General features: G+C 66.4%; 410 protein-coding genes, 3 tRNA genes, 1 other RNA gene, 9 pseudogenes and 1 riboswitch (2 of these 424 cut by a window edge). Of the genes and pseudogenes, 260 read left to right on the forward strand and 163 right to left on the reverse strand.

Going from position 1 to position 447,508, the window contains the following annotated elements:
• From PKB_RS03760 to deoC, 48 genes and pseudogenes are all read left to right on the forward strand, one after another.
• A protein-coding gene (locus PKB_RS03760) for a hypothetical protein (protein WP_043249146.1) crosses the window boundary here: on the forward strand, nt 1-38 show its 3' portion. The gene continues 460 nt to the left of window position 1, outside the view; the window shows 38 of its 498 coding nt (coding positions 461-498); the start codon falls outside the window, past its left edge; its stop codon occupies nt 36-38.
• On the forward strand, nt 35-463 hold the full coding sequence (locus PKB_RS03765; protein ID WP_043249148.1) for a hypothetical protein: 429 nt from the start codon (nt 35-37) through the stop codon (nt 461-463). Before PKB_RS03760 ends, PKB_RS03765 begins: the two co-directional genes overlap by 4 nt.
• Before the next feature lie 246 nt (nt 464-709).
• Entirely contained in the window at nt 710-1,003 is a 294-nt protein-coding gene (locus tag PKB_RS03770) for a putative holin (RefSeq protein WP_422613520.1), read from the forward strand.
• 83 nt (nt 1,004-1,086) lie between these two features.
• Entirely contained in the window at nt 1,087-1,692 is a 606-nt protein-coding gene (locus tag PKB_RS03775) for a transglycosylase SLT domain-containing protein (protein WP_043256882.1), read from the forward strand.
• A gap of 29 nt (nt 1,693-1,721) precedes the next feature.
• Entirely contained in the window at nt 1,722-1,925 is a 204-nt protein-coding gene (locus PKB_RS03780) for a hypothetical protein (RefSeq protein ID WP_043249150.1), read from the forward strand.
• Nucleotides 1,922-2,125, forward strand: a complete 204-nt coding sequence (locus PKB_RS03785; RefSeq protein WP_043249152.1) for a hypothetical protein — start codon at nt 1,922-1,924, stop codon at nt 2,123-2,125. The genes PKB_RS03780 and PKB_RS03785 overlap by 4 nt, the downstream gene beginning before the upstream one ends.
• On the forward strand, nt 2,112-2,717 hold the full coding sequence (locus PKB_RS03790) for a hypothetical protein (protein WP_043249154.1): 606 nt from the start codon (nt 2,112-2,114) through the stop codon (nt 2,715-2,717). Before PKB_RS03785 ends, PKB_RS03790 begins: the two co-directional genes overlap by 14 nt.
• 3 nt (nt 2,718-2,720) lie before the next feature.
• Entirely contained in the window at nt 2,721-3,110 is a 390-nt protein-coding gene (locus PKB_RS03795) for a hypothetical protein (RefSeq protein ID WP_043249157.1), read from the forward strand.
• Nucleotides 3,100-3,408, forward strand: coding sequence for a hypothetical protein (locus PKB_RS03800; RefSeq protein ID WP_043249159.1), 309 nt, complete (start codon nt 3,100-3,102; stop codon nt 3,406-3,408). The genes PKB_RS03795 and PKB_RS03800 overlap by 11 nt, the downstream gene beginning before the upstream one ends.
• Before the next feature lie 5 nt (nt 3,409-3,413).
• Nucleotides 3,414-3,986: a phage protein Gp27 family protein gene (locus PKB_RS03805; RefSeq protein ID WP_043249160.1), complete on the forward strand. Its 573-nt coding sequence runs from the start codon at nt 3,414-3,416 to the stop codon at nt 3,984-3,986.
• Nucleotides 3,986-5,440: a phage terminase large subunit family protein gene (locus PKB_RS03810; protein WP_043249161.1), complete on the forward strand. Its 1,455-nt coding sequence runs from the start codon at nt 3,986-3,988 to the stop codon at nt 5,438-5,440. The genes PKB_RS03805 and PKB_RS03810 overlap by 1 nt, the downstream gene beginning before the upstream one ends.
• Complete coding sequence (locus PKB_RS03815) at nt 5,440-6,912, forward strand: DUF935 domain-containing protein (protein WP_043249164.1); 1,473 nt, start codon at nt 5,440-5,442, stop codon at nt 6,910-6,912. The genes PKB_RS03810 and PKB_RS03815 overlap by 1 nt, the downstream gene beginning before the upstream one ends.
• Nucleotides 6,912-8,162, forward strand: a complete 1,251-nt coding sequence (locus tag PKB_RS03820; RefSeq protein ID WP_043249167.1) for a phage head morphogenesis protein — start codon at nt 6,912-6,914, stop codon at nt 8,160-8,162. Before PKB_RS03815 ends, PKB_RS03820 begins: the two co-directional genes overlap by 1 nt.
• Nucleotides 8,159-8,731 (forward strand): phage virion morphogenesis protein, encoded by a 573-nt coding sequence (locus PKB_RS03825; protein ID WP_043249170.1) that lies wholly within the window; start codon nt 8,159-8,161, stop codon nt 8,729-8,731. Before PKB_RS03820 ends, PKB_RS03825 begins: the two co-directional genes overlap by 4 nt.
• Before the next feature lie 215 nt (nt 8,732-8,946).
• The gene (locus tag PKB_RS03830) at nt 8,947-10,182 is read left to right on the forward strand and encodes a peptidase (protein ID WP_043249173.1); all 1,236 of its coding nucleotides are present in this window, start codon (nt 8,947-8,949) and stop codon (nt 10,180-10,182) included.
• 3 nt (nt 10,183-10,185) lie between these two features.
• Nucleotides 10,186-10,566 (forward strand): DUF2190 family protein, encoded by a 381-nt coding sequence (locus PKB_RS03835; protein WP_043249175.1) that lies wholly within the window; start codon nt 10,186-10,188, stop codon nt 10,564-10,566.
• A gap of 11 nt (nt 10,567-10,577) precedes the next feature.
• Nucleotides 10,578-11,510 carry a hypothetical protein gene (locus tag PKB_RS03840; protein ID WP_043249177.1) on the forward strand — a complete coding sequence of 311 codons (933 nt, stop codon included), beginning with the start codon at nt 10,578-10,580 and terminating at the stop codon, nt 11,508-11,510.
• Between the two features lie 44 nt (nt 11,511-11,554).
• On the forward strand, nt 11,555-12,226 hold the full coding sequence (locus tag PKB_RS29955; protein ID WP_043249180.1) for a hypothetical protein: 672 nt from the start codon (nt 11,555-11,557) through the stop codon (nt 12,224-12,226).
• Nucleotides 12,226-12,579 carry an Acb2/Tad1 domain-containing protein gene (locus PKB_RS03850; RefSeq protein ID WP_043249181.1) on the forward strand — a complete coding sequence of 118 codons (354 nt, stop codon included), beginning with the start codon at nt 12,226-12,228 and terminating at the stop codon, nt 12,577-12,579. The genes PKB_RS29955 and PKB_RS03850 overlap by 1 nt, the downstream gene beginning before the upstream one ends.
• 10 nt (nt 12,580-12,589) lie before the next feature.
• Nucleotides 12,590-13,096, forward strand: coding sequence for a gp436 family protein (locus tag PKB_RS03855; RefSeq protein ID WP_043249182.1), 507 nt, complete (start codon nt 12,590-12,592; stop codon nt 13,094-13,096).
• A 1-nt stretch (nt 13,097) separates the two neighbouring features.
• A complete protein-coding gene (locus PKB_RS03860; protein ID WP_043249183.1) occupies nt 13,098-13,553 on the forward strand; it encodes a phage tail terminator protein in 456 nt (151 codons plus the stop codon).
• Nucleotides 13,550-13,762 carry a DUF7210 family protein gene (locus PKB_RS03865; RefSeq protein ID WP_043249184.1) on the forward strand — a complete coding sequence of 71 codons (213 nt, stop codon included), beginning with the start codon at nt 13,550-13,552 and terminating at the stop codon, nt 13,760-13,762. Before PKB_RS03860 ends, PKB_RS03865 begins: the two co-directional genes overlap by 4 nt.
• Nucleotides 13,763-13,765: 3 nt before the next feature.
• Entirely contained in the window at nt 13,766-14,524 is a 759-nt protein-coding gene (locus tag PKB_RS03870) for a phage tail tube protein (protein ID WP_043249185.1), read from the forward strand.
• 2 nt (nt 14,525-14,526) lie between these two features.
• Nucleotides 14,527-15,039 (forward strand): DUF6631 family protein, encoded by a 513-nt coding sequence (locus PKB_RS03875; RefSeq protein ID WP_043249186.1) that lies wholly within the window; start codon nt 14,527-14,529, stop codon nt 15,037-15,039.
• The gene (locus PKB_RS29840) at nt 15,036-15,179 is read left to right on the forward strand and encodes a hypothetical protein (protein WP_167333355.1); all 144 of its coding nucleotides are present in this window, start codon (nt 15,036-15,038) and stop codon (nt 15,177-15,179) included. The genes PKB_RS03875 and PKB_RS29840 overlap by 4 nt, the downstream gene beginning before the upstream one ends.
• Nucleotides 15,180-15,266: 87 nt before the next feature.
• A complete protein-coding gene (locus PKB_RS28695) occupies nt 15,267-19,463 on the forward strand; it encodes a phage tail length tape measure family protein (protein WP_052355165.1) in 4,197 nt (1,398 codons plus the stop codon).
• On the forward strand, nt 19,460-20,659 hold the full coding sequence (locus tag PKB_RS03885; RefSeq protein WP_052355166.1) for a hypothetical protein: 1,200 nt from the start codon (nt 19,460-19,462) through the stop codon (nt 20,657-20,659). Before PKB_RS28695 ends, PKB_RS03885 begins: the two co-directional genes overlap by 4 nt.
• Nucleotides 20,649-21,467 (forward strand): phage BR0599 family protein, encoded by an 819-nt coding sequence (locus PKB_RS03890; protein WP_043249187.1) that lies wholly within the window; start codon nt 20,649-20,651, stop codon nt 21,465-21,467. The genes PKB_RS03885 and PKB_RS03890 overlap by 11 nt, the downstream gene beginning before the upstream one ends.
• A 10-nt stretch (nt 21,468-21,477) precedes the next feature.
• Nucleotides 21,478-21,699 (forward strand): hypothetical protein, encoded by a 222-nt coding sequence (locus PKB_RS03895; RefSeq protein WP_043249188.1) that lies wholly within the window; start codon nt 21,478-21,480, stop codon nt 21,697-21,699.
• Nucleotides 21,696-21,908 carry a hypothetical protein gene (locus PKB_RS03900; protein ID WP_043249189.1) on the forward strand — a complete coding sequence of 71 codons (213 nt, stop codon included), beginning with the start codon at nt 21,696-21,698 and terminating at the stop codon, nt 21,906-21,908. The genes PKB_RS03895 and PKB_RS03900 overlap by 4 nt, the downstream gene beginning before the upstream one ends.
• Nucleotides 21,905-26,662 (forward strand): vWA domain-containing protein, encoded by a 4,758-nt coding sequence (locus tag PKB_RS28700; RefSeq protein ID WP_052355167.1) that lies wholly within the window; start codon nt 21,905-21,907, stop codon nt 26,660-26,662. The genes PKB_RS03900 and PKB_RS28700 overlap by 4 nt, the downstream gene beginning before the upstream one ends.
• A gap of 93 nt (nt 26,663-26,755) precedes the next feature.
• A pseudogene (locus PKB_RS03910) lies at nt 26,756-28,126 on the forward strand (response regulator); the annotation flags it as partial.
• A gap of 356 nt (nt 28,127-28,482) precedes the next feature.
• On the forward strand, nt 28,483-29,124 hold the full coding sequence (locus tag PKB_RS03915) for a response regulator (RefSeq protein WP_043249190.1): 642 nt from the start codon (nt 28,483-28,485) through the stop codon (nt 29,122-29,124).
• A 733-nt stretch (nt 29,125-29,857) separates the two neighbouring features.
• Nucleotides 29,858-30,451: pseudogene (locus PKB_RS30475) on the forward strand (methyl-accepting chemotaxis protein); the annotation flags it as partial.
• Nucleotides 30,452-30,477: 26 nt separating this feature from the next.
• Nucleotides 30,478-30,846: a response regulator gene (locus tag PKB_RS03925; RefSeq protein WP_043249191.1), complete on the forward strand. Its 369-nt coding sequence runs from the start codon at nt 30,478-30,480 to the stop codon at nt 30,844-30,846.
• 10 nt (nt 30,847-30,856) lie between these two features.
• Nucleotides 30,857-31,195, forward strand: coding sequence for an STAS domain-containing protein (locus tag PKB_RS03930; RefSeq protein WP_052355169.1), 339 nt, complete (start codon nt 30,857-30,859; stop codon nt 31,193-31,195).
• Nucleotides 31,192-33,393: a chemotaxis protein CheA gene (locus PKB_RS03935; protein WP_052355170.1), complete on the forward strand. Its 2,202-nt coding sequence runs from the start codon at nt 31,192-31,194 to the stop codon at nt 33,391-33,393. Before PKB_RS03930 ends, PKB_RS03935 begins: the two co-directional genes overlap by 4 nt.
• 32 nt (nt 33,394-33,425) lie before the next feature.
• A pseudogene (locus tag PKB_RS30480) lies at nt 33,426-33,950 on the forward strand (MCP four helix bundle domain-containing protein); the annotation flags it as partial.
• Nucleotides 33,951-34,388: 438 nt separating this feature from the next.
• The gene (locus PKB_RS30485) at nt 34,389-35,063 is read left to right on the forward strand and encodes a methyl-accepting chemotaxis protein (protein ID WP_479687524.1); all 675 of its coding nucleotides are present in this window, start codon (nt 34,389-34,391) and stop codon (nt 35,061-35,063) included.
• 9 nt (nt 35,064-35,072) lie between these two features.
• Entirely contained in the window at nt 35,073-35,606 is a 534-nt protein-coding gene (locus PKB_RS03945; RefSeq protein WP_043249193.1) for a chemotaxis protein CheW, read from the forward strand.
• A gap of 10 nt (nt 35,607-35,616) precedes the next feature.
• Nucleotides 35,617-36,456, forward strand: a complete 840-nt coding sequence (locus PKB_RS03950) for a CheR family methyltransferase (protein ID WP_052355171.1) — start codon at nt 35,617-35,619, stop codon at nt 36,454-36,456.
• Nucleotides 36,453-36,959 carry a chemotaxis protein CheD gene (locus PKB_RS03955; RefSeq protein WP_052355172.1) on the forward strand — a complete coding sequence of 169 codons (507 nt, stop codon included), beginning with the start codon at nt 36,453-36,455 and terminating at the stop codon, nt 36,957-36,959. Before PKB_RS03950 ends, PKB_RS03955 begins: the two co-directional genes overlap by 4 nt.
• Nucleotides 36,956-38,014: a protein-glutamate methylesterase/protein-glutamine glutaminase gene (locus PKB_RS03960; RefSeq protein ID WP_043249194.1), complete on the forward strand. Its 1,059-nt coding sequence runs from the start codon at nt 36,956-36,958 to the stop codon at nt 38,012-38,014. The genes PKB_RS03955 and PKB_RS03960 overlap by 4 nt, the downstream gene beginning before the upstream one ends.
• Nucleotides 38,015-38,019: 5 nt before the next feature.
• Nucleotides 38,020-39,249 (forward strand): EAL domain-containing response regulator, encoded by a 1,230-nt coding sequence (locus PKB_RS03965; protein ID WP_242411235.1) that lies wholly within the window; start codon nt 38,020-38,022, stop codon nt 39,247-39,249.
• A 127-nt stretch (nt 39,250-39,376) separates the two neighbouring features.
• Nucleotides 39,377-40,024, forward strand: a complete 648-nt coding sequence (locus PKB_RS03970) for a TetR/AcrR family transcriptional regulator (RefSeq protein ID WP_043249196.1) — start codon at nt 39,377-39,379, stop codon at nt 40,022-40,024.
• Nucleotides 40,021-41,670, forward strand: coding sequence for an acyl-CoA dehydrogenase family protein (locus PKB_RS03975; protein WP_043249197.1), 1,650 nt, complete (start codon nt 40,021-40,023; stop codon nt 41,668-41,670). The genes PKB_RS03970 and PKB_RS03975 overlap by 4 nt, the downstream gene beginning before the upstream one ends.
• 140 nt (nt 41,671-41,810) lie before the next feature.
• Entirely contained in the window at nt 41,811-43,286 is a 1,476-nt protein-coding gene (gene amn, locus PKB_RS03980) for an AMP nucleosidase (protein ID WP_043249198.1), read from the forward strand.
• An 82-nt stretch (nt 43,287-43,368) separates the two neighbouring features.
• Entirely contained in the window at nt 43,369-44,142 is a 774-nt protein-coding gene (gene deoC, locus PKB_RS03985) for a deoxyribose-phosphate aldolase (RefSeq protein WP_052355173.1), read from the forward strand.
• Here the strand turns inward: deoC and PKB_RS03990 are convergent.
• Complete coding sequence (locus PKB_RS03990; protein ID WP_043249199.1) at nt 44,139-45,203, reverse strand: MBL fold metallo-hydrolase; 1,065 nt, start codon at nt 45,201-45,203, stop codon at nt 44,139-44,141. The genes deoC and PKB_RS03990 overlap by 4 nt on opposite strands.
• Nucleotides 45,204-45,348: 145 nt before the next feature.
• Between PKB_RS03990 and PKB_RS03995 the strand changes: the two genes are divergently transcribed.
• Nucleotides 45,349-45,909, forward strand: coding sequence for a pseudouridine synthase (locus tag PKB_RS03995; RefSeq protein WP_043249200.1), 561 nt, complete (start codon nt 45,349-45,351; stop codon nt 45,907-45,909).
• A 7-nt stretch (nt 45,910-45,916) separates the two neighbouring features.
• Here PKB_RS03995 and PKB_RS04000 read toward each other — a convergent pair whose 3' ends face one another.
• Both PKB_RS04000 and PKB_RS04005 read right to left on the reverse strand, forming a co-directional pair.
• The gene (locus PKB_RS04000) at nt 45,917-46,120 is read right to left on the reverse strand and encodes a DUF2788 domain-containing protein (protein WP_043249201.1); all 204 of its coding nucleotides are present in this window, start codon (nt 46,118-46,120) and stop codon (nt 45,917-45,919) included.
• A gap of 261 nt (nt 46,121-46,381) precedes the next feature.
• Nucleotides 46,382-46,861: an Lrp/AsnC family transcriptional regulator gene (locus PKB_RS04005; RefSeq protein ID WP_043249202.1), complete on the reverse strand. Its 480-nt coding sequence runs from the start codon at nt 46,859-46,861 to the stop codon at nt 46,382-46,384.
• 444 nt (nt 46,862-47,305) lie between these two features.
• Here PKB_RS04005 and PKB_RS28930 point away from each other — a divergent pair, with 444 nt between their 5' ends.
• Nucleotides 47,306-48,559 (forward strand): DUF6515 family protein, encoded by a 1,254-nt coding sequence (locus PKB_RS28930; protein WP_084166569.1) that lies wholly within the window; start codon nt 47,306-47,308, stop codon nt 48,557-48,559.
• On the opposite strand, the gene PKB_RS04020 is transcribed toward PKB_RS28930, so the two are convergent.
• Genes PKB_RS04020 through PKB_RS04030 form a run of 3 tightly spaced genes read right to left on the reverse strand, consistent with a single transcriptional unit; the run spans nt 48,552 to nt 50,378 of the window.
• Nucleotides 48,552-49,448, reverse strand: coding sequence for a cation diffusion facilitator family transporter (locus PKB_RS04020; RefSeq protein ID WP_043249205.1), 897 nt, complete (start codon nt 49,446-49,448; stop codon nt 48,552-48,554). The genes PKB_RS28930 and PKB_RS04020 overlap by 8 nt on opposite strands.
• Nucleotides 49,445-49,960, reverse strand: a complete 516-nt coding sequence (locus PKB_RS04025; protein WP_043249206.1) for a DinB family protein — start codon at nt 49,958-49,960, stop codon at nt 49,445-49,447. The genes PKB_RS04020 and PKB_RS04025 overlap by 4 nt, the downstream gene beginning before the upstream one ends.
• 1 nt (nt 49,961) lies before the next feature.
• Nucleotides 49,962-50,378 (reverse strand): hypothetical protein, encoded by a 417-nt coding sequence (locus PKB_RS04030; RefSeq protein WP_043249207.1) that lies wholly within the window; start codon nt 50,376-50,378, stop codon nt 49,962-49,964.
• Between the two features lie 169 nt (nt 50,379-50,547).
• On the opposite strand from PKB_RS04030, the gene hrpB reads away from it, so the two are divergent.
• Nucleotides 50,548-53,067 (forward strand): ATP-dependent helicase HrpB, encoded by a 2,520-nt coding sequence (gene hrpB, locus PKB_RS04035; protein WP_043249208.1) that lies wholly within the window; start codon nt 50,548-50,550, stop codon nt 53,065-53,067.
• A gap of 4 nt (nt 53,068-53,071) precedes the next feature.
• On the opposite strand, the gene PKB_RS04040 is transcribed toward hrpB, so the two are convergent.
• Nucleotides 53,072-53,821, reverse strand: a complete 750-nt coding sequence (locus tag PKB_RS04040; RefSeq protein ID WP_043249209.1) for a substrate-binding periplasmic protein — start codon at nt 53,819-53,821, stop codon at nt 53,072-53,074.
• Between the two features lie 199 nt (nt 53,822-54,020).
• Between PKB_RS04040 and PKB_RS04045 the strand changes: the two genes are divergently transcribed.
• A complete protein-coding gene (locus PKB_RS04045; RefSeq protein WP_043249210.1) occupies nt 54,021-54,860 on the forward strand; it encodes an SDR family oxidoreductase in 840 nt (279 codons plus the stop codon).
• 7 nt (nt 54,861-54,867) lie between these two features.
• On the opposite strand, the gene PKB_RS04050 is transcribed toward PKB_RS04045, so the two are convergent.
• Nucleotides 54,868-55,533 carry a YciC family protein gene (locus tag PKB_RS04050; protein WP_043249211.1) on the reverse strand — a complete coding sequence of 222 codons (666 nt, stop codon included), beginning with the start codon at nt 55,531-55,533 and terminating at the stop codon, nt 54,868-54,870.
• A gap of 169 nt (nt 55,534-55,702) precedes the next feature.
• On the opposite strand from PKB_RS04050, the gene PKB_RS04055 reads away from it, so the two are divergent.
• From PKB_RS04055 to PKB_RS04095, 9 genes are all read left to right on the forward strand, one after another.
• On the forward strand, nt 55,703-56,434 hold the full coding sequence (locus PKB_RS04055) for a DUF2076 domain-containing protein (RefSeq protein ID WP_043249212.1): 732 nt from the start codon (nt 55,703-55,705) through the stop codon (nt 56,432-56,434).
• Nucleotides 56,435-56,523: 89 nt separating this feature from the next.
• The gene (locus PKB_RS04060) at nt 56,524-57,000 is read left to right on the forward strand and encodes a LabA-like NYN domain-containing protein (RefSeq protein WP_043249213.1); all 477 of its coding nucleotides are present in this window, start codon (nt 56,524-56,526) and stop codon (nt 56,998-57,000) included.
• A gap of 52 nt (nt 57,001-57,052) precedes the next feature.
• Complete coding sequence (locus PKB_RS04065; protein ID WP_043249214.1) at nt 57,053-58,399, forward strand: RNA helicase RhlE1; 1,347 nt, start codon at nt 57,053-57,055, stop codon at nt 58,397-58,399.
• Nucleotides 58,400-58,559: 160 nt separating this feature from the next.
• A complete protein-coding gene (locus PKB_RS04070; protein WP_043249215.1) occupies nt 58,560-59,378 on the forward strand; it encodes a helix-turn-helix transcriptional regulator in 819 nt (272 codons plus the stop codon).
• A gap of 210 nt (nt 59,379-59,588) precedes the next feature.
• Nucleotides 59,589-60,704 carry an ABC transporter ATP-binding protein gene (locus PKB_RS04075; RefSeq protein ID WP_043249216.1) on the forward strand — a complete coding sequence of 372 codons (1,116 nt, stop codon included), beginning with the start codon at nt 59,589-59,591 and terminating at the stop codon, nt 60,702-60,704.
• 77 nt (nt 60,705-60,781) lie between these two features.
• Nucleotides 60,782-61,924 (forward strand): ABC transporter substrate-binding protein, encoded by a 1,143-nt coding sequence (locus PKB_RS04080; protein WP_043249217.1) that lies wholly within the window; start codon nt 60,782-60,784, stop codon nt 61,922-61,924.
• A gap of 149 nt (nt 61,925-62,073) precedes the next feature.
• Nucleotides 62,074-62,985 (forward strand): ABC transporter permease, encoded by a 912-nt coding sequence (locus PKB_RS04085; RefSeq protein WP_043249218.1) that lies wholly within the window; start codon nt 62,074-62,076, stop codon nt 62,983-62,985.
• 1 nt (nt 62,986) lies between these two features.
• A complete protein-coding gene (locus tag PKB_RS04090) occupies nt 62,987-63,805 on the forward strand; it encodes an ABC transporter permease (protein WP_043249219.1) in 819 nt (272 codons plus the stop codon).
• Between the two features lie 19 nt (nt 63,806-63,824).
• A complete protein-coding gene (locus tag PKB_RS04095) occupies nt 63,825-65,297 on the forward strand; it encodes an aldehyde dehydrogenase family protein (RefSeq protein ID WP_043249222.1) in 1,473 nt (490 codons plus the stop codon).
• A 41-nt stretch (nt 65,298-65,338) separates the two neighbouring features.
• Here the strand turns inward: PKB_RS04095 and PKB_RS04100 are convergent, their stop codons facing one another.
• The 3 genes from PKB_RS04100 to PKB_RS04110 all read right to left on the reverse strand — a co-directional run bounded on the left by PKB_RS04100 (nt 65,339) and on the right by PKB_RS04110 (nt 68,420).
• Complete coding sequence (locus PKB_RS04100) at nt 65,339-65,944, reverse strand: GNAT family N-acetyltransferase (RefSeq protein WP_043249224.1); 606 nt, start codon at nt 65,942-65,944, stop codon at nt 65,339-65,341.
• A gap of 40 nt (nt 65,945-65,984) precedes the next feature.
• Complete coding sequence (locus PKB_RS04105) at nt 65,985-67,226, reverse strand: TIGR03862 family flavoprotein (RefSeq protein ID WP_043249226.1); 1,242 nt, start codon at nt 67,224-67,226, stop codon at nt 65,985-65,987.
• 273 nt (nt 67,227-67,499) lie between these two features.
• Nucleotides 67,500-68,420 carry a histone deacetylase family protein gene (locus PKB_RS04110; protein ID WP_043256904.1) on the reverse strand — a complete coding sequence of 307 codons (921 nt, stop codon included), beginning with the start codon at nt 68,418-68,420 and terminating at the stop codon, nt 67,500-67,502.
• Between the two features lie 123 nt (nt 68,421-68,543).
• On the opposite strand from PKB_RS04110, the pseudogene PKB_RS28935 reads away from it, so the two are divergent.
• The 4 genes and pseudogenes from PKB_RS28935 to PKB_RS04125 form a co-directional block, all read left to right on the forward strand.
• Nucleotides 68,544-69,089 (forward strand): annotated as a pseudogene (locus PKB_RS28935) (GNAT family N-acetyltransferase); the annotation flags it as partial.
• Between the two features lie 13 nt (nt 69,090-69,102).
• A complete protein-coding gene (locus tag PKB_RS04115) occupies nt 69,103-70,713 on the forward strand; it encodes a nitroreductase family protein (RefSeq protein ID WP_422613521.1) in 1,611 nt (536 codons plus the stop codon).
• Nucleotides 70,710-71,579, forward strand: coding sequence for an acyl-CoA thioesterase II (gene tesB, locus PKB_RS04120; RefSeq protein ID WP_043249228.1), 870 nt, complete (start codon nt 70,710-70,712; stop codon nt 71,577-71,579). Before PKB_RS04115 ends, tesB begins: the two co-directional genes overlap by 4 nt.
• Complete coding sequence (locus PKB_RS04125) at nt 71,576-72,175, forward strand: HAD family hydrolase (RefSeq protein ID WP_043249230.1); 600 nt, start codon at nt 71,576-71,578, stop codon at nt 72,173-72,175. Before tesB ends, PKB_RS04125 begins: the two co-directional genes overlap by 4 nt.
• Nucleotides 72,176-72,534: 359 nt before the next feature.
• Here the strand turns inward: PKB_RS04125 and PKB_RS04130 are convergent, their stop codons facing one another.
• The 5 genes from PKB_RS04130 to PKB_RS04150 all read right to left on the reverse strand — a co-directional run bounded on the left by PKB_RS04130 (nt 72,535) and on the right by PKB_RS04150 (nt 78,777).
• Nucleotides 72,535-74,400: a TonB-dependent receptor domain-containing protein gene (locus PKB_RS04130; RefSeq protein WP_043249232.1), complete on the reverse strand. Its 1,866-nt coding sequence runs from the start codon at nt 74,398-74,400 to the stop codon at nt 72,535-72,537.
• A gap of 95 nt (nt 74,401-74,495) precedes the next feature.
• Nucleotides 74,496-74,694, reverse strand: a riboswitch (cobalamin riboswitch).
• Between the two features lie 36 nt (nt 74,695-74,730).
• Complete coding sequence (gene dxs / locus PKB_RS04135; protein ID WP_043249234.1) at nt 74,731-76,623, reverse strand: 1-deoxy-D-xylulose-5-phosphate synthase; 1,893 nt, start codon at nt 76,621-76,623, stop codon at nt 74,731-74,733.
• A 185-nt stretch (nt 76,624-76,808) separates the two neighbouring features.
• Nucleotides 76,809-77,696 (reverse strand): (2E,6E)-farnesyl diphosphate synthase, encoded by an 888-nt coding sequence (gene ispA, locus PKB_RS04140; RefSeq protein WP_043249236.1) that lies wholly within the window; start codon nt 77,694-77,696, stop codon nt 76,809-76,811.
• Nucleotides 77,693-77,935 carry an exodeoxyribonuclease VII small subunit gene (locus tag PKB_RS04145; protein ID WP_043249239.1) on the reverse strand — a complete coding sequence of 81 codons (243 nt, stop codon included), beginning with the start codon at nt 77,933-77,935 and terminating at the stop codon, nt 77,693-77,695. The genes ispA and PKB_RS04145 overlap by 4 nt, the downstream gene beginning before the upstream one ends.
• Nucleotides 77,936-78,123: 188 nt before the next feature.
• Entirely contained in the window at nt 78,124-78,777 is a 654-nt protein-coding gene (locus PKB_RS04150; RefSeq protein ID WP_043249241.1) for a DUF6988 family protein, read from the reverse strand.
• Between the two features lie 159 nt (nt 78,778-78,936).
• Here PKB_RS04150 and PKB_RS04155 point away from each other — a divergent pair, with 159 nt between their 5' ends.
• The gene (locus PKB_RS04155) at nt 78,937-79,638 is read left to right on the forward strand and encodes an SOS response-associated peptidase (protein WP_043249243.1); all 702 of its coding nucleotides are present in this window, start codon (nt 78,937-78,939) and stop codon (nt 79,636-79,638) included.
• Nucleotides 79,639-79,740: 102 nt separating this feature from the next.
• A complete protein-coding gene (locus PKB_RS04160) occupies nt 79,741-80,601 on the forward strand; it encodes a restriction endonuclease (protein WP_043249244.1) in 861 nt (286 codons plus the stop codon).
• A gap of 212 nt (nt 80,602-80,813) precedes the next feature.
• Here PKB_RS04160 and PKB_RS29515 read toward each other — a convergent pair whose 3' ends face one another.
• Both PKB_RS29515 and PKB_RS28940 read right to left on the reverse strand, forming a co-directional pair.
• The gene (locus PKB_RS29515) at nt 80,814-82,463 is read right to left on the reverse strand and encodes a hypothetical protein (protein ID WP_156957983.1); all 1,650 of its coding nucleotides are present in this window, start codon (nt 82,461-82,463) and stop codon (nt 80,814-80,816) included.
• A gap of 71 nt (nt 82,464-82,534) precedes the next feature.
• The gene (locus PKB_RS28940; RefSeq protein WP_339325539.1) at nt 82,535-82,780 is read right to left on the reverse strand and encodes a DNA-binding protein; all 246 of its coding nucleotides are present in this window, start codon (nt 82,778-82,780) and stop codon (nt 82,535-82,537) included.
• Nucleotides 82,781-82,912: 132 nt separating this feature from the next.
• Here PKB_RS28940 and PKB_RS04165 point away from each other — a divergent pair, with 132 nt between their 5' ends.
• The 5 genes from PKB_RS04165 (at nt 82,913) to PKB_RS04185 (ending at nt 85,301) form a co-directional block, all read left to right on the forward strand.
• Complete coding sequence (locus tag PKB_RS04165; RefSeq protein WP_043249246.1) at nt 82,913-83,185, forward strand: MerR family transcriptional regulator; 273 nt, start codon at nt 82,913-82,915, stop codon at nt 83,183-83,185.
• 171 nt (nt 83,186-83,356) lie between these two features.
• Nucleotides 83,357-83,857: a hypothetical protein gene (locus tag PKB_RS04170; protein WP_043249248.1), complete on the forward strand. Its 501-nt coding sequence runs from the start codon at nt 83,357-83,359 to the stop codon at nt 83,855-83,857.
• Between the two features lie 571 nt (nt 83,858-84,428).
• Nucleotides 84,429-84,674 carry a FitA-like ribbon-helix-helix domain-containing protein gene (locus PKB_RS04175; RefSeq protein WP_043256908.1) on the forward strand — a complete coding sequence of 82 codons (246 nt, stop codon included), beginning with the start codon at nt 84,429-84,431 and terminating at the stop codon, nt 84,672-84,674.
• Nucleotides 84,671-85,090 (forward strand): type II toxin-antitoxin system VapC family toxin, encoded by a 420-nt coding sequence (locus PKB_RS04180; RefSeq protein WP_043249250.1) that lies wholly within the window; start codon nt 84,671-84,673, stop codon nt 85,088-85,090. The genes PKB_RS04175 and PKB_RS04180 overlap by 4 nt, the downstream gene beginning before the upstream one ends.
• 28 nt (nt 85,091-85,118) lie before the next feature.
• A complete protein-coding gene (locus tag PKB_RS04185; protein ID WP_043249252.1) occupies nt 85,119-85,301 on the forward strand; it encodes a hypothetical protein in 183 nt (60 codons plus the stop codon).
• Nucleotides 85,302-85,385: 84 nt separating this feature from the next.
• Here PKB_RS04185 and PKB_RS04190 read toward each other — a convergent pair.
• Nucleotides 85,386-85,462: transfer RNA gene (locus PKB_RS04190), tRNA-Met, on the reverse strand.
• Nucleotides 85,463-85,644: 182 nt separating this feature from the next.
• A complete protein-coding gene (locus PKB_RS04195) occupies nt 85,645-86,547 on the reverse strand; it encodes a LysR family transcriptional regulator (protein ID WP_043249254.1) in 903 nt (300 codons plus the stop codon).
• 287 nt (nt 86,548-86,834) lie between these two features.
• Between PKB_RS04195 and PKB_RS04200 the strand changes: the two genes are divergently transcribed.
• A complete protein-coding gene (locus PKB_RS04200) occupies nt 86,835-88,337 on the forward strand; it encodes a purine-cytosine permease family protein (protein WP_043249256.1) in 1,503 nt (500 codons plus the stop codon).
• 23 nt (nt 88,338-88,360) lie between these two features.
• Nucleotides 88,361-89,206 (forward strand): nitrilase family protein, encoded by an 846-nt coding sequence (locus tag PKB_RS04205; protein ID WP_043249258.1) that lies wholly within the window; start codon nt 88,361-88,363, stop codon nt 89,204-89,206.
• On the opposite strand, the gene PKB_RS04210 is transcribed toward PKB_RS04205, so the two are convergent.
• From PKB_RS04210 to PKB_RS04255, 10 genes are all read right to left on the reverse strand, one after another.
• On the reverse strand, nt 89,203-90,186 hold the full coding sequence (locus PKB_RS04210) for a zinc-dependent alcohol dehydrogenase family protein (protein ID WP_043249260.1): 984 nt from the start codon (nt 90,184-90,186) through the stop codon (nt 89,203-89,205). The two genes, PKB_RS04205 and PKB_RS04210, sit on opposite strands and share 4 nt — an antisense overlap.
• Nucleotides 90,187-90,301: 115 nt before the next feature.
• A complete protein-coding gene (locus PKB_RS04215; protein WP_043249262.1) occupies nt 90,302-92,650 on the reverse strand; it encodes an Orn/Lys/Arg family decarboxylase in 2,349 nt (782 codons plus the stop codon).
• Nucleotides 92,651-92,990: 340 nt separating this feature from the next.
• Nucleotides 92,991-94,091, reverse strand: a complete 1,101-nt coding sequence (ychF, locus tag PKB_RS04220; protein WP_043249264.1) for a redox-regulated ATPase YchF — start codon at nt 94,089-94,091, stop codon at nt 92,991-92,993.
• Nucleotides 94,092-94,115: 24 nt separating this feature from the next.
• Nucleotides 94,116-94,700, reverse strand: a complete 585-nt coding sequence (pth, locus tag PKB_RS04225; protein ID WP_043249265.1) for an aminoacyl-tRNA hydrolase — start codon at nt 94,698-94,700, stop codon at nt 94,116-94,118.
• 41 nt (nt 94,701-94,741) lie between these two features.
• Complete coding sequence (locus PKB_RS04230) at nt 94,742-95,350, reverse strand: 50S ribosomal protein L25/general stress protein Ctc (protein WP_043249268.1); 609 nt, start codon at nt 95,348-95,350, stop codon at nt 94,742-94,744.
• 118 nt (nt 95,351-95,468) lie between these two features.
• On the reverse strand, nt 95,469-96,410 hold the full coding sequence (locus tag PKB_RS04235) for a ribose-phosphate pyrophosphokinase (RefSeq protein WP_015478849.1): 942 nt from the start codon (nt 96,408-96,410) through the stop codon (nt 95,469-95,471).
• Between the two features lie 86 nt (nt 96,411-96,496).
• A tRNA-Gln gene (locus PKB_RS04240) sits at nt 96,497-96,571 on the reverse strand.
• A 32-nt stretch (nt 96,572-96,603) separates the two neighbouring features.
• A complete protein-coding gene (gene ispE, locus PKB_RS04245) occupies nt 96,604-97,452 on the reverse strand; it encodes a 4-(cytidine 5'-diphospho)-2-C-methyl-D-erythritol kinase (RefSeq protein ID WP_043249270.1) in 849 nt (282 codons plus the stop codon).
• A 4-nt stretch (nt 97,453-97,456) separates the two neighbouring features.
• Entirely contained in the window at nt 97,457-98,080 is a 624-nt protein-coding gene (gene lolB, locus PKB_RS04250; RefSeq protein ID WP_043249272.1) for a lipoprotein insertase outer membrane protein LolB, read from the reverse strand.
• 7 nt (nt 98,081-98,087) lie between these two features.
• Nucleotides 98,088-99,809 (reverse strand): tetratricopeptide repeat protein, encoded by a 1,722-nt coding sequence (locus PKB_RS04255; protein ID WP_043249279.1) that lies wholly within the window; start codon nt 99,807-99,809, stop codon nt 98,088-98,090.
• Between the two features lie 189 nt (nt 99,810-99,998).
• Between PKB_RS04255 and hemA the strand changes: the two genes are divergently transcribed.
• The 6 genes from hemA to PKB_RS04285 all read left to right on the forward strand — a co-directional run bounded on the left by hemA (nt 99,999) and on the right by PKB_RS04285 (nt 105,368).
• A complete protein-coding gene (gene hemA, locus PKB_RS04260) occupies nt 99,999-101,267 on the forward strand; it encodes a glutamyl-tRNA reductase (RefSeq protein ID WP_043249282.1) in 1,269 nt (422 codons plus the stop codon).
• On the forward strand, nt 101,264-102,346 hold the full coding sequence (prfA, locus tag PKB_RS04265; protein WP_043249284.1) for a peptide chain release factor 1: 1,083 nt from the start codon (nt 101,264-101,266) through the stop codon (nt 102,344-102,346). Before hemA ends, prfA begins: the two co-directional genes overlap by 4 nt.
• A 6-nt stretch (nt 102,347-102,352) precedes the next feature.
• Nucleotides 102,353-103,183 (forward strand): peptide chain release factor N(5)-glutamine methyltransferase, encoded by an 831-nt coding sequence (gene prmC, locus PKB_RS04270; RefSeq protein ID WP_043249285.1) that lies wholly within the window; start codon nt 102,353-102,355, stop codon nt 103,181-103,183.
• Nucleotides 103,177-103,932: a molybdopterin-synthase adenylyltransferase MoeB gene (locus PKB_RS04275; protein WP_043249286.1), complete on the forward strand. Its 756-nt coding sequence runs from the start codon at nt 103,177-103,179 to the stop codon at nt 103,930-103,932. Before prmC ends, PKB_RS04275 begins: the two co-directional genes overlap by 7 nt.
• Nucleotides 103,925-104,719 carry a glutamate racemase gene (gene murI / locus PKB_RS04280; RefSeq protein ID WP_043249287.1) on the forward strand — a complete coding sequence of 265 codons (795 nt, stop codon included), beginning with the start codon at nt 103,925-103,927 and terminating at the stop codon, nt 104,717-104,719. Before PKB_RS04275 ends, murI begins: the two co-directional genes overlap by 8 nt.
• 127 nt (nt 104,720-104,846) lie before the next feature.
• Nucleotides 104,847-105,368, forward strand: coding sequence for an acyloxyacyl hydrolase (locus PKB_RS04285; RefSeq protein ID WP_043249288.1), 522 nt, complete (start codon nt 104,847-104,849; stop codon nt 105,366-105,368).
• Nucleotides 105,369-105,490: 122 nt separating this feature from the next.
• Here the strand turns inward: PKB_RS04285 and phrB are convergent.
• The 4 genes and pseudogenes from phrB to PKB_RS04305 all read right to left on the reverse strand — a co-directional run bounded on the left by phrB (nt 105,491) and on the right by PKB_RS04305 (nt 109,898).
• A pseudogene (gene phrB / locus PKB_RS04290) lies at nt 105,491-106,917 on the reverse strand (deoxyribodipyrimidine photo-lyase).
• Nucleotides 106,914-107,864, reverse strand: coding sequence for a MerR family transcriptional regulator (locus PKB_RS04295; protein ID WP_043249290.1), 951 nt, complete (start codon nt 107,862-107,864; stop codon nt 106,914-106,916). Before PKB_RS04295 ends, phrB begins: the two are co-directional and overlap by 4 nt.
• Entirely contained in the window at nt 107,854-108,810 is a 957-nt protein-coding gene (locus tag PKB_RS04300; protein WP_043249294.1) for a YbgA family protein, read from the reverse strand. The genes PKB_RS04295 and PKB_RS04300 overlap by 11 nt, the downstream gene beginning before the upstream one ends.
• A 104-nt stretch (nt 108,811-108,914) precedes the next feature.
• Nucleotides 108,915-109,898, reverse strand: coding sequence for an NAD(P)/FAD-dependent oxidoreductase (locus PKB_RS04305; RefSeq protein ID WP_043249297.1), 984 nt, complete (start codon nt 109,896-109,898; stop codon nt 108,915-108,917).
• A 267-nt stretch (nt 109,899-110,165) separates the two neighbouring features.
• Here PKB_RS04305 and PKB_RS04310 point away from each other — a divergent pair, with 267 nt between their 5' ends.
• From PKB_RS04310 to PKB_RS04320, 3 genes are all read left to right on the forward strand, one after another.
• Entirely contained in the window at nt 110,166-111,068 is a 903-nt protein-coding gene (locus PKB_RS04310; protein ID WP_043249300.1) for a TIGR01777 family oxidoreductase, read from the forward strand.
• Nucleotides 111,069-111,102: 34 nt separating this feature from the next.
• Nucleotides 111,103-112,128, forward strand: coding sequence for a ferrochelatase (gene hemH, locus PKB_RS04315; protein ID WP_043249302.1), 1,026 nt, complete (start codon nt 111,103-111,105; stop codon nt 112,126-112,128).
• A 137-nt stretch (nt 112,129-112,265) separates the two neighbouring features.
• The gene (locus tag PKB_RS04320; protein ID WP_043249305.1) at nt 112,266-113,636 is read left to right on the forward strand and encodes a spinster family MFS transporter; all 1,371 of its coding nucleotides are present in this window, start codon (nt 112,266-112,268) and stop codon (nt 113,634-113,636) included.
• 3 nt (nt 113,637-113,639) lie between these two features.
• On the opposite strand, the gene PKB_RS04325 is transcribed toward PKB_RS04320, so the two are convergent.
• From PKB_RS04325 to PKB_RS04405, 17 genes are all read right to left on the reverse strand, one after another.
• Nucleotides 113,640-114,077 carry a type IV pilin protein gene (locus tag PKB_RS04325; RefSeq protein WP_043249307.1) on the reverse strand — a complete coding sequence of 146 codons (438 nt, stop codon included), beginning with the start codon at nt 114,075-114,077 and terminating at the stop codon, nt 113,640-113,642.
• Nucleotides 114,074-118,012: a pilus assembly protein gene (locus PKB_RS04330; protein ID WP_052355174.1), complete on the reverse strand. Its 3,939-nt coding sequence runs from the start codon at nt 118,010-118,012 to the stop codon at nt 114,074-114,076. Before PKB_RS04330 ends, PKB_RS04325 begins: the two co-directional genes overlap by 4 nt.
• Nucleotides 118,013-118,022: 10 nt before the next feature.
• On the reverse strand, nt 118,023-118,601 hold the full coding sequence (locus PKB_RS28705) for a pilus assembly PilX family protein (protein WP_052355175.1): 579 nt from the start codon (nt 118,599-118,601) through the stop codon (nt 118,023-118,025).
• Nucleotides 118,598-119,347 (reverse strand): PilW family protein, encoded by a 750-nt coding sequence (locus PKB_RS04340; RefSeq protein ID WP_043249309.1) that lies wholly within the window; start codon nt 119,345-119,347, stop codon nt 118,598-118,600. The genes PKB_RS28705 and PKB_RS04340 overlap by 4 nt, the downstream gene beginning before the upstream one ends.
• Before the next feature lie 8 nt (nt 119,348-119,355).
• Nucleotides 119,356-119,886, reverse strand: coding sequence for a type IV pilus modification protein PilV (pilV, locus tag PKB_RS04345; protein WP_043249311.1), 531 nt, complete (start codon nt 119,884-119,886; stop codon nt 119,356-119,358).
• Nucleotides 119,883-120,371, reverse strand: coding sequence for a GspH/FimT family pseudopilin (locus PKB_RS28710; protein ID WP_052355176.1), 489 nt, complete (start codon nt 120,369-120,371; stop codon nt 119,883-119,885). Before PKB_RS28710 ends, pilV begins: the two co-directional genes overlap by 4 nt.
• 225 nt (nt 120,372-120,596) lie before the next feature.
• Entirely contained in the window at nt 120,597-123,650 is a 3,054-nt protein-coding gene (locus PKB_RS04355) for a multidrug efflux RND transporter permease subunit (protein ID WP_043249314.1), read from the reverse strand.
• A gap of 81 nt (nt 123,651-123,731) precedes the next feature.
• A complete protein-coding gene (locus tag PKB_RS04360; protein ID WP_043249316.1) occupies nt 123,732-124,844 on the reverse strand; it encodes an efflux RND transporter periplasmic adaptor subunit in 1,113 nt (370 codons plus the stop codon).
• 275 nt (nt 124,845-125,119) lie between these two features.
• A complete protein-coding gene (locus tag PKB_RS04365) occupies nt 125,120-126,742 on the reverse strand; it encodes a methyl-accepting chemotaxis protein (protein WP_043249318.1) in 1,623 nt (540 codons plus the stop codon).
• Between the two features lie 145 nt (nt 126,743-126,887).
• A complete protein-coding gene (locus tag PKB_RS04370; RefSeq protein WP_043249320.1) occupies nt 126,888-127,985 on the reverse strand; it encodes a DUF1513 domain-containing protein in 1,098 nt (365 codons plus the stop codon).
• Between the two features lie 18 nt (nt 127,986-128,003).
• Nucleotides 128,004-129,065: an imelysin family protein gene (locus tag PKB_RS04375; RefSeq protein WP_043249322.1), complete on the reverse strand. Its 1,062-nt coding sequence runs from the start codon at nt 129,063-129,065 to the stop codon at nt 128,004-128,006.
• A gap of 10 nt (nt 129,066-129,075) precedes the next feature.
• Complete coding sequence (locus PKB_RS04380) at nt 129,076-130,497, reverse strand: di-heme oxidoreductase family protein (protein ID WP_043249324.1); 1,422 nt, start codon at nt 130,495-130,497, stop codon at nt 129,076-129,078.
• 174 nt (nt 130,498-130,671) lie between these two features.
• Nucleotides 130,672-132,006 carry an imelysin family protein gene (locus PKB_RS04385; RefSeq protein ID WP_043249325.1) on the reverse strand — a complete coding sequence of 445 codons (1,335 nt, stop codon included), beginning with the start codon at nt 132,004-132,006 and terminating at the stop codon, nt 130,672-130,674.
• 126 nt (nt 132,007-132,132) lie between these two features.
• The gene (locus tag PKB_RS04390) at nt 132,133-134,208 is read right to left on the reverse strand and encodes a putative bifunctional diguanylate cyclase/phosphodiesterase (RefSeq protein WP_043256917.1); all 2,076 of its coding nucleotides are present in this window, start codon (nt 134,206-134,208) and stop codon (nt 132,133-132,135) included.
• 193 nt (nt 134,209-134,401) lie between these two features.
• Nucleotides 134,402-134,983: a superoxide dismutase [Fe] gene (sodB, locus tag PKB_RS04395; protein WP_043249327.1), complete on the reverse strand. Its 582-nt coding sequence runs from the start codon at nt 134,981-134,983 to the stop codon at nt 134,402-134,404.
• A 302-nt stretch (nt 134,984-135,285) separates the two neighbouring features.
• The gene (locus PKB_RS04400; protein ID WP_043249328.1) at nt 135,286-135,888 is read right to left on the reverse strand and encodes a LysE/ArgO family amino acid transporter; all 603 of its coding nucleotides are present in this window, start codon (nt 135,886-135,888) and stop codon (nt 135,286-135,288) included.
• A gap of 2 nt (nt 135,889-135,890) precedes the next feature.
• Entirely contained in the window at nt 135,891-136,295 is a 405-nt protein-coding gene (locus PKB_RS04405) for an ACT domain-containing protein (protein WP_043249329.1), read from the reverse strand.
• Nucleotides 136,296-136,396: 101 nt separating this feature from the next.
• On the opposite strand from PKB_RS04405, the gene PKB_RS04410 reads away from it, so the two are divergent.
• Together PKB_RS04410 and PKB_RS04415 are read left to right on the forward strand one after the other, a co-directional pair.
• Entirely contained in the window at nt 136,397-137,302 is a 906-nt protein-coding gene (locus PKB_RS04410) for a LysR family transcriptional regulator ArgP (RefSeq protein ID WP_156957984.1), read from the forward strand.
• A gap of 95 nt (nt 137,303-137,397) precedes the next feature.
• Nucleotides 137,398-138,396 carry an NAD-dependent epimerase/dehydratase family protein gene (locus tag PKB_RS04415; protein WP_043249332.1) on the forward strand — a complete coding sequence of 333 codons (999 nt, stop codon included), beginning with the start codon at nt 137,398-137,400 and terminating at the stop codon, nt 138,394-138,396.
• Nucleotides 138,397-138,422: 26 nt separating this feature from the next.
• Here the strand turns inward: PKB_RS04415 and PKB_RS04420 are convergent, their stop codons facing one another.
• The gene (locus PKB_RS04420) at nt 138,423-138,713 is read right to left on the reverse strand and encodes a hypothetical protein (protein ID WP_043256919.1); all 291 of its coding nucleotides are present in this window, start codon (nt 138,711-138,713) and stop codon (nt 138,423-138,425) included.
• Between the two features lie 259 nt (nt 138,714-138,972).
• Here PKB_RS04420 and PKB_RS04425 point away from each other — a divergent pair, with 259 nt between their 5' ends.
• Complete coding sequence (locus tag PKB_RS04425) at nt 138,973-139,830, forward strand: ATPase (protein WP_043249335.1); 858 nt, start codon at nt 138,973-138,975, stop codon at nt 139,828-139,830.
• Between the two features lie 82 nt (nt 139,831-139,912).
• Here the strand turns inward: PKB_RS04425 and PKB_RS04430 are convergent, their stop codons facing one another.
• Genes PKB_RS04430 through PKB_RS04440 form a run of 3 tightly spaced genes read right to left on the reverse strand, consistent with a single transcriptional unit; the run spans nt 139,913 to nt 142,519 of the window.
• On the reverse strand, nt 139,913-140,962 hold the full coding sequence (locus PKB_RS04430; RefSeq protein ID WP_043249337.1) for an alkene reductase: 1,050 nt from the start codon (nt 140,960-140,962) through the stop codon (nt 139,913-139,915).
• A gap of 34 nt (nt 140,963-140,996) precedes the next feature.
• Complete coding sequence (locus tag PKB_RS04435; RefSeq protein ID WP_043249340.1) at nt 140,997-142,160, reverse strand: MFS transporter; 1,164 nt, start codon at nt 142,158-142,160, stop codon at nt 140,997-140,999.
• Between the two features lie 47 nt (nt 142,161-142,207).
• Nucleotides 142,208-142,519: an ArsR/SmtB family transcription factor gene (locus PKB_RS04440; protein WP_043249342.1), complete on the reverse strand. Its 312-nt coding sequence runs from the start codon at nt 142,517-142,519 to the stop codon at nt 142,208-142,210.
• A 219-nt stretch (nt 142,520-142,738) separates the two neighbouring features.
• Here PKB_RS04440 and PKB_RS04445 point away from each other — a divergent pair, with 219 nt between their 5' ends.
• Nucleotides 142,739-143,332, forward strand: coding sequence for an acyl carrier protein phosphodiesterase (locus PKB_RS04445; RefSeq protein WP_043249344.1), 594 nt, complete (start codon nt 142,739-142,741; stop codon nt 143,330-143,332).
• A gap of 74 nt (nt 143,333-143,406) precedes the next feature.
• Nucleotides 143,407-144,273 (forward strand): universal stress protein, encoded by an 867-nt coding sequence (locus PKB_RS04450; protein WP_043249346.1) that lies wholly within the window; start codon nt 143,407-143,409, stop codon nt 144,271-144,273.
• A 150-nt stretch (nt 144,274-144,423) separates the two neighbouring features.
• Here PKB_RS04450 and PKB_RS04455 read toward each other — a convergent pair whose 3' ends face one another.
• Together PKB_RS04455 and olsB are read right to left on the reverse strand one after the other, a co-directional pair.
• Nucleotides 144,424-145,191 (reverse strand): lysophospholipid acyltransferase family protein, encoded by a 768-nt coding sequence (locus PKB_RS04455; protein WP_043249348.1) that lies wholly within the window; start codon nt 145,189-145,191, stop codon nt 144,424-144,426.
• On the reverse strand, nt 145,188-145,946 hold the full coding sequence (gene olsB, locus PKB_RS04460; protein ID WP_043249350.1) for an L-ornithine N(alpha)-acyltransferase: 759 nt from the start codon (nt 145,944-145,946) through the stop codon (nt 145,188-145,190). The genes PKB_RS04455 and olsB overlap by 4 nt, the downstream gene beginning before the upstream one ends.
• A gap of 149 nt (nt 145,947-146,095) precedes the next feature.
• On the opposite strand from olsB, the gene PKB_RS04465 reads away from it, so the two are divergent.
• The 10 genes from PKB_RS04465 (at nt 146,096) to PKB_RS04510 (ending at nt 154,261) form a co-directional block, all read left to right on the forward strand.
• A complete protein-coding gene (locus PKB_RS04465) occupies nt 146,096-146,992 on the forward strand; it encodes an acyl-CoA dehydrogenase middle domain-containing protein (protein WP_043249352.1) in 897 nt (298 codons plus the stop codon).
• Between the two features lie 70 nt (nt 146,993-147,062).
• Nucleotides 147,063-147,848 carry an oxygen-binding di-iron domain-containing protein gene (locus PKB_RS04470; RefSeq protein ID WP_043249354.1) on the forward strand — a complete coding sequence of 262 codons (786 nt, stop codon included), beginning with the start codon at nt 147,063-147,065 and terminating at the stop codon, nt 147,846-147,848.
• Nucleotides 147,849-147,938: 90 nt separating this feature from the next.
• On the forward strand, nt 147,939-149,069 hold the full coding sequence (locus PKB_RS04475; RefSeq protein WP_043249357.1) for a serine hydrolase domain-containing protein: 1,131 nt from the start codon (nt 147,939-147,941) through the stop codon (nt 149,067-149,069).
• Complete coding sequence (locus PKB_RS04480; protein ID WP_043249359.1) at nt 149,066-149,401, forward strand: hypothetical protein; 336 nt, start codon at nt 149,066-149,068, stop codon at nt 149,399-149,401. The genes PKB_RS04475 and PKB_RS04480 overlap by 4 nt, the downstream gene beginning before the upstream one ends.
• A gap of 118 nt (nt 149,402-149,519) precedes the next feature.
• Nucleotides 149,520-150,095 carry a YceI family protein gene (locus PKB_RS04485; protein ID WP_043249361.1) on the forward strand — a complete coding sequence of 192 codons (576 nt, stop codon included), beginning with the start codon at nt 149,520-149,522 and terminating at the stop codon, nt 150,093-150,095.
• Nucleotides 150,092-151,249: a phospholipase D-like domain-containing protein gene (locus tag PKB_RS04490; protein ID WP_043249363.1), complete on the forward strand. Its 1,158-nt coding sequence runs from the start codon at nt 150,092-150,094 to the stop codon at nt 151,247-151,249. Before PKB_RS04485 ends, PKB_RS04490 begins: the two co-directional genes overlap by 4 nt.
• Nucleotides 151,250-151,295: 46 nt before the next feature.
• Nucleotides 151,296-152,573: an acyltransferase family protein gene (locus PKB_RS04495; RefSeq protein WP_043249365.1), complete on the forward strand. Its 1,278-nt coding sequence runs from the start codon at nt 151,296-151,298 to the stop codon at nt 152,571-152,573.
• An 83-nt stretch (nt 152,574-152,656) separates the two neighbouring features.
• Nucleotides 152,657-153,256 (forward strand): DUF2846 domain-containing protein, encoded by a 600-nt coding sequence (locus PKB_RS04500; RefSeq protein ID WP_043249367.1) that lies wholly within the window; start codon nt 152,657-152,659, stop codon nt 153,254-153,256.
• A gap of 100 nt (nt 153,257-153,356) precedes the next feature.
• Nucleotides 153,357-153,938, forward strand: a complete 582-nt coding sequence (locus PKB_RS04505; protein ID WP_043249370.1) for a DJ-1/PfpI family protein — start codon at nt 153,357-153,359, stop codon at nt 153,936-153,938.
• A 20-nt stretch (nt 153,939-153,958) separates the two neighbouring features.
• Nucleotides 153,959-154,261: a ribbon-helix-helix domain-containing protein gene (locus PKB_RS04510; RefSeq protein WP_043249371.1), complete on the forward strand. Its 303-nt coding sequence runs from the start codon at nt 153,959-153,961 to the stop codon at nt 154,259-154,261.
• Between the two features lie 163 nt (nt 154,262-154,424).
• Here the strand turns inward: PKB_RS04510 and PKB_RS04515 are convergent, their stop codons facing one another.
• On the reverse strand, nt 154,425-155,948 hold the full coding sequence (locus PKB_RS04515) for a fumarate hydratase (protein WP_043249373.1): 1,524 nt from the start codon (nt 155,946-155,948) through the stop codon (nt 154,425-154,427).
• Between the two features lie 244 nt (nt 155,949-156,192).
• On the opposite strand from PKB_RS04515, the gene PKB_RS04520 reads away from it, so the two are divergent.
• Genes PKB_RS04520 through PKB_RS04530 form a run of 3 tightly spaced genes read left to right on the forward strand, consistent with a single transcriptional unit; the run spans nt 156,193 to nt 159,065 of the window.
• Nucleotides 156,193-157,320 (forward strand): GGDEF domain-containing protein, encoded by a 1,128-nt coding sequence (locus tag PKB_RS04520; RefSeq protein ID WP_043249375.1) that lies wholly within the window; start codon nt 156,193-156,195, stop codon nt 157,318-157,320.
• Nucleotides 157,313-158,248 (forward strand): iron-sulfur-binding ferredoxin reductase, encoded by a 936-nt coding sequence (locus PKB_RS04525; RefSeq protein ID WP_043249377.1) that lies wholly within the window; start codon nt 157,313-157,315, stop codon nt 158,246-158,248. The genes PKB_RS04520 and PKB_RS04525 overlap by 8 nt, the downstream gene beginning before the upstream one ends.
• Nucleotides 158,249-158,291: 43 nt before the next feature.
• On the forward strand, nt 158,292-159,065 hold the full coding sequence (locus tag PKB_RS04530) for an enoyl-CoA hydratase-related protein (RefSeq protein WP_043249379.1): 774 nt from the start codon (nt 158,292-158,294) through the stop codon (nt 159,063-159,065).
• A gap of 389 nt (nt 159,066-159,454) precedes the next feature.
• Here PKB_RS04530 and pyk read toward each other — a convergent pair whose 3' ends face one another.
• From pyk to PKB_RS04545, 3 genes are all read right to left on the reverse strand, one after another.
• Entirely contained in the window at nt 159,455-160,906 is a 1,452-nt protein-coding gene (gene pyk, locus PKB_RS04535; RefSeq protein ID WP_043249381.1) for a pyruvate kinase, read from the reverse strand.
• 66 nt (nt 160,907-160,972) lie between these two features.
• Entirely contained in the window at nt 160,973-161,902 is a 930-nt protein-coding gene (locus tag PKB_RS04540) for a universal stress protein (protein ID WP_043249383.1), read from the reverse strand.
• 66 nt (nt 161,903-161,968) lie between these two features.
• On the reverse strand, nt 161,969-162,787 hold the full coding sequence (locus PKB_RS04545; RefSeq protein WP_043249386.1) for an outer membrane protein assembly factor BamD: 819 nt from the start codon (nt 162,785-162,787) through the stop codon (nt 161,969-161,971).
• 94 nt (nt 162,788-162,881) lie between these two features.
• On the opposite strand from PKB_RS04545, the gene PKB_RS04550 reads away from it, so the two are divergent.
• From PKB_RS04550 to PKB_RS04560, 3 genes are read left to right on the forward strand one after another with little or no spacing between them, the layout of a single operon-like run.
• Nucleotides 162,882-163,259: a tetratricopeptide repeat protein gene (locus PKB_RS04550; protein ID WP_422613522.1), complete on the forward strand. Its 378-nt coding sequence runs from the start codon at nt 162,882-162,884 to the stop codon at nt 163,257-163,259.
• Nucleotides 163,260-163,310: 51 nt separating this feature from the next.
• Complete coding sequence (locus PKB_RS04555) at nt 163,311-163,736, forward strand: DUF4124 domain-containing protein (protein WP_043249389.1); 426 nt, start codon at nt 163,311-163,313, stop codon at nt 163,734-163,736.
• 59 nt (nt 163,737-163,795) lie between these two features.
• Nucleotides 163,796-164,155 (forward strand): PilZ domain-containing protein, encoded by a 360-nt coding sequence (locus tag PKB_RS04560; RefSeq protein ID WP_043249391.1) that lies wholly within the window; start codon nt 163,796-163,798, stop codon nt 164,153-164,155.
• Nucleotides 164,156-164,363: 208 nt separating this feature from the next.
• Here PKB_RS04560 and PKB_RS04565 read toward each other — a convergent pair whose 3' ends face one another.
• From PKB_RS04565 to PKB_RS04575, 3 genes are all read right to left on the reverse strand, one after another.
• The gene (locus PKB_RS04565; protein WP_043249393.1) at nt 164,364-164,711 is read right to left on the reverse strand and encodes a cupin domain-containing protein; all 348 of its coding nucleotides are present in this window, start codon (nt 164,709-164,711) and stop codon (nt 164,364-164,366) included.
• A 45-nt stretch (nt 164,712-164,756) separates the two neighbouring features.
• Nucleotides 164,757-166,178 (reverse strand): NAD(P)/FAD-dependent oxidoreductase, encoded by a 1,422-nt coding sequence (locus PKB_RS04570; RefSeq protein WP_043249395.1) that lies wholly within the window; start codon nt 166,176-166,178, stop codon nt 164,757-164,759.
• 94 nt (nt 166,179-166,272) lie between these two features.
• On the reverse strand, nt 166,273-167,148 hold the full coding sequence (locus tag PKB_RS04575; protein ID WP_422613523.1) for an AraC family transcriptional regulator: 876 nt from the start codon (nt 167,146-167,148) through the stop codon (nt 166,273-166,275).
• 158 nt (nt 167,149-167,306) lie between these two features.
• Between PKB_RS04575 and PKB_RS04580 the strand changes: the two genes are divergently transcribed.
• The 3 genes from PKB_RS04580 to PKB_RS04590 all read left to right on the forward strand — a co-directional run bounded on the left by PKB_RS04580 (nt 167,307) and on the right by PKB_RS04590 (nt 173,132).
• A complete protein-coding gene (locus PKB_RS04580; RefSeq protein ID WP_043249397.1) occupies nt 167,307-169,064 on the forward strand; it encodes a DUF1302 domain-containing protein in 1,758 nt (585 codons plus the stop codon).
• Between the two features lie 23 nt (nt 169,065-169,087).
• Nucleotides 169,088-170,458 carry a DUF1329 domain-containing protein gene (locus tag PKB_RS04585; protein ID WP_043249399.1) on the forward strand — a complete coding sequence of 457 codons (1,371 nt, stop codon included), beginning with the start codon at nt 169,088-169,090 and terminating at the stop codon, nt 170,456-170,458.
• 154 nt (nt 170,459-170,612) lie between these two features.
• A complete protein-coding gene (locus PKB_RS04590; RefSeq protein ID WP_043249401.1) occupies nt 170,613-173,132 on the forward strand; it encodes a helix-turn-helix transcriptional regulator in 2,520 nt (839 codons plus the stop codon).
• A gap of 160 nt (nt 173,133-173,292) precedes the next feature.
• On the opposite strand, the gene PKB_RS04595 is transcribed toward PKB_RS04590, so the two are convergent.
• Nucleotides 173,293-174,102: a SirB1 family protein gene (locus PKB_RS04595; protein WP_043249403.1), complete on the reverse strand. Its 810-nt coding sequence runs from the start codon at nt 174,100-174,102 to the stop codon at nt 173,293-173,295.
• Between the two features lie 158 nt (nt 174,103-174,260).
• Here PKB_RS04595 and PKB_RS04600 point away from each other — a divergent pair, with 158 nt between their 5' ends.
• Nucleotides 174,261-175,280 (forward strand): Leu/Phe/Val dehydrogenase, encoded by a 1,020-nt coding sequence (locus PKB_RS04600; RefSeq protein ID WP_043249406.1) that lies wholly within the window; start codon nt 174,261-174,263, stop codon nt 175,278-175,280.
• Nucleotides 175,281-175,505: 225 nt separating this feature from the next.
• Here PKB_RS04600 and PKB_RS04605 read toward each other — a convergent pair whose 3' ends face one another.
• Nucleotides 175,506-175,763 carry a YebG family protein gene (locus PKB_RS04605; RefSeq protein ID WP_043249408.1) on the reverse strand — a complete coding sequence of 86 codons (258 nt, stop codon included), beginning with the start codon at nt 175,761-175,763 and terminating at the stop codon, nt 175,506-175,508.
• A gap of 247 nt (nt 175,764-176,010) precedes the next feature.
• Entirely contained in the window at nt 176,011-176,289 is a 279-nt protein-coding gene (locus PKB_RS04610; protein ID WP_043249411.1) for a DUF3509 domain-containing protein, read from the reverse strand.
• 168 nt (nt 176,290-176,457) lie between these two features.
• Here PKB_RS04610 and PKB_RS04615 point away from each other — a divergent pair, with 168 nt between their 5' ends.
• The 5 genes and pseudogenes from PKB_RS04615 (at nt 176,458) to PKB_RS04635 (ending at nt 180,692) form a co-directional block, all read left to right on the forward strand.
• Nucleotides 176,458-176,934: a phosphate-starvation-inducible protein PsiE gene (locus PKB_RS04615; protein ID WP_043249414.1), complete on the forward strand. Its 477-nt coding sequence runs from the start codon at nt 176,458-176,460 to the stop codon at nt 176,932-176,934.
• A 75-nt stretch (nt 176,935-177,009) separates the two neighbouring features.
• Nucleotides 177,010-177,981, forward strand: a complete 972-nt coding sequence (locus PKB_RS04620; RefSeq protein WP_043249416.1) for an HlyD family secretion protein — start codon at nt 177,010-177,012, stop codon at nt 177,979-177,981.
• Nucleotides 177,969-179,136: pseudogene (locus PKB_RS04625) on the forward strand (ABC transporter permease). Before PKB_RS04620 ends, PKB_RS04625 begins: the two are co-directional and overlap by 13 nt.
• 9 nt (nt 179,137-179,145) lie before the next feature.
• Nucleotides 179,146-180,279, forward strand: coding sequence for an ABC transporter permease (locus PKB_RS04630; RefSeq protein ID WP_043249419.1), 1,134 nt, complete (start codon nt 179,146-179,148; stop codon nt 180,277-180,279).
• A 47-nt stretch (nt 180,280-180,326) separates the two neighbouring features.
• Nucleotides 180,327-180,692 carry a YceK/YidQ family lipoprotein gene (locus PKB_RS04635; RefSeq protein WP_371369587.1) on the forward strand — a complete coding sequence of 122 codons (366 nt, stop codon included), beginning with the start codon at nt 180,327-180,329 and terminating at the stop codon, nt 180,690-180,692.
• 31 nt (nt 180,693-180,723) lie between these two features.
• Here the strand turns inward: PKB_RS04635 and PKB_RS04640 are convergent, their stop codons facing one another.
• Both PKB_RS04640 and PKB_RS04645 read right to left on the reverse strand, forming a co-directional pair.
• A complete protein-coding gene (locus PKB_RS04640) occupies nt 180,724-183,096 on the reverse strand; it encodes a DEAD/DEAH box helicase (RefSeq protein ID WP_043249423.1) in 2,373 nt (790 codons plus the stop codon).
• A gap of 102 nt (nt 183,097-183,198) precedes the next feature.
• On the reverse strand, nt 183,199-184,062 hold the full coding sequence (locus PKB_RS04645; RefSeq protein ID WP_043249425.1) for a DMT family transporter: 864 nt from the start codon (nt 184,060-184,062) through the stop codon (nt 183,199-183,201).
• Between the two features lie 123 nt (nt 184,063-184,185).
• Between PKB_RS04645 and PKB_RS04650 the strand changes: the two genes are divergently transcribed.
• The 4 genes from PKB_RS04650 to PKB_RS04665 all read left to right on the forward strand — a co-directional run bounded on the left by PKB_RS04650 (nt 184,186) and on the right by PKB_RS04665 (nt 187,913).
• Nucleotides 184,186-185,577: an aminotransferase-like domain-containing protein gene (locus tag PKB_RS04650; RefSeq protein WP_043249427.1), complete on the forward strand. Its 1,392-nt coding sequence runs from the start codon at nt 184,186-184,188 to the stop codon at nt 185,575-185,577.
• A gap of 196 nt (nt 185,578-185,773) precedes the next feature.
• Complete coding sequence (locus PKB_RS04655) at nt 185,774-186,067, forward strand: hypothetical protein (protein ID WP_043249429.1); 294 nt, start codon at nt 185,774-185,776, stop codon at nt 186,065-186,067.
• Nucleotides 186,064-187,590, forward strand: a complete 1,527-nt coding sequence (locus PKB_RS04660) for a PepSY-associated TM helix domain-containing protein (protein WP_043249431.1) — start codon at nt 186,064-186,066, stop codon at nt 187,588-187,590. The genes PKB_RS04655 and PKB_RS04660 overlap by 4 nt, the downstream gene beginning before the upstream one ends.
• A complete protein-coding gene (locus PKB_RS04665) occupies nt 187,590-187,913 on the forward strand; it encodes a DUF3325 domain-containing protein (RefSeq protein WP_043249434.1) in 324 nt (107 codons plus the stop codon). The genes PKB_RS04660 and PKB_RS04665 overlap by 1 nt, the downstream gene beginning before the upstream one ends.
• An 86-nt stretch (nt 187,914-187,999) precedes the next feature.
• Here the strand turns inward: PKB_RS04665 and PKB_RS04670 are convergent, their stop codons facing one another.
• The gene (locus tag PKB_RS04670; protein WP_043249436.1) at nt 188,000-188,875 is read right to left on the reverse strand and encodes a helix-turn-helix domain-containing protein; all 876 of its coding nucleotides are present in this window, start codon (nt 188,873-188,875) and stop codon (nt 188,000-188,002) included.
• 136 nt (nt 188,876-189,011) lie between these two features.
• On the opposite strand from PKB_RS04670, the gene PKB_RS04675 reads away from it, so the two are divergent.
• The gene (locus tag PKB_RS04675; RefSeq protein ID WP_043249438.1) at nt 189,012-189,905 is read left to right on the forward strand and encodes a DMT family transporter; all 894 of its coding nucleotides are present in this window, start codon (nt 189,012-189,014) and stop codon (nt 189,903-189,905) included.
• A gap of 32 nt (nt 189,906-189,937) precedes the next feature.
• Here PKB_RS04675 and PKB_RS04680 read toward each other — a convergent pair whose 3' ends face one another.
• The 3 genes from PKB_RS04680 to PKB_RS04690 form a co-directional block, all read right to left on the reverse strand.
• A complete protein-coding gene (locus PKB_RS04680) occupies nt 189,938-190,888 on the reverse strand; it encodes an IS110 family transposase (protein WP_043248478.1) in 951 nt (316 codons plus the stop codon).
• Nucleotides 190,889-191,217: 329 nt separating this feature from the next.
• The gene (locus PKB_RS04685; protein ID WP_043249440.1) at nt 191,218-192,192 is read right to left on the reverse strand and encodes a 2-hydroxyacid dehydrogenase; all 975 of its coding nucleotides are present in this window, start codon (nt 192,190-192,192) and stop codon (nt 191,218-191,220) included.
• Between the two features lie 132 nt (nt 192,193-192,324).
• Complete coding sequence (locus PKB_RS04690; protein ID WP_043249443.1) at nt 192,325-193,245, reverse strand: LysR family transcriptional regulator; 921 nt, start codon at nt 193,243-193,245, stop codon at nt 192,325-192,327.
• A 196-nt stretch (nt 193,246-193,441) separates the two neighbouring features.
• Between PKB_RS04690 and PKB_RS04695 the strand changes: the two genes are divergently transcribed.
• From PKB_RS04695 to PKB_RS04710, 4 genes are read left to right on the forward strand one after another with little or no spacing between them, the layout of a single operon-like run.
• The gene (locus PKB_RS04695) at nt 193,442-194,950 is read left to right on the forward strand and encodes an efflux transporter outer membrane subunit (RefSeq protein ID WP_084166573.1); all 1,509 of its coding nucleotides are present in this window, start codon (nt 193,442-193,444) and stop codon (nt 194,948-194,950) included.
• A 1-nt stretch (nt 194,951) separates the two neighbouring features.
• Nucleotides 194,952-197,132: an FUSC family protein gene (locus tag PKB_RS04700; protein ID WP_043249445.1), complete on the forward strand. Its 2,181-nt coding sequence runs from the start codon at nt 194,952-194,954 to the stop codon at nt 197,130-197,132.
• 4 nt (nt 197,133-197,136) lie between these two features.
• Complete coding sequence (locus tag PKB_RS04705) at nt 197,137-197,337, forward strand: DUF1656 domain-containing protein (protein WP_043256924.1); 201 nt, start codon at nt 197,137-197,139, stop codon at nt 197,335-197,337.
• Between the two features lie 13 nt (nt 197,338-197,350).
• Nucleotides 197,351-198,250 (forward strand): efflux RND transporter periplasmic adaptor subunit, encoded by a 900-nt coding sequence (locus tag PKB_RS04710; protein WP_043249446.1) that lies wholly within the window; start codon nt 197,351-197,353, stop codon nt 198,248-198,250.
• Nucleotides 198,251-198,506: 256 nt separating this feature from the next.
• On the opposite strand, the gene PKB_RS04715 is transcribed toward PKB_RS04710, so the two are convergent.
• The 5 genes from PKB_RS04715 to PKB_RS04735 form a co-directional block, all read right to left on the reverse strand.
• On the reverse strand, nt 198,507-199,394 hold the full coding sequence (locus tag PKB_RS04715; RefSeq protein WP_043249448.1) for a TIGR01459 family HAD-type hydrolase: 888 nt from the start codon (nt 199,392-199,394) through the stop codon (nt 198,507-198,509).
• 104 nt (nt 199,395-199,498) lie between these two features.
• The gene (locus PKB_RS04720; RefSeq protein ID WP_043249450.1) at nt 199,499-200,173 is read right to left on the reverse strand and encodes a phosphatase domain-containing protein; all 675 of its coding nucleotides are present in this window, start codon (nt 200,171-200,173) and stop codon (nt 199,499-199,501) included.
• A gap of 97 nt (nt 200,174-200,270) precedes the next feature.
• Nucleotides 200,271-200,657: a hypothetical protein gene (locus tag PKB_RS04725; protein WP_043249452.1), complete on the reverse strand. Its 387-nt coding sequence runs from the start codon at nt 200,655-200,657 to the stop codon at nt 200,271-200,273.
• An 11-nt stretch (nt 200,658-200,668) separates the two neighbouring features.
• On the reverse strand, nt 200,669-201,499 hold the full coding sequence (locus tag PKB_RS04730) for an SDR family oxidoreductase (RefSeq protein ID WP_043249454.1): 831 nt from the start codon (nt 201,497-201,499) through the stop codon (nt 200,669-200,671).
• Between the two features lie 70 nt (nt 201,500-201,569).
• Nucleotides 201,570-202,034 (reverse strand): hypothetical protein, encoded by a 465-nt coding sequence (locus PKB_RS04735; RefSeq protein WP_043249456.1) that lies wholly within the window; start codon nt 202,032-202,034, stop codon nt 201,570-201,572.
• Nucleotides 202,035-202,248: 214 nt separating this feature from the next.
• On the opposite strand from PKB_RS04735, the gene codA reads away from it, so the two are divergent.
• A complete protein-coding gene (codA, locus tag PKB_RS04740; protein WP_043249458.1) occupies nt 202,249-203,490 on the forward strand; it encodes a cytosine deaminase in 1,242 nt (413 codons plus the stop codon).
• A gap of 216 nt (nt 203,491-203,706) precedes the next feature.
• Here the strand turns inward: codA and PKB_RS04745 are convergent, their stop codons facing one another.
• The 13 genes from PKB_RS04745 to yaaA all read right to left on the reverse strand — a co-directional run bounded on the left by PKB_RS04745 (nt 203,707) and on the right by yaaA (nt 221,844).
• Nucleotides 203,707-205,152, reverse strand: coding sequence for a mannose-1-phosphate guanylyltransferase/mannose-6-phosphate isomerase (locus tag PKB_RS04745; RefSeq protein WP_043249460.1), 1,446 nt, complete (start codon nt 205,150-205,152; stop codon nt 203,707-203,709).
• Nucleotides 205,153-205,366: 214 nt separating this feature from the next.
• The gene (locus PKB_RS04750; protein ID WP_371369545.1) at nt 205,367-206,041 is read right to left on the reverse strand and encodes an alginate O-acetyltransferase AlgF; all 675 of its coding nucleotides are present in this window, start codon (nt 206,039-206,041) and stop codon (nt 205,367-205,369) included.
• A gap of 34 nt (nt 206,042-206,075) precedes the next feature.
• Nucleotides 206,076-207,248: an alginate O-acetyltransferase gene (locus PKB_RS04755; protein WP_052355178.1), complete on the reverse strand. Its 1,173-nt coding sequence runs from the start codon at nt 207,246-207,248 to the stop codon at nt 206,076-206,078.
• 13 nt (nt 207,249-207,261) lie between these two features.
• A complete protein-coding gene (locus tag PKB_RS04760; RefSeq protein WP_043249463.1) occupies nt 207,262-208,734 on the reverse strand; it encodes an MBOAT family O-acyltransferase in 1,473 nt (490 codons plus the stop codon).
• Nucleotides 208,735-209,017: 283 nt separating this feature from the next.
• Nucleotides 209,018-210,142: a mannuronate-specific alginate lyase gene (locus PKB_RS04765; RefSeq protein ID WP_043249465.1), complete on the reverse strand. Its 1,125-nt coding sequence runs from the start codon at nt 210,140-210,142 to the stop codon at nt 209,018-209,020.
• 3 nt (nt 210,143-210,145) lie between these two features.
• Nucleotides 210,146-211,567, reverse strand: a complete 1,422-nt coding sequence (locus PKB_RS04770) for an alginate O-acetyltransferase (RefSeq protein ID WP_422613524.1) — start codon at nt 211,565-211,567, stop codon at nt 210,146-210,148.
• A gap of 11 nt (nt 211,568-211,578) precedes the next feature.
• Entirely contained in the window at nt 211,579-213,171 is a 1,593-nt protein-coding gene (gene algG, locus PKB_RS04775) for a mannuronan 5-epimerase AlgG (RefSeq protein ID WP_052355179.1), read from the reverse strand.
• 17 nt (nt 213,172-213,188) lie between these two features.
• On the reverse strand, nt 213,189-214,598 hold the full coding sequence (locus PKB_RS04780) for an alginate export family protein (RefSeq protein ID WP_043256930.1): 1,410 nt from the start codon (nt 214,596-214,598) through the stop codon (nt 213,189-213,191).
• Nucleotides 214,599-214,681: 83 nt separating this feature from the next.
• Nucleotides 214,682-216,079 carry an alginate biosynthesis TPR repeat lipoprotein AlgK gene (algK, locus tag PKB_RS04785; protein ID WP_043249467.1) on the reverse strand — a complete coding sequence of 466 codons (1,398 nt, stop codon included), beginning with the start codon at nt 216,077-216,079 and terminating at the stop codon, nt 214,682-214,684.
• Between the two features lie 10 nt (nt 216,080-216,089).
• Nucleotides 216,090-217,259, reverse strand: a complete 1,170-nt coding sequence (locus PKB_RS04790; protein ID WP_043249469.1) for a PilZ domain-containing protein — start codon at nt 217,257-217,259, stop codon at nt 216,090-216,092.
• A 58-nt stretch (nt 217,260-217,317) separates the two neighbouring features.
• The gene (gene alg8, locus PKB_RS04795; RefSeq protein WP_156957986.1) at nt 217,318-218,802 is read right to left on the reverse strand and encodes a mannuronan synthase; all 1,485 of its coding nucleotides are present in this window, start codon (nt 218,800-218,802) and stop codon (nt 217,318-217,320) included.
• Between the two features lie 134 nt (nt 218,803-218,936).
• The gene (gene algD, locus PKB_RS04800; RefSeq protein ID WP_043249474.1) at nt 218,937-220,247 is read right to left on the reverse strand and encodes a GDP-mannose 6-dehydrogenase; all 1,311 of its coding nucleotides are present in this window, start codon (nt 220,245-220,247) and stop codon (nt 218,937-218,939) included.
• Nucleotides 220,248-221,064: 817 nt separating this feature from the next.
• Nucleotides 221,065-221,844 carry a peroxide stress protein YaaA gene (yaaA, locus tag PKB_RS04805; RefSeq protein WP_043249476.1) on the reverse strand — a complete coding sequence of 260 codons (780 nt, stop codon included), beginning with the start codon at nt 221,842-221,844 and terminating at the stop codon, nt 221,065-221,067.
• Between the two features lie 409 nt (nt 221,845-222,253).
• Between yaaA and PKB_RS04810 the strand changes: the two genes are divergently transcribed.
• The 6 genes from PKB_RS04810 (at nt 222,254) to PKB_RS04835 (ending at nt 227,086) form a co-directional block, all read left to right on the forward strand.
• Nucleotides 222,254-223,645 (forward strand): PhoH family protein, encoded by a 1,392-nt coding sequence (locus PKB_RS04810; RefSeq protein ID WP_043249478.1) that lies wholly within the window; start codon nt 222,254-222,256, stop codon nt 223,643-223,645.
• A gap of 367 nt (nt 223,646-224,012) precedes the next feature.
• Entirely contained in the window at nt 224,013-224,489 is a 477-nt protein-coding gene (gene moaC / locus PKB_RS04815) for a cyclic pyranopterin monophosphate synthase MoaC (RefSeq protein WP_043249479.1), read from the forward strand.
• Entirely contained in the window at nt 224,486-224,734 is a 249-nt protein-coding gene (locus tag PKB_RS04820; RefSeq protein ID WP_043249481.1) for a MoaD/ThiS family protein, read from the forward strand. The genes moaC and PKB_RS04820 overlap by 4 nt, the downstream gene beginning before the upstream one ends.
• A 4-nt stretch (nt 224,735-224,738) precedes the next feature.
• The gene (moaE, locus tag PKB_RS04825; RefSeq protein WP_043249483.1) at nt 224,739-225,191 is read left to right on the forward strand and encodes a molybdopterin synthase catalytic subunit MoaE; all 453 of its coding nucleotides are present in this window, start codon (nt 224,739-224,741) and stop codon (nt 225,189-225,191) included.
• A 105-nt stretch (nt 225,192-225,296) separates the two neighbouring features.
• On the forward strand, nt 225,297-225,866 hold the full coding sequence (gene moaB, locus PKB_RS04830) for a molybdenum cofactor biosynthesis protein B (RefSeq protein WP_043249484.1): 570 nt from the start codon (nt 225,297-225,299) through the stop codon (nt 225,864-225,866).
• Nucleotides 225,863-227,086, forward strand: coding sequence for a molybdopterin molybdotransferase MoeA (locus PKB_RS04835; protein WP_043249487.1), 1,224 nt, complete (start codon nt 225,863-225,865; stop codon nt 227,084-227,086). The genes moaB and PKB_RS04835 overlap by 4 nt, the downstream gene beginning before the upstream one ends.
• 76 nt (nt 227,087-227,162) lie before the next feature.
• Here the strand turns inward: PKB_RS04835 and narL are convergent, their stop codons facing one another.
• Both narL and PKB_RS04845 read right to left on the reverse strand, forming a co-directional pair.
• A complete protein-coding gene (gene narL, locus PKB_RS04840) occupies nt 227,163-227,816 on the reverse strand; it encodes a two-component system response regulator NarL (protein ID WP_422613525.1) in 654 nt (217 codons plus the stop codon).
• Nucleotides 227,813-229,666 (reverse strand): histidine kinase, encoded by a 1,854-nt coding sequence (locus PKB_RS04845; protein ID WP_043249489.1) that lies wholly within the window; start codon nt 229,664-229,666, stop codon nt 227,813-227,815. The genes narL and PKB_RS04845 overlap by 4 nt, the downstream gene beginning before the upstream one ends.
• 174 nt (nt 229,667-229,840) lie before the next feature.
• On the opposite strand from PKB_RS04845, the gene PKB_RS04850 reads away from it, so the two are divergent.
• The 9 genes from PKB_RS04850 (at nt 229,841) to PKB_RS04890 (ending at nt 242,475) form a co-directional block, all read left to right on the forward strand.
• A complete protein-coding gene (locus tag PKB_RS04850; RefSeq protein WP_043249491.1) occupies nt 229,841-231,130 on the forward strand; it encodes a nitrate/nitrite transporter in 1,290 nt (429 codons plus the stop codon).
• A 12-nt stretch (nt 231,131-231,142) separates the two neighbouring features.
• Entirely contained in the window at nt 231,143-232,549 is a 1,407-nt protein-coding gene (locus tag PKB_RS04855) for a NarK family nitrate/nitrite MFS transporter (RefSeq protein ID WP_052355180.1), read from the forward strand.
• A 62-nt stretch (nt 232,550-232,611) separates the two neighbouring features.
• A complete protein-coding gene (locus PKB_RS04860; protein ID WP_043249492.1) occupies nt 232,612-236,391 on the forward strand; it encodes a nitrate reductase subunit alpha in 3,780 nt (1,259 codons plus the stop codon).
• Nucleotides 236,392-236,402: 11 nt separating this feature from the next.
• A complete protein-coding gene (gene narH, locus PKB_RS04865; RefSeq protein ID WP_043249493.1) occupies nt 236,403-237,938 on the forward strand; it encodes a nitrate reductase subunit beta in 1,536 nt (511 codons plus the stop codon).
• Between the two features lie 5 nt (nt 237,939-237,943).
• Nucleotides 237,944-238,672, forward strand: coding sequence for a nitrate reductase molybdenum cofactor assembly chaperone (narJ, locus tag PKB_RS04870; protein WP_043249494.1), 729 nt, complete (start codon nt 237,944-237,946; stop codon nt 238,670-238,672).
• 2 nt (nt 238,673-238,674) lie between these two features.
• A complete protein-coding gene (gene narI / locus PKB_RS04875; RefSeq protein ID WP_043249495.1) occupies nt 238,675-239,361 on the forward strand; it encodes a respiratory nitrate reductase subunit gamma in 687 nt (228 codons plus the stop codon).
• Between the two features lie 59 nt (nt 239,362-239,420).
• On the forward strand, nt 239,421-240,239 hold the full coding sequence (locus PKB_RS04880; protein WP_043249496.1) for a peptidylprolyl isomerase: 819 nt from the start codon (nt 239,421-239,423) through the stop codon (nt 240,237-240,239).
• Between the two features lie 2 nt (nt 240,240-240,241).
• Nucleotides 240,242-241,231, forward strand: coding sequence for a GTP 3',8-cyclase MoaA (moaA, locus tag PKB_RS04885; RefSeq protein WP_043249497.1), 990 nt, complete (start codon nt 240,242-240,244; stop codon nt 241,229-241,231).
• A gap of 467 nt (nt 241,232-241,698) precedes the next feature.
• Nucleotides 241,699-242,475 (forward strand): ABC transporter substrate-binding protein, encoded by a 777-nt coding sequence (locus PKB_RS04890; RefSeq protein ID WP_043249498.1) that lies wholly within the window; start codon nt 241,699-241,701, stop codon nt 242,473-242,475.
• A gap of 684 nt (nt 242,476-243,159) precedes the next feature.
• On the opposite strand, the gene PKB_RS04895 is transcribed toward PKB_RS04890, so the two are convergent.
• The 8 genes from PKB_RS04895 to PKB_RS04930 all read right to left on the reverse strand — a co-directional run bounded on the left by PKB_RS04895 (nt 243,160) and on the right by PKB_RS04930 (nt 253,721).
• The gene (locus PKB_RS04895; RefSeq protein ID WP_043249499.1) at nt 243,160-243,783 is read right to left on the reverse strand and encodes a helix-turn-helix transcriptional regulator; all 624 of its coding nucleotides are present in this window, start codon (nt 243,781-243,783) and stop codon (nt 243,160-243,162) included.
• Nucleotides 243,784-243,857: 74 nt separating this feature from the next.
• Nucleotides 243,858-244,985, reverse strand: a complete 1,128-nt coding sequence (locus PKB_RS04900) for an NAD(P)/FAD-dependent oxidoreductase (protein ID WP_043249500.1) — start codon at nt 244,983-244,985, stop codon at nt 243,858-243,860.
• An 18-nt stretch (nt 244,986-245,003) separates the two neighbouring features.
• Nucleotides 245,004-245,954, reverse strand: a complete 951-nt coding sequence (locus PKB_RS04905; RefSeq protein WP_043249501.1) for an ornithine cyclodeaminase family protein — start codon at nt 245,952-245,954, stop codon at nt 245,004-245,006.
• A gap of 175 nt (nt 245,955-246,129) precedes the next feature.
• Nucleotides 246,130-248,088 carry a methyl-accepting chemotaxis protein gene (locus tag PKB_RS04910; protein ID WP_043249502.1) on the reverse strand — a complete coding sequence of 653 codons (1,959 nt, stop codon included), beginning with the start codon at nt 248,086-248,088 and terminating at the stop codon, nt 246,130-246,132.
• 357 nt (nt 248,089-248,445) lie between these two features.
• Nucleotides 248,446-249,969, reverse strand: a complete 1,524-nt coding sequence (rhlB, locus tag PKB_RS04915) for an ATP-dependent RNA helicase RhlB (protein ID WP_043249503.1) — start codon at nt 249,967-249,969, stop codon at nt 248,446-248,448.
• A gap of 93 nt (nt 249,970-250,062) precedes the next feature.
• The gene (locus tag PKB_RS04920; RefSeq protein ID WP_043249504.1) at nt 250,063-251,001 is read right to left on the reverse strand and encodes a GGDEF domain-containing protein; all 939 of its coding nucleotides are present in this window, start codon (nt 250,999-251,001) and stop codon (nt 250,063-250,065) included.
• A gap of 152 nt (nt 251,002-251,153) precedes the next feature.
• A complete protein-coding gene (locus tag PKB_RS04925) occupies nt 251,154-253,040 on the reverse strand; it encodes an acyl-CoA synthetase (RefSeq protein ID WP_043249505.1) in 1,887 nt (628 codons plus the stop codon).
• Nucleotides 253,041-253,067: 27 nt separating this feature from the next.
• Nucleotides 253,068-253,721 (reverse strand): alpha/beta hydrolase, encoded by a 654-nt coding sequence (locus PKB_RS04930; protein WP_043249506.1) that lies wholly within the window; start codon nt 253,719-253,721, stop codon nt 253,068-253,070.
• Between the two features lie 471 nt (nt 253,722-254,192).
• On the opposite strand from PKB_RS04930, the gene PKB_RS04935 reads away from it, so the two are divergent.
• The 5 genes from PKB_RS04935 to pcsA all read left to right on the forward strand — a co-directional run bounded on the left by PKB_RS04935 (nt 254,193) and on the right by pcsA (nt 259,421).
• Complete coding sequence (locus tag PKB_RS04935) at nt 254,193-255,221, forward strand: amino acid ABC transporter substrate-binding protein (protein WP_043249507.1); 1,029 nt, start codon at nt 254,193-254,195, stop codon at nt 255,219-255,221.
• Between the two features lie 118 nt (nt 255,222-255,339).
• Entirely contained in the window at nt 255,340-256,524 is a 1,185-nt protein-coding gene (locus PKB_RS04940; protein ID WP_043249508.1) for an amino acid ABC transporter permease, read from the forward strand.
• A 9-nt stretch (nt 256,525-256,533) separates the two neighbouring features.
• A complete protein-coding gene (locus PKB_RS04945; protein WP_043249509.1) occupies nt 256,534-257,634 on the forward strand; it encodes an amino acid ABC transporter permease in 1,101 nt (366 codons plus the stop codon).
• A 12-nt stretch (nt 257,635-257,646) separates the two neighbouring features.
• On the forward strand, nt 257,647-258,420 hold the full coding sequence (locus tag PKB_RS04950; protein WP_043249510.1) for an amino acid ABC transporter ATP-binding protein: 774 nt from the start codon (nt 257,647-257,649) through the stop codon (nt 258,418-258,420).
• A gap of 263 nt (nt 258,421-258,683) precedes the next feature.
• A complete protein-coding gene (pcsA, locus tag PKB_RS04955; protein ID WP_156957987.1) occupies nt 258,684-259,421 on the forward strand; it encodes a phosphatidylcholine synthase in 738 nt (245 codons plus the stop codon).
• A 121-nt stretch (nt 259,422-259,542) separates the two neighbouring features.
• Here pcsA and PKB_RS04960 read toward each other — a convergent pair whose 3' ends face one another.
• Complete coding sequence (locus PKB_RS04960; protein ID WP_043249512.1) at nt 259,543-260,490, reverse strand: GlxA family transcriptional regulator; 948 nt, start codon at nt 260,488-260,490, stop codon at nt 259,543-259,545.
• A gap of 111 nt (nt 260,491-260,601) precedes the next feature.
• Between PKB_RS04960 and PKB_RS04965 the strand changes: the two genes are divergently transcribed.
• From PKB_RS04965 to PKB_RS04980, 4 genes are all read left to right on the forward strand, one after another.
• On the forward strand, nt 260,602-261,081 hold the full coding sequence (locus tag PKB_RS04965) for a nuclear transport factor 2 family protein (protein ID WP_043249513.1): 480 nt from the start codon (nt 260,602-260,604) through the stop codon (nt 261,079-261,081).
• Between the two features lie 74 nt (nt 261,082-261,155).
• Nucleotides 261,156-261,854, forward strand: a complete 699-nt coding sequence (locus PKB_RS04970; RefSeq protein ID WP_043249515.1) for a glutathione S-transferase family protein — start codon at nt 261,156-261,158, stop codon at nt 261,852-261,854.
• Nucleotides 261,851-262,150 (forward strand): GIY-YIG nuclease family protein, encoded by a 300-nt coding sequence (locus PKB_RS04975; RefSeq protein ID WP_043249516.1) that lies wholly within the window; start codon nt 261,851-261,853, stop codon nt 262,148-262,150. The genes PKB_RS04970 and PKB_RS04975 overlap by 4 nt, the downstream gene beginning before the upstream one ends.
• Before the next feature lie 75 nt (nt 262,151-262,225).
• Nucleotides 262,226-263,161, forward strand: coding sequence for a glutathione S-transferase family protein (locus PKB_RS04980; protein WP_043249518.1), 936 nt, complete (start codon nt 262,226-262,228; stop codon nt 263,159-263,161).
• A 177-nt stretch (nt 263,162-263,338) separates the two neighbouring features.
• On the opposite strand, the gene yejK is transcribed toward PKB_RS04980, so the two are convergent.
• Both yejK and PKB_RS04990 read right to left on the reverse strand, forming a co-directional pair.
• Entirely contained in the window at nt 263,339-264,343 is a 1,005-nt protein-coding gene (yejK, locus tag PKB_RS04985) for a nucleoid-associated protein YejK (protein WP_043249521.1), read from the reverse strand.
• Between the two features lie 65 nt (nt 264,344-264,408).
• The gene (locus PKB_RS04990; RefSeq protein ID WP_043256936.1) at nt 264,409-265,773 is read right to left on the reverse strand and encodes a TAXI family TRAP transporter solute-binding subunit; all 1,365 of its coding nucleotides are present in this window, start codon (nt 265,771-265,773) and stop codon (nt 264,409-264,411) included.
• Nucleotides 265,774-265,880: 107 nt separating this feature from the next.
• On the opposite strand from PKB_RS04990, the gene sbcD reads away from it, so the two are divergent.
• From sbcD to PKB_RS05005, 3 genes are all read left to right on the forward strand, one after another.
• Nucleotides 265,881-267,101 (forward strand): exonuclease subunit SbcD, encoded by a 1,221-nt coding sequence (sbcD, locus tag PKB_RS04995; protein ID WP_043249522.1) that lies wholly within the window; start codon nt 265,881-265,883, stop codon nt 267,099-267,101.
• Nucleotides 267,101-270,541: an exonuclease subunit SbcC gene (gene sbcC / locus PKB_RS05000; RefSeq protein ID WP_043249523.1), complete on the forward strand. Its 3,441-nt coding sequence runs from the start codon at nt 267,101-267,103 to the stop codon at nt 270,539-270,541. The genes sbcD and sbcC overlap by 1 nt, the downstream gene beginning before the upstream one ends.
• Nucleotides 270,542-270,719: 178 nt before the next feature.
• Nucleotides 270,720-271,412 (forward strand): Dps family protein, encoded by a 693-nt coding sequence (locus tag PKB_RS05005; RefSeq protein WP_084166575.1) that lies wholly within the window; start codon nt 270,720-270,722, stop codon nt 271,410-271,412.
• Between the two features lie 93 nt (nt 271,413-271,505).
• Here the strand turns inward: PKB_RS05005 and PKB_RS05010 are convergent, their stop codons facing one another.
• Nucleotides 271,506-271,988: a BRO-N domain-containing protein gene (locus PKB_RS05010; protein WP_043249524.1), complete on the reverse strand. Its 483-nt coding sequence runs from the start codon at nt 271,986-271,988 to the stop codon at nt 271,506-271,508.
• 723 nt (nt 271,989-272,711) lie between these two features.
• Here PKB_RS05010 and PKB_RS05015 point away from each other — a divergent pair.
• Complete coding sequence (locus PKB_RS05015) at nt 272,712-273,254, forward strand: hydrolase (RefSeq protein WP_043249525.1); 543 nt, start codon at nt 272,712-272,714, stop codon at nt 273,252-273,254.
• On the opposite strand, the gene rlmF is transcribed toward PKB_RS05015, so the two are convergent.
• The 4 genes from rlmF to PKB_RS05035 all read right to left on the reverse strand — a co-directional run bounded on the left by rlmF (nt 273,251) and on the right by PKB_RS05035 (nt 278,405).
• Nucleotides 273,251-274,240: a 23S rRNA (adenine(1618)-N(6))-methyltransferase RlmF gene (rlmF, locus tag PKB_RS05020; RefSeq protein ID WP_043249527.1), complete on the reverse strand. Its 990-nt coding sequence runs from the start codon at nt 274,238-274,240 to the stop codon at nt 273,251-273,253. The genes PKB_RS05015 and rlmF overlap by 4 nt on opposite strands.
• A 257-nt stretch (nt 274,241-274,497) precedes the next feature.
• Nucleotides 274,498-274,794 carry a winged helix-turn-helix domain-containing protein gene (locus PKB_RS05025; protein ID WP_043249529.1) on the reverse strand — a complete coding sequence of 99 codons (297 nt, stop codon included), beginning with the start codon at nt 274,792-274,794 and terminating at the stop codon, nt 274,498-274,500.
• Nucleotides 274,795-274,812: 18 nt separating this feature from the next.
• Entirely contained in the window at nt 274,813-276,645 is a 1,833-nt protein-coding gene (locus PKB_RS05030; protein ID WP_043249531.1) for an SLC13 family permease, read from the reverse strand.
• A gap of 104 nt (nt 276,646-276,749) precedes the next feature.
• Nucleotides 276,750-278,405: a thiamine pyrophosphate-binding protein gene (locus PKB_RS05035; RefSeq protein WP_043249532.1), complete on the reverse strand. Its 1,656-nt coding sequence runs from the start codon at nt 278,403-278,405 to the stop codon at nt 276,750-276,752.
• A 237-nt stretch (nt 278,406-278,642) separates the two neighbouring features.
• Here PKB_RS05035 and PKB_RS05040 point away from each other — a divergent pair, with 237 nt between their 5' ends.
• Nucleotides 278,643-280,547, forward strand: a complete 1,905-nt coding sequence (locus PKB_RS05040) for a M14 family metallopeptidase (RefSeq protein WP_043249533.1) — start codon at nt 278,643-278,645, stop codon at nt 280,545-280,547.
• A 155-nt stretch (nt 280,548-280,702) separates the two neighbouring features.
• On the opposite strand, the gene PKB_RS05045 is transcribed toward PKB_RS05040, so the two are convergent.
• From PKB_RS05045 to PKB_RS05060, 4 genes are all read right to left on the reverse strand, one after another.
• Nucleotides 280,703-283,552, reverse strand: coding sequence for a valine--tRNA ligase (locus PKB_RS05045; protein ID WP_043249534.1), 2,850 nt, complete (start codon nt 283,550-283,552; stop codon nt 280,703-280,705).
• 229 nt (nt 283,553-283,781) lie between these two features.
• Nucleotides 283,782-284,153, reverse strand: coding sequence for a hypothetical protein (locus PKB_RS05050; protein WP_043249535.1), 372 nt, complete (start codon nt 284,151-284,153; stop codon nt 283,782-283,784).
• A 15-nt stretch (nt 284,154-284,168) separates the two neighbouring features.
• Nucleotides 284,169-284,597 (reverse strand): DNA polymerase III subunit chi, encoded by a 429-nt coding sequence (locus PKB_RS05055; protein WP_043249537.1) that lies wholly within the window; start codon nt 284,595-284,597, stop codon nt 284,169-284,171.
• 34 nt (nt 284,598-284,631) lie between these two features.
• Complete coding sequence (locus PKB_RS05060) at nt 284,632-286,119, reverse strand: leucyl aminopeptidase (RefSeq protein WP_043249538.1); 1,488 nt, start codon at nt 286,117-286,119, stop codon at nt 284,632-284,634.
• Nucleotides 286,120-286,319: 200 nt separating this feature from the next.
• Here PKB_RS05060 and lptF point away from each other — a divergent pair, with 200 nt between their 5' ends.
• Nucleotides 286,320-287,444, forward strand: coding sequence for an LPS export ABC transporter permease LptF (gene lptF, locus PKB_RS05065; RefSeq protein WP_043249540.1), 1,125 nt, complete (start codon nt 286,320-286,322; stop codon nt 287,442-287,444).
• The gene (gene lptG, locus PKB_RS05070) at nt 287,437-288,504 is read left to right on the forward strand and encodes an LPS export ABC transporter permease LptG (protein ID WP_043249543.1); all 1,068 of its coding nucleotides are present in this window, start codon (nt 287,437-287,439) and stop codon (nt 288,502-288,504) included. Before lptF ends, lptG begins: the two co-directional genes overlap by 8 nt.
• A gap of 77 nt (nt 288,505-288,581) precedes the next feature.
• Here lptG and PKB_RS05075 read toward each other — a convergent pair whose 3' ends face one another.
• Complete coding sequence (locus tag PKB_RS05075; protein ID WP_043249544.1) at nt 288,582-289,094, reverse strand: RDD family protein; 513 nt, start codon at nt 289,092-289,094, stop codon at nt 288,582-288,584.
• Nucleotides 289,095-289,281: 187 nt separating this feature from the next.
• Here PKB_RS05075 and PKB_RS05080 point away from each other — a divergent pair, with 187 nt between their 5' ends.
• Nucleotides 289,282-290,862 carry an EAL domain-containing protein gene (locus PKB_RS05080; RefSeq protein WP_052355182.1) on the forward strand — a complete coding sequence of 527 codons (1,581 nt, stop codon included), beginning with the start codon at nt 289,282-289,284 and terminating at the stop codon, nt 290,860-290,862.
• 38 nt (nt 290,863-290,900) lie between these two features.
• Here PKB_RS05080 and PKB_RS05085 read toward each other — a convergent pair whose 3' ends face one another.
• Nucleotides 290,901-291,257: a PilZ domain-containing protein gene (locus PKB_RS05085; protein WP_156957988.1), complete on the reverse strand. Its 357-nt coding sequence runs from the start codon at nt 291,255-291,257 to the stop codon at nt 290,901-290,903.
• 280 nt (nt 291,258-291,537) lie between these two features.
• Between PKB_RS05085 and PKB_RS05095 the strand changes: the two genes are divergently transcribed.
• Nucleotides 291,538-292,029, forward strand: coding sequence for a BCAM0308 family protein (locus tag PKB_RS05095; protein WP_043249550.1), 492 nt, complete (start codon nt 291,538-291,540; stop codon nt 292,027-292,029).
• A 271-nt stretch (nt 292,030-292,300) separates the two neighbouring features.
• Here the strand turns inward: PKB_RS05095 and PKB_RS05100 are convergent.
• A tRNA-Leu gene (locus tag PKB_RS05100) sits at nt 292,301-292,386 on the reverse strand.
• A 104-nt stretch (nt 292,387-292,490) separates the two neighbouring features.
• Between PKB_RS05100 and queA the strand changes: the two genes are divergently transcribed.
• The 6 genes from queA to PKB_RS05130 all read left to right on the forward strand — a co-directional run bounded on the left by queA (nt 292,491) and on the right by PKB_RS05130 (nt 298,622).
• A complete protein-coding gene (queA, locus tag PKB_RS05105; protein WP_043249552.1) occupies nt 292,491-293,534 on the forward strand; it encodes a tRNA preQ1(34) S-adenosylmethionine ribosyltransferase-isomerase QueA in 1,044 nt (347 codons plus the stop codon).
• Nucleotides 293,535-293,546: 12 nt separating this feature from the next.
• Nucleotides 293,547-294,665, forward strand: coding sequence for a tRNA guanosine(34) transglycosylase Tgt (gene tgt, locus PKB_RS05110; protein WP_156958113.1), 1,119 nt, complete (start codon nt 293,547-293,549; stop codon nt 294,663-294,665).
• 36 nt (nt 294,666-294,701) lie between these two features.
• Nucleotides 294,702-295,043: a preprotein translocase subunit YajC gene (gene yajC, locus PKB_RS05115; protein WP_043249556.1), complete on the forward strand. Its 342-nt coding sequence runs from the start codon at nt 294,702-294,704 to the stop codon at nt 295,041-295,043.
• Between the two features lie 68 nt (nt 295,044-295,111).
• Nucleotides 295,112-296,974 carry a protein translocase subunit SecD gene (gene secD / locus PKB_RS05120; RefSeq protein WP_043249558.1) on the forward strand — a complete coding sequence of 621 codons (1,863 nt, stop codon included), beginning with the start codon at nt 295,112-295,114 and terminating at the stop codon, nt 296,972-296,974.
• 11 nt (nt 296,975-296,985) lie between these two features.
• Nucleotides 296,986-297,903: a protein translocase subunit SecF gene (gene secF / locus PKB_RS05125; RefSeq protein WP_043249559.1), complete on the forward strand. Its 918-nt coding sequence runs from the start codon at nt 296,986-296,988 to the stop codon at nt 297,901-297,903.
• 182 nt (nt 297,904-298,085) lie between these two features.
• Nucleotides 298,086-298,622 (forward strand): glycine zipper 2TM domain-containing protein, encoded by a 537-nt coding sequence (locus PKB_RS05130; RefSeq protein WP_043249561.1) that lies wholly within the window; start codon nt 298,086-298,088, stop codon nt 298,620-298,622.
• A gap of 140 nt (nt 298,623-298,762) precedes the next feature.
• On the opposite strand, the gene suhB is transcribed toward PKB_RS05130, so the two are convergent.
• Complete coding sequence (gene suhB, locus PKB_RS05135) at nt 298,763-299,578, reverse strand: type III secretion system regulator SuhB (RefSeq protein ID WP_043249563.1); 816 nt, start codon at nt 299,576-299,578, stop codon at nt 298,763-298,765.
• A 153-nt stretch (nt 299,579-299,731) separates the two neighbouring features.
• Here suhB and trmJ point away from each other — a divergent pair, with 153 nt between their 5' ends.
• The 21 genes from trmJ to PKB_RS05240 all read left to right on the forward strand — a co-directional run bounded on the left by trmJ (nt 299,732) and on the right by PKB_RS05240 (nt 318,605).
• Nucleotides 299,732-300,511 carry a tRNA (cytosine(32)/uridine(32)-2'-O)-methyltransferase TrmJ gene (gene trmJ / locus PKB_RS05140; RefSeq protein WP_043249566.1) on the forward strand — a complete coding sequence of 260 codons (780 nt, stop codon included), beginning with the start codon at nt 299,732-299,734 and terminating at the stop codon, nt 300,509-300,511.
• Entirely contained in the window at nt 300,504-301,280 is a 777-nt protein-coding gene (cysE, locus tag PKB_RS05145; protein WP_043249568.1) for a serine O-acetyltransferase, read from the forward strand. The genes trmJ and cysE overlap by 8 nt, the downstream gene beginning before the upstream one ends.
• A gap of 141 nt (nt 301,281-301,421) precedes the next feature.
• Nucleotides 301,422-301,919, forward strand: coding sequence for a Fe-S cluster assembly transcriptional regulator IscR (gene iscR, locus PKB_RS05150; protein ID WP_043249570.1), 498 nt, complete (start codon nt 301,422-301,424; stop codon nt 301,917-301,919).
• A 28-nt stretch (nt 301,920-301,947) separates the two neighbouring features.
• Nucleotides 301,948-303,162, forward strand: coding sequence for an IscS subfamily cysteine desulfurase (locus PKB_RS05155; protein WP_043249572.1), 1,215 nt, complete (start codon nt 301,948-301,950; stop codon nt 303,160-303,162).
• Nucleotides 303,163-303,188: 26 nt separating this feature from the next.
• The gene (gene iscU / locus PKB_RS05160) at nt 303,189-303,575 is read left to right on the forward strand and encodes a Fe-S cluster assembly scaffold IscU (protein ID WP_043249574.1); all 387 of its coding nucleotides are present in this window, start codon (nt 303,189-303,191) and stop codon (nt 303,573-303,575) included.
• 25 nt (nt 303,576-303,600) lie between these two features.
• Nucleotides 303,601-303,924 carry an iron-sulfur cluster assembly protein IscA gene (iscA, locus tag PKB_RS05165; protein WP_043249577.1) on the forward strand — a complete coding sequence of 108 codons (324 nt, stop codon included), beginning with the start codon at nt 303,601-303,603 and terminating at the stop codon, nt 303,922-303,924.
• Between the two features lie 8 nt (nt 303,925-303,932).
• Nucleotides 303,933-304,454, forward strand: a complete 522-nt coding sequence (gene hscB, locus PKB_RS05170; protein ID WP_043249579.1) for a co-chaperone HscB — start codon at nt 303,933-303,935, stop codon at nt 304,452-304,454.
• A gap of 43 nt (nt 304,455-304,497) precedes the next feature.
• Nucleotides 304,498-306,357, forward strand: coding sequence for a Fe-S protein assembly chaperone HscA (hscA, locus tag PKB_RS05175; RefSeq protein WP_043249581.1), 1,860 nt, complete (start codon nt 304,498-304,500; stop codon nt 306,355-306,357).
• Nucleotides 306,358-306,363: 6 nt separating this feature from the next.
• A complete protein-coding gene (gene fdx, locus PKB_RS05180; RefSeq protein ID WP_043249583.1) occupies nt 306,364-306,702 on the forward strand; it encodes an ISC system 2Fe-2S type ferredoxin in 339 nt (112 codons plus the stop codon).
• Nucleotides 306,703-306,713: 11 nt separating this feature from the next.
• Complete coding sequence (gene iscX, locus PKB_RS05185; RefSeq protein ID WP_043249586.1) at nt 306,714-306,914, forward strand: Fe-S cluster assembly protein IscX; 201 nt, start codon at nt 306,714-306,716, stop codon at nt 306,912-306,914.
• Between the two features lie 275 nt (nt 306,915-307,189).
• Nucleotides 307,190-307,621, forward strand: a complete 432-nt coding sequence (ndk, locus tag PKB_RS05190; RefSeq protein WP_043249587.1) for a nucleoside-diphosphate kinase — start codon at nt 307,190-307,192, stop codon at nt 307,619-307,621.
• A 27-nt stretch (nt 307,622-307,648) separates the two neighbouring features.
• Nucleotides 307,649-308,797: a dual-specificity RNA methyltransferase RlmN gene (gene rlmN, locus PKB_RS05195; RefSeq protein ID WP_043256942.1), complete on the forward strand. Its 1,149-nt coding sequence runs from the start codon at nt 307,649-307,651 to the stop codon at nt 308,795-308,797.
• A 15-nt stretch (nt 308,798-308,812) separates the two neighbouring features.
• Complete coding sequence (gene pilW / locus PKB_RS05200) at nt 308,813-309,568, forward strand: type IV pilus biogenesis/stability protein PilW (RefSeq protein ID WP_043249590.1); 756 nt, start codon at nt 308,813-308,815, stop codon at nt 309,566-309,568.
• A complete protein-coding gene (locus tag PKB_RS05205; protein WP_052355183.1) occupies nt 309,565-310,644 on the forward strand; it encodes a helix-turn-helix domain-containing protein in 1,080 nt (359 codons plus the stop codon). The genes pilW and PKB_RS05205 overlap by 4 nt, the downstream gene beginning before the upstream one ends.
• A gap of 2 nt (nt 310,645-310,646) precedes the next feature.
• Nucleotides 310,647-311,759 carry a flavodoxin-dependent (E)-4-hydroxy-3-methylbut-2-enyl-diphosphate synthase gene (gene ispG / locus PKB_RS05210; protein WP_043249595.1) on the forward strand — a complete coding sequence of 371 codons (1,113 nt, stop codon included), beginning with the start codon at nt 310,647-310,649 and terminating at the stop codon, nt 311,757-311,759.
• Between the two features lie 18 nt (nt 311,760-311,777).
• Nucleotides 311,778-313,067, forward strand: a complete 1,290-nt coding sequence (gene hisS, locus PKB_RS05215) for a histidine--tRNA ligase (protein WP_043249597.1) — start codon at nt 311,778-311,780, stop codon at nt 313,065-313,067.
• Between the two features lie 25 nt (nt 313,068-313,092).
• A complete protein-coding gene (locus PKB_RS05220; RefSeq protein WP_043249599.1) occupies nt 313,093-313,737 on the forward strand; it encodes a YfgM family protein in 645 nt (214 codons plus the stop codon).
• 1 nt (nt 313,738) lies between these two features.
• Complete coding sequence (bamB, locus tag PKB_RS05225) at nt 313,739-314,881, forward strand: outer membrane protein assembly factor BamB (RefSeq protein ID WP_043249601.1); 1,143 nt, start codon at nt 313,739-313,741, stop codon at nt 314,879-314,881.
• Between the two features lie 85 nt (nt 314,882-314,966).
• Entirely contained in the window at nt 314,967-316,517 is a 1,551-nt protein-coding gene (der, locus tag PKB_RS05230) for a ribosome biogenesis GTPase Der (protein WP_043249602.1), read from the forward strand.
• A gap of 157 nt (nt 316,518-316,674) precedes the next feature.
• The gene (locus tag PKB_RS05235; RefSeq protein ID WP_043249604.1) at nt 316,675-317,823 is read left to right on the forward strand and encodes a pyridoxal phosphate-dependent aminotransferase; all 1,149 of its coding nucleotides are present in this window, start codon (nt 316,675-316,677) and stop codon (nt 317,821-317,823) included.
• The gene (locus PKB_RS05240; protein ID WP_043249607.1) at nt 317,811-318,605 is read left to right on the forward strand and encodes an amidohydrolase; all 795 of its coding nucleotides are present in this window, start codon (nt 317,811-317,813) and stop codon (nt 318,603-318,605) included. Before PKB_RS05235 ends, PKB_RS05240 begins: the two co-directional genes overlap by 13 nt.
• 77 nt (nt 318,606-318,682) lie before the next feature.
• On the opposite strand, the gene PKB_RS05245 is transcribed toward PKB_RS05240, so the two are convergent.
• Nucleotides 318,683-319,636 carry an aldo/keto reductase gene (locus tag PKB_RS05245; protein WP_043249609.1) on the reverse strand — a complete coding sequence of 318 codons (954 nt, stop codon included), beginning with the start codon at nt 319,634-319,636 and terminating at the stop codon, nt 318,683-318,685.
• Nucleotides 319,637-319,976: 340 nt separating this feature from the next.
• Between PKB_RS05245 and dapA the strand changes: the two genes are divergently transcribed.
• Entirely contained in the window at nt 319,977-320,843 is an 867-nt protein-coding gene (gene dapA / locus PKB_RS05250; RefSeq protein ID WP_043249611.1) for a 4-hydroxy-tetrahydrodipicolinate synthase, read from the forward strand.
• 64 nt (nt 320,844-320,907) lie between these two features.
• Nucleotides 320,908-321,243 carry a DUF5629 family protein gene (locus tag PKB_RS05255; protein WP_043249612.1) on the forward strand — a complete coding sequence of 112 codons (336 nt, stop codon included), beginning with the start codon at nt 320,908-320,910 and terminating at the stop codon, nt 321,241-321,243.
• A 118-nt stretch (nt 321,244-321,361) separates the two neighbouring features.
• Here the strand turns inward: PKB_RS05255 and leuA are convergent, their stop codons facing one another.
• The gene (gene leuA / locus PKB_RS05260; protein ID WP_043249614.1) at nt 321,362-323,032 is read right to left on the reverse strand and encodes a 2-isopropylmalate synthase; all 1,671 of its coding nucleotides are present in this window, start codon (nt 323,030-323,032) and stop codon (nt 321,362-321,364) included.
• A gap of 415 nt (nt 323,033-323,447) precedes the next feature.
• On the opposite strand from leuA, the gene PKB_RS05265 reads away from it, so the two are divergent.
• The 4 genes from PKB_RS05265 to PKB_RS05280 all read left to right on the forward strand — a co-directional run bounded on the left by PKB_RS05265 (nt 323,448) and on the right by PKB_RS05280 (nt 328,113).
• Complete coding sequence (locus PKB_RS05265; RefSeq protein WP_236658357.1) at nt 323,448-323,849, forward strand: DUF2946 domain-containing protein; 402 nt, start codon at nt 323,448-323,450, stop codon at nt 323,847-323,849.
• Between the two features lie 109 nt (nt 323,850-323,958).
• Nucleotides 323,959-326,067: a TonB-dependent copper receptor gene (locus PKB_RS05270; RefSeq protein ID WP_043249617.1), complete on the forward strand. Its 2,109-nt coding sequence runs from the start codon at nt 323,959-323,961 to the stop codon at nt 326,065-326,067.
• Between the two features lie 52 nt (nt 326,068-326,119).
• Nucleotides 326,120-327,487 (forward strand): PepSY-associated TM helix domain-containing protein, encoded by a 1,368-nt coding sequence (locus PKB_RS05275; protein WP_043249619.1) that lies wholly within the window; start codon nt 326,120-326,122, stop codon nt 327,485-327,487.
• Nucleotides 327,488-327,612: 125 nt separating this feature from the next.
• On the forward strand, nt 327,613-328,113 hold the full coding sequence (locus PKB_RS05280) for a copper chaperone PCu(A)C (RefSeq protein ID WP_043249621.1): 501 nt from the start codon (nt 327,613-327,615) through the stop codon (nt 328,111-328,113).
• A gap of 31 nt (nt 328,114-328,144) precedes the next feature.
• Here PKB_RS05280 and PKB_RS05285 read toward each other — a convergent pair whose 3' ends face one another.
• From PKB_RS05285 to xseA, 3 genes are all read right to left on the reverse strand, one after another.
• Nucleotides 328,145-328,981 (reverse strand): M23 family metallopeptidase, encoded by an 837-nt coding sequence (locus PKB_RS05285; protein ID WP_043249623.1) that lies wholly within the window; start codon nt 328,979-328,981, stop codon nt 328,145-328,147.
• Between the two features lie 96 nt (nt 328,982-329,077).
• A complete protein-coding gene (locus PKB_RS05290) occupies nt 329,078-329,827 on the reverse strand; it encodes a M15 family metallopeptidase (RefSeq protein ID WP_043249624.1) in 750 nt (249 codons plus the stop codon).
• A 5-nt stretch (nt 329,828-329,832) separates the two neighbouring features.
• Entirely contained in the window at nt 329,833-331,212 is a 1,380-nt protein-coding gene (xseA, locus tag PKB_RS05295) for an exodeoxyribonuclease VII large subunit (protein WP_043249626.1), read from the reverse strand.
• A 136-nt stretch (nt 331,213-331,348) separates the two neighbouring features.
• On the opposite strand from xseA, the gene guaB reads away from it, so the two are divergent.
• The 4 genes from guaB to tadA all read left to right on the forward strand — a co-directional run bounded on the left by guaB (nt 331,349) and on the right by tadA (nt 336,530).
• Entirely contained in the window at nt 331,349-332,818 is a 1,470-nt protein-coding gene (guaB, locus tag PKB_RS05300) for an IMP dehydrogenase (protein WP_043249628.1), read from the forward strand.
• A 79-nt stretch (nt 332,819-332,897) separates the two neighbouring features.
• Complete coding sequence (gene guaA, locus PKB_RS05305) at nt 332,898-334,475, forward strand: glutamine-hydrolyzing GMP synthase (protein WP_043249631.1); 1,578 nt, start codon at nt 332,898-332,900, stop codon at nt 334,473-334,475.
• Between the two features lie 157 nt (nt 334,476-334,632).
• Nucleotides 334,633-336,024 (forward strand): multicopper oxidase family protein, encoded by a 1,392-nt coding sequence (locus tag PKB_RS05310; protein ID WP_043249633.1) that lies wholly within the window; start codon nt 334,633-334,635, stop codon nt 336,022-336,024.
• Nucleotides 336,012-336,530 carry a tRNA adenosine(34) deaminase TadA gene (gene tadA / locus PKB_RS05315; protein WP_043256952.1) on the forward strand — a complete coding sequence of 173 codons (519 nt, stop codon included), beginning with the start codon at nt 336,012-336,014 and terminating at the stop codon, nt 336,528-336,530. Before PKB_RS05310 ends, tadA begins: the two co-directional genes overlap by 13 nt.
• A 166-nt stretch (nt 336,531-336,696) precedes the next feature.
• Here the strand turns inward: tadA and mltF are convergent, their stop codons facing one another.
• The gene (mltF, locus tag PKB_RS05320) at nt 336,697-338,166 is read right to left on the reverse strand and encodes a membrane-bound lytic murein transglycosylase MltF (protein ID WP_043249635.1); all 1,470 of its coding nucleotides are present in this window, start codon (nt 338,164-338,166) and stop codon (nt 336,697-336,699) included.
• A 312-nt stretch (nt 338,167-338,478) separates the two neighbouring features.
• Between mltF and purL the strand changes: the two genes are divergently transcribed.
• The 3 genes from purL (at nt 338,479) to PKB_RS05335 (ending at nt 343,218) form a co-directional block, all read left to right on the forward strand.
• Nucleotides 338,479-342,375, forward strand: coding sequence for a phosphoribosylformylglycinamidine synthase (gene purL, locus PKB_RS05325; protein ID WP_043249637.1), 3,897 nt, complete (start codon nt 338,479-338,481; stop codon nt 342,373-342,375).
• Between the two features lie 79 nt (nt 342,376-342,454).
• The gene (locus PKB_RS05330; protein WP_043249639.1) at nt 342,455-342,712 is read left to right on the forward strand and encodes a CDGSH iron-sulfur domain-containing protein; all 258 of its coding nucleotides are present in this window, start codon (nt 342,455-342,457) and stop codon (nt 342,710-342,712) included.
• 188 nt (nt 342,713-342,900) lie between these two features.
• Nucleotides 342,901-343,218 (forward strand): YqfO family protein, encoded by a 318-nt coding sequence (locus PKB_RS05335; protein ID WP_043249641.1) that lies wholly within the window; start codon nt 342,901-342,903, stop codon nt 343,216-343,218.
• Between the two features lie 52 nt (nt 343,219-343,270).
• Here the strand turns inward: PKB_RS05335 and PKB_RS05340 are convergent, their stop codons facing one another.
• A complete protein-coding gene (locus PKB_RS05340; protein WP_043249643.1) occupies nt 343,271-343,771 on the reverse strand; it encodes a L,D-transpeptidase family protein in 501 nt (166 codons plus the stop codon).
• A 60-nt stretch (nt 343,772-343,831) separates the two neighbouring features.
• Nucleotides 343,832-344,386: an NUDIX hydrolase gene (locus PKB_RS05345; protein ID WP_043249644.1), complete on the reverse strand. Its 555-nt coding sequence runs from the start codon at nt 344,384-344,386 to the stop codon at nt 343,832-343,834.
• Between the two features lie 135 nt (nt 344,387-344,521).
• Between PKB_RS05345 and PKB_RS05350 the strand changes: the two genes are divergently transcribed.
• Genes PKB_RS05350 through PKB_RS05370 form a run of 5 tightly spaced genes read left to right on the forward strand, consistent with a single transcriptional unit; the run spans nt 344,522 to nt 347,810 of the window.
• Entirely contained in the window at nt 344,522-345,118 is a 597-nt protein-coding gene (locus PKB_RS05350) for a CoA pyrophosphatase (RefSeq protein WP_043249646.1), read from the forward strand.
• 41 nt (nt 345,119-345,159) lie between these two features.
• Nucleotides 345,160-345,687 (forward strand): gamma carbonic anhydrase family protein, encoded by a 528-nt coding sequence (locus PKB_RS05355; protein WP_043249648.1) that lies wholly within the window; start codon nt 345,160-345,162, stop codon nt 345,685-345,687.
• The gene (locus PKB_RS05360; protein WP_043249650.1) at nt 345,684-345,872 is read left to right on the forward strand and encodes a DUF1289 domain-containing protein; all 189 of its coding nucleotides are present in this window, start codon (nt 345,684-345,686) and stop codon (nt 345,870-345,872) included. Before PKB_RS05355 ends, PKB_RS05360 begins: the two co-directional genes overlap by 4 nt.
• Nucleotides 345,873-345,909: 37 nt before the next feature.
• Complete coding sequence (purT, locus tag PKB_RS05365; protein ID WP_043249653.1) at nt 345,910-347,091, forward strand: formate-dependent phosphoribosylglycinamide formyltransferase; 1,182 nt, start codon at nt 345,910-345,912, stop codon at nt 347,089-347,091.
• A complete protein-coding gene (locus PKB_RS05370) occupies nt 347,088-347,810 on the forward strand; it encodes an SGNH/GDSL hydrolase family protein (protein WP_043249655.1) in 723 nt (240 codons plus the stop codon). Before purT ends, PKB_RS05370 begins: the two co-directional genes overlap by 4 nt.
• A 54-nt stretch (nt 347,811-347,864) precedes the next feature.
• Here PKB_RS05370 and PKB_RS05375 read toward each other — a convergent pair whose 3' ends face one another.
• The 3 genes from PKB_RS05375 to PKB_RS05385 form a co-directional block, all read right to left on the reverse strand.
• Nucleotides 347,865-349,166, reverse strand: a complete 1,302-nt coding sequence (locus PKB_RS05375) for an MFS transporter (RefSeq protein ID WP_043249658.1) — start codon at nt 349,164-349,166, stop codon at nt 347,865-347,867.
• A gap of 268 nt (nt 349,167-349,434) precedes the next feature.
• Nucleotides 349,435-350,733 (reverse strand): HlyC/CorC family transporter, encoded by a 1,299-nt coding sequence (locus PKB_RS05380; RefSeq protein ID WP_043249660.1) that lies wholly within the window; start codon nt 350,731-350,733, stop codon nt 349,435-349,437.
• Between the two features lie 21 nt (nt 350,734-350,754).
• Nucleotides 350,755-351,555: a cytochrome C assembly family protein gene (locus PKB_RS05385; protein ID WP_043249662.1), complete on the reverse strand. Its 801-nt coding sequence runs from the start codon at nt 351,553-351,555 to the stop codon at nt 350,755-350,757.
• A 202-nt stretch (nt 351,556-351,757) separates the two neighbouring features.
• Here PKB_RS05385 and ffh point away from each other — a divergent pair, with 202 nt between their 5' ends.
• The 6 genes from ffh to PKB_RS05415 all read left to right on the forward strand — a co-directional run bounded on the left by ffh (nt 351,758) and on the right by PKB_RS05415 (nt 355,780).
• Nucleotides 351,758-353,134 (forward strand): signal recognition particle protein, encoded by a 1,377-nt coding sequence (gene ffh, locus PKB_RS05390; protein WP_043249664.1) that lies wholly within the window; start codon nt 351,758-351,760, stop codon nt 353,132-353,134.
• A gap of 143 nt (nt 353,135-353,277) precedes the next feature.
• The gene (gene rpsP, locus PKB_RS05395; RefSeq protein WP_024766882.1) at nt 353,278-353,526 is read left to right on the forward strand and encodes a 30S ribosomal protein S16; all 249 of its coding nucleotides are present in this window, start codon (nt 353,278-353,280) and stop codon (nt 353,524-353,526) included.
• A 5-nt stretch (nt 353,527-353,531) separates the two neighbouring features.
• Nucleotides 353,532-354,065, forward strand: coding sequence for a ribosome maturation factor RimM (gene rimM / locus PKB_RS05400; RefSeq protein WP_043249668.1), 534 nt, complete (start codon nt 353,532-353,534; stop codon nt 354,063-354,065).
• A 3-nt stretch (nt 354,066-354,068) separates the two neighbouring features.
• On the forward strand, nt 354,069-354,812 hold the full coding sequence (gene trmD, locus PKB_RS05405; RefSeq protein WP_043249672.1) for a tRNA (guanosine(37)-N1)-methyltransferase TrmD: 744 nt from the start codon (nt 354,069-354,071) through the stop codon (nt 354,810-354,812).
• Between the two features lie 44 nt (nt 354,813-354,856).
• Complete coding sequence (rplS, locus tag PKB_RS05410; protein WP_043249673.1) at nt 354,857-355,207, forward strand: 50S ribosomal protein L19; 351 nt, start codon at nt 354,857-354,859, stop codon at nt 355,205-355,207.
• A 156-nt stretch (nt 355,208-355,363) separates the two neighbouring features.
• Nucleotides 355,364-355,780 carry an acyl-CoA thioesterase gene (locus tag PKB_RS05415; RefSeq protein ID WP_043249675.1) on the forward strand — a complete coding sequence of 139 codons (417 nt, stop codon included), beginning with the start codon at nt 355,364-355,366 and terminating at the stop codon, nt 355,778-355,780.
• 11 nt (nt 355,781-355,791) lie between these two features.
• Here the strand turns inward: PKB_RS05415 and PKB_RS05420 are convergent, their stop codons facing one another.
• Both PKB_RS05420 and PKB_RS30490 read right to left on the reverse strand, forming a co-directional pair.
• Entirely contained in the window at nt 355,792-356,472 is a 681-nt protein-coding gene (locus PKB_RS05420; protein WP_043256955.1) for a cyclic di-GMP-binding domain-containing protein, MshE-related, read from the reverse strand.
• A gap of 169 nt (nt 356,473-356,641) precedes the next feature.
• A pseudogene (locus PKB_RS30490) lies at nt 356,642-356,995 on the reverse strand (hypothetical protein); the annotation flags it as partial.
• A 55-nt stretch (nt 356,996-357,050) separates the two neighbouring features.
• Here PKB_RS30490 and xerD point away from each other — a divergent pair.
• The 5 genes from xerD to PKB_RS05450 all read left to right on the forward strand — a co-directional run bounded on the left by xerD (nt 357,051) and on the right by PKB_RS05450 (nt 362,249).
• Nucleotides 357,051-357,947: a site-specific tyrosine recombinase XerD gene (gene xerD / locus PKB_RS05430; protein WP_043249683.1), complete on the forward strand. Its 897-nt coding sequence runs from the start codon at nt 357,051-357,053 to the stop codon at nt 357,945-357,947.
• A 206-nt stretch (nt 357,948-358,153) separates the two neighbouring features.
• The gene (locus tag PKB_RS05435) at nt 358,154-358,882 is read left to right on the forward strand and encodes a thioredoxin fold domain-containing protein (protein ID WP_043249685.1); all 729 of its coding nucleotides are present in this window, start codon (nt 358,154-358,156) and stop codon (nt 358,880-358,882) included.
• A 185-nt stretch (nt 358,883-359,067) separates the two neighbouring features.
• Nucleotides 359,068-360,372, forward strand: coding sequence for a homoserine dehydrogenase (locus PKB_RS05440; RefSeq protein WP_043256957.1), 1,305 nt, complete (start codon nt 359,068-359,070; stop codon nt 360,370-360,372).
• 53 nt (nt 360,373-360,425) lie between these two features.
• Nucleotides 360,426-361,835 carry a threonine synthase gene (gene thrC / locus PKB_RS05445; protein WP_043249687.1) on the forward strand — a complete coding sequence of 470 codons (1,410 nt, stop codon included), beginning with the start codon at nt 360,426-360,428 and terminating at the stop codon, nt 361,833-361,835.
• 135 nt (nt 361,836-361,970) lie between these two features.
• Nucleotides 361,971-362,249, forward strand: coding sequence for a DUF3509 domain-containing protein (locus PKB_RS05450; protein WP_043249689.1), 279 nt, complete (start codon nt 361,971-361,973; stop codon nt 362,247-362,249).
• Nucleotides 362,250-362,312: 63 nt separating this feature from the next.
• Here the strand turns inward: PKB_RS05450 and PKB_RS05455 are convergent, their stop codons facing one another.
• Complete coding sequence (locus PKB_RS05455) at nt 362,313-362,633, reverse strand: hypothetical protein (RefSeq protein WP_043249695.1); 321 nt, start codon at nt 362,631-362,633, stop codon at nt 362,313-362,315.
• Nucleotides 362,634-362,837: 204 nt separating this feature from the next.
• Nucleotides 362,838-364,056 (reverse strand): annotated as a pseudogene (locus PKB_RS05460) (CaiB/BaiF CoA transferase family protein).
• A gap of 215 nt (nt 364,057-364,271) precedes the next feature.
• Between PKB_RS05460 and PKB_RS05465 the strand changes: the two are divergent.
• The 5 genes from PKB_RS05465 (at nt 364,272) to PKB_RS05485 (ending at nt 370,150) form a co-directional block, all read left to right on the forward strand.
• On the forward strand, nt 364,272-365,438 hold the full coding sequence (locus tag PKB_RS05465) for a GGDEF domain-containing protein (protein WP_043249698.1): 1,167 nt from the start codon (nt 364,272-364,274) through the stop codon (nt 365,436-365,438).
• A 67-nt stretch (nt 365,439-365,505) separates the two neighbouring features.
• A complete protein-coding gene (locus PKB_RS05470) occupies nt 365,506-366,045 on the forward strand; it encodes a YaeQ family protein (protein WP_043249699.1) in 540 nt (179 codons plus the stop codon).
• Between the two features lie 155 nt (nt 366,046-366,200).
• Nucleotides 366,201-367,916 carry a single-stranded-DNA-specific exonuclease RecJ gene (gene recJ, locus PKB_RS05475; RefSeq protein WP_043249701.1) on the forward strand — a complete coding sequence of 572 codons (1,716 nt, stop codon included), beginning with the start codon at nt 366,201-366,203 and terminating at the stop codon, nt 367,914-367,916.
• A gap of 659 nt (nt 367,917-368,575) precedes the next feature.
• Complete coding sequence (locus tag PKB_RS05480; protein ID WP_043249702.1) at nt 368,576-369,682, forward strand: NADH:flavin oxidoreductase/NADH oxidase; 1,107 nt, start codon at nt 368,576-368,578, stop codon at nt 369,680-369,682.
• 138 nt (nt 369,683-369,820) lie between these two features.
• Nucleotides 369,821-370,150, forward strand: coding sequence for a hypothetical protein (locus PKB_RS05485; RefSeq protein WP_043249704.1), 330 nt, complete (start codon nt 369,821-369,823; stop codon nt 370,148-370,150).
• Nucleotides 370,151-370,282: 132 nt separating this feature from the next.
• Here the strand turns inward: PKB_RS05485 and PKB_RS05490 are convergent, their stop codons facing one another.
• The 14 genes and pseudogenes from PKB_RS05490 to PKB_RS05545 form a co-directional block, all read right to left on the reverse strand.
• The gene (locus tag PKB_RS05490; RefSeq protein ID WP_043249707.1) at nt 370,283-370,849 is read right to left on the reverse strand and encodes an Hpt domain-containing protein; all 567 of its coding nucleotides are present in this window, start codon (nt 370,847-370,849) and stop codon (nt 370,283-370,285) included.
• Entirely contained in the window at nt 370,833-371,486 is a 654-nt protein-coding gene (locus tag PKB_RS05495) for a response regulator (protein WP_043249710.1), read from the reverse strand. The genes PKB_RS05490 and PKB_RS05495 overlap by 17 nt, the downstream gene beginning before the upstream one ends.
• A gap of 253 nt (nt 371,487-371,739) precedes the next feature.
• Nucleotides 371,740-372,606, reverse strand: a complete 867-nt coding sequence (locus PKB_RS05500; RefSeq protein ID WP_236658399.1) for a cache domain-containing protein — start codon at nt 372,604-372,606, stop codon at nt 371,740-371,742.
• Nucleotides 372,607-372,900: pseudogene (locus PKB_RS30495) on the reverse strand (methyl-accepting chemotaxis protein); the annotation flags it as partial.
• A 149-nt stretch (nt 372,901-373,049) separates the two neighbouring features.
• Nucleotides 373,050-373,526 carry an ester cyclase gene (locus tag PKB_RS05505; RefSeq protein WP_043249711.1) on the reverse strand — a complete coding sequence of 159 codons (477 nt, stop codon included), beginning with the start codon at nt 373,524-373,526 and terminating at the stop codon, nt 373,050-373,052.
• Nucleotides 373,527-373,660: 134 nt separating this feature from the next.
• Complete coding sequence (locus PKB_RS05510; protein WP_052355185.1) at nt 373,661-375,172, reverse strand: APC family permease; 1,512 nt, start codon at nt 375,170-375,172, stop codon at nt 373,661-373,663.
• Nucleotides 375,173-375,416: 244 nt separating this feature from the next.
• The gene (locus PKB_RS05515) at nt 375,417-376,841 is read right to left on the reverse strand and encodes a gamma-aminobutyraldehyde dehydrogenase (RefSeq protein WP_043249713.1); all 1,425 of its coding nucleotides are present in this window, start codon (nt 376,839-376,841) and stop codon (nt 375,417-375,419) included.
• A 94-nt stretch (nt 376,842-376,935) separates the two neighbouring features.
• A complete protein-coding gene (locus PKB_RS05520) occupies nt 376,936-377,742 on the reverse strand; it encodes an ABC transporter permease (RefSeq protein ID WP_043249716.1) in 807 nt (268 codons plus the stop codon).
• The gene (locus PKB_RS05525; RefSeq protein ID WP_043249719.1) at nt 377,732-378,682 is read right to left on the reverse strand and encodes an ABC transporter permease; all 951 of its coding nucleotides are present in this window, start codon (nt 378,680-378,682) and stop codon (nt 377,732-377,734) included. Before PKB_RS05525 ends, PKB_RS05520 begins: the two co-directional genes overlap by 11 nt.
• A 1-nt stretch (nt 378,683) precedes the next feature.
• Nucleotides 378,684-379,712 carry an ABC transporter ATP-binding protein gene (locus tag PKB_RS05530; protein ID WP_043249722.1) on the reverse strand — a complete coding sequence of 343 codons (1,029 nt, stop codon included), beginning with the start codon at nt 379,710-379,712 and terminating at the stop codon, nt 378,684-378,686.
• A gap of 95 nt (nt 379,713-379,807) precedes the next feature.
• A non-coding RNA gene (locus tag PKB_RS28955) (sX9 sRNA) lies at nt 379,808-379,883 on the reverse strand.
• Nucleotides 379,884-379,944: 61 nt separating this feature from the next.
• Nucleotides 379,945-381,090, reverse strand: coding sequence for a putative ABC transporter substrate-binding protein YdcS (gene ydcS, locus PKB_RS05535; RefSeq protein ID WP_043249724.1), 1,146 nt, complete (start codon nt 381,088-381,090; stop codon nt 379,945-379,947).
• A gap of 118 nt (nt 381,091-381,208) precedes the next feature.
• Complete coding sequence (locus PKB_RS05540) at nt 381,209-382,717, reverse strand: gamma-aminobutyraldehyde dehydrogenase (protein ID WP_052355186.1); 1,509 nt, start codon at nt 382,715-382,717, stop codon at nt 381,209-381,211.
• A 122-nt stretch (nt 382,718-382,839) separates the two neighbouring features.
• Complete coding sequence (locus PKB_RS05545; protein ID WP_043256967.1) at nt 382,840-383,751, reverse strand: LysR family transcriptional regulator; 912 nt, start codon at nt 383,749-383,751, stop codon at nt 382,840-382,842.
• Between the two features lie 316 nt (nt 383,752-384,067).
• Between PKB_RS05545 and PKB_RS05550 the strand changes: the two genes are divergently transcribed.
• A complete protein-coding gene (locus tag PKB_RS05550) occupies nt 384,068-384,775 on the forward strand; it encodes a tellurite resistance TerB family protein (protein ID WP_043249726.1) in 708 nt (235 codons plus the stop codon).
• Between the two features lie 85 nt (nt 384,776-384,860).
• A complete protein-coding gene (locus tag PKB_RS05555; protein WP_043249728.1) occupies nt 384,861-385,577 on the forward strand; it encodes a DUF533 domain-containing protein in 717 nt (238 codons plus the stop codon).
• Nucleotides 385,578-385,708: 131 nt separating this feature from the next.
• Here the strand turns inward: PKB_RS05555 and PKB_RS05560 are convergent, their stop codons facing one another.
• From PKB_RS05560 to PKB_RS05570, 3 genes are read right to left on the reverse strand one after another with little or no spacing between them, the layout of a single operon-like run.
• Nucleotides 385,709-385,936: a DUF2798 domain-containing protein gene (locus PKB_RS05560; RefSeq protein ID WP_043249730.1), complete on the reverse strand. Its 228-nt coding sequence runs from the start codon at nt 385,934-385,936 to the stop codon at nt 385,709-385,711.
• Entirely contained in the window at nt 385,933-386,526 is a 594-nt protein-coding gene (locus PKB_RS05565) for a flavodoxin family protein (RefSeq protein ID WP_043249731.1), read from the reverse strand. Before PKB_RS05565 ends, PKB_RS05560 begins: the two co-directional genes overlap by 4 nt.
• A gap of 34 nt (nt 386,527-386,560) precedes the next feature.
• Nucleotides 386,561-387,058 carry a DUF2938 domain-containing protein gene (locus tag PKB_RS05570; RefSeq protein WP_052355187.1) on the reverse strand — a complete coding sequence of 166 codons (498 nt, stop codon included), beginning with the start codon at nt 387,056-387,058 and terminating at the stop codon, nt 386,561-386,563.
• Between the two features lie 83 nt (nt 387,059-387,141).
• Between PKB_RS05570 and PKB_RS05575 the strand changes: the two genes are divergently transcribed.
• A complete protein-coding gene (locus PKB_RS05575) occupies nt 387,142-387,576 on the forward strand; it encodes a helix-turn-helix domain-containing protein (protein ID WP_043249733.1) in 435 nt (144 codons plus the stop codon).
• A 124-nt stretch (nt 387,577-387,700) separates the two neighbouring features.
• Here the strand turns inward: PKB_RS05575 and PKB_RS05580 are convergent, their stop codons facing one another.
• A complete protein-coding gene (locus PKB_RS05580; RefSeq protein ID WP_043249735.1) occupies nt 387,701-388,129 on the reverse strand; it encodes a c-type cytochrome in 429 nt (142 codons plus the stop codon).
• Nucleotides 388,130-388,554: 425 nt separating this feature from the next.
• A complete protein-coding gene (locus tag PKB_RS05585) occupies nt 388,555-389,235 on the reverse strand; it encodes a gamma-glutamylcyclotransferase (RefSeq protein ID WP_043249737.1) in 681 nt (226 codons plus the stop codon).
• 228 nt (nt 389,236-389,463) lie between these two features.
• Between PKB_RS05585 and PKB_RS05590 the strand changes: the two genes are divergently transcribed.
• From PKB_RS05590 to PKB_RS05600, 3 genes are all read left to right on the forward strand, one after another.
• Complete coding sequence (locus tag PKB_RS05590) at nt 389,464-390,288, forward strand: type 2 periplasmic-binding domain-containing protein (RefSeq protein WP_156957990.1); 825 nt, start codon at nt 389,464-389,466, stop codon at nt 390,286-390,288.
• Between the two features lie 261 nt (nt 390,289-390,549).
• A complete protein-coding gene (gene eco, locus PKB_RS05595; RefSeq protein WP_043249741.1) occupies nt 390,550-391,032 on the forward strand; it encodes a serine protease inhibitor ecotin in 483 nt (160 codons plus the stop codon).
• Between the two features lie 161 nt (nt 391,033-391,193).
• Complete coding sequence (locus tag PKB_RS05600) at nt 391,194-391,799, forward strand: DUF2238 domain-containing protein (RefSeq protein ID WP_043249743.1); 606 nt, start codon at nt 391,194-391,196, stop codon at nt 391,797-391,799.
• Nucleotides 391,800-392,226: 427 nt separating this feature from the next.
• Here the strand turns inward: PKB_RS05600 and PKB_RS05605 are convergent, their stop codons facing one another.
• Entirely contained in the window at nt 392,227-392,799 is a 573-nt protein-coding gene (locus tag PKB_RS05605) for a DUF1003 domain-containing protein (protein ID WP_043249745.1), read from the reverse strand.
• Between the two features lie 213 nt (nt 392,800-393,012).
• On the opposite strand from PKB_RS05605, the gene PKB_RS05610 reads away from it, so the two are divergent.
• The 6 genes from PKB_RS05610 to PKB_RS05630 all read left to right on the forward strand — a co-directional run bounded on the left by PKB_RS05610 (nt 393,013) and on the right by PKB_RS05630 (nt 397,397).
• Nucleotides 393,013-394,191 (forward strand): GGDEF domain-containing protein, encoded by a 1,179-nt coding sequence (locus PKB_RS05610; protein WP_043249747.1) that lies wholly within the window; start codon nt 393,013-393,015, stop codon nt 394,189-394,191.
• Nucleotides 394,192-394,548: 357 nt separating this feature from the next.
• Nucleotides 394,549-395,985 (forward strand): S-type pyocin domain-containing protein, encoded by a 1,437-nt coding sequence (locus PKB_RS05615; RefSeq protein ID WP_052355188.1) that lies wholly within the window; start codon nt 394,549-394,551, stop codon nt 395,983-395,985.
• 1 nt (nt 395,986) lies between these two features.
• On the forward strand, nt 395,987-396,268 hold the full coding sequence (locus PKB_RS05620) for a bacteriocin immunity protein (protein WP_043256973.1): 282 nt from the start codon (nt 395,987-395,989) through the stop codon (nt 396,266-396,268).
• An 86-nt stretch (nt 396,269-396,354) separates the two neighbouring features.
• The gene (locus PKB_RS30500; protein ID WP_043249749.1) at nt 396,355-396,585 is read left to right on the forward strand and encodes a DUF7683 domain-containing protein; all 231 of its coding nucleotides are present in this window, start codon (nt 396,355-396,357) and stop codon (nt 396,583-396,585) included.
• A 14-nt stretch (nt 396,586-396,599) separates the two neighbouring features.
• Complete coding sequence (locus PKB_RS28960) at nt 396,600-396,872, forward strand: bacteriocin immunity protein (protein WP_084166576.1); 273 nt, start codon at nt 396,600-396,602, stop codon at nt 396,870-396,872.
• 24 nt (nt 396,873-396,896) lie between these two features.
• Complete coding sequence (locus tag PKB_RS05630; RefSeq protein ID WP_043249750.1) at nt 396,897-397,397, forward strand: DUF3916 domain-containing protein; 501 nt, start codon at nt 396,897-396,899, stop codon at nt 397,395-397,397.
• Between the two features lie 208 nt (nt 397,398-397,605).
• Here the strand turns inward: PKB_RS05630 and PKB_RS05635 are convergent, their stop codons facing one another.
• The 3 genes from PKB_RS05635 to PKB_RS05640 all read right to left on the reverse strand — a co-directional run bounded on the left by PKB_RS05635 (nt 397,606) and on the right by PKB_RS05640 (nt 400,195).
• Nucleotides 397,606-398,091, reverse strand: a complete 486-nt coding sequence (locus PKB_RS05635; protein WP_052355189.1) for a BRO-N domain-containing protein — start codon at nt 398,089-398,091, stop codon at nt 397,606-397,608.
• A gap of 204 nt (nt 398,092-398,295) precedes the next feature.
• Nucleotides 398,296-399,096 (reverse strand): hypothetical protein, encoded by an 801-nt coding sequence (locus PKB_RS29520; RefSeq protein ID WP_156957991.1) that lies wholly within the window; start codon nt 399,094-399,096, stop codon nt 398,296-398,298.
• Nucleotides 399,097-399,289: 193 nt separating this feature from the next.
• Nucleotides 399,290-400,195, reverse strand: coding sequence for a LysR family transcriptional regulator (locus PKB_RS05640; RefSeq protein ID WP_043249752.1), 906 nt, complete (start codon nt 400,193-400,195; stop codon nt 399,290-399,292).
• Between the two features lie 110 nt (nt 400,196-400,305).
• Between PKB_RS05640 and PKB_RS05645 the strand changes: the two genes are divergently transcribed.
• Together PKB_RS05645 and PKB_RS05650 are read left to right on the forward strand one after the other, a co-directional pair.
• Nucleotides 400,306-401,964 (forward strand): GMC family oxidoreductase, encoded by a 1,659-nt coding sequence (locus PKB_RS05645; protein WP_043249755.1) that lies wholly within the window; start codon nt 400,306-400,308, stop codon nt 401,962-401,964.
• A 115-nt stretch (nt 401,965-402,079) separates the two neighbouring features.
• Nucleotides 402,080-403,699 carry an MFS transporter gene (locus PKB_RS05650; protein WP_043249758.1) on the forward strand — a complete coding sequence of 540 codons (1,620 nt, stop codon included), beginning with the start codon at nt 402,080-402,082 and terminating at the stop codon, nt 403,697-403,699.
• Nucleotides 403,700-403,775: 76 nt separating this feature from the next.
• On the opposite strand, the gene PKB_RS05655 is transcribed toward PKB_RS05650, so the two are convergent.
• The 4 genes from PKB_RS05655 to PKB_RS05670 all read right to left on the reverse strand — a co-directional run bounded on the left by PKB_RS05655 (nt 403,776) and on the right by PKB_RS05670 (nt 410,962).
• Entirely contained in the window at nt 403,776-404,726 is a 951-nt protein-coding gene (locus PKB_RS05655; RefSeq protein WP_043248478.1) for an IS110 family transposase, read from the reverse strand.
• A gap of 476 nt (nt 404,727-405,202) precedes the next feature.
• The gene (locus tag PKB_RS05660) at nt 405,203-406,654 is read right to left on the reverse strand and encodes an ArnT family glycosyltransferase (RefSeq protein ID WP_052355190.1); all 1,452 of its coding nucleotides are present in this window, start codon (nt 406,652-406,654) and stop codon (nt 405,203-405,205) included.
• A 112-nt stretch (nt 406,655-406,766) separates the two neighbouring features.
• Complete coding sequence (locus PKB_RS05665; RefSeq protein WP_043249762.1) at nt 406,767-409,130, reverse strand: DNA polymerase II; 2,364 nt, start codon at nt 409,128-409,130, stop codon at nt 406,767-406,769.
• Between the two features lie 209 nt (nt 409,131-409,339).
• Nucleotides 409,340-410,962, reverse strand: a complete 1,623-nt coding sequence (locus PKB_RS05670; protein WP_043249765.1) for a methyl-accepting chemotaxis protein — start codon at nt 410,960-410,962, stop codon at nt 409,340-409,342.
• A 187-nt stretch (nt 410,963-411,149) separates the two neighbouring features.
• Between PKB_RS05670 and PKB_RS05675 the strand changes: the two genes are divergently transcribed.
• The gene (locus PKB_RS05675) at nt 411,150-412,091 is read left to right on the forward strand and encodes a class I SAM-dependent methyltransferase (RefSeq protein ID WP_043249768.1); all 942 of its coding nucleotides are present in this window, start codon (nt 411,150-411,152) and stop codon (nt 412,089-412,091) included.
• A gap of 95 nt (nt 412,092-412,186) precedes the next feature.
• Nucleotides 412,187-412,930 (forward strand): YkgJ family cysteine cluster protein, encoded by a 744-nt coding sequence (locus PKB_RS05680; RefSeq protein ID WP_043249770.1) that lies wholly within the window; start codon nt 412,187-412,189, stop codon nt 412,928-412,930.
• A gap of 51 nt (nt 412,931-412,981) precedes the next feature.
• Here PKB_RS05680 and PKB_RS05685 read toward each other — a convergent pair whose 3' ends face one another.
• Complete coding sequence (locus tag PKB_RS05685) at nt 412,982-413,344, reverse strand: EF-hand domain-containing protein (RefSeq protein WP_043249772.1); 363 nt, start codon at nt 413,342-413,344, stop codon at nt 412,982-412,984.
• Between the two features lie 247 nt (nt 413,345-413,591).
• Between PKB_RS05685 and PKB_RS05690 the strand changes: the two genes are divergently transcribed.
• The 17 genes from PKB_RS05690 to PKB_RS05770 all read left to right on the forward strand — a co-directional run bounded on the left by PKB_RS05690 (nt 413,592) and on the right by PKB_RS05770 (nt 432,010).
• Nucleotides 413,592-415,211 carry a methyl-accepting chemotaxis protein gene (locus tag PKB_RS05690; RefSeq protein ID WP_043249774.1) on the forward strand — a complete coding sequence of 540 codons (1,620 nt, stop codon included), beginning with the start codon at nt 413,592-413,594 and terminating at the stop codon, nt 415,209-415,211.
• Nucleotides 415,186-415,701, forward strand: coding sequence for a chemotaxis protein CheW (locus tag PKB_RS05695; protein WP_052355191.1), 516 nt, complete (start codon nt 415,186-415,188; stop codon nt 415,699-415,701). The genes PKB_RS05690 and PKB_RS05695 overlap by 26 nt, the downstream gene beginning before the upstream one ends.
• Nucleotides 415,698-416,939 (forward strand): CheR family methyltransferase, encoded by a 1,242-nt coding sequence (locus PKB_RS05700; protein WP_043249778.1) that lies wholly within the window; start codon nt 415,698-415,700, stop codon nt 416,937-416,939. Before PKB_RS05695 ends, PKB_RS05700 begins: the two co-directional genes overlap by 4 nt.
• Nucleotides 416,932-417,606 (forward strand): chemotaxis protein CheW, encoded by a 675-nt coding sequence (locus PKB_RS05705; RefSeq protein WP_043249780.1) that lies wholly within the window; start codon nt 416,932-416,934, stop codon nt 417,604-417,606. Before PKB_RS05700 ends, PKB_RS05705 begins: the two co-directional genes overlap by 8 nt.
• Nucleotides 417,603-419,891: a hybrid sensor histidine kinase/response regulator gene (locus tag PKB_RS05710; RefSeq protein WP_043249782.1), complete on the forward strand. Its 2,289-nt coding sequence runs from the start codon at nt 417,603-417,605 to the stop codon at nt 419,889-419,891. Before PKB_RS05705 ends, PKB_RS05710 begins: the two co-directional genes overlap by 4 nt.
• A 267-nt stretch (nt 419,892-420,158) precedes the next feature.
• Complete coding sequence (gene cheB / locus PKB_RS05715; protein ID WP_043249784.1) at nt 420,159-421,166, forward strand: chemotaxis response regulator protein-glutamate methylesterase; 1,008 nt, start codon at nt 420,159-420,161, stop codon at nt 421,164-421,166.
• Nucleotides 421,167-421,243: 77 nt separating this feature from the next.
• Nucleotides 421,244-422,209: a response regulator gene (locus PKB_RS05720; protein ID WP_156958115.1), complete on the forward strand. Its 966-nt coding sequence runs from the start codon at nt 421,244-421,246 to the stop codon at nt 422,207-422,209.
• Between the two features lie 93 nt (nt 422,210-422,302).
• Nucleotides 422,303-423,398, forward strand: a protein-coding gene (prfB, locus tag PKB_RS05725) for a peptide chain release factor 2 (protein WP_156957993.1) whose coding sequence is annotated in 2 segments (ribosomal slippage) — nt 422,303-422,374 and nt 422,376-423,398 — 1,095 coding nt in all. Because the reading frame shifts where the segments join, the coding sequence is not laid out codon by codon here.
• Nucleotides 423,399-423,515: 117 nt separating this feature from the next.
• Nucleotides 423,516-425,036: a lysine--tRNA ligase gene (lysS, locus tag PKB_RS05730; protein WP_043249791.1), complete on the forward strand. Its 1,521-nt coding sequence runs from the start codon at nt 423,516-423,518 to the stop codon at nt 425,034-425,036.
• Nucleotides 425,037-425,237: 201 nt separating this feature from the next.
• Nucleotides 425,238-426,254 (forward strand): IS110 family RNA-guided transposase, encoded by a 1,017-nt coding sequence (locus PKB_RS05735; protein ID WP_043249792.1) that lies wholly within the window; start codon nt 425,238-425,240, stop codon nt 426,252-426,254.
• Nucleotides 426,255-426,781: 527 nt separating this feature from the next.
• Nucleotides 426,782-427,495, forward strand: coding sequence for a TetR/AcrR family transcriptional regulator (locus tag PKB_RS05740; RefSeq protein WP_043249794.1), 714 nt, complete (start codon nt 426,782-426,784; stop codon nt 427,493-427,495).
• Between the two features lie 58 nt (nt 427,496-427,553).
• A complete protein-coding gene (locus PKB_RS05745; protein WP_043249796.1) occupies nt 427,554-428,117 on the forward strand; it encodes a hypothetical protein in 564 nt (187 codons plus the stop codon).
• Nucleotides 428,114-429,418, forward strand: coding sequence for a flavohemoglobin expression-modulating QEGLA motif protein (locus PKB_RS05750; RefSeq protein ID WP_043249797.1), 1,305 nt, complete (start codon nt 428,114-428,116; stop codon nt 429,416-429,418). The genes PKB_RS05745 and PKB_RS05750 overlap by 4 nt, the downstream gene beginning before the upstream one ends.
• A gap of 46 nt (nt 429,419-429,464) precedes the next feature.
• Nucleotides 429,465-430,211 (forward strand): TIGR00266 family protein, encoded by a 747-nt coding sequence (locus PKB_RS05755; RefSeq protein ID WP_043249799.1) that lies wholly within the window; start codon nt 429,465-429,467, stop codon nt 430,209-430,211.
• A complete protein-coding gene (locus tag PKB_RS05760) occupies nt 430,208-431,122 on the forward strand; it encodes an alpha/beta hydrolase (protein ID WP_043249801.1) in 915 nt (304 codons plus the stop codon). Before PKB_RS05755 ends, PKB_RS05760 begins: the two co-directional genes overlap by 4 nt.
• Nucleotides 431,119-431,451, forward strand: a complete 333-nt coding sequence (locus tag PKB_RS05765) for a PA3694 family proteiin (protein ID WP_043249802.1) — start codon at nt 431,119-431,121, stop codon at nt 431,449-431,451. The genes PKB_RS05760 and PKB_RS05765 overlap by 4 nt, the downstream gene beginning before the upstream one ends.
• Before the next feature lie 55 nt (nt 431,452-431,506).
• Entirely contained in the window at nt 431,507-432,010 is a 504-nt protein-coding gene (locus tag PKB_RS05770) for an O-acetyl-ADP-ribose deacetylase (RefSeq protein WP_156958116.1), read from the forward strand.
• Between the two features lie 133 nt (nt 432,011-432,143).
• Here PKB_RS05770 and PKB_RS05775 read toward each other — a convergent pair whose 3' ends face one another.
• A complete protein-coding gene (locus PKB_RS05775; protein WP_084166577.1) occupies nt 432,144-434,435 on the reverse strand; it encodes a heavy metal translocating P-type ATPase in 2,292 nt (763 codons plus the stop codon).
• Nucleotides 434,436-434,521: 86 nt separating this feature from the next.
• On the opposite strand from PKB_RS05775, the gene cadR reads away from it, so the two are divergent.
• The gene (gene cadR / locus PKB_RS05780) at nt 434,522-434,989 is read left to right on the forward strand and encodes a Cd(II)/Pb(II)-responsive transcriptional regulator (RefSeq protein WP_043249806.1); all 468 of its coding nucleotides are present in this window, start codon (nt 434,522-434,524) and stop codon (nt 434,987-434,989) included.
• Nucleotides 434,990-435,054: 65 nt separating this feature from the next.
• Here the strand turns inward: cadR and PKB_RS05785 are convergent, their stop codons facing one another.
• On the reverse strand, nt 435,055-435,402 hold the full coding sequence (locus PKB_RS05785) for a hypothetical protein (protein WP_043249808.1): 348 nt from the start codon (nt 435,400-435,402) through the stop codon (nt 435,055-435,057).
• 193 nt (nt 435,403-435,595) lie between these two features.
• Here PKB_RS05785 and ppc point away from each other — a divergent pair, with 193 nt between their 5' ends.
• From ppc to PKB_RS05820, 7 genes are all read left to right on the forward strand, one after another.
• On the forward strand, nt 435,596-438,232 hold the full coding sequence (ppc, locus tag PKB_RS05790; RefSeq protein WP_043249810.1) for a phosphoenolpyruvate carboxylase: 2,637 nt from the start codon (nt 435,596-435,598) through the stop codon (nt 438,230-438,232).
• A 159-nt stretch (nt 438,233-438,391) separates the two neighbouring features.
• Nucleotides 438,392-439,039 carry an adenylate kinase gene (adk, locus tag PKB_RS05795; RefSeq protein ID WP_043249812.1) on the forward strand — a complete coding sequence of 216 codons (648 nt, stop codon included), beginning with the start codon at nt 438,392-438,394 and terminating at the stop codon, nt 439,037-439,039.
• Nucleotides 439,040-439,126: 87 nt separating this feature from the next.
• The gene (tsaB, locus tag PKB_RS05800; RefSeq protein WP_043249814.1) at nt 439,127-439,801 is read left to right on the forward strand and encodes a tRNA (adenosine(37)-N6)-threonylcarbamoyltransferase complex dimerization subunit type 1 TsaB; all 675 of its coding nucleotides are present in this window, start codon (nt 439,127-439,129) and stop codon (nt 439,799-439,801) included.
• Nucleotides 439,802-439,889: 88 nt separating this feature from the next.
• A complete protein-coding gene (locus tag PKB_RS05805; protein WP_043249816.1) occupies nt 439,890-440,240 on the forward strand; it encodes a hypothetical protein in 351 nt (116 codons plus the stop codon).
• 3 nt (nt 440,241-440,243) lie between these two features.
• Nucleotides 440,244-441,101, forward strand: a complete 858-nt coding sequence (locus PKB_RS05810) for a DUF72 domain-containing protein (RefSeq protein WP_043249818.1) — start codon at nt 440,244-440,246, stop codon at nt 441,099-441,101.
• A gap of 60 nt (nt 441,102-441,161) precedes the next feature.
• On the forward strand, nt 441,162-441,989 hold the full coding sequence (locus tag PKB_RS05815; protein WP_043249821.1) for an isocitrate lyase/PEP mutase family protein: 828 nt from the start codon (nt 441,162-441,164) through the stop codon (nt 441,987-441,989).
• A gap of 47 nt (nt 441,990-442,036) precedes the next feature.
• The gene (locus tag PKB_RS05820; protein WP_043249823.1) at nt 442,037-442,822 is read left to right on the forward strand and encodes a class I SAM-dependent methyltransferase; all 786 of its coding nucleotides are present in this window, start codon (nt 442,037-442,039) and stop codon (nt 442,820-442,822) included.
• A gap of 70 nt (nt 442,823-442,892) precedes the next feature.
• Here PKB_RS05820 and PKB_RS05825 read toward each other — a convergent pair whose 3' ends face one another.
• Nucleotides 442,893-443,525, reverse strand: a complete 633-nt coding sequence (locus PKB_RS05825) for a TetR/AcrR family transcriptional regulator (protein WP_043249824.1) — start codon at nt 443,523-443,525, stop codon at nt 442,893-442,895.
• Between the two features lie 95 nt (nt 443,526-443,620).
• Here PKB_RS05825 and PKB_RS05830 point away from each other — a divergent pair, with 95 nt between their 5' ends.
• Together PKB_RS05830 and PKB_RS05835 are read left to right on the forward strand one after the other, a co-directional pair.
• Nucleotides 443,621-444,727, forward strand: a complete 1,107-nt coding sequence (locus tag PKB_RS05830; RefSeq protein WP_043249826.1) for an efflux RND transporter periplasmic adaptor subunit — start codon at nt 443,621-443,623, stop codon at nt 444,725-444,727.
• Nucleotides 444,728-444,733: 6 nt separating this feature from the next.
• Nucleotides 444,734-447,508, forward strand: the 5' portion of a protein-coding gene (locus tag PKB_RS05835) for an efflux RND transporter permease subunit (RefSeq protein ID WP_043249827.1). Its footprint extends 309 nt past the window's final position; 2,775 of the gene's 3,084 nt are visible here — the first part of the coding sequence; its start codon is at nt 444,734-444,736; its stop codon lies off the right edge, out of view.

The following is a 447,508-nucleotide window of genomic DNA, read 5'->3' on the forward strand; positions in this document are numbered from 1 at the left end:
AGTACCAACGGCGCTACCGCGAGATCATGGGCCAATGAATGAGCAACTCCTGGTCCAGATAATTAATCGGAACTGCGGCCCTGGCTGGGAGCGCAGAAAGGCCAGAGAGCTAACAGCAGATGCAATCGTCGAGGCCTTGTGGCCATTGAACGAGCTGTTTCAGGGGAAGGTTGCAAGTATTCAGAGTCAGCCTTACCAGGCTGACTTGGAGCCCCAGGCTGATCGGGCAATCGAGCGCTACGCAGAGCATGGAAGCTGGAAGGCAGTGAGCCTGGAGGTGCGGCGTATCCTTCTGGAGCGCCACACCCAGGCCATCACGTGGTTCACCCTTGAGGGTAAGACTGCCCCTTGGAAGACATACATGAGTGTCCCGGACAATCTGCCGGCCAAGACTCTGCCAGCAGCAATACTGCTGTACTTAATTCACGGCATGTCGCTCCCTTTTCCAGTAGCGGAATCATGACGGCCTGGATGTCTTCCAGTTGCTGTGCTGCAAGCTTATGCGCATCTTGGAATGGCTTGTGCTCTGACTGAAACATCACTCACCTCGAGTTCTTGTTGATTGCTGCAGCTTGATTGCCCAAGCACTGGAATGATTTTTCGCCTCCGAAAAAGAGACCACGCGCGCGCGTGACGATGATGGTCGGGCGTCCTGCAGGAGCAGGACGACCACCACTGGCCAGGGATGGCCACCTTCGGGAGCATCGTCATGCCATCGCAGCAATCCCGGCGCCGCGCGCCGCGCATGACCAGCTGGACGCTGGTCACTCTGATCCTGCTCATCGTCCTGGCGGCCATCCGGCCTGAACAGCTCCAGGTCGTCGCCTACAAACTCCTCCTGGTCACTCTCGGTGCCGTCGCCGGCTACTGGATCGACCGCACGCTCTTCCTCGTCGAAGCTCGCCCGCATCAATGCCCTGCTGGCCCGGAGAAGATCGGCGCCTGGATTCGTCGCGCCTTGATCGTCATGGCCTGCATTCTTGGCCTGACGCTGGGGCTGTGATCATGAGGTTCCTTCGACTCCTCTGGTGGGTATGCTGCGAAGAGCCCCGCCTGCCGTTGTATGCCTTGGTCGCCATCTTCTTGATGGTCTGGAGCCTCCTGCATGGTGCGCCGGCCTGCGCTCAAGATCGCATCCCGGCCCAGGCCGAGCAGTACCACCGCACACTGGTCCGGGCTGCCCAGGCTGAATGGGGCCTATCGGCGCCGATCGCTACCTTCGCCGGGCAGATCCACCAGGAAAGCCGCTGGCGCGCTGATGCTCGTTCGCCCGTCGGCGCCCTGGGCCTTTCGCAGTTCATGCCCGGGACCGCTGAGTGGATTTCCGGCTTGTACCCGGCCGCCCTGGGCGCGAACCAGCCGTTGAACCCGGGCTGGGCCCTGCGCGCCCTGGTTGCCTACGACCGTTACCTCTACGCCCAGAACCAGGCCACCAGCGAGTGCCATCGCTGGGGATTCGTCCTGTCCGCCTACAACGGCGGCCAGGGGTGGGTGAATCGCGACCGCAGACTGGCCTCGGCATCCGGCGCCGATCAGCTGGCCTGGTTCGATTCCGTCGAGCGCTTCAACGCGGGGCGCTCGGCCGCGAACTTCCGCGAGAACCGCGACTACCCCCGCCTGATCCTGCTGCGCTACGAGCGCCTCTACACCACATGGGGCGATGGCGTATGCGCCGAGAGGTACGTGCTGTGAGCAAGATTAAGTTTGCTGATGTCCGTGCAATGTTTCGTGATCGCGACCAATGTCGCTGGTTCTGGTTCCGTGAGTGGCTGAAGGACGCCGGCGCGCCGATGCTGAAGGACGCCCTGCGGATCGTCGCGCTGTCCGTAGCGCTCTATGCCCTGGGGCTTACCTTCGGCAAGGGCTTGGCGACTGGCTTCAGCCAGAACATTCAGGTGAACGTGCGCCTGCAGGTGGCCGAATGACACGCCTCTATCTCGGCTGCCTGATGGCGCAAGCACTCACGTCGGTCGCCATGGTGGCCGCTTCCGCGAACTTCCTCACGGCCAAGGAACTGTATTGCTCGCCGGTGCCGCGCGAGCGCCACGGCAAGTCCGGCGTAGCCAAAGCCAAGCGCAAAGCGCGCCAGTACAAGCGTCGGAGGGCCCACCATGGCCGTGCTTAGCTATCTTCGCGCCGGCTGGCCCATCCTGGTCGTCGGGCTCCTCGCACTGGCCATGATCGTCAACAGCCAGGCGGCCTACGACAACGGGTTCAGGAAAGCAAAGGCCGATGGCGACGCGGCTTTGGCCCAGCTCCGCGAGCAATACGCCAACGAGCGCGCCCAAGCCGCCCAGGACAACCTGGTGCAGTACAAGCAACAGGTCACCCGCGCAGACCAGGCCGAGCAGAAGATGCTGGAAACCCAGCAGCAGCTCGCCGACGCCCAGAAACAGCTCCAGGAGCGAATCCCCCATGTCACGACCGTCTACCGGCCGGCTCCTGCAGCTGCGCCTGTTGCCATTCCTCATTGCGTGTTCACTCGCGGCTGGCTGCGCGACTTCAACCTCGCCCTCGGTGCCGGCCTGCCCGCCGCAGGAGCGGGCACCGCTGCGGCCGGCACTCAAGCAGCGACCTGGCCCGCCCCCGGTTCTGACGCCGAACTACTGGAAAGCGGCGTCAGCCCGGCTGACATCCTGGCCTTCGCCAAGGACTACGGCACCTGGGCCCGTCGCAATCTCGCGCAGCTCAATGCCCTCATCGATCAAGGGGAGTAAGGGATGAAGATCGAACTGGAGCTGTGGCAGCTGATCAGCCTGCTGCTCGCCTTCCTCGGCGGCTGCGCCGGGGGCGGCAAGCTGCTGCTGAACCAGATCCAGAAGCACCTGGACGCGCGCTTCGCCAGCCAGGACCAGGCGCGCCTGGCGAACCACGAGCAACTGTCCTATCGGCTGGGTGCCATCGAGCAAGCGGCCCGGGAAGAAACCAACCAATGGCAGCGCGTCGAGCGCGAACTGATGAGCCTGAAAGCCGACTTGCCACTTCAGTACGTGCGCCGCGAGGACTACATCCGCGGCCAGAGCGTGCTGGAGGCGAAGCTCGACGGCCTGGCCGTGAAAATCGAAAACGCGCAGCTGCGCAGCCTGATGGGAGCCAACCATGCAAACTGACATCGCCAAGATCCGCCGGGAGTCCCTGCGCTGGCTGATCCTGCTAACCCTGAACAACGCCCGGCCGGTGGGCAGCTACGAGATGCCGATCCTGTCGGTTGCTCAGAGCGAGTATCCGGACGCCACCCCGCTGGAGATCCGCCGCGAGCTGGACTACCTGAGCGATCGCGACCTGGTGAAGCTCGACAAGCAGCCTTCCGGCAAGTGGTTCGCTGACCTGACCCGCTACGGCACCGACATCGCCGAGTACACCATCGACTGCGAGCCTGGCATCGCACGTCCCGTGAAGTACTGGTGACTGCCATGGGGCGGAAGTCTTCCATCTCGCGGCTGCCAGATAACGTCCGGGCCTACATCGAGGGCAAGCTCGCCGAGGGGCGGCTGACCCTGGACGAGCTGATCGCCAACCTGCAGGCGCAGTTCCCCAGCCAGGCCGAGTCGGGCGAGCTGCCCAGCCGCACGGCGGTGCATCGCTACGGCCAGAAGCTGGAGCGGCGCCTCGCTGCGATCCGGGCCAGTACCGAGGCTGCGAAGATCATCCGCGCCCAGGCCGGCGACGACCTGGACGCGCGCAGCGAAGCGTTGACGGCGATGATCCAGTCGGAGCTGTTCGAGTCGATCATCGCCTTGCAGGAGGCTGGTGATGAAGAGATGGACCCCGGTGAGCGCGTCGGCCTGCTCGCCTCGGCGGCGAAAAACATCGCCACGCTGACCCGCAGCTCCGTTGCCCTGAAGAAGTTCCAGGCCGAGGCCGAGGAGCGTGCTCGCCTGGCGCTGCTCGCCGAGCAGAAGGCGAAGCTGGACGCGATGCCGAGCAAGGGCGGCGTCACTGAGGCCACCAAGGCCGCGATCCGGGAAGCACTGGGGATCAGCTGATGAAGCTAAAGGGCAATGCCAAGATCATTCCGGCCAACCCGGAAGCCATCTTCCTGCCATACCAGAGCCGCTGGATCACCGACTCCAGCCGCCTGAAGCTCATGCAGAAGTCCCGTCAGATCGGCTTGTCCTGGTCCACCGCCTACGCCGCTGACGAGCGCACCGCTGCTGAAGATGCCCGGGTGGATCAGTGGGTGAGCAGCCGTGATGACCTGCAGGCGCGCCTGTTCCTGGAAGACTGCAAGATGTGGGCGGGGATCATGAACCAGGCCGCCAAGGATCTGGGCGAGGTCGTCATCGACCCGAAGAACAAGATCTCCGCCTACGTCCTGGAGTTCGCCAACGGACGCCGCATCCACAGCATGTCGAGCAACCCCGACGCCCAGGCCGGCAAGCGCGGCGGTCGTATTCTGGACGAGTTCGCCCTGCACCCGGACCCACGAAAACTGTGGTCGATCGCCTATCCGGGTATCACTTGGGGCGGCGCCATGGAGATCATCTCCACCCATCGGGGCAGCCAGAACTTTTTCAACCAGCTGGTGCGCGAGATCGTCGAGGGCGGCAATCCGAAGGGAATCAGCCTGCACACCGTCACGTTGCAGAACGCCCTGGACGACGGCTTCCTGTTCAAGCTGCAGCAGATGCTGCCGGCCGACGATGAGCGCCAGGCGATGGACGAGGCGCAGTACTTCGACTTTATTCGGGCCGGCTGTGCGGACGAGGAGTCCTTCCAGCAGGAGTACATGTGCAACCCGGCCGACGACGACGTGGCCTTCCTGGAGTACGACCTGATCGCTTCGGCGGAGTACCCGCAGACCGCGAACTGGAAGCAGTTGGAGGGCGGCAGGCTGTTCGCTGGCATCGATATCGGGCGCAAGAGCGACCTGACGGTGCTCTGGGTGGTCGAGCTGCTCGGCGACGTGCTTTATACCCGCCACATCGAGCGCCTGCAGAACATGCGCAAGTCCGACCAGGAGCGAATCATCTGGCCGTGGCTGGCTCGCTGCGATCGCGCTTGCATCGACGCCACAGGCCTTGGCATTGGCTGGGCGGATGACGCCCAGGACCAGTTCGGCGAGAGCCGGATCGAGGCCGTGACCTTCTCGACGCGCGTGAAGGAGGCGCTGGCCTATCCGATCCGCGGGGCGATGGAGGACCGCAAACTGCGTATCCCCTACGACCCGAAGACCCGCGCGGCCCTTCGCCAGGTGACCAAGCAGACCACCTCCACCGGCAACATCCGGTTTACCGCAGAGCGCACCGCCGATGGCCACGCCGACGAATTCTGGGCGCTCGGCCTGGCGATCCAGGCGGCGTCCCAGCAGGGCACCATGCCGATCGAGTTTCACTCGACTGGCGTTCGCGCGTCTCTGGACCAGGACGCCAGCGGCGGCCGCACTACCACCCGCGGCTGGGGCACCGTCGCCGGCCGTAACGACCTCGGAGGCTACTGATGCAACAGCCCAAGCTCGGCCAGGAGATCGCCACCACCGGCGATGGCCGCGATATCACTCGCCCGTTCCTGTCTGGCCTGCAGCAGCCGAGCGACTACATCCTGCAGCGCCGCGGCGGCAACGATCTGCGCATCTACGAGGAAGTACTTCGTGATGGCCAGGTCAAGGCGACCTGGGGGCAACGCCAGCTCGCAGTGGTCAGCAGGGAGTGGCAGGTCGACGCCGGCGGTGATCGCCGGATCGACAAGGCCGCAGCCGAACATCTGCGGCAGCAGCTGCAAAACGTCGGCTGGGATCGGATCACCAACGGCATGCTCTACGGGGTGTACTACGGCCACGCCGTGGGAGAGGTGATCTACGGCCGCGACGACCGCTACATCACGCTGCAAGCGATCAAGGTGCGCAATCGCCGCCGCTTCCGTTATGACCAGGAGGGCGGCCTGCGCCTGCTCACCCCGCAGAACATGTTCGAGGGCGAGCCGTGCCCGGCTCCGTACTTCTGGCACTTCTGCACCGGCGCCGACAACGACGACGAGCCCTACGGCCTTGGCCTGGCCCACTGGCTGTACTGGCCCGTGTTCTTCAAACGCAATGGTCTGAAGTTCTGGCTGACCTTCCTGGACAAATTCGGCATGCCCACGGCGGTCGGCAAGTTCGGCAAGAACGCCACCCCAGAAGAAAAGGCAAAGCTGCTGGCGGCGACGCAAGCGATCCAGACCGATACCGGCGTCATCATGCCGGAGGACATGATGATCGAGCTGCTGGAGGCTGCTCGCTCCGGTACCGGAGACTACAAGATCCTGCACGACACCATGGACGAGACCATCGCCAAGGTGACGCTGGGCCAGGTGGCGTCCAGCCAGGGCACCCCTGGACGCCTGGGCAATGACAATCTGCAGGCGGACGTGCGTCTCGACTTGGTCAAGGCTGACGCCGATCTGATCTGCGAGTCCTTCAACCTCGGGCCGGCCCGCTGGCTGACCGAGTGGAACTTCCCGGGTGCCGTTCCGCCTCGCGTGTACCGCGTGGTCGAGGAACCCGAGGACATGGACGCCAAGGCCAGTCGCGACGAGAAGGTGTTCCGCTTCTCCGGGTTCAAACCGACCCTGGGCTACGTCCAGGAGACCTACGGCGTAGAAGTCCAGGAGGAGGTCCAGCCGACTGCCGATAGCTCCGCGCCCGCTGCTCCCGCTGAGTTCGCGGAGGGTGATGGCGGCAGCGACCCGGCCTCGGCCATGACCACCCAGCTGGCCAAGGCAATGCAGCCGGCGGTCAAGGACTGGAGCGACCAGTTGCGCTCCCTGGTCGACAGTGCCACCAGCCTCGATGACCTGCAGGCGCAGCTGCTGAAGCTCGCCCCCCAGCTGAGCCTGGACCAGTACGCGGCCGCGATGGCCACCGGTCTGCAGGCAGCGAACCTTGCAGGTCGCACTGATGTCCAGGACGATCTGGCTGCGCGAGGCAACGCCTGATGGCCACCGCCGCCAGCTACGGCAGCCTCGCCTTCAAGGAACAGATCGCTTTCTTCGAGGCCAAGAACCCCTCGGTCAACTACGCCACCGTGCGTGGTGCCGCCCACGACCAGTCCTTCGTCAGCGCCGGGGCTCATCGCGCCGACCTGGTGGCAGATCTGTTCGCGGTGGTGAACCAGGCGATCCGCGACGGCCTCACCCTGGAGGAGTTCCGCCAGGACTACTACGCCGTCCTGGACAACTACGGCTGGGAACCCGATGGCGGTCGTGCCTGGCGCGCTAAGGTGATCTACCGCACCAACTTGCGCACCAGCTACGCAGCTGGCCGCTACGCCCAGCTGCAGGCGGTGAAGGCGACTAGGCCCTACTGGGGCTACCACCACAGCGACGCCGTGGAGCACCCGCGTGAGCAGCACCTGGCCTGGGATGGTCTGAAGATCCATGCCGACAACCCTTGGTGGAAGACGCACTATCCCCCCAGCGGCTTTGGCTGCGAGTGCTACGTCACCGCCTACAGTCTTGATGAGATCCACGCCATGGGTAAGACGGGGCCTGACGAGCCGCCGGCCGAGCGCATGCGCAACATCTTCTTTCGCGGCGAGACGGTTCAGGTGCCAGAAGGCGTCGATCCGGGGTGGGACTACGCACCAGGACGTGCCGCCTTCGAGAACCAGGTGCAGCTCACCCTGGAGAAGACAGCACCACTCCCAGCGGTGCCGGCGGCGAAGATGAACAAGCAGCTGCTGGACGAGGACAGCGTCGAGACTGCCCTACAGGGCTCCTGGTCAAGCTGGGTGGATGAGGTCGCCGCCGAGCCGATCGTCCATGGCACCGCCCGCAACGTCGGTACGCTCAGCACGGAAACGGTCGCGGGTATGCAGCAGGCCGGCGCCGAGCCGCAGACCGCCCTGGTCAGCATGGACGACGTGCACCTGGTGCCGTTGGTGAAGGCCGCCCAGGCCGAGCCGCCGGATAATGCGTTGTCGACCGTGCTGACGCTGGCCGAGCTGGTGCAACTACCGCAGATCCTCGCTCAGCCCGAGGCCGTGCTCCTCGATGCTGTCAGCAGCGCCCTGATCTATGTCTTCGACACTGGGCGCGACGGCGGCAAGGTGGCGATGGTGGTCAACTATCTCCTGCAGGGCACTTCGCGGAGCAACCTGGTGCAGTCGGGCTCGGTCATTGGCGTGGAGCAGCTCGGCCAGCAACTGGCGTCCGGCCGACTGGTCCTGGTGGAGGGCACGCTATGAGCGGCGCACGCATTGAGTTTGAATTCGACCATCAGCAGGTCACCCAGGCGCTGAATGCCGGCGCGGCGGCCTTGGGGGAGCCTGAGAAGATCCTGCAGGATCTCATCGATCCTCTGATCCGCATTCACCAGGCGCGATTCAAGGCCCAGCAGTCACCTGATGGCACGCCCTGGCAAGCACTGTCGCCGCGCTACCTGACGAGCAAGCGGCGCAACAAGGACAAGATCCTGACGTCGGAGGGTTTGCTGCGGAACACACTGCGCGGCCAGGTCGACGGCGACTCGCTCCTGTTCGGTACCGATCGGCCCTATGGCGCCATCCACCAGTTCGGCGGGAAGATCGAGCGCCAGGAGCGCGCGAGTACCGTCTACTTCAAGATGGATGAGCGTACCGGCGCTGTCGGCCGGAAGTTCGTACCGAAGACGAAGAGTAACTTCGCCCAGGACGTGAAGATCGGTCCCTACACCATCGATATGCCTGCGCGCCCCTGGTTGGGTACCTCAGACGCCGACGACGGCATGCTGCTGCAACGCGTTATGTCCTTCCTGACGGCCGCAATAGTCAACTAGCGATTTTCGCCCCGTAGTGCGTCGAAGAGGCCCTCGGGGCTACCCTTGCCCGTCCTCGATACCGTTCGGGGCACTTTGGGCGTTTATAAATCGTCCGGGCGGGGTTGCCAGCATCGGCCCGAGCGTGGTTTCGTAGAAAAGCCTCTCGCACCACCCATCTGCAATTGTTGGGAAGTCAAAAAGCTTCCCTGTCCTGGCCGCCTCACTCTGGCGGCATGAACAAGCCAACCGCCACTCTCCCGATTCTCCCTGCCGGCAGTCACGTCGCTCTCGACGGTCGTCCGGTGGAATTCACCGAGGCCGCTCTGCGCGAAATCGCCGAGACCTACAATCCGGCGTTGCATGAGGCCCCGCTCGTCATTGGCCACCCGAAGCTCAATGCACCGGCCTACGGTTGGGCCAAGAGCCTCGAAGTGCGAGACGGCATGCTCTATGCCGAACCGCACCAGGTGGTCCCGGAGTTCGCCGAGGCGGCGAACCGGAAGATGTACAAGAAGCGCAGCGCATCGGTGTACCTGCCGACCACGCCCGGCAACCCTGTTCCCGGAAAGCACTACCTGCGCCATATCGGCTTCCTCGGTGCCGTCCCGCCGGCGATCAAAGGAATCCCCGACGTCGCACTCGACTTCGCCGAGGACGATGGCGCGCTGGCTGTCGAGTTCAGCGAGTCATACGCATGGTCATCGGTGGTCGACGTGCTGCGCCGGATGCGCGACTGGTTCGTCGAGCGCGAGGGCGCCGACAAGGCCGATCAGCTGATCCCGCAATGGCAGCTCTCCTCTATAGAGGAAGACCTGCGCCGCGCTCCTTCCGACCAACCCCTTGCTTCCTTCTCCGAACACTCATCCGAGAGAGGCGATGAATCCGCAGCGGCATCTGCCGCCGCTGCGGCTGAGCCTGCTGGTGCCGTCACCGATGTGGACGGCACGGCCTCGCCGGCGGCAGATGCCGAACGGGCCACCCATCAACCACAGCAGGACATGACCATGCCTGACGAAGCTGCGCTCCAGGAGCGCCAACGCCTGCTCGACGAGCGCGAGCAACAGCTGGCCACCCGCGAGGCGGAAGTGGCTCAGCAGAAAGCCCAGGAGCACCGCACTGAGGTCACCGAGTTCGCCGAAGGCCTGGTCGCCGCCGGGAAGCTACTGCCGCGCCAGAAGGCGCCGGTGATCGAGCTGCTGGTTGCGCTGCCTGCCGATACCCCGCTGGAGTTCGCCGAAGGCGATGCTCAGGTCAGCAAGCCGGCTGGTGACGTGCTGCGCGAGTTGCTCACTGCGCTGCCCAAACAGGTCGACTTCTCCGAGAAGTCCGGTGGCGACGCCGGTCTCGGTTTCGCCGACGCCAGCTCCATCGCTGCGCGAGCACAGACCTACCAAGCCGAACAGCGCGCTGCTGGCAACCACATCAGCGCGACCGAGGCTGTCGGCCATATCACCAAGGGAGCCAAGTAGCCCATGAACATCCCCGGTCTCACCACTGCCAAACGCGCCGTCGGCGCCGTCGCGCCTCGCCGCATCTGCGTCCACGGTGCTTCCGATGGCCTGGCTGCCCAGGCTGCCGACGGTACTGCGCTGCTGATCGGCATCAGCACCGATATCCCGGCCAACGACGGCCAGTCGTTCGATGTGTACCGCTCCGGCCTGGCGCCGGTTGAGTACGGCGGCAACGTCACTCGCGGTAACCCGCTCACGGCGGATTCGCTGGGGCGAGCGATCGCCGCGACCATCCCGCCCGCCGCCACCACCTACATCATCGGCTTTGCCGAGGAGAGCGGTGTGCTCGGTGACATCGGTTCCGCACTCATCGCCCCGGCCGTGCTGCCGGTTAGCGCTTAAAGGAGTCCTTCATGAGCAACGCACCGTTCCCCATTGATCCCGAGCTGACGGCGATCGCCATCGCCTATCGCAACGGCCGCATGATCGCCGACGACGTGCTGCCGCGCGTTCCTGTAGGCAAGCAGGAATTCAAGTACTGGAAGTACGACCTGGCCGATGGCTTCACCGTCCCGAACACCCTGGTGGGTCGTAAGTCCAAGCCCAACGAAGTGGAGTTCGATGCGACCGATGCGACCGCCAGTACCGAAGACCATGGTCTCGACTCGCCGGTCCCGCAGTCTGATATCGACAACGCCCCGGCCAACTACAACCCCCTGGGCCGAGCAGCCGAGCAGGTAACCAACCTGATCGTCCTCGATCGCGAGGTGCGTACCTCCGCCCTGGTGTTCAACAACAGCAGCTATGCCGCCGGCAACAAGGTCACCTTGTCCGGCACCGATCAGTGGAGTGACGCCAGCAGCAGTCCGCTGCCGGTGATCACCGACGCTCTGGATAGCCTGGTCATGCGCCCGAACATCGGCGTGTTCGGCCGGCGCACCGCTACGTTCCTGCGTCGTCACCCGAAGATCGTGAAGGCCTACAACGGCACTCTCGGCGACGACGGCATGGTGCCGCTGGCATTCCTGCAGGACCTGCTGGAGCTGGAGCAGATCCTGGTCGGCGAGGCCCGTATCAATACCGCCAAGCCTGGTCAAAACCCGGTCCTGGCTCGTGCCTGGGGGCCGCACGCTTCCTTTATCTACCGCGATCGCCTGGCCGACTCCCGCAACGGCACCACCTTCGGCTTCACCGCTCAGTGGGGCGGCCGCATCTCCGGCTCGATCCCGGACCCGAACATCGGCATGCGTGGCGGCCAGCGCGTGCGCGTCGGCGAGTCGGTGAAGGAACTGATCAGCGCCGGTGACCTGGGTTACTTCTTCGAGAACGCGGTCGCTGCCAGCTGACCCTGACCTGGGCGGCCCGCGTGGCCGCCCTCGGAGTTTCTTTCATGCCGAGAAAAACCAGCACTACCAAGGCGGAAGGCCAGGCAGCTCCCGCAGCTTCGATCGAATCCAAGCTGCCGCCGGAACAGCAGCAGGCCACCGCGCTGCAATACATCGAGGGACGGCTCGCTGGCGTCCAACTTCACGACGGTACCGTCGTCCCCCTGGCGGAACTGCCGGAAGCGGATCTGCGCAAGATCGCTATGGACATGGAGATCGACGAAGCCAATACGCTGTCCCTCGAGCAACTGGTGGTCGCCATCCAGGCCGAGCCGGTCTTGGTCGACAAAGGCGACGATCTGAGCGGCGCTGGCGGTGACGTGCTTCCGCACATCGCCTGTGAGGATGGCCGCTACCAGGTACTGCTCACCGACGGCTCCCTGGCAAGCCTGGAGGAGCTTTCCACTGACGACCTGGTCGCTCTGGCCTGCGCGTGCCTGCGCCTGGCCCCCGTCGGCCTGGCCGGCGCGCAGATCATCGGTATGGATCTCGCTGGCAACGAGAGTGTCCAGGTCCTGCATGGCAGCGCCGGTGGGTCCGATCGCTATGTCGTCCGTCGTGAGCAGCTGAGCCATAACGGCTTGTCGTACACCCATGGCGACTCCATCCAGTTCGACGATGACGAGCACGCTCTTCAGCTGCTTGCTATCGGCGCTATTGCCCCTGAGGTGCTGTGATGGACAACCAGCACCGCAAGATCGCCGGCTACCGAGAGCTTTCGCCTGAAGAAGTCGACCTGATGAACCGCATCAAGGCGAAGGGTGCCGAGTTGCTTGCCCTGCAGGCGGAGCTGGCCGGAAGGTTGAGCACCGACCTGGAGACCAAGCGTTCCAATGCCATTCGCTCGGTCGCCGGTAAGGAGTTCAACGGCACGCCCTACAACGAGCACACCGGTGCAACCGATGAATGCATCGAGTTCCGGCGCTTCCAGGCCTCGGAGCCGCTGCGTTGGGCGGCGCTGGGCAAGACGGACATCCAGACCGGCGTCATGGCGCTGGTCCGTGCTGTCGCACAGCCAGGGGGCTGCTGAGGTGACGACGATGTACATCACCTTGTCGGAGCTGGCCGATCGCCCGGGCCCCGAGGAGTTATCGCAAGCCGCAACGCCTCGGCGCTTCCGTGCGGTCGACGCCGATCTTCTCGACGCCTTGCTGCGGGGCAACCCGGTCAGCGACTGGACGTCGGAAGAGGTCGAGATCGGCACCCAGGCCCTGGACGTGATCGTCAGCGCGGTCAATGACGCCCAGGCCTACATCGACGGCTTCCTGCAGCAGCGTGGCTATCTGCCGCTGCAGCAACGCTACGGCATCGTCACCGGCTGGGCCAGGGCGATCGCCCGTTACCTGCTGCACAAGGATCGCCTGAGCGGCGAGCAGAATGATCCGATCGTCCGCGACTACCGCGATGCGGTGAAGTTTCTGCAGCTCACCGCCGACGGCAAATTCAGCCTCGGCCAGGACGATCCTGTGGCCACACCATCGAATGGTGCGCCGCAGGTTACAACCTCTGGCCGCACCTTCAGCCTCGACAGCCTGAAGGACTTCTGACATGTCCAGCGCGCCGTTCGACCACAACCTGGTCATCGACAGACTGAAGGACCAGGTCCCGGAGCTGCAGGACGTCGGCGGTGCAGCCGACCTCGCTGCCGTCACCAAGATCCGCGACTTCAGGACGCCGAGCGCCTACGTGATCCTAGCCGTCGAGACTCCCATCCCGCGGCAGTCTGGTGCACCAGGTGCCGCCACTCGGCAGATGGTGCCGGTGAACTTCGGCGTGGTGGTTGCCGTGCGCAACTACCGCGACAACAAAGGCCAGGCCGCTGTGGACGATCTCCGCTCGGTCCTTGGTCGGGTGCGTGACGCCCTCATCGGCTGGGTGCCGCCCGGGATCACTGGCGCCCGTGACTGCCAGCTGGTGCAGGGCAAGGTCATCGACTACGACACCGACACCCTCGTTTGGACCGACCTCTATCAGACGCAACACTCCATCGGGAGAGCCTCATGACCACCCCCATCAAGAAATCCCAGGCCGCCCAGGCCGCCGATGAGCAGCAACTGGAGAAGGTGACGCTCATCGCTCCGCACAAACATGCTGGCGCGAAATACCAGGCAGGCGACGAGATCGAGGTCAACGCGATCGAGAAGTCGTTCCTGCTGCAGCACAAGAAGATCGCCGGCGCGAGCCAGGAAGCGGCCCCGGCCGCCAAGGAGTAACCCATGTCGAAGCTGTTTTCCTTCCAGGGCAAAGTCTTCGCCGGCGATCGTCTGGCGAACGGCACGCTCAGCCGCCCGGTGTGGGCAGGCAACGTACCGGCCATGAGCCTGAAGCTGTCCACCGACTCCACCAACAAGACCGAGTCCTTCTCCGGCAAGCGCCTGCAGTACGGTCGCCTGCAGAAAGGCACCACTGCGCAGCTGGACATCACCTTCGATGAGTGGCTGCCGAAGAACATCGCACTGGCCATCTGGGCGACTCAGGTCACCCTGGCTGCCGATACTGTCACCGCCGAGTCGCTGGAGGCCGACCTGGTGGCCGGCGACTACGTGAAGCTCGACGGCCAATTCATCTCCTCGCTGGTCCTGACCGACAGCGCCGGCACCCCGGCTACCCTGGTCGAAGGCACCAACTACCGCACCGAGTCGGTCAATGCGGGGCTCATCGAGCTGCTCGATGTCACCAGCCTGACGCAGCCGTTCAAGGCCGCCTATGCCACCGAGGCCGCCGATGCATACACGATGTTCACTGCGGCTCCGCCCGAGCGTTACATCCTCCTGGACGGCGTGAACACCGAGACCAACGAGTCGGTCATCGTCACGCTGTACCGCTGCAAGTTCGACCCGGTGAGTGACCTGGGCTTCATTAACGACGATTACGGCAACTTCCAGCTGTCCGGCAGCGTGCTGTATGACGAGCTGAACGCTGCCGATGCCGAGCTGGGTGGGTTCGGTCGGATCGTTCAGAAGTCGGCGAGCTAACCATGGGCAGAAGGGTCAAAGCTCCCGTCAAGTCCGCGCCAGCCGATCAGGTTGGTGCGGACGATCTCCAGGTGCTCCATCCGGAGCGTTCGCTCTCGATCGCCGGCCGAGAGATCACCGTTCGCGAATATGGATTCGTCGAAGGCCTCGGCCTGCGGCCGCTGATCCAGCCCTTCCTCGACGATCTATACGCGCTGGTCAACGGTCGAAAGGGCCTGCCACCGCTCGAAGAGATTCTGGGCGTGTTGGGCAAACATTCCGACCTGGTAGCGCAACTGATGGCCATCGCGGCCGATGTCGACCCGGAATGGATTCATCAGTTGCCTTCGCAACAGGGGAACACCCTGTTGTACGCCTGGTGGACCGTAAACGGCCCTTTCTTTGTCGGGGCGGTGGTGGATCGGATCAGGGGCGAGCTGGCCGCGGAAGCGCAAAGAAAAGCGCTCGCTGGGCCGACGTCTACGCAGCCCTCATCGTCGGAGGGTATGGAACCGCAGCCGCCATCGGTCGAATGACCGAGCGGCAGATCCTGCTGCTGTACGAGGCGGAGCTTCGGCGCAGGCGGATAGAGAGGATGGAAAACCTCCTCGATGCCAATGCGGCCTTTGCCGGTGGAAAGACGGCGGAAAGCCAACTTAAACAGCTCCAGCGCTGACGCCCTGGAGCTTTTTTTCGTCCCCCAAAAAGAACGGTTCACGCGCGCGCGTGACCATGCGGCACATCCCTTCCGATGTGACACGACATGGCCGGCAAAGAACTCGATCTCGCGCTGCGCATCCGCGCTGACCTCGCCGATGGGCAGAAGGCTCTCGAAGGCCTCGGGCAATCCGTTGTCGACGTCGGCGACTCCGCGCAGCAAACCAACACACGCCTGGCCGAGACCGGTCGTGCCGTCGACTCCCTGCAGGCTGACAGCGCTGCAGCGGCTACCGCTCTGGTGGCCATCGACAACGCTCTGCAGGGAGTTGCTCAAGGTGGCCAGCAGAGCGCGGCGCAGATCGAAGCTACTGCAGCTGCAATAGATGGTCTCGCCTCCGACGGAGCTCAAGCCGCGGCGGGCCTTTCTGCGGTAGAGAGCGCGCTCCAAGGTGTCGGCCAGAGTGGTCAGCAGAGCGCCGGTCAGGTCACCTCCGCCGCTCTCGCCGTCGACAACCTGGCAACCGACAGTGCCGAGGCAACTGCATCTCTTTCGACCGCTCAGGCTGCCCTGCAGGGTGTAGCCCAAGCCGGCCAGCAGAGCGCAGCCGAGATCGGTAGTGCTGCGGCTGCGGTTGACGAACTGGGCAGCAGCGGCACCTCCGCGGCGGCGGCGGTGTCGACCATTGAATCGGCTTTGCAGGCGACGACCACTGGCGCACAGGCAGCTGCAGCACAGCTCGACCAGATCCTCCAGGTGGTGGTGGACCAGGCGGCCGAGACCAGCCGTCAGCTTGCCACTGTAGGGGAGACTGCGGACCAGCAGGCAGAGCGCATCCGCGCGATGGTCGCCGCCAGCCTTGAGCAGCAGGCCGCAGTGGATGCTGCCGCCACCAGCAACGAGCAACTCAGCGCCTCGCTGGCCAACGTCAATGCAAACTGGCAGGAGAATGCTCGAGCGCAGACCGAAGCCGCCAACCTCTACCACAACACTGAGCGTGCGATCGCCCAGCAGGCCGAGGCAGAACGTCAGGCAGCAGAAGACGCCGCCGCGGCGACCGAGGCACTGCGCGCCCAGGAAGCCGAACTAGGAAAGCTGCTGGGCCAGATCGACCCGACGATCCGCGAGCTGGAGCGCCTGGACGACCTGGAGCAACGCCTGCGTGGGTTCCAGGGCAAGCTGCTCGATGCGGAGAGCTTCGACGAGTTCAACGCCAAACTGCGCGAGCAACGCCAGCGCCTGGACGATTCCAGCAACGGCATGCGCTCCGCCGGGATCTCCGCCGGCCAATACCAGCAGGCCATGCGGCAGCTGCCCATGCAGCTCACCGACGTCACTACCAGCCTGGCCAGTGGCATGCCGCTCTGGATGGTAGCCATCCAGCAAGGCGGCCAGATCAAGGATTCATTCGGCGGCGTTGGCAATGCTGCTCGCGCGCTGGTCTCGCTGTTCAACCCGCTGACCGTTGCGATTGCGGCGGTGACCGCTGGCGCCGGCGCCCTGGCACTGGCTTGGCACCAGGGCAGCGCCGAGGCCGACGAGTACAACAAGGCCCTGATCCTGACCGGCAACTATGCCGGTGTGACGGCTGGCCAGCTCGCTGCGCTGGCGCGCGAGATGGATGGGCTGCGCGATGTCTCGCAGGGCAGTGCTGCGGCAGCACTGACCGAGGTGGCAGCCAGCGGCAAGTTCGCGGGTGACCAGATCAAGCTGGTGGCCGTGGCGGCCGAGCAGATGCGCGTGGCCACCGGAAAGGCCGTCTCCGAGACCGTCGCCGAGTTTGCCGACCTGGCGAAGGACCCGATCACCGCCATCCTCAAGCTCAACGAGACCCAGCACTTCCTGACTGCCACGCAGCTGGAGCAGATCCGCACTCTGCAGTTGCAACAGGGCGAACAGGCCGCCGCCACCGAGGCCATGCGTGTCTATGCGGCGATGATCGCCGACCGTGCCCCGCAGATCACCCAGAACCTCAGCTCGATTGAGCGAGCCTGGCGCGAGATCAAAACGGCCGCAGTTGAAAGCTGGGATGGCGTGGTCAATCTGTTCCGTCCGACCGGCGACGCCCAGCGCATCACCGAGCTGACTACCAAGATCGCCTATCTGAAGAGCACTCTGGGTACCGGGTTTGAACCCTCGGCCGACACCCAGCAGCAGATCGACCAGCTCAGCAGCCAGCTGGAGGCCCTGCAGAAGAAACAGCAGGCCGCGGCCGAGGCTTCCAAGAACACCGTCGACTCGGCAGCCGAGGCCAAGCGCCAGGCTGCCGCCGACTCCTTCATCAAGTCCGCCGAGGCTCAGGTGGAGAGCCTGTCGAAGCTGACCGAAACCGAGAAGGCGCACCAGGTGATGCAGCAGCAGGGCATCGCCGAAACGAGCAGCCAGGGCCAGGCCATGCTCGCCGCCGCCAAGGCCGCCGACGAGAAGAAGGCTGCGGTCGACGCCGCCACCAAGGCTGAGCGCGACCACGAAGCCGCGCAGCGCAAATCCCGCCAGGAAGCGGAGGCAGCCGCTCGCCAGGCCAAGCAATCGGCCGATCAGCAGGAGAACTTCGTCCGTGGCCTGGAACGCCAGGCCGCAACCCAGGGCCAGTCGACGTCCGAGACCCGTGCCTACGACCTGGCCGAAAAGGGGCTGACCGGCACCCTGCGCGCTCGCGCCGAGGCGGCGCTGGCTGTCCTCGCCGCAGACGAGCAGAAGCGCCAGGCTGACGCAGACGCCAAGCAACTGGCCAACGCCCAGGTCCAGCTCCTCGATGCACAGGGGCAACAGGCAGCGGCGGCCAGCCTCAAGATCGAGCAGCAGTATGGTGAGCTGCTGAAGCGCCTGCAGGCCCGCAGCGACACCGCCGGCGCCGACCTGGTGCAGCGCCTGATCAACGTCAGCCAGGCCAAGGCCCAGCTCGACCAGGTCAGCAGTGAAATCGAACGCCTGTTCTCCGACCAATCCCGACAGGAGCAGTCGGTCCAGGCTCAGCAACAGGCTGGTCTGATCAGCGAGCTGGGGGCTCGCCAGCAGCTGCTCGATCTCCACAAGGCGACGGCCGACCAGGTAGAGAAGCTGCTGCCGCAGATGCAGGCGCTGGCAGAGGCAACCGGAAACCCGGATGCGATCGAGCGCGTGAAGGACCTGCAGACGCGCTTGCAGGAGCTTCAGGCCACCAGCAACCAGTGGCAGCAGTCCCTGCAAAAGGGCTTCGAGAATGGCCTGCAAGGTGCTCTGGAGGGCCTGGCTACTGGCACGGAGAACCTGAAGGAAGCCGCTGTGAGCTTCCTGCAGGATATTTCTCGGAGCATGGCCAGCCTTGCATCGCAGACGCTGGCCCAGATGGCATCGGACAGGCTGACAAACCTCTTCAACGGCGAATCCAGCAGCGCTTCTATGACTGCAGGTGCGGCAGCAGTCTCCACCTCTGCGACGCAGCTGTCGGCTGCAGGTGCCTCGCTGGTGACGGGAGCTGCTGCAATTTCTACTGCGGCGGCCGCCCTAGCTGCCGCGTCCGGGAGCAAAGGCGCCGGCGGCGCAGCCGCTGGTGTAGCCGGCGACGGCATTCAGGGCATCGTCGACAACTATGGCGCGCCGAGCGATGTGGTCAGTTGGCCCGGTGCCGATGCCACCCAGGCCACGGCCGAGGCGATCGGCAGCGCCACCAGCGAGGGCGCCGCGGCGATGGGGGATGCGATCACCTCGGCGTCTACCGCCGGTAGCGGGACGTTCTCCGACGCGCTGGGTTCGATCTTCAGCAACGGCGCCGACCTGTTCAGCGGACTGTTTGGGAGCTTGTCCAGTAGCGGCGGCGGAGCGGGCATGTCCTCGATCTTCGGCTCGATCTTCGGCAGCGGAGCAGGTGCCGCCGGCGCCGCTGCAGTCATGGTCGCTACGGGTGGTCATATCCTCGGGCCAGGCACAGGTACCAGCGACTCCATCCCGGCGATGCTCTCCAACTATGAGTACGTCACCCGCGCCGCGGTGGTTCAGCAGCCTGGCGCGCTGGACTTTCTCCACGACTTCAACGCTCGCGGGATGTCCGCCTTGGGTGACTGGGGGCGCATCTTCCACCACGCCACTGGCGGCCTGGCAGGCGTACCGGCGCCCGCTATGCCGTCACCGACAATGCCTACTGGTGGCGTCGCAGATCCGCTAAGGAACCTCGCGGCCAACATGACGACCCGCCTGCGCATCATCAACGCCCAGGACCCCGAGGACGCAGTGCGCCGGCAGGCAGCCACTCCCGCGTTCGAGAAGGCGATCCTCAACATCATCGGGAGCAACCCGACCGCGGTGAAGGAGCTGCTGGGATGAGCTTCGTTACCGGCGCAACTCCGATCTGGCCGGTGCCGCCGGACTGGGCGGACGGTGTCAGGGAAACCCTCGACTGGCTCACCAACTACCTACCAGCCCGCAATGGCCGCGCGCAGAAGCGCGAGCTGCGCCAGGCTCCGCGGCGCAGTATCGAATTCACGGTGATCAGCGACGAGCAGGGGCGCCGGGTGGCCGATGCCATCCTCAACGACGCCGGCGGGAAGTACTGGCTGCTGCCGATTTGGCACGACGTGCAACTACTCAGCTCACCACTGGCCAGCGGTTCCAGCTTGATCACCTGTGCGCCGGCCGGGCGCGATTTCCGAGCCGATGGCCAGGCGCTGCTGTGGAACGCGATCAACGACTGGGCCGTCCTCGATGTCGACGAGGTGGTCGAGGGTGCTTTGGTGCTCAAGGCCTCAACCACACGCACCTGGCCGGCAGGGACTCGCCTGTACCCGCTGCGCCTGGCGCACCTGGTCGAGCAGCCCCAGGAGACCACCTGGACCGATGAGTCCGGGACCAGGTCCATCCAGATGCTGATCGACGAGCCCTGCGACTGGACAGCAGCGCTGCCGACGGCCACCTATCGCGGCGTGACAGTCTTGGAGATGCGCCCAGACCAGGGCGACGACCTGCAGCAGACCTACACCCGGCTGCAGGAGGTCGTCGACGTTGGTACCGACCTGGTCACCTTGTTCGACTGGGGCGGCCGGGCCTTTCGCGAGGCATCGGTGACTTGGCTGGCCTATGGCGTCGAGGCGAACAACGAGCTGCGCTCGCTGCTGTATGGACTGCGTGGCCGCATGCAGACCCTATGGGTGCCGACCTGGAACAACGACCTCAAGGTCGCCAACGACATCTCGGCCACCACTACCCATATCACTGTGGAGTGGGCTGGCTACACGGTCTTCGGTCGCATGCAGCCGAACCGTCGCGACATCCGCATCGAGCTGCTCGATGGCACCGTCTTCTATCGCCGCATCACCGCATCCCAAGAGGACGGCGATAGCGAAGTGCTGACTGTCGACTCCGCGCTGGGCGTGCTGGTCCAGCGCCTGCAGATCCGCCAGGTCAGCTTCCTGGTTCTGGCTGAGCAGTCGAGCGATACCGCCGAGCTGCAGCACGACGCCGACATCGAGGGCCTGACCCACCTCACCACCAGCTTCATCGGAGTTCGAAACGATGACATCTGAGAGCCGTGAATCCTCCTGGGATCAGGGTAAGCCGGTCGCGTTCTTCCGCTTCACCCGGAAGACCCGCAACTGGTTCTACACCAGCAGCGATCGCGACGAAGTACTCCTCGGCGACACCTACCTCCGCGCGTCGATCTCGCGCACGGCCATCCGCCAGGGCAGCGAGCGTGCTCGGCTGAACATCACCATCACGCTGCCGAGCACCTTGCCTGTCGCCGAGAATTGGCGCCCGTACCCATCGATCGACCCGATCGCCGTCACCTGTTTCATTCGCCACGTCGGCGAGGACGATGCCCTGGTCGACTGGGTGGGCCGGGTAACTGCCCCGAAGTTCCTGGGTGCCACCCTAGAACTGACCTGCGAGCCGACTCAGACGCGGGCCAAGAAAATGGGCGAGCAGCGCGCCTGGCAGCGCGGGTGCGGCCTGGAGCTGTACTCGCAGGGGCCGGGGCTCTGCAACGTCGACCGTAGTCTTCACGCGGTGGCAGCCACCATCACCGCAGTCGATCGCCTCAATGTCACTGCCCTGGAGTTCGGCTTGGTGGCGAACCGGCGACTGGCCGGCGGGTATATCGAATGGGCCGAGCCTGATGGGCTGATGGAGTACCGGACGATCAAGCAACACAACGGCTCGGTCATCACGCTCGACTACGGCGCCGCCGACCTGCTCGCCGGCAAGGCGATCACGGCCTATCCCGGCTGCGCACATACCTGGTCCGATTGCGCCTATTTCGGAACCCGAGATCGGTACGGCGGCGACATCTATATGCCTGTCCAGAACCCGTACAGCGGCGATCCGGTGTGGTGAGGGCCTGAGCATGTGGGTACAGATCGCAATCCTCGTCGTTTCCGCGCTCATCAACTACGCCACCCGATCGAAGCCAACCAAGCCCGAGCCGCAGGAAGTCACCACGCCCACCGCCGAGGAGGGCAAGAAGCTACGCAAGGTGTACGGCACCGTCTGGGTGGATGACGCCCAGGTGCTGGGCTTCAAGAAGATGGGTACTGACCCTATCCAGACCAAAGGAGGCAAGAAGTGATCGTCACGCTCGCGCATCTGCGCTCCATTCCGGGCTACGGCCCGAAGCCAGGGTTCTGCGCAAGTGGTAGCCGGGCCTTCTTCAAACGTCACGGCCTGGATTGGGACACCTTCCGGCGCGAGGGCATCGCAGCCGAGGAACTGGCAGGCACCGGCGACGCCCTGGCGATCGCCTTGGTCGAGTGGGCTCGTAAGGTAGAGAGTGCATGAGCAGCGGCAGCAAGAAGCAGACGGTCGGGTACTGGTACCGCATCCTCGGCCACTATGGGCTCAGCAAGGGGCCAGTGGACGCCTTCCTGGAGTTGCGCGGTGGCGATCGCACTGCCTGGAAGGGGCTCCTCCAAGCCAGCGGGCGTATCCATGTGGCTGCCAAGAACCTCTGGGGTGGCAAGAAGTCCGAGGGCGGCCTGGAAGGCGACATGGACCTGATGTTCGGCGAGGCCGATCAGGCGCCCAACGACTACCTCACAGCCAACCTCGGCGAGCAGCCGGCGTATCGCGGCAAGTTCACTGCAGTGTGGCGGGGTGGGATCTATGGGGCGATGAACCCCTATCCGAAGACCCTGGCCTTCAAGTTCCGGCGCATCCTCAAAGGCTGGGACAACGATACGCCCTGGTACCCAGAAAAAGCGCCGATTCCGCTGGTGCCGGCTGAGCCGATGGCTCTCTACTTTGCCCTGGACATCTCCGGGTCCATGGCCGATATCACGCCGAACGGGCAATCCCGGCTGGCCAACATGAAGTCGGCGATCGTTGCTGCTCTCCAGGTCATCTCCGATGTCGTGCTCTCCACCGATGCAGAGGTCGACGTCATGGTGGTGGGTTTCGGTACCCAGCCATCAACCCGGACCTCCTTGATGCGTCGGCGCTGCAGCAAAGCTGACATCGCTGACTTGCAGGCATTCGTCAACGGCCTCTCCAGCGGTCTCTGGACCTACTTCCCGGCTGGGCTGATCGACATGCCGGCATTCTTCAGCGGTGCGCCGACAGACTCCAAGCAGATGGTGTTCTTCTGCACCGATGGTGCGCCGACCACCTCCGACAGCTCGATGACGGCCGAGCAGATCGCAAGCGCCGCAGGTGACCTGGTTGCCGCCCAGTCTGGTGTCAGCGTCTATGCGATGAACATCGATCTGGACGACACCACCTACACCGCATACGTCGACAACACGCCCGACGACGGGGTGCCGGTGATCGCCGGCGACAACCCGGACGCCATCACCAACGTGATCATCAGCGGGCTCGGAGGCCTGATCGGGATGAACCCGATCCACATCCTCTACGACAGCCTGACGGCCCGCGACATGCAGGCCGAGCCTATTGGTCTGATCAACGATGCCAGCTTCCGTGCGGCAGCGGACAAGTGCTTCGCCGAGGGGCTCGGTCTCTGCACGACTTATGTGCCCGACGAAGAGGATCTCGAGGCCTTTCAGCAGCGCATCTGCGACGTGATCGGCGCCAATCTGACCCAATCGCGCGTCGACGGGCAGTACTACGTCGACCTGATTCGCGGGGACTACGACTTCGACACGCTGCCGATCCTCACCTCGGACGACGTCATGGAGTTCAGCCAGGAGCCGACCAACCTCAACGAGGTGACCAACCAGATCCTCGTGGAGTGGTTCGACCCGCAGAACAAGGAGGATCGCACCACCCAGCCGATCCAGGCCATGGGCGCGATCATGGCCTCCGGTGGGGTGAGCAGTGAAACGAAGACCTATCGCGAGCTGCCGACTGAAGGGCTGGCGCTCCGGGTCGGTGCACGTGACCTGCAGGCCAAGGCGACGCCGCTGTCGCGATTCAACCTCACTACAAACCGGCGGCCATGGAAGTGGCGCCCCGGCAACTACTTCCGCCTGCAACTGCCTGAAGAGGGCATTGCCGACATGGTCTGCATCGTCGGCGACATTGATACCGGCACCCACGTTGACGGCCGTTGCCGCCTGAAAGCCGTTCAGGACGTGTTCGCCTTCCCCGATACCGTATATGTCGAGCCTGAGCCTGGACTGGCTGGGCCTGAAGATCCGTCACCAACGGCTGCGCCGCACCAGGTGCTGATCGAGGCACCCTATGTGGAGCTAGTCACCAGCTTGTCGAATGCTGACTTCGCCGCGTTTCCGGAAGATGCAGGTGCGTTGCTGACGATCGCCACTCGCCCCTCGAATGGCCTGAACTATTCGATCTACAGCGCTGGCGAAGGTGAGTCGCTGGCGGATAACGGCACCGGCGACTGGTGTCCGAGCGCTGCTGTTGTCGAAGCCTCTGGCTACCTCGACACCGACTTCACGCTCAGCGATGGCAACGACCTTCACCTCGTGAGCATCGGTTCCTGGGCGCTTTGGGGCGGCGAGATCGTGCGTGTCGATGCATTGGATGTCACTGCCAGCACCGTCACTGTTGGCCGCGGGTGCGCAGACTCGGTGCCAGTCGAGCACATCGCTGGCGAACGCATCTACTTCTGTGGAGAGTGGGCAGCCACCGATGGGCGCGAGTACGTGGATGGCGAAACCGTCTCGGCCAAGCTGTTGACTCGCACCAGCTCTGTGGAGCAGACGCTGGCCAGCGCCCAGTTGCTTGAAGTTGAGATGGCCCAGCGGCAATTCCGTCCTTACCCGCCCCGAAAGCTTCGTCTCGGTGGGGCGGCGTATCCAGATACCGTAACTGGATCGCTGGTGCTGGATTGGCAGCACAGTGATCGGGTGCTGCAGGCAGACAAGCTGCTGGACAACGAAGCCGACGGCGTCGGGCCCGAGGCTGGCGTCTCATATACCGCCAGAGCTTATCTGCTGCCTGGCGGCGCTCTCGCTACTGAAGCCACTGGGGTTGTCGGCGTCACTACTGATATCACACCGGCAACGACCGGCGACTATCGTGTCGAGCTGTTCAGCGTGCGTGGCGGCCTTGAGAGCTACCAGCGCCATTCTGTTGAGGTTCACGTCAACATGGGGAGCGCCGTCGCGTTTCTTGTGTTTCCTCTCACCTATGATGAGCAGGACTCGACCGGGTCTCTCACGCTAACCAGGAGCAGCGGGTACGGCCCCTTGGTTACTCCGTCAGGGTTCGAGGGCGACGGCTATGGCGCACGGCTGAAGACTACATCGCTGCCTTCCTGGATAACGACGTCCGGGGCGGAGGTCTCGCTCGTGGCCTCCGTCAAGTGCGAGGCGCCCTACGTAGCCTCCGGCCAGCGGGGTGTGTTCGCGTCTCTGTCTGAAGATACGACCGCAGCGAACCCGTTCTTGGAGATCAGCTCATACAGCGACTTTGCCGGCGGCGGATACACGGGGGTCATGATCCTCCGGTGCTTCGGCAGTGTGAGCGGGGGCACAGCGGGGACTCTCTACACCCCTTTGTTCCGGCCAGCGTGGAGGCATGAAGTGGTGCTGCCGGTACAGACCTCTGGCGTCTATAAGGGAGTGCCGCAGGCGTGCTTTATCCTCGACGACGACACGATGCTGATGTCGGCTCACTATCAAGACACCGAAAGCAAGGTCTTCAAGATTCGCTTGAGCGACGGCGCGCTGCTCGGGCAGTTCACCTTCGGCACGACGACAAACCGCCATATCGCGTCGATAGCGCGAGACTCGTCGGGGAACATCTGGATCGCAGATTATGAAACCTCCGCTGTCCACCAGGTCGACCTCGCCGCATCGTTTTCCTCGGGCACGGCAGTAATCCTGTCGACCTGCAACTTGTCAGCCGCTGGCGCTGGCTATGCTATCGACTTCGTCACGGTGAGCGGGACCGAATACCTGCTGGCCGGCAACTACTCCACTACCGACACTGCCTACGTTTGGGTGATCCCGGTTTCGCTTCTGTCCACGACGCCGTTCGTGAGCGGGACCGAGTACAAGAAGTTCCTGGTTGGGCGCCGCGTGCAGGGCCTGGCCATGAAGGACGGGAAGATGCTCCTGTCCCGAAACCAATCGAGTGGAGGGGCCGAAACCTTCGGCGTTGTTGACCGCTACGACATAGTGACTGCGATTGCGAGTACCGCTACAGGAGCCACCATTACCAGGGAGGCGTGGTACTACGCCCCGAGCATGTATCCAGAGGACATTGGCGTTCACCCCAGCAACAACCGCATCTATGTGACTACCGAGGGCTACGGCACCACGCCGGACTCCACGACCGGCGGTGGATGGCATTCCGCCTGGAGTCGTGAGTTGGTGGCGCAGGGGGAGACGAACCACGTTACCGCCGAGTACAACGGCTCTAACTCGATCTCGGTCAAGCTGAACAACCGGCAGTTTTGCACTGTGGCCGTGGCCCTCACTGTGGCTCCTGCCGCCATTAGCATCGGCGGGCCGCCCCCAAGCAGCGCGGGCATCGCTACTGGTTTCTGCTACGGGACTGCGGCGAACGTTGCTTTCGTCAACGGGCCGGTTTCGGACTCCGAATATGCCGCAATAACTGGTGGCAGCTACGAGACTGGCACCCTCACTGCCTATGAGCTGACGCTCACCAATCCCGGAGCGGAGAGCGGAAGCACCACTGGGTGGACTGTCGAATCTGGTGGCATGACTGTCCGTAACGCGAACCCGGTGCCCTATGAAGGGGCCTACTACTTCACGGGCGGCAGCTTCGTCACGTCGGTATCCAGGCAGCGTATCGACCTGGTTGCGCAAGGGCTATCGGCGGCGGACCTGGACACCGGAACCCTGTGGGGCCGCATTCGCTGGCGGCAAGCGTCCTACGACAGCGCCAACGACCCCGGCGGTATGGGTATGCGAGCAGTGGACGGCTCCGCGGGGACGATCTCGACCGCGTATTCAGCAAGCGCGGTCATGCCGGTAGGTTACACGTCTAGCTTCGGCGGCATATGGTTCCCGCGTAGCTTCACTCTGGCGTTACCAACGCTCACCCGGTCGCTCGACGCGCTGTACAACGCCTCTGGCCGCACCAGCGGTACCGCGAACGACCACTACGTAGATTCCGTCAGGATGACTGTCTACAAGCCTTGAGTGTTCATGATTTTTGGAAATCCTTTTCCGTACGTGAAATGCTTAGGTGATCCTATTTATCGCGCCGAGAGAGGCGAAATTTCGCGCGGCGCTACAGCCTTCCTCCTCGGCGGAACCATCAACACCCTGATGGTGCTGGGCTTCCTGCCCAACGTCTTCCTCACCATGTACGCCAGCCAGATCGGCTCGGCGCTGGAGGTCGGGCTGCTGTCGCTTGCCCTGGCCGACCGCATCAACGCGATGAAGGAAGAGCGCACGCGCATCCTCCAGGAGTCCAGCCGCAAGCTGGAGCAGCTCAACCTGGAACTGGCCAACAGCAACCGCCTGAAGGACGAGTTCTTGGCCACCGTCACCCACGAGCTGCGCACGCCCATGAGCGGGGTGATCGGTTCGCTGGAGCTGATGCAGACGGTGCCGATGGACGTCGAGCTGACGCAGTACCAGAAGACCGCCACTGGCTCGGCGCGGGACATGATGCGCATGGTCAACGACATCCTCGCGCTGATCGAGCTGCAGGCCGGCAAGCTCTACCCGCGCCGTGAGCCGTTCAGCCTGCGCGGGCTGTTCGACAGCCTGCGCGCGCAGTACGCGCCGCGCGCCGAGGAAAAGGGCCTGCACTTCGTCCTGCTGCTCGACGAGAGCCTGCCGGACACCCTGGAAGGCGACGCCGGCAAGCTGACCCAGGCACTGGGCTACCTGCTGGACAACGCCATCAAGTTCACCGCGCAAGGCAGCGTGGCGCTGCGCGTCGAAGGGCGCCAGGACGACGAAGGCGTGGCGCTGCATGTCGAGGTGCAGGACAGCGGGATCGGCTTCGAGACCCCGGAAAACGATGCCCTCTACCAGCGCTTCCACCAGCTCGACGGGTCGCTGACCCGCGAGTACGGCGGCCTGGGCATTGGGCTGGCGCTGTGCCGGCAGCTCACCGAGCTGCTCGGCGGCAAGCTGAGCCACACCTCGGCGCCCGGTCGCGGCAGCCTGTTCCTCCTTGACCTGCCGCTCGGCCAGCCGGTGCAGGGGATAGCCGTGCCGCCGCCACGGCGCGCCGGCGGCCATGCGCTGCGCCGGCCGGAGCAGTGCACCGTGCTGGTGGTGGAAGACAACGCGATCAACCAACTGGTGATCCGCGGCATGCTGCTCAAGCTCGGTTACCGGGTGCGCACTGCCGACAACGGTTCGGAAGGCATCGATCTGCTGCGCCGGGAAACCATCGACGCCGTGCTGCTTGACTGCCAGATGCCGGTGATGGACGGCTTCGCCACCTGCCGTGCGATCCGCACCCTGCCGCACGGCGCCGAGCTGCCGGTGCTGGCGATCACCGCGCACAGCCACAGCGGCGACCGCGAGCGCTGCCTGGCCGCAGGGATGAGCGACTACCTGGCCAAGCCGGTGAAGTTCGAGGAACTGCAGACCCTGCTGCACGACTGGTTGCTCTGCCAGCCTGCGCAGCCCAGCCACGTCTGACCGGTCGTCGGAAGGGTGAGAGAGAAAAATTCTCGCCCGCGGACACCCGGCAAGCCTGAAACGCGCCGTACCGCCAGGGGCGCGCGCAGGGTGTTTCTGCCAAATTGCCGAAGAATCCGGCAGCGTCCGCGGAGCGGTGGCGCGTTTGCTCGCTGCGGTGACCGATCGTCGGGATGTCGCTGATTTACCGGATGATTTCCTCAGTAAATGGCTTATTGCCATTACCGTTGAGCTCCCTCAGCATTTTTGCTTTGCTGGGTTTGGAGTAACGCCTCGGCATGCTTCGTCGGTCAGTTCAGGGAGCGGCTGACTATTACAAAAAAGGGTAGGTATGCCTTGCGTGAGGAATTGAAAGAATGCCCGTTAGGGTTGTGTTGGTCGATGACCATGAGCTGGTCCGCGCCGGCATCCGTTCGCTGCTGGTAGAGGCGGGTTACCAGGTCGTTGCCGAGGGGAACGACGGCGATCAGGTCGAGGAACTGATCGAGGCTCATGCGCCGGATGTCCTGTTGCTCGATCTCACCATGCGCCGCTGCTCCGGGCTCGAGGCCCTGTCGGTGGTGCGTTCGCGCTGGCCGGAGCTGCCGGTCATCCTGCTGTCCATGCACGACACCCGCGACTACGTGGTCCAGGCCATGCAGATGGGCGCCAGCGGCTACCTGCTGAAGGATGCCGCGGTGGTCGAGCTGCGCCTGTCGATCGAGGCGGTGATCGGCGGGCATCGCTACCTCAGCCCGCGCGTTGCCGGCCAGGTCATCGATGCGCTGTCCCGACCGGCAGTCGAGGTCCCGGTGGAGCTGCTGACCGGTCGTCAGAAAGAGGTTCTCTACTGGCTGGCCAAGGGCAAGAGCAACAAGGAAATCGCGTTCATCCTCAATCTCAGCGTGAAGACCGTAGACACCCACCGCGCGCAGATCATGGACCGCCTCGCGATCCGCGATCTGGCGGGGCTGGTGCGGTATGCGCTGCGTCGCGGAATCATCAAGCTGGACGAGTGATCCGCAGGAGTTTTCCTAAGGAAATCTACTGAGACGCCCCCTTCCTATTTTGCTGATTAGAGCCCGCCGGCTTTTTCCCTAAGCTTCGCCATGCCCATCAAAAGATGGCTTGTTGCCACCACTGGGTGGCGCTTGCGGCTGCGTGCGAGTGGCCGGACCTCCCGAAGGCTTCTGAGAGAACCGGAGTTCGAGAATGGCCGACCAGCGACTGATCGCCCACCTGCCGCGTGCCTGGCTGCTGGCCGGCTTCGTCCTGCTGGCGGTCGTGCCCCTGGTCCTGGCGATCAACTGGTGGGCCGGCCTGATCGGTGTCGTGGTGCTCTGCAGCGGGTTCGGCCTGCTGCTCCAGGTCCGCCTGGGTGGCGAGCCGGTGCGCGGCATCGAGCCGGTTCCTGGCGTGCAGGAAACAACCGAGCGCGACCTGAACGATCTGCGTGCGCTGCTCGCCGCCGTATTGCCGCTGTGGGAGCAGCACGTCGAGTTGGTCGAGGCGCAGACGCGCCAGGCCACCGGCGGGCTGGTGGACAAGTTCACCCAGATCGGCATCCAGATTCGCCAGGCCCTGGACCTGGGCGGCGCCGATCACGGCGGCCGCGTCTTCGCAGTGCTGCGCGGCGCCCAGGTCGAGCTGCCGCAGGCGCTGCAGCGCCTGGACGAGACCCGCGACCAGCGCGAGCGCTTCCTCGATGAGATCCGTGAGCTGGAAGGTTTCGTCGGCGAGCTGCACAGCATGGCCGAGGACGTGGCGAAGATCGCCTCGCAGACCAACTTGCTGGCACTCAATGCAGCCATCGAGGCGGCGCGCGCCGGCGAGAGCGGTCGCGGTTTCGCGGTGGTGGCCGACGAGGTGCGCAAGCTCTCCTCGCTGTCCGGCAGCACCGGTTCGAAGATCACCGAGAAGGTCCAGATCATGGCGCAGTCGATGCAGGCCATGGTCGCCCACGCCGAAAACATGACCGAGCAGAGTCGCAGCAGCACGCGGGAGGCCGAAGGCATTGTCGGCAAGGTGCTCGGCGAGCTGGGCGACGGCATCAGCAGCCTGGAGCAGCGCCTGCAGACCCTCAGCGCGAGCAGCCTGGAGGTCGAGCACGCGGTCAACGGCGTGCTCGTCGACCTGCAGTTCCAGGACCGCGTGAGCCAGATCATTTCCCACGTGGGCGCCGACATGGCGCGCCTCGGCCAGCGCCTGGGCGACTCGCCGGTGCCCGCCAGCCGCGACTGGCTGCGCGAGCTGGAAGCCAGCTACACGACCCTGGAACAGCAGCACGTGCACCACGGGCAGAGCCCCGTCGCGGCCGCGCAGCAGTCCTCGGTGACCTTCTTCTGATCGATCCGGAACAGGACAGACTTCGTATGGGCAAGACCGTGCTGGTAGTGGATGACTCGTCGAGCTTTCGACAGGTGGTGAGCATCGCCCTAAAGGGAGCGGGCTACGACGTGCTGGAGGCCAGCGACGGCAAGGATGCGCTGGGCAAGCTCGATGGCCGCAAGATCAACCTGATCGTCTCCGACGTGAACATGCCGGTGATGGACGGCATCAGCTTCGTCAAATCGGCCAAGCAACTGGCGGCCTACAAGTTCACCCCGGTGATCATGCTGACCACCGAGGCCGGCGAGGCGAAGAAGGCCGAGGGCAAGGCCGCCGGCGTGCGCGCCTGGGTGGTCAAGCCGTTCCAGCCGCCGGTGCTGCTCGACGCCGTGGCCAAGCTGATCCTGCCCTGAAGGACCTGACATGGCGACTCTGCACAGAGCTGGCGAAGCGCCCGGCAACGCCTTTCGCCTGGAAGGCGAGCTGAACATCTTCCACGGTGCCCGCCTGCGCGACGAACTGCTCGCGCTCCTGGCCGAGCACGCCGACCTGGAGCTGGACCTGGCGGATGTCGTCGACTGCGACAGCTGCGGCATCCAGCTGTTGCTGCTGCTCAAGCGCGAAGCGCGGCGGCAGGACAAACGCCTGGCGCTGATGAACCACTCGGCCTGCGTCGCCGAGGTCATCCAACTGCTCAACCTGGGCATGGAACTGGGCGATCCGCTGGTGCTGCCGGCCGACCACGGGAGGGCTTCGGCATGAACCTCGACCAGGCCCGTGGCGCCCTCGTGCAAGAGGGCCGCGAACTGTTGGTGGCGATGGAAGAGGCGCTGCTGGAGATCGAAGCCAGCGGCTACAGCGCCGACCACGTCAACGCCATCTTCCGCGCGGCACACACCATCAAGGGCTCGGCCGGCCTGTTCGGCCTGCAGCTGCTGGTCAGCTTCACCCACGGGGTGGAAAGCCTGCTCGACCAGGTGCGCAACGACGAAGTCGAGCTGGACGGCCCGATGCTCTCGCTGCTGCTCGACTGCGGCGACTACATCGGCAGCCTGCTGGACGCCGTGGATCGCGGCGAAGACGAAACCGACCCCGCTCCCGAGCTGCGCGCGCTGTTGCTGGCGAGCCTGGAGCGCTACCTGAGCGCACCTGCGGCGGCCGCAGCGCCGGTCGCGCTGGCCGAGGTGGTCAGCCAGGGCCGCGTCGACGTGCTGGAGAGCGACAGCGTTTCCAGCGGGCTCTGGCACATTTCCCTGCGCCCGGCCGGCGACGTGCTGCGCAACGGCCTCGACCCGCTGTCCTTCCTGCGCTACCTGCAGAAGCTCGGCAAGATCGTCTACCTGCACACCCTGACCGAGGCGCTGCCGCCGGCCGAGGACTTCGATGCCGAGGTCTGCTACCTCGGCTACGAGATCGAGTTCGACTCGACGGCCAGCCGCCAGGAAATCGAGGACGCCTTCGAATTCATCCGCGACGATTGCCACCTGCACATCATCGCCCCGCACAGCGCCATCCAGACCTACACCCAGCTGATCGGCAGCCTACCGGAGACGCCCGCGCGCCTGGGCGAGATCCTGGTCAAGTGCGGCGCACTGACGCCCCACGAGCTGCAACGCGTGCTCGAGCAGCAGAGCGAGGCGCAGCAGCCGGCGCCGCCGCTGGGCAGCCTGCTGGTGGCCGAGCAACTGGTCGCACCGCCGGTGATCAACGCCGCGCTGAACAAGCAGAAACAGGTCGAGGAGCGCCGCGCCCACGAGCAGGTATTCATCAAGGTCGAGGTGGGCAAGCTCGATACCCTGATCAACCTGGTCGGCGAACTGGTGATCGCCGGCGCCGCCGCCAGCCTGTCGCTGCGCCAGGGCGACACCGGCGCCATGGCCGAGGCCAACGAGGAAGTGACCTCGCTGGTGGAGCGCATCCGCGATGCCTCGCTGTCGCTGCGCATGGTCGCCATCGGCGAGGTGTTCCAGCGCTTCCCGCGGGTGGTTCGCGATATCAGCAAGGAGCTGGGCAAGGACATCGAACTGCTGGTCACCGGCGCCGAGACCGAACTGGACAAGTCCATGGTCGAGAAGCTCGCCGACCCGCTCATGCACATCGTGCGCAACGCCATGGACCACGGCATCGAACCCTCGGAACAGCGCCTGGCCAATGGCAAGCCGGCCAGCGGCACCCTGCGCCTGAACGCCTTCCACGAGTCGGGCAGCATCGTCATCGAGGTCGGCGACGACGGCCGCGGCCTGGACCGCGAACGCATCCTCGCCAAGGCCATCGAGAAAGGGCTGGTACAGCCGGAGCAGGTGCTCAGCGAGCGGGAAATCTTCCAGCTGATCTTCGAGCCCGGCTTCTCCACCGCCGCCGCGGTGACCAACCTTTCCGGCCGCGGCGTGGGCATGGATGTGGTGCGACGCAACATCGAGCAGCTGCGCGGCGAAGTCGAGGTACTCAGCGAATTCGGCTGTGGCACCACGGTGCGCATCCGCCTGCCGCTGACCCTGGCGATCATCGACGGCTTCCTCGTGCGGGTCGCCGGCGAATCCTTCGTGCTGCCCCTGGACCTGGTGGTGGAGTGCGTCGACCTCGGCCGGCAGAGCGGCCAGCACGACCTGCTCAACCTTCGCGGCGAGCCGTTGCCGTTCGTGCGCCTAGGCGAACTCTTCGGCCTGGCGCCGAGCCTGGGCCAGCGCGAGAGCCTGGTGGTCCTGCAGTTCGGCCAGGAGCGCGCGGGGCTGGTGGTCGACCAGCTCGGCGGCGAGTTCCAGGCGGTGATCAAGCCGCTGGGCCACATATTCGCCATGAACAGGGTACTCAGCGGCTCCACCATCCTCGGCGACGGGAGCGTGGCGCTGATCCTCGACGTACCCCATCTGATACAGCGTGCCAGCGAAGCAGCTGAACAACTGGCCAGGCTTCCGCCGGCAGACGCGATGCGTCCTGCCGCGGGAAGCCTGGCCGATTAGAAATCACGGGAGAGAAGACAATGTTCGACAAGATGAAAGTGGGGACTCGCCTCTTCCTGCTCGCGGGGGTGCTGATCTGCTGCATGGTGTGCCTCGGCCTGCTGGGCATATTCGGCATGCGCGCCACCAACCAGGGGCTGGAGACCGTCTACAACGACCGCGTGGTGCCATTGCGCGACCTGAAGCTGATCGCCGACCGCTACGCCGTGAACATAGTCGACACCTCGCACAAGGTGCGCATCGGAAACCTTGGTTGGGAAGAGGGGCGGCGCAACGTGGAACAGGCCCAGGCCGACGTGCGCGACGCCTGGCAGCGCTACACCGCGACCTCGATGGTGCACGAGGAGCAGGCCCTGGTGGAGGAACTGCGACCGCTGCTCAGGGACGCCGACCAGTCGGTGGGCACGCTCGTGCAGGTGCTTTCCGCTCACGACCAGGCGGGACTCGAGCAGTTCATCAAGGAGCAGCTGTACCAGAAGATCGATCCGGTGTCGGCGCGCTTCGGCCAACTGGTCGACTTGCAGCTGCGCGTCGCCAAGCAGCAGTACGACCTCGCCAACGACCGCTACTGGACCATCTTCAGCCTGGTCACCGGCTGCATCGTCGCCGGCCTGATCCTCGCCGCCGTGCTCTGCACTCTGATCACCCGCAGCCTGTTGCGCCAGCTCGGCGGCGAGCCCCGCGAGGCCGCCGAATACCTGCAGCGTGTTGCCGGTGGCGACCTGACCGTGGACATCCCACTGCGCAACGGCGACCAGCAGAGCATGCTGGCGAACCTGCAACAGATGGTGCTCAAGCTGCGCGGCATCATGGGCGACGTGCGCATCACCGCCGACTCCCTGGCCTCGGCTTCCGAGCAGGTTGCCGCTTCCGCCCAGGCGCTGAGCCAGAACGCTTCCGAGCAGGCGGCCAACGTCGAGGAAACCAGTGCCTCGGTGGAGCAGATCGCCGCCACCGTGGCGCAGAACAGCGAGAATGCCAAGGTCACCGACAGCATGGCCAGCCAGTCGTCGAAGGACGCGGAAGAGGGCGGCTCGGCGGTGCGCGCGATGGTCGACGCCATGCGCCAGATCGCCGACAAGATCGGCATCATCGACGACATCGCCTACCAGACCAATCTGCTGGCGCTGAACGCGGCCATCGAAGCGGCGCGTGCCGGCGACCACGGCAAGGGCTTCGCCGTGGTGGCGGCGGAAGTGCGCAAGCTGGCCGAACGCAGCCAGGTGGCCGCGCAGGAAATCGGCGCGGTGGCCGGCGACAGCGTGACCCTGGCCGAACGCGCCGGGACCCTGCTGGAAAAGATGGTGCCGTCGATCCGCAAGACCGCCGACCTGGTGCAGGAAATCGCTTCCGCTTCGCGCGAGCAGAACACCGGCCTCGAGCAGATCAACCTGGCGGTGACCCAGCTGGCGCAGACCACCCAGGTCAACGCCTCGGCGTCCGAGGAGCTGTCCTCGACCTCCGAGGAGATGAGCGGCCAGGCCGTGCAGTTGCAGGAGATGATCCAGTACTTCCGCATCAGCGACCGCGGCCTGCCGAGCAAGCCGGCGCCGGCTCCGGTGCGTGCCGAGTCCCGCGGCGCCAGCACGCCGCGACCGCTGCACTCGACCAAGACTCGCCGGCAGCTGCACGAGGAGCCCATCGATGAATCCTCCTTCAGCCGTTTCTAGGAGGCTGCGATGAGCAATCTGCCCGTCCGCACCAGGGCCCAGGACCTGGTGCAGGTCGAGTCCTCGCCGGCGCAGCAGTTCCTCACCCTGTCCCTGGGTGATGAGCTGTTCGCCCTGCCGATCGAGCACATCCGCGAGATCATCGAATTCGGCGGCCTGACGCGCATCCCGCTGATGCCCCCCTTCCTGCGCGGGGTCATCAACCTGCGCGGCGCCGTGGTACCGGTCATCGACCTGGCGGTGCGCTTCGGTCGCGAGCACACGGTGATCGCCCGGCGTACCTGCATCGTCATCGTCGAGGTGGCGCTGGGCGACGGCCTGCAACTGCTTGGCGTGATCGTCGATGCGGTGAACGAGGTGCTCGCGGTGGATGCCGATCAGCTGGAGGCGCGTCCGGCCTTCGGCGCGCGCATCCGCGCCGACTTCATCTCCGGCATCCTCAAGCAGAACGATCAGTTCATCGTGGTGCTGAACATTCCCCAGGTCCTGTCGCTCGACGAGCTGGCGGAGCTGGTCGGCGCGCTCGATCAAAGTGGCCTCTGAGGAATCCAGGATGGAGTGCGCCGCAGCACCGGCATCGGGCCTCGATATCCCGCTGAGCGAGCTGGAGTTCCGCCAGCTGCAGGGGTTGTTCTACGAGCGCGTCGGACTGCAGCTGCAGCCGGTGAAGAAGTCGCTGATCTGCGGCCGCCTGGCCAAGCGCCTGATCGCCCTGCAGCTATCCAGCTACCAGGCCTACTACCAGCTGCTGGTGTCCCCGCAGGGGCGCGCCGAGCTGGAGGTGGCGATCGACCTGATCACCACCCACGAGACCTATTTCTTCCGCGAGCCCAAGCACTTCGAGTTCCTCAGCCAGCGCATCCTGCCGCAGCTGCGGGCGCAGGATGAGTTCCGCGCCTGGAGCGCCGCCAGCTCCACCGGCGAGGAGGCCTACACCCTGGCCATGCTGCTCGACCGCGAGCGTGCGCAGTTGCCCTGGAGCATCGTCGCCACCGATGTCAGCCAGCAGGTGCTGCACAGCGCCCGTCGCGGTCTCTACGTGATGGCGCGCGGCGAGCGGATTCCGCTGGAGCTGCTCAAGCGCTATTGCCTGAAGGGCCGCGACCGCTACGAAGGGCACTTCCTGGTGGAGCGCGTGCTGCGCGAGCGGGTCGACTTCCGCTACGCGAACCTGATCGACGAGAACCCCGAGCTGGGCCAGTTCGACCTGATCCTGCTGCGCAACGTGCTGATCTATTTCGACGTGCCGACCAAGCTCAAGGTGCTGAAGAGCGTGGTGGATCGCCTCAAGCCGGGCGGCTGGCTGATGGTCGGCCACTCCGAGGCGCTGCACGACACCGCGCTGCCCCTGGAGCTGGTGAGCTCGTCGATCTACCGCAAGGTGGGCCGATGAGTTCGAAGTGCTTCCTCAATCCCGGCGGCTGGTACTTCGGCGGCGGCGAGGGCTTCGTCGAGACCCTGCTGGGGCCGTGCATCGCCATCGTCGTCTGGTTCCCCTCGGCCCGCATGGGTGGCATCTGCCACTTCCAGCTGCCGGGGTCGCGGCGGGTGGCCGAGCACGCCCGCCAGCTGGATGGCCGCTATGGGTACGACGCCTGGGTCTGGCTCAAGCAGCAGGCGCGGGTCCAGGCGCTGCGCATGGAAGAGGCCGAGGTCAAGCTGTTCGGCGGCGCGCGCAGCCTGACCGGCGCGGCCAGCCAGCGCTCGACCGACATCGGGCGGCAGAACATCGTCTTCGTCGAGCAGTTGCTGGCCGAAGCGGGCGTGAAGGTGGTCGGGCGCGACCTGGGCGGCGAGGGCTGCCGCTACCTGCGCTTCGACCTCGCCACTGGCGCGGTCTGGGTGCGCCGTGGCGGCGCCCTGACGGTTCGCGCGAAGGAGGGAGCCGGTAAATGAGCATCAAGGTCATGATCGTCGACGACTCGGCGGTGATGCGCGAAGTGATGCAGCAGATGCTCCAGGGCTATGCCGACATCGAGGTGATAGGCGCGGCCATGGACCCGCTGCTGGCATTGCAGAAGATGGAGCGCGCCTGGCCGGACGTGATCCTCCTCGACGTCGAGATGCCGCGCATGGACGGTATCACCTTCCTGCGCCAGATCATGTCCACGCGGCCGACGCCGGTGGTGATCTGCTCGACCCTCACCGAGAAGGGCGCCGACATCACCCTGCAGGCCCTGGCGGCCGGAGCGGTAGAGGTCATCTGCAAGCCGACCTCCGGCCTGCGCGACTTTCTCCAGGCCAGCGTGCAGGAACTGGTGGGCGCGATCCGCACCGCGGCCCGTGCGCGGGCGCGGCCATCGGCGCCGATGCCGGCGCCGGAATTCAAACGCAGCGCCGATGCGCTGCTCAGCCTGCCAGGTAATGCGCTGCTCAACCAGCGCACTACCGAGCGCATCGTGGTGATGGGCACGTCCACCGGCGGCACCCAGGCGCTGGAGCATGTGCTCTGCCAGCTGCCGCTGAACGCCCCGGGCATCGCCATCGTCCAGCACATGCCGGAGAAGTTCACCCGCAGCTTCGCCCAGCGCCTGGACTCGTTATGCGCGATCGAAGTACGTGAGGCACAGGATGGCGACCGCATCCTGCCCGGCCGCGCGCTGATCGCCCCCGGTGGCCGGCACCTGCTGGTGCGCCGCAGCGGCGCGCAGTACCTGGTCGAGGTGCGCGACGGCCCGCTGGTCAGCCGGCATCGGCCATCGGTGGATGTGCTGTTCCGCTCCGCCGCCGTGCATGCCGGTCGCAACGCCCTGGGCGTGATCATGACCGGCATGGGCGACGACGGCGCGCGCGGGCTGAAGGAAATGCATGAGGCGGGCGCGCGGACCTGCGCCCAGGACGAAGACAGTTGCGTGGTGTTCGGTATGCCCAAGGAAGCCATCAGGCTGGGCGGGGTGGACCAGGTCGTGAGCCTGGAGCGGATTGCCCAGGTGGTCACGGAGTGGCGTTGAGCGAGGTGAAGGAATTGATACCGGACAGACTTCCAGAGCATGTGCTGATCATCGACGACAGCGAGATACAGCGGCACTTCATGGCCGAGCTGTGCCGCGATTTCGGCATCCGCGGCATCCTGCATGCCGAGGACGGCCGCCGTGCGATCGAGCTGCTGAAGAGCCAACCGCAGATCGAGGCGATCATCCTCGACCTGGAAATGCCCCACATGGACGGCGTGCAGGTGCTCCACGAGCTGGCGAACCTCGGCCTGGACCCGGCGGTGATAGTCGCCAGCGCCCGCGAGAACACCCTGCTCAACGTGGTCGAGAGCCTCGGCAAGAGCCTCGGCCTGCGCCTGCTCGGCGTGCTGCGCAAGCCGGTGCTGCGCGACCAGCTGGTCTCCAGCCTGAGCCGCTACTCGGCGGTGCAGTTGCGCAGCGAGGGCGAGGAGCAATACGACAGCGGCCCCGAACTCAGCGTGCGCGACGTGCAGCGTGCCGTGCGCAATCGCGAGTTCGAGGCCTACTTCCAGCCCAAGATCGCCCTGCAGGACGGCCGCCTGAAAGGGGTCGAGGCTCTGGTGCGCTGGAACCACCCCGTATACGGCATGCTGCCGCCGGGGCGTTTCATGGAGCTGGTCGAGCGCAGCCAGTTCATCTCCGAACTGACCCTGCAGATGCTCGACCAGTCCCTGCGCCATTGCCTGGTCTGGCAGGCCGCGGGCCTGGAGCTGAGCGTGTCGATCAACGTCTCGGCGCGCTCGCTCGCCGACTCGTTGCTGGCCGACGCCATCATCGACCGCGTGAGCGCCAGCGGCATCCCACCCTGCCGGGTGATCCTGGAAATCACCGAAAGCGCGATCATGACCGACCTCAGCACTACCCTCGGCACCCTGGCGCGCCTGCGCCTGAAGGGCTTCGGCCTGTCGGTGGACGACTACGGCACCGGCTTCTCCTGCATGCTCCAGCTGTCCCGCGTGCCCTGCACCGAGCTCAAGGTGGACCGCGCCTTCGTCAATGGCGCGTGCCAGAGCACGCACCTGCGCGTGCTGCTGGAAAGCGCGCTGGACATCGCCCGCAAGTTCAACCTGCGGGTGGTCGCCGAAGGCGTGGAGACCGAGGACGACTGGATGCTGCTGCGCAACCTGGGTTGCGACGAGGCCCAGGGCTACCTGCTGGCGCGGCCGATGCCCGGTTGGCAGCTGCTGGGCTGGTGGGATGAACACGCGGTGCGCCTGAGCCACATCGCTTGAGCGGACGACGCCAGGGCGATTCGGTCGGACTCTGGCCGAATTGGCCGCGCCGCTGGCGAATTTCCCCCTATGGTCAAGCTATGAACCGTGATTCACTGCTTCAAAGATGTGAATCCGGATTCAGAGCATGGCCTACCGACTGACCGAAGCTCGTCTGCAGAAGGACGGCGAACAGCGCGAACGCATCCTCCAACTGGCCCTGGCGCGCGTTGCCGAGGGCGGGTTCGCTGCGCTGACCATGCAGGGGCTGGCGGAGGAGGCGGGCATCGCCACCGGCAGCCTCTATCGCTATTTCCGTGGCAAGGGTGAGTTGGCCGCCGAGGTCTTCGCCCGCGCCAGCCAGCGCGAAGTGGACGCCCTGGCCCTGGTCCTGCGCGGCGCCGGCGCGCCCGCCGAACGCCTTACCCAAGGGCTGCTGCAGTTCGCCCGGCGCGCCTGGGACAGCCGTCGGCTGGCATTCGCGCTGATCGCCGAGCCGGTCGAGCCGGAGGTCGACGAGCAGCGCCTGCTCTACCGCGAAGCCTACGCCGAGTTGTTCGTCGAACTGCTCGAAGACGGCACCCGCCAGGGACATTTCCGCCCTGGCCCGCCGTCGCTGGTCGCCGCCTGCGTGGTCGGCGCGATCGCCGAATCCCTGGTCGGCCCGCTGTCGCCGCCGGCCCGTGCCGCCCGCGATGCCGGGCACCCCAGCCTGAGCCTGGAGCAAGTCAGCCAGGCCCTCGTGCAATTCTGCCTGCGCGCCGTCGGCGCGCCCCTGCCGGAGGATGAGCGATGAACCTGCACCCGTACGCCGAAACCCACGAAGTGACCAACCAGGTACCGCCGCTGGACGGTGCCAACCTGTACCGCGTCGACCTGCCATTGCAGGAGTGGGTGCGCCGCTACGACGGCGGCTGGGCCGAGCAGCGCCTCGACACCTACGGCGCGCTGGCTGGTGGTCCGCTGATGGCCGCGGGCTTCCTGGCCAACGAAAACAAGCCGGTATTCAAGAGCCACGACCGCTACGGCCACCGCATCGACCTGGTGGAATTCCACCCGGCCTACCACGAGCTGATGAGCACGGCCATCGCCCACGGCATCCCGTCGCTGCCCTGGACCGACCCGCGCGCCGGCGCCAACGTCGCCCGCGCCGGCATGAGCTACCTGCACAGCCAGGCCGAGGCCGGCAGCGGCTGTCCGCTGACCATGACCTTCGCCAGCGTGCCGGCGCTGCGCCTGCAACCGGACGTGGCCGAGAAGTGGCTGCCGAAGATCCTTGCCACCGAGTACGACCCGCGCAACCTGCCGATCGAGCAGAAGAGCGGCGCAACCATCGGCATGGCGATGACCGAGAAGCAGGGCGGCACCGACGTGCGCGCCAACACCACGCGCGCCTACCCGGTCGGCATCCCCGGCCCGGGCCAGGCCTACGAGCTGGTCGGCCACAAGTGGTTCTGCTCGGCGCCGATGTGCGACGCCTTCCTCACCCTGGCCTACACCGACAAGGGCCTCTCCTGCTTCCTGCTGCCGCGCCACCGTCCGGACGGCACGCGCAACGAGTTCTACGTGCAGCGCCTGAAGAACAAGCTGGGCAACTGGTCGAACGCCTCCAGCGAGGTCGAGTACCGCGGCGCCTTCGCCTGGATGATCGGCGAGGAAGGGCGCGGCGTGCCGACCATCATCGAGATGGTCTCGCTGACCCGTTTCGACTGCATGGTCGGCTCCAGCTCGCTGATGCGCCAGGCGCTGACCCAGGCCGCGCACCACTGCGCTTACCGCCAGGTCGGCGGCCGCGTGCTGGCCGAGCAGCCGCTGATGCAGAACGTGCTGGCCGACCTCGCGCTGGAAAGCGAAGCCGCGCTGGCGCTGACCATGCGCATGGGCCGCGCGCTGGACCACCTGCATGACGAGCAGGAAGACAAGTTCGCCCGCCTGGTCACCGCCGTGGGCAAGTACTGGATCTGCAAGCGCGCCCCCGCGATGATCAACGAGGCCGCCGAATGCCTGGGCGGCGCCGGCTACGTCGAAGACACCATCCTGCCGCGCCTGTACCGCGAAGCACCGGTCAACTCCACTTGGGAAGGTTCCGGCAACGTGCAGTGCCTGGACGTGCTGCGCGCCCTGTCGAAGGAGCCGGGCGTGCTCGACGCTCTCTTCACTGAACTGGGCGACGGCCACGGCGATGCACGATTGGGCGCGTTCATCGGCAAACTGAAAGCGTCCTTCGCCGATACCGCCGACATCCAGTTCCGCGCCCGCCAGCTCACCGAAGACGTCGCCGTGGCGCTGCAAGCCAAGTTGCTGCTGGAAGCCGGCAACGCCACCGTCGCCGACGCCTTCATCGGCAGCCGCCTGGGCGGCGGCGGTCGCGTCTACGGCACCCTGCCGCGCGGCACCGACGCCGAGGCCCTGCTGGCGCGCTCGACGCCGCACCTGGCCTGACTCCGACCGGCCGGGAGCCGCGAGGCTCCCGGCGGCGGGAACTCTTCCTGTCGATTGGCCGACCAACAGCGAACGCTGTCATCCCTTTCCTGCGCGGAAGCAGGCAAGATGGAACCGATCGTCCAGACAGGAAGCCCATCATGAATGCCGAGAACGGCAATACCTTCGTCGTCGCCCACACCGCCGAAGAGGCGGTCGACCACCTGGCCGAGCTGCACCAGCGCGCCACCGGGGCGCTGAGCCAAGCCCTGCGGCGCTACCTGAAAACCCGTGAGCAGCCTGCCGCCGAAGAGCGCGCGCTGTTCCGTTACCCGCTGCTGCGTCTGACCTACCTGTGCCAGGGCGAAGTGCCCTCGACCACCCGCGCCTACGCCAAGGTGCAGACGCCGGGCACCTACGCCGTCACCATCACCCAGCCCGATGCCTTCCGTAAGTACCTGCTGGAGCAGCTGCGGCCGCTGATGGAAGATTTCACCGTGCGCATCGAGGTCGGCCCCAGCGAGCAGAACATCCCCTATCCCTATGTGGTGGAGCAGGGCGACGAGCTGGCCGGTTCCGGCGTGACCGCCGCGGAGCTGGCGCGGGTGTTCCCCAGCACCGACCTGTCGGCCACCTCCGACAGCATCGCCGACGGCCTCTACCAGTGGGAGACCGCCGACCCCATGCCGCTGGCGCTGTTCGACGCCGCCCGCACCGACTTCTCGCTGCGCCGCCTGGTGCACTACACCGGCAGCGACTGGCGCCACGTACAGCCGTGGATCCTGCTGACCAACTACCACCGCTACGTCGATCAGTTCATCCACACCGGCCTCGAGCGCCTGCGCGACGACCCGCGCTTCGTGCGCATGGTGCTGCCGGGCAACGTGATCATCGAACGCGGCATGGACGAAGGCGAGGCCAACGCCATCATCGCCAGCGTCGAATGGCATCGTTTCCAGATGCCGGCCTACCACCTGATCGCCAGCGACGGCGACGGCGTCACCCTGGTCAACATCGGCGTCGGCCCGTCCAACGCGAAGAACATCACCGACCACCTGGCCGTGCTGCGGCCGCACTGCTGGCTGATGATTGGCCACTGCGGCGGCCTGCGGCAGTCGCAGACCATCGGCGACTACGTGCTGGCCCACGCCTACATGCGCCGCGACGGCATCCTCGACCGCGTGCTGCCGCCGCACATTCCGGTGCCGGCCCTGGCCGAAGTGCAGGTAGCCCTGCAGGAGGCCGCGGCGCTGGTCACCGGCGAGCGTGGCGAGTCCCTGAAGCGGCGCCTGCGCACCGGCACCGTGCTGACCTACGACGACCGCAACTGGGAGCTGCACTGGGCCCAGGAGCGCCCGCTGATCAACCTGGCGCGGGCGGTGGCGGTGGACATGGAGAGCGGCACCATCGCCGCCCAGGGTTACCGCTTGCGGGTGCCATACGGCACGCTGCTGTGCGTGTCGGACAAGCCGCTGCACAGCGAGATCAAGCTGCCCGGCGCGGCGACGTCCTTCTACCAGCGCGCGGTGAGCCAGCACCTGGCGATCGGCATCGCCGCCGTCGACCTGCTGCGCACCCAGCTCAACTCGCTGCACTCGCGCAAGCTGCGCAGCTTCGACGAGCCGCCGTTCCGCTGATCCAGCGCAAGGCCACGGCCGATAGCCGCTCGCGCGGAAATCGGCCGTGGCAGGATGACCAAAAGCCGATCCGGAGGACGCCATGACCGAACCGCAACTGCCCAGCCGCGCCAAACGTGCCGCACGAGTCCTGTCGCTGCTCGACCTCACTTCGCTGAATGCCACCGACGACATGCCGCATATCGTCCAGCTCAGCCGCCAGGCCATGACCCCTTTCGGCGAGGTGGCTGCAGTGTGCGTGGCGCCGCGCTTCGTGCACGTCGCCCGGCGCACGCTCACCGGCTTCGGCGGACGCGCGGTGAAGGTCGCCAGCGTGTGCAACTTCCCCGGTGGCGATGGGCGGCCGGACGAGGTGGTAGAAGAGGTGCGCCGCACCCTGGCCGAAGGCGCCGACGAGATCGACCTGGTCTACCCCTGGCGCGCGCTCAAGGAGGGCCGGGCGGATGGCGCGGACGCCCTGATCCGCGCGTGCAAGGCACTGTGCGGGCCGTACCATCGGCTCAAGGTGATTCTCGAAACCGGTGAGCTGGGCGATCCGGAACTGATTCGCGCGGCCAGCCTGACGGCCATTGCAGCCGGCGCCGACTTCCTCAAGACCAGCACCGGCAAGGTGCCGGTGAATGCCACCCCGGAAGCGGCGCGGGTGATGCTCGAATGCATCGCCGAAAGCGGCGGGCAGGTTGGCTTCAAGGCTTCCGGCGGGATTCGCACGCTGGAGGACGCCGAGGTCTATCTGCGCCTGGCCGCATCGATTCTTGGCGATGCCTGGATCACCCCGCAGCACCTGCGTATCGGCGCCTCCTCGTTGCTCGACGATCTGCTCAAAGCACTCGGCGAGGCGGAACAGCCCGCCTAGGCGGGCGTCGCCACGGCGCTCGACAGGGGCGCCACCTGCCACTGTTCGCCCGGCTGCGGCGCGCGGAAGAGGTGGCTTTCCACACCTTGCTCGGCCAGTGCGCGGGCCAGGTCGCTGACCGGGGTGAACTGGCCTTCGTCGCTCAGGCGGAAGGTGCCGAAATGGATGGCCATGCTGCAGCGCGATTCCAGCGTGCGGTGGGCCTTCACTGCGTCATCCGGACTCATGTGGTGATGCCGCATGAACCAGCGCGGCTCGTAGGCGCCGATCGGCAGCGCGGCGAAACGCATCGGCCCGAAGCGCTCGCGGATCAGCCCGAATTCCGGACCCAGGCCGGTATCGCCGGGGAACAGCAGCGGACCGTCGGGTGATTCAAGGACGAAACCCATCCACAGGGTGCGGTTGGTGTCGTAGCGCGAGCGCGCGGACCAGTGCTGAGCCGGCACACCGGTGAGCAACATGCCGTCGTGCAGCGGCACGCTCTGCCACCAATCGATCTCCTGCACGTCGACGAAACCGCAGGCGCGGATCAGCTCGCCGTTGCCCAGCCCGGTCACCACCTTGGCGGCAGGGAAACGCCGCGCCAGTTCGTCGAGGCTGCCGACGTCGAGGTGGTCGTAGTGGTTGTGGCTGACCATGATCAGGTTGATCGGTGGCAGCTCGTCCAGCGCCAGGCCCGGCGGGTGGTGGCGCTTCGGGCCGACGAAGCTGAACGGGCTGGTGCGCTCGCACCACAGCGGGTCGGTGAGGATGTTCAGGCCGCGGTGCTGGATCAGCAGGGTGGCGTGGTTGATGTAGGTGACGCGCAGCTCCGCGCCGCTGACACGCGCCGGTGTTTCCGGGCGCTGCTCGGGGCCCGGCTGGTCGATCCAGGCCAGTTGCCGGCTGCGTTCAAACTGCCACTTGAGGAAAGCGCCGAAGCCATGGTGCGGTTTGGCGTCGAGGTTGCGGAAGCGCAGGCCGTCGAAGTTCGTGCTCTGCGGGCCGCGATAGCCGCCGCCGAGACGGCCGGCGAGGTTCAGCAGGGTGATCAGCCAGGGGGCGCGTCGGTTGCTGGACATGGGGTCGATGCTCTTGCGAGGGGGCCGTTCCACAACCTAGCATGCTCGGCCACGCTTCTGCCTCGCCGACTTCACGGCCCCGCCCATGCCTCGTCCGCCCCGTCCCGCCAATCGCCGCCCCCATGCTCCCGCCGCGCCCCGTCGCGTGCCCAAGGCGCCGCCCGCGCAGTCGCGCCTGATCCTGCTGAACAAGCCGTTCGACGTGCTCACTCAGTTCAACGACAGCGAGGGCAGGGCGACACTCAAGGACTACGTGGACGTGCCCGGGGTCTATCCGGCGGGGCGCCTGGATCGCGACAGCGAAGGCCTGCTGCTGCTGACCAACGACGGCCGCCTGCAGGCGCGCATCGCCGATCCCAAGCACAAGCTGCCGAAGACCTACTGGGTGCAAGTGGAAGGTGAACCGAGTGACGAACAGCTGCAGCGCCTGCGCGAGGGCGTCGAACTGAACGACGGCCCGACCCTGCCGGCCGAGGCGCGCCGGCTCGATGAGCCGCAGCTGTGGGAGAGGGTGCCGCCAGTGCGATTCCGCAAGTCGATTCCGACCGCCTGGCTGGAACTGGTGATCCGCGAGGGACGCAACCGCCAGGTGCGGCGCATGACCGCCGCGGTGGGCCTGCCGACCCTGCGCCTGGTGCGTGTGCGCATCGGCCCCTGGGCGCTGGACGGGCTGCAGCCTGGCGAGTGGCGCGAGGTGCAGCCCTAGGGCTGGATCAGAAACCGCCTTCCAGGCCGGCGACCACGAAGGATTTCACCAGGAAGCCGAAGACGCCGAGACCGAGCGCGAAGAACAGCACCAGGGTCCCCATGCGGCCGGCCTTGGACTTCTTGGCCAGGTCCCAGACGATGAAGGCCATGAACAGGATCAGGGCGCTGACCAGCCCGTACATCATCCAGTCTTCGAAACTCTCGTTCATTGCTGCTCCTGCCCGGCGCGGGCATTGCCAGTGGGTCGCCGGGCGGGCCGGCGGGGCGATGAAGGCCGGCATTATACGCATCTGGCTGTTTGTTGATCAGGTTGCTCGGAAATTGAGCAAATCTTCCCGTCGGCTGGCGCGCACGGCGCAGGAAGTCGCGTGACAGCGGTCCTGGCGCGAATTATTCGAGCGCCACGCCGCGTCGGCAGGACGCAAGGTGTGCGGTTTTGTCGCAGGTTTGCGGCGGTAGGAGCGTTTCGTTCAGCTGCGCAGGTGCTCCAGCGGCAACTCGGTGCTGGCCATGATGTTGCGCAGCACGAAGCTGGAACGAACGCTGGTCACGCCCTCGATGCGGGTCAGGGTGCCGAGCAGGAAGTGCTGGTAGTGCTCCATGTCCGGCACCATCACCTTCAGCTGGTAGTCGGCGTCCATCCCGGTGACCAGGCTGCACTCCAGCACCTCCGGGCACTTGCCGATGATCGACTGGAAATGCTCGAAGCGCTCCGGGGTGTGGCGGTCCATGCCGATCAGCACGAAGGCGGTGAGGCTCAGGCCGAGCTTCTTGCTGTCGAGCAGGGCGACCTGGCGCAGGATGTAGCCGTCGTCCTCCAGCTGCTTGACCCGCCGCGAGCAAGGCGAGGGTGAAAGGCCGATGCGCTCGGCCAGCTCCTGGTTGGAGATGCGCGCGTCGCGCTGCAATTCGGCGAGGATGCGCAGGTCGTAGCGGTCCAGCTTGTTCATGGTGGCCTCGTTTTTTAAACAGATTGCCAAGACTTATACATTTGTGAAGATTTATTGCGCAATAGCCTTGTATGTGAGCAATCTTCGCAATCCTCCTGCAGCGTTGGGCCCGTAAGATCTCTCCCAAGAATCACGGCCCGGACAGCACGTCCACGGCGATCCACCCAATCAGGCGGATCGCGGCCCGCCGACCCCACAGGGGCGCCCCCGCCACCGGGCTACGCACTACCCAGAAGGTGGAGCGAGGTGAGCCGGCGCCAACAGCGACGAGCCAGGACGAGTTTCCCGAAGGGAGGTCAATGACCTCCCTTTTTTCTTGCCCGCGATTTGCCCCGCCGACCTTTACTCTGACTTTACCTAGCCCTTGGGGATGGGGCCTGTGCGGCGTTGTCTACCGGTTATCCAATCGTCACAGGTCGGCCGGAAGGTCGCGGCGAGGCAATCATGAAATCGGCTATCTGGCGTCTGGCAACTTGCGGGCTGTTGTCCCTGGCCATTGCCGGTCAATCCCTGGCCGAAGGGCAAGGCCCGGGCCAGGGCGGTCAGGGGCATGACGGCCATGGGGGCAACGGCAACGGTGGCGGCCAGTGGCAGGGACGTCCCCAGGGCAATGGGGGCGGCCAGGGTCAGGGGCATTCGCAGGGCAACCCGGGTGGCCAGTGGCAGGGTCGCCCGGAGGGCAATCCCGGCGGGCAATGGCAGGGCCACCAGCAGGGTAATCAGGCCGGCCAGTGGCAGGGTCGCCCGCAAGGCAACCCCGGCGGGCAGGGCAATCCCGGCGGGCAATGGCAGGGCCACCAGCAGGGTAATCAGGCCGGCCAGTGGCAGGGTCGCCCGCAAGGCAACCCCGGCGGGCAATGGCAGGGGCATCAGCAGAATAACCAGGCTGGCCAGTGGCAAGGCCGCCCGCAGAACAGCCAGGCCGGGCAATGGCAAGGCCATCAGCAAGGTAACGGCAATGGCCAATGGCAGAGCCGACCTACAGCCGAGCGTGACGACCACGGCAACGATCGTCGCCCCGGCGACTGGACCACGCAGTGGCCGAGCCTCAACCATGGCGACCGCGACAACCACGGCTACGGTCGTCCATCGGCGTCCGGCAACTCCTGGCAGGGTCGTCCGCCAGGTGGCGGCAACGACTGGCATGGCCGACCACCGGGCGGCAACTGGGGGCCGCACCCGGACAACTGGCGGCCCGGCTACGTGGTCGACCGTGTACCCCATGGCTATCGCCGGGTGCCCTGGCGTGGCAATGACTACTTCTTCAGCGACGGCTACTGGTACCGCCCGCACGGCCCGCGCTACGTGATGGTGGCACCGCCCTACGGCGTGCGCGTGGACTATCTGCCGTCGTACGCCGAGCAGATATGGATCGGCAGCGTGCTGTACTTCCTCGCGGCCGGCACCTACTACCTGTTCGACAGCGGTTCGCAGAGTTACGAGGTGGTGCCGCCCCCGGCACAGGTGGCGCAGGCGCCGGTGGAACCGAGCAATCCGTACGATGTGATCGCCTACCCGATGTACGGCCAGGGCCCGCAGCAGCAGGCGCAGGACCACTACGAGTGCCACACCTGGGCGGTGGGGCAGAGCGGCTTCGACCCGGCGATGGCCCAGTACGCGCCGCCGCAACAGGCGGTGGATGCCTATCGCGGCGCCTTGTCGGCCTGCCTGAGCGGGCGCGGCTACAGCATCAACTGATGGTTTCCTTGCCCACCACTTCCAGCGGGTCGGCGTGCACCAGCACGTCGGCCTTGGGAAACTCCTTGCGGATCGCCAGCACCGCGTCGTCGCACAGCTTGTGCGCCTGCGACAGGCGCATGTCGCCGGGGAACTCCAGATGCAGCTGGACGAACCAGTGCTCGCCCGAAACCCGCGTGCGCAGGTCGTGGGCGCCGGCCACGCCAGGCACCTGGCAAGCCAGTTCGAGCATGCGGGCGCTGACTCCCGCCGGAAGCTCTTCGTCCATCAGCACGGTCAGCGATTCGCGGGCGATGGTCACGGCGCTCCAGAGGATGTAGCAGGCGATGCCCAGGCCGAAGATCGCGTCCATCCGCGGGAAGCCGTAGCGTGCCAGGACCAGCGCGACCAGGATGCTGCTGTTGAGCAGCAGGTCCGAGCGGTAGTGCAGCGAATCAGCCTGCACCGCCAGCGAGCCGGTGCGCTTGATCACGTAGCGCTGCACCGCCAGCAACGCGGCGGTGAGTGCCAGCGACAGCAGCATGACCAGGATGCCCCAGCCGGTGGCGCCAAGCGGTTCCGGGTGCTGCAGGCGATCCAGCGCCTGGGTGCCGATGAGCACCGCGCTGACCGCGATGAACAGCGCCTGGCCCATGCCGGAAAGCGATTCCGCCTTGCCGTGGCCGTAGCGGTGGTCGTCGTCCGCCGGGCGCAGTGCGTAGCGCACGGCGAGCAGGTTGAGCAGGGAGGCGGCGCCATCGAGCAGCGAGTCGGTGAGGCCGGCGAGCATGCTCACCGAGCCGCTGAACCACCAGGCCGCCGCCTTGGCCACGACCAGCGTGAGGGCGACCGCCAGCGACGCGCCGGTGGCCAGGTGCAGCAACCGGGCGCGTTGGGATTTTTCAGTCATCGGGTGTCCTGGCGATGCGGAAGGAAATAGATGTAGTCGAGCAGCGGGGCTGGTTGGCCAAGCGCGGTGAGCGCGGCGCTCATCTGCCCGCGGTGATGGGTGCCGTGGTTGACCAGGTGCTGGACGATGTCGGTCAGGGTCTGGCGGTGTTCCTGCCCGGCCATGTTGCGGTACTCGAGCAGGCGGCCGAGGTCGGTCTCGTCCTGCCGGCTCAGCCACAGGCGCCAGCCGGCGATGCCTTCGGCGAGGAAGGCGGCCAGCGAATCGCGATCGGGCGCGGCTTCCGTATCCAGGCGCTCGAACTGCCAGGGCTTGCCCTCGACCCGCGCCAGCCAGATGCGGTCGACCACCGCGAGGTGGTTGAGGGTGCCGTGCAGGCTGCCGAAGAACAGCCCGCGCGGCGCCCGGTAGACGTCCTCGTCCAGCGGTGCGACGGCCTCGAGCATGCGCTCGTAGGCCCAGAGGTGATAGTCGAGGAGTTTTTCCAGGTGGCGCCCAAGTGCCGCGTGCATGTCAGCCCTCCAGATGCATTCCGAGGCTGGCCAGTTGCTGCGGGTTGCCGACGCGCTGGATCAGGCGCGGGTCGTCAAGCGGCAGGGCGCGGCCCGTCTCGCGTTGGATGATCGCTTTGAGTTTAGCCTTGTCCACCTGGCCGTCGGCGCCGACCGCCTCGTGCAGTTTTTCCGGGGCGACCGAGTATTTCGCGTCGGGCAGGTAGATGGCTCCGGTGGCGAAGTCTACGCCGAAGGCGATCAGGCCCGGGATGATGTAGAACAACAGACCGATGGCATCGAACACCGCGATTGCCGGGTCGATACGGCCGTCGATCTGGCCGCGCCGCTCGGGGTAGAACAGCGTGCCGCAGGCGGTGAGCTGGGTGAGCAGGGTGGCGCTGAGGACCGCGCAGGAAACTCGGGTAGCGAGACGCATGAAGAACCTCCTGGAAGATGAGCCGGCGACTATAGCAACCAGGCGCCGGAAGCCTCTATCGGTGGTGAACTCCCACCTGTTCATGGGACTGCCGCAAGGCCGCGGCGGTTCGCCGTTATAATCGCAGGTTTGTCGTTTCCGTCTCCTTAAGGGTTGAAGAAATATAGTCATGAATGCGCTTCCGATCGACGCAGTCCTGCCGGCTCTGCGCGAGGCTTTCGCCGAGCGCGACGAGGCCGTGCTGGAGGCGCCGCCGGGCGCCGGCAAGACCACCCGCGTGCCGCTGGCGCTGCTCGACGAACCCTGGCTGGCCGGGCAGAGCATCCTCATGCTCGAACCGCGCCGCCTGGCTGCCCGCGCGGCGGCCGAGCGCCTGGCCGAGGAGCTCGGCGAGAAGGCCGGGGAGACGGTCGGCTACCGCATCCGCCTGGACAGCAAGGTCGGCCCGAAGACGCGCATCGAGGTGGTCACCGAAGGCATCCTCACCCGCCGCCTGCAGGACGACCCGGCGCTGGACGGCGTTGGCCTGGTGATCTTCGACGAATTCCATGAGCGAAGCCTCGACGCCGATCTCGCTCTCGCGCTGACGCTCAATGGTCGCGAGCTGCTGCGCGATACGCCGCTGAAGGTGCTGGTGATGTCCGCCACGCTGGAAGGCGAACGCTTGTCCGCGCTGCTTGGCGAGGCACCGGTGGTGCGCAGCGAAGGGCGCATGTTTCCGGTCGAGACGCGCTGGGGGCGGCCGTTCCAGGCCGGCGAGTTCGTCGAACCGCGCGTGGTGCAGACAGTCCTCCAGGCCCTTGCCGACGAAAAAGGCAGCCTGCTGGTGTTCCTCCCCGGGCAGGCGGAGATCCGCCGCGTCGCCGAACAACTGGGCGAAGCGTTGGCCGGGCGCAGCGAAGTGCTGCTCTGCCCGCTGCACGGCGAGCTCGAACTCTCCGCCCAGCGCGCGGCCATCGAGCCGGCGCCGGGGGGCAAGCGCAAGGTGGTGCTGGCGACCAACATCGCCGAGACCAGCCTGACCATCGACGGTGTGCGCGTCGTCGTCGACGCCGGCCTGGCGCGGGTGCCGCGCTTCGATCCGGGCAGCGGCATGACCCGCCTGGAAACCCAGCGCATCTCCCGCGCCTCCGCCACCCAGCGCGCCGGCCGTGCCGGGCGCCTGGAGCCGGGTGTGTGCTACCGGCTGTGGTCGGAGGCGCAGCACGACCAACTGCCGGCCTATGGCACGGCGGAGATCCTCCAGGCCGACCTCGCTGGCCTGGCCTTGCAGCTGGGTCGCTGGGGCGTGGAGCCGGGCGAGCTGGCCTGGCTCGATACGCCGCCGGCCGCTGCCTATGCACAGGCACGCGACCTGTTGGCGCGTCTCGGCGCACTGAACGAAAGCGGCGCGTTGAATGCCCATGGCCAGGCGATGGCCGAGTTGCCCGCCCACCCGCGCATCGCTCATCTGTTGCTGCGCGGCCAGGCGCTCGGTCTCGGTCAACTGGCGTGCGACGTTGCCGCGCTGCTGGGCGAGCGAGACATTCTGCGCGGTGCCGGCGCCGACCTGCACGAACGCACGGCATTGCTTGCCGGCGAATCGGCAAGCAACCGAACCAGTCGTGGTGCAGTGCAGCGCGCCAAGCAGCTGTCCCGGCAATTCCGTGGCTACCTGCGGGGCAAACCCAGCGAGGCCGTGAGCGATCCCGATCACCCGCGCTGGCTCGGTGCGCTGCTGGCCTTCGCCTATCCCGACCGCGTGGCCCGGCAGCGCCGAGAGGGCGGTGGCGAATACCGCCTGGCCAACGGCCGCGCCGCGCAGTTCGGCGAGCCCGATGCCTTGATGAAGGAGCCCTGGCTGGTGGTCGCCGACCTCGGCAGTCGCCAGGGCCAGCGCGAGGAGCGCATCTATCTGGCAGCGGCGCTCAATGCAGCGCTGTTCGATTCGGTGCTCGCCGAGCAGGTCAGCCAGCGCGACGAGCTGGATTGGGACGAGCGCGAAGGCGTGCTGCGCGCGGAGCGCCAGCGCAAGGTCGGCGAGCTGGTGCTCAGCCGCGAGGCGCTACCGAGTCTCGATGAAGAGGCACGCAGCAAGGCGCTGCTCGGCCTGGTGCGGCGCAAGGGGCTGGAGCTGCTGGCGTGGACGCCGGAGTTGCGCCAATGGCAGGCGCGGGTGAACTTGCTGCGCCGGCTCGACCTGGAGAGCAAGGGCGAAAGCGAGTGGCCGGACGTCAGCGACGCAGCCCTGCTGGATTCCCTGGAAGACTGGCTGCAGCCATACCTGGGCAAGGTCTCGCGGTTGTCGCACTTCGCTAACTTGGAGCTGGCGGGCATCCTCCATAGCGTCCTGCCCTGGCCGCTGCCGTCGCGTCTCGACGAGCTGGCGCCGCGCACGCTGCAGGTGCCATCCGGCTCGAACATTCGCCTGGACTACACCGAGTTTCCGCCGGTGCTGGCGGTGCGGCTGCAGGAGCTTTTCGGCCTGGCCGATACTCCGCGCATCGCCAATGGCCGGGTGGCGGTGAAGCTGCACCTGCTGTCGCCGGCGCAGCGGCCGGTGCAGGTGACCCAGGACCTGGCGAACTTCTGGCGCAGCACCTACGCCGAGGTGAAGAAGGACCTCAAGGGCCGCTACCCGAAGCACTACTGGCCGGACGACCCGCTGATCGCCGAGCCCACCGCGCGGGCCAAGCCGCGCAAGAGCTGAGCGGCTAGTTGAGCTCCAGGCGCTCGCCGGCGGAGTGCAGTTCCTCGTAGGCGTGGTCTAGGCGCTGGCGCAGTTGTTCGGCGTCCGGTGTGCGGCGCGAGAGGATCAGCTTGAGCGGCAGGCGGAACAGCGCGGTGGTGGCCAGCGGCGGCATGCCGGCGTCACGCCGGGCCTGTTCCACTGGCGCCTGGTAGTCGAGCAGGTAGTCGCCACGGTCGCGCAGCAGCATCTGTAGCGCGGCGGCGTGGGTGCTGGTGCGGTGCACTTCCAGCTTGAGCGCCGGGTCGTCGAGCAGCTCTGTCGCCGGGCGCCAGTAGCTGTAGCCGCTGATCAGGATGATCCGCTTGCCGACCAGGTCTTGCGGCAGGCGCGGCGCCGGGCGCGTGGCCAGGCGATAGAGGTTGAGCTCGACATGGCCGAGGGTGTGCGCGCATTCGAGGGTGCTGTCGGCCAGTTCCGGCTTGCCCGGGGCGCCGGCCCAGACCTGGATGCTGCCATCCTGCAGCGACTGGTACAGGCGCGCGCTCGGCAGCGAGTGGAGCTCGGCGCGATAACCGGCCTGGCGCAGCAGCTTGCGCACCAGCTCGGCGCCCAGTCCCTGGGTGCTGCCGTCGTCGTCGGTGAAGATGTATGGCGGGAACTCGTAGTAGCCGACGTCCAGCTGCTGCGGAGACGGCGACGTCCCCGACATGGCGTGGCCGAAGGAGGCGGGCAGCAACGTCGAGGCGAGCGGAAGCAGGAATTTTTTGAGCATGGCGGGCTCTGCACCTTTATCGTTTTTGTGGTGGTGTCAGAGCGAGCATGGTCGGCGTTTCGGGGCTTGTCCAGCACTCCCCGGACCGCTGACAGGTGCACCTGTGACGTGCCGCACGGCAGACGCGGCGGGGCCTCCAGCGGCAACGGCTATGCTAGAGGCGACGCGGCCTCGATGGCGTCCGGCGAGGGCATCGGCGATGCAACGCAAGGTCTTTTCCAGCAAGGTCTACCTGCACAAGACGGTGCTCGTCACCGGCGGCTGCTCGGGGATCGGCCGCGCCCTGGTGCTGCGTTTCGCCCAGGCCGGCGCGCGTCCGGTGATCCTCGATCTCGACCAGGCGGCGCTCGACAGCCTGGTGCAGCACCTGCAGCAGCATCTCAACGTCGAAGCCCTCGGCCTGCGCTGCGACATCGCCGATCCGGAAGCTGTGCGACAAGCGGTGGCACTGGCGGTCGAGCGCTTCGGCGGCATCGACGTGCTGATCAACAACGCCGGCATCACCCACCGCAGCCTGTTCGCCGAGACCGACCTGAAGGTCTTCCAGCGGGTCATGGCGGTGAACTTCTATGGTGCCCTGCATTGCACCCAGGCGGCGCTGCCCAGCCTGGTCGCGCGGCAGGGGCAGATCATCGTGCTCAGTTCGCTGACCGGCTTCGCGCCGCTGCTCTATCGCAGCGCCTACAACGCCAGCAAGCATGCCCTGCACGGTCTGTTCGACACCTTGCGCATGGAATTAGACGGGACCGGTGTGGCGATCACCCTGGCTTGTCCGGGCTTCACCGCCACCGACCTGCGCAAGAACGCCCTGGTCGGCGATGGTTCGGTGATCCGCCAGCCGGCCACCGTACTGGGTAGCGAAGTGGCCTCGCCACGCGACGTGGCCGAGGCTATCTACCAGGGCGCGCTGCGCCGCAAGCGGTTGCTGGTGCTGTCCAACGTCAATTGGCGGGCGCGCATCCTGGCGCGCTACTTCCCGCGCCTGTTCGAGCGTCTGCTGGTGCCCAGGATGTCGGGCCTGAAACCGGGGCCGCGCTGAGCGGCCGTCAGGCTTGCTCGCTGCCCTGCTCGCGTTCCGGGCCGAGCATGTAGATGCGGTAGGTGAGCACCGTCAGCAGCAACTGGAAGAAGCCGCTCAGGGCGTTGAGCGCCAGGCCGTAGCCAGCCGCCTCGTCGTTCAACTGCTCGATGTAACCCTGCAGTGCCCAGGTCGGCGCGAGTATCACCAGTACCGTGGTCAGCAGCAGGAAGAAGTGCCCGTTGGTCAGGCGGAAGCTCTCGCGGATGGCATCCAGCGGACGCAGCCCGCGCTTGACCAGCAGCACCTCGGCGAAGGCCAGCTTGATCATCACGTAGATGCCCGGAAGGATCATCAGCGAGAAGCCGATGACGATCAGCAGCGAGCTCAGCGCCGAAAGCAGCGCGAAAGCCGGCCACAGGCGCAGCGCGGCGCGCCACAGCTCGCTGACGCCACGTCGGCGCTCCTCGCCGAAGTCGATCAGGTAGAGCAGCAGGCTGGCGGTGTAGATGGGGTAGAAGACCAGGCCGGCGGCCATGCCCCAAGGTGCGAACTGCTGGGACTGCGCGGCGAGGCTCAGCTGTTGCTGGGTCAGGCTCTCGAGGACGATCCACGGCAGGCACAGCGGCAGCAGGGTGCCGAGGTGGCGGCTGAAGAAGAACCAGGTATCGCGCAGGATGGAGATGGGATTCATCGGCTCCCCCAGCAGACCAGGACGCCAGCGACTCTAACCCATGCCCGGCTGGGCCGACCAGAGGGTGCGCGGGGATGAACATTTCATCGGGCAGGAACTTGTTTTTTCGCCGGTCGATCCAATCTTCAGCGCTATCCCTCTCTCCCCCGCCGCTCACTCGAGGCAGCACATGAAATCCGAAGAGCAAACCCTGATCGAAGGCCTGTTCACCCGCCTGCAGGAAGCCGAGCGCCAATCCGCGCCGCGCGACGCCCAGGCCGAGGCGCAGATCAACCAGTACCTGGTGCGCCAGCCCGCAGCGCCCTACTACATGGCGCAGGCGATGCTGATCCAGGAAGCGGCGATCAAGCGGCTCGACCAGCGTGTGAAGGAGCTGGAAGCCCAGGTCGCCCAGCAGCAGGAAAACCGCCCGAGCAGCGGCGGCTTCCTCGCCGGCCTGTTCGGCGGCGGTCAGCGCGAGGCCGCGCCGCAGCCGCAACAACAGCAGCGCCCTGATGGCTGGGGGCAGACCCGCTTCTCGCAGCCGGCTGGCGCCGGTTATGCCAGCAACCCGAATGACTTTCGTCCGGCCGCTGCGCCCCAGGCGGCTCCCGCCCAGGGTGGCGGCTTCATGCGTGGCGCGTTGCAGACCGCTGCGGGCGTAGCCGGCGGCATGGTGGTGGCGGACCTGCTGACCAACATGTTCCACCACTCGCAGCCGCAGGAAATCGTCGAGGTGATCCAGGAGCAGGTGCCGGTGGATCGCTTCGACCAGCAGCCGACCAACTTCGACGACAGCCTGTCCTCGCTCGGCGGAGACAACTACGCGGACAGCGGCTTCACCGACAGCAACTATGACGACGGCGGCTTCGGCGGCGGCGATTCGAGCTTCTTCGACGACGACGGCGACATGTTCAGCTGACCGATCTCCCCGCGCCGACGACGCGCGGGGCTGGCGGCGCGGGGGCGGGCTGCGATAATGCGCGCCCGCCGCCAACCTCGGAGCCGCCGTTGAAGACCCTCGCCCTGTTCGCCGATGTGCAGAACCTCTACTACACGGTTCGCCAGGCCTACGGCTGCCATTTCAACTACACCGCGCTCTGGGAAGAGTTGAGCCGCGACGGCCAGATCGTCGAGGCCTATGCCTACGCCATCGACCGTGGCGACGCCCGCCAGCAGCAGTTCCAGCGCATCCTGCGCAACCTCGGCTTCGAGGTGAAGCTCAAGCCCTACATCCAGCGCAGCGACGGCTCGGCCAAGGGCGACTGGGACGTCGGCATCACCATCGACATTCTCGACGCGGTGCCGCGGGTGGACGAAATCGTCCTGTGCTCCGGCGACGGCGACTTCGATTTGCTGCTGCAGCGCGTCCGCGCCCAGGGCAAGGACGCCACCGCCTACGGCGTGCCGGGGCTCACTGCGCAGGCGCTGATCCGCTCGGCGACGCGCTACGTGCCCATCGAAGGCAGCCTGCTGCTGCGCCACTGATCCCTGGCGCGGCTAAAATGCCGCCCATTCCCTTTCCGATTGCGAGCTTTCCATGACCTTCGCCGAACTCGGCCTGATCGAACCCCTGCTGCGCGCCCTCGACGGGCTCGACTACCAGAAGCCGACGCCGGTGCAGGCGCAGGCGATTCCCGCCGTGCTCAAGGGCCGCGACCTGCTCGCCGCGGCGCAGACCGGCACCGGCAAGACCGCCGGCTTCGCGCTGCCTTTGCTGCAGAAACTGCTCCAGGAAGGCCCGCAGGTGGCCGCCAACTCGATTCGCGCGCTGGTGCTGGTGCCGACCCGCGAGCTGGCCGAGCAGGTCCACGAGAGCTTCCGTGTCTACGGCCAGCACGTGCCGCTGCGCACGGCGGTGGCCTACGGCGGGGTGAGCATCAACCCGCAGATGATGAAGCTGCGCAAGGGCGTCGACGTGCTGGTCGCCACCCCGGGCCGGTTGCTCGACCTGTACCGGCAGAACGCCCTGAAATTCACCCAACTGCAGGTGCTGGTGCTCGACGAAGCCGACCGCATGCTCGACCTGGGCTTCGCCCGCGAGCTGGACGAGGTGTTCGCCGCGCTGCCCAAGCGCCGCCAGACCCTGCTGTTCTCCGCGACCTTCTCCGAGGCGATCCGCAAGATGGCCGGCGGCCTGCTGCGCGACCCGCTGTCCATCGAAGTGGCACCTCGCAACACCGCGGCGAAGACAGTCAAGCAACAGCTCATCACCGTGGACAAGAAGCGTAAGGCCGAGCTGTTCCTGCACCTGCTGCAGAGCCGCGGCTGGCGCCAGGCGCTGGTGTTCGCCAAGACCCGCAAGGGCGTCGACGAACTGGTTGGTCGCCTGCAGGCCGAAGGCCTGGCCGCCGATTCGATCCACGGCGACAAGCCGCAGCCGTCGCGCCTGCGCGCGCTGCAGCGGTTCAAGGACGGCGAGGTGAACTTCCTGGTCGCCACCGACGTCGCCGCGCGCGGCCTCGACATCGAGGAGATGCCGCTGGTGGTCAACTTCGACCTGCCGATCGTCGCCGAGGACTACGTCCACCGCATCGGCCGTACCGGTCGCGCCGGGGCCAGCGGCCAGGCGCTGTCGCTGGTCTGCGCCGATGAAGTGCAGCAGTTGGCGGCCATCGAAACGCTGATCGGCCAACTGCTGACGCGCAGCGAAGAGGACGGTTTCGAGGCCGAGCACCGGGTGCCGCAGACCACCCTTGGCGGCCAGTTGGTGAAGAAGCCGAAGAAGCCCAAGCAACCCAAGGTCCCCGAGGGCAAGCCCGGCAAGGTCCACCTGGGCAACCTGCTGGACGACAAGCCGCAGGTGAAGGCGGTGCGCAAGGCGCCGGGCTTCGCCAAGGCGCCGGCAGGCAAGAAGCCGAGCGCGCCCAAGGGCAAGGGGCGCTGACAGGGCAGGGCGCATCAAGCTGGTGCGCTTTCGCCTCGCTCGGCGCGCGAGGTGCCGCGCCGGGCGGGCTTTCAGGATAGTGGCGCAAAACCTGCATTTCCGTGCGGAATCCTGAACGCCTATAGTGTGTGCTCCGCGCACACAACAAGAACGAAAGCCTATGCGCCACAAGGAACTCAAAGCCTGGACCTGCGGGGTCGCCCAGCTGTTCCCGCTCGCCCCCGGCCGCCCACGCCTGCTCGGCCTCAGCCAGTGGCTGCAGCAGGCCTGCCCGGTCGATCACTTCGTGCTCTTCGTCTACGAAGGCAACCACCGGCCGCTGGACCTGTTCGACACCTTCCCGGCCGATGTCCGGCATGTCTATGTCGAGGACTACCAGGTCGGCCCCTACCTGCTCGATCCCTTCTACCTCGCCTGCACCCGCGACCAGGCCCCCGGCCTGTGGCGCCTGCGCCAGTTCGCGCCGGACCACTTCTACCTGGGCGAGTACTACCAGACCTACTACCAGCAGACCGGGCTGACCGAGGAGATCGCCTTCTTCGTCGACCTCGACGACGGCGCCAAGGCGGTGCTGTCGCTGATGCGCAAGACTTCGAGCCCCGCCTACAGCCGCGACGAGATGCAGCTGCTGGAGTGCGCCCGCCCGGTGGTCGAGCAGATGGTCCGCGAAGCCTGGGCGCTGCGCCGCGCGCAACCCCGCCCGGCACAGGACCTGGACTACAAGATTCGCGAGGCCTTCGACCATTTCGGCGCCCAGGTGCTGACCGCGCGCGAGCAGGAGATCGTCCAGCTGCTGCTGCGCGGCCACTCCAGCGCCTCGGTGGCCGAGCAGCTCGACATCAGCCCCGGCACGGTGAAGATCCACCGCAAGAACATCTACGCCAAGCTCGGCATCGGCAGCCAGTCGGAGCTGCTGGGCCTGTTCATCCGCGAACTGGCGGGGCACGAGGGCGTCCGAGAAGTGCGCGCTACCGCCTGAACGGCGGGAACCTGTAGGAGCGGGCCTTGCCCGCGAATCGCGCGCATGGTGCGCTCCTACAAGGTGGCCTCTGCGCTGGATTTTCGCGGATGAGATCCGCTCCTACATTATTCGTACCGGGCCTATCCCCCGAGGGATATATACACCCCGAAAGCCCCGTTGATAGCGTGTTCGGCAACAACGAGAACAACTATCGAGAGGCGCGCGGTGATGGATTCCAGCCAGGTCTTCGACATCGAATTCCGCAACGTGGTCAAGCGCTACGGCAGCGTGCAGGCGGTCAACGGCCTGAGCTTCAAGGTGCGTCGCGGCGCCTTCCATTCCTTCCTCGGCAGCTCCGGCTGCGGCAAGACCACCACCCTGCGGATGATTGCCGGCTTCGAGCAGCCCAGCGAAGGCGAGGTGCTGCTGGCCGGCAAGCCGGTGGCCGGGATTCCCGCGCACCAGCGCCCGGTGAACATGGTGTTCCAGCACTACGCGCTGTTCCCGCACCTGACGGTGGCCGAGAACATCGCCTACGGCCTGCGCTACCGCACGCCTCGCCCGGACCGCGCCGCCCAGCGCCGCATGGCTGACGAGGCGCTGGAGATGGTGCGCCTGTCCGGCTTCGGCGCGCGCAAGCCGCACGAGCTTTCCGGCGGCCAGCAGCAACGCGTGGCGCTGGCCCGCGCGCTGGTCAACAAGCCCACCGTGCTGCTGCTCGACGAGCCCCTGGCAGCGCTGGACCGCAAGCTGCGCAAGGAGATGCAGTCCGAGCTGCTGCGCCTGCAGCGCGAGGTCGGCATCACCTTCGTGCTGGTCACCCACGACCAGGAAGAGGCGCTGTCGATGAGCGACAGCATCAGCATCATGAAGGACGGCCTGATCATCCAGACCGCCAGTCCCGAAGCCCTCTACGAGACCCCGGCGAGCCGCTACGTGGCCGACTTCATCGGCGAGTCCAACCTGTTCTCCGGCACCGTGCGCCGCCTCGATGGCGACCGCGTGGTGCTGGGCACCGCCACCGGCCTCGAACTGAGCAGCCCGCAGACGCCCACGGGCCCCGCGCTGGCGCCGCAGACCGAGGGCTGCATCGCGGTGCGCCCGGAGCTGGTCGGCATCGCCGCCGACGACGCCGACCTCGCGCGCGAAGTGCGCCTGCGCGGCTGCGTCGAGGACCGCATCTACCTGGGCAACCTCACCGAGTACCGGGTGCGCACCGACGCTTTCGGCATCGTCTGCGTGCGCGTGCCGCGCCAGGGCGGGGAGGGCGGTGACGGCTTCGGCCACGGCGCGCGCGTGCAGGTCGGCTGGAACCAGGCCAGCGGGCTGGCCATGACCCTCTGAGTTTTTCGCCGCGCCGGGCGGCGCGGCACTCGACGATCCAACACTAACGACAATCAGCAGACAGGCGGGGAGTGACGATGGACAAGAAGAGCTTCATCAAGACGATGCGCAGCTGGGAAAACGGTTCCATCACCCGCCGCGAGTTCCTCGGCCGCACCGGCCTGGGGCTGGCGGCGGCGGTGGTGGCGGCAAACACGCCGGGCCTGCTGCTGGGCAAGGCCTACGCCGGCGAGGGCAGCAACCTGGGCGACCGCGTGACCCTGGCGACCTGGCCGAACTACCACAACCCGGAGAACTTCGACGCCTTCGCCAAGGCCACCGGCGCGCGGGTGCAGATGAACGTGTTCGGCTCCAACGAGGAGATGCTCGCCAAGCTGCAGGCCGGCGGCAGCGGCTGGGACGTCTTCGTGCCGACCAACTACACCATCAGCACCTACGTGAAGCTCGGCCTGATCGAGCCGCTGGACCTCTCGCGCATCCCCAACTTCGATGCCAAGGACTTCCAGGAACGCTTCATGGCCCAGGGCACGGTGGACGGCAAGGTCTACGCCGTGCCGAAGAACTGGGGCACCACCGGCATCGTCTATGACGCCAGCCACATCAAGGGCAGCCCGGACTCCTGGAAGCAGTTCTGGGACCTGACCCTGACCAGCGCCTCGGGCCGCACCATCGTCCACGACTACCAGCTCACCGCCATCGGCAACGCGCTGAAGTACTACGGCTACAGCTTCAACTCGCTGGACCCGAAGGAACTCGCCGAGGCCGAGAAGCTGCTGATCCAGGCCAAGCCGCACCTGTTCGCCATCAACTCCGACATCCAGCCCTCGCTGCGCAACGGCGATGCCTGGATGGCCATGGCCTGGACCGGCGACGCCTCGCAGCTGCACCGCGACAACAAGGACATGACCTTCGTGCTGGGCAAGGAAGGCGGCGAAATCTGGAGCGACTTCTTCGCCATTCCCAAGGGCTCCGAGCACAAGGACGCCGCCTACGCCTTCATCAACTACCTGCTCGACCCGCAGCACAACAAGCTGGAGGTCGAGGCCCACGGCTACCCGAGCGGTGACAGCCGGGTCGATGCGCTGCTGCCCAAGGCGATGCTCGACGACCCGATCATGTACCCGGCGGCTGAACGCCTCTCGCCGCTGGAGTTCGGTGCCGCAGCAACCCTCACCAGCCCGGCGCGCGCCGAGCTGATGGCGCGGTTCAAGGCTGCCTGACGGTTTCTGGGTTCCCGCGTTCGCGGGAATGACGGGGGGCACCAATCGTCGCCCCGCGTTCGCGGGGTTTCCAATCGTCTTCCCCGCGAACGCGGGGACCCAGTGAACCGCAATGCCCAGGCGACAAATCCATGCGTAGGGAATCGAACATGAACATCGCTGTCAGCGCCCCGTTGCCGCAGACGCAGGCGACGCCCCCGGTGTCGCGCGCCAGAAGTCTCGGCCGGCGCGTCACCCTGCTCCTGCTGCTGCCTTCCACCCTCTGGTTCCTGCTCATGCTGCTGATGCCGCTGGTGATCATCCTGGTCTTCAGCTTCGGCGAGCGCAGCGCGGTGGGCGGCTACGGCGGCGGGCTGACGCTGGAGAACTACCTGAACCTCGGCTCGCGCGCCCAGGCCTTCTGGAACACCCTGACCCTCGCCCCGTTGGGCACCCTGGCCTGCCTGCTGGCGGCCTATCCGCTGGCGTACTTCCTGGCGGTGAAGGTGCGGAGCAACAAGTCGCTGCTGCTGACCCTGGTGATAGTGCCGTTCTGGACCAGCTTCCTGATCCGCACCTACGCCTGGATCTTCATCCTCAGCGGCAAGGGCATCCCGGCGCTGCTGGAAACCTTCGGCATCGCCGACGTGCGCCTGATCAACACGCCCTGGGCGGTGCTGATCGGCATCGTCTACGGCTACCTGCCGCTGATGGTGTTCCCCATCTACGTGACCCTGGAGAAGCTCGACAAGCGCCTGCTGGAAGCCTCCGGCGACCTCGGCGCGAGCGGGTTCGAGACCTTCCGCCGGATCACCCTGCCGCTGTCGGCGCCGGGCGTGATCACCGGGGTGATGCTGGTGTTCATCCTGCTGATGGGCGAGTTCCTGATCCCGGCGATCCTCGGCGGCGGCAAGGTGTTCTTCGTCGGCAACGCCCTGGTCGACCTGTTCCTGCAGTCGCGCAACTGGCCGTTCGGCAGTGCGGTGGCCATGACCCTGGTGGCGATGATGCTGGCGATCATCGGCCTATACCTGAAACTCGCCGCGCGCTTCGGCGGGCCGCGCAACGACGGGGTGCTCTGAGATGTGGCTGCGCAGCTATTCGACGTCGATCTACCTGTTCCTCTATGCGCCCATCGCGCTGATCATGCTCTTCGCCTTCAACGCAGGGCGCAGCGGGCTGAGCTTCCAGTGCTGCTCGGTGCAGTGGTTCGGCCGCGCCTTCGGCAACCCCTTCATCATGGAAGCGCTGGGCAACAGCGCGATCATCGCCACCTGCTCGGCGCTGATCGCCACGCTGTTCGGCACCCTCGCGGTGTTCGGCCTGCAGCGCGTGGGCAAGCGAGTGCGCCTGCTGTTCGATGCGCTGACCTACTGCGCGATCATCGTGCCGGGGATCGTCATCGGCATCGCCACGCTAATCGCCTTCATCACCCTGTTCGACGTGCTCAACCCGCTGCTGGCGGCCCTGGAACTGGGCCTGCCGAAACTGAACATGGGCTTCGGCACCGTGGTCGCGGCGCACTCGCTGTTCACCATGGCGCTGGTGATGGTGATCGTCCGCACCCGCGTCGAGGCCATGGACAAGGCGCTGCTGGAAGCTTCCGCCGATCTCTACGCGCCGCCCCTGGACACCTTCTGGCGGGTGACCTTGCCGCAGATCGCCCCGGCGATCCTGGCCGGCTTCCTGCTCGCGTTCACCTTCAGCTTCGACGATTTCATCATCGCCTTCTTCGTCGCCGGCTCCGAGACCACGCTGCCGATCTACATCTTCTCCTCGATCCGCCGCGGCATCACCCCGGAGATCAACGCCATTTCCACGGTGATCATCTGCGCCTCGCTGGCGCTGCTGTTCACCTCCCGCTACCTGCAGAACCGCCGTGCCGGCGTTCAGACCGCCTGAGGCTACAAGGAGACGTGCGATGCGCGACCAGCTGTACATCAATGGGCAATGGGTGAGCCCGGACCTGGGCGGACGCTTCACCAGCTTCGACCCGGCCACCGGGCGGCCCCTGCGCGAAGTGCCGGCGGCCACCGAAGAAGACGTCGACCACGCCGTGCGCGCGGCGCGCCAGGCGTTCAATCGCGGGTGGGGGCAGAGCCGTGGCGCCGAACGCGCCGAGTGGCTGCAAGCGCTGGCCAACGAACTGGAACGCAACCAGGCGGAGCTGGCCGAACTGGAAGTGCGCGACAACGGCAAGCCGCTGCCCGAGGCGCAGTGGGACGTGGCCGACGCCATCGGTTGCTTCCGCTATTACGCGGAGCTGGCCGCAGAGCTCGACCAGCGCCAGGACCAGACGCTGGCGCTGCCCGACGAGCGCTTCCGCTGCCGCGTCCGCCACGAGCCGGTGGGCGTGGCCGGGCAGATCATCCCCTGGAACTACCCGCTGCTGATGGCGGCCTGGAAGGTGGCTCCGGCGTTGGCCGCCGGCGCGACCTGCGTGCTCAAGCCGTCCGAGCTGACGCCGCTGAGCGCGCTTGAACTGGCCGCTGCCGCCGACGCCATCGGCCTGCCGGCGGGCGTGCTGAACGTGCTGCCGGGGCTTGGCGCCGATGCCGGCGGGCCGCTCAGCCAGCATCCGGGCGTGGACAAGCTGGCCTTCACCGGCAGCGTGCCGACTGGGGCGAAGATCATGTCGGCGGCGGCCCAGGACATCAAGAACGTCAGCCTGGAGCTGGGCGGCAAGTCGGCCTTCATCGTCTTCGACGACAGTGATGTCGAGGCGGCGGTGGAATGGATTCTCTTCGGCATCTTCTGGAACCAGGGGCAGGTGTGCTCGGCGACCTCGCGGCTGCTGGTGCAGGAGGGCATCGCCCCACGCCTGATCGAGCGCCTGGTCGAGGCGACGCGCGCCATCACCATCGGCAATGGCCTGCAGCCGGGCGTGCTGCTCGGCCCGCTGGTCAGCCAGGGGCAATACGACAAGGTGCTGGGCTTCGTCGAACAGGGCAAAGCCTGCGGCGCGAAGCTGCTCACCGGCGGACGGCGTCCGGCGGGGCTGAACGAGGGCTGGTTCGTCGAGCCGGCGATCTTCGACGAGCCGGCGGAGAACGCCATCGTCTGGCGCGAGGAAATCTTCGGGCCGGTGCTCTGCGTGAAGCGCTTCAAAACCGAGACCGAGGCGCTGCGCCTGGCCAACGACAGCCGCTTTGGCCTGGCCGGCGCGGTAATGTCGGGCGACCCGCAGCGCGCCGCGCGAGTGGCCAACGGGCTGCGCGCCGGCATCGTCTGGGTCAACTGCTCCCAGCCGACCTTCACCCAGGCGCCCTGGGGCGGCATGAAGCAGAGCGGTATCGGCCGCGAGCTGGGCGTGTGGGGGCTGGAGAACTACCTGGAGGTGAAGCAGGTGACCGAGTACGTTTCGGACCAGCCGTGGGGGTGGTACCTGAAATAAATGCAGGTGCTGCGTCCGACTGTCGAAGAGCCTTCGCGCCTTCAGATCGCCCGCTGCATGTAGCGGTGGCTGGAGACGCCAGGCAGGGTCGAGACGCGCTCTTCCTGCACCTCGAAGCCCAGCTTCTCGTACAGCGCCTGGGCGCGCGGGTTGGCCGCCGAGACGTCCAGCGCTGCGGTCTTCAGGCCGGCGCGGCGGCCGCGCTCGAGGAAGTGTTCGATCAACTCGCGGCCCACGCCCTGGCTGCGCAGGCTCGGGTCGACGCCCAGGTGGGCCAGGTACAGCGTGTGCTTGGGCGGCGGGCAGATGATCTTCTCCAGCTGCAGGCCGTGGTGGATCACGCCGACCGAACCCAGGCCGAAGTAGCCGAGGATCTGCCGCGCCGCGGCGAGCAGGTAGCCGAGGTTGGCTTCGCCGCCGAAGATCGTTCCCGCCGCGACGACCTTGCCGTCCAGCTCGCCCACCGTGTGCTGGCGCCAGCCGAACTGGCCGCCGCCGTGCAGGAAGGCGCGGCGCAGGAAGTCCTGGGCGCTGTTGCGGCCGGGGCGGGCGAAGGCGTAGTCGAAGGCATCGGGGCCGGAGCTGTAGATCAGCGGGATGGCGGCGTCGACGTCTTCGGGGCGGGCCGGGCGGAAGCTCAGGGGCATGGTCTCGGACTCGGCAGGGCTGGGAGTCGAGAATCTAGCACTATGGTTCCAGATTCAGCCAGTGCAGCGCGCCATGCCCAGCCACTCGGCCGCTGGCGAAGCATGCGGTGAGCAGGTAGCCGCCGGTGGGCGCCTCCCAGTCGAGCATTTCGCCGGCGCAGAACACGCCGGGCAGGGCCTTGAGCATCAGCTGCTTATCCACAGCCTCGAAAGTGACGCCGCCGGCGCTGCTGATGGCCTCGTCCAGCGGACGCGCGCGCACCACGCTCAGCGGCAGCGCCTTGATCAACCCGGCCAGGCGCTGCGGATCGGCGTAGTCGGCGGCTGTGGACAACTCACGCAACAGGCCGGCGCGCACGCCGTCCAGGCCGAGCTTGCCGCGCAGGTGGTTGGCCATGGACTTGGAGCCGCGCGGCTGGGCGAGTGCCTTGGCGATCTGTTCGGCACTGCGGTTGGGCAGCAGGTCTAGGTACACGGTGGCCTTGCCATCGCGGGCGATGCGTTCGCGGATCGGTGCCGAAAGCGCATAGACCAGGCTGCCCTCGATGCCGCCGGCGGTGACCACGAATTCACCTTGGCGCGGCTCGCTTCCATCCACGCTCAAGGCGACCGGCTTGACCGGCGCGCCGGCGAACTTGTCGCGGAAGAACTCGCTCCAGCCCTCGACCTCGAAGCCGCAGTTGGACGGCCGCAGTGCGGCGACTTCCACCCCGCGCGCCTCCAGCAGCGGCACCCAGGCACCATCGGAGCCCAGGCGCCGCCAGCTGCCGCCGCCCAGGGCGAGCACGGTGGCGTCGGCCTGCAGGGCCTGACGGCCCTCGGGCGTTTCGATCAGTGCGCGGCCCTGTTCGTCCCAGCCCAGCCAGCGGCTGCGGGTGTGGATATCCACACCCTGCTCGCGCAGGCGCTTGAGCCAGGCGCGCAGAAGCGGCGCGGCCTTCATGTCGGTGGGGAAGACCCGGCCCGAAGTGCCGACGAAGGTTTCGATGCCGAGGCCGTGAATCCAGCGGCGCAGCGCTTCGCTGTCGAAGCCGGCGAGCAGCGCGCCGACTTCCTCGCGGCGCTCGCCGTAGCGGGCGACGAAGGCGTCCTGCGCTTCGGAATGGGTGATGTTCATGCCGCCCACGCCGGCCAGCAGGAACTTGCGCCCGACCGAGGGCATGGCGTCGTACAGCGCCACGCGCACGCCCGCGCCGGCCAGCACTTCGGCGGCCATCAGGCCGGCGGGGCCGCCGCCGATGACGAGGGCGCTGCGAGGGGACGAAGGCTGGGACTGGCTCATGGGCGTGCAGGGTCGGGAAAGAGGGCACGCATTCTAGCCTAGCCGGGTGACGGCTGGTCATTTTCCGGGCAATGCGCCGCTGGCGCTGTGCCATGCGGGGTCGCCGCGAGTGGGCCCAGTTTATCCACAGAATGCTCCACAGGATCGGTGGACAACGCCTTGCCGAACGGCTGTTCAAAATTCGACCATTCGTCGGCGAGCCATGTGGGGTGGGGCTTCCAGGCGGTGCTCCGCAGCTTGTCCACAGGTTGTTCCACAGTCCCGGTGGACAATTCAATCCATCCCCAATCGCTCCCACACCCGCTGGGCACTGTGATGCAGGATGCCGTGGCGACGCGCCAGGGCCTGGCGGTCCTTGTCGTAGCCACCGCCGATCACGCCGAGCACCGGAATGTCGCGGGCCAGGCAGCGCTCGATCACGCGCTCGTCGCGCGCGGCCAGGCCCTCGTCGGTGAGGTTCAGGTAGCCGAGTGCATCGTCCTTGTGCACATCCACACCGGCGTCGTAGAGCACCAGGTCGGGCTGGTACAGCGGTAGGAGGTAGTCGAGCGCCTCGTCCACCACGCGCAGGTAGTCGGCGTCGCCCATGTGCAGCGGCAGCGGGATGTCCCAGTCGCTCTGCGCCTTGCGCGCGGGGAAGTTCTTCTCGCAGTGCAGCGAGACGGTGATGGCATCCGGCACGTGCTCCAGGATGCGCGCGGTGCCGTCGCCCTGGTGCACGTCGCAGTCGAAGATCAGCACCCGCCCGGCGCGGCCGCTTTCCAGCAGGTAGAGGGCGATCACCGCGAGGTCGTTGAAGATGCAGAAGCCAGAGGCATGGTCGAAGTGTGCGTGGTGCGTGCCGCCGGCGAGGTGGCAGGCCAGGCCGTGCTGCAGGGCCAGATCGGCGCCGAGCAGCGAGCCGCCCACTGCGCGCACGGTGCGCCGAGCCAGTTCTTCGCTCCAGGGCAGGCCGAGGCGGCGCAGCTCCTCGTGGCTCATGTTGCCGCTGCAGTAGCGCTCGATATAGGCGCGGTCGTGGGCCAGGGCGAGGATATCCTGCGAGCACAGCTCGGGCCGCAGCAGCGCTTCGTCGCAGGTCAGGCCGCTGTCCACCAGGTGCTCCTTGAGCAGGCGGAACTTCTCCATCGGAAAACGATGGTTGGCGGGGAAGGGCGGGCTGTAGTCGTCGTGGTAGACCAGGGGCAGCGGCATGGTGCGGGGCTCGGGGAGGGCAGCAGCAAGGGTACGCCGAGGGCTCGCCACTAGGCCAGAAGCGTGTCCCGTCGCGGGGCATGGGGCACAATAGCGGATTGTCGAAACGCGCCGAGGTGAACCATGCAACTGCCCAGCCTGAGCACCGACCGCCTGCTGCTGCGCCCCTGGCGCGAGGGCGACCTGCAGGCCTTCGCCGCGCTGAATGCGGACCCCGAGGTGATGCGGCATTTCCCCAATTGCATGAGCCGCGAGGAAAGCGATTCCCTGGCCGCGCGCATCCACGAGCACTTCGCCGAGCACGGCTTCGGCCAGTGGATCGTCGAGCGCCGCAGTGATGGCGCCTTCCTCGGGGTGGTCGGCGTGCAGCATGTGAACTTCGAGGCGAGCTTCACCCCGGCGGTGGAAATTGGCTGGCGCCTGAACCACGCCTTCTGGCGCCAGGGCTATGCACTGGAAGCGGCGCGCGCGGTCCTGCAGTACGCCTTCGCCCATCTGCAACTGGACGAAGTGGTCGCCTTCACCGTGCCGGCCAACCTGCCGTCCCAAGGGCTGATGCAGCGCCTCGGCATGCAGCGCGAAGCGGCTCTCGATTTCGAGCACCCGCGCCTGCCGCAAGGCCACCCGCTGCGCCCGCACGTGCTCTACCGCATCACCCGTATGCAGTGGCTGGAGGGCAGACTTGAGCGTGATCGACGACATCCGCGCCTACCACGCGCTGAGCTGCCACGAGCCGCAACGCTTCGCGCCGGGCCCTGGCCAGTTGGACTGGGCGACCCAGCCCGCCGCTTTCCGCCGTTATGCCGGCGCACGGCTGATCGAACTGCTGCACCGCCCGCAGGAAGAGTCGCCGGGCTACGACCTGGCCTTCGCCGGGCCGATCGGCGAGCCCGCGCCGCTGGACCTAGCCAGCCTCTCGCAACTGCTCTACGACAGCCTGGCCATCTCCGCCTGGAAGGAATCCGGCGGCAGCCGCTGGGCGCTGCGGGTCAACCCGTCGAGCGGCAACCTGCACCCGACCGAGGCCTACCTGCTGCTGCCGGCCGAGGCTGTGGACAAGTCCGCCGTGCTCGCCCACTACAGCGCCGACGAGCATGTGCTGGAAGTGCGCGCCGAGCTGCCCGCCGCGCTGACTTTGCCTGACGGCGGCGCGCTGCTGGCGCTGTCCAGCATCCCCTGGCGCGAGGCCTGGAAATACGGCGAGCGCGCCTATCGCTACTGCAACCACGACCTCGGCCACGCACTGGCCTGCCTGTCCATCGCGGCGAGTATTCAGGGCTGGGAAGTGCGGCTGCTGCATGGCGTCGCCGAGAGTCGGCTGGATGCCGTGTTCGGCCTGGACCGCGAAGGCTTCCACGAGCACGAGGCGGTCGATGCGCTGCTGTGGATAGGTCCGCCGCGCGACAGCGAACCGCGTCTGGCCGAGTCGCTGCTGCAAGGCATTTCCGCACTGGAGCTCGCCGGCGAGCCCAATCGTCTGTCGCGCCAGTACCGCCACTGGCCGGAGCTGGAGCGTGTGCATTCGCTGTGCCGCGCCCCGGTACTGGCGCCCGTCGATGGGGCACTGCCGCGCCGCGAAGCAATGGTGGATAACCCAGGTTTGCCGCTGCGGCCGATCCTGCACCGGCGGCGCAGCGCGCAGTCCATGGACGGGCGCTCCGGCATTCACGCCGAGTTGCTTTACGCCTGGCTGCGTCGGCTGATGCCCGAAAACTCGCCCGTGCCTTTCGCGAGTACCGGCGAACCGCCGCGCATCGACCTGCTGCTGTTCGTCCACCGCGTCCAGGGCCTGGCGCCGGGACTCTACTGGCTGGGCCGAAGCGGCCGTACGCCGGGTGGCTTGCGCGAAGACTTCCTCTGGGAACGCGCCGACGGCGAGCTGCCGCTATACCGCCTGCTGCAAGGCGACGCGCGCCAGCTCTCGGCGTTCCTCTCCTGCGGCCAGGACATCGCCAGCGATGGCTGTGTCGCCTTCGCCATGCTCGCCGATCTCGATGCCGCGCTCGCCGAGGGCGCCTGGACTTATCCACGGCTGTATTGGGAGTGCGGGCAGATCGGCCAGTTGCTTTACCTGGAGGCCGAGGCGGCGGGGATTTCCGGCACCGGCATCGGCTGCTATTTCGATGCGGCGGTGCAGGAATTGCTGGGCGAGGGAACGGACCAGCTGGTCAGCCTCTATCATTTCACCCTCGGCCGCGCGGTATGGGACACTCGCCTCACTAGCCTGCCCGCATACCCCCAGCCGCGCCGCCCGCACCCCATTCGCAGTACCGATTTCGAGGAACCGACATGACCCAGATCCTGGACAACCTGGTGGATTTGCTGAGCCTGGAAGCCATCGAGGAAAACCTCTTCCGGGGCATCAGCCAAGACCTCGGATTCCGCCAGCTTTACGGCGGCCAGGTGCTCGGCCAGGCGCTCTCGGCGGCCAGCCAGACGGTCGACCCGGCGCGCCACGTGCACTCCATGCACGGCTACTTCCTGCGCCCGGGCGATGCCAGCATGCCGGTGGTCTACCAGGTCGACCGCGTGCGCGATGGCGGCACCTTCAGCACCCGTCGCGTCACCGCGATCCAGAAGGGCCAGCCGATCTTCGCCCTGAGCACCTCCTTCCAGACCGAGGAAGAGGGCTTCCACCACCACATCCCGATGCCCGATGTGGTCGGCCCGGAGAACCTGCCGACCGACCTCGAGCTCAAGCAGCGCAGCATCGCCCAGTTCCCCGAGCGCATCCGCGACAAGCTGCTGTATCCCAAGCCCATCGAGATTCGCCCGGTCACCCAGAACGACCCCTACGATCCTTCGGTGGGCGAGCCGATCAAGTACCTCTGGCTGCGCGCCGACGGCAAGCTGCCGGACGTGCCGGCCCTGCACAAATACATCCTGGCGTACGCCTCGGACTTCGGCTTCCTCACCACCTCGCTGCTGCCCCACGGCCGCTCGGTGTGGCAGAAGGACATGCAGGTCGCCACCATCGACCATTCCGTATGGTTCCACCGCGACCTGCGCGCGGACGAGTGGCTGCTGTACGCCATCGACAGCCCCTGGGCCGGCAACGGCCGCGGCTTCGTGCGTGGCAGCATCTTCAACCGCGACGGCCAGTTGGTCGCCTCGGCGACCCAGGAAGGCCTGATCCGCCGCCGCGAGGACTGGGCATGATCCCGGCGCAGATCCGCCACTGGGTGTTCGACATGGACGGCACCCTGACCCTGGCGGTGCATGACTTCCCGGCCATCAAGCGGGCCCTGGGCATTCCCCAGGAAGACGACATCCTCCACCACCTGGCGGCGCTGCCCGAAGCCGAGGCGGCCGCCAAGCACGCCTGGCTGCTGGAGCACGAGCGCGAACTGGCCCTGGCCTCGACGGCTGCGCCGGGCGCGGTCGACCTGGTGCGTGCGCTGCATGAAGGCGGCTACCGCCTCGGCATCCTCACCCGCAATGCCCACGAGCTGGCGCTGGTTACCCTGCAGGCCATCGGCCTGGGCGACTGCTTCCACACCGAGGACATCCTCGGTCGCGGCGAAGCCCAGCCCAAGCCCAGCCCGGATGGGCTGCTGCACCTGGCCGAACGCTGGCAGGTACAGCCCCGCGAGATGCTGATGATCGGCGACTACCGCTTCGACCTGGAATGCGGCCGCGCGGCGGGCAGCCACACGGCGCTGGTGAACCTGCCGGACAACCCCTGGCCGGAGCTGACCGACTGGCACGCCGCCGATTGCACGGCGCTGGGGCGGTTGGCCGGCGTTCTGGCGTAACACCAGAATGCGCATAACCACCTAGTGGTTATGCACCCTACGCAACCGAATACTCCTGTAGGGCGAATAACCCTTTGGGTTATCCGCCGTTGGCGATGGGTTCGCGAGCAAGCTCGCTCCTACGAAGAGCAATCGTGCCGGTGCATAACCACCTCGTGGTTATGCACCCTACGAATCCGTGGGTTTCCGTAGGGCGAATAACCCTTTGGGTTATCCGCCGTTGGCGATGGGGTCGCGAGCAAGCTCGCTCCTGCGAAGAGCAATCGTGCTGGTGCATAACCAACTTGTGGTTATGCACCCTACGCAACCGGATGCTCCCGTAGGGCGAATGACCCTACGGGCTATCCGCCGCTGTCGACTTACAGCTCCGGCGTCCAGGTCAGCGCCAGCAGCGCGGTGCGGCCGGCTTCGCGGTAGGCGAAGGTTTCGGTGGGGAAGCCTGCCGGGTCGGTTGGCCGTTGGTAGGTTGCCTGGGCGTAGTCGCGGTCCAGCAGGTTCTGCACCTTCAGGTCCCAGCGGATGCTTTCGCTGAACAGCCAGCTGCCGCGCACATCCAGCACGCCGTAGCCGCCGAGCTGTTCGCTGTTCGCAGCGTCTGCATAGCTGTTGCTCAGCGCGCGCCAGCTGCCGCCCAGGCCGAAGGCGCCGAACTGGCGGTCCAGGTCCAGGCTCAGGGTGCGGCGGGCGCGGCGCGGCAGGGTGTGGCCGGTGTCGCGGTCACGCGGGTCGATCACCGCTACGCCGAGGTTGGCTTGCCAGCCGTAGACCTCACGCGCCCAGTTCGCCTCGAAGCCGTTGATGCGCGCCTTGGCGATGTTCTCCGGCTGGTTGGCGGTGCTGTCCCAGGCGATCAGGTCGTCGACCTCGGTGCGGTAGATCGAGGCGTCCAGGTGGTTGCCGTCGAACTCGCCGCGCCATTGCAGCTCGTAGGTCTTCGAGGTCTCGGCCTTGAGGTTCGGGTTGCCGGCGCCGGGGTAGTAGAGGTCGCTGAAGGTCGGCGCGCGGAAGCCCTCGCCGTAGCTGGCGATCCAGCTCTGCTTGTCGCCCACCGGCAGGGTCAGGGCGCCGTTCCAGCTGTTCTGCGTGCCGTAGCGCTGGTTGTCGTCGTGGCGCAGGCCCAGCTCAGTGGAGAAGGCGTCGGCCTTGAAGCTGTGCTGGGCGAAGAAGGCGTGGTTCTCGCGGCTGTCCTCGGCGAACGTGGTGCTGCCGTCGACCTGGTCTTCGTACCAGTCGGCGCCCAGGGCCAGTTGGTTGCGCGGGTCCAGCTGCAGGCGGTTGATCCAGCTCGCCGAGTGGCGGGTGGTTTCCAGGCTGCCGTTGTTCCAGTCCTCGGCGGCGCCGACCGCCTTGTTGCGGTCGTAGCTGCGGCCCAGTTCGACGCGGCTGCTCCACATGTCGGTGAGCTGGCCTTCGAGGTAGCCGCTGTAGCTGCTGACACGGAACTCGTCGTGAGGCAGGCCCGGCGCGTAGCTGTAGGCGTCGTCGTATTCGCTGTCGCCGCGCTGGTCGTTGAGGCTGAAACCGGCCTTCCAGTCGTCGTTCAACTGGTGGTCGAGGTTCAGGTGCACGGCCTTGTTGCGCCGGCCGTCGTCGTCGCTGTCGGCGCCGCGGTTGTCGCGGGTCATGTCCCAGCCCTGGGTTTCGTCGAGGCTGGCGCCGAGGTTGAAGCGGGTGCGCTCGTCGCCACCGGCCAGCGAGGCGCTGCGCTCGAAGGTGCCGTGGTTGCCCGCCGCCAGGCGTACTTCCGGGTGCAGGCCGGTTTCGCCGCGACGGGTGAAGATCTGGATCACCCCGCCGATGGCGTCGGCGCCGTACAGCGAGGAGCGCGGACCGCGGGTCACTTCGACGCGCTCGATGTTGTCGATGCTCAGGTAGTCCAGGCGGGCGATGCCGCTGCTCGCCGAGGCGATGCGCTGGCCGTCGACCAGCACCAGGGTCTGCGCGGTGTTGCTGCCGCGCACCGAGTAGCTGATCAGCCCGGCGGCAGTGCTCACCTGCACGCCCGGCACGCGCTGCAGCAGCTCAGGCACGCTGCGGGCCTGCAGGCGCTCGATGTCGTCGCGGGTGAACACGGTGTTGGCCGAGGTGGCCTGGTCGCGCGGCTGCGCCATGCGCGCCGAGGTGATGACCATGTCCGGCAGCTTGTAGGCCTGCTCGGCATCGGTCGCGGCGAAGGAAGCCCCGGGCAGTACGGCGACGGCCAAGGCGAGACGGGAAAGCTTCATGGATTGGAATCCTCAAAAGTACGTCGGCGACTTTCGAGGAGGGCGGACAAGGACGGCTCGCGGCCGTGCTTGACGGTGCGGCCCTCCGCAACACCAGTCGGATCGCGTCGAGGGCGGTCTCCGGGCTGCCGACACGCACGCTCGCGGCCTTCCCATGCGTGTCGCACAGTGGCGGATCGGAGCGCGGCAGGCCGTGGCCTGCGGTCGGTTACCGTTGCGGGGGCAGCGCAGGTCTTTCACCTGCTTCCCGTTACCTCGAACGAAAACGGGCGCACCTTATAAGGGTGCGCCCGTCGCTGCAAGGCTCAGGGGGAGCAATGCGCCTAGCGGTCAGCCCAGCTGCGCCAGGCGCTCGGCGATGGCGCGCTCGATGCCGGCCGCGTCGAGGCCGCACTCGGCAAGCATCTGGCTCGGCTTGGCGTGCTCCACGTAGTAGTCCGGCAGGCCCAGGTGGAGGATCGGCTGCTGGCGGTTCTCGTGGGCGAGGAACTCGCTGACGGCGGCGCCGGCGCCACCCATCACGGCGTTCTCCTCGATGGTCACCAGCAACTCGTGGCTGTCGGCCAGCTCACGCACCAGGGCTTCGTCGAGCGGTTTGACGAAGCGCATGTCGACCACGGTCGCGTCGAAGCGCTCGGCCACCTGCAGGGCTTCGGCCAGCTGCACGCCGAAGGCGAGGATGGCGACCTTGCCGGCGCTGCCGCGGCGGCGAACCACGCCCTTGCCGATTTCCACCGGCTCCAGCGCCGGTTCGATCGGGGTGTTCGGGCCGCTGCCGCGCGGGTAGCGCACTGCCGCCGGGCCTTCGAACAGGTAGCCGGTGGTCAGCAGCTTGCGCAGCTCGTCTTCGTCGCTGGGCGTCATCACCAGGATGCCGGGGATGCAGCGCAGGTAGGAGAGGTCGAAGCTGCCCGCGTGGGTCGGGCCGTCTTCGCCGACCAGGCCGGCGCGGTCGATGGCGAAGAGCACGTCGAGGTTCTGCACTGCGACGTCGTGGATCAGCTGGTCATAACCGCGCTGCAGGAAGGTGGAGTAGATCGCCACCACCGGCTTGACGCCGTCGCAGGCCATGCCGGCCGCCAGGGTCACGGCGTGCTGCTCGGCGATGGCGACGTCGAAGTAGCGGTCCGGGAAGCGCTCGGCAAAGGCGACCAGGTCGGAGCCTTCCTTCATCGCCGGGGTGATGCCGACAAGGCGCGGGTCCTGCGACGCCATGTCGCACAGCCACTGGCCGAACACGTTCGAGTACTTCGGACCGCCGGCCTTCTTCGGCGCGGCGCCGGCCGGCTCCAGCTTGGTGATCGCGTGGTAGCCGATGGGGTCCAGTTCCGCCGGGCCGAAGCCCTTGCCCTTCTTGGTGATCACGTGGAGGAACTGCGGGCCCTTGAGGTCGCGCATGTTGCGCAGCGTGGCGACCAGGGTCGGCAGGTCGTGGCCGTCGATCGGGCCGATGTAGTTCCAGCCCAGCTCCTCGAAGAGGGTGCCGGGGACCAGCATGCCCTTGGCGTATTCCTCGGTGCGGCGGGCGATCTCCCAGGCGCCGGGCAGGCGCGAGAGCACCTTCTTGCTGCCTTCGCGCATGCTGCTGTAGGTGCGGCTGGAGAGGATCTTCGCCAGGTAGTTCGACAGGCCGCCGACGTTGTGCGAGATCGACATGTCGTTGTCGTTGAGGATCACCAGCATGTCGGCCTGCACGTCGGACGCGTGGTTCAGCGCCTCGAAGGCCATGCCGGCGGTCAGCGCGCCGTCACCGATCACCGCCACCGACTTGCGCCCCGAACCCTGCATGCGCGCGGCGATGGCCATGCCAAGCGCGGCGCTGATGGAGGTACTGGAATGCCCGACGCCGAAGGTGTCGTACTCGCTCTCGCTGCGGCGCGGGAAGGCGGCCAGGCCGTCCTTCTGGCGCAGCGTGCCCATGCGCTCGCGGCGGCCGGTGAGGATCTTGTGCGGGTAGGCCTGGTGGCCCACGTCCCACACCAGGCGGTCGTCCGGGGTGTCGAAGACGTAGTGCAGAGCGATGGTCAGCTCGACCACACCGAGGCCGGCGCCAAAGTGCCCGCCGGTCTGGCCGACGGTGTACAGCAGGTACTGGCGCAGTTCGTCAGCGAGGGTGACGAGCTCAGCCTCGCCGAGACGGCGCAGCTCGACCGGCGTGCTGGCTCGGTCCAGCAGGGGCGTGGCGGGGCGCTCGCGGGGAATCTCGTGGAACGTCGTGGGCATCGGGCTGATCGTTATAAGAGGCAAAGATGCGGAAGTTTACCCGATGCATCGGGCAGGCCCAAGCAAGGCGCGGCGCGTTCACGGGCAGACCGGATGGTCTGCAGCGTCGGCATGGGCTAGGCGGAATTACTGAGAAGGGGGGATGCAGGGGAATCTGACGGGGCGGTCCTTGCCCCGTGCGTCGATCAGCTGCGTCGCTCGACGATGTAGCGGGCCAGCTGGCGCAGTGGCTCGGCGTTGGCGTCGAAGCCTTCCAGCGCGGCCAGCGCCTGGTCGCGCAGGCCCAGGGCATAGGCCTTGGCGGCGTCGAGGCCGAGCAGCGCGGGGTAGGTAGGCTTGTCGTTCGCCTCGTCCTTGCCCTGGGTCTTGCCGAGGGTGGCGGTGTCGCTCTCCACGTCGAGGATGTCGTCCTGCACCTGGAACGCCAGGCCGATGGCCTTGGCGTAGTGGGAGAGGGCATCCAGACGGGTGGTATCGGCATTGCCGCTGGCCAGGGCGCCGAGGCGCACGCTGGCTTCGATCAGCGCGCCGGTCTTGTGCCGGTGCATGTTCTCCAGCGCCGCCTGGTCGATCTTGCGGCCCACGGATTCGAGGTCGATGGCCTGGCCGCCGACCATCCCGGCAGAACCGGCGGCACGCGCCAGGGCGGTGACCATGGCCAGCCGCGTATCGACGTCCTGCGGGTTGCGCACGGCATCGCCCAGCACCTCGAAGGCCAGCGCCTGCAGGCCGTCGCCAGCGAGGATCGCACAGGCCTCGTCGAAGGCGATGTGCGTGGTCGGCTGGCCACGGCGCAGGTCGTCGTCGTCCATCGCCGGCAGGTCGTCATGCACCAGCGAATAGGCGTGGATCAGCTCCACCGCGCAAGCCGCGCCATCGGCACGGGCGATGTCACCGCCCAGGGCCTCGCAGGCGGCATAGGCCAGCAGCGGGCGCACGCGCTTGCCGCCATTCACGACGCTGTAGCGCATGGCCTGGTAGATGCGGGTGAGTTCGGGGCGGGGAGCAACGAAAAGGGCGTCGAGCGCGGCATCGACACGCGCCTGGCAGCGCGCCTGGTACTCGCTGATCATGCTTCGTCGCCCGCCGAATCGAAGGGCGCCTCGCTCAGCTCGCCATCGCGCTCCAGGAGGATCTGCACCTTCTGCTCGGCCTGGCTGAGCGCCGACTGGCAATCACGGGTCAGGCGGATGCCCTGCTCGAAGGCACCGAGCGAATCCTCCAGGGACAGCTCGCCACTCTCCAGGCGTTCCACCAGGGTTTGCAGTTCAGCGAGGGACTGCTCGAAATCGACGGCTTTCTTGCGGGCCATGGGGACTCTCGGCGGGGGTGTTCAAAACCCGGCGACACTAGCAGAGACGGGGCTTGCGGGCAAATTTGCGGGGCTTTTGAGCGGGCTTCGGAAGCTCTCGATGAATACCGTGTGCATTGAGTCGAGAAGCACGTCCCTGGCAACTGGATGGCCGTCGAATGACAGGGAACCGCCCTCAGGTATTTCGGTTACGCCTTGGCTGCTGGATATAGAAGTTGAGGGAGGCAGTCGTGGAACTTCAGTTGGATATGCCTCATTGGCTGGGTGATTGTGGGATCTCGAGTTAGTAGAGCCATCATCATTCCCGCCATCGTTGCCAGGCCGTTGGAGTTCCTGACGACTTCTATTGCTAGCGGAATGGGAAAACCTTCGGCGTGTCGCCGTAGAGGATGGAGGCCGCCATGAACGTACGAGTTCAGGGCTTTAAGCATCACTCGCTTGAAGTCCACGAGCTGAATAACAGCCATTTGCGGAGCACTTGGTGTGTTCTCCAGCTTCTTCAGCATGTCATCCAATCCAGGAAGGCTTTTCGCAGCTTGTTCAGTTTCCAGCGTAAGGGGCTGGCAGATCTTCTCCAGCTGGGCTTCGTTTGCGGCGTATTCAATCCAGATGCCTCTTACCAGCGCTTCGTACTGGAGACGCATGAGCGCTGTTGCCGAAACGGCGTTGCCTTGTGAGATCAGGGCTCGAAGGCCCGCTCCGTGCTCCAGCGAAAGCGTGCACATGTAGAAGCTGCTTTCCGAGCGGGAAGAGTCCTCCAGAACTGCATTGTTCAGATGCGCTTCGATTGCCCTGTGCAGTTCGCGCGAACGTGTCAGCACGTCATCCAGTTCGATGGTCATTCCATTGCCTCCGAGAAAGTGGCGGATTGGCTGATGTGTTTCTTGGCCCAGGCCAAAAGCAGAAGACCCGCTTGTGGTCGGCTGTTCAGTGCGTCCGAAGTACTGGTACTACGCTGAAAGCACTTTCTGACAAGGCGCTCTGCGAAGGCAAACAATTCCATGTGCGGCCGCTACGTCACCCCCGAAGAAGCGGAAATCGAGCGCTACTGGCATATCGGTTCGCGCAATGCCGGGCGCTGGATTCGCCGGGGCTTCAATGTGGCGCCGACCACCCTCGTGCCCATCCTGCGCGAGAGCGTGGGCGGGCAACTGGAGCTGCTGCCGGCCCGCTGGGGCCTGATCCCCTTCTGGTGGAAGGAAGAAACGCCGCCGCGCTTCTCCTTCAATGCCCGCAGCGAAGAAGCGGCCAGCAAGCCCATGTGGCGCCAGGCCCTGCACAGCACCCGCTGCCTGATGCCCGCCGTGGGCTGGTACGAGTGGAACGAACGCGAAAGCGTGCGCAACCCCGCCGGCCGCTTGGTACACCAGCCGTACTACATCCACCCCGCCGACGACGAACTGCTGGCCTTCGCCGGGCTCTGGTCGGTATGGCAGAGCCCGAGCGGGGAAGAAGTGTTGTCCTGCGCCATGCTGACCCGCGCCGCCACGCCCGCCCTCGAAGCCATCCACACCCGCATGCCAGTGGTACTCGGCCGCGAGCAGCAAGACGCCTGGCTGGCGCCGCAGCTGTCGCCGAAGGAGGTCGCGGCCCTTGTGGATAAAGCCGGGCCGGCGCTCGTGGGGCATCGGGTCAGCTTGTTGGTGAATAGGCAGGAGAACGACGGGGTGGAATTGATCGAGCCGCTGCCGGGCGACAAATAGCCGCCCATCCGGACTTCTTATTCCGTCTTTACTGAGGGGGCTTATAGCGTTAGCTTCGATGATGGCTAGGTGCCATGCATTGGATGCAACGAGGACTAAGGAATGTCTCGCCGCCGCAAAACCACTCCCATCGAAGCCCTCATCGAACTCGCGGCCCTGCTGCCGTGGTGGTTGGGGCTGATCCTGGCGCTGGCCGCCTACCTGCTGTTGCACAGCTACGCGACTGCTCCGGCTCCCGTCGCCCAAGACCTACACCAATTCGGCGAGCAGGCCGGCGGCATGGTTTTGCGCAGCTTCGCCATGGTCTTCCAATACATCGTCCCGTTCGCCCTGATCATTGGCGCAGCCGCCTCCTTCTTCGGCCGCCTAAAGCGCAAGAAGCTGGTCGCCGACGTGGCCAACGCCCGCGAATCCGGCCGCACCGTAGACGGCATCAGCTGGCGCGAATTCGAGCAACTAGTGGGCGAAGTCTTCCGCCGCAAGGGCTTCAGCGTCACGGAAACCGGCGGCAACGGCCCGGACGGCGGCGTCGATCTGGTCCTGCAAATGGGCAGCGACAAGTACCTGGTCCAGTGCAAGCAATGGAAGGCCATCAAGGTTGGCGTGACGGTGATCCGCGAGTTCTTTGGCGTGATGGCAGCGCAGGGGGCGGCGGGTGGATTTGTCGTGACTTCCGGCACTTATACCGAGGAGGCCAAGAATTTTGCGCAGGGGCGGAATATTCAGTTGGTGGATGGGGTTTTGCTCAAGCGGTGGATTGCTAATCGATCTACAACTGAACCCGCTGCTCCAGCAAATGACAAAACGGCCCCTACAGCCACCCTGCCAGCTGCTCCTCTTTGCCCCCTGTGCAGTGAGGTGATGACGATCAGAACGGCAAAGCGTGGATCAAATGTTGGCGGGACGTTCTGGGGTTGCTCGAAGTTTCCTGTGTGTCGGGGAGTAAGGGGGTATGAAGGGTAAAAATAAATCTGTCCCCTTTCTCAAAAGGGGAGCTTATGTGGGGATCGAGTTTCTTGGGGGCAGTTTCCTGCCTGCTGGGGAATGTGGAAGAGGTTTTTTAGTTGCTATTCAGCGAGCAATAAAGCGGGGTGCGAAGAGCGCTTTGTTGAAATTATTTGAGCGACACTGGTGACGGTTAAGCTTTATAGATGTTCTTGGCGAGGTTTTTGCCGTCAATGACCATTTTTAAATGTGTTTTGAATGATTTTGGCTATGTCTTGTCCCTTTATAATTATAATTGTTACCAGGAATGCTGTGAGTGCGCAGGTGATTTTTCCCCAGTTTTCACTGTATAAAACGCGCCAGTCGAGTAGTTTTGCTATTGGCTGGATTATTTCGGGGGAGATAGAGACAGACGCAATTATGCCAAATACTATTGTGAGTTTTTTGTTGTGCTTTTCTGAAGAGATTTTCTCTTTAAAATTGAGGAGTTGTTCAACGGTTAGAAATTTTTGCTCAAGATGCTTTATTGAGCTTTTAAGTTCTGGTTGATCCTGGACCGATTTAAAGAAGCTTGAAATTTCGCCTAGTCGTCGTGTTGATCTCAGTATTTGCTCTTCTAGTTGGTTTGCTCTGCTTCTTAAAGCGTAAAGATCCTGCGCTTTAGTTGTGTTGCTTAATTCATCTATCAAGTTTTCGTATGTAATGGCTAGGAGTTGTGCGGTTTCGTTCTTTATCTGGCAGTCAGCCACCAGGTTTTCAAAGGTAAATGACTCTGATGCCGAAATTGCTAAATGGGCATCTTTCGCAATTAGTACAGTCGTGCTGCTTTCTGAGTAAATGTGGTTGAAATCATCGAGTGGTCTTAGGTCGATAATTACATTTTCGTCGGTTTCAATGAAGTGCTTGCTATGGACCCTGGTTATAGTGCTCTGGATAAATGCTTTATGTGCCTCAAGATTTTCTCTTGAAGATGGCCGTTGGTCCGTGTGGGTCTCGATATATAGATTCGGTTTTCCTGTCCAAATACTGCTCCTGAATATTTTGCTTCTCCCAGGGTTTAACCAGTAGGATGGCAAGTGTCTGTCTTTTCTGTTTATTATATTTCCACAAATATCTAGGAAATTAAGGCAGAGGTCTGTGAGGCAAAAGTTAGATCCGGGTAGATGGAGTAGTTCAACGACTTCGTCACTTATTTCGCCAAGTTCAATTATTTCTTTTTCCTTTAGAATTTTCTCTCTTTGTCTGCTTGTAGGGATTATGCCAATGGCTTTCTTGAAGGGCGAAAAATTATCGTAATCAAGGTTTATGATTTCGCCTAGAAGACCTTCGCATCCCAGAACGGAATCTATGTCGATTTGGAATCTGTTTATTTCTTGGTGCAATATTTGCTCTGGTGCTTTGTTTTCAAAATCCCCTAGAGGTGCGAGCGTGATTTGGATGAGTCCATCGATGTATAAATTTATATATGGGAGAAAACCGTCGTAGCTTTCATTGCTCCCGGAATTCCTTATGTAAATGGGGTGGGAAAATATTCTGATATGCTCTCGAGGAAAACCAAAGTCTTGGCTGAATAGCTTTAGAGTTGATAGGTGAAGGTCCAGCGCAGTTTTAAAAGCTAATTTTGTTAGCGCTGATTTCTGGCTTTCGATGAATTTGTCGTGATTTCTAACATATATTCCATTTAGGGTGTTGTTGGTTGTTATTTTTAATTGGTCTTCCTGGGTCTTGGTTTTGTTTGTGTAAGTTATAATTCCGTCAGAGCTTAGCGAGAATGCGAATGCCTTTGATGTGACAAGATTTTTAGCTGCCTTCTTTAGTGGTTTGTTGATTTTAATTTTAGAAGAGTATGTGTACCAAGTGCGTCCGCTGTACTCATTCATAAATTTTCCCTGGCTGAGCTATTCCTTTTTTGCTTTATGTTCTTTCGCTGCTTTCTCTGAAAAGTTTGAAATTATTCTTCAAGTTTTTCATTGGAGTTGTCTTGGTTGGCCTCATCATATTCAGGATTAGTTTGGCCGCACTCCGGAGCGATCTTGCCAGTGACTAGCCACAGTGCGTACTGCGGAAATAGCTCCACCACAGCCTCTATCTCTGCATCTGTGATTCGAGCTTTTCCGTTTCTGACATTTCCCCACCGATAGCGATCAATTCCGGTTTGCTTCTCAAACCAGACACTTGTCCGTTCCTTGTTGAACAAGGTTATAAGGCGGTCTTTTATCATTCCCGGATAATCTACTTAGTAGATTGTACTTATGGACAATCTAGGCTTATGATTTATTACTTAGTAAATAATACTCAGTAAAAGTGCTTTTCATTATAGGTCAAAACCATGGAACAGTCTGGAGTAGTGGGGTTCACCGTCACCGGCGCGCCCGAAAAGATCACTGATTTCCGTACCGCGCCTTTCTGCACACAGATGGTGTTCGCACAAATGCTCGGCCTGGACGAGATCAGCGAGGACGTGGTGCGTGGCTGGGTGGAAACTCGCACGGTGCCATCGGTGAAGATCGGCCGGCGGCGTGTGATCAACCTGCACCGCATTCGCCGCGACCTGGAGCGGGGCAAGTCGATCTTCAGCCAGGGTGATTACGAGGATGAGTGAGGTGGACGATCGACCTGCGCCGATGCAGTTGGGGTTGTCCGGTTGGGCGTGTCGTTCGCATCCCTTTCTTTATAGAAACCACGGCAGCGGTTGCGTCGATACGTCGCGCCGCTGCGCCGGGGCGGCGACCGGGCTGAGCCTGCCGGACGAGGGCCGGGAAGGAGAGGGCGCATGACCCAGCTGAGCCCCTTGCCCGCTTTCCCCTTGTCCGAGGCGGAGCTGGAGGCGGCGGTCGGTGCCTTGATCGGCCGGTTGGTGCTGCTGCTGTCGCGCTTCGAGCTGAACCTCGACCTCTGCCTGGGCCGCCTGGCCGGTACGGGCGAGGCGGCGCTGCTGGGGCCGCTGGTCGAGCAACTGACGCTGAAGGCCAAGATGGATGCGCTGCGGGCGATGGTCGCCCGGCGCTGCGCCGACGATGACGCCTGCCTGCGCGAGTTCAACGCCTGGTATGGGCGCATGGATCGCATCCGCGCCCGGCGCAACGCCTTCATCCACGGCGGCTGGGCCTTCAACTACTTCAGCCAGGAAGTCAGCAACCTGGCCCCCGGCCTGCCCGGCGCCATCACCCGCAAGGAAACCCGCTACAGCCTGCCGGCCCTGGAAGAGGAAGTGGCCACGGCAGAAGCGGCGGCGCGGGAGTTTGGTGAGTTGCGCAGGCGGTGGGGGTTCTGAGGGATTGCTGATTCGTCGATGCAATGGTGCCGAGGCGGTTCGCGAGCAAGGACTGGGCGTCCCCCTCGATCCTACGAAGAGCAGCAACACCGCACGGCTCTTGCTCTTGGACTTCCAGAGAAACCTCCGCACGCGCCGAGCGCCCCTTCAGGAGGCCGAGCGAAACCCGCGCTGAGGAGGTTGAGCGACATGGATGTCGCGAGAGCCCCGCGGGCTACAGGGACGTACCCTCGGGGTGGGCCTCCGGTGCGGGGGAATTCGCGAGGGAAGCCCGGCTTCATCGGGCCCGTATGGCGGGGCAAGCCCTTTGGTTACTTTCTGGCGACTGAGAAAGTGACTCGCCCGAGGGGGCGAAACAAAGACTTTCCGAGCACACCGAAGCGGCGCAGAGATACCGAGGCCCGACGCCCATGCGAGCTTTTTTTGCCCAGCCGCTAGAGGGTGATGCAGAGAAGTGGTGCGCACCGGTTTCTGAGACGCATGGGGCCGCCCTGCGCTTGCCGCCGCTGGCAAAGGCAGAACGATCTCCCGTATGCTCTCAGTGATTTCAATGATTTCACTGGAGGCACACATGGCCAGCATCACCATTCGAAACCTGGACGAAGACCTCAAGGCCAAGCTCCGCGTGGTCGCCGCCAGCCACGGCCGTTCGATGGAGGAGGAGGTGCGGGTCATCCTCGCCAAGGCGCTTTCCAGGGAAGAGAAGCGCGAAGGTCTGGGTAGCCGGATTCATGCGCGCTTCGCGTCTATGGGCGGGGCCGATATCGAGATACCGGCTCGCACGACCAAGGCTCGTGCTGCGGACTTCGACGAATGATCCTGCTCGACACCAATGTTCTTTCGGAACTGATGCGAGCCAAGCCGGACCCAGCGGTGGTCGCCTGGATCGATGCGCAGCCTGTGAATGACTTGCACATCAGTGCCATCACCGTGGCAGAGATTCTCTACGGCATTGCCCGGATGCCCGATGGGAAGCGTAAGCAGGCCCTGCATGACTTGGCCCTCGTGATGTTCGAGGAAGACTTCGCCGGCAACATCCTGCCATTCGATACCGACGCCGCGGTGCACTACGCCGAGCTGGTAGCGGAGAGTGAGTCCAGGGGAAAAATCGCCGATATGGCGGACGGGCAGATTGCGGCAATTGCCCGGCTGCATGGCGCACAAATCGCTACGCGGAATGTCCGCCATTTCGAGCACTTCGGGGTTTCGCTGACAGATCCGTGGAAGGACTGACAATCAACCGGCAGGGAGGCTGGATGCCATGAAAATGGCTGCGCTGCTAGTGCTAGTGGGGATACCGATGTTTCTGGAGGCAATATCCACCTACAACTTTTGCCAGAAGGCGAGAGGTCGGCCGGTTAGGCGTTTCTTCTCCTGGATGGAGCGCCTGGCGATTGCGCTGTCCGCGCTGCTGATGGCCCTGATTCTCTACACGATGCTCTGAGGCTGCCAGGCAGCTGGCGGTCAGACCGTGTCTTCAACAGGCAAAAAGAAAAGGGGTTAGCTTTCGCTAACCCCTTTCTAGATATGGTGGCTACACCGGGACTTGAACCTGGGACATCAGCATTATGAATGCTGCGCTCTAACCGACTGAGCTATGTAGCCGAGTGGCGCGCATTTTCCGCATGTCGTTGGGGGATGTCAACCCCTGGCCTACGATAATTTTCTGATCTTTCAACCGTTTAGCGGGAAAGTGCCGATAGCGCTGGCCGATGGGGGCGTGCATCGGCTTGGCGTGCGCTTCGAGCTGGGGAGGGGAGGCGGCGTTGGCCGCCGGCGCTTGCCTTCTATTGCAGCTCGAACACTTCCATCAGTTCTTCCAGGAAGGCGCTCACCAGCTCGCCCGGCCGGGCGGAGCGGCGCATGGCGGCCTGGAAGTCGACTTCGTAGCGCAGCTGGTCGGGGTTCAGGGCGCGCAGTTGTTCCTGTTCGACGTGCTTGGTCGCGTAGTGCTGCGGCAGGAAGCCCAGGTGCTGGCCGGAGAGGATCAGCAGGGCGGCGCCGTCCATGCTGTCGGTGAGGGCGGTGAGGTTTTCCAGGGCGGTGGGGGCGGGCATTTCCGGCAGGGGGTGGCTGGGCCAGACCCATTCGTGTCCGGCCACGTCTTCGCTGTTCAGCCCGCCGGCTTGTGGGTAGAGCGGGTGGGCGGCGCCGCAGTAGGCGATCTGGGTTTCGCGGAACAGCGGCAGGTAGTCGATGGTGTCGAGGCGATGCCAGAAGTAGCCGATGGCGAGGTCGAGGTGGCCGTTGATGAGCTTTTCCTCGAGGAAGGTCGAGGACAGTTCGGTGAACTGGAAGTACAGGCCGCGGTGGCGGGCGCGCAGGCGGGCGATGGCCAGGGCGATGCGCTTGTTGGCCTGCGGGTCGATCTGCCCGAGCAGGCCGATGTTGAGGGTGCCGCCCAAGGTGCGGTTGATCTGCTGCACCTCGACACGGAAGCCTTCGGCGGCGGCCAGCAGGCGCCGCGCCGCGTCGACGAACTGGCTGCCCTTGGGCGTCAGGGCGAAGCCGGCGCGGCCGCGCTGGCAGAGGCGAAAGCCCAGGCGGGTTTCCAGCGAGGCCAGTTGCGCGCTGATGGTCGGCTGGGTGGTGTTTAGGGTGCCCTGGGCGGCGGAGATGCCGCCGGCCTCGACCACCGCGAGAAACACGCGGATCAGGCGGATATCCAGTTCCGATACGTTGCCCAGCATCGTTGACCTCGGGGCGACTCATATAGGTCGCGATCTATGTGAACAGTGGGTGGCCGGTATTTTATGACCCGCTGCCCGGGCCTAGATTTCGTCTTCGACGGCATCGGCTTGCGCAGGCAGGGACGCGGGAAGTGGCTGTCACCGGCGGCTCATGATAGGCCGCGGGCTCAGGCGGGCGCCATCGTCCGCCGCCACGAGCACCTTGCGCAACATAGATGGATTCGATGTTTAAGCAGCCGTATCGAACCCGCCACAAGAACAAGATCGCGCAGAGCAGGAGCGTCCCCATGTCTGGGTCCAGCCATTCCGCCCGCACCGCCGAAACCGGCGCCGGGCTGGCCATCGAAGGCCATTCCATCGACTACATCCCGGAGTCCGAGCGCCACGCCCGGCTCTCCAGCCAGGGGCCGTTCTGGTTCCTCGGCAACTTCCACTTCTTCACCATTTCCATCGGCTTCGTCGGGCCGAGCCTGGGGCTGTCCGCCCTGTGGACAACCCTCGCCGGCGCGCTGGGCATCATGTTCGGCACCTTGTTCATGGCCTTCCACGGCTCGCAGGGGCCGGAGATGGGCCTGCCGCAGATGATCCAGTCGCGCGCTCAGTTCGGTTATCGCGGGGTGGTGCTGGCGTTGCTGGCGACGCTCTTCGTGTTCGTCGGCTTCAACGTGGTGAACGTCTCGCTGATCATGGACGGCCTGCGCAACGTCTTCGGCCTCGAGCCGATCCCGGTGGCCTGCGCGGTGATCGCCGTGGGCGCGCTGCTGTCGATCTACGGCCACGACCTGATGCACAAGGCGTTCAAGTGGGCGCTGATGCTGACCCTGCCGCTCTACACGCTAGTGACGGTCGCGCTGATGTTCGGCGCCGGGCAGGCCGATGCGCCGGCCGCGCCGACGAGCCCCCTGGGCTTCAGCTGGGTCGCCTTCGCCACCCAGTTCGCCATCGCCGCGAGCTACAACATTTCCTACGCGCCTTATGTGTCGGACTACTCGCGCTACCTGCCCAAGCACACCAGTCGCGCCAAGCTGATCGCCGCTGTATTCCTCGGTGCTTCGCTGTCCGGTGCCTGGATGATCGGCCTGGGCGCCTGGCTGGCTCAGCTGCTGCAGGCGTCCGACGCCCTGGTGGCGCTGGACCGTGTGGGGTCCTCGCTGCTGCCGGGCCTCGGCCATGTGCTGGTGCTGGTTTCGGTGGCTGGCTTCCTGCCGGTGATCGCCCTCAATACCTATAGCGCCATGCTGACCCTGCTGACCGGCGTCGATTCGGTGCGCCGCATCAACCCCACGCCGCGTGCGCGGGTGCTGTCGATCCTGGTCATCACCCTGGTATTGCTGGGCTGCGTGCTGTCGATCCGCGGCAATGGCATTTCCATCCTCAACACCTTCCTGGTGCTGATGCTGTATTTCCTGGTGCCCTGGACCGCGGTGAACCTGGTGGACTACTTCGGCGTGCGCAAGGGCCGCTACGCGATCCCGCACTTCTTCACGCCCAAGGGCATCTACGGCGCCTGGCAGCTGCGCGGCATCGTCGCCTACGTGGTGGGCTTCGTCTGCATGGTCCCGTTCTTCTACATCTTCGATGCCGCCGCCGGTAAGGAAGTGTTCGTCGGCCCCGTGGCGCGGATGCTCGACGGCGTGGACATCGCCTGGCTGGTAGGCCTGCTGGTGTCGGGCCTGACCTACTACGTGCTCAGCCGCTCGCTGGACCTGGAAGCGGAGCGCCGCGTGGTCGACGCCATCAGCGAGCGCGACATCCTCGCCATGGCCCGCCAGGGCGGCGAGCAGCCTTGAATACGTCGGCAAAGGACCTATCCATGAGCGTTTCCAGACCTGTCACCGTAGCCTGCTGCCAGCTGGCACCCAGCGTTGGCGACCTGGCCCACAACCGCCGCCTCGGCGAGCGGGCCATCCGCGAGGCCGCGCTGCGCGGCGCGCAGGTGGTGGTGTTGCCGGAGCTGGCGCAGAGCGGCTACGTCTTCCATGACTTGGCCGAGGCGCTGGCGCTGTCCGAAACGCCGGAGGGCCCGACCCTCCAGCTGTGGCAGGCGCTGGCGCGGGAGCTGGAGATCGTCATCGTCGGTGGCTTCTGCGAGCGCCTGGACGACGAGCGCGTGGCCAACAGCGCAGCGCTGGTGGATGCCGGCGGCGTGCGGGCCATCTACCGCAAGGCGCACCTGTGGGATGGCGAGAACGCTATCTTCACCGCCGGCAGCGAGGCGCCGCCGGTAGTGGAGACGGCCTTCGGGCGGCTCGCGGTGATGATCTGCTACGACCTGGAATTCCCGGAGTGGGTGCGCTTGCCGGCCCTCGCGGGCGCCGAGCTGCTCTGCGCGCCGGTGAACTGGCCGTGGGGGCCGCGTCCAGCGCTGGAGCGCCCGGCGGAAGTGGTGCGGGTGCAGGCCAATGCGTCGATCAACCGCCTGTTCATCGCCGCCTGCGACCGTCACGGCAGCGAGCGCGGGGTGGAGTGGGTGCAGGGTTCGGTGATCGTCGATGCCGACGGTTATCCACAAGCCGGCCCGGAGGGAGAGGGCGGCGAGCAGCTCCTGCTGGCCACCCTGAACCTGGCGGAAGCGCGCAACAAACGCATCAGCCGCTACAACCACCTGCACCAGGACCGCCGGCCGAGCCTTTATGACGAAGGCGGATTGCTGGGCTAAGGCACCAGCACTGCCGCGCCCTGGAAGCGCCCGTGGCGCAGGTCGTCCAGGGCCTGGTTGGCCTGCTCCAGCGGGTAGCGATGGACCTCGGTGCGCACGCCCGCTTGGGCGGCGATCGGGAAGAAGTCGAGGCCGTCCTGGCGGGTGAGGTTGGCCACCGAGACGACTTCGCGCTCACCCCAGAGGATCGCGTAGGGGAAGCTCGGGATGTCGCTCATGTGGATGCCGGCGCAGACTACCCGGCCACCCTTGCGCACGGCGCGCAGCGCGGCGGGCACCAGTTCGCCAGCTGGGGCGTAGATGATCGCCGCATCCAATGGCTGCGGCGGTAACTGGTCGGAAGGGCCGGCCCAGGCGGCGCCCAGCGACCGGGCGAAGGCTTCGGCGGCGCGGTCACCGGGCCGGCTGAAGGCATAGACCTCGCGCCCTTGCCAGCGCGCCACCTGCAAAACGATATGCGCTGCCGCGCCGAAGCCGTACAGGCCGAGGCGCGGGGCGGCGCCCCCCTTGTCCAGCGATCGCCAGCCGATCAGCCCGGCGCAGAGCAGGGGAGCCAGGTCGGCGTCGTCTCCGGCATTCCCCAGGGCGAAGGTGTAGCGCGCGTCGGCTACCACGTATTCGGCGTAGCCGCCGGGCCGGGTGTAGCCGGTGAATTGCGGTGTGTCGCAGAGGTTTTCCCGCTCATGGGTGCAGTGCGAGCAGTGCCCGCAGGTATGCCCCAGCCAGGGCACGCCGACGCGCTGCCCGAGGGTGAAACCCTCAACGCCTGCGCCAAGGGCATCGACATGGCCGACGATCTCGTGCCCGGGAATGATCGGCAGCGGCGCCGGCGGCAGCTCGCCGTCGACCACATGCAGATCGGTCCGGCACACCCCGCATGCCGCCACGCGAACGCGCAGTTCGCCGGGGCCGGGTTGCGGCATCGGCAGCTCGCGCAGTTGCAGCGGCTGGCCGATCTGTTCGAGCAGCATGGCGCGCATGGGGCACCTCCGATTCAAGGAGCGTTCGGTTCAGCGTAGCGAGCGCCGGCCAGCGCAGGGTTGTCCGGCATCAATCCGCTGGTCTGGCCTGAAAGTGAGGGGCGCGGATGAGGCGTCATTCGATCACGACATAGGTATGCAGTCGCGTACGACCATCGCTTCCGACCCGGCGGTAGACCCCCTGGATCTCGTTTTCGAAGCCGGGAAACAGGTTGCCGGCCTCCTCGAACATGCGGAAATAGTCGAGCATCGGCTGGGCGCGCCCATCGTAGCGCTCGCCTGGCACGACCACGCCGATGCCCGGTGGATAGACCAGCGCCAGCGTCGCTGCGATGCGGCCCTGGATCTGGTCGATGGGCAGTAGCTCGACGTCGTTGCGCACGAGTGCGTGCATCGCTTCCTGCGGGAGCATTGCGGGCTCGGGGAAATGCTCCGCTTCGAACGGCTGGCGTTGCAGCCGGCTCACGTCCCATTGGCGGTAGAACGCGTGCATCTGAGCGCATAGGTCGCGCAGGCCCATGCCCGCATAGCGCTCGTGATGCGCGGCGACGAACGCGGGGAGCGCGTCGTCGAGCAGCGCGTTGTCGTCGTGCAACTGCTTGAAGCGCACGAGTGCGGAGAGCAACGTGCCTGCCTTCGATGATTCGAGCCCGGGCGTGAGCGGGAACAGGATGCTGTTCAGGTCGTTCTTCTCCGGCACGATCCGGCATTCGCGCAGGAATTGCGCGAGCACCGACGCAGGGATGCCGTGTTCGGCGTAGTTACCGGTCGCGCGGTCGAAGCCGGGCGTCAGCAGCGTCATCTTGTTCGGATCGGTCATCGCGTAGCCGGGCGCCAGCGTGCCGAAGCCGTGCCAGGTTTCGCCTGGCGCCAGTTCCCAGTAGCGCGGGTCTGACGCGAGTTCGTCGGTGGGCACGTCCTCCCAGCGCCGCAGCGCACCCGCTGCGCCGGGCGCTGCAGGCGCGAGCGTCGGCACGAACGGCTCGAAGAACCAGCGGCGTGCCGGGTCGGTCTGCATCGCCTCGTACTCGTCGCGCAGCGCCCGGATCTTCTTGCGCAGTTCGATGCCCAGGCGAATCGTGTCGTCCCACAGCACCTCGCCGGAGCGTCCGCGCATCATCTGCGCCCCGACGTCGAGCGAGGCGAAGAGCGGATAGAAAGGCGACGTCGAGGCGTGCTGCAGGAACATCTCGTTGAAGCGCCGGTGGCTGACCTGGCGGCGCTGGCCGTCGAGGTGGGCGTCCTTCACGTGGATCTGCGAGGCCTGCGAGAAGCCGGCCAGCTGCTTGTGCGTCGATTGCGTCGCGATGAGGCCGGGGGCGCTGGCGTCCAGCCCTTCGACGCCCATCGCGAAGCGTCCGCGATAGATCGGGTGAAACTTCATGAAGCCGGCCCATGCCTCGTCGAAGAGCATGTATTCGCATAGCGGGCCGAGCTTTTCGACGAGTTGCTGCGCGCTGTAGATCGTGCCGTCGTAGGTGCATTGCTCGATGACTGCCACGCGGAACGGTTTCTCCTTTCGCCATGCCTCCGGGTCTTTCACGAGGGGATGGCTGCGGATCGCTTCGCGTATACGCGTCTCATCGAGTGCCGAGTAGTCGATCGGACCGATGAGCCCGTGCGCGTTGCGCGTGGTCGGCAGATACACCGGGAGGCCGCCGCCGAGCAGCAGCGCGCCGTGGTGTGCGGCCTTGTGGTTGTTGCGGTCGAACAGCACCAGGTCACCCGGCGCGACGAGCGCGGTCAGCGCGATCTTGTTCGAGGTGGACGTGCCATTGAGCACGAAGTAGGTCCTCTCGGCGCCGAAGATGCGCGCGGCTGCCTGCTGCGCGGCCAGCGCCGGCCCTTCGTGCACGAGCAGGTCGCCGAGCTCGATCACCGAGTTGTCGAGGTCGTTGCGGAACACCGCTTCGCCGAAATGCTTGACGAAGGCTCGGCCGACCGGGCTCTTCTGGTAGAAGACGCCACCGTTGTGACCGGGGCAGGTCCACATCTGGTTCGCTTCGTCCGCGTAGTCGACCATGGCGCCGAAGAACGGTGTCTTCAGCGACTCGGCATAGTTGCGCAGGTGGCTCGCGAGATTGCGTGCGACGAACGCCGGGGTGTCTTCCTCGATGAACACGTAGCCGCTCACCTGCCCGAGCACCTGCACCGGGATTTCGTCGAGCCGGTGGCGCTCCGCGAGGATGAAGATCGGCACCTCGAGGCCGCGCTCGCGCACGAACTGCACGAACGCCTCGACTTCGTTCTCCGGCTCCGACATCGACCACTCGACGACGATGCAGCCGATCGCCGCATCCGCGCGTACCGCCGAGCAGGCATCGGCGGGGGGGTCCGTGAAAGAGACGCCATAGCCGAGGCGGATCAGTTCGTCGGCGACCTGGCCGAGCCGGGTCGAGGAAAAGCTGCGCGGCTCGCTGGTCGAGCTGCACAACAGGAAGTCGAACATTCGATCGAAAGACATGACGCATCCCCGGCATGAAGTGGAGCGGGGCCGGCAAGGTCTGTCGGGCGCCCGCGGGGACTACCGTTCAATCAACGGGCACCATGCCTTTCGCGAACTGCACGAGCACGGAACGAGCCCGGCCACCGCCGCGCGCTCGCCGGCGATGCTGTGTGTCTTCAGATAGCTAAGCACCGGTCCGACGGCGGTACCCGCGTTTTCGTCGGGGCCCGGAGCGGGACGGTTCTGCTGCGAAAGGCCGAAGACCCTGTGGCCGACAGGCGGCAAAAGAAAACCCCCTTGAGGCGGCTGCGCTCAAGGGGGTTCGGGTGCGGCTGGATCCGAGGGGACTTGCCGAGGCTTAGACGTTGAAGCGGAAGTGCATCACGTCGCCGTCCTTGACGATGTAGTCCTTGCCTTCCAGGCGCCATTTGCCGGCTTCCTTGGCACCCTGTTCGCCCTTGAACTGGATGAAGTCGTCGTAGGCGACCACTTCGGCGCGGATGAAGCCTTTTTCGAAGTCGGTGTGGATCACGGCCGCGGCTTGCGGGGCGGTGGCGCCGATGCGGACGGTCCAGGCGCGGACTTCCTTCACGCCAGCGGTGAAGTAGGTCTGCAGGTTGAGCAGCTCGTAACCTGCGCGGATCACGCGGTTCAGGCCCGGCTCTTCCATGCCCATGGTCTCGAGGAACATCTGCTTCTCTTCGTCGTCGTCGAGTTCGGCGATTTCCGCTTCGATCTTGTTGCACACCGGCACGACCACGGCGCCTTCCTCGGCAGCGATGGCGCGCACGGCGTCGAGGTGCGGGTTGTTCTCGAAGCCTTCCTCGGCGACGTTGGCGATGTACATCACCGGCTTGCTGGTCAGCAGGTGGAAGCCGCGCACCAGGCGCTTCTCTTCGTCACCCATGTCCTTGAGCAGGCTGCGCGCAGGCTTGCCGGCGGTGAAGTGGGCGATGAGTTTTTCCAGCAGGGCTTTCTGCGCCACTGCTTCCTTGTCGCCGCCCTTGGCGTTGCGCGCGACCTTCTGCAGTTGCTTCTCGCAGCTGTCGAGGTCGGCGAAGATCAGTTCGAGGTCGATGATCTCGATGTCGCGCTTGGGGTCGACGCTGTTGCTGACGTGGATGACGTTGTCGTCCTCGAAGCAGCGCACCACGTGGGCGATGGCGTCGGTCTCGCGGATGTTGGCGAGGAACTTGTTGCCCAGGCCTTCACCCTTGGAGGCACCTGCCACCAGGCCGGCGATGTCGACGAACTCCATGGTCGTCGGGATCACGCGCTCGGGCTTGACGATCTCGGCCAGGGCGTCGAGGCGTGCGTCGGGCATCGGCACGATGCCGCTGTTCGGCTCGATGGTGCAGAAGGGGAAGTTCTCCGCCGCGATACCCGATTTGGTCAGGGCGTTGAACAGGGTGGATTTGCCGACGTTGGGCAAGCCGACGATGCCGCAGTTGAAGCCCATGTGGTGTACCTCTGGGGAGACGGGTCAGGCCTTCGGGCTGTGCAGCTTCTGCATCGCGCGCGTCCAGTCGCCTGCGAGCATTTCCGGCAGCACGCCGAGGGCGGAATCGATGCTGGCGTCGAGCAGGTCCTGTTCGCTGCGCGGGGCGCGGCCGAGGACGAAGCCGGAAACCAGGCTGCTGTGCCCCGGATGGCCGATGCCAAGCCGCAGGCGGTGGAAACCGTTCTGGTTGCCGAGCTGGGCGATGATGTCGCGCAGCCCGTTGTGCCCGCCGTGCCCGCCGCCCTTCTTGAGCTTGGCGGTGCCCGGAGGCATGTCGAGTTCGTCGTGGGCCACCAGGATGGCTTCGACCGGGATGCGGAAGAACCCGGCGAGCGCCGCTACGGCCTGGCCGCTGCGGTTCATGTAGGTGGTGGGGATGAGCAGACGAACGTCGCGGCCCTGGTGGCTGAACTTGCCGACCAGGCCGAAGTACTTCTTGTCGAGGCTCAGGCTGACGCGTTCGCGGTCGGCCAGGCGCTCAACGAAAAGGGCCCCCGCGTTATGCCGGGTCTGTTCGTATTCCGGGCCTGGGTTACCCAGGCCAACGATCAGTTGCACGGCAGTCACGACGGGGGCCCTTTCCTTAGGAGGCAGAGGCTCGCGAGTTATTACTCGGCGGCGCCTTCGCCTTCTTCTTTAACTACGCGGGAAGCGTGGATGTTGGCAACGGCCAGGTCATTGCCATGAGCCAGCTGAACCAGTTCCACGCCTTTCGGCAGCTTGAGGTCGGACAGGTGAACGATCTGACCGACTTCGACTTTCGCCAGGTCGACTTCGATGAATTCCGGCAGGTCTTTCGGCAGGCAGGAAACTTCGACTTCGGAGATGACGTGCGAAACTTCGCCGCCGCCTTGCTTGACGCCAACTGCGGTTTCTTCGTTCAGGAAGTGCAGCGGAACGTGAGCGGTCAGCTTGTGGTCGGCAACGACGCGCAGGAAGTCAGCGTGCATGACGTAGCCTTTGGCCGGGTGGCGCTGCAGGGCTTTGATCAGCACGGTTTCCTTGGCGCCGTCGACGCTGAGGGCGATCACGTGGCTGAAGGCAGCCTCGTTTTCCAGCAGCTTGGCTACTTCGCGCAGTTCCAGGGTCACGGAAGCCGGGGCTTTGTCGCCACCGTAGATGACCGCAGGAACCAGGCCGGCATTACGACGCAGGCGGCGGCTCGCACCTTTCCCCAGGTCGGAACGCGCTTGGGCATTCAGTACAAAATCAACCATTTCTAAATCTCCAGAATGACAAGATCGCCCGAGCGCTTGCGACCAGCGTTCGGGCGATTCTTCAATTGCTCCGCCGGGGCGGAGCGCTTTCGTCAGGCCAGGTTCGTCGAGGGTTTCCTCAACGGAACATGGCGCTGATCGATTCTTCGTTGCTGATCCGGCGCATGGCTTCGGCGACAACCGGAGCGATGTCCAGTTGGCGGATGCGGCCACAGGCCTGGGCAGCGGCGGACAGCGGGATGGTGTTGGTCACCACCAGCTCGTCCAGCACGGAATTCTCGATGTTCTCGATGGCACGGCCGGACAGCACCGGGTGGGTGCAGTAGGCGATGACCTTGGCGGCGCCGTGCTCTTTCAGAGCCTTGGCGGCGTGGCCGAGGGTGCCAGCGGTATCGACCATGTCGTCGACCAGTACGCAGGTACGGCCTTCGACATCACCGATGATGTGCATGACTTCGGACTGGTTGGCCTTCGGACGACGCTTGTCGATGATGGCCAGGTCGACGCCCAGGGACTTGGCGACGGCGCGAGCACGCACCACGCCACCGATGTCCGGGGAGACGATCATCAGGTTCTCGAAGCGCTGGTCTTCGATGTCGTCGACCAGTACGGGCGAGCCGTAGATGTTGTCGACGGGGATATCGAAGAAGCCCTGGATCTGGTCGGCGTGCAGGTCGACGGTCAGGACGCGGTTGACGCCCACGACGGTCAGCATGTCGGCGACGACTTTGGCGCTGATAGCCACGCGAGCGGAACGCGGACGGCGGTCCTGGCGGGCATAGCCGAAGTACGGGATCACGGCGGTGATACGAGTGGCCGAGGAGCGGCGGAAGGCGTCAGCCATCACGACCAGTTCCATCAGGTTGTCGTTGGTCGGTGCGCAGGTAGGCTGGATCAGGAAGACGTCCTTGCCGCGCACGTTCTCGTTGATTTCGACGCTGATTTCGCCGTCGGAGAACTTGCCGACCGAAACGTCACCGAGGGGGATGTGGAGCTGGCGCACGACACGGCGGGCCAGGTCGGGGTTGGCGTTCCCCGTGAAAACCATCATCTTGGACACGCGCAGTACCTACCGGGTGAGGGTGGACCTGATGAATCAAAAAGCTGCTCAAAGGCCAAAGCTTTTGAGCAGCTTTTCAGGGTATATGGCAGGGGCGGCTGGATTCGAACCAACGCATGGCAGGATCAAAACCTGCTGCCTTACCGCTTGGCGACGCCCCTGTATCGTACAACCGAATGCTCTGCATCCCTTCTCAGGCCAGCTCCTTAAGCTTGCGGTGCAACATCGAGATATTGCGCCCTTGGGCTACGAAACTTGGCAGAGTGGCCGGAAGTTGGCGGCGAACTTTATCAGCATCGCCCTGGTTTGGGAAGCTCCCAAACACACAAGCTCCGGTTCCGGTCAATCTGGCTGACGTAAATTTGTTCAGCAAGATCAAAGCGTTACGAACCTCTGGGTAACGCTTCTCGACGACCGGCTGGCAGTCGTTATGACCGTCCACCCCGAGAAGGCTGCGAACTTTAATGGGCGGCGTATCGCGTGTCAACTCGGGGTCGGTGAAAACTTCTGCTGTGCTGACAAAGACTTGCGGAACCGCCACGAGGAACCATGGCTCTTCGAGCTCGACCGGCGTGAGCTTCTCGCCCACGCCTTCGGCGAAGGCCGCGCGGCCGCGGACGAACACCGGCACGTCGGCGCCAAGGGTCAGGCCCAGGGCGGCCAGGCGGTCTTCGTCCCAGCCCAGCTGCCAGAGGTGGTTGAGGCCGACCAGGGTGGTGGCCGCGTCGGAGCTGCCGCCGCCGATGCCGCCGCCCATGGGCAGGCGCTTGTCCAGCCAGATGTCGACGCCCAGGCGGCAGCCGGATTGCTCCTGCAGCTTGCGCGCGGCGCGGACGATCAGGTTGCTGTCGTGGGGGACGCCGGGGATCTCGGTGCGCAGGACGATCTGGCCGTCCTCGCGCGGGGCGAAGTGCAGCTCGTCGCCGTGGTCGAGGAACTGGAACAGCGTCTGCAGCTCGTGATAGCCGTCGGGGCGGCGGCCGAGGATGTGCAGGAACAGGTTGAGCTTGGCCGGGGCCGGCAGGGTCAGGCGCGCTTGCATGTCATCAATGCGCCTGGCCGAGCAGGCGCGGTTGCCAGCTCTTGATCACCAGGGTGACGTCGAGGTCTTGGCCGTGCAGCTTCAGGCGCTCGGGCAGCCAGTAGCCGTCCTGCTGCGCGTAGCTGCTGTATTCGACGTTCCAGCCGTCCTGTTCCAGGCGGGCCAGGTGGCTGTCGCCATCGAGGGTCAGGCGGCTCTTGCTGTCCGGGGCGGGCAGGCCACGCACCCACCAGAGCAGGTGCGATACCGGCAGGCGCCAGCCGAGTTGCTGTTCGAGCAGCGCTTCGGGGGATTCGGCCTGGTAGCGGCCTTGGCCGGCGACCTCCAGGGTCACTGCGCCTTCACGCCCGGTCAGGCGTGCGGCGCCGCGGCCCAGCGGGCCGGACAGGCGAATGTCGTAATAGCCCTGGCGTTGCAGCCAGAACAGTGTGCCGCTGCCGGAATCCTTCGGTGCGCGGATGCCGACCTTGCCGTCTATCTGCCAGCCGTCGAGGGCGGCGACGCGCTCCTTGTGGGCTTTCCAAGTGGTGGCGTTGCCCTGGCCTTCGAGGGATTCGTGGGAGGTGAGGCCGGCGCAACCGGCCAGCATCAGCAGGGCGGCGGCGCCGAGGAGGTGAATCAGACGCATGGGAATCTCAGGGGGTCTTGGAGCCGGTCAGGCGTTGCATGGTGTCGCGCAGTACCGAGCTGTCGGGCTGGTTCTGCAGGGCGGTGGACCACACTTTGCGAGCCTCGCTCTGCTTGCCGCGGGCCCAGAGCACTTCGCCCAGGTGGGCGGCGACTTCGTGGTCGGGGAATTTCTCCAGGGCCTGGCGCAGGTAGCCTTCGGCCTGGTCGAGATGGCCCAGTCGATAGTTGACCCAGCCCAGGCTGTCGAGGATCGCCGGATCGTCCGGGCTCAGCTTGTGGGCCTTCAGGATCAGGTCGAGGGCCTCGTCGTAGCGCGTGGTGCGGTCGGCCAGGGTGTAGCCGAGAGCGTTCAGCGCCATGGCGTTGTCCGGTTCGCGCTGGATGATGAAGCGCAGGTCCTTCTCCATCTGCACCAGGTCGTTGCGCCGCTCCGAGAGCATGGAGCGGGTATAGAGCAGGTTCAGGTCGTCGGGGAACTGCTTGGTGGCCTGCTCGATCACGCCCCAGGCGCGGTCGACCTGGTTGCGATTGGACAGGCCCTCGGCCTCGATCAGGTACAGCTGGATGGCGTAGTCGGGCTGGCGCGCGCGGGCTTCGGCGAGGCGCCGGGAGGCTTCGTCGAGGCGCCCGTCTTCCATCAGGATTTCGCTCTGGCGCAGCTGCGCCGGGAGGAAGTCGTTGCTCGGGCCGACCTGGGCGTATTCCTTGAGTGCGGTTTGCGGGTCCTTCTCTTCCTCGGCGAGGCGGCCGAGGTTGAAGTGCGCGGCGTCGGTATGGCTGTCGCGGTCGATCAGTTCGCGCAGGTAGACCTTGGCTTCGCTCCAGGCATGCGCCTCGAGGCAGACCAGGGCCAGGGAGAAACGCAGGTCATCGTCGTCGGGGAACTGCTGGACCAGCGCGGAGAACTCGGCCTTGGCGTCGTCCAGGCGGTTCTGCTCGACCAGCAGGCGCGCATAGGCAAGGCGCACGCGCTTGTCGTCCGGGTGTTCCTTGATGCCGTCTTTCAGGAGCGGCAGGGCCTCGTCGCTGCGCTTCATGCTCTGCAGCAGGCGTGCGCGCAGCAGCAGCGGGGCCACTTCATGACGGCTGGCCGGCTTGCTTTCCAGCAGGTTCAGGGCCTCTTGCGGGCGGCCGTCCTGCTGCAAAAGCAGGGCTTTGCCGAACAGCAGCTGGCCGTTGTCCGGGTACTTCTTCAGCAGGCGGTCGAAGCTCTGCAGCAGGCCGGCGCGGGTGTCCGGGTCGGTTTCGGCGGCGGACAGGGCAAGGAAGTCGAAGTGGGTGTCGCCCTGGCCGTTGAGGACCTTCTCCATGTACACCATGGATTCGTCATATTTGCCGGTACGGGCCAGTTGCAGGGCGGCAGCGCGCTGGGCGTCGAGGTCGTCGGGCGCGGCCTTGGCCCAGATCAGCGAGGTTTCCAGGGCTTCCTGGTCGGCGCCGAGGTATTCGGAGATGCGGAAGGCGCGTTCGGCCACGCCTGGGTCCTGGGTCTCCTTCGCCTGGTCGACGTAGTTGGCCAGGGCGATGTCGAAGCGGTTGCGCTGGCCGGCGATCTCCGCCACCAGCAGCGAATAAAGGGTGTCTTCGCTGAAGGAGCCGTACTTGCGGTTCTTCTCCGCGCTGGCCGCGCTCTCTTTGGTCGGGGCGGGGGCTGGTGCCTTGTGCAGCATGGATTGGCAGCCGCCGAGCAGCAGCAAGGCAGTCAGCAGCGCTAGGGATTTGTTCATAGACGAAAGAGATGAACCTGACCGGCGGGGTGGGCCCCATCATGACATAAGCCAATCGGCAAGCCCATGGGGTGGGGGCCGCCCAACCCAGCATAGACGCACAGATCGGCCGCTTGCATTGCGGTGGTTGTCCTCCTTTCGTCGACGTAGGACAATTGCGGGCTTCCCGAATTACCTCAGCGATCCTGCATGGCCTTCATCGCCCTCGGCATCAACCACAAGACAGCTTCCGTGGCCGTCCGCGAGCGCGTGGCGTTCACGCCCGGGCAGATGGTCGAGGCCCTGCAGCTGCTGTGCCGGCTCACCGCCAGTCGCGAGGCGGCGATCCTCTCCACCTGCAACCGCAGCGAGCTGTACCTGGAGCTGGAGCATCCGCAGGCCGAGGACGTGCTGGCCTGGCTCGCCGACTATCACCGCCTGAGCCTGGACGAGCTGCGCCGCAGTGCCTATGTGCACGAAGACGAAGACGCCGTACGGCACATGATGCGCGTGGCCGCCGGCCTCGATTCCATGGTCCTGGGCGAGCCTCAGATCCTCGGCCAGATGAAGTCGGCCTACGCCGTGGCGCGCGAGGCGGGCACCATCGGTCCGATGCTGGGGCGCCTGTTCCAGGCCACCTTCAGCACCGCCAAGACCGTGCGCACCGACACCGCCATCGGCGAGAACCCGGTATCCGTGGCCTTCGCAGCGGTCAGCCTGGCCAAGCAAATATTCGCCGACCTGCACCGCAGCCAGGCGCTGCTGATCGGCGCCGGCGAAACCATCACCCTGGTCGCCCGCCACCTGCACGAGCAGGGCGTGAAGCGCATCGTGGTCGCCAACCGCACGCTCGAGCGCGCCAGCCTGCTGGCCCAGGAGCTGGGCGCCGAGGCGATCCTGCTGGCCGACATGCCCGAGTACCTGGCCAAGAGCGACATCGTCATCAGCTCCACCGCCAGCCAGCTGCCGATCCTCGGCAAGGGCGCGGTGGAGACGGCGCTCAAGCAGCGCCGGCACAAGCCCATGTTCATGGTCGACATCGCCGTGCCGCGCGATATCGAGCCGGAAGTCGGCGAGCTGGAGGACGTCTATCTCTATAGCGTCGACGACCTTCACGAAGTGGTCGCCGAGAACCTGAAGAGCCGCCAGGGCGCGGCCCAGGCTGCCGAAGAGCTGGTCGGCGAGGGCGTCCACGAATTCATGGTGCGTCTGCGCGAGCTGGCCGCAGTCGACGTGCTGCGCGCCTACCGCCAGCAGGCCGAGCGCCTGCGCGACGAAGAGCTGCAGAAGGCCCAGCGCCTGCTGGCCAATGGCGGCGACGCGGCCGATATCCTGGCTCAGCTCGCCCGCGGCCTTACCAACAAGTTGCTGCACGCCCCCAGCGTGCAGATGAAGAAACTCTCCGCCGAGGGCCGCATCGACGCGCTGGCTCTGGCCCAGGAACTGTTCGCCCTCGAAGAGGGCAGCGAGAAGCGATGAAAGCCTCACTGCTGACCAAGCTGGACACCCTCAGCGACCGCTATGAGGAGCTCACCGCTCTGCTCGGCGATGCCGAGGTGATCAGCGACCAGACCAAGTTTCGCGCCTATTCCCGCGAATTCGCCGAAGTCGAGCCGGTGTTCCTGGCCTTCCGCGATTTCCGCAAGACCCAGGCCGACCTCGAGGGCGCCCAGGCGCTGCTCAAGGACAGCGACCCAGACCTGCGCGAGATGGCCGAGGAAGAAGTCGCCGACGCCAAGGCGCGCCTCGCCGAACTGGAAGACCGCCTGCAGCGCATGCTGCTGCCCAAGGACCCCAACGACCACCGTAACGTGTTCCTGGAAGTCCGCGCCGGTACCGGCGGCGACGAGGCGGCGATCTTCTCCGGCGACCTGTTCCGCATGTACTCGCGCTACGCCGAGAAGCAGGGCTGGCGCCTGGAGATTCTCTCGGAGAACGAGGGCGAACACGGTGGATATAAAGAGGTGATCGCCCGCGTCGAAGGCGACAACGTCTACGCTAAGCTCAAGTTCGAGTCCGGTGCGCACCGCGTGCAGCGGGTGCCGGCCACCGAATCCCAGGGGCGCATCCACACCTCCGCCTGCACGGTGGCGGTGTTGCCGGAGCCGGACGAGCAGGCCGCCATCGAGATCAACCCGGCCGACCTGCGCGTGGACACCTACCGCTCCTCCGGCGCCGGCGGCCAGCACGTGAACAAGACCGACTCGGCCGTGCGCATCACCCACATCCCCTCGGGCATCGTGGTCGAGTGCCAGGAAGAGCGCTCGCAGCACAAGAACCGCGCCAAGGCCATGGCCTGGCTGGCGGCCAAGCTCAACGACCAGCAGCAGGCCGCGGCGCAACAAGCGATCGCCAGCACGCGCAAGCTGCTGGTGGGCTCGGGCGACCGCTCCGAGCGCATCCGCACCTACAACTTCCCGCAGGGCCGGGTCACCGATCACCGCATCAACCTCACCCTCTATTCCCTGGGCGAGGTCATGGAAGGCGCGGTGGAGCAGGTGATCGAGCCGCTGCTGCAGGAATACCAGGCCGACCAACTGGCCGCCCTGGGAGACTGAGGCGCCATGGCTACCATCATGACCCTGCTTGCCGAGGCGCAGCTGCCGGATTCGCCGAGCGCGCGCCTGGACGCCGAGCTGCTGCTCGCCGCCGCCATGGGCAAGAACCGCAGCTTCCTGCGTACCTGGCCGGAGCGGCTGGTCGACAGCGAAGCGCACGAGCGTTTCGATCGCTGGCTGGAACGTCGTCGCGCCGGTGAGCCGGTGGCCTACATTCTCGGTCGCCAGGGCTTCTGGAGCCTGGACCTGGAAGTCGCGCCGCACACCCTGATTCCCCGCCCGGGCACCGAGCTGCTGGTGGAAAGCGCGCTGGCCCTGGTACCGGCTAGCCCGGCCCGGGTGCTCGACCTCGGCACCGGCACCGGTGCCATCGCCCTGGCCCTGGCCTGCGAGCGCCTGAGCTGGCAGGTGCTGGGCGTAGACCGCATTCCCGAGGCCGTGGTGCTGGCCGAGCGCAACCGCGAACGCCTGCGCCTGAGCAACGTCGCCTTCCGCCAGAGCCACTGGTTCTCCGCCGTCGAAGGCGAGCGCTTCGCACTGATCGTCAGCAACCCGCCGTACATCCCCAGCAGCGATCCGCACCTGGGCGAGGGCGACGTGCGCTTCGAGCCGAAGAGCGCGTTGGTCGCGGGCGCCGATGGCCTCGACGACATCCGCCTGATCGCCCGGCAGGCACCGCAGCATCTGGATGCCGGCGGCTGGCTGTTGCTCGAACACGGCTACGACCAGGCGGCAGCGGTACGCGACCTGCTGGTCCAGAATGGTTTCGTCGAGGTCGAGAGTCGTCGCGACCTCGGCGGCCACGAACGCATCACCCTGGGACGCCTGCCATGCTGAACGACGAAGAGCTGCTGCGTTACAGCCGTCAGATCCTCCTGCCGCAGATCGACATCGACGGCCAGCTGCGCCTGCAGCAGGCGCGCGTGCTCATCGTCGGTCTCGGCGGTCTGGGCTCGCCGGTGGCGCTGTACCTCGCCGCTGCCGGCGTTGGCGAGCTGCACCTGGCGGACTTCGACAGCGTCGACCTGACCAACCTGCAGCGCCAGGTGGTGCACGACAGCACCCAGGTCGGCCGCAGCAAGGTCGACTCGGCCATCACCCGCCTGCAGGCGATCAATCCGCAGGTGAAGCTCGTCGCCCATCGCCAGGCGCTCGACGAGGACAGCCTCGCCGCGGTGCTGGCGCAGGTCGACCTGGTGCTGGACTGCTGCGACAACTTCTCCACCCGCGAGGCGGTCAACGCTGCCTGCGTGGCCGCCGGCAAACCGCTGGTGAGCGGCGCGGCCATTCGTCTCGAAGGCCAGCTCTCGGTGTTCGACCCGCGCCGCGAAGACAGTCCCTGCTACCACTGCCTCTACGGCCATGGCAGCGAAGCCGAGCTGACCTGCAGCGAAGCGGGCGTGGTCGGGCCGTTGGTGGGCCTGGTCGGTAGCCTCCAGGCCCTGGAGGCGCTGAAGCTGCTGGCCGGTTTCGGCGAGCCGCTGGTGGGCCGCCTGCTGCTGATCGATGCGCTGGGCACGCGCTTCCGCGAGCTGCGCGTCAAGCGCGATCCGCAATGCCCCGTGTGCGGCGGGCGGCATGCCTGACTCGCGGCCGATCGGGGTTTTCGACTCCGGCGTCGGCGGCCTTTCGGTGCTGCGCGAAATCCGCGCGCGCCTGCCCAGCGAATCGCTGATCTACCTCGCCGACTGCGGCCACGTGCCTTACGGCGAGAAGACTCCCGAGTACATCCGCGAGCGCTGCCGGCGCATCGCCGATTTCCTCATCGCTCAGGACTGCAAGGCCCTGGTGCTGGCCTGCAACACCGCCACCGCCGCGGCGGCCGGCGACCTGCGCGAGCTCTACCCACAGTTGCCGATCCTGGCCATGGAGCCGGCGGTGAAGCCAGCGGCTGCCGCCACCCGCAGTGGCGTGGTCGGCGTGCTGGCGACCACCGGCACGCTGAAGAGCGCGCGTTTCGCCGCTCTGCTCGACCGCTTCGCCAGCGATGTGCGCGTGGTCACCCAGCCCTGCCCGGGGCTGGTCGAGCGCATCGAGGCCGGCGACCTGAGCGGCCCGCAGACCCGCGAACTGCTGCAGGGGTTCGTCGCGCCCTTGCTGGCCGAGGGCTGCGACACGCTGATCCTCGGCTGCACGCATTACCCCTTCCTGCGTCCGCTGCTCGGCCAGATGCTGCCGCCGGACGTGACCCTGATCGACACCGGCGCCGCCGTGGCTCGTCACCTGCAAGCCTCGCTGGCTGCGCGTGGACTGGAAGCCTGCGAGCCGGCCGCCGCCACGCGATTCTGGACCAGTGGCGACGTGGAGCAATTGCGCAAGGTGCTGCCGATCCTTTGGGGCTCCGAGGCGCCCGTCAGTCCTTTCATGGATTGAGTATCGGGGCGCATACGCGCCGATAGCATTTTGCTGACATTTCGTAAGAAAAGTCCGACGATCGCTCTTATAATCTTTGGCTATTCGCGGGGATTTTTCATTCAACGATTCCATAAGGATTTATCTGATGAAGAAACTGCTCTCGCTGGCCCTTTTGGCCGCACTGGTTGGGGGTGCAACTGCCGTTGCACAAGCCGCAGATCTGACAGTGGCAGCCGGGGGCACCGGGCAGGGCGATCCGACCCTGCGCCTGGGGGTTGGCTTCGACTGGGACAAGACCTGGTGGGACAGCGGCACTGGCCACCTGACTGGATACTGGGATGCCGGCTATACCTACTGGGCCGCCGGCTCCTTGGCGGGGGCCCGTCATTCGCTGTCTTTCGCCCCGGTCTTCGTCTATCAGTTCAGCGGCGGCTCGGTGCAGCCCTTCATCGAAGCGGGCATCGGTGTGGCCGGGTTCACCGGTCACCAGGTCGGTGACCATGACCTGGGCAGCTCCTTCGCCTTCGAGGACCGCCTGGGCTTCGGCGTGAAGTTCGCCGGCGAGCAGAAGGTCGGCGTGCGCGCCATCCACTATTCCAACGCCGGGCTGTCGCAGCCTAACGAAGGCATCGAGTCCTATAGCCTGTTCTATAGCTTCCCGCTGTAAGGCCGATCCCTCAGAAGAAGGCCGGCCCAATTGGCCGGCTTTTTTGTTTCCGCTGTCCCCCTGTAGGAACGAGCCTTGCGCGCGGATCGCGGCTATGGGCCGCTCCTACAAAAGGCAGCGTGTCATTCGCTCTTGGGGAGTTCGCGGAAGGCGCGCAGCACTCGTTCGCGGCTGGCGCCCAGGTCGAGCATCGGTGCCGGATAGTCGACAGCGGCGAACAGGCCGAGGCTGGAGGGCTCGTGGATGGCGTCGTCGTCCAGGTGCGCCAGTTCCGGCAGCCATTGGCGCAGGAAGCGACCGTGCGGGTCGAAGCGACGCGACTGCGCAATCGGGTTGAACAGGCGGAAGTACGGTGCCGCATCGGTGCCGGTGGAGGCGCTCCACTGCCAGCCACCGTTGTTCGCCGCCAGGTCGCCGTCGATCAGATGGCGCATGAACCAGCGCTCGCCTTCGCGCCAGTCGAGCAGCAGGTTCTTGCTGAGGAACATGGCGCTGAGCATGCGCAGGCGGTTGTGCATCCAGCCGGTTTCCAGGAGCTGGCGCATGGCGGCGTCGATGATAGGGAAGCCGGTGCGCCCCTGCTGCCAGGCTTCCAGGTCCGCTGCCGCCTTGCGCCAGGGCAGGGCTTCGGTGTCGACGCGGAATGCGCGGCCGCGGCTGACGCGCGGGAATCCGACCAGGATGTGCTTGTAGAACTCGCGCCAGAGCAGCTCGTTGATCCAGGACACGGCGCCAGCGTTGCCGGTTTCGAACTCGCCCAGGTTGTTCGCCAGCGCGGCGTGCAGGCATTGGCGGGGCGACAGCACACCGGCGGCGAGGTAGGGCGAGAGGCGGCTGGTGCCGTCCAGGTCCGGACGGTCGCGGACTTCCTGGTAACGCTTGAGCTCGTCTTCGGCGAAGGCCTCAAGACGCGCCAGTGCTTCGTTTTCACCGGCAGGCAGCACTCGGCTGCCTGCGCGGCAGTGGGCTCGAAGCCTGCCAGGCTCTGCGGCAGAGGATCACTCGGAACGCCCAGTGGTTCCTGTGCGCGCGGCGCCGGCAGGCAGCCGGGCAGGGCGGTGGCCAGGCGCTGGTAGCAAAGCTTGCGGAACTGGCTGAACACCTGGAAGTAGCCACCGGAGCGGGTCAGCAGGGTGCCGGGGGCGAACAGCAGTTGATCCAGGTGACTGTGGAAACCGATACCGGCTTCGGCCAGGGCGTCGCGCACCGCCTGGTCGCGGCGGCTCTCGTGGATGCCGTATTCCTCGTTGACCCGCACGGTGCCGATGTCGTGCTCGCGGCAGACATCCAGCAGCGCCCGGGGCGCATGGCTCCAGTCCGGCGCGCTGCGCAGCAGCAGTGGGATGTTCAGGCGCGCCAGGTCCTTCTGCAGCACGCGCAAGTTGCGCAGCCAGAAGTCGACCTTGGTCGGCGAGTCGTCGTGGGCGCGCCATTGTTCCGGGCTGAGCAGGTAGAGGGCGATCACCGGTCCCTGTTCGGCGGCGGCGTACAGGGCGCTGTTGTCTTGGCTGCGCAGGTCGCAGCGCAGCCACACCAGTTGGCGCTTCATGCCGGGCCTCCGTGCAGCAGGCCGAGGTCTTGCAGCAGGCTGCGTGCTTGAAGCGGGTCCTCGGCCAGGTGCAGTTCGGCCTGGCCGTTGCTGCGCAGGTCGGCGAGTTCATTGAAGTGGATGGTTACCGCTGCGCCGGCGAGGATCACCGGGCAGCGTTTGTCCGCGAGCAGGCGGTTGAGCTGCGCCGGCGGCAGCGACTGGTCGGAGTAGAGCAGCAGCGCGCGGGGCAGCAGTCGCTCTTCCGCCAGGGTGAGTTCGCCGATCGGCAGCGGGCCGTCGAGCACCCGCACGGGGCAGCCGGCGCTGCTGGCCAGCCAGGCGCAGAGCCAGTGGCCGGTTTCCAGCGGGTGTGCGGACTGGTTGATGAGCAGCAAGGGCGCGCCGTGCTGCTGGCGGTTGTAGTGATACAGCCGGCTGCCCAGCTTGCTGCGTAGCCAGGAGTGATAGAACAGGTTCTCCAGCGTGCTGCCGAACTGCCCCTGCCAGCGCTGCGCGAGTTGCTGCTGCAGCGGCAGCATCAATCGCTCGCAGAGGGTCTGTACCGGGTAGATCGCCAGGGCGCTGTTGAAGAGTTCGTCCAGGCGGCGTTCGTCGACCTGGATGACCGCCTCCAGGCAGTGCCGCAGCAGTTCGCCCCAGGGCGAGTTGTCTTCGGGCAGCGCGGCGGGTGCAGCGTCGTCGAGCAGCGCGCGAACCTTGCTCACCGCCACGCCGCGCTCCAGCCAGGTCAGTGCCTGGCGCACGCGCTCGACCTGTTCGCTGGAGTACAGCCGGTGGCCCTTGGCGGTTCGCCGGGGCACCAGCAGGCCATAGCGGCGCTCCCAGGCGCGCAGGGTCACAGGGTTGACGCCGGTGAGCTTCGCCACCTCGCGAATCGGCAGCCATCCTTCCGCGAGCGCTTGCCGGTAGTCCGCGGTGGCGGGTTCGTGTTCTTCAGATTGCATTGCGCAGCCCCAGTGCTTCGGGATGAGGTTTCAGATAGGCCTGCCGTGCGATGTAGGGATGCGGATGCAGGCGGAAATGGTGTTTGAGCAGGGTAAGCGGGACTACCAGCGGCACCACCCCCAGGCGGTACTGCTCGATCACGCCGAGCAGCTCGAACTTGTCTTCGTGGGTCAGCACGGCCTTCAGGTAGCCGGCCAGGTGCTGCAGTACGTTGGCGTGGCTGCCGCGGGAAGCGCAGCGGCTCATGGCCTGGCTGAACGCGAGGTAATAGCGCGGGCCGAATTCAGCCGGGTCGTGGGCGCCGATCTGCGCCAGCCAGTGGCCGAGCTCGGCGTACTGGCGCGGGTGATGGGCGAGCAGCTGGTACTTGTAGCGGGCGTGGAAGTCGAGGATGCCCTTGCGTGTCAGTCCGTCGCGCAGCAGCGCCAGCCATTCCAGGTGGGCGAACACGCGGGTGAGGAAATTCTCGCGCAGCTGCGCATCATGCAGCCGGCCTTCCTCTTCGACCGGCAGCTCCGGGCGCGCCGCGCAGAATGCTTCGGCATACAGGCCACGGGCTCCGGGGGGACGGTATTGTCCTTTGTCGTCATAGAGGCGCACGCGGTGCAGGCCGCAGGAGGGCGACTGCTGCATGAAGATGTAGCCGCCGAGGTCGTCGAGATGGGCTGCCTGCTCCGCGCCATAGCTGCGCAGGGCGTGGCTGTGATCCTGCGCATCGTCCCGGCTGTTCACCGCGCGCGGTGCCGCTGGCTCGCCGACCAAGCGGATCGGCTGGCGCGGCACGCCCAGGCCGATGGCCATTTCCGGGCAGAGCGGGACGAAGTCGAAATGCTGGCTCAGTACATCGAGGCAGAGCGACGAGCGCTTGTGTCCGCCGTTGTAGCGCACGGTACTGCCCAGCAGGCAGGCGCTGATGCCAAGGCGGGGGCGGCTGGGAGGATGCATGGCGGCGAATCCTGTACGCGTGATGGATCTTGTACAGCTATTGCGTTCAGGATAGGCATAACCTTGTACAAGAGCAATGCCTTGTACAAGGTTTGGGCGGTGGGTCAGATGTGTTCGAGCAGGCGGCGGGCGGCTTCCAGTCCGCTCAGCCAGGCGCCTTCGACGCGTCCGGAAAGACACCAGTCGCCGCAGGCGTAGATGCCCAGGTCGGCATCGTTCAAGGCGCCGAGTTGCCGTGGTTCCAGCGGCCGGGCATACAGCCAGCGGTGCGCCAGGGCGAACACCGGCGCCGGCACCGCGCAGCCGATCATCTCGGCGAAGGCACCGTAGAGGTGTTCGATCACTTCTTCCTTGGGCTTGTCGATGTTCTGCCGGCTCCAGCTGCTGCTGGCGTGCAGCACCCAGGTGTCCATGTGCTCGCTGCGCCCGGGTTTGCAGCGGTTGCTGGCCATCCAGGTGAGCGGACCTTCCTGGATGAAGCAGCCTTGCACCGGCGTCTGCAGCTGTTCGGCGAACCCCAGGGCGACGGCCCAGGTCGGTTCCATGGCGATGCTCGCAGCGGCGGCGGCGAGCTTCGGCGCGCTGGACAGCAGGGCCGCAGCCTGGGGCGCTGGCGTGGCGATCAGGACATGGCTGAACGGGCCGTGGTTCTGCCCCTCGGAATCCTGCAGTTGCCAGTGCTGTTCTCCACGGAAAACTTCAGTGATGCGGCAGGAGAAGGTCACTGGCAGGTCGTGCAGCAGTGCGCGGGTGATGGCGCTCATGCGCGGCGTGCCGACCCAGCGCGGCTGCTCGTCGGGCGAAGGACTCAGCGCGCCGTCGCGGTACTGGTAGAGCGCCGGGTCCCATTCCTCGACCCAGCCGGCGTCGCGCCATTTCTGGATGGCGTCGAGGAAGCGTCGATCGCGGGCGGTGAAGTACTGCGCGCCGAGGTCGAGGTCACCGGCCTCGCTGCGCTTGCTGGCCATGCGGCCGCCGCTGCCGTGACCTTTGTCGAACAGCCGGACTTCCTGTCCGGCGTCGAGCAGGGCGTGGGCGGCGGACAGTCCGGCGATGCCGGTGCCGATGATGGCGATGGGGGCGCTCATGACATGCCTCGTGGGTTGTTGAATTCAGGTTAGCGAGTCGAACAATCTTGTACAATCGGTTTTGTTTGTATAATTGCACCGCTTGCCACTCGGTTCGCTGCCGGCAATCAGCGCACCGCACATTCGGCCCTCCCGTCGAGAAGTGCGGCGCCCTTTCCGGCTCTTACAGCGTAGACCCTCGGCACTGTCCGGCAGGTGTTCCAATGCAAGCGTCGTTCCCTCGTCCAGACTGATGGTAGGGATTGTCCTGATGGAAAGGAGTGGGCCATGCATATCCTCTTGACCGGCGGTACCGGCCTGATCGGCCGCCGCCTGTGCCGCCCGTGGAGCGCCGCCGGCCATCGGCTGACGGTGCTCAGCCGGCATCCCGAGCGGGTCGGCTCGTTGTGCGGCGAAGCGGTGCGCGGCATCGCCAGCTTCGAGGCCTACGGCGACGAGCCGCTGGACGTCGTCGTCAACCTGGCCGGCGAGCCCATCGCCGACCGTCCCTGGACGCCACGGCGCAAGGCTCTGCTGTGGGACAGCCGGGTGCGCCTGACCGAGCGTCTGGTCGAGTGGCTGGAAGGCCGCACCCAGCGCCCGGAGCTGCTGATCAGCGGCTCGGCGGTGGGCTGGTATGGCGATGCGGGGGAGCGTCCGCTGGACGAATTCAGCTCGGCGGCCGGCGAGGACTTCGCCAGCGAACTGTGCCTCGCCTGGGAGCAGATCGCGGTGGAAGCCGAAGCGCTCGGCATTCGCGTGGTGCGCCTGCGCACCGGCTTGGTGCTGGCGCCGGAGGGTGGCTTCCTCAAGCGCATGCTGCCGGCGTTCCGTCTGGGCTTGGGCGGCCAGTTGGGCAGCGGTCGGCAGTGGATGTCCTGGGTGCATATCGAGGACATGCTCGGGCTGATCGATTTTCTCCTGCACCAGAGCCAGGCCAGCGGTCCGTATAATGCGTGCGCGCCGCAACCGGTGCGCAACCGCGACTTCACCCGGGCGCTGGGCCAGGCCCTGCACCGGCCGACCTTCATGGCGGTGCCGGGGTTCGTCTTGCGCCTTGCGCTGGGCGAGCTTTCGCTGTTGTTGCTGGGGGGCCAGCGGGTTGCGCCAAAACGCCTGCTGGAAGCCGGCTTCGTGTTCCGTTACAACGATCTGCCGGCGGCCCTCGCCGATGTCCTCGGACAACGCTGAGCGGCCGCCTCGACTCCTCGATTAAGGACCTTGCATGACCCTGAATGCGCTGCTGTTGGTCAACCTGGGCTCGCCGGCCTCGACACGGGTGGAGGACGTGCGTCGCTATCTCGACCAGTTCCTCATGGACCCCTACGTGGTCGACCTGCCCTGGCCGCTGCGCCGCCTGCTGGTGTCCCTGATCCTGCGCAAGCGCCCGGAAGAGTCGGCGCACGCCTATTCGTCGATCTGGTGGGACGAGGGCTCGCCGCTGGTGGTGCTCAGCCGCCGGCTGCAGCAGGTGATGCGCAAGCACTGGACCCACGGACCGGTGGCGCTGGCGATGCGCTACGGGCAGCCGTCGATCGAGAACGCGTTGCTCGACCTCTATGCCCAGGGCGTGCGCCAGGTGACCTTCGCACCGCTCTATCCGCAGTTCGCCGACAGCACCACCACCACGGCCATCGAGGAAGCGCGCCGGCTGATCCAGACGCTCAACCTGCACGGCATGTACTTGCAGGTCCTGCCGCCGTTCTACGCCGAGCCGGAGTACCAGCAGGCTTTGCTGACCAGCGTACGGCCTTATCTGGAGCAGCCCTACGACCACCTGCTGCTGAGCTTCCACGGCCTGCCAGAGCGGCACATCCGCAAGCTGGTGGGCGACCCCAGCCACGACCTCACTGCCACCAGCAGCCGCAACATGCGCCCGGAAGTCCTGGCGCTGTGCTACCGCAGCCAGTGCCTGCGCACCGCGGAAATCTTCGCCGAGAAGGCCGGGCTGGAAAAAGGACGCTGGTCGGTGTCCTTCCAGTCGCGCCTGGGCAAGGCCAAGTGGATCGAGCCCTATACCGAGGCGCAGTTGGAAGCGTTGGCTAAGCAGGGTGTGAAGCGCCTGCTGGTGATGTGCCCGGCGTTCGTCGCCGACTGCATCGAGACGTTGGAGGAAATCGGCCAGCGCGGCCGCGAACAGTTCATCGCCGCTGGCGGCGAGGAACTGGTGCTGATCCCCTGCCTGAACGACCAGCAGGCCTGGGCCATCGCCCTGGGCCGCCTCTGCGAGCGCCTGCCCGAGCCGCTCTGAGACCGGTCGCTCATTAGCCGGAGGGCGCCGCGCGCATTCACCTACCTGATAGTGAGCGCGCCCGTCCGCATCCCTTGCCTAAGCTGGACCCTCTCCCCATCGCTCGCGCCGCGCTGGCGGCGAATCAGGAGTCCGGCATGCACAACAACAATAATGGCTACCCCTCCAGCGCCGTGGCCTGGTCCACGGTGGCGATCCTGATGATCGCCTACGTCCTGTCGTTCATCGACCGGCAGATCCTCAACCTGCTGGTCGGGCCGATTCGCCGCGACCTGGCGATCAGCGACACGCAGATGAGCCTGCTGATGGGCTTGTCCTTCGCGCTCTTCTATACGCTCTGCGGCATCCCGCTCGGGCGCATGGCCGACAGCCGTAGCCGGCGCGGCCTGATCACCTTCGGCGTACTGGTGTGGAGCGCCATGACCGCGGCCTGCGGCCTGGCCCGGCAGTACTGGCAGTTCCTGGCGTTCCGTGTCGGCGTCGGCGTGGGCGAGGCGGCCTTGTCGCCGGCGGCCTATTCGCTGATCGCCGACAGCTTCCCCGCGCAGCGCCGCGCCACGGCCATCAGCGTCTACTCGATGGGCATCTATCTCGGCTCCGGGCTGGCCTTCCTGCTCGGCGGCCTGGTGATCAAGTTCGCCTCGGCGCAGGGCGACCTGCACCTGCCGGTGCTTGGCGACGTGCGTCCCTGGCAATTGATCTTCCTGGTGCTCGGCGCCGCCGGTGCGCTCTTCACCCTGCTCATGCTGGCAGTGAAGGAGCCCCAGCGGCGTGGCGTTGGGGCCGGGGTCGAGGTGCCGATGCGCGAAGTCGGCGCCTACCTGCGGGCCAACCGTCGCACGGTGATCTGCCACAACTTCGGCTTCGCCTGCATCTCCTTCGCCAGCTACGGCAGCGGTGCCTGGGTGCCGACCTTCTTCGTCCGCACCTACGGCTGGGACGCCGGGCACGTCGGAGTGGTGTACGGCAGCATCGTTGCAGTGTTCGGCTGCCTGGGCATCGTCTTCGGCGGCCGCCTGGCCGACCGCTGGGCCAAGCGCGGGCGCAGCGACGCGAACATGCGGGTCGGCCTGCTGGCTGCCTGCCTGGTGCTGCCGCTGTCGCTGATCTACCCGCTGCTGGACAACGCCAACCTGGCCGCCGCCTTGCTGGCGCCCACGGTGTTCTGCCTGAGCATGCCGTTCGGCGTGGCCCCGGCGGCGATCCAGGAGATCATGCCCAACTCGATGCGCGGCCAGGCCTCGGCCATCTACCTGTTCGTGGTCACCCTGTTCGGCCTGGGCGTCGGCCCGACCGCGGTGGCGCTGGTCACCGACTTCGTCTTCCACGACGACATGGCCCTGCGCTACTCGCTGCTGATCGTCACCAGCGTGGCCCTGCTGGCGGGCGTGGTGTTCCTCGCCAAGGGCCTGAAGCCCTATCGCCAGAGCCTGGAGCACCTGAAGAGCTGGAGCCTGCAGCGCGAGGCCGGGCAAGACGGCGACGCGCTGCAACGGCAGCCGGCGTGAGCCTCAGCGCCAGCAGTCGCTGACGCTGCCGGTGCCGCTGCTGCCTTTTTCGCCTGTGGCGGTCAGGGTGAGCTGAGTGCACTTTTCATCGGTGAAGGTTGGATTGGCGGCGAGGCTGTAGCCGCCATCGCTTCCGCTGCTGCTGACCGCGAGGGTGTAGAGCCCGGTTGGCGAGGTGACCGTGCTGCCGTTGGTGCCGGTGAGGTTCAGGTTGGCCACGGCGGACTGATCGGTGACATAGCCGGAGCTCGGGTTGAGTGCGTACCAGCGCTCTTCCTGGGCGGCGGCCTGGTTGAGCAGGGCCTGGCCTTCCGCGCGCTTGCCGCGCAGCACGTATTCCACGTAGCTCGGATAGGCGATGGCGGCCAGGATCGCCACGATCACCGTGACCACCATCACTTCCAGCAGGGTGAAGCCACCCTCGCGTCTTTGCTCGTTCATTCCTGTTCCTTGATGTTCAGCCAGTTGCGCCGACCGGATGCCGCGCTGCTGGTGGCCACGTCCACGCAGCCGTTGCTGCCGCAGACGTTGACGTCGCTGCTGGTCGAGCTGGTGTTGCTGAGGGTGAAGCCGCCTTTCAGGCCGTTCATCTGGATGCCGGAGACGACACTGCTGTTGTAGAGGTCGCTGTCGTCCACCACGCCGTCCTTGTTCAGGTCCAGCGTGGTGAAGTCGGTGGCCCCGCCGGTATACGGATCGAGCGTCATGAGCCAGGTGGTGACGCCGTCCGCGCAGGGGTCTTCGTTGGGCGTGAGGGTGCTGGTGAGCAGCACGCCGGCGGTGACGTAGGGATTGTTGACCACCATCTCGCCGGTGCTCGGCAGGTCGAGGTACCAGCCGTACTTCGAGACGTTGCCGCTGCTGTCGTACCAGGTGACATCGTTGTCGCTGACCGTTCGCACCGTCTGGGTGACCGCCGTGCCGTTGTTGTCGAACGAGGCAGTCACTTCGCTGGTGCTGATGGTCTGCTGCTGCAGCTTGCTGCGGCTGAGCGTCGGCGTGCTGCTGGTGCTTTCGCCGGCGGTCTGCCGATCCCAGATGCCGTACAGGCTCATGGCCTTGGTGGTGTTCGGGTCGGCGTCGTCGGACTCGATGTACTTGCCGGTGCCGAACTCCACGAGGTAGCCGGTGCCGGAGCTGTGCTTGACCAGGTAGGGCGCAGTGGTTATCGGCTGCACCTGGCCGGACGCGGTGGTCGCGGTGTACAGCGGCGTGCCGCCGAAGGAGACCTTGAAGCTGCCGGCGGTGGTGCTAGCCGTCAGGCTGCCCGCGCCGATCAGGTCGAAGCGCCAGAGGTTGCCGTGAAGGTCGCCGGCGTAGACGTAGTCGGTGACCAGGTCGCCGTTGATGTCGGCGGCGCGCGGCGTCGCCAGGCCATTGGCGGTGGTCGTGCCGTCGCTGGCGGTGAGCGCCTTGATCAGGCTGCCGTCCTTGACGTCCATCAGGTAGAGCACGGCCTTGTCGTTGGCGCCGTTGTAGCCGTTGCCGAGGATCACCGCCCAGGTGCCGTTGTGCAGCAGGCTGATGGTCGGGCGCGAGTAGGTGTAGCCCAGCTCGCTGTAGTCGCTGTCGCTGTAGCTCTTCTCCCAGAGCAGCTTGATGTTCGCCGGGTCGGTGATGTCCAGCGCGAACAGTGCCCGTCCGCCGCCACGCAGGGTGCCGACCAGGACGGTGTGCCAGGCGCCGCTGAAGTAAACGTCGGCGGTCACTGGCGAGCCGTCCACGTAGTACTGGTGCGTCTTGCTCGTGTAGCTGCTGTCGCTGAGCTTGTAGAGGTTGCTGACCACCGCGCTGGGCACGTAGGCGAAGACTTCCTTACCGTCGCCGTCGAAGGCGTGCAGCATGCCGTCGTTGGCGCCGACGTAGATCCGCGTCGCGCGTGCGCTCCAGGTGTCCTTGAAGGTCGTGTAGGAAGTGTCCGTGCTGCCGAGCGTGGCGTTCATCAGCGAAGACAGGCGGTTGGGCGCGCCCACCAGTACCGGCGAGGAGTCGATGATGTCGCCGAGCACGCTGCTGCGCGTGCGGAACAGGCTGCCCTCGTTGCTGCGATCGCCGCGCAGGAAGGCGACGCGCTTCTCGCCATTGCTGTCGATGACTCCCGCGTAGGTCTTGTTCAGCGTGGTCTGCTGGGCGCTGCTCAGGTTGCTCCAGGTGAAGTCCTTGAGCCCGGTGGTGCTGCCGCTGCTGGCCATATTCACCACGCGGGTGGAGTAGGCGCTATTTCCGCTGCCGTAAATGGCGTCGAGCTCATCCTTGGCGCTCCACACCTGGGTCTGGGTGCCGGCGGTGGTGTCCTGCTGGTACTTGATCAGGTCGCCGCTCCAGTCGGCGCTGTTGAACTTCGGCGTGTAGCTGTAGAGCGCGCTGTCAGTGGTGCTGCTATCCGAGTCGAGCAGGGGCGAGCTGGTCAAGGCCGGGCTGGCGCCGGAGTCTTCGCGTTGCGAGATGCGGTTGACGACGTTCTGCAGGGCTTCTACCAGTTCGCCGGGCGAGTCGACGCTGAAGAACTCGCCACGCGAATCGATCGCGGCATGCCACAGGTCGTAGACATTGTTGGCGCTGCCGGAGCTCGCTGCCGGCCAGTTCAGGGTGCCGGCAACGAGCTTGTCGTAGTCGCCGGAGTAGGTGTCGCCACCCCAGGCCGGGTTGGTCAGGCTGGTGGTCAGGCCGAGGCCGACGAAGTAGCTGACCATGTGCTGCCAGGTCGCCGGGTCGTTCTTCGGGTTCCAGTACTGGGTGGTGGCGTTGCTGTTGCTTTCGGCGACATAGGCCGGCACCTCGTTGGCGATGTTCGGTTGGGCGTCGGTCGCCCAGTACTTGAACGCCAGGTCGGCCAGGGTGTTGGAGGTGCTGTCCTTGTAGGGCGCGCGTGGCGTGTAGGACTGCCCGTCGGGCAAGGTCTGGGTGGCGTTGTCGTATTCGCCATGGCTGCCGGCGGTGTTCCAGATGCCGTCGGTCAGGGTGATGCCGTAGCTGGCGCGGCAGCTGTACAGCGGGGTTTCGCTGGAGCCGATGGAATAGGCATAGGGGCTGTACTTGCCGGTCAGGCTCAGCAGCGCGCCGACGCGGTCGACTGCCGCGAGCAGCGGGGTTCCCTGGTTGAAGTAGATGTCGCCCAGCCACTCGAAGAACTGTGCCCGGTGGGTGCCGGAGAAGGTCCCCAGGCGGTTGTCGTAATAGGTGGTGCTGGTGTTGCTCAAACCCCGGCAGTTGTAGCTGGAGGTGTAGGTGCTGCTGGTGATGCAGGTGTCGCTGGTGCCCAGTGCCTGCCAGCTCAGGCGGGCGTTATCCGGCAGCGAGGCGAAGGCGATGTTGGCGCCGGACTGGGTGGCCAGCTCGCGGTTGCGATAGAAGCTGTACCAGTTGGCGAAGTTCTGCCGTTCGTCACCGCCGCTGGGGCTTGAGGTGGAGGAAACGTTCACCAGCTTGTAGCAGTTGTCGTCGTTGGTACTGGCCGTACATCCACTCAGGCTCGAGTCATAGACGTAGTAGTACGCCGGCACGGCAGTGGTTGTGCGGTCGCTGGTCTTGACGGTGGTGGTGGTAACCGGTGTGGAAGTGGTGGTGACGGTGACCGTGTACTTCTTGTTGTTGCCGTTGCCGGACGATGTGCACTTGATGTTCGAGTAGCTCGTGGTCGTGGTGGTGCTCGTCGTGGTGGTCACTCCATTGCTGGTACTGCTGGTCGACGACGTGCTGCTAGTGCTGCTGATATTGGCAGGGCAACTGCTGGCGCTGGTGCTGTAGCTGACGTTGCTGGTCACAGTGCTAGTGCCGGTGCTGCTGCTGCTCGTAGTGCTCGAACCGAAGTCCGCCGAAGGGTTGGCTGCCAGGTAGTAGACCTTGCCCGTTCCGCTGTATGAGGTGTAGCCGGTATAGGTCCAGTAGGTGCTGTCGGTGGTCGCGCGGGCGGTGTCGTATTCCCAGCTGACCATGTATGCCGAACTGAGGTCGAGGCTGCCCTTGCTGGTTTTGAAACCGTTGACGTATGCGGCGGTGAAGCTGGTCGTCAGCGGGGTGTAGGTCATGCTGCCGTTGCTGTAGGTGACGCTGTACGGTGCCTGATAGGTGACGTTCGGGTTGTAGTACAGCGGGTTGAACGTGGACGACTTGGCGCGTCGGCTGGTGCGCACCTGGTCTGCCGTATAGCCGTTGAAGGTCGAGCCCGTGGCCGGGTTCAGCCCGTCCGGGGCGAAGGACCAGCGCATGCTGTTCGAGTTGTCGAGGGTCACCATGATGTTCGGCGCCACGCCTTCTGTGAGGAACAACGGCTGCTGGCTAAGAGTGAGAGTGGCGGCGTCGGTCGGGTTGGCCACAGCGAGCAGGAGGCCGCCGAGCAGGGGCGGCAGCCAGGGCAGGGCGAGGCGTCGATTCACGTCGGGCTCCTCAGTAGTAACGGCGAATGGTGACGGTCTGCAGCACGCTGGTGAGGCGCTTGCCGTCGGCCTGGGCGGCTGCGCTCACCCGGTAGTAGTGCGGTCCGCGCCCCTGGGAGCGCTCGTCGGGATCGGTGATCTCGACGTTTCCGCCGGAGTCGGCGGGATCGAAGGCGATGTAGGCAGCGTTCCAGCGCGGCACGGTGGTGAAGGTAGTGCTGCCGTCCATGCCCAGGTAGGCGATAGAAGTGGCGTCGCTGCTCCACCAGGAGGTTCCGGCCGTGGTGTTGGTGTCGTACTTGTCGCTGGCCAGGATGCACAGGTTGGCGTGGTTGGCGACGCTAGCGGTGCAGGAGTCGGAGCCCTGGTCCAGGCTGGTCTGCGCGGCCAGCCGGCGCTCGCCTTCGCGCAACGCCGACTCGGCTGCCGCGCGGGCGTGTTGCTGTTCGCCGAGGTTGCCGATCAGACGGGTTTCGGTGGTGGTGCTGCGCATGCTGCCGAGGGCGATCAGGGTGCCGAGTAGCAGCATCACCAGGGCGATGACCAGGGTGGCTCCGGTTTGTGTGCGGGGACTGTGGCTTCGAATCATGGCATCAGGTTCCTCAGCATCACGCTGCCCTGGGCGATCTGGTAGGCGTAGGCGGTGTCTTCGCTCAGGGTCTTGCCGCTGATGGTTTTCCAGCGGCTGGCGATATCGCTGCTCATGCCGCCGCGGGTGACGGCTCCGCTGGCGAGCAAGGCGGCATAGCCAACGGACAGGCTGCTGGCGTTGGTCGACGGGAGGGTGGAGAAGACGAAACCGGCCACGCCGCTGATCAGGGTCTGCTCGGTGCCGTCCTGCGCCTTGCAGGTCAGGGTGCCGCTGCTCGGCGTGCTGCCGGCGACGTAGCTGATGCGGGTGAGAATGCTGGTGCCGCGCGACACGAACTTGCCCAGGCAGTCGTACTGGTTGCCGCTCGAGGACTGGGCGGTCTCGTCGCTCGCGCCCTGGTAACGGATGCAGATGCCATTGCCGTCGCTGGTCAACTGGAAGGTCTGCCCGGCACTGAAGGCTGGGCAGCCGTTGCTGCTGCCCAGGGCCGGGAAGGCGCTTTCCAGGGAGTCCTGCGGCAGGTAGCGATAGCCGGTTCGGGCCAGTTGCTGGTCCAGCAGCAGCAGGGCGTAGCGCGCGTTTTCCTGGTTGCTCAGCTGACCCTGCTGAAACTGGAAGTGGGCCTTGTTGTTGATGTACAGCTGCGTCGCGCCGAGGATCAGCAGGCTGCCGATGGCCAGGGCGACCATCAGTTCGATCAGGGACAGGCCGGACTGGCGCCCCGGGGATACATGGGTGGACATGCCGGACCTCAGAGTTCGCCGCGCAGGCGGTAGGTGCACAGGTTGTCGTCGCATTGGCCGGTCGGGTCCTTCCAGGCGATCTGGATCAGCACGGCCGAACTGGGGGTGGCGCTGCAGATGCCGTCCGACTGGCTGGGGCAGACGCTGTAGCTGGCGCTGAGGATCGCGCTGGTCACCGGCAGGCTCGCCTGCACCGACTGCAGCCAGCAGGCCAGGTCGGCCTTGGCCACATCGCTGCCGCCAGCGCCGCGATCGCGTGTGGAGCAGTCGCTGCGCGTAGTGGTCTCGAAGGCGTCGCCGAGTGCCTTGTAGTAGGCCGAGCTGCTGCTGAATTTGTTGCTGCTCAAGGCGCCAGCCGGGTTGCTGCGCATTTCTTCGAGCAACTGCTGGGCGAGCTGGATGGCCTCGTTGCGCTGCAGCGCGTCCTGGGTATAACGCATGCTTTTGCCCTGCAATGCGGCCATGCCGAGCGCACCGACACTGACCAGCAGCAGGCTGATCAGGACTTCCAGCATGCTGAAGCCACGTTCGCCTCTCATGACGAGCACTCCGTCGAGCTGCTGGTGATCTGTCCGCTGCCATAGATTTGCAGGACCCGGCCGGTAACGGTGCTGGAGCCGGAGGTGGGGCAGAGGGTGATCGTCAGGCTGGTCGTTTCGCCGGATAGCGTGCCCGACGGCGAGAAACTGAGCCTGGTGCTGCTGGCGGTGGCAGTGACGCTGCTGGAGCCGTTGATTCCCTCGCTGCCGTACTTGCGCAGGACCTCGTTCCCGGCATCGACCTCGAGCGCACCGACCCAGTTGCTGTCGGTGGCCTTGACGGTTACCGAAGTCCCACGCGTGATCGCCTCGCTGCGAGCGTATTGCAGCAGGTGGGTGAGCTCGGCACTGACGGTGTCGACCTTATTCTTCTGGATCAGGTCACCGAACAGGGGCGTGGCAAGGTTCGCCAGGATCGCCAGGACGGCGATCGTGACCATCAGCTCGACGAGGGTGAAGCCTCGGTTCGTTTCGTTTCCCGGCATGGCGGATTCCGCTGGCGTATGGACGGTGGAGCCGGGACGCGCCCGGCTTGGCCGCGCATGGATATCCGCTGCATGTAAGGAGAGTTTTTGCCCTATGTATCAAGCGACGAACATGGCCGCGGGCGGTCGATTCGGGCGGGTGAGCGGTATGGGACAAGAACGAAAGTCGTCGCCGGCAAGGATACGAGCGTCGAAAAAAAGCCCCGCATCGCGGGGCTCTTTTCGTCAGTGCGCCGGTTCCGGCTCGGTGGCGGGGAGGGCGTCCTTCTTCGCCAGCAGCGTGTAGACGCAGGGCAGGACGAACAGGGTGAAGAGGGTGCCCACGCTCATTCCGGTGGCGATCACCACGCCGATGTCGAAGCGGCTCACCGCGCCCGCGCCGCTGGCCAACAGCAGCGGGATCACGCCCAGGACCATGGCCGCGGTGGTCATCAGCACCGGGCGCAGGCGGATGGCCGCGGCTTCTTCCACCGCTTCGCGCACCGACAGGCCGCGCTCGCGGCGCAGCTGGTTGGCGAACTCGACGATGAGGATGCCGTGCTTGCTGATCAGGCCGATCAGCGTCACCAGACCGACCTGGGTGTAGATGTTCAGGCTGGACAAGCCGAGGAACAGCGGCACCAGCGCGCCACAGATCGACAGCGGCACCGTGACCATGATCACCAGCGGATCGCGGAAGCTCTCGAACTGCGCCGCCAGCACCAGGAAGATCACCGCCAGGGCCAGGGCGAAGGTCAGCATCAGCGCGTTGCCTTCCTGCACGAATTGCCGCGACGCGCCGGCGTAGTCGAAGGCGAAACCGCGCGGCGACTCCTCGGTGGCTATTTGCTTAACCGTGTCGATCGCCTCACCCATGCTCACCATCGGCACGCCGGAGATGATCGCCGAGTTGAGCTGCTGGAACTGGTTGAGCTGGCGCGGGCGGGCGCGCTCGTGCAGGGTCACCAGGGTCGACAGCGGCAGCAGGTCGCCCTGGCCGTTCTTCACGTAGTAGCTGCCCAGCCAGTCGGGGTTGTCGCGGAAGCGCCGCTCGACCTGGGCGATCACCTTGTAGCTGCGCCCGTCGATGGTGAAGCGGTTGATCTCGCCTTCGCCCAGCAGGCTGGCCAGGGTGACGCCCAGGTCCAGCATGGAGACGCCCATCTGCGCGGCTTTTTCGCGGTCGATGTCGACCACCAGCTCCGGTTTGTCGAAGGCCAGGTCGAGGTCGAGGAAGGCGAACTTGCCGGACTCCTCGGCGCGCTTCTTCACCCGCTCGGCGACCTGCAGCAGCGACTCGTAGTCGTTGGCGGTGTTGATCACGAACTGGAACGGCAGGCCCTCGCCGGTGCCCGGCAGCGACGGCAGGTTGAAGCCGAAGATCTGGATGCCGGGGATCTTGTCCAGCTCCGCCTGCACCGCGCGCAGCAGCTCCATCTGGCTGCGTTTGCGCTCGTTCCAGGGCTTGAGCAGCATGCCGCCGATGCCGGTCTGCACGCCGTTGTAGCCGTTGATCTGGAACGCCGAGTAGTACTCGGGGAAGGTGCGGAAGATGCTCTCGAATTGGGCCGTGTACTTGTTCAGGTAATCCAGGTTCGCGGTCTGCGGCGCGCTGCTCATGATGAACACGATGCCCTGGTCTTCCTCGGGCGCCAGCTCCTTGTGGGTGAACATCAGCAGCAGCGGGATGATCGCCAGCACCAGCGCGCCGAACACCAGCACCACCGGGCGGTTGTCCAGAGTGGAATGCAGGCTGCGCTGGTAGCGGCGCTTGAGCGCTTCGAACATCACGTCCAGGCGATGCGCCAGGCCGCTGGGGTTTTCCTCGTGGCGCAGCAGGCGCGAGCACATCATCGGCGACAGGGTCAGCGCGACTATCCCGGAAATGATCACCGCACCGGCCAGGGTGAAGGCGAACTCCTTGAACAGCGCGCCGGTCAGGCCGCTCAGGAAACCGATGGGCGCGTACACCGCGGCCAGGGTGATGGTCATGGTCACCACCGGCACGGCGATTTCCCGCGCGCCTTCGATGGCGCCCTGGAACGGTGTTTTCCCTTCCTCGATGTGGCGGTGGATGTTCTCCACCACGACGATGGCGTCGTCCACCACCAGGCCGATGGCGAGCACCATCGCCAGCAGGGTCAGCAGGTTGATCGAGTAACCCATGGCCTGCATGAAGAACAGCACGCCGATCATCGACAGCGGGATGGTCACCACCGGGATCAGCACCGAGCGGAACGCGCCGAGGAACAGGAAGACCACCACGATGACGATCAGGATGGCTTCGCCGAGGGTCTTCACCACCTCGTCGATGGACGCCTGGATGAAGCGCGTGGCGTCGTAGGCGATGGTCACCTTGAGGTTCGGCGGCAGCTGTTCTTCCAGCTCCGGCAGCTTGGCGCGGACTTCCTTGATCACGTCCAGCGGGTTGGAGCTGGGCGTGCCCTTGATGCCGATGTACACCGAGGGAATGCCGTTGAACGAGCTGACCGAGTCGTAGCTCGCCGCACCCAGCTCGACCTTCGCCACGTCGCCCATCAACACCCGGCGGTCACCGAAGGTCTTCAGCGGGATGGCGGCGAAAGCCTGCGGCGACTTGAGGTCGGTGGCGGCGTTGACGCTGGTGAGCACCAGCTCGCCCTTCACTTCGCCGGCGGCGGACAGGAAGTTGTACTTGCGCACTGCGTCATCGATGTCGCTGGCGGTGATGCCGTAGGCGGCCATCTTCACCGGGTCCAGCCACAGGCGCATGGCGAACACCTGGTTGCCGAGGATCTCCGCCTCGGAGATGCCCGGCAGGGTAGCGAGCTTGGGCTGGATCACGCGGGACAGGTAGTCGGTGATCTGCGGGTTGCTCATCTGCTCGCTGAAGAAGCTGATGTACATCAGCGCCGAGGCGTCGGCGGCTTCCTTGTCCAGCACCGGGTCTTCGGCGTCGGGTGGCAGCTGGGTCTTCACCTCGCCGATCTTCGACAGCAGCTCGGTCACCAGGCGGTCGGTATTGGCGCCGATGTGCGCGTAGATCGAGATCACCGAGTAGTTCTGCCGGCTCACCGAGGTCATGTAGTCGATGCCTTCGGCGCTGGCCAGGCTCTGCTGCAGCGGCTGGGTGATGTAGCCCTGGATGGTCTCGGCGTTGGCCCCGGCATAGAAGGTGGTGACGGTGATCAGCGCGTTCTCCATCTGCGGGTATTCGCGGATCACCAGGCGGCTGAAGGCCTGCATGCCGAGCAGGACGATCAGCAGGCTGACCACGGTGGCCAGCACGGGGCGACGGATGAACGGATCGGTAAAGGCCATGGTTCCAGTCCTTTGTCATTCGGCCTGCGCGCTATGCGGCAGCAGGCGGGGCGGCGCGTGGCCGCCGTGCAACGGTTGCGCTCAGCGGGCGTCGGCGGTGATCGCCACCGGTGTGCCGCTGTCGAGCTTGAGCTGGCCGGAGGTGACCACCTGCTCGCCGGCCTTCAGGCCTTCGAGGATCACCGCACCGCCTTCGCGACGCTCGCCGACCTTGACGAAGCGGCGCTCCACGGTCAGTTCCGGCTGGCCCTTGGCGTCGTTCACCGGCTTGCCGGCCTCGTCCTTCTTCGGCACCACCACGTACACCGAGTTGCCGTAGAGGGTGAAGGCCACCGCGGTTTCCGGCACCACCACGCGCTGCAGCTTCTCCGGCAGCTCCACCTCGATGTTGGCGAACATCCCCGGCAGCAGCTTGCCCTCGGGGTTGGCCAGGCTGGCGCGGACCTGCAGGTTGCGGGTCTGGTTGTCGACTCGCGGGCTGATCGCCTCGATGCGGCCCTCGAACTGCATCTGCGGGTACGCCGCCACGCGCACGCTGATGCGCTGACCGGTGCGCAGCAGCGGGAAGTCCTGCTCGGGCAGGAAGAAGTCCACCAGCAGCGTCGACAGGTCCTGCAGGGTGGCGATGGCGTTGCCCGGCGACAGGTAGTCGCCGACGTCCACCTGGCGGATGCCGATGGTGCCGTCGAAGGGCGCGAGGATGCGCTTCTTCGCCAGCAACGCCTTGAGCTGCGCGACCGTGGCGCTGGAGCGCGCCAGCTGGGCGGCCAGGCGGTCGTACTCGCTCTTGGAGATGGCCTGGCGGCCGACCAGGCTGCGACCGCGCTCGAACTCCACCTGGGCCAGGCCCAGGTCGGCCTCGGCGGTGTGCAGGGTGGCGGTCTCGACGTCGTTTTCCAGCTGCACCATCGGCTGGCCGGCGCGGACTTTTTGCCCGGAGATGAACAGCAGGTCGCGCACGGTGCCGGAGACTTCCGCGGTCAGGGTCACGCCCTGGTTGGCGCGCAGGGTGCCGATGGCCGGCAGCCGGCTCTGCCACTCGCGCTGCTCGGCGGCCGTGGCGGTCACGTTGACCGGCGGGCGCGGCGCGCTGAACTGGGCGATCTGCTGTTTGATGGAGAGGTATTTGGTCCCGGCGAGCGTCACCACTATAACGGCGACCACGCCGAGCATGATCAGCATGCGGCGCAACATTGTCCTGTTCCTTGGTACGTGCCTGGCGAAACACCACCACAAGTGGGTCGCCCTGCCTGGCGGCCTTCCGGATGCAGCGGCATCAGGCCCTTAAGCCGTTGATTTATGCCCCATTGCGGGGCAGAAGAGCGCACATTAGACGCAGTTCGCCTCGCCGTCAAAGGGCCCTGGTAGCAAGACGTTTCCTACGGAAAGCGAATTAGGAACTTGTAGGACGGTGCTGAAGGCGCGGCAGGAGCGGGAAAGGGGAAGCCACATCCCTGTGGCGAGTCGGCTCAGGCGCCGAGGCGGTGGGTGACGCCGCTGAGGTCGCCGGAGAGCCCGTGCAGGTGCTGGCTGGCCTGCTGGGTGCGTTGCACGTTTTCGTTGTTGGTGGTGGCGATGGCGGTGATCTCGGTGAGGTTGCGCGAGATGTCTTCGGCCACCGAGGTCTGCTCTTCCGCGGCGGTCGCGATCTGCCGGTTCATGTCGCGGATGGCTTCCACCGCCTGGGTGATGTTCTGCAGCATGCTGCCGGCCTGGGTCACCTGCTCCAGGCCTTCCTCGCTGCGGCTCTGGCCGTTCTCGATGGCGCGCACGGCGTTGAGCGCGCCGGTCTGCACGGTGTCGATGATCTGGTGGATCTCTGCGGTGGATTCGGCGGTGCGTTGCGCGAGAGTGCGTACCTCGTCGGCGACCACGGCGAAGCCACGGCCCTGTTCGCCGGCGCGGGCGGCTTCGATGGCAGCGTTGAGGGCGAGCAGGTTGGTCTGCTCGGCGATGCCGCGGATCACTTCCAGTACCTTGCCGATGCGGCCGCTGTCGGCTTCCAGGCGGCGGATCACCTCGGCGGTGCTGGAAATCTCGCTGCTGACCCGGCTGATGGTGTCGATGGTCGACTGCATCACCTGCTCGCCAGCTTGCGCATGGTGGTCGGCATCGTCGGCGGCGCGGGCAGCGTCGGCGGCGTGGCGCGCGACTTCCTGGGCGGTGGCAGACATCTCGTGCATCGCCGTGGCCACCTGGTCGGTGCGCGAGAACTGCTCGCGGGTGCCCTCGGCCATCAGGGTGGCGATGGCATTCAGCTCGCCGCTGGCGCTGTCCAGCTCGTTGGTGCTGCGCTTGAGGCGGTTGAAGGTGTCGGCGAGGAAGTCCCGCAGCGTATTGGCGGCGCGGGCCAGGCGGCCCAGTTCGTCCTGGCGGCTGGCGTCGACGCGTTCGCCGAAGTTGCCCTGGGACAGTTGGGCGATGTGCTCGATCAGCCGGGAGATCGGCCCGATCAGGTTGCGGTTGACCAACCACAGGCTGAACAGGCCGAGCAGGACACCGGCGGCGATCAGCACCAGGCTGCCGAAGATCACGGTGCTGCGGGCGCTGGCGCTGATCAGCTGCGATTGCTGGTCGGCCTGCTGGTGCAGGCTGGCGACCAGGGCGCTCATCTGTGCGCTGGCGTTGCGGTCGATGCCCTTGACCGCGGCGTCGCCGGCACGCGGTTCGCTACCGGCGGCCTTGTAGGCGGCCAGACCCTTGCGGTAGGCCTCGCCGAGCTGGCGGTGATCGTCGCGCAGCTGGCTGACCTGGCGCTGCAGCTCGGCATCGCCGGCGGCGTTTTCGTTCAGGCGCTGGAGGATGTCCTGTACCTGGCGCTCCTGTTCCTCGAACTGGCCCCAGTACTTGTCGAGGTCGGCGGGCATCTGGCCGCGCAGCAGCACGTCCTTCCAGTCCTGGACCTGGATCTTGAATGCCAGGTTGGCCTGGTCGATCAACTGCGCCGAGCGCACCGGGCCGCTGAGCAGGCCCTGGTAAGCGTTGACGCTGCCGGAAAGGAATTGGAAGCAGGCCAGTGCGACTAGTAATACGAGCAGCAGGCTGCCGCCGAGCAGAGAAAGAATCTGCGCGCGCAGGGAGGTTCGGAACATCGTGGGTACGCCTCGCGGACGTGGAGTGGGATTCGGTCAGAACAGGAATCGGCCGCGTCTGCCGCCGCATGAGCGGCAGTAGACGAGTGGTGTCGGAAGATTCTGAGGGAGCCTGGTTACGCTTCGACGGCGGCCCAGACTCGGATCAGGAAGCCAGGTGCAGGTGGTTGTCCCAGAACGCCGGCGGCAGTTGCAGCGGCTGCATGGCGATCTCGGCCTTGCGGCAGTCGTAGAGGCGGCAGCGGCCCTGTCCGGAGGTGACCACGAAGCCGTCCTTGACCGCGCCGACCCCGGCGCAGTCGGGCAGCGGAGCGTCCAGGCGCAGGGCGCCGCTGTCGAGGTCCCAGATGAAGAAGCGGTTGCCGCGCGGCGCGGTCAGCGCCACCAGGCGCAGCTCGTCGTGCACAGCCACGCTGGCGGTGTACTGGGTCATTGCCTGGCGTTGCTCGTCGGCCAGCGGGAAGGCTTGGAACGGCTGGCCCGGGCGCTTGATGGCGAGCAGATCGGCGCGCTCGTGGGCGTCGCCCATGTACTGCTGGCAGGCGACTATGGTGCCGTCGCTTGCGATGGCCAGGTGACGCACGCTGTTCATCTGCTGGGGCAGGGTTTCCTTGGAGAGCAGCGCGCCGTCGCGGCGCATCAGCACCAGGCTTGGCTCCATGGCGTCGAGGTTCATCTCGACGCGGCTCTCGGCTTCGGTGCGGATGCCGCCGTTGGCGACCACCAGGGTCTCGCCGTCGGGCAGCCAGGCCACTTCGTGGGGGCCCAGGCCGTGGGTCGGGACTTCACCGCTGTGCTGCAGGCGTTCGCCGTCAAAGCGGTACAGGCCCAGGAGGCCGCGGCCCGGATCGCTGGTGTCGTTCTCGGTGGCGTAGAGCCATTCGCCGTCCTTGTGCCAGACGCCGTGGCCGTAGAAGTGGCGGTTCGGCTGCGAGTCGATGGACTGCAGCAGGCGGCCGCTGTCGAGGTCGATCAGGTAGCTGGTGCGGCCCGGGCGGCGTGCGACGAAGAGGGCCAGCGGCCGGTGCGGATGCTGCACGATGGCGTGGCAGCGCAGGCCCACCTCGGTGGCGAACACGCAGCTGCCGTCGAGACGGTAGCCGACCGCGTAGTGCTTGCCATCCGCGTCGTCGCGGGCGGACAGCAGCAACGGCTCCTTGCCTTTGCGCGACAGCGTCCAGCCGCCGAAGGAGAGGGCGCCGAGCAGCAGGCTGCCCAGGCCGATCACGTGACGTCGCAGCATGGCGTTCACCTCGCGTTCTCAGTCGCCGTCGTTGGCGTTGAAGCCGAGCTGCACGCCCAGGGCCTTGGCCAGGTCGGTCTCGTGCAGGCGGTGGACGGTGTTCAGGCTGTCGTACAGGTCGTTGAGCTGCTTGATGCCGGCGTCATCCTTGAGCAGGTCGCCCAGCGGCTGCTTGAGCGCGGCGAACTTGCCGTGAACCTCGGCATAGGCGGCGTCGATCTTGCCGGCCAGCTCCTTCTGCTCGCTCGGCAGCAGGCCGCGCAGGCCCTTGCCGTCGGTGCCTTTCCACAGCGCCTCGGCGCCGTTGAGGCTCGATTCCAGGCTGGCGAGGGAGGTGTCGCTGCGCCAGTTCTCGGCCTGGAAGGGCTGCGGGATGCCCTTGCTCTGGCGGCCCAGCGGCGTGCCGAGTTTCTTCTTCAGCAGGTCGAGGCCGGTGACCTGCACGCGCAGCATCTCGGCAATGGCCTCATGGGCGTCGGCATAGCGCGCGTTGGGGAACTTGCTCATCTGCGCGAGGGTGCCGTTGTCGGCCTTCCAGCGGGTCAGGATGTCTTCGGCCAGGGCCTGCTGGTGCGCGCCGATGGCTTCCAGCAGCGGGCAGTAGCGCGCCTTGGTGGCGGCGTCGGCGAGGTCGATCTTGGCGTCGAAGAGGATGTATTCGTAGGCGGTCAGGCCCTGCACCACGACGCTGGACTTGGCCAGGCCGGCCGGGTCGATCTGCGGGTTGTCGTTGAGCAGTTGCTCGACCTGGCGAGCGACCAGGTTCTTCTTGTCGGGGTAGAACTGGATCTGCCAGGCCCGGTTGCCTTCGGCCAGCGGCCCGATCAGCAGTGGCTGCAGCTCGGCCCAGGCCTTCTGCGCGGCGACGAAGTCGGCACGCGCCTTGGCCAGGTCTTCCTTGCCCTGGCAGAACGCCAGCGCGCTGGAGGCCAGCGCGCGGTCGGCGTCGACCCAGCGCCCATAGGCCGGGAGGATGACCTGCTGCGCCAGCGCGGCGCTGGTGGTCGCCTGCGGGTCCTGCGGCGAGCAGGCGCCGAGGGCGATGGCAAGGCTGGTGAGCAGTAGTCGGGGGCGGAACATGGTCGGCTCCTTAGAGTGAATTCAGGAATTCCAGCAGGGCGCTGCGCTGCTCGGCGTCGAAGGCCAGTACGCGCTGCTTGGCGGCTTCGGCTTCGCCGCCATGCCAGAGCACGGCTTCGAGCAGGTTGCGGGCGCGGCCGTCGTGGAGGAACTGGGTGTGGCCGTTGACCGCCTGGGTCAGGCCGATGCCCCACAGGGGCGCAGTGCGCCAGTCGCGGCCGCTGGCGAGGAATTCCGGGCGGTTGTCGGAGAGGCCTTCGCCCATGTCGTGCAAGAGCAGGTCGCTGTACGGGCGGATGACCTGGTTGGCGAGCTCCGGCTCGGCAGCGTCGGCGTCGGTGGTGAACTTGGGAATGTGGCAGGCGGCGCAGCCGGCTTCGTGGAACAGTGCCTTGCCAGCCAGCACCTGCGGGTCGTCGACCATGCGCCGCGCCGGCACCGCGAGGTTGCGGGTGTAGAACAGGATCGGGTCGAAGATATTGCGGGTGACCTCGGGCTTGCCGCCGTCGATGGCTTCGCGGCAGGCGGTCTGGGTCTCGGTGCAATCGTCGTGGGGCAGGCGGTCGCTGGTCAGGCCCATGTCGCTGGCGAAGGCATGGGCATTCTGCTGCGGCACGCTCGGTTGCCCGGCCTTCCAGCCGAAACGGCCGAGCACGGTCTTCTGTGCCGCATCGTCCCAGACCCGGTTGGCGCGCCCGCGGATGCCGTCGCCATTCAGATCCTTGGGATCGGCATTGGCCAGGATCGCCACTTCGGGAATGGCTTCCAGCAAGCCCAGGCCGATCATTGGCGGGGCGACGCGGGCGGAGAACATAGTGTCGGGGTGCATCGGCCCGTAGCCGAGACGGGTAATGCGCAGGATCGGTTTGCGCAGCTCGACCTCGGTGCCATCGGCGAAAGTCACCGTCTGCGGCTCGTAGTCCACCCGCACGCGGGCTTCCGGAACCACGCCGGGAATGGCCGCGTCCTGCAACTGGCCGCCGTACACCGGCTCGGGCACCACGCCCAGGCGCTGCAGGGTCGCTGCGTCGCCGGCGGCGGCGGGAATCGACAGGCGCACCAGCATGGATACCGCGTTGATGTCGTTCGGCCCCGGTGGATGACCACGGCCGTCCTTGATGTGGCAGTTCTGGCAGGCGTTGGTGTTGTACAGCGGACCCAGACCGTCGCGCGCCGTGGTGGTCGAAGGGGCGATGACCCAGGGATTGCGGAAGAAGCTGTTGCCGACGCTGAAGTCCAGACGGCGGCTCGGCGCGAGGTTCGCCGCCGGCATCGAGAAGGCGTTGTGGTCGTTCTGGAACAGGGTGCCGGCACCACCGGAAAGGGCTTCGCCAGGCTCGGCCTCTGCCTTGGGCTGGTCCGGCTTGCAACCGGCAAGGGCGAGCGCGGCGAGCAGCGGAACCAGGAGCAGGGGGCGTGGACGGCGATACATCGGAGCGATCCAGGTGGGTGAAGTGGGCGGCAATCTTAGCAGTTGGGCAAACTCAAATACGAAAAATTTCTATTTGCCGTTGGCGCTTCGAAAAACGCCAAGGCCCCGAGTGCCGGGGCCTTGGCGCGTACCGGAGACTGCTGCGGCCAGGGGCCGCAGCGTCGTGGCGGTCGATCAGAACTGGTGATCGGCGTTGTCCGGCTTGAGGTCCTGGATGCCCAGGGCCGCGGCGGCTTTCTCGATCGAACCGGTCTGCTTGACCAGCGAGGCGATGGCGTCGCGGATGATCTTGTGGTCGGCCTCGTCGGCCGGGGCGATCATCTGGTCGAAGTGCACGCCGTCTTTCTCCGCGCGGTCGACGATGGCCTGCATCTTCGCCTGGGTGCCGTCGAGGTCGGCCTTCAGGGTGTCATTGGCCTGGGCGTCGGCCTTGGCCACCAGGTCGGACAGGCTCGGGCCTTTCACTACGCTGCCATCCACGCGCTTGTACTCGCCCAGGTAGACGTTACGGATGCCGGCGGCATCGAAGTACAGGGTGTGGTGGGTGTTGTCGCTGAAGCAGTCGTGTTCGTCTTCGGTGGAGTTGGCTTCCAGGGCCACTTTCATGCGCTCGCCGGCCAGCTCGCCGAGGGACAGGCTGCCCATGCCGAAGAACATCTTGCGCAGGTTGGTGGACGCGTTGTCGGCCTCCAGCTTGGCGCGGTAGTTATCGGCCACGCCGGATTTCCAGTTGCCGACCATCTCTTCGAGGCTGGACACCAGCAGGTCGGTGGCGGCCTTCAGGTAGGCGGCGCGACGGTCGCAATGGCCGTTGGTGCAGTCCTTGCCTTGGGCGTAGTCGGTGTACGGACGGTTGCCGGCGCCGGGGTTGCTGCCGTTCAGGTCCTGGCCCCAGAGGAGGAACTCGATGGCGTGGTAGCCGGTGGCGACGTTGGCTTCGGAGCCGGCGACTTCGTTCAGGCTGGCCAGCTTCTCGCCGGTGATTTCCTTCACGTCGATCTTGTCTTCGCCGACCTGGATCTCGGTGTTGGCGATGATGTTGGCGCTGGCGGCCGGGTTGCCCTCGGCGTGCTGGTAGTCCTTGGCGACGTAGTCGATCAGGCCTTCATCCAGCGGCCAGGCATTGATCGCGCCTTCCCAATCGTCGACGACCTTGTTGCCGAAGCGGAAGGCTTCGCTCTGCGAGTAGGGGACGCGGGCGGCCAGCCAGGCTTCGCGGGCGGCTTTCAGGTTGGCTTCGCTGGGCTTGGCGATCAGCGCGTCGACGGCGGTCTGCAGGGCCTTGGCGGTGCTCAGGGAGTCGCCGTACACGGCTTCGGCGATATCTGCGTAGTTCTTCACTACCGCCTTGACCGCTGCCTCGTCGGCCTTGATCGCCGGCGCTGCGCTCTGTGTGCTGGCCGCGGGCGCGGCTGCTTGGGCGGCGGCTTCTTTCTTGTCGTCGCCGCAGCCGGCGAGAGAGATGGCAATGGCCAGCAGGCTGGCAGTTGCCCAGGGCATACGAGTCATGACGGGATCCTTTGCATGGAAATGGCGCGAAATGGGGAGCGCAAACGAAAGCGGCAACATAATGCGAAAGATTTGCATTTTTGAAAAGCCACAATTGCGTTTGGCCATGCCACTGGCCGGCAGGGATCAGCGTCGTTCGATGGAGGGGGGGCTTCCGGCGGCTTCGGCCAGGCGTCGCGCCTGCTTCAGGTAGAGGGTCAGCTCGCGGGCGGGCAGCGGCTTGCTGTAGAGGTAACCCTGACCCTCGTGGCAACCCTGGGCGATGATGTAGGCCTCCTGCTCGACGGTCTCCACGCCTTCGGCGATGACCTGCATGCCGAGGCTTTTGCCGAGCTGGATGATGGCGCGGACGATGGTGGCGTCGTCGTCGTCCTGCAGCAGGTCCTGCACGAAGCTCTTGTCGATCTTGATCTTGTCCAGCGGCAGGCTCTTCAGGTAGCTGAGCGAGGAGTAGCCGGTACCGAAGTCGTCGATGGCGATCAGTGCGCCGGCGCGGCGCAGGCTGAGCAGGTGCTGGGCGGCGGTGGAAATGTCTTCCATCAGGCCGGTTTCGGTGACTTCCAGTTCCAGTGAGCGCGGCGGCAGGCGGTGGATCTGCAGGAAGTTGCTGACCACGCGCGGCAGGGCGCTGTGGCGTAGCTGGATGGTCGACAGGTTGACGGCCATGCGCAGGTCGTCGAAGCCCTGGTCATGCCATTCGCGCAGTTGCCGGCAGGCCTGGTCGAGCACCCACTCGCCGATGGCGAAGATGCTGCCGTTCTGCTCCGCCAGCGGGATGAACAGGTCCGGTGCGACCCAGCCCTGGGTCGGGTGCTGCCAGCGCAGCAGGGCCTCGACGCCGACCACCCGGTGGTCGCGGTAGTCCACCTGCGGTTGGTAGACCAGGTGCAATTCGTCGCGGGACAGGGCGTCGCGCAGGTCCTTCTCGAGCTCGCGGCGGCGGCGCATCTCGCTGTCGACGCTGGCGATGTAGAACTGGTAGCGGTTGCGCGAGCGAGTCTTGGCCAGGGTCATGGTCTGCTCGGCTTTCTGCAGCAGCTTCTCGGTGCTCTCGCCGTCTTCGGGGTAGAGGGTGATGCCGATGGTGGCGCGCAGCTGGACCGACTGCTGGTCGAGCTGGAAGGGCTGCTCGAGGTCGTCGAGGATCCGTTGCGCCAGTTCCGCCGCCTCGTAGGGTTGCTCGATGTCGGCCTGGATCAGGGTGAACTGGTCGCCGCCCAGGCGAGCCAGGGCGCCGAGATTGGCGCTGTGGGCGCGCAGGCGGTCGGCGAGGGCGATCAGCAACTGGTCGCCGAACTGATAGCCGTGCTGCTCGTTGATGCCCTTGAAGTCGTCCAGGCCCAGGCACAGCACGGCCACGCGGTGCTCCAGGCGGCCGGCGTCGGAGAGGATCTGGTCCAGGCGCTGCTGCAGCAGCTTGCGGTTCGGCAGGCCGGTGAGGAAGTCGTACTGGGAGATGCGCAGCAGGCTGTCCTCGGCTTCGCGGCGCAGGTGGCCGTTGCGCTCGATGGATTCCAGCAACTGGTTGGCGGTGTTGATCCACAGGCCGAGCTCGTTCTGCTCGTGGCCTTGAAGCATGGGCAGCTTGTGCTCGCCGGGGCGGTCGGGGTTGATGCTCGACAGGTTGTCGATGATCCGCCAGAGCGGTTTGGTCAGCAGCCAGTGGTAGACCAGGAACAGCACCAGGGCCATGGCCAGGGCGCGGAGAATGCCGGAGATGAAAATGATGATCGAGGTGACGACGAAGTCCTGGCCGTAGGGGGCGGTGTCCAGGGTGATCTTCAGGTCGCCGTAGTACTCGCCCGGGTCGCCGCGGCCGACCAGGCGGATCGAATAGTGCTGCTCGGGGCCGAGGATGGGGTCGGTGAGCCAGCGGGTCGGGCTGTCCAGCAGCGGGCGGGACTTCTCCGCCAGCATGGGTTCGTCGGGGTGGCCGATGGCGGCATAGCGCACGGCCTCGTGCTGGAACAGGCCTTCGAGGACCTGCATCGCCATGTCGCGGTCGAGACTGTAGACCGCCTGGGTCGAGGGGTCGCGGACCATGGCCAGGATGCGTTGGGCATCGGAATGCACGGCCTGGCGGGCCTTGTAGGCATCGAAGACGATCTGTGCGCAACTCAGGACGACGCCGACCACCAACGCCGCGAGCAGAACTACGCGCAGCAGCTTCAGTGAGAGTCGGTGCCGGGGGTCCAGTTTCAAGGTGCTGCTTTCCTTGTGCATCGCCATCCGGCGAGAGACTGGTCTGAGTATTGGCAAACGGCGCTTTGACGTCAAAGGGCCATCACATGTTTTCTTGACGACGTCGACTTTCAGGTTAGCTGACAGCGGTCGCGCCGGTGCAGAAAACAGAAACCCGGCACAGGGCCGGGTTTCCGCTGGAGCAGTGAAGGTATCAGGCAGCGAAGTTCTGCGCTACGTAGTCCCAGTTCACCAGGTTCCAGAACGCTTCTACGTACTTCGGACGCAGGTTGCGGTAGTCGATGTAGTAGGCGTGTTCCCATACGTCGCAGGTCAGCAGCGGGGTGTCGCCGCTGGTCAGCGGGCAGCCGGCGCCGATGGTGCTGGCCAGGGCCAGGGAGCCGTCGGCCTTCTTCACCAGCCAGCCCCAGCCGGAACCGAAGGTGCCGACGGAAGTCTTGGTGAACTCTTCCTTGAACTTGTCGAAGGAACCGAAGGCGGCGTTGATGGCATCAGCCAGGGCGCCGGTGGGCTGGCCACCGCCGTTGGGGCTCAGGCAGTTCCAGTAGAAGGTGTGGTTCCACACTTGGGCCGCGTTGTTGAAGATGCCGCCGGAAGAGGTCTTGACGATGTCTTCCAGGCTCTTGCCTTCGAATTCGGTGCCGGGGACCAGGTTGTTCAGGTTCACGACGTAGGTGTTGTGGTGCTTGTCGTGGTGGTATTCCAGGGTTTCCGCCGAAATGTGCGGCTCAAGGGCATTCTTCGCGTAAGGCAGCGGCGGCAATTCGAAAGCCATGGTGTCTCTCCTTCTTCCTCAGGTCTGGGCTAGCGCGGCGAACGCGCGACCGGTACACGGGGCCGGTTCGGTGGGTGTCGCGGCATCCGTGCGTAGCGCTCCGCAACGATGAGCGAAGTGCGCGCCGGGTGCGTCCAGCCGGCCTAGCTAGCTGGCGCCGCGAACGTCGGATCATAGCACCGGCCCCCCGGCATATCCACGCAGCAACTGTAGGGGCAAACGCCCCGGCAGCGGCCTTGCGTGGCATTCGCGAAGTATCGGCGGGCAAGCATGACAAAGCGTCGTGCGTGTGCCCGCCGTGTTCAGTTGGCGAGCACCAACTGGCTGGCCATGCCCAGCATCATCACCGCGACCATCAGGTCGACCAGGCGCCAGGTGGTCGGCCGCGCCAGCCAGGGCGAGAGCCAGGCGGCGCCGAGGGCGAGGGTGAAGAACCACAGCAGCGAGGCGCTGGCGGCACCCATGGCGTAGGCGCCGGGCGCGGCCTGCTGGGCGCCGAGGGAGCCGATCAGCAGTACGGTATCGAGGTACACGTGCGGGTTCAGCAAGGTCACCGCCAGCGCCGCCATCAGCACTGCGCGGCGCGAGCGTGGCCCGGTTTCGCTGGCTTCGGCCATGGCCTGGGGGGAAAGGGCGCGGTGCAGCGCCTTGAACCCGTACCAGACGAGGAAGATCACGCCGCCCCAGCGCGCGATGGCGAGCAGCGTAGGGTTCTCCGCCAGGATCCGCGCCAGGCCGAACACCCCGGCGCTGACCAGGATGGCGTCGCACAGCACGCAGAGCAGGGCCACCGACAGGTGATGCTCGCGACGCAGGCTCTGCGCCAGGACGAAGGCGTTCTGCGCGCCGATGGCGATGATCAGCCCTGCTGCCATCAGCAGCCCGTTCAGGTAGCTCTGCCACATGTTCAGGCCCTCTCTTCGGCGGACAGGCGCCGCAGCACTTCGACGGCCGGCGCGCCGTCGCGGTGGGCGACGAACAGGTGATCGTGGAAGTAGCCGGCGATGACATTGCAGCTGATCCCTGCCTCGGCGAGCGCGCCGGCGACGGCAGCGGTCAGCCCCACGGCCTGAAGCGCCGAATGCACTTCGAGGGTCAGCCAGGCGGCGACGTAGTCGTAGGCCAGGTCCAGGCGCTCGGCCTCGGCGCGAGGGAGGATCAGCGTCAGTCCTTCGCGCTCGCGGAAGCTGCCGATCACTTCGGCGTCGGCTGGTATCTGCGTGCCGGGCAGGGTGCAGAACACGTATTCGCCGGGATTGAGCACCGGCTTCATTTCGCGCAGCAGCGCGGAAAGGGAGGTTTCGCCAGCCATGGGAGCGGCTCCTTCAGGGGCTATCGAGCGGGAATGCTGGCCAGTCTGAGGGGTTCGTCTGTATAAGAAAAACGAATCATGGTTATGACGCATTAGGAATTCTGATCATGTTCGACTACAAGTTGCTGGCGGCGCTCGCCGCCGTGGTGGAGCAGGGCGGTTTCGAGCGGGGCGCCCAGGCGCTGGGGTTGTCGCAGTCGGCCATTTCGCAACGGATCAAGCTGCTTGAAGCGCGCGTCGGCCAGCCGGTGCTGGTGCGTGCGGCGCGGCCGCAACCGACGGAGTTGGGGCGCCGCCTGCTCAACCATGTGCAGCAGGTGCGTTTGCTCGAAGGCGATCTGCAGCAATGGGTGCCGGCGTTGGACGAAGGCGGCTCGCCCGAGCGCCTGCGCCTGGCATTGAACGCCGACAGCCTGGCGACCTGGTGGGCCGGTGCGGTCGGCGCCTTTTGCGCCGAGCGGCGGGTGTTGCTCGACCTGGTGGTGGAAGACCAGGAAGTCGGCCTCAAGCGCATGCGTGCGGGCGAAGTGGCCGGCTGCGTCTGCGGCAGTCCGCGACCTGTAGCTGGAGCACGCAGCGAAGCGCTGGGCGCCATGCGCTATCGCGGCCTGGCCAGCCCGGCTTTCATTGCCCGGCATTTCCCCGACGGCGTGCGCCCCGAGGCCCTGCTACGGGCACCGGCCATCGTCTACGGCCCGGACGACCAATTGCAGCACCGCTACCTGGCCGAGTTGGGCGTGGATGGACGCTTCCTTTATCACCTGTGCCCTTCTTCGGAGGGCTTCGTGCGCATGACTTGCGGCGATCTCGGCTGGGGCCTGGTTCCCGAACAGCAGGTTCGCGGCGAGCTGGCGCGTGGCGAGTTGGTCGACTTGCTGCCGGGGCGGGTGATCGACGTGCCGCTCTACTGGCACCACTGGCGCAATGGCGGCGAATTGCTCGGTGCGCTCACCGACCACCTGCTGCGCCATGCGCCCGAGCAACTGGTGCCCATCGCTGGCGATTGAGGCTCGCAAGGACGTCGATCTGGCGTGCGCGGCCAGAGTCATGGAGCCTGCGGCCTGCTAGATTCGGCGCACAACAAATACAAGGGGGTGCGTGCATGAAGATTCTGGTGACCGGAGCCAGCGGGTTCATCGGTGGACGTTTCGCTCGTTTCGCCCTGGAGCAAGGCCTGGCGGTGCGGGTCAACGGCCGCCGTGCCGAGGCGCTGGAGCCCCTGGTCAAGCGCGGCGCGGAGTTCATGCCGGGCGACCTGAACGACCCGGCACTGGTGCGCCAGCTATGCGCGGGAGTGGACGCGGTTGTGCATTGTGCCGGCGCGGTCGGCGTGTGGGGGCCATTGGAGTCGTTCCGCCAGGCCAACGTGGTGATGACCGAATCCATCGTCGAAGCCTGTCTGAAGCAGGGCGTGCGGCGCCTGGTGCACCTGTCTTCCCCTTCGATCTATTTCGATGGCCAGGCGCATGTCGGTATCACCGAGGCGCAGGTGCCGACCCGCTTCGCCAACCACTACGGCTCGACCAAGTACGAGTCCGAGAAAGTCGCCCTCGGCGCCGCCGAGTTCGGCCTGGAGGTCTTGGCGCTGCGTCCGCGCTTCGTCACCGGCGCCGGCGACACCAGCATCTTCCCGCGGCTGATCGCGGCGCAGCGCAAGGGCAAGCTGAAGGTCATCGGCAACGGCTTGAACAAGGTCGATTTCACCAGCATCCAGAACCTCAACGACGCCCTGTTCAGCGCGCTGCTGGCCACCGGGCCGGCACTCGGCCAGGCCTACAACATCAGCAACGGCCAGCCGATTCCGCTGTGGGATGTCGTCAATTACGTGCTGCGCCGCCTCGATCTACCACCTGTGAAAGGACACATGCCATACCCGCTGGCGTACACGGTGGCGGCTATCAGCGAAGGCGTCAGCTACCTCAAGCCCGGCCGACCGGAGCCGACCCTGACGCGCATGGGCATGGCGGTGCTGGCCAAGGACTTCAGCCTGGATATCAGCCGCGCCCGGCAGTTCCTCGACTACGACCCGCGCGCCAGCCTGTGGGATGCGCTGGACGAGTTCTGCGACTGGTGGAAACAGAAGGGGGCGCAGGGCGTATAACCGTTCGCGGTTATACGCCGATACACCTACCTCGAAGCGCGGGCGCCCCCGCGCAGCGGCCCCGAATACTGTTGCTCGCTGCCGCCCTGCGTAGGCAGGAAGCTCGGCTCCTGCACCACCCGCGACAGTCTTACGCCGCTGAGTTCGCTCAAGCGCTGGCCCAGCTCGCGGGTGCTCTCCTGGGCGGAGGTCTCGCAGGCACGCAGCATCAGCGTAACGGCATCGGTTTGCTGGAACTGGATGTCCAGCGCCTGTTCTTCGCGCAGACGGCGGCGCAGTTCGCGCATGCAGTCCAGGATGGCCTTGTTGAATTCGATCACCCAACTCCCTCCCCGCAGATAGCGCCCCTGTGGCGCCGGCAAGGAGGCGGAGCAAGGCATATGCCATAGTGTCTAGTGGCCAGTGTTTTCGCGGTCTGGCGGGAACCTCCGGGCCTGCGCCGTGGTCTGTGCCGCTGCGAAAACGCGCCGCCACGGTGCGCCGCGCTCCCCGATGGCGCGATGCCATGGCGTCGGCGCGAACGGATATACTGCGCTCCTGCGCAGGCGCCAAGCCGCTTCCCCACAGGTTCTTTCCATGCGTAACGATACGTTCGACGAATTCGACAATGTTCCCAGCTTGACCACCGATGCCGCCGACCGCGAGGAGTTCGACCACCATCCGCGTCGCGTCTACGAGTCCGATGGCAAGCGCCTTGCGCCCGAGCCCAAGCCGCGCGGCGGCAGCACCGGTCCGCTGTGGGCACTCGTCGCGGCCATGGCCATCGCCCTGGGCGGCGTGGCCTGGTGGAGCCACCAGCAGCTGACGCTGATGGAGCAGCAACTGATCGCCACCCAGGAGAGCTTCGCCAAGATCAGCGAAGAAGCCTCCGGGCGCCTGGACGACATCCGCGGCAAGTTCGTTTCCAGCGAGTCGTCGGTCACCGCCGACCGCGAACAGCTCAAGCTGCAGGTCAAGCAGCTGCAGGGCAAGCTCAGCGAACAGGCGCGCCAGCAGCAGGCATCGCTGACCCAGATCGACGGCCAGCAGGCCAAGCGTCTCGACCAGCTCGGTAACGAGCTCAAGGCTCAACAGCAAAGCGCCGCGCAACTGATCGCACAGCTTGACGCCAAGCTCAAGGCGCTTTCGGACGAGCAGGGCAAGGTCAAGGGCCTGCAGGGTGACCTGGCCAGCGCCAACGAGCAGATCAAGAGTCTTAGCAGCGAAGTCGCCGCGCTGAAGAAGCAGGGCAACCAGGCCGAGTCGATCAAGAGCATCCAGGACGACCTGCTGGTGCTGCGCAGCGAAGTTGAAAGCCAGCCCAAGCAGAACGCGCAGGGCGCCAGCACTGCCGAGTTCGATGCCTTCCGCAGTCAGGTGATGCGCAACATCAACACCTTGCAGGCGCAGGTGCAGAACCTGCAGCGCCAGCTCACGGGTGGCCAGGCGCAGTAAACGCTGACTGAGCGCTGAATTGAAAAGGCCCCCGATTGCCTGGCAACCGGGGGCCTTTCTCTTTATGGGCTAGTGCCGCCGCTTACAGGCGCGGGTAGTCCAGGTAACCGACCGCGCCCTTGGCGTAGAAGGTTTCCGGGCGCGGCTCGTTCCACGGCGCGTCGGTGCGCAGGCGGGTGACCAGGTCCGGGTTGGCGATGAACGGGATGCCGAAGGACACCGCGTCGGCCTTGCCGCTGGCCAGCCATTCGCTCGCGCTGGCCTTGGTGAAGCGCTCGTTGGCGATGTACGGGCCGCCGAAGATTTCCTTCAGTTTCGGGCCGATGCTGTCCGGGCCTTCCTTCTCGCGGGTGAAGATGAAGGCCACGCCGCGCTTGCCCAGCTCGCGGGCCACGTAGCCGAAGGTGCCCAGCGGATCGGAGTCGCCCATGTCGTGGGAGTCCATGCGCGGCGCCAGGTGCACGCCGACGCGACCGGCGCCCCAGACCTCGATGGCGGCATCGGTGACTTCCAGCAGCAGGCGCGCGCGGTTCTCGACCGAGCCACCGTACTGGTCGGTGCGCTGGTTGGTGCTGCTCTGCAGGAACTGGTCGAGCAGGTAGCCGTTGGCGCCGTGGATCTCCACGCCGTCGAAGCCGGCGGCCTTGGCGTTCTCGGCGCCCTGGCGGTAGGCCTCGACGATGTCGGCGATCTCTTCGGTCTCAAGGGCGCGCGGGGTGACGAACTCCTTCACCGGGCGCACCAGGCTGACGTGGCCGGCCGGCTTGATGGCGCTCGGCGCCACCGGGGTTTCGCCGTTCAGGTACAGCGGGTCGGAGATACGGCCGACGTGCCAAAGCTGCAGCATGATGCGGCCGCCGTTGGCGTGGACCGCCTTGGTCACGTTGCTCCAGCCACGCACCTGGTCGTCGGACCAGATGCCGGGGGTGTCGGGGTAGCCGACGCCCAGCGGGGTCACCGAGGTGGCTTCGCTGAGGATCAGGCCGGCATCGGCGCGCTGCGCGTAGTACTCGGCCATCAGCGCGTTGGGCACGCGGCCTTCGTCGGCGCGGCAACGGGTCAGCGGGGCCATGATGATGCGGTTGGGCAGTTGCAGGTCGCCAAGTTGGATCGGGTCGAAGAGCGTAGTCATTGGGGGATGCTCCGGTACGGGGTGTGCGTTGGGTTCAGTCGAGAACGGGTTGTGCTTGGTTGGGCTTGCCGCTGAAGGCGAACATCACGGCGATCAGCGCGAGTACAGCGAGGACGGCGGCGGCCAGCGGCACGCGGGTCAGGCCCAGGCCGTGGTCGATGACGCTGCCGCCGACCCAGGCGCCGACGGCGTTGCCGACGTTGAAGGCGCCGATGTTCAGGGTGGCTACCAGGTTCGGTGCGGCCTGGCCGACACGCACCACGTTGACCTGCAGGGCCGGTACGGCGGCGAAGGCGGCCGCGGCCCAGATGAACAGGGTGATTTCCGCGGCGAGCAGCGAATGGCTGGTCCAGCTGAGCACTGCCGAGACCACCGCCATGGCAGCGAACACGCCGGCCAGGGTGGTGCCCAGGCGCCAATCCGCCAGGCGGCCGCCGAGGATGTTGCCGAAGGTCAGGCCCAGGCCGATCAGCACCAGGGTCCAGGTCACGCCGCGCGGCGATACGCCGGTGACGTCACCGAGCAGCGGTGCGACGTAGGTGAAGAGGGCGAAGACCGCGGCGGAGAACAGCACGGTGGTGCCCAGCGCCAGCCACAGCGAGCCGCTGCGCAGGGCCGCTGCCTCCTGGCGCAGGTCGACCGCTTCTTCGTCGTGACCGGCCGGCAGGACGCGCCACAGGCCGATCAGGGCGAGTACGCCGAGGCCGGTGACCACCCAGAAGGTCGAGCGCCAGCCGGCGGCCTGGCCGAGGGCGGTGCCCAGCGGCACACCTAGCACGTTGGCCAGGGTCAGACCGGTGAACATCAGGGCTACAGCGGAGGCCTTGCGGTTGGCCGGCACCAGGCTGGCGGCGACTACCGAGCCGATGCCGAAGAAGGCTCCGTGGCAGAGCGAGGTGACGATGCGCGCCAGCATCAGCATGTCGTAGCCGGCGGCGACGGCGCAGAGCAGGTTGCCGAGGATGAACACGCCCATGAGCATCAGCAGGGCACGCTTGCGCGGCAGCTTGGCGGTGAGCAGCGCCATGATCGGCGCGCCGATGGCGACGCCGAAGGCATAGCCGCTGACCAGCCAGCCGGCGGTGGGAATGGATACGCCGAGGTCGCCAGCGACATCGGGCAGCAGGCCCATGATGACGAATTCCGTGGTGCCGATGGCAAACGCGGACAAGGCGAGGACGAGAAGCGATGTAGGCATGCGCCTGCTCCTGGAAACGAGTGGGATGTGTAGGCAGTTGGCTGTAGTTACAGCGCTTCGCTCAGATGGCGGACATAGGCCTGGATGGTTTCTTCGTTGCGTCTGAAGAAGTGCCACTGGCCGACTTTTCTGCTGGTCACCAGGCCGGCGCGCTGGAGGGTGGCCAGATGCGCCGAGACGGTGGATTGCGACAGCCCGGTGCGCTGGTCGATCTTCCCGGCGCAGACCCCGATGTCGAACGGCTGGTGCTCCTGTTCGTCGAAGAAGCGCTCCGGGTCCTTCAGCCAGCGCAGGATGTCGCGCCGCACCGGGTGGGCCAGGGCCTTGAAGATCTCGTCGAAGTCGGGCGTGTCGTTCATGTCGGGGGCTTCGTGTGTATCGCTTGGGAACGAACTATATATCGGAGAAAAACGATATGAATTCGTTTGGGCCGATACTGATCATCGACCCGCTTGATAGTAGCCATCGACAAGGCAGTCTGTAGGAGCGAGCTTGCTCGCGAAGCTCTTTGGACCAGAGCTGTTCGCGAGCAAGCTCGCTCCTACGACGATTTCCTACATTCGCGCTAAGCTCGGCCCATGAACTACCTAGCCCACCTCCATCTCGGCGGCTCGCAACCCGCCCAATTGCTCGGCAGCCTCTACGGCGATTTCGTCAAGGGACCGCTCGCCGGGGCCTGGCCGGCTGACATCGAGGCTGCCATCCGGCTGCATCGGCGCATCGATGCCTTCACCGATACCCATCCGCTGATCCACGCCGCCAAGGCGCGCTTCCCCAGCGAGCGGCGGCGCATGGCCGGGGTGCTGCTGGACGTCTTTTTCGACCATTGCCTGGCGCGTGACTGGGAGCAGTTCAGCGACGAGCCGCTGAATGCGTTCACCGGGCGCGTCTATGGTGTATTGAGCCGTACGCCGGCATTGCCCGAGCGCCTGGCGCGCATCGCCCCGCGCATGGCCGCGCAGGATTGGCTGGGCAGCTATCGCGACTTCGTCGTGCTGCAGGACGTGGTGCAGGGCATGGCCCGGCGCCTGTCGCGGCCGGCGCTGCTGGATGGCGCCTGGGGCGAGCTGCAGGGACTGTACGAGCCGCTCAGCGTGGATTTCCGCGAGTTCTACCCGGCGCTGCTGGCGCATGTGCGGACGCTGGAGGATTTCGCCGCGGATCGACCATGACTTGATATGCATCAAGCGACCGCAGGCGCAGAAGAGATGCAATAACCCTCGACGACGGAAAGAGGAGGTGGAGCATGTTGAGATCATTGATGATTGCCACGGACCTGTCCCAACGCTCGGAGAAAGCTCTGCAGCGAGGGGCCGCGCTGGCCAAGCGCTTCGGTTGCCCGTGGACCCTGCTTCACGTGGTGGATGAGGACCAGCCCACGAACCTGGTCGAGCAGGAAGGCACCCAGGTGCGCTTGATCCTCGAAGCGCGTCTGGTCGAGCTGACCACCCTGGGTGGCAGTTGCCCGCGCATCCGTGTCGAGGTGGGCGATCCGAACCAGAAGATCGTCGCCTGCGCGCTGGAAGAGGATGCCGACCTGCTGTTGGTGGGCAGCCATCGCAAGAGCCTGCTGCGCGACATCTTCGTCGGCACCACGGTCGAACGCGTGCTGCGCAGCGGTCGGCTGCCGGTGCTGATGGTCAACCAGCCGGCCGAGCGCGACTACCGCGACCTGCTGCTGGCGCTGGACACGTCGCCCGCTTCGGCCAATGCGGTGCACGTCGCCGAACGCCTGGGTCTGCTGCAGGGGGCGGTGTGCCGTGGCGTCTATGCCTTCAGCCCGCTGGCCAAGGGCATGATGCAGTACTCGGGCGTCAGCGAGGAGCGCATCGACGAGTTCGTCGGCACCGAGACTCGGCAGGCGGTGGACGAGCTCAAGGCGTTCATCCGTGAGCAACAACTGGAGCCCCTGATCGACGAGCAACTGGTCGCGGTCGGCCTGCCGGGCAATGTGCTCGAGCGCATGGTCGGCAAGCATCGGCCGGACCTGCTGGTGATGGGAACCCGGGGGATGGGCGGGATCAAGCGAGCACTGATCGGCAGTGTTGCCGACTACGCCCTGCGCGAACTGGATTGCGACATCCTGGTCGTGCCGCCGCTAGCCGGCGATTGATTCGGCGCTGCGGAATCGTCCGTCGTTGCCCGGAAAGCACAGCGCCCGCTGCAAGGCGGGCGCTTTCTTTCCAGTCGATGACCGGCCTTCCGTGGCCTGGATCGGGGCAGAACCTGCCCGCCGTGGTGCGCGGCAGGTTCGATTCTTCTCTCAGGCAGCCATTTCCAGCGGCTGCGCGACTTCCCCGTAGATCACCTGACCGATGGCTGCGCGCGCCTGTTGAGCCAGCTGCGCACGGCTGCGCCCGAAGCTCGGCAACGGTTCGAGCAGGTGGATTTCCACCGTGCCGCGGTCGTTGCGGAACAGCCGCAGCAGGTGGCTGAGCAGGTCGTCGTCGCCGATGAAGGGCGCCAGGTTGCAGGGTTCGCCATTGCGCAGGTAGCGCAGGGCGACCGGCTGCAACGGCACGCCGGCGTCGATGGCGCCGGACAGCAGGCGCCCATGGAAGGTGCGCAGGCCGCTACCGTCGGTGGTGGTGCCTTCCGGGAAGATCAGCGTCGAACGACCCATCATCAGTGCGCCGGCGATCTGCTGGCCGAGGTTCGCGCTGTCGCCCGAGCCGCGGCGAATGAACAGCGTGCCGGCCTTCTCGGCGAGCCAACCGGCCACCGGCCATTGGCGCACTTCGGCCTTGGACAGGAAGGTCATCGGCGCCAGCGCGCCGAGCAGGGGAATGTCGACCCAGGACACATGGTTGCTGACCCAGAGCGCCGTTTCGCCCGGCAGCTCGCCATGCACGCGGATGCGGAAGGGCAGGGCGCGGCGCAGGCGAGCCAGCCACCAGCGGGTCAGGCCCTGGCGCAGGAAGGTCCAGTCGTAGCCGGGCAGGCGTTCGAGCAGCGCAACCCAGGCACCGAGCACGACACCGAGGCCGAGCACGCCGAGCAGGCGGGCGATCCGCAGGTAGCAGCGCATCATACGGCCGCCTTGAAGTGCCGGGCGTAGCGCGGGCACAGCTCGTCGCGCTTGAGCAGGATGAACACGTCGGCGACCTGGAAATCCGGGTCCCAGCAGGGCTCGCCGCAGATCTTCGCGCCCAGGCGCATGTAGGCCTTGAGCAGCGGCGGCAGTTCGGCGGTGAGGTTTTCCGGGACTTCCTGGCCGGCCGGCAGCGGGGTCTTCGGCTCGGCGCGCAGGTTTTCCTGGCACAGGTAGCGATCGCGCAGACGCTGCATCACCGCGTGCGCCTGCAGGCCGCCATCGCGCATGGGGATGCTGGCGCAACCCATCAGGTAGCGATAACCGCCTTCGTTGAGCACTTCGGCCAGTTCGCCCCAGAGCACGGCAATGGTGGCGCCGTTGCGGTAGGCCGGGTCGACGCAGGTGCGGCCGATCTCCAGCACCGGGCCCTGCAGGTCGCCCAGGCCGTCGAGGTGGAATTCCTCTTCGCTGTAGAAGCGCCCGAGGCGTTCGGCGGCGCGGTGGTCGAGCAGGCGCGTGGTGGCGACCAGGGCGCCGCTGTTCTCGTCGCGCACGCCGATGTGCTGGCAGTGACGGTCGTAGTCGTCCATGTCCAGGCCAAGCTCCGCGCCGTTCAGGCGGGCGTCGAACTCGGTGCTGAAGACTCGGTAGCGCAGCGCCTGGGCTTCGCGCAGAGCGGCTTCGCCGTACAGGCGGACGGCTTTCAGGCGGCGTTCGCTCGGGGTGTCGCTGGAGCGGGCGATCTGGGTCATGCGTGAGCCTCCGTGGGGCCGGCCATGCGGGTTGCGGCCGGTCGCCTTTGTTGTGCAAGCTCAGGCTAGGAAGAGGCGGTGTCACGTCCATGACGTTGGCGTGATGCTTGTATGACATTCAACGCCGCCCGCACGAAGAGGAATCCCCGATGCTTTGGAATCGCCTGCTCGGCCCGCTCGAACGGCTGCCCGCCGGTCTGTCCCTGGAGGACTGGTACTGCGAACTGCTCATGCGCGGTCAGGGCGCAAGCACGCTCGAACTGGCGGTCCTCGCCGGTCGCCTGGCGGGCACGCCCGGCCTGGCTTTTCTCGGTGGCTACCAGGCGGCATTGCGTGCGCTTTGGCCGGCTGCACCGGCGAGCCTGGGCGCGCTCTGCGTCACCGAGGGCAAGCGGCTGCGCCCGGCGGACCTGGCCACGCGCCTCGACGGCCTGACCCTGCACGGTCGCAAGGACTTCGCCACCGCCGCAGAGAGCGCCGGCTGGTGGCTGGTCGCGGCGCGCGACGAAGCCCCCGGCGCGGAGCCGCGCCTGGCAATGACCGTGGTGCTCGCAGGCGCTCCCGGCGCGCGCCTGGAGCCGCTGCCGGCGCTGCCGCTGATTCCCGATATCCCGCATGCCCGGCTGGTCCTCGACGGTGCCCATTGCGAGCGTTTGCCCGGAGATGGCTGGGACGCCTACGCCAAACCCTTCCGCACCCTCGAAGACCTCCATGTGATGGCCGCCATGCTCGCCTGGCTGTATGGCGTCGCACTGGACAGCGGCTGGCCGCGCGAGCTGTCGCTGCGCCTGGCCGGGCTGCTCGCCGGCTGCGCAGAAGTCGTCCGGCATCCTGCCTCGGCCTCGGAAACCCATGTGCTGCTGGGCGGTCTGTTCGCCCAGTTCGACGCGCTGGCGCCGGCGCTGGACGCCGCCATCGACGCCGGTCCGCAGCCCTGGGCCGCGCTATGGAAGCGCGACCGTGGCGTGCTCGCGCTCGGTGGCAGCGCCCGCGCCAAGCGACTGGACAAGGCCTGGAGCGCACTGGGGGTTGATCCACGTCAGTAAGCGCTACGGGTCCGGCCCAGTAACCTGCGCGACATTCCGCCGCCCACCGGCATGCCTTGCAGGAAGCTCCATGCGTCGCGACCCCATCGTGCTGTTCGACAACGGCACCCATAAATGCCTGTGCTTCGACGACCTCGTCAGCGGCGAAGGCGTGCAGACCAACCAGTTCCTCATCGTCGACCACGAGCAATATCTGCTGCTCGATCCGGGCGGCGACCTGACCTACACGCCGTTGTCGCTGGAACTGTCGAAACTGTTCCCGCTGCAGGACCTCGACTACATCTTCGCCTCGCACCAGGATCCGGACATCATCGCCGCGCTGGACAAGTGGCTGCTGCACACCCGCGCCAAGGTGCTCTGCTCCAAGCTCTGGGCGCGCTTCCTGCCGCACCTGACGGCCAACTACCTGGCGGTCAGCCACGGCATCTCCACCTACGACCGGATCATCGCCGTGCCCGACCGCGGGCAGCTGGTGAACCTCGGCCGCTGCCAGCTGAAGCTGCTGCCCGCGCACTTCCTGCACTCGGTGGGCAACTTCCAGCTCTACGATCCGGTGAGCCGCATCCTCTTCTCCGGCGACATGGGCGCCTCCCTGGTCGACGATGCCGCACCGGTGCAGGACTTCAACGCCCACCTGCAGTACATGACCGGTTTCCACCGCCGCTACATGGCCGGCAACAAGGCGTGCCGGCTGTGGGCGAAGATGGTCCGCGGGCTGGACCTGGAGATGATTGTCCCGCAGCACGGTCGGCCCTTCGTCGGTCGGCCGATGATCGACGCCTTCCTCGACTGGATCGAACGGCTGGAGTGCGGCCTCGACCTGCTCGGTCCGGAGGACTACCAGGTGCCGCGCTGAATTGGTCCTGCACAACGGCGTGATCGGCGCTTAATCCGTTCATCGCCCGCGTGCTAGGGTTCCGGCGGTCCGACAACAAGAGGCCCGCCGATGCCCATTCCTTCCTTGCGCACCCTGCTGCCAGGCGCCGCTCTGGCGCTGAGCCTGTGCAGCTTCGCCGCGTCCGCCGCGCAAACCTGGCCCGACGCCGATTGGGCGCGTGGCCCTGCGCCCTCTGGCGCGGCCGTGAAAGCCTTCGAGGACTACGCCTTCCCGCAGCGCGACGATGCCACCCGCAAGGGCGTGCGCACTGACGCCGTGGTGGTGATCCGCGATGGCAAGCTCATCTACGAACGCTACGCCGGCCCTACCAAGGCCGAGACGCCGCACCTGGCCTGGTCGATGAGCAAGAGCATCATGGCCAGCGTGCTTGGCGTGGCCTTCGGCGAAGGCCGCTTCCAGATCGACGACCCTGTGGCCACGCACTTCGCGCCCTTCGCCAGCCACCCGGACGTGAGCATGCGCCACCTGCTCAACTGGGCTTCGGGCCTGGCCTGGGAGGAGGACTACGAATACGCGCCGCTGAAATCCTCGGTGGTGGCGATGCTTTACACCCGCGGCCGCGACGACATGGCCGGCTTCGCCGCCAGCTTCCCGCTGGACGCGGTGCCCGGCACGCGCTTCCGCTATTCCAGTGGAGACAGCAACGTGCTGGCCGCCAGCCTCAAGCAGATGGTCGGCGAGCAGGCCTACGCCGATTACCCCTGGACCGCGCTGTTCGATCCGCTGGGCATCCGCTCGGCGGTCTGGGAGCGCGATGCCAGCGGCACCTTCGTCGGCTCGTCCTACGCCTACATGAGCGCCCGCGATCTCGCCCGCATCGGCCTGCTGATGGAGCGTGGCGGGCGCTGGAAGGATCGCCAGTTGCTGCCGCAGGCGTGGATGCAGTTCGTCCTTACGCCGTTCCCGCGTTACCGCGCAGCCAAGGGCGAAGAAGATGAGGCGGTGCCGGGTGGCCAGTGGTGGCTGAACCGCACCCTGGCCGGCGCGCGCACGCCCTGGCCGAGTGCTCCGGAAACCACCTTCGCCGCCCTCGGCCACTGGGGGCAGGCCATGTACGTGCTGCCTGACCAGAGGCTGGTGATCGTCCGCTACGCCGACGACCGCGACGGCACCTATCGCCACGACGACTTCCTCAAGCGGGCCCTGGCGGCCTTCGCCGCGCCGGAGGTGAAGCCATGATCCGCCGTCATCCGCTGCTCAGCCTGCTGCTGTTGCTCCTGCTCGGGCTGTCCGCCTGGGCCTTCGCCAACCGCACGCACCTGGCTTCCTTCCCGCCGATCATCGGCGCCTACACGGCCAAGGAGTACTGCTCCTGCCGCTACGTCATGAACAACAGCGCCGAGTACTGCCAGGGCTATACGAAGCAGTACGTGTCGACCAGCGCGTTCTTCGACGATGCGGCAAAAAAACGCGTGACGGCGCGCGGCCTGGGCAGCACCCAGACCGCTGCCTGGATCAGCCCGCGCGAAGGCTGCCGTCTGTTGCCCCAGGCGGACGCCCTGGCGCAATAAGGAAACGGCGGGCCGGTGCAACCCTGGCGCCGCCCGCCTGTCCAAACGCATCCGGCCCCTTGCAACTCCGCTGGCGGCCGTTATCGTTTGTGACAGTTCTTCGAGCACAAGGGCTCCCATGCGCGCGTTGTTCCCCCTGATCGCCAGCGCCTGCCTGGCCGCACCGGCCCAGGCGGCCTGGTACCTCGACTACGAGTCCTCGCGGCTCGGTTTCATCAGCAGCCGCGACGCCGGTGGCGCCGAGAACAACCGCTTCCTGGTGATGCACGGCAACGTCGACGAAAAGGGCCAGGCCAGCCTGCGCATCGAACTGGATTCGGTGCAGAGCGGTGTGCCGCTGCGCGACGAACGCCTGAAGGAAAACCTGTTCGAGGTCGCACGCTTCCCCGAAGCGACCGTGACCGCGCACCTCGACCTGGGCCCGATCCTCGGCCTGGCCAGCGGCGCGCAACTGGAAATGACCCTGCCGCTGCGCCTGGAACTGCATGGCGCCAGCCACGCCTATCGCGCCGAGGTGCTGGTAACGCGCCTCGACGCGCGACGTTTCCAGGTGGTGACCCTGTCTCCGCTGATCCTGCAGCTCGGCGACTTCGGCCTGGCTCCGGGCGTCGAGCGCCTGCGCCAACTCGCCGGGCTGAAGAGCATCGGCCTGTCGGTGCCGGTCGGCGCCGTGCTGATCTTCGCCGAACGATGAGCGGGTCGGTCTTTCCCTGGCGCAGTGGCAACCAGTTCGCCTTGCACTGCGATGGAGAAAATTTCTTCCCGCGCATGCTGGAGGCCATCGAAACCGCCCAGGAACAGGTCGATCTCGAGTTGTACCTGGTCGAAGGCGGGAGTTGCGCCGAGCGCTTGCTGGATTCGTTGCTCGCCGCCCGCGAGCGTGGTGTGACGGTACGCTGCCTGTTCGACGGTTTCGGCAGCCTGCGTCTGGGCAGCACCTGGCGCCGCCGCCTGCTGGATGCCGGTGGCGAGCTGCGCCTGTACAACCCACTGCTGTGGCGCGCCGGCTGGCGCAACCTGCACCGCGATCACCGCAAGCTGCTACTGGTCGACCGGCGGTTGGCCTTCGTCGGCGGCACCGGTGCGACCGACGAGTTCTGGTCGGTGCCGGACAACCGCAGCGCCTGGCACGAAGTCATGGTGCAGATGCAGGGGCCGGTGAGCCAGGACTGGCTGACGCTTTTCGAACGCCAGTGGCAGGCCTGCCTGCAACCGCGCGCCTGGCGGCCGCGCAAGGCGATTGCGCCGCAACGCCTACCTCCGACGCCCAATGGCGGCCAGGGTCTGGGGCGGGTGGCCTACGCCGACGCGCGCCAGCACCGTGACATCCTGCGCTCGCTGGTACGCAACCTGAACAACGCCAAGCAGCGCATCTGGCTGGCGACGCCGTACTTCCTGCCGACCTGGAAGGTTCGCCGAGCCCTGCGCAAGGCTGCGCGGCGGGGTGTCGAGGTGCGCCTGTTGCTGACCGGCCGCCTCACCGACCACGCCCCCGTGCGCTATGCTGGCCAACGCTATTACCCGCGCCTGCTGCGTGCCGGGATCCGGATCTTCGAGTACCAGCCACGCTTCTTGCATATGAAAGTGGCGCTGGTCGACGACTGGGCCAGTGTCGGTTCGTGCAACTTCGATCATTGGAACCTTCGCTTCAATCTGGAGGCCAATATCGAGGTACTCGATGGCGAATTCACCGCTGCGGTGGCCGATTGCCTGATCGCCGACTTTGCCGACAGCCGTGAAATCGACATTCCGCTCTGGCACTCGCGTTCCCTGTGGATGCGCCTGCACCAGCGCCTGTGGGGATGGCTCGACCGCCTGGTGGTGAACTTCCTCGACCGCCGCCGTTGAGTCGGGGCCGGACCGGCCGGCGATCGACATATTAAGGAGAGGGTTCGTGAGCAAACCCCGTAAGGAAAGATTCATCGGGCTGGAGTGGTTGCGCTTCCTGCTCGGCCTGTACGTGGTGATCTACCACACCCTGCACGCCTACCCGGCGGAGCAGAAGTTCCGTGGTTTGGACGAGCTGACCAGCCTCGGCTTCTTCGCCACCAGCACCTTCTTCGTGCTTTCCGGTTTCCTCCTCGCCCATGTCTACGTCACCGACGGGCACCTGCGGGAAAGCCCGCGCAGCTTCTTCACCAAGCGATTCTCCAACCTCTACCCGATCCACATCTGCTCGATCCTGCTGACCATCGGCGTGCTCTGGCTGATCAGCAACCTGGGCATTGGCCCGGATCTCGACCAGGCGACCCCGCGCTTCGTGGTCTACGACACCCACGAGCAGCTCGGGCGCATCCAGCCGCTGCTGTTCCATCACTGGATGAGCGACCGCGAGTTGATGCTCAACAGCATTCTCCAACTGACCATGCTGCACGCCTGGAACCCGCTGTACCTGACCTTCAACGCGCCGCTCTGGTCGCTGTCGACGCTGTTCTTCTTCTATCTCTGCTTCCCCTTCGTCGGGCCACGGCTGATGCGCGTGGTCAACAAGCCACGGGCGCTGCTGGTGATCTGGGTGCTGTACCTGCTCCCGCCAGCCGTGTTGCTGCTGAACGAGGCCTACGGCATTCCCTGGACCGGCCTGATCCACCGCAATCCGCTGCTGCGGCTGCCGGAATTCCTCTGCGGCATCCTCGTCTACGGGCTGTTCCGCGAGCACAAGGACGCCGGGCGCCTCCTGAGCCCTGCAACGGTGCTGGCGCTAGGTGGCTTCGTCCTGGCCAACTTCCTCGTCGCCGACTACCTCTACACCCAGGGCAACCAGCAGTGGTACTACCTGCTGCACAACGGCCTGTTGCTGCCGTCGCAACTCGTGCTGGTGTACCTCTCAGCGCTGGCGCCGGACCCGCGCAGCTGGCGCCTGCAGCACTGGTCGCCGCGCCTGGGCGCCGCCTCGCTGTCGCTGTTCGCACTGCATGTGCCGCTGTTCACCCTGTTCTCGCGCGGCGAGAAGCTGATCCGCGCACCGGGCGATTGCCTGGCCGACTGGGCGTATTGCGTCACCGCGGCGACCCAGCAGCAGTTGTCGCTGTGGCTCTACCCGCTGTTCCTGCTGTTCATGGTGGTCAGCTGCCTGCTGTTCCAGGAGCGCCTGGTGGTGCCGTTGCGCAAGTGGTTGATACGCCACCTGTTACCGGCACAGTCGCCCGCGCGCCCCGTTACCTTGCCCTGAGCGGCGCCGCCCGGACTTTTGGCGGGGGGCAGGGCGGAGGGCGCTGGTTATGCTCGCCGCATGACCACTGGAAGGGGAAGACCATGTTCCGATCGCTCCTGGCCGTCCTGTTGCTGGCGCTCGCCGGATGCAGCTCCCACGGCGCCTTCTTCGGCGCCGTCGACGGCCAGCCGTTCGTTGCCCTGCAGGCGGCCGACGCCCGGCACGCGGTGGTCTACCTGTACCGCCCGCAGAACAAGTGGGCCGACGAGGAGCTGGAAGCACCGGGGCTGTTCCTCAACAACGAACTGATCGGCAGCCTGCCGAGCAATGGCTACCTGGCCCTGGAGTTCGAGCCCGGCAGCTTCAAGCTGGAGATGCGCCGGCCGCTGTTCGGCAGCTTCTGGACCTTCTTCGCCGACGGCCCGCTGGACTTCACCCGCATCGCCAGCTTCATGCTCGAAGCCAAGCCGGGTGGCGTCTACTACCTGCGCTACGACGAGGACCGGGTTCCCGCCAAGCACGCCCACAGCGAAGGCGACGGGCCGCTGCAGCTGGTCGATCCGAAGACCGGCGAAAGCGAGATCCAGCACACCCGGCAGATCCAGGCGCCCGCGCAGATCGCCGCCAGCGGCTACGAGGTGCGGCAACAGGCGCGCTTCTGGCAGGGTGTCGGCCAGGCGCTGGACAAGGTCGGCATCTGAGTGGCTTGTAGTAGCGGTCTATTACCCGGCGTGGCGGAACGCGGCGGATAATCCGGCTAACCTGAATAGCCCCGATGGGCTTTGCCGGAGGAAACGAGCGATGGCCGCGAAGAAGATCCTGATGCTGGTCGGCGACTACGCCGAAGACTACGAAACCATGGTGCCGTTCCAGGCGCTGCAGATGGTCGGGCACGTTGTGCATGCCGTCTGCCCGGACAAGAAGGCGGGGCAGTCGGTGCGCACCGCCATCCACGATTTCGAGGGCGACCAGACCTACAGCGAGAAGCCCGGGCACAACTTCGCCCTGAACGCCGACTTCGCCGGCGTACGCGCGGAGGACTACGACGCGCTGCTGATCCCCGGTGGCCGTGCCCCCGAATACCTGCGCCTGAACGCCAAGGTGATCGAGCTGGTGAAAGCCTTCGACGCCGCGAAGAAACCCATCGCTGCGGTCTGTCATGGCGCCCAGCTGCTGGCCGCGGCCGGCGTGCTCAAGGGCCGTTCGTGCAGCGCCTATCCGGCCTGCGGTCCGGAAGTGCGCCTGGCCGGCGGCGAGTACGTGGACATCCCGGTAGACGCGGCGCACGTCGACGGCAACCTGGTCAGCGCCCCGGCCTGGCCCGCACATCCGGCCTGGCTGGCGAAATTCCTCGAAGTGCTCGGCACCAAGATCAGCCTGTAACCCAGGCGCGGAGGCAGACCATGTGCGAGCTCTACGTCAAGGCCGATCCCATCCTCTACGAGTCGCGTTCGCGCTCGCTGCGCATCCGGGGCGTGGTCACCACGCTGCGCCTGGAGAACCAGTTCTGGGACATCCTGCGGGAGATCGCCGAGGTCGACGGGATGACCACCAACCAGCTGATCACCAAGCTCTACGACGAGGTCATGGAGTACCGTGGGGAGGTGGTCAACTTCGCCTCCTTCCTGCGGGTGAGCTGCACACGGTTCCTGGCGCAGCGGCGGGATAACGTCGTCGACCTGGCGCTGGTGCCGCGTAGTGCGTAAGTCCATTGGGTCCCCGCGTTCGCGGGGATGACGTTGGCGGGTACCGCGCCTTTGGTCCCGTCATTCCCGCGAATGCGGGAACCCTGAAAAATGCTGGCAGTTTGCGAGCGCAAGAAAAAGCCCGGCACTAGGCCGGGCTTTTTCATGGAGCGAAGGTGAAGGGTTACTTCACTTCCACCGCCAGGCTCTGGGCGATCTTGTCTTTCCAGATCGCCGGGCCGGTGATGTGCACCGACTCGCCGTTGGTATCGACCGCCACGGTCACCGGCATGTCCTTCACGTCGAACTCGTAGATGGCTTCCATACCGAGTTCGGCGAAGGCCAGGACCTTGGACTTCTTGATCGCCTGGGCCACCAGGTAGGCGGCGCCGCCGACGGCCATCAGGTAGACGGCCTTGTTGTCCTTGATCGCTTCGATGGCGATCGGACCACGCTCGGACTTGCCGATCATGCCCAGCAGGCCGGTGCTTTCCAGGATCTGGCGGGTGAACTTGTCCATGCGGGTCGCGGTGGTCGGGCCGGCCGGGCCAACCACTTCGTCACCAACCGGATCGACCGGGCCGACGTAGTAGATGAAGCGGCCCTTGAGGTCCACCGGCAGCTCTTCGCCCTTGTTCAGCATGTCGACCATGCGCTTGTGCGCAGCGTCGCGGCCGGTGAGCATCTTGCCGTTGAGCAGCAGGGTCTCGCCCGGCTTCCAGCTCTGCACTTCTTCCGGGGTGATCTTGTCCAGGTCGACGCGGCGCGCGGACGGGCCGGCTTCCCAGACGATTTCCGGGTAGGCGTCCAGCGACGGTGCTTCCAGCTCGGCCGGGCCGGAACCGTCGAGCACGAAGTGGGCGTGACGGGTGGCGGCGCAGTTGGGGATCATGCAGACCGGCAGCGAGGCTGCGTGGGTCGGGTAATCCATGATCTTGACGTCGAGCACGGTAGTCAGGCCGCCCAGGCCCTGGGCGCCGATGCCCAGCTGGTTGACCTTCTCGAACAGTTCGAGGCGCAGTTCCTCGATGCGGTTCTGCGGGCCGCGGGCCTTCAGCTCGTGGATGTCGATCGGGTCCATCAGGACTTCCTTCGCCATCACCGCGGCCTTCTCGGCGGTACCGCCGATGCCGATGCCGAGCATGCCCGGCGGGCACCAGCCGGCGCCCATGGTCGGGACGGTCTTCAGGACCCAGTCGACGATCGAGTCGGACGGGTTGAGCATGGCCATCTTCGACTTGTTCTCGGAGCCGCCGCCCTTGGCCGCGACGTCCACTTCCACGGTGTTGCCCGGGACGATGGAGTAGTGGATCACCGCCGGGGTGTTGTCCTTGGTGTTCTTACGCGCACCGGCCGGGTCGGCCAGGATGGAGGCGCGCAGGACGTTCTCCGGCAGGTTGTAGGCGCGACGCACGCCTTCGTTGATCATGTCGTCGACGCTCATGGTGGCGCCGTCCCAGCGCACGTCCATGCCGACGCGCACGAAGACGGTGACGATGCCGGTGTCCTGGCAGATCGGGCGATGGCCGGTGGCGCACATACGCGAGTTGATGAGGATCTGCGCCATCGAGTCGCGCGCGGCAGGCGACTCTTCGCGCAGATAGGCCTCATGCATGGCCTGGATGAAATCGACCGGGTGGTAGTAGGAGATGAACTGCAGGGCATCGGCGACGCTCTGGATGAGGTCGTCTTGCTTGATCACGGCCATGGAGCACGGTCCTCTTCAGGCGGGTATGTCAGGCGGGGTAGGTCAGGCGGCTAAGCCCATTACCACGGATGCGTCCGGTCAGGCACCGGCGCAAAAAAGGCGCCGTAGTATAGCGCCGTGCCAGGCTCGGGCGCACGCGCCGGCGATCCGACCTTGGTCGGCAAACGCCCACTTCCGGTTGGCTAGGCAGCCTCGGGCTTTGATAGTACAGTGAAGGCCAGGTGCCATTACGGGACGGAGCCCCATGAGCACACTGAGTTCCCCGCTGAAGCAGCGCGCCCTCCAAAAACTATTACTCAGGCGTTTCGGCATGGCCCTCGGCACGTATGGCCTGGCCATGCTGTTGTTGTGGTTGACCCTGCTCGGAGATTTCTACCATGGCGCCCTGTCGGTGGCCGTGGCGGCGACGCTCGGCGCGGTGCTCAGCCAGATGGCGTTCCTCTGGCTGTTCCTCAGCGGGCGCAACCAGCGCTTTGCCGATGCCAGCCTGACCGAGCCCCAGGTGCTGGTGGCGCTGGTCTGGAACACCTTCTTCCTCGCCCATGTCGACAGTGTGCGCGGCACGTTGATGGTGCTTTACGTGCTGATCCTGCTGTTCGGCGTGTTCCAGCTGCCGCCGCGGGTGTTCGCGCGTTGCGCCGGCCTCGCGTTCATCGCCTTCGCCGGGCTCAACCTGTGGGAAGCCTTCCAGCAGCGCCTGCAACTGCCGGGGCAGGCGGTCCTGCAGCTTCTCGTACTGTTCATCGTGCTGGTTTGGCTGACGCTCTTCGCCGGTTACGTGCAGGCCCTGCGCCAGCGCATGCGCCAGCGCCGCTACGCGCTGCAGGCGCACCAGGACACCCTGCGCGGCATGATGCGCCAGCTCGAGGACATGGTCGCCACCGACGAGCTCACCGGCCTGTTCAACCGCCGCCATTTCCTGCGCATGGCCGGTCGCGCGCTCGACGAAATGACCCCGGGGCGCTGCCACGGCCTGGCATTGATCGACCTCGACCACTTCAAGCGGATCAACGACGTGCACGGCCACGCTGCTGGCGACCGCGTGCTGCAGACCTTCGCTGCAGTGGCGCGGGCATGCCTGCGCGAGGGGGACGTGCTGGCGCGCTACGGGGGCGAGGAGTTCGTCCTGCTGCTGCCTGGCGCCACCGCCGACCACCTGATGAGCTGCTGCGAACGCCTGCGCCTGGCCTATGCCGGGGCCGAGCCGATGGGCGTGGACGTGCCGGTGCTGAGCCTGTCGGCAGGCATGACCCTGCTGACGGCCAGCGACGATCTCGACGAGGCCTTGCAGCGGGCCGACCAGGCGCTCTACCGTGCCAAACGCAGCGGACGAAATCGCTGCGAAGCGGCATGGGAGGAGTCGGATGCCTGAAGTTCGTGCCGGCGGCCAGCTCCTGGAGGTGGCCACCGGCAGCAACCTGCTGGACGCACTGCGCGGCAAGGGCATCGCCATTCCCTACAGCTGTCGGGCCGGTAGTTGCCATGCCTGCCTGGTGCGCTGCAGCCAGGGCGAGTTGCGCGACCAGCGCCCCGAAGCGCTGGACCCGGCGCGCCGCGCCGAGGGGTGGCGCCTGGCCTGCCAGTGCCAGGTGGTCGATGACTGCGCCATCGAGGTCTTCGATCCGCTGCGCGACGGCCTGCCGGCGAACGTGGTTGGCCTGGACTGGCTGGCCGCGGATGTCTTGCGCCTGCGCCTGCAACCCCAGCGTCCGCTGCGCTACCGCGCCGGCCAGCACCTCGTGCTGTGGAATGGCGAGGTCGCGCGGCCGTATTCCCTGGCGAGCCTGCCCGGCGAAGAACCCTGGCTGGAATTCCACATCGCCTGCCACGCCCCCGGCGCCTTCTGCGACGCCGCCCGAAAGCTGCAGGTGGGCGATGAGTTACGCCTGGGCGAGCTGCGTGGCGGCGCGTTGCACTACGACCCCGAGTGGCAGGAAAGGCCTCTTCTGTTGATGGCCAGCGGCACCGGTCTGGCGCCCCTGTGGGGGCTGTTGCGGCAGGCCATCGCCGATGGTCATCAGGGGCCGATCCGCCTGCTGCACCTGGCGCGCAGCCCGGCCGAACATTACCTTTCCGGCGAGCTGGCAGCCTTGGCCGACGCGCATCCGGACCTGCAGGTGACGCTGGCGCTACCGACCGATCTGGACGCTGTTCTGGCGCAATTCCGGCTTGTCTCGCGGCGAACCCTCGCCTTACTCTGCGGCCAGCCCGCCAGCGTCGAGCGCTTCGCACGCCATCTGTACCTGGCCGGAGTTCCGCGCGGCCAGATCCTCGCCGACGTCTTCCTTTCCCATGCCTGAGCCGGCACTCCCGGCCGGCATTGCCTGCTGCCAAGGAGTTGCCATGAGCCAGTCGATTCTCGTCGAGCGCGAACAGGGCCTGTTGAGCCTGCGCCTGAACCGTGCGGACAAGATGAACGCCCTGACCCGGGAAATGTATGCGGCGCTGGCCGACGCCCTGGAAGCGGCGGAAGCCGACCGCGAGGTGCGCGCCGTGCTGATCGCCGGCAACGCCGAGTGCTTTACCGCCGGCAACGATATCCATGACTTCCTGCAGCATCCGCCGAGCGGTCCGGACAGCCCGGTGTTCCGCTTCATGCGCGCGCTGATGGAGTTCAGCAAGCCGGTGCTGGCTGCGGTAGCTGGCCCGGCCGTTGGCATCGGCACCACGCTGCTGCTGCATTGCGATCAGGTCTTCGTCGCGCGCGGCGCCAAGCTGAAGATGCCCTTCGTCAACCTCGGCCTGTGCCCTGAGTTCGGTTCCAGCTTCCTGGTGCCGCGCCTGCTCGGTCATGTCCGTGCGGCCAGCCTGCTGATGCGTGGCGACGGCTTCACCGGCGAGCACGCCGTTGCCCTGGGCCTCGCCAATGAAGCCCTGGCCGATGGCGCCGCTGCCCTGGAGCGTGCCCGCGAAGTCGGTCTCGGCCTGCAGGCGCTGCCGCCGGCGGCGCTGGCCCTGAGCAAACGCCTGCTCAAGGCACCTTATATGGACGAGCTGCGCCGCGTGGTGGCGGAAGAGGGCGAACTCTTCGTCCAGCGCCTGAGCTCGCCGGAAGCCCTGGAGGCCCTTAGCGCCTTCACCCAGCGCCGCCAGCCGGACTTCTCGCGCTTCGCCTGATGCGCTCGGCCCTGCCCACAGAATCTGTGGGCAGGGCTGTGGATAAACTTGGGGGCAACGCCGCCAGCGCCCGCGCTGCCTGGCTTGCGTCGGCCCGTTCAGGTTTTGATCGATTGCCCCGCCAAGCCGCTTTCGCCTGCATCGCAAGAGTTTGATTTCATTGTCTTCGTGCCGCCTGTCGGGCGCCTCGATCGAGCGCTGCCGCATTCTGTGAGCTTGTTCACAGATACTGTGGGAAGGCCTGTGGATAAGCTATGGGCCAATGCTGCTAGAGCCCGTGTCCCCTGGGCGTCAGCGCATTGCTGGAATATCGAGCGAATGCGCGTTTTTCGTAGAAATCGACGCAAAAAGAAGGCCGCCCGAAGGCGGCCTTTTTCATTGCCCGAGGATCAGACCAGCAGGTCGCCCACGTGCAGCACCTTCATGGTGTTGGTGCCGCCCTGGGTGGTGTAGCTGTCGCCCTTGGTCAGGATGACCCAGTCACCCTTGGTCACCACGCCGCGCTGCAGCAGCGCGTCGACGGCTTCCTGGCTGACCTTCTCCGGCGGCAGCGCGGCCGGGTCGAAGGGGATGGTCTCGACGCCGCGGAACAGCGCCACGCGGGCCTGGGTTTCGCGGTGCGGGGAGTAGGCGAAGATCGGCACCGAGGAGCGGATACGCGACATGATCAGCGGGGTGTAGCCACTTTCGGTCAGGCAGATGATCGCCTTGATGCCCGGGAAGTGGTTGGCGGTGTACATGGCCGCCAGGGCGATGCTTTCGTCGCAACGCTCGAAGGTGTGGCCCAGGCGGTGGCTCGACTGCTTGGTGGTCGGGTGTTTTTCGGCGCCCTGGCAGATGCGCGCCATGGCCTTGACCGCTTCCACCGGGTATTCGCCGGCGGCGCTCTCGGCGGAGAGCATCACGGCGTCGGTGTAGTCGAGCACGGCGTTGGCCACGTCGGAGACTTCCGCGCGGGTCGGCATCGGGTTGTGGATCATCGACTCCATCATCTGGGTCGCGGTGATCACGGCCTTGTTGTAGCGGCGGGCGTGCAGAATGATCTTCTTCTGGATGCCGACCAGCTCGGCGTCGCCGATTTCCACGCCGAGGTCGCCACGGGCCACCATCACGGCGTCGCTGGCGCGGATCAGGCCGTCCAGGGCTTCGTCGTCGGCCACGGCTTCGGCGCGTTCGATCTTGGCCACCAGCCAGGCGTTGCCGCCGGCTTCCTTGAGCAGGCTGCGGGCGTATTCCATGTCCTTGGCGTCACGCGGGAAGGACACGGCGACGTAGTCCAGGTCCATGCTCGCGGCCAGCTTGATGTCGGCCTTGTCCTTGTCGGTCAGGGCCGGCGCGGTGAGGCCGCCGCCACGGCGGTTGATGCCCTTGTGGTCGGACAGCGGGCCGCCGATCAGCACTTCGCAGACCAGCTCGTCGGCCTTCACTTCCTTGACCACCATGACCACGCGGCCGTCGTCCAGCAGCAGTTCGTCGCCCACGCCGCAGTCCTTGACCAGGTCCGGGTAGTCGATGCCGACCACTTGCTGGTTGCCGTCGGTGCGCGGGTGGCTGGTGGAGAAGCGGAAGGTGTCGCCGACCGCCAGCTCGATGCGTTTGTTGGCGAACTTGGCGATGCGGATCTTCGGACCCTGCAGGTCGCCGAGCAGGGCGACGAAGCGACCGTGCTTGGCGGCCAGGTCGCGGACCAGCTGGGCGCGGGCACGGTGCTCGTCGGGCGTGCCGTGGGAGAAGTTCAGGCGGGCGACGTCGATGCCGGCGATGATCAGTTGTTCGAGGACTTCGGGGGACTGGCTGGCTGGGCCGAGGGTGGCGACTATCTTGGTGCGGCGGACGGACATGCGGGACTCCTTGGAAGACGAGCGTGCTGACCGGTCAGTCGGAGGCTGGCCGGTCCGGCGGCCATCTTACCCCTTTTCCGATGACGGTTCGCGTACCGCTTTGAGCACCAGCAGGTCGCACTCCACGTCTTCCAGCACTCGCTCGGCGGTATGTCCGACCAACGCACTCTCCAGCGGGTTGCGCGAGACCGCGCCCATCAGCAGCAAGTCGATGCCCTGCTGGCGGACGAACTCGGGAATCGCCTCCTCAGGGAAGCCGAGCTGCAGGTGGGTGTGCTTGCGCTGCATGGCCGGGTGGGCGTCGAGCAGTTGGTCGAGGGCGTGGCGATGGTGGGCTTCGACGGCCTTGGCGTGCTCCTCGTAGCTGCCCAGCAGCTGGGTGTCGAAGGCGAGGGTCTGCGGCAGCGGCATGTAGGCGTGCAGGTATTCGGCCTGCAGGCCGAGGCGGCGATGCAGCTCAAGGGCCGTGGCGATCAGCTGGCGGTCGAGGGCTGCCGGTTTGTCCGCCTCGTGCAACGGGTCGAGGGCGGCGCACAGGCGCTGGCCGCTCCAGTCCTGGCGGTGAACCATCCACAGGGGCTGCGGGCAGTGGCGAATCAGCTGCCAATCGGTGTTGGTCAGGAACAGCCGCTTGAGCAGGCCATGGCGGCTGCTCGACTTGAGCACCAGGTCGGGCTGCTTCTCGGCCACGTGGGCGAGGATTTCGCGGTACAGCGGCTTGCCCCAGCGCGTGTGGCAGGTGGTTTCGACGCCGGCCTGGCGCAGCGGCGCGGCCAGGCGTTCGAGCCAATCCAGGCGCTCGGTCTGCTGCAGGATGCGCACGCGCTCCATCTGCTGGGGGGAAATCAGCAGGCCGTTGTCCAGCGCCGGGTTGAAGTCGCACAGCAGCAGTTCGACGCGCGCACCGCAGCGCTCGGCGATCCACTGGGCACGGTTCAAGGCGGGTTGTTCTTCGCGGGTGGGATCGACGATCACCAGCAGGTGCTGCAGTTTCATATCCGGCCTCCTCGCGGGTCTGTGTTCCATTGCAGACCAAGCGTAGTCAGCCGGAATTGATCTGCATCAGCTGGACGGCACGGAGCCGCTCTGGTTGAGCGCCTTGTCCAGGTGCCGCGCGGCCTTGTTGGCCAGGTCGCCGCTGGGGTAGTCGACCAGCAGTCGGCGCAGGTAGCCGATGGCCTTGTCGCGGTTCGGGTGCGGGTTGTCCGGCGCCATGTACATCAGGCCGAGCTGGTAGAGCGCCTTCTGCTTGAGGTCCGGCGGGATCGCCGGGTCGTTGACCGCCAGCAGGTACAACTGCTCGGCCTCGGGGACGCGGTCCTTGAGCACCGCGCGGCGCGACAGCAGGGTCATGTCCTGGTCGAGGCTGGGTTTGTCCAGGTCGAGGTTGAACTGCGGCTTCCAGGTCGCCAGCAGCTCGCGGGCATTCTTCTGTACCGGTTCCTTGGCGCGCTGGCGCATCATCAGGATCCGCGCGTCGGCGTGGCTGGCAGCCATGGTGCCGGGGAACTCGCGGTCGATGCGCTGGAAATAGTCGAGGGCCTTGGCGTCGTCGCGCTGGTCGTTGTAGCGGCTCATATAGATGAGGCCGATCTGGTACAGGGCGATGGCGCGCACTTCGGCGCTGTAGTGACTGTTGTCGTAGCCGGTCAGGTAGAGCTTCTCGGCCTCGGCGCTCTTGCCGTCGCGGATCGCCTGGGCGCTGTAGGTGAGCAGGTCGCCTTCCTCTTCCACGGCGGCGGTCATGCGGTCGGCCTTGAGCTTCTTGTATTCGGCCACCTCGCCAGTGGTGACCTGGGCGACGAACAGCGGGGTGGTGGGCGAGCAGGCGGTCTGCAGGGCCACCAGCGCGGCCAGGGTTACGACGGGGGTCAAGCGCATGGCATCTCCTTGGCGCCGTGGCGTGTGCCGTTCGCAGTCTAGTGAGACCCTTCAGCGCGGCCAAGGCGCGCCGATACAGTTCCCATCGGAGGATATGCCCATGCGAACCCTATTCATCCTGGCCCTGACGCTGGGTGTTACCGGCTGCAACAGCTGGTCGACCAACAGCTACCTGGACAGCGCCTACCGCGCCTATGCGCGCGGCGACTGCGACGAGGTGCTGCTCAACCTGTCGCGCACCGAGCGCAAGAGCCGCGCGCGGCCCTGGCTGCAGCCGGAAATTTCGATGCTGCGCGGGCAGTGCCTGGAGCGCCAGAAGTTCTATGTAGACGCCGCGCAGACCTACACTTTCATCATCGCCAGCTATCCGGCCAGCGAGTATGCCTACCGGGCCAAGGCACGCCTGGAAACGCTGCGGCTGAATGGACGGCTGCCTGCCGCCGGCGCCCAGCCGATGCCGGCGCACCCCTGATTCCAGCGCGGCTGCTACGCTGATCATTCTGGCTTCAAGGAGGAGGAACCGATGCGCTTTTTGCTTTGCCTGTGTGCGGGCCTGATGCCCCTGCTGGCGTCGGCCGACATCTATCGCTGGACCGATGCCCAGGGCAAGGTGCATTTCAGCGAGACCCCGCCGGCCGGTGCGCAGCGGGTCGAGGTGAAGCCGCAGGTAATGGAGCGCGACGCCGCCACGCGCGAGCACGAGGAGAAGCTGCGCAAGTTCTATTCGGCGCGCAGCGAGGAACAGGCCGACGCGCAGAAGCGCGCGACGCAGCAGCAGGCCGAGCAGGACGCGCAGTGCGCCCACCTGCGCGACAACCTGGCGTCGATCCAGCACGGCGGCCGTTACTACTCCGAAGGCACCAACGGAGAACGAACCTATTACAGCGATGCACAGATCGATGCCGCTCGTCGCGAGTTGAACGCGCGTCTGGCGGAAGGCTGTCGTTAGTACTGGCCCAGGAGGGGCAGCATCGTCATACTGGCCTTAAATCATAGCGAATAGCCATTATGCGTCATCAACGACACATAGAGCGCCATCAGCTGCCGTATTACCTGAAGGTGTTCAACAGCGTCACCGACAAGCCCATGGGTTACCTGGGCAACGTCTCGCTCGACGGCCTGCTGATGATCAGCCAACTGCCGATGCTGGTGGGCGGGCGTTTCGACATGCGCCTGAAGATTCCCGGCCAGGACGGCAAGCTGCAATTCATCGACTTCAGCGGCACCTGCCAGTGGTGTCGCGAGGACGTGACGCCGGGCAGCTTCGACTCCGGCTTCAGCCTGGTGGCGCCGCCGGCGGAATACGTCGAACTGGTCGACGCGCTGCGCCGTTATTTCAGTTTTCGCCGTCAGGTGGAGTCGGTCTGAGCAGCGGGACCCGCTGAACCGACCTGCACGGTGTGAGGAGCCCAAGGAAGGGCGCCTGCAATTCTCCAGCTACTTCAGTAGCGATTCCGGCCTTCCTGCCCTGCGCCCGGTTAGCGGCGCCAACGTCTTTCATCCGCGAATCCGCTCCGACGGAGGACAAGACTCGCCTGCCTGAAGCGCGCTCCGACGGGCGTCGGAGCGCGATCCATCAGCCGCGATGGATGATCGCGAAGGTCTTGCGCACGGTTTCCTGGATGTCCCACACGCCGATGCTGTTCTCCGGCAGGAGGAAGGCATCGCCGGCCTGGAAGGCGATGGGTTCGCCGCCGTCCGGGGTGAAGGTGCCGCGGCCGGCGATGAAGTGGCAGAACTCCTGCTGCACGATCTGCCGGCGGAAACGGCCGGGGCTGCATTCCCAGACGCCGGTATCGACCTGGTCGGGGCGTTCCACTTCCGCGACGCGGGTGTGCGGGATCGGCTCGCCGACCGGTACGCCGACCGGGCTGGGGGCGCCGAGCTCGGCGTTGAGGGTGTCCTTGAGGTGGGTGATCTTCATCGGGGCTCCGGGGTTCGTCTCGGTGGTCGTCGAAGGGCCGGCCAATCAGCCGACCCTCCAGGTCATAAGGCCTTCCATGGTCGCGGCCAGTTTCTCCGCCAGGCGCCGGCGCCAGGCCGGGCTGTTCGGGTTGGCCAGCACCTCGTCCTCGTGGACGAAGCTGCGGATGATCGCGTTGTAGCCCAGCCAGCGGCAGGGCTCGGGTTCCCAGGCGCGCAGGGCGTCGGTCATGGCGCGCTCGTGGATGACCCAGGGCTGGCGGGTCTCCAGGGTTTCGCGGCCGAGGATGAGGTCGGCCAGGGTGCGCCCGCCGAGGTTGGTGGCGCCCACTCCTTCGCCGCCGTAGCCGCCGGACAGGGCGATGCCATTGCGACGGTCGACCAGCATGTGCGGATGGAAGCGCCGCGACATGCCCAGGTTGCCGCCCCAGGTGTGGGTGATGCGCACGTCCTTGAGCTGCGGGAAGATCTCGCCGAACAGGTAGCGGCGCAGGCCAACCTCGTCGTCGGTGAGGCTGAAGTCGGTGCGCAGCTGGCCGCCGAAGCGGTAGCCGCCGCGCGCGCCGAAGGCCAGGCGGTTGTCCAGGGTGCGCTGGCCGTAGGTGACCTGGCGGCTGAACTCACTGAAGGACTGGCCGCGCTCCAGGCCGATCTCCGCCCACACCGATTCCGCCAGCGGCTCGGTGGCCACCATCAGGCTCTGAACTGGCAGCTGGTAGTTGCCCAAAGGCGGCAGCGCGGCGGCGTAGCCTTCTACCGCCGGGACTATCCACGGGGCTTTCAGGCTGCCCTTGTCGGTGCGCACCAGGCCTTGTTCCCAGTGGCTCACGCGGCTCTTTTCATAGATCGGCACGCCCAGGCGCTCGACCGCGCGGGCCAGGCCACGGACCAGCTTGGCCGGGTTGATGGTCGCGCAGTGCGGCGTATAGATCGCGCCAAGGGCGCCAGGGATGCGCAACTGATCGCCGAGCTCGGACGCCGACAGCCAGCGGAAGTCGTCTTCGCCGAGTCCTTCGCTGCGCAGGGAGGACAGGTATTCGCGCAGGCGTCGTTCCTGCTCGGGATAGCGCGCTGCACAGTAAAGCGTGCCTCCCTTGCGGTAGTCGCAGTCGATGCCTTCGCGTTCGAGCACGCGCGCGACCTCGTCGGGAATGCCGTGCAGCAGGTTCCAGGTTTCGCGGCGGCGCGGTTCCGGCAGGTGGCCGACCAGACGGTCCTCGCCCAGCACTGCGCCCATCAGCCAGCCGCCGTTGCGGCCGGAGGCGCCGAAGCCGGCGGGTTTCGCCCCGACGATGGCGACCTTCAGCTCGGGCGCGTGGGTCTTCAGGTAGTAGGCGGTCCAGAGTCCGGTATAGCCGGCGCCGACGATGGCCACGTCGACCTCCAGGTCGCCCTGCAGGGACGGGCGCGGGATGAGGTCGTCATCCAGTAGGTTCATCCACAGGCTGATATGGCGCCATGCCGACATAGGGGCGACTCCGGGCAAGGGTAAGCGGGAATGTGCGCAAGCCTAGAAGCGCCGCGATTTCCTGTCGTGCGCGCGGGTACGCGGGGAAATCGGTTTACGGCGTTTCCAGGCGCTTGAGGTACTCGCGCGGCGACACCCCGGTGTGCTGGCGGAAGCAGCGGTAGAACGCCGATAGCGAGTTGAAGCCGGCGGAGAAGGCCAGCTCGTCGATCCGCGCATCCTGCCCCGGGCGCAGCTGGCCAAGCAGATGCTGCAGGCGCTGCTGGTTGACGTACTGGTAGAAGCTCAGCCCCATCACCTGGTTGAGCAGGTAGGAGATCTGGTTGCGGGTGTAGCCGGTGGCGCTGGCCACCTGCGACAGGTCGAGGTCCGCCGCCAGGTAAGGCTGGGCCTTGTCGAAGTATTCCTCCAGATCGCCGGCCAGTTGGCTCAGCTGGCGTGGCGACAGGCCCAGGCGGCTGGCCGGCGGGCGTGCATCGTTGCCGCTGCGTGTTCCGCCGCTGGCTTCCTCGCGCACCAGGGTGGCGTATTCGTTGATGCGCCAGATGCGGCCGTCGCGCACGGTGATCGCTTCGCTGGAGTGGAACACTGCCAGGCGTCCGCTGAGGGTGATGGCGGTGCGGTACTGGATGAACGCGGTGTCGCCATCGACGCGGATGCGGTCGATGTGGTCGAGGAACTCGTCCGGCCGGCTGGGCATGGTCTGGCTGACGTAGGCGCGCAGCTCGGCCAGGCGCATGCAGCGGTTCTGGAAGTAGTCGTTGTACTCGACATCGGCGTGGTAGAGCGCCAGGGCCGCGTCGAGATCACGCTGCTTCCAGCTCTGGTGATAGCGCTGGACGACGTCGCGGGTGCTGTCGGTGAGAGGGCTGTCGGCGTAGGGCGGGGTGATCGGTTGCATGGCGCACAGGATGCCGCAGAGCGGCGCAGTCGGGTAGAGGGAGCGCTCGCCATCATACAGCCACTGCATGACGCGCCATGCCCTGCACCTATGGTCGGCGTGAAAGACCGCGGCAGAGCGGGCATTCACTCTTTCGGCTGATAGCGCAAATACTCCCTTTGGGCGCTTGGTGCTGGGGAGGTGGGCTGAGTAGCGTGTAGCCGCCTAGACACCGTCAGGAGTGCCGAATGACAACAAAAACAAGGCGCGCGATCTTCCAGCCACAGGTATTGGCCGCTGCAGTAGCCCTGGGTTGCGCCACCCAGGCTCAGGCCGTCAACTTCAACATCGGGGAAATCGAGGGGCAGTTCGACTCGACCTTGTCGGTCGGCGCCAGCTGGGGCTTGCGCGATGCCGACCTGGACTACGTCGGGACCCGCAACGGCGGTCACGCCTCGTCGCAGACCTCCGACGACGGCCGCCTCAACTTCAAGAAGGGCGAGACCTTCTCGAAGATCTTCAAGGGTATCCACGACCTGGAACTGAAGTACGGCGACACCGGCGTCTTCGTCCGGGGCAAGTACTGGTACGACTTCGAGCTGAAGGACGAACACCGCGAGCTCTATGACATCAGCGACGACGGCCGCAGCATGGGCGCTCGCTCGTCCGGCGCAGAGCTGCTCGACGCCTTCATCTATCACAAGTACAGCATCGGCGATTTGCCGGGTAACGTCCGCCTGGGCAAGCAGGTGGTCAGCTGGGGTGAGAGCACCTTCATCCAGAACTCGATCAACAGCATCAACCCGGTCGACGTCGCCGCCTTCCGCCGCCCCGGTGCGGAGATCAAGGAAGGCCTGATCCCGGTGAGCATGCTCTATCTCTCCCAGGGCCTCACCGACAGCCTGACCGCCGAGGGCTTCTACCAGCTGAAATGGGAGAAGACCGTGGTGGACAACTGCGGCACCTTCTTCTCCACCACCGACGTGGTCGCCAACGGCTGCAACAAGCTGGCCTACGCCGGCAGCGACTTCGATCCGAACCCGGCGCACGGCTACCGCTACCTCTCGCGCTCCGGCGACGACACCCCGCGTGACGGTGGCCAGTGGGGCCTGGCCCTGCGCTGGTACGCGGCGGAGCTCAACGACACCGAGTTCGGCGCCTACGTGATGAACTACCACAGCCGCAACCCGGTCTTCAGCACCATCGCCGGCAGGGGCCTGGCCACCGCCAACGCCGCCACCGGCGCGGCCACCGCGCAGTACTTCATCGAGTATCCGGAGGACATCCGCCTCTACGGCCTGAGCTTCCAGACCAACCTGGGCAGCACCTCGGTAGCCGGTGAACTGAGCTACCGGCCGAACATGCCGCTGCAGCTCAACAGCACCGACCTGACCGTGGCCGCGCTGTATCCCACCACCCTGTTCGGCAACCCGATCTACTCCAGCGGCTCCGCCACGCCCACCGCCGGCGAGGTGATCCACGGCTACGATCGCAAGCCGGTGACCCAGGCCCAGGTGACCGTGACCCAGTTCTTTGACCAGGTACTGGCGGCCGAACGCCTGACCGTGGTCGGCGAGGTGGGCTACAACCACATCAGCGGCGTCAACGATGGTGGCCTGCGCTTCGGCCGCGACTCGATCTACGGTATCGGCGAGCTGCCCAACAACGCGCTGTGCAAGAGCACGCTGAACGCCGCCAACCCCGACGAGTGCAACAACGACGGCTTCTACACCACCAGTTCGTGGGGCTACCGCGTGCGCGGCATCCTCGATTACCCGAACGTGATTGCCGGCATCAACTTCAAGCCCAACGTGGCCTGGTCGCATGACGTCAACGGTTACGGTCCGAACTTCAGCGAAGGCGCCAAGGCGGTCAGCGTTGGTGTGGACGCCGATTACCAGAACACCTATACCGCCAGTATCAGCTATACCGATTTCTTCGGCGGCGATTACAACCCGGTCAACGACCGTGACTTCGTCGCCGTCAGCTTCGGTGTGAACTTCTGATCGGTCAGTCAAGGACAGGAAAGATGAACAAGAAACGAATCCTGCAATGCGGCGCCCTGGCTCTGAGCCTGTTGTCCGGCGCCGTCATGGCGGCTGTCTCGGCGGATGAGGCGGCCAAGCTCGGCACCAGCCTCACTCCCATGGGCGCGCAGAAGGAAGGCAACGCCGATGGCAGCATCCCGGCCTGGACCGGCGGCATCGACAAGAGCGCCGGCAGTGAAGACTCCCGTGGCTTCCTCAGCGACCCCTTCGCCAGCGAGAAACCGCTGTTCGTGATCACTGCGCAGAACGTCGCGCAGTACAAGGACAAGCTCACCGACGGCCAGTTGGCCATGTTCAAGCGCTACGCGGACACCTACAAGATCCCGGTGTACAAGACCCACCGCACCTTCTCCGCGCCGGCCGAGGTCTATGCCGCCGTGAAGGCCAGCGCGCTCAACGTGCAGCCGATCAACGACGGCAACGGACTGTCCAACTTCGAGAAGAGCCGCTACTACGCCTTCCCGATTCCGAAGAATGGCGTCGAGGTGCTGTGGAACCACATCACCCGCTACCGTGGCGGCAACCTGGCGCGCACCGTGGTTCAGGTCACCCCGCAGACCAACGGCAGCTACACGCCGATCCGCTTCGAGGAAACCGTCGCCTTCCCGCAGAACATGCCCGACGTCGACCTCTCCAAAGCCAGCAACATCCTGCTGTACTTCAAGCAGGCGGTAACGGCGCCGGCGCGCCTGGCCGGTAACGTGCTGCTGGTCCACGAGACCCTCGACCAGGTCAAGGAACCGCGCCTGGCGTGGATCTACAACGCCGGCCAGCGCCGCGTACGCCGTGCCCCGCAGGTGGCCTACGACGGTCCGGGTACCGCTTCCGACGGCCTGCGCACCTCGGACAACTTCGACATGTTCTCCGGCGCTCCGGATCGTTACGACTGGAAACTGGTGGGCAAGAAGGAGATGTACATCCCCTACAACAGCTACAAGCTGGGCCTGCCGACCTACAAGTACGACGACATCGTCAAGCCGGGCCACCTCAACCAGGACCTGACCCGCTACGAGCTGCACCGCGTGTGGGAAGTGGTCGGCACCGTGAAGCCCAGCGAGCGGCACATCTACGCCAAGCGCCACATGTACATCGACGAGGACAGCTGGCAGATCGCCGAAGTCGACCACTACGACGGCCGCGGCCAGCTGTGGCGCGTCGCCGAAGGGCACTACATGTTCAACTACGCGCACCAGGCGGGTGGTTACGTGCCCGAGGTGCTCTATGACGTGATCGCCGGCCGTTACCTGGCCCTGGGCCTGTTCAACGAAGAGAAGACCGGCTACCAGTTCGGCATCAAGGCAACCATGGCCGACTACACCCCGGCCGCCCTGCGTAACGAAGGGGTCCGCTGACCCCTAACCGGCGGCGCGGCGACGCGCCGCCGGTTTGTAGTTTTTTTCTCACCTTGCGTTTCCTATGTTCATACATAGGAATTACGAATGATCCTTCAAGGCTATCCGGGCTCTGACTAGCCTCAAGCTCCAGGTCCGCTCGGGAAGCCTGCCCATGCTCACCTCCGTCACACCGCTTACCTCGCTCCCCCGGCTGCCGCCCCAGCACTTGCCGCGGTCGCGCTTGCACGACCTGCTGCTACGCGACGACCATCGCCTGCGCCTGCTGCTCGCGCCCCTGGGCAGCGGCAAGACGGTGCTGCTCGGCGAGTGCGCCCGTGCCGCGCCTTCCGGCACCCGCGTGGCCTGGCTGGCCCTGGCTGGCCGCGCCCTGAGCGTGAGCGCCTTTGTCGCTCGGTTGGGCGAGGCGATCGGCCTTTCAGGTGTCGACGAGCGACAGCTGAGTGATTTCCTGCGTGAAACGCGGCAGCCGCTGTGGATCATGCTCGACGACTATCCGCGCGAACCCGATGCCGAACTGGATGCCTGCCTTGACCGCCTGCTGGCCCAGGCCTCGCCGCAAGTCGGCTGGTGGCTGGCCAGCCGCCGGCGCCCGGCGTGCAACCTGGCGCGCCTGCTGCTGGAGGGCGAGCTTCTGGAAGTCGAAGCCGCCCAGCTGCATTTCAGCGAAACCGAACTGACCGAATGGTTGCGCCAGGGTGGCCGTGAGTGGCCGCTCGAGCTTCGCCAACTGCTCCTGGAACAGACCGGCGGCTGGTGCGCCGGCATCCGTTTGCGCCTGCTCGGCCTGCCGGTGGAAGAACTGGTCCCCGCTCCCGCACTGCTCGCCGAATCGGGACAGGCGCTGCTGCAGGACTATCTGCAGCGCGAGGTGCTCGACGAACTGCCCGAGCCGCTGGGCGAAATCCTCTGCGGCCTGGCGCGCGTCGGGCGTTGCTGCTCGGCGCTGGTCGATCATCTGTTCGAGGAATCCCCTGGGGCCTTGCAGCTGTTGCTGCAGCGCGGCTCCTGCCTGGAGGCCGAGGAGGGCGCCTGCGGCTGGTACCGCGTGGCGCCGGTGCTGGCCGGCGGATTGGCCGAGCTTGGCCGTACGCCCGCCAGCAGCCTGCACCGTCGCGCTTGCCAGTGGTTCGGCCAATCCGGCGACAGCCACGCGGCCTTCGAACATTCCCTGCGTGCCGAGCAACCGGACGTCGCCGCCAGCCTGTTGCAGCGGCTGACCGAGGAGCAGTTGCTGCAGGGGCACAACGTCGCGCGGGTACTGCGCCTGCGCGAGAAGCTGCCGGAAGAACTGCTGTTGAGTACACCGCGCCTGGTGATCCTCAACGCCTGGGCACTGCTCTTCGTCGGCCGCCTCGACGATGCCGAGCAATTGCTGGCGATCTTCGAGCGCTTCCTGCCGATGCCCAGCGAGGCACGGCAGCGCGCGCTGATCGCGCAGTGGCTCGGATTGTCCGGCATGCTCGCCCACGCCCGTGGTCGACCGGGGGCGGAGGCGCGCCTGCGCGGTGCGCTCGCCGACCTGCCGCAGGACGCCTGGGCGCAAACGCTGATCTGCCTGTCCGCGCTCAGCCAGCTGGCGCAGGCCGAAGGGCAACTGGACCAGGCGCGGCTGCTCAATCGCGAAGCACTCAAGCGTGCCCGAGAGCAAGGTAGCGTGGTCTTCGAGGCCTATCTGGAAATGGACCGCGCCTACTGGCTGGAACAGCGCGGCGAACTGGCGCGCGCCGAGAGCCTGCTGCTGCGCGTGCAGGAGTCGCTGGCCGAGCTGCGCCAGGCCGGCTACGCCATGACCGGCCGGGTGCTGCTGCGGCGTGGCTGGCTGGGCCTGCGCCAGGGGCACGACGAACAGGCGCGCGAGCTGCTGCAGTGCGGCCTACGAGAGACGCGCCGCAGCCTGGACCCTGCCTCGGTGTACGGCTACATCGGCCTGGCTCTGCTGGATGCCCGCGATGGTGAGATCGACGTGGCCTTCAATCGCTTGCTGGAGGCGGAGCGGCAGATGCAGTTGCAGCACATCCCGGAAGCGCTTTATCGCGGGGCGCTGCTGCTGGCCAGCGGCACGCTTAGCCTGCGGCAGGGCCGACCGGGCCAGGCGCGGGAAATCCTCGGCCGCGTGTTGGCGCGTTACCAGAGCGACGGCCTGAGTGCGCCGGCCGCGACCCCGGACCTGCTGTCGCGGGTCGCCTGCCAACTTGCCCTGGCCGAAGCCTACGACGGCGAAGCGCAGGCGGCTCTGGCGCGCCTCGACGATTTGCTGCCATTGGTGCAGAGCCAGGGGCGCATGGCCTTGGTCTGCGAGGTCTGGCTGGCCAAGGCCGAGGCGCATGCGCTCGCCGGGCAAGCCGAGGCGGCGCAGGCCGCCTGCGCTGCTGGCGCGGAGCTGGCGCAACGCTTCGGCCTGCTGGCGCTGCTCGGCGAGTCGCGCCAGCGTCAGCCGGGGCTCTACGCCCTGGCGTCGGACGCCAGCCTGCCGCCCTTGCTCAGCCAGCGCGAACAGTCGGTGCTGGAACTAATCGCGCGCGGCTGCTCGAACCTGGAGATCGGCGAGCGTCTGTTCATCTCCCTGCACACGGTGAAGACCCACGCCCGGCGCATCAACGGCAAGCTCGGTGTGGAACGGCGTACCCAGGCGGTGGCGCGGGCGAAGGAGCTGGGGCTGCTCAAGGCTTAGCTAGATGAATGCCCGTAGGAGCGGACCTTGTCCGCGATTCGCGCGCATGGCGCGCTCCTACAAATGTCCCGGTCCCGGGATTGTTCGCGGATGAGATCCGCTCCTACGGGAAGGAAGTACGTCACCTGCTGCGGACCTTGTCCGCGATTTCTACAGGAATCTAATGCAGGGCTTTCTTCGGCACCGGAATCTCCCCGATGCGCTGCCGCAGGCGCAGCTGCTCGGCCGGGTCTTCGCTGAGCAGCAGCGCGCGTTCGAGGTCGTAGCGCTCGGCCTGCGGGCACTCCAGGCGACGGTAGAGATCGGCGCGGGCCAGGTGGTCGGCCACGTTCGGCTCGCCCAGTTCGAGCACTCGTTGTGCGTCCTTCAGCGCGGCCAGCGGTTGCTCGGCAGCCTGGTGCAGTTGGCGCAGGTTGCGCGACAGGCGCTGCAGCATCTCCGCCGGACTGGCGTCGCGCAGGTGGCTGGCGTTGAGCTCGACGCCGGTGCCCAGGCTGCGCACCAGCAGGTCGCGGCAATCGCGGGTGTACAGGCGACGGCCGGTGGTAGGGTCGAGCAGGTGGTCGGCGCCGGGCACGCGCAGCAGGAAGCGTCCGGGGAAGTTCACGCCTTGCAGGGGAATGTCCTGGCGCCGGGCCAGTTCCAGGGCGATCAGCGCCAGAGACAGCGGCTGGCCGCGGCGGCGCTGTAGCACCTGGGGCAGTAGTGCGGCGCGGGGCAGCAGAGGGACGTCATCGTCCTCGGCGAAGCCCTGCTCGCTCAGTTGGCGTAGCAGCAGTTGCGCGCGCTCGGCGGCGGTACCGTCCAGGGGCAGAGTAGCGAAGAGGCGTTGGGCCAGGTCGTCGAGCATTCGCATGGCCTGGCCGGGAGGATTCTGCGGCTCGTGCTCGGCGGCGATCCACAGCGCCGCCTCGAACAGACCCGGCGGGTCCTGGGCAAGGCAGGCGAGGCAGGCTTGGCGCGGGTCCATGGCGTTCTCCGGCTGATACCGCGTTTTACTCGCAGCGCCGGCAGTCCGTCCAGTCCCGGTCGTGGCGTGCCGCCACTGCCTATACTGATAGGGATCTACGGGCAACGTCCTGGCGCTCGACCAGGATGTCCACAGGCACCCGCATTGGGAGCGCCGCCATGTTCGACATGATGGAAGCCACCCGGCTAGAAAAGCTGCACGTCGCCTTCGACCCGGCCACGGGGCTCAGGGCCATCATCGCCATCCACAGCACGCGGCTGGGGCCGGCTCTGGGCGGTTGCCGCTACCTGCCTTACGCCAACGACGAGTCGGCAGTGCGCGACGCCGTGCGCCTGGCCCAGGGCATGAGCTACAAGGCCGCGCTGGCAGGATTGCGCCAGGGCGGTGGAAAGGCGGTGATCTTGCGCGCGCCGCATGTGGATAACCGCGGTGCGCTGTTCGAGGCTTTCGGCCGCTTCATCGAGTCCCTGCGCGGCGAGTACATCACCGCGGTGGACAGCGGCACATCCAGCGCCGACATGGACTGCATCGCCCAGCACACCGAGCACGTCACCAGCACCACCAGCGGGGGCGACCCCTCGCCACATACCGCCCTGGGTGTGTTCGCCGGCATTCGTGCCAGCGCCCTGGCACGACTGGGCAGCGACGACCTGGATGGCCTGCGGATTGCCGTGCAGGGCCTGGGGCACGTGGGTTACTCGCTGTGCGAGCACCTGGCTGCAGCCGGCGCGGAACTGCTGGTCAGCGACCTGGACTCCGGCAGGGTGCAGCTCGCGGTGGAGCAATTGGGTGCCCAGCCGATCGCCAGCGAGGCGCTGCTCACCACGCCGTGCGACATCCTCGCCCCCTGCGGACTGGGCGGCGTGCTGACACCTTCGGTGGTGGCGCAGATGCGCTGCGCGGCGGTAGCCGGCGCGGCCAACAACCAACTGGCGCACGTCGACGTGGCCGATGAACTGGAGGCCCGCGGCATCCTCTATGCGCCGGACTACGTGATCAACTCCGGTGGGCTGATCTTCGTATCCCTGCAGCACCAGGGTGAAACGCTGCCGGCAATTACCGCGCACCTGGCGAAGATCGGTTCCCGCCTGACCGAGATCTACGCCCACGCCCAGGCCGACCACCGCTCGCCGGCGCGGGTGGCGGACATGCTCGCCGAGCGGATTCTCTGCGGTTAAATCGCACAGTTTTCCGCAGGGGTGGATCTCATCCACGAAGCGCCATTCCCAGATGCCCCCATAGGTGCGCGCCATGTGCGCGCTTCGCGGACAAGGTCCGCTCCTACGCGGTTTTCTGGGTCCCCGCGTTCGCGGGGATGACGGGGGAGGGAGCGAATCCTGATTCCGTCACTCCCGAGAACGCGGGAGCCCAAAAGACAGTTGCTCCTGCGAGAGAGTGGGCATTCACTCCGCCTCGGCGAACAGCTCACCCAGGGCGTCGGGCTGGTTCTTGAAGGCGCGGGCGAAGGTGTCGCGGTTGCGGGCCATGAAGATGCCGAGCTCCTCGACCTGGTCCTCGCTCAGCGAGGGCACCGCCTTGTGCAGGACGCCGGCCAGGCTTTCTGCCAGCTCCAGCATCTTGTCGTGCCGGTCGGCTTCGGCCTTATCCATGAACAGGCGCTCCGGATCGCGGCTGCTGCGGTACACCACTTCGACGGCCATTCATCACCTCTATGCCTTCTCTGATATTTGGGTAGGAGAATACTGTTTATTTGTACAGTAAAAGCATAATGCAATGCCCTGTCGTTAGGGAAGGGCTGAATTGCAAGTGGCCAGTATGGTCGGCGTTCCGCTTCGGGGCACGCGGGGCCATATGGGGGCAGGGAAAGGGGGGGGGGCCGGGATCGATCTAGTGCGCGCGGCGCAGCGGCGTGCGGCAAATGCGCACACCGGACGGGCTGGCGGAGATTCAGGAGGCCTTGCGTATGTCTCGGCTGGCGGTCATGTCCGCCAACAGGCGCGGCGCGCTGTCGCCCTGTTCGATGGCGATGCCGAAGCGAATGCTCTGGATCAGCCGTTGCAACTGCTCCGGGTCCTGCAGCTGGGCCTGGCGGATCAGCCGCTTGGCGGCCACGCCGGCGCTGGTGGAGAGGGTCAGGACGATGCTGCCGTCCGGCCGTTCGAGGCTGAAGTTGACCCGGTACTGGGCCTGGAACGCATCGCTGAGCACCTGGAATGGGCTGTTCATCTTCGATCCTGCCTCTAGGTGGGAGTGACCCTTCATGGACTGGAGGGCGTCTGCAAAGTTCGCGGTCATCTTGCCGCAGCCTCGGTGCGCTACCACTGCCCGAGGTCAATGGCAGGTGACTTGCACGTACCAAGCCAACAGGCGCCGCAGCTGAAGGAGAGTCGACGAATGAAACTGGAATGGGCCGAGCGCCTGCGCCAACAAATGCACGGGGTGGCCGAATCCCTGGGGAATCTGCTGGTGGAAGGTTTCCACTACCTGGCGCTGTTCGCCATCGGCGGCACCGTGTTCTGGTCGGCGGCGGTGGCCTTCTTCGAGATGTTCGAGAAGGGCCACGCGAGCATCGACGACGTGCTGCTGCTGTTCATCTACCTGGAGCTGGGTGCCATGGTCGGCATCTACTTCAAGACCAACCACATGCCGGTGCGCTTCCTGATCTATGTGGCGATGACCGCGCTGACGCGCCTGATGATCGCCGACATCCAGCACAACCACGTGCCCGACGACGGCATCATCCTGGTGTCCGTGGCCCTGTTGCTGCTGGCGCTGGCGATCCTAGTGGTGCGCTACGCGTCTTCGCGCTTCCCTTCGGCGCCTTCGAGCAAGGGCGGCGAGAACGCGCTGGTGCACGACGACGAGCGCTGAGCATCGGTTGGCTCCCGCGGTCGGCGCGATGCACTACCATCGGTGGAGTCGCGCTGCCGAGGGAATACCGAGACGATGAAGGGCTGGAAGCTGTTCGCACCGCTGTTGTTGCTGGTGATCATCGCCATCACCCTGTACCTGCGCCTGCACTCGCAGCCCCTGCTCCTGCAGGGCGAGGCGGACGCCACCGAAGTGATAGTCGCCTCCAAGGCCAAGGGCCGCGTCGAGCGCCTGCATGTGCGGCGCGGTGACGACGTGCAGAAAGGCCAGCGGCTGATCAGCCTGAGCAGCCCGGAGCTGCAGGCCCAGCTGGACTCGCTGCAGGCCGCGCGCAGCCAGGTGCAGGCGCAGCTCGACGAGTCCCTGCACGGCACCCGCGAGGAAACCCTGCGCGCCCTGCAGGCCACTCTCTCGCAGGCGCAGGCCGAGTTGCGCAATGCCGAGCTGGATTACCAGCGCAACCAGGAACTGGCCGGACGCAACTTCGTCTCCCAGGCCCAGCTCGACCTGTCGAGGCGCGGTCGCGATGTGGCGCGCAACCGCGTGGCCGAGGCCCAGGCCAATCTCGACGAAGGCAACCAGGGTGACCGCGAGGAACGCCGCCGCGCGCTGGAAGCTGCGGTGCGCCGTGCCGATGCACAGCTCGCAGAATTGCAGGCCCAACTCGACGACCTCGACGTGCTGGCGCCGGCCGACGGCGAGATCGGGCCGATCCCGGCGGAGGAGGGCGAGCTGATCAACGCCTACAGTCCGCTGCTGACCCTGGTGCGTCTGTCTGACAGCTACCTGGTGTTCAACCTGCGCGAGGACATCCTGGCCAAGGTGCGCAAGGGCGATAAGGTCCGGCTGCGGATTCCGGCGCTGGGCGACGCGGAGATCGACACCGAGGTGCGCTACATCGCCCCGCTCGGCGACTTCGCCACCAAGCGTGCGACCCGTGCCACCGGCGACTTCGACCTGAAGACCTTCGAGGTCCGCCTGTATCCGCTGCAACCTGTGCAGGGCCTGCGCCCGGGGATGAGCGCGCTGTGGCAATGGAAGCAGTAAGGCGCAACCTGCAGCGCTTCGTCCAGGCCTTCAACACCGAGACACGCCTCGCCGTGCGCAGCTGGACCATCCACTGGCTGGGATGGCTCTGGCCGCTGCTGCTGTTCACCCTGATCAGCGGTGTGTACAAGGCCGGCACCCTGCTGGACATGCCGGTGGCGGTGGTCGATGCCGATCACAGCAGCTTGTCGCGGCGCATCGTGCGCGAGCTCGATGCCGGTTCCCACGCCCAGGTGGAGACGCTCGACGGCGGCCTGCAGCAAGGCCTGCGGCGCATCCGCGCGGCCGACGACTATGCGTTGCTGTACATCCCGCGCGACTTCGAGGCCGACGCCCTGGCCGGTCGCCAGCCCTCGGCGGTGCTCTACTACAACTCGCTGTTCTATAGCGCCGGCTATTACTCGACCCAGGACTTCGGTGGCTTGATCAGCAGCGTCAACCAGGACCTGCGCCCGCGCATCGCGGCTGGCATGGGCAGGTCGCTGCCGCCGCTGGCCGAGCGTCAGCGTGGCCTACGAGAGCCTGTTCAATGCCAGCGGCAACTACATCTACTATCAGCAGTTCGCCGCCATCGTGCATCTGCTGCAGCTGTTCGTGATCGTCGCCACCGTCCATGTGCTGGCGCGCGAGGCGCCTGAGCTGCGTGCCTCCTCGCCGCACATCCTGCGGGCCAAGGCGCTGGGTGCGCGTTTGCTGGGCAAGCTGGCGCCCTACACGCTGCTGTTCAGCGCGCTGCTGATGCTGGAGCTGTTCCTGCTGGTGACGCTCAACGGCGCGCGTATCAATGGCAGCCCGACCTGGATGCTGGCGATCACCGTCTGCTACGTGATGGCCGCGCAGAGCGTCGGCCTGGTGCTGTTCATCTTCACCGCCAACCGCTTCAGCGCGTACTCGCTGATCGGCCTGCTGATCGGCGTGGCGCAGACCTATTCCGGCGTGCTGCTGCCGGAGCTGGCGATGCCGGAGATCGCCCGCCTGATCAGCATCGCCGAGCCGCTGACGCACACCCTGCACGGGCTGTTCGACCAGTTCCTGCGCCAGGCGCCGACGGAGTCCGGTCTGTACACCTGCTGCCGCCTGCTGGTCTATCCGCTGCTCGCCTACATGATCGCCAAGCTGCGCCTGCGCCGGCGTCTCGACCTGAGCCCGGCCTGAGGAGGCGCCATGCAGAATTTCTGGAACGTATTCCGCGCGTCGCTGCAGAACATGCTGGGCAAGCCGTTGTGGCTGCTGATGGTGCTGTCGGTGGCGCTGACCACCTTGCCGTACGCCCATCGCACCATGGACGACCTGCCGGTGGCGGTGATCGACATGGACCATAGCGCCGCCTCCCGCGAGCTGATCCGCCTGCTCGACGCCGCGCCGAAGATCGCCGTGCGCACCTACAGCGAACTGCCCACCGCGCAGCGCGACCTGGCCTGGCGCGAGCTGTACGGCATCATCGTGGTGCCGCTGGAGTTCGAGAAACGCGTACTGCGCGGCGAAGCGGTGACCATCCCGATCTTCGGCGACGCCACCAACCGCATGGCCAACGGGCAGATCCAGCAGGACATCGGCACCACCTACAACGAGCTGTCGCTGCGCTACAACCGCGACCTGCTCAAGCGCAGCGGCTTCAGCGAGGAGCAGGCCGACGTGCTGCTCAGCCCGGTGGTCGGCGACCTCAGCGCGCTGTTCAACCCCGGCACCAGCTTCGCCGCCATCGTACTGCCGGGGCTGGTGACGCTGATCCTGCAGCACAGCCTGCTGCTCTCCTGCACACGGGTGAACCTCAACCTGCGCGGCGGCACCCCGCGCTCGCTGCGCCAGCCGCCGTCCACCCGTTTCGGCCGCTACGCCGCGCAGCTGCTGATCTGGACCGTGCTGAGCATGCTCTTCTACGTGATCTGGCCGTGGATGATGGGGTATCGGCAGACCGCCTCCTTCTTCATGTTGATGGGGCTGGTGCTGCCATTCCTGCTCGCGGTGATCGCCATGAGTGAATTCATCGCCGAAGTGCTGCCCTCGGAGGAGGCGGTATACCTGACCATGACTTTCATCACCCTGCCGCTGTTCTACATGGCCGGCTTCCCCTGGCCGCCGCAGGCCATGCCGGCCTGGGTGCAATGGCTGGCCGACGCCATCCCCTCGACCTGGGCGATCCGCGCGGTGGTGGAAATGAACCAGATGAACCTGCCACTCTCGGCGGTGGCCGATCGCATCCTCGTGCTGCTCGGCATGGCGGCGGCCTACGGGCTGCTCGGCACTTTGATCTATCAGTTCCGCAACTGGCGCTGGGATCAGTTGAAGGGGTGGTGAGTCGCCGGCCGCCGGCGCAGGGGAGAATGGTGACAAGGAGATCGATCGTGAACATATCGAGACTGCTACCGCTGATCTTCGGCATGACGCTCGTAAGCTGTGGTTCGGTGCAGACACTGAACAGCGAATCCAGCGCCGATGTCGGCGAGCTGCACCTGAAGGGAACCTACTGCACCCGGATTCCACGCATCTACAGCGGAGTCGCCTACAACTTCTGCGCGCTCTACGGCGACCCAGGGGGCGCTTATCAGCATGACGCTGCAGTGTCACCGCCGCCGCCCGCTTCGCCGCAAGGTATCTATTGGCCTTTTCTTGATGGCCTGCTCTCCGGCGTCACCGACACCCTGGCGCTGCCCTACACGATCTACCGGCAGAACCGCGACGGCAGCATCGAGCTGACCCACGGCGATTGAGGCGTTACAGAGCGATCCTGCGGGTGCGCTTTCACACCGCCTTGGGCAACGGCGCAAACAGCGCATCGATATCGGCATCGTCCAGCTGCCAGTCGGTGCCGGCGCCTTCGAGGATGCCGGCGGCGAGGGCGGCCTTTTCGCGCTGCAGCAGCTGGATCTTTTCTTCCACCGTGCCGCGGGCGATCAGCTTGTAGACGAACACCGGCTTGTCCTGGCCGATGCGGTAGGCGCGGTCGCTGGCCTGGTTCTCGGCGGCCGGGTTCCACCAGGGGTCGTAGTGGATCACGGTATCGGCGGCGGTCAGGTTCAGGCCCACGCCACCGGCCTTCAGGCTGATCAGGAACAACGGCACGCGGCCCTGCTGGAAGTCCTCCACCGGCTGGCGGCGGTCGCGGCTGTCGCCGGTCAGCAGGGCGTAGTCGATGCCCCTTTGCTGCAGCGCTTCGCCGACCAGCGCGAGCATCGAGGTGAACTGCGAGAAGATCAGCACGCGGCGTCCTTCGGCGAGCAGCTCTTCGAGCATGTCCAGCAGGTATTCCAGCTTGCCCGAGGTCACCGCCTTGCCGGCGCGGCCACCGGCCGGTGCGGCTTCCTTCTGCACCAGGCGGATGTCGCAGCAGACCTGGCGCAGCTTGAGCAGCGCTTCGAGGATGACGATGCGGCTGCGCGCCAGGCCCCGGCGGGCGATCTCTTCGCGGACCTTCTGGTCCAGCGCCAGCCGTACGGTTTCGTAGAGGTCGCGCTGCGCCTCGCTGAGCTCGATGTGCTGGATGAACTCGCTCTTGGGCGGCAGCTCCGAGGCCACTTGTTCCTTGGTGCGGCGCAGCAGGAACGGGCGGATACGTGCGGCGAGGTGCGCGAGGCGTGCCTGGTCGCCGTGGCGCTCGATGGGCGTGCGGTAGTGCTGGGCGAACTGCTTGGCGTCGCCGAGCCAGCCCGGCAGCAGGAAATGGAACAGCGACCAGAGTTCGCCGAGGTGGTTTTCCAGCGGCGTACCGGTCAGGCACAGGCGGTTGCGCGCGTTGAGCTGGCGCGCCGCCTGGGCGGCCTTGGTCCCGGCATTCTTGATGTTCTGCGCTTCGTCGAGGATCAGCAGGTGGTAGGCGTGCTTGCCGAGCTTATCCGCATCGCGCGGCAGCAGGGCGTAGGTGGTGAGGATGAGGTCGTGTTCCTCTATCTTCGCGAAATCGCGGCGGCGCCCGGCACCGTGCAGCGACAGCACGCGCAGGTCGGGGGTGAAGCGCTCGGCCTCGTCCATCCAGTTGGGGATCAGGCTGGTCGGCATCACCACCAGGGCCGGCGCGGTAAGGCGCCCGGCCTGTTTTTCCAGCAGCACGTGGGCCAGCGATTGCAGCGTCTTGCCCAGGCCCATGTCGTCCGCGAGGATGCCGCTGGCGCCCACCGAGCGCAGTGTCTGCATCCAGCTCAGGCCCTCGTGCTGGTAGGCGCGCAGCTCGGCGCGCAGGCCCTGCGGAAGCGGAGCGGGTTGGGCGCGGTAATCGCGCAGGCGTACGGCTATGTCGCGCAGCTCGTCGCCGCCTTGCCAGCGCAGCGGCAGTTCTTCGAACTCGGTCAGCCGCGCCGCATCCGGTGCACCCATGCGCAGGCGGCGCACTGGCGGCTGGTCGCCCAGGTAGAACTCGGAGAGGGTGCCCAGCAGCGGTTTCAGCTTGCCGAACGGCAGGGCCACGCGCAGCGGCCGCTCGGAGGCGGTCTGCCAGGCGTGCACCGGGTTGCGCCCGGCGTCCAGGCGCAGCACCAGTTGCTCGTCGTCGTCATGCCGCGAGAGGGCGACCGGATCGAGCAGTGCCGGCGTACGGCGGATCAGTTCGATCAGCGCCGGCAGCAGGCTGATGCGGCGGCCGTCGACCTCGATGCCCAGCTCCAGGTCGAACCACTGGCGGTCCTCGGCTTCCTCGATCTCTGCGTACCAGTTCTCCACCGGGGTGAGGTCGAAGACGAACTCCGGGCGGATGTCGACTTCCCAGCCGTGCTCGCGCAGCAGCGGCAGGCCTTCGCGCATGAACTGCTGCCAGGTGGCGTCGTCGGGCAGCTCGAACATCTCCCCGGCGCTGTCTTCCAGCGCGTCGCTGCGGCGCATCGCCGGTTTGAAGCCGAGCTTGCGCAGCTGCAGGCGTAGCTGGTTCTCATGATCGGCCTGGCGGCTGACGCGGATGATGCGGTCGTCGCGGAACACCCGCAGCTCGTTGCCGTTGCGCGGGTTGATCGGCCCGGATACCGGCATGCCGGAATACAGGAAGGCGAGGGCGGCGCGGTGCCGGGCGATGTTCTGCATGCGCCCGCTGCGCAGGTCGAAACCGCTGTGGACGTGGCTGCCCAGGGTCAGGCGCGGGCGCGGCGCGACATCGTCACGGGCGGCTGGCGGCTCGGCAGAAGAGGTCATCGGTGGATCCTTCCGGAAAGCCCGGAGAAATACGCAAACGACCGATGATACCCCCATTTTCCAGGCCGGGCACGGGCGCCGCGCCGGCCGGGCGACCTCCTGTCAGCGCGCGAAGCGTTTTGCGGCCGCCACGCATCCCGCTACAGCGGCGGCGGACGCGGCCATCGCCGGGCTGACCTGCTCGTGCAGCAGCAGGCCAGCCAGGGCCAGGCCGAAGAACGGCTGCAGCAGCTGCAGCTGGCCGACCGCGGCGATGCCGCCGCGGGACAGGCCGTGGTACCAGAAGAAGAAGCCGATGAGCATGCTGAACAGCGACACGTAGCCCAGGCTCAGCCAGGCCGGCCAGCGTGCCGAGGTCAGGTCGGCGGGCAGGGTCCACAGCGCCAGGGGCAGCATGAGTGGCAGCGAAACGACCAGCACCCAGCAGATCACCTGCCAGCTGCCCATGTGCCGCGACAGCCGCGCGCCCTCGGCGTAGCCCAGGCCGCAGACCAGTACGGCGGCGAGCATCAGGCCGTCGCCCAGCAGGCTGCCCGCGCCGCCCTGGGCCAGGGCGTAGCCGGCGACCACCGCGCTGCCGAGCAGGGAGAACAGCCAGAACACCGGGCGCGGCCGCTCGCCGGCGCGCAGCACGGCGAACAGGGCTGTGGCCAGGGGAAGCAGGCCGACGAAGACGATGGCGTGTGCCGAGCTGACATGACGCAGCGCCAGGGCGGTGAGCAGTGGGAAGCCAACCACCACGCCCAGGGCCACCACGACCAGCGCCGGAACGTCGGCGCGGGCCGGGGGCCGGTGGCGCAGGACGACCAGGATGGCCGCGGCCAGCAGCCCGGCGATGCTGGCCCGCGCCAGGGTCAGGAAGGTCGGGTCGAAGTCGCCCACCGCCACCCGCGTGGCCGGCAGCGAGCCGCTGAAGATGAGGACGCCGAGGAAACCGCTGAACCAACCGCCGAGAGAGCCATTCATGATGCATTCGCCACTGGGATGAAGTGTGTCGATGGTGGCGCCCGGGCGGACAGTCGGCCAGTGACAGATCAGTACAATCCGAACAAACTGTCCTGAAATTTGCTCAGTACAGTCGAGGCGGCCATGGCAGTGACACGGGTAGACCAGGTGATGCGCCAGGTGCGCGACCGCCTCGCGGCGCGGACATTGGTGCCGGGTGAGCGGCTGCCGTCGATCCGCTCGCTGGCCGACAGCCTGGAGGTTTCCAAGAGCACCGTGGTGGAGGCCTACGAGCGGCTGGCTGCCGAGGGCCTGATCGCCTCGCGGCGCGGCTCCGGCTTCTACGTCTGCGGGCGACTGCCGCCGCTGTCGCTGGCCGAGATCGGCCCGGCGCTGGACCGCAGCATCGACCCGCTGTGGATCGCCCGGCAGTCGCTGGAGGCCGCCGAGGACTCGCTCAAACCCGGTTGCGGCTGGCTACCGCCATCCTGGCTGCCGGAAGACGAACTGCGCCGCGCCCTCCGCCAACTGGCCCGCGAACCGCAGTCGAGCCTGCTGGAGTACGGGCGCCCCTATGGCCACGCCGGCCTGCGCGAACAGCTCGCCCGGCGCCTGGGCGAGTACGGTGTGGCGCTGGGCACGCAGCAGATCGTCCTCACCGACGGCGGCACCCACGCCATCGACCTGGTCTGCCGCTTCTTCCTCGAACCGGGCGACGAAGTGCTGGTGGACGATCCCGGCTACTTCAATTTCCAGGCCCTGCTTCGCGCGCACCGCGCGGTGCCCATCGGCGTGCCCTACACGCCGGACGGCCCGGACGTCGACGCCCTGGCCGGCATCCTGCAGCGCCACCGGCCGCGCCTGTACCTGACCAATTCGGCCTTCCACAACCCGACCGGCGCGCAGCTCTCGCCGCTGGTGGCGCACCGCCTGCTGAAGCTGGCCGAGGCCCACGACCTGCTGATCGTCGAGGACGACATCTTCGCCGACTTCGAATACGAGCACGCGCCACGGCTCTCGGCGTTCGACGGCCTGCAGCGGGTGATCCAGGTCGGCAGCTTCTCCAAGACGCTGTCCGCCTCGGTGCGCTGCGGCTTCATAGCCGCGCGGGCGGATTGGTGCGAGCAACTGGTCGACCTCAAGCTGGCCACGTCCTTCGGCAACAGCCCGTTCAATGGCGAGCTGCTCTACCAGCTGCTCTGCAAGGGCGGCTACCGTCGCCACCTGGACGGCCTGCGCGCACGCCTGGCCGACGCCATGGGCGAGACGCTTGCGCGCCTGCGAGCCATCGGCCTGCAGCCCTGGCTGGAACCCCGTGGCGGGGTGTTCGTCTGGGCTCGCCTGCCTGATGGACTCGACGCGGCAGCGGTGTCGCGCGCGGCGCTGGAGGAGGGCATGGTGCTGGCCCCGGGCAATGTCTTCAGCCTCGGCCAGACGGCGCCCGACTACCTGCGCTTCAACGTCGCCCAGTGCCAGTCGCCGAGGGTCTTCGAACTATTGCAACGCGCCATGGCAAAGGCACGACGCGCCCGCTGAGCCCGGCGCGCCGGGGTGCGACGCCCTGGCATGAGCAGGACGCGGTTATTCGCAAGTGTTCTTGCGTATCTCTTTCAAATGCGAATGCATTTCATGTAAATTTCGCGGCTTCTTTCACCGTTCTCGGACGACTCCTGCAGCAGGTGAGCAGAGCCATGTACCTATCCGACTCCCACTCCCGGCGCGAGGCGCACGCATGAGCGGCAAGGAACGCCTCGGCGCGGCGCTGGGCGCGCGCATCCTCTCCGCGCTGTTCGGCGGCTATGCCCTGGCGTATTGCACCACGGCCTTCCTCAGCGTCTACCTGCCGCTGGCCCGTGCCGATCGCGTGGCCTTCGCCAGCTTGGCGTGCTTCCTGGTCTGGGTCCTGGCGGTGCTCTACGCCTTTGGCGCGCGCAGCACCTGGCGCGCTTGCCTGGTGCCGCTGACGCTGAGTGCGCTGCTGGCGCTCGCGGCCTTCCTGCCGCATGACTTTGGAGCGCGTCCATGAGCCTGCGCCAGTCGATGTCCGGATTGCACACCTGGAGCGGGCTGCTGGTCAGCTGGCTGCTGTTCGTCGTGGTGTTCGCCGGCAGCCTGTCCTGCTTCGACAAGGAACTGACCCGCTGGATGCTGCCGCAACTGCACGAGACGGCAGCGCCCAGCGTGGACGTGGACCAGGTCCACGCCGCTCTCGTCGAGCGCGCACCCAGGGCGCATGCCTACTGGATGCTGCCGCCGAGCGAGCGCATGCCCTACTGGACCGCCGGCTGGGTGCCCGAGGACCTGAGCGCTTTCCGTTCCTTCCTGCTCGATGCGCAGACGGGCGAGGAGCTGCCGAAGACGGTCGGCGGCACCTTCTTCTTCGACCTGCACTACGGCCTGCACGCCGGCATGCTCGGCATCTACATCGTCGGCCTGGCCGGCATGTTCATGCTGGTGGCGCTGGTGTCCGGGGTGATCGTCCACCGGCGCATCTTCAAGGACTTCTTCACCCTGCGCCCGGGTGCGGCGCGGCAGCGCGCCTGGCTCGACGCGCACAACGTGCTCGGCGTGATCGGCCTGCCGTTTCACCTGTTGCTGGCCTACACCGGGCTGGTGATTTTCATCACGCTCTACATGACGGCCGGCATCAAGGCGTCCTACCGGGGCGATGCCGAGCGCTTCGAACACGAAGTGCAGCGCGCTTTCGATCGCGAGGAGCTGGGGCGCCCGGCGAAGCCGCCGAAGTCCCTGTCGCGCATGGTCAAGCGTGCGCAGGCGCAGTGGGGCGACGGGAGCCAGGTTGGCTGGATCAACCTCGAACATCCCAACGACGCCTCGTCCATGGTCCAGGTCCGCACGGCCGTGGACACGCGGCTGGTCAATGACCAGCGCACCGTATCCTTCGATGCTGCGACGGGCGCGCTCCTGCATGTGCAGCCGGCCTACGCGGACGGCTACAAGACCTATGCCTGGCTGAGCGGCCTGCACATGGCGCAGTTCGGCGGTTCGCTGCTGCGCCTGCTCTACCTGCTGCTCGGCCTGGCCGGCTGCGGGATGATCTTCGGCGGCCTGCAGGTCTGGGTGGCCAAGCGCGAAGCGCGCGGCAGTCGCGGCCTGGTGCTGGTGCGCACGCTGAACGGTGCGGTCTGCGGCGGCCTGCCGTTGGCCTCCCTCGGCCTGCTGGCGGCGTCGCGGTTGCTGCCGGCCGAGCTGCCGCTGCGGGATCGCTGGGAAGCCACCAGCTTCGTGGTGGTCTGGCTGCTCGCCCTGCTGCATGCCGTATGGCGCCAGGGCAGCGGCTGCCTCGCCCGCGAGCAGTTCGCCGCCGCCGCCGTGCTGGCCCTGGGCTTGCCGCTGCTCGGCCTGTTCGGGCCGGAAGCAGGGCGCCTGGGCAACAGCCTGGCGCGCGGCGACTGGATGCTTGCCGGGGTCGATCTGGCGCTGCTGGCCAGCGGCCTGATCTTCGCCGCCCTGGCCTGGCGCCTCGGCCGCCCGGCGGCGCCCGATACCAAGCGCCAGCGGGTGCGGGTGGAAGGGGAGTTCGCCTGATGCTGCTGGTCTTCGGTCTCAACCTGCTGGCCCTGACCGCCGCCTGCCTGGGCCTGGCGCGGCACCACCGCGACCTCTTCGGCAGCGCGCCGAGCCAGGGGCGCGTGCGCCTATTGCGTGGCGTGGCGCTGGTCGATGGCGGCCTGGCGCTGGCCTACGGTATCCACCGGCTGGGCATCGAGCACGGGCTGATCTACTGGAGCTGCCTGCTGATGGCCGCTGCGGTTGTGTTAGTGGCGTTGCTCGCCTGGCTACCGCGCCTGGCGTTGCCGGCGGCGGCCGGTGTGCCTTTGCTCGGCGGAGTGCTCGCCGTTCTCGGCTGATCGCCGAGCTTCCCTGTAGGAGCGAGCTTGCTCGCGAACCTGCCGCGCCCCTTCGCGAGCAAGCTCGCTCCTACGAAGAGCCGAATTCAGCCAGCGAACGCCGCGCGGTACTCGCCGGGCGATGCGCCCAGGGCGCCACGGAATCTATTGCTGAAATGGCTGGCGCTGGAGAAGCCGCAGGCGAGGGCGATCTCGCTCAGCGGCAGGGGGCCCTGGCGCAGCAGTTCGCAGGCGCGGGTCAGGCGGCGGGCCAGGACGTACTGGTGCGGCGGCATGCCGAAGCTTTCGCGGAACATCCGCGCGAAGTGGTATTCCGAGAGGGCCGCCAGCGTCGCCAGCTCGCCCAGCGTCAGCGGTTCGGCGAGGTGCTGTTCGATGTAGTCGGTCAGGCGCTTGCGCAGCGCCGGGGCGAGCCCTCCCTTCAGGCGCAGGCCATCGCGGCGGCCGACCTGGGTGAGCAGGGCGTGGTCGATCAGTTCCTGGGCCAGGCTGCTGGTGAGCAGGCGTTCGCCCGGCTCTTCCCAGTTCAGATGTACCAGTTGGCGGAAGCGCGCGGCCTGCTGCGGGTCATCGAGGAAGGTCACCGAATGCAGTTGCAGCTCGCGCGGCTCGCGGTCGAGCAATTCGACGCAGCCGAGGGAGAAGCGCTCCGCGCTGAAGTACAGGTGCGCCAGGCGGATGTCGCCGTTGACGATCCATGAGGCCTCTTCGCCGGCGGGCATGATGCACAGCTTGTCCGGCGCGCCCTTGGCGCCGGGCGCGCCGCGGCGGAAGGTGCCGGTGCCGCCGGCGAGGTAGCAGGACAGCGTGTGGTGGTCGGGTGATAGATAGTCGCGCGCGTCGTGGCGATTGCTCCAGACCGCCGCGGACAGGCCGTCGCCCAGCTCGGCGCAACGCTCCAGATGGGCGTTGGGCGAACTGTTCATCGACTGGAAGACCTGTAGCTGTTGGATGGCGGGCATGGGCGACTCCTGATGGCGTTCAATTTACTCGCGCCCGCGCGCGTTGCCACCCCGTTCGGCGCAATAAGCGCAAGAATCTGCAAGCGCGCATGGACGGGGCGGGCGGACACTGGCGGCCAGTAATCGGAGAAACGCCATGAACCTCTCGCTCTATCTGCTCACCGTGCTCATCTGGGGCACGACCTGGATCGCCATCAAGCTACAGGTCGGTCTGGTGGCCATCCCCCTGTCCATCGCCTATCGCTTCAGCCTGGCGGCGCTGGTGCTGTTCGCCATCCTCCTGCTCAGCCGACGCCTGCAGCCGCTCGGCCGGCGCGGCCAACTGATCTGCCTGGCCCAGGGGTTGTGCCTGTTCTGCGTGAACTTCCTCTGCTTCTACACCGCCAGCCAGTGGATCCCCAGCGGGCTGATCGCCGTGGTGTTCTCCACCGCGACCCTGTGGAACGCGCTCAATGCACGGATCTTCTTCGGCCAGCGCATCGCCACCAACGTGGTGGGCGGCGGCGCCCTGGGCCTGCTCGGTCTGGCGCTATTGTTCTGGCCGGAACTGTCGGGCCATGCCGCCAACCGCGAGACCTTCTACGGCCTGGGCCTGGCGCTGCTCGGCACGCTCTGCTTCTCCGCCGGCAACATGCTCTCCAGCCTGCAGCAGAAGGCCGGCCTGCGGCCGCTGAGCACCAATGCCTGGGGCATGCTCTACGGTTCGCTGATCCTCCTGGCGATCTGCCTGGTGCAGGGCGTGCCCTTCACCTTCGACTACAGCCCGCGCTACGTCGGCTCGCTGGTCTACCTGGCGATCCCCGGCTCGGTGATCGGCTTCACCGCCTACCTGACCCTGGTCGGGCGCATGGGCCCGGAACGCGCGGCCTATTGCACCGTGCTGTTCCCGGTGGTGGCGCTGAACGTCTCGACGTACATGGAGGGCTATCAGTGGAGCGCGCCGGCCCTGGCCGGGCTGGTGCTGGTGATGGCGGGCAACGTGCTGGTGTTCCGCAAGCCGAAGCCGGTGTTGCAGCCGGCGCGGGCGTAAATATCCACAACGGAAGCGCCCCGTAGGAGATTCTATGTCAATGACGGCTCCTGCTTTGGAGGCTGGTAGCTGGTCTGGGATTGCATCAGGGCAAAGGCAATTCGGGCTAATTTGCGGGCGAGGATAGTCAGGGCCTCGATCTTCTTCAGGCCGCGCGCCAGGTAGCTTTGGTAAAGGGCCTGCCAGCGCTGCGTGCGCGCTGCCGCCATGGCCGCGTTGTGGAGCAGCCGACGGATTTCAGGGTCCCCTTGCTTGGTCAGCTTTCGTCGGCCGCTATAGCGGCCGGACTCCTTGAGCCGCACATCCAATCCGATAAAGGCGATGAAGGCATCGCTATTGCGAAAACGTCCCCGCAGAAATGCCAGGTTCAGGGCCGCTGCCGTCAGCGGTCCGATCCCTTCGATGGCCTGGCAGCGCTTGCTTTGCTCCATTAGGCCAGCCTCTCGCAGCGCCTGTTGAATCTCTTTCTCCAGGCGTGACTCCAGTGTGGCCATTTGCTTGAGAACAGGCTTTAGCGCCTTGGCCAAGGAGCGATCCTGGGAAAAGCTCTGGCGCAACGAGATGGCGCTACGGACCAGTGCAGCACGCCGATGCAGCAGTGTCTGCAGGCGGCAGTAGGCCTTGCTCGGCGGCTGCCAAGGCTCCAGTTGCGCTTGTTCGTGGGTCAGGTAACGGGCCAGCAGCAGGGCATCGCTGCGATCATCCTTGTTTCGCCCACCAATCCCCTTGCGGTAGTTGCTCAGGCGAAAGCCATTGATGACGTAGATCCGATGTCCCCGCGCATGCGCCAGGGTCGCAACATCCATGTGATAGGTGCTGGTCGCTTCGATCGCGATGGCGCAGCAGGGCGGAAGGGTTTTCAGCCAGGCCTTGATTGTGCGGACGTCATTGGCCAGTTCGAATACTTCGCCCGAGCGTGTATCGCAGAGGCTCAGCGACTCCTTGGCGACATCGATACCGATAACCGGAACTTGGCTTGTCATGGGGTTCTCCGACAGTGAAGATGGTCCAACCTGTCGGGAGCTCACATTGGCGCAGGCTTGCCGGTATTGTCGGTTTGAGCGGCTACTCAATCCGATGGATTCCTTATCGGCGCTTGTCGTGAGCGGGTGGGTGGGGGAAGTCTCCTACCGTCTGGCTTGCAGAAGCGGATCTTGTCCCTCCACACCCCGACAGGTTCCTACCCTAACGCCATACAAGCGGATCTCATCCGCGAAAGCCCTAGCACCGATGCCCCCTGTAGGAGCGCGCCATGCGCGCGACTCGCGGACAAGGTCCGCTCCTACAGGTAGATACGGAGTGCCTCTGGGCCTCAGCCCTTCCACACCTGCGGGTTGACCAGGTTCTTCGGTCGCTCGCCGCGCAGCGCGGTCTCGAAGTTGTCCAGCGCGCATTCGGCCATGGCGCGGCGGGTTTCGTGGGTGGCCGAGCCGATGTGCGGCAGGGTCAGGGCGTTGGGCAGGGCGTACAGCGGCGACTCGCCCAGCGGCTCCTTCTCGTAGACGTCCAGGCCGGCGGCGAGGATCCGTTTCTCCTGCAGCGCCTCGACCAGCGCGGCTTCGTCGATCACCTGGCCGCGGGCGATGTTGATCAGGATGGCGCTGGGCTTCATCAGCTCCAGCTCGCGCTTGCCGATCAGCTTGCGGGTGGCGTCGGAGAGCGGCACCACCACCACGACGAAGTCGGCTTCGCTCAGCAGTCCGTCGAAGTCGCAGAAGCGCGCGCCCAGTTCCTGCTCCAGTTCCGGCTTGCGGCTGTTGCCGTGGTAGAGGACTTCCATGTTGAAGCCGAAGCGCCCGCGGCGGGCGATGGCCGCGCCGATGCGGCCGAGGCCGAGGATGCCGAGTTTCTTGCCATGCACGTCGACGCCGAACTGCGGGGTGTCCACGGTGCGCTTCCACTGCCCGGCCTTGGTCCAGGCGTCCAGCTCGGCGACGCGGCGGGCGGTGCCCATGATCAGGGCGAAGCCGAGGTCGGCGGTGGTCTCGGTGAGCACGTCCGGGGTGTTGGTCAGCGGGATGCCGCGCTCGTTGAGGTAGGCCAGGTCGTAGTTGTCGTAGCCGACCGAGACGCTGGAAATCACTTCCAGCTGGCCGGCCTGGGCCAGTTGTTTGGCGCCCAGCGGGCGGCCCACGCCGATCATGCCGTGGGCCGTCGGCAGGGCGGCGGCGTACTGGGCGTCGACGTCGCCGAGCTTGGGATCGAGCACGGTGACGTTGAACTGCGCGCGCAGGCGCTCGAGGTGTTCCGGGGCGAGACGGCTGAAGACGAAGACGTTCTTTTTCATGGTCCGGGGCATCGAGGGGGAACGGGAAGGGTGCCAACCCTAGCATTCCCGCCCCGGGCGTGGGCAAGCCGCGCCCCCTCGCAGACGAGAATGCGGACGGGAATGCGGGCGGTAATCGCGCGCGGCGGCAGGCTAGATGCCGACCTCGTCGGCCAGCAGCACGCCGGGCAGGTTCTCGCGCAGGTAGCCGACCCAGGTCTTGATCTTGGCATCCAGGTACTGGCGCGACGGGTAGAGCGCGTAGACGTTGAGCAGCTGCAGCTTGTAGTGCGGCAGCACGCGCACCAGCGAGCCGTCCTTCAGGCCCTCGGCCGCCGAATACACCGGCAGCGCGCCGATGCCCATGCCGCAGCGGATCGCCTCGGTCATGGCGTCGCCGACGTTCACCTGGAAGGGCGGCGGGCCGATGGTGACCATTTCCTGGCCGTTGGGGCCCTCGAACAGCCACTTGTCCAGCGCCAGCACCGGGCTGACCAGGCGCAGGCAGTCGTGCTCGACCAGCTCGCTTGGCGTCTTCGGCAGGCCGCGTGCCTCTATATAGGCGGGGGAGGCGCAAAGCACGCTGTAGGTCTCGCCAATGCGCTGCGACACCAGGCCGGAGTCCGGCAGTTCGGTGGCGACCACGATGGCCACGTCGAAGCCTTCGTCGAGCAGGTCCGGTACGCGGTTGGCCATGGTCAGGTCGAAGCTGACTTCCGGGTGCACCTGGCGATAGCCGGCGATGGCGCGGATCACGTAGTGCTGGCCGATGCCGGTCATCGAATGCACGCGCAGGCGCCCGGCCGGTCGGGCGTGGGCGTCGCCGGCCTCGGCTTCGGCCTCCTCGACGTAGGCGAGGATCTGCTCGCAGCGCAACAGGTAGCGCTGGCCGGCTTCGGTCAGGGCGATGCGACGGGTGGTGCGGTTGAGCAGGCGCGCGCGCAGGTGGGTTTCCAGATTGGCGACGGCTCGCGAAACATAGGCAGTGGTGGTGCCCAGTTGCACGGCGGCGGCGGTGAAGCTGCCGGTCTCGGCCACGCAAGCAAAGGCGCGCATGGTTTGCAGAGTGTCCATTGAGGGGCCTCTGAAGCAGGGGGTGGCGTATTGTCACACGAGACGCCGACAGGGATTGTTTCACAAACGGTAATAAAGATTCACAAATTGGCCGACTTATCCCTTTCCCGTCGCCTCCCTAGAATTCATCTGCCCGAATCGTCTCTTCGGCATCCTCTAAGCTGAAAAGCAAGCAACCCCCCCAGGACTCCCAAACGTGTCGCGTCCCCTCGTGAAAGGACTGGCGTTCGTCGGCTCCTTTGTCGTTTTTTCAACAATTGCCGGTTGCATCAGTACCCATGGCATCGCCCCGCAGGAGCAACGCCTGGGCAATGACCAACTGGCCACCGACGCCGCCATCCAGTCTGCCAACCGCGACGCGAAATGGCCGGGCGAACAGTGGTGGCGCGCCTATGGCGACCCGCAGTTGAACACCTGGGTACAGACCGCCGTGGACAACAGCCCGACGCTGTCCGAAGCCGAGGCGCGCGTGCGCATGGCACTGTCCATGGCCGGCGTCGCCGAGTCCGCCGAGTCGCCGCAGGTCAGCGCCGACGCCTCGCTGCTGCGCCACAAGTGGCCGAGCGACTACTTCTACGGTCCGGGCGAGCTGGCCAAGACCACCAGCTGGAACAACAACGCCGCGCTGGGCTTCTCCTACGACCTCGACCTCTGGGGCCGCGATCGCAGCAACACCGAGCGCTACATGAACGTTGCCTACATGACCGCCGCCGAGGCGCGCATGGCCCAGCTGGAGCTGGAGAGCAACATCGTCAGCGCCTACATCCAGATGTCCCTGCAGTACGCCGAGCTGGACATCGCCCACGCCATGCTCGAACAGCAACAGCAGATCCTCTCGCTGGCCCAGCGTCGCCTGGCCGGTGGCCTCGGCACCCAGTTCGAGGTCAGCGAAGCCGAAGTGCCGCTGCCGGAAACCAAGCGCAAGATCGACGCCGTCGAGGAGGCCATCGCCCTGTCGCGCAACCAGATCGCCGCGCTGGCCGGCAAGGGCCCGGGCGCCGGGGCTTCCATCAAGCGCCCGAGCCTGCGCCTGACCGCCCAGCCCGCGCTGCCCAGCGCACTGCCGCTGGAGCTGGTCGGCCGCCGCCCGGACGTGGTCGCCAGCCGCTGGAAAGTCGCGGCCCAGGCCAAGGGCGTGGACGTCGCGCGCGCCGAGTTCTATCCCAACGTCGACCTGGTCGCGAGCCTCGGCTACAGCGCCGTCGGTGGCGGCATGCTGGAATTCCTCACCGGGCAGAAGTTCACCTACAGCGTGGGTCCTGCGATCTCCCTGCCGATCTTCGACGGCGGCCGCCGCCGCTCCGAGCTGGGCCAGGAATCCGCCGGTTACGACGCCGCCGTGGCGCAGTACAACCAGACCCTGGTGAAGGCGCTCAAGGGCATTTCCGACCAGCTGATCCGCACGCACTCCATGGAGAAGCAGCAGGAGCTGGCCGAGCAGTCGGTGGCCGCGGCGCAGAAGACCTACGACATCGCCAGCAAGGCGTTCAAGGGTGGCCTGACCGACTACCTGCACGTGCTGAATGCACAGACCCGCCTGTTCCAGCAGCAGCTGACCCTGCAACAGGTGCAGGCCGCGCGCCTGGAAACCCATGCCGGCCTGGTGGTCGCCCTCGGCGGCGGCCTGATGGACGGCAAGGACATGCCCAAGGAGAAGCAGATGGTTCCGGCCAGCGTCTCCGTGCGTCCGCTGAGCGAGCGCTGAGATGGCCGACAGCCGAGCCCTGGGCGCCCGCTCGCCGTTCGACGAGGTGCGTCGCGCCTTCTTCGAGTGGGCGCGCAGCGACGGCGTCACCTGGGTCTACATCGCCAAGCTGCTGACCGCCGCCATGCTCACCCTGTGGCTGGCCATGCGCCTGGAGCTGCCGCAGCCGAGCACCGCGACCATCACCGTATTCATCGTGATGCAGCCGCAGAGCGGCCAGGTGTTCGCCAAGAGCTTCTACCGCATCCTCGGCAGCATCGTCGGCCTGACCGTGATGGTCGCGCTGATCGCCGTATTCGCCCAGGAACGCGTGCTGTTCCTGCTGGTGGTCTCGCTGTGGATCGGCATCTGCACCGCCGGCGCCGCGCGCTACCGCGACTTCCGTTCCTACGCCTGCGTACTGGCCGGCTACACCGCGACACTGATCGGCCTGCCGGCCACCTTGCACCCTGAAGCCGCTTTCCTCTCGGCGGTCTGGCGCGTGCTGGAGATCGGCCTGGGCATCCTCTGCTCCACCGTGGTCAGCGCCGTCGTGCTGCCGCAGACCTCCGCCGCGGCCATGCGCAACGCCCTCTATACGCGCTTCGGCGCCTTCGCCTGGTTCGTCCTCGACAACCTCGGCGGCGGCCAGCGCGAGCGTTTCGCGGCGGCCAACGTGAACTTCGTCTCCCAGGCCGTGGGCCTGGAAACCCTGCGCACCGCCACCGCTTTCGAAGACCCGCACATGCGCCTGCGCAGCGGCCGCCTGGCGCGCCTGAACAACGAGTTCATGGTCCTGACCACCCGCTACCACGCACTGCACCAGTTGCTCGAGCGCCTGCGCAGCCAGCACAGCGAACGCGTGCTCGACGCCCTGCAGCCGTGCCTGGAGCTGCTGCGCGAGATGCTCCAGCCGTGGAAGGGCAAGCCGCTCACCGACCGCGACGCCGCGCTGCTCGCCCGCCAGCTGGAAGAGCAGCGCCAGCAGATGATGCAGTGCATCCGCGAGGCGCGCGCGGAGCTGCGCGCCAAGGTCCAGGAAGTCTCCGAGCGGCTGGACTTCAACACCGCCGGCGAGCTGATCTACCGCCTGGTCGCCGACCTGCACAACTACGCCCTGACCCACGCCTCCCTGGCCGACCATCACCACGAGCGGGAGAACTGGAAGTTCGGCTTCTCGCCCAAGGCCAACCTGGTCGGTGCGCTGGTCGCTGGCGCGCGCACGGCGATCATGGTGCTGGTCTTCGGGGTGTTCTGGATCGAGACCGCCTGGCCCAGCGGCAGCACCTTCGTGCTCAACGCCGCCGCCGTCGCCGCGCTGGTCTCGGCCGCGCCGGACCCGTCGAAGATGGCCGCGCAGATGGCCGTGGGCACCTTGATCGCGGCCATCCTGGGCTTTGCCGAAACCTACTTCGTGTTCCCCTACCTGGACGGCTTCCCGCTGCTCTGCGTGGCGCTGGCGCCGGTGTTCGTGATCGGCGCCTACCTGTCGGTGAAACCGGCCTACGCGGGCGTCGGCATGGGCCTGCTGATCTTCTTCTGCTTCGGTGCCATCCCGGCCAACATGACCGTCTACGACGCCGGCCGCACGATCAACGAATACATCGCACTGGTGCTCTCCCAGGGGCTCGCGGCGGTGATCGTCGGCGTGCTCCTGCCGCCCACCAGCGCCTGGCTCTGGCGGCGCCTGGAGAAGGACCTGCGCATGCGCGTGGTGGAAGCCATCAGCGGCAAGCTCAGCGGCCTGGGCGCGACCTTCGAGAGCGCCACCCGCGACCTGCTCAACCAGGCCTACGGCCTCGCCGCGCGGCGCCCGGACGTGCAGCGCGAGCTGCTCGCCTGGATGTTCCTGGTGCTGGAAGTCGGCCACGCGATCATCGAGCTGCGCAATGAACAGGAGCGCCTGCCGGACGAGCCCTGCTACGCCGAGTCGATGCCCTGGCGGCAGGCCATCCGCAGCATGGGCCGCGCGCTGATCCGCCTGTTCGTGAACCCGAACGAGGCCAACCGCGAGCGCGCCCTGGCCGCCGTGGAACATGCCATCCTGAGCACCAAGGCCACCGAGGAAACCTGCGCGCCGGACTTCGAGAGTTCGCCGCTGCGCCGGGTGGTCAGCTACCTGCACTTCATCCGCACGACGCTGCTCGACCCGCAGTCGCCGCTGCGTGCGGACCGACCCGTAGAGGTTCGCCATGCTGCTTGAAGACCTGCCGCGCGAGATCGCCTTCCACGGCGTCTACATGCCGACCCTGACCCTGCTGTTCGTGGTCGCCGCGGTGATCTGCTGGGTCATCGACCGAGCCTTCGCCTCCCTCGGCGTGTACCGCTTCACCTGGCACCCGGCGCTGTTCCGCGTGTGCCTGTTCGCCTGCCTGTTCGGCGGCCTGTCCCTGACCGTCTACCGATAACGAGCCAGTACCCATGACCTTGAAATCCGTCTTCAGCCTGCTGGCGACCCTGATCATCCTGGTGGTCGCCGTGATCATCGGCCGCACCCTCTGGGTGAACTACATGGACACCCCCTGGACCCGCGATGGCCGCGTGCGCGCCGACATCATCAACGTCGCCCCGGACGTCTCGGGCCTGGTGACCGACGTGCCGGTGCGCGACAACCAGCGGGTGAAGAAGGGCGACCTGCTGATGCAGATCGACCCGGAGCACTACCAGATCGCCGTGAAGCAGGCCGAAGCCGCCGTCGCCTCGCGCCAGGCGACCCTGAAGATGCGCCAGCTCAGCGCCAAGCGCCGCGCCGCCATGGACAACGAAGTGGTCTCGCGCGAGAGCCTGGACGACGCCAGCAACACCGCCGCCGCCGCCGAAGCCGACTACCAGCAGGCCCTGGCCGCGCTCGACGCCGCCAAGCTGAACCTGCAGCGCACCCAGGTGCGCGCCGCCGTGGACGGCTACGTGACCAACCTCAACGTGCACCGCGGCGACTACGCCCGCGCCGGCGAGGCGAAGATGGCGGTGGTCGACGAGAACTCCTACTGGATCTACGGCTACTTCGAGGAAACCAAGCTGCCGCACATCGCAGTAGGCGACCCGGCCGAGCTGCAGCTGATGAGCGGCGAGCGCCTGAAGGGCCACGTCGAGAGCATCGCCCGCGCCATCTACGACCGCGACAACCCGGAGAGCCGCGAGCTGGTGGCCGACGTGAACCCGACCTTCAACTGGGTCCGCCTGGCCCAGCGCGTGCCGGTGCGCATCCACATCGACGAAGTGCCGCAAGGCGTGCTGCTGTCGGCGGGCATCACCGCGACCGTGATCGTCAACCCGAACCGCAAGGACACCGGCGGCGCCCAGGCGGCGACGGCGCAGTAAGCGGTAGACGGATCAGAAACGGGGGCTTCGGCCCCCGTTTTCGTTGGTGGCGGCTCTTCCCTGTAGGAGCGGATTCATCCGCGAAAATCCCCACACCGGTCCCCCCTGTAGGAGCGCGCCATGCGCGCGAATCGCGGCCATGGGCCGCTCCTACAGGGGAACGCCGTGCCGTGCGGTTCGCGAGCAAGCTCGCTCCTACGGGGATACGCCGTGCCAGGCCAATCGCGGATGAGATCCGCTCCTACGCAGGTCGTGTTCAGACCAACCCCGGCGCCGCGAAATGCGGGCGGACCGGGTAGCCGTCGAGCAGCGCCTGGACCTTCTCTTCCTCCAGCGCACCATTGAACGGCAGGCCCAGGGCCTGGCGGTGGATGCCGGTGGCGGCCAGCCAGAGGGTGTCTATGCGGGCGGCGAGGGCGCCGGGCACGTCGGTCACCAGCGAGTCGCCGACGAACAGGATGCGTTGCGCACCGCGAGCCTGCAGTTGCCGTTCGGCGATGCGGAATGCTGCCGGGTCGGGCTTGCCGAACCACTGCACCTGGCCGCCTTGCTCGGCGAAGGCTTCGGCCAGACGGCCGGCGCCGAACACCGTGCGGCCGGCGGAGACCACCACGCGGTCCGGGTTGGCGCAGAGGAAGGGCAGCTCCACTGCATGGCGCAGCGGCGCGAAGCGGGCTTCCAGCTCATCGGTGGGGAAGCTGCCGACGCCGAGGATCAGCGAGGCCTTGTGGATATCCGCGTCGAAGCGCTCGCGGATGTGCGCCGGCCAGGTTTCCAGGGCATCGCCGACGCCGGCGATGTAGATGCCGCCGCGCTGCAGTTCGGGCGTGCGTTCGATGGCGTCGATGGCCAGTTGGCCGGAAGTGGTGATGCCGCTGTAGAGCGTTGGCGATACACCAAGCGCAGTGAGCGTGGCGGCCATTTCCGCGACGCTGCGCGAGGCGTTGCTGAGGAACCACACCGGCTTGCCCTCGGCGGCGCGGCGTTGCAGCCAGGCCAGGGCGCCGGGGAAGACTTCGGCGCCGTCCATGAGCACGCCCCAGAGGTCGAGCAGGTAGGCGTCGTAGTCGGCGCAGAGGGCGTCGAGGCCGGCGTGGTCGACGAGGCGGGTGTCGGTGACGGCTTGGAAATGCGAGGCGGGCATGGCGATCCGGTCGAGGCGAAGGCAAGCGGAGACGCCTGCGTCAGGCGTCGGTCGCCACAAAGCCTAACGCAGCCGCGCCTGTTCCGGGGAATCCGCCGGGTCGATCAGGGCTTGGCCGGTGCCGGTGGCGCGGCGGCCTGAGTGGTGCCGAGCGAGCCCTCGACCAGGCCCTTGAGGTTGCACAGGCTGAACAGGCTGGTGCTGCAGCGGCCTTCGCGCATGGCGGTGCGGACAGCCTCGACCTCGACGTTCTGCACGTAGTGGATGGCCGGCCCCATGTCGTCCGCGTGGCCGAAGCCGCCGTCGACCATCTCCTTGAGCGCCTCTTCCTTGCTCCAGCCCTGGATGACGATGCGGTACATGGCCGCGAACAGGCCGGTGCGGTCGCGCCCGTGGGAGCAGTGCATCAGCACGGGGCCTTGTTGCTGGGCGGTCTGCAGGATGTGCAGCACGGCGATGACGTCGGCATCGTCGACATGATCGGCGTGGGTCGGGTAGCGCAGCACCTGCACGGGCGCGCCACCGAGCCAGGCCTTGTCGTCGGGCTTGGTGAAGGTCAGCACGCTGTGCACGCCGAGCTTCTCCAGCAGGGCCACGTCCTGGCTGTGCGGCATGGCGCTGCGGTAGAGGGTCGGCGACATCCGGTAGAGGTTGAACGAGGTGTCCAGCGGTTGCGCCCAGGTGTCCGGGCGCGCATCGGCGTGCGCTGCCAGGACGGGCGAACCGAGAGCGATCAGGGTGGCGAGCGCGAGGGTGCGCAAACGGGGGACGATGGCCATGCGGGCTCCTGTCTGTCAGGCGCGAGACATTAGGAGTCCGTCGATTAAGCAGCGATGAAGGCTTCGTGAAGAAATCGTCAAGCCGACAGCTGTTTTTTCAGCGCGGAAGAAAACGCTCCTGAACGCGCGGGCGGAAGAACCAGCAGGCCGCCAGCGGGTAGAACAGGTAGTTGAGCAGGAACAACAGCAGCGCGGCGTGGCTCGGCGGGTTGCGCCAGGCGGCCAGGGCGACCAGCCCCAGGTACAGCAGGGCCAGGCCGGCCGAGTAGAAGCCGAGCAGGCGCCAGCGCTCGCCGGTGGTGGGCAGGCGCCCCACGCGGCGGGCGAAGAAGAACGCCATGCCGGCGCCGATGGCCAGCGCCACCAGCAGGTTCACCGGGACCAGCCCATAGCGCAGCAAAGTGCGCAGCAGCACGTTGAGGGCGAAGGCGACGAGCATGCCGCCCAAGGCGTAGTAACGGGTGCGGACCGGCGCGTCGCTCATCGGCGTTCTCCCTAGAGTTGGCCGTTCAGGCCGAAGCGTTTCTTCAGCGCGCGGTCCAGCAGCGCGGTTGGCAACCAGCGCGCGAGCAGGGGCAGGGCGCGGCTGCCGTGGCCGACACGCAGCAGGCGCGGCACCGGATTGCGGTGGATGGTGCCGAGCACCTGACGGGCCAGCTCGGTGGCGGGTGTGGGCTTGTCCTGCGAGGCGTTGGCGCGAGCGCGGATGAACTCGCGCAGCGGCCACCAGGGCGAGTCCTCGGCGACAACGCCTTCCAGGCTGCGGTTGGCGTTGGCGCCGAAGCTGGAGGCTATGGCGCCGGGCTGCACTTCCAGCACCGCGATGCCGAAGGGCGCGAGCTCCAGGCGCAGCGCCTCGTTGAGCGCATGCACGGCGGCCTTGGACGCGCAGTAGGCACCGGCGAAAGGGGTGACCAGCACGCCGGAGACGCTGCCGATATTCACCAGCGTGCCCTTGCGTTCGCGCAGCAGCGGCAGGCAGGCGCGGCTCAGTTCGATCACCGCGAACACGTTGGTCTCGAACTGCTGGCGCAGGACCTCGGCACCGCCGTCCAGCAGCGGGCCCATGGCGCCGTAGCCGGCGTTGTTGATCAGCACGTCGAGGCCGCCGACTTCGCTGCGCAGGCGCTCGGCCAGTGCGGCGACGGCGGCGCTGTCGGTCACGTCCAGGCGCACGCCGCGAAAGCCGGCCTGGTCGAGGACGGCGACGTCCTCGTCGCGCCGCGCGGTGGCCCAGACGGCGTAGCCGGACTCGCGGAAGGCGTCGGCCAGGGCGCGGCCGATGCCGCTGGAGCATCCGGTGATGAGGGCGACGGGCTGGAACATGCGGCAGTCCTTGGCGGAGAGGGAAAGGCTTCTACCCTAGCCGATAGGCACGCCAGGGGTGAAGCGCGGCTCAGCCGCCGAAGCGCCCTTCGATGCGTTCGGCGCGGAACTCCAGGGTGCTCGCCCGATAGCCCGGACGCAGCGTCGGCAGCGGCAGGCAGTCGTTCCAGCTGTCGCCGCCGAGCAGCGCGCCCGGGCCACGGTAGCGCGGCGTTTCGTAGAGATTCTCGGCGAGGTCGACGGTGTCGCCGGGGCGGTAGGCGGCGACCTTCCAGCGCAACTCCTGCAGTGGCGCATCGCTGCCGTTGCGCAGGTCGACGCGCAGCGGGCGGTCGGCCGGGCACAGGGTCGGTGCATAGCTAATGCGCAGTTCCAGGTGCTGCAGGCGGCGCTCGTCGCGGCTGTCCTGCCAGACCGCCAGGCTCACCACCAGCGCCAGGCCGACCAGCGCGGCGCCTGAAATCGGCAACGCGCGGCTGGGGTAGCGCAGCAGCAGGATGACCCAGGTGACGATGAGCAGCGAGCCGAACAGCATGGCGGGTTCCGTCGGGGAGAGGGACTAGAGCCTAGCAGGTGCAAGGGCGCGAGAGGACCATCCAAGGGGCCTGACCCAAGACGAAGGCACGACCGGTTCGGGCTTGCGCTGGCGGCGGCCCGTTTGCCTACGCGGTGGGTATCGCGCTGGCTTATGCTTCGCCGTGGATCGCGCCGCCGTGCAACCTCGCGCCTGAGTCGCTACAGGAGTTCCCATGAAGATCGTCAACGCCAAGCTGCGCAAGCAGACCGGCCTGTTCACCATTCGCTGCGAAGGCGAGCTCATTGCCGAGGTGCTGCCGCAGGCCGGCAGCGTGCTCGCCCGCAGCGACGAGCTCGACGCCGCCGGGCAACTGGTCATCGCGCCCCTGGTCGAGCCGCACATCCACCTCGACGCCACCCTCACCGCCGGCGAGCCCGAGTGGAACATGAGCGGCACCCTGTTCGAGGGCATCGAGCGCTGGGCGCAGCGCAAGGAAACCATCACTCACGAGGACACCAAGTCCCGCGCCCACACCACCATCCGCATGCTGGCTGCCCACGGTATCCAGCACGTGCGCACCCACGTGGACGTCACCGACCCGACCCTGGCCGCGCTCAAGGCGATGCTGGAAGTGAAGGAAGAGGCGAAGCACCTGGTGGACTTGCAGATAGTCGCGTTCCCGCAGGAGGGCATCGAGTCCTACGAGGGCGGTCGCGAGCTGATGGAAGAGGCGATCCGCCTCGGCGCCGACGTGGTCGGCGGCATCCCGCACTTCGAGAACACCCGCGAGCAGGGCGTCAGCTCGATCAGGTTCCTCATGGACCTGGCCGAGCGCACCGGCTGCCTGGTGGACGTGCACTGCGACGAGACCGACGACCCCAACTCGCGCTTCCTCGAAGTGCTCGCCGAAGAGGCGCGGGTGCGCGGCATGGGCGCGCGCGTCACCGCCAGCCACACCACGGCCATGGGCTCGTATGACAACGCCTACTGCTCGAAGCTGTTCCGCCTGCTCAAGCGCTCGGGCATCAGCTTCGTCTCCTGCCCGACCGAGAGCATCCACCTGCAGGGCCGCTTCGATACCTTCCCGAAACGCCGTGGCGTGACCCGCGTGGCCGAAATCGACCGCGCCGGGATGAACGTCTGCTTCGGCCAGGATTCGATCAAGGACCCCTGGTACCCCCTGGGCAACGGCAACATTCTGCGGGTGCTCGATGCCGGCCTGCACATCTGCCACATGATGGGCTTCGACGACCTGCAGCGCAGCCTCGACCTGGTCACCGACAACAGCGCCCGCGCACTGAACCTGGGCGAGCGCTACGGCATTGCTGCCGGCCGCCCTGCCAACCTGCTGGTGCTGGGCGTGGACAGCGACTACGAGGCGGTACGCCAGCAGACCAAGGCGCTGTACTCGATCCGCCACGGCCGCATCCTGATGCGCCGCGCGCCGGAGAGCGTGGAGCTGTTCGAGGGCTGATAGAGCGGATTCATCCGTGAATATCCGTGCACCGAAGTCGCCATGTAGGAGCGCGCCATGCGCGCGATTCGCGGCCATGGGCCGCTCCTACAGGGGAACACCGTGCCGTGCGGTTCGCGGATGAATCCGCTCCTACAAAAACTTCGCGCAAAGAAAAACCCCCAAGGCACATGGCCTTGGGGGCTGTTGGCGCCGATGGGGAGGCGCCGTCCTGAACTAGCGTGCGCCGGCCTGGGCTTGCATCACAGCCGGTTCTGTACGTCCGTAGACATCCTCCAGACGCTCGATGTCGTCCTCGCCCAGGTAGCTGCCGGACTGCACCTCGATGATCTCCAGCGGGATCTTGCCGGGGTTGGCCAGGCGGTGCACCGAGGCGATGGGGATGTAGGTGGACTGGTTCTCGGTGAGCAGGAACACCTTCTCGTCGCAGGTCACCTGGGCGGTGCCGGAGACCACGATCCAGTGCTCGGCGCGGTGGTGGTGCATCTGCAGCGAGAGCTGCGCGCCGGGCTTCACGGTGATGTGCTTGACCTGGAAGCGGCCGCCCATGTCCACCGAGTCGTAGCTGCCCCAGGGGCGGTACACCGCGCAGTGGTTCTGGGTTTCGCTGCGACCGGCGGCGTCGAGTTCGCCGACCACTTTCTTCACGTCCTGCACGCGGTCGCGGTGGGCGATCATCATGGCGTCCTTGGTTTCCACCACCACGATGTCGTCCAGGCCGACCACCGAGACCAGCTTGCCGTTGCCGTGCACCAGGCAGTTGCGGCTGTCGTGGACGACCACGTCGCCCTTGGTGACGTTGCCGTTGGCGTCCTTCTCGTGCACCTCCCAGATCGACGACCAGCTGCCGACGTCGTTCCAGCCGGCGTCCAGCGGCACCACGCAGGCGCGCTGGGTCTTTTCCATCACCGCGTAGTCGATGGAGTCGTCCGGGCAGCAGGCGAATGTGGCGGCGTCGATGTTCACCACCGTGCCTTCGCGCTGGCTGCGTTCCAGGGCCAGCAGGCAGGTGTCGTAGATGTCCGCGTCGTGGCGCTTGAGCTCTTCGAGGAAGCGGCTGGCGCGGAACAGGAACATGCCGCTGTTCCAGTAGTGGTTGCCCTGCTCGACGAACTGGCGGGCGCGTTCGGCATCGGGCTTCTCGATGAAGCGTTCGACCCGCGCCACGCCTTCAGGCAGGCGCTCGTCGGCGTTGGCGCGGATGTAGCCGTAGCCGGTCTCGGCACGTTGCGCCGGGACACCGAAGAGCACCATCTCGCCGCGTTCGGCGGCCACGGTGCCAAGGGCCAGGGCGCGCTGGAAGGCGCGTGGGTCTTCCAGCACGTGGTCGGCCGGCAGCACCAGCAGCAGTTCGTCACGGCCTTCGGCGACCAGCTGCATGGCGGCGATGGCCACGGCCGGCGCGGTGTTGCGACCGAAGGGTTCGAGCAGGATGCCCTGGCTCTGCAGGTTCAGCTGTTCGAGCTGTTCCTGGAGGATGAAGCGGTGCTCCTTGTTGCTCACCACCAGCGGCGGCTCCATGCCGTCGAAGGCCAGGCGCTCGACGGTCTGCTGGAACAGCGTGTGCTCGCCGGCCAGGGCGAGGAACTGCTTGGGATAGAGCTTGCGTGAAAGGGGCCAGAGTCGGGAGCCGCTGCCACCGGAAAGAATGACGGGAATCATGGGGTTTCTCCTTAAGCGTTCATGCGTTCTGTGGGGCGCCCGCGGGCGCCGTTGCCGTTCTGGGTGACCTCTCCGTGCGGGCCGTCATGGCAGCCCGCTGTTTTTTCTGTTCATTGGGTCCCCGCGTTCGCGGGGAAGACGGTCAGAGCTACGTGCAGCTCCACGACTTCTCGTCATTCCCGCGAATGCGGGAACCCAGAAAACCAACCAACCCTCAATCCGCCACCACCGGCCGCTTGACCCACACCGGCGAAAGCTTTCCGCCGGCGTCGGTGACGTACAGGCACACCACCTCGCCGCGGGCCAGGGTCACCGGCTTGAGGTCGCTGACCTTCTGCGCGCCGTCGAACAGCGCCAGGTCGACTTTCACCGGGTTGATCTCGCGGTCGCCGTGGCTTTTCGGGGCGACGTTGCCGACCACTTCGGTCTTGCCGTCGGCGGTCTTCAGGGTCAGCGCCTTGCCGCTGAGGTTCTGCACGCGCACCAGGGCCTTCTGCTTGTTCTTGAAGGGCGGCTCGCTTACCAGCTGCGGTTGCGCGCCCGGTTCGCTGACCAGGGTGTAGTAGGCGTCCGGATCGAGTTTCACCGGCAGGCTCTGGCTGCCGACCTTGGCGGTGTAGCTGCCGGGCGGGAGGAACTTGAAGTCGCTGGAGCCCAGCGGCGCGACGTCGTTCAGCGCGGCGTTGCCGACGCTCACCGAGAGCTCGCTGTTGCCGGCGTTGTAGGCCCGCACGAAGGCCGAGCCCTTGGGCGCCTGCGGGCCGTAGAGGGCGGCTTCGCCGGCGTGTGCGCCGACGTTGGCCAGGCCCAGGGCCAAGGCGAGGGCGGGGATTTTCCAGCCTTGGGTCTTGGATCGGATCATGGGGTGTACCTCCGTCTCTTCTTGCATTGCAGCGGGCGCGCGGGCGCCCAGTGGGTGGCGCTCAGCGCGCCGCAGCCAGGCCCGGCGGGTTGGCCGCCAGGCGTTCGTCTCGGGTGCCGGCCGCGCGCAGCTGGGCCAGCCAGTTCGCGTCGAACTGGCTGAGGTCGTTGCGCATCGGCAGGTAGCGTTCGGGGAATTCCCAGACCAGCAGGCGCGGCGGGTGCTGCGCGAAGCCGGGGTCCTGGAGCAGTTCGAGCATCGGTTCGAGCGGCCCCTTGCCTTCCTTGGCGTAATTGATCAGGTCGGCCGACAGCGCCTGCTTGAGCGCGCCGGCGAAGTTCCAGCGCGGGTTGGCGCTGTAGCTGGTGCCGACCAGCGCCACCTGCGGCGCGGTGCTGTCGCCGAAGAGGTCGCCGCCGCTGGCGTTGTCGTCGGCCGCGCGGGTCTGGCGTTCCTGCAACTGGTCCGGCGCCGGCAGCAGCGTGCTGAACAGCGGGTCCAGCGGCAGGAAGGTCAGCAGGTCGCCCTTGTGCGGCGCGGCGGCGTGGGCCTCGGTGATGAAGGTCTGCTGCGGCAGGTCGAGGTGCTGGCCGTCGCGGATGGCGCGGGCCAGGCGCTCGGCCACGGCCTCGGCGCCCAGCGGCGTCCAGTGGGTGTCGGTGCGCAGGAAGACCTGGCCCTTGTCCTTGGCCTGGTCGAGGGTTTCCAGCAGCTCGGGCGCGGCCATGCCGGCCTGCCGCGCGCGCTGCAGGAAGTCCTGGTACAGACCGGCGTGCAGGCTGGCCGGCTGTTCCTTGCCGAGGTATTCGGGATACACCCGCGCCTTGGCCGGGATGATCGCCAGTACCAGCTTCACGCCGCGTCGCTCCAGCTCCTTCTGCACGCCGCGCAGCAGTGCCCAGTTGTCGTCGAGCTGGGTCGCCGTCGGTGCCGGCTTGAACTCTTCGTCGGTGTACAGCCAGCCGTCCTTGCCGAGCACCACGCCGGGGCGGCCTTCGTCGAACAGGGCGAAGTCGAGCGCGGCCCAGAGGTTGGTGCCCAGGCGCTTGATCGGGAATTGCTCGTCGTAGTGGGTCTCGAAGGCGTGCGCCAGCTTGCCGTTGAGCAGCGGGGTGCCGGGGGCTGCGCTGAAGCTCGGGAAGCTCTTCAGCGAGCCGCAGGCCAGGCCCAGGAGCAGCCCGCCGAAGGCGGCGACGTAGGCGTATTGCAGGGGTTTGGGAAGCGTCGGGTTCATGCGGCGGCCTCGCTCAGAACTGGAAGTAGAGGAAGGGCGAGTAGCTCTGCGCGGAGAGCTTCAGCACCGAGGCGGCGAACAGCGCAAGCAGCGCCACGCGGGTGGCCAGCAGCGGCAGCGCGGCACTCCAGCTGGCGACCACGGCGCCGCCCTGGTCGTTGCCGGCCTCGGCCTTGGGTGCCTTGAGTTGCAGCGGCTGGCCGCGGAACTGGCGCAGGCCGAATACCGCGAGCACGGCGTAGGCGAGCGCCAGGGTGCCCAGCTGCAGGCCGGTGAGGCTGGCGCGGTTGAGCTCGGACAGCTGCCAGTCGCCGAAGCTGAACATGGCGGCGTACATGCGCCAGGCGACGTGCAGGTTCTCGGCGCGGAAGATCACCCAGCCGAGGATCACCAGGAGGAAAGTGAAGGCCCACTTCAGCGGATTGAGCACGCGCGGCGCGGCGTTGACCCCGAGGGCGCGCTCGATCGCCAGCCAGGTACCGTGCCAGGCGCCCCAGACGATGTAGGTCACGTTGGCGCCGTGCCACAGCCCGCCCAGCAGCATGGTCAGGAACAGGTTGCGGTAGGTCTGGAAAGTGGTGCCGCGGTTGCCGCCCAGGCTGATGTACAGGTAGTCGCGCAGCCAGGTGGAGAGGCTGATGTGCCAGCGCCGCCAGAACTCGGTGATCGACTGGCTGACGTAGGGCTGGTTGAAGTTCTCCATGAAGCGGAAGCCCATCATCAGGCCCAGGCCGATGGCCATGTCGCTGTAGCCGGAGAAGTCGAAGTACAGCTGCGCGGTGTAGGCCAGCGCGCCGAGCCAGGCGTCGCCCGTGGTCGGGTTCTGCAGGGCGAAGCAGTGGTCGGCCAGGGCCGCCAGGGTGTCGGCGATGAACACCTTCTTGACGAAGCCCTGCATGAAGCGGGTGCAGCCTTCGGCGAACTTGTCGAGGCTGTGGGTGCGGTGGTTGAACTGGTCGACCAGGTCCTTGAAGCGCAGCACGGGGCCGGCGATCAGGTGCGGGAAGATGGCGACGAAGGCGGCAAAGTCGATCAGGTTGCGCGTGGCCGGGGTGTCGCCGCGGTACACGTCGATGATGTAGCTGATCGACTCGAAGGTGTAGAACGAGATGCCGATGGGCAGCAGGATGTGCGTCAGCACGAAGGGCTGCATGCCGAACGAGGTGATGATCTGGTTGAGGCTGTCGACACCGAAGTTGGCGTACTTGAAGTAGCCCAGCACGCAGAGGTCGACGACCACGCCGAGGATCAGCCAGCGCTTGGCCGCGAGCGTGCGCACGCCGGCCGCGCCGATGCGCAGCCCGATCCAGTAGTTGAACAGGGTGACGCCGGCGAACAGGGCGAGGAAGTCCACGCGCCACCAGGCATAGAAGAGGTAGCTGGCGACCAGCAACAGGAGGTTCCGGTAGCGGTTCCCGCTCAGGTAGTACAGGCCGAGGAACACCGGCAGGAACAGGAACAGGAACACGTTGGAAGAAAAGACCATTGCGCGTCTCGCTCTGGAGCTTCGTACCCTGGATCGCTCCAGCCCTTCCGGCGCCGTGAAGGCGCGCAAGGAAAAGGCCGGTGCGATCCGCCAATTCCTCCCCGTGGTAGTGCCAAGTGGTGGTGCGCCCGCCCGGCGTCTTTGCGCCTGGGTCGGGGTGTTGCGGTGCCCCGCGTGTGCGGGATAGCTCTTCGTAGGAGCGAGCTTGCTCGCGAACCGCCCAGCGCCGGTGCCTCCGGGGACGCCGTTCGCGAGCAAGCTCGCTCCTACAGGTTCTGGTCCGTTATCCGCCGTTGCCGCGGTTGAACACCTTCGTCACGTCGCCGCCGAGGCGGAAGCTGTTGAAGGGCTCCATCTTCCTGCGCCAGTCCTGGGTCTTAGGCGCGCAGCTGTAGAGCGCGCAGTAGGGCTCCAGCCAGGCGAACTTGCTGTTCTCCTTCAGGTCTTCCATGTCCTGGTCGTTGCCGGTCTTGGCGTCGAAGGCCTGCTGGTCGCCCACGCCTTGCATCACGCGTTCGGCCAGGCGCTGCAGCGCGCCGTGGTTTTCCTCGCGCAGGTCGGTGCCGTTGGCCTGGGCGAAGGCGGCGATCATCGCCAGCGGGGTCAGCGCGTAGTTGTGGTAGGAGAGGGCGCGCTGGCGGCGCTTGAGTTCGTTGGGCAGGTAGCCGTCGTCGTCGACCTGGCTGGCGGCGACCTTGAACGCCTGCACCGACCAGTCGAACAGGTCGCGGCGGTTGGTCACCACGGCAGTGGACATCACCGACCAGGCGGCCCAGTAGCTGTGGTTGTTGATCTGCTTGAGCGGCAGGTTGCTCCAGTCGCTGACCACCTGGCTGCCGAGCTTGCCGAACCACTGCTCGATCTGCGCCGACTGCTGCGGGTAGGCCGCCAGCGGGCGGCTGCTGGAGAACTTCAGGCGCAGGTAGGACGAGGACAGGCTGCCCAGCGCCCATTTGCGCATCGACTTGCCGGTGTGGTTGAAGTCGGTGCTCTCCAGCGCGTCGGCCTTGGCCCAGGTGGACAGCCAGTTCAGCGCACAGTCGAGGTCGCCCTTGTGGCCGCTGCGCATGTACTGGGTGATCAGCTTGCTGGTGCCGCGCTCCATCTCGGTGATGTCCTTGATCTGCTCGCGGAATTTCTTCTCGGCGCCGGTGTTGAGGGTGGCGCGCGCCGAGTCGGAGCCTTCGTACTTGCTGGTGAACTGCAGCGAGCCGGTGTAGGGCGTGGGCGCTGCCTGGCAGCTGTCGGCCTCGCCCTTGCGCTCGCCGACCGGGGCGAAATAGCCGGGTGGCGGCACCAGGTCGGCGGCCTGGGAGGCTTGTCCGTAGAGCGCACCGAGGCTGCCCAGGCTGAGCAGCGGCCAGAGCAGGCGCAGGCCCTTGCTGCGGGAAAGACGTTGGATGGACATGGGTTATCTCCCGGCCACTTCGGCAGTGGCCTTGGTTTGCGGCGTCTGGCACAGCTTGGCCTCGACCTCGAGGCCGGCCGGCATCTCGTCCGGCGCTTCGATTTCCAGGGAGAGGAACTGCTGGTCGGCCCAGTCCTCGTCGTTGCGCAGCTCGAAGACGTAGCGCCCGCCGGTGTCGACGGCCTTGGACTGCTCGATCTTCAGCTGCTCGCGGCGGCCGTTCATGTACCAGACGGTGTTCTTCAGCTGGTGCACGCTCGGGTCGCTGTAGGTGATGTCGGCGGTGTAGCTGCCGCTGCGGATCGGCAGCGTCGCGCTGTTGAGCAGCACCTCGTTGCGCCCGGCGTGCAGCTTGACCTTGCGGCTGAGCACGGCCTTCTGCGTCGCGCAGCCGTTGGCCACCAGCGGCATGGCCTGGCGGTAGAAGCTCTTCTGCGCCATGTCGTAGTGGGTGGCGAATTCCCAGACGAGGATCTTCGGCGGGTTCTTGTGGAAGCTCTCGCTGGTCAGGTAGGCCAGCAGCGAGCTGTCGAAGCCGCCGCCGGACACGGCGTTGTTGAGGATGTCGACCTTGCCGTACTCCTCGAGGAAGCCGACGAAGTTGTAGGCCGGGCCGCTGTTGGAGGTGCCGACCACTGCCACCTGCGGGTTGCCGCCGTCGCCGAACAGGTCGCCGCTGTCGCTGGCGCCTACCGGCTCGGTCTCGAAGCGGTCGACGTACTGCGGCGCGTAGCTGCTGCCGCAGAGCTGCGCGGCGGCCTTGTGGAAGGTGCCGAGCTTGGACAGCAGGCCGGTGCGCTTGCTTTCGAATTCCTTCTTCGGAATCGCGTCGTAGCCGGGGATTTCCTTCAGCGTCTGCGCGGCGATCTTCGCGCTGCGCATGGCGCCGTACGGGGTCCAGTGGTGGTCGCCCTTGAAGTAGTACGGGTGGGCTTCCTTCTCGTCGAACAGCGGCGAGAAGTCCGGGGTGTAGATGCCGGCCTCGCGGAACTTGGCGATCGACGCCAGGTAGTTCTTCTTCGCCAGCTCGAAGTTGAAGGAGGCCTTCTCCTCGGGGTTGAGCTTCTCGCGGTCGATCAGGCCGCGGGTGGGCTGGTAGACCACCATCAGCTCGACGCCCTTGCGCTTGAGTTCGTCGCGCAGCGCCTTGAGTTCGCGCCAGCCTTCGGGGCTGGTGCCGAAGTCGGTGCGCAGGTCGTAGGTGGTGCGGAACAGCCAGTCTTCCTGGGCCGGCACCAGGTGGGTGAAGAAGCCCAGGTACTTGGTGTCGTAGGCCTTGTCGTCGGCCGCCTTGGGGCACAGGCCGGCGGCCGGCAGGGCGCGGTAGGTCGGCGCGCCGGTGTCGGCGGCGAAGGCGCCGTGGGCGAGCAGCAGGCCGGCGGCGAGGCCCGTCAGGCCCGACAGGCAATGGGGGCGGATGGTCATGGTGCGGGTCCTCATTTATGCAGTTCGGCCTGGCTTTCCACGGGGTCGATCAGCACCGCGCGCTGCTGGCGCACGAGCAGGTCGAGGATCTCTTCCTGCTTCTCGCCGAGTACGCCGGAGAAGCTGATGCCGGAGGATTTGGTCGGGCCGAGCATGGCCACCTTGTACAGCTCCAGGGACAGCGGCGAGGCCACCGACAGCGGCCCGGAGCCGTTGCCGGCGAGCTTGCCGCCGACCACGATCAGCGAGACCTTGGTGTCGAACGGGTCGAGGTCGATGTCGCGGTCGGTGTCGGACAGGTCCTTGATGTGCCCATACACGCCGAGCAGCTGGTTGCCGGCGGCGAGGTTCTCGTACAGGCGGATGTTCACGCTGTTGCGGATGCGGATGCCGTGGCGGCGGTTGCCCAGCACCTGGTTGGCGTAGATCAGGTTGTCGCCGGATTCGTAGAGCGTGATGCCGTCGGAGTGGTTGCGGTAGACCTCGTTGTAGGCCACCAGGTTGTTCACGCTGTTGCGGTCCAGGACGATCCCGGAGAGGTGGTTGTCGTAGGTCTTGTTGCGGAAGATGAAGCTGTCGTCGACCTCGCGCGAGACGATGATGCCGTGCTTCTTCTTCGTTCCGTAGACGGTGTTCTCGGCGATGATCAGCCGGCGCGAGCGGTCGTGCGGGTCGATGCCGTAGATCACGTTGTCGCGGTAGGTGTTGCCGCGCACCACCAGGTCGTCGGCCTCGTAGCAGTAGAAGCCGTACCAGTTGTCGACGAAGGTGGAGCCGAGCACCCAGCCCTTGGGGCGCGGGCGCTTCATCTGGGTGTCCATGCCCGGGCTGTACTGCGAGATGGAGATGCCGTAGGCCTTGGAGGCGTTGTAGCCGAAGCTGGTGAAGGTGCTGTTCACCAGGTACGCCTCGGCGCCGCCCCAGGAGACCAGGAAGGGGCGGAACTCGTTGGGCGATTTGAACCAGGCCGGCTCGCCTTTCGCCTCGTTCCAGGCGGTGACCTTGCTGTCGCGGACGAACAGCTTGCCGTCGTTGACCAGGAAGGCGCCGCGATCCTGCGATAGGCGCAGCTCCTTGACCTTGCCGTCGATCTCCAGGGTCGCGCCCTGGCTGACCACGATCGGCAGGCGCGCGACGTACACGCCCGGCTCGACCTGTTCCAGGGACTTGCCGAGTTTGCCGGCCAGTTCCGCCAGATTGACGTAGCCGCCTTCGATGAAGATCGCCTGGGGCATCTGCTTCTGGCGCTTCACCCACTCGGCCAGGCGGTTGCTGCCGCCGGTGAATTCCTTCAGCGGCTGCTGCTGCACCATGCGCTGCAGCACGGCCTTGCCCGGCTTGCTGCGGTCGATCATCTTCGCCACCGCCTCGGCGGTGTAGCCGGACAGGTCGGGCAGCTTCGGCGGGTCCAGGTGCAGCGTTTGCTCGGCGATGGTCGAGACCGTGTAGTTGCCGGTTTCCTTCAAGCCTTGGGTGTGGCCGGGCTGGTTGGCCGGGGCCGCTTGCGAGTCAGCCTTGGTCGGCGGCGCCAGGGCCCAGGCCGGGGAGCCCGCGGCGAGCAGGCAGGCGAGCAGCAGGCCGGTCAGGGGAGGGTGGCTGTGCATGGCGATGGTCTCGGTTTTCAGTAGCGCCAGATGACGTCGACGAACGCGTGGTGCATCGTCGAGTCGACGTGGTTGCCGTAGGCGTCGCCGGGCATGAACAGGCCGCCGCGGAAGCGGATCAGCGCCGAAGGTTCGTCGATCGCCTGGCTCATCGAGGCCGGCAGCAGGCCGTGCTTGAAGTACTTGGTCATCACCAGGTCGACCTCCTGGCCGACGTCCTTGGAGTCGTTGACCAGGGGCGCGTTGATGCCGCTGTTGCCGATGTCCGAGTCGCCGTCGACGCGCCAGAACTTGTGGTACACGAGGCTCGCGTCGTAGTCGTCGCGCAGCTGCCAGGCGCCGAACAGGGTGGCGTCCTGCAGGTTCGACAGCTCGCCGCGGAAGGCCTCGCCGAAGCGGTTCACGCGGGCGCGGGTGCCGGTGAAGTTGGAGCGGTTGCTCTGCAGGCCGGTCTGCTCGTACTGGTCCTCGCCGTTGTGGCCGCCGCCGCTGCCGCGGGCAAAGCCGGCACCGGCGCGCCACTGCTCGTCGATGTTCCAGCGCAGGCCGAGGTCGACACCGTAGGCGTTCACGTCGCCGCTCTGCTTGCCGGTGGCGATGCGTTCGCCGCCGACATCGACGGTGCTCAGGCGGTCGCGGTTGCCGGTCAGCCAGGTGGCGCTGGCCCAGTAGTTCAGCGGCATCTGCGAGCGGTACTCGTAGCCGTCGCCGTTGGCCTCGACGCCGAGCCAGGTGAGGTCGCCGGTGGAGCGCTTGTCGAGCGAGTCGACTTGTTCGCCGGGGTCCTTCAAGTGGCCGCTGTCGTCGGCGTGGTGCAGGCGCAGGCCGACCCAGTTGTGCGGCGCCCACTGGGTGGAGAGGTCGCCGAACACGTGGGTACGGTCCTTGTCCTGCGGCGCCAGTTCGGTGAGGTCGGTGCGGTATTCGGAGAAGCGTTGCGCGACGCCGGCGTGGGCGCGCAGCAGGGTGGTGTCGAAGGTCCAGTTCAGCGCTTCGATGTTGGTGTCGGCCCACATGCCGCTGTCGTCGCGCAGGCGCTGGCGGCCGAAGCGCAGGTGCTCGCCGGGGTATTGGGTGAGGCCGGCGTAGTCGACCCAGAACTCGCGCAGGGCGAGGTAGCTGTCGTCGGGCTCGCGGCCGTTCGTGCCGCTGTTGTCCACTTCGTCAGACTGCAAGGTGTCGGTTTGCACGGTGTCGGTGGCGGTCACCGCCTGGCCCATCACGTAGGCGCTCCAGTCGCCCCAGGTACCCAGCGCCCAGGGCCGCAGGTCGAGGCCGATACCATTGAGGTCGCCGCCGTGGGCGGTGCCCAGGTCCTGGTCGTCGAGGGATTCGGCGGTGACCTTGATGTCGATGCCGAAGTTCTTCGGCGGCTCTTCGGCGGCCTGCGCGAGGCTGCCGAGCAGGCTCATGCCGGCGCCGAGCATGGCCGGCAGCAGGTGCGCGCGGCGGATGGCGCCGGCCAGGCGCAGCGGCTGGAGGAGCGGGGCGGGAGTCGGGGCTGGGCGCTTCATAGGTTCTGGGCTTCCTGTTCGTTCTGCATGAGGCTGACCGTGGCCTGCCAATTGGCGCCGCGCGCCTGTTCCTCGCGCTTGAGCAGTTGCTGCGCCTGGCTGCGTTCGGCCGGCTGCAGCTGCGGTTCGAGCTGGCTCATCAGGTCGGCGGCGGCGGGCACTTGCTGTCGCTGCGCGAGGGTGCCGAAGACGTAGGCGGCGGCCCGGTCGACCTGCACGCCGCGGCCTTGCGACCAGAGCTGGGCGAGGGCCATGTCGGCGCTGGCGGAGCCGGCGCGGGCGGCGATCAGCAGGTGGTCGGCGGCCTTCTGCGGGTAGACCTTGCCGAGGTAGCCGCGGCGGTAGATCTGGCCGAGGAAGTAGTGCGCCTGGGGCTCGCTGGGGGCGGCCTTGAGCAGGTGCTGCTCGGCCTTCTGCGGGTCCTGCGGCATCCACTTGCCGTCGTAGTAGAGGCGCCCGAGCAGCAGCTCGGCGCGCGGTTGGGCGGCGTCCTGGCCCTTCTTCAGGTAGTCGAGCATCTGCTTCACGTCGCCCAGCTCGGGGTAGTCGTACTGCAGCTTGGCGAGGTCGACCCAGGCGGCCGGGAATTCCGGCGCAAGCTCGGTGAGCAGGGCCTGGGCGGCTTGCGGATCGGGCTTGCCGAGGTTGGCGTCGGCCAGCACCTGGGCCACCGATTCGACGCGTTCGGGCGGCACGTGGCCGGTCTTGTGCGCGGCGCGCAGGCGGTCGAGGTGGGCCTTCTGCTTATCCGCGTTGCCCTGGATCTGGTAGACCGTGGCCAGCTCCATCCAGCACACGTCCATGCGCGTCAGCCAGCGCTGGCAGACCTGCTCGACCTCGCCCAGGTGCTGGTTGTAGGTGCCCTGGGTGCGGTACAGGATGATCTGCGCCAGGTCTGCCTGCGGCAGGCCCTGGGCGCGCCACTGGTCGATGCGCTGCTGCGGGTTCACGTCCGGCCAGGTCTGCGGGTACTGCAGGTAGAGCACCACCAGCGGCACAAGGGCGCTGTCCTCGCCTTCGGCGAAGGCGCGGGTCAGCAGCTGCTCGGCCTCGCGGTGCTCGGCTTCGCTGGCGCCGGGCTTGGCCGCCAGCCATTTGCCCAGGCGCGCACGGGCGCGCGGCGAGGTCTCGGCGGCGTCGCGGTAGAGCTTCTCGGCGCGGGCCTGGGCTGCGCTGTCACCGTTGGCCGCCTGCAGGTCGGCCAGGCCGATCTGCGCGTCGGTGTAGCCGAGGGTCGCCAGGGCCTGGTAGTTGGCCTGGGCTGTGGCGAGGTCGCCGCGCGCCATGGCCTCGTCGGCCAGGCGCTGGTCGGGCAGGCCGGCGCAGCCGGCGGCGAGGCTCACCGCCAGGGCCAGGCCGACGCCGCGCAGCGGATGCTGGGCAAGTGCGTTCATGGGCGATTCCTCAGCGCGCGGTGGCCAGGGCCATGGCCTTGTTCAACAGGGTGCGGCCGGGCAGGCCGCCGATGCTGACTTCCGCCGGGCGACCGGCGAGCTGGCTGTCCAGCGGCTGCTCGGGCTGGATCTGCGCGCGGATCTCGCTGGCCAGGTCGCCGTCCACCGGCGCGGTGCGCAGGATGCGGCCGCTGCGTACCTCGCTGTCGCCGGCGACCTGGAAGTGCACCAGGGTGCCCGGCGAGAGTTCGGACGCATTGCGGTAGGCGAAGCGCGCCTCGACGGTCGCCGAGGCTTCGCGCGGGGCGAGGGTGAAGATCACGTCGCCCTTGTTGGCGTACTGGCCGTTGGCGACGCGCTTCTCGACCACGCGGCAATCGCAGGGGCTGGTCAGGGTGCCCTTGAGCTGGTGGCCGAAGAGCTTCTCGATGTTGCCCGGGTTGAGCTGCTCGTCGGACAGGTTGCCCTTGAGCAGGTCCAGCAGGCTGGTGGAGAAGGTCGCGATGGGCGCGCCCTTGGCCACTTCGGCGTTGGGCTGCACCAGGCTGTCCACGGTGCCTTCGCGGGGCATGGTGATCTGCTGGCTGGCGATGTTGACCACGCCGGAGTCGGCGTGGGTGACGAAGTACAGGTTGTAGATCTGGTTGAGGATGAAGGCGAAGGCCCCGACACCGACCACGAAGATCGCGGTGCTGAAGGTGACCGCGCGGACCCGGCCGAAGAAGCCCATGCCGCTGCCGCCGGCGCCGTGCTTGCGGGCCTTGGTGAAGTTCTCGCGCTGCAGGGTGTTGAGCATGTCGCCGACGCTGATCACTTCGCCGGCGAGGAAGGCGGTGATCAGGTAGCGCAGGGCGGCCACTTCGCGCGGCTTGAGGTTCTGGAACTCGCAACCGGCGCGGCGGCTCTCGCTGTCGAAGGAACGCACCTGGAACTCCACTTCGATGGCGAAGGTGATGCTGTCGATCTGGAACAGCAGCTTGCCCTTGTGGATGTCGCCGGCCTGGATAGGCGCGGCGCTGGCGGTGAAGGCGAAGCCGCCGGCGGAGAGGTCGAGCAGGCGCGCGTCGACACCCTCGCGGTTGGCGCCGATGTAGCGGATGCGCGCGGGCAGCTTGACCCGCGCATGCTGGCGCTGGGCTTCGGATTCGTGCACGACGTTGACGTTGACGGCGGTATTCATGAGGTCGGGTCCTATGTTCGCAAAGGGTCGATCCGGCCACGGGCCGAGGGGCGGTAGCTCAAACGATGGTCAGGAGTACGGCGACGAAGACGCTGGCGGCAGAGAAGGTCATGGCACGCGAGGACCAGGTGTTGAACAGGCGCTGGTAGCGGTTCAAACCACGGTCGAGCTTGGTGCTCTGGCGCGTCCACGACTGCTGGTCGAGGCGGAAGAACACGTAGATCTTCACCAGGGCGCCGACGATCTGGTTGTAATAGAGAATCAGCGGGTAGGCCGGGCCGATCGGGTGGCCCGACAGCGACAGCAACAGGGTCAGCACCAGGCGGGTGATGCCGATCCACAGCAGGTACACCAGCAGGTAGGTGATGCTGTACTTGAGGCTGGCGATGATGGCCGCGACCAGGCCGAGCAGGCAGGTCCACATCGACAGGCGCTGGTCGAACAGCACCACGCTGGTGAACCAGCCCAGGCGCCGCGGGCCGAGGGCGAGGGCGCGGGAGTTCTGCCGCAGGTTGTTGCCGTACCAGCGGAACATCAGCTTGCGGCTGGCCTTGATGAAGCTCTTCTCCGGCGGGTGTTCGACCGTGTTGATCGCCGCGTCCGGCACGTAGAAGGTGTCGTAGCCCAGGCGCATCAGGCTGTACCAGCTGGACTTGTCGTCGCCGGTGAGGAACTGGAAGCGCCCCAGGCGCCAGTGGTCCAGGTGGTCGCTCTCGACGTCGGCGATGAAGGCCGGGTCGGTGACCACGCTGGCGCGGAATACCGACATGCGCCCGGTCATGGTCAGCACGCGCTTGGACAGGGCCATGGAGCACATGTTGATGTGCCGCTGGGCGAAGCGCAGCTTGTGCCACTGGCTCATGATGTAGCCGCCCTGCACTTCGCAGAATTCGTTGGTGGTGAGGCCGCCGACGTTGGCGAACAGCTTGAACCAGGGCACCGTGGCCTTGACCACGCCGGGTTCGAGCACGGTGTCGCCGTCGATCACCGCGACCACCGATTCGTCATCCGGCATGTGCCGGGAGATGGCGCGGAAGCCGTGGGCCAGGCCGTCGCGCTTGCCGGTGCCGGGGATGCGCACGAAGTCCAGCTTTACCCGCGCCGGCGGGTTGAGCTTCTGCCACTGCTGCTTGATCAGTACCTCGTCGGACAGCTCGACGATGGAGCAGACGACGGTGGTGGGCAGCTCGCAGGCGATGGCTTCTTCGATCACCGAGCGATAGACCATCGAAGTGGTCAGGGCGTCGATGCGGAAGCTGGTGACCATCAGGTACACGTGCGACGGATCGGCCGCGCTGCCCAGCTTGCGCAGGCGGCGCTTGTAGTACGGGTAGACCAGGTGCAGGAAGAGCATGCCGCGCAGGAAATGCAGGCCGCCCATGGAATAGCGCCAGATGCCGACCGCACCGATGATCAGCAGGAAGTCGCGGGCATTCGGGTCGAAGACCGTCGGCGGCACCAGCAGCGCCAGGCCCATCAGCAGGCAAAGGAACAGCAGCCAGCCGCTGGCTTCGCCGAGGGCTCGTTTGTATGCGTCCATGATGTGGTCCGTCAGTCGCGTCGTTGCTTCGTGGGAACGGGGGCGAGGCGGGTTTGCTGGGCTCCCGTGTTCGCGGGAGTGACGAATCTCTCCGTCATCCCCGCGAACAAACGGGGACCCAGAAACCGCTGAGGCGCTTACCAGCAGATGCCTTCGGCGCGCTCGTCGGTGACGCTCGGCATGAAGCCGATCAGGTCGATCACCTTCTTGCCCTGCGGCGCCTGCTTGACCACGTCGACGAACAGCTCGTCGCCGTTGCCCAGCACCAGCAGGTCGGAGGTGCGCACCACCTCGTCGAGGTCCGAGACCAGCAGCGAGGAGACGTGGGGGATCTTCGACTCGATGTACTCCTTGTTCGCCCCATGCACGCGGGCGTACTCGACGTTGCGGTCGAAGATCTGCAGCTCGTAGCCCTTGCCGATCAGCATCTCGGCCAGCTCCACCAGCGGGCTCTCGCGCAAGTCGTCGGTGCCGGACTTGAACGACAGGCCGAGCAGGCCGACCTTGCGGCTGCCGTGGCTGGTGATGATGTCGAAGGCCTTCTGCACCTGGTGCGCGTTGCTGCGCATGATCGAGCCGAGCATCGGGTGCTCGACGTCCAGCTGGCTGGCGCGGTAGGTGAGGGCGCGCACGTCCTTGGGCAGGCAGGAGCCGCCGAAGGCGAAGCCGGGCTTCATGTAATAGCGCGACAGGTTGAGCTTGTTATCCTGGCAGATCACGTCCATCACCTCGCGACCGTCGACGCCGACCGCCTTGGCGATGTTGCCGATCTCGTTGGCGAAGGTGACCTTGGCCGCATGCCAGACGTTGCAGGTGTACTTGATCATCTCGGCGACCTCGATGGTCTTGCGGATGATCGGCGCGTCCAGCTCGCGGTAGATCTCTTCCAGCAGGTCCCCGGTCTGCGCGTCCAACTCGCCGATCACGGTCATGGGCGGGAAGTCGTAGTCCTTGATCGCGGTGCTCTCGCGGAGGAACTCGGGGTTGGTGCCGACGCCGAAGTCGACCCCGGCCTTCTTGCCCGAGCAGTCCTCGATGATCGGGATCACCACGTTCTGCACGGTGCCCGGCAGCACGGTGCTGCGCACCACCACGGTGTGGCGCTCGGCCTTCTCGCGGATGGCGTAGCCGATTTCGCGGCAGACGCTCTCGATGTAGCCCAGGTCCAGGTCGCCGTTCTTCTTGCTCGGGGTGCCGACGCAGATGAACGAGACGTCGCTGTCCAGCACGGCCTGCTTGAAGTCGGTGGTGCCCGACAGCCGCGAGGTCCGGATACCCTTCTCGAGCAGGGACTCCAGCCCCGGTTCGACGATGGGCGACTTGCCGCGGTTGATCAGGTCGATCTTGGTGGTGGAAACGTCCACGCCAATCACTTCGTGACCACGGGCGGACAGGCAACCGGCGCATACTGCGCCAACGTAGCCAAGACCAAAGATGCTGATACGCATCGTATTCACCTCTGCTTTTGTCGAGCGGTTAAAAGTTGGCCGTGTGGCCAATTCCCTTTTGCTGCGGGGCATTTCGAGGCGCCCCGTCCAGGCAGTCCATGAGTGATCTGAAAGTTCTTGCACTCAATTTGGGCAGAGTTCCGCGACTTGCACTTTAATGTTTCAGAGTGATTTCAAGAGTGCCCTTGAAATGTGCGTCCGGATAAGCGGCAAGTCTTTTCGGTGCTCTGCTTAATTACATAACCTTTTGAAATTATTCAGGATGAGCGAAGCCTTCGAGCAAGGCTCGATGCGTTCTGTTTACCTGTGTGGGTGCAACTAAGTCCGAATGGTCGTTGCGCAAGTAGGATGTTCGAGGCTGTTGGATAGTTCCTGTCGCCGATCCGAAGTTGTGCCGTGAAGTGAATGTCCAATGGCCATCAATTGGCGAAACTTTGCTATCAGGATGAAATGGAATTGTCGCTTTCAGCGTTCGTGCAAAATGCAGGAAGTTTGAAAAGTTCCGCCGTGTTTCATCTGATTTACACTTCGTTCAGCTGTCGTTCAGCTTGATTCAAGATGTTTCGTGCAACTTGCAATCGTGAATTGCATGTAATGGCGGGATGCTTGTAATGGCGAATGGATTACAACTGCGATGGCAAAAGTGGCGGTTTTTTAGCCGTTCGGAAGTGCTGCCGGCGTGGAAAAAAATGTCACGAAAGTGCGTGGTTGCCGACGAACGGTAGCGAGACGGGAGAGAGGAAGGGGCAATCGGGCTGCCAGCGATTGGCGGGAGAGGGGTGGCTGGCGACCGGGCGGCCGCCAGCGAAAGGGGCGATCAGGCGTCGGGCTGGTCGCGCAGGAACACCAGGCGGTCCACCGAGGACTCCTCGGCGGCGAAGCGGTAGCCGGCGTAGGTGAAGTCCTTCAGGCCTTCCGGATCGGTCAGGCGTTCCTTGATCACGTAGCGCGCCATCAGGCCGCGGGCCTTCTTGGCGTAGAAACTGATGATCTTGTACTGGCCGTTCTTCAGGTCCTTGAACTCGGTGTCGATGATGCGGGCGTCCAGCGCCTTGCGCTTCACCGCGCCGAAGTACTCGGTGGAGGCCAGGTTGAGCAGCACGGCGTCGCCCTGCTCGGCGAGGTCTTCATTGAGCCAGCCGCTGATGCGCTCGCCCCAGAAGTCATAAAGGTTGGCGCCGCGCGCGTTGGCCAGGCGGGTGCCCATTTCCAGGCGGTACGGCTGCATCAGGTCGAGCGGGCGCAGCACGCCATAAAGGCCGGAGAGCATGCGCAGGTGGCGCTGGGCGAAGTCGAAGTCGGCATCGCCGAAGTCCTCGGCGGCCAGGCCCGTATAGACGTCGCCCTTGAAGGCCAGCAGCGCCTGCTTGGCGTTGCTCGGCTTGAAGTCGGGATGCCAGCTGGCATAGCGCGCGGCGTTCAGGCCGGCGAGCTTGTCCGACAGGCTCATCAGGCTGCCGATCTGCGCCGGGGTCAGCTCGCGCAGCACGCCGATCAGCTCCTGTGCGTCATCCAGGTGCAGCGGCAGGGTGTGGCGGTCGGTGACCGGCGCGGTCTCGTAATCCAGGGTCTTGGCGGGGGAAATCACCATCAGCATCGTGCGGTCTCCTCGAAGCGTCGGGCGATTGTAGGGACTTGCCCGGGCGGGCTCCAGCGATGGAGACGATTGGAAAAATCGATCGGGGGATACGCGGGGAGGGAATTGCTGCAGGTGAATAAGTCGATGACTGGACTGATAAAACTAGTCCTGTGCGCGCACCTTTCCAAGGTATTTCGTCGTACGACGAAAATTTCCCCGTTGAGAAGGAAAAAGACTTTTTATCGTCATCTTTTTTCCTGTATTTCTGGAGGCGTAGACCGCCGAACCCTGCAGACAGGTGGCGGCCCCGGCCCGTCCCTTGCTTGCAACACTCTCGAGCCCAGGCTTCGAGAGTCGGTGGCTCACCGCACGGCGGAGCGCTGTAAAGGCATTCCGTCGTAACTCCCCCGGAAGAGGTGACCCGCGTATGGATGACCACGGACGTTCCAGCAATTCCCAGCCGATCTTCTACGTCCTCGACACCAACGTTCTGATCCACGATCCAAACGCCCTGCTGAACTTCCAGGAACACCACGTCGGCATTCCGATGACGGTGCTGGAGGAACTCGACAAGCTGAAAACCGGCAAGCACTCCGTCGCCGCCGAATGTCGCCAGGCCATCCGCCTGATCGACCAGGTACTCGGCGAAGCCTCGCCCGAGCAAGTGGAGGAAGGCGTGCCGATCCAGCGCGGCAAGGCCGGCCCCTGCGGCACCTTGTCGATCCTCATGAGCAAGCGCGCAGAGCCCATCACCTGGCTCCCGGAACACCTGAACGACAACAAGATCATCAACCAGCTGGTCGAGCTGCAGAGCCGCTACAGCAGCCGCCGCGTCGTGTTGGTGACCAAGGACATCAACATGCGCCTGAAGGCGCGTGCCTGCGGTGTGTCGTCGGAGGACTACCACACCGACCAGCTGATCGACGACGTGGCCTTGCTCTCGCGTGGCTACCACTCGCTCTCGGGCTCGTTTTGGGACCGCGTGAGCAAGGTCGAGACCCGCCAGGACCACGGCCGCACCTGGCATCGGGTGCAACTCACCGACAACCTGCCGGCGGTGCACATCAATGAGTTCATCGTCGACGAGCAGGGCTTCGTCGGCTGGATCAAGGGCATCCAGCAGGACGAACTGCTGATCCTCGACCTGCACCAGGAGCCGCTGCTGCACCAGGAAGCCTGGGGCCTGCGCCCGCGTGACGTGTACCAGTCGCTGGCGCTCTACGCGCTGCTCGACCCGGACATCCACCTGGTCAACCTGTCCGGCGCCGCCGGCTCGGGCAAGACCATCCTGGCGCTGGCCGCGGCCATCGAGCAGACCATGGTCACCAAGCGCTACCGGCGCATCATCGCCACCCGCAGCGTGCAGGGCCTGGACGAGGACATCGGCTTCCTACCGGGCACCGAGGCCGAGAAGATGGAACCCTGGCTGGGCGCCATCACCGACAACCTGGAAGCCCTGCATTCGGACGACGAATGCACCCACGGCAGCGTCGACTACATCCTCAGCAAGGTGCCGCTGCAGTTCAAATCGCTGAACTACATCCGCGGGCGCAGCTTCCAGCAGAGCCTGATCCTCATCGACGAGTGCCAGAACCTCACCCCGCACCAGATGAAGACCATCATCACCCGCGCCGGCAACGGCTCGAAGGTGATCTGCCTGGGCAACCTGGCGCAGATCGACACCCCCTACCTGTCGGCCACCAGCTCCGGCCTGACCTACCTGACCGAACGCTTCAAGGACTTCCCCCACGGCGTGCACATCACCCTGCAAGGGGTGCCGCGCTCGGTGCTGGCGGAATACGCCGAGGCGCATATGTAAAGCGGCGGCCCGCCCCGCGAGGGGCGGGCATCGTTCCAACCGAAACGGCGCCCAGACGGGCGCCGTTTTCATCGGCGAGCATAGGGCGTACAACCGTTAGCGGTTGTACGCCGCCTCACCTGGCGCATCGCCAACTCCGTGTCCGAATTTGGCGGTTTCGACAACGCCAGGTTTGGCCCCGGGGCGAGCCGGCAACCATGGCCAATCGGCGTATAACGCGGAGCGTTATACGCCCTACGCCGGACCCACCCGCCGTACCTCTTTTTGTATACAATCGCTCCCCCCGACACGCCGTCTGCCGAACACCCGGCGAGCCGTCCGGGGCGTACACTTGTCCGCATCGCCTGATTTTCCCCGGAGATTTTCCTTGCTCACCCATCTCGATTCCCAGGGCCGCGCCAACATGGTCGACGTCACCGACAAGGCGGTGACCTCCCGTGAGGCCGTGGCCGAAGCGCGGGTGCGCATGCGCCCGGAAACCTTGCGCCTGATCCAGGACGGCGGCCATCCCAAGGGCGACGTCTTCGCCGTGGCGCGCATCGCCGGCATCCAGGCGGCGAAGAAGACCCACGAACTCATTCCGCTGTGCCACCCGTTGCTGCTCACCAGCGTGAAGGTCGAGCTGAGCGCGGAAGGCGAAGACACCGTGCGCATCGAGGCGCGTTGCAAGCTGGCCGGGCAGACCGGCGTGGAGATGGAAGCACTGACCGCCGCCAGCGTTGCCGCGCTGACCATCTACGACATGTGCAAGGCCGTGGACAAAGGCATGACCATCGAGAACGTGCGCCTGCTGGAGAAGCTCGGCGGCAAGAGCGGCCACTACCGCGCGGAGGATGCGCAATGATCCGCGTGCAGTACTTCGCCCGTTACCGCGAAGCCCTCGGCCTGGAGGGCGAACAGCTGGCCTGGGACCCGGCCTTCGCCCGCCTCGACGACCTGCGTTCGCGCCTGCTCGAACGTGGCGGCGTCTGGCAGGTGCTGGCCGAACAGAACCTGATGTGCGCGCGCAACCAGGAACTCTGCTCCCTCGAAGAAGCCCTCGCCGACGGCGACGAAGTGGCCTTCTTCCCCACCGTGACCGGAGGCTGAGCTCATGGCGATCCGCGTGCAGGAAGCGCCTTTCGATCCGGGCGTGGAACTCAATGCCGTGCATGCGGCGAACGTCGGCGTCGGCGCAGTGGTCGGCTTCGTCGGCTACGTGCGTGACTTCAATGAAGGCCGCGAAGTCGGCGGCATGTTCCTCGAGCACTACCCGGGCATGACCGAGAAAGCCCTGGAGAAGATCGCCGCCGAGGCCGAGCAGCGCTGGCCGCTGCTGCGCATCGAGATCCTGCACCGCATCGGCCGCCTGGAGCCGGGCCAACCGATCGTCTTCGTCGGCACCGCCAGCGCCCACCGCCAGGCGGCGTTCGACGCCTGCAACTTCATCATGGATTACCTCAAGACCCGCGCGCCCTTCTGGAAGAAGGAAGACACCGCCGAAGGCCCGCGCTGGGTCGAAGGCCGCTGCAGCGACCAGGACGCCGCCGAGCGCTGGAAGACCTGACCGGCATCCCCCGCCTGGATCGGCGGGCTACCTCTTCCGGGGAATGGGCCGCTGCCGTCTGGCGGCGCAGGCTGGGCGGCATCCCAACCTTCCCCGGAGGCAACCATGAGCCACCTGGCCGCGCAGGACTTCCAGCGCCTGCGGATAGCGGTGCTGACCATCAGCGATAGCCGCACCCTCGACACCGACGATTCCGGCCGCACCCTGGCCGAGGCGCTGCAGGCAGCCGGCCATGTGCTGGCGGCGCGGCGCCTGGTGTCCGACGACATCTTCCAGATCCGCGCCGCGATTTCGGCCTGGATCGCCGACCCGGACATCCAGGTCTGCCTGCTTACCGGCGGCACCGGGTTCACCGAGCGGGACAACACCCCGCAGGCCGTCGAGCCGCTGCTGGTTCGGCGTGTTGACGGTTTCGGCGAGCTGTTCCGCCAGGTCTCGCAAGCCGAGATCGGCGCTTCCACCCTGCAGTCGCGGGCGCTCGCCGGCATCAGCAACGGCACCCTGGTCTGCTGCCTGCCCGGCTCGCCCGGCGCCTGCCGCACCGCCTGGGAGCGGATACTCCGGGAGCAGCTCGACAGCCGCACGCGCCCCTGCAATTTCGTCCCGCACCTGAAGGTCTCGCTGAAGCAAACAGGAGGCTGCGGCGGTGCCTGTGCCTGCGGCAGTCGTTCATGAGCGGCTGCGGATGCGCCAGCGGCGGGTTGCTGCCGGTGGAACTGGCGCTGGAGGCCTTGCTGGCGCGGGTGCCGGCGGCTCCCCCGGTGGAGTCGGTCGGTCTGGACCAGGCCATGGGCCGGGTGCTGGCAGAAGACATTCGCGCGCCGGCCGACCTGCCGGCCTGGGACAACAGCGCCATGGACGGCTATGCCCTGCGCGCCGAGGACGCCCGCGTGCCCCGCACGGCGTTGTCGCTGGCCGGCAGCCTGGCGGCCGGCCAGTCCCGGCGCAAGCCGTTGCAGCCCGGCCAGGCACTGCGCATCTTCACCGGCGCGCCCCTGCCGCCAGGCGCGGATACCGTGATTGCCCAGGAAGATTGTCAGCTCGATGGCGAGTGGGTGGTGCTGCCGGCCGTGCGCCAGGGCAGCCACGTGCGGCGGCGGGGCGAGGAAATGCGCCAGGGCGATTGCCTGCTGCGCCGCGGCACCCGCCTGCGCGCCCAGGAGATCGGCCTGCTCGCCAGCATCGGCCTGGCGCGGGTGCCGGTTCACCGTCGCCTGCGCGTCTGTCTGCTCAGCAGCGGTGACGAACTGCGCGCGCCTGGCGAGGCGCTGGCGGCCGGGCAGATTCACGACGTCAATCGGTTCAGCCTCGGAGCGCTCATTCGCGGCTGGGGCATGGAGCTGCATGACTATGGCGTGCTGGCCGACACCCTGGCGGCCAGCCGCGATGCCCTAAGCCTGGCAGCCTCCGAATGGGACCTGCTGATCACCAGCGGCGGCGTCTCCGTCGGCGAGCGCGACTACCTGAAGCAGGCGGTGCGCGAGCTGGGCGAGCTGCACCTGTGGCGGATAGCCATGCAGCCGGGCAAGCCACTCGCCTTCGGGCAGGTGGCCGGCAAACCCTGGCTCGGCTTGCCAGGCAACCCGGCAGCGGCTTTCGTCACGGCGCTGGTGCTGGCGCGGCCGTTCCTCTGGGCGGCGCAGGGACGACCCGAGTCCGAAGTGCAGGCGCTGTCGTTGCCAGCGGGCTTCGCCTGGCCCCAGGCCAACCCGCGCCGACAGTACCTGCGCGCGCGGCTCGAGGCAGATGGGCAAGTGCACATCCATGCGCAGCAAGGCTCGGCAATGCTGCGTGCCGCGAGTTGGGCCAACGGCCTGGCTGTGGTCGAGGCGGGCCGGACGCTGGAGGAGGGCGAGGCGGTGGAGTTTCTGCCTTTTGGCGAGTTGATGGGCTGAGCTGCCCGTTCGCGAGCAAGCTCGCTCCTGCCGTAGGAGCAAGCTTGCTCGCGAACCCTTCCAGACCGCGGAGCCCTCAGACCAATTGATTTTCCACCGCCCACACGGCGGCCTCGACCCGCGAGCGCATGCCCAGCTTGTGCAGCACGCGCTTGACGTGGACCTTCACCGTGCCCTCGGTGATGTCCAGCTTGCGCGCGATCATCTTGTTGCTGTAGCCCTGGGCCAGCTGGCGCAGGATCTGCCGCTCGCGTTCGGTCAGTTCGTCGATCCGCCTTGGCTGGTCGCCGCCGCGCAGTGCCTGGGCCAGCACCTGGGCCAGTTGCGGGCTGACGCTGAGCTGCCCGGTGGCGGCCTGGCGGATGTGTTCGAGCAGGCGTTCGGGTTCCATGTCCTTGAGCAGGTAGCCGTCGGCGCCGGCGCGCAGCACGCTCAGCACGTCGCCGCGATCGTCGGAGACGGTGAACACGACGATGCGCGCATCCACGCCGCGCTCGCGCAATGCGCGGAGGGTCTGCAGGCCGTTCATGCCCTTCATGTTGAGGTCGAGCAGGATCATGTCCGGGTCCAGCTCGGCGGACAGCCGCAGCGCCTCTTCGCCGTCGCCGGCCTCGCCGACCACGCAGAGGTCGTCCTCGAACTCCAGCAACTGGGTCACGCCGCGGCGCATCATCGGGTGATCGTCGACCAGCAGGATGCGGGCTTGCTCGGCGGGGCTGCTGGGCATCATGGCGTGGGCTCCTGGGATGGCGAGTCGGAAAGGGGATGTGGACGAAACTGCAGGCTCACCCGGGTGCCGCGCGGCGAGCGAGAGGCGATCTCGAAGCGGGCGCCGAGGGTCTGGCTGCGTTCGCGCATGATGCTAAGGCCGTAATGGCCTCCTCGGCTCTGCGCTGGATCAAGACCGACGCCGTCGTCCTCGATGCAGACCTCCACCAGACCCGCGCCGATTTCCTCCAGGGCGACCCGCGCCCGCCCGGCCCGTGCGTGTCGCAGCACGTTGGAGAGCGCCTCGCGGACGATCTGCAGAATGTGGATTTCCTCGTTGGGGTCGAGCGGCACGTGGGCCAGGCGATTGTCCAGTTCGATGGCCAGCCCGCCGCGCTCGGCGAACTCCTCCACCGTCTTCGCCAGGGCGGCTTCCAGGCTGGCCTGCTCCAGGCTCAGGCGGAAGGTGGTGAGCAGCTCGCGCAGCTGGCGGTAGGCGGCGTTGAGCCCTTCGCGCAGTTCGTCCAGGGTCGCGTCGATCTTCTCCGCCGGCGCGTCGCGCTTGAGCTGCGTGCCCAGCCGGCTGACCTGGATCTTCAGGTACGACAGCGCCTGCGCCAGTGAGTCGTGCAGTTCGCGGGCGATGGTACCGCGCTCGGCGAACAGCGCCAGGCGGCTCTCCTGTTCGCGCTGCAGCGGCAGGGCGAAGCTGCGCGCGAGGGTGTCGCAGAAGGCCTCGACGAACTGCCGCTGCCAGGGGGCCGGATGGCTGTCGGGCAGCTCGACGAAGAGCTCGCCGAAATGGTGTCCGCCGCTGGCCAGCGGCAGCCGCAACATCGCGCCCGGACTTTCGCCGCAGGCCTGGCTGCGACACTCGGCGCAGGCCCCCGGTTGGCAGAAGGCCGGCGGCGTCGTGCCGGTGGTCAGCGAGCGATAGGCGCGCTCGGCACCGTCCTTGTTCAGGCACAGGGTCACCCGTCCGGCCTGGAGCACCTGTTCCAGCTGGTCGAGCAGCGGATGCAGGCTGCGCGGCTCGTACGGGTCCTGGCCGAGCCGGCGGGCGCAGGCATAAAGCAGTTCGAGGCGCTGGTGGCTGTGGGAGAGGGCGCGGGTCTTGTCCGCCACCCGCGCCTCCAGGTCGCCGTACATGCCTTGCAGTTCCTCGGCCATGCGGTTGAAGCGTTCCCCCAGCTGGCTCAGTTCGTCCTCGCCGCTGTAGCCGACCCGCGCATCCAGCTCGCCGCGTCCCAGGCGGCGGGCGATGCCAGTGAGCTCGCGCAGCGGGCCGACCACGTGGTAGCTGAGGTCGTAGAGCGTGACGAAGACCAGCAGCAGGCTGAGGAACAGGCACAGGCCCTGCACCGTGCTGAGCATCTGCGAGCGCTGTTCGGCGTTGTGCTGCAGGGTGCCGACGAAGGCATCGATATGGCCGACGAAGGCGTCGAGGGTATCCAGCACCGGCGTTCCGGTACCGTCCAGGCTGGCCAGCTCCCGGCGCAGCTGGGCATGTTGCCGGCGCAGCGGGTCATCCGCTCCCGTGCGTTGCAGCAGGTGGCCGACTTCGCTGCTTTCCAGGCGCGCAGCCAGGGTCCGGTGCAGTGCCTGGCGGCCGCTTTCGCTCGGCTCCAGGGCCAGGCGATAGGTGAGCATGCGCAGCGAGCCGGCCTGGTTGATCACCGCGGCGTCCTGGTGGGCGTAGTCGGCGAACAGCAGGGCGCTGAACATGCCGATCAGCGCCAGCGACACCAGCAGCGTGAGGTAGCAGCCAAAGCGCAGGACGATGGACTGGCGCAGCGTCTGGCGTTTTGGCGCGTCACTACCTCCAAAGATCCGCTCCTGCGCGAGAGTGTCCGAAGCTTGGCTTGGAATCATTTAAAAAGTCTTTATTAACAATGGTTTGCGTGTTTTTCGGGTGAATACCTCGATGGAGGTACCGGCGACCATCAGCGCATGAACGCGCCTTCGGCTCATTGATCGCGGTCAAGAGAGCGGAGGCTGACGCTTCCTAAGGTGCGGCCAACGGCTTTGGGCAAAGGAGCGTCGGCCATGGCTTCCCATCGACAGAAACAGTTCAGCGTGCTCGGCATGAGCACCCTGGCATTCGCCATGAACTTCGCGGTGTGGACGATGTTTTCCATCATCGGCATCCGCATCAAGGAGGAGCTGGGGCTGTCCGAGGCGCAGTTCGGTTTCCTGGTCGCCCTGCCGATCCTCACCGGCTCCCTCGCGCGCCTGCCGCTGGGCCTGCTGACCGACCGCTTCGGTGGGCGCCGCGTGTTCTTCGTCCACATGCTGCTGGTGGCCATCCCGATCTACGGCCTGGCCTTCGCCAGCCAGTACTGGCACTACCTGGCGCTGGGCCTGTTCGTCGGCCTGGCCGGCGGCTCCTTCGCCGTGGGCATCGCCTACACCTCGGCCTGGTTCGAAAAGGCGCGGCAGGGCACCGCCATGGGCATCTTCGGTGCCGGCAACGCCGGCGCGGCGATCACCAACCTGGTGGCGCCGCTGATCGTGGTCGGCTTCGGCTGGCGCATGGTGCCGCAGGTCTACTCGCTGGCCATGCTGGCGATGGCGCTGCTGTTCTGGTGCTGCACCTGGAACGATCCGGCCCACGCCGACGCGGCGGGGCAGGTCCGGCGCAGCCTGAAGCAACAGCTGGCGCCGCTGGGCGAGCTGCGCGTGTGGCGCTTCGGCCTGTACTACTTCTTTGTCTTCGGCGGCTTCGTCGCCCTGGCCCTGTGGCTGCCCAGGTACTACATCGCCGAGTACGGCCTGGACCTGAAGACCGCGTCCTTCATCACCATGCTCTTCACCCTGCCGTCAGGGCTGGTACGCGCCCTCGGCGGCTGGTTCAGCGACAGCTACGGCGCCCGCGCGGTGAACTGGGGCGTGTTCTGGGTGTGCCTGGTCTGCCTGTTCTTCCTCTCCTACCCGCAGACGACCATGACCATCCACGGCATCCGTGGCGACCTGAGCCTCGGCATCGGCCTGAACGTCTGGCTCTTCACCTTCCTGGTGTTCGTCGTCGGCATCGCCCAGGGCTTCGGCAAGGCCAGCGTGTACCGGATCATCCACGACTACTACCCGCAGAACATGGGCACCGTCGGCGGCATGGTCGGGGTCATCGGCGGCCTGGGCGGCTTCTGCCTGCCGATCCTCTTCGGCTACGCCGCCGACCGCGTCGGCGTGCGCTCCTCCTGTTTCATGCTGCTGTTCGGCCTGACCGTGATCTGCATGGTCTGGATGCACTACGCGATCAAGCAGCAGCGGCGTCTCGACGGCCGGGCCCGGGTGGCCGACGTCGACGCCGTGTCCGTCGTTTCCAGCCAACCCTGAGGGACTGCCGCCATGGGCATGATCGCCGATTCCCAACTCAAGGCCGCGCGCGGCCCCCTGCTGCTCGACTGGCGTCCGGAGGACCCCGAGTTCTGGGCGCGCAGCGGCAAGCGCATCGCCGCGCGCAACCTGTGGATATCCATTCCCGCGCTGCTCCTGGCCTTCGCCGTGTGGATGATCTGGAGCACGGTGACCGTGCGCCTGAACGCCGCCGGCTTCGCCTTCAGCAACGACCAGTTGTTCCTGCTCGCGGCGCTGCCGTCGATCTCCGGCGCCACGCTGCGGGTGTTCTATTCGTTCATGGTGCCGATCGTCGGCGGCCGCCGCTGGACCGCGCTGTCCACCGCCTCGCTGCTGATCCCCTGCCTCTGGCTGGGCTTCGCCGTGCAGGATGCGCAGACGCCGTACTGGGTGTTCGCCTGCATCGCCCTGCTGTGTGGCTTCGGCGGCGGCAACTTCGCCTCCAGCATGGCCAACATCAGCTTCTTCTATCCCAAGAGCCAGCAGGGCACGGCCCTCGGGCTGAACGCCGGGCTGGGCAACCTGGGCGTCTCGGTGATGCAGTTCGCCGTGCCGCTCGCGGTCACCGCCGGCCTGTTCGGCACCTTCGGCGGCGAGCCGCAGGCGCTCTCCGACGGTGGTCGCCTGTGGCTGCAGAACGCCGGCTGGATCTGGGTGCCCTTCATCGCTGTGGTCGCCATTGCCGCCTGGTTCGGCATGCACGACATCGCCGACGCGCGGGCCTCGTTCCGCGAGCAGTCGGTGATCTTCAAGCGCCAGCACAACTGGCTGATGTGCTGGCTCTACGTGGCCACCTTCGGCTCCTTCATCGGCTTCTCGGCCGGCTTCGCCATGCTCAGCAAGACCCAGTTCCCCGACATCAACCCGCTGCAGTACGCCTTCCTCGGCCCGCTGGTCGGCGCCCTGAGCCGGCCGTTGGGCGGCTGGCTGGCGGACAAGTTCGGCGGTGCGCGCATCACCCTGTGGAACTACCTGGCGATGATCGCCGGCGTGTTCGCGGTGATCGCCTTCCTGCCGGGTGCCGAGGGGGCGGGCAGCTTCTTCGGCTTCCTCGGCGCCTTCATCGCCCTGTTCTTCTTCGCCGGCATCGGCAATGGCTCCACCTTCCGCATGATCCCGGTGATCTTCCGCAACGAGTGGGCCGCACGCCTGCGCCGTGGCGCCGCCAGCGAGGCCCAGGCGGCCAAGGGCGCGAGCATGGAGTCGGCGGCGGTGATCGGCTTCTCCGCTGCGGTCGGCGCCTTCGGCGGCTTCTTCATTCCCAAGGCGTTCGGCACCTCGCTGGCCATGACCGGCAGTGCCGAGGGCGCCCTCTATGTATTCGTCGCGTACTACGTCAGCTGCATTGCCGTGACCTGGTGGTTCTACGCGCGCAAGGGTGCCCGGAACCCCTGCTGAGCCTCGTTCCAAGAGCCTGATTAGCGTTTGACGCCCGGCGCAGACCGGGTGAGGAGATATAGATGAGTTACCTGCTCGATCGCCTGCAGTTCTTCAAGAAGAAGCAGGGCGAGTTCGCCGACGGCCATGGCGAGGTCAGCAACGAGAGCCGCGCCTGGGAGAACGGCTACCGGCAGCGCTGGCAGCACGACAAGATCGTGCGCTCCACCCATGGGGTGAACTGCACGGGCTCCTGCTCGTGGAAGATCTACGTGAAGAACGGCCTGATCACCTGGGAGACCCAGCAGACCGACTACCCGCGCACCCGCCCGGACCTGCCCAACCACGAACCGCGCGGCTGCCCGCGCGGGGCCAGCTACTCCTGGTACATCTACAGCGCCAACCGCCTCAAGTACCCGAAGGTGCGCAAGCCGCTGCTCAAGCTGTGGCGCGAGGCACGCGCCGAGCATGGCGACCCGGTGAATGCCTGGGCGAGCATCGTCGAGGACGCCGCCAAGGCCAGGAGCTACAAGAGCGAGCGCGGCCTGGGCGGCTTCGTGCGGTCCAGCTGGGACGAGGTCACCGAGATCATCGCCGCGGCCAACGTCTACACGGCGAAGACCTACGGCCCGGACCGGGTCATCGGCTTTTCGCCGATCCCGGCCATGTCCATGGTCAGCTACGCCGCCGGCGCCCGTTACCTGTCGCTGATCGGCGGCGTGTGCCTGTCCTTCTACGACTGGTATTGCGACCTACCTCCCGCATCGCCCCAAGTGTGGGGCGAGCAGACCGACGTGCCGGAGTCGGCCGACTGGTACAACTCCAGCTACATCATCGCCTGGGGCTCCAACGTCCCGCAGACCCGCACCCCGGATGCGCACTTCTTTACCGAGGTCCGCTACAAGGGCACCAAGACCGTGGCCGTCACCCCGGACTACGCCGAGGTGGCCAAGCTCACCGACCTCTGGCTCAACCCCAAGCAGGGCACCGACGCCGCGCTGGGCATGGCCTTCGGGCATGTCATCCTGCGCGAATTCCATCTCGACCAGCCGCGTGCCTACTTCGTCGACTACTGCCGCCAGTACACCGACATGCCGATGCTGGTGCTGCTGGAACCGCACGCCGAGGGCGCCTACAAGCCGACCCGTTACCTGCGCGCGGCGGACCTGGCGAACAACCTCGGCCAGGACAACAACCCCGAATGGAAGACCATCGCCCTGGACGAAACCAGCGGCGAGCTGGTCTCGCCCACCGGCGCCATCGGTTACCGCTGGGGCGAGTCGGGCAAATGGAACATCGAGGAGAAGGAAGGCGGTGCCCAGCGCGACACGCGCCTGGCGCTGACCCTGATCGACGGCCCGGAAAAGGCCTGCGACGTGGCCTTCCCCTACTTCGCCGGGCAGGAGCACCCGCACTTCCCGGGCGTGGTCAACGACGAGGTGCTGCTGCGCCGCGTGCCCTTCCGTGAGTTCACCGGGGGCGACGGCAAGGTGCTGCGCGTGGCCACCGTCTACGACCTGCAGATGGCCAACTACAGCCTTGACCGCGGCCTGGGCGGCGCCAATGTGGCCCTTGGTTTCGACGATGCCGACACGCCCTACACCCCGGCCTGGCAGGAGCGCATCACCGGCGTGCCGGCGGCGCGCGCCATCCAGGTGGCCCGCGAGTTCGCCGACAGCGCGGCCAAGACCCACGGCAAGGCCATGGTGATCATCGGCGCGGCGATGAACCACTGGTACCACATGGACATGAACTACCGCGCGGTCATCAACATGCTGATGATGTGCGGCTGCATCGGCCAGAGCGGCGGCGGCTGGGCGCACTACGTCGGCCAGGAGAAACTGCGCCCGCAGACCGGCTGGGTGCCGCTGGCCTTCGGCACCGACTGGAGCCGTCCGCCGCGGCAGATGAACGGCACCAGCTTCTTCTACCTGCACAGCTCGCAGTGGCGGCACGAAAAGCTGTCGATGCACGAAGTGCTCTCGCCGCTGGCCGACAGCCAGGCATTCCCCGAACACGCACTGGACTACAACATCCGCGCCGAGCGCATGGGCTGGCTGCCGTCGGCGCCGCAGCTCGACCGCAACCCGCTGCGCATCGCCGCCGCCGCCGAGAAGGCCGGGCTGCCGATGCAGGACTACGTGGTGCGCGAGCTCAAGGCCGGCAACCTGCGCTTCGCCAGCGAATCGCCGGACAACCCGCAGAACTTCCCGCGCAACCTGTTCGTCTGGCGTTCCAACCTGCTGGGCAGCTCGGGCAAGGGCCACGAGTACATGCTCAAGTACCTGCTCGGCGCGAAGAACGGCGTGATGAACGACGACCTCGGCAAGGCCGGCGGCCCGCGTCCGACCGAGGCGGACTGGGTGGAGCAGGGCGCCGAGGGCAAGCTCGACCTGGTCACCACCCTGGACTTCCGCATGTCGTCCACCTGCATGTACTCGGACATCGTCCTGCCTACCGCCACCTGGTACGAGAAGGACGACCTCAACACCTCCGACATGCACCCCTTCATCCACCCGCTGTCGGCCGCCACCGACCCGGCGTGGGAGGCGAAGAGCGACTGGGAGATCTACAAGGCCATCGCGAAGAAGTTCTCCGAAGTCGCCGTCGGCCACCTGGGCGTGGAGCAGGACCTGGTGACGGTGCCGCTGCTGCACGATACCGCGAACGAACTGGCGCAACCCTTCGGCGGCAGCGACTGGAAGAAGGGCGAGTGCGAGCCCATGCCGGGCAAGACGATGCCGACGCTGCATGTGGTCGAGCGCGACTATCCGAACACCTACAGAAAGTTCACCTCCCTCGGCCCGTTGCTGGACAAGCTCGGCAATGGCGGCAAGGGCATCGGCTGGAACACCGAGAAGGAAGTGAAGCTGCTCGGCGAGCTCAATCACCGCGTCACCGAACCGGGCATCAGCGAAGGCCGCCCGCGCATCGAAAGCGCCATCGACGCTGCCGAGGTCATCCTCGCCCTGGCCCCGGAAACCAACGGCCAGGTCGCGGTGAAGGCCTGGGACGCGCTGGCGAAGATCACCGGCCGCGAGCACGCGCACCTGGCGCTGCCCAAGGAGGAGGAGAAGATCCGCTTCCGCGACGTCCAGGCGCAGCCGCGCAAGATCATCTCCAGCCCCACCTGGTCGGGCCTGGAAGACGAGCACGTCAGCTACAACGCCTGCTACACGAACGTCCACGAGATGATCCCGTGGCGCACCCTGACCGGCCGCCAGCAGTTCTACCAGGACCACCCCTGGATGCAGGCCTTCGGCGAGGGCTTCGTCAGCTACCGGCCGCCGGTGAACACCCGCAGCACCGACAAGCTGTTCGGCAAGAAGCCCAACGGCAACCCGGAAATCACCCTGAACTGGATCACCCCGCACCAGAAGTGGGGCATCCACTCCACCTACAGCGACAACCTGCTGATGCTCACCCTGTCGCGCGGCGGGCCGATCATCTGGCTCAGCGAGCATGACGCCAAACGCGCCGGGATCGAGGACAACGACTGGGTCGAGGTCTTCAACGCCAACGGCGCCGCCACCTGCCGCGCGGTGGTCAGCCAGCGGGTGAAGGACGGCATGGTGCTCATGTACCACGCCCAGGAACGCATCGTGAACGTGCCCGGCAGCGAGACTACCGGCACCCGCGGCGGCCACCACAACTCGGTGACCCGCGTGGTGCTCAAACCCACCCACATGATCGGCGGCTACGCCCAGCAAGCCTGGGGCTTCAACTACTACGGCACGGTCGGCTGCAACCGCGACGAGTTCGTGGTGGTGCGCAAGATGAACAAGGTCGACTGGCTCGACGAGCCGCAGCACGGCGGCCTGGGCGGCGCCCCCCTGCCGCAGCCGCTGCCCCGGGACATTTGAGGAGAGACGCCATGAAAATTCGTTCGCAAGTCGGCATGGTGCTGAACCTCGACAAATGCATCGGCTGCCACACCTGCTCGATCACCTGCAATAACGTCTGGACCAGCCGCGAAGGCATGGAATACGCCTGGTTCAACAACGTCGAGACCAAGCCCGGCATCGGCTACCCGAAGGAGTGGGAGAACCAGGAGACGTGGAAGGGCGGCTGGGTGCGCAACGCCGACGGTTCGATCGTCCCGCGCATCGGCGGCAAGTTCCGCGTGCTGGCGAACCTCTTCGCCAACCCGGACCTGCCGGAGATCGACGACTACTACGAGCCCTTCGACTTCGACTACCAGCACCTGCACACCGCGCCCAAGGCGCAGCACCAGCCGGTGGCGCGGCCGCGTTCGCTGATCAGTGGCCAGCGCATGCAGAAGATCGAGTGGGGGCCGAACTGGGAAGAAATCCTCGGCACCGAGTTCGCCAAGCGGCGCAAGGACAAGAACTTCGACCAGGTGCAGGCGGACATCTACGGCGAGTACGAAAACACTTTCATGATGTACCTGCCGCGCCTGTGCGAGCACTGCCTGAACCCGGCGTGCGTGGCCTCGTGCCCGAGCGGCGCGATCTACAAGCGCGAGGAGGACGGCATCGTCCTGATCGACCAGGACAAGTGCCGCGGCTGGCGCATGTGCATCAGCGGCTGCCCGTACAAGAAGATCTACTTCAACTGGAAGAGCGGCAAATCCGAGAAGTGCATCTTCTGCTATCCGCGCATCGAGGCCGGCCAGCCGACCGTGTGCTCGGAAACCTGCGTGGGCCGCATCCGCTACCTCGGCATGCTGCTGTATGACGCCGACCGCATCCATGAAGTGGCCAGCTGCGCCGACGAGCGGGAGCTGTACCGCAAGCAGCTGGAAATCTTCCTCGACCCGTTCGACCCGAAGGTGATCGAGCAGGCGCGCAAGGATGGCGTGCCGGACAGCGTCATCGAGTCCGCGCAGAAGTCGCCGGTGTACAAGCTGGCGATGGACTGGAAGCTGGCGCTGCCGCTGCACCCGGAATACCGCACGCTGCCGATGGTCTGGTACGTGCCGCCGCTGTCGCCGATCCAGAACGCCGCCGCCGAAGGCCACATCGGCAACGACGGGGTGATCCCCGACGTCGATTCCCTGCGCATCCCCGTGCAGTACCTGGCCAACCTGCTGACCGCCGGCGACACCGAGCCGGTGCTGCTGGCGCTCAAGCGCCTGCTGGCGATGCGCGCCTACAAGCGTGCCGAGCACGTGGAAGGCAAGCAGGACCTGGAGGTGCTGAAGCAGGTCGGCCTGTCGGTGGCGCAGGTGGAGGAGATGTACCGCTACCTGGCCATCGCCAACTACGAGGACCGCTTCGTCATCCCCACCGCGCACCGCGAGGAAGCGCTGTCGGATGCCTTCGCCGAACGCTCCGGCTGCGGTTTCAGCTTCGGCAACGGCTGTTCGGGCAACTCCGGGGTGAACCTGTTCGGCGGCAAGCCGGTGGACCAACGGAACGTCATCCAGACCGTGCAGATTCAGGAGTGAACGCCATGCATAGCCCATTGCTGAAGCTCAGTGCACTGCTGCTGGACTACCCGCGCAGCGAACTGCGCGAGGAAAGCCTGGCGCTGCACGCGCTGATCCGCACCCTGGACCTCCCCGAAGCGCAGCGCGACGGTCTCGCCACGCTGCTCGGCGAACTCTGCCAGGGCGACCTGCTGGACGTGCAGGCCCGCTACGACGGTCTGTTCGAACGCGGCCGCTCGGTCTCGCTGCTGCTCTTCGAGCACGTCCACGGCGAGTCCCGCGACCGTGGCCAGGCGATGGTCGACCTGCTGGACCGCTATACCCGTGCGGGCCTGGCCATCGACGTCAACGAGCTGCCGGACTACCTGCCGCTGTACCTGGAGTTCCTCGCCCTGCAGGACGCCGATGCGGCGCGCGCGGGCCTCGCCGAGGTGGCGCACATCCTCGCCCTGCTGGCGGCGCGCCTGGACGAACGGGGCAGCGCCTACGCGGCGATCTTCCACGCGCTGCTGGAGCTGTCCGGCGAGCGCCCGGACCTGTCCCTCCTTCAGCGCGACCGCGAGCAGGAGGCCCGCGACGACAGCCTGGAAGCCCTGGACAAGGCCTGGGAGGAGACCCCGGTGAGCTTCACCGAGCCCGCCGCCGGTTGCCCCTCCTCCAGCGTGCGGCGGCCGTCCGCCGCCCTCGAACAACCCCTGCAATGGGTCGCCCAGCCGGTGCCGCCGCGCCGGGCGGCCGGCCAAGGAGCCTGATCATGTCGTTCAACACCCTCGTCTTCGGGGTCTACCCCTATGTCGCGCTGCTGGTCTGCCTGGTGGGCAGCTGGGCGCGCTTCGACCTCGCGCAATACACCTGGAAGGCCGGCTCCAGCCAGATGCTGAGCAAGAAGGGCATGCGCGTGTACAGCAACCTGTTCCACATCGGCGTGCTGTTCATCCTCGCCGGCCACTTCGTCGGGCTGCTGACCCCGCACGCGGTCTACGAGCATGTGATCAGCACCGAGCACAAGCAGCTGCTGGCGATGGTTTCCGGTGGCTTCTTCGGCCTGCTCTGCTTCATCGGCCTGACCGGGCTGATCCTCCGTCGCCTGACCGATGCCCGCGTGCGCGCCACCGGCAACGCCTCGGACCTGATGATCCTGCTGGTGCTCTACGCGCAATTGATCCTCGGCCTGTCCACCATCGTCGCCTCCACCCACCACCTCGACGGTTCGGTGATGGTCCTGCTGGCCGACTGGGCGCAGTCCATCGTCACCCTGCAGCCGCTGGCGGCGGCCGAAGCCATCGCGCCGGTGTCGCTGGTCTACAAGCTGCACGTGGGCCTGGGCCTGACCCTGTTCGTGCTGTTCCCCTTCACCCGACTGGTGCACATCGTCAGCGCCCCGGTGTGGTACTTCGGGCGGCGCTACCAGGTGGTCCGCCAGAAGCGCCGCGTCGCGTGATCCATTACCCGCAGGCTGGATGACCGTTCGCGGTCATCCGCCGCCAGGAGGTCTTCCCGATGAGTTGCTCCCACTACGAACAGCGGGTCGAGCATGTCGACCTGCCGAAGCTCGCGGTCAACGGCGTCGCCATCGCCGCGGACGAACTGGCCCGTGAGCTGCAATACCATCCCGCCGCCAGCCAGGGCGAAGCGTTGCACGCCGCCTGCCGGGCGCTGGTGGTGCGCCAGCTGCTCTTGCAACGCGCTTCGGCGCTGGCGATCAGTGCCGAAGCGGAGCAGGGCGAGGCCGCCGAAGAGGCCCGCATCCGTACCCTGATCGAGCGCGAAGTCGAGGTGCCGGAGGCGGACGAAGCCAGCTGCCGGCAGTGGTACGCCGCCAACCCGGCGCGTCTTGCGAGCCCGTGGCGCATGCGTCTGCGCCACGTCCTGCTGGCCTGCGCGCCGGACGACCTGGACGGCCGCGCAAAAGCGCGCGAACAGGCCGAGGCGCTGCTCGCCGAACTGCGCGAACACCCCGAGCGCTTCGCCGAGAAGGCCATGCGCTTCTCCGCCTGCCCGTCGAAGGACGACGGTGGCGAACTGGGCTGGATCGAGCCGGGCCAGACCGTCCCCGAGTTCGAGAGGCGCTTGTTGCGCGAGGCGCCGGGCCTGCTGGTCCATCCGCTGGAAAGCCGCTACGGTCTGCATGTGGTGGAACTGCTGGCCCGCGAGGGCGGGGAGCCGCTGGACTTTGCCGAGGCCCACCCGCGCATCGCCGCCTACCTGCGCGCCCAGGTGCTGCAGCGCGCGGTGAGCCAGTACATCGCGGTGCTGGCCAGCGAGGCGCGGATCGAGGGCTTCGCCTTCGCGGCGGCGGACTCGCCGCTGGTGCAATGACCATGGCCGAATGGATCGATGGCCAGGGGCGCCGGATCGACTACCTGCGCCTTTCGCTGACCGACCGCTGCGACTTCCGCTGCGTCTACTGCATGGCCGAGGACGTGCGCTTCCTGCCGCGCCAGCAGGTGCTGACCCTCGAAGAGATCGAGCGCGTGGCCAGGCTGTTCGTCGAAGGCGGGGTACGCAAGCTGCGCCTCACCGGCGGCGAGCCGCTGGTGCGGCCGGGCATCGTCGGCCTCTGCGAGCGCCTCGCCGCGCTGCCGGGCCTGCGCGAGTTGTGCATGACCAGCAACGGCTCGCAACTGGCCCGCTATGCGCGCGACCTGCATGCGGCAGGCCTGTCGCGCTTAAACATCAGCCTGGACACCCTGGACCCGAAGCGCTTCCAGGCCATCACCCGCACCGGCCGTCTTGAGCAGGTGCTGGCCGGCATCGCGGCGGCGCAGGCGGCGGGCTTCGAGCGCATCAAGCTGAACTGCGTGGTGATGAAGGGGCGCAATACCGACGAGGTCCAGGGGCTGGTCGATTTCGCCATCGCCAATGCGCTGGACATCAGCTTCATCGAGGAAATGCCCCTTGGCGTGGTCGGTGGCGAGCGCAGGGAGCGCTTCTGCTCCAGCGACGAGGTGCGCGCGCTGATCGCCGAGCGCCACGAGCTGCTGGACAGTGCCGAGCACAGTGGGGGCCCGGCACGCTACGTGCGACTGGCCGGCCATCCCGCTACGCGGATCGGCTTCATCTCGCCGCATTCCCACAACTTCTGCGCCACCTGCAATCGCCTGCGCCTGACCGCCGAGGGACGCCTGCTGCTGTGCCTGGGCCAGGAACACTCGCTGGACCTGCGCGGCCTGCTGCGCCGCCATCCGCTGCACGACGAGCCCCTCCGCGCGGCCGTCCTTGGGGCCCTGCAGCGCAAGCCGGCGGGGCACGAGTTCGGCGTCGATGACGGCGTGCAGGTGCTGCGCTTCATGAATCTCAGCGGCGGCTGAGCACTCTGCGCGGCGAGCCCGCCGCGTATTCCCCGGAAAGGAGAAGGCCCCGGCGACATGAGCGATTCGCCGGGGCTCGGCGCATCCTGCGCCGCCAATACCGTTGATGGAAGAAAGATATGGAAGAAAGATCGATGAGGCCGCGAACCCTCCCTATGGCTGTCGTTGCTGGGCAGCCTACGGCTCCGTAGCCATCGTCGGCATCCCTCGCAGGAGATAGTCCGGGGTAGGCAAAGGGGATGCGCCGCGCGGTCGCGGGGCCATTGACGAGTTGTACTTTTTAGTCCAGATTGGATTTTAAGTTTACGGCGCCTTCCACGTAGACGAAGAACAACAAGACAGTCGCCTGGGTTAGAGCAAGGCAATGCTGCAGCGGCGCGGTGCGTCGCGTTCCCCGGACGAGGTTTTCACTGCCAGACGGACGCCGGCTTGCCCGACGTCGCCGAACCACGCCACGGAGTTCAACGATGAGTCAGAAATCCCTGTTGGGCGGCCTGCTGCTCGCCCTGCTGGCCAGCACCGCCCACGCCGACCAGGCCCCCCTGCGCATTGGTATCGAGGCGGCCTATCCGCCCTTCGCCTTCAAGACCCCCGACGGCGGCATCGCCGGCTTCGACTACGACATCGGCAACGCCCTGTGCGCGCAGATGCAGCGCAAGTGCCAGTGGGTGGAGCAGGAGTACGACGGCCTGATCCCCTCGCTGAAGGTGCGCAAGATCGACGCCGCGCTGTCCTCGATCACCATCACCGAGGAGCGCAAGCACTCGGTCGACTTCACCCACAAGTACTACTTCAGCCCGGGCCGCCTGGTAATGAAGGAAGGCAGCCAGCTGGACGACCAGTTCAGCCAGCTCAAGGGCAAGAACATCGGCGTGCAGCGCGGCTCCACCGCCGACAACTTCGCCACCACCGTGCTGGCCAAGTCCGGCGCCAACGTGGTGCGCTACACCAGCCAGGACGAGATCTACCTCGACCTGCTCGCCGGCCGCCTGGACGGCACCTTCGCCGACGCCATCCCGCTGCAGATCGGCTTCCTCGACACCCCGCGCGGCAAGGGCTACGCCTTCATCGGCCCGGAGTTCAAGGACCCGAAATTCTTCGGCGAGGGCGCCGGCATCGCGGTGCGCAAGGGCAACACCGAGCTGGTCAACCAGCTCAACAGCGCCATCGACGCCCTGCGCGCCAACGGCAAGTACAAGGAAATCGAAGGCAAGTACTTCAAGAACGACATCTACGGCGACTGATTTCCGCGCCGATGAAACAGGCCGCCTTCGGGCGGCCTTTTTCGTTGTGGCGAGAAAGGGGCCTTTGTAGGAGCGGACCTCACCTTTCCGTCATCCCCGCGAACGCGGGGACCCAGATAACCATTCGCAGTTATACGCCTCTGCCGCACGAAACGGCGGATAACCCCCTTGGGGTTATTCGCCCTACTGGCTCGGCATTTGTGCCGTGCAGTTCGCGAGCAAGCTCGCTCCTACGAAAAGCGCATACGCGCTTCGCTCTTGGGACTTCCAGAGAAATGTCCGCGCACTCCGGACTGCCCCTTACAGAAGGCCGAGCTAAGCCCATGCAGAGGAGGTCATGCGACATGGATGTCGCAAGAGCCGTCGTGAGTACAGGGATGTGCGCTCGCGGGGGGACGCCTAGTCCGGGCCTCCGGGTGCGTGGGAATGTGCGAGGGAAGTCCGGCTTGCCGGACCCGTATGTCGGGGCAAGACTTTTTGGTTCCTTTTGTGGCGTTTGACAAAAGGGACTCGCCGAGAGGCGAAACAAGAAATCTCAGAACACGCCGAAGCGGCGCAGTAACTCCCAAGCCAACCGAGCTTCTGGATCCCCGCGTTCGCGGGGACGACGGGGGTAAGGATCGGAGCTAGGTCAGGTTCGCGAGCAAGCTCGCTCCTACAGAAGCGGCGAGCAAAGGGCTGCTGTCAGGCCTCTTCCTTCAATTCCTTGAGGTGCTTGTACACGGTCGCGCGGCCCATGTTCAGGACGTTGGCCACGTAGTTGGCAGCGCTCTTGCCCTTGAAGGCGCCCTCGGCGTGCAGGGCCAGGACCAGTTCGCGCTTGTGCTCGCGGGTCAGGGTGTTCAGGGCCAGCTGGCGCTGGCGCAGCCAGCCGTGCAGGAAGGTGTTGATGCGCTCCTGCCAGTCGTCGCGGAACAGCGCGTCCGGCTGCGGAATGACCTTGCTCGAGGAGAGGAACAGGTCCAGCGCCGCCTTGGCGGTCTCGAACAGGGTGATGTTGAGGTTGATGCAGAGCACGGCGATGGGCTTGCCCTTGGCGTCGTGCAGCACCGTGCTCATCGAGCGGATCTTCTGCCCGTCCCAGTTGAGCTTCTCGTAGGGCCCGATGTTGCGCTCTTCCTCGCCGCCTTCGAGCATGTCTTCCAGCGCCGAGTCGTCGCCGATCTCGCGCTTGGAGAGGTTGTTGGCGATGTAGGCCACGCGCTGGCTGCCCAGGTCGTGGATGACCACCTCGGCGTGGGGGAAGAACAGCGTGGCGATGGCGTCGGCGATCGCCTTGTAGTTGTCGAGCGGGTCTGCGGCGGTCATGGACGAGGTTCTCGCGGCGAAGGGCCGGGCGGGCGCAGGCGAGTGTGCCGCATGCGCCGCCCGGCTGTCACGGTTCAGCGGGGCAGGCGCGCCGGCGACAGCATGGCCTCGCTCAGACCGTTGCGCACCAGGTGCTCGGGCAACGCCTCGCCACGGATCAGTGCGGCGCTGGCCGCGCCCATTGCCGCCGAAGTCTGGATACCGTAGCCGCCCTGGCCGGCGACCCAGTAGAAGCCGGGCGTCTGCGGGTCGTAGCCGGAGACCAGGTCGCCATCGGCGAAGAACGAGCGCAGGCCGGCCCAGGTGTGGCTCGGGCGGCGGATGCTCAGGGTGGTGTGCTCCTCGATCTGGTAGATGCCCATGGCGATGTCCAGCTCTTCGGGTTGCACGTCGTGCGCATCCACCGGGTCGGCATTGCACGGCGAGCCGAGCAGCGCGCCGGCGTCGGGCTTGCAGTAGAAGGATTCGTCGAGGCTGACCAGCATCGGCCAGCGATGGGTGTCCAGGCCTTCGGGAGCTGCGAAGAGGAAGGCCGCTCGGCGCTTGGGCTGCAGGCCCAGGGGCGCGACCCCGGCGAGTTCGGCGAGCTTGTCGCACCAGCCGCCGGCGGCATTCACCAGCACCTTCGCGCGGAAAGTCTGCTGTGTGGTGCGCACTTCCCATTGGCCGTCGATGCGGGCGACCGCCAGCACTTCGCTGTCGAAGTGGATGCTACCGCCGCTGCGGCGGATGCCGCGCAGGTAGCCTTGCAGCAGGCCGTCGGTATCGATGTCGGCGGCGGTCGGGTCGAGCATCGCGCCATGGACCTTCTCGCGACGCAGCACCGGGATGATCGCGCAGGCTTCGTCGACGCTGAGCATCTGCATTTCCGGCACGCTGGCGCGGGCGCTGTCGAATTGCCGTTGCAGCTCCTCGGGATTGCCCTCGAAATCCACGGTCATCTCGCCGCGCGGGGTGAGGATCGGGTGTTCGGCGAAGCCCTCGGGCGGGCTGTCGAAGAAGGCCCGGCTGGCGGCGGTCAGCGCGCGCACCTGGGGCCTGCCGTAGGCCACCGTGTAGAGCGCCGCCGAGCGGCCGGTGGAGTGGTAGCCGGCGTGGGATTCGCGTTCGAGCACGGCAACCTTGCCGTGGGGCGCGAGGAAGTAGCCGGTGGATGCGCCGGCGATGCCGGCGCCGACGATGAGGTAATCGACTTCGATCATGGCGTGCTCCCGTGCGGGTCAGGCGTCGTGCTGGGAAAGATGGTAGAGCGCGTTGGCCAGGGCGACGTCTTCCAGGCCCAGGCCGATGGAGCGGAAGAACGCGTGGCGCTGGTAGTCCGGGCGCGCGGCGGCGCCGCTGAGCAGTTCCGGCAGGTCGCCGCGAATACGGGTGGCGTCCCAGCCGTGCTGTTCGCTGGCCAGGCGCATCTCGCCGGCGGCGGCCGGGGTGGTGGCGCGGTAGTCGCAGTAAACGTCCATGCCCGGGAGCGACGCCGGCGGCACTTCATGGGCGCGGGCGACGTTGGTGCTGATCGAGGTGATCAGTGCCGGCTTGCTCAGGCTGGTCGGGTCGAGCACTGGGGTGCCGGAGGAGGTGCAGAGCAGGACGACGTCGGCATCGGCTACCGCTTCGGCGACGCTGGCGGCGGATTCGGCCCGGGTGTCGATGGCGCGGAAGGCGGCCAGCTTGTCGGCGTCCAGCTGCGGCGAATGCACGCGGATGGACTGCCAGTCACGCAGGTCGGCGACGTAGCGCAGGTGTGCTTGCGCAACCGGGCCGCTGCCGATGATCGCCAGGCGCGAGGCATCGCTCTTGGCCAGGGCCTCGACGGCCACGGCGGTGGTGGCGGCGGTGCGCGCAGTGGTCAGGCTACCTGCGTCGCACAGCAGCAGCGGCTGGCCGGTCTGCATGGACATCAGCAGGCTCCAGGCGGTGACCAGCGATTTCGGCTGGCGAACGATGTACGGCGAAGTCTTTACGCCGTACACGCCCTGGCTGGCGAGTACGCCCAGGTAATTGATGAAGTCGCCGCCGCCACCGGGGAATTCCACCAGTTGCTGGGGCGGCTGAACCGCCTGGCCGGCGGCCAGCTCGCGGAACATGTCGCGCATGGCCTGGCGCACATCGACGCGGGCGAGCAGGCGCTCGGCGTCGGCCTGGTTGAGGATTCGGGGCGAGGTGGCGGACATGGCAGGGCTCCGGAATGGATTAATTTGTCCATTCTGGACTCTGTTGTATCTATCGGCAAGCGCGGTTGGTCAGACGGCTTTTATGTAGGAGCGAGGGGGACGCCTAGTTCTTGCTCGCGAACGAGTCCGCTGCGGGCTTTGTTCGCGAGCAAGCTCGCTCCTACGAAGAACGACCCTAGAGCTTGAACTGCGCCACCAACGCTTCCTGGCTGCCGGCCACGCGGCGCAGGTGCTCGCCGCAATCGCGGGTGTGCGCGGCGGTCTTGCGGTTTTCCGCGGTCATGTCGCTCAGGCGGTGCATGTGCTGGTTGACCTCCTGGGTGGTGCTGGCCTGCTGTTCGGCCGCCGCGGCGATCTGGAAGGCCATGGCGTGCACGCCTTGCAGCGACTGGTCGAGGGCGCCGAGGGATTCGAGCACCGCCTGGGTGTCGTGCTCCAGCGTGCGAGCTTGGTCGCTGGCGCCCTGCATGCTGCTCTGTGCCTCGTCGGACGACTCGCCGAGGGTGCCGACGATGGCGACGATCTCGTCGGTCGCGCTGCGGGTGCGCATGGCCAGGCTGCGCACCTCGTCGGCGACCACCGCGAAACCGCGACCTTGTTCGCCGGCGCGTGCGGCCTCGATGGCGGCGTTGAGGGCGAGCAGGTTGGTCTGTTCGGCGATGGCGCGGATCACCTCCAGCACCGAGTTGATCTGCTGGCTGTCGCCGGCCAGGGCGTGCACCACCTGGTCCGCGCGGCGCAGGCTGGCGAGCAGCTGGTCCTGGCGACCGATCATGCGTTGCAGGGTGTCCTGCATGGTGCCGAACGCGGTGCGCGCGGCGGCGCTGCCGTCGGCGCTCTGGCTGGCGCTGGAGGCGATCTCCTGGACGGTGGCGGCCATCTGGTCGACAGCGCTGACGACCATCTCCAGGGCTTCCTGCTGCTGGTCGAGGTGGCTGCTGGTCTGCCCGGCGGCATTGAGGATGTCGCCACTGGCGTCGCCTACCGCCTGGCTGGCCTGGCGCAGGCGCTCGATCACCTGGCGCCAGGCGCCGGCCATTTCGTGCAGGGCCTGCATCAGGCCGCTGTTGCCGTCGCCGTCGCTGGGCAGGCTGAGTTCGCCGCTGGCCAGGCGCTGGGCGAGGGCGGCCATGCTCTTCGGTTCGCCACCGAGCGGGCGCATCACGCTGCGGCTGACCAGCCAGGTGCCGACGGCGACGCCGGCCAGGGTCAGCAGGCCGAGCAGGAGCATCTGCCACATCAGCTTGCGCACCGGGGCGAAGGCTTGGTCCTGGTCCATCTCCGCCACCATCGCCCAGCGCAGGCCGTCGAGGTTCAGCGGGACGAAGGCCTTGAGCGCGGTCTGGCCGCTCAGGCCGGCTTCGGTCGCGCGGCCCTGCTCGCCGCCCAGGGCGCGCTCGGCGGCGTGCCCCGGCAGTGCCAGGGGCTTTTCGCCGGTGCGGGGCACGTGGTGGTCGGTGAAGCGGACCGAGTCCGAGCGCAGGCCGCCGTCGGTGCCCACCAGGTAGGTCTCGCCGGCTTCGCCCAGGCCCTGGCGGCTCTGCATGACGCGGTTGAGCTCGCTCAGCGGCAGTTCCAGGACCAGCAGCAGCTGCAGCTTGTCGTTGCTCATCACCGGCGCGGCCAGCCATTGCACCGGTTCCTTGTCGTCGAGGCCCGGCTCCAGGTCGCTGATCTGCGCCTTCTTGCTGTCCAGCGCGGTGCGCACGAAGTGGCCGAAGGGCGTGTCGCGCCAGTTCAGGGTGTTCATGTTCTGCTGGTAGTCGGCGCCGCGGTTGAGGCTGAACACCACGGTGCCGTCGCTCGCCACCAGGCGCAGTTCGCGGTAGCCGAAGGTCTTGCTGAAGTTCTCGAAGATCGGCTTGTCGTAGTTGGCCGAGGTGACCAGGGCCTCGTTGTCCAGCCCGGCGTAGTTGGAGCTGAGGTTGCTGGCCAGGCTGGCGAGCTGGTTGTGGCGGGACTGCCAGCTGTCCATCAGTTGCCGCTGTTTGATGCTGGCGACGGCTTCCAGGGCGTTCAGGCTCTGTTCCTCGAGCGCCTGGCTGGCTTGGCGGTAGACCACGACGGCCATGACCAGGACCGGGATCAGGCCGATCAGCAGAAAACTCAAGGCAAGCTTGGCGCGCAACGACATGTCTGGGATCCCTGTAGGTCGATTCTTGTTGGGTAATTCGTCAAATATTCTGCAAGAAGCGTGCGAATTCCTTTACGTGCGTCAATAAAAATGAGCAAACCGTTCGCTTATCTGTTCACTTTCCCTGGCGAAGTCGCGAATTCGCTGGGCTGCACGGGAAAGCGCCATGAGCATGGCGGGCGGCCGGGGGCAGCAGGAAGGGTCGCCGGTGGATTGGCGTTTGCACCATGGAAGTGCGCCGCGGAGCGTCACCGAGCATCGAGTGTGCAGAGGGGCGTCACTGGGCGTAACGCTTGCGGGCCCGCAAACAAAAAAGGCGAAGCCTCGGGGCTTCGCCTTTCTTCATCACCGATGGTTTCAGTGGTGCTTGCGCGGTACCGGCTTGAGCAGCTCGGTGGGCGGCATCTCGCAATTGATCTTGCGGCCGAGCAGCTCTTCGATCGGCGGCAGGGCGAAGGCGTCGTCCTCGCCGGCGAAGCTGATCGAGGTGCCGGTGCTGCCGGCGCGGCCGGTACGGCCGATGCGGTGCACGTAGTCGTCCGGATCTTCCGGCAGGGTGAAGTTGATCACGTGGCTGATGCCGTCGACGTGGATGCCGCGGCCGGCGACGTCGGTGGCGACCAGGACGCGGATCTTGCCCTCGCGGAAGCCTTCCAGGACCTTGATGCGCTTGTGCTGCGGCACGTCGCCGGACATCTGGGCGGCGCTGATGCCGTCCTTGGTCAGCCGTTCCTCGATGCGACGGACTTCGTCCTTGCGGTTGGCGAAGACCATCACGCGGGTCCAGTCGTTCTGCGCGATCAGGTTGTACAGCAGCTTGTACTTGTCGCTGCCGGCGACGGCGTAGACGTGCTGCTCGACGGTGTCGCTGGCGACGTTCTCCGGTTCGATCTCGACGATCGCCGGGTCGACGGTCCACTGCTTGGCCAGATTCATCACGTCATCGGTGAAGGTGGCCGAGAACAGCAGGGTCTGGCGCTCGCCCTTGAACGGGGTCTGGCGGATGATCTGGCGGACCTGCGGGATGAAGCCCATGTCGAGCATGCGGTCGGCTTCGTCCAGCACCATCACCTCGACCATGTCCAGGTGCACCTCGCCGCGCTGGTTGAAGTCCAGCAGGCGGCCGGGGGTGGCCACGAGGATGTCGCAGAAGCGCGATTCGAGGGTCTTGAGCTGTTTGTCGAAGTCCATGCCACCGACGAAGCTCATGACGTTCAGGCCGGTGTACTTGGCCAGGCCTACCGCGTCCTTGGCGATCTGCACCACCAGCTCGCGGGTCGGCGCGATGATCAGCGCGCGCGGCTCGCCCATGTAGCGCTCTTTCGGCGGCGGGGTCTGCAGCAGCTGGGTGATGATCGAGATGAGGAACGCGGCGGTCTTGCCGGTGCCGGTCTGGGCGCGGCCGATGGCGTCCTGGCCCTTGAGGGTGAAGCCCAGCACCTGCGCCTGGATCGGCGTGCAGTAGGGGAAGCCCAGGTCGTGGATGGCGTGCATCAGACGCGGGTCGAGGTTGAAGTCGTGGAAGCGGGTCTTGCCTTCGGCCGGCTCGACTACGAAATCTTCCAGCTTCCAGTTATCCACCACCGGGGCCTTGGGCTTGCGCTCGCGGCGCGGCTTTTCGGTTTTCTCGACCTTTTCGGTCTTTTCGCGCGGCTTGTCGGCTTGCTCGGCCTTGTTCTGGCGTTCGCCACGCGGCTTGTCGGATTTCGGGGCTCGCGGCGCCTTCTCGGTACGTTCGCCTTCGGGGCGGGGAGCGCGGGGTTTGCGCGGACGCTGTTCGGCGTCCTGACTGGCAGCGGCGGGGGCTGCGGCGGGGGTTGGCGTGGCGGCGGGCTGCTCGCCCTCGCCCTTGCCGAAGATTTTCTTGAGTGCTTTGAGCACGGTGATCTCGTGGTGGTTAAGGAATGAACGGCCGCCAGTGTAAAGCAAGTTGCCAGCCGGACGAAATCTGCGTAGGCCCGGCGCGTGCCGGGATCAGCCGCAGAGGCGGTTGCGGCCGCGCTGTTTGGCCTGGTAGAGGGCGCCATCGGCGCGCAGCAGGAGGTTCGGCAGGCTTTCCTGGTTGCGCATCTGCGCAAGGCCCAGGGAGACAGTGACGCCAGGCTGCACGCCGAGCGGGGAATAGAAGGAGCCGATCTGTTCCAGGCTCAGCCGCAGGCGCTCGCCGATACGCCGCGCTTCGTCGCTGGCGACTTCCGGGAGGAGGATGACGAATTCCTCGCCGCCGAAGCGCGCCATGCTGTCCTTGGGCCGCAACTGGCCACGCAGGGTGTGCGCGACCAGGCACAGCGCATAGTCGCCGGCCAGGTGGCCGTGGCGGTCGTTGTAGTCCTTGAAGTGGTCGACATCGAGCATCAGCAGCGACAGCGGTTGCTCGTTGAACGCGCAGCGGGTGCTCTCGCGGTCGAAGACGTGCTCCAGCCAGCGTCGGTTGAACAGCCCGGTGAGGGTGTCGATGTTGGCGTTCTGCTCGGTGTTGAGGATGATCCGGTTGCCTTCGCGAACCCGCTCGCAAAGCATCGCCAGCAGGTTCTGCATGAGCTCCGGGGATCGCTGGAACAGGCTCAGCAGGGCTTCGCGGTGCAGGCGCAGGACGGTGGTCGGCTCGGTCGCCACCACATAGGCCGAAGGATGATCGTGGTCGATGAAACTGATCTCGCCGGCGCACTCGCCGACCTCGAGGGTCGATACCGGGGAATTGTCGAGGGAGCCGAGGTACACCTTCAGCTGCCCGCTCATGACCATATAGAGGTAGTTGTTGCGGTTGAAGGGCGACAGCAGCACTTCGCCCTGCTCGAGTTCGCAGGCGCGAAAGTCCTTCAGCAGGCACTGCAGGCTGGCGCCGGCGACGTTCTGGAACAGACGAAGCTGACGCAGCTGCTGGATGTCTTGCTGCCAGGCCACCGCTTTCATGGCTGGCGCGGGAAGATGAGCGTTCCGGGACAATGCACGACGACGACTCTCCGTAGTCCGTGGGCATATCGGGAACTTCAGTATTAATGAGTTTTGCGTACTGGCAATTCACTGGCCGGGAAGCCCGACCAGCGGTCAGGCTCCCCGGATGACTAGGCGTCGAGCAGTTCCAGGTGAATTGCATAGGCGCTCAGGCGTTGGCTGATAAGCAGGCGTGACGCGGCGTCCAGCCCGGCGACGAACAGCCGCGCCTTCTGTCCGTGACGTTCGTCGGCGACCACCTCGATGCGTGGTGCGGGCGAGAGGTCGCGGGTTTCGTCCTCGAACACGCGGCGAATCGCGTCGAAGCGCAGCGCCGGCTTGAAGGTCTTGCCCACCGCCGTCACCGGCAGGGCGTCCAGCAGCCAGATGTCCTTGGGCACCGCAGCGCGCTCGGGCACATGCTGGGCGGCGTGCTCCAGCAGTTCCTCGATGCTCGCCTGCATGCCCGGCTTGAGCTGGATATACGCGACCGGCAGCTCGCCGGCCTTGGCGTCTGGCTTGCCCACGGCAGCGGCCATGGCCACCGCCGGGTGGCGATGCAGGGCCTCTTCGATCATCTGCGGGTCGATGTTGTGGCCGCCGCGGATGATCAGGTCCTTGCTGCGCCCGGTGAGCCAGATGTAGCCGTCGGCGTCGATGCGCCCGAGGTCGCCGGTGTTGAACCAGTCGCCGTCGACCCAGATGTCCTTGTTCTTGCTGGCCTGCAGGTAGCCCTTGAACACGGTTGGGCCGCGCAGGCAGATGGTGCCGATCTCGTCCGCGGCGGCGTCGCGCAGGTAGCGGCCGTCGCTGTCGAGCACCACGGACTTCACCTGGCAGTAGGGCAGGCGCAGGCCGATGGAGCCTGGCCGGCGTTCGCCGCCACGCGGATTGCAGCTGGTGCCGCAGGTGCCTTCGGTCATGCCGTAGCCTTCGATGACCTTCAGCCCCGTCTTGGTTTCGAACTGGCGGATCAGCTCGACCGGCATGGGTGCCGCGCCGCACAGGGCGAAGCGCAGGCTGGAGAGGTCGTGCGCGTCGCTGGGCACCTGCAGCAGGGCGGCATAGATGGTCGGCACGCCGCTGAAGCTGCTGACCTTGTAGCGCTCCACCAGTTTCCAGAAGTCCTGGATCAGCGTCGGGTTGCGATAGCCCTGGGGGCCGGCGAGCAGCACCTGCGCGCCGCGGTGGAAGGGCGCGAGGCCGGTGACCATCACGCCGTTGACGTGGAACAGCGGCAGCCCGCAGAGCAGCACGTCGTCCGGGGTGTAGTCGGCGTTCAGGCCCATGATCTCGGCCATGGCCACTTCGTTGGCGTGACTGTGCGGCGCCAGCTTGGGTGTGCCGGTGGTGCCGCCAGTGTGGAAATAGGACGCGACATCCTCGCCGTGGATGACCCGGCCGCTTTCCAGGCGGTCGTCCGGGCAGGCGGCGAGCAGTTCGTCGAAGTCGAGTACGCCTTCGGGCAGCGGCCCACGCTGCGCCTTGAGCGCCGCGCGCTGCGGCTCGGGCAGGAAGTTGGCCAGGTCCACGGTGACGATGGCGCTGAGTTCGGGCAGCTCGTGGCGCAGGGCGGCGACCTTGTCCCAGAGATCGGTGCCGGGGAAGGGCGCCAGGGTCACCAGCACCCGCGAGTCGGACGCACGCACCAGTTCGGCGATGTGTTCCGGATCGAGCAACGGGTTGATCGCGTTGACGATGCCGGCTGCCTCGCCGCCCCAGATAACGTAGTGGGTCTGCGGCAGGTTGGGCAGCAGGAAGGACACCGCCGTCCCCGGGCGCACGCCCAGGCGGTGGAAGGCGTTGGCAGCCTGGGTGACGCGGGCGAACAGCTCGGCGTAGCTGACCCGCTGCGGCTCCTCGGCGGCGCTGCCCTGCAGCAGGAAGTGCAGGGCGGTGCGCTCGCCATGGCGTTGCGCGGAACGCAGCAGCAGCTCGTAGGTGCTGGCGGGCAGGCCGCGGTCTTCCAGGGGAATGCTTTCCAGGGCTTCGATGTCACGCAGGTTGGCAACGCTCATGGCTTTCCTTCTTATCGAATGGGAGGGTCACAGGCGCTCGCGCAGCCAGGCGCCGATGTCGCCGATCTCCTCGTTGCTGACTTCGTGGGCCATCGGGTAGTCGTGCCATTGCACGGCGACGCCCCGGGCGTGGAGGAAATCGTGCGCGGCGCGGCCCATGTCGGGCGCCACAACGTCGTCGTAGGTACCATGCAAGCACAGCGCCGGCAGGTGTTTTTTCGCTTCCGGCAGCTGTATCTCGCTGCTGAATGTCGGGCCATAGGTGGACAGCGCCATGACGCCGCCCAGCTCGCCCTGCCAGCGCAGGTAGCCGGTGTGCAGCACCACTGCGCCGCCCTGGGAGAAGCCGGCGAGAATGATCCGCTGCGCCGCGATGCCTTGCGCGATCTGCTCTTCGACGAGGGCGATGACGCTGTCGGCCGAGGCTTCCAGCTGTGCTTCGTCGATGGCGCGGGCCGGCGCCATGGCCTTGATGTCGTACCAGCTCGGCACCGGCATGCCGTTGAACACCGTCACCGGGCGGGTCGGCGCCTGCGGCAGGATGAAACGGGTGCTCGGCAGGATCCGCTGCAGCATGCGCGCGACCGGTTCGAAGTCGTAACGGTCGGCGCCCAGGCCGTGCAACCAAATGACGCACGCATCGGCCGCTTGGGTGGGTTCCAGTAGCAAGGGTTGGCTCATGGGGGCTCCAGGATAGGGCGACTGCTCCAATGGGGAGCGTCCGCCGAGAAAAACGAAAGTTGAATCTGCGAAAAGGATGTCGCATTGCCATAACTTTGCGGCTTGACCTTTCGCAATTCGGCCGCGGCGACCCGTTCTGGTATGGGCCTTGCTATGCCAGGCACCAGGCCTGGCCGTGCCGCGCCGGCGTAACACTGTATCCGACCCCCATCCGGAAGCCAGTGTCGTCGGCGCGGCACGACGGCCCATTGAACAGGCCGCTGTCGCAAGGGCGGCCCCCGAACGTGTCCGTTCCGCGTCATCCGCGGACGACGGCAGTCCGAGCGGTGCTTGCGGGACGTATCCGCAGAGCCGGCTAGACTGACCTGAGGTTTCCACTTCGTACGCAGGATTCGGAATGATCCTGCAGCCGCCTCACAAGGGCGGGTGGGCCGGGACTCCAACACGAATAAAAGCAACTGGAGGTGATCGATGAAGATGGTGAAATCCACTCTGGCGGTACTGACCGCCCTGAGCGTGCTGGGTATCAGCAGCTTCGCCCAGGCCGGGGCTACCCTGGACGCGGTGAAGAAGAAAGGCTACGTGCAGTGCGGTATCAGCGACGGCCTGCCGGGCTTCTCCTACGCCGACGCCAAGGGCCAGTACCTGGGCATCGACGTCGACGTCTGCCGTGGTGTCGCCGCGGCGGTGTTCGGTGATGCCAGCAAGGTCAAGTTCTCCCCGCTGACCGCCAAGGAGCGCTTCACCGCCCTGCAATCCGGCGAGATCGACGTGCTGTCCCGTAACACCACCTGGACCAGCTCGCGCGACAGCGCCATGGGCCTCGACTTCACTGGCGTGACCTACTACGACGGCCAGGGCTTCCTGGTGAACAAGAAGCTCGGCGTGAGCAGCGCCAAGCAGCTCGACGGCGCCACCGTGTGCATCCAGGCCGGCACCACCACCGAGCTGAACCTGTCCGACTACTTCCGCTCGAACAACCTCAAGTACACCCCGATCACCTACGACACCTCCGACGAGAGCGCCAAGTCGCTGGAGTCCGGTCGTTGCGACGTGCTGACTTCCGACCAGTCCCAGCTCTACGCACAACGCATCAAGCTGGCCAAGCCGGATGACTATGTCGTGCTGCCGGAAGTGATCTCCAAGGAGCCCCTCGGCCCGGCCGTGCGCCAGGGTGACGAGGAGTGGTTCGACATCGTTCGCTGGACGCTGTTCGCCATGCTCAACGCCGAGGAAATGGGCATCGACTCGAAGAACGTCGAGGACATGGCCAAGACCTCGAAGAACCCCGACGTCAATCGCCTGCTGGGCGCCGAAGGGGACTACGGCAAGGACCTGAAGCTGCCGAAGGACTGGGCGGTGCAAGTCGTCAAGCAGGTCGGCAACTACGGCGAGATCTTCGAACGCAACGTTGGCCAGGGCAGCGATCTTAAGATCAAGCGCGGCCTCAACGCCCTGTGGAACAAGGGTGGTCTGCAGTACGCACCGCCGGTGCGTTGATCCCCCCAAGCCGGCGCCCGGAGTCTGGGCGCCGGCCCTGTTTCGAACGACGTGAAGTCCCCCGCGCGGGTACGGGCGTAGCCCCGTTTCCGCGTGGGCGTCTTCCGAGAGGGCATTCATGGATAATTCCGCCAAAGCCCGGCGCCCACGGGGCTTTTCGCTCAGCGATCCCGCCTTTCGCGCCTGGGCCTTCCAGATCGTCGCCGTCGTCGCCGTCGTGGCGTTCGGCTGGTTCCTCTTCGACAACACCCAGACCAACCTGGCCCACCGTGGCATCCAGTCCGGTTTCGGGTTTCTGAACAACAGCGCCGGCTTCGGCATCTCGCAGCACCTGATCGACTACAACGAGTCCGATACCTACGGGCGGGTGTTCTTCGTCGGTCTGCTCAACACCCTGCTGGTGACCGTGATCGGCATCGTCTTCGCCACCCTGATCGGCTTTGTCCTCGGCGTCGCCAGGCTGTCGCCGAACTGGCTGATCCGCAAGATCGCCACGGTGTACATCGAGACCTTCCGCAACATCCCGCCGCTGCTGCAGATCTTCTTCTGGTACTTCGCCGTGCTCGCGCAATTGCCCGGGCCGCGGCAGAGCATCAGCTTCGGCGACCTGCTGTTCTTCAACAACCGGGGCATGCAGATGCCGGCGCCGCTGCCGACCGAGTCGGCCCCGGCGTTCTTCATCGCGATCCTCCTTGCCCTGGTCGCCTGGGCCGTGCTCTGGCGTTGGGCCAAGGTGCGCCGGCACGCCACCGGCAAGACCTTCCCGGTGTTCCTCACCGGCCTCGCCACGCTGATCCTGCTGCCGCTGCTGACCACCCTGGTGGTCGGCGTACCGGTGCACTGGGACGTACCCGTGCTGCAGGGCTTCAACTTCCGAGGCGGCTGGGTGGTGATCCCGGAACTGGTGTCCATCGTCCTGGCGCTGTCGATCTACACCGCGGCCTTCATCGGCGAGACGGTGCGCGCCGGCATCCAGGCGGTCAGCCACGGCCAGACCGAAGCCGCCGGCTCCCTCGGCCTGCGCCCGGGCCAGACCCTGCGCCTGGTGATCATCCCGCAGGCGCTGCGGGTGATAGTGCCGCCGCTGACCAGCCAGTACCTGAACCTGGCGAAGAACTCCTCGCTGGCCGCCGGCATCGGCTACCCGGACATGGTCTCGCTGTTCGCCGGCACGGTGCTCAACCAGACCGGCCAGGCCATCGAGACCATGGCCATCACCATGAGCGTGTACCTCGCCATCAGCCTGAGCATTTCGCTGCTGATGAACTGGTACAACAAACGCATCGCGCTGATCGAGCGATAGGAGGACATCGTGGCTACTCATACCTTCAAGCCCGATCTGCCGCCGCCGGCGATGAGCGTCGGGGTGATCGGCTGGCTGCGCGCCAACCTGTTCTCCAACTGGTTCAACACGGTGCTGACGCTGGTCGGCATCTACGTGATCTGGCTGGTAATCCCACCGCTGCTGCAATGGGCGCTGTTCAAGGCCGACTGGGTAGGCACCTCGCGCGCCGACTGCTCCCGCGAGGGCGCCTGCTGGGTATTCATCAGCACGCGTTTCGGCCAGTACATGTACGGCTTCTACCCCGAGGCGCTGCGCTGGCGGGTCGACCTCAACGTGCTGCTGGTGATCGCCGGCGCCGCACCGCTGTTCCTGCGCGGCTTCCACTACAAGTTGAAGTACGGCCTGGCCTACCTGCTGGCGCTGCCGCTGGTGTCCTTCTGGTTGCTGCACGGCGGCTTCCTCGGCCTGGAGACCGTGGCGACCAACCAGTGGGGCGGGCTGATGCTGACCGTGGTGATCGCCGCGGTGGGCATCGCCGGCGCCTTGCCGCTGGGCATCCTGCTGGCCCTCGGGCGGCGCTCCAAGCTGCCGGCGATCAAGGTCCTGTGCGTCACCACCATCGAGTTCTGGCGCGGCGTGCCGCTGATCACCGTGCTGTTCATGTCGTCGGTGATGCTGCCGCTGTTCCTTCCCGAAGGCATGAACCTCGACAAGCTGCTGCGGGCCATGGTGATGGTGGTGCTGTTCGAGGCCGCCTACATCGCCGAGGTCGTGCGCGGCGGCATGCAGGCCATCCCCAAGGGCCAGTACGAGGCGGCCGCGGCCATGGGCCTGGGCTACTGGCGGATGATGGGCCTGGTGATCCTGCCGCAGGCGCTGAAGCTGGTGATCCCAGGGATCGTCAACACCTTCATCGCGCTGTTCAAGGACACCAGCCTGGTGATCATCATCGGCCTGTTCGACTTCCTCAACAGCATCAAGCGCGCCACCGCCGACCCGGCCTGGCTGGGGATGTCCACCGAGGGCTACGTGTTCGCCGCCCTGGTCTACTGGGTTTTCTGTTTCAGCATGTCCCGCTACTCGCTGCACCTGGAGCGCAGGCTGGACACTGGCCACAAGCGTCGTTAGGAGTTCGTCATCATGTCTGAAGCCAGCAAGAAGAGCGCACCCGCCGTCGGCGATCACGTGATGATCGAGATGAAGGGCGTGAACAAGTGGTACGGCCAGTTCCACGTGCTCAAGGACATCAACCTGACCGTCAAGCAGGGCGAGCGCATCGTGCTCTGCGGGCCGTCCGGTTCGGGCAAGTCCACCACCATCCGCTGCATCAACCGCCTGGAGGAACACCAGGCTGGCAGCATCGTCGTCGACGGCATCGAGATGACCAACGACCTCAAGCAGATCGAGTCGATCCGCAGCGAGGTCGGCATGGTCTTCCAGCACTTCAACCTGTTCCCGCACCTGACCGTGCTGCAGAACTGCATCCTCGCGCCCATGTGGGTGCGCAAGATGCCCAAGCGCGAGGCCGAGGAAGTGGCCATGCACTACCTGCAGCGCGTGCGCATCCCCGACCAGGCGCACAAGTACCCGGGCCAGCTCTCCGGCGGCCAGCAGCAGCGCGTGGCCATCGCCCGCGCGCTGTGCATGAAGCCGAAGATCATGCTGTTCGATGAACCGACCTCGGCGCTCGACCCGGAAATGGTGAAGGAAGTGCTCGACACCATGATCGGCTTGGCCGAGAGCGGCATGACCATGCTCTGCGTGACCCACGAGATGGGCTTTGCCCGCACCGTGGCGAACCGCGTGATCTTCATGGACAAGGGCGAGATCGTCGAACAGGCCGCTCCCGACCAGTTCTTCGACAACCCGCAGTCCGACCGCACCAAGCTGTTCCTCAGCCAGATCCTCCACTGAGCCTCGCGCACGGGCGGAGCCGCCGGCTTCGCCCGTGGGCGAAATTTCCTCGCGCTCGCTCGTCAGTGTCGCTTGGCGCTTGTACCTTCCCTGGGCGTATCCTGAGCGTTCGCGCCGCTGGCGCGCTTCCCTGGCATCCGTACTAAAAAGACCGGTGAACTCGGTCGTCGGATTGCTGTTCCGATACCCTGCGGAACCGCCGTGGAAGCCCACGGATGGGCTATACGTTCAGATAGCTCGAATCGCCGCCCGACTGAAGAGATGTGCCTGTGAACCTGATTCTTCCGCCGCTCAACCTGAGCAAAGCCAAGGCCTGGAGCGCCCACGCGGTGACGTCCAGCGGTGTCATCCTGGCCATGCTGGCGCTGCTCGCCGTGGTCGACAACCGCCCGCAAGCCTGCCTGCTGTGGCTGGGCGTCGCGCTGCTGGTGGACGGCCTGGACGGCACCCTGGCGCGCAAGTTCGACGTCAAGGCGGTGCTGCCGCACTTCGACGGCTCGACCCTGGACCTGGTGATCGACTACCTCACCTACGTGTTCATCCCGGCGATCTTCATCTACCGCTACATCCCGTTGCCGGTGCACAGCGAACTGCTGATCGTCGGCGTGATCCTGGTGTCGTCGCTGTTCTGCTTCTGCAACGTCAACATGAAGAGCCACGACAACTACTTCGTCGGCTTCCCGGCCGCCTGGAACGTCGTCGCGGTGTATTTCTTCGTACTGGGTTCGGGCCCCTGGGTGAACGTGGTCACCGTGCTCTTGCTGGCGGGCCTGACCCTGACCCGCATGAAGTTCCTGCACCCGTTCCGCGTGCGCCAGTTCATGCCGTTGAACATCTCGGTGACCTTCGTCTGGATGCTCAGCAGCGCGCTGCTGATCGTCCAGCAGCCGGTGGACCAGACCTGGCTGCTCTGGCTGTGGTTCGTCGCCTCGGCCTATTTCGTCGGCATCTGCCTGTGGCGCACTGCGGTGGCCAAGGTGGTGCTGGTGGAGCGCGACTGAACTGAATCCCCCTCTCGTAGGAGCGGACCTTGTCCGCGATTCGCGCGCATGGCGCGCTCCTACAGAGGCATGGGGCACAAGTCCGCTCCGGCAAGATCATGCCGAACAGCCCCGCCAGCTCTTACCCCCGCGCCAACCGCCGCTGTCGATAAGCCCCCGGCGACTCCCCGCACAACTGCTTGAACAGCCGCGCGAAGCTCGCCCGGTCGGCATAACCCACTTCGTTGGCGATGCGCTCCAGCGAGCGCGCCGGGTCGGCCAGCGCTTCGCGAGCGGCGTCTATGCGCAGGCGTTGCAGGTATTCGTTGGGCGTCATGCCCAGTTCGGCGCGGAAGCGCCTGAGCAGCGTGCGGCTGGAGCAGTGCGCGCGTTGCGCCATGGCATCGAGGTCGATGGGCTCGGCATGGCGTTCGCGCAGCCAGTCGAGCACAGGCGCCAGCGGGGTGCGCTGCGGCTCCGGCAATAGCGGTGCATAGCGCGACTGACTCCCGCGCGCCTCATCGAACACCAGGGTCGAAGCCACCTGGCGCGCCAGGGCGCGGCCGCCGTGCAGGGCGATCAGGTGCAGGCACAGGTCGAGCCCGGCCTGGGCGCCGCCGGAGCAGAAGCGCGCGCCGTCCTCGGTGCACAAGGAGTCCGCTTCCAGTTGCACGGCGGGATAGCGCTGGCGGAAGTCATCGGCCAGCGCCCAGTGGGTGGTGGCGCGGCGGCCGTCGAGCTGGCCGGCCTCGGCGAGCAGGAAGGCGCTGCTGCACAGGCTTCCCAGCGGCTGCGTCGGTTGGCGCTGGCGCAGCCAGGCAAGCAGCGACTCGTTTGCGTTGAGCATCGCCGGAATGTCGCTGCCGGTGGCGGGGATCAGCAGCAGCTCGCGTTCGCTCACCGAGGCGAGATCGCCATCCACCGCGATACTGGCGCAGGACAGGCCGACTTCCGCGCCCTCTGCACTGACCCGGCGAAGTTGGAACAGCCGGCGCCGGGCCAGGCGGTTGGCCAGCTGCAGGCTGTCGAGGGCGAGCCCCAGGCTGGAGAGCACGGTTTGCGGGCAGACGTAGAGGGCGATGGCGGGCATGGCGGGTGGACGCTTTGTCGGTATAGGCCACAATGTTGTCGATAATGACAATGGTGTCCAGCGCCGAGCGCGCCGGATAATCGCCGCACCCACCTGACCGCGAGCACCGCCATGCCCCACCCCAACGCCGAACTGATCCGCCGCTTCTACCAGGCTTTCCAACGCCGCGACGGCGACGCCATGGCCGCCTGCTACGCGCCTTCGGTGCGCTTTCGCGATCCGGCCTTCGGCGAGCTGAAGGGCCCTGCGGCGGGCGACATGTGGCGCATGCTGACCTCGCGTGCAGCCGACCTGCGCCTGGACTTCGACCAGGTCTGGGCCGACGACCTGCATGGCGGCGCGCAATGGGTGGCGCACTACACCTTCAGCCAGACCGGCCGTCCGGTGGTCAATCGCATCCGCGCCTCGTTCGAGTTCGAGAACGGCCTGATCGTCCGCCATACGGACGACTTCGACTTGTGGCGCTGGGCCCGCCAGGCGCTGGGCGCCAAGGGCCTGCTGCTGGGCTGGGCGCCGCCGGTGCAGGCGGCCATCCGCCGCCAGGCGCTGAAGGGGCTGGCGGCCTTCCAGGGCAAGACGGCGCGCGGCTGAGTCGCGCCCGGCGGATTCGCCGGGGTAGCCGGCATGGGCTTAAATGACTGGCGATACCGAGCAGGAAGCCAGCCATGATCACTCTTTTCCAGTTCCCGCCCGCCTTCAACGTCCCCAACGTCAGCCCCTTCTGCCTGAAGCTGGAGACCTTCCTGCGCCTGTCCGGTCTCGAGTACCAGGTGCAGCACCTGTCCGATCCGCGCAAGGGGCCCAAGGGCAAGCTGCCGTTCGTCAAGGTCGATGGCCAGACCCTCGCCGACACCGAGGTCATCATCCGCGAACTGCAGGACCGCTATGCGCTGGACCTGGACGCCGGCCTCGACGCGCGGGGGCGCGGCTGGGCGGTTTCGATCACGCGCCTGTGCGACGAGCACCTGACGCCCCTGCTGGTTTACTTCCGCTGGCTGGAGGAGGCCGGTTGGCGGCAGGTTGCACCAGTGCTTCTGCGCGATGTGCCGGGACCCGTCCGGCCGCTGGTCGGGGTGCTGATCCGTCGCAAGATCCGTGGCGAGATGCGCGGGCGCGGCCTCGACGCGCACAGCCGCGACGAGTTGCTGACCTTCGCCCGCCAGGACCTCGACGCGCTCGACGGCATGCTCGGCGACCTGCCGTACTTCGGCGGTGCGCAACCGTGCAGCGCCGATGCCGCCGCCTATGGGATACTCGCCAACCTCATCCTCAGCACCCTGGAAACGCCCTTGAACCACATGGCGCGCGAATACGAACGCCTGGTCGCCTACAGCGAACGCATGCAGCAGCGGGTCTGGACATGACCCAGGCCGAGCCCAAGCCCTGGTTCGTCTACCTGGTGCGTGCCGCCAACGGCGCGCTCTACTGCGGTATCAGCGACGACCCGCAACGGCGCTTCGAAGCGCATCGCAGCGGGCGCGGCGCGCGTTTCTTCCATTCCAGCCCGGCGCAGGCGCTGGTCTACGTCGAAGCCTGTGTCGGCAAGGGCGACGCGCTGCGCCGCGAACGCGCGATCAAGGCCCTCGGCAAGCCCGCCAAGGAGCGACTGGTGCTGGCCGGCGCGGCCGTGGCCATCAGCCAGGCGGATAGCCAGCCATAGCTTCGACCGGGTAGGACGGGCACGGCAGGCGGAGTAAGCTCTAGGGCCCCTCAACGCCGGCCGACGGAGCCCTGCATGTCCGAGCTGATCCTGCACCACTACCCGACTTCCCCCTTCGCCGAGAAGGCCCGCCTGCTGCTGGGCTTCAAGCAGCTGTCGTGGCACTCGGTGCAGATCCCGCCGATCATGCCCAAGCCCGACCTGATGGCGCTCACCGGCGGCTACCGCAAGACACCGGTGCTGCAGGTCGGTGCCGACATCTACTGCGACACCTCGCTGATCGCGCGCCGCCTGGAGCAGGAAAAGGCCACGCCGGCGCTGTTCCCCGAAGGCCAGGAGTTCAGCGTCGCAGCCTTTGCTGCCTGGGCCGACTCGGTGCTGTTCACCCACGGCGTGAGCCTGGTGTTCCAACCTGAATCCATCGCCGTGCGCTTCGGCAAGCTGCCGCCGGAATTCGTCAAGGCCTTCGTTGCCGATCGCAGCCAACTGTTCAGTGGCGGTAGCGCCACGCGCCTGCCGGCCGAGCAAGCCCGGCAGCAGTGGCCGGTATTCATGGCGCGGCTGGAGCAGCAACTGAGCCGTGAGGAGGGCGATTTCCTCTTCGGCGAGCCGTCGCTGGCGGACTTCGCCGTGGCCCATGTGCTCTGGTTCGTGAAAGCCACGCCGGTGACTTCGCCGCTGGTCGATGCCTATCCCGCGGTGGCGGCCTGGTTGGGTCGCGTGCTCGGCTTCGGCCATGGCGCGCCGGTGGAAATGAGCGGCGAGCAGGCCATTGCCGTGGCCCGCGACAGTCAGCCGGCCGCCCTGCCGGACGAACCCTTCAGCGACCCGAACGGCTTCCAGGCCGGCCAACACGTGGCGGTGGCGGCGACCGACTACGGCGTCGATCCGGTGGAAGGGGAGCTGCTGCACGTGGGCAGCGAAGAAATCATCCTGCGCCGCGAAGACCCGCGCGCCGGGGTGGTGCATGTGCACTTCCCGCGCGTCGGCTTCCGCATCGAGGCGCGTTAAGGCGTAGGAGCAACTGTCTTTTGGGCTATTCCCCTTCGGGCCAGCGCAAGCGCTGTTCGCGATGGAGCCGCGTCCCACGTTCGCGGGAGTGACGGAATCAGGATTCGCTGCCTCCCCCGTCATCCCCGCGAACGCGGGGACCCAGAAAACAGCGTAGGAGCGGACCTTGTCCGCGATTTATTTCCGGCGCTTGAGCTGATCCTGCAACTGCGTCGGCAGGCCGCGGATGATCAGCATGTCGCGCTCTTCGTCGTACTCCACCTTGCTGCCCAGCAGGTGCGCCTCGAAGCTGATCGACAGCCCCTCGGCGCGGCCGGTGAAGCGGCGGAACTGGTTGAGGGTGCGCTTGTCCGCCGGGATCTCCGGCGCCAGGCCGTAGTCCTTGTTGCGGATGTAGTCGTAGAAGGCGCGCGGGGCCTGTTCGTCCATCAGCTCGGAGAGCGCGTCCAGGGCCATCGGCTCGCCGATCTTGGCCTGGCTGGTGGCGTAGTCGACCAGCACGTCGGTCTTCTCGCGCGCTTGCTCTTCGGGCAGGTCCTCGCTTTCCACGTAGTCGCTGAAGGCCTTGAGCAGGGTGCGCGTCTCGCCCGGCGCGTCGACGCCTTCGGTGCAGCCGATGAAGTCGCGGAAGTAGTCCGAGACCTTCTTGCCGCCCTTGCCCTTGATGAAGGAGATGTACTGCTTGGAGGTCTTGTTGTTGCGCCACTCCGAGCAGTTGATCCGCGCCGCCATGTGCAGCTGGCCGAGGTCGAGGTGGCGGGAGGGCGTGACCTCCAGCGCGTCGGTCACCGCCACGCCTTCGCTGTGGTGCAGCAGGGCGATGCTCAGGTAGTCGGTCATGCCCTGCTGGTAGTGGCAGAACAGCACGTGGCCGCCAGTGGAGAGGTTGGACTCTTCCATCAGGCTCTTCAGGTGCTCCACCGCCTGCTTGCTGAAGGCGACGAAGTCCTTGCCGCCGTCCAGGTACTCGGCCAGCCAGCCGCTGAACGGGAAGGCGCCGGACTCCTCCTGGAACAGGCCCCAGGCCTTGTTCGGCTTGGCGTTGTAGCTCTCGTTGAGGTCGGCCATGAGGTTCTCGATGGCCTGGGAATCGCCCAGTTCGGCGTCGCGCGCGTGCAGCGTGGCGGGGTTGCCGTCGGGCTTCTTGTCGATCAGGTGGACGATGGCGTGACGAATCGGCATCTCGGGCTCGGCTCAGGACGTGGGGCAAAGCCGCCAGTTTACCCGAGCTCGTGGCGTATTGCCGCTCAGGCCGCCGAGTCGCGCGGCAGGTTTTCCCGTTCGCGGCGGTTGCGGCGCAGCTGGCGCAGGCGGCGGATCACGTAGTTCAGGTGCAGGTGCAGTTCGTACAGCTCGTTGTAGTACGACAGCGGCACTTCGACGCGGGACAGCTCGGCCTCCAGCTTTTCCAGGCGCTCGATCTCGCGGGTCAGCTCGGCGCTGCCGGTATGTTCGTCCAGGTGCCGGTCGATCTCGCGCAGGAAGCGGTACCAGCGGTAGATGCGCGCACGGATGCGCCAGCGGTACAGCGGCCCGACCGACTTGAACAGCGGGATGAGGATGGCGATGAAGGGAATCAGCAGGACGATGTAACGGTCGGCCAGCGAGGCGATGCGGAATGGCAGGAAGCGCTGCAGCAACGGCAGGCCGCTCTTGTAGTAGCGCTCGGCGTCCTCGGCCAGGCGCAGGGTGTGCGGCTCGGCGCTGGGGAAGGCGCCGGGCGCGTCGAGCAGGGTGCCGGGCTTCATCACCTGGCGCGCGGCTTCGAGGATCAGCGGCGTGAGCGCCGGGTGGAAGTTGTCGTTGACCACCAGCGTGGCCAGCGGCGAGAGGGTGACGAGATTGCGGTGGGGCACGTTCTGTTGCAGGTTCAGCAGGCCCTCGCCCAGCTGCACGTGCTTGAGGAATGGCAGGCGCGCCTCGTAAGCGGCGGCGCGGCGGAAGCCGGCAAGCATCAGCTTGGGACTGGCGGCCAGGCGCTGGATCAGCGGGTTCTCCGCCGGGCCGACGAAGAAGGCCGCGTCCAGGCTGCCGGCAAGCAGAGCGGAGGCGGCGATGTCGCTGCCGCTGGCCTGCCAGCCGGGCGGGTAGTGCGCGGCGTCGATGCCGTTGGCCTCGAGCAGCGCCGCGGTGATCGCCTCGGTGCCGCTGCCCGGCGAACCCATGGCGACGCGCAGGTTCAGCAGGTCGGTGAGCTGGTCGATGCTCACGTCACGGCGCTGGAACAGCCACAGCGGCTCCTGGAACATGGCGCCGAGGCTGCGCAGCTTGTCGCGTTGCTGCGGCTCGAACTGGCGTTCCTGGCCGCTCTGCACGAGGCCGATGTCGATGCCGCTGTGCTCGTCCAGCAGCCGCTCCATGTTCTGTCGCGAGCCGGCGCTGGGCACCAGCTTCAGCTCGAAGCCCTGCTTGGCCAGCTCGACCTTGAGCTTGTTGGCGAAGGCCACGTAGCCGCCATCGGCCACGCCGGTGGTCATGGTCGCGGTCATCGGGGCGGGCGGCGCGACGAAATAGAAGACCGCGAACACCAGCGCCGCCAGCACCGGGACCACCCACAGGTTGGCGCGGACCAGGATGGCGAGGTCGCGCAGCATGTTGATCAGGCGTTGCATGGTGTCCTGTCCGACTCGGCTCTTGCTGAAAAGATAGCCAGCCGCGCGCGGGCTTTCCTCGCCGGGTATCATCGGCGCCCTTGAACGGCATTCGGGACAGCAGGCGCATGCGCATCCTCCACACCTCCGACTGGCACCTCGGCCAGCACTTCATGGGCAAGAGCCGCGAGGCCGAACACCGCGCCTTCTGCCGCTGGCTGGTGGAGCAGGTGCGCGAAAATGCCGTGGACGCGGTGCTGATCGCCGGCGACATCTTCGACACCGGCGCGCCGCCCAGCTACGCCCGCGAGCAGTACAACCGCTTCATCGTCGAGCTTCGCGAGACTGGCGCGGCGCTGGTGGTGCTCGGCGGCAACCACGACTCGGTGGCGATGTTGGAAGAGTCGCGCGAGCTGCTGGCGGTACTCGGCACGCGAGTTGTCGCGGCCGTGGGGACGGACCTCGACCAGCAACTGCTGGTGCTGCCGCAACGCGACGGCACGCCCGGCGCGCTGTTGTGCGCGATCCCCTTCATCCGCCCGCGCGACCTGCTTTCCAGCCAGGCCGGGCAGAGCGCGCAGGACAAGCAACTCGCCCTGCAGCAAGGCATCCAGGCGCATTACCAGGCGCTCTTCGCCCTCGCCGAAGCCAAGCGCGCGGAGCTGGGCGGCCAGCTGCCGATCGTGGCGACCGGGCACCTGACCACCGTGGGCGCCAGCGCCAGCGAATCGGTGCGCGAGATCTACGTTGGCAGCCTGGAGGCGTTCCCCACCAGCGCCTTCCCGCAGGCCGACTACATCGCCCTCGGACATATCCACAGGCCGCAGAAGGTCGGCGGCCTGGAGCACATCCGCTATTGCGGCTCGCCGATCCCCCTGAGTTTCGACGAGGCGCGGCAGACGAAGGAGGTGTTGCTGGTCGACCTCGACGAGAACGGCCTGCGCGCCGTGGCGCCGCTGCCGGTGCCGTGCTTCCAGCACCTGCAATCGCTGGCCGGCAACCTCGAAAGCCTGCCCGCCGCGCTGGCCGAAGCCGCGCGCCTGGGCACGTCGGTACAGCCGGTATGGCTCGAAGTGCTGGTGCGCGAGGACGACTACCTCAGCGACCTGCAGGTGCGCATCGAGAAACTCTGCGCCGAACTGCCGGTGGAAGTGCTGCGCACCCGCCGCGAGCGCGGCAACCAGCAGGCGGGGCTGTTCAGCGAGGCGCGCGAGACGCTCGACGAGTTGTCCGCCGAGGACGTCTTCGAACAGCGCCTGGACGCCGAGACCCTGGAGCCGCCGCTGCGCCGGCAACTGACCGGGTTGTACCGCGAAGTCGTCGCCGAGCTGAGCGAGGAGCAAGCCTGATGCGCATCCTCAGCCTGCGTCTGAAGAACCTCAACTCGCTCAAGGGCGAGTGGAAGATCGACTTTTCTGCCGAGCCATTCCGCGACAACGGCCTGTTCGCCATCACCGGCCCCACCGGCGCCGGCAAGACCACACTGCTCGACGCCATCTGCCTTGCGCTCTACCACCGCACGCCGCGGATGGGGGCTCTTTCTAAAGGCTCGAATGAGCTGATGACTCGGCACACTGCGGACTGCCTAGCCGAGGTTGAGTTTGAGGTGAAGGGCCTGCGCTATCGCGCGTTCTGGAGCCAGCGTCGGGCGCGCGACAAGGTCGATGGTGCTCTACAAGATGCCAAGGTTGAGCTTGCGCGCATCGATGTTACTGGAGGTGAGGGAGAAATCATCGCTGACAAGGTCAGCGAGAAATTGAGTCAAGTCGAGAAGCTTACCGGCCTCGACTTCGGCCGTTTCACCAAGTCCATGCTGCTGGCCCAGGGCGGCTTCGCCGCCTTCCTCGAAGCCAACGCCAACGAGCGCGCCGAGTTGCTGGAAGAACTCACCGGCACGGAAATCTACGGGCTGATCTCGCAGCGCGTGTTCGAACGCACCCGCGAGGCCCGCGCCAGCCTCGACCAGCTGCGCGCACGCGCCGAAGGCATGGAGCTGCTGAGCGCCGAACAGCGCGCCGAGCTTGAGGCCGAGGCCGAGCGGCTGCTGGCCGAGGAGCAGCCCCTGGGCCAGCGCCAGCAGGACCTGCAAGTTCAAAGGCGCTGGCGCGAAGACCTGACTCGCGCCGAGCAGCAACGCGAGCAAGCGCTGGAGCGCGAGGCCCAGGCACGCCTGGCATTGGAAAACTCGTCCGCCGACCTGCAACGCCTGGCCGCCAGCGAGCCGGCGGCGCGCCTGCAACCGTTGCACCAGGGCTGGTCCCAGGCGCAACAACGCGCTGCACAGGCACAAGGGGCGCTGGAAGATATCCAGCGCCAGCAACGGGACAATGCCGAGAAGCTTATCCGCAGCCTCTGGCAGGCCAGCCGCCATGCCTTGCAACTCCGCGAGCAGCGGCAGGGCGCGTTGGAGCAGCTGGTCGAGCAGCGCCGGCAGGTCCAGCAGCAACTGGCCGAACAGCCGCAGCGTTCGCGTCTCGGAGAACTGCTGGGCGGTTGGAAAGTGCAGTTCGAGCTGCGCGAGCAGCTGCGCGGTGAGCACGCCGGCGCGCAGTCGCGCCTGCAGGAAGCCAGCCGCAGCATCGAGTCCCTCGACGCACAGTTGGTTGCGCAGCGCGAGGTCATGGCCACGGCCGAGCAGCAACTGAACGACGCACGCCAGGCCGAGACGCAACGCCAGCAGGCGTTGCAGGTGCTGCTGGGGGAGGGCGGCGAGTCCGGCCTGCGCGAGCATTGGCAACGTCTGCAACAGCAGGCGCGGACCCTCGATCGCCTGGAGCAGATCGCCGACGCTCGCCAGCAGGGCGCCGCGCAGGTCGCCCGCCTGCAGCCGCAACTCGACGCCTTGCAGCAGCGACAGCAGCAGAAGAACGGCGAAATCGCCGCGCTGCGCGAGCGCTACAAGACGCTGAAGCAGCAGGTCGCCGACAAGGAAAAACTGCTCGAACAGGAGCAGCGCATCCAGGCCCTGGAGGCCTATCGCGCGCAGCTGCAGCCGGGCGAAGCCTGCCCGCTGTGCGGTTCCCACGAGCACCCGGCCATCGCCAGCTACCAGGCGCTGGACGTCTCGCAGACTCGCCGCGATCTGGACGAATGCAAATCCGCCCTGGCCGCGCTGGAAGAGCAGGGCAAGGCGCTGGCCGGTGAGCTCGCGCGCCTGGAGGCCCAGGCCGAACAGGCCCGCCAGCAGCTCGACCAGAGTCACCAGCAACAGCAGCAACTCGATGCCGATTGGCAACGTCTGCTCGCCGAGCAGGCCCTGCAGATCGCCGACGTGGCCGCGCTGAATGCGGCACGGCAGGCACAGGAAACGGCCCTGGCGCAGGTCCAGGAACGGCTCGCCGCTGTCGATGCCGGCAAGGCCGAGCTGCAACGCGCGACTGCTGCTCGCGAAGCCAGCGAGCGCAATCACGGCAGCGCGCTCCAGCAGCAGGCTCTGTTGCAGCGCGATCTGGAGAACGCCCGTCAGCGCCTTGCCGAGCAACAACATCGCCTGGCGCAGGTGCAGGCCCAGGAAGAGCAGCAGGCCGGCGTTCTGCTGGCCGCGCTGGACGGCTTTGCCGATGCCTTGCCGAATGACGCGGCAAGCTGGCTCGCCGCGCGCGAACAGGAGTGGCGCGACTGGCAAAAACTCCAGCAGCGCGACCAGCAGTTGCAGGCGAGCGAGAGCGAGGCGCGCACCGCGCTCGGCGAGGCCGAAACCCAGGCCGCGCAGTGGGCGGCACGTTGGCAGGCCAGCGGCGAGCAACCGCTGCCGGAGCCGGCGCCCGCCGATGATCCACAGCAAGCAATGAAAGCAGCGGCCAGTGCCCTGGCCGAGGCCCAGCGCCAGGCCGATGCCCTGGGCGGTCGCGAGCAGAGCCTGCAAGCCCAACTGGAGCAGGCGCGTACCCAACTGGCGGAAGGCGAGGGCGCCTGGCAGCGTGCCCTGGCGGAAAGCCCCTTCGCCGATCGGGATACCTTCCTGGCTGCGCTGCTGGACGACGCAGAACGTGGGCGTCTGGTCGATCTCAAGGCGCGCCTCGACACTGCGCTGACCGAAGCCATCGCCTTGCGCGCGGCGGCCGAGGAAAGCGAGACACGGCTGCGCGCCGAGCCGCGCACCGAACTGGCGTTGGCCGAGCTGGACGAGCAGCTGAAGGCCCTCGCCGTACAACTTCGCGAACTCGGCCAGCGCCAGGGCGAAGTGCGCGCGCAATTACTGGGCGACGACGCGCGGCGTGCCAGCCAGCAGGCGCTGTTCGCGGAGATCCAGGCGCAGGAGGAAAGCCACGACCTCTGGCAGCGTCTGAACGGTTTGATCGGCTCGTCCGATGGCGCCAAGTACCGGCGCTTCGCCCAGGGCCTGACCCTCGATCATCTGGTGCATCTCGCCAACCGACAATTGCAGCGCCTGCACGGGCGCTATCAACTGGCGCGGCGCAGCGACGGCGAGCTGGAGCTGGAAGTGGTCGACACCTGGCAGGGCGACGTCGCCCGCGACTGCCGCACGCTGTCCGGTGGCGAGAGCTTCCTGGTCAGCCTGGCGCTGGCCCTGGCGCTGTCCGACCTGGTCAGCCACAAGACCAGCATCGATTCGCTGTTCCTTGACGAAGGCTTCGGCACCCTCGACGGCGAGACGCTGGAAGTCGCGCTGGATGCCCTCGACAGCCTCAACGCGAGTGGCAAGAGCATCGGCGTGATCAGCCACGTCGAGGCGCTCAAGGAACGCATCCCGGTGCAGCTCAAGGTGCACAAGGGCGTGGGCATGGGCTACAGCCGGCTGGATGCGCGCTTTGCGGTGAAGCCCTGAGGCGATGCGGCGCACCCGCCCCGGGTGCGCTGACTTGCAATCGAGGCAACCCGATATAGGCTCAAGGGCGCACTCTTCGCCATGAGAGGTTTGCGCAGGGAGTGCGTCCGGCTCGTCCCAAGCCGCCATGCGCGGCACACCCAGGGGCGGCATCCACAGACCCCGGAGGTGATCGAAGATGAAGAAATCCGCAGCCACCGCGAAGAAGCCAGCGGCCACCAAACCCGCCGCGAAACCGGCCGCGAGCAAGGCCGCTGCGAGCAAACCCGCTGCCAAGCCTGCCGCCGCGAAGCCCGCAGCAGCCAAGGCCGCCGCCAAGCCGGCAGCCAAGCGCGCCAGCACCGCCGCGAGCAAGCCCGCACCGCGCCGCGCACCGGCCCTGGCCACGCCCTCGGACCTGAGCAAGGACGCCACCCGCGACCTCAGCGCCGCGCTCAGCCGCCTGCTCGCCGACGTCTTCGCGCTGTACCTGAAGACCAAGAACTTCCACTGGCACGTCAGCGGTCCGCACTTCCGCGACTACCACCTGTTGCTCGACGACCAGGCCACCGAACTCTTCGCCATGACCGACCCCATCGCCGAACGCGTACGCAAGATCGGCGGCAACACCATCCGCTCCATCGGCCACATCGCGCGGGTCAAGCGCATCGCCGACAACGACGCGGAATTCGTCCAGCCGCTGGACATGCTGGCCGAGCTGCAGGAGGACAACAAAACCCTCACCGCCCTGATGCGCGAAGTCCACGGCCTGTGCGACGAACACCGCGACATCGCCACCGCCAGCCTGCTGGAGAACTGGATCGACGAAACCGAGCAGCGCACCTGGTTCCTCTTCGAAACCAGCCGCCGCGGCGATCCGACCGGGCACTGAGCCGCCATCCGCAAAAAGGCCCCGTGAGGGGCCTTTTTCATTTCGTAGGAGCAAGCTCGCTCCTACAGGGTATGCCTGGCTCCGCGGCTCCCGTCAGCGCCGCAGCCAGCCGCGGCGCGCGGGATCCTCGACCTGTCGGCTGAAACGCGGCAGCTCCTCCAGCGGCACCCACCATTCGCCCTGCCATTCCAGCAGGCTGACCCGCGCACCTTCCCAGCTGAGGAACGCCCGGCGCGGCTTCCACGCCGCCGTGGCGACCTGGTCGCGCAGCGTCGGGATCACCTCCTGGGTGAGCCAGCGGCGCAGGTGGCGATTCTCCGGGTGCTGGTAGCGGTAGAAGGCCTTGTAGACCCCGGACTCGCTGATCAGCGTTTCGCTGTCGGCACCGCCGGCATGGGCGAGCAGGGCCTCGCGGCGCTGGTCATCCTCCAGTTGGCGGACGATGCGCTCGGGATGCCGATGGCCCATCAACCGGCAGAAATCGCGGGCGGCGAACCAGGGCTGGTCGTCGATCAGGACGGCACGCAGGGGGCGGTTGAAGCGGAGGAAGGTGGTGGGGGTGTATGCGTCGTGCATAGAGGACAGCTCCTAGCTAGTTCCGTTAGCCGCCGCCGTTCGCTGTCAATCGAAGGGTGGCGAATCGCACAGGGTTGACAGACCGGAGCTAGGACCCGGCAGACCCGAAGGTCTCCCTGCACGATTCGCCATAGAGCATTGCAGTGAAAAAACTGCAATCGTGCAGGGGCCTGCAAGAACGTTCGCTGTTCTCGCATGCACACCATAGGCGCATCGCGCCTAGCTTCCGGGCTGTCAAACCCGGCCACGGGATTGACCGTGACCGGCGCAGGATAGGCAGGTGCCGAGGGGCGGGCAAGGAGAACTGGAGGGGAGAGGCGAGATGTCGCGCCAGGAAAAGGGCGTATGGAGCGGAGGCAGGCCGTGCAGGATTGGCGAACCGGTGAGATAGAAAGCCGGCAGACCCAAAAGTCTCCCTGCACGGCCCACCATGGGCCGAACAGCGAATCGCGCGAGGTTGACAGACCGGGACAAGGACCGGCAGGCGCGAGGCCTCCTCGCGCGATTCGTCGGCGAGCTTCGCAGGAAATTGGGCGGCTGGGGCCGCTGGCAAGGGCTTACGTCTCTTTCCAGGCGCATTGAGGATATTTCTGATCGGCCAGGAGCACTGTAGGAGCGAGCTTGCTCGCGAACCAGCCGTGCCGCCGAATCGTTCGCGAGCAAGCTCGCTCCTACAAAAGGGCGTGCCTATAGTGATCGTCTACCTTGCCCCAGGAGCCCGCCATGCTGATCCGTGCACAGACCTCGACGCTGCTCATCGTCGATATCCAGGAACGCCTTTATCCCGCCATCCACCAGGGCGAGCAGGTGCTCGAATACGCTGCCTGGCTGCTGGCACTGGCGCGGCGGTTGGGTGTGCCGGCGCTGGCCAGCGAGCAGTACAGCAAGGGCCTTGGCCTTACCTTGCCGATGCTGCGTGAGCAACTGCCGGCCGAAGCGATTCTGGAGAAGATCGCCTTTTCCGCCGTGACCGATCCCGGCTTGCTGCAGATGCCCGGCGGTGAGCGCCGGCAGTTCGTGGTGTGCGGCACCGAGGCGCATGTCTGCGTGCTGCAGACCGTGCTCGGCCTTCTGGCGGAGGACCGTGAGGTCTTCGTGGTGGCCGAGGCCGTTGGTTCGCGGCGGCCCGAGGACAGGGCGCTGGCGCTGGAGCGCATGCGCCAGGCCGGCGCGGTGATCGTCAGCCGCGAGATGGTTGCCTTCGAGTGGCTGGAGCGTGCCGGCAGCGAGATTTTCCGCAGCATCAGCCGCGAGTTCATCCGCTAGCGATACCAGGCGCCGCGCGCTTCGGCGTCGTGGAAGGTCCAGGCGACGAAGCGGCTCTGCTTCTGCCCCTGGGCCATGTCCACGGTGCGTACCAGTAGTGCGCCGGCCTGCTTGAGGGCGCGGCGGAAGTCGTCGAGGTTGCCGGCCTTGGAAACCAGCGAGCTGAACCACAGCACCTGCTGCGCCACGTCCGTGCTCTCCCGCGCCATGCGCCGCAGGAAGGCGATTTCGCCGCCTTCGCACCACAGCTCGTTGCTCTGCCCGCCGAAGTTCAGCACCGGCAGTTTGCGCGACGGGTCGAGCTTGCCGAGGTTCTTCCATTTGCGTTTGCTGCCCGCGCTGGCCTCTTCGGGCGAGGCGTGGAACGGCGGGTTGCACAGGCTGGCGTGGAAGCGTTCGTCGCTGTGCAGCAAGCCGTGGAAGATGTGCTTCGGTTCGGCTTGCTGGCGCAGTTCGATGGCTTCGGCCAGGCCCGGGTTGGCCATGACGATGTTGCGCGCCGAGGCCAGGGCGGCGGGCTCGATGTCGGCGCCGAGGAAGTGCCAGCCGTAGTCGCGGTGGCCGATCAGCGGGTAGATGCAGTTGGCGCCCACGCCAATGTCCAGCAGGCGCACGGCGGGGCCGCGCGGCACGCTGCCGGCGTTGTCCTCGGCGAGCAGGTCGGCCAGGTAGTGCACGTAGTCGGCACGGCCGGGGATCGGCGGGCAGAGGAAGTCTGCGGGAATCTCCCAGTGGGCGATGCCGTACTGCGCCTTCAGCAGCGCGCGGTTGAACACCCGCACCGCCTGCGGGTTGGCGAAGTCGATGCTCGGCTTGCCGTAGGGGTTGGTGATCATGTACTCGCCGAGCTCGGGGCTTGCGGCAATCAGTGCGGGAAAGTCGTAGCGGCCCTGGTGGCGGTTGCGCGGGTGCAGCAGGTCGGGCTTCTTCGCGGCGGGATCGCGCAGCGGCTGGGGTTTCGCGGGACGTTTCGGCGGCTTCGGCATGACGGGCGGCGGGGCAGGGGAGCGGAGGGGGATTTTCCCACAGAACCGCGCGTTCTGCTCTTCGTAGGATCGAGGGGGACGCCTAGTCCTTGCTCGCGAACAGCCCTGCGTGGAGTCGGTTCGCGAGCAAGCTCGCTCCTACAGGGGGGGCGGGGTCGAGCCCGGTTCGTTGTGCGCAACTGGGTTCCCGCGTTCGCGGGAATGACGTTCGGCATGATGCGTCGTCCCCGCGAACGCGGGGATCCAGAGAACGTGCCTCAGGGGTACTCCAGCACCGCCTTGATCTTCGGAAGGTTCGCTTCGATCCAGCGCGGGTCGATGGCACCCCAGTCGCGGATGCGGTAGTGCCCGGCGTTGTTGCGTTCGCCGTCGTGCTGCTCGAACACGCAGTCGATATCCAGGTCGGCCAGCGCGGCCAGGGTGTCCTGGGCGGTGCGGCGGGGCATGCCGGTGGCTTCCATCAGCGCCGGCACGCTGCTCGCCTTGCCGCTGTCGACCAGCCAGGCAACGTACAGGCGGCGGTAGAAACTGCTCTTGGTCTTGCTCACTTCCATGGGATTTTCCTTGTTCTATCAGTGCAGGGGCAGCAGCCAGGGCACCAGCAGCACGCTGACGATCATGACCAGCAGGGTGAAGGGGACACCGACTTTAACGAAGTCGCCGAAGCGATAGCCACCGGGGCCGAGCACCAGGGTGTTCACCGGCGAGGAAATCGGCGTCATGAAGGCTGCCGAGGCGGCCAGCGCGACGATCATGGCGAAGGGCTCCGGCTCGGCGCCCAGGACCTTGGCCGTGGCGATGGCGACCGGCGCCATCAGCACGGCAGTGGCCGTGTTGGAGATGAACAGGCCGATCAGCGCGGTGAGCAAGAACAGGCTGGCGAGGATCAGGTAGGGGCCGGCGCCGCCCAGCGCGGCCACCAGGCCCTGCACGGCCAGGGCGATGCCGCCGGTCTTCTGCAGGGCCAGGGCGAAGGGCAGCATGCCGACGATCAGCACCAGGCTCGGCCAGTGGATGGCGCGGTAGGCGCTGTCCATGTCGATGCAGCGGCAGGCGCCCATCAGCAGGCAGGCGATGAGCGCGGCGACCACGTTGGGCACCACACCGCTGACCATCAGCACCACCATCAGGCCGAGGGCGAACAGCGCGTGCGGCGCCTGGCTCGCGGCGGGCACGGCTTCGTCCACCTCGGCCGGCAGGTTGAGCACCAGGAAGTCGCGACCGCTGCTCTGCAACTGGCGGATGGCCTTCCAGGTGCCGACCACCAGCAGCGTGTCGCCGACCTTCAGTTTCGCCTCCAGCAGACCTTCGACCAGCGCCTCGCCGGCGCGGCGCAGGCCCACGACGTTGAGGCCGTACTGGCTGCGGAAGGCGAGCTCCAGCACGCTCTTGCCGAGCAGCCGGGACTCCGGCGGCAGCATCACCTCGGCCATGCCGACCTCGTGGGCGCGTTCGGTGAAGTAGTCGCCGTGCAGGCTCAGCGGCTCCAGGCCGTATTCGTGGTAGAGGGCGAGCAGGTCGATGTCCGGTTGGAACAGGTCAACCAGCAGCACGTCGCCGGCCTGCAAGACCACCTCGGCGCTGGGGCTGAGGATCTTCATGCGGAAGCTCGCCAGGCGCTCGATGGCGATCACGTTGGTGCCGCGCTGCGAGCGCAGCTGGACTTCACCGAGGGTGACGCCGATCAGCTTGGAGCCGGGGCGGATGCGCAAGCGGCGTTCGCGCCCGGCCAATTGGTAGTCGCGGATCAGGTCACTGAGCGAGCGGCGTTGCGTGGCGTTGCCGCCGGCTCCTTCGTTCGCGCCAAGCCAGCGGCGGGCGACGAGCATGTAGGCCACGCCGAAGGCGAGGATCAGCAGGCCGATGGGGGTGAAGCTGAAGAAGGTGAAGCCCGGCTCGCCCTCGCGCACCAGTTCGCTGTGCACCACCATGTTCGGCGGCGTGGCGACCAGGGTGAGCATGCCCGAAATCAGCCCGGCAAAGCTCAGGGGCATCATCAAGCGAGCAGGTGAGACGCGCAGCTTACCCGCGACGCTGAGTACTACCGGGATGAAGATCGCCACCACGCCGGTGGAGCTCATCACCGAACCGAGCCCGGCGACTGCCAACATCAGCAGCACCAGCAGGCGGTTTTCGTCGTTGCCCGCCTTCTGCGCGAGCCATTCGCCGATGCGGTAGGCCACGCCGGTGCGCACCAGGCCCTCGCCGATGACGAAGAGCGCGGCGATCAGGATCACGGAAGGATCGGCGAAGCCGGCCAGGGCTTCCGAGACGCTGAGCACACCGGACAGCGGCAGCGCGACTATCACCAGCAGGGCCACCACGTCCATCCGCGGGCGGTTGAGGATGAACAGCGCCACCGCAGTGGCGAGCAGGAACAGGACCCAGAGCAGTTGCGGATTCATGTGCTTCCCTAGCCAGACTTCGCAGCACATTCTGCCTGCGGATAAAGACGAAATGCCTTGATCCGATGCAGCTTAGCGAAGCCTGGCCGGGGCGCAGCGATGTGTCAGCTCAGCCGGGCGACGGGAGTGATCTGCCGCGGGTCGGTGCGCAGTTCGATCAGCGCCGGCTTGCCGCTGGCCTGGGCGCGCTGGAAGGCGGCGGCGAAGTCCTCGGTACGCTCGACCAGTTCGCCGTGGGCGCCAAAGGCCTGGGCGAGGGCGACGAAGTCCGGGTTATGCAGCGCCGTTCCGGAGATGCGGCCCGGGTATTCGCGCTCCTGGTGCATGCGGATGGTGCCGAGCATGCCGTTGTTCACCACGATCACGATCAGCGCCGCGCCGAACTGCACGGCGGTGGCCAGCTCCTGCGGGTACATCATGAAGCAGCCGTCGCCGGCGAAGCACACCACGCTGCGCTGCGGATCGCGCAGCTTGGCGGCGATGGCGGCGGGGAAGCCGTAGCCCATGGCGCCGTTGGTGGGGGCAAGTTGGCACCGCGCCGCACGATAGCGATAGAAGCGGTGTACCCACACGGCATAGTTGCCGGCGCCGTTGCTGATGACGGCGTTCTCGGGAAGGGTTTCGGCGAGGTAGCCGACCACCGCCGCGAGGTCGACGCCAGCCAGTTCGGCCGAGGGCGCCGGTGGCGTCGAATAGGCGAGGTAATCGGCGCGGGCTTCGGCCGTCCATTCGCTCCACGGGCGCTCGGTCAGCGGCGGCAGGGCATCCAGTGCGGCAGCGATGGCCGGCATGCTCGCCTGGATCGGCAGCGCGGACTGGTAGACGCGGCCCAGTTCGGCAGCGTCCGGATGGATGTGGATGAGCGTCTGCTTCGGCTGCGGGCTCTGGATGAGCGTGTAGCCGGCGCTGGGCGTTTCGCTCAGGCGCGAACCCAGCACCAGCAGCAGGTCGGCTTCCTGCACCCGCGCGGTGAGCTTGGGCGAAGCACCGAAGCCGAGCTGGCCGACGTACTGCGCGTCGCGGTTGTCGTACAGGTCCTGGCGGCGGAACGAGGCTACCACCGGCAGGTCGTTGGTCTGGGCGAAACGCTGCAGCGCATGGCGCGCCGGCTCGTCCCAGCCGGGGCCGCCAACGATCAGCAGCGGCTTGCGCGCGCGGCTGAGCAGACTGCGCAGTTCATGCACGGCGGCGCCCGCCGGGGCGACCTGGGGAATGCGCGGGGCCGGCGCGTCGGCCACCTGGGCTGAGCCGAACAGCACTTCTTCCGGCAGGCCGATGACCACCGGGCCGGGGCGCCCGGACTGGGCGACGGCGAAGGCCTGGGCGACCACTTCCGGGATGCGCGCGATGTCGTCGATTTCCGTGGCCCACTTGGCCAGGCCACCGAACATCTGCCGGTAGTCCACTTCCTGGAAGGCCTCGCGGCCCATGAAGGCGCTCTCCACCTGGCCGACGAAGAGGATCATCGGCGTCGAATCCTGTTTTGCCGTGTGCACGCCGTTGGCCGCGTGGGTCGCGCCCGGGCCGCGGGTGACGAAGCAGATGCCCGGGCGGCCGGTGAGCTTGCCGTAGGCATCGGCCATGTTCGAGGCGGCGCCTTCGTGGCGGGTGACGATGGTGCGGATGCTGCTCGCGTCGTGCAGGGCGTCGAGCACCGGCAGGTAGCTTTCGCCGGGGATGCAGTAGACGGTGTCCACCGCATTGCCCAGCAGGGCGTCGACGAGGATCTGGCCGCCGTTGCGGACGGGGAGGTCGGACATGCTTCGGGCTCCTGTGGATAACGGGCCGCGGCCGCGCTGGCGGAGCGCCGACGAGCCCCGCCAGGCGCGGCCCGGCGTGCCGATCTTCGGGGCAAAGGGGCAGGTGCGCCAAGCGACCTTTCTTCACGAGGTCATTCCGCGCCGGAATGACGCATGTGGCAATCGGTCTGGTTCGGCCCGGGGGAGGCTGGACTAAGGTGTTCGGGGTCTTTGGATCACCACGAAAGGAGGCCCGCCATGCGCTCTCAAGGATTTCATCCGCTGCTCGCCGCTCTGCTGCTAGGCACCAGCTTGCCAGCCCACGCCACGCTACCCCAGGCGCCTGGTTACATCGACGATAGCGCCTACCCGGCGGCAGCCAGGCAACGCATCCTGCCGCCGATGTTCGAGCAGAAGCTCGCCAGCACCCGCTACCTCGCCAAGGCCGGTGACCCGCTGATCACCCTCGCCGAGTCCAGCGGCTTCACGCAGACCAGCGATTACCACCAGACCCGTGAATACCTGCAGAAGCTGGTCGACGCCTCCGCCGGCAAGCTGCAGCTGAGCGAGTTGCCGGAGAAGAGCGCCACCGGCGAGCCGATGCTGCTGGTGACTGCCTCGACCCTGGCCGACAAGTCGCCTGCCGCACTGAACCAGTCCGGCAGGCCGACGCTCTTCGTCGAGGCCGAGATCCATCCCGGCGAGGCCAACGGCAAGGACGCGATGTTCATGCTGCTGCGCGACATGGTCACCGGCGCCAAGCCGCTGGCCGGGTTGCTGGAGAAGGTCAACATCCTCTTCATCCCTACGGTCAACGTCGATGGCGACCTGCGCCGCAGCGCCTATGGGCGGATCAACCAGAACGGCCCGGCGGTCACCGGCTGGCGCGTCAACGGCCAGAACCTCAACCTCAACCGCGACTTCACCAAGCTCGACAGCGCGGAGATCCGCAACGTCGCCTGGGTGTTCAACCAGTACGACCTGAGCTTCTTCGCCGATACCCACTCCACCGACGGCGCCATGTATCCCTACGACAGCTCGTACTGCCACAACGGCAACGGCTGGTCGCCGGCCTCCAGCGAATGGATGGACAAGGTCATGCGCGGCCCGGTGTACAAGGAGCTGGAAGGCGACGGCCACGTGGTCCACGAGTGCATCAGCCTCAACGACAACCAGGACCCGGCCAAGGGCTACTACCCGTATCGCACGGACCTTGCGCGCTTCTCCAACCAGTACGGCGACATCCGCAACGTGCCCTCGGTCCTCATCGAGCAGCACGCGCTGCATCCCTACGAAACCCAGGTGCTGGGCAACTACGTGATGCTCAAGGCGATGTTCCAGGTGATCGGCGACAACGCCGAGTCGCTCAAGGCGGCCATCGCCAAGGACCGCGAGCGCCTGCTGGCGGAGAAGGAGGTGACGCTCACCTGGAAGCCGGGCAAGGACCAGCACACGCCCTTCATCGTCGGTGACTACCGCTACGAGCAGTCGCCGATCACCGGGGCGAAGACCATCGTATGGAGCAACAAGCCGAAGCAGCTGGAGGTGCCGATCAGCGACAACTCGGTGCCGGACCTGGTGGTCAAGCGGCCGAAGCAGTACGTGGTGCCGGTGCAGTGGGGGGAGGTCATCGCGCGCCTGAAGGCCCACGGCATCCAGATGAAGACCCTGGACCAGCCGACGCCCATCGAGGTGACGCTCTACCGCATGGACGGCATCAAGCTGGCCGGCGGCTTCGAGCCCGACCGCGCGGCGGCCAACGAGATTCCTGGCTACGAGGGACACCTGCTGGTAAGCGGCAGCGCCAAGCCGTTCCAGCGCCTGCAGACCTTCCCGGCCGGCTCGGTGGTGATCGACACCGACCAGCCGCTGGGCGTGCTGGCGGTCAACCTGCTGACGGCCGAGAGCCCGGACTCCTTCTGGTCCTGGGGCTTCTTCAACTCGACCCTGGTGGTGGCCGAGGAGCCCGAGGAATACGTGATGGAGCCGATGGCGCGGAAGATGCTCGCCGAGGACCCGAAGCTGAAGGCCGAGTTCGAGCAGAAGCTGAAGAGCGACAAGGCCTTCGCCAAGAACCCGCAGGCGCGCCTGCAGTGGTTTTACGAGCGCACGCCGTTCCACGACGTGAATGCGTATGTGTATCCGGTGGGGGCGGTGTTCTGAGGGGAGAGGACTGGATGCGGCTCTTGTAGGGGCGAGCTTGCTCGCGAACCGCTGTCCAGGAGCTTCGCGAGCAAGCTCGCTCCTACACAAGAGCAGAACCGCGCCTACCCTCGGAAAGCACAAGGCCCGCATTCGCGGGCCTTGTGTTCGATGCCTTACAGGCTGGCGATCTTCTCGCGCTGCTGGATCAGGTTGGTGACGGCCTGCTCGGCTTCAGCCAGCTTGGCGCGTTCCTTCTCGATCACATCGGCTGGGGCCTTGGCGACGAAGCCTTCGTTGGCGAGCTTGCCGCCTACGCGTTTGACTTCGCCTTCCAGGCGCTGGATTTCCTTGTCCAGGCGGGCCATTTCGGCGGCCTTGTCGATCAGCCCAGCCATTGGCACCAGCACCTGCAGGTCGCCGACCAGCGCGGTGGCGGACATCGGCGGCTCTTCGCCTTCGTCCAGCACGCGGATGGTTTCGAGCTTGGCCAGCTTCATCAGCAGCGGCTCGTTTTCGGCCAGGCGGCGGTGGTCCTCGGGCGAGGCGTTGTTAAGCACCAGGTCGATGCGCTTGGCCATGGAGATGTTCATCTCGCCGCGGATCTGGCGGATGCCCAGCATCAGCGCCTTGACCCACTCGATGTCACCCACGGCGGCGGCATCGATCTTCGACTCGTCGGCGATCGGCCAGGGTTGCAGCATCAGGGTGTCGCCGGACTTGCCAGCCTGGCCCTTGATGCGTTGCCAGATTTCTTCGGTGATGTACGGCATGAACGGATGCGCCAGGCGCAGCGCCACTTCCAGCACGCGGATCAGGGTGCGGCGGGTGCCGCGCTGACGCTCGATGGAGGCGTTCTCGTCCCACAACACCGGCTTGACCAGCTCCAGGTACCAGGCGCAGTACTCGTCCCAGACGAACTCGTACAGGGCCTGGGTGGCGAGGTCGAAGCGGAAGGCGTCGAGCTGGCGCGCGACTTCCTGCTCGGCGCGTTGCAGCTGGGAGATGATCCAGCGGTCCACCGAGGACAGCTCGACCGGCTCGCCATTCACGCCGCAATCCTTGCCGTCGGTGTTCTCGATGACGAAGTTGGCGGCGTTCCACAGCTTGTTGCAGAAGTTGCGGTAACCCTCGACGCGGCCCATGTCGAACTTGATGTCGCGGCCGGTGGAGGCCAGCGAGCAGAAAGTGAAGCGCAGGGCGTCGGTGCCGTAGCTGGCGATGCCTTCGGGGAACTCGGCCTTGGTCTGCTTGGCGATCTTCTCGGCGAGCTTGGGCTGCATCATGCCGCTGGCGCGTTTCTCCAGCAGCGCGTCGAGGGTGATGCCGTCGACGATGTCCAGCGGGTCGAGCACGTTGCCCTTGGACTTGGACATCTTCTGGCCGTGGCTGTCGCGCACCAGGCCGTGGACGTAGACGGTCTTGAACGGAACCTGCGCGCTACCGTCGCCGTTCTTGATGAGGTGCATCGTCAGCATGATCATCCGGGCGACCCAGAAGAAGATGATGTCGAAGCCGGTCACCAGCACGTCGGTGGGGTGGAAGGTCTTCAGGTACTCGGTCTGTTCCGGCCAGCCGAGGGTGGAGAAGGTCCACAGGCCCGAGCTGAACCAGGTGTCGAGGACGTCATCGTCCTGGCGCAGCTTGGCGTCGCCCAGGTTGTGCTTGGCGCGTACTTCCGCCTCGTCGCGGCCGACGTAGACGTTGCCGGCCTCGTCGTACCAGGCCGGGATGCGGTGGCCCCACCACAGCTGGCGGCTGATGCACCAGTCCTGGATGTCGCGCATCCAGCTGAAATACATGTTCTCGTACTGCTTGGGCACGAACTGGATGCGGCCGTCTTCCACTGCGGCGATGGCAGGCTCCGCCAGCGGCTTGGTGGAGACGTACCACTGGTCGGTCAGCCAGGGTTCGATGACGGTGCCGGAGCGGTCGCCCTTGGGCACTTTCAGCGCGTGGTCGTCGATCTTCTCGAGCAGGCCGGCGGCTTCGAAGTCGGCGACGATCTGCTTGCGCGCGACGAAACGGTCCAGGCCGGCGTAGGCGGCCGGCAGGCTGGCGTCGATTTGGTCGTTGACGCTGCCGTCGAGGTGGAACACCTGGGCGGTGGCGAGGACCGCGGCGTCCTTGTCGAAGATGTTGATCAGCGGCAGGTCGTGGCGCTTGCCGACTTCATAGTCGTTGAAGTCGTGGGCCGGGGTGATCTTCACGCAGCCGGTGCCGAACTCGCGGTCGACATAGTCGTCGGCGATGATCGGGATGCGGCGGCCTACCAGCGGTAGTTCGATGAAGGTGCCGATCAGGGCCTGGTAGCGCTCGTCTTCCGGGTGCACGGCGACCGCGCTGTCACCGAGCATGGTTTCCGGACGGGTGGTGGCGACGACCAGGTAGTCCTTGCCTTCGGCAGTCTTGTGACCGTCGGCCAGCGGGTAGCGCAGGTGCCACAGGTGGCCCTTCTCGTCGTGGTTCTCCACTTCGAGGTCGGAAATGGCGGTGTGGAACTTGGTGTCCCAGTTGACCAGGCGCTTGCCGCGGTAGATCAGGCCGTCGTCGTACAGGCGGACGAAGGCTTCCTTCACCGCGTTGGACAGGCCCTCGTCCATGGTGAAGCGCTCGCGCGACCAGTCCACGGAGGAACCCAGGCGACGGATCTGGCGGGTGATGGTGCCGCCGGACTGCTCCTTCCACTCCCAGACTTTCTCCAGGAACTTCTCGCGGCCGAGGTCGTGGCGACCCACGCCCTGGGCGGCCAGTTGGCGCTCCACCACCATCTGGGTGGCGATGCCGGCGTGGTCGGTGCCCGGCTGCCACAGGGTGTTGCGGCCCTGCATGCGGCGGTAGCGGATCAGCGCGTCCATGATGGCGTTGTTGAAGCCGTGACCCATGTGCAGGCTGCCGGTGACGTTCGGCGGCGGGATCATGATGGTGTACGGCTCGCCGGAACCCTGCGGGGCGAAGTAGTTGTTCTTCTCCCAGGTCGGGTACCAGTGGGATTCGATGGCGTGGGGCTGGTAGGTCTTGTCCATGAGCGCGGCGGGACCCTTTAAGCGGCTAGACGGAAAACCGCTGAGTATAACGGCTGGCGAGGGGTGGCGGCCACCGGGGATCGGCGCGCATGGCGGCGTTTCCCGCCGGCGAGCCCGTGTAGGAGCGGACCTTGTCCGCGAATTGCGCGCATGGCGCGCGCCTACAAGGGCTCGGCGTGAGGATTTTCGCGGATGAGATCCGCTCCTACAGGGGAGCGGTTCGATGTGGTCAGGATTTGCGCTGGGCCAGCAGGCGCTGCAGGCGGGCTTCCAGTCGGCGTTGCAGCTCGGCTTCGATCTGCGGCACGAAGTCGTCGATCACGTCCTGCAGGATCAGCTGCGCTGCGGCGCGCAGCTCGCTGTCCAGGCGCGCCTGTTCGCTGTCCCAGGTGATCGGCTCGGGCGCGGCCGGCGGCTCCGGCGCCTGTTGCGGGCGCGGCGAAGGGGCCACCACGTCGGAAAGCAGCGGGATGTTGTCCGGCTCGAAGGACTCGGTGAGCAGGGGCGGGTTGCCCTCCGCTTCGCCGAGCAGATCGTGGATCGACTCGAGGTCGTCGAGCAGGTGGTCGGGGTCGGTGGTTGGTGGCTTGCGGCTGTCCATGGTTCCGAGGGAGCGTCAGAGGCGCGGCAGGCGATGGTCCTGCAAAGGATAGCCCTGGTCGCGGTAGTAACGGAAATTCTCCCGCGCCGCCTGGCGGATGGCGGGTTCCTCCACCACCAGTTCGGCGATGCGGGCGAACTTGCCGGCGAAGGCGGGCACTTGCAGGGTCAGGTTGATCAGCAGGTCGTGCTGGCCGGCCGGCGGCTCGCCGAGGCCGAGGGTCACCGCGCTGTCGGCATCTTCCTCGACCGCGTTGTGCGGCAGGAAGGCGTCGCTGCGGAAGCTCCACAGGCGCGCATCGAGCGTTTCGCGCTGGGCTTCGTCGGCGCACAGCAGGTACACCCGCATGCCTTGCCGCCAGGCCTTGTCGGCCAGGCGGCAGGCGATGGTCAGGCGCGCCTCGGGATCGGCGCTGGGGATGACGTAGAAGTCGACCCGGGTCATGCCGGCGATCCCGTACGGCGATTGCGCTTTGCCATTACTTGGCGCGGTCCAGCAGGTACTGGGTCAGCAGCGGAACCGGGCGGCCAGTGGCGCCCTTTTCCTTGCCGCCGCTGATCCAGGCGGTGCCGGCGATGTCCAGGTGCGCCCAGTGGAATTTCTTGGCGAAGCGCGAGAGGAAGCAGCCGGCGGTGATGGTGCCGGCCTTCGGCCCGCCGATGTTGGCGATGTCGGCGAAGGGGCTGTCCAGCTGTTCCTGGTACTCGTCGAACAGCGGCAGCTGCCAGGCGCGGTCGTCGGCCATCTCGCCGGCTTTCAGCAGCTGGCGGATCAGGGCGTCGTTGTTGCCCATCAGGCCGGAAGTGTTGCTGCCCAGGGCGACGATGCAGGCGCCAGTGAGGGTGGCGATGTCCACTACGGAGGCCGGCTTGAAGCGCTCGACGTAGGTCAGCGCGTCGCACAGCACCAGGCGGCCTTCGGCGTCGGTGTTGAGGATCTCGACGGTCTGCCCGCTCATGGTGGTGACGATGTCGCCCGGACGGGTGGCGCCGCCGCTGGGCATGTTCTCGGCGCAGGCCATCACGCCCACCAGGTTGATCGGCAGCTGCAGTTCGAGCACCGCGCGGAAGGTGCCGAATACACTGGCGGCGCCGCACATGTCGAACTTCATCTCGTCCATGCCCAGGCCGGGCTTGAGGCTGATGCCGCCGGTGTCGAAGGTGATGCCCTTGCCGACCAGAACGTGCGGAGCCTCATCCTTCTTGCCGCCGTTGTACTGCAGCACGATCAGGCGCGGCGGCTGGTCGCTACCTTGGGCCACCGCGAGGAAGGAACCCATGCCCAGCTCGTGCAGTTTCTTCTCGTCGAGCACTTCGACCTTCAGGCCCTTGTGCTCCTTGGCCAGGGCCTTGGCCTGTTCGCCGAGGAAGCTCGGGTGGCAGACGTTCGGCGGCAGGTTGCCGAGGTCGCGGGTCAGCGCCATGCCGTTGGCGATGGCCTGGGCTTCTTTGGCGCCCAGTTCGACGGCTGCTGCATCGGCCTTGTCGGCCAGCAGGGTGAGTTTCTTCAGCTTCGGCGCTTCGGTTTTCTGGCTCTTGTAGCGATCGAACACATACAGGCCGTCGGCCAGGGTTTCGACCAGCAGGCGGGCCTTGCCGTGGGCGTTGCGGCCCTTGACCGCCAACTCACCCAGGGCCAGCACGGCATCGCCGCCGCCAAGGTTCTTCAGGTTGCCGAGCACCGCGGAAACCAATTTGCGGTACTGGCGGTCGGAGAGTTCGCGTTCCTTGCCGGCGCCAACCAGCAGCACGCGCTCGGCCTTGAGGTTGGGCAAATTCTGCAGCAGTAGAGTCTGGCCGACCTTGCCGGCCAGGTCGCCGCGCTTGAGCAGGCTGCTGATGGCGCCGCCGCTGGCGGCGTCCACGGCCTTGGCCGCGTTGCCGAGTTTGCGGCCTTCGCTGACGGCGACCACCAGTGTGGCGGTCTTCAGGGTTTCCGGACTGGCGCTTTTTACAAGGAATTCCATGGCAAGGTGTCCCCAATCGAAGGGTCGAGATGGCGGATGGCTTACTGTTGCGGCCGGGTGCATGCGCAGTGACAGCTCCGGCGAATCGCAGGATAATGCCGGGTATTTTTCACCGGTCCGCGGCTGCGCGGGCCGGCAGAGCCTCGAGGCGGCTAGTTTGAGCGTAGCCGGCCGAGCGTGACAACCCTGGAGTGCCCGGTTTGATTGTCTTCCGTTACCTCTCCCGCGAAGTTCTGGTCACCATGAGCGCGGTCAGCGCCGTGTTGCTGGTGATCATCATGAGCGGCCGCTTCATCAAGTACCTGGCCCAGGCGGCCCAGGGTGCCCTCGATCCAGGCTCGCTGTTCATGATCATGGGCGTGCGGATGCCCGGCTTCCTGCAGCTGATCCTGCCGCTGGGGCTGTTCCTCGGCATCCTGCTGGCCTATGGCCGGCTCTACCTGGACAGCGAGATGACAGTGCTCACCGCCACCGGCATGAGCCAGCAGCGCCTGCTCGCCTACAGCATGGCGCCGGCCCTGCTGGTGGCCTTGCTGGTGGCCTGGCTGAGCCTGTCGCTGGCGCCCAAGGGCATCGAGCGCATGCAGCTGATCCTGAACAAGCAGGACGCCATGACCGAGTTCGACACCCTGGCCCCGGGGCGCTTCCAGTCGATGCGCGACGGCAGCCGGGTGACCTACACCGAGCAGTTGTCCAACGACCGCACCCAGCTCGGTGGCGTGTTCATCGCCGAGAAGAATCCGCCGCACAACGGCAAGCCGGGCACCGACGCGGTGCTGGTGGCGCACCACGGTGTGCAGCAGATTCATCCGGACGGCAGCCGCTACCTCATCCTCAGCGATGGCTACCGCTACGACGGCGTGCCGGGCCAGGCCGACTACCGGGCGATCAAGTACGACACCTACGGCGTGCTGCTGCCCAAGCCGGAAGTGAGCAGCGAGATCGATGACCGCGACGCCGTTCCCACCAGCGAGCTGCTGGCCAGCAAGGAGCCGCGCATGCGTTCGGAGCTGCAGTGGCGCCTGTCCATCCCGTTGCTGGTGTTCATCGTCACCGTGCTGGCGGTGCCGCTGTCCAAGGTCAACCCGCGCCAGGGGCGCTTCCTCAAGCTGCTGCCGGCCGTGCTTCTGTACATGAGCTACCTGGCGCTGCTGATCACTGCTCGCGGCATGCTCGACAAGGGTAAGATCCCGCTGGGCATCGGGCTCTGGTGGGTCCACCTGCTCTTCCTCGCAATCGGCCTGCTGCTGGTCTACTGGGAACCCCTGAGATTGAAGTGGGCGGCTTCCCGTACCCGTTCCGTCGAGGAGCGCCAGCATGCGTAAGCTCGACCGCTACGTCGGCGCGACCGTCTTCCTGTCCATCCTTGCAGTGCTGGGCGTGATCCTTGGCCTGTCGATGACCTTCGCCTTCATCGATCAGCTCGGCGCGCTGGACGAGAGCTACACCCTGGGCGCTGCAGTCAAGTACATCCTGCTCACCACCCCAAGCCGGATCTACGACCTGCTGCCGATGGCCGCGCTGATCGGCTGCCTGGTGGGCCTCGGCACCCTGGCCAGCAACAGCGAGCTGACCATCATGCGTGCCGCCGGCGTGTCGCTGCAGCGCATCGTCTGGGCGGTGATGAAGCCGATGCTGGTGCTGATGTTCGTTGGCATCCTGATCGGCGAGTTCGTCGTGCCCTATACCGAAAACCAGGCGCAGAGCGATCGCGCCCTGGCCCAGAGCGATGGCGGCGTGGTGAGTTCGCGCAACGGGCTGTGGCACCGCCAGGGCCAGGAGTTCATCCACATCAACGTGGTGCAGGCCGATGGGCTTCTGCTTGGCGTGACCCGCTACGACTTCGACGAGCAGCACCAGCTGCTGCGTTCGAGCTTTGCCAAGCGCGGGACTTTCCAGAACGGCCAGTGGGTGCTGGAAGACGTCACCACCACTGTGCTGCACCCGCAGGAGAAACGCAGCGAAGTGCAGCAGCAGGCGACCGAGTCCTGGAATATCGAGCTCAGTCCGAAACTGCTGAGCACCGTGGTAATGGAGCCGGAGTCGCTCTCGATCAGCGGTCTGTGGGACTACATCCACTACCTGCAGGAACAGGGCCTGAGCAGCAGCCGCTACTGGCTGGCGTTCTGGACCAAGGTCCTGCAGCCGGTGGTCACTGCGGCACTGGTGCTGATGGCGATTTCCTTCATCTTCGGCCCGCTGCGCAGCGTGACCCTCGGCCAGCGCGTGTTTACCGGCGTGCTGGTGGGCTTCACCTTCCGTATCGCCCAGGACCTGCTCGGTCCGTCCAGCCAGGTGTTCAACTTCCCGCCGCTGCTGGCGGTGCTGGTGCCGGCGGCGATCTGTGCGCTACTCGGCGCCTGGTTGCTCAAGCGGGCGGGGTGAGCCGGCAAACGCCGCGATACCACGCATAAAAAAGCCCGGCTGCCTTTGGCGCCGGGCTTTTTTCATGGTGACGCGCTTCAGCCGCGGCCCTGGGTCGCCTTGCGCACGTCCTTGGGGATCTGGATGACCACGCTTTCCGAGTAGCGGTCCTGCCAGGTTCTCTTGTCCTTGTCCCAGAGCATCCACAGGAAGCCCAGGCCGGCGCACAGCCAGGAGGCGATGGCGATGACGAAGCGCAGCAGCGCCTGAACCAGGCTGATCGCGCTGCCGTCGCGGTTCTGCACACGGATGCCCCAGACCTGCATGCCGAGGGTCTGGCCCTTGTGGGTCCAGAACTTCGCGAAGAAGGCGAACAGACTGATGAACAGCAGGCTGGACAACATCGGATCGCCGATCAGGCCGCCCTGGTCGGCGAGCTGCTTCAGGCGCTCGCTGCCGAGGATCAGACGCAGAACCACCTGCTGGTAGAGCAGGGTGACCACCATCATCAGTGCCACGCAGAGCAGGAAGTCGTAGAACATCGCGGCAAAGCGACGCAGCAACGGGGCGGGCGGGAAATTTCCTGATGGCTGGAGCGAGGGCTTGGACATAGTGTGGCCTTTGCGCTGGCGTGGGGCGGGGCGATCCCGGTGGTGGCCGGGGATTATACGGGCTTCGCCGTTTCATGTTGGCCGACAGGGTGCCGCACGCGGGCTACGCTTGCGTCAGGCGCTGCGGGCAATCGGCAGGCCTTGGCGCGTCGCAGCGGCGGGGCGCCGAATCAGTGGAATCACAGGGATGCTGCTATCGAACAAGGCCAGGCGTCGCTTGCTGGTGCGTCTGCTGTTCTCGCTGGTGATGGCGATGCTGCCGCTGACGGTGGGTGGGGCGATCGTCTACTGGCAGACGCTGGCGAGTCTGCAAAGGGAGGCCAGGCATGCCGCCAGCGAGGCGGAGCGCTTGGTCGACGTCATGCTCGCCAACGCAGTGGGTGCGGCGCGCACTACCATCGCCTATTCGGCCGGCGATTGCCTGAGTGCCGAGCCAATCCTGCGGCAGCAGGTCGCGATCGTCCCCTTCGTTCGCTCGCTCAACCTGACTCGCGACGAGCGTATTTTCTGTACCTCCCTTTATGGTCCCTTCGACCGCCCGGTTGACGTGCCGTCTTATAGCGAAGGCCGCCTGCTGCTGATGGCCGGCAATGAAGTCACGCCCACCACCTCGCTGCTGGTCAATCGAATGGTCGACGGGCGCTTCGGTGTACTCGCGACCATCGATGGCCGCTACGTGACCAGCGTTCTGCAGTTGGTGGATCTGCGCTCGGAATTGCAGCTGCAGGTCGGGGGTCGCTGGTTGGACGAGGAGGGGAACGTCCACCTCGGCCCGCCTGAAGCGCTACCGCTGGGGCATGCCAGCGTGCCCTCGGATCGCTTCCCGTTCAGCGTGATAGGAGGTTTCAAGGCCGGGGAGCAATGGCGCTACATGCGCGAGGACAGCTGGCCGTTGCTGTTGGGCCTGTCCCTGCTCGGTGTGCTCTCCGGCATCAGCAGCTATTGGCTGTGGGGGCGCGCAGGGACGCCGACCCGCGAGCTGGAGCGCGCGCTGCATGCCGGCGAGTTCGTGCCCTACCTGCAGCCGCTGGTGGACGGTGCCAGCGGGCGCTGGGTCGGCGCCGAGGTGCTGATGCGCTGGAAGCACCGCAGCGAAGGCCTGGTCAGCCCGGACCTGTTCATACCCATGGCGGAGCGCTGTGGCCTGATCGTGCCGATGACCCGCTCTCTGCTCAATCAACTGGCCCTAGGGCTGGGGCCGCACGCCGGCCTGTTGGGGCAGGGCTTCCACCTGGGCGTCAACATCAGTGCCGAGCATTGCCGGGGAAACAGCCTGATCAACGATTGCGCGGATTTCCTGGGGGCCTTCGCACCGGGCAGTCTGAGCCTGATGCTGGAGCTGACCGAGCGCGAGATGATCGAGGCCAGCGAGGGTATCCGCGATCTCTTCGAGCAGCTGCGCGCGTTGGGCGTGACCCTGGCGATAGACGATTTCGGCACTGGGCAGTCGCGCCTGACCTACCTGGGCGAGTTCCAGGTGGATGCGTTGAAGATCGACAAGATATTCGTGGCCTCCATCGGCACCGACAGCCTGATGCGGCACATCCTCGACAGCATCGTCGAACTCTCGGCCAAGCTCGACCTGCTGGTCATCGCCGAGGGCATAGAAACGCCGGCGCAGCGCGATTACCTGCTTGGCCATGGAGTCGAATGCCTGCAGGGCTACCTGTTCGCCAAGCCCATGCCGCTGGCAGATTTCATTGCCGGGTTGCGAGCTGGTAGGTGCGAACAGGCCGGGGAGGCGCCGTTCGGCAAGGGCGACGCCTAAGCCCGGTGGCCAAGCGCAGCCGGGCTTTGGTGCGCTCGTCAGGCCGCCGAGGCGCTGTAGGAGGGAGACTGGTTGTAGTACTTGATGCAGGCCTCGAGTCGGGTTCGGGACTCGCTGTCCAGCGCCAGGAACTCCATGCCGTAGTTGTGGCAGTCCTCGCTCCGGGTCTGCCATTTCACCTGAGCGCGCACCGGGAAGGACACCTGCCGGTCGTATTCCGCCCAGTTGTCGCTGGGTTGCTGGATCAGTAGGTCGAGGCTGTCGCTTTCGACGACCTTCAGTGGCTGGGCCAGCTTCAGGCGAATGCTGCTCATGCTGAAATTGGCCGATCTGGCGTATGTGGTCGGCCAGTGTCTCGACCATGGCATGCATGCTAGGGAGCAGACTGTCGTCATGCCGCGATCGATTGTCGATGCGCAAGTCGAGCTTGCCGGCAGCCACCTGGCGGGCCACCGTCGCCGCGTAGGCCGGTTCGTTGCCGAGCAGTTGGGGCAGCCGGCGGTAGAGGAGCGGGCAGCACTAATGGTTGGGTGCCCGGGCGAGGTAGGCGGATGCCCGCGCTTTCACCGCTCGCGTTGATCATCGTCAAGTCGCCTCCGGCCTCCGGGGGGAGACTGGATGCGCGTCCTGAAAAGGCGCGACATTCTTCCATTTTCCCGCAGCAGGTGAGTGACGATGGACAAATATCAGCAAAGCCACAAAGACAAGCTCTTCAAGCCGGACCGCCTCGATGTCTATGTCGAGTCGCATCGTCCGCGGGGGCTCGCGCAATGTCCGCAATGCGGGGTGAAGTATCACGCCGGCCAGTGGACCTGGCATGTCGACCTCTCAGCGCAGGAGGTCGAGTCGTTCCTCTGCCCGGCTTGCCGGCGCACTCTCGACCAGGCACCTGCGGGAGAAGTTCGGATTTCCGGCGGTTTCCTGAAAACGCATGAAGACGAAATCATCCACCTGCTGCGCAATACGGAGGAGCGCGAGAAGCATGATCATGCCCTCGAGCGGCTGATATCCATCGTTCGGGATGGGGACGAACTGGTGGCAACGACTACCGGGATCCACCTGGCCAACCGAATTGGACACGCCCTGGACGCGGCCTACGACGGCCAGAGCAGCTACCGCTACAGCGACAGCGAGTCCTACCTGAGCGTCGACTGGCATCGGGATTGAGCCAGCCCGTCGGGACCGGTGGGCGGGTCGGGGAGGCGCGGGAAGAGAGGCCGGCCATGGAAGGCGGTGGCCGCTGCAAGTCCGGCGGCAGGCGAGCCTTGGCCGGGCCTCAGTAAGGCAGCTCATGCGGGGCGGGAGTCGTGGGCGCACACGAATGTGGGGGCTGACGCCACGATCTCCCGCTGCTTGAATCGCAGGCAACAAAAAACCGGCGCAAAGGCCGGTTTTTCGTGGGTTTCTGGATCTCCTGGGAGGTCCTGAAACGATGTGGTGGTGCCCCGGGAGAGACTCGAACTCTCACTCTGTCGCCAGAAACGGATTTTGAATCCGCCGCGTCTACCATTCCGCCACCGAGGCAATGGCGGCGGAGTATAGGGAGCGCGCTCTAGCCGGTCAATCCACCCGAATGGCCAGGATTTGCCAATTCCATTAGAATATCGGGCCCTTCGAGAACTACCTCCATGCGCGTCGCCGATTTCCATTTCGATCTGCCCGAGGCTCTGATCGCCCGCCATCCACTCGCCGAACGTCGCGCCAGCCGCCTGCTGGTGCTGGACGGGCCGAGCGGTACCCTTAGCCACCGTCACTTCGCCGATCTGCTGGAATACCTGCGTCCGGGCGACCTGATGGTGTTCAACAACACCCGGGTGATCCCAGCCCGGCTGTTCGGCCAGAAGGCCTCCGGCGGCAAGCTGGAGATCCTCGTCGAGCGCGTGCTGGACCAACGCCGCGTGCTGGCTCACGTGCGCTCCAGCAAGTCGCCCAAGCCGGGTTCGAAGATCCTCATCGACGGCGGTGGCGAGGCCGAGATGCTGCAGCGTCACGACGCGCTCTTCGAGCTGGCGTTCAGCGAAGATGTGCTGCCCCTGCTCGAGCGGGTCGGGCACATGCCGCTGCCTCCTTATATAGATCGTCCGGACGAGGCTGCCGACCGCGAGCGCTACCAGACCGTCTACGCGGAGCGCGCGGGCGCCGTTGCCGCACCCACGGCCGGCCTGCACTTCGACCAGGCGCTGCTGGAAGCCATCCGCGACAAGGGCGTGGAAACGGCCTTCGTCACCCTGCACGTCGGTGCCGGCACCTTCCAGCCGGTACGCGTGGAGCGCATCGAAGACCACCACATGCACAGCGAGTGGCTGGAGGTCAGCCAGGATGTGGTCGACGCCGTGGCAGCCTGCCGCGCCCGCGGTGGCCGCGTGGTCGCCGTCGGTACCACCAGCGTGCGCTCGCTTGAGAGCGCCGCGCGCGATGGCACGCTCAAGCCTTTCAGTGGCGACACTGACATCTTCCTGTTCCCAGGCCGGCCCTTCCATGTGGTCGACGCCCTGGTCACCAACTTCCACCTGCCCGAATCGACCCTGCTGATGCTGGTCTCGGCCTTCGCCGGCTACCCGGAGACCATGGCTGCCTACGCCGCGGCGGTGGAGCAGCAATACCGATTCTTCAGCTACGGCGACGCGATGTTCATCACCCGCAACCCCGCGCCGCGCGGTCCCGAGGACTGATCCATGAGCTTCATGAAATTCGAACTGCTGGCCACCGAGGGCAAGGCCCGTCGTGGTCGCCTGACCTTCCCGCGCGGCGTGGTGGAAACCCCGGCTTTCATGCCGGTGGGCACCTACGGCACCGTGAAGGGCATGCTCCCGCGCGACATCGAAGCCATCGGCGCGCAGATCATCCTCGGCAACACCTTCCACCTGTGGCTGCGCCCGGGCACCGAGGTGATCCAGAAGCACGGCGACCTGCATGACTTCATGCAGTGGAAAGGCCCGATCCTCACCGACTCCGGCGGTTTCCAGGTGTTCAGCCTGGGCGCGCTGCGCAAGATCAAGGAAGAGGGCGTGTACTTCGCCTCGCCGGTGGACGGCGCCAAGGTCTTCATGGGGCCGGAAGAGTCCATGGCGGTACAGCGTGCGCTGGGCTCGGACATAGTGATGATCTTCGACGAGTGCACCCCGTACCCGGCCGAGTTCGACGTGGCCAAGCGCTCCATGGAGCTGTCGCTGCGTTGGGCCAAGCGCTCGAAGGTCGCCCACGGCGACAGTCCTTCGGCGCTGTTCGGCATCGTCCAGGGCGGCATGCACGAAGAGCTGCGCATGCGCTCGCTGGAAGGCCTGCAGGAAATCGGCTTCGACGGCCTGGCCATCGGCGGCCTGTCGGTGGGCGAGCCGAAGGAAGAGATGATCCGTGTGCTGGACTTCCTGCCGCCGCAGATGCCGGCGGACAAACCCCGTTACCTGATGGGGGTGGGCAAGCCCGAGGACCTCGTGGAAGGTGTGCGCCGCGGCGTCGACATGTTCGACTGCGTGATGCCCACGCGCAACGCGCGCAACGGCCATCTGTTCGTCGACACCGGGGTGATCAAGATCCGCAATGCGGTGCACAAGCACGACGAGTCGCCGCTGGATCCGACCTGCGATTGCTACACCTGCAAGCACTTCTCCCGCGCCTATCTCTACCACCTGGACAAGTGCGGCGAAATGCTCGGCAGCATGCTCAATACCATCCATAACTTGCGGCATTATCAGCGGCTTATGGCTGGTTTGCGCGAGGCAATCCAACAGGGTACATTGGCCGCCTTTGTCGACGCCTTCTATGCCCGACGCGGCCTCCCGACGCCGCCTCTGGGCGATTGAGCCCCCCTTTTTAAAGAATACTGACAGGAGTTTCCGATGAGTTTTCTGATTCCCGCCGCCTACGCTGATGCAGCCGCTCCGGCCGCTGCTGCCGGTCCGGTCGGCACTGGCTTCGAGTGGGTCTTCCTGGTCGGCTTCCTGGTCATCTTCTACCTGATGATCTGGCGTCCGCAGGCCAAGCGCACCAAGGAGCACAAGAACCTCCTGGCCGGCCTGCAAAAGGGTGACGAAGTGGTCACCAATGCCGGTATCGCTGGCAAAGTGCTGAAAGTCGCCGAAGACTTCGTGGTCGTCGAAGTAGCTGACAACGTCGAGCTGAAGTTCCAGAAGGGCGCCATCGCCGCGACCCTGCCGAAAGGCACCCTGAAGGCCATCTGAGTTCCTTTAAAAAGAAAACCAATAGACGGGGCGCATGAAGCGCCCCGCGTCATAAACGGGCGGTCTCAATGCTCAATAAATATCCCCTGTGGAAATACCTGCTGATCCTGGCGGTGCTTGCCGTCGGTTTCATCTATTCCGCACCCAACCTCTATCCGGACGACCCGGCCGTGCAGATCAGCGGCGCGAGCACTGCGCTGCAGGTCACCCAGGCTGACGTCGACAAGGCCAGCAAGGCGCTGACCGATGCCGGCATTGCCGTCAAGGCGGGGAGCCTCGGCAAGAGCAGCGGCCTGATTCGCCTGGTCAAGAAAGACGACCAGCTGCCGGCCAAGGACATCGTGCGTCGCGCCATGGGCGACGACTACGTGGTCGCGCTGAACCTGGCGCAAACCACTCCGCAATGGCTGCGCAACATCGCCGCGCACCCGATGAAGCTGGGTCTGGACCTTTCCGGTGGCGTGCACTTCCTTCTCGAAGTGGACATGGACAAGGCAGTCGATTCCCGCATGGGCATCTACGAGAGCGAGATCAAGAGTGCGCTGCGCAAGGAGCACCTGCGCTACCGCAGCCTGCCTATCCAGGATCGCGCCATCCAGCTGGGCTTCACCGATACCGACTCGCTGGACAAGGCCAAGGCGCTGATCGCCAAGGATTACCGTGATTTCGAAGTGACCCAGGACACCCGCAATGACATGCAGGTGCTGCGCCTGGTCATGACCCCGGCCAAGCTGGCCGAGATCCGCGAATACTCGATCAAGCAGAACCTCACCACCGTGCGCAACCGCGTCAACGAGCTGGGTGTGTCCGAGCCGCTGGTGCAGCGCCAGGGCGCCAACCGCATCGTGGTCGAGCTACCGGGCGTACAGGACACTGCCGAAGCCAAGCGTATCCTCGGCAAGACTGCCAACCTGGAGTTCCGCCTGGCCGCTGGGGCTGATGCGATCAAGTCCGCTACCGAATCCTTCGAGTTCCGTCAGCCTGGCCGTCCGCCGGTGGCTCTGGAGCGCGGCGTGATCATCACCGGTGACCAGGTCACCGATGCCAGCGCCAGCTTCGACGAGAACGGTCGCCCGCAAGTGAACATCCGCCTCGACGGACACGGCGGCGACCTGATGAACCGCGCAACTCGCAACAACGTCGGCCGCAGCATGGCGGTGGTGTTCATCGAGCAGAAACCGATCACCCGCTACACCAAGCAGGTGGTGAACGGCGTTGAGCAGGAAGTCGCGGTACAGGCGTTCAAGGAAGAGAAGAAGATCATCAGCCTGGCGACCATCCAGTCGGCCCTCGGCAACCAGTTCCGCATCACCGGCCTCGACGCGCCGGGCGAGTCGTCCGAACTGGCCCTGCTGCTGCGCGCCGGTGGCCTGGCCGCGCCGATGTACTTCGCCGAAGAGCGCACCATCGGCCCGAGCCTGGGTGCCGACAACATCGCCAAGGGTATCGACGCTTCCCTCTGGGGCATGGTGTTCGTCTCCCTGTTCATCATCGTCATCTACCGCTTCTTCGGTCTGATCGCGACCGTCGCCCTGGCCTTCAACATGGTCATGCTGGTTGCGCTGATGTCGATTCTCGGCGCGACCCTGACCCTGCCGGGTATCGCCGGTATCGTGTTGACCATGGGTATGGCGGTGGACGCCAACGTGCTGATCTTCTCGCGGATACGTGAGGAACTAGCCGGCGGCATGTCGGTACAGCGCGCCATCCATGAAGGTTTCAGTCGCGCCTTCACGGCGATCCTCGACGCCAACCTGACCTCGCTGCTGGTCGGCGGCATCCTCTACGCCATGGGCACCGGCCCGGTGAAGGGCTTCGCCGTGACCATGTCGCTCGGCATTCTCACCTCGATGTTCACGGCCATCCTGGTCACTCGCGCGATGGTCAACCTGATCTTCGGCGGGCGTGACTTCAAGAAGCTGTGGATCTAAGGGGCACGAAGATGAATATCAAGATCGGCACTATCAACTTCATGGGCGTGCGCAACATTGCGTTCGCCTGCACCCTGATCCTTTCCCTGATTGCCCTGGGCAGCTGGTTCACCAAGGGCCTCAACTTCGGCCTGGACTTCACCGGCGGTACGCTCATCGAGCTGAGCTACCAGCAGCCGGCGGAACTGGCCAAGGTTCGCGAACAGCTGGAAAAGGCGGGCTACAACGAAGCCGTGGTACAGAGCTTCGGCGATACCAAGGACGTGCTGGTGCGCATGCCCAGCGAAGATCCGGAGCTGGGCAAGAAGGTCGCCGGCGCGCTGCAGGCCGCAGACGCCGCCAACCCAGCCAGCCTCAAGCGCGTGGAATACGTCGGCCCGCAGGTCGGTGAAGAGCTGCGCGACCAGGGCGGCCTGGGCATGCTCCTGGCCCTGGGCGGCATCCTGGTTTACGTCGGCTTCCGCTTCCAGTGGAAGTTCGCGCTGGGCGCCATCCTCTCGCTGATTCACGACGTGATCATCGTGATGGGCGTGCTGTCGTTCTTCCAGATCACTTTCGACCTCACCGTGCTCGCCGCGGTGCTGGCGGTGGTGGGCTACTCGCTGAACGACACCATCGTGATCTTCGACCGGGTGCGCGAGAACTTCCGCGTCCTGCGCAAGGCCAGCCTGATCGACAACATCAACATCTCCACCAGCCAGACCCTGCTGCGCACCATGGCCACGTCGATCTCGACGCTGCTGGCCATCGCCGCGCTACTGTTCTTCGGTGGCGACAACCTGTTCGGCTTCTCCATCGCCCTGTTCGTCGGTGTGCTGGCCGGTACCTACTCGTCGATCTACATCGCCGATGTGGTGCTGATCTGGCTGAAGCTCTCCGCCGAGGACCTGATTCCGCCGGCAACCAAGGAAGTCGACGACCGTCCCTGACGGCTCGCTCGGTTCCACCGGAAACTCCCGCTACGGCGGGAGTTTTCGTTTCTATGGGGCGGCCTTCTATCCGTTTTGTGTGGCGTTTCGCGGATTGCTGTAGGAACTTTCGGCTGATGGCCCTGCTCCAAGGCAGGGACTAGGGCAAAATGCCCGTACGAAAGGAAAGCCAGGAGGTTTATGTGAACAAGTCGTTGCTCATTGGTACCGTGTTGGGCGCTGTTGGCGTTACGGCGGGTGGAGCGGTGGCCACGTATAGCCTGGTGGATCGCGGCCCGCAGTACGCAGAGGTCGTGGCCGTCCAGCCGGTCAAGGAAACCATCAAGAATCCGCGTCAGGTCTGCAATGACGTCGCCGTTACGCACCAGCGTCCGGTCAAGGACCAGCACCAGATCGCCGGTACTGCCATCGGTGCCATTGCCGGCGGCCTGCTCGGCAACCAGATTGGCGGTGGCAAGGGCAAGACCCTGGCGACCGTAGCCGGTGCTGTTGGCGGCGGTTACGCCGGCAACAAGGTGCAGGAGCATATGCAGAACAATGACACCTACACCACCACCGAAACCCGTTGCAAAACCGTGACCGACACCAGCGAGAAAGTGGTGGGCTATGACGTCCGCTACACCCTCGATGGCAAGCCGGGGCAGGTGCGCATGGATCGCGATCCGGGCGGCCAGATCCCGGTGGACAAGAGCGGCCGGTTGATCCTCAGCCAGCAGTAAGTTCGCTACACGAATGGAAGAGGGCGCCTGCGGGCGCCTTCTTCATTTGTGGCTCGCGAACACTTGGTGGGGCTCGCCCTGCGGAATCGCAAGCAACAAAAAGCCCGGCACATGGCCGGGCTCTTTCGTTCCGCTCGGGCTCAGCGCTTGAGCGACGGCGGCAGGTGCGGCTGGATGCTGGTCAGCAGCGCCTTGAAGCACTTGGTGTTGCCGGCAACGATGTGGCCCTTCTCGAGGAATTCGTGGCTGCCGGTGAAGTCGCTCACCAGGCCGCCGGCTTCCTGCACCAGCAGGGCGCCTGCTGCCATGTCCCACTCGGACAGGCCGAACTCCCAGAAGGCATCGAAGCGGCCGGCCGCGACGTAGGCCAGGTCCAGGCTGGCGGCGCCAGCGCGGCGGATTCCGGCGGTCTGGCCGACCAGGCTGCGGAACATGCCCAGGTAGGCATCCAGGTGTTCCAGCTGGTTGTCGCGGAACGGGAAGCCGGTGCCCAGCAGGGCGCCTTCCAGGCTCTTGCGGTTGCTGACGCGCAGGCGGCGGCCGTTCAGTGCGGCGCCACGGCCACGGCTGGCGGTGAACTCTTCCTGGCGCACCGGATCGAGGACCACGGCGTGCTCCAGGCGGCCCTTGTATTTGCAGGCGATGCTGATGGCGAAGTGCGGAACGCCATGGATGAAGTTGGTGGTGCCATCCAGCGGATCGATGATCCACAGGTAGTCGGCGCCTTCGCCGCTGCCTTCCAGGAAGCCGCCTTCCTCGCCCATGATGCCGTGGTTCGGGTACGCCTTGCGCAGGGCGGTGACGATGTGCAGCTCGGCCGCGCGATCGACCTCGGTAACGTAGTCCTTGGCTTCTTTTTCGTTGACCGAGAGGGCATCCAGGCGTTCGATGGAGCGGAAGATCAGTTCACCGGCGCTGCGAGCGGCGCGCAGGGCGATATTCAGCATAGGCTGCATGGAGAGGTCACCTGGATGATGTTAAAGAAAGCCGAACATTGTACCAGATTTCCGCGACGCTCATAGCGCGGCCTGTCGCTCGCATGGCGCAAGACCGAGCGCTGCGGTAGGATTCCGTTCCTTTTCGTTTCAGCTTATGTGTGGAGAGCTTCGTTGCTCGACAGAATTCGCGTGGTGCTGGTGAACACCAGTCATCCCGGCAATATCGGTGGTACCGCCCGGGCCATGAAGAACATGGGCCTGTCGCGCCTGGTGCTGGTTGATCCGGAGGATTTCCCGAGCAGCGAGGCTGTGGCTCGCGCGTCCGGTGCAACCGATATCCTCGATTCCGCTCAGGTGGTCTCGACCCTGGAAGAGGCGCTGGTCGGCTGCAGCCTGGTGCTTGGCACCAGTGCTCGTGACCGCCGTATCCCCTGGCCGCTGCTCGACCCTCGCGAATGCGCGACCACCAGCCTGCAGCATGCCCAGCAGGGCGGCGAAGTGGCTCTGGTCTTCGGTCGCGAGTATGCGGGTTTGACCAACGAAGAATTGCAGCGATGTCAGTTCCACGTGCACATTCCCGCCAACCCGGAGTTCAGCTCGCTGAACCTGGCAACGGCGGTCCAGGTGCTCGCCTACGAAGTGCGCATGGCCTGGCTGGCCGCCGAAGGGCAGCCGACCAAGCAGGAGAAGCTGGAAACCACCGCGATGCTCAACAGCATGCCGGTGACGGCCGACGAGCTGGAGCGCTTCTATACGCACCTGGAGAGCACCCTGGTCGAGATCGGCTTCCTCGATCCCGAGAAGCCGCGGCACCTGATGTCGCGCCTGCGCCGCCTGTATGGTCGTGCCGGGGTCAGCAAGCTGGAGATGAATATCCTTCGGGGCATTCTCACCGAGACACAAAAGGCCTCGCGCGGCGAGGCGGGCAAGCGGAGTGACGATGATGTTTGAGCGCGTACGCGAAGATATCCAGAGCGTATTCCATCGCGACCCGGCGGCGCGTAACGCCTTCGAGGTGCTCACCTGCTATCCGGGGTTGCATGCCGTCTGGCTGCACCGTCTGGCCAATCCCCTGTGGCGTTCGGGCTGGAAATGGCTGGCGCGCCTGGTATCCAACTTCGGTCGCTGGATGACCGGTATCGAGATCCATCCCGGCGCGAAGATCGGTCGGCGCTTCTTCATCGACCACGGCATGGGCATCGTCATCGGCGAAACCGCCGAGATCGGTGACGACGTGACTCTCTACCAGGGTGTGACCCTCGGTGGCACCAGCTGGAACAAGGGCAAGCGTCACCCGACCCTGGCCGATGGTGTGGTTGTCGGTGCTGGTGCCAAGGTTCTCGGTCCGTTCACTGTCGGCGCTGGGGCGAAGATAGGCTCCAACGCCGTGGTCACCAAGGAGGTGCCGCCAGGTGCCACCGTCGTGGGGATTCCGGGGCGCATCATCATGAAGGATGACGCCGAGCAGCAGGCCAAGCGCCAGGCCATGGCCGAGAAGCTGGGCTTCGATGCCTACGGCGTCAGTCAGGACATGCCGGACCCGGTGGCGCGCGCCATTGGTCAGCTGCTCGATCACCTGCAGGCGGTCGATGGTCGTCTGGAAGGCATGTGCCAGGCGCTCACCGCGCTGGGCAGCGACTACTGCGCGAAGAAGCTGCCGGAGCTGCGCGAAGAGGATTTCGCCGGGGTCAAGGGTGAGGACGACAAGGCGGCGCAGTAATGCGTCGCCCCTGATTTCCTGCTACATTATGCCGCCCTCCGCTGGTCAATCCCGAGTAATTTGATAGGTCTTATAGTTGACTTAAATACTCGGGAAATGGCATCCTAACGCCAGTCCAGTGTTCTATCCCGGGAAAGTTTCATGCGTCTGACCACTAAAGGCCGCTATGCCGTAACCGCCATGCTCGACCTGGCGTTGCATGCCCAGCGTGGTCCGGTTTCCCTGGCCGATATTTCTGAGCGCCAGGGCATCTCCCTGTCCTATCTCGAACAACTCTTCGCCAAACTGCGTCGCGGCAATCTGGTGACCAGCGTGCGCGGTCCGGGTGGCGGCTATCAGCTGTCGCGCGACATGGCCGGCATCCACGTGGCCCAGGTGATCGACGCGGTCAACGAGTCGGTCGACGCCACCCGTTGTCAGGGGCAGGGCGACTGCCATTCCGGCGACACCTGCCTGACCCATCACCTGTGGTGCGACCTCAGCCAGCAGATCCACGAGTTCCTCAGCGGCATCAGCCTCGCCGACCTCGTCGAGCGTCGTGAGGTCCAGGAAGTCGCACAGCGCCAGGATGAGCGTCGTTGCCGAGGCAACGGCAAGCTGCCCAGCCTCGATAAGATTGAAGCGTCCGCCATCGATTGAGCGTGCGCCAGCCTGTAGGAGTTACCTGATGAAATTGCCGATCTACCTCGACTACTCCGCCACGACCCCGGTGGACCCGCGCGTCGCTCAGAAGATGGCTGACTGCCTGCTGGTGGACGGCAACTTCGGCAACCCGGCCTCGCGCTCCCACGTGTTTGGCTGGAAGGCCGAGGAAGCGGTCGAGAACGCCCGCCGCCAGGTCGCTGACCTGGTCAACGCCGACCCGCGCGAAATCGTCTGGACCTCCGGCGCCACCGAGTCCGACAACCTGGCGATCAAGGGTGTCGCGCACTTCTACGGCAGCAAGGGCAAGCACATCATCACCTCGAAGATCGAGCACAAGGCGGTGCTGGATACCACCCGCCAGTTGGAGCGCGAAGGCTTCGAAGTGACCTACCTCGATCCGACCGAGGAAGGCCTGATCACTCCCGAAATGGTCGAAGCCGCGCTGCGCGACGACACCATCCTGGTTTCGGTCATGCACGTGAACAACGAGATCGGCACCATCAACGACATCGCTGCCATTGGCGAGCTGACCCGCTCCCGCGGCATCCTGTTCCATGTCGACGCCGCGCAGTCCACCGGCAAGGTCGACATCGACCTGGAGAAGCTGAAGGTCGACCTGATGTCCTTCTCCGCACACAAGACCTACGGTCCGAAAGGCATCGGCGCCCTGTACGTGCAGCGCAAGCCGCGCGTGCGCCTGGAAGCCCAGATGCACGGTGGCGGCCATGAGCGCGGCATGCGTTCGGGCACCCTGGCGACCCACCAGATCGTCGGCATGGGCGAAGCCTTCCGCATCGCCAAGGAAGAAATGCACGCCGAGAACGAGCGCATCCGCGCCCTGCGTGACCGTTTCTTCGGCCAGCTCGAAGGTCTGGAAGAGCTCTACGTCAACGGCAGCCTGACCCAGCGCGTGCCGCACAACCTGAACCTGAGCTTCAACTACGTGGAAGGCGAGTCGCTGATCATGGCCCTGAAGGACCTCGCGGTCTCTTCCGGTTCGGCCTGCACCTCCGCCTCCCTCGAGCCGTCCTACGTCCTGCGCGCCCTGGGCCGCAACGACGAACTGGCGCACAGCTCCATCCGTTTCACCTTCGGCCGCTTCACCACCGAGGAAGAGGTCGATTACGCCGCCAGTATCGTGGGGCAAGCCGTTTCCAAGCTGCGCGATCTTTCGCCGCTGTGGGACATGTTCAAAGAGGGCGTCGACCTGTCCAAGGTCGAATGGCAGGCCCACTGACCCGCCCCATAGAGTGAGGATTAGCCATGGCATACAGTGACAAGGTCATCGACCACTACGAAAACCCGCGCAACGTCGGCAAGCTCGACGCCGAGGATCCGGATGTCGGCACCGGCATGGTCGGCGCCCCGGCCTGCGGCGACGTGATGCGCCTGCAGATCAAGGTCAACGAGCAGGGCGTCATCGAAGACGCCAAGTTCAAGACCTACGGCTGCGGTTCGGCCATCGCCTCCAGCTCCCTCGCCACCGAGTGGATGAAGGGCAAGACCCTGGACGAGGCCGAGGCCATCAAGAACACCACCATCGCCGAAGAGCTGGCCCTGCCGCCGGTGAAGATCCACTGCTCCGTACTCGCCGAGGACGCCATCAAGGCGGCCGTGCACGACTACAAGCAGAAGAAGGGTCTGCTCTAACCGCTCGCCTGAGTAAGGAGTTCCCATGGCCATCAGCATGACCGAAGCCGCCGCCAAGCACGTCCAGCGCTCCCTCGAGGGGCGCGGCAAGGGCGAGGGCATTCGTCTTGGCGTGCGCACCACCGGCTGTTCCGGGCTGGCCTACGTGCTCGAGTTCGTCGACGAACTGGCAGCGGAAGACCTCGTCTACGAGAGCCACGGCGTGAAGGTCATCATCGACCCGAAGAGCCTGGTCTACCTGGACGGCACCGAGTTGGACTTCACCAAGGAAGGCCTCAACGAGGGCTTCAAGTTCAACAACCCGAACGTTCGTGGCGAGTGCGGCTGCGGCGAAAGCTTCAACGTCTGAGGCCGGGTGTGGGTAGTCCCTGTCACTTTGCGCTGTTCGACCTGCAGCCGAGCTTCCGCGTCGATCTGGACGATCTCGGTAATCGCTATCGCGAGCTGGCGCGGAGCGTCCACCCGGACCGCTTCGCCGATGCCTCCGATCGCGAGCAGCGGGTGGCGCTGGAGCGCGCCGCCGAGCTCAACGAGGCCTACCAGACGCTGAAGAGCGCGCCGCGTCGCGCCCTGTACCTGCTGTCCCTGCGGGGCCAGGCATTGCCGCTGGAAGCCACAGTGCAGGATCCCGAGTTCCTGTTGCAGCAGATGCAGCTGCGCGAGGACCTGGAAGACCTGCAGGACAACGCCGATCTGGATGGTGTCGCCGCCTTCAAGCGTCAGCTGAAGACGGCCCAGCAGCGACTCGACGATGCCTTCGCCGAGTGCTGGGATGACGCCTCTCGCCGCCAGGATGCTGAGCGTCTGGTGCGCCGCATGCAGTTTCTCGACAAGCTGGCGCAGGAAGTGCGCCAGCTCGAAGAGCGACTCGACGATTAATCCGCGCGGCCTGGCCGCGCCTGATACGCCTGATTAGAGCAGCATGGTCCTACTGCAGATCGCCGAGCCCGGACAAACCCCCCAGCCGCACCAGCGTCGACTGGCCGTGGGTATCGACCTGGGCACCACCAATTCCCTGGTCGCCGCCGTGCGCAGCGGCACCGCTGCGCCCTTGCCGGATGCCGAAGGCCGCCTGATCCTGCCCTCGGCAGTACGCTACCGGGCCGACGGCATCGACGTCGGCGAGTCGGTCAAGCGCGGCGCCGCGGAAGACCCGCTGAACTCCATCATCTCGGTGAAGCGCCTGATGGGCCGTGGCCTGGAAGACGTGAAGCAGCTCGGCGGCCAACTGCCGTACCGCTTCACCCAGGGTGAGTCGCACATGCCGTTCATCGAGACCGTGCAAGGTCCGAAGAGCCCGGTCGAGGTCTCCGCGGAGATCCTCCGCACCCTGCGCCAGCGCGCCGAAGCCACCCTGGGCGGTGAGCTTGTCGGTGCGGTGATCACGGTGCCGGCGTATTTCGACGACGCCCAGCGCCAGGCCACCAAAGATGCCGCGCGTCTGGCCGGCCTGCACGTCCTGCGCCTGCTCAACGAGCCCACCGCAGCTGCGGTTGCCTACGGTCTGGACAAGAACGCCGAAGGCGTCGTGGCCATCTACGACCTGGGCGGCGGCACCTTCGACATTTCCATCCTGCGTCTGACCCGCGGCGTCTTCGAGGTCCTGGCCACTGGCGGCGACAGCGCCCTGGGCGGCGACGATTTCGATCACACCATCGCCGGCTGGGTCATCCAGCAGGCCGGCCTGTCCGACGATCTCGATCCGGGTGCTCAGCGCCATCTGCTGCAGGTTGCTTGTGCTGCAAAAGAAGCCCTGACCGCCGAGGCGAGCGTCGAGGTTGCCTATGGCGACTGGCGCGGCCAATTGGGTCGTGAGCAGTTCGATGCGCTGATCGAGCCGCTGATCGCCCGTAGCCTCAAGGCCTGCCGTCGCGCAGTGCGCGATTCCGGCATCGAGCTGGAAGAGGTCGGTGAAGTGGTCATGGTCGGCGGCTCCACCCGCGTGCCGCGCGTTCGTCAGGCGGTGGGCGAGCTGTTCGGTCGCCAGCCGCTGACCGATATCGACCCGGACCAGGTGGTGGCCATCGGCGCCGCCATCCAGGCCGATGCCCTGGCCGGCAACAAGCGCGGCGAAGAGCTGCTGCTGCTCGACGTCATCCCGCTGTCCCTCGGTCTCGAGACCATGGGCGGGCTGATGGAGAAGGTGATCCCGCGCAACACCACCATTCCGGTGGCGCGTGCGCAGGAATTCACCACCTACAAGGATGGCCAGACGGCCATGATGATTCACGTGCTGCAGGGCGAGCGCGAGCTGGTCAAGGATTGCCGTTCCCTGGCGCGCTTCGAGCTGCGCGGCATTCCGCCGATGGTTGCCGGTGCGGCGAAGATCCGCGTCAGCTTCCAGGTCGATGCCGACGGCCTGCTGGCGGTCTCCGCCCGCGAGATGAGCTCGGGCGTCGAGGCGAGCATCCAGGTCAAGCCGTCCTACGGCCTGACCGATGGCGAAATCGCCCGCATGCTGCAGGACTCCTTCCAGAATGCTGGCGACGACATGAATGCCCGTGCGCTGCGCGAGCAGCAGGTCGAGGCCGAGCGTCTGCTCGAGGCTGTGCGTTCGGCGCTGGACGCCGATGGCGAACGCCTGCTGGACGCCGACGAGCGCATCGCCATCGATGCCTGCATGGAAACCCTGCGCGAACTGGCCGCCGGTAGCGATACCGCGGCAATCGAACAGCAAATCAAGCGTCTGTCCCAGGTGACCGACGCCTTCGCCGCGCGACGGATGGATGCATCCGTCAAGGCCGCCCTGTCCGGCCGCCGGCTCAACGAAATCGAGGAATAAGCGAAGATGCCGCAGATCGTGTTTCTGCCCCACGCCGAGCATTGCCCGGAGGGCGCGGTGGTCGAGGCCCAGCCCGGCGAAACCATCATCAAGGCCGCGCTGCGCAACGGCATCGACATCGAGCATGCCTGCGAGATGTCCTGTGCCTGCACCACCTGCCACGTAGTGGTGCGCGAGGGTTTCAACTCGCTGGAAGCCTCCGACGAGCTGGAAGACGACATGCTCGACAAGGCCTGGGGTCTGGAGCCGGAGTCGCGGCTGTCCTGCCAGGCGGTGGTCGGTGAAGAAGACCTGGTGGTCGAAATCCCGAAATACACCATCAACCAGGTTTCCGAAGGTCATTGAGGGGAGCGCGCATGAGCCTGAAATGGACCGATGTGCTGGAAATCGCCATCCAGCTGGCCGAGAGCAAGCCGGATGTCGATCCGCGCTACGTGAACTTCGTCGATCTGCACAACTGGGTGCTGGCTTTGCCGGAATTCAGCGACGATTCGTCACGCGGCGGCGAGAAGGTGCTCGAAGCCATCCAGGCCGCCTGGATCGAAGAGGCCGAGTGACGAACGGCGGCGCGCCGCGCGCGCCCGTCGCGTGCTGCGGCGGCTGATCTTTTTCTCGAACCCGCGTATAATTCGCGGGTTTTATCTTTGGCGAGCCTCGAGGAACCCCTGCCGGTTCTTCTTTCGTCGGTCGACGCGCATTCGCGCGGCGGCTCCGCGCGTGCCAGCCCCACGGCTGCCGCGGTCGCGCGGCAAACCCTGAATCGCGGGAGCTCCTGGACTGGCGCCAGGGGCTCCTCAGCTTTACCAACCTTGCTTTTTCGGAGTTATTCCAAATGGCCCTGCAACGTACCTTCTCCATCATCAAGCCCGACGCCGTAGCCAAGAACGTCATCGGCGAAATCCTGACCCGCTTCGAGAAAGCCGGTCTGCGCGTCGTCGCTTCCAAGATGGTTCAGCTGTCCGAGCGCGAAGCCGGTGGCTTCTACGCCGAGCACAAAGAGCGCGGCTTCTTCAAGGATCTGGTTGCCTTCATGACCTCCGGTCCGGTCATCGTTCAGGTTCTGGAAGGCGAAGACGCCATCCTGCGCAACCGCGAACTGATGGGCGCCACCGATCCGAAGAAAGCCGAGCCGGGCACCATCCGCGCCGACTTCGCCGTTTCCATCGACGAGAACGCCGTACACGGTTCCGACTCGGAAGCTTCGGCTGCCCGCGAAATCGCTTACTTCTTCTCCAGCACCGAGGTGTGCGAGCGCATTCGCTGATAACAGCGAATGGGCGAGGGTGAATCCATGACTGATACCGCTGTAAAGGCCAACCTGCTGGGCATGACCAAGCCCCAGCTCGAGGAATTCTTCGAGTCCATCGGTGAAAAGCGCTTCCGCGCCGGCCAGGTGATGCAATGGATTCACCACTTTGGCGCCGAGGATTTCGACGCCATGACGAACGTCGGCAAGGCCTTGCGCGAAAAGCTCAAGGCCTGTGCCGAAATTCGGGGTCCGGAAGTAGTCAGCCAGGACATCTCCAGCGATGGCACCCGTAAATGGGTGGTGCGCGTGGCGTCCGGCAGCTGCGTCGAGACCGTCTACATCCCGCAGAACGGCCGTGGCACCCTGTGCGTGTCCTCGCAGGCCGGCTGCGCCCTGGATTGCAGCTTCTGCTCCACCGGCAAGCAGGGCTTCAACAGCGACCTGACCTCCGCCGAGATCATCGGCCAGGTATGGATCGCCAACAAATCCTTCGGCACCGTGCCCGGCAAGATCGACCGCGCCATCACCAACGTGGTGATGATGGGCATGGGCGAGCCGCTGCTGAACTTCGACAACGTCGTCCCCGCCATGAACATCATGATGGAGGACTTCGGCTACGGCATTTCCAAGCGCAAGGTGACCCTGTCCACCTCTGGCGTGGTGCCGATGATCGAGAAGCTCGGCGAAGTCACCGACGTATCCCTGGCCCTCTCGCTGCACGCGCCGAACGACGAGCTGCGCAACGTGCTGGTGCCGATCAACAAGAAGTACCCGCTGGCGGTCCTGCTGGACAGCTGCAAGCGCTACATCACGCGCCTGGGCAAGGAGCGCGTGCTGACCGTCGAGTACACCCTGCTCAAGGACGTCAACGACCAGCCTGAGCACGCCGAGCAGTTGATCGCATTGCTCAAGGAAATTCCTTGCAAGATCAACCTGATTCCGTTTAATCCGTTCCCGCATTCCGGCTACGAGCGGCCGAGCAACAACGCCATCCGCCGTTTCCAGGATCTGGTGCACAAAGGCGGCTACAACGTCACCGTGCGCACCACTCGCGGCGACGACATCGACGCTGCCTGCGGCCAACTGGTCGGCCAGGTGATGGACCGCACACGTCGCAGCGAACGCTATATCGCCGTACGCCAACTGGCGGCCGAAGCCGAACAGACGCCGACCGCCAGCACTCGAAACTGACCAGGGGGGATTCCGATGACCTTTCGCGCCGCGCTGTTCGTACTGTTGGCTGGCATGCTGGCGGGTTGCGTGACGACCGGGAAACCGGATCCCCTGACTACTACCAAGGGTCGCGAAGAAGCCCGCGACGCCTACATCCAGCTGGGCATCGGCTACCTGCAGAACGGTAACACCGAGCAGGCCAAGGTGCCGCTGCGCCAGGCTCTGGAGCTGGACTCCTCGAGCGCCGACGCGCACGCCGCGCTGGCCCTGGTCTACCAGATGGAGATGGAACCCAAGCTGGCCGAGACCGAATACCGCAAGGCCCTGTCCTCGCGCTCCGACGCGCGCATCCTGAACAACTACGGCGGCTTCCTCTTCGAGCAGAAGCGCTACCAGGAAGCCATCGAGGCCTACGAAAAGGCCGCTGACGACAGCATGTACCCCGAGCGTTCGCGGGTCTTCGAGAACCTCGGCCTGGTCAGCCTGAAGATGAACCAGCGCGAGCAGGCCAAGCAGTACTTCGAGAAGGCCCTGCGCCTGAACCGCCGGCAGCCCAGCGCACTGCTCGAGATGTCGCAGATGTCCTATGACGACCGCCAGTACGTGCCAGCACGCGGCTACTACGAGGAATACCTGAAGCAGGGCCAGCAGAACGCCAAGAGCCTGCTGCTGGGGGTGCGCCTGGCCAAGGTCTTTGACGACAAGGACACGGCGGCCAGCTACGGTCTGCAGCTCAAGCGCCTGTACCCCGCTTCTCCCGAATACCAGGCATACCAGGCAGAGAAATGATGAAGATGTCGCAGCCAGAGGTCGCCGTGGCGACCCGTGCCAACCCCGGTGAGACCTTGCGCCAGGCGCGCGAGCACAAGGGTTGGTCGACCTCCCAGGTGGCCGGTCAGCTGAATTTGACGGAAAACTCGCTGCGTCACCTGGAACAGGGCAACTTCGACCAGTTGCCTGGGCACACCTTCGCGCGCGGCTACGTGCGTGCCTACGCCAAGCTGCTGGGCATGGACCAGGCGCAGATGGTCACCGCCTTCGACCAGTTCACCGGCACCGATGCCACCGGCAGTACCCCGCAGAGCCTCGGCCGCGTCGCCGAGCCGATGCGCCTGTCGCGCAACCTCCTGCGCCTGTTCAGCCTGCTGCTGCTCGCCCTGCTGGTGGGCTTCGGCTACATGTGGTGGCAAGAGCGCAGCGGTCGCAATGTCGCCGAGAACAGCGGCCTGAACATGGAACACGTCGAGGTCGAAAGCGCCGACGGCACCACCGAAGTCCACAGCCTCGACGAGCCGGAAGACCAGGCGGTCGCCGAGGACAAGGCGAACACCCCGGCAGCGCCGGTCGAACCGGTTGGCGATGCTGGTGCGGGTGCGCCCGAGCAGGCCGCTCCGGCCCCGACTGAACAGGCACCTGCCGCTGAAGCTCCGGCCGTTGCCCCGGCTGCCCCGGCCAGCGCTGCTGCACCGAGCGCACCGGTTGCTATGGCGCCTGCGCCGACCGCACCAGTCGTGGCATCCGCCGCTCCGGTCGTCCCTGCTGCACCCGTCGCCCCGGGCACAGCGGCTGCTCCAGTCGCTCCGGCAGCGCCTGCTGCAGCCCCGGTCGTCGCCGCTGCCGGCCAGGGCGTAGTCAAGGTTCAATTCACCGCCGATTGCTGGACCCAGGTCACCGACGCCGACGGCAAGGTCGTGCTCAGTGCGCTCAAGCGCAAGGGTGACTCCATGGAGGTCGCCGCCAAGGCGCCGCTGGAACTGCACCTGGGCTTCGCCCGTGGCGCCCAGGTCAGCTACAACGGCCAGCCGGTCGATATCGCGCGCTATTCCCGTGGCGAGACCGCGCGCATGAAGTTGGGTGGTAACTGAAAATGCATTGCGCTTCCCCGATCAAACGCCGTCATTCCCGCAAGATCTGGGTCGGTTCGGTGCCCGTAGGCGGCGATGCGCCCATCGCCGTCCAGAGCATGACCAACACCGACACGCTGGACGTCGCTGCCACAGTGGCGCAGATCCGTCGCCTGGAAGAAGCCGGCGCCGACATCGTCCGCGTCTCGGTGCCGGACATGGACGCCGCCGAAGCCTTCGGCAAGATCAAGCAGCAGGTCCAGGTTCCCCTGGTCGCCGATATCCACTTCGACTACAAGATCGCCCTGCGCGTGGCCGAACTGGGTGTCGATTGCCTGCGCATCAACCCGGGCAACATCGGTCGCGAAGACCGCGTGCGCGCGGTGGTCGACGCTGCTCGTGACAAGAACATCCCGATCCGCATCGGCGTCAACGCCGGTTCGCTGGAGAAGGACCTGCAGAAGAAGTACGGCGAGCCGACTCCCGAAGCCCTGCTGGAATCGGCCATGCGCCATGTCGATCATCTCGACAAGCTGGACTTCCAGAACTTCAAGGTCAGTGTGAAGGCCTCCGACGTGTTCATGGCCGTCGCCGCCTACCGCCTGCTGGCCAAGCAGATCGAACAGCCGCTGCACCTGGGTATCACCGAGGCCGGCGGCCTGCGTTCGGGCACCGTGAAGTCCGCGGTGGGCTTGGGCATGCTGCTCGCCGAGGGCATTGGCGACACCATCCGCATCTCCCTGGCCGCCGATCCGGTGGAGGAGATCAAGGTCGGCTTCGACATCCTCAAGTCCCTGCACCTGCGCTCGCGCGGCATCAACTTCATCGCCTGCCCGAGCTGCTCGCGGCAGAACTTCGACGTGGTCAAGACCATGAATGAGCTGGAAGGCCGCCTCGAAGACCTGCTGGTGCCGCTGGACGTCGCGGTGATCGGCTGCGTGGTCAATGGCCCGGGCGAAGCCAAGGAAGCGCACATCGGCCTCACCGGCGGTACGCCGAACAACCTGGTGTACATCGACGGCAAGCCGGCGCAGAAGCTGCAGAACGAAAACCTGGTGGATGAGCTGGAACGGCTGATCCGCGCAAAAGCGGCCGAGAAGGCCGAGGCCGACGCCGCCCTGATCGTGCGTGGCTGACCGCTACAAGGACCCTACGTGAGCAAGTCCCTGCAAGCCATTCGTGGCATGAACGACATCCTGCCGGAGCAGACTCCTGCCTGGCGCTACCTCGAGCGCACCTTCGCCGATCTGCTGGATGGCTACGGCTACAGCGAGATCCGCCTGCCGATCCTGGAGTTCACCGAGCTCTTCGCCCGCGGTATCGGCGAAGGCACCGACGTGGTCGACAAGGAGATGTACACCTTCCTCGACCGTAACGAAGAGTCGCTGACCCTGCGTCCCGAAGGCACCGCGGGCACCGTGCGCGCTGTGCTGGAGCACGGCATGACCGGTGGCGGCCAGGTGCAGAAGCTGTGGTACGCCGGCCCGATGTTCCGCTACGAGAAGCCGCAGAAGGGGCGTTACCGCCAGTTCCACCAGATCGGTGTGGAAGTCTTCAACCTGGCCGGTCCCGACATCGACGCCGAGCTCATCGTGCTCACCTGGCGCCTGTGGAAGAAGCTCGGTCTGGCCGATTCGGTGACCCTGCAGCTCAACAGCCTGGGTTCCAGCGAGGCGCGCGCAACCTATCGCGACGCCCTGGTGGCCTTCCTCAAGGAGCGCTACGACCAGCTCGACGAGGACAGTCAGCGCCGCCTGACCACCAACCCGCTGCGCATCCTCGACAGCAAGAACGAAACCACCCAGGCCCTGCTGGTCGGCGCACCGACCCTGCACGACTACCTGGACGAAGAATCGCGCGTGCACTTCGAAGGCCTGAAGGCGCGCCTGGATGCCGCCGGCATCGCCTACGAGATCAACCCGAAACTGGTTCGCGGCCTGGATTACTACAGCCGCACCGTATTCGAGTGGGTCACCACCAAGCTCGGCTCCCAGGGAACCGTTTGCGCCGGGGGGCGCTACGACGGCCTGGTCACCCAGTTCGGCGGCAAGCCGACTCCGGGTGTGGGCTTCGCCATGGGCGTCGAGCGCCTGGTGCTGCTGCTGGAAACCCTGGGCCTGGTGCCGGCAGAACTGGCCCGTCCGGCCGACCTCTATGTATGCGCCTTCGGCGAGCCGGCCGAGCTGGCCGCGCTGACCCTAGCAGAGCGCCTGCGCGATGCCCTGCCGGGCGTGCGCCTGCTGGTCAACGCCGGCGCCGGCAGCTTCAAGAGCCAGTTCAAGAAAGCCGACAAGAGCGGCGCGCAGTTCGCCCTGATCATGGGTGACGACGAGCTGGCTGCCCGCGTGGTAGGTTTCAAGCCCCTGCGCGGCGAGGGCGAGCAACAGAACATTGCCTGGGATGCTCTGCCCGAGCACCTGGCAGCCTGCCTCAAACAGGCCTGAGAAAAGACCGTATAGGAGTATTGGGGTGACCACGCGTACCGAAGAAGAACAACTGGCGGACATCAAGGACTGGTGGCAGCGCAATGGCTCGCCCCTGCTCACCGGTGCCGCGCTGGCGCTGGTGGTGGTGTTCGGCTGGAAGGCCTGGACCAAGTACCAGGCCAATCAGGCGCAGGGCGCGTCCATCCTCTACCAGGAACTGGTGGAGAGTTCGCTGACCCCGTCCGGCAAGCCCGATACCGCGCGTGTCGCCGAACTGGCTGGCAAGCTGACCAGCGAATACGGCGGCACCCCGTACGCCCAATACGGCCGTCTGTTCGTGGCCAAGGTCGCCGTGGATGCCGGCAAGCTGGACGATGCCGCCAGCGAGCTGAAAGGCGTGGTCGACAAGCCGGCCGACGCCACCCTCGGTGAACTGGCGCGTCAGCGCCTGGCCCGCGTCCTGGCTGCCCAGGGCAAGGCCGAAGAAGGTCTGAAACTGCTCGAAGGCACTGCTGACAAGGCTTTCGTAGCCAACCGCGAAGAGCTCAAGGGCGACCTGCTGGTGCAACTCAAGCGAACCGATGAAGCCCGTGCCGCCTACGAGAAGGCCAAGGCCGCTCTGCCGGAAGACGCCGCCTCCGGCGCCCTGCAGGTGAAACTCGACGACCTGGCCAAGGGAGGCGCCTGAGATGATGCGCTGGAATCATGCGGCGCTGTTGGCGCTGACCCTGCTCGCTGTGGGCTGCAGCAGCAACAGCAAGAAAGAACTGCCGCCGGCTGAACTCACCGACATCAAGGAAGAAGTTCGCCTGGACAAACAGTGGAGCCGCTCGGTCGGTGACGGCCAGGGCGACCTCTACGAACTGCTGACGCCGGCCGTGGATGGTTCGACCATCTACGCCGCCGCTGCCGAAGGTCGCGTCATGGCCATGCAGCGCGAAAGCGGTGACGTGCTCTGGAAGAAAGACCTCGACCTGCCGATTTCCGGCGGTGTTGGCGTCGGTGGCGGCCTGGTTCTGGTCGGCACCCTGAAAGGTGACGTGGTTGCCCTGAATGCCGCCGACGGCGAGCAGAAGTGGCGGACCCGCGTGCCCAGCGAAGTGCTGTCTGCCCCGGTTACCGACGGCGACGTGGTCGTGCTGCAAACCCAGGACGACAAGCTGATCGCCCTCGACGCCAGCACCGGCAATCAGCGTTGGGTCTACGAAAACACCGTGCCCGTGCTGACCTTGCGCGGCACCGGCTCGCCGATCATCGCCGGTCGCATGGCGATCGCCGGCCTGGCCAGCGGCAAGGTAGTGGCGGTCGACCTGCAACGCGGCCTGCCGGCGTGGGAAACCCGCGTTGCCGTGCCTCAAGGTCGTTCGGAGCTGGATCGCGTAGTCGACATCGACGGCGGCCTGATCCTCGACGACAACGTGATCTACGTGGCTACCTACCAGGGCCGCGCCGCCGCGCTCGACCTGGCCAGCGGCCGCGTGCTCTGGCAGCGCGAGGCGTCGAGCTATGCCGGCGTCAGCGAAGGCATGGGCAACGTCTATGTCAGCGATGCCAGCGGCACCGTCGAGTCCCTCGACGGCCGCAGCTCCTCGTCGCTGTGGAGCAACGATGCACTGGCGCGCCGCCAGCTGTCGGCGCCGGCTGTGTTCTCCAGCAACGTCGTGGTCGGCGATCTGGAAGGTTACATCCACCTGCTGAGCCAGGTGGACGGTCGCTTCGTCGGCCGCGAGAAGGTCGACGGCGACGGCGTGCGTGTGCGCCCGCTGGTCGTGGACAAGTGGATGTACGTGTACGGCAACAGCGGCAAGCTGGTCGCCTACACCATTCGCTAAGCTGTATGTGTTACCTGCCGGCCGCTGTTCGACGACAGCGGCCGGCGCGTTTTTTTAGAAACCCTGAATTTATCTGGAGAGCCGCATGGTTCCCGTAATCGCCCTGGTGGGCCGCCCGAACGTCGGCAAGTCCACCCTGTTCAACCGCCTGACCCGCACCCGTGACGCCATCGTCGCCGAGTACGCCGGTCTGACCCGCGACCGCCAATACGGCGAGGCCAAGTGGCAGGGGGAGAAGGTCATCGTCACCGGCCCCCCCCCCCCCCGCCAATACGGCGAGGCCAAGTGGCAGGGCAAGAAGTTCATCGTCATCGATACCGGTGGTATCTCCGGTGACGAAGAGGGCATCGACGCCAAGATGGCCGAGCAGTCACTGCAGGCCATCGAAGAGGCCGATGCCGTCCTGTTCATGGTCGACTCGCGCGCGGGCCTCACCGCAGCCGACCAGATGATTGCCGAGCACCTGCGCAAGCGGAACAAGCGCAGCTTCCTGGTGGCGAACAAGGTCGACACCGTCGATCCGGATATCGCCCGCGCCGAGTTCAGCCCGCTGGGCCTTGGCCATGCGATCCCGATCGCCGCCGCCCACGGCCGCGGCATCACCCAGATGCTGCAGGAAGCCCTGGGCGACATGTTCGCTCCCGAGCCCGAGGCGCCGGAAGACAACGACCTGCCGAGCGAGCTGGAAGAAGTCGCCGAAGGCGAGGAAGCCAAGCGCATCCCCGGCCCGAGCGAGAAAGACGGCATCAAGATCGCCATCATCGGCCGCCCCAACGTCGGCAAGTCGACGCTGGTGAACCGCATGCTCGGCGAGGAGCGGGTGATCGTCTATGACCAGGCCGGCACCACCCGCGACAGCATCTACATCCCCTTCGAGCGCAACGAAGAGAAGTACACCCTGATCGACACCGCCGGCGTACGTCGCCGCGGCAAGATCTTCGAGGCGGTCGAGAAGTTCTCGGTGGTGAAGACCCTGCAGGCGATCCAGGACGCCAACGTGGTGATCTTCGTCATGGACGCCCGCGAAGGCGTGGTCGAGCACGACCTCAACCTGCTCGGCTTCGTGCTGGAGACCGGCCGCGCGCTGGTCATCGCACTGAACAAGTGGGACGGCATGGAGTCGGGCGAGCGCGAGTACGTGAAGACCGAGCTCGAGCGTCGCCTGCTGTTCGCCGACTTCGCCGACATCCATTTCATCTCGGCGCTGCACGGCACCGGCGTGGGCCACCTGTACAAGTCGGTGCAGGAATCGTTCCGCTCCGCCGTGACCCGCTGGCCGACCAGCAAGCTGACGCAGATCCTCGAGGACGCGGTGCAGACGCACCAGCCGCCGATGGTCAATGGCCGCCGCATCAAGCTGCGCTACGCCCACCTGGGCGGCGCCAACCCGCCGTTGATCGTGATCCACGGCAACCAGGTGGAGGCGGTGCCCAAGGCCTACACCCGTTACCTGGAGAAGACCTACCGTCGTGTGCTGAAGCTGGTCGGCACGCCGATCCGCATCGAGTACAAGGGCGGCGACAACCCGTTCGAGGGCAAGAAGACCCAGCTCACCGATCGCCAGGTCAACAAGAAGCGCCGCCTGATGTCGCACCACAAGAAGGCCGAGAAGAAGAAGAAGGACAAGCGCAAGTAACGCGCCCCCTCTTCTCGTAGGATGGGTTGAGGCACGAAACCCATGCTGGGTTCGCTCACCCCATCCTACCGGCGTGTGACCGATAGGATGGGGCTGCTTCCCGCTTCAGGCGTCGGGCTTTAAGCTAGGCAACCCTCTTTGCCTGCAGCCCTCCGCCATGCTCACCAGCAAACTGCCCAACGTCGGCACCACCATCTTCACCCGCATGTCGCAGCTCGCCGCCGAGTGCGGTGCGCTCAACCTGTCCCAGGGCTTCCCCGACTTCGACGGTCCTGCCGCACTGCGCGAAGCGGTAGGGCGGCACGTCATGGCTGGACACAACCAGTACTGTCCGATGACCGGCCTGCCGGCGCTGCGCGAGCAGGTGGCGGCCAAGGTCGCGAGCTTCTATGGCCGCACTGTCAGCGCTGACACCGAGGTGACCATCACCCCCGGCGCGACCGAGGCGATCTTCTGCGCGGTGCAGGCGCTGATCCGCCCCGGCGACGAAGCCATCGTCCTCGACCCTTGCTACGACAGCTACGAGCCATCGGTGGAGCTGGCCGGCGGCCGTTGCGTGCATGTCGCCCTGAGCCTGCCTGAGTTCCGCATCGACTGGCAGCGCCTGGCCGACGCCATCACCCCGCGCACCCGCGTGATCTTCCTCAACAGCCCGCACAACCCCAGCGGTGCGCTGATCGATCGCGAAGACCTGGACCGCCTGGCTGCGCTCATTCGCGACCGCGAGATATATGTCATCAGCGACGAGGTCTACGAACACCTGATCTATGACGGCGTACAACACGCCAGCGTGCTCGCCCATGACGAGCTGTACCCACGCGCGTTTGTCATCAGTTCCTTTGGCAAGACCTACCACGTCACCGGCTGGAAGACCGGCTACGTGGTGGCGCCGCCGGCGCTGACCGCCGAGCTGCGCAAGATTCACCAGTACGTGAACTTCTGCGGCGTGACCCCGCTGCAGTACGCACTGGCCGACTTCATGGCCGCGCACCCCGAGCACCTGCGCGAGCTGCCGGGCTTCTACCAGGCCAAGCGCGACCTGTTCTGCGACCTGCTCGGCGGCTCGCGCTTCCAGTTCCGGCGCGCCGCCGGCACCTACTTCCAGGTGGTCGACTACTCGGCGATCCGCCCGGACCTGGACGACGTGGCCATGGCCGAATGGCTGACCCGCGAACATGGCGTGGCGGCGATTCCGGTCTCGGTGTTCTACCAGCAGGCCCCGGCAGACATGCGCCTGGTGCGCTTCTGCTTCGCCAAGAAAGAGGAGACGCTGCGCCAGGCGGCGGAGAAGCTATGCGCGATCTGAATCAACTGCCCGACCTGAAGCTGGCCCTGGTACAGACCACCCTGGCCTGGCACGACGCGCCAGCCAACCGCGCGCACTTCACCGCATTGCTGGAGCAGGCACGAGGCGCCGACCTGGTGATCCTGCCGGAGATGTTCACCACCGGCTTTTCCATGGACTCCTCGGCACTGGCCGAGGCGGAGGAGGGCGAGACCTACTCCTGGCTGCGCGAACAGGCCGCACGCCTGGATGCGGTAGTGACCGGCAGCGTGATCGTCCGCGCTGCAGACGGCAGCCATCGCAACCGCCTGCTCTGGGCGCGCCCGGATGGCGAGATCCTGCACTACGACAAGCGCCACCTGTTCCGCATGGCCGGTGAGCACAAGCATTACAGCGCCGGGGAAAACCAGGCGGTGTTCGAGTGCAAGGGTTGGCGGGTGCGCCCGCTGATCTGCTACGACCTGCGCTTCCCGGCCTGGAGCCGCGACGCCCAGGACACCGACCTGCTGCTGTACACGGCGAACTGGCCGGCGGCCCGCCGCCTGCACTGGAACCGCCTGCTGCCGGCCAGGGCCATCGAGAACCTGTGCTACGTCGCGGCGGTGAACCGCGTTGGTGAAGACGGCAAGGGCCACGCCTATTCCGGCGATAGCCAGGTGCTCGACTTCCAGGGCGACTACCTGCTGGAACCCGGCGCGGCCGACGGCGTATTCCACGTCAACCTCTCGGCGCAAGCGCTGGCTGCCTACCGCGAGCGCTTCCCGGCCTATCTCGACGCGGACCGTTTCGTCATCGAGCCCTGAGCGGGGTCGCGAGCAAGCTCGCTCCTGCAGGGATATCCCGCTTTTCGTAGGAGCGAGCTTGCCCGCGAACTGCCGTTTCAATAGGCGCTAGCCGCATCCAGCCTGTGGATATCCTCCAGGCTCAGTTTCAGCCGTGTCGCCGCGATCAGGTCCGGCAACTGGTCGAGGTTCGAGGCGCTGGCGATGGGGGCGGTAATGCTTGGGCGGGCCATCAGCCAGGCGAGGGATACCTGGGTCGGCGTGGCGTCGTATTCCTCGGCCACTTCGTCCAGGGCGGCCAGCAGGGTTACGCCGCGCTCGTTCAGGTAACCCTTGACCTTGTCGGCGCGGGCCGCGCTCTTGTCGAGGTCCTCGCGGCTGCGGTACTTGCCGCTGAGGAAGCCGCCGGCCAGGGCGTAGTAGCAGATCACGCCGATGCCCAGCTCCTGCACCACCGGTTCCAGGCGCGTCTCGTAGTCGGCGCGGTCGTAGAGGTTGTAGTTCGGCTGCAGAGAGTGGTAGCAGGGCGCGCCCAGCTGGTCGGCGATGGTCTTCGCTTCGCGCAGGCGGCGGGCGTCGTAGTTGGAGGCGCCTATCACCCGCACCTTGCCCTTCTGCGCCAGGTTGGCGAAGGCGTCCAGGGTTTCCTCGAGCGGGGTATGCGTATCGTCACAGTGGGCTTGGTAGAGGTCGATGTAGTCGGTCTGCAGGCGCTGCAGCGAGCGTTCGACAGCCTGTTCGATGTAGGCGGGGGCGAGGCCCTTGAAGCCGTTGCCCATGTCCATGCCGACCTTGGTGGCGAGGATCATGTCGTTGCGTTTGCCGGTTTTCTTCAGCCATTTGCCGATCAGGGTTTCCGACTCGCCGCCGGCATGGCCGGGCACCCAGCGCGAGTAGACGTCGGCGGTGTCGATGCAGGTCAACCCGGCTTCGTGCAGGGCGTCCAGCAGGCGGAAGGACGTGGCTTCGTCGGCGGTCCAGCCGAATACGTTGCCGCCGAACACCAGCGGTGGAATGGCCAGCCCGGAGCGGCCTAGTTCGCGAAGGTTCACCTGTCGTTCCTCCCTACTGCGTTGTGGTCGATCCAGCATAGACCTTCAGACATGGTTGACAGACCCATCCTACGCTGCGCACTATCGGGCCCTCATTCGCGCAACGGACTTCCCATGTCCCTCTCTCTCGACCACTCGCTTCCGCTCCCGGGCTCCTTCGCCCAGGTTTGCGCGTGCGTCGCCGTTGCCAAGAAATCGAAGAAACAGTCGCTCATTTGACCGGGGCGTGCTGTCCCGTCAGATGGGCTGACAGGACAAGCGCAAGGTCGAACACTTCCCCCGCATGATTCCCGCACCCTCCCTGACGGCGACCAGACGGTCAGCCACAAGGAGTTTTCGCATGTCGTCGTTTCGTGGAATCTGGGTAGCCCTGGTAACGCCGTTCCGGGCCGGGGAAATCGACTTCGCCGCATTGCAGGCGCTGGTCGGCAAGTTGCTGGAGGACGGCGTCGCCGGCTTCGTGGTCTGCGGCACCACCGGCGAGGCCGCAGCGCTGAGCCATGCCGAGCAGCTCGCCGTGCTCGACGCGGTGCTGCAATGGGTGCCGTCGCAGCGAGTGATCATGGGCCTGGCCGGCAACAACCTGCGCGAGCTGCTGGCCTTCCAGCAGGAGGTCCAGCAGCGTCCGCTTGCCGGCGTCCTGGTGCCTGCGCCTTACTACATTCGACCGTCGCAGCAGGGGCTGGAGGCTTTCTTCCGCCAGGTCGCCGATGCGTCCACGGTGCCCGTGGTGCTCTACGACATTCCCTATCGCACCGGCGTGCGCATCGAGCGTGAAACCCTGCGGCGCATCGTCCGGCATCCGCGCATTGCGGCGATCAAGGACTGCGGCGGCGATGCGGAAACCACCATGGCGCTGATCGCCGACGGCAATGTCGAGGTGCTTGCCGGCGAGGATGTGCAGATTTTCGGCAACCTCTGCCTGGGCGGCGCGGGGGCGATTTCCGCTTCGGCGCATGTGCGCGCCGACCTGTATGTACACATGCAGCGGCTGGTGGAAGAGGGCGATCTGCCGGGCGCACGGCGCACCTTCTATCGCCTGCTGCCGTGGATGCAGGCGGCCTTCGCCGAGCCCAATCCGGCGGCGGTCAAGGCGGCGCTGGCACTGCAGGGGCAGATCGATGACGAGCTGCGCGAGCCCATGCAGCGTTGCGCGCCGGCGACCCTGGAGCGCCTGCACGGGGTGCTGGCCACACTGGCCGATTGACGGGAAAGGCGCCGCCGCCATGGCTTTGGCCTATCATGGCGGCCTTCTCAAGCGGAGCACGACCATGACCGACCACACCCTCTACCTGCTCGACCAGCTCGAAATGGCCGACATGCTGCTGATCGACGGCCTGCACGCCTGGCAGTTCGAGCTCGACGAGGCGCTGCTCGACCGCGCCGAAGCCGCAGCCGATGCGGGCGAGCCCTTCGCCAGCGAAGAGGTGGTATTGCGCGTGGAGGTCGTCGACGGGCGCGATCGCCGTCAATGGCAGTTCACCTACAACGAGGTGATGGAAGCGCAGCATCAGGCCGAAGACGACAGTTGGATCCTGCTGCAGGGCGAGCAGGAGCACCGCTTGTGCTGCCTTGGGGCCCATTCGGCCAGCGGCGAGGATGACTGAGCAGTTTGAAGCAGGGCCGAGGGATCGTCCCGCAGGCGCTGCCTGATTTCGATCCTGCAAAAAAACAGCCCCGGACAGCGAACTGCCCGGGGCGAGGGGGACTGCGGTAGGACCGGGCTTACGCCGCCTTGGCGTGGCCCAGCGTCACCGCGCGGTTCAGCGCGCTGAACAGGGCGCGGAAGCTGGCGGTGGTGATGTTTTCGTCGATGCCGATGCCGTGCAGCGAGCGGCCGCCTTCGACGCGCAGCTCGATGTAGGCTGCGGCGCGCGCGGTGGTTCCGGCGCCGATGGCGTGCTCGTTGTAGTCCATGATCTCGACGTCGACCGGCAGCGCGGCGACCAGGGCTTCCAGGGTGCCTTTGCCCTTGCCGTGCCAGCGGTGTTGTTCACCCTTGTGCACCACGTCGATGTCGATGGCGCAGATGCCGTTTTCTTCCTGCAGGCGGTAGTTCTTCAGCGCGAAGGGCGTGACGACTTGCAGGTATTCGGCTTCCAGCAGGGCGTAGATCTGCTCGGCGGTCATCTCCAGGCCCAGGCGATCGGTCTCGTTCTGCACGACCTGGCTGAACTCGATCTGCATGCGGCGCGGCAGGCTGATGCCGTATTCCTGTTCGAGCAGGAAGGTGATGCCGCCCTTGCCGGACTGGCTGTTCACGCGGATCACCGCTTCGTAGCTGCGGCCGATGTCGGCCGGGTCGATCGGCAGGTACGGCACTTCCCACACGGCATCGTCCTTCTGCTGGGCGAAGCCCTTGCGGATGGCGTCCTGGTGCGAGCCGGAGAAGGCGGTGTGGACCAGGTCGCCGACGTACGGGTGACGCGGGTGCACCGGAATCTGGTTGCACTCTTCGACCACCTTGCGCACGGCGTCGATGTCGGAGAAGTCCAGCTGCGGGTCGATGCCCTGGGTGTACATGTTCAGCGCCATGGTCACCAGGCAGAGGTTGCCGGTGCGCTCGCCGTTGCCGAACAGGCAGCCTTCGACGCGGTCGGCGCCGGCCATCAGCGCCAGTTCCGAAGCGGCTACACCGGTGCCACGGTCATTGTGGGTGTGCAGGCTGAGCAGCACGCTGTCGCGCTTGTCGATGTGGCGGCCGAACCACTCGATCTGGTCGGCGTAGTTGTTCGGGGTGGCGCACTCGATGGTGGCGGGCAGGTTGAGGATCAGGCGGTTGGCCGGGGTCGGCTGGAACACGTCGATCACTGCGTTGCACACCTCGACGGCGAAGTCTGTCTCGGTCGAGCTGAAGACTTCCGGCGAGTACTCGAAGCCCCACTGGGTCTCAGGCGCGGCATCGGCCAGGCGCTTGATGGTCTTGCCGGCGGCCACGGCGATGGCTTTCACGCCGGCCTTGTCCTGGTTGAAGACGATCTTGCGGAAGCTCGGTGCGCAGGCGTTGTAGTAGTGGACGATGGCGCGCTTGGCGCCCTTCAGCGACTCGAAGGTGCGCTCGATGAGGTCGTCACGGGCCTGGGTCAGCACCTGGATGGTGACGTCGTCGGGGATGTGGCCGCCTTCGATCAGCTCGCGGACGAAGTCGAAGTCGGTCTGCGAGGCGGACGGGAAGCCCACTTCGATTTCCTTCAGGCCAACCTGTACCAGGCACTTGAAGAAACGCATCTTCTTCTCGGCGTCCATCGGCTCGATCAGCGACTGGTTGCCGTCACGCAGGTCGGTGGACAGCCAGATCGGCGCCTTGTCGATGACCTTGTCCGGCCAGGTACGGTCGGGCAGGGTGATCTGGGTGAACGGACGGTATTTCTTCGACGGGTCTTTGAGCATGGTCATGAGCGGATTCCTTGGACTTCCTGGCCAACCGGCCTGTGCGAGCGCGAGTAGATGAAGAGATGAAACGACGCGAAGGTTTCAGCCACGCAGTCGCGGACTGACCAGACGCAGGCAGGCGTGTTGGCGAAGCAGGATGAGGGTATGTGCAGTTTTCATAGCGCCCACCCTAGTGCTGTCGGATGTTCGTGGCAAGCATTGTCTAAAAATTGGCAGGAATCGTCTCTATTTTTGATTTGGCGCGATTTTATGTAATTCGATTCCGATTTGGTCGCAAGAAATTGCCCTAGGAAAACTCTGCTTTACTGCATTCTGCGGCTTCATGCCGCAGGGGCATTCGGCCATCAGCGAATTGCACCTCGCCATCGACCGGAGTAAAACGCCGCCTGGCTGCGACAACCAGCCCAAAGGACCCTTCGTGATCGACCGCAAACGACATTCCCACCGCTCCGGCATGGCCATCTGGCTGGCGTTCTTCGCCATGCTGATGATCCATCTCGGCCCGCTGGTGTCGCAGTCGATGCCGATGGACCACGTCATGCCGGCCATGGCCGGCATGGACGAGATGGCCTGCTCCGACGAGGCGCGCAGCGGTCACCATGAATCCGTCATGCCCAAGCCGGCGGCGGGCTTCATGGAGAAGTGCGGCTATTGCGGCCTGCTGATCCACAGCCCGGTGCTCGATGCGCCGCAGCTGTTCCTCCCCGCCGACCTGCCCGGCGCTGCGCCGGCACCCCAGGTCGTCATCGAACATCCGATTCCCGCCTCGCCGGTGTTCCCCGGCGCGCGTTCGCGCGCGCCACCGTCCATGACCGCCTGACCGACCGTCACTGCCACCGCCCGCTCGCCGCGCGCCGGAGCCCGTCTCCTGCGTGCGCGCTCGCCGTGCGCGTGGCCGGAAGAATCTCGTCATCGATCATGGAATGCACATGTCCAACTCCTTCCTGCGCGGGCGTGCTCGCCCCGCATACCTGCGCACCTTTTGCGCACTCGCCGCCCTTGGCGTCGTCCCCTTCGCCTCGGCGGCAGACAGCGATCCGCACGCCGACCACTCGATCATCGAGCTGGAGCCCGCGGTCATCACCGCTGTGCAGCAGAGCTCGCCGCTGACCATCGTCACCAACCCCAAGGAAGCGCGGCAGCCAGTGCCGGCCAGCGACGGCACCGACTACCTGAAGACCATCCCCGGCTTCTCCGCCATCAGAAATGGCGGCACCAATGGCGATCCGGTGCTGCGCGGGATGTTCGGCTCGCGCCTGAACCTGCGCACCAATGGCGGGCTGATGATCGGCGCTTGCCCGTTCCGCATGGACGCGCCCAGCTCCTACATCGCACCGGAAACCTTCGACAAGCTGACCGTGGTCAAGGGCCCGGAAACTGTCATATGGGGCCCCGGCGCCTCGGCTGGTACCGTGCGCTTCGACCGTGAGCCCGAGCATTTCGGCGAACTGGGCAGCCGCCTGAACGGCAGCGTCCTGGCTGGCTCCAACGGCCGCTTCGACAAAGTCATCGATGGTGCCGTTGGCGGTCCCCAGGGCTACCTGCGGGTGGTCGGCAACCAGGCCCAGGCCGACGACTACAAGGACGGCAACGGCGATACCGTGCCCTCTCGCTGGGACAAGTGGAACGGCGACGTCGCCGCCGGCTGGACCCCGGATGCCGACACCCTGGTCGAGCTGACCGCCGGCAAGGGTAACGGGAAGGCACGCTACGCCGGGCGCGGCATGGACGGCTCTCAGTTCAAGCGCGAGAGCCTCGGCCTGCGCTTCGAGAAGCGCAACATCAGCGAGGTGTTCCAGAAGCTGGAGGCGCAGGTCTACTACAACTACGCCGACCACATCATGGACAACTTCCGCCTGCGCACCCCCGACCCGAGCAGCATGATGCCCATGCCGATGGCCTCTGAAGTCGACCGGCGCACCGTCGGCGGCCGGGTGGCGGCGACCCTGGACTGGTCCGACTACCAGCTGGTCACCGGCGTCGATGCCCTGCGCAGCGAGCACCGCGAGCGCAACTCCAGCTTCGACATGATGAGCGACACCTTCACCGACACCGACGCCTTCCCATGGACGAAAGACGCGGTGATGCACGACTACGGCGCCTTCGCCGAGCTGACCTGGTACGCCGCCGAGCGCAGCCGGGTGATCGGTGGTGCGCGCCTCGACCGCGCGGACGCCAAGGACTACCGGCAGACCCTCGGCAGCATGTCGATGAGCATGCCCAACCCGACTGCCGGCGATACCCGCAGCGACACCCTGCCCAGCGCCTTCGCCCGCTACGAGCACGACCTGGCCGATTCGCCGACCACGCTGTACGCCGGCCTCGGTTACGTCGAGCGTTTCCCCGACTACTGGGAGCTGTTCTCGCCGAGCAACGGGCCGAGCGGTTCGGTCAACGCATTCGATGCGATCAAGCCGGAGAAGACCACCCAGCTGGACATCGGCGCGCAGTACGACGACGGCAAGCTGCAAGCCTGGGTATCGGCCTACGCCGGCGTGGTGCATGACTTCATCCTGTTCGACTACGACACCGACATGATGGGTATGAGCAGCACCCAGGCGCGCAACATCAACGCGCGGATCATGGGCGGCGAACTGGGCGCCAGCTATCGCCTGGACTCGAACTGGAAGACCGACACCACCCTGGCGTACGCCTGGGGCAAGAACACCACCGATGGTCGCGCCCTGCCGCAGATGCCGCCGCTGGAGGCGCGCCTGGGGCTGACCTACGAACGCGACCTGTGGAGCGTCGGCGGCCTGTGGCGCCTGGTGGCGGCGCAGAACCGCGTGGCCATCGGCGAGGGCAACGTGGTCGGCCAGGACTTCGACAAGACCGGCGGCTTCGGCGTGTTCTCGCTCAATGGCGCCTACAAGCTGAGCAAGAACTTCAAGGTCAGCACCGGCATCGACAACCTCTTCGACAAGGCCTACGCCGAGCACCTCAACCTGGCGGGCGACGCCGGTTTCGGCTTCCCCGGCGACAAGGCGATCAACGAACCGGGTCGCACCTACTGGACCAAAGTGGACTTCAGCTTCTAAGGCCCGCCGCGCCCGCTCCGGCGGGTGCGGTCTTGCGTGGAGACAACGACACATGAAAAAGACCGTGGATTTCTACAACCTGGCCTGGCGTTGGCATTTCTATGCGGGATTGTTCGTCGCGCCCTTCATGATCCTGCTGGCGTTCACCGGGATCATCTATCTGTTCAAGCCGCAGCTCGACGTTTTGATGTACCGCGATCTGCTCGAGGTGCAGCCAGCGGCACAGGTGCTAAGCGCCGACGAGCAACTGGCGCGGCTGCACCAGGCGTTGCCGCAGGCGGCGGTCAGCAAGTACCTGCCGCCGGCGACGGCCGAAAGCAGCGCGCAGTTCGTCGCCAGTCTTGACGGTCGCGAAACCAATCTGTTCGTGAACCCCTACAGCGGCGAGCTGCTCGGCAGCCAGGATGCCCACTACAACCTGCAGGCTATCGCCCGGGCGCTGCACGGTGAGTTGATGATCGGCACCGTCGGCGACCGCCTGATCGAACTGGCCGCCGGCTGGGGCATCGTCCTGGTGGTGTCGGGCGTCTACCTGTGGTGGCCGCGCGGGCGCGGCAAGCGTGGCGTGCTGGTCCCCAACCGCGAGCAGCGTGGGCGTGGCTGGTGGCGCGAGCTGCATGCGGTCACCGGCTTCTGGGGGGCGGCTTTGCTGCTGTTCATGCTGCTCTCGGGGATGACCTGGACCGGCTACTGGGGCGAGTCCTTCGCCGATGTCTGGAACCGCTTCCCGGCGGCGATGTGGAACGACGTGCCCAAGTCCGACGTGCAGGCACGTTCGCTCAACGAAGCGCACCGGCAGACCGTGCCCTGGGCCATGGAGAACACGCCGATGCCGGTTTCCGGCGCCCATGCCGAGCACGCCGGACATATGGCGGGTGGCTCGATGGCCGCGCCGCAGATTGGCTTGCAGCAGGTAGTCGACATCGCTCGCGAGCGTGGGGTGACGCCGGGCTACAGCATCAGCCTGCCCAAAGGCGAGGAGGGCGTATTCACCGTTTCGGTGTTTGCCGACGACCCGCGCAACGACGCCACCCTGCATGTCGACCAGTACAGCGGCAAGGTCCTCGCCGACGTGCGCTGGAAGGACTACGGCCTCGTGGCACGCAGCGTCGAGACAGGCGTGATGCTGCACGAGGGCAAGATGTTCGGCCTGGCCAACCAGCTGCTGATGCTCGCCGTCTGCCTGATGATCCTGTTCAGCGCCGCCAGCGGCCTGTGGTTGTGGTGGCTGCGCAAGCCGGCCGGGCGCCTGGGCGTGCCTCCGCTGCCGCATGCCTTGCCGGTGTGGAAGGTTGGCCTGGGCATCGTGGTGCTGCTGGGCATTGCCTTCCCCCTGGTAGGCGCGTCGCTGCTGCTGGTCTGGGGCTTCGACTGGCTGGTGCTTTCGCGCCTGGCTAGTGGGCGCCAGGCCTTCGATTGAGTTGTGCGCCGGCGGCCCTGTCGCCGGCTTGAGTGGGGGCGCGGAGCGGCTATGCTGCCCGGGCCCTCGACGTTGCCGCCGGTCCTCTTGCCGGTCGGCCCATGAGACTGCTAGGAGTTTCCACCATGCGCAAAACCCTGCTGGCCTTCGCGGCCCTGCTGTCCTTCTCCGCTCCGCTTCTGGCCCACGAGTACAAGGCTGGCGACCTCGAGATCGAACATCCCTGGTCGCTGCTGCTGCCGGCCGTCTCGGCAAACGGCGCGGCCTATTTCGTCGTGCACAACCACGGCAAGTCCGCCGATCGCCTGGTCGGTGCCGACACCGAGCGCGCTGCCAGTGCCGAAGTGCACGAGCACGTGATGAAGGACGGCATGATGAAGATGCAAAAGGTCGAAGGCGTGGACATTCCCGCCGGCGGCACCCTGACCTTCGCACCCGGCCACTACCACCTGATGCTGTTCGGCCTGAAGAAGCCGCTGGCCGACGGAGAGCGTTTCCCGGTGACCCTGCATTTCCAGAAGGCCGGCGACGTGAAGGTCGAGGTCGAGGTCCAGAAGCAGGCACCGGGCGCTGCCGAGCATGACGACCACGATATGTCCGACATGCCGGGCATGAAGATGAACTGACTCGTCGATTTCGAGCGTCGCCGGGCGCTGTTCAGGGCTTGAAGGCGCCGATGAAGATCGCCGGGTCGACGCGGGCGTCGTTGAGGCTGACGTTCCAGTGCATGTGCGGCCCGGTGGCGCGGCCGGTGGCGCCGACGCGGCCGACCACGTCGCCGCGGGCGAGCTGCTGGCCCAGGCGCACGTCGATTTTCGACATGTGGCAGAACATGCTGATGAAGCCCTGGCCGTGGTCGACGAACACGGTGTTGCCGTTGAAGAAGTAGTTGCCGATCAGGATGACCTTGCCCGCGGCCGGCGTCTTGATCGGCGTGCCGGCGGGTACGGCGAAGTCCAGCCCGGAGTGCGGGTTGCGTTCTTCGCCATTGAAGAAGCGGCGCAGGCCGAAGGGGCTCGAAAGCGGGCCGTTTACTGGCTTGTCGAGCACCAGGTTGCTCGGCGTGCCAGGGCTGAAGCTGCGGTAGGCGGCGGTCTGTTCGGCCAGCTCGCGGTTGATCCGCGCCAGGTCCTCGGGCAGCGGATTGACCTGGCGGGTGTTCTTCAGGGTGATGCGCTGCTCACGGTAATGCTTGCTGCCAATCGTGAAGGGTAGGGCGCGCGCCTGACCGGCTTGCTGCACCTGAACCTGCTGCTGGCCCGGCTTGGTCGTCAGCGGGATGCCGACGATGGCGATCCAGTCACGCCCCTCTTCCTTTACCACCAACACAGGCTTGCCCTGGTAGCGCGCGGTCGGCGCCGGGCCTTCGTTACCCAACTGAATCACGGCCACGCCGCCGGGCACCGGTTTGTTCAGGGTGCGGCTGATGAAGCCTTCGGCATGGACGGGCAGGGCGAGGAGGGTGGCGGCGAGGAGGCAGAAGGCGCGGAGCATGGGGTTGTCCGTATTGGATGAGCGGGTGAGTGAAGAGACCTGCGCGTGCTCTTGTAGGAGCGGACCTTGTCCGCGATTCGCGGATGAGATCCGCTCCTACGGTCGCAGGTTGTGCAGTTGCTGGCGCCACAGTTGCTCCAGCGATGGAACCTGCGCCGGGCCGTAGATCGCCGCTGGCGCGCCGGTGTGCCAGGCCCACAGCTGGTCGCCGTAGTCGTAGTGCCACCATTCGCTGGACAGGTTGCTGAAGCCGACTTCGCGCATGACGTTGAACAACAGCCGGCGGCGGTCGCGGATGGCGCGGCCGTGGCCGTCGGTGGCGTCTTCGTAATGCCGGGTGTAGGAGCGCGGGGTCGCTTCGTCGAACAGGCTGCCCATATCGAGCCAGCGGCCGTCTTGATCGCAGAGGCTGATGTCCACGGCGCCGCCGGTCAGGTGCGGGCTCGGCGCTTCGGCGCGGGTGCTCGGCGGGGCGACGAACTCGCGGGTGCGACGGGTCAGCTCGGCCGGATCGGCGTTCGGTTCGTGCTGGCGGAGGATGTCGTAGAGGGTGTCGTAGAGATGCTGCTGGACGGCGAAGGGCCGCCAGGCATCCAGCACCACCAGGCGCAGGCCGTCGGGCAGCAGCTTCGCCGCCTGCAGCAGGCGCGCGAACACGCCGGCGCGGGCGTGGCATTCGGGCAGCGCATTGGGGATGCCCAGGCGATGGTAGGCCGGCCAGACCAGGAAGCCCTGGCTGGTGCCCAGCGCTTCCATGGGCTCGCCGCATTCGACGATGGGCATGCGGAAGGCCGTGGCCCAATCGGGCTCCGGCGCTTCGGGGATGGCGGCGAGCAGGTCGGTCACGGCATTCAGTCCAGCAGGGAGAGGGTGACGGGCGTCTGGTGATTGTCCTCCACCCGCACGTCCAGCTCGCCCTCGCCAAGCTTCGCCTTCAGGCGCTGGCCGGGCTGGGCCTGGGCGGCGCGGCGCACGGCCTGGCCGCGTTCGTCGAGGAGGATGCTGTAGCCGCGGCCGAGGGTGGCCAGCGGGCTGACGATGTGCAGGTTCTGCGCCAGGCCGTCGAGACGCTGGCGGCGCTCGCGAAGGATCGCCCGGGTCGCATGGGGTAGTCGCGCGGCCAGGCTGTCGAGTTTCTGCCGCAGCAGCGCCAGGGCGCGGCCGGGGTGATGGGCCTGCAGGCGGGTCTGCAGGCGGGCCAGGCGTTCGTTGCGGACTTGCAGCTGGCGCTCGAAGGCACGGCGCAGGCGCATGTCCAGGTCGTCGAGGCGCTGGGCCTGCTGGCGCAGGCGCTCGCCGGGGTGGCGCAGGCGCCGGGCGGTGCCTTCCAGGCGCAGGCGCTCGCGGGTCAGGCGGTCCTGGATACGCAGGATCAAGCGGCGGCGCAGGCTGTCGAGGCGCTGTTGCAAGTCACCGGTGTGCGGGGCCAGCAGTTCGGCGGCGGCGGAGGGCGTGGGCGCGCGGACGTCGGCGACGAAGTCGGCGATGGAAACGTCCGTCTCATGGCCGACCGCACTGACCACCGGCGTGGCGCAGGCGGCGATGGCGCGAGCCACGGCTTCTTCGTTGAAGCACCAGAGGTCCTCCAGCGAGCCGCCGCCCCGGGCCAGGATGATGGCGTCGAAGCCCTTGGCGTCGGCCAGTTGCAGGGCACGGACGATTTGCAGCGTGGCTTCGCGACCCTGAACGGCAGTAGGTACGAGGGTCAGCTCGACCTGCGGCGCGCGGCGGCGGAAGACGCTGATGATGTCGCGGATCACTGCGCCGGTGGGCGAGCTGACGATACCGATGCGTTGCGGGTGAGCCGGCAGCGGCCGTTTGCGCTCGGGGGAGAACAGCCCCTCGGCGGCCAGCTTCTCTTTAAGTGCCTCGAAGGCCAGGCGCAGGGCGCCGTCACCGGCGGGCTCGACGGCATCGGCGATCAGTTGGTAGTCGCCACGTCCTTCGAACAGCGAGACCTTGCCGCGCACCTTAACGGCCAGGCCGTCGCGCAGCGCCTGGCGCACGCGCAGGGCGTTCTGCCGGAACAGCGCGCAGCGCACCTGGGCGTTGCTGTCCTTCAAGGTGAAATAGAGGTGGCCGGAAGCCGGGCGGGCGAGGTTGGAGATCTCGCCTTCGACCCACACCTGCGGGAACACGTCCTCCAGGAGCTGGCGGGCGCGCTGGTTGAGCTGGCTGACGGTCAGCACCTCACGGTCGAGGCCGAGCCGTTGGAAAGGGTCTTTGAACATGGCGCTGGATGATAAGCCCGGGCGTTGTCGAGGGCCAGCACGCAACCCGCCATTCCAGCGGTCGGGCGCGTTGAGCCCGAGCGTCAAACTGGGATATAATGCCGCGCTTCCATTTTCCCGCGTGGGAGCCCCCGCCATGCTGCGCATCAGTCAAGAAGCCCTGACGTTCGACGACGTCCTCCTGATCCCCGGATATTCCGAAGTTCTGCCCAAGGACGTGAGCCTGAAGACCCGTCTGACTCGCGGCATCGAACTGAACATTCCGCTGGTCTCCGCCGCCATGGATACCGTGACCGAATCCCGCCTGGCCATCGCCATGGCGCAGGAAGGCGGCATCGGCATCATCCACAAGAACATGAGCATCGAGCAGCAGGCTGCCGAAGTCCGCAAGGTCAAGAAGCACGAGACCGCCATCGTTCGCGACCCGGTCACCGTGACCCCCTCGACCAAGATCATCGAGCTGCTGCAGATCGCCCGCGAATACGGCTTCTCCGGCTTCCCGGTGGTGGAAGAGGGCGAGCTGGTCGGCATCGTCACCGGCCGCGACCTGCGCGTTAAGCCGAACGTCGGCGACAGCGTCTCCGCGATCATGACTCCCAAGGAAAAGCTGGTCACCGCCCGCGAAGGCACCGCGCTGGAAGAAATCAAGGCCGCGCTCTACGAGAACCGCATCGAGAAGATGCTGATCGTCGACGACAAATTCCGCCTCACTGGCCTGGTGACCTTCCGTGACATCGAGAAGGCCAAGACTTACCCGCTGGCGTCCAAGGACGACCTGGGTCGCCTGCGTGTCGGCGCAGCCGTCGGCACCGGCGCCGACACCGGCGAGCGCGTAGCCGCACTGGTTGCCGCTGGCGTCGACGTGGTTGTCGTCGACACCGCCCACGGCCACTCCAAGGGTGTCATCGACCGCGTTCGCTGGGTGAAGGAAAACTTCCCGCAGGTGCAGGTCATCGGCGGCAACATCGCTACCGGCGAAGCCGCCAAGGCGCTGGCCGAAGCGGGCGCTGACGCCGTGAAGGTCGGTATCGGCCCGGGCTCCATCTGCACCACCCGTATCGTCGCTGGCGTGGGCGTACCGCAGATTTCCGCCATCGCCAACGTCGCTGCTGCGCTCGAAGGCACCGGCGTTCCGCTGATCGCCGACGGCGGCATCCGCTTCTCCGGCGACCTGGCCAAGGCCATGGTGGCTGGCGCCTACTGCGTGATGATGGGCTCCATGTTCGCCGGTACCGAAGAAGCGCCGGGCGAAATCGAGCTGTTCCAGGGCCGCTCCTACAAGTCCTACCGTGGTATGGGCTCCCTGGGCGCCATGGCCGGTTCGACCGGTTCCTCCGACCGCTACTTCCAGGATGCCTCCGCCGGCGCCGAGAAGCTGGTGCCCGAAGGCATCGAAGGTCGCGTGCCGTACAAGGGCCAGCTGACCGCCATCGTTCACCAGCTGATGGGTGGCCTGCGCGCCGCCATGGGCTACACCGGCAGCGCCGACATCCAGGACATGCGCACCAAGCCGCAGTTCGTGCGGATCACCGGCGCCGGCATGGCCGAGTCCCATGTGCACGACGTGCAGATCACCAAGGAAGCCCCGAACTACCGAGTAGGTTGAGGGTTTCGGTAATGAGTTCGACACGGGGCTGCTTGATACAGCCCCGTGTCGTTTGAGAATTCCGCTACGAGAGACGGCCATGGCCCAAGACATTCACGCTCACCGGATCCTGATCCTGGACTTCGGCTCCCAGTACACCCAGCTGATCGCCCGCCGCGTTCGCGAGATCGGCGTGTACTGCGAAATCCACCCGTTCGACATGAGCAACGACGACATCCGCGCCTTCGCCCCGCGCGGCATCATCCTGGCCGGCGGCCCGGAGTCGGTGCACGAGCAGGACAGCCCGCGCGCGCCGCAGGCCGTGTTCGACCTGAATGTGCCGCTGTTCGGCATCTGCTACGGCATGCAGACCATGGCCGAGCAGCTGGGCGGCAAGGTGCAGGGTTCGGACCTGCGCGAGTTCGGCTACGCCCGCGTCGACGTAGTCGGCAAGGCACGCCTGCTCGACGGCATCGAGGATCACGTGGATGACGACGGCGTGCTCGGCCTCGACGTGTGGATGAGCCACGGCGACAAGGTCACCTCGATGCCGGCCGGCTTCCATATCCTGGCCAGCACCCCGAGCTGCCCGATCGCCGCCATGGCTGACGACAGCCGCGCCTACTACGGCGTGCAGTTCCACCCGGAAGTGACCCACACCAAGCAGGGCGGCCGCATCCTCTCGCGCTTCATCCTGGAAATCTGCGGCTGCGAAGCCCTGTGGACCCCGTCGAACATCGTCAACGATGCCATCGCCACTGTCCGCGCCCAGGTCGGTACTTCCAAGGTGCTGCTGGGCCTGTCCGGCGGCGTCGACTCCTCGGTGGTCGCGGCCCTGCTGCACAAGGCCATCGGCGACCAGCTGACCTGCGTGTTCGTCGACAACGGCCTGCTGCGCCTGCACGAAGGCGACCAGGTGATGGCCATGTTCGCCGAGAACATGGGCGTCAAGGTGATCCGCGCCAATGCCGAAGAGAAGTTCCTCGGCCGCCTGGCCGGCGTCGCCGACCCGGAGCAGAAGCGCAAGATCATCGGCAAGACCTTCATCGAGGTCTTCGACGAGGAAGCCACCAAGCTGCAGGACGTGAAGTTCCTCGCCCAGGGCACCATCTACCCGGACGTGATCGAGTCGGCGGGCGCCAAGACCGGCAAGGCCCACGTGATCAAGTCGCACCACAACGTCGGCGGCCTGCCCGAAGACATGCAGTTCGAACTGGTCGAGCCGCTGCGCGAGCTGTTCAAGGACGAAGTCCGCAAGATCGGCCTGGAGCTGGGCCTGCCCTACGACATGGTCTACCGCCACCCGTTCCCGGGCCCGGGCCTGGGCGTGCGCATCCTCGGCGAAGTGAAGAAGGAATACGCCGACCTGCTGCGTCGCGCGGACCACATCTTCATCGAAGAACTGCGCAACTTCGACTGGTACCACAAGACCAGCCAGGCCTTCGTGGTCTTCCAACCGGTGAAATCGGTCGGCGTGGTCGGTGACGGCCGTCGCTACGCCTGGGTCGTGGCCCTGCGCGCAGTGGAGACCATCGACTTCATGACCGCACGCTGGGCGCACCTGCCCTACGAGCTGCTGGAGAAGGTCAGCAACCGCATCATCAACGAGATCGAAGGCATCTCCCGCGTTACCTACGACGTGTCGAGCAAACCGCCGGCGACCATCGAGTGGGAATGATGGGGCCGCGTTAGCGGACCTCTCGACGACAAGGGCAGCTTTGGCTGCCCTTGTCGCATCTGGTGCCGATCGGCTGCGGCATTCCGTGGCTCGCCTTGCGTGGATGAAAATGAGAAAATCTATCATTTCCATGCAGTGGCTTTTTCCGGGGGATTACATGGGCTTTACCCGCAGACAAGTTCTTGGCGGCATCGCCGGCCTCGCCGTGGTCGGCCTCGGCGCCGGTGGCGCGCGCATCTGGCTGGCGCGCCCGCAAGTGGCCGCCGAGCACGACTACGAGCTGATCGCTGCTCCCATGGACCTGGAACTGGTGCCCGGCCACCAGACGCCGGCGCTGGTCTACGGCCACCGCTTCCCCGGCTTCGAGATCCGCGGTCGCCAGGGCGACTGGCTGCGCGTGCGCTTCACCAACAAGCTGGATCAGCCGACCACCATCCACTGGCACGGCATCCGCCTGCCGATCGAGATGGACGGCGTGCCCTACATCTCGCAGCCGCCGATCCCGCCGGGGCAGAGCTTCATCTACCAGTTCAAGACCCCGGACGCCGGCAGCTACTGGTATCACCCGCACCTGATGAGCAGCGAGCAGCTCGGCCGTGGCCTGGTCGGCCCGCTGATCATCGACGAGCGCGAGCCGAGCGGCTTCACCCAGGAAAAGATCCTCTGCCTGAAGACCTGGCACGTGGACGAGCAGGGCGCGTTCACCGCCTTCAGCGTCCCGCGCGAAGCCGCCCGCGAAGGCACCCGCGGCAGCCTGTCGACCATCAATGGCGTGGCCACGCCGGTAATCGAGCTGCCGGCCGGGCAGGTCACCCGCGTGCGCCTGCTGAACCTCGACAACACCGTGACCTACCGCCTGAACCTGCCGGGTTGCGAGGCGAAGATCTACGCCATCGACGGCCACCCGGTCGAGCCGCGTGACTTCGTCGACCAGTACTGGATCGGCCCGGGGATGCGCCTGGAGCTGGCGATCCGTGGTCCGGCGGCTGGCCAGGAACTGTCGATGCGCGATGGCGTGGTGCGCCTGGCGACCATCCGTGGCGTCGAGCCGACCAAGGCCGGTTCCGCCGACTGGCCGGCCGCGCTGCCGGCCAACCCGGTAAGCGAGCCGGACCTGGAGAAGGCCGAGACCATCAACTTCAAGTTCGAGTGGGTCGGCGCCATGACCGATTATTCGCAGGGCCAGCAGGCCCCGTCGCTGTGGCAGATCAACGGCGTAGCCTGGCAGGGCGGCGAAGAGCACAAGCACAGCGGCCCGCCGCTGGCTAAGCTGGAGCTCGGCAAGAGCTACATCTTCACCCTGCGCAACATGACCCAGTACCAGCACCCGATCCACCTGCACGGCATGACCTTCAAGGTGCTGGACTCCAACCGGCGCAAGATCATCCCGTACTACAGCGACACTTACCTGCTGGGTAAGAACGAAACCGCCCGCGTGGCGCTGGTGGCGGATAACCCGGGGCTGTGGATGTTCCACTGCCACGTCATCGATCACATGGAGACCGGCCTGATGGGCACCATCGCCGTGGGAGACGCCTGGTGCGGCTGACCAACAGCAAGGGCCACCCGACGGTGAAGGGATTGGTCCCGGTGATCGATCGCAGTCGCGACCGCGAGTTCATGCGCGAGGCCATGCGCCTGGCGGAGCAGGGCGCGGCGCTGGGCGAGGTGCCGGTGGGCGCGGTGCTGGTGCTGGACGGGCAGATCATCGGCCGCGGCTTCAACCAGCCGATCACCGCGCACGACCCGAGCGCCCACGCCGAGATGGTGGCTATCCGCGAGGCGTCCACGGCGGCCGGCAACTACCGGCTTCCCGGCAGTACGCTCTACGTGACCCTGGAGCCGTGCAGCATGTGCGCGGGCCTGCTGGTGCACGCGCGCATCCAGCGCCTGGTCTACGCGGCCACCGAGCCCAAGTCGGGAGTGGTGATCAGTCGCGGCGCGTTCTTCGCTCAGGACTTCCTCAACCACAAGGTTCTGGTGGAAGGTGGCGTGCTGGCGGAGGAATGCAGTGCGATGCTCTCGGCCTTCTTCAAGGCGCGGCGCAAGGGCTGAACGCTCGGTGTCTTCTGGCTCCCCGGAAGCAGCGTAGGAGCGGATCTCATCCGCGAAAATCCCCGCGCCGATCTCTCCCTGTAGGGGCGCGCCATGCGCGCGAATCGCGGACAAGGTCCGCTCCTACGGAAAGTCATGATTGTCCGTTTGATCCGTACGAAGCGCGTCAGAGCTTCTCGTCCGGATTCTCGTTCGGCCGGGTCTTGTTCACCCCCGGCAGGTGCAGGCCGCTCTCGGCGAGCTGGCCGCCTTCCATCTGCGGCTGGGTCACCCAGGTCAGGATGTCGTAGTAGCGGCGGATGTTCTGCACGAAGTGCACGGTTTCGCCGCCGCGCGCATAGCCGTAGCGGGTCTTGCGGTACCACTGCTTCTGTCCCAGGCGCGGCAGCATCTTCTTTACATCCAGCCACTTGTCCGGGTTCAGGCCTTCCTGCTGGGCCAGCTTGCGCGCGTCGTCCAGGTGCGCACCGCCGATGTTGTAGGCGGCGAGGGCGAACCAGGTGCGGTCCGGTTCCTTGATGCTATCCGGCAGCTCGTCGCGAATCTGGTCGAAATACTTGCCGCCGCCCTGGATGCTCTGTTTCGGGTCGAGACGGTTGGACACACCCATGGCCTGCGCGGTGCGGTTGGTCAGCATCATCAGGCCGCGCACGCCGGTCTTGGAGGTGGCGTCGGGCTGCCACATGGACTCCTGGTAGCCGATGGCGGCGAGCAGGCGCCAGTCCATCTGCAGGCTCTGGGCGATCTGCCGGAACGGTTGTTCGTAGCGCGGCAGGCGCTGCTGCAGGTGCTGGGCGAAGGTATAGGCGCCGACGTAACCGAGCACGTCGACGTGGCCGTAGTAGCGATCCTTCAGATGCTGCAGGGTGCCGTCCTGCTTGGCCTGGTCGAGGAACTTGTTGACCTCGTCGTACAGGCTGCTGTCGTCGCCGCTTGGCAGTGCCCAGGCCAGGCCGCGGGTGTCGCCGAGGTCGAAGGCGACGCGGATGTTGGGGAAGTAGACCTGGTTCATCGCCAGCTCGTTGGAGTCGACCAGGGTCAGGTCGATGTCGCCGGAGTCCACCTGGCCGAGCAGGTCGACGATCTCGTCGGCGTCGGACTCCTTGTAGTCCAGCTTCGGGTAGCGCTTCTTCAGTTCGGCGAGTTGCGCGGCGTGGCTGCTGCCCTTGAGCACGACGATGCGCTTGCCGACGAGGTCTTCCGGGCGGGTCGGGCGCGGCGCGCCATTGCGGTAGATGACCTGCGGGGTGACGTCGAGGTAGGCGTGCGAGAAACGCACTTGCCCGGCGTACTCGCCACCCGGTGTCAGGCCGGCGGCAGCCAGGTCGGAACCGCCGGCCTTGCCGAGCTTGGCGTAGAGGTCTTCGAGGTTGTCGGCGGTCTGGATTTCCAGCTTCACGCCCAGGCGATCGGCGAAGCGCTTGGCCAGCTCGTATTCGAAGCCGGTCTCGCCATTGCGATCCTGGAAGTAGGTGGCAGGGCTGTTGCGGGTGATCACGCGCAGCACACCGTCCTTCTGCACCTTCTCCAGGACCGTAGGCGTTTTCGCCTCGCTACAGCCGGAGAGCAGCAGAAAGATAAAGGTCGCCAGGATCCATACGGCGGAGCGCGCGCGGGACACGTTGTGGGCAAACATCGACGCAGTATACGACAAGGTTACCCGGCCCAATATCTGGACAGTCCGGGGCATCTCTGCTAGCCGTCGGCTTCCCGGCGCACGCGGATTCGCGCAGTGCGCCACCGACGGGGCTCTGGCGCGCGCCCGGGCGCCATCCTCGAAGCCCTTCGAAGATCGCTGGCGGTCGCTGCACAAGAAATGGCCGAAAGGGGGTGTGATCAGCCGAGCTGCGGGTGCCGCCGGCCCTCGCTTTACGGTAGAATGCACGGCCTCTGCGGGCCGGCCCTCCCGGCTCTGCGATTTCCCCTGTCTCCAGAGGCTGTTCCGACAATGCTGATCCTGCGCGGTGCTCCCGCCCTTTCCGCTTTCCGCCACGGCAAACTGCTCGACCTGCTGACCCAGCATGTGCCCGCCGTAACCGGGCTGTATGCCGAGTTTGCGCACTTCGCCGAGGTCACCGGAGCCCTCAACGCCGAGGAAGAACAGGTCCTCGCACGCCTGCTGAAATATGGCCCGAGCGTACCCGTGCAGGAGCCCGCAGGTCGTCTGTTCCTGGTCGTACCGCGCTTCGGCACCATCTCGCCGTGGTCGAGCAAGGCATCGGACATCGCCCGCAACTGCGGCCTGGCCAAGATCGAGCGCATCGAGCGCGGCATCGCCTTCTACGTCAGCGGTGAGCTGAGCGAAGCCGACGCGCAACTGGTCGCTGCCCGCCTGCACGACCGCATGACCCAGCTGGTGCTGGCGCAACTGGAAGAGGCCGCCGGCCTGTTCAGCCATGCCCAGCCCAAGCCGCTGACCGCCGTCGACATCCTCGGCGGTGGCCGCGCAGCCCTGGAAAAGGCCAACGTCGAACTGGGCCTGGCCCTGGCCGAAGACGAGATCGACTACCTGGTGAAGAGCTTCGTCGAGATGGGCCGCAACCCGCACGACGTCGAGCTGATGATGTTCGCCCAGGCCAACTCCGAGCACTGCCGCCACAAGATCTTCAACGCCAGTTGGGACATCGACGGCCAGGCTCAGGAAAAGAGCCTGTTCGGCATGATCAAGAACACCTATGAAATGCACCGCGAAGGCGTGCTGTCCGCCTACAAGGACAACGCCGCGGTCATGACCGGCTCGGTCGCCGGACGCTTCTACCCCGATCCGCAGACCCGTCAGTACGCCGCCAGCCAAGAGCCGGTGCACATCCTGATGAAGGTCGAGACGCACAACCACCCGACCGCCATCGCCCCGTTCCCCGGCGCCTCCACTGGCTCCGGCGGCGAGATTCGCGACGAAGGCGCGACCGGTCGCGGCGCCAAGCCCAAGGCTGGCCTGGTCGGCTTCACCGTTTCCAACCTGAACATCCCCGGTTTCGAGCAGCCCTGGGAAGTGCCTTACGGCAAGCCCGAGCGCATCGTCACCCCGCTGGACATCATGATCGAAGGCCCGCTGGGCGGCGCCGCGTTCAACAACGAGTTCGGCCGTCCCAACCTGACCGGTTACTTCCGTACCTTCGAGCAGGCCATCGCCACCCCGCGCGGCGAGGAAGTCCGTGGCTACCACAAGCCGATCATGATCGCCGGCGGCCTGGGCAACATCCGTGAAGACCACGTGCAGAAGGGCGAGATCTCGGTCGGCGCCAAGCTGATCGTGCTCGGTGGCCCGGCCATGCTGATCGGCCTGGGCGGCGGTGCGGCCTCCTCCATGGCCACCGGCGCTTCCGCTGCCGACCTGGACTTCGCCTCGGTGCAGCGCGAGAACCCGGAAATGGAACGCCGCTGTCAGGAGGTCATCGACCGCTGCTGGCAGATGGGCGACAACAACCCGATCAAGTTCATCCACGACGTCGGCGCCGGCGGCATCTCCAACGCCCTGCCGGAACTGATCAACGACGGTGGCCGCGGTGGCCGCTTCGAGCTGCGCGCGGTGCCCAACGACGAGCCGGGCATGAGCCCGCTGGAGATCTGGTGCAACGAGTCCCAGGAGCGCTACGTGCTCTCCGTGGACGCCGCCGACTTCGAGGCCTTCAAAGCCATCTGCGAGCGTGAGCGCTGCCCGTTCGCCGTGGTCGGCGAAGCCATCGCCGAGCCGCACCTGACCGTCGCCGACAGCCACTTCGGCAACAAGCCGGTGGACATGCCGCTCGACGTGCTGCTCGGCAAGCCGCCGCGCATGCACCGTTCGGTCGCCCGTGAAGCCGAAATCGGCGACGACTTCGACGCCTCCGCGCTGAACATCGGCGAAGCCACCGAGCGCGTGCTGCGTCACCCGGCCGTGGCCAGCAAGAACTTCCTGATCACCATCGGCGACCGCACCATCACCGGCCTGGTCAACCGCGACCAGATGGTTGGCCCCTGGCAGGTACCGGTGGCCGACTGCGCCGTCACCGCGACCAGCTTCGATGTCTACACCGGTGAAGCCATGGCCATGGGCGAGCGCACTCCGCTGGCCCTGCTCGATGCCCCGGCCTCCGGCCGCATGGCGATCGGCGAGACCATCACCAACCTGGCCGCCGCGCGCATCGAGAAGATCTCCGACATCAAGCTGTCGGCCAACTGGATGGCCGCTGCCGGCCACCCGGGCGAGGACGCGCGCCTGTACGACACGGTCAAGGCCGTTGGCATGGAACTGTGCCCGCAGCTGGGCATCACCATCCCGGTGGGCAAGGACTCCATGTCCATGAAGACCCGCTGGCAGGATGGCAACCAAGAGAAGAGCGTGACCTCGCCGCTGTCGCTGATCATCTCCGGCTTCGCCCCGGTGACCGACGTGCGCCAGTCGCTGACTCCGCAGCTGCGCCTGGACAAGGGTGACAGCGACCTGATCCTGATCGACCTCGGCCGCGGCAAGAACCGCCTGGGCGGTTCGATCCTGGCGCAGACCTACGGCAAGCTCGGCCAGCAGGTTCCCGACGTCGACGACGCCGAAGACCTCAAGGCCTTCTTCGCCGTGATCCAGGGCCTGAACGCCGACGGCCACCTGCTGGCCTACCACGACCGTTCCGACGGTGGCCTGCTGGCCGCCGCGCTGGAAATGGCCTTTGCCGGCCACTGCGGCCTGGCCCTGCGTCTCGACGCGCTGGCCGCCAGCCGCGAGGAACTGGCTGCCGCACTGTTCAGCGAAGAGCTGGGCGCAGTCATCCAGGTTCGCGAAGACGCAACGCCGGAAGTGCTGGCGCAGTTCAGTGCCGCCGGCCTGGGCGATTGCGTGGCCGTGATCGGCCAGCCGGTCGCCGGCGACGCCATCGACCTGAGCTTCAACGGCGAAGCTGTCTACAGCGCCGAGCGCCGCGTGCTGCACCGTGTCTGGAGCGAAACCAGCTACCAGATCCAGCGCCTGCGCGACAACGCCGACTGCGCCGACCAGGAGTTCGACGGCCTGCTGCAGGAAGACAACCCCGGTCTGTCGGCCAAGCTCAGCTACGACGTCAACGAAGACATCGCCGCGCCCTACATCAAGAAAGGCGTGCGCCCGCAAGTGGCGATCCTCCGTGAGCAGGGCGTCAACGGCCAGGTGGAAATGGCGGCGGCATTCGACCGCGCCGGCTTCGCCGCGGTGGACGTGCACATGAGCGACATCCTCGCCGGTCGCGTCAGCCTGGAAGACTTCAAGGGCCTCGTGGCTTGCGGCGGCTTCTCCTACGGCGACGTACTGGGCGCCGGTGAGGGCTGGGCCAAGTCGATCCTGTTCAACGCCCGTGCCCGCGATGGCTTCCAGGCCTTCTTCGAGCGCAAGGACAGCTTCGCCCTCGGCGTGTGCAACGGTTGCCAGATGATGTCCAACCTGCACGAACTGATCCCCGGCACCGAGTTCTGGCCGCACTTCGTGCGCAACCGCTCCGAGCAGTTCGAAGCGCGCGTGGCGATGGTCCAGGTGCAGGAGTCGCAGTCGATCTTCCTGCAGGGCATGGCCGGTTCGCGTATGCCGATCGCCATCGCCCACGGCGAGGGCCATGCGGAGTTCGAGAGCGAGGAAGCCCTGCTTGAGTCGGACCTGTCCGGCTGCGTGGCGCTGCGCTTCGTCGACAACTTCGGCAAGGTCACCGAGAGCTACCCGGCCAACCCCAACGGTTCGCCGCGTGGCATCACCGGCCTGACCAGCCGCGACGGCCGCGTGACCATCATGATGCCGCACCCGGAGCGTGTATTCCGCGCCGTGCAGAACTCCTGGCGCCCGGACGAGTGGCAGGAAGACGCCGGCTGGATGCGTATGTTCCGCAATGCGCGTGTCTGGGTGGGCTAAGGCCGCACCTGAAAGAGGAAAAGGGGAAGGCTCATGCCTTCCCCTTTTTCGTTCTGCCGCCGGTTGATCGAGGAAAGGAATGCCTGTGGATATCCTCCCTGAAGTCCGCCGCGTCGAACCCGGCCAGCCGCAGCGCCTTTGCCAATGCGGACGCTCATCGACGCTGCCGGACTGCCCGGCCGACTGCCGCGATGCACTGGAGCTGAGCGTGCCGCGCGAACGCCTGCTGCTGCTCTGCCGCTGCGGTCGCTCCGCCAGCCTGCCGTATTGCGACGGCAGTCATGCGCCACCCGCCAAAGGTTGGGCTGCCCGCTGGCGTCGCTTTATCGGAGAGTGAATTCGCCTGAATCGGCTGTCCGTCACATTTCTCGCAGCGCCACTCTGGCATTCAGAACGTGAAGACATTCGCGCTGTCGAAATTTTCTGTATGTGACCCGTGGGTCTGTAGAGGCAATGTGCCATTACCTGTGGCAGCATTCGCACTCGACTCCCAACCCGGTTCAGTCTTCCGACTCGGAGCGTCCGATGTACAAATTGTGTTTCTACGTTCCCGAAACTCACCTGGAGACGGTGAAGAAGGCGGTGTTCGCCGCAGGTGCAGGACGCATCGGTGCTTATGACAGTTGTTGCTGGCAAGCCTTGGGCCAAGGCCAGTTCCGCCCGCTGCAGGGCAGCAATCCGTTCCTTGGCCAGGCCGGCCAGGTCGAGCGAGTGGCCGAATGGAAGGTCGAGATGGTGGTGGCCGACGAGCTGATCCACGACTCGGTCAAGGCGCTGAAGGCGGCGCATCCCTACGAGACGCCAGCTTTCGAGGTCTGGCGACTGTCAGACATGGTGTTTTGAATCGCTACCCATGAAAAAGGCGCCCTCGGGCGCCTTTTTCGTTGCCGCACCCTCAGGGGCGGATTTCGATCAGCGTGCCGTCCTTCACCAGGCCCCAGAGCTCGCGGATGTCGTCGTTGGTCATGGCGATGCAGCCATTGGTCCAATCCAGCGTGGAGAAGTACCACTCCGGGTATTCGTCGCTCAGCGGCGTGCCGTGGATCATGATCATGCCGCCGGGTGCCAGGCCCTTCTCGCGGGCGCGAGCGACGTCACGGGCGTTGGGGTAGGAGATGTGGATCGACAGGTTGAACTTGTCGCTGGTCTTGCGCCAGTCGATCCAGTAGAAGCCTTCCGGCGTGCGGTTGTCGCCCTCGGCCAGCTTGGGGCCGCGCGGGCTCTTGCCCAGGGAGATGCGATAGCTCTTGAGGATCTTGCCGTTGCTCAGCAGGTGCAGCTTGTGCTCGGACTTTAGGACCAGGACCTTGTCGATCGGGCCTTGCAGCGTCGGCGTCGCATTCGCCTGCGTGAAGGTGGCAAAGGTCAGGCACAGAAAGGCAAGCAGCCAGCGCATGGAACGGAATCCCCCGGGTGTTCGATAAAGCGCCGCGAACGACGGCTGTATGAAAAGTGATCAGGTCTTCTTGTTATGACCTTGCATCGGTGCAATGGTCTCGTTGCGTACCGGGAAGTCCTGCTCGCGCCGGTCGCCGAGGTAGCATTCTAAGGTACGGCCCACGGTGGGGAAAGCCAGCTCCGACCAGGGAATCTCCGACTCGTCGAACAGCTGCACCTCCAGGCTCTCTTCGCCGGCAGCGAAGTCCAGGTCGGCCAGCTCGGCGCGGAAGAACACATACAGCTGGCTGATGTGCGGCAGGTCGAAGAGCGTATACAGCTGCAGGCCACTGACCCGCGCACAGGCTTCTTCCAGGGTTTCGCGGGCGGCGGCCTGTTCCATGGTCTCGCCGTTCTCCATGAAGCCGGCCGGCAGCGTCCAGTAACCCTGGCGCGGCGCGATAGCGCGGCGGCAGAGGAGGATGCGGCCTTCCCAGACCGGCAGGCAGCCGGCGACGATCCGCGGGTTCTGGTAGTGAACCGTCTGGCAGCTGTCGCACACGTAGCGCGGCCGGTTGTCGCCGCTGGGAATGCGCAGGCTCACGCTGGCGCCGCACTGACTGCAGAATTTCATGCCCTGTCCCCGATCTGGATTGTCGTCATCTTGCTCGTCCGGGCCCCCGGCCAGCAAGGGGTGGGGCTTGGGCAGGGGAGCCTTTCGTGCCATGATTCCGCAATTGATTGAACGGCTTACATGCAGGATGTCCGCATGCTGGACGAGCTGCGCCGGCGCATCACGGCGCACACCCCCCTCGAACTGAACAGCGAGCAAGGCCTCCCGGAGGCGGCGGTGCTGCTGCCTGTCACCCGCAGCGAAGAGCTGGTGCTGACCCTGCGCGCCACCGGCCTGTCCACCCACAGCGGTGAGGTCGCCTTTCCCGGCGGGCGCCGCGATCCGGACGACGTCGACCTGATCCACACCGCCCTGCGCGAGGCGGAAGAGGAGATCGCCCTGCCGCCGAGCCTGGTGGATGTGGTCGGTCCGCTGAGCGACCTGGTCTCGCGCCACGGGATCAAGGTGACCCCATTCGTCGGTTTCGTCCCCGACTTCGTCGAGTACAAGCCCAACGACGGCGAGATCGCCGCCGTGTTCAAGGTGCCGCTGGAGTTCTTCCGCGGCGATCCGCGCGAGATGACCCACCGCATCGACTACTTCGGCCGCAGCTGGTACGTGCCCAGCTATCGTTTCGGCGAGTACAAGATCTGGGGCCTGTCGGCGATCATGGTCGTTGAACTGGTCAACCTGCTGTTCGATGACCACATCGACCTGCACCAAGCGCCGCCGCAATTCATCAAGCTCAGCTGAAGCAGCGAGCCTCATTACAAGAGATGCCTGAGGACCTTCCGATGAAATACCGCCTGGGCCAGGCCCGAGTCGAAACCCATCCCGACAGCTGGATCGCGCCGAACGCCGCGGTGATCGGCAAGGTGCGCCTGGATGCAGGCGCCAGCGTCTGGTTCAACGCGGTGCTGCGCGGCGACAACGAGCTGATCCACATCGGCGAGAACAGCAACGTCCAGGACGGCACCGTGATGCACACCGACATGGGCTTCCCGCTGACCCTCGGCAAGGGCGTGACCATCGGCCACAACGTGATGCTGCATGGCTGCACGGTGGACGACTACAGCCTGATCGGCATCAACGCCGTGGTGCTCAACGGCGCGAAGATCGGCAAGTACTGCATCATCGGCGCGAATTCGCTGATCCCCGAGGGCAAGGTGATTCCCGATGGCTCGCTGGTCATGGGTTCGCCCGGCAAGGTGGTGCGCGAGTTGACCGAGCAGCAGAAGAAGATGCTCGAGGCCAGCGCCGCCCACTACGTGCACAACGCCCAGCGCTACGCCCGCGACCTCGCCGAGCAGGACGAGGAATGACCCAGGAACGCCCGGTCGCATCGCCCTGCGTGCACGTCTGCGCGCTGGACGATGCCGATGTGTGCCTGGGTTGCCAGCGCACGGCAGACGAGATCACCCGCTGGGGCCGCATGGACAACGACGAGCGCCGCCAGGTGCTGCAGCGTTGCGCCGAGCGCGCCCGCGAACAGGGCGTGCTGATCTAGCGCGCCACAGAACTTCCCCTTCCCGAGGTCCGACGCTATGCCCCGTATTGGAACCCCCCTGTCGCCGACGGCGACCCGTGTACTGCTTTGCGGCTCCGGCGAGCTGGGCAAGGAAGTGGTGATCGAGCTGCAGCGCCTGGGCTGCGAAGTGATCGCCTGCGACCGCTACGCCAACGCGCCGGCCATGCAGGTAGCGCACCGCAGTCACGTGCTGAGCATGCTGGACGGCGCCGCCCTGCGCGCAGTGATCGAGCAGGAAAAGCCGCACTACATCGTCCCGGAAATCGAGGCCATCGCCACCGCGACCCTGGTCGAGCTGGAGGCCGAAGGCTACACCGTGGTGCCCACCGCACGCGCCGCGCAGCTGACCATGAACCGCGAAGGCATCCGCCGCCTGGCGGCCGAGGAGCTGGGCCTGCCGACCTCGCCGTACCACTTCGCCGATACCTACGAGGACTACGCTGCGGCCGCGGCTTCGGTCGGTTACCCCTGCGTGGTGAAGCCGATCATGAGCTCCTCCGGCAAGGGCCAGAGCGTGCTCAAGTCCGATGCCGATCTGAAAGCCGCCTGGGATTACGCCCAGGAAGGCGGCCGCGCCGGCAAGGGCCGGGTGATCGTCGAGGGCTTCATCGACTTCGAATACGAAATCACCCTGCTGACCGTTCGCCACATCGGCGGCACCACCTTCTGCGCGCCTATTGGCCACCGTCAGGTGAAGGGCGACTACCACGAATCCTGGCAGCCACAGGCCATGAGCCCGAAAGCGCTGGCCGAGTCCGAGCGCGTCGCCAAGGCGGTCACCGAGGCCCTGGGCGGCCGTGGTCTGTTCGGCGTCGAGCTGTTCGTGAAGGGCGACCAGGTGTGGTTCAGCGAAGTCTCGCCGCGTCCGCACGACACCGGCCTGGTGACCCTGATTTCCCAGGACCTCTCCGAGTTCGCCCTGCACGCGCGCGCCATCCTCGGCCTGCCGATTCCGGCGATCCGTCAGTTCGGGCCCTCGGCCTCGGCGGTGATCCTGGTCGACGGCGAGTCGCAGCAGGTCAGCTTCGGCAACCTGGGGGCCGCCCTCGCCGAGCCGGATAGCGCGCTGCGCCTGTTCGGCAAGCCGGAAGTCTCCGGCCAGCGCCGCATGGGCGTGTCCCTGGCGCGTGCCGAGTCGATCGACGAGGCGCGGGCCAAGGCGACCCGTTCGGCCGAATCGGTAGTCATCGAGCTGTGAACCGATTGGCCGGGCTGGCGTGGTGGGCGGCAGCGCTGCCGCTCATGCCGTTGGTCCTGCCACTGGCCGTGCGCACCCGGCGCACGGCCTTGCGCCTGTCTCCCGCCGCCGGTGCCTGCGAAGGGCTGGCCGGCGCGGAATTTTCCGGAGAAGCGTTGCGCCTGCTGCTGCTCGGTGAGTCGACGGTGGCGGGTGTCGGCGCTTCCTGCCTGGATTTCGCTCTCGCTGGGCGCCTGGCGCTGGCCTTGGCGTCACGCCTGCAACGGCCGGTGGCCTGGCGCGCGCTGGGCGAGAACGGCATCACCGCCGGTGAGGCTTGCGAACGTTTGTTGCCTGGCGCCGATGCTCGCTACGACCTTGTAGCGCTGGTCTTCGGCGTCAACGACACCACCCATTTCAGCTCCAGCCAGCGCTGGCTGGCATCGATGCAGCAGCTGATCGAACACTTCCAGGCGAGTGGCGCACGAGTGGTCTGCACCGCCGTGCCGCCGTTGCAGCACTTCACGGCCTTGCCCTGGCTGCTGCGGCAGTTGCTCGGTTGGCGTGCGACGCTGCTGGATCGTCAGCTCCAGGCGCTCGCTGCAACTGCAGGCGCCGGGTTCTGTGCGGTCGGCCTGGAAATGCAGCCGCAGTACCTCGCCATCGACGGCTATCACCCCTCTGCGCTGGGCTATCAGGTCTGGGGTGAACACCTGGCGGATTGGCTGGTAGCGACGTAGGGCGTACAACCGTTCGCGGTTGTACGCCGATACACCTTTCCCACGCCCTTCGGTTCAGAGTTCCTGCTCGCGCGTCTCGTGCAGGCACAGCACGGCAATCAGGCTGACTGCCGCCGCGACCGAAACATACCCGCCCACCCAGCTCAGCCCGCCCAGGCTCACCAGCTTCTGCGCCGCATAGGGCGCCAGCGAGGCGCCGAGGATTCCGCCCAGGTTGTAAGCCGCCGACGCGCCGGTGTAGCGCACGCGGGTGGGGAATAGCTCCGGCAGCAGGGCGCCCATGGGGGCGAAGGTCACCCCCATGAGGAACAGCTCCAGCGCCAGGAAAATCGCCACTTCCACGGACGAGCCCTGGCTCAGCAGAGGCTGCATGGCGAAGCCGGAGAGGATCGCTGCGAGGCAGCCGGCGATCAGCACCGGGCGGCGGCCGAAGCGGTCACTGAGCCAGGCGGAGATGGGCGTGGCGGCGGCCATGAAGAGCACGGCGAAGCACAGCAAGCCGAGGAATTGCTCGCGGGTGTAGCCGAGGCTGGTGACCCCGAAGCTCAGCGAGAACACGGTGGATATGTAGAACAGCGCGTAGCACACGACCATGGCCAGTGCGCCCAGGACCACCGGGCGCCAGTGATGGGCGAACAGCTCGGCGATGGGCAGGCTGGAGCGCTCCTGGCGTTCCATGGCCTTGGCGAACACCGGGGTTTCCGCCAGTTTCAGGCGCACGTAGAGGCCGACCACCACCAGCAGGGCGCTGAGGATGAAAGGCACGCGCCAGCCCCAGCTGCGGAACTGCTCCTCGCTTAGCAGCATGGCCAGGCTCAGGAACAGGCCGTTGGCGCAGAGGAAACCGATCGACGGGCCCATCTGCGGGAACATGCCGAACCAGGCGCGGCGGTGCTTGGGGGCATTCTCGGTGGCGAGCAGTGCGGCGCCGCCCCATTCGCCGCCCAGCCCCAGGCCCTGGCCGAAGCGCAGCAGGCAGAGCAGGGCAGGGGCCCATGCGCCGATGCTGTCGTAGCCCGGCAGCAGGCCGATCAGGGTGGTCGACAGCCCCATCAGCAGAAGCGAGGCGACCAGGGTCGACTTGCGGCCGATGCGGTCGCCGAAATGGCCGAACAGCGCCGAGCCCAGCGGCCGGGCGAGGAAGGCGATGCCGAAGGTGACGAAGGCGCTGAGCATCTGCGCCGTGGGATCGGTTTGCGGGAAGAACACCGGACCGATCACCAGCGCGGCGGCGGTGGCATAGACGTAGAAATCGTAGAACTCGATGGCGGTGCCGATGAAACTGGCGACCGCGACCCGTGCGGTGGAGTTGACGGGCGCCTGTTCGGAGGCGGCGGCAAGGCTGGCGGTGCTCATGGGATATCCCTGTCTGTCGGGGCCGGCGCGGCTCTGTGGGCGCGTCCGGCGGCGAAGGTGGTGTCGTCCTGGCGCGAAGCACCGCCCGGGTGCGGGCAGGGAAGGGGCTCGCGCCGGTTCGGGCGAGGCCGTGTGCTTCACCGGGCGCAGGCGTGGGGCCGGGCTCGGGTGGGCGCTTGACGGGCCGCGGCGGTCACGCGGGTAGTGTGGGCCGGGGTGCGGGATGCTGGGTAAGCAGAGCGGCGATTATAGGGCGGTCGCAGCGCGCTCAGGCAAGCTCGTCGGGGCTGTCCTGCAGGGGCGCAGCGGCGCGCCCGGTGAGCCAGACCCGCACGCTCTTCACACGGTTCTCACCGGACTGCAGGATTTCCAGGCGATAGGGGCCGATGCGCAGGCAAACCGGGCAGTCCGGAATCTGCTCCAGGGCTTCGGTGACCAGGCCGTTGAGGGTCTTGGGCCCTTCGCTGGGCAACTGCCAGCCGAGGGTGCGGTTGAGCTCGCGCAGGTTCGCCGAGCCGTCGATGACGTAGGTGCCGTCGCTCTGCGGGTGGATGTCCGGGTTGCGCAGTGCGTCGGCGTTGCTGAACTCGCCGACGATCTCCTCGAGGATGTCTTCCAGGGTGATGATGCCGATCACCTCGCCGTATTCGTCGACGACGATGCCGATGCGCCGTTTCTGCTTCTGGAAGTTGATCAGCTGGGTGGTCAGCGGCGTGCTTTCCGGGATGAAGTAGGGCTCGAGGCAGGCGGCGCGCAGGCTTTCCTTGGTCAACTGGTCGTGGGTCAGCAGGCGGGCGATCTGGCGGATGTGGACGATGCCCTCGATCTGGTTGATGTCGTTGCGGAACACCGGCAGGCGCGTGTGGGTGGTGTTGCGCAGCTGGCTGATGATGCTTTCCAGCTCGCCGTCCAGGTCGATGCCCTGAACCTCGTTGCGCGGCACCATGAGGTCGTTCACGGTGATCTTTTCCAGGTCGAGGATGCTCAGCAGCATGTCCTGGCGGTTGCCGCTGAGCTTCTCGCTGGAGTCGCTGACCACGCTGCGCAGTTCGTCGCTGCTCAGCGGCTTGCTCTTGCGTTGGGTGGCGTCCAGGCCGAACAGGCGCAGGATGTTGTTGCTCACGCCGTTCATCAGCCACAGCAGCGGGCTGAACAGGCGTTGCAGCCAGAGCAGTGGCAGGCTGGCGGGGAAGGCCACGCGCTCGGGGCGCAGGGTGGCGTAGGTCTTGGGGGTGATCTCACCGAAGATCAGCAGGATCAGCGTCAGCACCAGCGCGGTCGGCGCCACCGCGAAGTCGCCCCACAGGCGCAGGGCGAGGAGGGTGGCCAGCGACGAGGCGACCACGTTGACCAGGTTGTTGCCGATCAGGATGGTGCCGAGCAGGCGATCGGTGCGCAGCAGCAGCCAGCTGGTGCGCCGTGCCGCGCGGTTGCCCTGCTTGGCCAGGTGGCGCAGACGATAGCGGTCGATGCTCAGCACGCCGGTCTCGACGCTGGAGAAGAACGCCGAGCAGAACAGCAGGAAGATCAGCAGACCGACCAGGTAGCCGGGTTGGATATCGTCCATGCGTGGCGTGCTGCCCCTCGATCAGATATGGAGGATGAATTCCTTGACCAGCTTGCTGCCGAAGTAGGCCAGCATCAACAGGCAGAATCCGGCGAGGGTCCAGCGGATTGCCTTGTGGCCGCGCCAGCCGAGCTGGTGACGTCCCCATAGCAGTACGGCGAAGACCACCCAGGCGAAGCAGGACAGGATGGTCTTGTGCGCCAGGTGCTGGGTGAACAGGTTGTCGAGGAACAGCCAGCCGGAGATCAGCGACGCCGAGAGGAGCACCCAACCGCCCCAGAGGAAACCGAACAGCAGGCTTTCCATGGTCTGCAGCGGAGGGAAGCTGCGGATCCAGCCGGCCGGATGCTTCTGCTTCAGGCGCCGGTCCTGGACCAGCAACAGCAGCGCCTGGACCACCGCGATGGTGAGCAGGCCGTAGGCCAGCACCGAGAGCAGGATGTGGGCGAGGATGCCGGGCTGCTCGTTGATCGGCTCCAGCGTGCCGTGTGGCACCAGGGTCGCCAGCAGCGTGGTCGCGGCGCCCAGCGGGTAGAGGAAGAGCAGCAGGTTCTCCACCGGGATGCGCAGGCAGGCCAGCAGGGTCAGGGCGATGATGGCGGCGGAGATCAGGCTGGCGGCGTTGAAGAAGTCCAGTACCAGGCCGGCCGGGGTGATCAGCTGCTGCGACAGGCTCAGGCCCTGTGCCAGCAGCGCCAGCAGGCCGAGGAGCAGGATCAGGGGTTTGAGCGGCGCCGCGCGACGGGCCAGCTGGATGCCGTGATGGGCCGTGGCGCCGAGGTAGAGGACGGCGGCGAGCAGGCTGGGCAACAGAGGGTGCATAGGTCCTTGGAGGGTCCGTCGAAAAGCGCTGAGTTTGGCATATAAAGGCCGTGCCGAGAAAGCAGCCGGGAATGCGTCGCTTTTGCGCCGTATGACGTTGCACGGGTGGATCATCGGCGGTGTTCGCCGCCGCGGTCTTGGTTATAATCCCGCGCTTGCTGCAACGCCCACCCCGGCCGGCCAAGGCCCGATAGGAACGCGCATGTTCGAAAACCTTACAGATCGTCTCTCGCAAACGCTGCGCCAGGTCACCGGCAAGGCCAAGCTGACCGAGGACAACATCAAGGACACGCTCCGCGAAGTGCGGATGGCCCTGCTCGAGGCCGACGTGGCCCTGCCGGTGGTCAAGGACTTCGTGAACCGGATCAAGGAGCGCGCGGTCGGCACCGAGGTGTCCAAGAGCCTGACCCCGGGCCAGGCCTTCGTGAAGATCGTCCAGGCCGAACTGGTCGAGCTGATGGGCGCGGCCAACGAAGACCTCGCGCTCAATGCCGCACCGCCGGCGGTCATCCTGATGGCCGGCCTGCAGGGTGCCGGTAAGACCACCACCGCCGGCAAGCTGGCGCGCTTCCTCAAGGAGCGCAAGAAGAAGTCCGTGCTGGTGGTTTCCGCCGACGTCTATCGCCCGGCGGCGATCAAGCAGCTGGAAACCCTGGCCAACGACATCGAGGTGAGCTTCTTCCCCTCCGATACCAGCCAGAAGCCTGTAGCCATCGCCGAAGCGGCGATCCGCGAAGCCAAGCTGAAATTCATCGACGTGGTCATCGTCGATACCGCCGGTCGTCTGCACATCGACGCCGAGATGATGGACGAGATCAAGCAGGTCCACGCGGCGATCAAGCCGGTGGAAACCCTGTTCGTGGTCGACGCCATGACCGGTCAGGACGCCGCCAACACCGCCAAGGCCTTCAATGAAGCCCTGCCGCTGACCGGCGTGATCCTCACCAAGGTCGACGGCGACGCCCGTGGCGGTGCCGCGCTCTCGGTGCGCGCCATCACCGGCAAGCCGATCAAGTTCCTCGGCATGGGCGAGAAGACCGAAGCGCTCGATCCCTTCCACCCGGACCGCGTGGCCTCGCGCATCCTCGGCATGGGCGACGTGCTCAGCCTGATCGAGCAGGCCGAGCAGAACATGGATCGCGAGAAGGCCGAGAAGCTCGCGAAGAAGATCAAGAAGGGCAAGGGCTTCGATCTCGAAGACTTCCGCGACCAGCTGCAACAGATGAAGAACATGGGCGGCCTGGGCAGCCTGATGGACAAGCTGCCGATGCTCGGCGGCGTCAACCTGTCGCAGATGGGCAACGCGCAGAACGCGGCGGAGAAGCAGTTCAAGCAGATGGAGGCGATCATCAACTCCATGACCCCTGGCGAACGTCGCGATCCGGAAGTGATCAGCGGTTCGCGCAAGCGTCGTATTGCCCTGGGTTCCGGCACCCAGGTGCAGGACGTCGGCCGTCTCATCAAGCAGCACAAGCAGATGCAGAAGATGATGAAGAAGGTCACTGCCAAGGGCGGCATGGCGAAGATGATGCGCGGCATGGGGAGCATGTTCCCCGGCGGCGGCATGCCGAAGATGTGATCCCGCAGGCCCGCCCACCCGGCGGGCCGACGTGCTGCGGCTTGCGGCGCGGGGCTTTAGCTCATAGAATATGCGGCCTTTCGGGCTCTGTGCCCGGGGGCTGCATTTCTTTTTTGCAAGCAAACCATAGGAACAACGTACGCATGGTAACCATTCGTCTGGCTCGTGGCGGCTCCAAAAAGCGCCCGTTCTACCACCTGACCGTGACCAACAGCCGCAACGCTCGCGACGGCCGTTTCGTCGAGCGCGTCGGTTTCTTCAACCCTGTCGCCACTGGCGCCGAAGTTAAGCTGTCGGTCAACCAGGAGCGTCTGAACTACTGGCTGAGCCAAGGCGCTCAACCGTCTGAGCGTGTTGCTCAGCTGATCAAGGAAGCCGCCAAGGCTGCCTGAAGTCGATGAACACGATGCCTGCCGCCGAGGAAATGATCGTTCTCGGCAAGATAGTTTCCGTGCATGGCATTCGTGGTGAGGTGAAGGTGTATTCCTTTACCGACCCGTTGGACAACCTGCTGGATTACCGGCGCTGGACGCTCAAGCGTGGCACCGAGGTTCGACAGGCTGAGCTGGTCAGTGGCCGCGTTCAGGGCAATGTCCTGGTAGCGAAGCTGAAGGGACTGGACGATCGCGAAGTCGCCCGCACTTATGCGGATTTCGAGATCCTGGTACCGCGCAGCGAGCTCCCGGAGCTGGACGACGGCGAGTACTACTGGAGCCAGCTGGAAGGTCTCAAGGTGATCGATCTGAATGGGCAACTGTTCGGGATTCTCGACCATATGCTGGAGACCGGCGCCAACGATGTGATGGTGGTCAAGCCCTGCGCAGGCAGCCTGGACGACCGTGAACGCCTGTTGCCGTATACGGACCAGTGCGTGCAATCGGTAGACCTGGAAGCCGGTGAGATTCGGGTGGACTGGGACGCGGACTTCTAACCCATGTGGATAGGGGTAATCAGCATCTTTCCCGAGATGTTTCGCGCCATCAGCGACTACGGCATCACGAGTCGTGCGGTAAAGCAGGAGCTGATTCAGCTTCAATGCTTCAACCCACGGAGCAACACCGAGGATCGTCACCAGACGGTGGACGACCGGCCTTTTGGCGGTGGTCCCGGCATGGTGATGAAAATCAAGCCGCTCGAAGGCGCACTGGGCGATGCCCGGCAAGCCGCAGGCGGACCGGCGAAGGTGATCTACCTGTCGCCGCAAGGTCGCAAGTTGACGCAGGCGGCCGTGAAGGAACTGGCGAACGAAGAACGGTTGATTCTGATCGCCGGGCGTTACGAAGGCATCGACGAGCGCTTCATTGAAGAGCATGTCGATGAGGAATGGTCGATTGGAGACTACGTGTTGTCCGGGGGTGAGCTTCCGGCGATGGTACTGATTGACGCGGTCACGCGCTTGTTGCCCGGTGCATTGGGCCACGCGGATTCCGCAGAGGAGGATTCGTTCACCGACGGCCTGCTCGACTGTCCGCACTACACCCGACCTGAGGTGTACGCAGACAAACGTGTTCCTGAGGTGCTGCTCAGCGGCAACCACGAACACATCCGGCGATGGCGTTTGCAGCAGGCCCTAGGCAGGACCTGGGAACGACGCGCCGATCTTCTAGATTGCCGCTCGCTTTCTGGAGAAGAGAAGAAGCTGCTGGAGGAATACATCCGCCAGCGGGACGATAGTTAACGTATCGATGGCGAGCGCCGAGCGCTTGTCTTAGGAGCACTGACATGACCAACAAGATCATTCAGCAGATCGAAGCTGAACAGATGAACAAAGAGATTCCGGCGTTCGCCCCCGGCGACACCGTAATCGTGCAAGTGAAGGTGAAGGAAGGCGACCGTTCGCGTCTGCAGGCCTTCGAAGGCGTCGTGATCGGCAAGCGTAACCGCGGCCTGAACAGCGCTTTCACCGTTCGCAAAATCTCCAACGGCGTTGGCGTAGAGCGTACCTTCCAGACCTACAGCCCGCTGGTTGACAGCATCAGCGTCAAGCGTCGCGGCGACGTGCGCAAGGCCAAGCTGTACTACCTCCGCGACCTGTCCGGCAAGGCAGCTCGCATCAAGGAAAAACTGGCCTAATTCGCCGGTCGTTCCCGAAAAAAGCAGCCCACGGGCTGCTTTTTTCTTGCCTGCCATTCAGTGGCCGGCGTTCCCTCTACTGCCTCCCGGCAGCGCACAACAAGCACAACATCCGCAGCACCGGCAGCCACCCTCAATGCATCAGGTAGCAGTGGCATGAGCCCTCGTGATCAGGAAATTCTTCGCCGTACCCAGCTTTCGGAAACCCGCGTGACCAAGGCGGTGTTCCCCTTTACCACCAATCACCACGACACCCTGTTCGGCGGCACCGCGCTGGCCTGGATGGACGAGGTGTCCTTCATCGCCGCGACGCGTTTCTGCCGCCTGCCGCTGGTGACCGTGTCGACCGACCGCATCGACTTCAAGCACCCGATTCCCGCCGGCTCCATCGTCGAGCTGATCGGCCGGGTGGTGAAGGTCGGCAACACAAGCCTCAAGGTGGAAGTGGAGGTCTTCGTCGAGAGCATGTCCTCCGACGGCCGAGAAAAGGCCATCCACGGGCTGTTCAGCTTCGTCGCCATCGACGAGGCGAAACGCCCGGTGCCGGTATTGCCAGGGTTTGCCGCGGCCTGAGGCGCGCGGCGTCAGTGGTGCAGGCTGACGCGCAGCGAGGCGCCGGAGAGGTCGATGTTCTGCAGGCTCAGGTTGCCCATGCTCTGGCTCTGTGGAGCGCCGGCGACGCGGATGTTGTCGAAGTGCATCTCGCCGATGGAACTGGGCAGGCGCAGGTTGATCGAGCCGTCGGGACTGACGCTGCTGGCCATGTGGTCGGTGTCGTAGACCACGTCCTTCATCGAGGTTTCCGCCTGCAGGCTGTCCAGCACCGGCATCACCAGGCGCGCCAACTGCTTGACCGTGCCCACGCCATCGCCTTTCTCGGCGCTGACGAACAAGCCCTGCAAGGTCTCGTCGAAGCCCTGGGCGCTGACATCGCTCATTTCGCCGTCGCTCATCGGACGCAGGCCCTTGGGCGATTCCTGGCGGGTATAGCTCGCCGGGAGCTGCTGGCGCTGGATGTCCGCGCTCGCCATCTGGAAGGGCGCGAGCAGGGCCGCCACCAGGGTGGCGGCCAGGCGTAGGTTGTTTTGCTTTTTCAGCGCCCTGTTCAGTTGGCGTTCGCTGATCCAGCCCTGGCTCACCAGGGTTTCGCCCAGGCGCAGGCCGTTGCGCAATTGCAGCTGGACAGCCTGGTCCAGCTGGGCGGAGCTGATCAGCCCCTTGTTGATGAGGATCTGACCAAGGCGGGAGTTCTGGGTGTTGGGCATGGTGCGACCGCTGCTGGCAAAGTGAGTGATGGCGCAGTGCAATCATTGTCCGTCCATGGCCGTCTGTCACCCATCGAAGGATAGGCTGACGGACGAATCCTCAGGTCGTCCGGGATTCCTCCGACTGCCGGTCGCACTGGGTTCATTCATCATCTGGCGAATTTTCGATCAGGGCAATCAGCAACCAGCCGACGGTCGGTTTCGGCGGCTGCGTGGTGCTGGCCACGTGCATCCAGCCCGTCGGATCGCGGGCGAAGCGCAGGGTCAGGCTGCCCTCGAACAAGATCATCGCCACCGAAAGCGAGACCAGCGGAATCAGCAGCGGCCCGAACAGCTTCTGCGGGTCGAGCAGGCCCAGCAGTGGGCCCGCGAGAATCCCGGCTACGAGCAGGACGAGAATCGCCGGCATGCGCAGGCGCCAGGCCAGCCATTGGCAGAGCAGGGCCGTGCCGCCGATGGCAAGCAGGATGCTGTTTTCTTCCGGGCAGGGGTTCCTTGTTGCGGGGTGCGACTGGTTTCGAATCGATGGCCTGTGAAAGACTAGCCGCGCCTTTATCGCCGCAGAATCCTTCCTCGTCATGTCGCCGCTCCCGCATCCGCTCATTGACCGCTTCCTCGACGCCCTCTGGCTGGAGAAGGGGCTTTCCGACAACACCCGCGCGGCCTACGGCAGCGACCTGGCGCTGTTCAACGGCTGGCTCGACGAGCGCGGCGTGAAGCTGGAAGCGGCGGGACGCGACCTCATCCTCGACCACCTGGCCTGGCGCCTGGCCGAGGGCTACAAGGCGCGCTCCACCGCGCGCTTCTTGTCGGGCTTGCGCGGCTTCTACCGTTACTGCCTGCGCGAGGCGCTGATCGCCGAGGACCCGACCCTGCTGGTGGAGCTGCCGCAACTGGGCAAGCCGCTGCCCAAGTCGCTGTCGGAGGCGGATGTCGAGGCGCTGCTGGCGGCGCCGGAAACCGAGGACCCGCTCGGCCTGCGCGACCGCGCCATGCTCGAAGTGCTCTACGCCTGCGGGCTTCGGGTGAGCGAGTTGGTCGGGCTGACGCTCGAACAGTTGAACCTGCGCCAGGGCGTGGTGCGGGTGCTCGGCAAGGGCAGCAAGGAGCGCCTGGTGCCGCTGGGCGAGGAGGCGATCCTGTGGATCGAGCGCTACATGCGCAACGCTCGCGGGGACCTGCTCGGTGGAAGGCCGAGCGACGTGCTTTTCCCCAGCCTGCGTGGCGAACAGATGACCCGGCAGACCTTCTGGCACCGCATCAAGCACCACGCCAAGGTCGCCGGGATCGGCAAGTCGCTGTCGCCACACACCCTGCGCCACGCCTTCGCCACGCACCTGCTCAACCACGGCGCAGACCTGCGCGTGGTGCAGATGCTGCTCGGCCACAGCGACCTGTCGACCACGCAGATCTACACCCACATCGCCCGTGCGCGTCTGCAAGAGCTGCACGCGCAGCACCATCCGCGGGGGTAGGCCTTTACCGGGTCCCCGCGTTCGCGGGGAAGACGATTAAAGCGTTCTATCCCGCCGTCGTCCCTGCGAACGCGGGGATCCAGAAGCAGGCGCAAACCTTCTCCCAATCGACCAACGGTCCGTCCGGAAGCCTCGTGCTACAAGCTCGCGGTTCGGCCGGGTGCCACGCTGTGGTAGTCTTCGGGGTTCATCCACAGGAGTTTTCCATGCGTCTGTCCCGTATCCTGGCTGTCGCGGCACTGGGCCTCGCCAGCACCCTCGTACTGGCCGCCGAACCTGACCAGACGATCCGCAAGACCCTGCAATCGCTGCAGCCGGACCTGCCCATCGAAAGCATCAGCGCCAGCCCCATCCAGGGTCTTTCCGAAGTCCACCTGAAAGGCGGCCGCGTGCTCTACGCCAGCACCGACGGCCAGTTCGTCGTGCAAGGCAACATCTATCAGGTGAAGGACGGCGCAGCCACCAACCTCACCGAAGTCGCCGAAGCATCGGGCGTGGCCAAGACCATCAACGCCATCCCGGCCAGCGAGATGGTGGTGTTCCCGGCCCAGGGCCAGGCCAAGGCGCACATCACCGTGTTCACCGACACCACCTGCCCGTACTGCCAGAAACTGCACGCCGAAGTGCCGGAGCTGCAGAAGCGCGGCATCGAAGTGCGCTACCTGGCCTTCCCGCGCCAGGGGCCGAAGTCGGCCGGCGACCAGCAGCTGCAGGCGGTGTGGTGTTCGAAAGACCGCCAGGCGGCCATGACCGACATGTTCCACGGCAAGGAAATCAAGGCCGCGCAGTGCGCCAACCCGGTCGACAAGCAGTTCGAACTGGGCCAGATGGTCGGCGTGCAGGGCACCCCGGCGATCATCCTCGCCAACGGCCAGATGCTGCCGGGCTACCAGCCGGCCGGCGAACTCGCCAAGCTGGTGCTGGACGCCAAGTAATCCGGGCTTTGCGCTCGATTTGACTAATAGGGAACCGCTTCGTAATGTGCGGTTCCTTTAACCAAGAGGCCGGGCAGTCGCCCGGCCTTCGTTCGGCACTCCCCGACTCCGGCTCGCGCGCTTCATCGTGCGGGCCTGTTGCATTCGGGGAGCGCTCCGATGCCGCGATGATGGGGAGTTTCAGCGTGAAACCGGTGAAAGTGGGAATCTGTGGGTTGGGGACCGTCGGTGGCGGTACCTTCAATGTGCTCAAACGCAACGCCGAGGAGATTGCCCGCCGCGCCGGGCGCGGTATCGAGGTTGCGCAGATTGCCGCCCGTCGCCCCAATCCGAAGTGTGAAACCGGCAGCACCCCCATCACTGCCGACATCTTCGACGTGGCGAACAACCCGGAAATCGACGTGGTCATCGAGCTGATCGGTGGCTACACCCTGGCCCACGAGCTGGTGCTCAAGGCCATCGAGAACGGCAAGCACGTGGTCACCGCGAACAAGGCGCTGATCGCCGTGCACGGCAACGAGATCTTCGCCAAGGCCCGCGAGAAGGGCGTCATCGTCGCCTTCGAAGCCGCCGTGGCCGGTGGCATCCCGGTGATCAAGGCAATCCGCGAGGGCCTGGCTGCCAACCGCATCAACTGGCTGGCCGGCATCATCAACGGCACCGGCAACTTCATCCTCACCGAGATGCGTGAGAAAGGCCGCGCCTTCGCCGACGTGCTGAAGGAAGCCCAGGCCCTGGGCTACGCCGAAGCCGATCCGACCTTCGACGTCGAAGGCATCGATGCCGCGCACAAACTGACCATCCTGGCGTCCATCGCCTTCGGCATCCCGCTGCAGTTCGACAAGGCCTACACCGAAGGCATCACCCAGCTGACCACCGCCGACGTCAACTACGCCGAAGCGCTGGGCTACCGCATCAAGCACCTGGGCGTCGCGCGTCGCACCGACAAGGGCATCGAACTGCGCGTACACCCGACCCTGATCCCGGCCGACCGCCTGATCGCCAACGTGAACGGCGTGATGAACGCCGTCATGGTCAACGGCGATGCCGCTGGTTCGACGCTGTTCTACGGCGCCGGCGCCGGCATGGAGCCCACCGCTTCCTCGGTGGTCGCCGACCTGGTGGACGTGGTTCGCGCCATGACCGCCGACCCGGAGAACCGCGTGCCGCACCTGGCCTTCCAGCCGGACTCGCTCTCCGACCACCCGATCCTGCCGATCGAAGCCTGCGAAAGCGCCTACTACCTGCGCATCCAGGCCAAGGACCACCCGGGCGTACTGGCCCAGGTGGCGACCATCCTTTCCGAGCGCGGCATCAACATCGAATCGATCATGCAGATGGAAGTCGAAGAGCATGACGGTCTGGTGCCGATGATCCTGGTTACCCACCGCGTGCTCGAGTCCCGCATCATCGAAGCCATCACCGCGATGGAAGCGCTGGATGACGTGGTCGGCAATGTCGTACGCATCCGCGTCGAACAACTGAACTGAATCGAACGCGGCGCTGCCTGCGGGCGGCGCCGCCAACCCGAAGGTTTCACACCATGCGTTACATCAGTACCCGCGGCCAGGCCCCCGCGCTGAACTTCGAAGACGTGCTGCTGGCGGGCCTCGCCAGCGACGGCGGCCTCTACGTGCCGGAAAACCTGCCGCGCTTCACCGTCGAGGAGATCGCCTCCTGGGCCGGCCTGCCGTACCACGAGCTGGCCTTCCGCGTGATGCGCCCGTTCGTTGCCGGCAGCATCGCCGACGCCGACTTCAAGAAGATCCTCGAGGAAACCTACGGCGTCTTCGCGCATAACGCCGTGGCGCCGCTGCGCCAGCTGAACGGCAACGAGTGGGTGCTGGAGCTGTTCCACGGTCCGACCCTGGCCTTCAAGGACTTCGCCCTGCAGCTGCTCGGCCGCCTGCTCGACCACGTGCTGTCCAAGCGCGGCGAGCGCGTGGTGATCATGGGCGCCACCTCCGGCGACACCGGCTCGGCGGCCATCGAAGGCTGCAAGGCCTGCGAGAACGTCGACATCTTCATCATGCACCCGCACAACCGTGTGTCCGAGGTGCAGCGCCGGCAGATGACCACCATCCTCGGCGAAAACATCCACAACATCGCCATCGAAGGCAACTTCGACGACTGCCAGGAGATGGTCAAGGCCAGCTTCGCCGACCAGGACTTCCTGAAAGGCACCCGTCTGGTGGCGGTCAACTCGATCAACTGGGCGCGGATCATGGCCCAGATCGTCTACTACTTCCACGCCGCCATCCAGCTGGGCGCGCCGGCCCGTTCCGTGGCCTTCTCGGTGCCCACTGGCAACTTCGGCGATATCTTCGCCGGCTACCTGGCGCGCAACATGGGCCTGCCGGTCAGCCAGCTGATCGTCGCGACCAACCGCAACGACATCCTGCACCGCTTCATGTCCGGCAACCGCTACGACAAGGACACCCTGCACGCGTCGCTGTCGCCGTCGATGGACATCATGGTGTCGTCCAACTTCGAGCGCCTGCTGTTCGACCTGCACGGCCGCGACGGCAAGGCGATCGCCGAGCTGATGGACACCTTCAAGGCCACCGGCAAGCTGTCCGTCGAGGACGACCGCTGGACCGAAGCCCGTCGCCTGTTCGACTCCCTGGCGGTGAACGACGAGCAGACCTGCGAAACCATCGCCGAGGTCTACGCCGAGTGTGGCGAACTGCTCGACCCGCACACTGCCATCGGTGTGCGCGCCGCGCGTGAATGCCGTCGCAGCCTGGCCATCCCGATGGTCACCCTGGGTACCGCGCATCCGGTCAAGTTCCCGGAAGCCGTGGAAAAGGCTGGCATCGAAGCCGTTCCGGCGCTGCCGGCGCACCTGGCCGACCTGTTCCAGCGCGAAGAGCGTTGCACCGTGCTGCCGAACGAACTGGCCAAGGTCCAGGCCTTCGTCAGCGCCCACGGCAATCGCGGCAAACCGCTCTAAGCCGTAGCTATGAAGAAGCCCGCCCAATGGCGGGCTTTTTCGTTTCCAGGCAGCAAGTTGTTGAGGAAGTTGAACTTTCCTAACGCAATGGTGGTCATTTCCCCTGTGCCTTTGCCGTTCTGACAGGAGAAACCCATGGATCGACTGAACGCGCTGCTTGCAGCCCTTTTCAGCCAATACGCCCGGGAACTCGGGCCGGCCCGACCCGATGGCGGCCGGGTGTTGAGCCTGAGCAACGATGCCGGCGAGGTCGTTCTGCGACGCGTCCTGACCGGTGAACAACTGGCCAACGACGACCGCTGCCAGGAAGCCCTGGAAACCATCGCCCGCGACATGGCAGTGCAGGAAGGACGCATCTGCGAGGATGTCATCCAAGCCTTCCGCCTGCGCGCGGCCCAGGTGCTCAGCTACTGAGGCTCCCAGCAGCACAAACGAAAACGCCGCCCCACTGGGCGGCGTTTTCGTTTGGCGCGTGAGCTACAGCCGGCCGCACTGCGCCAGGCGTGCACGAATGGCACCGGTGGTGCGACCGTGGGCGCGGGCGATGGCGGTAACGGCGTCGCCGGCGTCGTAGCGCTGCAATAGCGCCTGCTCTTCTTCCTCGTCCCACGGTTTGCCCGCCTGCACCGCTGCTGGCTTGTCCTTGTGCTTCTCCAGCAGGCGGATGGCGTGGAAGAGTGCGCGGATCACCTCCGGCGCCTGGCAGGCATCGCCGGTTGGCAGTGGCAGGCCGTTGCGCGGATCGGTGCCGTTGGCCAACTGGCGCAACAGGTCGAGGTTTTGCGAGTGGGTATCCATGGCGTTGTTCCTCGGCGAGGCGCCCGGGATGGGCGCCGTGAGGATCAGGTAGCGGGTTTTCCGAGCGGAGTCTGCCGGCCAGGTCGGCAGACCCTGTAGGAGCGGACCTTGTCCGCGAATTGCCCTGGCGCCGACTGCTCTTGTAGGAGCGGGCCTTGCCCGCGAATCGCGGACAAGGTCCGCTCCTACGAAGAGCCGGACTCGTCAGACCGCGCCGTCGCGGCGCAGCGCGGCGATCTGCGCAGCGTCGTAGCCCAGTTCGGCCAGTACTGCGTCGGTGTGTTCGCCCAGCTTCGGCCCGATCCATTCGGTGGAGCCCGGCGTCTCCGATAGCTTGGGCACGATGCCGGGCATCTTGAACGGCTTGCCGTCGGGCAGCTTCGCCGAGAGGAACATCTCGCGGGCGAGGAATTGCGGGTCGGCGAACATGTCCTCGGCGGAGTAGATACGGCTGGCCGGCACCTCGGCGGCATTCAGCACCTTCAACACGTTCTCCAGCGACTCCGAGCGCGCCCAGCGGTCGATTACCCCGTAGAGCTCGTCGCGCCGCGAATCACGCCCGGCGTTGTCGGCCAGCTGCGGATCCTCGGCGAGGTCCTGGCGGCCGATGGCCTGCATGAAGCGGCGGAAGATGGCGTCGCCGTTGGCGGCGATCTGCACGTGCTTGCCGTCGGCCGTGGTGTGCACCGAGGAGGGCGTGATGCCGGGCATGATGTTGCCGGTGCGCTCGCGGATGAAGCCGAACACGTCGAACTCCGGGACCATCGACTCCATCATGGCGAACACCGCTTCGTAGAGCGCCACGTCCACCACCTGGCCCTGGCCGCCGTTGACCTCGCGATGACGCAGCGCCATCAGCGCGCCTATCACGCCCCAGAGCGCGGCGATGGAGTCGCCGATGGAGATGCCGGTGCGCACCGGCGGGCGGTCCTCGAAACCGGTGATGTAGCGCAGGCCGCCCATGGACTCGCCGACCGCGCCGAAGCCCGGCTGGTCCTTGTAGGGGCCGCTCTGGCCGAAACCGGACAGGCGCACCATCACCAGCTTCGGGTTCAGCGCGTGGAGCACGTCCCAGCCCAGGCCGAGCTTTTCCAGCACGCCGGGGCGGAAGTTCTCGATCAGGATGTCCGCCTCGGCCAGCAGTTTCTTCAGCACCTCGCGGCCGGATTCGTGCTTGAGGTTGAGGGTCAGCGAGCGCTTGTTGCGCGCCTGCACGAACCACCACAGCGAGGTGCCTTCGTAGAGCTTGCGCCACTTGCGCAACGGGTCGCCGCCGTCGGGCGATTCGATCTTGACGACTTCGGCGCCGAACTCCGCGCAAAGGCGCGAGGCGAAGGGGCCGGCGATCAGGGTGCCGAGCTCCACGACCTTGAGTCCGGCGAGTGGCTTCTGGATGGCGTTCATCGGGATGTCCATTGGTCAGGCAGTGGCGCGACTCTAGCGCGAGCCAGGCGGGTCGGGTAGCCCGGCCGTTTGGCTGCAAAGGCATTTCCGCAACCCCGGTCTGGCGCGTAGAGTAAGAACATTCCTTCCGTATTTTCCGACCGTCCGGCCCGGTATCGCGTCCATGTCCGCTTTCGCTTCCGCCCTGCCTGCAGGCTGCCCGTCGCTCTCGTTGCGGCATGGGGAGGAGGGCGCATGCAACTGAGCGTACCGACGCTGCTCCTCGCCGAGCTGTTCGTCCTCATCCTGGTCGGCGCGCTCATGCTGGTCGCCTGGCGTGGTGGCCGTCGCGAGCCGACCCTGGGCTACCTCGGCGCGGTGCAGCTGATCGGCGCCCTGGCCACGCTGATCATCAGCCTGCGCGCCTTCGAGCTGGTAACCCCGGCGGTGGTGCTCGGCAATACGCTCATGATGCTGTCCTACGGGCTGCTCTGGACCGGCATGCGCCGCTTCGCCGGGCGCGAGGCGTCAGTGCTCGGCATCTGCGCCGGCGCCGGCCTCTGGCTGCTGGCCTGCCTCTGGCCGGGCTTCATGGCCTCGCTGCCGCTGCGGGTGAAGTTCTATTCGCTGCTGGCCGTCATCTACTGCCTGCTGGCGGCCAGCGAGCTGTGGCGCAGCCAGCGTGCTCTTGAAGTCACGCTGTGGCCATCGCTTGGCCTGCTGCTGTTCAACGCCTGCTTCTACTTCGTCCGGCTGCTGTTCGATCCGGGTTTGCCGAGCGAAGCGAGCACCGGTATTGAGGCCACCTTCTTCGCGGTGCTGGTGTTCGAGACCTTGCTGGTCAGCGTCGGCATGGCCTTTACCACCCTGACCATGGTTCGCGACCGCGCCGAGCTGAAGCTGCGCGTCGCCGCGCTGAGCGATCCGTTGACCGGCATTGGCAACCGCCGGGCCTTCATGGAACAGGGCGAGCGCCTGTTGCGCCTGTGCGCCGAGCGCGAAGAGCCGGTGGCCCTGCTGGTTTGCGACCTGGACAACTTCAAGCGGCTCAACGACTCCTTCGGCCATCCCGCCGGCGACCGCGCGCTGCTCGAATTCAGCCGCATCACCGCCTCGCGCATGCGCCGCCAGGACGTGTTCGGCCGTATCGGCGGCGAGGAGTTCGCCTGCCTGCTGGCCGAGGCCGGCACAGAGGCCGCCTGTCAGGTGGCCGAGCGTATTCGCCGCGAGTTCGCCGAACTGCCGTTCATCGGCGAGGGGGTGCTCAGCGTGAGCATAGGCGTGGTCACCAGCGAGCATGGCGGCTACCGGCTTGCGCACCTGCTCGCATTGGCCGACCAGGCGCTCTACCGGGCCAAGGCCAAGGGCCGCAACCGCATCGAATTGTCGGCGCCCGGGCCGGAATCCGAGGGACGTGTCTGACGCGAGTTGGCAGCGATGTCAGCGCAATCGGAGTAGACTTGCCGCCTTCGCATCGCCGGGATAGACCATGGCCCTCTCCGCCACCCCCTACAAAGCCGACATCAGCCTCACCGACCTCGATCGCGGGGTCTACGAGACGCTGCGCTTCACCGTCGCGCGCCACCCCTCGGAAACCGAGGAGCGCCTGGCCGTCCGCCTGCTGGGCTACGTGATCTGGTACAACGAGCGGCTGTCCTTCGGCCGTGGTCTGTCGGACGTGGAAGAACCGTCGCTGTGGGAAAAGAGCCTGGACGACCGCATCCTGCACTGGATCGAAGTCGGCCAGCCGGACAGCGACCGCCTGGTCTGGTGCTCGCGCCGCTGCGAGAAGCTCTCGCTGCTGGCCTACGGCAACCTGCGCGTGTGGACCACCAAGGTCCTCGATGGCGTGCGCCACCTGAAGAACCTCAACGTCGCCGCCGTGCCCCAGGAGCCGCTGGAGGCCCTGGCCAAGGACCTGCCGCGCTCGATCAACTGGACCGTGATGATCAGCGAGGGGACGATCTTCGTCACCGACGAGAACGGCCAGCATGAATTGCAGCTGGAATGGCTGATGGGCGAGCGCTGATTCGCGCTGGCTGCGCGTCGGCCCGGCTGCGTTGAGAACAGGCCCGGGCTTGCTCATTTACAGCTGTAAACTCCGCGCCCATGCCTGTTCTCGCCTTGCCGTGCTCTAGCTCGCAAGGCGCGAAGACTGGTCAAAAAGAATCGATTGGACCCCCGATGCGCATCGACCCCCGCCCGCTCCCCGCAACCCTGCCCGACCTCGGCAACCTGCCGCCCCTGCTGACCCGCCTGTACGCCGCCCGTGGCGTGAAGTCCGCCGACGAGCTGGACAAGGGCCTGGCGCGGCTGATCCCGTACAAGCTGCTCAAGGGCGTGGACGCGGCGGTGGAGCTGCTGGTCGAGGCGCTGGAGAAGCGCCAGCGCATCCTCTACGTCGGCGACTTCGATGCCGACGGCGCCACCGCCAGCAGCGTCGGCGTGCTGGCCCTGCGCATGCTCGGTGCGGCCTGGGTCGATTACCTGGTGCCGAATCGCTTCGAATACGGCTACGGCCTGACCCCGGAAATCGTCGCCGTGGCGCTTGAAAAGCGTCCGGACCTGCTGGTGACCGTGGACAACGGCATCTCCAGCATCGAGGGCGTCGCCGCGGCCAAGGCCGCCGGACTGCGCGTGCTGGTCACCGACCACCACCTGCCTGGCCACGAACTGCCGGCCGCCGACGCCATCGTCAACCCCAACCAGCCGGGCTGCGAATTCCCCAGCAAGGCCATGGCCGGGGTCGGCGTGATCTTCTACGTGATGCTTGCCCTGCGCGCCCGCCTGCGCGAGCTGGACTGGTTCGCCCGCAGCGGTACACCCGAGCCGAACCTCGCCGAACTGCTCGACCTGGTGGCCCTGGGCAGCGTCGCCGACGTGGTGCCGCTGGACGCCAACAACCGCATCCTGGTGCACCAGGGCCTGGCGCGGATTCGCGCCGGTCGGGCCCGGCCGGGCCTGCGCGCACTGCTCGAAGTGGCCGGCCGCGACGCCCGGCGCATCACCTCCACCGACCTCGGCTTCATCCTCGGCCCACGCCTGAACGCGGCCGGGCGCCTGGACGACATGTCGCTGGGCATCGAATGCCTGCTCTGCGAGGACGAGGCCGTCGCCCGCGACATGGCGGTGCAACTCGACCAGCTCAACCAGGACCGCAAGGCCATCGAGCAGGGCATGCAGCGCGAGGCGCTGGCCCAGCTCAAGGAACTGCCGGAAGAGGAAATGCCCTTCGGCCTGTGCCTGTTCGACCCGGACTGGCACCAGGGTGTGATCGGCATCCTCGCCTCGCGCCTGAAGGAGCGTTACCACCGCCCGACCATCGCCTTCGCCGACGCCGGCGATGGCCTGCTCAAGGGCTCGGCCCGCTCGGTGAATGGCCTGCACATCCGCGACGCGCTGGACGCGGTGGCAGCGCGGCATCCCGGCCTGATCAGCAAGTTCGGCGGCCACGCCATGGCGGCCGGCCTGTCGCTGCCGCAGGAAAACTTCGGCGCCTTCGCCGCGGCCTTCGACGCCGAGGTGCGCCGCCAGCTCGACGAGGACGACCTCACCGGGCGCATCCTCTCCGACGGCCAACTCGGCCTGCCGGAATTCCACCTGGAACTGGCCCGCGCCCTGCGCCAGGCCGGCCCCTGGGGCCAGCACTTCCCCGAGCCGCTGTTCCACGGGGTGTTCCAGATCGTCCAGCAGCGCATCGTCGGCGAGCGCCACCTGAAACTGGTGCTCAAGACCGAATGCGGCTCGCTGCAACTTGACGGCATCGCCTTCAACGTCGACCGCGAGGTCTGGCCGAACCCGACCGTGCGCTGGGCGGAGATGGCCTACAAGCTGGACGTCAACGAATACCGCGGCAACGAAAGCGTGCAGCTGATGGTGGTGCACCTGGCGCCGCGCTGAGGGCGGCGGACTCCCGCTCCTACGCGCTCTCGTCTTCCCCGAGAACGCACGGCTCCGTCCAGTAGGGCGTATAACCGTTCGCGGTTATGCGCCGCAGCCTCGCGCGAAATCGGCGGATAACCCCTTTGGGGTTATTCGCCCTACCAGAGCTGCCCCGCGGCTCTGGATCTTGCTCTTAGGGCTTCGAGAAAAACATCCGCACGCGCCGAACGCCCCTTTCAGAAGGCCGAGCGAAACCCCCGTAGAGGAGGTCGGGCGACATGGATGTCGCACAAGCCCCGACTTGTACAGGGACGTATTTTCGGGGCGGACCTCTGGTGCGGGGGAGTTCGTGAGGGTAGCCCGGCTTCATCGGGCCCGTATGACGGGGCAAGCGCTTTGGTTACTTTTTGCGGGGGTGGCCTTCCACCGTTTGAGAAAGTGACTCGCCCGAGGGGGCGAAACAAAAAACTCTCCGAACACGCCGAAGCGGCGCAGAAACACGAAGTCTTTGGGTCCCCGCGTTCGCGGGGATGACGTGAAGTGGAAACACGGTGCAATGCCGTTCGCGGATAAGATCCGCTCCTACAACGCCGTCCGCTTTTTCTCCCAGCTGAACGAAACGTCCGACTACAGTTGAAGTGTCGATCATTCGTTGAAAGAACCGAGGGAGTGTAGCCATGAGCCAGCTGTTCGAGCCCCTGACCCTGCGCCAATTGACCCTGCCCAACCGCATCGGCGTTTCCCCCATGTGCCAGTACTCCGCCGAGGACGGCCTGGCCAACGATTGGCACCTTGTACACCTTGGGAGCCGTGCCGTGGGTGGCGCTGGGTTGGTCCTGGTCGAGGCCACCGCCGTAGTGCCGGAAGGGCGCATCACCGATCGAGACCTGGGCCTGTGGAAGGATGAACAGGTCGAGCCGTTGCGGCGGATCACCCGTTTCATCGAGTCGCAGGGCGCGGTGGCCGGCGTCCAGCTGGCTCACGCCGGGCGCAAGGCCAGTACTTATGCGCCCTGGCTGGCCAAGCCCGGCAGCGTGCCGGTGAGCGAGGGCGGTTGGGTGCCGGTGGCGCCTTCGGCCATTGCCTTCGATCCCAAGCACACCACGCCCACACCGCTGACCGAAGAGCAGATGGCCGGCGTGGTGCAGGCCTTCGTGCGCTCCGCCGAGCGGGCCCTGGCCGCCGGTTTCAAGGTGGTCGAGGTGCATGCCGCGCACGGCTATCTGCTGCATCAGTTCCTTTCGCCGCTGTCGAACCAGCGCCGAGACCAGTACGGCGGCTGCTTCGAGAACCGCATCCGCTTCCTGCTCGAAGTGACCCAGGCGGTACGCGAGGTCTGGCCGGCGGAACTGCCGCTGCTGGTGCGCCTGTCGGCCACCGACTGGGTGGAGGACGGCTGGAACCCGGACGAAACCGTCGAGCTGGCGCGACGCCTGAAGGCGCTGGGTGTCGACCTGATCGACGTGTCTTCCGGCGGCACTGCGGTGAACGCCGAGATCCCGGTGGGCCCCGGCTACCAGACCCAGTTCGCCGAGCGCGTGCGCAAGGAAGCGGAGATCGCCAGCAGCACCGTCGGCATGATCACCGAGCCGGTGCAGGCCGAGCACATCCTGCGCACTGGCCAGGCCGACCTGATCCTGCTGGCGCGCGAGCTGCTGCGCGAGCCCTACTGGCCGCTGAATGCCGCCGATGAGCTGGGCGGCCAGCAGGTGCCCTGGCCGGCGCAGTACCTGCGCGCGGCCCATCGCGGCACGCCGGCGCGCAAACCCTTCGGCGAGTCCTGAGAAGGGGCAGGGGGCCGTTCGTCGGACGGCCCCCTGCGAATCCCCTGTCGGAAACTGTGAGGGGCGTCACGTAATGCCATTTTGCTGCTATCCTCCCCGGCGTCGCGTCAGGATGACGCACTAGACCCTAGGAAGAGCATGGACGCCCGCACCCCACCCTCCGCCATGCCGGAGTCGGAGATCGCCCTCCTGGCGAACATCCTGGCCCTGGCGACCCGCAACATGTCCGCCATCAGCACCTTGCTCGGCCAGCTTTCCCTGGAACTCGGCCGCAGCACCGATCCGCATCTGCAGCAGGTCGGCCAGCGCGCGGTGAACGACATCGGCCACCTGGCCGCCGACCTCGATACCCAGTGGCAGCTGATCGGCAGCCTGGCGCGCTTCTGCCCGCTGCTCAAGCGCACCGGCGTGAAGCCGCAGCCGGTGCTCACGGAAATCCACATCACCGAACTGCCCAGCCACGACTGATCCCGTTCGGGAGCCGCCGCACCGGCCTGCGTGGGGGACACGGATGCACACGCTGGCCGGTGCGACGGAGGCGGCAGTCTGCCGCAGGGGCGTTGGAGCGCCCATTGGACGCGTCTGGAAATCGCCCGGCGCCTAGATCGGATCGGCCAGGCGGCGTTCGACGTCTTCGAGCAGCGCACCCAGGCAGGCCCGCAGTCGCTCCAGTTGCTCGCCGATGCCGGCCGGATTGCACTCCAGCGCCTGCTCCACGTCCTGGCAGGCGCGCAGCAACCCCGGGGCATCTATGGTGCAGGCGAGCCCGCTGAGCCGGTGCAGCGCCTGCTGCAGGGGTTCGTGCCATTGAGCCGCCGACTGCAGGCGCTGGCGCTCCTCGATGAGGTTGTGGCGCAGCGCGCCCAGCAGCTGCGCGAGCCAATGCGGGTCGGCATTCAGGCCGCTCAGGTGGTCCAGGTCGAAACCGGCCTCGTACATGAGGGACTTGCGCCGGGCTGTCTCGCACTCTGGTCGTCTACGGCGCCAGATCAGCGCGAGGGCCGAGATGACCAGCGCAGCGTCGGACAGCGGCTGCCAGGGAAACTCCGGGAGCAGGGTGTTCGGCACATGCGCCAGGGTGAACAGCGCGCCGGCGCTCAGTGGCAGCAACACCGCAAGGCTGCCGGCCGGCAACTCGCAGGCGACGCGCTCAGCACGCGGGCGCATGGGCCAGTCCACTTTCCTGGAGATAGAGGTAGAGCGCGGCGTTGGTGTCCAGCCCGAGCTTGCGCATGGCGCTGCACTTCTGCGAGCTGATGGTCTGTTTGCTGCGGTTCAGGCGTCCGGCGATCTCGCCCACGGTCAGGCCGCCGCCATACAGGCGCAGCACCTCCACTTCGCGCGGCGAGAGCGTGGTGCAGACCGGCGTCTCGCCGGTCTGGTCGGCGACACGCCGCAATTGCTGTTCGAAGCTGTGCGAGAGGAAGGGTTTGCGCTCGCTGTTGAGGATGGCCCGGGGCAGGTCGGTGAGCAGGCCGCGCTTGCTCACCAGGCCGCGCAGGCCCAGGTCGAGCAGGGCGCGCACCAGCGCCGGGTGATCGAGCATGGTCACCACTATGACCGGCAGCTGCGGGTAGTGCCGGCGGACGCGCTGGATCATCTGCAGGCCGTCGGCCTGCTGCGCGCCGGCGAGCATGAGGTCGGTGATCAGCAGGTCGCAGGCATGGGTCTTGAGCAGCGCTTGCAGGCCATCGGCGTCCTGCGCCTGGCCAACGATGGTCAGGCGCGGGTCGGCTTCCAGCAGGCAGCGCATGCCGATGAGGGTGATGGGGTGGTCGTCGACGAGAATGATTCGAGTGGGCATCGGTGCAACGCAGGCAAGGTGAATGAAAGGTCTGACACTTGAGGTGTCTTTTGCCGGCGTAATGTCCACGAAACGTCAGAAGGAAATGTTCCCATGATGCGTAGGACTTTTCCCGTATCTGCCAGGCGCGGCCGCTTTTGCGCAGGGGCGGGCGAGGGCTGGCGCGGGTGACTGCGGAGTCACGGGAGGAGGAACGGAGGCAGGAGGGCGCCTGATCGCCGCCGCGCTTTGCACGGCAGCGACCAGGGCTGGATCAGGCGCCGGCTTGCGCCAGTTCGAAGCTCAGGCGCAGCGCCCAGGGCAGGTCGCAGTCGCCGACGCGGATCGGTTGCAGCATGTCGACGTGGCTGCCTTTCTGCTGTTGCCAGGCGCGGCCCTGGGCGATGGCCGCGAAGGCTTCGGCCGGAAGGTCGTTGGCCTTTCCGCCCAGGCGTGCGGCCTCGGGATGGCTGACCCAGGTGCCGGCGTTGGACAGCAGCTGGTAGTGGCCGTTGCCCATGGGCGTGAGCGGCGCCAGGCTTTCCTGCAGTTGCTGCAGGGTGTAGTCGGCGCCGAGGATGCCGAGGAAACGGCCATTGGCGTACATCGGCGTCATGAACGAGGTCATCAGCACCGTGGAGCCGCCGACGGCGTATTCGTAGGGTTCCATGAACACGTCGCGGCCCTTGTCGCGCGGCACCTGGTACCAGTCGCCGGAGCCGTCGGCGCGGTCGTAGCCGACCAGGCATTCGCGCTGCGGCAGGCCGCTGCCGCGGTGCCAGTAGGCCATCAGCCGGCCGGTGGCGTCATGCCCGCTGGCGCCGGCGAACTCGGCGTCGCGGCCGTCCAGGGCATTGGGCTCGCAACCGCAGGCGAAGGCCAGCAGGTCGGGGTTACGGCTCAGGTATTCCTGCATCACCGCGTCCACCTGCTCGCGTTGCGGGCCGAGGTTGCGGCTCTTCATGCCGACGATGAAGTTCTTCAGGCCGTAGAGCGCCGTGGCCATGTTCGAGAAGCGCGCCTCCAGGCGCTGCGCCTCGCTGGAGAGCAGCACCTGCGCGGTATCCAGCAGGCTGGAGTGTTCGGCGCGCTCGACGTCGGAGAGGGCCTTGGCGCTCTCGCTGCGGATCGAGGCGACCACGTTGCCGATGTCGGCGGTGGCGTTGGCCGATTGCGTGGCCAGGCGGCGCACCTCGTCGGCGACCACGGCGAAGCCGCGCCCGCTCTCGCCGGCGCGGGCGGCCTCGATGGCGGCGTTGAGCGCCACCAGGTTGGTGTTCTTGGCGATCTGCTTGATCACCTCGGAAACCTTGCTGATCTCGGTCCAGCGCAGGTTGAGGTCGGCGATCAGCAGCTTGACCTGGTCGATGGTCGAGCGGGTTTCATCGGTGGCTGCCGGCTTGGCCGCAGCGGGGCGTACGAGGGTGCTCTGCATGATGGGTTACTGCGTTGGCTGTCGATGGGCGTCTGTGGCGGCAGGCGAGGAAATCACGCTGTTATGAATGTGTCGGCCGCTCTGGCAAAAGCCTGAGCGGCCGATTGCGAAGGTGGCGGAACGGGCGTGTCGCCCCGCCAGCCGAAGGCTTACCAGCCTAATTGTTTGTGCAGGCCCAGGGCATCGTAGTAATCGCCCTGGTAGACGATCTTGCCGCCCTTCACCTTCACGAAGCTCACACCGTCGAACGACAGCGGCTTGTTGGTCGCCGGGGTCTGGGCATCCCAGGCGCCGGTGTTGGTGCCGCTGAAGGTCCACTGGAAGGCGATGCCGTCCTTGCTGACGATGGGCGTGCCGTTCATTTTCCACTTCAGGTCCGGCACGGCGTTGACGAACACCTTGATCACGTTGTCGCGCGCGGCGTCGTGGCCTTTCTGCGGGGTGCCGACGGTGACGTCGAAGTACTCCACGTCCTTGGCCATGTAGCTGGCCGCCTTCTCGGCATCGTGGGCGTTCCACGCGGCCATGTAGGCGTCGACGATCTTTTTCGGGTTGTCAGCCGCCTGGGCGAGGCCGGCGAGTGTGAACAGCGACAGCAGGAACAACGCTCTGATGAGGTGACGCATGCTTGCCTCCGTTGCGGGCACCGCCCGCGGGTGTTGGGCCTTTGGCCCGGGTTCGGCGCGCCGGCATTACTGCGTGCCGGCGCACCTGGAACGCTGCCGCCGGTCACGCTCTCACGCGGCCGGCGGCGGGTGCATCAGGCGGCTTCGGCCGCGCCGGCACCCTTGGCGGTAGTGCGGCCGCTGACCTTCCAGGCGTCGCCGGCGGGGGCGTTTCCACGGTCGTACGGCTTGCGCAGCCACATGTACACCAGGCCTGCGCCGATCACGATCAGCGTAGTCAGGACCATCGCGTAGTTGATGTACCAGGGCGAAGCCGGGCTACGCGGCCAGGCCATGTTGACGATCGCACCCACGCCATAGAGCAGGGCGCCGATGTTGACCAGCGTGCCCCACTTGCCGAGGGTGAACTGGCCGCTCGGCACCCAGCCGCGGGCACGGGCGAAGAGGGCGGCGGCGACGATCATCTGGAAGGCCAGGTAGATGCCGATGGCGGCGAAGCTGACGATGGTCGCCACGGCGTCCTCCAGCACGAAGCCCAGGGCGATGATCGCTGCGGGAATCACGCCGCAGGTGATCAGCGCCGGCACCGGCACGTGGGTGTTGGGCGACAGGCGCTTGAGCAGGCCGCTGCCGATCACCATCTCGTCCCGCGCATAAGCGTAGAGCAGGCGGCTGGCGGCGGCTTGCAGGCTGATCACGCAGGAGACGAAGGACACGGTCACCACGGCCATCACCACGCGCGAGCCGATCGGGCCGAAGGCGTTGTTGAGGATGGTGCCGACCGGGTCGGTGTCCTTGCCGGAGATCACCGCAGCCATGTCCGGCACGGCCAGGATCAGCGCCAGGCAAGCGAACATCGCCGCCACGCCGCCGATGTAGATGGTCATGCGCATGGCCTTGGGAATGCGCTTGCTCGGGTTCGGGGTTTCCTCGGCGACGTCGCCGCAGGCCTCGAAGCCGTAGTACAGGAACATCCCGGCCAGGGAGGCGGTGAGGAACGCCGGCAGGTAGGAGCCTTCAGCCGAGCCGATGCCGAAGGTGTCGAACAGCGCGCTGAACGGCTGGTGACGTTCGAACAGCAGCAGGTACACGCCCACCACGACCGCGCCGGCCAGTTCGCAGAGGAAGCCGAACATGGCGATGCGCGCCAGGGTCTTGGTGCCGCTGAGGTTGATCAGCGTGGCCAGCAGGGTCAGCACCAGGGCGACGTAGATGTTGGTCGTCGAGCTGGGCGCGAAGCCGAGCATGGCGGCGATGTACGGGCCGGCGCCGACGGCGACCGCGGCGATGGTCACGCACAGGGCGCAGGCGTAGATCCAGCCCACCATCCAGGCCCAGCGCTTGCCGACCAGGCGACGCGCCCAGGGGTAGACGCCACCGGAAATCGGGAACTGCGAAACCACTTCGCCGAAGACCAGGCAGACCAGCAGCTGGCCGAGGCCGATCAGCAGGTACGACCAGAACATCGGCGGGCCGCCTGCGGCGAGGCACAGGCCGAACAGGGTGTAGACGCCCACGACGGGCGACAGGTAGGTGAAGCCCAGGGCGAAGTTCTCCCACAGGCTCATGGTGCGATTGAAGTTGGACGTGTAGCCCAGCGCGCGCAGTTGTTCTGCGTCGCGATCGGCTGCGGATGGCGTGCTCATTCGTTTTCCCTCGTTTAGGAAGGCAGCGTTGGCGGTGGTGACCGGCCGACGAGATCGTCTGCCTGTGCCCCTGCGGGCTGTTCTTGTTGTCGAGCTTGGTTAGCCGGCGTGGCCCGAATGGCGACCCGCCAGGTGAATCACCCGAAGCTCCCCTGCTTCGGGGGCGCGGCCTACGCGCCGCACCGTGCGCCGGTTGGCCCACGGGAGCGGCAGGTGCCGGCCCCGTGGACGCACCGGATGGAACTCAGTGCTTGAACATCACGTGACGGATGGCGGTGTAGTCCTCCAGGCCGTACATGGACATGTCCTTGCCGTAGCCGGAGAGCTTCATGCCGCCGTGCGGCATCTCGGTGGTCAGCATGAAGTGGGTGTTGACCCAGGTGCAGCCGTACTGCAGGCGCGCGGCCAGGCGATGGGCGCGGCCGATGTCGCTGGTCCACACCGAGGAAGCCAGGCCGTAGTCGGAGTCGTTGGCCCAGGCCAGGGCTTGGGCTTCGTCGTCGAACTCGGTGACCGAGACCACCGGGCCGAAGATTTCGCGGCGGACCACTTCGTCGTCCTGGCGGGCGCCGGCGAGAACGGTCGGCTCGAAGAAGAAGCCCGGACGGTCGGCACGCTTGCCGCCGGTGACCACCTCGATGTGCGGCTGCTGGCGGGCGCGCTCGACGAAGCCGATGACACGCTCCAGGTGCTGCTCGGTGATGACCGGGCCGAGCTCGGTGTTCGGGTCGTCCTGCTCGCCGTACTGGATGCTGCCGACGGCCTCGCCGAGCTTTTGCACGAACTTGGCGTAGATGCCTTTCTGCGCGTAGATGCGACAGGCGGCGGTGCAGTCTTGCCCGGCGTTGTAGAAGCCGAAGGTGCGGATGCCTTCCACGGCGGCGTCGATGTCGGCGTCGTCGAAGATGATCACCGGGGCCTTGCCGCCCAGTTCCATGTGCATGCGCTTAACGGTGTCGGCGGTGCCGGCGATGATGCGGCTGCCGGTGGCGACCGAGCCGGTCAGCGAGACCATGCGCACTTTCGGGTGGGTGGTCAGCGGCTCGCCGACGGTCGGGCCGCGGCCGAAGACCACGTTGACCACGCCGGCGGGGAAGATCTCGGCCATCAGTTCGGCCAGGCGCAGGGCGGTCAGCGGGGTCTGCTCGGAGGGCTTGAGGACCACGGTGTTGCCGGCAGCCAGGGCCGGGCCGAGTTTCCACGCGACCATCATCAGCGGGTAGTTCCACGGCGCGATGGAGGCGACCACGCCGATCGGGTCGCGGCGGATCATCGAGGTGTGGCCGGGCAGGTATTCGCCGGCGGCGGAACCTTGCAGGCAACGGCTGGCGCCGGCGAAGAAGCGGAACACGTCGGCGATGGCCGGCAGCTCGTCGTTCAGCGCGGCGCTGTAGGGCTTGCCGCAGTTGTTCGATTCCAGACGGGCCAGTTCTTCGGCGTTGGCGTCGATGGCGTCGGCCAGCTTGAGCAGCAGCAGGGAGCGGTCTTTCGGGGCGGTCTGCGACCAGCTGTCGAAGGCGGCGTCGGCGGCCAGTACGGCGGCATCGACCTGGGCCGTGGTAGCTTCGGCGATCTCTACCAGGGCGGTGCCCAGGGAGGGGTTCAGGACGGCGAGTTTCTCGCCTTCGCCGGCGACCAGTTGGCCGTTGATCAGCAGTTTGGTTTGCATGGGATCGGTCCTCTTTCAGGAGCAGGGTGCAAGGTCGTCGTTATCGTTCTTGTAGGGGCTGGCCGGACAGCTGGCCGGCCAACCTGAGGGGTTCTTACTTGCCGCTCCCGGCCACGCCTTCGCCGCCCTTGGTCAGGTAGTAGGCGCCGAGGATCGGCAGCATGGTCACCATCATCACCAGCATGGCCACCACGTTGGTCACCGGGACGTCGCGCGGGCGGGTCAGCTGGTTGAGCAGCCAGATCGGCAGGGTGCGTTCGTGGCCGGCGGTGAAGGTGGTCACGATGATCTCGTCGAAGGACAGCGCGAAGGCGAGCATGCCGCCGGCCAGCAGCGCCGAGCCGAGGTTCGGCAGGATCACGTAGCGGAAGGTCTGCCAGCCGTCGGCGCCCAGGTCCATCGAGGCTTCGATGAGGCTGTGCGAGGTGCGGCGGAAGCGCGCGATGACGTTGTTGTAGACGATCACCACGCAGAAGGTCGCGTGGCCGATGACGATGGTCAGGAAGCCCGGCTCGATGCCGAGGGTCTTGAACGCCGACAGCAGCGCGATGCCGGTGATGATGCCGGGCAGGGCGATCGGCAGGATCAGCATCAGCGAGATGCCTTCCTTGCCGAAGAAGTCGCGGCGGTACAGCGCGGCCGCGGCCAGGGTGCCCAGGACCATCGCGATCAGCGTGGCGATGCAGGCGATCTTCAACGACAGAGTGATCGACTCCAGCACGTCCTGGCGGGCGAAGGCGACGCTGAACCAGTGCAGGGTGAAGCCCTGCGGCGGGAAGCTGAACGCGGCGTCTTCGGTGTTGAAGGCGTACATGAAGATGATCAGGATCGGGAAGTGCAGGAACACCAGCCCGCCCCAGGCGGCCGCTTTCAGGCCGAAGGAAGCTTTCTCAGAGTGCATCGAAGGCCCCCAGACGCTTGACGATGGACAGGTAGACGGCGATCAGCACGATCGGCACCAGGGTGAAGGCGGCGGCCATCGGCATGTTGCCGATCGCGCCCTGCTGGGCGTAGACCATGCTGCCGATGAAGTAGCCGGGCGGGCCGATCAGCTGCGGCACGATGAAGTCGCCCAGGGTCAGGCTGAAGGTGAAGATCGAGCCGGCGGCGATGCCCGGGATCGACAGCGGCAGGATGACCTGGAAGAAGGTCTGCCGCGGGTGCGCGCCGAGGTCCGCGCTGGCTTGCAGCAGCGACGGCGGCAGGCGCTCCAGGGAGGCCTGGATCGGCAGGATCATGAACGGCAGCCAGATGTAGACGAACACCAGGAAGCGCCCCAGGTGCGAGGTCGACAGGGTGTTGCCGCCCACGCCCGGCAGGCCCAGCAGCAGGTTCAGCAGGCCTTCCAGGCCCATGTGCTGGATGAACCACTGGGCGACGCCGCCCTTGGCCAGCAGCAGGGTCCAGGCGTAGGCCTTGACGATATAGCTCGCCCACATCGGCATCATCACGGCGATGTAGAAGAACGCCTTGGTTTTACCGGTGGTGTAGCGCGCCATGTAGTAGGCGATGGGGAAGGCCACCACGCCACTGGCGATGGACACCGCGACCGCCATCACCAGGGTGCGCTGGATGATGTCGAAGTTGGCCGGGTTGAACAGGTTGGCGAAGTTCGCCCAGGTCAGGTCCGGCGTCACCGTCATGGTGAAGTCGTCGAAGGTGTAGAAACCCTGCCACATCAGGGTCAGCAGCGAGCCCAGGTAGATCGCGCCGAACCACAGCAGCGGCGGCACCAGCAGCAGCGACAGGTACAGGTTGGGCTTGCGGTAGAGCAGGTTCGACAGCCGGCGCAGCGGGCCGTTGCCCGCTACTGGCCGCTCGGCGTTGAGCGTCAGTTCCATCTCACGCGCCCTCGTGCAGGGCCACCATGGCCTCGCGCGCCCAGCGCGCGGTCACGCGCTGCCCCGGCTGGTGGGCGAGGGTGGCGGCGTCCCACTGGTTGTTGGCCTGGCTCAGGCAGAGGTTCTGGCCGTTGTCGAGACGGATCTCGTAGCGGGTGGCCGAGCCCTGGTACTGGATATCGTGCAGCAGGCCGCTGATCTCCACGTCCGAGGCGCTGCGCTCGCCGCTGGCGAAACGGATGTGCTCGGGACGGATGGAGAAGGGCTGCGGATTGCCGGCAATCAGGGTGGCGAGGTCGCCGCGCAGCACGTTGGAGGTGCCGACGAACTCGGCGACGAAGGGCGTGGCCGGCTTCATGTACAGGTTGCGCGGGGTGTCGACCTGCTCGATGCGGCCCTTGTTGAACACGGCCACGCGGTCGGACATGGACAGCGCTTCGCCCTGGTCGTGGGTCACGAAGATGAAGGTGATGCCGAGCTGGCGCTGCAGCTTCTTCAGTTCGCTCTGCATCTGCTCGCGCAGCTTGAGGTCCAGTGCGCCGAGCGGTTCGTCCAGCAGCAGTACGCGCGGACGGTTCACCAGGGCGCGGGCCAGGGCCACGCGCTGGCGCTGGCCGCCGGAGAGCTGGGCCGGCTTGCGGCTGCCGTAGCCGCCGAGGGCGACCATGCCCAGGGCCTCTTCGGCGCGGGCCAGGCGCTCGGCCTTGGCCACGCCTTTCACCTTCAGGCCGTAGGCGACGTTCTCCAGCACGTTCATGTGCGGGAAGAGCGCGTAGTCCTGGAACACGGTGTTGACGTCGCGCTGGTACGGCGGAAGGCCGGCGGCCTCCTCGCCATGGATGCGGATGGAGCCTGCGGTGGGTTGCTCGAAACCGGCGATCAGGCGCAGGCAGGTGGTCTTGCCGGAACCGGAAGGGCCGAGCATGGAGAAGAACTCGCCGTCCTTGATGTCGATGGACACCTGGTCAACAGCCTTCACGTCGCCGAACTGGCGGGAGACCTGGGTGAATTGAACAGCGGGGGTGGTCATGGTGCACGCTCCAAGGGGCAGGACGTCGGCGCGCGAAGGCCCTGCCCGTGAATCTGATTACGGGTGAAACGAATTGAATCGGAGAGACGAAAAGTCGTTCAGGGAGCGTCGCGAGCAGGCCCTCAGCCGCGTCCGGCCAGCGCACAGGAACCGCAGCGTACTTCAGTACGTGAGGATTCCGAGCACTGCCCGGGCGCGGATCAGGGCCGCACAGCAGCTACCTGGATGACTTTTAACGGCCGCCCATGATCGCGATGTAGTCCTGGGTCCAGCGGCTGTAGGGGACGAACTTGCCGCCCTCGGCCTGCGGGGTTTTCCAGAAGGCGATCTTGCTGAACTGCTCGAAGCCGTTGGTGGCGCAGCCTTCGGCGCCCAGCAGGGTGCTGGCCTTGCAGCCTTCGGGCGCGGCCGGGACCGAGCCGAACCAGGCGGCGACGTCGCCCTGGACCTTGGGTTCCAGCGACCAGTTCATCCACTTGTAGGCGCAGTTCGGGTGCGCGGCTTCGGCGTGCATCATGGTGGTGTCGGCCCAGCCGGTGGCGCCTTCTTTCGGGAAGACCGAGGCGATCGGCTGCTTCTCGCCTTTCAGCGAGTTGACCTGGTACGGCCAGGAGCCGGAAGCGGCCACGCCTTCGTTCTTGAAGTCGCTCATCTGCACGGTCGCGTCGTGCCAGTAGCGGTGGATCAGCGAGTGCTGCTTGCGCAGCAGGTCGAGCACCGCGCTGTACTGCGCTTCGGTCAGCTGGTAGGGGTCCTGGATGCCCAGGGCCGGCTGGGTGGCCTTCAGGTAGAGGGCGGCGTCGGCGATGTAGATCGGGCCATCGTAGGCCTGCACGCGGCCCTTGTTCGGCTTGCCGTCAGGCAGGTTCTGCGGCTCGAAGACCACGGCCCAGCTGTCCGGCGCCTTCGGGAAGACCTTGGTGCTGTACATCAGCACATTCGGGCCCCACTGGTAGGGGGTGCCGTAGGTCTTGCCGCTGACGGTGTACCAGGGCGCGTTCTGCAGGCGCTGGTCGACGTTCTTCCAGTTGGGGATCAGCGAGGTGTCGATCGGCTGCACGCGCTTGCCGTAGATCAGGCGCAGGGAGGCGTCGCCCGAAGCGGTGACCAGGTCGTAGCCGCCCTTGGCCATCAGGCTGACCATCTCGTCGGAGGTGGCGGCGGTCTTCACGTTGACCTGGCAGCCGGTGTCCTTCTCGAACTGGGTGACCCAGTCGTAGGCCTTGTCGGACTGGCCGCGTTCGATGTAGCCCGGCCAGGCGATGATGTCCAGGCGGCCTTCACCGGCACCGACGGCCTTGGCGGCGTCGGCCGCCTGTACGCCGGCGCTGGCCAGCAGGGCGGTGGTGATGGCGCTGAGCAGTGCTGTCTTGCGCATGTGGAACTCCCTCGTTGTTGTCTCTATTGGTGGGGCAGTGATCAATCGAGCAACTCGCCTCGTACGGCCGGGCCGTCGGGCGTTTTTTGTGTACCGGCGGGCGTGCCCGCCGGGTCGTTCAATCCAGGCGGTCGCCGTGGCGGGCCATGATGTGGCGCACCACGCTGTAGTCCTGCAGCGAGTCGCTGGACAGGTCCTTGCCGTAGCCCGAGCGCTTGAGGCCGCCGTGCGGCATTTCGCTGGCGAGCATGAAATGGGTGTTGATCCAGGTGCAGCCGTACTGCAGGCGGTTGGCGATCTGGAAGGCCTTGTCCAGGTTCTGCGTCCACACCGAGGAAGCCAGGCCGTATTCGGAGTCGTTGGCCCAGTCCACCGCCTGTTCCAGCTGGTCGAAGCGGGTCACGGTGACGACCGGACCGAACACCTCGCGCTGGACGATCTCGTCCTGCTGCTTGCAGCCGGCCAGCAGGGTCGGCTGGTAGTAGTAGCCGGGGCCGGAATGCACGGCGGCGCCGGTGACGCGCTCGATGTGCGGCTGGCCGAGGGCGCGTTCGACGAAGCTGGCCACGCGGTCGCGCTGGCGGGCGCTGATCAGCGGGCTGATCTCGTTGTCCTGGTCGCGCTTGCGGGCGAAGCGGATGCCCGATACGGCGTCGCCGAGTTCGGCCACCAGGCGGTCGTGGATGCCGGCCTGGGCATAGATGCGGCAGGCGGCGGTGCAGTCCTGGCCGGCGTTGTAGTAGCCGTGGGTGCGGATGCCCTGGACCACGGCTTCGAGGTCGGCGTCGTTGCAGACGATCACCGGCGCCTTGCCGCCCAGTTCCAGGTGGGTGCGCTTCAAGGTGCGCGCGGCGGCCTGGAGGATCTTCTGCCCGGTGACGATATCGCCGGTCAGCGACACCATGCGCACCTTGGCGTGGCTGACCAGGTGGCTGCCGACGCTCTCGCCGCCGCCGCAGACGATGTTGAGCACGCCGGGCGGAAGGATGTCGGCCAGCGCCGGGGCGAGGGCCAGGATCGACAGCGGAGTGTGCTCGGAAGGCTTGAACACCAGGGTGTTGCCGGCGGCCAGGGCCGGGGCGATCTTCCACGCCGCCATCATCAGCGGGTAGTTCCAGGGCGCGATGGAGGCCACCACGCCGACCGGGTCGCGGCGCACCATGCTGGTGTGCCCGGGGATGTATTCGCCGGCCAGTTGGCCTTGCTGGCAGCGCACGGCGCCGGCGAAGAAGCGGAACACGTCGGCGGTGGCGGGGATGTCGTCCTGCCGCGCCAGGTGCAGCGGCTTGCCGCAGTTCAGGGCTTCGAGGCGGGCGAGGGTGTCGGCGCGCTTGTCGATGGCATCGGCGATGGCCAGCAGCGCGGCGGAGCGTTGTGCGGGGGTGGTGCGGGACCAGGAAGGAAAGGCGCGGTTCGCCGCTTCGATGGCGCTTTCCAGCTGCTCCAGCGAGGCGTCGGCGACGGCGACCAGGGTGTCGCCGCTGGCGGGGTTGAGGATGGCCTCTGCCATGCCCTGGCCGACCGTCAGCTGACCGTCGATCAGCAGCTCGGTGTGCAGGGTCGGGATAGTCGCAGCGGCATTCATCTTCGCGGCTCTTTTCTTCTCGGTCTTGTTGTCGGGGGCCATGTTTGTGCTCCGGTCGGGCTGCCCGGAATAGGCCCTTTTATATGGAACGAGAGACTAGAGTCCGGGCTTGAGGTCGACAAATTCTAAATACTGAAAGTGGCCTTCGATTAAATCGAATGCTGCTAGATCGAAGGCCGCTTGGCGTTCGGTTGTTCTCGGGCGACGGTAAGGAACGGGTCGACCAGCGCCGGGCGCGCGGTGCCGCGACGCCAGGCCAGGCCCACGTCCAGCGGCTCGCTGAGGTCCACCAGCGGACGCGCCTCGATGATGTCGCCTTCCAGCGACCAGGGGCGGTAGGTCATGTCGGGCTGGATCGATAGGCCCAGGCCGGCCGCCACCAGGCTTCGCACGGCTTCCACGGAGGCGGTGCGCAGCGTTACCTGCGGGATCAGGCCGGCGCGCGACCAGATGCGCTGGGTGTGCAGGCCCATCTCGTCGGCGTTGAGCTGGATCAGCGGTTCGCCGGCAACGTCCGCCAGGCCGATGCTGTCGCGCTCCAGCAAAGGATGCTGCGCCGGCAGCCAGAGGCGGTGCGGCGAGTGGGTCAGCACCTCGGTCTGCAGCGCGTGGCGGTCCTCCAGGTTGGAAAGGATGAGCACGCCGACGTCGATCTCGCCGCTTACCAGCAGGTGTTCGATATAGGGGCGCTCGTCCTCTACCACGCGGGTCTGCACGTTGGGGTAGGCACGCTGGAAGCGGTTGATCAGGTCGGCCAGGTAATAGCCGGCGACCAGGCTGGTCACGCCTATGGTCAGGTGCCCGGCGACCTGGTCGGTGCTCTGCTGCAGGCTGCGCTTGGCGTTCTCCACCGTGGCGAGGATCAGGTGCGCCTGGCGCAGGAACTGGTGGCCCTGGTGGGTCAGGGTCATGCCCTTGGCGTGGCGCTCGAACAGGCGCACGCCGATCTCTTCCTCCAGCTGCTGGATGGCCAGGGTCAGGGTCGATTGGGAAATGAACACCGCCTGCGCGGCGGCAGAGATCGAACCGGTCTCGGCGACGGCGATGAAATGGCGGATCTGGCGCAGGGTCATCATGGTGGCGGGGCCGCTGACGAGGTGTGGGCAGAATGCCGCCATCGCGGGCGGCACTCCAGGCCTGGTTGATAGGCTTTATCGAAAATCTATAGGAGCATTCTTTTTATTCGAATGAAAGCGCTGGTTTTTGTAGGAGCGGATCTCATCCGCGAACCGCGCCGGGGCTCTGCCTATCGCGGATAAGATCCGCTCCTACGGGCGATGTATGAAGCTGCCTTCCACCCTGTCAGCAATATCCCGAAGCACACTGCGCCTGGGGGCATGCCGTGGTGGCGGCTAGAGTCGAAGGCTTCGACCCTCGACCCAGGAGATCGCCATGAACACCCGTGGCCTGCTCGACCAACTGCTCAAATCCGGCCAGGACCTGCTGCAGAACAAGGCCCTCGGCCAGTCCGAGGACCGCCGTTCTCCCGGCAAGGGCCTGGACGTTTCCAGCCTGCTCTCCGGCGCCGGCGGCGGTGCCCTGGCGGCCGGAGCCCTCGGCCTGCTGCTGGGCAGCAAGAAGGCGCGCAAGGTCGGCGGCAAGGTCGTCACCTACGGCGGCCTGGCCGCTCTGGGCGTGCTTGCCTACAAGGCCTACGGCAACTGGCAGCGCCAGCAGGCCAGCGCGCCGCGCGGCGAACCGCAGACCCTCGACCGCCTGCCGCCGGCGGAAGTGGAAGTGCACAGCCAGGCGATCCTCACTGCGCTGGTGGCAGCGGCCAAGGCCGACGGCCATATAGACGCGCGCGAACGCCATCTCATCGACGGCGAGATCGCCAAGCTCACCAGCGACGGCCAACTGCAGGACTGGCTCGACCGCGAGCTGGCCAAGCCGCTCGACCCGCGCGAGGTGGCGCGTGCCGCGCGCAGCGGCGAAATGGCCGCCGAGATGTACCTGGCCAGCCTGCTGATGGTCGACGAGGAGAGCTACATGGAGCGCGCCTACCTCGACGAACTGGCGCGCCAGCTGAGCCTCGACCCGGCCCTCAAGGCCGAGCTGGAAAGCCAGGCCAGCCGCGCCCTGCAAGCCGCCCAGGGCTGAGCTGCGAGCCCCGGCTGGACGGTCATGGCGCAAACGCCAGCCGGGACTATCGTTGCCTGACCGCAACCACGGCGAGGGCGCCGCCATGAACACCACCGATCTGCTCGAACAACTTCTGCAAGCCGGCCAGGGCTCGATGGCGCAACAGGGCGGCGGAGGCGGCGGAATGGGCGGCCTTGGCGGGTTGCTCGGTGGTTTGCTGGGCGGCGCTTCCGGCGGTGGCGGTTCGAGTGGCGGCCTCGGAGGGCTGGGCGACGTACTTGGCAGCGTGCTGGGCGGAGGTGGCAGCCCACAGGGGCGCTCGTCAGGCGGTGGCACCAACTACGCCATGCTCGCCTCCCTAGGCATGATGGCGTTCCAGGCCTACCAGAGCTGGCAGCGGCAACAGCAGTCGGCCGCGCCGCAACAGGCGCCACGCACCGTCGACCAGCTTTCCGGCGACGACGCCGAAGCCCACAGCCACGCCATCCTTATCGCCCTGATCGCCGCCGCCAAAGCCGATGGGCGCATCGACGACAAGGAAAAACAGGCGATCTACGCCGAGATCAACCGCCATGCCGGCGAGCCCGAACTGCAGTCCTGGCTCGATCAAGAAGTGCAGAAGCCCCTCGATGCCGCCGACGTGGCCCAGGCCGCACAGGGCGAAGCGGGCCTCGCCGCCGAGATGTACCTGGCCAGCGTGATGCTGGTGGACGACCAGCAGGACGCCGAACGCAACTACCTCGACGAACTGGCCTACCAGCTGGGGCTGGACCCGACGCTGCAGGCGCACCTGGAAGACCAGGCCAAAGGCCAAGCCTGAATCCCCCTGTGGGATCGCGCGTTCAACCCTCGCTGTAGGAGCGGGCCATGCCCGCGATTCGCGCGCGTGGCGCGCTCCTACAATGTCCTCGGCAGGCGAATGGCCACCTTGTGTTTATCCGCCAACCCGCCTCACGCCGGCCGCACCAGCCTCTCCACCAGCCGCCGGGTCAGCGGCGAGATCAGCAGCACCAGCGGAAAGGCCAGCGCCCACGCCGAGAGCCAGCCGCCCATCCACAGGCTCGCGAAGTTCGGCACCAGCCCCATCGTGCGGAAGGTGGCGACGCCGCTGACCATCAGCGACATCACTCCCGAGAGAATCAGCGCGAACAGCAGCGGCGCGTAGCGACGGGCGATCATGCCAGCACCTCCTGGGCGATCCCGGCGGGCTGGCCCTGGTGCAGGCGCATCAAGGTGTCGGCGAAGTTGCGGCCGAACAGCCGCGCCGTACGGATATCCCCGGCGGGGAAGGCATGCCCCGGCGAGCCCTTGTCGGCCTGGGCCATCAGCCCGGTCCAGGAGCCGAGGCGGTTGGCCGCTTCCTCGTAAGGCACGCCCAGGTGCTGCTCGGGCAGGATCGGATTGCCGACCCAGAGCATCCCGTGCTGCATGCAGAAGGTGAACAGCGACATCAGCGTCGACTGCTTGTCACCGGCCGGCAGCGCCGAAACGGTGAAGCCGGAGGCCAGCCGCCCCTGCAGCAGCTGCTTGCTCCACAGGCGCCCGGTCGAGTCCATGAAAGCCTTCAGCGGCGCGGAAACGCCGCCCAGGTAGGTGGGCGAACCGAGGATGAAACCGTCGAAGCGCAGCAGCGCATCCGCTTCGGTGGCCTGCGCCGGCAACAGGTGTGCGCGGACGCAGCCGGTTTCCTCGAGGCCAGCGGCTATGTGTTCGGCGATGTGCTGGGTGTGCCCCTGGGCACTGTGGTAGATCACGGCGACTTGCTTCATGGCGAAACTCCGATGGGGTGGGACGAGCGAGGGTTCAGGCCAGCAACCAGGCGCAGGGCAGGGCGGCGAGGTACAGGCCGAGGCCGAACACGCCGTGGTTGGCCAGGCTGCGCAGGCAGTTGGCGCGTGGCGTCGGCGTCTTGCGGGCGAGCAGGCCGGCGCCCATGGCCGGCTGGATCAGCAGCAGCGGCACGGCGACAGTGGCCAGGCCGACTACGAGGGCGGGCAGCAGGCTCGGGCTGCGCCCCCAGGCAAGGCCTTCGATGGCGAGCAACAGGGCGGCGAAGGCGATGCCGGTGACGTAGTGCATCAGCCAGCCCAGCGCGAGTTCGCCGCGCACTGGCTCGGCGCGGGCAATGGCGGTGTGCCGTACCTGGCCGCGTAGCGCGTGACCGACCCAGCGGCCGATGAAGGCCATGCTCAGTGTCTGCACGCCGACGCGCTTGAGGAACATCAGCCAGGCATCCATGACGGCGGTGGCGCCGATGCCGATGAGCGTGGAAAGCAGGATGAATTGCATGATGGAAGCCATGGGACACCTCGTTCCGATTGACCGTTGCGGGCTTTCGGGATCACCCTACAAGTTCAAGTGAACTTGAGGTCAAGAGGTATTCGATGGATATCGCACAGGTGGCCCGACGCTCCGGAGTACCGGCCTCGACCCTGCGCTTCTACGAGGAAAAGGGCCTGATCGTCTCCCTCGCCAAGCCCGGTGAGCGGCGTTACTTCGGCCCGCACATCCTCGACCAGCTGGCGCTGATCTCCCTCGGCCAGGCGGCCGGCTTCAGCCTCGAGGAAATCCGCGCGATGTTCGGCCCGGGCGGCACGCCGGACCTCGACCGCAAGCTGCTCGCGGCCAAGGCCGACGAACTCGACGCCAGCATCCGCCGCCTGCAAGCCATGAGCCGCGGCCTGCGCCACGCCGCCGCCTGCCCGGCGCCCAGCCACGCCGAATGCCCGACCTTCCAGCGCCTGGTCAGGGCTGCAGCCAGCAAGGCCCTGGAGCGCAAGGGCCAACGCCGCAAACCAGGCAGCAAGCTGGCGCCGTAGGATGGGATGAGCGCAGCGAATCCCATGCTGAAGGGCTCTGCGCACCGCAGGCATGGCCCTCTGCGCGGGTGATTTCGCGGATAACAGCCGCTCCTACAGGGTGGCTACGAGTTTGCCGCGTGCGCTAGTTCAGTACCTGCAGGTACTTCTGGATCGCCTCGACTTCCGACTTGGTCGGCAACTTGCCGTGGTCCTGGCTGAATCCCGACGTGCCCCAGTGCGGCATCTCCCCGCTCAGCGGGTTGCCGTTGTCGTCGACGCCCTTCAGCACGGCACGCTCGAAGAGTTCTGTCGTCCAGTCGGAGGCCTTGCCGACCAGTTTCGGTCCCTGGATCGGCATCTTGCCCGGGCCCGTTGCCGACGGGGTGTCCGGGCCATTCATCAGACCGCCCGCGCCGCGCTTTGCAATGCCCAGTTGGATGCTGCCGCCCATGCCGCCCGCCCCATGGCACTGGCTGCAGTTGTCGCGGTAGAGGGTGGCCCCATCCGGCGTGGCCGCAAGGCAGAAGGGCGCGCTTAACAGCACTGCGAGAGCAAGACAGGTGGCTTTCATGGGAGGCCTCCGGACCCTGTGGCGAATGCCATCCGCTGGCCTGGCGGGAGTGCGCACCGGATCCACGGGTACGCGATGCATGGGGCTCTGCGCGACGAAAGAAGGGCTGTGCTGCGACAAGCAGTGCACCCCGGATGAACCGGGGCACACGAGGACGGCAGTGCGGGGAACCACCGCCCTGCACCTGCAGGCATCCAGTCCGTTCCGTGCACTTTCGATACTACCGACGGCCAACCCTGCGTTCTTGATCGGCATCAACAAGCAGGAATGCGCTTTGCCTGCGCGTGCTGGCGCAAGAGGAAAAACCGATGCCATTGCGCCCAACGGCACCACCTGACGAAAGCGCAGCGACGGCCAGGATGCGCCGGCCCTGCAGGAGCGGACCTTGCCCGCGATTCGCGCGCATGGCGGCGCTCCCGCCGGTGTCACCCGATCGCATGCAGTTTGCGCAGCTCCACCGCCATCAGCTTCTGGATCTGCCAGAGGTTGCGGTCGCGGATGCCGCATTCCTCCAGCTTGCCGATGGTGTTGAACGCGTACATTGCCGCCGAACCCCAGTGCCCCGCCGCGCGGGAGAGCACGTTGGCCACCTCTGGCAGCGGCAGGCGGCCGGCGTAGGCGTTGCCCTGCGGAAGCGCCACGAAGGCGAGGGCCTTCAGCTTGCCTTCCGCCGTCTCGACGTTGAGCCAGCGCGGGACGTTGGTGGGTGGGTTGGCGTCGATCTCGCGCTTGAGCAACTGCACGATCTGCCCGTGGTGATCGCCCGACGGCAGGCGGAAAGCGAGGCCCACGCAGGTGCCGCCGCGGTCGAGCGCCAGCATCAGCGCCGGCAGCTCGCGGGTGCCGCGCCAGCGCGTCAGCTTCAGGCAGAAGGAACGATGCCAACCCTTGGCCACGGCGCGGCGCTGTTCGGCTATCGAGAACTCCGGGTTCCAGATCAGCGAGCCATAGGCGAACACCCACAACTGCTCCGGACTGTGTTCGGCCAGCACGGCCGTCGCCATCTGCTCGAACTCCGCATCGGAGTGCTCGCTGGTGCCCGGCTCGGGCCCGGGGTCGGGCTCCGTGCGTTCGACCAGGGCGACGAGGTCGGCGGTCAATTCCATGGTGTTCCCCTGCGCGCGCGTGGACTCGGGAAACCTTAGCCACTGCCGCCGTTGCCATCTCCGCCGGCCGATGTGTGGCCGCGTGCGGGCTTCCGCCGAGTGGCATGCGCGCTGTCATGAAATGAAAAGCCGTTGTCGTCCAATGAAAAAACCAAACGCTGGCGGCTGTTCACTATTTCAGCGATTTAGAACTGTCGTACTCGCTCGAAGCTCCCGTTTCCGGCGAGGTTGTCCCTCAAGTTGTACAAGGGTTTCACTCTGATTTCCGCGCGTTCTACATGGCAGCAGAACCTGCTTCTGCTGGCCGGTTTGCTATTCGTTTTCCCGCCCGCCGTATCGGCGAACAATGCGCCGAGCCCGGTCCTGCGCGTCTGCATCGCCGACCAGGATGTCCCTCCCTTCAGCTACGCCCATTCCGAAAGCCAGGTGCAGCAGGCACTGCGCGCGGCCGCCCGCCGTCACGGCTGGCAGGTGGACTACCGCGTGCGCCCCTGGCTGCGCTGCCAGGTGGAGCTGAGCGCCGGCAAGTTCGATGCGCTGATCCCCATCGCCCCCGCCGAACACAACCTGCAAGCCTTCGTCTTCCCCATGCGCGACGGCAAACCCGACCCGTCCCGCGCGCTGGGAGCAGTGCGCGCCGTGGCGGCGCGCCAGGTCGGCAGCGGCGCCAACTGGGATGGCCAGCAGTTCAGCGGTGTGCAGGGCCCCGTGATCTACCTGCAGGGGATGCAGGCGCTGAGCGAGCAGTTCACCCATGCCGGCGTCGCCGCTGCCAGTACGCGAACCTCGGTGGACATGGTGCGCATGCTGCTCGCCGGGCGTACCAACCTGGTCGTGGATGTCGAGCCGCGCTTGCGCCGGACCCTCGAAGCAGCAGGCGCCAGCGAGCGCGTGCAGATCCTTCCGCAAGTGGTGCTGGAGCGCGACGTCTACCTGGCGGTCAGCCCGCCCTTCTACCGGCAGCACAAGGGCTTCGTCGAAGGTATCTGGCGCGAAACCGCCGGCGCCGACATGCAGGCGGGCGACGCCGGACCGCTCGCCGGCCCCGAATAGCCAGCCCCTGCAGGAGCGAGCTTGCTCGCGAACCTGCGCGCAGCAGGCGAGCCTATTTCTCCTTTCGAGCCAAGGCGCGGCATTGGAGAATCCGGAGCAGCCCAGCGGCTAAAGGCGGAACGAAAGTAGGGTCTTTGCGGTCCCATCCGCTGCATGCCACCTGCCGCTAGCAGTAGCGCTCCGTGAATTGCACCGTTCCACTACGCTGCACGGACGCCTCCTGCGCGGGTGCGTCCGCCGTTCAACCTGCAAGGAGGCTTTATGCCCTTCAGCCGTATCACCCTCACCACCGCCCTGTTGCTCGCGGGCGCCAGCACCCTGGCCAACGCCGCCAAGCTTGAAGACGTGGCGCCTTACCCGAAGGCCGAGGACGGTTTCACGCGCCAGGTCATCCACCTGCCGCAGAAAACCCATGAAGAGAACTTCAAGGTCGAAGTGCTGGCCGGCAAGACCCTGACCGTCGACTGCAACCGCCAGCGCCTGGGCGGCAGCCTGGACGAGAAGACCCTGGAGGGCTGGGGCTACCCCTACTACCGCCTGGAGAAGGTGAGCGGCCCGGCGAGCACGATGATGGCCTGCCCGGACGGCAAGAAGCAGAGCGCTTTCGTGCCGGTGATCGGCGATGGTTTCCTGTTGCGCTACAACAGCAAGCTGCCGATCGTGATCTACGCGCCCAAGGACGTCGAAGTGCGTTACCGCATCTGGTCGGCCTCGGAGACCGTCCAGCACGCCCGCGCCGAGTGATCGGCGCTCCGCCGGGGCGTCAGCCTAGAATGGATTGAACCTGCGGACCCCATGCAGCACCAGGCTTCGAGCCGCAGGCCGTGATGGGGTTCGCTGTGTTCAACCCAGCCCGTGAATGGGGGCTTCGACACCTTCCGCGCGTTCGAGGAGCGCCGCTGCCCATGCTGCAAAAGAGCGACAGCCGCCGTCACCTGCCGATCTGCATTCTCCTTCTGATGGTCTGGACCTGGGCCGCCATCGCGCCCTTGAGCCGGCAAGACTGGCTGCTGGAGAACCTGCTGGTGTTCGCCATCGCAGCCGTGCTGCTGGGTACCTATCCGCGCTTCCGCTTCTCTACCCCATCCTATTGGCTGTTCGCGGTATTCCTGACCCTTCACCTGTACGGCTCGCACTACACCTATTCGGAAACGCCTTTCGGCTACTGGCTGCAGGAAGTCACCGGGGCGAGCCGCAACCACTTCGACCGTATCGTCCATTTCGCCTTCGGCCTGTTGCTGGTCTACCCATTGCGCGAATTGCTGGAACGGCTCGCCCGGCCCAGTGGCGGTTGGCTGGAACTGTGCGCGCTGACCTGGGTCATGGCGCTGAGCAGTCTCTACGAGCAGATCGAGATGCTGACGGCGATGATCGTTGCGCCCGAGTTGGGCGCGGCCTACCTGGGAACCCAGGGTGACCCATGGGACGCTCAGAAGGACGCGGGACTGGCGATACTTGGCGCGCTCATCGCGCTGGCGATCATTCGCCTGGCAAAGGCTCGCCGCGCCTAGGGCAAGGTCATACGACAGCCGCATCGACGGTGATGTCGCGAGGACAGGCGCCCGCGCCACCGCCCGCCTGGCGTGATGCGTACCCCGGATCTTCTTGATCGAGACACCGACCCGTCGCGGGGCCTGTGGTCGCTCGCGGCTGTCCATATGAACGCCGCAACGCCCCAGGCCTCCTGGGCGCTCGACGAGTCGGGCGTGCCCGGCGGCATGTTGGCCGTGATGAAGGCTGCCGCGATGCTCATCCGGTGCAGGCCGGTGTCCCAGCCGAACGAGTGCTTGTGTGCCACAAGGGCGGGAGCAGCGGCTCGCCCAGGGCGCTCTGGCCCTGGCCGTCGCTACTCGTCGGCCGTCCCGGAGGCTGATGCAACATGCGTACTCGACTCGCGAACCGTCCGGCACCGGCGGCTGTTCGCGAGCAAGCCCGATCCTACGGGCGTTCCGCTTCACTCGCCCCGTCCTCGGAGCGCCGCGGTACCACCCGCCCATGCACCTCCACCGTTAGCTGCTCGATGCGTGCGGCCAACTGCCGGGTGAGCTCGGTCAGCTCGGTGTTCTGTTGCAGCAACTCGATCAGGCGCGCGCCGTTCTGCTCGGCCAGCGCCTGGCGCTCCTCGCTGGCGTTCGCCAGGGCTTCGCGATGTTCGGCGTCGGCTTCGGCCTGTGCCTTGTCACGCGCCGCCTGGCGGGTCTGCGCCAGCAGGATGAGCGGCGCGGCATAGGCCGCCTGCAGGCTGAACGCCAGGTTGAGGAGGATGAACGGATAGGCGTCGAAGTGGCTCCAGCCCAGCACGTTCGCGGTGATCCAGACCGCCACCACCAGCGTCTGCGCGCCCAGGAACAGCGGCGTGCCGAAGAAGCGCGCGAAGGCCTCGGCCTGCAGGCCGAAGCGGTCGCTGCCGAAGGTGGGGGAGAGGTGTGCGTGGCGCCGCTGGTAGCGCAGATGGTCGCGCTGCGCTTTCGGGCTGGCTGGCGCGGCCAAGGCGTCGGCGGTCTGTTTCATGGCGAACTCCATGGGGAGGGACGGGGCCTGTGCAAAGCATAGAGCCGGTTCGCGCCAGTCCGAGTCGGGGGCTGCGCAGTTGTCCACAGTGTCAGGAAACCGATACGCAGGCGCCGCGTCTGTCGCTGCCGGCGCAACTCGGCAGGCCCTGCGAAAAAGCGCCTCGAACGCATACAATCACGCCTCCCTCCGCCAACGCAGTCCCGACGGAACATGACCCTCGATCCGCCCACGATGCTGACAATCTCGGTCGCCCTCGCCGCGGCCGCCGCGCTGTACCTGGCGGTCGAATGGGGCACGGTTCGCGAGCGCTCGCTGCTGTTCTGGAGCGCCGGCTTCGCCACCATCACCGTCGGCTCGACCCTCGCCCTGCTGCGCATGAGCGGCCTGCTGCTGATCGGCGTGTGGTTCGCCAACGGCCTGCTGGTGGTGGCCCACTGGCTATTCCTGCTGGGCGTCGCGCGCTTCACCGAAGCGCGGCTGTCGAAGGCCTGGTACCTGATCTTCGTCGCCTGGGGCGCCTTGCTCCTGCTGCCGGGCGAGCCGCCGTGGTCGAAGGCGGTGTTCGTGCTCAACTCCTCGCTGGTGGCCTTGCTGTCCATCCGCGCCAGCTTCCTGCTCAGGCCGCACGGCAAGTCGCTGAGCGTGGGCGCGGTGCAACTGCGCTACGTGCTGCTGGTCCATGGCCTGTTCTATGTGGCCAAGGTGCTCACGGCAATTGTGCCGGGCACGCTGATCGACCTTGCCTCCCTGGGCGGCGCGATCATCCAGATATCCCTGGTCGAAGGGGCGATGGCGATCATGCTGATCGCCCTGTCGATGACCGGCACCGAGCGCTACCGCCGCGAAAAACGCATCGCCCGCTTGGCCGCCCGCGACCCGCTCACCGCCCTGTACAACCGCCGCGCCCTCGAAGTACGCGCCCCGCGCCTGCTGGAAGAAGTCTCCAGCGCCCGCCCGGGCGCGCTGCTGCTGATCGACATCGACAACTTCAAACTGGTCAACGACCTTCACGGCCACATCGCCGGCGACCGCCTGCTCATCGCCCTGAGCGAGATGATCCGCGCGCACCTGCCCGAAGGCGCGCTGGCGGCCCGGCTGGGCGGCGACGAGTTCGTCATCCTGCTCGGCGATGCCGCGAACGAACGTGTAGTGGCGCTGGGCAGCAACCTGCGCGAGCAATTCCAGCAGACGGCCACGGAAGGCTTCGCCACGCCCGAACCGGTGACGCTGAGCATCGGCGCCCACCTGTTCGACCAGCCGCCGGCCAGCCTGGCGGCGCTGATCGAACAAAGCGACGCGGCGCTCTACGCCTCCAAACGCGGCGGCCGCGACAGCCTCCGCGTGGTGGATCGCACCCGGGCCGGTAGCGAGGCGCTGCCGGCGCGGTAAGCCCGTACTTACGAAGCGCGATCTGCTGGGCCCCCGCGTTCGCGAGGGTGACGGGGATGAAGCCGCGTCGCCCAACCCCCGTCATTCCCGCGAACGCGGGACGTGGCTCTTTTGCGAACAGCGCTTGCGCTGGCCCGAAGGGGAATAACCCAGTAGAGCAGGGCGTATAGCCGAGGGGCTACGACCCAATCCGCATCACCTGCGGCAAGCCGCCCACCGGCACCGTTGCCTCGCTCCTGCTCCTTGCCCAGCGCTGTCTGAAACTTCCGAAAGAGGCCTGCAGTTGCTCCAGGTCCATGAGCAAATTGCTCGCGCTTCCAAACTCCGGCCGCATTTCAGCCGAGGTCTGGAGAGCGCATGCGCTTGCTTCATCGAACCGATCCCCGCGCCCCTTTCTCGGGAGCAGTAGCTCCGCATACCGCCCAGGAGCTTGTTGGCCAGGCATTAAGGAATGAGCGACACCGCCTGAAGGGGCTGGATCAGCTGGGGTACTACGGCCAGTTTCCCCGCGACGCCGATATCGTCGATGCCGTGCGCCGCGGCGAATGGGTGTTGCTGCAGGACGAGCCGGCACTCGTCAGTTCGGGTGGATTCAAACAGCCAAGCCCGGAACCCGAAGAACAACCGATCTACCTCAAGGAGGACTCCTGGCCGCTACCCAAGCCGCGAGAGGACCTGGTGTTCGCCAAGTCCTGCGAGATTCGCAATTGGGGCAGAACGTGCGCGGGCAGCGAGGTGGAGGCGGCTGAGCATTTCGGCAGCGCCATGTTATGCGGCGCTGTTGCGCTACCGGCTTCCGCCACGACTGCCATCAATGCAGGTGCCGAGACTGCCCTGGCGCGAATCGCTGGCGGCGGCATCCTCCAGCGGGGCTACACCTGGGCCTTGCGTGGCCTGGGCGCGGCCAGCAGCCCGGCGAGCCTGTTCATCCTCGGCATGCTGCCCGCCCGCCTGAACGACGACACCTTCTACAACGAAGACCGACTGCGAATCCTCGACCGGGCCCGCACTCGCGTGCGCTTTCAGATTCGCCGCGATGCCGAAGGTGCCTTGCAGGTCTATGGCATCCATACCGGTCCCGATGGCGACGACCACGTACGCACGGTAAAGGCCAAGTGGGTCGGCAACGACTGGGTAATGGAGGCCCACCTGAATGGCCTGACCATCCTGTGGACACCCAACAAGGGTGAGGGGCCCATTCCGCCGCTGATCTACCCGGAACATCGGGGGAAGCAGCTGGACAACATCCTGGTTCATCCCATCGCGCCCGACACCGATTCGCAGATCGAGATCTATCCGGGCAGCGAGGACATCACTACCGACGACTTCATCCTCACGTTCCCCGCCAATAGCGGGATTCGGGCGATGTATGTCGTCTACGCCGTATCTCCGCGTGACGAACCGGGGGTGGTAACGGGGGAGGGCGTGGAGATCAGCGGTATCTGGTTGGCGGATGCGGGAGTTGGGCAGGGAGCACCGATTCCATCGCAAGTCGCGAATAAGCTGAGAGGGAAGAGCTATAGGCGCTTTGATGATTTCAGAAAGGATTTCTGGAAGGCCGTCAGTGAGGTTCAAGAGTTGAATGGTCAGCTTGCGTTGATTAATCAAAGGCTGATTCGTTCTGGTAATGCTCCATTTGTTATGGGTTCGGAAGCAGTTGGACGCAGGCAAAAGTTTGAATTGCACCACGTAAGAAGAGTTGTGGATGGTGGTGAGGTCTATGATGTTGAGAACTTGAGGGTAAGCACCCCGAGGAATCACATCTTCATACATGCTTCGGGTGAAGGGGAGTGATATGAATAGTTTTGAAAAGAATCGTCTTGAAGAGTTTACCGAGAGCGAATTCTTGGGTTTGATTCGCGAATTTTTTGAAGGTGGAAGCGAACTAGAGGGAGACGAATTCGAAGATTATATTGATAAGTTGGTTCGCCATTTCGTCATGCTTGTTGAGCATCCGGCCGGTAGCGATCTCCTGTTCTATCCAGAACCTGAGTTTGGGGACTCTCCGGAGGGGGTTTTGCGAGCAGTGAAGAAGTGGCGGTCCGACAATGGGGTTCCCGGATTTAAACGCGGATAAGCGAGTGGCGGAAAGCAAAGCGTTTATTTCAACGGGTAGGCGTGCAGTTATTTCTATTCGAAGGCCTCGATTAAGTGAGGATTTCTATGAGGTATTTTCTCGAGGCTTTTGATGCGGAGACAGAGTTTTTGGTTTTTGAAGTTGAGGTTCCGGCCTCATTTGAAAAGGAGTTGACGGAAATAATGGGATGGAATGAGGAACAGTTTGGTTTCGAGGGCTACGACCTTAACGAGCAAAAGCTGTCGTTGATTGAACGGCTCATAGGTAAAAGGCTTGCTGATCCGCGATACACATTTCAGTTGACGTGCAATTTGTAGGTGGGTGGGCTCTTATGGTGGGGGAATGTTCAAAGGTTGGTATTCATGAGTATACGGAGAAGGAATTCGTGGAATTTATAAATTCCTTGTTTCTGGCTGATGTGTCAGGTACGGATGATGAGGCGGATGCCCTGTTCATGCATTTCAATAATATATGTCCACATCTCGCTGGTTCTGATTTGATTTATTACCCGGAAAGCGGAGCGGACAGCTCTGCGGAGGGTATTGCCAAAGCAATCGGCGAATGGTGTCGCACCCATGGCATTCCAGGGTTCAGGCAAGAATGACCAACGCTGACGGAGGACATCTCGTTGCGAAGACTGGCTCTCAGCAATAAAAAACTCAGAGGCATTCCCCGCCGCCTGCGCGCGCTGGAGCAATGGGCCTCGAGCTTCCGAGGCCTGTATTACCCCCAGCCCGAGGAAACGGAGCGCTTCATCCATTGGAAAATTCCAGTGCATGCCGCCTTGGTCGAAGGTGCGCAGGCGCGCATCGAGTGGCAAGCCTTCTGTGTTCAACAATTGCTCGAAGCGGCAGCCCACTTGTCACGAGCCGCAGAGCGTACCCAAGGCTATTACCGCGTCGCTTGCCTGCTGACGTGGCCTTGGTTGTTCGAGAGTGAAGTGACCGTGTTCTATGACCGCGATTACTACATGGGCTTCATGGGGCACGAGAACAACTTGGCACCGCAACGCCTGAGCGAAAGACTGGCTTTGGACGTGCCCGAGCCATTCATCGAGCACGGGCATGACGTAACGCAGATCGACGATGAGGCGGCGGTTCAATGGTGGTGCATAGGCGAACCTGTGTGATCGGGTGCTCAACCATTGAAACTGGAACAACGCCGCATGCCGCATGGGGCCTGCCGGGTAGGGCGCATAACCGTTCGCGGTTATACGCCGTACGTACCTGGATAACGCGCCGAAGTCTCAGTCGTTATTCCCGCGAGCGCGGGACGCGGTCCCATCGCGAACAGCGCTTGCGCTGGCCCGAAGGGGAATAACCCAGTAGAGCTCGGGGCTACGACCCGATCCGCATCACCTGCGGCAAGTCGCCCACCGGCACCCACATCTGTCCCTGCCAGTCGAGCACGCTCAGCTGCTGCTGTTCCCAGCGCAGCAGGCGCCGGCGCGGCACTTCGCTTGGCGTCGCTTGCGCCGCATCGCGCAGGCTCGGCAGCACCGAATGACTTATCCACTGGCGAATGCAGCGGTTCTCCGGATGGTGGAAGTGGATCAGCGTGGCGTACATGCCCGACTCGCTCATCAGCTCGACCTCGTCGGCCAGGCCGTTGTCATCGCGAATCACGGCGCGGCACACCTGGTCCGCATCGAGGTTGCGCGCGGCGCGCTCCTCCAGCCAGGCATTCATCAACTTGCCGAGATCACGCACGACGAACCAGGCCTCGCCCTCGATCAACAGGGCGCGCAGGCGGCGTTTGTGGCGGTAGAAGTGGGTGGGGACGAGAAGGGTTTGAGCAGGCGTGGTGAAAGTGGAAATGGACATGGATGTGCGTCCTTGTAGATACGCTCCATGCTGACGGGCATGTGTTCCGCCGTGAGGGTGTGTTCAGCACCGGGGTGCGATTCTGGTCGGTTAGGACCTATGGGTCAACCAATGGACTGTGCTGGCTTCAGTGAGTCCACGTGTTGCGGGGTGATCGCATTGTTCAAGCCACTCTCGACCACTTTATGCAAAAAAGCGGACCAACTATTTGGTTGGATTGAGAGTCGCTTTATTGGGAGTCGAGTCATTAGTTTCGAATAGGCGATGAAATTTTTGGGAGTACGCTTCAGGCAGGCTGAATTCTGTGAACGAGCCTGAATACAAGTCTCCCCTGCTTTTGTCAGGCCCCTTGGGGTAGGCACCTGGCTTCGGGATGTATAGGGAGACCTTGTCGCCCGCAACTATGTCGCCAGGAGAGCAAGGAGTTTCAATTTCAGCCATGGATATTCCGGGAATTGCCTCGCGAGCCAGGCTCCGGGCGGACATGGAATCTATTTTGCTGAACGACTTTCCCTTTCTGTATCCGCTTATCTTCAGGTATGAGTGAATGTAATTGCTTTTGATTCCTTGTCCCGCCAGATAGCTTCTGTCTTCTCCTTTGGCTGAACTCAGAAATTCGGATTTCTTTCGTGGATTGAAGCTTTGCCAGATGTCTTTGTTGTTTGGGGTGTATAGCCCATGTGTGGATGAGAACAGAACAACGAAGTGACAGGTGAAACCACCAGGGTTGAGATAGCTTCCAACATGGAATGGAAGAACTCTTGTGGTGTGAACCTCGATGCCAACGTCTGATGCCTGATCGATTCGTAGAGTCTTCGTGGAAAGCGGTTCGAATCTTTCACAGAAGCTCTTCGAGCATAAGTTGATTCGGCCGGCCTCTTCCAAATGTGCAGGATCCAGCTCATTGCTCCAAACCGTGGGAGAGAGCAGTGCTACGGAGATTGCAGCTCCCCAAACTAGGTGCCTGCACCGTATCACCTGCGTTAACGGGTGCGGTTTATTCATCGTGACATGCTCCATATGTCAGCCAATGCGTCGGCCATCTCTATCAACCGCTCGCTTTGGTCCCAGGTTTTATCGTTCTGACGGGTTCGTGGATTGCCGGTCTCCGTCATTCGGATGCCATTTTGCCCAGAGCCATTAGTAGATCAAAAGCGGCGAAACATCTAATTCGATGCAGCGGTGGATGAGTTCACTCCTACAGGTCCGCAGTGGCTCTTCCACCCACCAAAACCCCCCGCTCCCGCTCACACAACCCCACCAAAAAGTCCCAAACCAACCGCAACCTTACCGAGCGATGGAGTTCGCGCCGCGTACACATCCAATACTCCCGCTCGATGAATTCCTCCGGCAGCACCGGCACCAGCTTCGGGTCGTGCAGGCCCATGTATTGGGGGAGGATCGCTATGCCCACGCCGGCCTGGGCTGCTTGTTGCTGGGCTACGACGCTGGTGCTGCGGAACACCACTTGCGGGTGGCGGCAGAAGCTGTGGTGGAACATCAGTTCCTGGCTGAACAGCAGGTCGTCCACGTAGCCGATCCATTGGTGCCGGTTGAGGTCTTCGCGGTTGCGCAGCGGCGGGGCTTTTTCCAGGTAGCCGGGGCTGGCGAACAGGCTCAGGCGGTAGCGGGTCAGGCGGCGGCTGATCAGTTGGTCGGCGTTGGGTTTTTCCAGGGTTATCGCGATGTCCGCTTCGCGGTTGGTGATGCTGACGAAGCGCGGCACCGAGACCAGTTCCAGCTCAAGGCCCGGGTATTGGCGCATCAGCTCGCCCAGGCGGGGGGCGAGGAACATGGTGCCCAGCCCTTCGGTCACGCCCAGGCGGACCTGGCCGAGCGGGCTGATGCTCTGGCTCATTTCCTCCTGGGCGAGGAGGGCGGTGTTTTCCATCGCTTCGGCGTGCTTGAGCAGGGCCAGGCCCGCCGGGGTGAGCTGGTAGCCGCCGGTGTGCTGGGCGAACAGCTGGGTGCCGAGGTCGCGCTCGATGGCCTCGATGTGCCGGGCCACGGTGGCGTGGGTGGTGTTGAGGCGCTTGGCGGCGGTCAGCAGGCGGCCGCTGCGGTGCAGCTCAAGCAGATAGCGCAGGTCGTTCCAATCGAACATGTCTGATCCCGTTGTGCGAAAACGAGCAGCAGCTGCCCCGAAATGTTCGTTTTTTTATCGCGAATGAGCGACTAGCCTCAAGCGGCGCAGAACAACAACAAGAGATCGCCATGCCCCAGGCACTGGAATCGTTCGACTACCTGATCGTCGGTGCCGGCCCCGCCGGTTGCCTGCTGGCCAACCGCCTCTCCGCCGACCCGGCCAACCGCGTGCTGCTCATCGAAGCCGGCGGGCCGGACAACTACCCGTGGATCCACATCCCGGTCGGCTACCTCTACTGCATCGGCAACCCGCGCACCGACTGGTGCTTCGACACCGAGTCCGTCCCCGGCCTCAACGGCCGCGCCATCAAGTACCCGCGCGGTCGCGTGCTGGGCGGCTGTTCGTCGATCAACGGGATGATCTACATGCGCGGCCAGGCCCGCGACTACGACGGCTGGGTGGCCGAGGGCAACGCCGGCTGGGGCTGGAACGACCTGCTGCCGCTGTTCCTCGGCATGGAGGATCACTTCGCCGGCGACAGCTCGCTGCACCACGGCGGCGGCGAGTGGCGGGTGGAGCAGCAGCGGCTTTCCTGGGAAATCCTCGACGCCTTCCGCGACGCGGCGGCGCAGACCGGCATCGCTTCGGTGGACGACTTCAACGGCGGCGACAACGAAGGCTGTGGATACTTCCAGGTCAACCAGCGCGCCGGCGTGCGCTGGAATGCGTCCAAGGCCTTCCTGCGGTCGATCATGGATCGCCCGAACCTGATGGTGCTGACGAATGTGGAAGCGCAGCGGCTGATCCTCGAAAACGGCCGCGCCTGTGGTTTGGAAGTGGATTGGCAAGGCGCGCGGCGTGAACTGCGCGCTCGCCGCGAGGTGATCCTCTGTGCCGGCGCCATCGGCTCGCCGACCTTGCTGCAGCGCTCCGGCATCGGCCCGCGCGGGCTGCTGGAGAAGCTCGGCATCGGTGTGCGCCACGAGCTGGCCGGCGTCGGCGAGAACCTGCAAGACCACCTGCAATTGCGCCTGATCTACCGCATCGAAGGCGCGCGCACGCTGAACCGCATCGCCGCCACGCCCTGGGGCAAGGTCGGCATGGGCCTGGAGTACCTGTTCAAGCGCAGCGGCCCGCTGTCCATGGCGCCTAGCCAGTTGGGCGCCTTCGCCAAGTCCGACCCGTCGCAGGCTTCGGCGAACCTCGAATACCACGTGCAGCCGCTGTCGCTGGAGCGCTTCGGCGAGCCGCTGCACGCCTTCCCGGCATTCACCGCATCGGTCTGCGACCTGCGCCCGCTGAGCCGGGGCAGCGTGCAGATTCGCAGCGCCGATGCGCGCGACAAGCCGCTGATCCAGCCGAACTACCTGAGTCATCCACAGGACCTGAAGGTCGCCGCCGACGCCATCCGCCTGACCCGCCGCATCGCCGCCGCGCCCGCCCTGGCGCGCTACCGGCCGGAGGAGTTCAAGCCCGGCCCCGCATTCGCGACCGAAGAGGACCTGCACCGCGCGGCGGCGGACATCGGCACCACCATCTTCCACCCGGCCGGTACTTGCCGGATGGGGCAGGGCGCGAGCGCGGTGGTCGACAGCCAGCTGCGCGTGCAAGGCATCCCCGGCCTGCGCATCGCCGACGCGTCGATCATGCCCACGCTCACGTCCGGCAACAGCTGCTCGCCGGTGCTGGTGATCGCCGAGAAGGCCGCGCGGATGATCCTGGCCGATGCGGCGCGCCGCGCCGAGGTCATTCCCATCGCTGGTCGGGAGGTGAAGGTCCCGTCCTGACGGCGATCCCGCCGGGACGGTTGCACGGAAAACCAGCGTCGCGCGGCCCACGGGCCGTGGCGGTCGAGGCTGAGACAACAACAAGAACAGCCCCCACAGGGGCAGGAGAGCCGCAATGACCGATTTCGCACAGCCCCAGTCGTTCGAGCGGGGGAAATCCAGCAGTCGCGACGAGCGCAAGGTGATCTTCGCCTCGTCGCTGGGCACCGTCTTCGAGTGGTACGACTTCTTCCTCTACGGATCGCTGGCGGCGGTCATCAGCAAGCAGTTCTTCGCCGGGGTCAACGACACCACCGCGTTCATCTTCGCCCTGCTGGCCTTCGCCGCCGGCTTCCTGGTGCGGCCCTTCGGTGCGCTGGTGTTCGGCCGCCTGGGCGACATGATCGGGCGCAAGTACACCTTCCTCGTGACCATATTGCTGATGGGCCTGTCGACCTTCGGCGTCGGCCTGCTGCCGTCCTACGCCACCATCGGCGTGGCCGCGCCCATCGTGCTCATCGTTCTGCGTCTGCTGCAGGGCCTGGCGCTGGGCGGGGAGTACGGCGGCGCGGCGATCTATGTCGCCGAGCACGCCCCGGCCGGCAAGCGCGGCGCCTACACCGCGTGGATTCAATGCACCGCCACCGGCGGCCTGCTGCTGTCGCTGCTGGTGATCTGGGCCTGCCGGCAGTTCACCGGGCCCGAATTCGAGACCTGGGGCTGGCGCGTGCCGTTCCTGCTGTCGATCGTGCTGCTGGCGATCTCCACCTGGATTCGCCTGTCGATGCAGGAGTCGCCGGCGTTCCTGAAGATGAAAGCCGAGGGCAAGGTGAGCAAGGCGCCGCTGACCGAGTCGTTCACCAACTGGAGCAACCTGAAGATCGTGCTGACCGCGCTGTTCAGCATCAACGCCGGGCAGGCGGTGACCTTCTACGCCGCGCAGTTCTACGTGATGTTCTTCCTCACCCAGGTGCTCAAGGTCGACCCGGCGCTGTCCAACGTGCTGCTGATCATCTCGCTGGTGATTGGCGCGCCGATGTTCGTGTTCGCCGGCTGGATATCCGACAAGGTCGGCCGCAAGCCGGTGCTGGTCACCGGGCTGCTGCTGGCCACGCTGTTCTACTTCCCGCTGTTCAAGGCCCTGACCCACTACGCCAACCCGCAGATCGATGCGGCCACCCGACAGGCGCCGGTGGTGGTGATGGCGGACCCGGCGACCTGCACCTTCCAGTTCGATCCGGTGGGCAAGGCCAAATTCGACAGCCCCTGCGACAAGGCCAAGACCCTGCTGGTGAAAGGCGGCGTGCCCTACAGCACCCAGGCCGCGCCGGCCGGCAGCGCGCTGGTGGTGAGCGTGGGCGAGAAGCGTATCGAGGGCTTCGACGCCGCCGCACTCGGCGCGGCTGTGAAGGAGGCCGGCTACCCGACCCAGGCCGACCCGGCGCTGGTGAACCGGCCGATGGTGGTCGCCATCATCGTCGCGCTGATCTTCATCGCCACCTGCTGCTACGGCCCGCTGGCGGCGCTGATGGTCGAGCTGTTCCCGACGCGCATCCGCTACACCTCGCTGTCGCTGCCGTACCACATCGGCAACGGCTGGTTCGGCGGGCTGCTGCCGACCCTGTCGTTCGCCCTGGTGGTGTACACCGGCGACATCTTCTACGGCCTCTGGTACCCGGTGCTGGTCACCGCCTTCAGCCTGGTCTGCGCGCTGCTGTTCCTGCGTGAGACGCGGCATAACGACATTCACGCTTGAGACGAAAAGAACCCTCTCCCCAACCCTCTCCCGCAAGCGGGAGAGGGGGCTGTTGGGCATCATCCTGTAGGAGATTCTATGTCAATGACGGCTCCTGCTTTGGAGGCTGGTAGCTGGTCTGGGATTGCATCAGGGCAAAGGCAATTCGGGCCAATTTGCGGGCGAGGATAGTCAGGGCCTCGATCTTCTTCAGGCCGCGCGCCAGGTAGCTTTGGTAAAGGGCCTGCCAGCGCTGCGTGCGCGCTGCCGCCATGGCCGCGTTGTGGAGCAGCCGACGGATTTCAGGGTCCCCTTGCTTGGTCAGCTTTCGTCGGCCGCTATAGCGGCCGGACTCCTTGAGCCGCACATCCAATCCGATAAAGGCGATGAAGGCATCGCTATTGCGAAAACGTCCCCGCAGAAATGCCAGGTTCAGGGCCGCTGCCGTCAGCGGTCCGATCCCTTCGATGGCCTGGCAGCGCTTGCTTTGCTCCATTAGGCCAGCCTCTCGCAGCGCCTGTTGAATCTCTTTCTCCAGGCGTGACTCCAGTGTGGCCATTTGCTTGAGAACAGGCTTTAGCGCCTTGGCCAAGGAGCGATCCTGGGAAAAGCTCTGGCGCAACGAGATGGCGCTACGGACCAGTGCAGCACGCCGATGCAGCAGTGTCTGCAGGCGGCAGTAGGCCTTGCTCGGCGGCTGCCAAGGCTCCAGTTGCGCTTGTTCGTGGGTCAGGTAACGGGCCAGCAGCAGGGCATCGCTGCGATCATCCTTGTTTCGCCCACCAATCCCCTTGCGGTAGTTGCTCAGGCGAAAGCCATTGATGACGTAGATCCGATGTCCCCGCGCATGCGCCAGGGTCGCAACATCCATGTGATAGGTGCTGGTCGCTTCGATCGCGATGGCGCAGCAGGGAGGGAGGGTTTTCAGCCAGGCCTTGATAGTGCGGACGTCATTGGCCAGTTCGAATACCTCGCCCGAGCGTGTATCGCAGAGGCTCAGCGACTCCTTGGCGACATCGATACCGATAACCGGAACTTGGCTTGTCATGGGGTTCTCCGACAGTGAAGATGGTCCAACCTGTCGGGAGCTCACATTGGCGCAGGCTTGCCGGTATTGTCGGTTTGAGCGGCTACTCAATCCGATGGATTCCTTATCGGCGCTTGTCGTGAGCGGGTGGGTGGGGGAAGTCTCCTACCGTCTGGCTTGCAGAAGCGGATCTTGTCCCTCCACACCCCGACAGGTTCCTACCCTAACGCCATACAAGCGGATCTCATCCGCGAAGATCCCCGCGCCGATGTCTGCCTGTAGGAGCGCGCCATGCGCGCGAATCGCGGCCATGGGCCGCTCCTACAGGTTCAGGTCGTCCGTAGGGCGCATAACCGCGTTCGCGGTTATGCGCCGCCACCCGGCACAAAACGGCGGATAACCCCTTCGGGGTTATTCGCCCTACAAGAGCCGCCCCAATGAAAAACGCCGTTTCCCCCTCGCGGAGGAAACGGCGTTTTGGCTTGTGTGAGCAGCGATCAGGAGGCGGGCGCGGCCGGGACCTGGGCGACGTTGCTGCCCGCCGTGCACGACTTGCCGAGCAGTACCGCTTGCAGGCCCTTGTGCTTGCTCAAGTACTTGGGAATCTGCGCGCTGACGCAACGCGGGTCGATGTTCAGCTCCGGCGGCAGGTCGCCGCGGATGAACAGCAGGCCCTCGTCGATGCCCAGCAGGTCGGCGGGGGTGATGATCTTCACCTGGCGGCCGGCGTAGTAGACGAGGCGCATGTCCGGCAGCTCCAGGCTGTAGATCTGCAGCTGGGGATAAGCCTCGGCGGCGCGGGTGATCTGCGGCATGGCGTGCAGGCGGTAGCCGTAGACCTTCTTCATGGCCAGGCCGTAGAAGGCGACGAAGCCAGCCAGCAGCACCAGCGGGAACCAGGTCATCAGCTTGCGCTTCCAGCCGGCCAGCGGCTCCAGCACCTGGGTCCAGTGCCAGGCGATCAGGACGGCCAGCGCCGGGTAGGTCGGCAGCAGGTACTTGGCGTGCTTGTCGCTGAACAGCGAGAACACCACCAGCGGCACCAGCACGGCGCAGGCGAGCAGCAGCAGGCGCGGGTCCTGGCGGATCTGCCGCCACAGCTGCAGCGGGCGGAAGAACAGCAGCAGGCAGAAGGGCGCGAAGTCGCCGGCGATGTACAGCAGGTAGGCGTACCAGTGGTCTGCGCCCTGGCCGCCGATCTTGTCGACGATGTCCTGCTTGAAGATCGCCTTCCACACGTCGAAGCCTTCGTGGGCGGTGACGGCGGCGTACCAGACGATGCCGAGGAACAGCGCGATCAGCCAGCCGGGCACGTCGCACAGGTACTGGCGGCCACGCTCCGGGCGGCGGATGAGGGTGAACACCAGCACCGGCAGGGTCACCAGCAGCAGTGCCACCGGGCCCTTGCTGAGCAGTGCGCCGCCCAGCAGCAGGTAGCTGAGCAGCGACCAGCGGCGGCGGCCGTCGACGAACAGGTAGATCCAGGCGCAGAGCAGCGAGAGGAAGCAGAAGCCGGTCAGCGAGCTTTCGATCTCGGCGCTGCGGGCGAACAGGCTGAAGGTGGCGTTGGCGCCGAGGATGATCGCGCTGTACAGGCCTAGCGCGCGGCCGCCGATGCGGTTACCGCAGTAGAAGGCGCCGGCGATGGAGGCCAGGCCGAAGATGGCCGAGGGCAGGCGCACGGTCAGTTCAGAGACGCCCCCGAACAGGTACGTGGGGATCAGCGCCAGCCAGTAGAACAGCGGCGGCTTGGCCAGGTAGAGCTCGCCGTTCATGCGCGGCAGCAGCCAGTCGTGGGCGACGAACATCTCGCGCACGGTCACCGCGCGGCGGGCTTCGTTGGTGCTCAGCAGGGCGAGGTCGCCGATGCCCCAGAAGCACAGCAGCACCAGCAATGCGAGCGTGACGAGCAGCCAGACCCGACGCTCCAGTTCGACCTTGACCTGCATGTAGCGACCTCTTTTCGTTGACCGAATCCCTGGCCGGCGCGCAGAGCCGCCGGCGTCCGGCGGCTAGGGTACACGGGCGGCGTGAAAGCGGTGTGAAGATTCGCGATGGCGCTCAGAACAACGCCAGCTGGCGATTGATCAGGCGGGTGAAGTCGTCGTCGACGAAGGGCAGGATGGCGTCGGCCACCGGCTGCAGCTGGCGGCTCAGGTAGTGCTCGTAGTCGATGGGCGAGCGCAGGTTTTCCAGCGGCTCGGGGCCGGCGGTGGTGATCAGGTAGCTGATCCAGCCGCCGTGCTGGTACTGCAGCGGCCGCCCCAGGCTCTGGTTGTATTCGTCGGCGGCGCGGGCCGCGCGCACGTGCGGCGGGACGTTGCGTTCGTAGTCGTCCAGGCGCCGGCGCAGGCGCTTGCGGTAGACGAGCAGCTCGTCCAGCTCGCCGGCCAGGGTCTGGCGCACGTACTCGCGCACATAGTCCTGGTAGGGCTGGCGCTTGAAGATGCGCTCGTAGAGCTCCTGCTGGAAGCGCTGGGCCAGCGGCGACCAGTCGGTGCGCACCGTTTCCAGGCCCTTGAAGACCATTTCCGTGCTGCCGTCGGCGCGCTGCACCAGGCCTGCGTAGCGCTTCTTGCTGCCTTCCTCGGCGCCGCGAATGGTCGGCATGAGGAAGCGCCGGTAGTGGGTTTCGTACTGCAGCTCCAGGGCGCTTTCCAGGCCGAATTCGTCGCGCAGGTGCTGCTTCCACCAGCCGTTGACCCGCTGCACCAGCGCGCGGCCGATGCGCTCGGCGTCCTCCTCCGCGTGGGCACGGCCGAGCCAGACGAAGGTGGAGTCGGTGTCGCCGTAGATCACCTGGTGCCCTTCGGCTTCGATCAGCTCGCGGGTGCGGCGCATGATCTGGTGCCCGCGCATGGTGATGGACGAGGCGAGGCGCGGGTCGAAGAAGCGGCAGCCGCTGGAGCCGAGCACGCCATAGAAGGAGTTCATGATGATCTTCAGCGCCTGGGACAGCGGTTTGTTGCCCTCGCGCTTGGCGGCGTCGCGGCTCTGCCACACGCGCTCGACCATCGCCGGCAGGCAGTGCGTGCTGCGCGAGAAGCGGGCGCCGCGGAAGCCTTCCACCGAGTGCTCGTCGTCCGGCTGGCGCAGGCCCTCGACCAGGCCCACCGGGTCGATCAGGAAGCTGCGGATGATCGAGGGGTACAGGCTCTTGTAGTCGAGCACCAGCACCGACTCGTAGAGGTCGGGCCGCGAGTCCATGACGAAGCCGCCGGGGCTCGCTTCCGGGGCCTTGCCGCCGAGGTTCGGCGCGACGAAGCCCAGGCGGTGCATGGCTGGCAGGTACAGGTGGGTGAAGGCCGCCACCGAGCCGCCGCTGCGGTCGGCGGGCAGGCCGGTGACGCTGGCGCGTTCGAGGAGGAAGTGGAGGATGCCGGTCTTCTCGAAGATGCGCGTGACCAGCTCGCAGTCCTTGAGGTTGTAGTGGGCGAGCGCGGGCTTGTCCTCGGCGAACTTGCGGTCGATCTCGGCCATGCGGTCGTAGGGGTTGTCGATCGCCTTGCCTTCGCCGAGCAGGGTCTGCGCCACGCTTTCCAGGCTGAAGGAGGGGAAGCTCCAGGTCGCCGAGCGCAGCGCCTCGATGCCGTCGATGATCAGCCGCCCGGCGGCCGAGGCGAAGTAGTGGTTGTTGCCGCTGCCGTGCTGCCGCCAGCCCATGGGCTCGCCGTCGCGGCCCAGGCGCAGGGGAATCTTCAGCCGCTCGGCGTGATCGCGCAGCACGCGCAGGTCGAACTGCACCAGGTTCCAGCCGATGATCGCGTCGGGGTCGTGCTCGGCCAGCCACTGGTTGAGGCGTTCGAGCATCTCGCCCCGGCTGTCGCAGTAGGCGAGGTCGAAGTCCAGCCAGGAGGCGTCGCCGTTGGCCGGGCCGAGCATGTACACCTGGCGCTGGCCGCAGCCTTCGAGGGCGATGGAGTAGAGGTTGCCGCGGATGTCGGTCTCGATGTCGAGGGACACCAGCTTCAGCGTGGGCCGGTAGTCGGGTGCCGGCTTGAGCTGCGCATCGATCAGCACGCCCTCGGCATCGGCGGTGCCGCTGAAACTGACCGGCGCGGTGATGAAGCGCTCCATCAGGTAGCGCTCGGGCGGGCGGACGTCCGCCTCCAGCACCTCGATGCCGGCGGAGCGCAGGCGCTTGTCGAGGTCCATCAGCTGGCGATGCTGCTGGCAGTAAAGACCGAGCACCGGCCGCTGCTCGAAGTCGCGCAGGCCGAGCGGGCGCAGTTCGACGCCGGTTTCGTTCTTGAGCTGATGCTCTGCGCGGGCGCGCTGTTCGGCGGGGATGAAGGCGACCGAGGTTTGAATCGGCAAGCGCAAGCGACGCGGCCCGGCATCGGTGGCCAGCCAGAACTCCACCTCGGTGCCGGCGGGCGTATCGCGCCAATGCCGGGTGAGGACGAAGCCTTGTTGTGCAGCCACCGGGGGACCTCAGGGAAGAATCGATCAGACCGCCATTCTACCGGAGCCGTAGGAGCGGATCTTATCCGCGAAAATCCCGCGCCGAAGCGAATCCTGTAGGAGCGCGCCATGCGCGCGAATCGCGGCCATGGGCCGCTCCTACAGGGGAACACGGTGCCGTGCGGTTCGCGAGCAAGCTCGCTCCTATGAAATGCAGCGCTCCGCCTCGGTCACACCACGAACCGGGTCACCATCGCATTGAGGTCCACCGCCAGGCGCGACAGCTCGTGGCTGGCGGCGCTGGTCTGGGTCGCGCCGGCCGAGGTCTGCTGGGCCAGGTCGCGGATGGTCGTCAGGTTGCGGTCCACCTCGCGGGCTACCTGCGCTTGTTCCTCGGTGGCGCTGGCGATCACCAGGTTGCGTTCGTTGATCAGCGACATGCGGGCGAGGATGGCTTCCAGCGAGGCGCTGGCCTCGCCGGTGCGGCCGACCGTGCGCTCGGCGTGGGCGCCGCTGCTGGCCAGGGCTTCGACGGTCCGGCTGCTGCCGGACTGGATGGCTGCCACCAGTTCCTCGATCTCGCGGGTCGAGCTCTGCGTGCGCTGGGCCAGCGAGCGCACTTCGTCGGCCACCACTGCGAAGCCGCGCCCGGCATCGCCGGCGCGGGCCGCTTCGATGGCGGCGTTGAGCGCCAGCAGGTTGGTCTGCTCGGCGACGCTGCGGATCACCTCCAGCACCTTGCCGATGTCCTGGGCCTGGCTGGCCAGGCGTTCGGCCTGCTGCGAAGCCTGGCCGACCTCGCCGGCGAGGGTGCCGATGGCGTCGCTGGTCTCGCCGACCCGCGCTTGCCCGGCTTCGGCCGCGGCTATGGCTTCCTTGGAGGCGGCCGAGGTGGAGGAGGCGTTCTGCGCCACTTCTTCCACCGCGCTGGTCATCTGGTTGACGGCGGTGGCGGCCTGTTCGATCTGGTCGCTCTGCGCCTGCAGCGCGCGGGTGCTTTGCTCCATCACGCTGCTCATTTCCTCCGCTGCCGAAGCGAGCTGGGTGGCCGACTGGCCGATGCCGCGAATGGTCGCGCGCAGGCTTTCGCGCATGTCGCCCAGGGCGTGCAGCAGCTGCGCCGCCTCGTCCTTGCCCTCGATGCTGAATCGCTGGCTGAGGTCGCCGCCGGCGATGGTGCGCGCCACCTGCACCGCGTGGCTGAGCGGCTGGACGATGCTGCGGGTGAGCAGGACGGCCAGGGCGAAGGTCAGCACAATGCTGAGCAACAGCGCGCCAATCACCACCAGGCGGTCCTGCTGGTATTGGCGTTCGGCCTGATCGGCGGCTTCCTGGGCGCCCATGCGGTTGAACGAGATCAGCTCCTGCAAGCGTTGATGCACGTTGCCGCCTTGCTGGGCGATGGGCCCGTTCATCAGCGCCAGGGCGGCCTGGGTATCGTTGCCGCGCACGTCGCGGATCAGTTCGTCGACCAGCCCCAGGTAGCTGTCGACGGCTTGCCGCAGGGCGTCTGTGCTGGCCGCCTCGTCGTTGCCGGCGGTCAGCTTGGCGTAGGCCTGGAAGGCCTCTTCCTGCGCGCGCCTGGCCTGCTCTATGCGGTCCAGGCTGCGCTGGCGGATGGCGCTGTCGTTGCTCACCAGCAGGCGCATGGATTCGAGACGGATATGGCTGATCTGCGTGGACAGTTCGGTCATCTGGTTGATGCCGGGCATCCAGGTGTCGTCCATCTCCTGCGATACATCGCGCAAGGCAGACAGCTTGAGCAGGGCGAAGACCCCGAGGAAGACCAGGAGTGCGCCCATGGCGGCGAAGCCGAGGGTTGCGCGACGACCAATGCTGATGGCTCTTAACATCTCGATTTCCCTATTTTCCTTGATGAATGTGGAGCCTTCCGGTATCCGCTCCGTGGATGATGGCCAGGTGATGCTATTGCCTGCTCCGGCAAACGCAATCGTCCAGAGAGGTTAGGTGACCAGCGGGTTCTCTTTCCTCCAGAACCTGGCCAGAATGTCGCCCCTTTTTCCTGCGTCGTCCGCCGTCATGAATGCCCAAGCCCTCGAAACCCTTCAGCAGCACCTGCTCGCCGCCCTGAGCGCGCCGCCTTCCGAGGTGCGCCGCCTGTTCCACGGGCGCGGCCGGCGTTATCCGGGGCTGGAGCACGTCACCGCCGACTGGCTGCAGGGCGTGCTGTTGGTGTCGCTGTTCCGTGAACCCGAACCAGACGAGTTGGCTGCGCTGGAGGCCCTGCTGCTGGCCATCGGTGAAACCCCCGAGTGGCGGACGAGCGGCGCCGAAGCGCTGCTGCTGCAGCATCGCTACCTGCCGGAAAGCACCATGCAGGCGTTGATCGGCGTGGTGCCGGAGGAGCGGGTGATCGAGGAGAACGGCCTGCGCTACCTGCTCGACCTCGGGCGCAAGCAGAACAACGGCCTGTTCCTCGACATGCGCTACGGCCGCCAGTGGCTGCAGGAGCGCTCCCGGGGCCTGCGCGTGCTCAACCTGTTCGCCTATACCTGCGGCTTCTCGGTGGCGGCCATTGCCGGCGGCGCCGAGCACGTGGTCAACCTCGACATGGCGCGCGCCGCGCTCAGCCGCGGGCGTGACAACCATCGCCTGAACGGCCACGACCTGACGCGCGTGGAGTTCCTCGGCCACGAGCTGTTCAAGTCCTGGGGCAAGGTGAAGAAGTCCGGCCCCTACGATCTGGTGGTGATCGATCCGCCGTCGTTCCAGAAGGGCAGCTTCGCCCTCGGCAAGGACTACCCGCGCATCCTCCGCCGCCTGCCGGAACTGCTGGCACCGGGCGGCCGCGTGCTGGCCTGCGTCAACGACCCGTCCGTGGCGCCGGCCTTCCTCATCGACACGATGGCCGCCGAGGCGCCGCAGCTGAGCTTCGTCGAGCGCCTGGAGAATCCGCCGGAGTTCGCCGATATCGATGCGGATGCGGCGTTGAAGGTGTTGTTGTTCGCCCTTCGGGACTGACGCCGTAACACCTGGCACACAATCTGCTCCTGACAGGCCATGACGCGGAAAACGCCGGTTTTCCGTCAACGAGACTGTTTCGGGAGCGACCCCTCATGCGCTTTTCCTGCAATGGCTGCGGCAAGTGCTGCCATGACCACCATGTGCCCCTGACCCTGAGCGAGGCCCGCGACTGGGCGGCGGACGGCGGCACCCTGATCGTGCTGGTCGAGGCCGTGCTGGAAGACGGTTCGGGCCTGCCGGCCGGCCAGCAGGAGCACGTGTTCAAGCGCTCGCTGGCGGTCCGTTGCGGGCAGACCCGCGCGCACCTGGCCATCACCTTCGCTGCTTTCAACCAGGGTGCCTGCCGCAACCTGCAAAGCGACATGCGCTGCGGCATCTACGAGCGCCGGCCGCTGGTGTGCCGCATCTACCCGATGGAGATCAACCCGCACATCCCGCTGCGCGCGGAGAACAAGGACTGCCCGCCGGAAGTCTGGCAGGCCGGCCCGGAGCTGATCGTCGGCAACCAGCTGGTCGATGCCGAGCTGGCCGAGCTGATCGAGCGTTCGCGCCAGGCCGACCGCGACGAGATCGCCGCCAAGGCGGCCATCTGCGAGCGCCTGGGCATCCACACATCGGCGCTCAAGGGCGACGGCTTCACCGCCTACCTGCCGCAGCGCGAGGCCTTCCTCGCCGCGCTGGACGAAGTGCTGGCCGCCGGCGAGGTCGCACCGCAAGCCGACTGGTCGCTGCATGTCTCCAACGATGCGCTGGCCAAGCAGCTGGAAGAAACCGGCGCAATGATCGCCGCGCTGCTCAACGAGAACTGCGCCTTCATCTCCCTGCGCGTGGCCTGAGGCTTACCCGGGCGAGCTCTTCAGCGCCTGCGTATCGACGCGGGCGACCGCTCAGGGGAGCGGCATTCCGCCGCCCTGGCCGGCGCGCGGCATCATGTTGCGCAGGTTGTGCAGTTCGTTCTGGTCGATCACGCCGTCGTGGTTGGTATCCAGGCGCTTGAACTGGCGCTCGGCGTTGGCCATGTACTCGTCGTGGGTAATCTTGCCGTCGCCGTTGGCATCCATCTGCTTGAAGAACTGCTGCACGCGTTGCTGCATCATCTCGCGGCGGCTACCGTCGATTCCGGCTCCGGCTCCGGCTCCGGCTCCGGCTCCGGCTCCGGCTCCGGCTCCGGTGTCGGCGGCGTGGGCCTGGCTTGCGCAGAGCAGGCCGAACAGGAGAGTGGTGGTCAGGGATCGGGCGATATTGGGCATGGCGTGGCTCCGGGTCAGCGGTTGGAAGAGTGGCGTCGCCCTTCTCGATGAATGCATGGGCGCGCGACGCGTGCCTACGTTCTTTCACCCGTGCGGTGAGCAGCAAATTGCTCGGGAATCAGTCGTCGACACGTGAGGCTGCAGATACTATAGGCAGTCATTTCCGCTAGACCTGTACGAAACCGCGTACTGGTCCCGATGCCCGGGGGGCGTCGGCGGATCATCGAACCTTGACCGGGGGAACGCTGTGAAGAATTGGACTCTCCGCCAACGCATCCTCGGCAGCTTCGCCGTGGTCATCGCAATCATGCTGCTGATGGTGGTGTTCTCCTACCTCCGCCTGCTGGCGGTCGAGCGCGACGCCCGCCGGGGGAGCGAGGACGCCATGCCGGGGATCTACGCGCTGGCCCTGGTGCGCTCGGCCTGGACCGACATGATGCTCGACACCCAGACGCTGGTCGGCCTGGGCGACGGCAAGCCCCTGGACGCCAAGGTTCGCAAGGAATTCGACGACAACCACGAGTTGCTGCTCGAGCGGATCGCCAGCTACCGGACCACGGTGCACGAGGACGAGGACCGACGCATGCTGGCGCAGTTCAGCCAACAGGCCGAGGACTTCCAGCGCCAGCTCATGCAGCTGCTGGAGCTCAATGGCAAGGACCACGAAGCTGCCCGCAAGCAGCTGGCTGAACAGCTCGCGCCGAGCTGGAACGCAGGGCGAAAGACCCTCAACGATCTGATCACGCTGAACAAGCGGATCGCCGACGGCGCCACCGAAACCATCGTCCGTGAAGTGCAGCTGGCCAAGCTGACCATGCTCGTATCGCTGCTGTTCGCGGTTATCGCGGCTGGCGTCTGCGGTCTTCTGCTGACGCGCGCCATCACCGCGCCGGTGGGCTATGTGGTGAAAGGTCTGGCAGCCATGAGCGGCGGCGACCTGACCACCCGCCTGACGCTGGACCGCAACGACGAGCTCGGCGTTATCGAGACCGGTTTCAACGGCATGGCCGAGGAGCTCAAGGGGCTGGTGTCGCAAGCGCAGCGTTCGGCTATCCAGGTCACCACCTCGGTTACCGAGATCGCCGCGACTTCCAAGCAGCAGCAGGCCACCGCCACCGAGACCGCCGCGACCACCACCGAGATCGGCGCGACCTCGCGGGAGATCGTCGCCACCTCGCGCGACCTGGTGCGCACCATGAACGAGGTGTCCGCCGCCGCCGAGCAGACTTCCACCCTGGCCGGCTCCGGCCAGCTGGGCCTGGCGCGCATGGAGGAGACCATGCACCAGGTGATGGGCGCCGCCGAGCTGGTCAACGCCAAGCTGGCGATCCTCAACGAGCGCGCCGGCAACATCACCCAGGTGGTGACCACCATCGTCAAGGTCGCCGACCAGACCAACCTGCTTTCGCTCAACGCCGCCATCGAGGCGGAGAAGGCCGGCGAGTACGGCCGCGGTTTCGCCGTGGTGGCCACCGAAGTGCGCCGCCTGGCCGACCAGACCGCCGTGGCCACCTACGACATCGAGCAGATGGTCCGCGAGATCCAGTCGGCGGTGTCGGCCGGGGTCATGGGCATGGACAAGTTCTCCGAAGAGGTGCGCCGCGGCATCGCCGAGGTCGGCCAGGTCGGCGAGCAGCTGTCGCAGATCATCCACCAGGTGCAGGCGCTGGCGCCGCGCGTGCAGATGGTCAACGAGGGCATGCAGGCCCAGGCCACCGGCGCCGAGCAGATCAACCAGGCGCTGGTGCAGCTGGGCGAGGCCACCGGGCAGACCGTGGAGTCGCTGCGCCAGGCCAGTTTCGCCATCGACGAGCTCAACCTGGTGGCCAACGGACTGCGCAATGGCGTCTCCCGCTTCAAGGTCTGAGGGCGTGGCCAACGGCGGCCGTCTGTACCTGCAGTTCCGCCTCGGGGCGGACCGCTACGCGCTCGACGTGCACGAGATCGCCGAGGTGCTGCCGCTGACGCGCTTCAAGCAGGTGCCGGAGGCGCCGGCCTGGGTCGCCGGGCTGTACAGCCACCGTGGCGAGCTGCTGCCGGTGCTCGACCTCAGCGTGGTCGCCTGCGGTCGCCCGTCGCCGCGCCTCACCAGTACGCGCCTGGTGCTGGTCGACTACCGCTTTGCCGGCAACGGTCCGCCGCGCCGCCTGGGGCTGATCCTGGAACAGGCCAGCCAGACCCTGCGCCGCGACCCCGCGGCTTTCCGCGAGTACGGCCTGGAGCGCGGTGAAGCGCGCTACTTGGGACCGGTGATGGTGGACTCGGAAGGGCTGCTGCAGCGCGTGCAGGTCGATGAGCTGCTGCCCGATCACGTGCGCGAGTTGTTGTTGCAGAACGCCGAGGCCGAGCAGCCATGAGCGACACGCGCTTTTTCCAGTTGCTGAAGGAGCGCATCGGGCTGGATGCCGACTCCATCGGCGAGGCACTGATCGCCCGCGCGGTGCGCCAGTGCGCCAACCGTTTCGCCAACGGTGACCTGGACGTCTACTGGCAGCACCTGCAAGGCTCGGCCGAGGAGCTGCAGGCACTGATCGAGGCGGTGGTGGTGCCGGAAACCTGGTTCTTCCGCTACCCCGAATCCTTCGCCGCGCTCGCCCAACTGGCCGTGCGCCGGGGGCTCGAGCTTGCCGGCGCGCGTCCCTTGCGCGTACTCAGCCTGCCGTGTTCGAGCGGCGAGGAACCCTATTCGATCGCCATGGCGCTGCTCGACGCCGGGCTTGCCGAGACGGCCTTCCAGATCGACGCGCTGGATGTCAGCCCGGTGGTGCTGGAGCGTGCCGCCCACGGGCGCTACGGGCGCAATTCGTTCCGCGGCAACGACCTGGCTTTCCGCGACCGCTACTTCACCGCCGAAGGCCAGGACTACCGGCTCGACGAGCGGGTGCGCCGCCGCGTGCGCCTGCGCCAGGGCAACCTGCTGGCGCCGGGGCTGCTGGCCGGCGAGCAGCCCTACGACTACCTGTTCTGCCGCAACCTGCTGATCTACTTCGACCGCGCCACCCAGGACCGCGCGGTGCAGGTGCTGCTGCGCCTGGTGCGCGACGACGGCGTGCTGTTCATTGGCCCTGCCGAGGCCAGTCTGCTGTCCAGCCAGGGCCTGCGGCCGCTCGGCGTGGCGCAGTCGTTCGCCTTCCTGCGCAAGGCGCCGCAAGCGCCTGAGCGCCCGGCACCCGTGGCAAAACCCTGGGGCCCGCAGGTGCGTCATACCCACGCGCCACGGCCACAGCCGGTTCGCCAGGCGATCGAGCGTCCGGCGCCGCGCCCGTCTCCGGTGGTCACTGGCGCTGCCGACGAACTCGCGGAAATCGCCCGCCTGGCCAACCAGGGCCGCAGCGAAGAAGCCCGCCAGCATTGCGAGCGCTACCTGGCCGCCCATGGCCCGGCCGCCCAGGCCTACTACTGGCTCGGCCTGCTGGCCGACGCCGAGGGCAATGCCGAGCAGGCCCAGGCGTTCTACCGCAAGGCGCTGTACCTGCAACCCGACCATCAGGAAAGCCTGCTGCACCTGGCCGCGCTGCTTGCCGCGCGCGGCGACGAGGAGGGCGCGCGGCGCCTGCAGGAGCGGGCGGCGCGAGGAGTGAAGCGCGATGCGTGAACAGGATTACAGCCTGCGCCTGGCGCACGGCGACATGGTCATCGACGACTGCTGGAACCGCATCGGCATCCGCGGCGACCGCAGCTGCGAACGCCTGGCCGAACACGTGCATTGCCGCAATTGCCCGGTGTACGCCGGCGCCGCCATCCGCCTGCTGGACCGCTACGCGCTGGAAGGCAACGAGAGCGCGCCTGCTGTGGATAACCCGGATGGTGCCGAGGAAGCCGTCGGCGAAGCGCACCTGATCTTCCGCATCGGCGAAGAGTGGCTGGCCTTGCGCACCCTGGCATTGGTCGAGGTGGCGCCGGCGGTGAGCGTTCATTCGCTGCCGCACCAGCGCTCGCCGGTGCTGCTTGGGGTCGCCAACGTGCGCGGCACCCTGGTGGCCTGCCTGTCGCTGGCCGAGCTGCTCGGCCTGGATTCAGCTCCGGCGCTGGAGGCCGAGGGCCGACGCCAGCCGCGCATGCTGATCCTCGCCGCCAAAGGCGGGCCGATCCTGACGCCGGTGGACGAGGTGGAGGGCATCTTCCCGCTGGCGCTGTCCGCCGAGCCTGCGGCCGCCAATCCGACGAGCCTGACCCGCGACCTGCTGCAATGGCGTTCGCGCAGCGTGCGCGTACTCGATCACCCGGCGTTGCTCGCCGCCGCCGCACGGAGCCTGGCATGACCCCGGAGCAGATGAAGGACGCCTCGCTGCTGGAGCTGTTCCGTCTGGAGGCCGAGGCGCAGACCCAGGCGCTCGGCCGTGGCCTGCTGGTGCTCGAACGCGAACCGCGCCGTGCCGATGAGCTGGAGGCGTGCATGCGTGCGGCGCACTCGCTCAAGGGCGCGGCGCGCATCGTCGGCCTGGACAGCGCCGTGCAGGTCGCGCACGTCATGGAGGAATGCCTGGTGGCCGCCCAGGAGGGGCGCCTGCTGCTCACTCCCGAACACATCGACGCGCTGCTGGCAGGCACCGACATCCTGCTGCATGTCGCCGCAACCGACGCCGCGCGCGCTGAACAGGCCAGCCAGGCCGTTCCGGGAATGGTGCAGCGCCTGCAAGAGCTCCTGGGGACGCCGGCGCCCAAGCCGGCCCCCAAACCTTCAGTCGCATTGCCGGTCGAGCCTGAGCCCCAGGTTGCGCCCAAGGCCCAGCCGGTCGCTGAAGCGCAGCCCTCCAGCGAGCCGAAGCCCGTCGCCGATGCGCCCCGGCGCCGGGCCAGCGAGGAGGGCAGCGAGCGGGTCCTGCGGGTCACCGCCGAGCGCCTGAACCAATTGCTCGACCTGTCCAGCAAGGCGCTGGTCGATTCCCAGCGCCTGCAGCCGCAACTGGCCGCGCTGCAACGCCTCAAGCGCTTGCAGGCGAGCGCCAGTCGCCTGCTCGACGGCACCCGCGACGTCGCCGGCAACAGCCTCGACCCGCAGGCCCAGGCCTTCCTCGCCGACGCGCGGCGGCTGGTCGGCGAATGCCAGCAGGTGCTGGGAGAACAGATCGCCGAGCTGGACGCCTTCGCCTGGAACGCCGGGCAGCGCGCGCAGAATCTCTACGACAGCGCCCTGGCTTGCCGCATGCGGCCGTTCGCCGATGTGCTCGGTGGCCAGGCGCGGATGGTCCGCGACCTCGGCCGCGAGTTGGGCAAGTCGGTGCGCCTGGAGGTGGACGGGGTGTCCACCCAGGTCGACCGCGAGGTGCTGGAGAAGCTCGAAGCACCGCTCACCCACCTGCTGCGCAACGCCGTCGACCACGGCATCGAAAGCCCCGAGGCGCGTCGCCTGGCCGGCAAGCCGGAGCAGGGCACGATCCGCCTGCTGGCGCGGCATCATGCCGGCATGCTGGTGCTCGATCTGCGTGACGACGGTGCGGGTGTCGATCTGGAGCGCCTGCGCCAAGGCGTCGTCCGGCGCGGGCTGGCAACCGAAGAGACCGCCGCGCGGCTGTCCGAGGACGAGCTGCTGGCGTTCCTCTTCCTGCCCGGCTTCAGCCTGCGCGAGCAGGTCACCGAGGTGTCCGGCCGCGGTGTCGGCCTGGACGCCGTGCAGCACATGGTGCGCCAGCTGCGCGGCGGTGTGCGCATGGAGCAGCGGGCGGGGCAGGGCACGCACTTCCACGTCGAGGTGCCGCTGACCTTGTCGGTGGTGCGAAGTCTGGTGGTGGAGATCGGCGGCGAGGCCTACGCCTTTCCGCTGGCGCACATCGAACGCATGCGCAGCCTGGCGCGCGAGGAGATCGTCCAGGTCGAGGGTCGCCAGCAGTTCTGGCACGAGGACCGGCATGTCGGCCTGGTGGCGGCGCATCAGTTGCTGCAGCGACCGGAGGGCTCTACGCCCAAGGGCGACATCCCGCTGGTGCTGCTGCGTGAACGCGACAACATCTACGGCGTGGCGGTGGAACGCTTCATCGGCGAGCGCACCCTGGTGGTGATGCCGCTGGACGCGCGCCTGGGCAAGGTCCGCGACGTGTCCGCCGGCGCCCTGCTGGACGACGGCACGCCGGTGCTGATCCTCGATGTCGAAGACATGCTGCGCTCGGTCGAAAAGCTGCTCGCCAGCGGCCGCCTGGAACGCATCGACGGCCAGGGCCGGCAGAGCGCCGGTCAGCGCAAGCGCGTGCTGGTGGTGGACGATTCGCTCACCGTGCGCGAACTGCAGCGCAAGTTGCTGCTCGGCCGCGGCTACGAGGTGGCGGTGGCGGTGGACGGTATGGACGGCTGGAACGCGCTGCGCTCGGAGCCCTTCGATCTGCTCATCACCGATATCGACATGCCGCGCATGGACGGTATAGAACTGGTCGAACTGGTCCGCCGCGACGCACGGCTGCAGGGGCTGCCGGTCATGGTGGTGTCGTACAAGGACCGCGAGGAAGACCGCCGCCGCGGGCTCGATGCCGGCGCCGACTACTATCTGGCCAAGGCCAGTTTCCATGACGAAGCTTTGCTGGATGCGGTAGCGGACCTCATCGGAGGAGCCTAGGGTCTGCTCCCGATTCGGCGCGGCCGCGACGGAGCCGCATTTTGCGCAGGGTTAGGCGCGAGGAGAGAGGTTTGGTTATTCCAAATGAACGACGAGTAACGCAGCACTGCGCAAAATGCGGCCCGTCCCTTCGGGTTGCGCGGCAAATGGCGCCATGCGTCGTTGCGGGACTTGCCAAGGGACCGACCATTGCCGGCGTCCCGCGCCTAGCCTGGCGCCATTTGACGCGGCAACGCGGCTCGTGCCGAAACGGGAGCAGACCCTAAGATGAAAGTAGGGATCGTCAACGACATGCCGTTGGCGGTGGAGGCCTTGCGCCGGGTGCTGGCGCTGGACCCCGCGCACCGCGTGGTCTGGGTCGCCAACAATGGCGCCGAGGCGGTGCAGATGTGCGCCGCGCACGCGCCCGACGTGGTGCTGATGGATCTGCTGATGCCGGTGATGGATGGCGTCGAGGCGACGCGGCGGATCATGGCCGAGTGCCCGTGCCCGATCATCGTGGTCACCGTCGATCTGGAGAAGAACCTGTCGCGGGTGTTCGACGCCATGGGCTGCGGCGCGGTGGATGCGGTGACCACTCCGGCCCTGGAGGGCGATCTGCGCGAGGCGGCACGGCCGCTGCTGCGCAAGCTGCAGAACCTGGCCTGGTTGAGCGCGCCGCCGAACAGCCGGCCGCGGGCCCAGGCCGACAGCCGCGAAGTGACCTCGACGGCAGCGCGACGCCTGGTGGCGGTAGGGGCCTCGGCCGGTGGTCCGGCAGCCCTGGCCGAGCTGGTCGCACAGCTGCCGGCGAGCTTTTCCGCGGCGATGGTGGTGGTACAGCACGTGGACGAAAGCTTCGCCGCCGGCATGGCCGAGTGGCTGGCCAGCCAGTCGCCGATCCCGGTGCGCCTGGCGCGCCACGGCGAAACGCCGCAACCCGGCTGCATCCTGCTGGCCGGCAGCAACGACCACATCCGCCTGCTGCGCAGCGGCGAGCTGGCGTACTCCGCCGAGCCGGGCGGGCATATCTACCGGCCATCGATCGACGTGTTCTTCGACAGCGTGGCCGACAACTGGGTCGGCTCGGCGGTGGGCGTGCTGCTCACCGGCATGGGCCGCGACGGTGCCGAGGGCCTCAAGCACCTGCGCGAGCGCGGCTTCCTGACCCTCGCCCAGGACCAGGCCAGCAGCGCCGTCTACGGTATGCCCAAGGCCGCCGCGGCGATTGGCGCGGCAACGGAAATCCGCTCCCTGGACGAAATCGCCAGGCGGTTGGGCCAGTTGTTCGGTTGAACCCTTCGGAGCCCGTATCAGTGACGAATTCAAGCGAGAGCGAATACCCCGTGAACAATCCCGACGATTCGAAGGCCATGGTGTTGCTGGTCGATGACCAGGCCATGATCGGCGAGGCGGTCCGCCGCGCGCTGGCCGAGGACCCGAGCATCGACTTCCACTTCTGCTCCGACCCCGCCCAGGCTGTCGAGCTGGCCCTGCAGATCCGCCCGACGGTGATCTTGCAGGACCTGGTGATGCCCGACTGCGACGGCCTCGAGCTGGTGCGCCGCTATCGCGAGCACCCGGCCACCCGCGACATCCCGATCATCGTCCTGTCGACCAAGGAAGAGGCCCAGGTGAAGAGCGCGGCCTTCGCCGTCGGCGCCAACGACTACCTGGTCAAGCTGCCCGACGCCATCGAGCTGGTGGCGCGGGTACGCTACCACTCGCGCTCGTTCCTCGCCCTGCAGCAGCGCGACGAGGCCTACCGCGCTCTGCGCGAGAGCCAGCAGAAGCTGCTGGAAACCAACCTGGTGCTGCAGCGCCTGATGAACTCCGACGGCCTCACCGGGCTGTCCAACCGCCGGCACTTCGACGAATACCTGGAAATGGAGTGGCGCCGTGCGCTGCGCGAGCAGAGCCAGTTGTCGCTGCTGCTGATCGATGTCGATCACTTCAAGGACTACAACGACACCTTCGGCCACGTCGCCGGCGACGAGGCGCTGCGCCAGGTGGCCGGCGCGCTGCGCGAGAGCTGCAGCCGCTCCTCCGACCTGCCGGCGCGCTACGGCGGCGAGGAGTTCGCCATCATCCTGCCGGGCACCTCGCCAGGCGGCGCGCGCCTGCTGGCGGAAAAGCTGCGCCTGACAGTACAGGCCATGGGCATCGCCCACGAAGTGCCGGCGCCGGGCGCCTCGCTGACCATCAGCCTGGGCGTCGCGACCCTGACGCCACAGCCCGGGCAGAGCTGCCTGGACCTGATCGAGCAGGCCGACCGCGCGCTCTACAACGCCAAGCACGGCGGGCGTAACCAGGTCGGGGTGGCACAGGCGGCGGGCTAGGCCATCCGTCTGACACAGGGCAGCTCACGGTAGGCGTTCTCGGGTATACTTCCGGGTTTTTCCACGCCTATAGAACCGTGAGTGCTGCCCGCCATGGAAATCAACCCGATCGTCAACAGCATCAAGGACCTCTCCGAACGCACCCAGTCTATTCGGGGGTATCTTTGACTACGATCTGAAACATGATCGCCTGGTCGAAGTAAACCGCGAGCTCGAAGACCCGAACGTCTGGAACAACCCGGAATACGCCCAGAACCTGGGCCGCGAGCGCGCCAGCCTGGCGCAGATCGTCGAGACCCTCGACGAGCTCACCGGCGGTCTGGCCGATTCCCGCGACCTGCTGGACATGGCCGTCGAAGAGAACGACGAAGGCGCCGTGAACGACGTCGCCACCGAAGTCGAGCGCCTGCGCGAGATCCTCGAGAAGCTGGAATTCCGCCGCATGTTCAGCGGCGAGATGGACCCCAACAACGCCTACCTGGACATCCAGGCCGGTTCCGGCGGCACCGAGGCCCAGGACTGGGCCAACATGCTGCTGCGCATGTACCTGCGCTGGGCCGACAAGCACGGCTTCGACGCCGAGATCGTCGAGCTCTCCGAGGGCGAAGTCGCCGGCATCAAGGGTGCCACCGTGCACATCAAGGGCGAGTACGCCTTCGGCTGGCTGCGCACCGAGATCGGCGTGCACCGCCTGGTGCGCAAGAGCCCGTTCGACTCCGGCAACCGTCGCCACACCTCGTTCACCGCGGTGTTCGCCTCGCCGGAAATCGACGACAACATCGAGATCGAGATCAACCCGGCCGACCTGCGCATCGACACCTACCGCTCCTCCGGCGCGGGCGGTCAGCACGTGAACACCACCGACTCCGCGGTGCGTATCACCCACGTGCCGACCAACACCGTGGTGGCCTGCCAGAACGAACGCTCCCAGCACGCCAACAAGGACACCGCCATGAAGATGCTGCGGGCCAAGTTGTACGAACTGGAAATGCAGAAGCGCAACGCCGCCTCGCAGGCCCTGGAAGACTCCAAGTCCGACATCGGCTGGGGCCACCAGATCCGCTCCTACGTACTCGACCAGTCGCGGATCAAGGATCTGCGCACCGGCGTCGAGCGCAGCGACTGCGACAAGGTGCTCGACGGCGATCTGGATGAATATCTGGAAGCCAGCCTGAAACAAGGGCTCTGACGCGGAGCCCCATTGTAGGAGCGAGCTTGCTCGCGAACCTGTCGAAGAGTTTCGCGAGCAAGCTCGCTCCTACACGTATCCCTTCATTTGATTTGACGCCAGGCAGATAGAACAACCATGAGCGACCAACAACTCGACCAGCACGCTTCTGTTCAAGACGATGGGCAACAGGAAGAAAACAAGCTGATCGCGCAGCGCAAGGAAAAGCTTGCCGCCGTGCGCGAGGCCAAGGCCATCGCCTTCCCCAACGACTTCCGCCGCGACGCCTATTTCGCGGACCTGCAGAAACAGTACGCCGACAAGACCAAGGAAGAGCTGGAAGCCGCAGCCATCCCGGTCAAGGTCGCCGGTCGCATCATGCTCAACCGCGGTTCCTTCATCGTCCTGCAGGACAGCAGCGACCGCCTGCAGGTCTACGTCAACCGCAAGACCCTGCCGGAAGAGACCCTGGCCGAGATCAAGACCTGGGACCTGGGCGACATCATCGGCGCCGAAGGCGTGCTGGCCCGTTCGGGCAAGGGCGACCTGTACGTCGACATGACCAACGTGCGCCTGCTGACCAAGTCGCTGCGCCCGCTGCCGGACAAGCACCATGGCCTGACCGACACAGAGCAGCGCTACCGCCAGCGCTACGTCGACCTGATCGTCAACGAGGAAACCCGCAACACCTTCCGCGTGCGTTCCCAGGTCATCGCCCACATCCGCCGCTTCCTCAGCGACCGCGGTTTCCTCGAAGTGGAAACCCCGATGCTGCAGACCATCCCCGGCGGCGCCGCGGCCAAGCCCTTCGAAACCCACCACAACGCGCTGGACATGGCCATGTTCCTGCGCATCGCGCCGGAGCTGTACCTCAAGCGCCTGGTGGTCGGCGGTTTCGAGAAGGTCTTCGAGATCAACCGCAACTTCCGTAACGAAGGCGTTTCGACCCGGCACAACCCCGAGTTCACCATGCTCGAGTTCTACCAGGCCTACGCCGACTACGAAGACAACATGGACCTGACCGAGGAGCTGTTCCGCGAGCTGGCCCAGGCTGTGCTCGGCAGCACCGACGTGCCCTACGGCGACAAGGTCTTCCACTTTGGCGAGCCGTTCGCCCGCCTGTCGGTGTTCGACGCCATCCTCAAGTACAACCCGGACATCACCGCGGCTGACCTGAACGACGTCGAGAAGGCCCGCGCCATCGCCAAGAAGGCCGGCGCCAAGGTCCTCGGCCACGAAGGCCTGGGCAAGCTGCAGGTGATGATTTTCGAGGAGCTGGTGGAGAGCAAGCTGGAACAGCCGCACTTCATCACCCAGTACCCGTTCGAGGTCTCCCCGCTGGCCCGCCGCAACGACAACGACCCGAGCGTCACCGACCGCTTCGAGCTGTTCATCGGTGGCCGCGAGATCGCCAACGCCTACTCCGAGCTGAACGACGCCGAAGACCAGGCCGAGCGCTTCATGCTGCAGGTGAAGGAGAAGGACGCCGGTGACGACGAGGCGATGCACTACGACGCCGACTTCGTCAACGCGCTGGAATACGGCATGCCGCCGACCGCCGGCGAAGGCATCGGCATCGACCGCCTGGTGATGCTGCTGACCAACTCGCCGTCGATCCGCGACGTGATCCTCTTCCCGCACATGCGCCCGCAGGCGTAAGCGCCGGAAGCTGTTGAAGAAGCCGCCTTCGGGCGGCTTTTTCATGCCCGCGAGAAGCAGCCAATACCCTGTAGGAGCGGATTCATCCGCGAGAATCCCCGCGCCATTTCCACCCGTAGGGCAATGAAATGGACTCCTCCCTCCTACGGCGTCAAGCGCCAGACTGATGGTGTAGCCACAAGTCCCGGAGGGGGAGTCAGCATGAACATTAGTCGCGTTGGTCTGGATCTGGCAAAGCAGGTATTTCAGGTGCACGGCGTCGATAGCCACGAGCGCGTGGTGTGCCGGCGGCAGCTCAAGCGGGCGCAGATGCTGGATTTCTTTCGCCAGCTGGCACCCTGCCTGGTGGCGATGGAGGCCTGCGGCAGTGCGCACTATTGGGCGCGAGAGCTGCAGGGGCTGGGGCACGAGGTCCGCTTGATTGCACCGCAGTTCGTCAAACCTTACGTCAAGGGTGACAAACACGATGCCCACGATGCCGAAGCGATCTGCGAGGCGGCCAGCCGTCCGAGCATGCGCTTTGTGCCGGTGAAGAGTGCGCAGCAGCAGGCCGGGCAGTCCGTGCATCGCATTCGCAGCCGTCTGGTCCGGGCCCGTACGGCACTGTGCAACGAAATTCGCGGCTTGCTCGGCGAATTCGGCCTGGTCGCCAGCCGACGCGGGCGCGCGGCGACGGTCGAACTGCTCGAGACGGTCACCGCTGCCGAGCCGGTGCCCTTGCCGGCGCCGATGGGCGAGTTGTTGAGCGGCTTGAAAGAGGAGTTGCAGGCGCTGGATGCCCGCATCGAGCGACTGGAGCGAGTGATCAAGCGCAGTGCGCGCGAGGATGCGCGCATCCAGCGCCTGCTGGCCGTGGAAGGCATCGGCCCGCTCACCGCCAGCGCGGTGGTGGCAGCGGTCGGCGATGCCCGGCAATTCCGCACGGCGCGTCAGTTCGCGGCCTGGCTGGGCCTGGTGCCACGGCAACACTCCACGGGCGGGCAGCAGCGCCTGGGCGGGATCACCAAGCGTGGCGATACCTACCTGCGCACCCTGTTCACCCATGGCTCCCGCTCGGTCGTACGCTGTTGCGCCAACAAGACCGATGCTCGCAGTCGCTGGCTGCAAGGCCTGTTGCAACGATGCAATGCCAACGCCGTCGCCGTTGCCCTGGCCAACAAGAATGCCCGGATCGTCTGGGCCCTGCTCAGTCGGGAAACCACCTACCAACCCGCCTGAGCGTTACCGGCAACACCGCTGTAGAAACGCTCCACCACGATTGCACAGTGAATGGCATTGATGACGAACCGGTCGAACCGGCCTGTATGAAACCTGGGTTATCCGCGGGCTCCCTGCTGCCGTGAAGCAAAGCCGTTAGGGCGATCAGACATACAGGCGCGCATTTCATCAGGGCTCGGGAGCTGCCACACCGCTCCATGAAGCCGGATATACGGACGCAGTCGTACCTAGGTTCGAAATCCCCGCCAAACACTGGCAAACCGGGAGGAGTCCATATACGCATAACCGCGTTCGCGGTTATGCGCCGCAGCCCGGTACGAGAATGGCGGATAACCCCTTCGGGGTTATTCGCCCTACAGGGTCGGCATTCGTGCCGTGCGGTTCGCGAGCAAGCTCGCTCCTGGCCCCGGCGAACCTTATCCGCGATGCGCGGCCCAAAGATGCCCACCCGGCGGCAGACGCCGCCGATTGATTCGCCGGGGAAAAGCCCGAACAATGCGCCATCGCCCGCGAGCGGAGGAAAACCCGTGTCCCCAGTGTCCCAGAGTGACAGTGCCGCCCAGGCCGCCAGCGCGGTGGCCGAGAGTGTCCAGTACCAGGGTCGCAAGGCCAGTCGGCAGGGCAGCGAGCAGCGCCGCCAGGCGATTCTCGACGCCGCCATGCGCATCATCATCCGCGACGGCGTGCGCGCCGTGCGCCACCGCGCCGTGGCGGCCGAGGCCGGCGTGCCGCTGTCGGCCACCACCTACTACTTCAAGGACATCCAGGACCTGCTCACCGACACCTTCGCGCTCTTCGTCGAACGCAGCGCCGAGGCGATGTCGGACTTCTGGGCCAGCGTCGAAGGCGACCTGCAGTCCATGGTCGCGCGCCTGTCGGGCAGCCCGGATTCGCGCCGCGAACTCGCCGACACCATCGCCGAGCTGGCCATCCAGTACGTGCGCGTGCAGCTCACCGAGCGCCGCGAGCATCTGCTTGCCGAGCATGCCTTCCGCCAGGAAGCGCTGCTCAATCCGCGCCTGGAAGAGCTGGCGCAGAGCCACAGGCGCATCCTTTCCCTGGGCGTCGTGCACTTCTTCCAGGTGCTCGGTTCGCGGGAGCCGGAGCAGGACGCCAAGGTGTTGACGGCCATCATTCTGCAGATGGAGTATCAGGGCCTTCTCGACGGCGTGGAGCACCTGGATACGGTGGAAATGCGCGCCATCCTGACCCGATACCTGTACCTGGTGCTGGGCCTCTGAGGCCCGCCCGCGTCCCACACCATCCGGCGTGCCGCCCGCGGCCCCTGAGGAGATTCCGATGAAAGCCTGGCGCGCCCTGCTGCTGTTGAGCGTTGTTCTGCTCAGTGGCTGCCTGGTGACCTTCAAGGACCCGATACCGGCGAAGGATGCCGCGCCAGCCTCGCTGCTCGGCCAGTGGTCGCGGATCGACGAATACGGCGAGGAGCAGATCCTCGAGGTCAGCCGCACCAGCGACGGCCTCTACCGCGCCTTCAGCTACTACGGCAACAACGGCAACACCGACAGCGCCGAGGACCTGCCCTTCACCGTCGCCCACCATGGCCAGCGCTGGTACTTCTCGGCCAGCCTGCCCAAGAGCGAAGGCGGCAACTACGTGCTGGGCGGCTTCGAGATCACCGACAAGGACGAGCTGGTGGTCTATTCGGTGGACGTCGAGGCCGTGCTGCAAGCCATCGACAAGGCCCAGCTGCAGGGCCAGAAGGTGGACAGCCAGCAAGGCGCCGGCGCACTGATCGCAAGCCCCCTGGAGAAGGTCTACGCCTTCCTCGACGACCCGGCCAACGCCGATGCCTTCGGCGAAGCGCTACGCTTCCAGCGAGTCCCCCAGGGAGAACGCCAATGAATACGCGGCGCAAGAAGAGCACACCCAGCGAGTACCAGCAGATCATCCGCGGCCTCTCCGACCGCCTGGTGGAGGCGCAGACGCCGATCCGCGTGCTCGACGCGATCAAGTGGGACGACTCGATCCGCGAGGACTTCCTCAAGGGCCGCGGCAAGCATGCGCCCAAGGTCGATCGCAGCTACTACGACAGCCGCCCGCTGGCTTTCGATTCCGCGGCCAAGAAGCAGGAATTCCAGGTGCTGGAGCGCGACATCACGCGCCAGCTCGGCCAGTTCAACCCGGTGGGCCAGATCATGCGGCGCATGTGCCGCGAGTACCGCATGGTCATCCGCATGCTCGAAGCGCGCGGCACCCAGGACTTCGGCCTGATCTCCCAGGAGCTCTACGGCTCGGCCTCCGATGCCTTCCACGCCGGCGACCCGACCCTGGCCGACCTCGGCCTGATGCTCTCGGACTACCTGAACAACATCGCCCATCGCGGCGACCTCAAGGACGAGCCCAAGACGCTCAACGCCGGCCAGGTGGTGGAGATGCTCCAGCAGCGCCTGAACGCGGTGTTCGGCGAGGCGGAGAACACCATCCGCGTGTTCGAGTCGGACGGCATAGTGGCGGACGCCGCGGCCGGCGCCGACTACATCAAGGTGCGCGCCGACGCGCTGTTCAACGAGCGTGATGTGCGCGCTCTGGAAGTCCACGAGGGCCTGGTGCACGTCGGCACCACGCTCAACGGCCTCAACCAGCCGATCTGTACCTTCCTCTCCAAGGGCCCGCCGTCGTCCACGGTGACCCAGGAAGGCCTGGCGATCCTCATGGAGGTGATCGCCTTCGCTTCCTACCCGACGCGCCTGCGCAAGCTGACCAACCGCACCCGCGCCATCCACATGGCCGAGGACGGCGCCGACTTCCTCGAGGTCTACCACTTCTACCGCGAGCAGGGCTACGAGGCGGAAAGCAGCTACCAGAACGCCAGCCGGGTGTTCCGCGGCTCGACGCCGAATGGGCTGCCGTTCACCAAGGACCTGTCGTACCTGAAGGGTTTCATCCTCATCTACAACTACATCCAGCTCGCCGTGCGCCAGGGCAAGCTCGAGCAGATCCCGCTGCTGTTCTGCGGCAAGGCCACCCTGGAAGACATGCGCACCCTGCGCCAACTGGTGGACGAAGGCCTGGTGGTGCCGCCGAAGTACCTGCCGCCGCAGTTCCGCGACCTCAACGCGCTCTCGGCCTGGATGTGCTTCTCCAACTTCCTCAACCACCTGAGCCTGGACCGTATCGAAGCGGACTACGCAAACATCCTCTGAGCCGCGCCGCCCGCGTGGCACCTGCCCGGGCGGCAAGGAGCGCGCCATGACCAGCCATGCCATCGACTACCGCATCCTCGGCGACTTCATGCAGACCGTGGAGATCGAACTGGACCCCGGGGAGACCGTGATCGCCGAAGCCGGCACGCTGAACTACATGACCGGCGGCATCCGCTTCGCCGTGCGCATGGGCGACGGCTCCGACGGTAGCCTGCTGGGCAAGCTGTGGAGTGCCGGCAAGCGCAAGCTGACCGGCGAATCGGTGTTCATGACCCACTTCACCAACGAAGGCGAGGGCAAGCAGCAGGTGGCCTTCGCCGCACCCTATCCGGGCAACGTGGTGCCGGTTCAACTGGGCGAGATCGGCGGCCGGCTGATCTGCCAGAAGGACTCCTTCCTCTGCGCGGCCTACGGCACGCGGATCGGCATCGCTTTCACCAAGCGCATGGGCGCCGGCTTCTTCGGGGGAGAGGGTTTCATCCTGCAGAAACTGGAAGGAGACGGCCTGGTTTTCGTGCATGCCGGCGGCACCTTGATCCGCCGCGAGCTGCACAACGAGACGCTGCGCGTCGATACGGGCTGCCTGGTGGCCTTCACCGAGGGCATCGATTACGACGTGCAGCTGGCGGGCGGCCTGCGCAGCATGCTGTTCGGTGGCGAGGGGCTGTTGCTGACCACCCTGAGCGGCAGCGGCACCGTGTGGCTGCAGAGCCTGCCGTTCTCGCGCATGGCCCAGCGCATTTGCGAGGCCACCCAGCATGCTCGGGGCGAGGCGGGGACCGACAACGAATGAAGCGCCTGCGTCTCGCTCTCTTCGCCCTGCTGGCCAGCCTGGCCGGTTGCAGTTCGCTGCTGTTCTATCCCAGCCCGGATGTCGCCATCACCCCGGCGAAAGCCAAGCTGGAATACCGCGACGTCACCATCACCACCGCCGACGGCGAGAAGCTCGCCGGCTGGTGGCTGCCGGCCAAGCCCGGGGTGCCGGTCAAGGGAACGGTGCTGCACCTGCACGGCAACGGCGGCAACATGGCCTGGCACCTGGGCGGCACCTTCTGGTTGCCGGAGCAGGGCTACCAGGTGCTGATGCTCGATTACCGCGGCTATGGCCACTCCACCGGCGCACCGAGCCTGCCTGAGGTCTACAAGGACATCGACGCCGCCTTCGCCTGGCTGGACAAGGCCCCGGAAGCGCAGGGCAAGCCGCTGATCCTGCTCGGCCAGAGCCTGGGCGGGGCCATGGGCGTGCACTACCTGGCCGAGCATCCGCAGCGCGTCGCCCAACTCAAGGCGATCGTCCTCGACGGCGTGCCGGCCAGCTACCGCGACGTGGCTCGGTACATGCTCGCCGGCGCCTGGCTGACCTGGCCGCTGCAGGTGCCGCTGTCCTGGGCGGTGCCCGACGGCGACAGCGCGGTCCGCGCCATGCCGCGACTAACTGGCGCACCCGTGCTGTTCTTTCACAGCATCGACGATACCATCGTGCCCCTCGACAACGGCCTGAAGCTGTACAAGGCAGCGCGGCCGCCGAAAGTCTTCCAACTGACCCGTGGCCGCCACGTGGAAACCTTCGGCGAACCGACCTTCCGCGAAGTGATGCTGCGCTTCCTCGACGACCCGCAGCACCTCAGCGGCCTGCGCCGCCTGGCCGAAGTCCCCAATACCGATACGCCGGCGCAGCCGGCCAAGTCCCAGGGCGAAAAATGACTACCAGCACCGACCGCAACATGATCCCGTACATCCTCACCTCGATCGGCACCATCATCGTCAGCGTCGGCGTGCTCTGGGCCTATGGCTACCTGCACTTCGCCAAGGAAGAGGACGCCCTGCTGCTGGCCGACTTCACCATGCTCAAGAGCGTTCCCGGGGAAGACGTGAAGCTGTCGCTGGAGCCGGCCAACCAGGTCGCGCAGTGCATCGACGGCGTGCTGGTGCTGTTCGACATGACCCAGAAAGGCCTCTCCGGCGTGCTGGTGGACAACAAGAAGCACGCGGTGCGCTGCGCCGGCCAGGAAACCCCGCAGCAAGTCCGCTGAAGCCCCCGCTATCCGGGGGTAGGATGAAGACCTTGCGGAGGGCGCCGGCATGAACATTCCCGAAGTCGAGGTCTGGCAGGGCGACATCACCACGCTGCGGGTCGATGCCATCGTCAACGCGGCGAACAGCTCGCTGCTCGGTGGCGGCGGCGTCGATGGCGCCATCCACCGCGCCGCCGGGCCCGAACTGGTCGCCCATTGCCGCACGCTGGGCGGCTGCCCGACCGGCGAAGCGCGCATCACCCCCGGCTTCCGCCTGCCGGCTACGCACGTTATCCACACCGTCGGGCCGGTCTGGCGCGGTGGTGACTACGACGAAGCGGAACTCCTGGCCGCCTGCTACCGCAACAGCCTGGCGTTGGCCGAGCAGCATGGCCTGCGCAGCGTCGCCTTCCCGGCGATCAGCTGCGGCATCTACGGATATCCCCATGATGCGGCGGCGACCATCGCCATCCTCGAGATGCGCCGCCCGCGCGCAGCCGACAGCAGCCTGGAGCGCCTGCTGCTGGTGCCCTTTGCCCGCGACATGGCCGACCTTTACCGCCGATTGCTGGCGTAGGGCTCAGACACGTCACCCCCGCGAACGCGGGGGCCCAAAAGACGCTGTTAGCTGGATTCCCGCGTTCGCGGGAACGACGGAGAGAAGCGGAGTAAGGCGCATAACCGCGAGGCGGTTATGCGCCGAAAGGCGCTCAGACCTTCTGCCGCAACAACCGCAGCCCGTTGAACACCACCAGCAGGCTGGCGCCCATGTCGGCGAACACTGCCATCCACAGGGTGCCCAAGCCGGCCAGGGTGAGGACCAGGAAGACCGCCTTGATGCCCAGCGCCAGGGCGATGTTCTGCACCAGCACGGCATGGGTGCGGTGCGACAGGCGGATGAACTGCGGCAGCTTGCGCAGGTCGTCGTCCATCAGCGCCACGCCGGCGGTTTCGATGGCCGTGTCGGTGCCGGCCGCGCCCATGGCGAAGCCGATGTCGGCGCGGGCTAGGGCAGGAGCGTCGTTGATGCCGTCGCCGACCATGCCGACGCGGGCGCCATCGGCCTGGTGCAGCTTCACTTCGGCCAGCTTGTCTTCCGGCAGCAGGTTGCCGCGCGCCTGGTCGATGCCGACCTGGGTGGCGATGGCTGCGGCGGTGTGCGGGTTGTCGCCGGTCAGCATCAGCGTCTTCACGCCCAGGCGATGCAGCTCGCCGATGGCCTCGCGGCTGGTCTCCTTCACCGCATCGGCGACGGCGAACAGCGCCAGCGGGCCTTCGCTGTCGAGCAGGACGATGACGGTCTTGCCTTGCTGTTCGAGGGCGTCGAGGCGGGCTTCCAGCGCCGTCGAGCACAGGCCCAGTTCCTCCACCAGGCGATGGTTGCCCAGGTGGTAGAGGCGGCCGTCGATCTCGCCTTTCACGCCGCGCCCGGCGATGGCTTCCAGGGCGCCCACCGCGTACGGCGAGAGGTTGTCGGTTTCGGCCGCACGGGCGACTGCCTGAGAGACCGGGTGGTCGGAGCGCGCCGCCAGGCTGGCAGCCAGCACGCGGCCGCGCGCGGCATCACCGCGCAGGGCCTGGAAGTCGGTCTGCCGCGGACGGCCCTCGGTGAGGGTGCCGGTCTTGTCCAGGGCCAGCCATTGCAGCTTGCGGCCGAGTTCGAGGAAGACCCCGCCCTTGATCAGGATGCCGCTGCGCGCCGCCGCCGACAGGCCGCTGACGATGGTCACTGGAGTCGAAATCACCAGCGCGCACGGGCAGGCGATGACCAGCAGCACCAGGGCGCGGTAGACCCAGTCGAGCCAGGCGGCGCCGAAGGCCAGCGGCGGGATCAGCGCGGTAGCGATGGCGATGAGGATCACCACCGGGGTGTAGACGCGGGCGAACTGGTCGACGAAGCGCTGGGTGGGGGCGCGCGAGCCCTGGGCTTCTTCCACCGCATGGATGATCCGCGCCAGGGTGCTGTCGTCGGCGCCGCGCGTGACGCGGTATTCCAGGGCGCCTTCGCCGTTGATGCTGCCGGCGAAGAGGGTGTCGCCGGCCTGTTTTTCCACCGGCAGGCTCTCGCCGGTGATCGGCGCCTGGTTGACGCTGGAGCGGCCTTCGAGCACTTCGCCGTCCAGGGCGATGCGCTCGCCGGGCCGTACGCGAACGCGGACATCGATGGCGACCGACTTCACCGCGACCTCGCGCCATTCGCCGTCTTGCAACACGGTGGCTTGCTCCGGCGCGAGTTGCAGCAGGCCGCGGATGGCGTTGCGCGCACGTTCCAGGGAGCGCGCCTCGATCAGTTCGGCGATGGCGAAGAGCACCGCGACCATCGCCGCTTCCGGCCATTGGCCGATGAGCATGGCGCCGGTGACGGCAATGCTCATCAGGGCGTTGATGTTCAGGTCACGGTTCTTCAGGGCGATCCAGCCCTTGCGATAGGTCGGCAGGCCGGCGCCGAAGATGGCCGCGATGGCCGGCACGGCGACCAGCCAGTGCGGCCCGATGGCGAACCATTCGAGGACTTCCGCCAGCAACGCCAGGGCGCCGGCCAGGGCCAGCGGCCACCAGGGTTTGCGGCGGGTCGGGGCGGGGGAGAGCGGTTGGCCCTCCTGCAGCGCCTCGGCCTCCATGCCCAGCGAGGCGATCAGCTGTTGCAGCGGCTCCAGGCTGTCGAAGCGGTGCTGCACCTTGAGCAGGCGCTGCATCAGGTTGAACTCCAGCTGCTCCACGGCCGGCACCTTGCCGAGCGCATCGCGCAGCAGGCGTTCTTCGGTGGGGCAGTCCATGGCTTCGATGCGCAGGCTGCTCCAGCGCAGTTCGCCGCTGGCCGCGAGCGCGGCGGCGCTCGGCGCGGGCGCCGCGTGGCGGGCGTGTTCATGGTCATGACCGTGGTCATGATCGTGACTGTGAGCGTGTCCATGCTCATGCGTGTGGGCGGGGCGGTGGACGGGCTCGTGGTCGTGCCCGCAGCAGCTGCCGCATCCGCTCTGGCGGCTGTTGGCGTCGGTCATCAGGTCGCTTCCCATTTGACGATGTGCCGGCGATTGCACACCCTGTAGCAACTACAGAGTCAAGCGGCTATCCGCAGGAGCGTCCGATGAAGATCGGTGAACTGGCGAAACTGACCGGCTGCCCGGTGGAGACCATCCGCTATTACGAGCGCGAGGGCCTGCTGCCGGAGCCGGCGCGCACGGGCGGCAATTACCGCCATTACGACAGCAGCCATGTCGATCAGCTGTCGTTCATCCGTCATTGCCGCTCGCTGGACATGACCCAGGAGGAAATCCGCATCCTCCTCGGCCTGCGCGACCGCCCGGAGGCCGACTGCGGCACCGCCAACCAGCTGATCGACGAACACCTGCACCACGTCGAGGTGCGCATCGCCGAACTGCAGTCGCTGCGCCAGCAACTGCAGGACCTGCGCGCCCGCTGCAGCGGCACCGGGAGCAGCGAGGCCTGCGGCATCCTCCGTGAACTGGAGCAGCCCGCCGAGCCTTCGGTCGTTTCGGAGTCCTGCGCCGAGGCCGGGCACCTGCATGTGCCCGGGGTTCACGGCCGACATTGATTGGGCCCCCGCGCCATCCGTTGGACGTCATCCCCGCGAACGCGGGGACCCAGTGAACAGCAGTTTCAGGAATGGCTCGGCTGCTCGTCCCGCTCGGTCAGTTCGTGCAGGTATTTGCGCGATAGCTGCAGGAAGCGCGGCGTCACGCCGACGTCTTCGTAGATCGGGTCGCCCTGCTCATCGGTGGCGACCACCTTGTTGCCCTTCACATAGGGGAAGCTCGCTTCCAGCTCTTCGAGGGCCGAGCCGACCAGCTCGCCAAGCAGTTCCTCGACGCTGCGCTTGGGATACAGGTCGTGCAGCGCGGCCAGGCGTGCGGCGGTTTCCACGTCCAGCGGGATACTGTAGCGGTGGCTGGTGAGGCGCCCCCGGGCGCTTTGTTCCCAATGGCGTACCAGATCGCGGATCTTCATGTTCACCTCGTGGGCCCGCTCGTGGCGGGCGTGGAAGACAGCCCTTCTGGGGCTGCCGGGGAGATCGACCGAATCGTTCGGGATCAGTTTCAGCCTAGCCGTTGTCCGAGGAGGATCGCGGGCGTTCGTCGCACGCTTGTCAGCCGGTGTCGCCAGACGGCACTGTAAGAAGATTCGCTAAAGGAGATCCGCCATGCCGGAGATCGACGCGCGCCTGCGCGAGGACGTGCACCTGCTCGGCGAACTGCTCGGCCAGACCATCCGCCAGCAGTACGGCCAGGCCTTCCTCGACAAGATCGAACTGATCCGCCAGAACGCCAAGTCGGCGCGGCGAGGCTCCGCGGAGGGCGCGCGGCAGCTCACCGCGACCCTCGACGGCCTCGGCGAGGACGAACTGCTGCCGGTGGCGCGGGCCTTCAACCAGTTCCTCAACCTGGCCAACATCGCCGAGCAGTACCAGCGCATCCGCCGGCGCCAGGCGAAGGAGCCGGAAGCCTTCGAGAACCGCGTGCTCGGCGAGCTGCTGGGGCGGCTGCGCAAGTCCGGCATCGAGCCTGCGACCCTCGCCACGCAACTGACGAGCCTCGACATCGAGCTGGTGCTGACGGCGCACCCCACCGAAGTGGCGCGGCGCACCTTGATCCAGAAATACGACGCCATCGCCGCGCAACTGGCCGCCCAGGACCACGCCGACCTGCTCCCCGAGGAGCGCCAGCAAGTGCACGCAAGCCTGCGCCGGCTGATCGCCGAGGCCTGGCACACCGAGGAGATCCGCCGCACCCGGCCCACTCCGGTGGACGAGGCCAAGTGGGGCTTCGCGGTGATCGAGCACTCGCTGTGGCAGGCCGTGCCGGACTTCCTCCGCCAGGTCGACGAAACCCTGTTCGCCTGCACCGGCCAGCATCTGCCGCTGGAAGCTGCGCCAGTGCGCTTCGCTTCCTGGATGGGGGGCGATCGCGACGGCAACCCCAATGTCACTGCATCCATTACCCGCGAAGTGCTGCTGTTGGCGCGCTGGATGGCTGCTGACCTCTATTTGCGCGATGTCGACAGCCTGGCCGCCGACCTCTCGATGCAGCAGGCGAGCGAGGAGTTGCGCGCCGAAGTGGGGGAGGTCGCCGAACCCTATCGCGCGCTGCTCAAGCAACTGCGCGAGCGCCTGCGTGCGACCCGCGCCTGGGCCGAGCGCGCCCTGACGGTCGACGAGGAGCCACCGGCAGAGGTGCTGCAGGACAACCGCGAACTGCTGGAGCCGTTGCAGCTCTGCCATCGCTCGCTGCACGCCTGCGGCATGGGCGTGATCGCCGACGGTGCGCTGCTCGACAGCCTGCGCCGCGCCGCCACCTTCGGCCTGTTCCTGACCCGCCTGGACATTCGCCAGGACTCCACGCGGCATGCCCGTGCGCTAAGCGAGATCACCGACTACCTCGGCCTGGGACGCTATGAGGAGTGGGACGAGGCGGTGCGCCAGGAATTCCTCCTGGAAGAACTGAACAGCCGCCGACCGCTGCTGCCGGCGGACTACCAGGCCAGCGCGGAAACCGCCGAGGTCCTCGCCACCTGCCGGGTGGCGGCCGCTGCGCCAGAGGCTTCGCTGGGTTCCTACGTCATCTCGATGGCGGGGCATCCTTCCGACGTGCTGGCGGTGCAACTGTTGCTCAAGGAGTGCGGGTTGCGCCGGCCGCTGCGCGTGGTGCCACTCTTCGAAACCCTCGACGACCTGGACAACGCGGGTCCGTGCATCGACCGTCTGCTCGGCCTCGACGCCTACCGCGAAGGCCTGGCCGGACCGCAGGAAGTGATGATCGGTTACTCCGACTCGGCCAAGGACGCCGGCACCCTGGCTGCGGCCTGGGCGCAGTACCGCGCGCAGGAGTCGCTGGTGGAAATCTGTCGTCGCCATGGTGTCGAACTGCTGCTGTTCCATGGCCGCGGTGGCACCGTCGGGCGCGGCGGCGGCCCGGCCCATGCGGCCATCCTGTCGCAGCCGCCGGGCTCGGTTGCCGGGCGTTTCCGCACCACCGAGCAGGGCGAGATGATCCGCTTCAAGTTCGGCCTGCCTGGCATCGCCCGGCAGAACCTCAACCTCTACCTGGCCGCCGTGCTGGAGGCCACGCTGCTGCCGCCACCGGCGCCGGAACCGGCCTGGCGCGAGGAGATTCAGCACCTGGCCAAGGACTCCCTGGCGGCCTATCGCAAGGTGGTGCGGGAGACCCCGCAGTTCGTCGACTACTTCCGCGAGGCCACGCCGGAGCAGGAGCTCGGCCGCCTGCCGCTGGGCAGCCGTCCGGCCAAGCGTCGCGAAGGCGGCATCGAGAGCCTGCGGGCGATTCCGTGGATCTTCGCCTGGACCCAGACGCGGCTGATGCTGCCGGCCTGGCTGGGCTGGGAAAGCGCGCTGCTCAACGCCATCGAGCGCGGCGAGGGCGGGCTGCTGGAGCGCATGCGCAGCCAGTGGCCGTTCTTCCGCGCGCGCATCGACATGCTGGAGATGGTGCTGGCCAAGGCCGATGGCGAGATCGCCAAACTCTACGACGATCGTCTAGTGCAATCGGAACTGCGACCTTTAGGTACGCATTTACGCGACCTATTGTCGCAGGCGGTGCGCGTGGTGCTTGGACTGACCGGTCAACAACGCCTGCTCGCACAGGCTACCGAGACCCGCGAATCCATTGCCGTGCGCAATATCTACCTGGATCCGCTGCACCTGCTTCAGGCCGAGCTTCTGGCCCGCTCCAGACGCTGTCAGGGCGATGTCTGCGGCGGTCTGGAACAGGCCATGCTGGTGACAGTCGCGGGCATCGCCGCGGGCCTTCGGAACACCGGCTGAAGGCCTGTCGCCACCGCTCTGCGGTGGCTTGTGCGTGTAGGACGCGCTGTGTATCTTGGGCATCCTTTCGGCGCATTCCTGCGCCATTTCAAGCATGTTCAGATTGGCCTCAGCGGCAGATCCGGGATTTCGCTTTCAACAAGACTAAGGAGCATATCGATGCGTGTGATTCTGCTCGGGGCGCCCGGTGCCGGCAAAGGTACTCAGGCCCGTTTCATCACCGAGAAGTTCAGCATTCCGCAGATCTCCACCGGGGACATGCTGCGCGCTGCAGTCAAGGCCGGCACCGAGCTGGGCCTGAAGGCCAAGAGCGTGATGGATGCCGGCGGCCTGGTTTCGGATGACCTGATCATCAACCTGGTCAAGGAGCGCATCGCCCAGCCCGATTGCGCCAACGGCTTCCTGTTCGACGGCTTCCCGCGCACCATTCCGCAGGCCGAGGCCATGAAGGAAGCCGGCGTGAGCATCGACCACGTGGTCGAGATCGCCGTCGACGACGAAGAGATCGTCAGCCGTATCGCTGGCCGTCGCGTGCACGCGGCTTCCGGCCGTGTCTACCACGTCGAGCACAACCCGCCGAAGGTTGCCGGCAAGGACGACGTCACCGGCGAAGACCTGATCCAGCGCGAAGACGACAAGGAAGAAACCGTGCGTCACCGCCTGTCGGTCTACCACACCCAGACCAAGCCGCTGGTCGACTTCTACCAGAAGCTGGCTGCTGCCCAAGGCACCCCGAAATACAGCCGCGTCGAAGGCGTGGGTTCGGTGGAGCAGATCACTTCCAAGGTCCTGGCCGCGCTCAGCTGAGTCGCCGCCGGATCTGCACCAAAGGCCCGCTTGCGGGCCTTTGGCGTTTATAATGCCCGCCCTTTTTCCTCCTGCCGGAAGACCCCGATGCCGACCCTGCTGGCCCTGGATACCTCCACCGAAGCCTGTTCCGTGGCGCTGCTGCACGCCGGCCGGCGTTTCAGCCGCCACGAGGTGATTCCGCGGCTGCACGCCAAGCGCCTGCTGCCGATGGTGCAGGAGCTGCTCGACGAGGCCGGCATTGCCCTGGCCGAGGTCGACGCCATCGCCTTCGGTCGCGGTCCGGGCGCCTTCACCGGCGTGCGCATCGCCATCGGCGTGGTCCAGGGCCTGGCCTTCGCCCTGGACAAGCCGGTGCTGCCGATCTCCGACCTGGCAGTGCTGGCCCAGCGCGCCTACCGCGAACATGGCGTCGGCCAGGTCGCGGCGGCCATCGATGCGCGCATGGACGAGGTCTACTGGGGCTGCTTCCGCCTGGAGCAGGGCGAGATGCGCCTGGCCGGGGCCGAAGCCGTGCTGCCGCCGGAGAAGGTGGCGCTGCCGCGCGACGCCGCTGGCGACTGGTTCGGCGCCGGCACCGGCTGGGGTTATCGCGAGCGCCTGGCAGTGCAGGTGCAGGGCGAGGACGCCAGCCTCCTGCCGCACGCCGACGACCTGCTCGACCTGGCGCTGTTCGCCTGGGAGCGCGGCGATGCGCTGCCGGCCGACCAGGCGCAGCCGGTCTACCTGCGCGACAATGTGGCCACCCCGAAGGCCAGTTGATTCCTGGGTCGACAATAAGGAATTTCCCGCAATTGCCAAGAAAAGGCCTGCTCGCTAGAGTGAAAGCCTTACCCGCTGAGCCCTGAACATGCGTATCGACGGCCTCTCCAGTTACTCCGTAACGCCTGACTCCGGTAGCCGCCCCGGCACCGCGGTCACGCCTTATCGCGATGTGATGCGTGAGGCCGAGGCGCGCCGTGAGCAACCGCAGCCGGTTTCCGCCAGCCAGGGTTTCGAGCAGCAGGCGCAGGCGCGCAAGGTCGAGGCCGGCAACGCCAGCAGCGACAGCCTGCCGGTCAGTTTCGGCGCCAACCTGACCTACCAGATGCCGCTGAACAGCCGCGCCGCCCAGGCGCTGGCCAGTTACAGCAGCACCGCAAGCCTGCCGCTGGCCGCCAACGACGGCCCGGAAGTCCTGGGCATCGACCTCTACGCCTGATCCATGAGCTTGCCGTACTACCTGGGCTGTCCGTCCTGGAACGAGCCGGCCTGGCGCGGCAGTTTCTATCCCGCCGACACCTCGCCGAACGACACCCTGGGCTTCTACTGCCAGGCGTTCAATGCGGTCGAAGGCAACACCACCTTCTACGCCCGGCCAGGCGCCGAGACCCTGGCGCGCTGGGCGCAGACCATGCCCGAAGACTTCCACTTCTGCGCCAAGCTCCCGCGCGACATCAGCCACGAGGGCGACCTGCGCGAGCAGTTCGACGCCACGCAAGCTTTTCTCGACCTGTTGGCGCCCTTGGGGCCGCGCCTGAGCCCGTTGTGGCTGCAACTGCCCGCCAGCTTCGGGCCGACGCGCCTGGGCGAACTGGCGGCCTGGCTGGACGAATTCTCGGGCCGGCGCATCGCCGTCGAGGTGCGCAATGCGGCTTTCTTCGCCAAGGGCGAGGAGGAGAGGGTGCTCAACCGCCTGCTGCACGAGCGCGGCGTCGAGCGCATCTGCCTGGATTCGCGAGCGCTCTTCGCCTGCCAATCGGACGACCCGGCCGTGCGCCACGCGCAATCCAAGAAGCCGCGCGTTCCGGTGCGCCCGGCTGCATTCAGCGACAGCCCGCAAGTGCGTTTCATCGGCGGCCCCGACCTGGACGCCAACCAGGTCTGGCTGCTGCCCTGGGTCGACAAGGTCGCCGCCTGGATCGAGCAGGGCCTGACCCCGCACATCTTCCTGCATACCCCGGACAACCATCGCGCGGCGGAGCAGGCACAGCGCTTCCACCGCCTGTTGGGCGAGCGCCTGCCGGGCCTGCCGCCGCTCGCCGAGCCGAAGCCGGAAGTCGAGCAACTGGGCTTGCTCTAGCTCGCGCGCGGTGGGCGACAGGGCTAACCTGCTGAGCCCACATCGTGCGAGGACGTTGCCATGACCAGCCAATACGAACGCGGCAAGGCGTTCCAGGCGCTGCACCAGCGCGAAAGCCTGCTCGTGCTGCCCAATCCCTGGGACGCCGGCTCGGCGAAGATGCTCGCCGGGCTGGGCTTCGAGGCCCTGGCCACCACCAGTGCCGGGCTGGCCTTCAGCCTCGGGCGCTGTGACGCCGAAGGTGAGGTGAGCCGCGCGGAGGCCCTGGCCAATGCCCGCGACATCGTCGAGGCGACGCCGCTGCCAGTGGCCGCCGACCTGGAGAACGGCTACGGCGATGATCCGCAGGATTGCGTCGAGACCATCCGCCTGGCGGCCAGCATCGGCCTGGTTGGCGGCTCCATCGAGGACGCCTCGGGGCGCCCGGACGAGCCCATCTACCCCTTCGAACTGGCGGTCGAGCGCGTGCAAGCCGCCGTGCAGGCCGCGCGTTCGTTGGGCTTTCCCTTCACCCTGGCGGCCCGCGCGGAAAACCACCTGCACGGCCGCAACGATCTCGACGATACCCTGCGCCGCCTGGTCGCCTTCGCCGAGGCCGGAGCCGATGTGCTCTACGCCCCGGGCCTGACCACGCGGGAGCAGATTGCCGCGGTGGTTAGTGCCGTCGCGCCACGCCCGGTCAACGTGCTGGTCGGGTCGCCGGCGCTGCGCCTTACGCTTGATGAGTTGGCCGAGCTGGGCGTACGGCGTGTCAGCCTGGGCTCGGGATTGGCGCGCGTGGCCTTCGGCGCCTTCTTCCATGCCGCCCGGGAGTTGGCGGCTGGCCGTCTGCAGGCCACGCAGGAGGGCATGCCCTTCGCGCAGATCAACCAGCTGTTCCGGCGCTAGCCGGCGGCCTGCGGTAGAATCCGCGCTTTTGCACCGGATCGACCCGCATGAGCGACACCGCCACCGCCCCCCGCATCATCGTCCAGGCCCTCGCGCCGCACTGGCGCGAAGCTGCCGAACAGTGGGCGCAGCGCCTCGGGTTGGCGTGCGCCGAAGGGGACGACGCGGACTTCGCCGTGCAGGTCGGTGACGACGGGGTGCAGCTGCTGCAGTTGGGGCCGGATTCGCCCGGGCCGGTGCGCGTTGATTTCGTCGAGGGCGCCGCCGCCCATCGCCGCCAGTTCGGCGGCGGCAGCGGGCAGATGATCGCCAAGGCGGTAGGCGTGCAGCCAGGCGTGCGGCCGCACATCCTCGATGCCACTGCTGGCTTGGGCCGCGATGCCTTTGTGCTCGCCACGCTGGGTTGCGAGATGCAGCTGATCGAGCGCCAGCCGCTGATCGCAGCGCTGCTGGAGGACGGCTTGGCCCGCGCCGCGCGTGATCTGGAAGTGGCGCCCATCGCGGCGCGCATGCAATTGCACCAGGGTAACGCCATCGAGCTGATGAGCGCCTGGGAAGGCGAAGCGCCGCAGGTGATCTACCTCGACCCGATGTTCCCGCACCGCGAAAAAAGCGCCCTGGTGAAGAAGGAAATGCGCCTGTTCCGCCCGCTGGTGGGCGATGACATGGATGCCCCGGCGCTGCTCCAGGCGGCCCTCAAGCTCGCTACCCACCGCGTAGTGGTCAAGCGCCCGCGCAAGGCGCCGATCATCGAGGGCGCGAAGCCCAGCTACAGCCTGGAAGGCAAGTCGAGCCGCTACGACATCTACCCGCTGAAGTCGCTCAAGGCCTGAGTACGCCCCGGCGCATCGTCATTCGCGAGCAAGCTCGCTCCAGCAGGGGATGGCCATCTCCGTCGGCCGCTCAGGGCCGATAGGCGCGCAGGAAGATATCCACCACCTCTCGCACATGCTTTTCGCTTTCCTCGGCGTCGGGCATTTCCGCGCAGCCGATCAGCAGGCGGAAGTGCAGGCAGCCCTGCGCCAGCATGAGGAAATGCTCGGCGGCGTTGCGTGGGTCGCCCTCGCGCAGTTCGCCCTTGAGCTGGGCCTGGGTGATCAGCCGCTCCAACTGGTCGAGCACGCGCTGCGGGCCGGCCTCGAAGAACATCTGCGACAACTGCGGGCTCTGCCCGCCCTGGGCGACCATCAGGCGACTCAGGGCGATGGCTTCGGCGCTGTTGATCAGGCGGTTGAAGCCGCGCGCAACGCTGAGCAGCAGGACGCCCACCGAGGCGTTCGCCGGCGGCTCGTGGAACAGCTCTGGCATCGTCTCCGCGCACTTGGACTGCACCGCTTCGCAGAACAGCGTCTCCTTGTCGGTGAAGTGGCTGTAGACGGTGAGCTTGGATACCCCGGCCTCGGCGGCGATGGCTTCCATGCTGCTGCCGTCGTAGCCCTTGGTGACGAACAGTTCCTTGGCGGCTTCGAGAATCGCGTGGCGCTTGGCCGGATCCTTCGGGCGACCGGGGCCGTTCGGAGTAGAGGTCTGGGACATGTCTTTACAATTCAAATACTGGACTGGTTAGTTTTGTATTCTTACTATACCGCTGAGTATAAGAATTCCAACCTGCTTTGCGAAAGGTCACCACCATGCTCCGCCATGTACTGTCCGTCGCCGTTCCCCTGAGTCTTTCCGTCTTGCTCAGCGCCTGCAGCCAGAGCGAGCCGCCCAAGCCCCTGGCGCGCCCGGCCATGGTCGTGCAGCCGCAACCGGCGCGCGCGGCTACCGAGGCCTACCCGGGCGAGGTCCATGCGCGTTACGAGCCGGACCTGGCGTTCCGCATCGGCGGCAAGGTGAGCAAGCGCCTGGTGGACAGCGGTGCAAGGGTGCGTCGCGACCAGCCGCTGGCGGAGCTCGACCCGGAAGACGTACGCCTGCAACTGGAGGCCACCCGCGCCCAGGTCGCCGCCGCCGAGGCCAACCTGCAGACCGTGCGCACCGAGTACCAGCGCTACAAGACGCTGCTGGAGCGCAAGCTGGTCAGCCAGTCGCAGTTCGACAACATCGAGAACACCTACCGCGCCGGCGAGGCGCGCCTTAAGCAGATTCGCGCGGAATACGACGTGGCGCGCAACCAGGCCGAATACGCGGTGCTGCGCGCCCCGCAGGACGGCGTCATCGCCACGCGTCGCGTCGAGGTCGGCCAGGTTGTAGCGGCGGGGCAGGGGGTCCTTCTCACCCTGGCCGCCGATGGCGACCGCGAAGTGGCGATCAGCTTCCCCGAGCACGCCATCGAGCGCTTCCGCATCGGCGAGAACGTCAGCGTCGAGCTCTGGTCGCAGCCGGACAAACGCTTCAGCGGGCATATCCGCGAGCTTTCGCCGGCCGCCGACCCGCAGTCGCGCACCTTCGCCGCGCGGGTCGCCTTCGACGACGCCAAGGTGTCCGCCGAAATCGGCCAGAGCGCCCGTGTCTATGTCTCGGCCGATGGCCAGGTGCCGCTGTCCGTACCGCTCGCGGCGGTCAGTGCCGAAGGCGGCCAGGCGTTCGTCTGGGTGGTCGATCCGGCTACCTCGACCCTGCACCGCCAGCCGATCCGCATAGGCCCCTTCGCCGAGGACCGCGTGCCCGTGCTCGAAGGCCTCAAGGCCGACGACTGGGTGGTGGCGGCCGGCGTGCAGGTGCTGCGCGAAGGTCAGCAGGTGCGCCCGGTGGACCGGGACAATCGTTCGGTCAAGCTGCTGGCGAAGGAGTAACGCAGGATGCGCTTCAACCTTTCTGCATGGGCTCTGCAGAACCGCCAGATCGTGCTCTATCTCATGCTCCTGCTGGGTATCGCCGGGGTACTTTCCTACACCCAGCTCGGCCAGAGCGAAGACCCGCCGTTCACCTTCAAGGCCATGGTGGTCAAGACCAACTGGCCCGGCGCCACCGCCGAGGAAGTCTCGCGCCAGGTCACCGAGCGCATCGAGAAGAAGCTGATGGAGACCGGCGACTACGACCGCATCGTCTCCTTCTCGCGGCCGGGCGAGTCCCAGGTGACCTTCGTCGCCCGCGAGGACTTCCATTCCGCCGACATTCCCGAGCTCTGGTACCAGATCCGCAAGAAGGTCAGCGACATCCGCTACACGCTGCCGCAAGGCATCCAGGGGCCCTTCTTCAACGATGAGTTCGGCACCACCTTCGGCAACATCTACGCGCTGTCCGGCAAGGGCTTCGACTACGCGGTGCTCAAGGATTACGCCGACCGCATCCAGCTGCAGCTGCAGCGCATCAAGGATGTCGGCAAGGTCGAGCTGGAAGGCCTGCAGGACGAGAAGATCTGGATCGACCTGTCGAACACCAAGCTGGCCACCCTCGGTCTGCCGCTGGCGGCAGTGCAGAAGGCACTGGAAGAACAGAACGCGGTCACCGCGACGGGCTTCTTCGAGACGGCCAGCGACCGCGTGCAGCTGCGCGTGTCGGGGCGCTTCGATTCGGTGGAGGACATCCGCCAGTTCCCCATTCGCATAGGCGACCGCACTTTCCGTATCGGCGACGTGGCCGACGTGCATCGCGGCTTCAACGACCCGCCCGCGCCGCGCATGCGCTTCATGGGCGACGACGCCATCGGCATCGCCGTGTCGATGAAAAGCGGCGGTGACATCCTGGTGCTGGGCAAGGCACTGGAGGACGAGTTCCACACGTTGCAGCAGAACCTGCCCGCCGGCATGGAGCTGCGCAAGGTGTCCGACCAGCCGGCGGCGGTCCGCGAGGGGGTTGGCGAGTTCGTCCGCGTGCTGGCCGAGGCGCTGGTCATCGTGCTGCTGGTGAGCTTCTTCTCCCTCGGCCTGCGTACCGGCCTGGTGGTGGCGCTGTCGATTCCGCTGGTGCTGGCGATGACGTTCGTCTGCATGCGCTACTTCGACATCGGCCTGCACAAGATTTCCCTGGGCGCGCTGGTGCTTGCCCTCGGCCTGCTGGTGGACGACGCGATCATCGCGGTGGAGATGATGGCGGTGAAGATGGAGCAGGGCTACGACCGCCTGAAGGCGGCCAGTTTCGCCTGGACCAGCACGGCCTTCCCGATGCTCACAGGCACCCTGGTCACCGCCGCCGGCTTCCTGCCGATCGCCACTGCGCAGTCCGGTACCGGCGAGTACACCCGCTCGCTGTTCCAGGTGGTGACCATCGCCTTGCTGGTGTCCTGGGTTGCCGCGGTGATGTTCGTGCCCTACCTGGGTGACAAGCTGCTGCCGGACCTGGCCAAGATTCACGCCGCCAAGCACGGCGGCAGCGACAAGGGCCACGATCCCTATTCGACCGCCTTCTACCAGCGCTTCCGGCGCCTGGTGGAGTGGTGCGTGGTGCACCGCAAGACGGTGATCGTCCTCACCCTGCTGGCCTTCATCGGCTCCATCGGCCTGTTCCGCCTGGTGCCGCAGCAGTTCTTCCCGCCATCGGCGCGCCTGGAGTTGCTGGTCGACCTCAAGCTGGCCGAGGGCGATTCGCTCACGGCCACCGACGAGCAGGCCAAGCGCCTGGAGAAGATGCTTTCCGGCCATCCGGGCATCGAGAACTACGTGGCCTACGTCGGCACCGGCTCGCCGCGCTTCTACCTGCCGCTGGACCAGCAACTGCCGGCGGCCAGCTTCGCCCAGTTCGTGGTGCTGACCAAGGACCTGAAGAGCCGCGAGCAAGTCCGCCAGTGGCTGATTCAGCGCATGGCCGAGGACTTCCCGACGGTGCGCACCCGCATCAGCCGCCTGGAGAATGGCCCGCCGGTGGGCTACCCCGTGCAGTTCCGCGTCTCCGGCGAGCACATTCCGGAAGTGCGCGAGCTGGCCCGTCAGGTGGCGGCGAAGATGCGCGAGAACCCGCACCTGGTGAACGTGCACCTGGACTGGGAGGAGCCGAGCAAGGCGATCTACCTCAATGTCGACCAGGACCGCGCCCGCGCCCTGGGCGTGAGCACCCAGGACATCTCGCAGTTCCTGCAGAGCTCGCTGACCGGCGCGACCGTCAGCTACTACCGCGAGGATGACGAGCTCATCGAGATCCTCCTGCGCGGCGACGAGCGCGAGCGGCGCGACCTGTCGCAGCTGCCGAGCCTGGCGCTGCAGACCAGCAGCGGCCGCAGCGTGGCGCTGTCGCAGGTGGCGACCCTGGAGTACGGCTTCGAGGAGGGCATCATCTGGCGGCGCAACCGCCTGCCGACCGTCACCGTGCGCGCCGACATCTACGACGACTCGCTGCCGGCGACCCTGGTCAAGCAGGTCTCGCCGACCCTCGACCCGATCCGCGCCAAGCTGCCCGACGGCTACCTGCTGCAGGTCGGCGGCACGGTGGAGGATTCGGCCAAGGGCCAGAACTCGGTGAACGCCGGCGTCCCGCTGTTCATCGTGGTGGTGATGACCCTGCTGATGGTCCAGCTGCGCAGTTTCTCGCGCACCGCCATGGTGTTCCTCACCGCGCCCCTTGGGCTGATCGGCGTGGCGGTGTTCCTGCTGCTGTTCCAGAAGCCCTTTGGCTTCGTCGCCATGCTGGGCACCATCGCG

Origin of the sequence: Pseudomonas knackmussii B13 (genome assembly GCF_000689415.1) — a bacterium.
GTDB lineage: Bacteria > Pseudomonadota > Gammaproteobacteria > Pseudomonadales > Pseudomonadaceae > Pseudomonas > Pseudomonas knackmussii.

Excerpts from the sequence above, each read along its gene's own strand:
- PKB_RS03765 (WP_043249148.1), top strand. The coding sequence starts at position 35 with ATGAATGAGCAACTCCTGGTCCAGATAATTAATCGGAACTGCGGCCCT.
- PKB_RS03770 (WP_422613520.1), top strand. The coding sequence starts at position 710 with ATGCCATCGCAGCAATCCCGGCGCCGCGCGCCGCGCATGACCAGCTGG.
- PKB_RS03775 (WP_043256882.1), top strand. The coding sequence starts at position 1,087 with ATGGTCTGGAGCCTCCTGCATGGTGCGCCGGCCTGCGCTCAAGATCGC.
- PKB_RS03780 (WP_043249150.1), top strand. The coding sequence starts at position 1,722 with ATGTTTCGTGATCGCGACCAATGTCGCTGGTTCTGGTTCCGTGAGTGG.
- PKB_RS03785 (WP_043249152.1), top strand. The coding sequence starts at position 1,922 with ATGACACGCCTCTATCTCGGCTGCCTGATGGCGCAAGCACTCACGTCG.
- PKB_RS03790 (WP_043249154.1), top strand. The coding sequence starts at position 2,112 with ATGGCCGTGCTTAGCTATCTTCGCGCCGGCTGGCCCATCCTGGTCGTC.
- PKB_RS03795 (WP_043249157.1), top strand. The coding sequence starts at position 2,721 with ATGAAGATCGAACTGGAGCTGTGGCAGCTGATCAGCCTGCTGCTCGCC.
- PKB_RS03800 (WP_043249159.1), top strand. The coding sequence starts at position 3,100 with ATGCAAACTGACATCGCCAAGATCCGCCGGGAGTCCCTGCGCTGGCTG.
- PKB_RS03805 (WP_043249160.1), top strand. The coding sequence starts at position 3,414 with ATGGGGCGGAAGTCTTCCATCTCGCGGCTGCCAGATAACGTCCGGGCC.
- PKB_RS03810 (WP_043249161.1), top strand. The coding sequence starts at position 3,986 with ATGAAGCTAAAGGGCAATGCCAAGATCATTCCGGCCAACCCGGAAGCC.
- PKB_RS03815 (WP_043249164.1), top strand. The coding sequence starts at position 5,440 with ATGCAACAGCCCAAGCTCGGCCAGGAGATCGCCACCACCGGCGATGGC.
- PKB_RS03820 (WP_043249167.1), top strand. The coding sequence starts at position 6,912 with ATGGCCACCGCCGCCAGCTACGGCAGCCTCGCCTTCAAGGAACAGATC.
- PKB_RS03825 (WP_043249170.1), top strand. The coding sequence starts at position 8,159 with ATGAGCGGCGCACGCATTGAGTTTGAATTCGACCATCAGCAGGTCACC.
- PKB_RS03830 (WP_043249173.1), top strand. The coding sequence starts at position 8,947 with ATGAACAAGCCAACCGCCACTCTCCCGATTCTCCCTGCCGGCAGTCAC.
- PKB_RS03835 (WP_043249175.1), top strand. The coding sequence starts at position 10,186 with ATGAACATCCCCGGTCTCACCACTGCCAAACGCGCCGTCGGCGCCGTC.
- PKB_RS03840 (WP_043249177.1), top strand. The coding sequence starts at position 10,578 with ATGAGCAACGCACCGTTCCCCATTGATCCCGAGCTGACGGCGATCGCC.
- PKB_RS29955 (WP_043249180.1), top strand. The coding sequence starts at position 11,555 with ATGCCGAGAAAAACCAGCACTACCAAGGCGGAAGGCCAGGCAGCTCCC.
- PKB_RS03850 (WP_043249181.1), top strand. The coding sequence starts at position 12,226 with ATGGACAACCAGCACCGCAAGATCGCCGGCTACCGAGAGCTTTCGCCT.
- PKB_RS03855 (WP_043249182.1), top strand. The coding sequence starts at position 12,590 with ATGTACATCACCTTGTCGGAGCTGGCCGATCGCCCGGGCCCCGAGGAG.
- PKB_RS03860 (WP_043249183.1), top strand. The coding sequence starts at position 13,098 with ATGTCCAGCGCGCCGTTCGACCACAACCTGGTCATCGACAGACTGAAG.
- PKB_RS03865 (WP_043249184.1), top strand. The coding sequence starts at position 13,550 with ATGACCACCCCCATCAAGAAATCCCAGGCCGCCCAGGCCGCCGATGAG.
- PKB_RS03870 (WP_043249185.1), top strand. The coding sequence starts at position 13,766 with ATGTCGAAGCTGTTTTCCTTCCAGGGCAAAGTCTTCGCCGGCGATCGT.
- PKB_RS03875 (WP_043249186.1), top strand. The coding sequence starts at position 14,527 with ATGGGCAGAAGGGTCAAAGCTCCCGTCAAGTCCGCGCCAGCCGATCAG.
- PKB_RS29840 (WP_167333355.1), top strand. The coding sequence starts at position 15,036 with ATGACCGAGCGGCAGATCCTGCTGCTGTACGAGGCGGAGCTTCGGCGC.
- PKB_RS28695 (WP_052355165.1), top strand. The coding sequence starts at position 15,267 with ATGGCCGGCAAAGAACTCGATCTCGCGCTGCGCATCCGCGCTGACCTC.
- PKB_RS03885 (WP_052355166.1), top strand. The coding sequence starts at position 19,460 with ATGAGCTTCGTTACCGGCGCAACTCCGATCTGGCCGGTGCCGCCGGAC.
- PKB_RS03890 (WP_043249187.1), top strand. The coding sequence starts at position 20,649 with ATGACATCTGAGAGCCGTGAATCCTCCTGGGATCAGGGTAAGCCGGTC.
- PKB_RS03895 (WP_043249188.1), top strand. The coding sequence starts at position 21,478 with ATGTGGGTACAGATCGCAATCCTCGTCGTTTCCGCGCTCATCAACTAC.
- PKB_RS28700 (WP_052355167.1), top strand. The coding sequence starts at position 21,905 with ATGAGCAGCGGCAGCAAGAAGCAGACGGTCGGGTACTGGTACCGCATC.
- PKB_RS03915 (WP_043249190.1), top strand. The coding sequence starts at position 28,483 with ATGCCCGTTAGGGTTGTGTTGGTCGATGACCATGAGCTGGTCCGCGCC.
- PKB_RS03925 (WP_043249191.1), top strand. The coding sequence starts at position 30,478 with ATGGGCAAGACCGTGCTGGTAGTGGATGACTCGTCGAGCTTTCGACAG.
- PKB_RS03930 (WP_052355169.1), top strand. The coding sequence starts at position 30,857 with ATGGCGACTCTGCACAGAGCTGGCGAAGCGCCCGGCAACGCCTTTCGC.
- PKB_RS03935 (WP_052355170.1), top strand. The coding sequence starts at position 31,192 with ATGAACCTCGACCAGGCCCGTGGCGCCCTCGTGCAAGAGGGCCGCGAA.
- PKB_RS30485 (WP_479687524.1), top strand. The coding sequence starts at position 34,389 with ATGGCCAGCCAGTCGTCGAAGGACGCGGAAGAGGGCGGCTCGGCGGTG.
- PKB_RS03945 (WP_043249193.1), top strand. The coding sequence starts at position 35,073 with ATGAGCAATCTGCCCGTCCGCACCAGGGCCCAGGACCTGGTGCAGGTC.
- PKB_RS03950 (WP_052355171.1), top strand. The coding sequence starts at position 35,617 with ATGGAGTGCGCCGCAGCACCGGCATCGGGCCTCGATATCCCGCTGAGC.
- PKB_RS03955 (WP_052355172.1), top strand. The coding sequence starts at position 36,453 with ATGAGTTCGAAGTGCTTCCTCAATCCCGGCGGCTGGTACTTCGGCGGC.
- PKB_RS03960 (WP_043249194.1), top strand. The coding sequence starts at position 36,956 with ATGAGCATCAAGGTCATGATCGTCGACGACTCGGCGGTGATGCGCGAA.
- PKB_RS03970 (WP_043249196.1), top strand. The coding sequence starts at position 39,377 with ATGGCCTACCGACTGACCGAAGCTCGTCTGCAGAAGGACGGCGAACAG.
- PKB_RS03975 (WP_043249197.1), top strand. The coding sequence starts at position 40,021 with ATGAACCTGCACCCGTACGCCGAAACCCACGAAGTGACCAACCAGGTA.
- amn (WP_043249198.1), top strand. The coding sequence starts at position 41,811 with ATGAATGCCGAGAACGGCAATACCTTCGTCGTCGCCCACACCGCCGAA.
- deoC (WP_052355173.1), top strand. The coding sequence starts at position 43,369 with ATGACCGAACCGCAACTGCCCAGCCGCGCCAAACGTGCCGCACGAGTC.
- PKB_RS03990 (WP_043249199.1), bottom strand. The coding sequence starts at position 45,203 with ATGTCCAGCAACCGACGCGCCCCCTGGCTGATCACCCTGCTGAACCTC.
- PKB_RS04000 (WP_043249201.1), bottom strand. The coding sequence starts at position 46,120 with ATGAACGAGAGTTTCGAAGACTGGATGATGTACGGGCTGGTCAGCGCC.
- PKB_RS04005 (WP_043249202.1), bottom strand. The coding sequence starts at position 46,861 with ATGAACAAGCTGGACCGCTACGACCTGCGCATCCTCGCCGAATTGCAG.
- PKB_RS28930 (WP_084166569.1), top strand. The coding sequence starts at position 47,306 with ATGAAATCGGCTATCTGGCGTCTGGCAACTTGCGGGCTGTTGTCCCTG.
- PKB_RS04020 (WP_043249205.1), bottom strand. The coding sequence starts at position 49,448 with ATGACTGAAAAATCCCAACGCGCCCGGTTGCTGCACCTGGCCACCGGC.
- PKB_RS04025 (WP_043249206.1), bottom strand. The coding sequence starts at position 49,960 with ATGCACGCGGCACTTGGGCGCCACCTGGAAAAACTCCTCGACTATCAC.
- PKB_RS04030 (WP_043249207.1), bottom strand. The coding sequence starts at position 50,378 with ATGCGTCTCGCTACCCGAGTTTCCTGCGCGGTCCTCAGCGCCACCCTG.
- hrpB (WP_043249208.1), top strand. The coding sequence starts at position 50,548 with ATGAATGCGCTTCCGATCGACGCAGTCCTGCCGGCTCTGCGCGAGGCT.
- PKB_RS04040 (WP_043249209.1), bottom strand. The coding sequence starts at position 53,821 with ATGCTCAAAAAATTCCTGCTTCCGCTCGCCTCGACGTTGCTGCCCGCC.
- PKB_RS04045 (WP_043249210.1), top strand. The coding sequence starts at position 54,021 with ATGCAACGCAAGGTCTTTTCCAGCAAGGTCTACCTGCACAAGACGGTG.
- PKB_RS04050 (WP_043249211.1), bottom strand. The coding sequence starts at position 55,533 with ATGAATCCCATCTCCATCCTGCGCGATACCTGGTTCTTCTTCAGCCGC.
- PKB_RS04055 (WP_043249212.1), top strand. The coding sequence starts at position 55,703 with ATGAAATCCGAAGAGCAAACCCTGATCGAAGGCCTGTTCACCCGCCTG.
- PKB_RS04065 (WP_043249214.1), top strand. The coding sequence starts at position 57,053 with ATGACCTTCGCCGAACTCGGCCTGATCGAACCCCTGCTGCGCGCCCTC.
- PKB_RS04070 (WP_043249215.1), top strand. The coding sequence starts at position 58,560 with ATGCGCCACAAGGAACTCAAAGCCTGGACCTGCGGGGTCGCCCAGCTG.
- PKB_RS04075 (WP_043249216.1), top strand. The coding sequence starts at position 59,589 with ATGGATTCCAGCCAGGTCTTCGACATCGAATTCCGCAACGTGGTCAAG.
- PKB_RS04080 (WP_043249217.1), top strand. The coding sequence starts at position 60,782 with ATGGACAAGAAGAGCTTCATCAAGACGATGCGCAGCTGGGAAAACGGT.
- PKB_RS04085 (WP_043249218.1), top strand. The coding sequence starts at position 62,074 with ATGAACATCGCTGTCAGCGCCCCGTTGCCGCAGACGCAGGCGACGCCC.
- PKB_RS04090 (WP_043249219.1), top strand. The coding sequence starts at position 62,987 with ATGTGGCTGCGCAGCTATTCGACGTCGATCTACCTGTTCCTCTATGCG.
- PKB_RS04095 (WP_043249222.1), top strand. The coding sequence starts at position 63,825 with ATGCGCGACCAGCTGTACATCAATGGGCAATGGGTGAGCCCGGACCTG.
- PKB_RS04100 (WP_043249224.1), bottom strand. The coding sequence starts at position 65,944 with ATGCCCCTGAGCTTCCGCCCGGCCCGCCCCGAAGACGTCGACGCCGCC.
- PKB_RS04105 (WP_043249226.1), bottom strand. The coding sequence starts at position 67,226 with ATGAGCCAGTCCCAGCCTTCGTCCCCTCGCAGCGCCCTCGTCATCGGC.
- PKB_RS04110 (WP_043256904.1), bottom strand. The coding sequence starts at position 68,420 with ATGCCGCTGCCCCTGGTCTACCACGACGACTACAGCCCGCCCTTCCCC.
- tesB (WP_043249228.1), top strand. The coding sequence starts at position 70,710 with ATGACCCAGATCCTGGACAACCTGGTGGATTTGCTGAGCCTGGAAGCC.
- PKB_RS04125 (WP_043249230.1), top strand. The coding sequence starts at position 71,576 with ATGATCCCGGCGCAGATCCGCCACTGGGTGTTCGACATGGACGGCACC.
- PKB_RS04130 (WP_043249232.1), bottom strand. The coding sequence starts at position 74,400 with ATGAAGCTTTCCCGTCTCGCCTTGGCCGTCGCCGTACTGCCCGGGGCT.
- dxs (WP_043249234.1), bottom strand. The coding sequence starts at position 76,623 with ATGCCCACGACGTTCCACGAGATTCCCCGCGAGCGCCCCGCCACGCCC.
- ispA (WP_043249236.1), bottom strand. The coding sequence starts at position 77,696 with ATGATCAGCGAGTACCAGGCGCGCTGCCAGGCGCGTGTCGATGCCGCG.
- PKB_RS04145 (WP_043249239.1), bottom strand. The coding sequence starts at position 77,935 with ATGGCCCGCAAGAAAGCCGTCGATTTCGAGCAGTCCCTCGCTGAACTG.
- PKB_RS04150 (WP_043249241.1), bottom strand. The coding sequence starts at position 78,777 with ATGACCATCGAACTGGATGACGTGCTGACACGTTCGCGCGAACTGCAC.
- PKB_RS04155 (WP_043249243.1), top strand. The coding sequence starts at position 78,937 with ATGTGCGGCCGCTACGTCACCCCCGAAGAAGCGGAAATCGAGCGCTAC.
- PKB_RS04160 (WP_043249244.1), top strand. The coding sequence starts at position 79,741 with ATGTCTCGCCGCCGCAAAACCACTCCCATCGAAGCCCTCATCGAACTC.
- PKB_RS29515 (WP_156957983.1), bottom strand. The coding sequence starts at position 82,463 with ATGAATGAGTACAGCGGACGCACTTGGTACACATACTCTTCTAAAATT.
- PKB_RS04165 (WP_043249246.1), top strand. The coding sequence starts at position 82,913 with ATGGAACAGTCTGGAGTAGTGGGGTTCACCGTCACCGGCGCGCCCGAA.
- PKB_RS04170 (WP_043249248.1), top strand. The coding sequence starts at position 83,357 with ATGACCCAGCTGAGCCCCTTGCCCGCTTTCCCCTTGTCCGAGGCGGAG.
- PKB_RS04175 (WP_043256908.1), top strand. The coding sequence starts at position 84,429 with ATGGCCAGCATCACCATTCGAAACCTGGACGAAGACCTCAAGGCCAAG.
- PKB_RS04180 (WP_043249250.1), top strand. The coding sequence starts at position 84,671 with ATGATCCTGCTCGACACCAATGTTCTTTCGGAACTGATGCGAGCCAAG.
- PKB_RS04185 (WP_043249252.1), top strand. The coding sequence starts at position 85,119 with ATGAAAATGGCTGCGCTGCTAGTGCTAGTGGGGATACCGATGTTTCTG.
- PKB_RS04195 (WP_043249254.1), bottom strand. The coding sequence starts at position 86,547 with ATGCTGGGCAACGTATCGGAACTGGATATCCGCCTGATCCGCGTGTTT.
- PKB_RS04200 (WP_043249256.1), top strand. The coding sequence starts at position 86,835 with ATGTCTGGGTCCAGCCATTCCGCCCGCACCGCCGAAACCGGCGCCGGG.
- PKB_RS04205 (WP_043249258.1), top strand. The coding sequence starts at position 88,361 with ATGAGCGTTTCCAGACCTGTCACCGTAGCCTGCTGCCAGCTGGCACCC.
- PKB_RS04210 (WP_043249260.1), bottom strand. The coding sequence starts at position 90,186 with ATGCGCGCCATGCTGCTCGAACAGATCGGCCAGCCGCTGCAACTGCGC.
- PKB_RS04215 (WP_043249262.1), bottom strand. The coding sequence starts at position 92,650 with ATGTCTTTCGATCGAATGTTCGACTTCCTGTTGTGCAGCTCGACCAGC.
- ychF (WP_043249264.1), bottom strand. The coding sequence starts at position 94,091 with ATGGGCTTCAACTGCGGCATCGTCGGCTTGCCCAACGTCGGCAAATCC.
- PKB_RS04230 (WP_043249268.1), bottom strand. The coding sequence starts at position 95,350 with ATGGTTGATTTTGTACTGAATGCCCAAGCGCGTTCCGACCTGGGGAAA.
- ispE (WP_043249270.1), bottom strand. The coding sequence starts at position 97,452 with ATGCAAGCGCGCCTGACCCTGCCGGCCCCGGCCAAGCTCAACCTGTTC.
- lolB (WP_043249272.1), bottom strand. The coding sequence starts at position 98,080 with ATGCGTCTGATTCACCTCCTCGGCGCCGCCGCCCTGCTGATGCTGGCC.
- PKB_RS04255 (WP_043249279.1), bottom strand. The coding sequence starts at position 99,809 with ATGAACAAATCCCTAGCGCTGCTGACTGCCTTGCTGCTGCTCGGCGGC.
- hemA (WP_043249282.1), top strand. The coding sequence starts at position 99,999 with ATGGCCTTCATCGCCCTCGGCATCAACCACAAGACAGCTTCCGTGGCC.
- prfA (WP_043249284.1), top strand. The coding sequence starts at position 101,264 with ATGAAAGCCTCACTGCTGACCAAGCTGGACACCCTCAGCGACCGCTAT.
- prmC (WP_043249285.1), top strand. The coding sequence starts at position 102,353 with ATGGCTACCATCATGACCCTGCTTGCCGAGGCGCAGCTGCCGGATTCG.
- PKB_RS04275 (WP_043249286.1), top strand. The coding sequence starts at position 103,177 with ATGCTGAACGACGAAGAGCTGCTGCGTTACAGCCGTCAGATCCTCCTG.
- murI (WP_043249287.1), top strand. The coding sequence starts at position 103,925 with ATGCCTGACTCGCGGCCGATCGGGGTTTTCGACTCCGGCGTCGGCGGC.
- PKB_RS04285 (WP_043249288.1), top strand. The coding sequence starts at position 104,847 with ATGAAGAAACTGCTCTCGCTGGCCCTTTTGGCCGCACTGGTTGGGGGT.
- PKB_RS04295 (WP_043249290.1), bottom strand. The coding sequence starts at position 107,864 with ATGCAATCTGAAGAACACGAACCCGCCACCGCGGACTACCGGCAAGCG.
- PKB_RS04300 (WP_043249294.1), bottom strand. The coding sequence starts at position 108,810 with ATGCATCCTCCCAGCCGCCCCCGCCTTGGCATCAGCGCCTGCCTGCTG.
- PKB_RS04305 (WP_043249297.1), bottom strand. The coding sequence starts at position 109,898 with ATGAGCGCCCCCATCGCCATCATCGGCACCGGCATCGCCGGACTGTCC.
- PKB_RS04310 (WP_043249300.1), top strand. The coding sequence starts at position 110,166 with ATGCATATCCTCTTGACCGGCGGTACCGGCCTGATCGGCCGCCGCCTG.
- hemH (WP_043249302.1), top strand. The coding sequence starts at position 111,103 with ATGACCCTGAATGCGCTGCTGTTGGTCAACCTGGGCTCGCCGGCCTCG.
- PKB_RS04320 (WP_043249305.1), top strand. The coding sequence starts at position 112,266 with ATGCACAACAACAATAATGGCTACCCCTCCAGCGCCGTGGCCTGGTCC.
- PKB_RS04325 (WP_043249307.1), bottom strand. The coding sequence starts at position 114,077 with ATGAACGAGCAAAGACGCGAGGGTGGCTTCACCCTGCTGGAAGTGATG.
- PKB_RS28705 (WP_052355175.1), bottom strand. The coding sequence starts at position 118,601 with ATGATTCGAAGCCACAGTCCCCGCACACAAACCGGAGCCACCCTGGTC.
- PKB_RS04340 (WP_043249309.1), bottom strand. The coding sequence starts at position 119,347 with ATGTCCACCCATGTATCCCCGGGGCGCCAGTCCGGCCTGTCCCTGATC.
- pilV (WP_043249311.1), bottom strand. The coding sequence starts at position 119,886 with ATGAGAGGCGAACGTGGCTTCAGCATGCTGGAAGTCCTGATCAGCCTG.
- PKB_RS28710 (WP_052355176.1), bottom strand. The coding sequence starts at position 120,371 with ATGCCGGGAAACGAAACGAACCGAGGCTTCACCCTCGTCGAGCTGATG.
- PKB_RS04355 (WP_043249314.1), bottom strand. The coding sequence starts at position 123,650 with ATGGCCTTTACCGATCCGTTCATCCGTCGCCCCGTGCTGGCCACCGTG.
- PKB_RS04360 (WP_043249316.1), bottom strand. The coding sequence starts at position 124,844 with ATGTTGCGCCGCATGCTGATCATGCTCGGCGTGGTCGCCGTTATAGTG.
- PKB_RS04365 (WP_043249318.1), bottom strand. The coding sequence starts at position 126,742 with ATGTTCCGAACCTCCCTGCGCGCGCAGATTCTTTCTCTGCTCGGCGGC.
- PKB_RS04370 (WP_043249320.1), bottom strand. The coding sequence starts at position 127,985 with ATGCTGCGACGTCACGTGATCGGCCTGGGCAGCCTGCTGCTCGGCGCC.
- PKB_RS04375 (WP_043249322.1), bottom strand. The coding sequence starts at position 129,065 with ATGTTCCGCCCCCGACTACTGCTCACCAGCCTTGCCATCGCCCTCGGC.
- PKB_RS04380 (WP_043249324.1), bottom strand. The coding sequence starts at position 130,497 with ATGTATCGCCGTCCACGCCCCCTGCTCCTGGTTCCGCTGCTCGCCGCG.
- PKB_RS04385 (WP_043249325.1), bottom strand. The coding sequence starts at position 132,006 with ATGACTCGTATGCCCTGGGCAACTGCCAGCCTGCTGGCCATTGCCATC.
- sodB (WP_043249327.1), bottom strand. The coding sequence starts at position 134,983 with ATGGCTTTCGAATTGCCGCCGCTGCCTTACGCGAAGAATGCCCTTGAG.
- PKB_RS04400 (WP_043249328.1), bottom strand. The coding sequence starts at position 135,888 with ATGTGGCAGAGCTACCTGAACGGGCTGCTGATGGCAGCAGGGCTGATC.
- PKB_RS04405 (WP_043249329.1), bottom strand. The coding sequence starts at position 136,295 with ATGGCTGGCGAAACCTCCCTTTCCGCGCTGCTGCGCGAAATGAAGCCG.
- PKB_RS04415 (WP_043249332.1), top strand. The coding sequence starts at position 137,398 with ATGAAGATTCTGGTGACCGGAGCCAGCGGGTTCATCGGTGGACGTTTC.
- PKB_RS04425 (WP_043249335.1), top strand. The coding sequence starts at position 138,973 with ATGCGTAACGATACGTTCGACGAATTCGACAATGTTCCCAGCTTGACC.
- PKB_RS04430 (WP_043249337.1), bottom strand. The coding sequence starts at position 140,962 with ATGACTACGCTCTTCGACCCGATCCAACTTGGCGACCTGCAACTGCCC.
- PKB_RS04435 (WP_043249340.1), bottom strand. The coding sequence starts at position 142,160 with ATGCCTACATCGCTTCTCGTCCTCGCCTTGTCCGCGTTTGCCATCGGC.
- PKB_RS04440 (WP_043249342.1), bottom strand. The coding sequence starts at position 142,519 with ATGAACGACACGCCCGACTTCGACGAGATCTTCAAGGCCCTGGCCCAC.
- PKB_RS04445 (WP_043249344.1), top strand. The coding sequence starts at position 142,739 with ATGAACTACCTAGCCCACCTCCATCTCGGCGGCTCGCAACCCGCCCAA.
- PKB_RS04450 (WP_043249346.1), top strand. The coding sequence starts at position 143,407 with ATGTTGAGATCATTGATGATTGCCACGGACCTGTCCCAACGCTCGGAG.
- PKB_RS04455 (WP_043249348.1), bottom strand. The coding sequence starts at position 145,191 with ATGATGCGCTGCTACCTGCGGATCGCCCGCCTGCTCGGCGTGCTCGGC.
- olsB (WP_043249350.1), bottom strand. The coding sequence starts at position 145,946 with ATGACCCAGATCGCCCGCTCCAGCGACACCCCGAGCGAACGCCGCCTG.
- PKB_RS04465 (WP_043249352.1), top strand. The coding sequence starts at position 146,096 with ATGCTTTGGAATCGCCTGCTCGGCCCGCTCGAACGGCTGCCCGCCGGT.
- PKB_RS04470 (WP_043249354.1), top strand. The coding sequence starts at position 147,063 with ATGCGTCGCGACCCCATCGTGCTGTTCGACAACGGCACCCATAAATGC.
- PKB_RS04475 (WP_043249357.1), top strand. The coding sequence starts at position 147,939 with ATGCCCATTCCTTCCTTGCGCACCCTGCTGCCAGGCGCCGCTCTGGCG.
- PKB_RS04480 (WP_043249359.1), top strand. The coding sequence starts at position 149,066 with ATGATCCGCCGTCATCCGCTGCTCAGCCTGCTGCTGTTGCTCCTGCTC.
- PKB_RS04485 (WP_043249361.1), top strand. The coding sequence starts at position 149,520 with ATGCGCGCGTTGTTCCCCCTGATCGCCAGCGCCTGCCTGGCCGCACCG.
- PKB_RS04490 (WP_043249363.1), top strand. The coding sequence starts at position 150,092 with ATGAGCGGGTCGGTCTTTCCCTGGCGCAGTGGCAACCAGTTCGCCTTG.
- PKB_RS04500 (WP_043249367.1), top strand. The coding sequence starts at position 152,657 with ATGTTCCGATCGCTCCTGGCCGTCCTGTTGCTGGCGCTCGCCGGATGC.
- PKB_RS04505 (WP_043249370.1), top strand. The coding sequence starts at position 153,357 with ATGGCCGCGAAGAAGATCCTGATGCTGGTCGGCGACTACGCCGAAGAC.
- PKB_RS04510 (WP_043249371.1), top strand. The coding sequence starts at position 153,959 with ATGTGCGAGCTCTACGTCAAGGCCGATCCCATCCTCTACGAGTCGCGT.
- PKB_RS04515 (WP_043249373.1), bottom strand. The coding sequence starts at position 155,948 with ATGGCCGTGATCAAGCAAGACGACCTCATCCAGAGCGTCGCCGATGCC.
- PKB_RS04520 (WP_043249375.1), top strand. The coding sequence starts at position 156,193 with ATGAGCACACTGAGTTCCCCGCTGAAGCAGCGCGCCCTCCAAAAACTA.
- PKB_RS04525 (WP_043249377.1), top strand. The coding sequence starts at position 157,313 with ATGCCTGAAGTTCGTGCCGGCGGCCAGCTCCTGGAGGTGGCCACCGGC.
- PKB_RS04530 (WP_043249379.1), top strand. The coding sequence starts at position 158,292 with ATGAGCCAGTCGATTCTCGTCGAGCGCGAACAGGGCCTGTTGAGCCTG.
- pyk (WP_043249381.1), bottom strand. The coding sequence starts at position 160,906 with ATGTCCGTCCGCCGCACCAAGATAGTCGCCACCCTCGGCCCAGCCAGC.
- PKB_RS04540 (WP_043249383.1), bottom strand. The coding sequence starts at position 161,902 with ATGAAACTGCAGCACCTGCTGGTGATCGTCGATCCCACCCGCGAAGAA.
- PKB_RS04545 (WP_043249386.1), bottom strand. The coding sequence starts at position 162,787 with ATGCGCTTGACCCCCGTCGTAACCCTGGCCGCGCTGGTGGCCCTGCAG.
- PKB_RS04550 (WP_422613522.1), top strand. The coding sequence starts at position 162,882 with ATGCCCATGCGAACCCTATTCATCCTGGCCCTGACGCTGGGTGTTACC.
- PKB_RS04555 (WP_043249389.1), top strand. The coding sequence starts at position 163,311 with ATGCGCTTTTTGCTTTGCCTGTGTGCGGGCCTGATGCCCCTGCTGGCG.
- PKB_RS04560 (WP_043249391.1), top strand. The coding sequence starts at position 163,796 with ATGCGTCATCAACGACACATAGAGCGCCATCAGCTGCCGTATTACCTG.
- PKB_RS04565 (WP_043249393.1), bottom strand. The coding sequence starts at position 164,711 with ATGAAGATCACCCACCTCAAGGACACCCTCAACGCCGAGCTCGGCGCC.
- PKB_RS04570 (WP_043249395.1), bottom strand. The coding sequence starts at position 166,178 with ATGTCGGCATGGCGCCATATCAGCCTGTGGATGAACCTACTGGATGAC.
- PKB_RS04575 (WP_422613523.1), bottom strand. The coding sequence starts at position 167,148 with ATGCAGTGGCTGTATGATGGCGAGCGCTCCCTCTACCCGACTGCGCCG.
- PKB_RS04580 (WP_043249397.1), top strand. The coding sequence starts at position 167,307 with ATGACAACAAAAACAAGGCGCGCGATCTTCCAGCCACAGGTATTGGCC.
- PKB_RS04585 (WP_043249399.1), top strand. The coding sequence starts at position 169,088 with ATGAACAAGAAACGAATCCTGCAATGCGGCGCCCTGGCTCTGAGCCTG.
- PKB_RS04590 (WP_043249401.1), top strand. The coding sequence starts at position 170,613 with ATGCTCACCTCCGTCACACCGCTTACCTCGCTCCCCCGGCTGCCGCCC.
- PKB_RS04595 (WP_043249403.1), bottom strand. The coding sequence starts at position 174,102 with ATGGACCCGCGCCAAGCCTGCCTCGCCTGCCTTGCCCAGGACCCGCCG.
- PKB_RS04600 (WP_043249406.1), top strand. The coding sequence starts at position 174,261 with ATGTTCGACATGATGGAAGCCACCCGGCTAGAAAAGCTGCACGTCGCC.
- PKB_RS04605 (WP_043249408.1), bottom strand. The coding sequence starts at position 175,763 with ATGGCCGTCGAAGTGGTGTACCGCAGCAGCCGCGATCCGGAGCGCCTG.
- PKB_RS04610 (WP_043249411.1), bottom strand. The coding sequence starts at position 176,289 with ATGAACAGCCCATTCCAGGTGCTCAGCGATGCGTTCCAGGCCCAGTAC.
- PKB_RS04615 (WP_043249414.1), top strand. The coding sequence starts at position 176,458 with ATGAAACTGGAATGGGCCGAGCGCCTGCGCCAACAAATGCACGGGGTG.
- PKB_RS04620 (WP_043249416.1), top strand. The coding sequence starts at position 177,010 with ATGAAGGGCTGGAAGCTGTTCGCACCGCTGTTGTTGCTGGTGATCATC.
- PKB_RS04630 (WP_043249419.1), top strand. The coding sequence starts at position 179,146 with ATGCAGAATTTCTGGAACGTATTCCGCGCGTCGCTGCAGAACATGCTG.
- PKB_RS04640 (WP_043249423.1), bottom strand. The coding sequence starts at position 183,096 with ATGACCTCTTCTGCCGAGCCGCCAGCCGCCCGTGACGATGTCGCGCCG.
- PKB_RS04645 (WP_043249425.1), bottom strand. The coding sequence starts at position 184,062 with ATGAATGGCTCTCTCGGCGGTTGGTTCAGCGGTTTCCTCGGCGTCCTC.
- PKB_RS04650 (WP_043249427.1), top strand. The coding sequence starts at position 184,186 with ATGGCAGTGACACGGGTAGACCAGGTGATGCGCCAGGTGCGCGACCGC.
- PKB_RS04655 (WP_043249429.1), top strand. The coding sequence starts at position 185,774 with ATGAGCGGCAAGGAACGCCTCGGCGCGGCGCTGGGCGCGCGCATCCTC.
- PKB_RS04660 (WP_043249431.1), top strand. The coding sequence starts at position 186,064 with ATGAGCCTGCGCCAGTCGATGTCCGGATTGCACACCTGGAGCGGGCTG.
- PKB_RS04665 (WP_043249434.1), top strand. The coding sequence starts at position 187,590 with ATGCTGCTGGTCTTCGGTCTCAACCTGCTGGCCCTGACCGCCGCCTGC.
- PKB_RS04670 (WP_043249436.1), bottom strand. The coding sequence starts at position 188,875 with ATGCCCGCCATCCAACAGCTACAGGTCTTCCAGTCGATGAACAGTTCG.
- PKB_RS04675 (WP_043249438.1), top strand. The coding sequence starts at position 189,012 with ATGAACCTCTCGCTCTATCTGCTCACCGTGCTCATCTGGGGCACGACC.
- PKB_RS04680 (WP_043248478.1), bottom strand. The coding sequence starts at position 190,888 with ATGACAAGCCAAGTTCCGGTTATCGGTATCGATGTCGCCAAGGAGTCG.
- PKB_RS04685 (WP_043249440.1), bottom strand. The coding sequence starts at position 192,192 with ATGAAAAAGAACGTCTTCGTCTTCAGCCGTCTCGCCCCGGAACACCTC.
- PKB_RS04690 (WP_043249443.1), bottom strand. The coding sequence starts at position 193,245 with ATGGACACTCTGCAAACCATGCGCGCCTTTGCTTGCGTGGCCGAGACC.
- PKB_RS04700 (WP_043249445.1), top strand. The coding sequence starts at position 194,952 with ATGGCCGACAGCCGAGCCCTGGGCGCCCGCTCGCCGTTCGACGAGGTG.
- PKB_RS04710 (WP_043249446.1), top strand. The coding sequence starts at position 197,351 with ATGACCTTGAAATCCGTCTTCAGCCTGCTGGCGACCCTGATCATCCTG.
- PKB_RS04715 (WP_043249448.1), bottom strand. The coding sequence starts at position 199,394 with ATGCCCGCCTCGCATTTCCAAGCCGTCACCGACACCCGCCTCGTCGAC.
- PKB_RS04720 (WP_043249450.1), bottom strand. The coding sequence starts at position 200,173 with ATGGCCATCGTCCCCCGTTTGCGCACCCTCGCGCTCGCCACCCTGATC.
- PKB_RS04725 (WP_043249452.1), bottom strand. The coding sequence starts at position 200,657 with ATGAGCGACGCGCCGGTCCGCACCCGTTACTACGCCTTGGGCGGCATG.
- PKB_RS04730 (WP_043249454.1), bottom strand. The coding sequence starts at position 201,499 with ATGTTCCAGCCCGTCGCCCTCATCACCGGATGCTCCAGCGGCATCGGC.
- PKB_RS04735 (WP_043249456.1), bottom strand. The coding sequence starts at position 202,034 with ATGCTGTTCGGCTCGCTGCTCATCGTCACCTGGGTCATCCTGCTGCTG.
- codA (WP_043249458.1), top strand. The coding sequence starts at position 202,249 with ATGAAGATCGTCAACGCCAAGCTGCGCAAGCAGACCGGCCTGTTCACC.
- PKB_RS04745 (WP_043249460.1), bottom strand. The coding sequence starts at position 205,152 with ATGATTCCCGTCATTCTTTCCGGTGGCAGCGGCTCCCGACTCTGGCCC.
- PKB_RS04750 (WP_371369545.1), bottom strand. The coding sequence starts at position 206,041 with ATGCAAGAAGAGACGGAGGTACACCCCATGATCCGATCCAAGACCCAA.
- PKB_RS04755 (WP_052355178.1), bottom strand. The coding sequence starts at position 207,248 with ATGAACCCGACGCTTCCCAAACCCCTGCAATACGCCTACGTCGCCGCC.
- PKB_RS04760 (WP_043249463.1), bottom strand. The coding sequence starts at position 208,734 with ATGGTCTTTTCTTCCAACGTGTTCCTGTTCCTGTTCCTGCCGGTGTTC.
- PKB_RS04765 (WP_043249465.1), bottom strand. The coding sequence starts at position 210,142 with ATGTCCATCCAACGTCTTTCCCGCAGCAAGGGCCTGCGCCTGCTCTGG.
- PKB_RS04770 (WP_422613524.1), bottom strand. The coding sequence starts at position 211,567 with ATGACCATCCGCCCCCATTGCCTGTCGGGCCTGACGGGCCTCGCCGCC.
- algG (WP_052355179.1), bottom strand. The coding sequence starts at position 213,171 with ATGCACAGCCACCCTCCCCTGACCGGCCTGCTGCTCGCCTGCCTGCTC.
- PKB_RS04780 (WP_043256930.1), bottom strand. The coding sequence starts at position 214,598 with ATGCTCGGCGCCGGCATGAGCCTGCTCGGCAGCCTCGCGCAGGCCGCC.
- algK (WP_043249467.1), bottom strand. The coding sequence starts at position 216,079 with ATGAACGCACTTGCCCAGCATCCGCTGCGCGGCGTCGGCCTGGCCCTG.
- PKB_RS04790 (WP_043249469.1), bottom strand. The coding sequence starts at position 217,259 with ATGAATACCGCCGTCAACGTCAACGTCGTGCACGAATCCGAAGCCCAG.
- algD (WP_043249474.1), bottom strand. The coding sequence starts at position 220,247 with ATGCGTATCAGCATCTTTGGTCTTGGCTACGTTGGCGCAGTATGCGCC.
- yaaA (WP_043249476.1), bottom strand. The coding sequence starts at position 221,844 with ATGCTGATGGTGATTTCCCCCGCCAAGACCCTGGATTACGAGACCGCG.
- PKB_RS04810 (WP_043249478.1), top strand. The coding sequence starts at position 222,254 with ATGGATGACCACGGACGTTCCAGCAATTCCCAGCCGATCTTCTACGTC.
- PKB_RS04820 (WP_043249481.1), top strand. The coding sequence starts at position 224,486 with ATGATCCGCGTGCAGTACTTCGCCCGTTACCGCGAAGCCCTCGGCCTG.
- moaE (WP_043249483.1), top strand. The coding sequence starts at position 224,739 with ATGGCGATCCGCGTGCAGGAAGCGCCTTTCGATCCGGGCGTGGAACTC.
- moaB (WP_043249484.1), top strand. The coding sequence starts at position 225,297 with ATGAGCCACCTGGCCGCGCAGGACTTCCAGCGCCTGCGGATAGCGGTG.
- PKB_RS04835 (WP_043249487.1), top strand. The coding sequence starts at position 225,863 with ATGAGCGGCTGCGGATGCGCCAGCGGCGGGTTGCTGCCGGTGGAACTG.
- narL (WP_422613525.1), bottom strand. The coding sequence starts at position 227,816 with ATGATGCCCAGCAGCCCCGCCGAGCAAGCCCGCATCCTGCTGGTCGAC.
- PKB_RS04845 (WP_043249489.1), bottom strand. The coding sequence starts at position 229,666 with ATGATTCCAAGCCAAGCTTCGGACACTCTCGCGCAGGAGCGGATCTTT.
- PKB_RS04850 (WP_043249491.1), top strand. The coding sequence starts at position 229,841 with ATGGCTTCCCATCGACAGAAACAGTTCAGCGTGCTCGGCATGAGCACC.
- PKB_RS04855 (WP_052355180.1), top strand. The coding sequence starts at position 231,143 with ATGGGCATGATCGCCGATTCCCAACTCAAGGCCGCGCGCGGCCCCCTG.
- PKB_RS04860 (WP_043249492.1), top strand. The coding sequence starts at position 232,612 with ATGAGTTACCTGCTCGATCGCCTGCAGTTCTTCAAGAAGAAGCAGGGC.
- narH (WP_043249493.1), top strand. The coding sequence starts at position 236,403 with ATGAAAATTCGTTCGCAAGTCGGCATGGTGCTGAACCTCGACAAATGC.
- narJ (WP_043249494.1), top strand. The coding sequence starts at position 237,944 with ATGCATAGCCCATTGCTGAAGCTCAGTGCACTGCTGCTGGACTACCCG.
- narI (WP_043249495.1), top strand. The coding sequence starts at position 238,675 with ATGTCGTTCAACACCCTCGTCTTCGGGGTCTACCCCTATGTCGCGCTG.
- PKB_RS04880 (WP_043249496.1), top strand. The coding sequence starts at position 239,421 with ATGAGTTGCTCCCACTACGAACAGCGGGTCGAGCATGTCGACCTGCCG.
- moaA (WP_043249497.1), top strand. The coding sequence starts at position 240,242 with ATGGCCGAATGGATCGATGGCCAGGGGCGCCGGATCGACTACCTGCGC.
- PKB_RS04890 (WP_043249498.1), top strand. The coding sequence starts at position 241,699 with ATGAGTCAGAAATCCCTGTTGGGCGGCCTGCTGCTCGCCCTGCTGGCC.
- PKB_RS04895 (WP_043249499.1), bottom strand. The coding sequence starts at position 243,783 with ATGACCGCCGCAGACCCGCTCGACAACTACAAGGCGATCGCCGACGCC.
- PKB_RS04900 (WP_043249500.1), bottom strand. The coding sequence starts at position 244,985 with ATGATCGAAGTCGATTACCTCATCGTCGGCGCCGGCATCGCCGGCGCA.
- PKB_RS04905 (WP_043249501.1), bottom strand. The coding sequence starts at position 245,954 with ATGTCCGCCACCTCGCCCCGAATCCTCAACCAGGCCGACGCCGAGCGC.
- PKB_RS04910 (WP_043249502.1), bottom strand. The coding sequence starts at position 248,088 with ATGTCGTTGCGCGCCAAGCTTGCCTTGAGTTTTCTGCTGATCGGCCTG.
- PKB_RS04920 (WP_043249504.1), bottom strand. The coding sequence starts at position 251,001 with ATGAAAGCGGTGGCCTGGCAGCAAGACATCCAGCAGCTGCGTCAGCTT.
- PKB_RS04925 (WP_043249505.1), bottom strand. The coding sequence starts at position 253,040 with ATGAGCGTTGCCAACCTGCGTGACATCGAAGCCCTGGAAAGCATTCCC.
- PKB_RS04930 (WP_043249506.1), bottom strand. The coding sequence starts at position 253,721 with ATGAGCCAACCCTTGCTACTGGAACCCACCCAAGCGGCCGATGCGTGC.
- PKB_RS04935 (WP_043249507.1), top strand. The coding sequence starts at position 254,193 with ATGAAGATGGTGAAATCCACTCTGGCGGTACTGACCGCCCTGAGCGTG.
- PKB_RS04940 (WP_043249508.1), top strand. The coding sequence starts at position 255,340 with ATGGATAATTCCGCCAAAGCCCGGCGCCCACGGGGCTTTTCGCTCAGC.
- PKB_RS04950 (WP_043249510.1), top strand. The coding sequence starts at position 257,647 with ATGTCTGAAGCCAGCAAGAAGAGCGCACCCGCCGTCGGCGATCACGTG.
- PKB_RS04960 (WP_043249512.1), bottom strand. The coding sequence starts at position 260,490 with ATGCCCGCCATCGCCCTCTACGTCTGCCCGCAAACCGTGCTCTCCAGC.
- PKB_RS04965 (WP_043249513.1), top strand. The coding sequence starts at position 260,602 with ATGCCCCACCCCAACGCCGAACTGATCCGCCGCTTCTACCAGGCTTTC.
- PKB_RS04970 (WP_043249515.1), top strand. The coding sequence starts at position 261,156 with ATGATCACTCTTTTCCAGTTCCCGCCCGCCTTCAACGTCCCCAACGTC.
- PKB_RS04975 (WP_043249516.1), top strand. The coding sequence starts at position 261,851 with ATGACCCAGGCCGAGCCCAAGCCCTGGTTCGTCTACCTGGTGCGTGCC.
- PKB_RS04980 (WP_043249518.1), top strand. The coding sequence starts at position 262,226 with ATGTCCGAGCTGATCCTGCACCACTACCCGACTTCCCCCTTCGCCGAG.
- yejK (WP_043249521.1), bottom strand. The coding sequence starts at position 264,343 with ATGCCGATTCGTCACGCCATCGTCCACCTGATCGACAAGAAGCCCGAC.
- PKB_RS04990 (WP_043256936.1), bottom strand. The coding sequence starts at position 265,773 with ATGCAACGCCTGATCAACATGCTGCGCGACCTCGCCATCCTGGTCCGC.
- sbcD (WP_043249522.1), top strand. The coding sequence starts at position 265,881 with ATGCGCATCCTCCACACCTCCGACTGGCACCTCGGCCAGCACTTCATG.
- sbcC (WP_043249523.1), top strand. The coding sequence starts at position 267,101 with ATGCGCATCCTCAGCCTGCGTCTGAAGAACCTCAACTCGCTCAAGGGC.
- PKB_RS05005 (WP_084166575.1), top strand. The coding sequence starts at position 270,720 with ATGAAGAAATCCGCAGCCACCGCGAAGAAGCCAGCGGCCACCAAACCC.
- PKB_RS05010 (WP_043249524.1), bottom strand. The coding sequence starts at position 271,988 with ATGCACGACGCATACACCCCCACCACCTTCCTCCGCTTCAACCGCCCC.
- PKB_RS05015 (WP_043249525.1), top strand. The coding sequence starts at position 272,712 with ATGCTGATCCGTGCACAGACCTCGACGCTGCTCATCGTCGATATCCAG.
- rlmF (WP_043249527.1), bottom strand. The coding sequence starts at position 274,240 with ATGCCGAAGCCGCCGAAACGTCCCGCGAAACCCCAGCCGCTGCGCGAT.
- PKB_RS05025 (WP_043249529.1), bottom strand. The coding sequence starts at position 274,794 with ATGGAAGTGAGCAAGACCAAGAGCAGTTTCTACCGCCGCCTGTACGTT.
- PKB_RS05030 (WP_043249531.1), bottom strand. The coding sequence starts at position 276,645 with ATGAATCCGCAACTGCTCTGGGTCCTGTTCCTGCTCGCCACTGCGGTG.
- PKB_RS05035 (WP_043249532.1), bottom strand. The coding sequence starts at position 278,405 with ATGTCCGACCTCCCCGTCCGCAACGGCGGCCAGATCCTCGTCGACGCC.
- PKB_RS05040 (WP_043249533.1), top strand. The coding sequence starts at position 278,643 with ATGCGCTCTCAAGGATTTCATCCGCTGCTCGCCGCTCTGCTGCTAGGC.
- PKB_RS05045 (WP_043249534.1), bottom strand. The coding sequence starts at position 283,552 with ATGGACAAGACCTACCAGCCCCACGCCATCGAATCCCACTGGTACCCG.
- PKB_RS05050 (WP_043249535.1), bottom strand. The coding sequence starts at position 284,153 with ATGGACAGCCGCAAGCCACCAACCACCGACCCCGACCACCTGCTCGAC.
- PKB_RS05055 (WP_043249537.1), bottom strand. The coding sequence starts at position 284,597 with ATGACCCGGGTCGACTTCTACGTCATCCCCAGCGCCGATCCCGAGGCG.
- PKB_RS05060 (WP_043249538.1), bottom strand. The coding sequence starts at position 286,119 with ATGGAATTCCTTGTAAAAAGCGCCAGTCCGGAAACCCTGAAGACCGCC.
- lptG (WP_043249543.1), top strand. The coding sequence starts at position 287,437 with ATGCGTAAGCTCGACCGCTACGTCGGCGCGACCGTCTTCCTGTCCATC.
- PKB_RS05075 (WP_043249544.1), bottom strand. The coding sequence starts at position 289,094 with ATGTCCAAGCCCTCGCTCCAGCCATCAGGAAATTTCCCGCCCGCCCCG.
- PKB_RS05080 (WP_052355182.1), top strand. The coding sequence starts at position 289,282 with ATGCTGCTATCGAACAAGGCCAGGCGTCGCTTGCTGGTGCGTCTGCTG.
- PKB_RS05085 (WP_156957988.1), bottom strand. The coding sequence starts at position 291,257 with ATGACGACAGTCTGCTCCCTAGCATGCATGCCATGGTCGAGACACTGG.
- PKB_RS05095 (WP_043249550.1), top strand. The coding sequence starts at position 291,538 with ATGGACAAATATCAGCAAAGCCACAAAGACAAGCTCTTCAAGCCGGAC.
- queA (WP_043249552.1), top strand. The coding sequence starts at position 292,491 with ATGCGCGTCGCCGATTTCCATTTCGATCTGCCCGAGGCTCTGATCGCC.
- tgt (WP_156958113.1), top strand. The coding sequence starts at position 293,547 with ATGAAATTCGAACTGCTGGCCACCGAGGGCAAGGCCCGTCGTGGTCGC.
- yajC (WP_043249556.1), top strand. The coding sequence starts at position 294,702 with ATGAGTTTTCTGATTCCCGCCGCCTACGCTGATGCAGCCGCTCCGGCC.
- secD (WP_043249558.1), top strand. The coding sequence starts at position 295,112 with ATGCTCAATAAATATCCCCTGTGGAAATACCTGCTGATCCTGGCGGTG.
- secF (WP_043249559.1), top strand. The coding sequence starts at position 296,986 with ATGAATATCAAGATCGGCACTATCAACTTCATGGGCGTGCGCAACATT.
- suhB (WP_043249563.1), bottom strand. The coding sequence starts at position 299,578 with ATGCAGCCTATGCTGAATATCGCCCTGCGCGCCGCTCGCAGCGCCGGT.
- cysE (WP_043249568.1), top strand. The coding sequence starts at position 300,504 with ATGTTTGAGCGCGTACGCGAAGATATCCAGAGCGTATTCCATCGCGAC.
- iscR (WP_043249570.1), top strand. The coding sequence starts at position 301,422 with ATGCGTCTGACCACTAAAGGCCGCTATGCCGTAACCGCCATGCTCGAC.
- PKB_RS05155 (WP_043249572.1), top strand. The coding sequence starts at position 301,948 with ATGAAATTGCCGATCTACCTCGACTACTCCGCCACGACCCCGGTGGAC.
- iscU (WP_043249574.1), top strand. The coding sequence starts at position 303,189 with ATGGCATACAGTGACAAGGTCATCGACCACTACGAAAACCCGCGCAAC.
- iscA (WP_043249577.1), top strand. The coding sequence starts at position 303,601 with ATGGCCATCAGCATGACCGAAGCCGCCGCCAAGCACGTCCAGCGCTCC.
- hscA (WP_043249581.1), top strand. The coding sequence starts at position 304,498 with ATGGTCCTACTGCAGATCGCCGAGCCCGGACAAACCCCCCAGCCGCAC.
- fdx (WP_043249583.1), top strand. The coding sequence starts at position 306,364 with ATGCCGCAGATCGTGTTTCTGCCCCACGCCGAGCATTGCCCGGAGGGC.
- iscX (WP_043249586.1), top strand. The coding sequence starts at position 306,714 with ATGAGCCTGAAATGGACCGATGTGCTGGAAATCGCCATCCAGCTGGCC.
- ndk (WP_043249587.1), top strand. The coding sequence starts at position 307,190 with ATGGCCCTGCAACGTACCTTCTCCATCATCAAGCCCGACGCCGTAGCC.
- rlmN (WP_043256942.1), top strand. The coding sequence starts at position 307,649 with ATGACTGATACCGCTGTAAAGGCCAACCTGCTGGGCATGACCAAGCCC.
- pilW (WP_043249590.1), top strand. The coding sequence starts at position 308,813 with ATGACCTTTCGCGCCGCGCTGTTCGTACTGTTGGCTGGCATGCTGGCG.
- PKB_RS05205 (WP_052355183.1), top strand. The coding sequence starts at position 309,565 with ATGATGAAGATGTCGCAGCCAGAGGTCGCCGTGGCGACCCGTGCCAAC.
- ispG (WP_043249595.1), top strand. The coding sequence starts at position 310,647 with ATGCATTGCGCTTCCCCGATCAAACGCCGTCATTCCCGCAAGATCTGG.
- bamB (WP_043249601.1), top strand. The coding sequence starts at position 313,739 with ATGATGCGCTGGAATCATGCGGCGCTGTTGGCGCTGACCCTGCTCGCT.
- der (WP_043249602.1), top strand. The coding sequence starts at position 314,967 with ATGGTTCCCGTAATCGCCCTGGTGGGCCGCCCGAACGTCGGCAAGTCC.
- PKB_RS05235 (WP_043249604.1), top strand. The coding sequence starts at position 316,675 with ATGCTCACCAGCAAACTGCCCAACGTCGGCACCACCATCTTCACCCGC.
- PKB_RS05240 (WP_043249607.1), top strand. The coding sequence starts at position 317,811 with ATGCGCGATCTGAATCAACTGCCCGACCTGAAGCTGGCCCTGGTACAG.
- dapA (WP_043249611.1), top strand. The coding sequence starts at position 319,977 with ATGTCGTCGTTTCGTGGAATCTGGGTAGCCCTGGTAACGCCGTTCCGG.
- PKB_RS05255 (WP_043249612.1), top strand. The coding sequence starts at position 320,908 with ATGACCGACCACACCCTCTACCTGCTCGACCAGCTCGAAATGGCCGAC.
- leuA (WP_043249614.1), bottom strand. The coding sequence starts at position 323,032 with ATGACCATGCTCAAAGACCCGTCGAAGAAATACCGTCCGTTCACCCAG.
- PKB_RS05270 (WP_043249617.1), top strand. The coding sequence starts at position 323,959 with ATGTCCAACTCCTTCCTGCGCGGGCGTGCTCGCCCCGCATACCTGCGC.
- PKB_RS05275 (WP_043249619.1), top strand. The coding sequence starts at position 326,120 with ATGAAAAAGACCGTGGATTTCTACAACCTGGCCTGGCGTTGGCATTTC.
- PKB_RS05280 (WP_043249621.1), top strand. The coding sequence starts at position 327,613 with ATGCGCAAAACCCTGCTGGCCTTCGCGGCCCTGCTGTCCTTCTCCGCT.
- PKB_RS05285 (WP_043249623.1), bottom strand. The coding sequence starts at position 328,981 with ATGCTCCGCGCCTTCTGCCTCCTCGCCGCCACCCTCCTCGCCCTGCCC.
- xseA (WP_043249626.1), bottom strand. The coding sequence starts at position 331,212 with ATGTTCAAAGACCCTTTCCAACGGCTCGGCCTCGACCGTGAGGTGCTG.
- guaB (WP_043249628.1), top strand. The coding sequence starts at position 331,349 with ATGCTGCGCATCAGTCAAGAAGCCCTGACGTTCGACGACGTCCTCCTG.
- guaA (WP_043249631.1), top strand. The coding sequence starts at position 332,898 with ATGGCCCAAGACATTCACGCTCACCGGATCCTGATCCTGGACTTCGGC.
- PKB_RS05310 (WP_043249633.1), top strand. The coding sequence starts at position 334,633 with ATGGGCTTTACCCGCAGACAAGTTCTTGGCGGCATCGCCGGCCTCGCC.
- mltF (WP_043249635.1), bottom strand. The coding sequence starts at position 338,166 with ATGTTTGCCCACAACGTGTCCCGCGCGCGCTCCGCCGTATGGATCCTG.
- purL (WP_043249637.1), top strand. The coding sequence starts at position 338,479 with ATGCTGATCCTGCGCGGTGCTCCCGCCCTTTCCGCTTTCCGCCACGGC.
- PKB_RS05330 (WP_043249639.1), top strand. The coding sequence starts at position 342,455 with ATGCCTGTGGATATCCTCCCTGAAGTCCGCCGCGTCGAACCCGGCCAG.
- PKB_RS05335 (WP_043249641.1), top strand. The coding sequence starts at position 342,901 with ATGTACAAATTGTGTTTCTACGTTCCCGAAACTCACCTGGAGACGGTG.
- PKB_RS05340 (WP_043249643.1), bottom strand. The coding sequence starts at position 343,771 with ATGCGCTGGCTGCTTGCCTTTCTGTGCCTGACCTTTGCCACCTTCACG.
- PKB_RS05345 (WP_043249644.1), bottom strand. The coding sequence starts at position 344,386 with ATGAAATTCTGCAGTCAGTGCGGCGCCAGCGTGAGCCTGCGCATTCCC.
- PKB_RS05350 (WP_043249646.1), top strand. The coding sequence starts at position 344,522 with ATGCTGGACGAGCTGCGCCGGCGCATCACGGCGCACACCCCCCTCGAA.
- PKB_RS05355 (WP_043249648.1), top strand. The coding sequence starts at position 345,160 with ATGAAATACCGCCTGGGCCAGGCCCGAGTCGAAACCCATCCCGACAGC.
- PKB_RS05360 (WP_043249650.1), top strand. The coding sequence starts at position 345,684 with ATGACCCAGGAACGCCCGGTCGCATCGCCCTGCGTGCACGTCTGCGCG.
- purT (WP_043249653.1), top strand. The coding sequence starts at position 345,910 with ATGCCCCGTATTGGAACCCCCCTGTCGCCGACGGCGACCCGTGTACTG.
- PKB_RS05375 (WP_043249658.1), bottom strand. The coding sequence starts at position 349,166 with ATGAGCACCGCCAGCCTTGCCGCCGCCTCCGAACAGGCGCCCGTCAAC.
- PKB_RS05380 (WP_043249660.1), bottom strand. The coding sequence starts at position 350,733 with ATGGACGATATCCAACCCGGCTACCTGGTCGGTCTGCTGATCTTCCTG.
- PKB_RS05385 (WP_043249662.1), bottom strand. The coding sequence starts at position 351,555 with ATGCACCCTCTGTTGCCCAGCCTGCTCGCCGCCGTCCTCTACCTCGGC.
- ffh (WP_043249664.1), top strand. The coding sequence starts at position 351,758 with ATGTTCGAAAACCTTACAGATCGTCTCTCGCAAACGCTGCGCCAGGTC.
- rpsP (WP_024766882.1), top strand. The coding sequence starts at position 353,278 with ATGGTAACCATTCGTCTGGCTCGTGGCGGCTCCAAAAAGCGCCCGTTC.
- rimM (WP_043249668.1), top strand. The coding sequence starts at position 353,532 with ATGAACACGATGCCTGCCGCCGAGGAAATGATCGTTCTCGGCAAGATA.
- trmD (WP_043249672.1), top strand. The coding sequence starts at position 354,069 with ATGTGGATAGGGGTAATCAGCATCTTTCCCGAGATGTTTCGCGCCATC.
- rplS (WP_043249673.1), top strand. The coding sequence starts at position 354,857 with ATGACCAACAAGATCATTCAGCAGATCGAAGCTGAACAGATGAACAAA.
- PKB_RS05415 (WP_043249675.1), top strand. The coding sequence starts at position 355,364 with ATGAGCCCTCGTGATCAGGAAATTCTTCGCCGTACCCAGCTTTCGGAA.
- PKB_RS05420 (WP_043256955.1), bottom strand. The coding sequence starts at position 356,472 with ATGCCCAACACCCAGAACTCCCGCCTTGGTCAGATCCTCATCAACAAG.
- xerD (WP_043249683.1), top strand. The coding sequence starts at position 357,051 with ATGTCGCCGCTCCCGCATCCGCTCATTGACCGCTTCCTCGACGCCCTC.
- PKB_RS05435 (WP_043249685.1), top strand. The coding sequence starts at position 358,154 with ATGCGTCTGTCCCGTATCCTGGCTGTCGCGGCACTGGGCCTCGCCAGC.
- thrC (WP_043249687.1), top strand. The coding sequence starts at position 360,426 with ATGCGTTACATCAGTACCCGCGGCCAGGCCCCCGCGCTGAACTTCGAA.
- PKB_RS05450 (WP_043249689.1), top strand. The coding sequence starts at position 361,971 with ATGGATCGACTGAACGCGCTGCTTGCAGCCCTTTTCAGCCAATACGCC.
- PKB_RS05455 (WP_043249695.1), bottom strand. The coding sequence starts at position 362,633 with ATGGATACCCACTCGCAAAACCTCGACCTGTTGCGCCAGTTGGCCAAC.
- PKB_RS05465 (WP_043249698.1), top strand. The coding sequence starts at position 364,272 with ATGCAACTGAGCGTACCGACGCTGCTCCTCGCCGAGCTGTTCGTCCTC.
- PKB_RS05470 (WP_043249699.1), top strand. The coding sequence starts at position 365,506 with ATGGCCCTCTCCGCCACCCCCTACAAAGCCGACATCAGCCTCACCGAC.
- recJ (WP_043249701.1), top strand. The coding sequence starts at position 366,201 with ATGCGCATCGACCCCCGCCCGCTCCCCGCAACCCTGCCCGACCTCGGC.
- PKB_RS05480 (WP_043249702.1), top strand. The coding sequence starts at position 368,576 with ATGAGCCAGCTGTTCGAGCCCCTGACCCTGCGCCAATTGACCCTGCCC.
- PKB_RS05485 (WP_043249704.1), top strand. The coding sequence starts at position 369,821 with ATGGACGCCCGCACCCCACCCTCCGCCATGCCGGAGTCGGAGATCGCC.
- PKB_RS05490 (WP_043249707.1), bottom strand. The coding sequence starts at position 370,849 with ATGCGCCCGCGTGCTGAGCGCGTCGCCTGCGAGTTGCCGGCCGGCAGC.
- PKB_RS05495 (WP_043249710.1), bottom strand. The coding sequence starts at position 371,486 with ATGCCCACTCGAATCATTCTCGTCGACGACCACCCCATCACCCTCATC.
- PKB_RS05505 (WP_043249711.1), bottom strand. The coding sequence starts at position 373,526 with ATGCGTCACCTCATCAGAGCGTTGTTCCTGCTGTCGCTGTTCACACTC.
- PKB_RS05510 (WP_052355185.1), bottom strand. The coding sequence starts at position 375,172 with ATGAGCACGCCATCCGCAGCCGATCGCGACGCAGAACAACTGCGCGCG.
- PKB_RS05515 (WP_043249713.1), bottom strand. The coding sequence starts at position 376,841 with ATGCAAACCAAACTGCTGATCAACGGCCAACTGGTCGCCGGCGAAGGC.
- PKB_RS05520 (WP_043249716.1), bottom strand. The coding sequence starts at position 377,742 with ATGCACTCTGAGAAAGCTTCCTTCGGCCTGAAAGCGGCCGCCTGGGGC.
- PKB_RS05525 (WP_043249719.1), bottom strand. The coding sequence starts at position 378,682 with ATGGAACTGACGCTCAACGCCGAGCGGCCAGTAGCGGGCAACGGCCCG.
- PKB_RS05530 (WP_043249722.1), bottom strand. The coding sequence starts at position 379,712 with ATGACCACCCCCGCTGTTCAATTCACCCAGGTCTCCCGCCAGTTCGGC.
- ydcS (WP_043249724.1), bottom strand. The coding sequence starts at position 381,090 with ATGCGCAAGACAGCACTGCTCAGCGCCATCACCACCGCCCTGCTGGCC.
- PKB_RS05540 (WP_052355186.1), bottom strand. The coding sequence starts at position 382,717 with ATGGCCCCCGACAACAAGACCGAGAAGAAAAGAGCCGCGAAGATGAAT.
- PKB_RS05545 (WP_043256967.1), bottom strand. The coding sequence starts at position 383,751 with ATGATGACCCTGCGCCAGATCCGCCATTTCATCGCCGTCGCCGAGACC.
- PKB_RS05550 (WP_043249726.1), top strand. The coding sequence starts at position 384,068 with ATGAACACCCGTGGCCTGCTCGACCAACTGCTCAAATCCGGCCAGGAC.
- PKB_RS05555 (WP_043249728.1), top strand. The coding sequence starts at position 384,861 with ATGAACACCACCGATCTGCTCGAACAACTTCTGCAAGCCGGCCAGGGC.
- PKB_RS05560 (WP_043249730.1), bottom strand. The coding sequence starts at position 385,936 with ATGATCGCCCGTCGCTACGCGCCGCTGCTGTTCGCGCTGATTCTCTCG.
- PKB_RS05565 (WP_043249731.1), bottom strand. The coding sequence starts at position 386,526 with ATGAAGCAAGTCGCCGTGATCTACCACAGTGCCCAGGGGCACACCCAG.
- PKB_RS05570 (WP_052355187.1), bottom strand. The coding sequence starts at position 387,058 with ATGGCTTCCATCATGCAATTCATCCTGCTTTCCACGCTCATCGGCATC.
- PKB_RS05575 (WP_043249733.1), top strand. The coding sequence starts at position 387,142 with ATGGATATCGCACAGGTGGCCCGACGCTCCGGAGTACCGGCCTCGACC.
- PKB_RS05580 (WP_043249735.1), bottom strand. The coding sequence starts at position 388,129 with ATGAAAGCCACCTGTCTTGCTCTCGCAGTGCTGTTAAGCGCGCCCTTC.
- PKB_RS05585 (WP_043249737.1), bottom strand. The coding sequence starts at position 389,235 with ATGGAATTGACCGCCGACCTCGTCGCCCTGGTCGAACGCACGGAGCCC.
- eco (WP_043249741.1), top strand. The coding sequence starts at position 390,550 with ATGCCCTTCAGCCGTATCACCCTCACCACCGCCCTGTTGCTCGCGGGC.
- PKB_RS05600 (WP_043249743.1), top strand. The coding sequence starts at position 391,194 with ATGCTGCAAAAGAGCGACAGCCGCCGTCACCTGCCGATCTGCATTCTC.
- PKB_RS05605 (WP_043249745.1), bottom strand. The coding sequence starts at position 392,799 with ATGAAACAGACCGCCGACGCCTTGGCCGCGCCAGCCAGCCCGAAAGCG.
- PKB_RS05610 (WP_043249747.1), top strand. The coding sequence starts at position 393,013 with ATGACCCTCGATCCGCCCACGATGCTGACAATCTCGGTCGCCCTCGCC.
- PKB_RS05615 (WP_052355188.1), top strand. The coding sequence starts at position 394,549 with ATGCGCTTGCTTCATCGAACCGATCCCCGCGCCCCTTTCTCGGGAGCA.
- PKB_RS05620 (WP_043256973.1), top strand. The coding sequence starts at position 395,987 with ATGAATAGTTTTGAAAAGAATCGTCTTGAAGAGTTTACCGAGAGCGAA.
- PKB_RS30500 (WP_043249749.1), top strand. The coding sequence starts at position 396,355 with ATGAGGTATTTTCTCGAGGCTTTTGATGCGGAGACAGAGTTTTTGGTT.
- PKB_RS28960 (WP_084166576.1), top strand. The coding sequence starts at position 396,600 with ATGGTGGGGGAATGTTCAAAGGTTGGTATTCATGAGTATACGGAGAAG.
- PKB_RS05635 (WP_052355189.1), bottom strand. The coding sequence starts at position 398,091 with ATGTCCATTTCCACTTTCACCACGCCTGCTCAAACCCTTCTCGTCCCC.
- PKB_RS29520 (WP_156957991.1), bottom strand. The coding sequence starts at position 399,096 with ATGAATAAACCGCACCCGTTAACGCAGGTGATACGGTGCAGGCACCTA.
- PKB_RS05640 (WP_043249752.1), bottom strand. The coding sequence starts at position 400,195 with ATGTTCGATTGGAACGACCTGCGCTATCTGCTTGAGCTGCACCGCAGC.
- PKB_RS05645 (WP_043249755.1), top strand. The coding sequence starts at position 400,306 with ATGCCCCAGGCACTGGAATCGTTCGACTACCTGATCGTCGGTGCCGGC.
- PKB_RS05650 (WP_043249758.1), top strand. The coding sequence starts at position 402,080 with ATGACCGATTTCGCACAGCCCCAGTCGTTCGAGCGGGGGAAATCCAGC.
- PKB_RS05655 (WP_043248478.1), bottom strand. The coding sequence starts at position 404,726 with ATGACAAGCCAAGTTCCGGTTATCGGTATCGATGTCGCCAAGGAGTCG.
- PKB_RS05660 (WP_052355190.1), bottom strand. The coding sequence starts at position 406,654 with ATGCAGGTCAAGGTCGAACTGGAGCGTCGGGTCTGGCTGCTCGTCACG.
- PKB_RS05670 (WP_043249765.1), bottom strand. The coding sequence starts at position 410,962 with ATGTTAAGAGCCATCAGCATTGGTCGTCGCGCAACCCTCGGCTTCGCC.
- PKB_RS05675 (WP_043249768.1), top strand. The coding sequence starts at position 411,150 with ATGAATGCCCAAGCCCTCGAAACCCTTCAGCAGCACCTGCTCGCCGCC.
- PKB_RS05680 (WP_043249770.1), top strand. The coding sequence starts at position 412,187 with ATGCGCTTTTCCTGCAATGGCTGCGGCAAGTGCTGCCATGACCACCAT.
- PKB_RS05685 (WP_043249772.1), bottom strand. The coding sequence starts at position 413,344 with ATGCCCAATATCGCCCGATCCCTGACCACCACTCTCCTGTTCGGCCTG.
- PKB_RS05695 (WP_052355191.1), top strand. The coding sequence starts at position 415,186 with ATGGCGTCTCCCGCTTCAAGGTCTGAGGGCGTGGCCAACGGCGGCCGT.
- PKB_RS05700 (WP_043249778.1), top strand. The coding sequence starts at position 415,698 with ATGAGCGACACGCGCTTTTTCCAGTTGCTGAAGGAGCGCATCGGGCTG.
- PKB_RS05705 (WP_043249780.1), top strand. The coding sequence starts at position 416,932 with ATGCGTGAACAGGATTACAGCCTGCGCCTGGCGCACGGCGACATGGTC.
- PKB_RS05710 (WP_043249782.1), top strand. The coding sequence starts at position 417,603 with ATGACCCCGGAGCAGATGAAGGACGCCTCGCTGCTGGAGCTGTTCCGT.
- cheB (WP_043249784.1), top strand. The coding sequence starts at position 420,159 with ATGAAAGTAGGGATCGTCAACGACATGCCGTTGGCGGTGGAGGCCTTG.
- PKB_RS05720 (WP_156958115.1), top strand. The coding sequence starts at position 421,244 with ATGGTGTTGCTGGTCGATGACCAGGCCATGATCGGCGAGGCGGTCCGC.
- lysS (WP_043249791.1), top strand. The coding sequence starts at position 423,516 with ATGAGCGACCAACAACTCGACCAGCACGCTTCTGTTCAAGACGATGGG.
- PKB_RS05735 (WP_043249792.1), top strand. The coding sequence starts at position 425,238 with ATGAACATTAGTCGCGTTGGTCTGGATCTGGCAAAGCAGGTATTTCAG.
- PKB_RS05745 (WP_043249796.1), top strand. The coding sequence starts at position 427,554 with ATGAAAGCCTGGCGCGCCCTGCTGCTGTTGAGCGTTGTTCTGCTCAGT.
- PKB_RS05750 (WP_043249797.1), top strand. The coding sequence starts at position 428,114 with ATGAATACGCGGCGCAAGAAGAGCACACCCAGCGAGTACCAGCAGATC.
- PKB_RS05755 (WP_043249799.1), top strand. The coding sequence starts at position 429,465 with ATGACCAGCCATGCCATCGACTACCGCATCCTCGGCGACTTCATGCAG.
- PKB_RS05760 (WP_043249801.1), top strand. The coding sequence starts at position 430,208 with ATGAAGCGCCTGCGTCTCGCTCTCTTCGCCCTGCTGGCCAGCCTGGCC.
- PKB_RS05765 (WP_043249802.1), top strand. The coding sequence starts at position 431,119 with ATGACTACCAGCACCGACCGCAACATGATCCCGTACATCCTCACCTCG.
- PKB_RS05775 (WP_084166577.1), bottom strand. The coding sequence starts at position 434,435 with ATGACCGACGCCAACAGCCGCCAGAGCGGATGCGGCAGCTGCTGCGGG.
- cadR (WP_043249806.1), top strand. The coding sequence starts at position 434,522 with ATGAAGATCGGTGAACTGGCGAAACTGACCGGCTGCCCGGTGGAGACC.
- PKB_RS05785 (WP_043249808.1), bottom strand. The coding sequence starts at position 435,402 with ATGAAGATCCGCGATCTGGTACGCCATTGGGAACAAAGCGCCCGGGGG.
- ppc (WP_043249810.1), top strand. The coding sequence starts at position 435,596 with ATGCCGGAGATCGACGCGCGCCTGCGCGAGGACGTGCACCTGCTCGGC.
- adk (WP_043249812.1), top strand. The coding sequence starts at position 438,392 with ATGCGTGTGATTCTGCTCGGGGCGCCCGGTGCCGGCAAAGGTACTCAG.
- tsaB (WP_043249814.1), top strand. The coding sequence starts at position 439,127 with ATGCCGACCCTGCTGGCCCTGGATACCTCCACCGAAGCCTGTTCCGTG.
- PKB_RS05805 (WP_043249816.1), top strand. The coding sequence starts at position 439,890 with ATGCGTATCGACGGCCTCTCCAGTTACTCCGTAACGCCTGACTCCGGT.
- PKB_RS05810 (WP_043249818.1), top strand. The coding sequence starts at position 440,244 with ATGAGCTTGCCGTACTACCTGGGCTGTCCGTCCTGGAACGAGCCGGCC.
- PKB_RS05815 (WP_043249821.1), top strand. The coding sequence starts at position 441,162 with ATGACCAGCCAATACGAACGCGGCAAGGCGTTCCAGGCGCTGCACCAG.
- PKB_RS05820 (WP_043249823.1), top strand. The coding sequence starts at position 442,037 with ATGAGCGACACCGCCACCGCCCCCCGCATCATCGTCCAGGCCCTCGCG.
- PKB_RS05825 (WP_043249824.1), bottom strand. The coding sequence starts at position 443,525 with ATGTCCCAGACCTCTACTCCGAACGGCCCCGGTCGCCCGAAGGATCCG.
- PKB_RS05830 (WP_043249826.1), top strand. The coding sequence starts at position 443,621 with ATGCTCCGCCATGTACTGTCCGTCGCCGTTCCCCTGAGTCTTTCCGTC.